This is a genomic window from Winogradskyella jejuensis (assembly GCF_900129745.1).
In the GTDB taxonomy this organism is placed as follows: Bacteria; Bacteroidota; Bacteroidia; order Flavobacteriales; family Flavobacteriaceae; genus Winogradskyella; species Winogradskyella jejuensis.
Genome location: NZ_FQWS01000001.1, coordinates 230,687 through 692,059 on the forward strand (window position 1 = coordinate 230,687; position 461,373 = coordinate 692,059).

General features: G+C 34.9%; 439 protein-coding genes, 10 tRNA genes, 1 other RNA gene and 1 pseudogene (2 of these 451 only partly in view). 203 read left to right on the forward strand and 248 right to left on the reverse strand.

What is annotated here, in order from left to right:
• The 25 genes from rpoB to BUB95_RS01220 form a co-directional block, all read right to left on the reverse strand.
• Positions 1 to 1,894, reverse strand: the beginning of a protein-coding gene (gene rpoB, locus BUB95_RS01100; protein WP_073081873.1) for a DNA-directed RNA polymerase subunit beta. The gene continues 1,919 nt to the left of window position 1, outside the view; the window shows 1,894 of its 3,813 coding nt (coding positions 1-1,894); the start codon lies at positions 1,892 to 1,894; its stop codon lies off the left edge, out of view.
• A gap of 134 nt (positions 1,895 to 2,028) precedes the next feature.
• Entirely contained in the window at positions 2,029 to 2,406 is a 378-nt protein-coding gene (gene rplL / locus BUB95_RS01105; protein WP_073081876.1) for a 50S ribosomal protein L7/L12, read from the reverse strand.
• A 59-nt stretch (positions 2,407 to 2,465) separates the two neighbouring features.
• Positions 2,466 to 2,987 carry a 50S ribosomal protein L10 gene (gene rplJ / locus BUB95_RS01110; protein ID WP_073081880.1) on the reverse strand — a complete coding sequence of 174 codons (522 nt, stop codon included), beginning with the start codon at positions 2,985 to 2,987 and terminating at the stop codon, positions 2,466 to 2,468.
• Between the two features lie 19 nt (positions 2,988 to 3,006).
• Positions 3,007 to 3,696, reverse strand: a complete 690-nt coding sequence (gene rplA, locus BUB95_RS01115; protein ID WP_073081883.1) for a 50S ribosomal protein L1 — start codon at positions 3,694 to 3,696, stop codon at positions 3,007 to 3,009.
• A gap of 10 nt (positions 3,697 to 3,706) precedes the next feature.
• A complete protein-coding gene (gene rplK / locus BUB95_RS01120; protein WP_073081885.1) occupies positions 3,707 to 4,147 on the reverse strand; it encodes a 50S ribosomal protein L11 in 441 nt (146 codons plus the stop codon).
• A gap of 70 nt (positions 4,148 to 4,217) precedes the next feature.
• On the reverse strand, positions 4,218 to 4,775 hold the full coding sequence (gene nusG / locus BUB95_RS01125) for a transcription termination/antitermination protein NusG (RefSeq protein WP_073081887.1): 558 nt from the start codon (positions 4,773 to 4,775) through the stop codon (positions 4,218 to 4,220).
• A gap of 17 nt (positions 4,776 to 4,792) precedes the next feature.
• Positions 4,793 to 4,987 (reverse strand): preprotein translocase subunit SecE, encoded by a 195-nt coding sequence (secE, locus tag BUB95_RS01130; protein WP_073081889.1) that lies wholly within the window; start codon positions 4,985 to 4,987, stop codon positions 4,793 to 4,795.
• Between the two features lie 18 nt (positions 4,988 to 5,005).
• A tRNA-Trp gene (locus BUB95_RS01135) sits at positions 5,006 to 5,078 on the reverse strand.
• A 60-nt stretch (positions 5,079 to 5,138) separates the two neighbouring features.
• Positions 5,139 to 6,326, reverse strand: a complete 1,188-nt coding sequence (gene tuf, locus BUB95_RS01140) for an elongation factor Tu (RefSeq protein ID WP_073081891.1) — start codon at positions 6,324 to 6,326, stop codon at positions 5,139 to 5,141.
• 59 nt (positions 6,327 to 6,385) lie between these two features.
• A tRNA-Thr gene (locus BUB95_RS01145) sits at positions 6,386 to 6,457 on the reverse strand.
• A gap of 70 nt (positions 6,458 to 6,527) precedes the next feature.
• Positions 6,528 to 6,600: transfer RNA gene (locus BUB95_RS01150), tRNA-Gly, on the reverse strand.
• A 49-nt stretch (positions 6,601 to 6,649) separates the two neighbouring features.
• Positions 6,650 to 6,732, reverse strand: a tRNA-Tyr gene (locus tag BUB95_RS01155).
• An 88-nt stretch (positions 6,733 to 6,820) separates the two neighbouring features.
• Positions 6,821 to 6,894 (reverse strand) — tRNA-Thr (locus BUB95_RS01160).
• Between the two features lie 112 nt (positions 6,895 to 7,006).
• Entirely contained in the window at positions 7,007 to 7,309 is a 303-nt protein-coding gene (gene hpf, locus BUB95_RS01165) for a ribosome hibernation-promoting factor, HPF/YfiA family (protein ID WP_073081893.1), read from the reverse strand.
• A gap of 21 nt (positions 7,310 to 7,330) precedes the next feature.
• On the reverse strand, positions 7,331 to 8,221 hold the full coding sequence (locus BUB95_RS01170) for a tyrosine-type recombinase/integrase (protein WP_073081896.1): 891 nt from the start codon (positions 8,219 to 8,221) through the stop codon (positions 7,331 to 7,333).
• Between the two features lie 116 nt (positions 8,222 to 8,337).
• The gene (rpsU, locus tag BUB95_RS01175) at positions 8,338 to 8,532 is read right to left on the reverse strand and encodes a 30S ribosomal protein S21 (RefSeq protein WP_073081898.1); all 195 of its coding nucleotides are present in this window, start codon (positions 8,530 to 8,532) and stop codon (positions 8,338 to 8,340) included.
• Positions 8,533 to 8,613: 81 nt separating this feature from the next.
• Positions 8,614 to 10,044 (reverse strand): carboxypeptidase-like regulatory domain-containing protein, encoded by a 1,431-nt coding sequence (locus BUB95_RS01180; protein WP_073081900.1) that lies wholly within the window; start codon positions 10,042 to 10,044, stop codon positions 8,614 to 8,616.
• An 82-nt stretch (positions 10,045 to 10,126) separates the two neighbouring features.
• Positions 10,127 to 11,293: an acyl-CoA dehydrogenase family protein gene (locus BUB95_RS01185; protein ID WP_073081902.1), complete on the reverse strand. Its 1,167-nt coding sequence runs from the start codon at positions 11,291 to 11,293 to the stop codon at positions 10,127 to 10,129.
• Between the two features lie 15 nt (positions 11,294 to 11,308).
• Entirely contained in the window at positions 11,309 to 12,178 is an 870-nt protein-coding gene (locus BUB95_RS01190) for a ComEA family DNA-binding protein (protein ID WP_073081905.1), read from the reverse strand.
• A gap of 15 nt (positions 12,179 to 12,193) precedes the next feature.
• Entirely contained in the window at positions 12,194 to 13,789 is a 1,596-nt protein-coding gene (locus BUB95_RS01195; protein WP_073081908.1) for an alanine/glycine:cation symporter family protein, read from the reverse strand.
• A 96-nt stretch (positions 13,790 to 13,885) separates the two neighbouring features.
• Entirely contained in the window at positions 13,886 to 14,908 is a 1,023-nt protein-coding gene (locus BUB95_RS01200) for a potassium channel family protein (protein ID WP_073081911.1), read from the reverse strand.
• Positions 14,909 to 14,911: 3 nt separating this feature from the next.
• On the reverse strand, positions 14,912 to 15,139 hold the full coding sequence (locus tag BUB95_RS01205; protein WP_073081914.1) for a PspC domain-containing protein: 228 nt from the start codon (positions 15,137 to 15,139) through the stop codon (positions 14,912 to 14,914).
• Between the two features lie 8 nt (positions 15,140 to 15,147).
• On the reverse strand, positions 15,148 to 16,422 hold the full coding sequence (locus BUB95_RS01210; protein WP_073081917.1) for a DUF2851 family protein: 1,275 nt from the start codon (positions 16,420 to 16,422) through the stop codon (positions 15,148 to 15,150).
• Between the two features lie 56 nt (positions 16,423 to 16,478).
• Positions 16,479 to 17,837, reverse strand: a complete 1,359-nt coding sequence (locus BUB95_RS01215) for a pyridoxal-phosphate dependent enzyme (RefSeq protein ID WP_073081919.1) — start codon at positions 17,835 to 17,837, stop codon at positions 16,479 to 16,481.
• A gap of 66 nt (positions 17,838 to 17,903) precedes the next feature.
• Complete coding sequence (locus BUB95_RS01220; RefSeq protein WP_073081922.1) at positions 17,904 to 19,136, reverse strand: ABC transporter permease; 1,233 nt, start codon at positions 19,134 to 19,136, stop codon at positions 17,904 to 17,906.
• Positions 19,137 to 19,144: 8 nt separating this feature from the next.
• Here BUB95_RS01220 and BUB95_RS01225 point away from each other — a divergent pair, with 8 nt between their 5' ends.
• Positions 19,145 to 20,455: an exo-beta-N-acetylmuramidase NamZ family protein gene (locus BUB95_RS01225; protein WP_073081925.1), complete on the forward strand. Its 1,311-nt coding sequence runs from the start codon at positions 19,145 to 19,147 to the stop codon at positions 20,453 to 20,455.
• Here BUB95_RS01225 and BUB95_RS01230 read toward each other — a convergent pair.
• From BUB95_RS01230 to BUB95_RS01250, 5 genes are all read right to left on the reverse strand, one after another.
• The gene (locus BUB95_RS01230) at positions 20,438 to 20,821 is read right to left on the reverse strand and encodes a hypothetical protein (protein WP_143185548.1); all 384 of its coding nucleotides are present in this window, start codon (positions 20,819 to 20,821) and stop codon (positions 20,438 to 20,440) included. The genes BUB95_RS01225 and BUB95_RS01230 overlap by 18 nt on opposite strands.
• A 199-nt stretch (positions 20,822 to 21,020) precedes the next feature.
• A complete protein-coding gene (locus BUB95_RS01235) occupies positions 21,021 to 21,863 on the reverse strand; it encodes a sterol desaturase family protein (RefSeq protein ID WP_073081931.1) in 843 nt (280 codons plus the stop codon).
• Position 21,864: 1 nt separating this feature from the next.
• On the reverse strand, positions 21,865 to 22,311 hold the full coding sequence (locus tag BUB95_RS01240; protein WP_073081933.1) for a hypothetical protein: 447 nt from the start codon (positions 22,309 to 22,311) through the stop codon (positions 21,865 to 21,867).
• Positions 22,308 to 23,213: a hypothetical protein gene (locus BUB95_RS01245; protein WP_073081936.1), complete on the reverse strand. Its 906-nt coding sequence runs from the start codon at positions 23,211 to 23,213 to the stop codon at positions 22,308 to 22,310. The genes BUB95_RS01240 and BUB95_RS01245 overlap by 4 nt, the downstream gene beginning before the upstream one ends.
• Positions 23,214 to 23,218: 5 nt before the next feature.
• Complete coding sequence (locus BUB95_RS01250; RefSeq protein WP_073081939.1) at positions 23,219 to 23,710, reverse strand: YkgJ family cysteine cluster protein; 492 nt, start codon at positions 23,708 to 23,710, stop codon at positions 23,219 to 23,221.
• A gap of 55 nt (positions 23,711 to 23,765) precedes the next feature.
• Between BUB95_RS01250 and BUB95_RS01255 the strand changes: the two genes are divergently transcribed.
• Entirely contained in the window at positions 23,766 to 24,467 is a 702-nt protein-coding gene (locus BUB95_RS01255; RefSeq protein ID WP_073081942.1) for a class I SAM-dependent methyltransferase, read from the forward strand.
• 65 nt (positions 24,468 to 24,532) lie between these two features.
• Here BUB95_RS01255 and BUB95_RS01260 read toward each other — a convergent pair whose 3' ends face one another.
• The 5 genes from BUB95_RS01260 to BUB95_RS01280 all read right to left on the reverse strand — a co-directional run bounded on the left by BUB95_RS01260 (position 24,533) and on the right by BUB95_RS01280 (position 32,183).
• On the reverse strand, positions 24,533 to 26,149 hold the full coding sequence (locus BUB95_RS01260; RefSeq protein ID WP_073081944.1) for an amidohydrolase: 1,617 nt from the start codon (positions 26,147 to 26,149) through the stop codon (positions 24,533 to 24,535).
• A gap of 173 nt (positions 26,150 to 26,322) precedes the next feature.
• Positions 26,323 to 26,745 carry a hypothetical protein gene (locus BUB95_RS01265; RefSeq protein ID WP_073081947.1) on the reverse strand — a complete coding sequence of 141 codons (423 nt, stop codon included), beginning with the start codon at positions 26,743 to 26,745 and terminating at the stop codon, positions 26,323 to 26,325.
• 11 nt (positions 26,746 to 26,756) lie between these two features.
• Complete coding sequence (locus BUB95_RS01270; protein WP_073081950.1) at positions 26,757 to 27,215, reverse strand: YciI family protein; 459 nt, start codon at positions 27,213 to 27,215, stop codon at positions 26,757 to 26,759.
• A gap of 141 nt (positions 27,216 to 27,356) precedes the next feature.
• Complete coding sequence (locus BUB95_RS01275) at positions 27,357 to 29,081, reverse strand: TonB-dependent receptor (RefSeq protein WP_073081953.1); 1,725 nt, start codon at positions 29,079 to 29,081, stop codon at positions 27,357 to 27,359.
• A 78-nt stretch (positions 29,082 to 29,159) separates the two neighbouring features.
• On the reverse strand, positions 29,160 to 32,183 hold the full coding sequence (locus BUB95_RS01280; RefSeq protein WP_073081956.1) for a tetratricopeptide repeat protein: 3,024 nt from the start codon (positions 32,181 to 32,183) through the stop codon (positions 29,160 to 29,162).
• A gap of 655 nt (positions 32,184 to 32,838) precedes the next feature.
• Here BUB95_RS01280 and BUB95_RS01290 point away from each other — a divergent pair.
• From BUB95_RS01290 to BUB95_RS01300, 3 genes are read left to right on the forward strand one after another with little or no spacing between them, the layout of a single operon-like run.
• A complete protein-coding gene (locus BUB95_RS01290) occupies positions 32,839 to 33,522 on the forward strand; it encodes a cell division ATP-binding protein FtsE (protein WP_073081962.1) in 684 nt (227 codons plus the stop codon).
• A gap of 13 nt (positions 33,523 to 33,535) precedes the next feature.
• Positions 33,536 to 34,426 (forward strand): glycosyltransferase family 2 protein, encoded by an 891-nt coding sequence (locus BUB95_RS01295; protein ID WP_073081964.1) that lies wholly within the window; start codon positions 33,536 to 33,538, stop codon positions 34,424 to 34,426.
• Between the two features lie 2 nt (positions 34,427 to 34,428).
• Positions 34,429 to 35,379, forward strand: coding sequence for a glycosyltransferase family 2 protein (locus BUB95_RS01300; RefSeq protein WP_073081967.1), 951 nt, complete (start codon positions 34,429 to 34,431; stop codon positions 35,377 to 35,379).
• Here BUB95_RS01300 and BUB95_RS01305 read toward each other — a convergent pair whose 3' ends face one another.
• From BUB95_RS01305 to typA, 6 genes are all read right to left on the reverse strand, one after another.
• Entirely contained in the window at positions 35,380 to 36,435 is a 1,056-nt protein-coding gene (locus BUB95_RS01305; protein ID WP_073081970.1) for a glycosyltransferase, read from the reverse strand.
• Positions 36,436 to 37,989, reverse strand: a complete 1,554-nt coding sequence (locus BUB95_RS01310) for a phosphoethanolamine transferase (RefSeq protein ID WP_073081973.1) — start codon at positions 37,987 to 37,989, stop codon at positions 36,436 to 36,438.
• Positions 37,979 to 39,247: an O-antigen translocase gene (locus BUB95_RS01315; RefSeq protein WP_073081975.1), complete on the reverse strand. Its 1,269-nt coding sequence runs from the start codon at positions 39,245 to 39,247 to the stop codon at positions 37,979 to 37,981. Before BUB95_RS01315 ends, BUB95_RS01310 begins: the two co-directional genes overlap by 11 nt.
• Positions 39,248 to 39,297: 50 nt before the next feature.
• Positions 39,298 to 40,596 (reverse strand): O-antigen translocase, encoded by a 1,299-nt coding sequence (locus BUB95_RS01320; RefSeq protein WP_073081978.1) that lies wholly within the window; start codon positions 40,594 to 40,596, stop codon positions 39,298 to 39,300.
• Between the two features lie 85 nt (positions 40,597 to 40,681).
• Positions 40,682 to 40,921, reverse strand: coding sequence for a uroporphyrinogen decarboxylase (locus tag BUB95_RS01325; RefSeq protein ID WP_073081980.1), 240 nt, complete (start codon positions 40,919 to 40,921; stop codon positions 40,682 to 40,684).
• Positions 40,922 to 41,027: 106 nt separating this feature from the next.
• Positions 41,028 to 42,827 (reverse strand): translational GTPase TypA, encoded by a 1,800-nt coding sequence (gene typA, locus BUB95_RS01330; protein ID WP_073081983.1) that lies wholly within the window; start codon positions 42,825 to 42,827, stop codon positions 41,028 to 41,030.
• 316 nt (positions 42,828 to 43,143) lie between these two features.
• On the opposite strand from typA, the gene kdsA reads away from it, so the two are divergent.
• A complete protein-coding gene (gene kdsA, locus BUB95_RS01335) occupies positions 43,144 to 43,962 on the forward strand; it encodes a 3-deoxy-8-phosphooctulonate synthase (protein ID WP_073081985.1) in 819 nt (272 codons plus the stop codon).
• Here the strand turns inward: kdsA and BUB95_RS01340 are convergent.
• The gene (locus tag BUB95_RS01340) at positions 43,952 to 44,335 is read right to left on the reverse strand and encodes a DUF1801 domain-containing protein (RefSeq protein ID WP_073081988.1); all 384 of its coding nucleotides are present in this window, start codon (positions 44,333 to 44,335) and stop codon (positions 43,952 to 43,954) included. The two genes, kdsA and BUB95_RS01340, sit on opposite strands and share 11 nt — an antisense overlap.
• A 7-nt stretch (positions 44,336 to 44,342) precedes the next feature.
• Positions 44,343 to 44,678 carry a hypothetical protein gene (locus BUB95_RS01345; protein ID WP_073081991.1) on the reverse strand — a complete coding sequence of 112 codons (336 nt, stop codon included), beginning with the start codon at positions 44,676 to 44,678 and terminating at the stop codon, positions 44,343 to 44,345.
• A gap of 111 nt (positions 44,679 to 44,789) precedes the next feature.
• On the opposite strand from BUB95_RS01345, the gene BUB95_RS01350 reads away from it, so the two are divergent.
• The 7 genes from BUB95_RS01350 (at position 44,790) to BUB95_RS01380 (ending at position 49,129) form a co-directional block, all read left to right on the forward strand.
• The gene (locus tag BUB95_RS01350; protein ID WP_073081995.1) at positions 44,790 to 45,398 is read left to right on the forward strand and encodes a hypothetical protein; all 609 of its coding nucleotides are present in this window, start codon (positions 44,790 to 44,792) and stop codon (positions 45,396 to 45,398) included.
• 268 nt (positions 45,399 to 45,666) lie between these two features.
• Positions 45,667 to 45,954, forward strand: a complete 288-nt coding sequence (locus BUB95_RS01355) for a hypothetical protein (protein ID WP_073081998.1) — start codon at positions 45,667 to 45,669, stop codon at positions 45,952 to 45,954.
• A 6-nt stretch (positions 45,955 to 45,960) separates the two neighbouring features.
• Positions 45,961 to 46,254 (forward strand): winged helix-turn-helix domain-containing protein, encoded by a 294-nt coding sequence (locus BUB95_RS01360; protein ID WP_073082001.1) that lies wholly within the window; start codon positions 45,961 to 45,963, stop codon positions 46,252 to 46,254.
• Positions 46,255 to 46,329: 75 nt separating this feature from the next.
• Positions 46,330 to 47,721 carry a cell envelope integrity protein CreD gene (gene creD, locus BUB95_RS01365; protein ID WP_073082004.1) on the forward strand — a complete coding sequence of 464 codons (1,392 nt, stop codon included), beginning with the start codon at positions 46,330 to 46,332 and terminating at the stop codon, positions 47,719 to 47,721.
• Positions 47,722 to 47,790: 69 nt separating this feature from the next.
• Positions 47,791 to 48,102 (forward strand): hypothetical protein, encoded by a 312-nt coding sequence (locus BUB95_RS01370; RefSeq protein ID WP_143185550.1) that lies wholly within the window; start codon positions 47,791 to 47,793, stop codon positions 48,100 to 48,102.
• Positions 48,099 to 48,479, forward strand: coding sequence for a ribosomal maturation YjgA family protein (locus tag BUB95_RS01375; protein WP_073082010.1), 381 nt, complete (start codon positions 48,099 to 48,101; stop codon positions 48,477 to 48,479). Before BUB95_RS01370 ends, BUB95_RS01375 begins: the two co-directional genes overlap by 4 nt.
• Positions 48,476 to 49,129 carry a DUF1361 domain-containing protein gene (locus BUB95_RS01380; RefSeq protein WP_083573290.1) on the forward strand — a complete coding sequence of 218 codons (654 nt, stop codon included), beginning with the start codon at positions 48,476 to 48,478 and terminating at the stop codon, positions 49,127 to 49,129. The genes BUB95_RS01375 and BUB95_RS01380 overlap by 4 nt, the downstream gene beginning before the upstream one ends.
• Here BUB95_RS01380 and BUB95_RS01385 read toward each other — a convergent pair.
• Both BUB95_RS01385 and BUB95_RS01390 read right to left on the reverse strand, forming a co-directional pair.
• Positions 49,108 to 50,316 (reverse strand): NAD(P)-dependent oxidoreductase, encoded by a 1,209-nt coding sequence (locus BUB95_RS01385; RefSeq protein WP_073082012.1) that lies wholly within the window; start codon positions 50,314 to 50,316, stop codon positions 49,108 to 49,110. The two genes, BUB95_RS01380 and BUB95_RS01385, sit on opposite strands and share 22 nt — an antisense overlap.
• 52 nt (positions 50,317 to 50,368) lie before the next feature.
• Positions 50,369 to 50,584: a hypervirulence associated TUDOR domain-containing protein gene (locus BUB95_RS01390; protein WP_073082015.1), complete on the reverse strand. Its 216-nt coding sequence runs from the start codon at positions 50,582 to 50,584 to the stop codon at positions 50,369 to 50,371.
• 366 nt (positions 50,585 to 50,950) lie between these two features.
• Between BUB95_RS01390 and BUB95_RS01400 the strand changes: the two genes are divergently transcribed.
• The 9 genes from BUB95_RS01400 (at position 50,951) to BUB95_RS01440 (ending at position 58,586) form a co-directional block, all read left to right on the forward strand.
• The gene (locus BUB95_RS01400; protein WP_073082021.1) at positions 50,951 to 52,051 is read left to right on the forward strand and encodes a DNA topoisomerase IB; all 1,101 of its coding nucleotides are present in this window, start codon (positions 50,951 to 50,953) and stop codon (positions 52,049 to 52,051) included.
• 12 nt (positions 52,052 to 52,063) lie between these two features.
• Positions 52,064 to 53,803, forward strand: a complete 1,740-nt coding sequence (locus BUB95_RS01405) for a thiamine pyrophosphate-dependent enzyme (RefSeq protein ID WP_073082024.1) — start codon at positions 52,064 to 52,066, stop codon at positions 53,801 to 53,803.
• A gap of 88 nt (positions 53,804 to 53,891) precedes the next feature.
• Positions 53,892 to 54,287: a transfer-messenger RNA gene (ssrA, locus tag BUB95_RS01410) on the forward strand.
• A gap of 240 nt (positions 54,288 to 54,527) precedes the next feature.
• A complete protein-coding gene (locus BUB95_RS01415) occupies positions 54,528 to 54,773 on the forward strand; it encodes a GIY-YIG nuclease family protein (protein WP_073082027.1) in 246 nt (81 codons plus the stop codon).
• A gap of 289 nt (positions 54,774 to 55,062) precedes the next feature.
• Positions 55,063 to 55,521 carry a peptide-methionine (R)-S-oxide reductase MsrB gene (gene msrB, locus BUB95_RS01420; protein WP_073082030.1) on the forward strand — a complete coding sequence of 153 codons (459 nt, stop codon included), beginning with the start codon at positions 55,063 to 55,065 and terminating at the stop codon, positions 55,519 to 55,521.
• The gene (msrA, locus tag BUB95_RS01425) at positions 55,514 to 56,050 is read left to right on the forward strand and encodes a peptide-methionine (S)-S-oxide reductase MsrA (protein ID WP_073082033.1); all 537 of its coding nucleotides are present in this window, start codon (positions 55,514 to 55,516) and stop codon (positions 56,048 to 56,050) included. Before msrB ends, msrA (BUB95_RS01425) begins: the two co-directional genes overlap by 8 nt.
• Positions 56,047 to 57,609 (forward strand): protein adenylyltransferase SelO, encoded by a 1,563-nt coding sequence (locus BUB95_RS01430; RefSeq protein ID WP_073082035.1) that lies wholly within the window; start codon positions 56,047 to 56,049, stop codon positions 57,607 to 57,609. Before msrA (BUB95_RS01425) ends, BUB95_RS01430 begins: the two co-directional genes overlap by 4 nt.
• Positions 57,610 to 57,617: 8 nt before the next feature.
• On the forward strand, positions 57,618 to 57,857 hold the full coding sequence (locus BUB95_RS01435; protein ID WP_073082038.1) for a DUF7672 family protein: 240 nt from the start codon (positions 57,618 to 57,620) through the stop codon (positions 57,855 to 57,857).
• Positions 57,858 to 58,586, forward strand: coding sequence for a nitroreductase family protein (locus BUB95_RS01440; RefSeq protein ID WP_073082041.1), 729 nt, complete (start codon positions 57,858 to 57,860; stop codon positions 58,584 to 58,586).
• Here BUB95_RS01440 and BUB95_RS01445 read toward each other — a convergent pair.
• From BUB95_RS01445 to BUB95_RS01465, 5 genes are all read right to left on the reverse strand, one after another.
• A complete protein-coding gene (locus BUB95_RS01445) occupies positions 58,583 to 60,592 on the reverse strand; it encodes a protein-disulfide reductase DsbD family protein (RefSeq protein WP_073082044.1) in 2,010 nt (669 codons plus the stop codon). The genes BUB95_RS01440 and BUB95_RS01445 overlap by 4 nt on opposite strands.
• A gap of 126 nt (positions 60,593 to 60,718) precedes the next feature.
• Positions 60,719 to 61,129 carry a rhodanese-like domain-containing protein gene (locus BUB95_RS01450; RefSeq protein WP_073082047.1) on the reverse strand — a complete coding sequence of 137 codons (411 nt, stop codon included), beginning with the start codon at positions 61,127 to 61,129 and terminating at the stop codon, positions 60,719 to 60,721.
• Positions 61,130 to 61,134: 5 nt separating this feature from the next.
• Positions 61,135 to 61,455: a rhodanese-like domain-containing protein gene (locus BUB95_RS01455; RefSeq protein ID WP_073082051.1), complete on the reverse strand. Its 321-nt coding sequence runs from the start codon at positions 61,453 to 61,455 to the stop codon at positions 61,135 to 61,137.
• Positions 61,456 to 61,560: 105 nt separating this feature from the next.
• A complete protein-coding gene (locus tag BUB95_RS01460) occupies positions 61,561 to 62,175 on the reverse strand; it encodes a thioredoxin family protein (protein ID WP_073082054.1) in 615 nt (204 codons plus the stop codon).
• Between the two features lie 6 nt (positions 62,176 to 62,181).
• Positions 62,182 to 62,709 carry a TlpA disulfide reductase family protein gene (locus BUB95_RS01465; RefSeq protein WP_073082058.1) on the reverse strand — a complete coding sequence of 176 codons (528 nt, stop codon included), beginning with the start codon at positions 62,707 to 62,709 and terminating at the stop codon, positions 62,182 to 62,184.
• Between the two features lie 102 nt (positions 62,710 to 62,811).
• Between BUB95_RS01465 and BUB95_RS01470 the strand changes: the two genes are divergently transcribed.
• The 13 genes from BUB95_RS01470 (at position 62,812) to BUB95_RS01525 (ending at position 72,647) form a co-directional block, all read left to right on the forward strand.
• The gene (locus BUB95_RS01470; RefSeq protein WP_073082062.1) at positions 62,812 to 63,267 is read left to right on the forward strand and encodes a MarR family winged helix-turn-helix transcriptional regulator; all 456 of its coding nucleotides are present in this window, start codon (positions 62,812 to 62,814) and stop codon (positions 63,265 to 63,267) included.
• 13 nt (positions 63,268 to 63,280) lie between these two features.
• Positions 63,281 to 63,847, forward strand: a complete 567-nt coding sequence (locus tag BUB95_RS01475; protein ID WP_073082065.1) for a YceI family protein — start codon at positions 63,281 to 63,283, stop codon at positions 63,845 to 63,847.
• A gap of 197 nt (positions 63,848 to 64,044) precedes the next feature.
• Positions 64,045 to 65,451 (forward strand): anthranilate synthase component I family protein, encoded by a 1,407-nt coding sequence (locus tag BUB95_RS01480; protein WP_073082068.1) that lies wholly within the window; start codon positions 64,045 to 64,047, stop codon positions 65,449 to 65,451.
• A 1-nt stretch (position 65,452) separates the two neighbouring features.
• Positions 65,453 to 66,019, forward strand: coding sequence for an anthranilate synthase component II (locus tag BUB95_RS01485; RefSeq protein WP_073082071.1), 567 nt, complete (start codon positions 65,453 to 65,455; stop codon positions 66,017 to 66,019).
• A 241-nt stretch (positions 66,020 to 66,260) separates the two neighbouring features.
• Positions 66,261 to 67,253 carry an anthranilate phosphoribosyltransferase gene (gene trpD / locus BUB95_RS01490; protein ID WP_073082074.1) on the forward strand — a complete coding sequence of 331 codons (993 nt, stop codon included), beginning with the start codon at positions 66,261 to 66,263 and terminating at the stop codon, positions 67,251 to 67,253.
• Positions 67,250 to 68,035: an indole-3-glycerol phosphate synthase TrpC gene (gene trpC / locus BUB95_RS01495; protein ID WP_073082077.1), complete on the forward strand. Its 786-nt coding sequence runs from the start codon at positions 67,250 to 67,252 to the stop codon at positions 68,033 to 68,035. The genes trpD and trpC overlap by 4 nt, the downstream gene beginning before the upstream one ends.
• Positions 68,032 to 68,685, forward strand: coding sequence for a phosphoribosylanthranilate isomerase (locus BUB95_RS01500; protein WP_073082080.1), 654 nt, complete (start codon positions 68,032 to 68,034; stop codon positions 68,683 to 68,685). The genes trpC and BUB95_RS01500 overlap by 4 nt, the downstream gene beginning before the upstream one ends.
• A complete protein-coding gene (trpB, locus tag BUB95_RS01505) occupies positions 68,669 to 69,850 on the forward strand; it encodes a tryptophan synthase subunit beta (protein ID WP_073082083.1) in 1,182 nt (393 codons plus the stop codon). Before BUB95_RS01500 ends, trpB begins: the two co-directional genes overlap by 17 nt.
• 86 nt (positions 69,851 to 69,936) lie before the next feature.
• A complete protein-coding gene (trpA, locus tag BUB95_RS01510) occupies positions 69,937 to 70,704 on the forward strand; it encodes a tryptophan synthase subunit alpha (RefSeq protein WP_073082085.1) in 768 nt (255 codons plus the stop codon).
• 107 nt (positions 70,705 to 70,811) lie between these two features.
• Positions 70,812 to 70,949 (forward strand): hypothetical protein, encoded by a 138-nt coding sequence (locus BUB95_RS14310; RefSeq protein WP_200777204.1) that lies wholly within the window; start codon positions 70,812 to 70,814, stop codon positions 70,947 to 70,949.
• A gap of 71 nt (positions 70,950 to 71,020) precedes the next feature.
• Positions 71,021 to 71,245 (forward strand): hypothetical protein, encoded by a 225-nt coding sequence (locus tag BUB95_RS01515; protein WP_073082088.1) that lies wholly within the window; start codon positions 71,021 to 71,023, stop codon positions 71,243 to 71,245.
• On the forward strand, positions 71,235 to 71,690 hold the full coding sequence (locus BUB95_RS01520; protein WP_073082091.1) for a tRNA (cytidine(34)-2'-O)-methyltransferase: 456 nt from the start codon (positions 71,235 to 71,237) through the stop codon (positions 71,688 to 71,690). The genes BUB95_RS01515 and BUB95_RS01520 overlap by 11 nt, the downstream gene beginning before the upstream one ends.
• A 66-nt stretch (positions 71,691 to 71,756) precedes the next feature.
• A complete protein-coding gene (locus BUB95_RS01525; RefSeq protein ID WP_073082094.1) occupies positions 71,757 to 72,647 on the forward strand; it encodes a YitT family protein in 891 nt (296 codons plus the stop codon).
• Here BUB95_RS01525 and BUB95_RS01530 read toward each other — a convergent pair.
• The 6 genes from BUB95_RS01530 to BUB95_RS01555 all read right to left on the reverse strand — a co-directional run bounded on the left by BUB95_RS01530 (position 72,644) and on the right by BUB95_RS01555 (position 77,781).
• Positions 72,644 to 72,868, reverse strand: coding sequence for a VF530 family protein (locus tag BUB95_RS01530; RefSeq protein WP_073082097.1), 225 nt, complete (start codon positions 72,866 to 72,868; stop codon positions 72,644 to 72,646). The genes BUB95_RS01525 and BUB95_RS01530 overlap by 4 nt on opposite strands.
• Before the next feature lie 145 nt (positions 72,869 to 73,013).
• Entirely contained in the window at positions 73,014 to 74,303 is a 1,290-nt protein-coding gene (locus BUB95_RS01535; protein ID WP_073082099.1) for a DEAD/DEAH box helicase, read from the reverse strand.
• 184 nt (positions 74,304 to 74,487) lie between these two features.
• Positions 74,488 to 75,225, reverse strand: a complete 738-nt coding sequence (locus BUB95_RS01540) for a uracil-DNA glycosylase family protein (RefSeq protein WP_073082101.1) — start codon at positions 75,223 to 75,225, stop codon at positions 74,488 to 74,490.
• 99 nt (positions 75,226 to 75,324) lie between these two features.
• Positions 75,325 to 76,083, reverse strand: a complete 759-nt coding sequence (yaaA, locus tag BUB95_RS01545) for a peroxide stress protein YaaA (protein ID WP_073082104.1) — start codon at positions 76,081 to 76,083, stop codon at positions 75,325 to 75,327.
• A 102-nt stretch (positions 76,084 to 76,185) separates the two neighbouring features.
• Positions 76,186 to 77,217 (reverse strand): RluA family pseudouridine synthase, encoded by a 1,032-nt coding sequence (locus BUB95_RS01550; protein WP_073082106.1) that lies wholly within the window; start codon positions 77,215 to 77,217, stop codon positions 76,186 to 76,188.
• A 3-nt stretch (positions 77,218 to 77,220) separates the two neighbouring features.
• Positions 77,221 to 77,781, reverse strand: coding sequence for a PASTA domain-containing protein (locus tag BUB95_RS01555; RefSeq protein WP_073082108.1), 561 nt, complete (start codon positions 77,779 to 77,781; stop codon positions 77,221 to 77,223).
• A gap of 155 nt (positions 77,782 to 77,936) precedes the next feature.
• On the opposite strand from BUB95_RS01555, the gene BUB95_RS01560 reads away from it, so the two are divergent.
• Genes BUB95_RS01560 through coaD form a run of 3 tightly spaced genes read left to right on the forward strand, consistent with a single transcriptional unit; the run spans position 77,937 to position 80,080 of the window.
• On the forward strand, positions 77,937 to 78,914 hold the full coding sequence (locus tag BUB95_RS01560; RefSeq protein ID WP_073082110.1) for a D-alanine--D-alanine ligase: 978 nt from the start codon (positions 77,937 to 77,939) through the stop codon (positions 78,912 to 78,914).
• A gap of 46 nt (positions 78,915 to 78,960) precedes the next feature.
• Positions 78,961 to 79,569, forward strand: a complete 609-nt coding sequence (locus BUB95_RS01565) for a zinc ribbon domain-containing protein (protein WP_073082112.1) — start codon at positions 78,961 to 78,963, stop codon at positions 79,567 to 79,569.
• Between the two features lie 55 nt (positions 79,570 to 79,624).
• Positions 79,625 to 80,080, forward strand: a complete 456-nt coding sequence (coaD, locus tag BUB95_RS01570; RefSeq protein ID WP_073082114.1) for a pantetheine-phosphate adenylyltransferase — start codon at positions 79,625 to 79,627, stop codon at positions 80,078 to 80,080.
• Positions 80,081 to 80,096: 16 nt separating this feature from the next.
• Here the strand turns inward: coaD and BUB95_RS01575 are convergent, their stop codons facing one another.
• The 6 genes from BUB95_RS01575 to alaS form a co-directional block, all read right to left on the reverse strand.
• Positions 80,097 to 80,513 carry a hypothetical protein gene (locus tag BUB95_RS01575; protein WP_073082117.1) on the reverse strand — a complete coding sequence of 139 codons (417 nt, stop codon included), beginning with the start codon at positions 80,511 to 80,513 and terminating at the stop codon, positions 80,097 to 80,099.
• Positions 80,514 to 80,518: 5 nt separating this feature from the next.
• A complete protein-coding gene (locus BUB95_RS01580; RefSeq protein WP_083573291.1) occupies positions 80,519 to 81,478 on the reverse strand; it encodes a hypothetical protein in 960 nt (319 codons plus the stop codon).
• Positions 81,479 to 81,481: 3 nt separating this feature from the next.
• Positions 81,482 to 90,067 (reverse strand): LamG-like jellyroll fold domain-containing protein, encoded by an 8,586-nt coding sequence (locus tag BUB95_RS01585; RefSeq protein WP_073082120.1) that lies wholly within the window; start codon positions 90,065 to 90,067, stop codon positions 81,482 to 81,484.
• Between the two features lie 8 nt (positions 90,068 to 90,075).
• Positions 90,076 to 90,969: a tail fiber protein gene (locus BUB95_RS01590; protein WP_073082123.1), complete on the reverse strand. Its 894-nt coding sequence runs from the start codon at positions 90,967 to 90,969 to the stop codon at positions 90,076 to 90,078.
• Positions 90,970 to 91,122: 153 nt separating this feature from the next.
• Positions 91,123 to 92,088, reverse strand: a complete 966-nt coding sequence (locus BUB95_RS01595) for a GSCFA domain-containing protein (protein ID WP_073082127.1) — start codon at positions 92,086 to 92,088, stop codon at positions 91,123 to 91,125.
• A 7-nt stretch (positions 92,089 to 92,095) separates the two neighbouring features.
• Complete coding sequence (gene alaS / locus BUB95_RS01600; protein WP_073082130.1) at positions 92,096 to 94,711, reverse strand: alanine--tRNA ligase; 2,616 nt, start codon at positions 94,709 to 94,711, stop codon at positions 92,096 to 92,098.
• Positions 94,712 to 94,857: 146 nt separating this feature from the next.
• Here alaS and BUB95_RS01605 point away from each other — a divergent pair, with 146 nt between their 5' ends.
• Genes BUB95_RS01605 through BUB95_RS01625 form a run of 5 tightly spaced genes read left to right on the forward strand, consistent with a single transcriptional unit; the run spans position 94,858 to position 98,075 of the window.
• A complete protein-coding gene (locus BUB95_RS01605; protein ID WP_073082133.1) occupies positions 94,858 to 95,829 on the forward strand; it encodes a M23 family metallopeptidase in 972 nt (323 codons plus the stop codon).
• A 3-nt stretch (positions 95,830 to 95,832) separates the two neighbouring features.
• Complete coding sequence (locus BUB95_RS01610) at positions 95,833 to 96,162, forward strand: MerR family transcriptional regulator (RefSeq protein ID WP_073082135.1); 330 nt, start codon at positions 95,833 to 95,835, stop codon at positions 96,160 to 96,162.
• A gap of 12 nt (positions 96,163 to 96,174) precedes the next feature.
• Positions 96,175 to 96,762 carry a LemA family protein gene (locus BUB95_RS01615; protein WP_073082138.1) on the forward strand — a complete coding sequence of 196 codons (588 nt, stop codon included), beginning with the start codon at positions 96,175 to 96,177 and terminating at the stop codon, positions 96,760 to 96,762.
• Between the two features lie 9 nt (positions 96,763 to 96,771).
• A complete protein-coding gene (locus BUB95_RS01620; RefSeq protein WP_073082141.1) occupies positions 96,772 to 97,209 on the forward strand; it encodes a TPM domain-containing protein in 438 nt (145 codons plus the stop codon).
• Entirely contained in the window at positions 97,206 to 98,075 is an 870-nt protein-coding gene (locus tag BUB95_RS01625; protein ID WP_073082143.1) for a TPM domain-containing protein, read from the forward strand. The genes BUB95_RS01620 and BUB95_RS01625 overlap by 4 nt, the downstream gene beginning before the upstream one ends.
• Before the next feature lies 1 nt (position 98,076).
• On the opposite strand, the gene BUB95_RS01630 is transcribed toward BUB95_RS01625, so the two are convergent.
• The 3 genes from BUB95_RS01630 to der all read right to left on the reverse strand — a co-directional run bounded on the left by BUB95_RS01630 (position 98,077) and on the right by der (position 104,776).
• Positions 98,077 to 100,863: an outer membrane beta-barrel protein gene (locus tag BUB95_RS01630; RefSeq protein WP_073082146.1), complete on the reverse strand. Its 2,787-nt coding sequence runs from the start codon at positions 100,861 to 100,863 to the stop codon at positions 98,077 to 98,079.
• A gap of 157 nt (positions 100,864 to 101,020) precedes the next feature.
• On the reverse strand, positions 101,021 to 103,444 hold the full coding sequence (locus BUB95_RS01635) for a T9SS type B sorting domain-containing protein (protein WP_234969227.1): 2,424 nt from the start codon (positions 103,442 to 103,444) through the stop codon (positions 101,021 to 101,023).
• Between the two features lie 24 nt (positions 103,445 to 103,468).
• The gene (gene der, locus BUB95_RS01640; RefSeq protein ID WP_073082152.1) at positions 103,469 to 104,776 is read right to left on the reverse strand and encodes a ribosome biogenesis GTPase Der; all 1,308 of its coding nucleotides are present in this window, start codon (positions 104,774 to 104,776) and stop codon (positions 103,469 to 103,471) included.
• A 99-nt stretch (positions 104,777 to 104,875) separates the two neighbouring features.
• On the opposite strand from der, the gene BUB95_RS01645 reads away from it, so the two are divergent.
• Positions 104,876 to 105,388, forward strand: coding sequence for a GTP-binding protein (locus BUB95_RS01645; protein ID WP_073082155.1), 513 nt, complete (start codon positions 104,876 to 104,878; stop codon positions 105,386 to 105,388).
• A 12-nt stretch (positions 105,389 to 105,400) separates the two neighbouring features.
• On the opposite strand, the gene era is transcribed toward BUB95_RS01645, so the two are convergent.
• Positions 105,401 to 106,282 carry a GTPase Era gene (gene era / locus BUB95_RS01650; RefSeq protein WP_073082158.1) on the reverse strand — a complete coding sequence of 294 codons (882 nt, stop codon included), beginning with the start codon at positions 106,280 to 106,282 and terminating at the stop codon, positions 105,401 to 105,403.
• A 20-nt stretch (positions 106,283 to 106,302) separates the two neighbouring features.
• On the reverse strand, positions 106,303 to 106,761 hold the full coding sequence (locus BUB95_RS01655; RefSeq protein WP_073082161.1) for an RNA methyltransferase: 459 nt from the start codon (positions 106,759 to 106,761) through the stop codon (positions 106,303 to 106,305).
• A 145-nt stretch (positions 106,762 to 106,906) separates the two neighbouring features.
• Here BUB95_RS01655 and BUB95_RS01660 point away from each other — a divergent pair, with 145 nt between their 5' ends.
• A complete protein-coding gene (locus BUB95_RS01660) occupies positions 106,907 to 107,524 on the forward strand; it encodes a hypothetical protein (RefSeq protein ID WP_073082164.1) in 618 nt (205 codons plus the stop codon).
• On the opposite strand, the gene dcm is transcribed toward BUB95_RS01660, so the two are convergent.
• From dcm to BUB95_RS01740, 16 genes are all read right to left on the reverse strand, one after another.
• Positions 107,499 to 108,761: a DNA (cytosine-5-)-methyltransferase gene (dcm, locus tag BUB95_RS01665; protein ID WP_073082167.1), complete on the reverse strand. Its 1,263-nt coding sequence runs from the start codon at positions 108,759 to 108,761 to the stop codon at positions 107,499 to 107,501. The genes BUB95_RS01660 and dcm overlap by 26 nt on opposite strands.
• 97 nt (positions 108,762 to 108,858) lie before the next feature.
• A complete protein-coding gene (locus tag BUB95_RS01670; protein WP_073082170.1) occupies positions 108,859 to 109,656 on the reverse strand; it encodes an RMD1 family protein in 798 nt (265 codons plus the stop codon).
• A gap of 47 nt (positions 109,657 to 109,703) precedes the next feature.
• Positions 109,704 to 110,003, reverse strand: coding sequence for a hypothetical protein (locus tag BUB95_RS01675; RefSeq protein WP_073082173.1), 300 nt, complete (start codon positions 110,001 to 110,003; stop codon positions 109,704 to 109,706).
• A gap of 50 nt (positions 110,004 to 110,053) precedes the next feature.
• Positions 110,054 to 110,377 (reverse strand): hypothetical protein, encoded by a 324-nt coding sequence (locus tag BUB95_RS01680; RefSeq protein ID WP_073082176.1) that lies wholly within the window; start codon positions 110,375 to 110,377, stop codon positions 110,054 to 110,056.
• 3 nt (positions 110,378 to 110,380) lie between these two features.
• Positions 110,381 to 111,355, reverse strand: coding sequence for a deoxyhypusine synthase family protein (locus BUB95_RS01685; RefSeq protein ID WP_073082179.1), 975 nt, complete (start codon positions 111,353 to 111,355; stop codon positions 110,381 to 110,383).
• On the reverse strand, positions 111,345 to 112,286 hold the full coding sequence (gene speB, locus BUB95_RS01690; protein WP_073082181.1) for an agmatinase: 942 nt from the start codon (positions 112,284 to 112,286) through the stop codon (positions 111,345 to 111,347). The genes BUB95_RS01685 and speB overlap by 11 nt, the downstream gene beginning before the upstream one ends.
• A gap of 28 nt (positions 112,287 to 112,314) precedes the next feature.
• Complete coding sequence (locus tag BUB95_RS01695; RefSeq protein WP_073082184.1) at positions 112,315 to 113,775, reverse strand: type III PLP-dependent enzyme domain-containing protein; 1,461 nt, start codon at positions 113,773 to 113,775, stop codon at positions 112,315 to 112,317.
• A gap of 349 nt (positions 113,776 to 114,124) precedes the next feature.
• On the reverse strand, positions 114,125 to 115,546 hold the full coding sequence (locus BUB95_RS01700; RefSeq protein WP_073082187.1) for a TolC family protein: 1,422 nt from the start codon (positions 115,544 to 115,546) through the stop codon (positions 114,125 to 114,127).
• 9 nt (positions 115,547 to 115,555) lie between these two features.
• Positions 115,556 to 116,233, reverse strand: coding sequence for an ABC transporter ATP-binding protein (locus tag BUB95_RS01705; RefSeq protein ID WP_073082190.1), 678 nt, complete (start codon positions 116,231 to 116,233; stop codon positions 115,556 to 115,558).
• Positions 116,234 to 116,245: 12 nt separating this feature from the next.
• Positions 116,246 to 118,600, reverse strand: a complete 2,355-nt coding sequence (locus BUB95_RS01710; protein WP_073082193.1) for an ABC transporter permease — start codon at positions 118,598 to 118,600, stop codon at positions 116,246 to 116,248.
• 164 nt (positions 118,601 to 118,764) lie between these two features.
• Positions 118,765 to 121,212, reverse strand: coding sequence for an ABC transporter permease (locus BUB95_RS01715; protein WP_073082196.1), 2,448 nt, complete (start codon positions 121,210 to 121,212; stop codon positions 118,765 to 118,767).
• A gap of 25 nt (positions 121,213 to 121,237) precedes the next feature.
• Positions 121,238 to 123,625, reverse strand: coding sequence for an ABC transporter permease (locus BUB95_RS01720; RefSeq protein WP_073082198.1), 2,388 nt, complete (start codon positions 123,623 to 123,625; stop codon positions 121,238 to 121,240).
• 24 nt (positions 123,626 to 123,649) lie between these two features.
• A complete protein-coding gene (locus tag BUB95_RS01725) occupies positions 123,650 to 126,070 on the reverse strand; it encodes an ABC transporter permease (protein ID WP_073082201.1) in 2,421 nt (806 codons plus the stop codon).
• A 47-nt stretch (positions 126,071 to 126,117) separates the two neighbouring features.
• Positions 126,118 to 128,517 carry an ABC transporter permease gene (locus BUB95_RS01730; RefSeq protein WP_073082204.1) on the reverse strand — a complete coding sequence of 800 codons (2,400 nt, stop codon included), beginning with the start codon at positions 128,515 to 128,517 and terminating at the stop codon, positions 126,118 to 126,120.
• 132 nt (positions 128,518 to 128,649) lie between these two features.
• Entirely contained in the window at positions 128,650 to 129,327 is a 678-nt protein-coding gene (locus tag BUB95_RS01735; RefSeq protein ID WP_073082207.1) for an ABC transporter ATP-binding protein, read from the reverse strand.
• A 78-nt stretch (positions 129,328 to 129,405) separates the two neighbouring features.
• Positions 129,406 to 130,656, reverse strand: coding sequence for an efflux RND transporter periplasmic adaptor subunit (locus tag BUB95_RS01740; RefSeq protein WP_073082218.1), 1,251 nt, complete (start codon positions 130,654 to 130,656; stop codon positions 129,406 to 129,408).
• Between the two features lie 284 nt (positions 130,657 to 130,940).
• Between BUB95_RS01740 and BUB95_RS01745 the strand changes: the two genes are divergently transcribed.
• The 11 genes from BUB95_RS01745 (at position 130,941) to BUB95_RS01795 (ending at position 141,515) form a co-directional block, all read left to right on the forward strand.
• A complete protein-coding gene (locus BUB95_RS01745; protein ID WP_073082221.1) occupies positions 130,941 to 132,293 on the forward strand; it encodes a sigma-54-dependent transcriptional regulator in 1,353 nt (450 codons plus the stop codon).
• A complete protein-coding gene (locus BUB95_RS01750; protein WP_073082224.1) occupies positions 132,283 to 133,626 on the forward strand; it encodes a sensor histidine kinase in 1,344 nt (447 codons plus the stop codon). Before BUB95_RS01745 ends, BUB95_RS01750 begins: the two co-directional genes overlap by 11 nt.
• A gap of 82 nt (positions 133,627 to 133,708) precedes the next feature.
• Positions 133,709 to 134,434, forward strand: coding sequence for a DNA/RNA non-specific endonuclease (locus BUB95_RS01755; protein ID WP_073082227.1), 726 nt, complete (start codon positions 133,709 to 133,711; stop codon positions 134,432 to 134,434).
• Positions 134,435 to 134,692: 258 nt separating this feature from the next.
• A complete protein-coding gene (locus tag BUB95_RS01760) occupies positions 134,693 to 136,024 on the forward strand; it encodes a tyrosine-type recombinase/integrase (protein ID WP_083573292.1) in 1,332 nt (443 codons plus the stop codon).
• A 66-nt stretch (positions 136,025 to 136,090) separates the two neighbouring features.
• A complete protein-coding gene (locus BUB95_RS01765; RefSeq protein ID WP_073082229.1) occupies positions 136,091 to 136,585 on the forward strand; it encodes an asparaginase domain-containing protein in 495 nt (164 codons plus the stop codon).
• Entirely contained in the window at positions 136,585 to 137,496 is a 912-nt protein-coding gene (locus BUB95_RS01770; protein WP_073082232.1) for a response regulator transcription factor, read from the forward strand. Before BUB95_RS01765 ends, BUB95_RS01770 begins: the two co-directional genes overlap by 1 nt.
• A gap of 238 nt (positions 137,497 to 137,734) precedes the next feature.
• A complete protein-coding gene (locus BUB95_RS01775) occupies positions 137,735 to 138,562 on the forward strand; it encodes an RteC domain-containing protein (RefSeq protein WP_073085007.1) in 828 nt (275 codons plus the stop codon).
• Positions 138,563 to 138,821: 259 nt separating this feature from the next.
• On the forward strand, positions 138,822 to 139,103 hold the full coding sequence (locus BUB95_RS01780) for a helix-turn-helix domain-containing protein (protein WP_073082235.1): 282 nt from the start codon (positions 138,822 to 138,824) through the stop codon (positions 139,101 to 139,103).
• Between the two features lie 6 nt (positions 139,104 to 139,109).
• A complete protein-coding gene (locus BUB95_RS01785) occupies positions 139,110 to 139,757 on the forward strand; it encodes a hypothetical protein (protein ID WP_073082237.1) in 648 nt (215 codons plus the stop codon).
• Positions 139,741 to 140,397, forward strand: a complete 657-nt coding sequence (locus BUB95_RS01790; protein WP_073082240.1) for an ATPase — start codon at positions 139,741 to 139,743, stop codon at positions 140,395 to 140,397. Before BUB95_RS01785 ends, BUB95_RS01790 begins: the two co-directional genes overlap by 17 nt.
• Before the next feature lie 2 nt (positions 140,398 to 140,399).
• Complete coding sequence (locus BUB95_RS01795; RefSeq protein WP_143185551.1) at positions 140,400 to 141,515, forward strand: exonuclease/endonuclease/phosphatase family protein; 1,116 nt, start codon at positions 140,400 to 140,402, stop codon at positions 141,513 to 141,515.
• A 92-nt stretch (positions 141,516 to 141,607) separates the two neighbouring features.
• Here BUB95_RS01795 and BUB95_RS01800 read toward each other — a convergent pair whose 3' ends face one another.
• Genes BUB95_RS01800 through BUB95_RS14315 form a run of 4 tightly spaced genes read right to left on the reverse strand, consistent with a single transcriptional unit; the run spans position 141,608 to position 144,664 of the window.
• Positions 141,608 to 143,239 carry a nucleotidyltransferase domain-containing protein gene (locus BUB95_RS01800; protein WP_073082246.1) on the reverse strand — a complete coding sequence of 544 codons (1,632 nt, stop codon included), beginning with the start codon at positions 143,237 to 143,239 and terminating at the stop codon, positions 141,608 to 141,610.
• Positions 143,240 to 144,067: an SMODS-associated NUDIX domain-containing protein gene (locus BUB95_RS01805; protein ID WP_073082248.1), complete on the reverse strand. Its 828-nt coding sequence runs from the start codon at positions 144,065 to 144,067 to the stop codon at positions 143,240 to 143,242.
• Positions 144,060 to 144,476 carry a lecithin retinol acyltransferase family protein gene (locus tag BUB95_RS01810; RefSeq protein WP_073082251.1) on the reverse strand — a complete coding sequence of 139 codons (417 nt, stop codon included), beginning with the start codon at positions 144,474 to 144,476 and terminating at the stop codon, positions 144,060 to 144,062. Before BUB95_RS01810 ends, BUB95_RS01805 begins: the two co-directional genes overlap by 8 nt.
• Positions 144,477 to 144,487: 11 nt before the next feature.
• Positions 144,488 to 144,664, reverse strand: coding sequence for a hypothetical protein (locus tag BUB95_RS14315; RefSeq protein ID WP_170257975.1), 177 nt, complete (start codon positions 144,662 to 144,664; stop codon positions 144,488 to 144,490).
• 106 nt (positions 144,665 to 144,770) lie between these two features.
• On the opposite strand from BUB95_RS14315, the gene BUB95_RS01815 reads away from it, so the two are divergent.
• Positions 144,771 to 145,439 (forward strand): sigma-70 RNA polymerase sigma factor region 4 domain-containing protein, encoded by a 669-nt coding sequence (locus BUB95_RS01815; RefSeq protein WP_073082254.1) that lies wholly within the window; start codon positions 144,771 to 144,773, stop codon positions 145,437 to 145,439.
• Positions 145,426 to 146,157, forward strand: a complete 732-nt coding sequence (locus BUB95_RS01820) for a hypothetical protein (protein ID WP_073082256.1) — start codon at positions 145,426 to 145,428, stop codon at positions 146,155 to 146,157. Before BUB95_RS01815 ends, BUB95_RS01820 begins: the two co-directional genes overlap by 14 nt.
• Before the next feature lie 87 nt (positions 146,158 to 146,244).
• Here BUB95_RS01820 and BUB95_RS01825 read toward each other — a convergent pair whose 3' ends face one another.
• Positions 146,245 to 146,889 (reverse strand): N-acetylmuramoyl-L-alanine amidase family protein, encoded by a 645-nt coding sequence (locus BUB95_RS01825; protein ID WP_073082258.1) that lies wholly within the window; start codon positions 146,887 to 146,889, stop codon positions 146,245 to 146,247.
• 173 nt (positions 146,890 to 147,062) lie between these two features.
• Between BUB95_RS01825 and BUB95_RS01830 the strand changes: the two genes are divergently transcribed.
• From BUB95_RS01830 to BUB95_RS01870, 8 genes are all read left to right on the forward strand, one after another.
• Positions 147,063 to 147,350, forward strand: coding sequence for a hypothetical protein (locus BUB95_RS01830; RefSeq protein WP_073082260.1), 288 nt, complete (start codon positions 147,063 to 147,065; stop codon positions 147,348 to 147,350).
• 270 nt (positions 147,351 to 147,620) lie between these two features.
• Positions 147,621 to 150,032 carry a TraG family conjugative transposon ATPase gene (locus tag BUB95_RS01840; RefSeq protein WP_073082264.1) on the forward strand — a complete coding sequence of 804 codons (2,412 nt, stop codon included), beginning with the start codon at positions 147,621 to 147,623 and terminating at the stop codon, positions 150,030 to 150,032.
• 11 nt (positions 150,033 to 150,043) lie between these two features.
• Positions 150,044 to 150,613 (forward strand): conjugal transfer protein, encoded by a 570-nt coding sequence (locus tag BUB95_RS01845; RefSeq protein ID WP_073082266.1) that lies wholly within the window; start codon positions 150,044 to 150,046, stop codon positions 150,611 to 150,613.
• A 2-nt stretch (positions 150,614 to 150,615) separates the two neighbouring features.
• Positions 150,616 to 151,455, forward strand: a complete 840-nt coding sequence (locus BUB95_RS01850) for a hypothetical protein (protein WP_073082268.1) — start codon at positions 150,616 to 150,618, stop codon at positions 151,453 to 151,455.
• 1 nt (position 151,456) lies between these two features.
• Positions 151,457 to 152,074, forward strand: a complete 618-nt coding sequence (locus BUB95_RS01855) for a conjugal transfer protein TraK (RefSeq protein WP_073082270.1) — start codon at positions 151,457 to 151,459, stop codon at positions 152,072 to 152,074.
• Between the two features lie 24 nt (positions 152,075 to 152,098).
• The gene (traM, locus tag BUB95_RS01860) at positions 152,099 to 153,025 is read left to right on the forward strand and encodes a conjugative transposon protein TraM (RefSeq protein ID WP_073082272.1); all 927 of its coding nucleotides are present in this window, start codon (positions 152,099 to 152,101) and stop codon (positions 153,023 to 153,025) included.
• Positions 153,026 to 153,056: 31 nt separating this feature from the next.
• Positions 153,057 to 153,926: a DUF4138 domain-containing protein gene (locus BUB95_RS01865; RefSeq protein WP_073082274.1), complete on the forward strand. Its 870-nt coding sequence runs from the start codon at positions 153,057 to 153,059 to the stop codon at positions 153,924 to 153,926.
• 43 nt (positions 153,927 to 153,969) lie between these two features.
• A complete protein-coding gene (locus BUB95_RS01870; protein ID WP_234969228.1) occupies positions 153,970 to 154,302 on the forward strand; it encodes a hypothetical protein in 333 nt (110 codons plus the stop codon).
• Positions 154,303 to 154,326: 24 nt separating this feature from the next.
• On the opposite strand, the gene BUB95_RS01875 is transcribed toward BUB95_RS01870, so the two are convergent.
• From BUB95_RS01875 to BUB95_RS01915, 8 genes are all read right to left on the reverse strand, one after another.
• Positions 154,327 to 156,189, reverse strand: coding sequence for a hypothetical protein (locus tag BUB95_RS01875; protein ID WP_143185552.1), 1,863 nt, complete (start codon positions 156,187 to 156,189; stop codon positions 154,327 to 154,329).
• A gap of 45 nt (positions 156,190 to 156,234) precedes the next feature.
• Positions 156,235 to 157,818 carry a type IV secretory system conjugative DNA transfer family protein gene (locus BUB95_RS01880; RefSeq protein ID WP_073082281.1) on the reverse strand — a complete coding sequence of 528 codons (1,584 nt, stop codon included), beginning with the start codon at positions 157,816 to 157,818 and terminating at the stop codon, positions 156,235 to 156,237.
• Between the two features lie 2 nt (positions 157,819 to 157,820).
• A complete protein-coding gene (mobB, locus tag BUB95_RS01885; protein WP_073082284.1) occupies positions 157,821 to 158,849 on the reverse strand; it encodes a MobB family relaxase in 1,029 nt (342 codons plus the stop codon).
• Positions 158,850 to 158,923: 74 nt separating this feature from the next.
• Positions 158,924 to 159,304 (reverse strand): BfmA/BtgA family mobilization protein, encoded by a 381-nt coding sequence (locus tag BUB95_RS01890; RefSeq protein ID WP_073082287.1) that lies wholly within the window; start codon positions 159,302 to 159,304, stop codon positions 158,924 to 158,926.
• 388 nt (positions 159,305 to 159,692) lie between these two features.
• Positions 159,693 to 159,890, reverse strand: coding sequence for a hypothetical protein (locus tag BUB95_RS01895; protein ID WP_073082290.1), 198 nt, complete (start codon positions 159,888 to 159,890; stop codon positions 159,693 to 159,695).
• A gap of 10 nt (positions 159,891 to 159,900) precedes the next feature.
• Positions 159,901 to 160,350: a JAB domain-containing protein gene (locus BUB95_RS01900; RefSeq protein ID WP_073082293.1), complete on the reverse strand. Its 450-nt coding sequence runs from the start codon at positions 160,348 to 160,350 to the stop codon at positions 159,901 to 159,903.
• 76 nt (positions 160,351 to 160,426) lie between these two features.
• The gene (locus tag BUB95_RS01905; protein WP_073082295.1) at positions 160,427 to 160,780 is read right to left on the reverse strand and encodes a single-stranded DNA-binding protein; all 354 of its coding nucleotides are present in this window, start codon (positions 160,778 to 160,780) and stop codon (positions 160,427 to 160,429) included.
• A 691-nt stretch (positions 160,781 to 161,471) separates the two neighbouring features.
• On the reverse strand, positions 161,472 to 161,747 hold the full coding sequence (locus tag BUB95_RS01915) for a heavy-metal-associated domain-containing protein (RefSeq protein ID WP_073082300.1): 276 nt from the start codon (positions 161,745 to 161,747) through the stop codon (positions 161,472 to 161,474).
• 150 nt (positions 161,748 to 161,897) lie between these two features.
• On the opposite strand from BUB95_RS01915, the gene pdxH reads away from it, so the two are divergent.
• Together pdxH and BUB95_RS01925 are read left to right on the forward strand one after the other, a co-directional pair.
• A complete protein-coding gene (gene pdxH / locus BUB95_RS01920; protein ID WP_083573294.1) occupies positions 161,898 to 162,497 on the forward strand; it encodes a pyridoxamine 5'-phosphate oxidase in 600 nt (199 codons plus the stop codon).
• 1 nt (position 162,498) lies between these two features.
• Positions 162,499 to 163,791, forward strand: coding sequence for an acetyl-CoA hydrolase/transferase family protein (locus tag BUB95_RS01925; RefSeq protein WP_073082305.1), 1,293 nt, complete (start codon positions 162,499 to 162,501; stop codon positions 163,789 to 163,791).
• Positions 163,792 to 163,822: 31 nt separating this feature from the next.
• On the opposite strand, the gene BUB95_RS01930 is transcribed toward BUB95_RS01925, so the two are convergent.
• Positions 163,823 to 164,524 carry a Crp/Fnr family transcriptional regulator gene (locus BUB95_RS01930; RefSeq protein WP_073082308.1) on the reverse strand — a complete coding sequence of 234 codons (702 nt, stop codon included), beginning with the start codon at positions 164,522 to 164,524 and terminating at the stop codon, positions 163,823 to 163,825.
• 174 nt (positions 164,525 to 164,698) lie between these two features.
• Here BUB95_RS01930 and BUB95_RS01935 point away from each other — a divergent pair, with 174 nt between their 5' ends.
• The 5 genes from BUB95_RS01935 (at position 164,699) to BUB95_RS01955 (ending at position 167,922) form a co-directional block, all read left to right on the forward strand.
• Complete coding sequence (locus BUB95_RS01935; RefSeq protein WP_073082311.1) at positions 164,699 to 165,007, forward strand: HPF/RaiA family ribosome-associated protein; 309 nt, start codon at positions 164,699 to 164,701, stop codon at positions 165,005 to 165,007.
• Between the two features lie 12 nt (positions 165,008 to 165,019).
• The gene (locus BUB95_RS01940) at positions 165,020 to 165,439 is read left to right on the forward strand and encodes a CBS domain-containing protein (RefSeq protein WP_073082314.1); all 420 of its coding nucleotides are present in this window, start codon (positions 165,020 to 165,022) and stop codon (positions 165,437 to 165,439) included.
• Between the two features lie 119 nt (positions 165,440 to 165,558).
• On the forward strand, positions 165,559 to 166,923 hold the full coding sequence (gene hemN, locus BUB95_RS01945; RefSeq protein ID WP_073082317.1) for an oxygen-independent coproporphyrinogen III oxidase: 1,365 nt from the start codon (positions 165,559 to 165,561) through the stop codon (positions 166,921 to 166,923).
• 3 nt (positions 166,924 to 166,926) lie between these two features.
• A complete protein-coding gene (locus tag BUB95_RS01950; RefSeq protein WP_073082320.1) occupies positions 166,927 to 167,403 on the forward strand; it encodes a hemerythrin domain-containing protein in 477 nt (158 codons plus the stop codon).
• A gap of 24 nt (positions 167,404 to 167,427) precedes the next feature.
• Positions 167,428 to 167,922: a hypothetical protein gene (locus tag BUB95_RS01955; protein WP_143185553.1), complete on the forward strand. Its 495-nt coding sequence runs from the start codon at positions 167,428 to 167,430 to the stop codon at positions 167,920 to 167,922.
• Here the strand turns inward: BUB95_RS01955 and BUB95_RS01960 are convergent.
• From BUB95_RS01960 to BUB95_RS02005, 10 genes are all read right to left on the reverse strand, one after another.
• A complete protein-coding gene (locus tag BUB95_RS01960) occupies positions 167,915 to 169,129 on the reverse strand; it encodes a hypothetical protein (protein ID WP_073082326.1) in 1,215 nt (404 codons plus the stop codon). The genes BUB95_RS01955 and BUB95_RS01960 overlap by 8 nt on opposite strands.
• A 34-nt stretch (positions 169,130 to 169,163) precedes the next feature.
• A complete protein-coding gene (locus BUB95_RS01965) occupies positions 169,164 to 169,946 on the reverse strand; it encodes an ABC transporter permease (protein WP_073082328.1) in 783 nt (260 codons plus the stop codon).
• Positions 169,939 to 170,646: an ABC transporter ATP-binding protein gene (locus tag BUB95_RS01970; RefSeq protein ID WP_073082331.1), complete on the reverse strand. Its 708-nt coding sequence runs from the start codon at positions 170,644 to 170,646 to the stop codon at positions 169,939 to 169,941. Before BUB95_RS01970 ends, BUB95_RS01965 begins: the two co-directional genes overlap by 8 nt.
• Complete coding sequence (locus BUB95_RS01975) at positions 170,646 to 171,866, reverse strand: nitrous oxide reductase family maturation protein NosD (RefSeq protein WP_073085009.1); 1,221 nt, start codon at positions 171,864 to 171,866, stop codon at positions 170,646 to 170,648. Before BUB95_RS01975 ends, BUB95_RS01970 begins: the two co-directional genes overlap by 1 nt.
• 33 nt (positions 171,867 to 171,899) lie before the next feature.
• The gene (locus BUB95_RS01980; protein WP_073082334.1) at positions 171,900 to 172,331 is read right to left on the reverse strand and encodes a CopD family protein; all 432 of its coding nucleotides are present in this window, start codon (positions 172,329 to 172,331) and stop codon (positions 171,900 to 171,902) included.
• A 2-nt stretch (positions 172,332 to 172,333) separates the two neighbouring features.
• On the reverse strand, positions 172,334 to 172,774 hold the full coding sequence (locus BUB95_RS01985; protein WP_073082336.1) for a nitrous oxide reductase accessory protein NosL: 441 nt from the start codon (positions 172,772 to 172,774) through the stop codon (positions 172,334 to 172,336).
• On the reverse strand, positions 172,771 to 173,385 hold the full coding sequence (locus tag BUB95_RS01990) for a hypothetical protein (protein ID WP_073082339.1): 615 nt from the start codon (positions 173,383 to 173,385) through the stop codon (positions 172,771 to 172,773). The genes BUB95_RS01985 and BUB95_RS01990 overlap by 4 nt, the downstream gene beginning before the upstream one ends.
• A 111-nt stretch (positions 173,386 to 173,496) precedes the next feature.
• Positions 173,497 to 175,461: a Sec-dependent nitrous-oxide reductase gene (gene nosZ, locus BUB95_RS01995; protein WP_073082341.1), complete on the reverse strand. Its 1,965-nt coding sequence runs from the start codon at positions 175,459 to 175,461 to the stop codon at positions 173,497 to 173,499.
• A 40-nt stretch (positions 175,462 to 175,501) separates the two neighbouring features.
• Positions 175,502 to 176,074 (reverse strand): fasciclin domain-containing protein, encoded by a 573-nt coding sequence (locus tag BUB95_RS02000; RefSeq protein ID WP_073082344.1) that lies wholly within the window; start codon positions 176,072 to 176,074, stop codon positions 175,502 to 175,504.
• Positions 176,075 to 176,080: 6 nt separating this feature from the next.
• Positions 176,081 to 176,584 carry a cytochrome c gene (locus BUB95_RS02005; protein ID WP_073082347.1) on the reverse strand — a complete coding sequence of 168 codons (504 nt, stop codon included), beginning with the start codon at positions 176,582 to 176,584 and terminating at the stop codon, positions 176,081 to 176,083.
• A gap of 160 nt (positions 176,585 to 176,744) precedes the next feature.
• On the opposite strand from BUB95_RS02005, the gene BUB95_RS02010 reads away from it, so the two are divergent.
• From BUB95_RS02010 to BUB95_RS02025, 4 genes and pseudogenes are all read left to right on the forward strand, one after another.
• A complete protein-coding gene (locus tag BUB95_RS02010) occupies positions 176,745 to 177,176 on the forward strand; it encodes an RrF2 family transcriptional regulator (RefSeq protein WP_073082350.1) in 432 nt (143 codons plus the stop codon).
• A gap of 20 nt (positions 177,177 to 177,196) precedes the next feature.
• Positions 177,197 to 177,918, forward strand: a pseudogene (gene ric / locus BUB95_RS02015) (iron-sulfur cluster repair di-iron protein).
• A 92-nt stretch (positions 177,919 to 178,010) separates the two neighbouring features.
• A complete protein-coding gene (locus BUB95_RS02020; RefSeq protein WP_073082352.1) occupies positions 178,011 to 178,397 on the forward strand; it encodes a group III truncated hemoglobin in 387 nt (128 codons plus the stop codon).
• Between the two features lie 26 nt (positions 178,398 to 178,423).
• The gene (locus tag BUB95_RS02025; RefSeq protein WP_073082362.1) at positions 178,424 to 178,765 is read left to right on the forward strand and encodes an AraC family ligand binding domain-containing protein; all 342 of its coding nucleotides are present in this window, start codon (positions 178,424 to 178,426) and stop codon (positions 178,763 to 178,765) included.
• Positions 178,766 to 178,918: 153 nt separating this feature from the next.
• Here the strand turns inward: BUB95_RS02025 and BUB95_RS02030 are convergent, their stop codons facing one another.
• The 3 genes from BUB95_RS02030 to BUB95_RS02040 all read right to left on the reverse strand — a co-directional run bounded on the left by BUB95_RS02030 (position 178,919) and on the right by BUB95_RS02040 (position 182,376).
• Positions 178,919 to 179,770, reverse strand: a complete 852-nt coding sequence (locus tag BUB95_RS02030; protein ID WP_073082365.1) for a hypothetical protein — start codon at positions 179,768 to 179,770, stop codon at positions 178,919 to 178,921.
• Positions 179,771 to 179,808: 38 nt separating this feature from the next.
• On the reverse strand, positions 179,809 to 181,908 hold the full coding sequence (locus BUB95_RS02035) for a TonB-dependent receptor (protein WP_234969229.1): 2,100 nt from the start codon (positions 181,906 to 181,908) through the stop codon (positions 179,809 to 179,811).
• 93 nt (positions 181,909 to 182,001) lie between these two features.
• Positions 182,002 to 182,376, reverse strand: a complete 375-nt coding sequence (locus BUB95_RS02040) for a hypothetical protein (protein WP_083573296.1) — start codon at positions 182,374 to 182,376, stop codon at positions 182,002 to 182,004.
• Positions 182,377 to 182,568: 192 nt separating this feature from the next.
• Between BUB95_RS02040 and BUB95_RS02045 the strand changes: the two genes are divergently transcribed.
• Positions 182,569 to 183,018 (forward strand): DUF7738 domain-containing protein, encoded by a 450-nt coding sequence (locus tag BUB95_RS02045; protein ID WP_073082369.1) that lies wholly within the window; start codon positions 182,569 to 182,571, stop codon positions 183,016 to 183,018.
• Positions 183,019 to 183,110: 92 nt separating this feature from the next.
• Entirely contained in the window at positions 183,111 to 184,394 is a 1,284-nt protein-coding gene (locus BUB95_RS02050; protein WP_073085015.1) for an alginate export family protein, read from the forward strand.
• 56 nt (positions 184,395 to 184,450) lie between these two features.
• On the opposite strand, the gene moaA is transcribed toward BUB95_RS02050, so the two are convergent.
• The 10 genes from moaA to BUB95_RS02100 are packed head-to-tail and all read right to left on the reverse strand — an operon-like array spanning position 184,451 to position 192,413.
• Positions 184,451 to 185,455, reverse strand: a complete 1,005-nt coding sequence (gene moaA, locus BUB95_RS02055) for a GTP 3',8-cyclase MoaA (RefSeq protein WP_073082372.1) — start codon at positions 185,453 to 185,455, stop codon at positions 184,451 to 184,453.
• A 1-nt stretch (position 185,456) separates the two neighbouring features.
• Entirely contained in the window at positions 185,457 to 186,368 is a 912-nt protein-coding gene (moaCB, locus tag BUB95_RS02060; RefSeq protein WP_073082374.1) for a bifunctional molybdenum cofactor biosynthesis protein MoaC/MoaB, read from the reverse strand.
• 4 nt (positions 186,369 to 186,372) lie between these two features.
• Entirely contained in the window at positions 186,373 to 186,813 is a 441-nt protein-coding gene (locus tag BUB95_RS02065; RefSeq protein ID WP_073082376.1) for a molybdenum cofactor biosynthesis protein MoaE, read from the reverse strand.
• A gap of 1 nt (position 186,814) precedes the next feature.
• Positions 186,815 to 187,888, reverse strand: coding sequence for a molybdopterin-synthase adenylyltransferase MoeB (gene moeB / locus BUB95_RS02070; protein ID WP_073082379.1), 1,074 nt, complete (start codon positions 187,886 to 187,888; stop codon positions 186,815 to 186,817).
• 11 nt (positions 187,889 to 187,899) lie between these two features.
• Positions 187,900 to 188,133, reverse strand: coding sequence for a MoaD/ThiS family protein (locus BUB95_RS02075; RefSeq protein WP_073082382.1), 234 nt, complete (start codon positions 188,131 to 188,133; stop codon positions 187,900 to 187,902).
• Positions 188,123 to 188,704 carry a molybdenum cofactor guanylyltransferase gene (gene mobA / locus BUB95_RS02080; RefSeq protein ID WP_073082384.1) on the reverse strand — a complete coding sequence of 194 codons (582 nt, stop codon included), beginning with the start codon at positions 188,702 to 188,704 and terminating at the stop codon, positions 188,123 to 188,125. Before mobA ends, BUB95_RS02075 begins: the two co-directional genes overlap by 11 nt.
• Positions 188,704 to 189,447, reverse strand: coding sequence for a sulfite exporter TauE/SafE family protein (locus BUB95_RS02085; RefSeq protein ID WP_073082387.1), 744 nt, complete (start codon positions 189,445 to 189,447; stop codon positions 188,704 to 188,706). The genes mobA and BUB95_RS02085 overlap by 1 nt, the downstream gene beginning before the upstream one ends.
• Complete coding sequence (locus tag BUB95_RS02090; RefSeq protein ID WP_073082389.1) at positions 189,444 to 189,785, reverse strand: winged helix-turn-helix domain-containing protein; 342 nt, start codon at positions 189,783 to 189,785, stop codon at positions 189,444 to 189,446. Before BUB95_RS02090 ends, BUB95_RS02085 begins: the two co-directional genes overlap by 4 nt.
• A gap of 10 nt (positions 189,786 to 189,795) precedes the next feature.
• Entirely contained in the window at positions 189,796 to 190,977 is a 1,182-nt protein-coding gene (locus tag BUB95_RS02095) for a molybdopterin molybdotransferase MoeA (RefSeq protein WP_073082392.1), read from the reverse strand.
• A complete protein-coding gene (locus BUB95_RS02100) occupies positions 190,974 to 192,413 on the reverse strand; it encodes a pyridoxal phosphate-dependent decarboxylase family protein (RefSeq protein ID WP_073082395.1) in 1,440 nt (479 codons plus the stop codon). The genes BUB95_RS02095 and BUB95_RS02100 overlap by 4 nt, the downstream gene beginning before the upstream one ends.
• A gap of 187 nt (positions 192,414 to 192,600) precedes the next feature.
• Between BUB95_RS02100 and BUB95_RS02105 the strand changes: the two genes are divergently transcribed.
• The 6 genes from BUB95_RS02105 to dsrP all read left to right on the forward strand — a co-directional run bounded on the left by BUB95_RS02105 (position 192,601) and on the right by dsrP (position 198,989).
• A complete protein-coding gene (locus BUB95_RS02105; protein WP_073082398.1) occupies positions 192,601 to 192,837 on the forward strand; it encodes a hypothetical protein in 237 nt (78 codons plus the stop codon).
• A gap of 7 nt (positions 192,838 to 192,844) precedes the next feature.
• Positions 192,845 to 195,172: a periplasmic nitrate reductase subunit alpha gene (locus BUB95_RS02110; protein ID WP_073085017.1), complete on the forward strand. Its 2,328-nt coding sequence runs from the start codon at positions 192,845 to 192,847 to the stop codon at positions 195,170 to 195,172.
• Between the two features lie 3 nt (positions 195,173 to 195,175).
• Positions 195,176 to 195,895: a nitrate reductase cytochrome c-type subunit gene (locus tag BUB95_RS02115; protein ID WP_073082400.1), complete on the forward strand. Its 720-nt coding sequence runs from the start codon at positions 195,176 to 195,178 to the stop codon at positions 195,893 to 195,895.
• On the forward strand, positions 195,885 to 196,532 hold the full coding sequence (locus BUB95_RS02120) for a cytochrome c3 family protein (RefSeq protein WP_073082403.1): 648 nt from the start codon (positions 195,885 to 195,887) through the stop codon (positions 196,530 to 196,532). Before BUB95_RS02115 ends, BUB95_RS02120 begins: the two co-directional genes overlap by 11 nt.
• Positions 196,533 to 196,542: 10 nt before the next feature.
• A complete protein-coding gene (locus tag BUB95_RS02125) occupies positions 196,543 to 197,679 on the forward strand; it encodes a 4Fe-4S dicluster domain-containing protein (protein WP_073085019.1) in 1,137 nt (378 codons plus the stop codon).
• Between the two features lie 89 nt (positions 197,680 to 197,768).
• A complete protein-coding gene (gene dsrP, locus BUB95_RS02130) occupies positions 197,769 to 198,989 on the forward strand; it encodes a sulfate reduction electron transfer complex DsrMKJOP subunit DsrP (protein ID WP_073082405.1) in 1,221 nt (406 codons plus the stop codon).
• 89 nt (positions 198,990 to 199,078) lie between these two features.
• Here dsrP and BUB95_RS02135 read toward each other — a convergent pair whose 3' ends face one another.
• The 3 genes from BUB95_RS02135 to nadA are packed head-to-tail and all read right to left on the reverse strand — an operon-like array spanning position 199,079 to position 202,223.
• Complete coding sequence (locus BUB95_RS02135; RefSeq protein WP_073082408.1) at positions 199,079 to 199,696, reverse strand: thioredoxin family protein; 618 nt, start codon at positions 199,694 to 199,696, stop codon at positions 199,079 to 199,081.
• A gap of 5 nt (positions 199,697 to 199,701) precedes the next feature.
• Entirely contained in the window at positions 199,702 to 201,285 is a 1,584-nt protein-coding gene (gene nadB, locus BUB95_RS02140) for an L-aspartate oxidase (RefSeq protein WP_073082411.1), read from the reverse strand.
• Positions 201,282 to 202,223: a quinolinate synthase NadA gene (nadA, locus tag BUB95_RS02145; RefSeq protein WP_073082413.1), complete on the reverse strand. Its 942-nt coding sequence runs from the start codon at positions 202,221 to 202,223 to the stop codon at positions 201,282 to 201,284. The genes nadB and nadA overlap by 4 nt, the downstream gene beginning before the upstream one ends.
• Before the next feature lie 115 nt (positions 202,224 to 202,338).
• On the opposite strand from nadA, the gene BUB95_RS02150 reads away from it, so the two are divergent.
• Positions 202,339 to 202,785: an RrF2 family transcriptional regulator gene (locus BUB95_RS02150; protein ID WP_073082416.1), complete on the forward strand. Its 447-nt coding sequence runs from the start codon at positions 202,339 to 202,341 to the stop codon at positions 202,783 to 202,785.
• Between the two features lie 27 nt (positions 202,786 to 202,812).
• Here BUB95_RS02150 and BUB95_RS02155 read toward each other — a convergent pair whose 3' ends face one another.
• The 5 genes from BUB95_RS02155 to BUB95_RS02175 form a co-directional block, all read right to left on the reverse strand.
• Positions 202,813 to 204,129, reverse strand: coding sequence for a cbb3-type cytochrome c oxidase subunit I (locus BUB95_RS02155; RefSeq protein WP_073082419.1), 1,317 nt, complete (start codon positions 204,127 to 204,129; stop codon positions 202,813 to 202,815).
• Positions 204,122 to 204,478: a c-type cytochrome gene (locus BUB95_RS02160; RefSeq protein ID WP_159432626.1), complete on the reverse strand. Its 357-nt coding sequence runs from the start codon at positions 204,476 to 204,478 to the stop codon at positions 204,122 to 204,124. Before BUB95_RS02160 ends, BUB95_RS02155 begins: the two co-directional genes overlap by 8 nt.
• A gap of 101 nt (positions 204,479 to 204,579) precedes the next feature.
• Complete coding sequence (gene nrdD, locus BUB95_RS02165) at positions 204,580 to 206,445, reverse strand: anaerobic ribonucleoside-triphosphate reductase (RefSeq protein ID WP_073082422.1); 1,866 nt, start codon at positions 206,443 to 206,445, stop codon at positions 204,580 to 204,582.
• 3 nt (positions 206,446 to 206,448) lie between these two features.
• Positions 206,449 to 206,898: an anaerobic ribonucleoside-triphosphate reductase activating protein gene (nrdG, locus tag BUB95_RS02170; protein WP_073082426.1), complete on the reverse strand. Its 450-nt coding sequence runs from the start codon at positions 206,896 to 206,898 to the stop codon at positions 206,449 to 206,451.
• Between the two features lie 180 nt (positions 206,899 to 207,078).
• Positions 207,079 to 207,918 (reverse strand): universal stress protein, encoded by an 840-nt coding sequence (locus BUB95_RS02175; protein WP_073082429.1) that lies wholly within the window; start codon positions 207,916 to 207,918, stop codon positions 207,079 to 207,081.
• Here BUB95_RS02175 and BUB95_RS14270 point away from each other — a divergent pair, their 5' ends adjacent.
• The gene (locus tag BUB95_RS14270; RefSeq protein WP_159432627.1) at positions 207,919 to 208,056 is read left to right on the forward strand and encodes a hypothetical protein; all 138 of its coding nucleotides are present in this window, start codon (positions 207,919 to 207,921) and stop codon (positions 208,054 to 208,056) included. It abuts the gene before it with no gap.
• A gap of 101 nt (positions 208,057 to 208,157) precedes the next feature.
• Here the strand turns inward: BUB95_RS14270 and BUB95_RS02180 are convergent.
• The 7 genes from BUB95_RS02180 to BUB95_RS02210 all read right to left on the reverse strand — a co-directional run bounded on the left by BUB95_RS02180 (position 208,158) and on the right by BUB95_RS02210 (position 217,302).
• A tRNA-Met gene (locus BUB95_RS02180) sits at positions 208,158 to 208,230 on the reverse strand.
• 170 nt (positions 208,231 to 208,400) lie between these two features.
• Positions 208,401 to 209,246 carry a leucine-rich repeat domain-containing protein gene (locus BUB95_RS02185; RefSeq protein WP_073082432.1) on the reverse strand — a complete coding sequence of 282 codons (846 nt, stop codon included), beginning with the start codon at positions 209,244 to 209,246 and terminating at the stop codon, positions 208,401 to 208,403.
• 128 nt (positions 209,247 to 209,374) lie between these two features.
• Positions 209,375 to 209,557, reverse strand: a complete 183-nt coding sequence (locus BUB95_RS02190) for a CPXCG motif-containing cysteine-rich protein (protein WP_073082434.1) — start codon at positions 209,555 to 209,557, stop codon at positions 209,375 to 209,377.
• Between the two features lie 11 nt (positions 209,558 to 209,568).
• On the reverse strand, positions 209,569 to 210,882 hold the full coding sequence (locus tag BUB95_RS02195; RefSeq protein ID WP_073082437.1) for a TolC family protein: 1,314 nt from the start codon (positions 210,880 to 210,882) through the stop codon (positions 209,569 to 209,571).
• 23 nt (positions 210,883 to 210,905) lie between these two features.
• The gene (locus BUB95_RS02200; RefSeq protein WP_073082440.1) at positions 210,906 to 214,169 is read right to left on the reverse strand and encodes an efflux RND transporter permease subunit; all 3,264 of its coding nucleotides are present in this window, start codon (positions 214,167 to 214,169) and stop codon (positions 210,906 to 210,908) included.
• Between the two features lie 3 nt (positions 214,170 to 214,172).
• Entirely contained in the window at positions 214,173 to 215,321 is a 1,149-nt protein-coding gene (locus BUB95_RS02205) for an efflux RND transporter periplasmic adaptor subunit (protein ID WP_073082441.1), read from the reverse strand.
• 61 nt (positions 215,322 to 215,382) lie between these two features.
• Positions 215,383 to 217,302 carry an ABC-F family ATP-binding cassette domain-containing protein gene (locus BUB95_RS02210; protein ID WP_073082444.1) on the reverse strand — a complete coding sequence of 640 codons (1,920 nt, stop codon included), beginning with the start codon at positions 217,300 to 217,302 and terminating at the stop codon, positions 215,383 to 215,385.
• Positions 217,303 to 217,413: 111 nt separating this feature from the next.
• Between BUB95_RS02210 and BUB95_RS02215 the strand changes: the two genes are divergently transcribed.
• Entirely contained in the window at positions 217,414 to 217,803 is a 390-nt protein-coding gene (locus tag BUB95_RS02215) for a DUF983 domain-containing protein (RefSeq protein WP_073085023.1), read from the forward strand.
• Here BUB95_RS02215 and BUB95_RS02220 read toward each other — a convergent pair.
• From BUB95_RS02220 to topA, 7 genes are all read right to left on the reverse strand, one after another.
• Positions 217,800 to 218,855, reverse strand: a complete 1,056-nt coding sequence (locus tag BUB95_RS02220) for an NAD(P)/FAD-dependent oxidoreductase (RefSeq protein WP_073082446.1) — start codon at positions 218,853 to 218,855, stop codon at positions 217,800 to 217,802. The two genes, BUB95_RS02215 and BUB95_RS02220, sit on opposite strands and share 4 nt — an antisense overlap.
• A gap of 117 nt (positions 218,856 to 218,972) precedes the next feature.
• The gene (gene porN, locus BUB95_RS02225; RefSeq protein ID WP_073082449.1) at positions 218,973 to 219,872 is read right to left on the reverse strand and encodes a type IX secretion system ring subunit PorN/GldN; all 900 of its coding nucleotides are present in this window, start codon (positions 219,870 to 219,872) and stop codon (positions 218,973 to 218,975) included.
• 58 nt (positions 219,873 to 219,930) lie between these two features.
• Positions 219,931 to 221,505 (reverse strand): type IX secretion system motor protein PorM/GldM, encoded by a 1,575-nt coding sequence (porM, locus tag BUB95_RS02230; protein WP_073082451.1) that lies wholly within the window; start codon positions 221,503 to 221,505, stop codon positions 219,931 to 219,933.
• Positions 221,506 to 221,547: 42 nt separating this feature from the next.
• A complete protein-coding gene (gene porL / locus BUB95_RS02235; RefSeq protein ID WP_073082455.1) occupies positions 221,548 to 222,180 on the reverse strand; it encodes a type IX secretion system motor protein PorL/GldL in 633 nt (210 codons plus the stop codon).
• A gap of 75 nt (positions 222,181 to 222,255) precedes the next feature.
• Positions 222,256 to 223,602, reverse strand: a complete 1,347-nt coding sequence (porK, locus tag BUB95_RS02240) for a T9SS ring complex lipoprotein PorK/GldK (protein ID WP_449488976.1) — start codon at positions 223,600 to 223,602, stop codon at positions 222,256 to 222,258.
• Positions 223,603 to 223,767: 165 nt separating this feature from the next.
• Complete coding sequence (locus BUB95_RS02245) at positions 223,768 to 224,934, reverse strand: formimidoylglutamase (protein ID WP_073082457.1); 1,167 nt, start codon at positions 224,932 to 224,934, stop codon at positions 223,768 to 223,770.
• A 6-nt stretch (positions 224,935 to 224,940) separates the two neighbouring features.
• Positions 224,941 to 227,451 carry a type I DNA topoisomerase gene (gene topA, locus BUB95_RS02250; RefSeq protein WP_073082460.1) on the reverse strand — a complete coding sequence of 837 codons (2,511 nt, stop codon included), beginning with the start codon at positions 227,449 to 227,451 and terminating at the stop codon, positions 224,941 to 224,943.
• A 236-nt stretch (positions 227,452 to 227,687) separates the two neighbouring features.
• Here topA and miaB point away from each other — a divergent pair, with 236 nt between their 5' ends.
• From miaB to BUB95_RS02290, 8 genes are all read left to right on the forward strand, one after another.
• On the forward strand, positions 227,688 to 229,136 hold the full coding sequence (gene miaB / locus BUB95_RS02255) for a tRNA (N6-isopentenyl adenosine(37)-C2)-methylthiotransferase MiaB (RefSeq protein WP_073082462.1): 1,449 nt from the start codon (positions 227,688 to 227,690) through the stop codon (positions 229,134 to 229,136).
• Positions 229,137 to 229,298: 162 nt separating this feature from the next.
• Entirely contained in the window at positions 229,299 to 230,567 is a 1,269-nt protein-coding gene (locus BUB95_RS02260; RefSeq protein ID WP_073082465.1) for a sigma-54 interaction domain-containing protein, read from the forward strand.
• A 27-nt stretch (positions 230,568 to 230,594) separates the two neighbouring features.
• Entirely contained in the window at positions 230,595 to 231,095 is a 501-nt protein-coding gene (locus tag BUB95_RS02265) for an LptE family protein (protein WP_073082468.1), read from the forward strand.
• Position 231,096: 1 nt separating this feature from the next.
• Entirely contained in the window at positions 231,097 to 231,972 is an 876-nt protein-coding gene (locus tag BUB95_RS02270) for a hypothetical protein (RefSeq protein ID WP_073082470.1), read from the forward strand.
• Positions 231,965 to 232,303, forward strand: a complete 339-nt coding sequence (gene secG / locus BUB95_RS02275) for a preprotein translocase subunit SecG (RefSeq protein WP_073082473.1) — start codon at positions 231,965 to 231,967, stop codon at positions 232,301 to 232,303. The genes BUB95_RS02270 and secG overlap by 8 nt, the downstream gene beginning before the upstream one ends.
• Positions 232,304 to 232,458: 155 nt before the next feature.
• The gene (locus BUB95_RS02280) at positions 232,459 to 232,734 is read left to right on the forward strand and encodes a co-chaperone GroES (protein ID WP_073082476.1); all 276 of its coding nucleotides are present in this window, start codon (positions 232,459 to 232,461) and stop codon (positions 232,732 to 232,734) included.
• A gap of 21 nt (positions 232,735 to 232,755) precedes the next feature.
• Positions 232,756 to 234,387 carry a chaperonin GroEL gene (groL, locus tag BUB95_RS02285; RefSeq protein ID WP_073082479.1) on the forward strand — a complete coding sequence of 544 codons (1,632 nt, stop codon included), beginning with the start codon at positions 232,756 to 232,758 and terminating at the stop codon, positions 234,385 to 234,387.
• 140 nt (positions 234,388 to 234,527) lie between these two features.
• The gene (locus BUB95_RS02290) at positions 234,528 to 235,175 is read left to right on the forward strand and encodes a DUF6090 family protein (RefSeq protein WP_073082481.1); all 648 of its coding nucleotides are present in this window, start codon (positions 234,528 to 234,530) and stop codon (positions 235,173 to 235,175) included.
• A 32-nt stretch (positions 235,176 to 235,207) separates the two neighbouring features.
• Here the strand turns inward: BUB95_RS02290 and BUB95_RS02295 are convergent, their stop codons facing one another.
• From BUB95_RS02295 to xrtF, 5 genes are read right to left on the reverse strand one after another with little or no spacing between them, the layout of a single operon-like run.
• Positions 235,208 to 235,558, reverse strand: coding sequence for a heavy-metal-associated domain-containing protein (locus BUB95_RS02295; RefSeq protein ID WP_073085028.1), 351 nt, complete (start codon positions 235,556 to 235,558; stop codon positions 235,208 to 235,210).
• 1 nt (position 235,559) lies between these two features.
• The gene (locus BUB95_RS02300) at positions 235,560 to 237,797 is read right to left on the reverse strand and encodes a TonB-dependent receptor (RefSeq protein WP_073082484.1); all 2,238 of its coding nucleotides are present in this window, start codon (positions 237,795 to 237,797) and stop codon (positions 235,560 to 235,562) included.
• A gap of 54 nt (positions 237,798 to 237,851) precedes the next feature.
• Positions 237,852 to 238,256 (reverse strand): HYC_CC_PP family protein, encoded by a 405-nt coding sequence (locus BUB95_RS02305; RefSeq protein WP_073082487.1) that lies wholly within the window; start codon positions 238,254 to 238,256, stop codon positions 237,852 to 237,854.
• Positions 238,257 to 238,305: 49 nt separating this feature from the next.
• Positions 238,306 to 238,734, reverse strand: coding sequence for an exosortase F system-associated membrane protein (locus tag BUB95_RS02310; protein WP_073082489.1), 429 nt, complete (start codon positions 238,732 to 238,734; stop codon positions 238,306 to 238,308).
• Entirely contained in the window at positions 238,727 to 239,281 is a 555-nt protein-coding gene (gene xrtF / locus BUB95_RS02315; RefSeq protein ID WP_073082492.1) for an exosortase family protein XrtF, read from the reverse strand. Before xrtF ends, BUB95_RS02310 begins: the two co-directional genes overlap by 8 nt.
• Before the next feature lie 92 nt (positions 239,282 to 239,373).
• On the opposite strand from xrtF, the gene BUB95_RS02320 reads away from it, so the two are divergent.
• Positions 239,374 to 239,829 (forward strand): GAF domain-containing protein, encoded by a 456-nt coding sequence (locus tag BUB95_RS02320; protein WP_073082495.1) that lies wholly within the window; start codon positions 239,374 to 239,376, stop codon positions 239,827 to 239,829.
• A gap of 6 nt (positions 239,830 to 239,835) precedes the next feature.
• Here the strand turns inward: BUB95_RS02320 and BUB95_RS02325 are convergent, their stop codons facing one another.
• On the reverse strand, positions 239,836 to 241,089 hold the full coding sequence (locus BUB95_RS02325) for an ABC transporter permease (RefSeq protein ID WP_073082497.1): 1,254 nt from the start codon (positions 241,087 to 241,089) through the stop codon (positions 239,836 to 239,838).
• Positions 241,090 to 241,172: 83 nt separating this feature from the next.
• Positions 241,173 to 242,423 carry an ABC transporter permease gene (locus BUB95_RS02330; protein ID WP_073085030.1) on the reverse strand — a complete coding sequence of 417 codons (1,251 nt, stop codon included), beginning with the start codon at positions 242,421 to 242,423 and terminating at the stop codon, positions 241,173 to 241,175.
• 145 nt (positions 242,424 to 242,568) lie between these two features.
• Here BUB95_RS02330 and purH point away from each other — a divergent pair, with 145 nt between their 5' ends.
• The 6 genes from purH to rodA all read left to right on the forward strand — a co-directional run bounded on the left by purH (position 242,569) and on the right by rodA (position 249,818).
• Positions 242,569 to 244,098: a bifunctional phosphoribosylaminoimidazolecarboxamide formyltransferase/IMP cyclohydrolase gene (gene purH, locus BUB95_RS02335; protein ID WP_073082500.1), complete on the forward strand. Its 1,530-nt coding sequence runs from the start codon at positions 242,569 to 242,571 to the stop codon at positions 244,096 to 244,098.
• Between the two features lie 158 nt (positions 244,099 to 244,256).
• Positions 244,257 to 245,285, forward strand: coding sequence for a rod shape-determining protein (locus BUB95_RS02340; RefSeq protein WP_073082502.1), 1,029 nt, complete (start codon positions 244,257 to 244,259; stop codon positions 245,283 to 245,285).
• A 10-nt stretch (positions 245,286 to 245,295) separates the two neighbouring features.
• Positions 245,296 to 246,117 carry a rod shape-determining protein MreC gene (gene mreC, locus BUB95_RS02345; protein WP_073082505.1) on the forward strand — a complete coding sequence of 274 codons (822 nt, stop codon included), beginning with the start codon at positions 245,296 to 245,298 and terminating at the stop codon, positions 246,115 to 246,117.
• The gene (locus BUB95_RS02350; RefSeq protein WP_073082507.1) at positions 246,110 to 246,613 is read left to right on the forward strand and encodes a rod shape-determining protein MreD; all 504 of its coding nucleotides are present in this window, start codon (positions 246,110 to 246,112) and stop codon (positions 246,611 to 246,613) included. Before mreC ends, BUB95_RS02350 begins: the two co-directional genes overlap by 8 nt.
• On the forward strand, positions 246,610 to 248,541 hold the full coding sequence (gene mrdA, locus BUB95_RS02355) for a penicillin-binding protein 2 (RefSeq protein ID WP_073082509.1): 1,932 nt from the start codon (positions 246,610 to 246,612) through the stop codon (positions 248,539 to 248,541). The genes BUB95_RS02350 and mrdA overlap by 4 nt, the downstream gene beginning before the upstream one ends.
• Complete coding sequence (gene rodA / locus BUB95_RS02360; protein ID WP_073082511.1) at positions 248,538 to 249,818, forward strand: rod shape-determining protein RodA; 1,281 nt, start codon at positions 248,538 to 248,540, stop codon at positions 249,816 to 249,818. The genes mrdA and rodA overlap by 4 nt, the downstream gene beginning before the upstream one ends.
• Positions 249,819 to 249,867: 49 nt before the next feature.
• Here rodA and BUB95_RS02365 read toward each other — a convergent pair whose 3' ends face one another.
• Together BUB95_RS02365 and BUB95_RS02370 are read right to left on the reverse strand one after the other, a co-directional pair.
• Positions 249,868 to 251,304, reverse strand: coding sequence for an NADP-dependent isocitrate dehydrogenase (locus BUB95_RS02365; protein WP_073082513.1), 1,437 nt, complete (start codon positions 251,302 to 251,304; stop codon positions 249,868 to 249,870).
• 164 nt (positions 251,305 to 251,468) lie between these two features.
• Positions 251,469 to 254,099, reverse strand: coding sequence for a valine--tRNA ligase (locus tag BUB95_RS02370; protein ID WP_073082515.1), 2,631 nt, complete (start codon positions 254,097 to 254,099; stop codon positions 251,469 to 251,471).
• Positions 254,100 to 254,286: 187 nt separating this feature from the next.
• Between BUB95_RS02370 and BUB95_RS02375 the strand changes: the two genes are divergently transcribed.
• Positions 254,287 to 254,715: a DUF1573 domain-containing protein gene (locus BUB95_RS02375; protein ID WP_073082517.1), complete on the forward strand. Its 429-nt coding sequence runs from the start codon at positions 254,287 to 254,289 to the stop codon at positions 254,713 to 254,715.
• Positions 254,716 to 254,744: 29 nt separating this feature from the next.
• Here BUB95_RS02375 and BUB95_RS02380 read toward each other — a convergent pair whose 3' ends face one another.
• Positions 254,745 to 256,097, reverse strand: coding sequence for an aspartyl protease family protein (locus tag BUB95_RS02380; RefSeq protein ID WP_073082519.1), 1,353 nt, complete (start codon positions 256,095 to 256,097; stop codon positions 254,745 to 254,747).
• Between the two features lie 92 nt (positions 256,098 to 256,189).
• Here BUB95_RS02380 and BUB95_RS02385 point away from each other — a divergent pair, with 92 nt between their 5' ends.
• The 11 genes from BUB95_RS02385 (at position 256,190) to BUB95_RS02435 (ending at position 267,175) form a co-directional block, all read left to right on the forward strand.
• The gene (locus BUB95_RS02385) at positions 256,190 to 257,380 is read left to right on the forward strand and encodes a pyridoxal phosphate-dependent aminotransferase (protein WP_073082521.1); all 1,191 of its coding nucleotides are present in this window, start codon (positions 256,190 to 256,192) and stop codon (positions 257,378 to 257,380) included.
• A complete protein-coding gene (gene murB / locus BUB95_RS02390; protein ID WP_073082524.1) occupies positions 257,381 to 258,394 on the forward strand; it encodes a UDP-N-acetylmuramate dehydrogenase in 1,014 nt (337 codons plus the stop codon).
• A gap of 42 nt (positions 258,395 to 258,436) precedes the next feature.
• Complete coding sequence (locus tag BUB95_RS02395) at positions 258,437 to 258,967, forward strand: RNA polymerase sigma factor (RefSeq protein ID WP_073082527.1); 531 nt, start codon at positions 258,437 to 258,439, stop codon at positions 258,965 to 258,967.
• Positions 258,968 to 258,977: 10 nt separating this feature from the next.
• Positions 258,978 to 259,760, forward strand: a complete 783-nt coding sequence (locus BUB95_RS02400; protein WP_073082529.1) for an anti-sigma factor — start codon at positions 258,978 to 258,980, stop codon at positions 259,758 to 259,760.
• 110 nt (positions 259,761 to 259,870) lie between these two features.
• Positions 259,871 to 260,074, forward strand: coding sequence for a membrane or secreted protein (locus BUB95_RS02405; protein WP_073082533.1), 204 nt, complete (start codon positions 259,871 to 259,873; stop codon positions 260,072 to 260,074).
• An 8-nt stretch (positions 260,075 to 260,082) separates the two neighbouring features.
• Positions 260,083 to 261,195 (forward strand): glycosyltransferase, encoded by a 1,113-nt coding sequence (locus BUB95_RS02410; RefSeq protein ID WP_200777196.1) that lies wholly within the window; start codon positions 260,083 to 260,085, stop codon positions 261,193 to 261,195.
• Positions 261,186 to 261,740, forward strand: a complete 555-nt coding sequence (locus tag BUB95_RS02415) for an RNA polymerase sigma factor (RefSeq protein ID WP_073082536.1) — start codon at positions 261,186 to 261,188, stop codon at positions 261,738 to 261,740. Before BUB95_RS02410 ends, BUB95_RS02415 begins: the two co-directional genes overlap by 10 nt.
• Entirely contained in the window at positions 261,733 to 262,974 is a 1,242-nt protein-coding gene (locus BUB95_RS02420) for an Nramp family divalent metal transporter (RefSeq protein WP_073082540.1), read from the forward strand. The genes BUB95_RS02415 and BUB95_RS02420 overlap by 8 nt, the downstream gene beginning before the upstream one ends.
• A 52-nt stretch (positions 262,975 to 263,026) precedes the next feature.
• On the forward strand, positions 263,027 to 263,899 hold the full coding sequence (gene lipA, locus BUB95_RS02425) for a lipoyl synthase (protein ID WP_073082542.1): 873 nt from the start codon (positions 263,027 to 263,029) through the stop codon (positions 263,897 to 263,899).
• Positions 263,899 to 264,915 (forward strand): type I glyceraldehyde-3-phosphate dehydrogenase, encoded by a 1,017-nt coding sequence (gap, locus tag BUB95_RS02430; RefSeq protein ID WP_073082545.1) that lies wholly within the window; start codon positions 263,899 to 263,901, stop codon positions 264,913 to 264,915. The genes lipA and gap overlap by 1 nt, the downstream gene beginning before the upstream one ends.
• 28 nt (positions 264,916 to 264,943) lie before the next feature.
• Positions 264,944 to 267,175 carry a tetratricopeptide repeat-containing hybrid sensor histidine kinase/response regulator gene (locus BUB95_RS02435; RefSeq protein ID WP_073082548.1) on the forward strand — a complete coding sequence of 744 codons (2,232 nt, stop codon included), beginning with the start codon at positions 264,944 to 264,946 and terminating at the stop codon, positions 267,173 to 267,175.
• On the opposite strand, the gene lpxK is transcribed toward BUB95_RS02435, so the two are convergent.
• Positions 267,172 to 268,170, reverse strand: coding sequence for a tetraacyldisaccharide 4'-kinase (gene lpxK / locus BUB95_RS02440; protein WP_073082551.1), 999 nt, complete (start codon positions 268,168 to 268,170; stop codon positions 267,172 to 267,174). The genes BUB95_RS02435 and lpxK overlap by 4 nt on opposite strands.
• Positions 268,171 to 268,226: 56 nt before the next feature.
• Between lpxK and BUB95_RS02445 the strand changes: the two genes are divergently transcribed.
• The 4 genes from BUB95_RS02445 (at position 268,227) to BUB95_RS02460 (ending at position 271,352) form a co-directional block, all read left to right on the forward strand.
• Positions 268,227 to 269,321, forward strand: a complete 1,095-nt coding sequence (locus BUB95_RS02445; protein ID WP_073082553.1) for a Nif3-like dinuclear metal center hexameric protein — start codon at positions 268,227 to 268,229, stop codon at positions 269,319 to 269,321.
• Between the two features lie 2 nt (positions 269,322 to 269,323).
• The gene (locus tag BUB95_RS02450) at positions 269,324 to 270,109 is read left to right on the forward strand and encodes a zinc ribbon domain-containing protein (RefSeq protein ID WP_073082556.1); all 786 of its coding nucleotides are present in this window, start codon (positions 269,324 to 269,326) and stop codon (positions 270,107 to 270,109) included.
• 127 nt (positions 270,110 to 270,236) lie between these two features.
• Positions 270,237 to 270,902: a peptide-methionine (S)-S-oxide reductase MsrA gene (gene msrA / locus BUB95_RS02455; protein ID WP_073082559.1), complete on the forward strand. Its 666-nt coding sequence runs from the start codon at positions 270,237 to 270,239 to the stop codon at positions 270,900 to 270,902.
• 78 nt (positions 270,903 to 270,980) lie between these two features.
• Entirely contained in the window at positions 270,981 to 271,352 is a 372-nt protein-coding gene (locus tag BUB95_RS02460; RefSeq protein ID WP_073082562.1) for a DUF2200 domain-containing protein, read from the forward strand.
• A 5-nt stretch (positions 271,353 to 271,357) separates the two neighbouring features.
• Here the strand turns inward: BUB95_RS02460 and BUB95_RS02465 are convergent, their stop codons facing one another.
• The gene (locus tag BUB95_RS02465) at positions 271,358 to 272,158 is read right to left on the reverse strand and encodes a methyltransferase domain-containing protein (RefSeq protein ID WP_073082564.1); all 801 of its coding nucleotides are present in this window, start codon (positions 272,156 to 272,158) and stop codon (positions 271,358 to 271,360) included.
• Positions 272,159 to 272,202: 44 nt separating this feature from the next.
• On the opposite strand from BUB95_RS02465, the gene BUB95_RS02470 reads away from it, so the two are divergent.
• The 11 genes from BUB95_RS02470 to BUB95_RS02520 all read left to right on the forward strand — a co-directional run bounded on the left by BUB95_RS02470 (position 272,203) and on the right by BUB95_RS02520 (position 281,581).
• A complete protein-coding gene (locus BUB95_RS02470; RefSeq protein ID WP_073082567.1) occupies positions 272,203 to 272,886 on the forward strand; it encodes a hypothetical protein in 684 nt (227 codons plus the stop codon).
• A gap of 193 nt (positions 272,887 to 273,079) precedes the next feature.
• Entirely contained in the window at positions 273,080 to 274,354 is a 1,275-nt protein-coding gene (gene kynU / locus BUB95_RS02475; protein ID WP_073082570.1) for a kynureninase, read from the forward strand.
• Positions 274,355 to 274,390: 36 nt separating this feature from the next.
• Entirely contained in the window at positions 274,391 to 275,845 is a 1,455-nt protein-coding gene (locus BUB95_RS02480; protein WP_083573299.1) for an FAD-dependent oxidoreductase, read from the forward strand.
• A gap of 5 nt (positions 275,846 to 275,850) precedes the next feature.
• Positions 275,851 to 276,255 carry a RidA family protein gene (locus BUB95_RS02485; protein ID WP_073082573.1) on the forward strand — a complete coding sequence of 135 codons (405 nt, stop codon included), beginning with the start codon at positions 275,851 to 275,853 and terminating at the stop codon, positions 276,253 to 276,255.
• Position 276,256: 1 nt separating this feature from the next.
• Positions 276,257 to 277,696: an aldehyde dehydrogenase gene (locus BUB95_RS02490; protein ID WP_073082576.1), complete on the forward strand. Its 1,440-nt coding sequence runs from the start codon at positions 276,257 to 276,259 to the stop codon at positions 277,694 to 277,696.
• Between the two features lie 11 nt (positions 277,697 to 277,707).
• Complete coding sequence (locus BUB95_RS02495) at positions 277,708 to 278,232, forward strand: hypothetical protein (RefSeq protein WP_143185555.1); 525 nt, start codon at positions 277,708 to 277,710, stop codon at positions 278,230 to 278,232.
• A complete protein-coding gene (locus BUB95_RS02500; protein WP_073082582.1) occupies positions 278,233 to 279,015 on the forward strand; it encodes an SDR family oxidoreductase in 783 nt (260 codons plus the stop codon). It abuts the gene before it with no gap.
• Positions 279,016 to 279,048: 33 nt separating this feature from the next.
• The gene (locus BUB95_RS02505) at positions 279,049 to 279,585 is read left to right on the forward strand and encodes a 3-hydroxyanthranilate 3,4-dioxygenase (protein ID WP_073082585.1); all 537 of its coding nucleotides are present in this window, start codon (positions 279,049 to 279,051) and stop codon (positions 279,583 to 279,585) included.
• Positions 279,578 to 280,663 (forward strand): amidohydrolase family protein, encoded by a 1,086-nt coding sequence (locus BUB95_RS02510; protein ID WP_073082588.1) that lies wholly within the window; start codon positions 279,578 to 279,580, stop codon positions 280,661 to 280,663. Before BUB95_RS02505 ends, BUB95_RS02510 begins: the two co-directional genes overlap by 8 nt.
• Before the next feature lie 42 nt (positions 280,664 to 280,705).
• Positions 280,706 to 280,930: a hypothetical protein gene (locus BUB95_RS02515; RefSeq protein WP_073082591.1), complete on the forward strand. Its 225-nt coding sequence runs from the start codon at positions 280,706 to 280,708 to the stop codon at positions 280,928 to 280,930.
• Positions 280,931 to 280,939: 9 nt separating this feature from the next.
• The gene (locus tag BUB95_RS02520) at positions 280,940 to 281,581 is read left to right on the forward strand and encodes an O-methyltransferase (protein WP_073082593.1); all 642 of its coding nucleotides are present in this window, start codon (positions 280,940 to 280,942) and stop codon (positions 281,579 to 281,581) included.
• A 21-nt stretch (positions 281,582 to 281,602) separates the two neighbouring features.
• Here the strand turns inward: BUB95_RS02520 and BUB95_RS02525 are convergent, their stop codons facing one another.
• The 6 genes from BUB95_RS02525 to BUB95_RS02550 all read right to left on the reverse strand — a co-directional run bounded on the left by BUB95_RS02525 (position 281,603) and on the right by BUB95_RS02550 (position 287,323).
• Positions 281,603 to 281,893 (reverse strand): Sec-independent protein translocase subunit TatA/TatB, encoded by a 291-nt coding sequence (locus BUB95_RS02525; protein WP_073082596.1) that lies wholly within the window; start codon positions 281,891 to 281,893, stop codon positions 281,603 to 281,605.
• Between the two features lie 177 nt (positions 281,894 to 282,070).
• Positions 282,071 to 284,362 (reverse strand): M1 family metallopeptidase, encoded by a 2,292-nt coding sequence (locus tag BUB95_RS02530; RefSeq protein ID WP_073082599.1) that lies wholly within the window; start codon positions 284,360 to 284,362, stop codon positions 282,071 to 282,073.
• 65 nt (positions 284,363 to 284,427) lie between these two features.
• Positions 284,428 to 284,937, reverse strand: coding sequence for a DUF6702 family protein (locus BUB95_RS02535; protein WP_073082602.1), 510 nt, complete (start codon positions 284,935 to 284,937; stop codon positions 284,428 to 284,430).
• Between the two features lie 43 nt (positions 284,938 to 284,980).
• The gene (locus BUB95_RS02540; protein WP_073082605.1) at positions 284,981 to 285,763 is read right to left on the reverse strand and encodes a carboxypeptidase-like regulatory domain-containing protein; all 783 of its coding nucleotides are present in this window, start codon (positions 285,761 to 285,763) and stop codon (positions 284,981 to 284,983) included.
• Complete coding sequence (locus BUB95_RS02545; protein ID WP_159432628.1) at positions 285,747 to 286,523, reverse strand: carboxypeptidase-like regulatory domain-containing protein; 777 nt, start codon at positions 286,521 to 286,523, stop codon at positions 285,747 to 285,749. Before BUB95_RS02545 ends, BUB95_RS02540 begins: the two co-directional genes overlap by 17 nt.
• On the reverse strand, positions 286,520 to 287,323 hold the full coding sequence (locus BUB95_RS02550; protein WP_073082610.1) for a carboxypeptidase-like regulatory domain-containing protein: 804 nt from the start codon (positions 287,321 to 287,323) through the stop codon (positions 286,520 to 286,522). The genes BUB95_RS02545 and BUB95_RS02550 overlap by 4 nt, the downstream gene beginning before the upstream one ends.
• 131 nt (positions 287,324 to 287,454) lie before the next feature.
• Between BUB95_RS02550 and pepE the strand changes: the two genes are divergently transcribed.
• Positions 287,455 to 288,162 carry a dipeptidase PepE gene (pepE, locus tag BUB95_RS02555; protein ID WP_073082612.1) on the forward strand — a complete coding sequence of 236 codons (708 nt, stop codon included), beginning with the start codon at positions 287,455 to 287,457 and terminating at the stop codon, positions 288,160 to 288,162.
• Here pepE and BUB95_RS02560 read toward each other — a convergent pair whose 3' ends face one another.
• Positions 288,163 to 288,588: a GNAT family N-acetyltransferase gene (locus tag BUB95_RS02560; protein ID WP_073082615.1), complete on the reverse strand. Its 426-nt coding sequence runs from the start codon at positions 288,586 to 288,588 to the stop codon at positions 288,163 to 288,165.
• Between the two features lie 78 nt (positions 288,589 to 288,666).
• Between BUB95_RS02560 and BUB95_RS02565 the strand changes: the two genes are divergently transcribed.
• Entirely contained in the window at positions 288,667 to 289,434 is a 768-nt protein-coding gene (locus BUB95_RS02565) for a M48 family metalloprotease (RefSeq protein WP_073082618.1), read from the forward strand.
• Between the two features lie 54 nt (positions 289,435 to 289,488).
• Here the strand turns inward: BUB95_RS02565 and BUB95_RS02570 are convergent, their stop codons facing one another.
• Complete coding sequence (locus BUB95_RS02570; protein ID WP_073082620.1) at positions 289,489 to 289,875, reverse strand: ankyrin repeat domain-containing protein; 387 nt, start codon at positions 289,873 to 289,875, stop codon at positions 289,489 to 289,491.
• Between the two features lie 260 nt (positions 289,876 to 290,135).
• Here BUB95_RS02570 and gpmI point away from each other — a divergent pair, with 260 nt between their 5' ends.
• Both gpmI and BUB95_RS02580 read left to right on the forward strand, forming a co-directional pair.
• On the forward strand, positions 290,136 to 291,653 hold the full coding sequence (gpmI, locus tag BUB95_RS02575) for a 2,3-bisphosphoglycerate-independent phosphoglycerate mutase (RefSeq protein WP_073082623.1): 1,518 nt from the start codon (positions 290,136 to 290,138) through the stop codon (positions 291,651 to 291,653).
• 1 nt (position 291,654) lies between these two features.
• Positions 291,655 to 292,065: a BT0820 family HAD-type phosphatase gene (locus BUB95_RS02580; protein ID WP_073082626.1), complete on the forward strand. Its 411-nt coding sequence runs from the start codon at positions 291,655 to 291,657 to the stop codon at positions 292,063 to 292,065.
• Positions 292,066 to 292,067: 2 nt separating this feature from the next.
• On the opposite strand, the gene BUB95_RS02585 is transcribed toward BUB95_RS02580, so the two are convergent.
• Positions 292,068 to 293,333: an acetyl-CoA hydrolase/transferase family protein gene (locus BUB95_RS02585; RefSeq protein ID WP_073082628.1), complete on the reverse strand. Its 1,266-nt coding sequence runs from the start codon at positions 293,331 to 293,333 to the stop codon at positions 292,068 to 292,070.
• Between the two features lie 124 nt (positions 293,334 to 293,457).
• Here BUB95_RS02585 and map point away from each other — a divergent pair, with 124 nt between their 5' ends.
• A complete protein-coding gene (map, locus tag BUB95_RS02590; protein WP_073082631.1) occupies positions 293,458 to 294,276 on the forward strand; it encodes a type I methionyl aminopeptidase in 819 nt (272 codons plus the stop codon).
• Positions 294,276 to 295,040: a class I SAM-dependent methyltransferase gene (locus tag BUB95_RS02595; protein ID WP_073082633.1), complete on the forward strand. Its 765-nt coding sequence runs from the start codon at positions 294,276 to 294,278 to the stop codon at positions 295,038 to 295,040. Before map ends, BUB95_RS02595 begins: the two co-directional genes overlap by 1 nt.
• A 3-nt stretch (positions 295,041 to 295,043) precedes the next feature.
• On the opposite strand, the gene BUB95_RS02600 is transcribed toward BUB95_RS02595, so the two are convergent.
• Genes BUB95_RS02600 through BUB95_RS02610 form a run of 3 tightly spaced genes read right to left on the reverse strand, consistent with a single transcriptional unit; the run spans position 295,044 to position 297,270 of the window.
• Positions 295,044 to 296,027 carry an FAD:protein FMN transferase gene (locus tag BUB95_RS02600; protein WP_073082636.1) on the reverse strand — a complete coding sequence of 328 codons (984 nt, stop codon included), beginning with the start codon at positions 296,025 to 296,027 and terminating at the stop codon, positions 295,044 to 295,046.
• A 6-nt stretch (positions 296,028 to 296,033) separates the two neighbouring features.
• Positions 296,034 to 296,411, reverse strand: coding sequence for a Na(+)-translocating NADH-quinone reductase subunit F (locus BUB95_RS02605; protein ID WP_073082638.1), 378 nt, complete (start codon positions 296,409 to 296,411; stop codon positions 296,034 to 296,036).
• Complete coding sequence (locus BUB95_RS02610) at positions 296,404 to 297,270, reverse strand: DUF4846 domain-containing protein (RefSeq protein WP_073082640.1); 867 nt, start codon at positions 297,268 to 297,270, stop codon at positions 296,404 to 296,406. Before BUB95_RS02610 ends, BUB95_RS02605 begins: the two co-directional genes overlap by 8 nt.
• A 57-nt stretch (positions 297,271 to 297,327) precedes the next feature.
• Between BUB95_RS02610 and BUB95_RS02615 the strand changes: the two genes are divergently transcribed.
• From BUB95_RS02615 to BUB95_RS02625, 3 genes are read left to right on the forward strand one after another with little or no spacing between them, the layout of a single operon-like run.
• Positions 297,328 to 298,767, forward strand: coding sequence for an SLC13 family permease (locus BUB95_RS02615; RefSeq protein WP_073082642.1), 1,440 nt, complete (start codon positions 297,328 to 297,330; stop codon positions 298,765 to 298,767).
• Positions 298,768 to 298,785: 18 nt separating this feature from the next.
• Positions 298,786 to 299,157 (forward strand): cupin domain-containing protein, encoded by a 372-nt coding sequence (locus BUB95_RS02620; protein ID WP_073082644.1) that lies wholly within the window; start codon positions 298,786 to 298,788, stop codon positions 299,155 to 299,157.
• Between the two features lie 51 nt (positions 299,158 to 299,208).
• A complete protein-coding gene (locus tag BUB95_RS02625) occupies positions 299,209 to 299,661 on the forward strand; it encodes a Na(+)-translocating NADH-quinone reductase subunit F (protein WP_073082646.1) in 453 nt (150 codons plus the stop codon).
• 68 nt (positions 299,662 to 299,729) lie between these two features.
• On the opposite strand, the gene nqrF is transcribed toward BUB95_RS02625, so the two are convergent.
• Genes nqrF through BUB95_RS02655 form a run of 6 tightly spaced genes read right to left on the reverse strand, consistent with a single transcriptional unit; the run spans position 299,730 to position 305,799 of the window.
• Positions 299,730 to 301,040 (reverse strand): NADH:ubiquinone reductase (Na(+)-transporting) subunit F, encoded by a 1,311-nt coding sequence (gene nqrF / locus BUB95_RS02630; RefSeq protein WP_073082649.1) that lies wholly within the window; start codon positions 301,038 to 301,040, stop codon positions 299,730 to 299,732.
• Between the two features lie 2 nt (positions 301,041 to 301,042).
• On the reverse strand, positions 301,043 to 301,768 hold the full coding sequence (gene nqrE, locus BUB95_RS02635) for an NADH:ubiquinone reductase (Na(+)-transporting) subunit E (protein WP_073082651.1): 726 nt from the start codon (positions 301,766 to 301,768) through the stop codon (positions 301,043 to 301,045).
• A 33-nt stretch (positions 301,769 to 301,801) separates the two neighbouring features.
• Positions 301,802 to 302,446 carry an NADH:ubiquinone reductase (Na(+)-transporting) subunit D gene (locus BUB95_RS02640; protein WP_073082654.1) on the reverse strand — a complete coding sequence of 215 codons (645 nt, stop codon included), beginning with the start codon at positions 302,444 to 302,446 and terminating at the stop codon, positions 301,802 to 301,804.
• 1 nt (position 302,447) lies between these two features.
• Positions 302,448 to 303,236 carry a Na(+)-translocating NADH-quinone reductase subunit C gene (locus BUB95_RS02645; protein ID WP_073082657.1) on the reverse strand — a complete coding sequence of 263 codons (789 nt, stop codon included), beginning with the start codon at positions 303,234 to 303,236 and terminating at the stop codon, positions 302,448 to 302,450.
• A gap of 2 nt (positions 303,237 to 303,238) precedes the next feature.
• On the reverse strand, positions 303,239 to 304,447 hold the full coding sequence (locus BUB95_RS02650) for an NADH:ubiquinone reductase (Na(+)-transporting) subunit B (RefSeq protein WP_073082660.1): 1,209 nt from the start codon (positions 304,445 to 304,447) through the stop codon (positions 303,239 to 303,241).
• Positions 304,447 to 305,799 carry a Na(+)-translocating NADH-quinone reductase subunit A gene (locus tag BUB95_RS02655; RefSeq protein WP_073082662.1) on the reverse strand — a complete coding sequence of 451 codons (1,353 nt, stop codon included), beginning with the start codon at positions 305,797 to 305,799 and terminating at the stop codon, positions 304,447 to 304,449. The genes BUB95_RS02650 and BUB95_RS02655 overlap by 1 nt, the downstream gene beginning before the upstream one ends.
• Positions 305,800 to 306,047: 248 nt before the next feature.
• Here BUB95_RS02655 and BUB95_RS02660 point away from each other — a divergent pair, with 248 nt between their 5' ends.
• From BUB95_RS02660 to apaG, 3 genes are all read left to right on the forward strand, one after another.
• Positions 306,048 to 307,295 (forward strand): type IX secretion system plug protein, encoded by a 1,248-nt coding sequence (locus BUB95_RS02660; RefSeq protein WP_073082665.1) that lies wholly within the window; start codon positions 306,048 to 306,050, stop codon positions 307,293 to 307,295.
• A gap of 79 nt (positions 307,296 to 307,374) precedes the next feature.
• Complete coding sequence (locus BUB95_RS02665) at positions 307,375 to 308,751, forward strand: pyridoxal phosphate-dependent decarboxylase family protein (protein WP_073082668.1); 1,377 nt, start codon at positions 307,375 to 307,377, stop codon at positions 308,749 to 308,751.
• Between the two features lie 59 nt (positions 308,752 to 308,810).
• Positions 308,811 to 309,197, forward strand: a complete 387-nt coding sequence (gene apaG, locus BUB95_RS02670; RefSeq protein ID WP_073082671.1) for a Co2+/Mg2+ efflux protein ApaG — start codon at positions 308,811 to 308,813, stop codon at positions 309,195 to 309,197.
• On the opposite strand, the gene BUB95_RS02675 is transcribed toward apaG, so the two are convergent.
• Complete coding sequence (locus BUB95_RS02675) at positions 309,194 to 310,201, reverse strand: DUF6695 family protein (protein WP_073082675.1); 1,008 nt, start codon at positions 310,199 to 310,201, stop codon at positions 309,194 to 309,196. The genes apaG and BUB95_RS02675 overlap by 4 nt on opposite strands.
• A 166-nt stretch (positions 310,202 to 310,367) precedes the next feature.
• Between BUB95_RS02675 and pruA the strand changes: the two genes are divergently transcribed.
• Positions 310,368 to 311,996: an L-glutamate gamma-semialdehyde dehydrogenase gene (pruA, locus tag BUB95_RS02680; RefSeq protein WP_073085036.1), complete on the forward strand. Its 1,629-nt coding sequence runs from the start codon at positions 310,368 to 310,370 to the stop codon at positions 311,994 to 311,996.
• Positions 311,997 to 312,106: 110 nt separating this feature from the next.
• Positions 312,107 to 314,473 carry a T9SS type A sorting domain-containing protein gene (locus BUB95_RS02685; RefSeq protein WP_073082677.1) on the forward strand — a complete coding sequence of 789 codons (2,367 nt, stop codon included), beginning with the start codon at positions 312,107 to 312,109 and terminating at the stop codon, positions 314,471 to 314,473.
• A 45-nt stretch (positions 314,474 to 314,518) separates the two neighbouring features.
• On the opposite strand, the gene rsmG is transcribed toward BUB95_RS02685, so the two are convergent.
• Positions 314,519 to 315,145 carry a 16S rRNA (guanine(527)-N(7))-methyltransferase RsmG gene (rsmG, locus tag BUB95_RS02690; RefSeq protein ID WP_073082680.1) on the reverse strand — a complete coding sequence of 209 codons (627 nt, stop codon included), beginning with the start codon at positions 315,143 to 315,145 and terminating at the stop codon, positions 314,519 to 314,521.
• Positions 315,146 to 315,285: 140 nt separating this feature from the next.
• On the opposite strand from rsmG, the gene BUB95_RS02695 reads away from it, so the two are divergent.
• A complete protein-coding gene (locus tag BUB95_RS02695) occupies positions 315,286 to 316,389 on the forward strand; it encodes a fatty acid desaturase family protein (RefSeq protein ID WP_073082684.1) in 1,104 nt (367 codons plus the stop codon).
• Positions 316,390 to 316,408: 19 nt separating this feature from the next.
• Positions 316,409 to 317,593 carry a pyridoxal phosphate-dependent aminotransferase gene (locus BUB95_RS02700; RefSeq protein ID WP_073082687.1) on the forward strand — a complete coding sequence of 395 codons (1,185 nt, stop codon included), beginning with the start codon at positions 316,409 to 316,411 and terminating at the stop codon, positions 317,591 to 317,593.
• Here the strand turns inward: BUB95_RS02700 and BUB95_RS02705 are convergent.
• The 5 genes from BUB95_RS02705 to trkA form a co-directional block, all read right to left on the reverse strand.
• Complete coding sequence (locus tag BUB95_RS02705) at positions 317,585 to 317,845, reverse strand: hypothetical protein (RefSeq protein ID WP_073082691.1); 261 nt, start codon at positions 317,843 to 317,845, stop codon at positions 317,585 to 317,587. The genes BUB95_RS02700 and BUB95_RS02705 overlap by 9 nt on opposite strands.
• A gap of 14 nt (positions 317,846 to 317,859) precedes the next feature.
• On the reverse strand, positions 317,860 to 318,114 hold the full coding sequence (locus BUB95_RS02710) for a hypothetical protein (RefSeq protein ID WP_073082694.1): 255 nt from the start codon (positions 318,112 to 318,114) through the stop codon (positions 317,860 to 317,862).
• Positions 318,115 to 318,212: 98 nt separating this feature from the next.
• Positions 318,213 to 318,464, reverse strand: a complete 252-nt coding sequence (locus BUB95_RS02715; RefSeq protein WP_073082696.1) for a hypothetical protein — start codon at positions 318,462 to 318,464, stop codon at positions 318,213 to 318,215.
• A gap of 197 nt (positions 318,465 to 318,661) precedes the next feature.
• Positions 318,662 to 320,155, reverse strand: coding sequence for a TrkH family potassium uptake protein (locus BUB95_RS02720; protein WP_083573301.1), 1,494 nt, complete (start codon positions 320,153 to 320,155; stop codon positions 318,662 to 318,664).
• A gap of 12 nt (positions 320,156 to 320,167) precedes the next feature.
• Positions 320,168 to 321,517 carry a Trk system potassium transporter TrkA gene (gene trkA, locus BUB95_RS02725; RefSeq protein ID WP_073082701.1) on the reverse strand — a complete coding sequence of 450 codons (1,350 nt, stop codon included), beginning with the start codon at positions 321,515 to 321,517 and terminating at the stop codon, positions 320,168 to 320,170.
• 134 nt (positions 321,518 to 321,651) lie between these two features.
• On the opposite strand from trkA, the gene ubiE reads away from it, so the two are divergent.
• Both ubiE and porT read left to right on the forward strand, forming a co-directional pair.
• On the forward strand, positions 321,652 to 322,383 hold the full coding sequence (gene ubiE, locus BUB95_RS02730; protein WP_073082704.1) for a bifunctional demethylmenaquinone methyltransferase/2-methoxy-6-polyprenyl-1,4-benzoquinol methylase UbiE: 732 nt from the start codon (positions 321,652 to 321,654) through the stop codon (positions 322,381 to 322,383).
• A gap of 2 nt (positions 322,384 to 322,385) precedes the next feature.
• Positions 322,386 to 323,099, forward strand: coding sequence for a type IX secretion/gliding motility protein PorT/SprT (porT, locus tag BUB95_RS02735; protein WP_073082707.1), 714 nt, complete (start codon positions 322,386 to 322,388; stop codon positions 323,097 to 323,099).
• Here the strand turns inward: porT and BUB95_RS02740 are convergent.
• The gene (locus BUB95_RS02740) at positions 323,092 to 323,820 is read right to left on the reverse strand and encodes a TrmH family RNA methyltransferase (protein WP_073082710.1); all 729 of its coding nucleotides are present in this window, start codon (positions 323,818 to 323,820) and stop codon (positions 323,092 to 323,094) included. The two genes, porT and BUB95_RS02740, sit on opposite strands and share 8 nt — an antisense overlap.
• Before the next feature lie 124 nt (positions 323,821 to 323,944).
• Between BUB95_RS02740 and tamL the strand changes: the two genes are divergently transcribed.
• The 3 genes from tamL (at position 323,945) to accD (ending at position 328,766) form a co-directional block, all read left to right on the forward strand.
• A complete protein-coding gene (gene tamL, locus BUB95_RS02745) occupies positions 323,945 to 326,518 on the forward strand; it encodes a translocation and assembly module lipoprotein TamL (RefSeq protein WP_234969230.1) in 2,574 nt (857 codons plus the stop codon).
• A gap of 115 nt (positions 326,519 to 326,633) precedes the next feature.
• Positions 326,634 to 327,701, forward strand: a complete 1,068-nt coding sequence (fbaA, locus tag BUB95_RS02750; RefSeq protein ID WP_073082712.1) for a class II fructose-bisphosphate aldolase — start codon at positions 326,634 to 326,636, stop codon at positions 327,699 to 327,701.
• Between the two features lie 207 nt (positions 327,702 to 327,908).
• Positions 327,909 to 328,766 carry an acetyl-CoA carboxylase, carboxyltransferase subunit beta gene (gene accD, locus BUB95_RS02755; RefSeq protein WP_073082715.1) on the forward strand — a complete coding sequence of 286 codons (858 nt, stop codon included), beginning with the start codon at positions 327,909 to 327,911 and terminating at the stop codon, positions 328,764 to 328,766.
• A gap of 53 nt (positions 328,767 to 328,819) precedes the next feature.
• On the opposite strand, the gene BUB95_RS02760 is transcribed toward accD, so the two are convergent.
• Positions 328,820 to 329,662 carry a hypothetical protein gene (locus tag BUB95_RS02760; RefSeq protein WP_073082718.1) on the reverse strand — a complete coding sequence of 281 codons (843 nt, stop codon included), beginning with the start codon at positions 329,660 to 329,662 and terminating at the stop codon, positions 328,820 to 328,822.
• A 258-nt stretch (positions 329,663 to 329,920) separates the two neighbouring features.
• Here BUB95_RS02760 and rpsO point away from each other — a divergent pair, with 258 nt between their 5' ends.
• From rpsO to rpe, 5 genes are all read left to right on the forward strand, one after another.
• Positions 329,921 to 330,190 carry a 30S ribosomal protein S15 gene (rpsO, locus tag BUB95_RS02765; RefSeq protein ID WP_073082720.1) on the forward strand — a complete coding sequence of 90 codons (270 nt, stop codon included), beginning with the start codon at positions 329,921 to 329,923 and terminating at the stop codon, positions 330,188 to 330,190.
• A 215-nt stretch (positions 330,191 to 330,405) separates the two neighbouring features.
• A complete protein-coding gene (locus tag BUB95_RS02770; RefSeq protein ID WP_073082723.1) occupies positions 330,406 to 332,667 on the forward strand; it encodes a polyribonucleotide nucleotidyltransferase in 2,262 nt (753 codons plus the stop codon).
• Positions 332,668 to 332,834: 167 nt separating this feature from the next.
• Positions 332,835 to 333,698, forward strand: coding sequence for a sigma-70 family RNA polymerase sigma factor (locus tag BUB95_RS02775; protein WP_008270568.1), 864 nt, complete (start codon positions 332,835 to 332,837; stop codon positions 333,696 to 333,698).
• 185 nt (positions 333,699 to 333,883) lie between these two features.
• Complete coding sequence (locus BUB95_RS02780; protein WP_073082725.1) at positions 333,884 to 334,294, forward strand: BLUF domain-containing protein; 411 nt, start codon at positions 333,884 to 333,886, stop codon at positions 334,292 to 334,294.
• Positions 334,291 to 334,953, forward strand: coding sequence for a ribulose-phosphate 3-epimerase (rpe, locus tag BUB95_RS02785; protein WP_073082728.1), 663 nt, complete (start codon positions 334,291 to 334,293; stop codon positions 334,951 to 334,953). Before BUB95_RS02780 ends, rpe begins: the two co-directional genes overlap by 4 nt.
• Here the strand turns inward: rpe and wecB are convergent.
• From wecB to mraZ, 22 genes are all read right to left on the reverse strand, one after another.
• Positions 334,943 to 336,043 (reverse strand): non-hydrolyzing UDP-N-acetylglucosamine 2-epimerase, encoded by a 1,101-nt coding sequence (gene wecB / locus BUB95_RS02790; RefSeq protein WP_073082732.1) that lies wholly within the window; start codon positions 336,041 to 336,043, stop codon positions 334,943 to 334,945. The genes rpe and wecB overlap by 11 nt on opposite strands.
• A gap of 196 nt (positions 336,044 to 336,239) precedes the next feature.
• Positions 336,240 to 336,542: a hypothetical protein gene (locus tag BUB95_RS02795; protein ID WP_073082735.1), complete on the reverse strand. Its 303-nt coding sequence runs from the start codon at positions 336,540 to 336,542 to the stop codon at positions 336,240 to 336,242.
• Between the two features lie 120 nt (positions 336,543 to 336,662).
• A complete protein-coding gene (locus BUB95_RS02800) occupies positions 336,663 to 337,406 on the reverse strand; it encodes a LytR/AlgR family response regulator transcription factor (RefSeq protein ID WP_073082739.1) in 744 nt (247 codons plus the stop codon).
• On the reverse strand, positions 337,399 to 339,147 hold the full coding sequence (locus BUB95_RS02805) for a tetratricopeptide repeat-containing sensor histidine kinase (protein ID WP_073082742.1): 1,749 nt from the start codon (positions 339,145 to 339,147) through the stop codon (positions 337,399 to 337,401). Before BUB95_RS02805 ends, BUB95_RS02800 begins: the two co-directional genes overlap by 8 nt.
• 53 nt (positions 339,148 to 339,200) lie before the next feature.
• Positions 339,201 to 339,620 carry a hypothetical protein gene (locus BUB95_RS02810; RefSeq protein ID WP_073082745.1) on the reverse strand — a complete coding sequence of 140 codons (420 nt, stop codon included), beginning with the start codon at positions 339,618 to 339,620 and terminating at the stop codon, positions 339,201 to 339,203.
• A 145-nt stretch (positions 339,621 to 339,765) separates the two neighbouring features.
• Positions 339,766 to 340,605: a zinc-dependent peptidase gene (locus BUB95_RS02815; RefSeq protein WP_159432629.1), complete on the reverse strand. Its 840-nt coding sequence runs from the start codon at positions 340,603 to 340,605 to the stop codon at positions 339,766 to 339,768.
• Positions 340,606 to 340,805: 200 nt separating this feature from the next.
• Positions 340,806 to 340,879, reverse strand: a tRNA-Arg gene (locus tag BUB95_RS02820).
• A complete protein-coding gene (locus tag BUB95_RS14440) occupies positions 340,857 to 341,117 on the reverse strand; it encodes a GIY-YIG nuclease family protein (protein WP_073082751.1) in 261 nt (86 codons plus the stop codon). The genes BUB95_RS02820 and BUB95_RS14440 overlap by 23 nt, the downstream gene beginning before the upstream one ends.
• Positions 341,118 to 341,190: 73 nt before the next feature.
• Positions 341,191 to 341,640: a GatB/YqeY domain-containing protein gene (locus BUB95_RS02830; protein WP_073082755.1), complete on the reverse strand. Its 450-nt coding sequence runs from the start codon at positions 341,638 to 341,640 to the stop codon at positions 341,191 to 341,193.
• Between the two features lie 117 nt (positions 341,641 to 341,757).
• A complete protein-coding gene (gene ftsZ, locus BUB95_RS02835; RefSeq protein ID WP_073082758.1) occupies positions 341,758 to 343,683 on the reverse strand; it encodes a cell division protein FtsZ in 1,926 nt (641 codons plus the stop codon).
• A 57-nt stretch (positions 343,684 to 343,740) separates the two neighbouring features.
• The gene (gene ftsA / locus BUB95_RS02840; protein WP_073082762.1) at positions 343,741 to 345,060 is read right to left on the reverse strand and encodes a cell division protein FtsA; all 1,320 of its coding nucleotides are present in this window, start codon (positions 345,058 to 345,060) and stop codon (positions 343,741 to 343,743) included.
• A 3-nt stretch (positions 345,061 to 345,063) separates the two neighbouring features.
• Positions 345,064 to 345,783 (reverse strand): cell division protein FtsQ/DivIB, encoded by a 720-nt coding sequence (locus tag BUB95_RS02845; RefSeq protein WP_073082765.1) that lies wholly within the window; start codon positions 345,781 to 345,783, stop codon positions 345,064 to 345,066.
• Positions 345,773 to 347,122, reverse strand: a complete 1,350-nt coding sequence (murC, locus tag BUB95_RS02850; protein WP_073082768.1) for a UDP-N-acetylmuramate--L-alanine ligase — start codon at positions 347,120 to 347,122, stop codon at positions 345,773 to 345,775. Before murC ends, BUB95_RS02845 begins: the two co-directional genes overlap by 11 nt.
• A 1-nt stretch (position 347,123) precedes the next feature.
• Entirely contained in the window at positions 347,124 to 348,227 is a 1,104-nt protein-coding gene (murG, locus tag BUB95_RS02855; protein ID WP_073082770.1) for an undecaprenyldiphospho-muramoylpentapeptide beta-N-acetylglucosaminyltransferase, read from the reverse strand.
• Between the two features lie 2 nt (positions 348,228 to 348,229).
• Positions 348,230 to 349,429 carry an FtsW/RodA/SpoVE family cell cycle protein gene (locus BUB95_RS02860; protein ID WP_073082773.1) on the reverse strand — a complete coding sequence of 400 codons (1,200 nt, stop codon included), beginning with the start codon at positions 349,427 to 349,429 and terminating at the stop codon, positions 348,230 to 348,232.
• A gap of 7 nt (positions 349,430 to 349,436) precedes the next feature.
• Entirely contained in the window at positions 349,437 to 350,768 is a 1,332-nt protein-coding gene (gene murD / locus BUB95_RS02865; protein ID WP_073082775.1) for a UDP-N-acetylmuramoyl-L-alanine--D-glutamate ligase, read from the reverse strand.
• Positions 350,769 to 352,010 (reverse strand): phospho-N-acetylmuramoyl-pentapeptide-transferase, encoded by a 1,242-nt coding sequence (gene mraY, locus BUB95_RS02870; RefSeq protein WP_073082777.1) that lies wholly within the window; start codon positions 352,008 to 352,010, stop codon positions 350,769 to 350,771.
• Positions 352,011 to 352,014: 4 nt separating this feature from the next.
• The gene (locus BUB95_RS02875; protein WP_073082780.1) at positions 352,015 to 353,478 is read right to left on the reverse strand and encodes a UDP-N-acetylmuramoyl-L-alanyl-D-glutamate--2,6-diaminopimelate ligase; all 1,464 of its coding nucleotides are present in this window, start codon (positions 353,476 to 353,478) and stop codon (positions 352,015 to 352,017) included.
• Positions 353,475 to 355,433 carry a penicillin-binding protein gene (locus BUB95_RS02880; RefSeq protein WP_073082782.1) on the reverse strand — a complete coding sequence of 653 codons (1,959 nt, stop codon included), beginning with the start codon at positions 355,431 to 355,433 and terminating at the stop codon, positions 353,475 to 353,477. Before BUB95_RS02880 ends, BUB95_RS02875 begins: the two co-directional genes overlap by 4 nt.
• Before the next feature lie 57 nt (positions 355,434 to 355,490).
• Positions 355,491 to 355,808: an FtsL-like putative cell division protein gene (locus BUB95_RS02885; RefSeq protein ID WP_073082784.1), complete on the reverse strand. Its 318-nt coding sequence runs from the start codon at positions 355,806 to 355,808 to the stop codon at positions 355,491 to 355,493.
• Positions 355,805 to 356,701: a 16S rRNA (cytosine(1402)-N(4))-methyltransferase RsmH gene (rsmH, locus tag BUB95_RS02890; RefSeq protein WP_073082786.1), complete on the reverse strand. Its 897-nt coding sequence runs from the start codon at positions 356,699 to 356,701 to the stop codon at positions 355,805 to 355,807. The genes BUB95_RS02885 and rsmH overlap by 4 nt, the downstream gene beginning before the upstream one ends.
• Positions 356,688 to 357,158 (reverse strand): division/cell wall cluster transcriptional repressor MraZ, encoded by a 471-nt coding sequence (gene mraZ / locus BUB95_RS02895; protein WP_073082789.1) that lies wholly within the window; start codon positions 357,156 to 357,158, stop codon positions 356,688 to 356,690. The genes rsmH and mraZ overlap by 14 nt, the downstream gene beginning before the upstream one ends.
• Positions 357,159 to 357,389: 231 nt before the next feature.
• On the opposite strand from mraZ, the gene BUB95_RS02905 reads away from it, so the two are divergent.
• Genes BUB95_RS02905 through BUB95_RS02915 form a run of 3 tightly spaced genes read left to right on the forward strand, consistent with a single transcriptional unit; the run spans position 357,390 to position 359,473 of the window.
• Positions 357,390 to 358,154: an alpha/beta fold hydrolase gene (locus BUB95_RS02905; protein WP_073082795.1), complete on the forward strand. Its 765-nt coding sequence runs from the start codon at positions 357,390 to 357,392 to the stop codon at positions 358,152 to 358,154.
• 35 nt (positions 358,155 to 358,189) lie between these two features.
• Positions 358,190 to 358,807 (forward strand): ribosome biogenesis GTP-binding protein YihA/YsxC, encoded by a 618-nt coding sequence (gene yihA, locus BUB95_RS02910; RefSeq protein ID WP_073082797.1) that lies wholly within the window; start codon positions 358,190 to 358,192, stop codon positions 358,805 to 358,807.
• Positions 358,808 to 359,473 carry a hypothetical protein gene (locus BUB95_RS02915; RefSeq protein WP_073082799.1) on the forward strand — a complete coding sequence of 222 codons (666 nt, stop codon included), beginning with the start codon at positions 358,808 to 358,810 and terminating at the stop codon, positions 359,471 to 359,473.
• Here the strand turns inward: BUB95_RS02915 and BUB95_RS02920 are convergent.
• Both BUB95_RS02920 and BUB95_RS02925 read right to left on the reverse strand, forming a co-directional pair.
• Complete coding sequence (locus BUB95_RS02920; RefSeq protein WP_073082801.1) at positions 359,470 to 360,564, reverse strand: ABC transporter permease; 1,095 nt, start codon at positions 360,562 to 360,564, stop codon at positions 359,470 to 359,472. The genes BUB95_RS02915 and BUB95_RS02920 overlap by 4 nt on opposite strands.
• A 75-nt stretch (positions 360,565 to 360,639) precedes the next feature.
• Positions 360,640 to 362,772, reverse strand: coding sequence for a carboxy terminal-processing peptidase (locus BUB95_RS02925; RefSeq protein WP_073085041.1), 2,133 nt, complete (start codon positions 362,770 to 362,772; stop codon positions 360,640 to 360,642).
• A gap of 167 nt (positions 362,773 to 362,939) precedes the next feature.
• Here BUB95_RS02925 and surE point away from each other — a divergent pair, with 167 nt between their 5' ends.
• From surE to BUB95_RS02950, 5 genes are all read left to right on the forward strand, one after another.
• Complete coding sequence (gene surE / locus BUB95_RS02930; RefSeq protein WP_073082804.1) at positions 362,940 to 363,716, forward strand: 5'/3'-nucleotidase SurE; 777 nt, start codon at positions 362,940 to 362,942, stop codon at positions 363,714 to 363,716.
• Positions 363,709 to 363,996, forward strand: a complete 288-nt coding sequence (locus tag BUB95_RS02935; protein WP_073082807.1) for a hypothetical protein — start codon at positions 363,709 to 363,711, stop codon at positions 363,994 to 363,996. The genes surE and BUB95_RS02935 overlap by 8 nt, the downstream gene beginning before the upstream one ends.
• Positions 363,993 to 365,105: a lipid-A-disaccharide synthase gene (lpxB, locus tag BUB95_RS02940; protein WP_073082811.1), complete on the forward strand. Its 1,113-nt coding sequence runs from the start codon at positions 363,993 to 363,995 to the stop codon at positions 365,103 to 365,105. The genes BUB95_RS02935 and lpxB overlap by 4 nt, the downstream gene beginning before the upstream one ends.
• A gap of 28 nt (positions 365,106 to 365,133) precedes the next feature.
• On the forward strand, positions 365,134 to 365,649 hold the full coding sequence (locus tag BUB95_RS02945) for a C40 family peptidase (RefSeq protein WP_073082814.1): 516 nt from the start codon (positions 365,134 to 365,136) through the stop codon (positions 365,647 to 365,649).
• Positions 365,650 to 365,711: 62 nt separating this feature from the next.
• Entirely contained in the window at positions 365,712 to 367,748 is a 2,037-nt protein-coding gene (locus BUB95_RS02950) for a ComEC/Rec2 family competence protein (RefSeq protein WP_073082817.1), read from the forward strand.
• A 9-nt stretch (positions 367,749 to 367,757) separates the two neighbouring features.
• Here the strand turns inward: BUB95_RS02950 and BUB95_RS02955 are convergent, their stop codons facing one another.
• The 3 genes from BUB95_RS02955 to BUB95_RS02965 all read right to left on the reverse strand — a co-directional run bounded on the left by BUB95_RS02955 (position 367,758) and on the right by BUB95_RS02965 (position 372,270).
• Positions 367,758 to 368,309, reverse strand: coding sequence for a thioredoxin family protein (locus tag BUB95_RS02955; RefSeq protein ID WP_394333619.1), 552 nt, complete (start codon positions 368,307 to 368,309; stop codon positions 367,758 to 367,760).
• Between the two features lie 87 nt (positions 368,310 to 368,396).
• A complete protein-coding gene (locus BUB95_RS02960; RefSeq protein ID WP_073082823.1) occupies positions 368,397 to 370,007 on the reverse strand; it encodes a peptide MFS transporter in 1,611 nt (536 codons plus the stop codon).
• Positions 370,008 to 370,038: 31 nt separating this feature from the next.
• Positions 370,039 to 372,270 (reverse strand): S9 family peptidase, encoded by a 2,232-nt coding sequence (locus tag BUB95_RS02965; RefSeq protein ID WP_073082827.1) that lies wholly within the window; start codon positions 372,268 to 372,270, stop codon positions 370,039 to 370,041.
• 150 nt (positions 372,271 to 372,420) lie between these two features.
• Here BUB95_RS02965 and BUB95_RS02970 point away from each other — a divergent pair, with 150 nt between their 5' ends.
• Together BUB95_RS02970 and BUB95_RS02975 are read left to right on the forward strand one after the other, a co-directional pair.
• On the forward strand, positions 372,421 to 373,722 hold the full coding sequence (locus BUB95_RS02970; RefSeq protein ID WP_073082830.1) for a hydroxymethylglutaryl-CoA reductase, degradative: 1,302 nt from the start codon (positions 372,421 to 372,423) through the stop codon (positions 373,720 to 373,722).
• The gene (locus BUB95_RS02975; protein ID WP_073082833.1) at positions 373,722 to 374,630 is read left to right on the forward strand and encodes a GYDIA family GHMP kinase; all 909 of its coding nucleotides are present in this window, start codon (positions 373,722 to 373,724) and stop codon (positions 374,628 to 374,630) included. Before BUB95_RS02970 ends, BUB95_RS02975 begins: the two co-directional genes overlap by 1 nt.
• Before the next feature lie 55 nt (positions 374,631 to 374,685).
• On the opposite strand, the gene BUB95_RS02980 is transcribed toward BUB95_RS02975, so the two are convergent.
• The 7 genes from BUB95_RS02980 to BUB95_RS03010 all read right to left on the reverse strand — a co-directional run bounded on the left by BUB95_RS02980 (position 374,686) and on the right by BUB95_RS03010 (position 382,455).
• Complete coding sequence (locus BUB95_RS02980; RefSeq protein WP_073082835.1) at positions 374,686 to 376,833, reverse strand: SurA N-terminal domain-containing protein; 2,148 nt, start codon at positions 376,831 to 376,833, stop codon at positions 374,686 to 374,688.
• Between the two features lie 99 nt (positions 376,834 to 376,932).
• Positions 376,933 to 378,222, reverse strand: coding sequence for a hemolysin family protein (locus BUB95_RS02985; protein ID WP_073082838.1), 1,290 nt, complete (start codon positions 378,220 to 378,222; stop codon positions 376,933 to 376,935).
• Positions 378,223 to 378,420: a hypothetical protein gene (locus BUB95_RS02990; RefSeq protein WP_317048451.1), complete on the reverse strand. Its 198-nt coding sequence runs from the start codon at positions 378,418 to 378,420 to the stop codon at positions 378,223 to 378,225. It abuts the gene before it with no gap.
• 28 nt (positions 378,421 to 378,448) lie between these two features.
• Complete coding sequence (gene lptC / locus BUB95_RS02995) at positions 378,449 to 379,003, reverse strand: LPS export ABC transporter periplasmic protein LptC (RefSeq protein WP_073082841.1); 555 nt, start codon at positions 379,001 to 379,003, stop codon at positions 378,449 to 378,451.
• A 7-nt stretch (positions 379,004 to 379,010) separates the two neighbouring features.
• Positions 379,011 to 380,387, reverse strand: a complete 1,377-nt coding sequence (locus BUB95_RS03000; RefSeq protein ID WP_073082844.1) for a tetratricopeptide repeat protein — start codon at positions 380,385 to 380,387, stop codon at positions 379,011 to 379,013.
• 14 nt (positions 380,388 to 380,401) lie between these two features.
• Positions 380,402 to 381,727 (reverse strand): BamG family beta-barrel-assembly machinery protein, encoded by a 1,326-nt coding sequence (locus tag BUB95_RS03005; RefSeq protein ID WP_073082848.1) that lies wholly within the window; start codon positions 381,725 to 381,727, stop codon positions 380,402 to 380,404.
• A gap of 2 nt (positions 381,728 to 381,729) precedes the next feature.
• On the reverse strand, positions 381,730 to 382,455 hold the full coding sequence (locus BUB95_RS03010; protein ID WP_073085045.1) for a type III pantothenate kinase: 726 nt from the start codon (positions 382,453 to 382,455) through the stop codon (positions 381,730 to 381,732).
• Positions 382,456 to 382,561: 106 nt separating this feature from the next.
• On the opposite strand from BUB95_RS03010, the gene BUB95_RS03015 reads away from it, so the two are divergent.
• From BUB95_RS03015 to BUB95_RS03030, 4 genes are all read left to right on the forward strand, one after another.
• A tRNA-Phe gene (locus BUB95_RS03015) sits at positions 382,562 to 382,637 on the forward strand.
• A 119-nt stretch (positions 382,638 to 382,756) separates the two neighbouring features.
• A complete protein-coding gene (locus tag BUB95_RS03020) occupies positions 382,757 to 383,092 on the forward strand; it encodes an arsenosugar biosynthesis-associated peroxidase-like protein (RefSeq protein WP_008270413.1) in 336 nt (111 codons plus the stop codon).
• Between the two features lie 10 nt (positions 383,093 to 383,102).
• Entirely contained in the window at positions 383,103 to 384,167 is a 1,065-nt protein-coding gene (arsS, locus tag BUB95_RS03025) for an arsenosugar biosynthesis radical SAM (seleno)protein ArsS (protein ID WP_073082851.1), read from the forward strand.
• A 12-nt stretch (positions 384,168 to 384,179) separates the two neighbouring features.
• Complete coding sequence (locus BUB95_RS03030) at positions 384,180 to 384,674, forward strand: rhodanese-like domain-containing protein (protein ID WP_073082853.1); 495 nt, start codon at positions 384,180 to 384,182, stop codon at positions 384,672 to 384,674.
• Here BUB95_RS03030 and BUB95_RS03035 read toward each other — a convergent pair.
• A complete protein-coding gene (locus BUB95_RS03035) occupies positions 384,671 to 385,561 on the reverse strand; it encodes a hypothetical protein (RefSeq protein ID WP_073082857.1) in 891 nt (296 codons plus the stop codon). The genes BUB95_RS03030 and BUB95_RS03035 overlap by 4 nt on opposite strands.
• Positions 385,562 to 385,715: 154 nt before the next feature.
• On the opposite strand from BUB95_RS03035, the gene BUB95_RS03040 reads away from it, so the two are divergent.
• The 3 genes from BUB95_RS03040 (at position 385,716) to arsM (ending at position 388,195) form a co-directional block, all read left to right on the forward strand.
• Positions 385,716 to 386,312 carry a TIGR04282 family arsenosugar biosynthesis glycosyltransferase gene (locus BUB95_RS03040; RefSeq protein WP_317048452.1) on the forward strand — a complete coding sequence of 199 codons (597 nt, stop codon included), beginning with the start codon at positions 385,716 to 385,718 and terminating at the stop codon, positions 386,310 to 386,312.
• Between the two features lie 94 nt (positions 386,313 to 386,406).
• Positions 386,407 to 387,219, forward strand: coding sequence for a purine-nucleoside phosphorylase (locus BUB95_RS03045; RefSeq protein WP_073082864.1), 813 nt, complete (start codon positions 386,407 to 386,409; stop codon positions 387,217 to 387,219).
• A 7-nt stretch (positions 387,220 to 387,226) separates the two neighbouring features.
• Entirely contained in the window at positions 387,227 to 388,195 is a 969-nt protein-coding gene (arsM, locus tag BUB95_RS03050; RefSeq protein WP_073082868.1) for an arsenosugar biosynthesis arsenite methyltransferase ArsM, read from the forward strand.
• 58 nt (positions 388,196 to 388,253) lie between these two features.
• Here arsM and BUB95_RS03055 read toward each other — a convergent pair whose 3' ends face one another.
• Positions 388,254 to 388,739, reverse strand: coding sequence for an Mpo1 family 2-hydroxy fatty acid dioxygenase (locus BUB95_RS03055; RefSeq protein WP_073082871.1), 486 nt, complete (start codon positions 388,737 to 388,739; stop codon positions 388,254 to 388,256).
• Positions 388,740 to 388,826: 87 nt separating this feature from the next.
• Between BUB95_RS03055 and BUB95_RS03060 the strand changes: the two genes are divergently transcribed.
• The 3 genes from BUB95_RS03060 to BUB95_RS03070 are packed head-to-tail and all read left to right on the forward strand — an operon-like array spanning position 388,827 to position 391,415.
• A complete protein-coding gene (locus BUB95_RS03060; RefSeq protein WP_073082875.1) occupies positions 388,827 to 389,711 on the forward strand; it encodes a sterol desaturase family protein in 885 nt (294 codons plus the stop codon).
• Positions 389,712 to 389,744: 33 nt separating this feature from the next.
• Positions 389,745 to 390,692: a DUF547 domain-containing protein gene (locus BUB95_RS03065; RefSeq protein ID WP_073082878.1), complete on the forward strand. Its 948-nt coding sequence runs from the start codon at positions 389,745 to 389,747 to the stop codon at positions 390,690 to 390,692.
• A gap of 33 nt (positions 390,693 to 390,725) precedes the next feature.
• Positions 390,726 to 391,415, forward strand: coding sequence for a TIGR04283 family arsenosugar biosynthesis glycosyltransferase (locus BUB95_RS03070; RefSeq protein WP_073082881.1), 690 nt, complete (start codon positions 390,726 to 390,728; stop codon positions 391,413 to 391,415).
• A 97-nt stretch (positions 391,416 to 391,512) separates the two neighbouring features.
• Here the strand turns inward: BUB95_RS03070 and BUB95_RS03075 are convergent, their stop codons facing one another.
• From BUB95_RS03075 to BUB95_RS03095, 5 genes are all read right to left on the reverse strand, one after another.
• Positions 391,513 to 392,775 (reverse strand): POTRA domain-containing protein, encoded by a 1,263-nt coding sequence (locus tag BUB95_RS03075; protein ID WP_073082885.1) that lies wholly within the window; start codon positions 392,773 to 392,775, stop codon positions 391,513 to 391,515.
• Between the two features lie 146 nt (positions 392,776 to 392,921).
• Positions 392,922 to 394,190, reverse strand: a complete 1,269-nt coding sequence (locus BUB95_RS03080; protein WP_073082888.1) for a POTRA domain-containing protein — start codon at positions 394,188 to 394,190, stop codon at positions 392,922 to 392,924.
• Between the two features lie 93 nt (positions 394,191 to 394,283).
• Positions 394,284 to 395,297 carry a glycoside hydrolase family 113 gene (locus tag BUB95_RS03085; protein ID WP_073082891.1) on the reverse strand — a complete coding sequence of 338 codons (1,014 nt, stop codon included), beginning with the start codon at positions 395,295 to 395,297 and terminating at the stop codon, positions 394,284 to 394,286.
• Between the two features lie 35 nt (positions 395,298 to 395,332).
• Positions 395,333 to 396,223: a hypothetical protein gene (locus BUB95_RS03090; RefSeq protein ID WP_073082895.1), complete on the reverse strand. Its 891-nt coding sequence runs from the start codon at positions 396,221 to 396,223 to the stop codon at positions 395,333 to 395,335.
• Positions 396,224 to 396,313: 90 nt separating this feature from the next.
• Positions 396,314 to 397,018 carry a DUF547 domain-containing protein gene (locus BUB95_RS03095; RefSeq protein WP_073082898.1) on the reverse strand — a complete coding sequence of 235 codons (705 nt, stop codon included), beginning with the start codon at positions 397,016 to 397,018 and terminating at the stop codon, positions 396,314 to 396,316.
• 201 nt (positions 397,019 to 397,219) lie between these two features.
• Between BUB95_RS03095 and BUB95_RS03100 the strand changes: the two genes are divergently transcribed.
• The 6 genes from BUB95_RS03100 to BUB95_RS03125 are packed head-to-tail and all read left to right on the forward strand — an operon-like array spanning position 397,220 to position 404,196.
• On the forward strand, positions 397,220 to 398,524 hold the full coding sequence (locus tag BUB95_RS03100) for an NAD(P)/FAD-dependent oxidoreductase (RefSeq protein ID WP_073082901.1): 1,305 nt from the start codon (positions 397,220 to 397,222) through the stop codon (positions 398,522 to 398,524).
• Positions 398,525 to 398,526: 2 nt separating this feature from the next.
• A complete protein-coding gene (locus BUB95_RS03105) occupies positions 398,527 to 400,119 on the forward strand; it encodes a 4Fe-4S binding protein (protein ID WP_073082904.1) in 1,593 nt (530 codons plus the stop codon).
• Positions 400,119 to 400,589 (forward strand): toxin-antitoxin system YwqK family antitoxin, encoded by a 471-nt coding sequence (locus tag BUB95_RS03110; protein ID WP_073082907.1) that lies wholly within the window; start codon positions 400,119 to 400,121, stop codon positions 400,587 to 400,589. The genes BUB95_RS03105 and BUB95_RS03110 overlap by 1 nt, the downstream gene beginning before the upstream one ends.
• Positions 400,586 to 401,293 (forward strand): glycosyltransferase family 2 protein, encoded by a 708-nt coding sequence (locus BUB95_RS03115; RefSeq protein ID WP_073082909.1) that lies wholly within the window; start codon positions 400,586 to 400,588, stop codon positions 401,291 to 401,293. The genes BUB95_RS03110 and BUB95_RS03115 overlap by 4 nt, the downstream gene beginning before the upstream one ends.
• Positions 401,293 to 402,783, forward strand: a complete 1,491-nt coding sequence (locus tag BUB95_RS03120) for a cellulose synthase family protein (protein ID WP_073082911.1) — start codon at positions 401,293 to 401,295, stop codon at positions 402,781 to 402,783. Before BUB95_RS03115 ends, BUB95_RS03120 begins: the two co-directional genes overlap by 1 nt.
• 36 nt (positions 402,784 to 402,819) lie before the next feature.
• Positions 402,820 to 404,196 (forward strand): MptA/MptB family glycosyltransferase, encoded by a 1,377-nt coding sequence (locus tag BUB95_RS03125; RefSeq protein ID WP_073082914.1) that lies wholly within the window; start codon positions 402,820 to 402,822, stop codon positions 404,194 to 404,196.
• Here the strand turns inward: BUB95_RS03125 and BUB95_RS03130 are convergent.
• Positions 404,193 to 404,492 carry a hypothetical protein gene (locus BUB95_RS03130; RefSeq protein ID WP_073085047.1) on the reverse strand — a complete coding sequence of 100 codons (300 nt, stop codon included), beginning with the start codon at positions 404,490 to 404,492 and terminating at the stop codon, positions 404,193 to 404,195. The two genes, BUB95_RS03125 and BUB95_RS03130, sit on opposite strands and share 4 nt — an antisense overlap.
• Positions 404,493 to 404,701: 209 nt before the next feature.
• Here BUB95_RS03130 and BUB95_RS03135 point away from each other — a divergent pair, with 209 nt between their 5' ends.
• Positions 404,702 to 405,112, forward strand: coding sequence for a carboxypeptidase-like regulatory domain-containing protein (locus tag BUB95_RS03135; protein WP_073082916.1), 411 nt, complete (start codon positions 404,702 to 404,704; stop codon positions 405,110 to 405,112).
• A gap of 9 nt (positions 405,113 to 405,121) precedes the next feature.
• Complete coding sequence (locus BUB95_RS03140; protein WP_073082918.1) at positions 405,122 to 406,138, forward strand: transglutaminase domain-containing protein; 1,017 nt, start codon at positions 405,122 to 405,124, stop codon at positions 406,136 to 406,138.
• 9 nt (positions 406,139 to 406,147) lie between these two features.
• Here BUB95_RS03140 and BUB95_RS03145 read toward each other — a convergent pair whose 3' ends face one another.
• Both BUB95_RS03145 and BUB95_RS03150 read right to left on the reverse strand, forming a co-directional pair.
• Positions 406,148 to 408,658, reverse strand: coding sequence for a DUF5686 and carboxypeptidase-like regulatory domain-containing protein (locus BUB95_RS03145; protein ID WP_073082921.1), 2,511 nt, complete (start codon positions 408,656 to 408,658; stop codon positions 406,148 to 406,150).
• An 85-nt stretch (positions 408,659 to 408,743) separates the two neighbouring features.
• The gene (locus BUB95_RS03150; RefSeq protein ID WP_073082925.1) at positions 408,744 to 409,721 is read right to left on the reverse strand and encodes a pyruvate dehydrogenase complex E1 component subunit beta; all 978 of its coding nucleotides are present in this window, start codon (positions 409,719 to 409,721) and stop codon (positions 408,744 to 408,746) included.
• A gap of 240 nt (positions 409,722 to 409,961) precedes the next feature.
• Between BUB95_RS03150 and BUB95_RS03155 the strand changes: the two genes are divergently transcribed.
• The 6 genes from BUB95_RS03155 (at position 409,962) to BUB95_RS14275 (ending at position 415,649) form a co-directional block, all read left to right on the forward strand.
• Positions 409,962 to 410,708, forward strand: coding sequence for an electron transfer flavoprotein subunit beta/FixA family protein (locus tag BUB95_RS03155; RefSeq protein ID WP_073082928.1), 747 nt, complete (start codon positions 409,962 to 409,964; stop codon positions 410,706 to 410,708).
• A gap of 137 nt (positions 410,709 to 410,845) precedes the next feature.
• On the forward strand, positions 410,846 to 411,808 hold the full coding sequence (locus BUB95_RS03160; RefSeq protein WP_073082931.1) for an electron transfer flavoprotein subunit alpha/FixB family protein: 963 nt from the start codon (positions 410,846 to 410,848) through the stop codon (positions 411,806 to 411,808).
• Between the two features lie 116 nt (positions 411,809 to 411,924).
• Positions 411,925 to 412,539, forward strand: coding sequence for a bifunctional nuclease family protein (locus BUB95_RS03165; protein ID WP_073082933.1), 615 nt, complete (start codon positions 411,925 to 411,927; stop codon positions 412,537 to 412,539).
• Positions 412,540 to 412,549: 10 nt separating this feature from the next.
• Positions 412,550 to 414,199 (forward strand): NupC/NupG family nucleoside CNT transporter, encoded by a 1,650-nt coding sequence (locus tag BUB95_RS03170; protein ID WP_073082936.1) that lies wholly within the window; start codon positions 412,550 to 412,552, stop codon positions 414,197 to 414,199.
• Between the two features lie 183 nt (positions 414,200 to 414,382).
• Positions 414,383 to 415,207: a thymidylate synthase gene (locus tag BUB95_RS03175; protein WP_073082939.1), complete on the forward strand. Its 825-nt coding sequence runs from the start codon at positions 414,383 to 414,385 to the stop codon at positions 415,205 to 415,207.
• A gap of 160 nt (positions 415,208 to 415,367) precedes the next feature.
• Complete coding sequence (locus BUB95_RS14275; RefSeq protein ID WP_159432630.1) at positions 415,368 to 415,649, forward strand: energy transducer TonB; 282 nt, start codon at positions 415,368 to 415,370, stop codon at positions 415,647 to 415,649.
• Positions 415,650 to 415,723: 74 nt separating this feature from the next.
• On the opposite strand, the gene BUB95_RS03185 is transcribed toward BUB95_RS14275, so the two are convergent.
• A complete protein-coding gene (locus tag BUB95_RS03185; protein ID WP_073082946.1) occupies positions 415,724 to 416,020 on the reverse strand; it encodes an isoamylase early set domain-containing protein in 297 nt (98 codons plus the stop codon).
• Positions 416,021 to 416,308: 288 nt separating this feature from the next.
• Between BUB95_RS03185 and BUB95_RS03190 the strand changes: the two genes are divergently transcribed.
• From BUB95_RS03190 to lspA, 3 genes are all read left to right on the forward strand, one after another.
• Positions 416,309 to 417,238 (forward strand): dihydrofolate reductase, encoded by a 930-nt coding sequence (locus BUB95_RS03190; protein WP_073082949.1) that lies wholly within the window; start codon positions 416,309 to 416,311, stop codon positions 417,236 to 417,238.
• A gap of 81 nt (positions 417,239 to 417,319) precedes the next feature.
• Entirely contained in the window at positions 417,320 to 418,213 is an 894-nt protein-coding gene (gene fabD, locus BUB95_RS03195) for an ACP S-malonyltransferase (RefSeq protein WP_073082952.1), read from the forward strand.
• Positions 418,214 to 418,240: 27 nt separating this feature from the next.
• Positions 418,241 to 418,720 carry a signal peptidase II gene (lspA, locus tag BUB95_RS03200; protein WP_234969231.1) on the forward strand — a complete coding sequence of 160 codons (480 nt, stop codon included), beginning with the start codon at positions 418,241 to 418,243 and terminating at the stop codon, positions 418,718 to 418,720.
• 32 nt (positions 418,721 to 418,752) lie between these two features.
• On the opposite strand, the gene BUB95_RS03205 is transcribed toward lspA, so the two are convergent.
• From BUB95_RS03205 to BUB95_RS03215, 3 genes are read right to left on the reverse strand one after another with little or no spacing between them, the layout of a single operon-like run.
• Entirely contained in the window at positions 418,753 to 420,024 is a 1,272-nt protein-coding gene (locus BUB95_RS03205) for a metal-dependent hydrolase family protein (protein ID WP_073082959.1), read from the reverse strand.
• A gap of 2 nt (positions 420,025 to 420,026) precedes the next feature.
• A complete protein-coding gene (gene galE, locus BUB95_RS03210; protein WP_073082962.1) occupies positions 420,027 to 421,052 on the reverse strand; it encodes a UDP-glucose 4-epimerase GalE in 1,026 nt (341 codons plus the stop codon).
• A gap of 6 nt (positions 421,053 to 421,058) precedes the next feature.
• The gene (locus tag BUB95_RS03215) at positions 421,059 to 422,216 is read right to left on the reverse strand and encodes a DegT/DnrJ/EryC1/StrS family aminotransferase (protein WP_073085049.1); all 1,158 of its coding nucleotides are present in this window, start codon (positions 422,214 to 422,216) and stop codon (positions 421,059 to 421,061) included.
• A gap of 113 nt (positions 422,217 to 422,329) precedes the next feature.
• Here BUB95_RS03215 and BUB95_RS03220 point away from each other — a divergent pair, with 113 nt between their 5' ends.
• Both BUB95_RS03220 and BUB95_RS03225 read left to right on the forward strand, forming a co-directional pair.
• Complete coding sequence (locus BUB95_RS03220; RefSeq protein ID WP_317048453.1) at positions 422,330 to 423,565, forward strand: 3-deoxy-D-manno-octulosonic acid transferase; 1,236 nt, start codon at positions 422,330 to 422,332, stop codon at positions 423,563 to 423,565.
• Between the two features lie 87 nt (positions 423,566 to 423,652).
• Positions 423,653 to 424,078: a hypothetical protein gene (locus BUB95_RS03225; RefSeq protein WP_073082964.1), complete on the forward strand. Its 426-nt coding sequence runs from the start codon at positions 423,653 to 423,655 to the stop codon at positions 424,076 to 424,078.
• A 39-nt stretch (positions 424,079 to 424,117) separates the two neighbouring features.
• Here the strand turns inward: BUB95_RS03225 and BUB95_RS03230 are convergent, their stop codons facing one another.
• The 15 genes from BUB95_RS03230 to mutS all read right to left on the reverse strand — a co-directional run bounded on the left by BUB95_RS03230 (position 424,118) and on the right by mutS (position 450,476).
• Positions 424,118 to 425,122 carry a LacI family DNA-binding transcriptional regulator gene (locus tag BUB95_RS03230; protein ID WP_073082967.1) on the reverse strand — a complete coding sequence of 335 codons (1,005 nt, stop codon included), beginning with the start codon at positions 425,120 to 425,122 and terminating at the stop codon, positions 424,118 to 424,120.
• 65 nt (positions 425,123 to 425,187) lie between these two features.
• The gene (locus BUB95_RS03235) at positions 425,188 to 426,993 is read right to left on the reverse strand and encodes a T9SS type A sorting domain-containing protein (RefSeq protein WP_073082970.1); all 1,806 of its coding nucleotides are present in this window, start codon (positions 426,991 to 426,993) and stop codon (positions 425,188 to 425,190) included.
• 138 nt (positions 426,994 to 427,131) lie between these two features.
• Entirely contained in the window at positions 427,132 to 428,043 is a 912-nt protein-coding gene (locus BUB95_RS14370) for a glycoside hydrolase family 17 protein (protein ID WP_234969232.1), read from the reverse strand.
• 30 nt (positions 428,044 to 428,073) lie between these two features.
• Positions 428,074 to 429,621 carry an MFS transporter gene (locus BUB95_RS14375; protein ID WP_234969233.1) on the reverse strand — a complete coding sequence of 516 codons (1,548 nt, stop codon included), beginning with the start codon at positions 429,619 to 429,621 and terminating at the stop codon, positions 428,074 to 428,076.
• 8 nt (positions 429,622 to 429,629) lie between these two features.
• Complete coding sequence (locus BUB95_RS03245; protein ID WP_073082974.1) at positions 429,630 to 431,126, reverse strand: glycoside hydrolase family 30 protein; 1,497 nt, start codon at positions 431,124 to 431,126, stop codon at positions 429,630 to 429,632.
• A gap of 21 nt (positions 431,127 to 431,147) precedes the next feature.
• On the reverse strand, positions 431,148 to 432,440 hold the full coding sequence (locus tag BUB95_RS03250; protein WP_073082978.1) for a glycosyl hydrolase family 17 protein: 1,293 nt from the start codon (positions 432,438 to 432,440) through the stop codon (positions 431,148 to 431,150).
• 4 nt (positions 432,441 to 432,444) lie between these two features.
• The gene (locus BUB95_RS03255) at positions 432,445 to 435,894 is read right to left on the reverse strand and encodes a hypothetical protein (protein ID WP_073082982.1); all 3,450 of its coding nucleotides are present in this window, start codon (positions 435,892 to 435,894) and stop codon (positions 432,445 to 432,447) included.
• A gap of 85 nt (positions 435,895 to 435,979) precedes the next feature.
• Complete coding sequence (locus tag BUB95_RS03260; protein ID WP_073082985.1) at positions 435,980 to 438,754, reverse strand: PKD domain-containing protein; 2,775 nt, start codon at positions 438,752 to 438,754, stop codon at positions 435,980 to 435,982.
• A 23-nt stretch (positions 438,755 to 438,777) separates the two neighbouring features.
• Entirely contained in the window at positions 438,778 to 439,641 is an 864-nt protein-coding gene (locus BUB95_RS03265; protein ID WP_073085053.1) for a glycoside hydrolase family 16 protein, read from the reverse strand.
• A 9-nt stretch (positions 439,642 to 439,650) separates the two neighbouring features.
• Entirely contained in the window at positions 439,651 to 441,093 is a 1,443-nt protein-coding gene (locus BUB95_RS03270; RefSeq protein WP_073085055.1) for a glycosyl hydrolase family 16, read from the reverse strand.
• A gap of 7 nt (positions 441,094 to 441,100) precedes the next feature.
• Positions 441,101 to 444,283: a glycoside hydrolase family 2 TIM barrel-domain containing protein gene (locus BUB95_RS03275; protein WP_073082988.1), complete on the reverse strand. Its 3,183-nt coding sequence runs from the start codon at positions 444,281 to 444,283 to the stop codon at positions 441,101 to 441,103.
• A gap of 310 nt (positions 444,284 to 444,593) precedes the next feature.
• On the reverse strand, positions 444,594 to 447,398 hold the full coding sequence (locus BUB95_RS03280) for a helix-turn-helix and ligand-binding sensor domain-containing protein (RefSeq protein ID WP_073082992.1): 2,805 nt from the start codon (positions 447,396 to 447,398) through the stop codon (positions 444,594 to 444,596).
• 166 nt (positions 447,399 to 447,564) lie between these two features.
• Positions 447,565 to 447,648, reverse strand: a tRNA-Leu gene (locus BUB95_RS03285).
• A gap of 49 nt (positions 447,649 to 447,697) precedes the next feature.
• Positions 447,698 to 447,769, reverse strand: a tRNA-Gly gene (locus BUB95_RS03290).
• A gap of 94 nt (positions 447,770 to 447,863) precedes the next feature.
• Positions 447,864 to 450,476, reverse strand: coding sequence for a DNA mismatch repair protein MutS (gene mutS, locus BUB95_RS03295; protein ID WP_073082995.1), 2,613 nt, complete (start codon positions 450,474 to 450,476; stop codon positions 447,864 to 447,866).
• A gap of 122 nt (positions 450,477 to 450,598) precedes the next feature.
• On the opposite strand from mutS, the gene BUB95_RS03300 reads away from it, so the two are divergent.
• Positions 450,599 to 451,138, forward strand: coding sequence for an RNA methyltransferase (locus tag BUB95_RS03300; protein ID WP_073082998.1), 540 nt, complete (start codon positions 450,599 to 450,601; stop codon positions 451,136 to 451,138).
• Positions 451,139 to 451,243: 105 nt separating this feature from the next.
• Complete coding sequence (locus tag BUB95_RS03305) at positions 451,244 to 451,858, forward strand: class I SAM-dependent methyltransferase (RefSeq protein WP_073083001.1); 615 nt, start codon at positions 451,244 to 451,246, stop codon at positions 451,856 to 451,858.
• 56 nt (positions 451,859 to 451,914) lie between these two features.
• Here the strand turns inward: BUB95_RS03305 and BUB95_RS03310 are convergent, their stop codons facing one another.
• A complete protein-coding gene (locus BUB95_RS03310; RefSeq protein ID WP_073083004.1) occupies positions 451,915 to 452,394 on the reverse strand; it encodes a GyrI-like domain-containing protein in 480 nt (159 codons plus the stop codon).
• Positions 452,366 to 453,517: a 2-amino-4-hydroxy-6-hydroxymethyldihydropteridine diphosphokinase gene (folK, locus tag BUB95_RS03315; protein WP_073083006.1), complete on the reverse strand. Its 1,152-nt coding sequence runs from the start codon at positions 453,515 to 453,517 to the stop codon at positions 452,366 to 452,368. The genes BUB95_RS03310 and folK overlap by 29 nt, the downstream gene beginning before the upstream one ends.
• Positions 453,518 to 453,588: 71 nt before the next feature.
• Here folK and BUB95_RS03320 point away from each other — a divergent pair, with 71 nt between their 5' ends.
• The 4 genes from BUB95_RS03320 to rpsU (BUB95_RS03335) all read left to right on the forward strand — a co-directional run bounded on the left by BUB95_RS03320 (position 453,589) and on the right by rpsU (BUB95_RS03335) (position 458,303).
• A complete protein-coding gene (locus BUB95_RS03320; RefSeq protein ID WP_073083009.1) occupies positions 453,589 to 454,293 on the forward strand; it encodes a queuosine precursor transporter in 705 nt (234 codons plus the stop codon).
• Between the two features lie 107 nt (positions 454,294 to 454,400).
• Positions 454,401 to 457,037 carry an AsmA-like C-terminal region-containing protein gene (locus BUB95_RS03325; RefSeq protein ID WP_073083012.1) on the forward strand — a complete coding sequence of 879 codons (2,637 nt, stop codon included), beginning with the start codon at positions 454,401 to 454,403 and terminating at the stop codon, positions 457,035 to 457,037.
• A 105-nt stretch (positions 457,038 to 457,142) separates the two neighbouring features.
• Positions 457,143 to 458,006, forward strand: a complete 864-nt coding sequence (locus BUB95_RS03330) for a sigma-70 family RNA polymerase sigma factor (protein ID WP_073083015.1) — start codon at positions 457,143 to 457,145, stop codon at positions 458,004 to 458,006.
• Positions 458,007 to 458,108: 102 nt separating this feature from the next.
• Positions 458,109 to 458,303, forward strand: coding sequence for a 30S ribosomal protein S21 (gene rpsU, locus BUB95_RS03335; protein WP_073083018.1), 195 nt, complete (start codon positions 458,109 to 458,111; stop codon positions 458,301 to 458,303).
• Positions 458,304 to 458,379: 76 nt separating this feature from the next.
• Here rpsU (BUB95_RS03335) and BUB95_RS03340 read toward each other — a convergent pair whose 3' ends face one another.
• Entirely contained in the window at positions 458,380 to 458,646 is a 267-nt protein-coding gene (locus tag BUB95_RS03340) for a hypothetical protein (RefSeq protein ID WP_317048454.1), read from the reverse strand.
• Positions 458,647 to 458,747: 101 nt separating this feature from the next.
• On the opposite strand from BUB95_RS03340, the gene BUB95_RS03345 reads away from it, so the two are divergent.
• Positions 458,748 to 459,377: a LysE family transporter gene (locus tag BUB95_RS03345; protein WP_073083021.1), complete on the forward strand. Its 630-nt coding sequence runs from the start codon at positions 458,748 to 458,750 to the stop codon at positions 459,375 to 459,377.
• On the opposite strand, the gene BUB95_RS03350 is transcribed toward BUB95_RS03345, so the two are convergent.
• Positions 459,374 to 460,165 carry a DUF2797 domain-containing protein gene (locus BUB95_RS03350; protein WP_073083025.1) on the reverse strand — a complete coding sequence of 264 codons (792 nt, stop codon included), beginning with the start codon at positions 460,163 to 460,165 and terminating at the stop codon, positions 459,374 to 459,376. The two genes, BUB95_RS03345 and BUB95_RS03350, sit on opposite strands and share 4 nt — an antisense overlap.
• 85 nt (positions 460,166 to 460,250) lie before the next feature.
• Between BUB95_RS03350 and BUB95_RS03355 the strand changes: the two genes are divergently transcribed.
• Positions 460,251 to 461,373, forward strand: the 5' portion of a protein-coding gene (locus BUB95_RS03355; RefSeq protein WP_073083028.1) for a GH3 auxin-responsive promoter family protein. 392 nt of this gene lie beyond the right edge of the window; the window shows 1,123 of its 1,515 coding nt (coding positions 1-1,123); its start codon is at positions 460,251 to 460,253; the stop codon falls past the right edge of the window.

Sequence of the window (461,373 nt, forward strand, 5' to 3'; positions counted from 1 at the left end):
AAGGAATTAAAGATGCTGATATAGAAGCAATTTGATTAGGTGCAACATCTGTGTAATTTATTTGAGTAGGTTCTACTACTGGGAAATCACCTTCTTGACGTGCAATTACCTTATCATGAGTTACTTTTCCCTTAGCATCAACCTCGATAGTTGCTTGAGCAATCATCATGTCTTCCTCTTCTTCAGCACTTAAATAAGTTGGCGTATTCTTGATATCTACAACACCGTTATCAACTTTACGGTAAGGCGTTTCAATAAATCCCATTGAATTCACTTTTGCATATACCGATAATGAAGAAATTAGACCAATGTTTGGTCCTTCTGGTGTCTCAATAGGACATAAACGCCCATAATGTGTATAGTGAACATCACGAACCTCGAAACCTGCTCTTTCTCTTGATAAACCACCAGGTCCAAGAGCTGATAAACGACGTTTGTGTGTAATCTCTGCTAATGGATTGGTTTGATCCATAAACTGAGATAATTGGTTTGTACCAAAGAAAGAATTAATAACAGAAGACAAGGTCTTAGCATTAATTAAATCAATCGGGGTAAACACTTCGTTATCACGAACGTTCATACGCTCACGAATTGTACGTGCCATACGTGCTAAACCAACACCAAACTGAGATGATAACTGCTCACCTACAGTACGTACACGACGGTTAGATAAGTGATCAATATCATCAATCTCCGCTTTAGAGTTGATAAGCTCAATTAAATATTTAATGATGGTAATGATATCTACTTTGGTAAGTACTTGCTTATCCATTCCGATATCTAAACCTAATTTTTTATTCATTCTGTAACGACCTACTTCACCTAATGAGTAACGTTGGTCAGAGAAGAATAACTTGTCAATAATACCTCGCGCTGTTTCCTCATCTGGCGGCTCAGCATTACGTAATTGACGGTAGATGTGCTCAACAGCTTCTTTTTCAGAGTTTGTTGGATCTTTCTGTAATGTATTATGAATAATTGCGTAATCTCCTTGTTGTCCGCTTTCTTTATGAAGAAGAATAGTCTTCACTCCAGCTTCAAGGATTTCTTCAATATTATCTTTGTCTATAATTGTATCACGATCAAGAACAATTTCGTTACGCTCAATAGATACTACTTCACCTGTATCTTCATCAACGAAATCTTCGTGCCATGTGTTAAGTACACGTGCCGCAAGTTTACGACCGATAACTTTCTTTAATCCAGATTTAGAAACTTTCACTTCTTCTGCAAGATCAAATATTTCAAGAATATCTTTATCTCTTTCAAAACCAATAGCTCTAAATAAGGTTGTAACAGGGAGTTTTTTCTTTCTGTCAATATAAGCGTACATAACGCTGTTAATATCAGTAGCAAATTCTATCCAAGATCCTTTAAAAGGAATTACTCTTGCTGAATATAATTTAGTACCATTTGCATGGAATGACTGGCTAAAGAATACACCAGGTGATCTATGCAGCTGAGACACAACAACTCGTTCTGCTCCATTAATACAGAAGGTACCGCTAGGTGTCATGTAAGGAATTGTTCCTAAGTATACATCTTGAACAATAGTCTCGAAGTCCTCGTGTTCAGGATCTGTACAATACAATTTCAAACGTGCTTTAAGTGGCACACTGTATGTTAGTCCTCTTTCTATACATTCTTCGATTGAATACCTTGGAGGATCTATAAAATAATCCAAGAATTCTAATACGAATTGGTTTCTTGTGTCGGTAATTGGAAAGTTTTCCATGAAGGTGTTGTAAAGCCCTTCATTACCTCTTTGATCAGATTTTGTCTCTAATTGGAAAAAATCCTGAAAGGATTTTATCTGAATATCTAAGAAATCTGGATACTCAGTTCTGTTTACAATAGAGGAGAAATTTAATCTTTCAGCTTGTTTTGCTAACATCGATGAACGCGTTTTTGATTAAAAATAATGTAATAAAGTGTACATACTATTTATATACACAAAATGGTCTAGGCGTTATCCCGCAACTTTTTGCGGGATAAACCTAAACCGTGTCTTGTAGGTATTTGCTAAGCTTACTTAAGCTCAACCTCTGCACCTGCTTCTTCTAAAGATGCTTTTAAAGCTTCTGCTTCATCTTTAGCGATGCCTTCTTTGATAGCGCTTGGTGCGTCATCAACTAAGCCTTTAGCTTCTTTTAATCCTAAACCAGTTAATTCTTTAACTAATTTTACTACTGCTAGTTTAGAACCACCAGCTGCTTTAAGGATTACATCGAATTCTGACTTTTCTTCTGCAGCTTCTCCACCAGCAGCAGCGCCACCAGCAGCAACAGCTACTGCAGCAGCAGCAGGCTCGATACCATATTCTTCTTTTAAAATATCAGCTAATTCATTAACCTCTTTTACAGTTAAATTAACTAATTGTTCTGCGAAATCTTTTAAATCTGCCATTTTTCTATCGTTTTAATAAGTGTGTTTTTATTTTAATTTTTAAGTGCGTACTCGCTAATTTATCCTTCTTTTTCGGATAATGTTTTTAAGATGCCTGCTAATGCTCCACCACTAGATTTAAGTGCTGAAATAACATTCTTAGCAGGAGATTGTAACAATCCAATAACCTCACCAAGTAATTCTTCTCTTGATTTGATTTCTACTAAGGCATCTAATTGGTCGTCTCCTATGTAAATAGACTCTTCAATGAAAGCACCTTTTAACAAAGGTTTTTCAGACTTTTTACGAAAAGCTTTAATCACTTTAGCAGGCCCGTTACCTGTTTCTGAGTACATTACAGAAGTGTTACCTTTTAAAGTTGATGGTAAGTCTCCAAAATCTTTATCTGAAGCTTCCATCGCCTTTTCTAATAATGTATTCTTTACAACAGCAAGGCTTACGTTAGCTTTAAAACATGCTCTACGTAAATTCGAAGTATCAACTGCGTTTAATCCAGAAATATCAGTTAAATAGATATTTGTATTATCGGCTAATTGAGCAGTTAACTCTTCAATTACTAGGGATTTTTCTTCTCTTGTCATAATATTCTAAGTTTAACTACTATCCTATTTTTGTATCAATTGCTATACTTGGACTCATAGTACTTGACATGTAAATACTTTTTACATAGGTACCTTTCGCCGCAGTTGGTTTTAATTTCATTAAAGTTGTTAATAACTCATTAGCGTTACCAACCAATTTATCAGCACTAAATGATGCTTTACCTATTGGTGCGTGAACGATACCTGTTTTATCTACTTTAAAATCAATTTTACCAGCTTTAACTTCGCTAACAGCTTTTGCGACGTCCATAGTTACTGTTCCTGTCTTAGGGTTTGGCATAAGACCTCTTGGTCCTAACACTCTACCTAATGGTCCTAACTTACCCATAATGCTTGGCATAGTGACGATAACGTCAACATCTGTCCAACCTTCTTTTATTTTTTGTAAGTACTCATCTAATCCAACATAGTCCGCACCCGCTGCTTTAGCTTCGTCTTCTTTATCTGGAGTTACTAATGCAAGAACCTTCATGTCTTTACCTGTACCGTGTGGTAATGAAACTACACCACGTACCATTTGATTTGCTTTACGCGGATCTACGCCTAATCTTACGGCTAAATCTACTGAGGCATCAAACTTTGTATATGTGATTTCTTTAAGTAAAGCTGAAGCTTCTTCAATAGAGTAAAGTTTGTTTTTATCAACTTTAGCTCTAGCTTCTTTTTGCTTTTTTGTTAATCTTGCCATTTCAAAAATTTTAGTTTGGAGCTTCTCCTCCTTTAACTGTGATACCCATCGATCTTGCTGTACCAGCTACCATTTTCATAGCCGATTCAATCTCAAATGCATTTAAATCTTGCATTTTGTCTTCTGCAATTGCTTTCACTTGATCCCAAGTTACTTTTGCTACTTTACGTCGGTTTGGTTCTCCAGATCCCTTCTTTACTTTGGCCGCTTCTAATAATTGTACTGCTGCTGGTGGAGTCTTGATTACAAATTCAAATGATTTGTCTTTGTAAACAGAGATGACCACAGGTAAAACTTTACCTGGCTTATCTTGAGTTCTAGCATTAAACTGCTTACAGAACTCCATGATATTAACTCCAGCGGCACCTAAAGCGGGTCCAACCGGTGGCGATGGATTCGCTGCACCTCCCCGAACTTGTAATTTAACTACTTTGTCTAGTTCTTTTGCCATTTTAATTAAAATTGTGCACTCAATTTAAATTGGAAGCCTAAATCTTGTGCGATATATAATGTAACAATTATTATACTTTTTCTACTTGCATATAGCTTAGCTCTAATGGTGTTTTTCTTCCAAAAATCTTTACCATTACTTCAAGCTTACGCTTTTCTTCATTTATCTTTTCAATAGTACCGTCAAAACCATTGAAAGGTCCATCGATAACTTTTACAGTCTCACCGATTGTAAATGGTATAGCTACATTAGCATCAGCTTCTAATGCCAATTCATCTACTTTACCTAACATACGGTTAACCTCTGATTGTCTTAATGGCACAGGATCACCGCCTTTTGTTTCCCCTAGAAAACCAATAACATTAGTAATTGATTTTATTATATGAGGTACTTCTCCGCTAAGATTAGCCTGTATCATAATGTAACCTGGAAAATAAACACGTTCTTTATTTATCTTCTTACCGTTACGTATTTGTATTACTTTTTCAGTAGGTACTAAAACTTGGTCAACATAATCACCTAAACCTAATCGAGAGATTTCATTCTCAATATAAGTTTTGATTTTGTTCTCTTGACCACTTACAGCCCTAACAACATACCACTTTTTATTTCCGCTTTTTTCAGACATATAACTGATGTGTTGTTTTAATTGATTAAGCCAAAGTAAGCTTTGATGAATCTACTAAATACAGTATCAATTCCCCAAATAGCTAAAGAAAATAATATGGAAAAAACCGCTACTACAACAGTTAACCTTTGTGCTTCTGACCAAGGTGTCCATGTTACATTATTCTTAAGCTCTTCGAACGATTCTTTTACGTATGTTATAACTCCTGCCATTTGTTTTTTCTTTAATTGCACGGGTTGAGAGACTCGAACTCCCGACACCTGGTTTTGGAGACCAGTGCTCTACCAACTGAGCTAAACCCGTAAACATAAATCAAGGTATCCCGAAAAAACGGGACACCTTAATTGTATATTTAGCTTTGTATTAGTCTAAAATTTCAGTTACCTGACCAGCACCAACTGTACGTCCACCCTCACGGATAGCGAAACGTAAACCTACGTTCATTGCAATTGGCTGGATTAACTCAACAGTAATCGTTAAGTTATCACCAGGCATAACCATTTCAACTCCATCAGGAAGCGCAATGTTTCCAGTTACGTCAGTTGTACGTACGTAGAACTGTGGACGGTAGTTATTATGGAATGGTGTGTGGCGACCACCTTCTTCTTTCTTAAGGATATAAACCTCAGCTTTGAATTTTTGGTGTGGTGTTACAGAACCTGGAGCAGTAATTACCATACCTCTAGAGATTTGAGTTTTCTCAATACCTCTTAATAAGATACCAGCATTATCACCAGCTTCACCTCTATCTAATATTTGACGGAACATTTCGATACCTGTAATAGTAGAAGTTAACTTCTCAGCACCCATACCAATAATCTCAACAGGATCACCTGTGTTAGCTACACCAGTCTCAATACGACCAGTTGCCACAGTACCACGACCTGTAATAGAGAATACATCTTCGATAGGCATTAAGAAAGGCTTATCCATATCACGTACTGGCTCTTCAATCCAATTATCAACAGCATCCATTAATTCCATTACTGTATCAACCCACTTTTGCTCACCGTTAAGTGCACCTAAAGCAGAACCAGCAATTACAGGACCATTATCACCATCGTACTCATAGAATGATAATAAATCTCTGATTTCCATTTCTACTAATTCTAATAACTCTTCATCATCTACCATATCCACTTTGTTCATGAATACAACGATGCGAGGAATACCTACCTGACGTCCTAAAAGGATGTGCTCACGAGTTTGTGGCATAGGACCATCTGTTGCAGCTACAACTAAGATAGCACCATCCATTTGAGCAGCACCAGTTACCATGTTCTTTACGTAATCGGCGTGACCCGGACAGTCAACGTGAGCGTAGTGACGGTTAGATGTTGCATACTCTACGTGAGATGTATTAATTGTGATACCTCTCTCTTTTTCTTCAGGAGCGTTATCAATTTGATCGAAGTCTTTTGCTTCAGATAAACCTGCATCAGCTAATACTTTAGTAATAGCAGCAGTTAAAGTTGTTTTACCGTGATCTACGTGTCCAATTGTACCTATGTTAAGGTGTGGTTTTGAACGATCGAAAGTTGCCTTTGCCATGTTTAATTTATTTAATCTTAATTTATATTAGTGTTCAATTTTTTAAATACAAAAAAAAGAGCCAATGACGAGATTTGAACTCGTGACCTCTTCCTTACCAAGGAAACGCTCTACCCCTGAGCTACACCGGCGTAAAGAATTTACTTTATTAACCTATATAAAACAGGATAATACTCCTGCTTTTACAGAAATATTATTTTGAGCGGGAGACCGGGTTCGAACCGGCGACATTCAGCTTGGAAGGCTGACGCTCTACCAACTGAGCTACTCCCGCTTTTTATTAATTAAGCCATCTTAATTAATTATCAATAATTAAAAATTTGTGGGGAGAGCAGGATTCGAACCTGCGAAGTTAAAAAACAACAGAGTTACAGTCTGTCCTCGTTGGCCGCTTGAGTATCTCCCCAATCATCAATTTTTAAGGCTGCAAAAATACAGCTTTTTTATTGATATTTCATTCTTTTAAAGAACATTTTTTTTCTTTCAAAAAAAAGAGCCGATGGAGGGACTCGAACCCACGACCTGCTGATTACAAATCAGCTGCTCTAGCCAGCTGAGCTACATCGGCTTTTTTGCACTTTTCATGCTTAAATTTAAGCCATAAAAAAGCCCGCTATTTCTAACGGACTGCAAATGTAATGCTTTATTTTTTTTTTCAAAACATTTTTAAAAAAAAATTACTAGGAATGAGAACGTAATTTTTCTTTCCTCTTTTTTAAACGTCTTTCAAGAGAGGATGCTACTAAATCTGCACCTTCTTCAAAGGACTTAGTATGCTTTTTTACTACAAAGGTATCTCCAGGGACTCTTAACTTAGCTTCGAATATTTTATTCTGCTTATCACTGGTATTTTCAACTTTTAGATACACGTCGGCTTGTATAATCTTATCGTAATAAAGATTTAGCTTTTCGAAACGTTTCTGAATAAAGTTTTTCAACTTTATATCGGCTACAAAATTGATAGATTGCGTGTTTACATCCATAAGCTAATTTGGTTTTAAAGGTTAGTCGATATTTCTTGGGTGAGTTTTGGCATGTACTTTCTTTAATTCTGCTATACTATTATGAGTATAAACCTGTGTTGCTGCTAAACTAGAGTGCCCAAGTAATTCTTTTACTGAATTTATGTCTGCGCCTTCATTGAGTAAATGCGTCGCAAAAGAGTGCCGTAACACATGTGGGCTGCATTTTAACTTTGAAGAAGCTCTACTAAAATACTTATTTATTACTCTATAAACAAGTGTCTCATAGAGTTTTACACCTCTTTTTGTGAGAAAAAGAAAATCTTTATCTTTTATTTCTTGTAATTGAACTCTATAAATTAAATAAGCCTCTAGCGTTTCTACTATTGTGGCTATTAATGGAATGTAGCGCTCTTTGTTACGCTTACCTAAGACCTTAAGCATTCTAGCACGAGTATCAAGGTCTGATATTTTAATATTTATTAGCTCGATACGTCTTATGCCTGTTGCATAAAACAATTCTACCATTAGCTTATCTCTAGCACTTTCAAAATCATTAACATCACTTAAAGTCTCTAGAACATTTTCTAACTCCACTTGAGAAAATGGAACTTGCACTTTCTTTTCAGTCTTTAATGCTTTATGAGTTTTTAGAGGATTGACTTTTACATCTCCAACTTTTATGAGAAACTTGTAATACGAATTGAGAGCAGATACCTTTCTGTTAATACTTCGATTAGAAATATTAGCATCTACCATACTAACTATCCATTGCCGTATAATGTTATAACCAACTTTGACTATTGTTTCAGTATTATAATCTGTTTCTAGAAAATTATGAAAGCTTTCAATATCATTTTTGTACGCCGTAACTGTATGTACCGAATACTTCTTTTCTAACAATAAATAATCTGAAAACTTTTCTAGTGACATTAATAACGAATTGCAATCTTAAAAATAGCCTTTATTTGCTTTAGATAAAAACCACGCATAAAAAAATCCCAATGCATTAAAAATGAATGGGATTTTAATCTCTTTAGTATATTGTTTTATGCTTGTTCTGCGTCTCGCAAACCTTGCACATATTCTGCTTTTTGCAATTGTGCTCTTCGCTCTATTGAAGGCTTTGTGTATTGCTTACGCGCTTGAAGCTCACGTCTTACCCCTGTTCTATTGAACTTGTTTTTGTAACGCTTTAATGCTCTCTCTATATTTTCTCCAGAATTTACTTCTATTTTTAACATAGGTCTTAACCTCCCTTCTTTTAGATTTTGCGGCGCAAATATATAAACAAATTCTACTTTGCAAAAGCAGATGCTATTATTTTAATCTTTAAATAAAGAGGCGCGCTGGGAGAGGTCATCAATCATCTCTTCATCTTCTTCACTTTCGAGAAGTACATTGTAATTTTTCCAGAAGTCTTTGTTATAAGGTTTGGATAAAAAGATATCCATATTCCATGGTTTGTTTTCTAATTCAGATTTTACAATGGCTTTATCGAGAATAATTTCAGAAAATAAAATTTCTTGCACAGTTGAATAGTATCGCTCTTCTCTATTGTACCTATCTATTTCTTTTTGCGTCACTTTTCTATCTGTTTTTAAGCCCACATTAACCAGCTTTGGCGTTTCGTAATAAATATAGTTAGGATACATCTTATCGTTGTACTCAATATAATTAATGACTAGTTTATGGTTAGTCTGGGTGCCGAACAAACGTTTGCTTCGACTCTTTTGCTTATCGGAAGCTGCTACTAATTCATACTCCACCTTTTTTATAGCATAATTATCATAATAGATGTATAACCAACCTTGAGCTTTGTAACCTTCGTTATACATTCCTTTTGTACCAAGTCCTACAAAATCCGCACTTTCATCTATTTTAATTTTATAGATTTTCTTTCCATCATCAACTAAGATGGTGTCTAAGGCAAATTGATGAGTTTTTAAAATATCTTTTCCAAATAGCGCTTTTGAGTCTTGAACATTTCTGAATAAGTTTAGCTTTCCTTGAAATATATTCTGAAGTCCGTTTACACGTCTATCGTTCCACCTTATTGCCTTTACTAGCTGCGAAGTGCTTACGTCATCACGACTAATATCTTGTGCTCTTAATCTGTTACCCTTAGCATTTCTATTTCTGTAGGATACATAGGAAAAAATACTATCTACGTCTCGCAAATCGTAACTCTTACGCATCTCGTCTACATTAACTTTTAGATGCTCTGTACTTTTACTTCCGTAACCAGAATCGTAAACAGTAATAGCACTTTCTATAAGCCATTTAAACTCTAATTTATTTCGTTCTTTATGGCGAAGAAATCCTTTTTGCAGGTATGCAGAATCTGGTAATGTTTCAGGAAGTTTTTCGATAGCTTTGAGAACTATCTCATTGCCTGTAGTTGGTCTTGGGTCTGCAACTATTACAATCTCGTCTAAAGTTGCTACATCTTCTTCTAAAAATACATCTTCAGAACCATCAAACTCGTTGACCAGAACCTTGAAACTCTTAAAACCAATTGAAGATATAACTAGTGTATCGTTTTGATGCTCATTAGGTACCAGAAGCACAAAGCGCCCATCGGAATTACTTACAGTACCTATAGTGGTATTTTTAATATAGATACTTGCATTTTCAATAGGTAGTAATTGTGCAAAATCCACAATCTTACCTTTTACTTCGACTTGAGAGAACCCAAAAAAGGCAGCAAATAAAAAGACTAAAGTAAAATTTAGTTTGAGGCTATTTGAATACATTATAAGTTGATTAATATGTTTTGGTTATAGAATGGCAAATATTATTCCATAAAGTATAAAACTCCAAAACTAACCAATTATTTTATGTAACTGGCTTATAATCTTTATTATCAATTACCATTTTAGCAATTATTTCTCTAAGTATCTCGGACGTTCCACCACCTATTGGCCCAAGACGACTATCTCTGGCCATGCGTGCTAATGGATATTCTTCCATATAACCATAACCTCCTAAAAACTGAAGGCATTGATAGATAACGTCGTCTGCCATTTTTGTAGATTGCAATTTAGACATCGTGGCCTCTTTAACCACATAATCTCCCATATCTAAACGTTTTGCAACATAATAGTTGAACTGCTTACAAATTTCCATTTGCGTTTCGCAATCTGCATAGGTATGTCTTAAAGCCTGAAACTTGTCGATGGTTCTTCCAAAAGCTGTACGCTCCGACATATATTGTTTTGCATATTCTAAAGCATATTCTGCTCTTGCATGCGCATTTATTCCCATAATGAGTCGCTCTAATGCGAAGTGCTGCATAATGTAAGGAAAACCTTCATTTTCTTCTCCCATTAAATTTTCTACTGGAATGATTACATTATCAAATGCAATTTCTCCCGTATCTGAAGCTCGCCAACCCAACTTATCTAGTTTTGTTGCCGATACTCCAGGTGTATCTCTGTCTATCACAAAAATGCTTATGCCTTTATTACCTAATTCTGGTTTAGTTTTAGCGGCCACAATTAAATAGTCACTGTAAACACCGTTAGTAATAAATGTCTTTGAACCATTAATTACATAAGTATTATCCTTTTTAACTGCTGTAGTGCCCATACCCGCAACATCACTACCACCAAAAGGCTCAGTAATACATAAACAACCAATTTTGTCGCCTAAAGCACTTGGCGTTAAATATTTTTCTTTTTGCTCATGATTACCTTCTTTATTAAGATGTGTCATAGCTAAATAAGCATGCGCCCAAATGGCAGCAGAAAAACCACCTGAATTAATGCGCTGCATCTCTTCTAGTAGAATAACAGTATAAAATAAGTCTAAATCTAATCCACCGTAAGCTTCAGGAGTTGCAAGACCAAAGTAACCCATGTCTCCAAACTTCTTCCAGATGAAACGTTCTATATGACCAGTTTCTTCCCATTTTTCAATATGAGGAACGACCTCTTTATGAAGAAAATCTCTAATACTTTCTCTAAACAAATCATGTTCTTCCGTGAAATATAATTTTGACATTTTTTAGCAATTTTATTACAGAAACAAATATAATCTAATAATCTGTAATTTTTTTACTGGAAAATGTTCAACTTTTGTTAAATCCTCAATTCTAGAGAATCCTTCTCTCAATGTCCTTTCCTCTATTATGCTGTTTGCTATTTCGTAATCTATATGCGGGATGGTAACTAGCTCATCTCTAGTCGCTGTATTTAAATTAAAGGTCTTAATTTCCCGAGGTGTTTTTACAGCAAACTGCTCTTTAATTCGGTCTATAACTTCTGGTGATAATCCCCAAATTTGAGTGAGTTCTACTTCAGATACAAAACCGCCTTGTCGTTCTCTGTACTTTATAATATTAGCTGATAGCTTTTCTCCTACACCGTAAACCTTTTGAAGTTGGCTTGCACTTGCGACATTCAAATCTAATTTTTGGGCAAAAGTTTTTGGAGTATTTAAGTTTGAATATGAGCTGCTATAAACTTTATGTTTTGAGTTGGTTAACCATTCAGGGAACTTGAAGTATGGAGATATTTTAAAAAGTAAAGAATCTGAAACTTTTGTGACCTCCTGAAACTGCTTTGCTGAGTTTATCCATTGGTCTTTAGCTCTGAATCTAAACAGTCGGTCAATTTCTTCATTAGACATTCCTAAAGTATACCCCTTATAGTCTGTTATAAAATTTGGATTAAAAGGATAAATCTTAGGTTTCTTTTCTTCAAGAGCAACCTTACGTAAAGAATCAACTTCAGCTCTATATATTTCAAATTCAGCCTCACTAGGCGTGTTGATTTCATCAGAAGAAAAGTCGAAAAAGAAATAAATGCACTGCGCAATTACAATGAGAATAACCAATAAAAAAATCCCACTCCGTTTTTGTTTAGAAAACTTTAAGTGGGATTTCATATCAATTATGATTTTTTAAGCTTTTCCTGCCTTTATAGCATCCATATATTTTTTCAATTCCTCTTTTACTTTCGGTGCTAAAAGTATTAAACCAACCATGTTTGGAACCATCATAGCAAATACCATGGCATCGGAGAATCCAATGACTGAACCCAGACTTGCCGCTGCACCAATCACTACGAAAATACAGAAGATTACTTTATAAGTATATTCGGTTTTTTTTGATCTTCCAAAGAGATACGACCATCCTTGAAAACCATAGTAAGACCATGAAATCATTGAGCTAAATGCAAATAATACTACTGCAACAGTTAATACATAAGGGAACCATGAGATTGAAGATTCAAATGCACTAGACGTTAATAAAATAGCTTGTGCATCATTAGCTGGTGGATTTAAAGGGTCGACAAATCCTGTAATGATTAACACTAAAGCTGTCATTGTACAAACAACAACTGTATCTATAAACGGTTCTAAAAGAGCAACCATACCTTCACTTGCAGCATACTTTGTTTTTACTGCGGAGTGTGCAATAGAAGCTGAACCAATACCTGCTTCGTTAGAAAAAGCTGCACGTCTAAATCCTTGAATCAAAACACCAACTGCGCCACCAGCAATCCCTTCTGGACTAAATGCGCCGTTCCAAATCGCAGAAAATGCACTTCCAATCATATTGTACTTTGCGAAAATAACAAAGAGTGAGGCTGCCACATAAATGGCCACCATAAATGGTACAATTTTATCAGTAACCTTGGCAATTGATTTTATTCCTCCAATAATTACAATACCAACCAGTATTGCCATTACAAGTCCAAATGCCCATCCGTATCCATTTAAGAATGATTGTTCTCCACCAGTTATATTTTCTACAAGTTGAAATGCTTGATTAACTTGAAACATATTTCCACCACCGAAGGAACCTCCTATAACAAAAATAGCAAACAAGACAGCAAGAATTTTACCTAAACCGCCCATACCTTTTGATTTAAGCCCTTTTGTTAGATAATACATTGGACCACCATAAACAGTTCCGTCTGCTTCTATATCTCTATATTTTACACCTAAAGTACATTCTACAAATTTTGAAGCCATTCCTAAGAATCCAGCAATAATCATCCAAAATGTGGCACCGGCGCCACCAATAGAAACGGCAATAGCCACTCCTGCAATATTTCCCAATCCAACCGTAGCAGATAAAGCTGCGGTTAAAGCCTGGAAGTGACTCACTTCACCCTCGTGATTTTCGATTTTTATAGTTTCTATAGCATCACCTCCTGGAGTAGAATCTCCTGCTACTGCTAATTCACCTTCAGATTTGTCTAAATCATCATACTTACCTCTTACAATATTTATTGAAGTAAAAAAACCCTTGAAATTTATAAAATTGAAATAAATTGTAAAGTATACCGCTCCTAAGATTAATGGAAATAAAACCCAATAAACACTTACTGTATCAGAAAACGGTATTTGATAAAATATAGCTTCAACAAACCAACCAGTAGCTGCTCCAAATTTTTCATCAATTATTTGGTCAATGCCTCTTTCGGCATCTTGTGCAAAATTTAATAATGGTAATAAAAGTGCAAAAATGCAAAGAAGAGATTTCTTCATAAGTATAGTGTTAGTTAGTATTTTTTTTAAGTAGCCGACAAGATGCTAAAAAAAATTGAAATTTTAAAGCTATAGACGTTAAAATGGAATTAAAGACTACCCAATATTGAATTCAGAATTTAGTTTTTGTATCTGTTCTGGACGCCCTAATACCACAATTTTTGACCCTGAGATTAGTTTTGTATCAGCCTCAGGATTAACTGTGTAATCACCTTTTCCATCTTTAAAACCAATAACGGTACAACCTGTTTTTTTTCGTAAATCTAATTCTCTAATGGTTTTGGTTGTTGATGCATCATATAATTGCTCAACTTTTACTTCTTCAATATTAATATTACGCTCTCCTACGATACCTAGATTGTCAATAAATTCTATTAAATCTGGAATTACAACTAATGAGGCCATGTGGTCTCCTCCAATTCTATCTGGTAAAATTACATTATTTGCTCCTGCCAATTTTAACTTATTGTATGATGTTTCTTGTGAAGCGCGGCTAATTATTTTCAATTCTGAATTGAGCTGTCTAGCCGATAAGACGACAAAAAGATTATCTGCATCTTCTGGTAAAGCGGATATCAAAGTTTTAGCACGTTTTACACCTGCCTCTAGTAATGTATCATCTTCATTGGCATTGCCGTGAACAAAGGACAAATCATCTTCTTGAAATCGCTCGATAATTTCTTTATCACGTTCAATAATTACAAAAGGCTTATTGTAAGCCTGAAGTTTCTTTGCGGCTTGTTTACCATTTCGTCCGTAACCACATATAATAATATGGTCAGACATATTTTCAATCCTCTTCTGCATCTTACGTTGTTTTATATCTTCAAAATTATTTTTACTTAATATGTATTCTGTTATTATAGAAATGGCATAACCCACAATAACTACACTAGCTAGAATTAAAAAAATTGTAAATATTTTAGATTGTGTATCCAATGGATTAACCTCTGCAAATCCAACTGTAGTAATGGTTATTACCGTCATGTAAATGGCATCGACCAAAGCATATCCCGATATAAATATGTAACCCAATACTCCAATAAACATAAGTATTACAAGCATAATCAATGCCGTATATATTTTGGATCTAAATAATTTTAATAGTGGATTTCCCATAAACTATAAGTCGAAAACTGAGCTCCTTTTTGTGTATATAATGTCTTTTATTCGCATCCAAAATGCTAGAAACAAATAGACGGCAAAACCAAATCCTAATGTTACAAAAGTGAGATACATAAAGGACGTACGTACAATCTTGGCACGAATACCTAAACGATCTGCTATACGTTGGCACACATAGTAACCTCGCTTCTGAAAGTATAATAAAAGCTTATAAAAAAGATTCATACCGCAAGTTATCTATTTTTTGAGATTAATTGACTCCCAATTGCACATTGTAAGCATTTATTTTTATCACAATATTCTGTTTTTAGTTGAATTAAGCTTTGAGAGGTCATTGCTGTTTTAGAAACTTGTCTCAAACTCAAAAACTTATCAACTATACTATTCTTTTCAACAGAGATTGACTTTATTAAACTGAATAAAACATCATCATCTCGATTACCTATAGATTTTGAATGACTAAACTTAATGGGTAAAATTGTATTAATCAAAAGTAAATCAATAAATGATTTACTTAATGATTTTTTTAGCTTTTTAGAAGATTTTGAAAACGTATAATGCGACTCCCAAAACTCTGAAGTATCAACATTTAGCAACTCATAATAATCTTCTTTGGTTTTAAGCGTCATTAGCTTTGAAAACAAATTTTGCTCCGTAGAATACAGCTTAGCAAATTGTGACAAACGTATTGTTGGAAAATTTAGCGGTCTCAATCTAAAGAATTGCAAAGGTATCACTCCGAGATTATCTAATTGAAATTTTTGTTTTAGATATTGATACCGTTTTTGTGAATCTATATAATATAGTTCTTGAATCTCTTCTTCTAATAAACCGGCTTGCCCAAAAAATAAAGCCTCTAAATCTAGAACATCGTGACGTATTTTTCTAACAACAGAAAAATCAATCGAATTAGCTAGACTTAAGAAGGCTTCTCCATTGACCTTGAGTCCAAAGTTTTTGCAAAGCATTTTAAAAAGCACAGCTTCCCAATCGTTTTTAGATATTTTAAGTAGCTGATGTAATTCTTTAGATTTTCGTTCTAAGCGTTCTATATAGAGTCGCTCTAACCAATTCTGAAATTTAAACTCATCAACCGAGTTAAAATCGGTTTCACAATTAATCCATGCCTGAGATTGCATGAGTGTTGTATAATTATGAAGTAAATCTTTATCTACATAATTCTTTAACTCTAAAGTTGGAATTGCGGTGTTATCTTTTCTGAATATTTCAGTATCGTGCTCCCAAACTACATGAAGAATCACATTATCATAAGCCTTATCTGTTTCATGATTATGGACGTACCAATCTGAAGACTTAACATGTATCTCTACATTACCAGCCCATTTCTGATTTGCGATAATCAATTGTGCATTAAAAAAATCTGGACCCGCATTTAAGTTATGCTGACCAAGATAAATTAACTTTAAAGGCTCACCATTAACGGTTAGCAGGTCAGTTATTGTAAACCGTTTGTATTTCCATATAAAATGAAGAAAATCTTCTTGCATACTCTAAAATAAAAAATCCTGAGCAATACTCAGGATTTAATTTTAAACTATACGTTTTACAACGCACTTATAATATCGTGCTTTGTAATGATGTGGTGTTTTCCGTTTCCTAAATCTACCAGGACTGCATTATTATCTTTATTAATGAGCTTTGATAGGTCTTCTATCTTAGTATTTTTATTAACTACAGGATAAGGAGCACCCATAACCTCTTTTATTGGTAAATCTGAAATATTTTTATCCTCAACATAACGTCTAAATACATCTGTTTCGTCAACTGCGCCAACAAAACCTGAGATGTCTTCTACTGGAATTTGAGAGATTTTATATTTTTTCATACGCTCTATGGCATGTGAAACTAGTTCCTCTGTTTTTACGGTAACCAAAGGCTTATCTACATGATCTTTAATCAGGTCTGCTGCAACTGTGATTTCATCTTCTATAAAACCACGCTCACGCATCCAATCGTCATTGAACATTTTACCAACATAACGGCTACCGTGATCATGGTATAGTACTACTACAACATCATCAGGACCAAAGTGCTCTTTTAATTGTAACACGCCTTTAATAGCTGCTCCAGCAGAGTTTCCTAAAAACATCCCTTCTTCTTTAGCTAATTTTTGGGTGTATACCGCAGCATCTTTATCAGTTACTTTTGTAAAACCGTCAATAACATCAAAATTTACATTTGCTGGTAAGATATCTTCACCAATACCTTCTGTGATGTATGAGTAGATTTCGTTTTCGTCAAAAATTCCTGTTTCATGATACTTCTTAAATACAGAACCGTAAGTATCTACTCCCCAAACTTTAATATTAGGATTTTTCATTTTTAGATAACTCCCAACACCAGAAATTGTTCCTCCTGTACCAACACCAACAACAAAATGAGTCACTTTTCCATCAGTTTGTTCCCAAATTTCTGGACCTGTAGATAGAAAATGTGCTTTACAGTTACTTGGATTATCATATTGATTTACATACCATGAATTTGGCGTTTCTTCTGCCAAGCGTTTAGAAACAGAATAATAACTGCGTGGGTCTGTTGGCTCCACATCTGTAGGACAAACAACAACCTCAGCACCAACGGCTCTTAGGATATCCATCTTCTCTTTAGACTGCTTGTCGCTTAATACAAATACGCATTTGTAACCTTTGATAATAGCAGCTAAGGCTAATCCCATTCCTGTATTACCAGAAGTTCCTTCAATGATGGTTCCACCAGGTTTTAATCTCCCATCTGCTTCTGCATCTTCAATCATCTGAAGGGCCATTCTATCTTTTACTGAGTTACCTGGGTTAAAAGTTTCGTATTTAGCCAAAACTAAACATGGTAATTCTTCCACCAACTTGTTCATTTTTACCATTGGTGTGTTACCAATAGTTCCTAATATATTTTCTGCGTAGTCCATAATCTTATTTTGCGGTGCAAAGGTACGCTAAAAGTTAAAAAGCAAAAGTTAAATGAATATTATGTTTTAATCGAAACGAATAGCTTTAACTGGCGATATTTTGGAAATGATTACTGATGGAATTAGTAGCATTAATAGACAAACCACAAAAGTTCCAAAATTGAGTAATAAAATGTAGTCTAAGCTAACATATACTGGAGCTTCACTGACATAATACGTATCTGGATTAAGCGGAAATAATTTAAAATATTTTTGAGCAAATAATAATCCTAAGCCAATAACATTACCCCATAACAATCCTAAACCAATGAGATAAGAGGCATTGTATAAAAACACTTTACGCACTGACCAATTGGCTGTTCCTAATGCTTTTAATATTCCTATCATTTGCGTACGCTCAAGGATAAGTACCAATAAGGCAGTAATCATGTTAATGCCCGCTACTAATATCATTATGGCAATGATACCGTAAGTATTGTTATCAAAAATTTTTATCCATTCAAAAATTGAACTGTACTTTTTGGTAATTGTTGTAGATTTCATCAACGATGGAATCTCTCTGTAGACCAACTCGCCAGTTTCTTCAATTTTGGAAAAATCTTCAATAAAAATCTCGAAAGCCCCAACTTGGTCTTCATCCCATTTATTGATGCGCTGTACATGCCTAATATCAGCGATACAGAATTTTTCATCTAACTCTTGAAATCCTGAATTGTAAATCCCAACGATTTTAAAGTTGATAATACGCGGCGGACGTTCTAAGTTTTCGCCAAACAAGGTTTGGAACGTATCATCAATTTTGAATCCCAAACGATTTGCTAAGTATCTTGAAACTAGAATTTCATTATTTAATTTTTGAGTAAAATCTGGCAAACGCCCATCGATTAAAAACTCTTCAAAATAGTTCCAATTATAGTCTCTTCCAACGCCTTTAATAACTACACCTTCAAAATCTGTTTCAGTTCTTATAACCGTAAATTTATTTGCGGTTCCTTGGATATGAGTTATTCCTTTAACCGATTTAAATTCAGGATAAAACTCTTGATTTAAAGATATAGGTACTTGAGATTCGTCGGAAGAATTACTGTCGTAATTATCAATAATTATGTGCCCGTTGAAGGCCACCACTTTGTCTCTAATTTTTTGTTGTAAACCTAATCCCGTAGCTATGGCAATAAGCATTACCACAATACCAATGGCAATAGCGGCAATTCCAATTTTAATTATTGGTGCCGAAACACTACTTTTATACGTTTTACTACCAATTATACGTTTGGCTATAAACAACTCGAAATTCAAAATCTGCTATGGGCTTTAAGATGTTCAAAAATACAGTTTTATTTAAGATAACTATTGGGATTCTTTTGATAGTTGCTGGTTGCGGAAATGGAAAGAAGATAGAAGCTGGTAGTATTGAGAAGGAAGCTAAAAGCGAAAAGACTGAAATTATAGTTGGCGCCAACCAAACCGAACTCTACTTACCAATCTTAAAAGGAAAGCGTGTTGGTGTTGTGGCAAATCAGACTTCAGTGATATTTCATGATGAAGTTGAATTATCCATGAATGTTAAATCAAGCACTTTAAATATTCACGACGATATAAAAGCAAAGGTAATTCCGAATACTCATTTAGTCGATTCGCTGCTGAATTCAAACATAAACATCACCAAAGTATTCTCACCAGAACACGGTTTTAGAGGAAAAGCGGATGCGGGCGAACATGTAGAAGATGGCATGGATAAAAAAACAGGGTTGCCTATTTTTTCGCTTCATGGGAAAAATAAAAAACCTACAGCAGAACAGTTGAAGGATTTAGATATTGTAGTTTTTGATATTCAAGATGTTGGCGTACGGTTCTATACATATATCTCCACATTGCATTATGTCATGGAAGCCTGCGCTGAGCAGAACATTCCTGTTCTAGTTTTAGACCGCCCAAATCCTAATGGCTCATATATTGATGGTCCAACTTTAGAAAAAGAATACAGTAGCTTTTTAGGCATGCACACCATTCCATTAGTACATGGTATGACTATAGGAGAATATGCGCAAATGATTAATGGTGAAGGTTGGTTGAAAAATAAAATTAAAGCTAGTCTAACTGTGATTCCTGTCAAAAATTACAACACTCAAATGAGCTATAGTTTACCTATTAGACCTTCTCCAAATTTACCAAATGACCAATCGATAAAATTATACCCAAGCCTTGGTTTATTTGAAGGCACTAACATTAACGCTGGTCGCGGCACGGAATTTCAGTTTCAACGTTATGGTGCTCCGTTTTTAGATAGAAATCATTATCAACTCAACTATAAACCAGAACCTAATTTTGGCTCTAAATACCCTAAGCATAAAGGTGAGGTTTGTTATGGCGAAGATTTATCAAATGTGCAAATTGAAAGAGGATTCACGCTTAAATATGTTATTGATGCTTACAATAGCTCTATAGATAAAACTAAGTTTTTTAATACTGATAATTTTACCAAGCATGCAGGCACAGCTAAATTACAACAACAAATAGAAGCTGGTTTATCAGAAAACGAAATAAGACAAACCTGGAAAAAAGATTTGGAAGATTTTGATAAAATGCGACAACCGTATTTAATCTACAGCAGATAAGGTTTTCACAATTGGTTTTGGAAACTCCTTTTCTACTTCAACCACAAATACAATCTTTAAAGGAGATTGAATCGCGACTAAGACATTACGGCCTTTTTTTAGCTTATTAAGCGGTAGCTTATAAGAGTTACTATCTACTCTAACTTTAATATCCTCATCATTAGAGTTATTAGCCGTGTATAGATAATTGATTTTCTTATCGCTTCTGAGTACCAGTGTATCCTTACTCTTATTAAAGTCATGATACAATCCAGCTGCTTGGATGTTTTTATTCTTGTAAATGGTGGCTTTACCTTTTTGAGCAAAAGATATATTAGCAAATCCTAAGCACAGGATTGCTATGATAATGTGGGGGAATATTTTCATTTGGACCATTAAGTTAAACGTTACGTCTAAGCTCAACAGAATTAATTAATCATGCTCAATATACGTGTAGGAGTAAAAATTAGATGTTTTTTTCGTTAAAATGACTAATTACTTCGATTATAAAATTGACAGAAAAATACGTCAATAGCACCAAATCAATACATCTAACTGAAAATCAATAATCTAAATTAAAAATCTATCAAACTTCAGAATCTGCAGATAAGGTTGGCTTTTCGTAAGGTTGAAAAGGTTGCTTTAGCAATTGAGAAATATTTGTATTTTTTGCTTCATCAGGAAAAACATCTACGCCGTAAACCAGCTTTTCTCTTTCCATATACATATATGTTCCAAATAAGCGGTCCCAAACCGAAAATATATTCCCATAATTAGAATCTGTATAAGGCAACCTATAGTGGTGATGAATTTTATGCATATCTGGCGATATCAAAACATAGCTTATAGCTTTATCTACAGTCTTTGGCAATTTAATATTTGCATGTGTAAACTGAGTAAATAAAAGAGACATAGCCTGATATAACATGACTATAGCTATTGGCGTACCAACTACAAAAACGCCAAATAATGTAAAGGTAAATCGAATAACACTTTCTATTGGGTGATGTCTATTAGCCGTAGTTGTATCTACTTTATGGTCTGTATGATGTACCAAATGCACCATCCATAAGGGCTTGACCTTGTGCTCTACAAAATGTGCTAAATATGCTCCAAAAAAATCGAGTAAGAGTACACCAAGGAGCACATATAACCATAATGGCATTTCTGGCAGCCAATTAATAACTCCAAAATCGTTTGCTTTTACCCAATCCGCAGACCATAGTAGTAAAAAAGCTAAGCCAAAATTAATAACGATAGTCGTTAGTGTAAAAAAGAAGTTTGGTATGGCATGTTTCCACTTTTTATAATCAAATCTAAATAATGGTACAGCACCTTCTAAAAGCCAAAATAAGGTAATACCTGAAACCAAAAGCAAACTTCTATGCGAAGATGGTATAGTTTCAAAATAATTATAGATTGCTTCCATATTATCTTTCGTATTCTGATGTTTCTATAGTCTCTATAACGCCATTTTCTCTTTCTACGTAAGTTCTTAACTTAAATGTTGTTTCTGTTAGTTCTATAATTTCGGTTACTGCATCGATTTGTTCAAAATCATTAGTTGAAATATCGGTACCATCTATAATTAACTCCGAAGTTAATCGATTTGCAGTGTAAAAATCACCATTTACAACATAAGTTCCTGTGTATTTGTAGACATCTACTGCTGAGTCATTACAGTCTGCAGAGCCAGAAAAGAAACTTTCGTATGTTCCATCTTGATTAAGTTGTAAACTATTGTATTGTTGGCAAAGTCCAACTCTAAACCATTTCCCGTAGAGTAAGCTTAAATCAAAGCTAGAAGCGTCATCATCGCTAGAGCAGTTAAACAAGGTAAAAACTACTAGTGTCACTAATACAATTCTTTTAATCATCTGTTTATATTTACAATGAGTTGTGTTTGTTTCAAATTTAATAAAGAAATAGAACTCTCAAGTGGTTGAAACTTTTCTTTATCGTTAAGAAGTCTATAAGCCGTGTAATACAAAAAGGTGACTAAAGGTTGGTTGACTTTTTCTATTTGAGATTCTTCTATTTTTTTTAGCCGTCGTAAAACTTTCCGAGAGCGGTTTTTTATCAAATCTTGCTTTAGCTTAGTAAGCTCTACACGCTGAAGTAAAGTATTCTTATCAGACGCTTCTTCTGCCATTAAAAATGCTTCAGATTCAGCAAAATAAATATCTGAAAGTTTTAAAATTTCCGAACGTACGTTTTCGTTAACCAAAAGACTAAAATCTACATATTTTGAAGCCAAATAAAAAGAGGTATAGAAATCTTTCTTAAGCTTATAATTCATCAACTCTTGTTTGATGTAAGAAGTTTCAAAACCATACTTAGCAATAAACTTATCTAAATTCAATAGTTCGGTGTATGCACCTGATGTCCCTAAAATATTTCCGTTAACATCCAGAATTTTTAGTGTATCATCATTAAACTTATCTATGTAACTCTGAGGTCTTTTACCTTCTATCTCGTAAAACAAATCTGCATAAGACTCATCTCCTACAACTACAGGAACAAAATATTGCCAAAGCAACTCATTGAGCTGAGGCGTTTCAAAAAGGTTATCGATTACGACATTTCTCCCTCTTTCATCTTTAAGCAAAACAGGCAAAGGGTATTTCGTAGCACCTTCCCAAACCATGAGTATCATTTTGTCTTGACTACGCGCCTGAATTTTTGCAATAGGCAAAGACTCAACCCAAGGAATTGTTTCTTGTGCATACCCATTTAGAAAAACCAAAAAAAGACACAGCATAAGACTTATTTTCTTCATAACTTTTATTTTATTCGCGCTTTCATAGCCTCAACAATATTATAAGCTGCAGGACAAATAGCCACGTTCTTTAAAGTAAGATTAGATATTTGCTGAAACTTTTTTCTATCTGTATGCGGGAATTCTCTACAAGCTTTTGGCCGAACTTCATAAATAGAACAGTAATTATCTGCTCCTAAAAATGTGCATGGAACAGATTGCAACACATAATCATTTTCTTCGTCTAACCTCAAAAATTGTTCCGTAAACTGATGCGGCTTCATTTTAAAATGCTTTGCAATTCTAGTAATATCCTTATCAGTAAATAAAGGTCCTGTAGTTTTACAGCAATTAGCGCACTCTAGACAGTCTGTTTTTTTAAACTCCGCTTCATGCAATTCCTGCATGATGTAATCTAACTGCTTTGGTGGTTTCTTCTTTAGCTTGGTGAAAAACGTCTTGTTTTCCTTATGCTTATCTTTGGCTAGTTTTGAAAGATTATTGATTTGGTCTTGCATACAGTAAATATAATGAGAATGAGATGCTGAATCAAGCACCTGGCAACAAAAAAACATGGAAAAAGACATCTTTGGAAAAGCATTATTAGATCATCAATCGGGAAATTATTCTGAAGACATTATCACTTGGACCAATATCTCCGATAAAGACGAATTACCACTACCCTATTTATTTAGAGATTATTCTGAAATGCCTAAGTTGGAACAAAAGGCACTACAGCTCACTAAAGGAAAAGTGCTCGATGTTGGTTGTGGTTCTGGTAGTCATACTTTGTATTTACAAGATAAAGGATTTAAAGTGAAAGGTATTGACAGCTCAAAGGGTGCTATTGAAGTGGCTAAGCAAAGAGGTGTTTTAAATGCTGAATGTGTCTCGCTTTTAGATTATTCTAAAGAACAATTCGACACGATATTACTTTTAATGAATGGTACAGGTATCTTTCAAGAAGTGCAACAAGTAGCATCATATTTGAAGCATTTAAAATCGCTTTTAAAACCAAACGGGCAAATACTCATCGACTCGTCTGATATAAAATACATGTACGAAGACGAGGATGGCGGTACGTGGATAGATTTAAGTGGCCGTTATTATGGCGAATTGGATTATTACCTCAGCTATAAAGGTGAAGAAGAGACACCTATGAAGTGGCTTTATCTGGATTTTGAAATGCTAAAAACAGCTTGCCAAACTGTTGGATTCCATTGCGAAAAAGTAATTGACGGTAAACATTTTGATTATTTGGCGAGGATATATTAAAGTATAAAGTAATTAGTTGTAATTCACTAACACTTTACACTTATTACTATATACTCTAAAATAATCTACTGTTTCTCACCTGCTACATAAGTCCCAACAACTTTAGTTTCAGGAATAGCCTTTGTTTCAACTGACATGATATCTTTATCAAGAATAATAAAATCGGCAAATTTCCCAACTTCGATGCTCCCTTTTTCGTTTTCTTCAAAATTTGAGTAGGCTGCCCAAATGGTCATTCCACGTAAAGCTTCTTCTCTGCTTAACGCATTTTCCATTTGAAAACCACCTTCAGGATATTGCTCTAAATCTTGTCTCGCCACGGCAGCATAAAACGTTAGCATTGGGTTGACACGCTCCACAGGAAAGTCTGTACCTAAAGCAACTTTTCCATATTGTTTTAGTAAATCTTTAAAAGCGTAAGCACCTTTCATACGTTTTTCTCCTATTCTATCTTCTGCCCAATACATATCGCTCGTTGCATGTGTTGGCTGTACTGAAGGAATAATATCATTAAACTTTGGGAAATCTTCTTGAGAAACCACTTGTGCGTGTTCTATTTTCCAACGACGATTTGGCTTTCCTTTTAAAACGGCTTTGTAAGTATCTAAAACGGCATGGTTTGCAGAATCACCAATGGCATGTGTATTCATTTGGTATTCGGAATTTGCAATGCGTTGCGCCGTTTCTCTCAAGGTTTTAATATCGTTAACCAACAATCCAAAATGTCCTGGTTTATCACTATATGGGTCACGCATCATAGCACCACGAGAACCCAAAGCACCATCGGCATAAAATTTAAACGAACGCACATTTAAATAATCGGTTTTTACAATGCCTTTATTGATGTAATAATCTAAATTTTTAGGTGTTGCCGACGCCATAGCATAAACACGCATTTTTAAGTCGCCGGCTTGTTGCAAACTGTCTATAAGTTCAATCGCTTCAATGCTTAAACCAGCATCATTTACTGTTGTTAAACCCAAATCAAAACACACGTCTTGCGCATCCAATAAGGCTTGTATCGCTTCTTCTTTTGTAGAAACTGGCCAATGATTCATCACTAGAGATTCTGCATTATCTATAAGCACACCTGTTACTTTTCCGTTTTCTAAAACCACCTCACCACCATCAATCTTACTTTCCACAGTGACGTTTCCTAAATCTAAAGCTGCTTGGTTTGCTAAAATGGCATGACCATCGACACGCGTTAAGGCAATTGGCGTATCTGGAAATAGTTCGTCTAACTTTGCCTTATTTGGAAAACTTTTGTCTTCCCAATCGTTTTGGTCCCAACCACGACCCATAATGTAATCTGCATTTTTTTCTTTTTGAAAATCAACCACGCGCTGCACAACCTCATCGTAGCTCTTGGTGCCCATTAGGTCAACTTGCTGTAAACCAATACCCAAGTTTAGAAAGTGACAATGCGCATCAATTAATCCTGGCGTTACGGTTTGTCCATTAGCATCAACTGTACTTTCTGACTGGTATTTAGAAGTTATCTCTTCAGAAGTACCAACAGCTACAAACTTCCCATCTTTAATAGCAAATGCTTCCGCTTTATTAAAGGCGTCATCAACCGTATAGATATTGGCGTTTGTGATAATTAAATCTGCTTGCTGTTTTTGGTCTTCGCAAGAGAAAATTAATGCGATAGCTAAGAATAGGATTAGTTTTTTCATGAAATTTTAGGTTCAATGCACTTCGACTGCGCTCAGTGTGACATTTGTTTATTATGTAAAAATAAGAAAAGCGTCTTGGATAAAGACGCTTTTGAATTTTTCTAACTCAATTTTATAAAGATGTTAGAATATCTTCTTATAAGACTCATCTTGCATAAAGAATCAAATGATTATCATTGTTTATTAAAAAACAATCTTTCAGCTTTGTCAATAATCATCAACGACAAATTGGTGTCAGTTATATTTAGAATTTCTAAACAAGTGACACGCGAATCTTCTGAATCAATCCACTGCAAGAAAAAGCTATTTGATGAATTATAATTAGAGCAATTACTATTGACTATTGAATAATTATATTCAGCTATCATTTGATTTTCATCGTATTCTTTACAAATACCATTTGATAAAAATTCTAATTTATAATAATCGTCCTTATCATCAATCCATATTCCAATTATTTGGCTTGAGTAAATATTGATTTGTTGCTGATTGTCAACAACTTGTTGAGCTTTACAACTGTAAGTAACAGAAATAATAAGTATAACAATTAAAAATCTTAGCTGTAGTTCAGAAAAAAAATGAGTGAAAAATGCCAACTTTAAACCTATTAAAACCCTACTTTCCAGACTTTATCTGAAGCTTCTAAATACTCAGATAATGCCGCTGAGCCATACCAAGGAAACATATCGTAGTCTAAAAACTTAGCTTTTATTGCTGGGTCGGTTGCCAAAAGTGCTTTTGCCTTTTCCATGTCTGTCTCGTTAAGGATAAAAATACCACGGTAATTTTTGTCATTGTCACCGATAGGACCAGCAACGATGAGCTTACCATCTTCAACCATTTTGTCCATATTAGTCATATGGCCATTAAAGGCTTTAGCAACTTCTGCTTTATCGGTAGATGTGTTTGTCCCTGTTTTAAGAATTACAAATATGTAGGACTTCATTCCGTAGTCGTCGGCACCTACTTTTTTTGCCAATTCTGCATCATATTTTGGATTTGTATTTTGAGCGTTTAAATGAAATGTGAATAGGCTGATAGCTATTAGAAAGATTGTATTTTTCATAATGATTGATTTTAAGTCTTCCAAATATACATAAAAGACTCTTCTACTGCGCTCAGAGTAACAACGAAAACATTATTGAGATTCTAAAACGACACTTCGACTTTGCTCAGTGCATCTGTTCAGCACAACAACCTATGATTGTCAAAAGTCAAACTGATAAGTCGCACCGGCTAAAAACTGAATCCCTTGAACTGGGAAGTTTTGCCAACGCTGATAATCTTGATTTGCTATATTATTTACTTTCCCATAAACCGAAAGGTAATCGGTTATTTTATAGCCCACATGCGCATTGGCATCAAAAAAGCTATCTAAAGTTACTGGCGTTCTAAGAGGTGGACCTAAAGTTCCGACTAAAGCAGATTCTTCTTTACGTTCTCCTGTAAAGAACACACTTCCACCCATAAACCAATGTCTAGATATCTGATAGTCTAAAAATACAGAACCTGTGACGTTTGGTAAATTCCAAGCCTCTGCTTCTGCGCTAGTATTGTAATTAAAATATTCGCCCTTAATTGCTAATTTGAAGTTACGGTTGACATCAATATTTAACTCGCCTCCGACAGAAAAGGTTTTAACGTTATCATAAACCACACCTACAGAATTACCAAATTGATAATCTTCAGTAGCAAAGCTTTGTGCATCGTTAGTTTTGAGCAGTGCTTTGTTTTCCTCAGCAAAGTAGTTTCCGTTGATGTTATAGCTCACGTTATTAGAGAGCTTTCCTTTTAAGCCAATAAAACCATGATATTGCTGGTCTGTTGGTGTTACCAATAGTGTTGGAGACACAAATGGACTTTGATTAACAAAATCGTAATACGAATTCTGAATTAAATCTCCAGTAACTCCCGCATAACCTATTAAAATATCGTTTACCAATCTGTACGACGCTACGATATTAGGGTATAAAAACAGTTTGTTCTCATTAAACTCGGTATCGTTTAAATAGGTTAATCGAATACCTAAATCTACCGTTAAGTCATCTTCTTTTAATTGATACGTTGGTGATAAACTAAAGTTTACATTTCCGTAGTTGAGTTCTGCTATAGTATTGTAATTTCTATCAAAACTTCCGCTTAAATAATCTACTCGCAACTCCGTTTCAATAATCTCATCTCTAATTGGTACATCGAAAGCAGCTTTAGCCATAAAACGATTTTCGCCAGAATCTCTATTGTCACCAAAACGTCTAAAGCGTACACTTCCGTTTTTGATAATAGCATTATCGAAATTTAGCTTTCCACCAACATAAAAACTATTATATCTTATTTTTGGGTCAATGGTATTCGCTTCAGTTTGTCCAAAAAACTGCTGAGGCAATCCGTACCAATTGTAAGCCATAACGTCTGCACCTAAATCTATTTTCCAAGAAAAATCATTCAGTTTTTGAGAATAGTTGACATTAATACCTGTTTTAGAAAAATCGTCATCTAACAACAAACCATCTATGCCACCTTGAGATGAGTGATGACTTAAGTATCCGCCAACATTTTCTCCACTGCTGAGCTCATGATTCAAGTAAACCTCTCCTAAAATTGTGGTGTAAGTTCCAAAACCTAATGAAGCATAGTTATCGTATAACTTAACAGGCTTTGCCTTGTCTACATTAGCAGCCTTACCTTTAGCTGGAGTAAATGTTGATGCAACCGGAATTGAAAAAATATTGTATTTCACTTCCTTTTTAGTAATTGTGTTAGCATCCTCCGTTGATGGCTTATCCTTGATTTTAAATGCATCAGAGATTGTAGGCGTATATGGCTTTATAACATTTACCGTCTGGTCATCAATGGTATCTTTTGTACGTTCTTGTGCAAATACAAAAGTTACAGTTAGCGATAGTATTAGGGTTATATTGAATTTAATTTTCATGTATCTTGATTTGATTTTGATGATAATAGTCGCATCTTTCTTGGTGAGATTCTGAAACAAGTTCAGAATGACAAATGATTAATTATCACCTGATTCGATTGATGAATTTGTCTTTGCTTCTTCTAATTTTATTATATCGAGTTCTTGTTTTGCTTCTGCTATAACATCCTCATATTCTGGAAAACTAGAAATCACACTTTCTAAAATATAGGTCGCCTGAAATGCATCATCTAAAGCATAATAATTCTTTGCCATCACAACCAACCCTTTGGCTGAGTAGAGCTTATAACTACTGTAATCTTTAGCTAATTTCTGAATAACAGTATTTGAAGCCGCATACTTTCCTTCTTTATTTTTGAAATATGCATTATAATACAAGGCCTCTGCTGCAACAATACCTGAAGCTGTTTTTTGCACCTCAGCATAGGCAGATTTTGCTTTAGATTCGTTACCAGTTTCCCAAGCAGAACGTGCAATAATGAGTTGAGCATCATTTTTAACCTTACTATCTAAGTTAGATTTAGACAATACTTTTTCAGCATAACTTTCTGCCTCTGTATAATCTTTAGTTTGGTAATAGGCATTCATTAGATTAGACTGCGCGTAAATAATATTCTGAGGATAATCCGCTTCAGCTTCTAACTGTTTTAAAACCAATATCGCCTCAGACCAATCTGAATCATTTAAGTATATTTCACTGAGTTTTACAGTAGCTTGCTCTGTGTATTCACTCTTAGCAGCTTCTACAACGGCTTTGTAATGTGGTTTCGCATTATCGAATAATTCCTTCTTGTAGTATAATTGCGCTAAATAAAAATGAGATTTTACAGCATGAATTCCGCTTGGAAAGGCATTAAGATATTTATTGAACTGTGTAATGGCTGCATCTGTATTACCATCTAAATATTGCTTTTCTGCTGCTAAATATGTGGTATTGTCCAATTCTGCATCGGTTACTTCAACATAATCCAACGTTTTTACCCAACGTGCATATTCATCTACACGACCCAAATCTATATAAATCAATCGCGCAGTAGATACTGCTTGCACCGCTTCTTGCGAACCTGCATAATCATTAGCTACTTTTTTGAATTTATTCAACGCCAACTCATTCTCATTAGAATTGTAATACACTAAGCCTTGACGCAACAATGATTTTGAAATAAATGCACTACGCTTGTATTCTGAATTTAAACGGTCGTACATTTCCATAGCCTTATCCGTATCATTAGCTTTTACATAAGAGTTTGCTAACTCATACATGGCATCGTCTCGTAAGCCTGATTTTGGATATCCTATGATAAATGTATTTAGTTCTTTTATTTTTGTAGACGCTTTACCCATGTAACCATGACTCATTGCTTTTTGAAAAGCAGCGTAGTCAGTTTCAATTTCATTGATACCAATGGCTTTATCGTAAGCTAAAATGGCGTTTGTGTAATCACTCGACACAAAATAGCCATCACCGAGTCTTAAATAAGCATCATTTACTCTAAGTTTATCTTCTTTTTTACCGTCAATAAATGTTCTAAAATAGTTTGAAGCTTGAGCATAATCTTTTAGTTTAAAATAGGTATAAGCTAGATTATAATCTAGATTCTCGGTTTCCGATAATCCTGAAATACCATCTTGCTGTTTGAATTGTTTAAACCCAATCAAAGCTTCATTATAGTTAGTTAAGTTATAGTCAGTTTCCGCCTTCCAGAAGGTTGCTCTAGCCACATATACATTATCTCTTGGCTCATCTAACGATTTCTCAAACATATCTAGAGCTTCAGTATATTGGTCTTCGTTATACAACTCTATACCACGATAAAAAGCCACTTTTTGATAAGCTACTTTATTCTCGAAACTCTTTCTGGTTTCCAAAAGATTTAAGGCCTCTTTATAATTTTTTGATGTAATGTAAGAATCGATGAGCAAGGTTTCAATCTCTTCCTTATAAAGCGTTTTAGGATAAGCTTCTAAGTAACCAGCTAACACTTGCGGTACGGATTGATATGGGTTCCCAATTTCGTAACTCAACTTTGCATAGTTCAACCAAGCATCTTCTTTAATCTTATCGTCAAAAGGCATTTGTGATGCATTCCTAAAGGCGTTTAAAGCTTCAGATTTTTTATCGAGGTTGATATAACTTTCACCTAAATGATAGTATGCATTCTGCGCTACGGAATTGTTTCCGTTTATAATTTTATTAAACTCTGAAATTGCATTCTCAAAATCATCTTGCTTGTAATACGCATACCCCAATTGATAAAAGTCGGTATTATTCCAACGTCCATTTTTCCCTTTATAATTTTTTAGATACGGAATTGCTTCAGCATATTTCTGAAGATTAAAGTAACTCTCTCCTATAATTTTAGATAATTCTGACGTTTCTTCTTCATTACTCTTTGGCAACTGTGCTTCTGCAAGTTCTATAGCTTTTTCAAACTTTCCGAGTTTAAAGTTTAAATCTGCTTGATAGTAGCTCAGTTTCTCTTTGTATTTTTCATTATCAGAAACTGCTTCAAAATAGTCGTTCGCAGCATCGTAATCATCGCCTTCATAAGCCATATAGCCTAAATAATATTTAGCTTGCTCTGTGTATTCACCATTTTCTTTTACTCGATTAAGGTATTTAGTTGCTCCATTTTTGTCTTTGGTTGCGTAGAGGCTATGACCGTAATTAAAATTGTATTTGTCTTGCTCTTTACGGGCAATGCTCATCTCATCTACTTTTGCGTACCATTTACGAGCATAAGCATAGTCTGAGTTTTCGAAATAATAATCTCCCACGTCCAAAAAAGCGGTATTACGCTTTGTGCTCGTTGGATATTCTTCCACAAATTCTTCGATTAAATCATCTGCATTTTTTTGATTGAGCCTTACTGCGCAATTAGCAATGTAATAGCTACAATCAGATTTTAAAACCTCATCTTCAGTATCATATTTAATATCATCAAACAAAGACTGAGCAGCTTTGTATTGCTTGTTGTTATATAAAGTCAATGCTTTTTGATACTCCTTGAACTGGCTGGTGTATATGGCTGTTTCCTGTGCATAAAGAAATGATGAAAGCAACAGACATATGCCTAAGAATTGTTTTTTTAATAACGTCATTGGCGTCGTTTTTTGATTCTCGATTAATGATGATAGTTACCCATTCAAAATTAAATGAATACCCTAATACTAACGCAGAAAATAACTGTTAATTATAAACCAAGTTATTAAAGCTTATTGAAACCAAAGCCAAACCTGTATTGGGCAATTATTGATAACATCCTATTTTGGTAGCCAATTATTATGCCACACTGAAAAACCGTAAATTGAAATTTTTACAATACTTTTACCTAATCATTCGTTTTTAGTACATCTATGAAAACAATCTTCTTTTCAATTTTAATTTTAGGTTCTTCTTTTTTTTGTGATTGTAAAACTATAGGCTACACGAATGAAAAAAGCAGAGAAGAATTACTCCTAAAAGAGGAATTTAAAACTTCTGAAATTATATTTTTTGGAAAATATCTTGGTAATAAGAATTTTGAAATAATTGAATTACATCGCGGCGAAAAATTAAAAATTTAAAATTAATTTCTGAAAAAGAACATTTAACAACTTGTGATTTTTACTTTGAAAAGAATAAGAAATACATCATTTTTGGTCTATTAGATGAAAAGAATAAATTAGTCACGAGTATTTGTAATGCGAACAAAGAAATTTCTGAAAAAGAACAACAAATTCTTGTAAAAAAGTACTTAAAATAAAAAATCAACCTATGCCAGAAACCGTTTTACAACTCAAAGATGCTAACATTTACCAAGCTGATAATTTGGTATTAAATAATGTAAATGTAGAATTACAAAAAGGCGACTTTGTATATCTTATTGGTAAAACCGGAAGTGGAAAAAGTAGTTTTATGAAAACCCTTTATGGTGATTTGGAACTAACTGAAGGCGAAGGGCACATCGTAGATTTTAATCTTCGTGGTTTAAAGGAAAAAGACATCCCGTTTTTGAGACGAAAACTAGGTATTGTCTTTCAAGATTTTAAACTATTACCTGATCGTACTATAAACGGTAATCTAGAATTTGTTTTAAAAGCCACAGGCTGGAAAGATAAAGCTGAAATAAGTGAGCGTATAGACGCTGTTTTAAACAAAGTAGGTATGGGTACCAAAGGTTTTAAATTTCCACATGAGCTTTCAGGCGGAGAGCAACAACGTGTGGCCATTGCAAGAGCCTTACTCAATGAACCTGAGTTGATTTTAGCGGATGAGCCTACAGGAAACCTGGACCCTCAAACTAGCATTGAAGTTATGGAGGTGTTACAAGACATTAACAAAAATGGAAACACCATCCTGATGGCAACTCACGATTACGCCTTACTTCTAAAATACCCAAGTAAGACCTTTAAGTGTGATGAAAACAAGGTGTTTGAGGTGGTGCAGAGGAAAAGCTAATTAATATCTCTAGATGCTTTCAATACTCATACCAACATATAACTACAACATTTCTAAACTTGTAGAAGAAATTCATGAGCAAGCTAGTGAAGCAGGTATTGAGTTTGAAATTTTATGCAAAGATGATGCTTCAACCCTTTTTACTCCAGAAAATGAAGCATCAGTAAACGAGCTGTCTTACGCTACATATTTTAAGACCCAGCAAAATCTAGGTCGTACAGCTACAAGACAATTTTTATGTGACAAAGCTAAATACGATTGGCTTTTGTTTTTAGACGCAGATGTCATACCCAAAAGCAAAACATTCATTAAGAATTATATGTCGCAGATAGACTCAGGATATGATGCTGTTTTCGGGGGATTTGCATACGATACTTCTGTGAAAATTGATACAGGTATTTTACGATGGAAATACGGAAAAACTTATGAAGAAGTTGACGCTAAAAAACGAAATTTAAAACCTTACGAATTAATTATCTCTGCCAATTTCTTGATTAAAAAATCCGTTTTCTCTAAAATCAATACCAGATTAGATAGAAATGGTTATGGTCTTGACAATTACTTCTCTGCGCTATTAAGAGCCGAAAAGACAAAAGTACATCACATAAATAATGAAGCATTTCACTATGGTTTAGAAAACAATACCAAATACATAGAAAAAGCAGAAGAAGCTATCAGTACGCTTTTATGGATGCGAGACGAAAAGAAAATTACAACTCATAATAACAAATTGCTAAAAACACATAGTTTTCTAAAAAAACTAAGGCTTAATTATATTACTGTCCTTCTATACAAAATGTTGAATATACCCATTCGGAAAAACTTATTGAGTGAAAACCCCAATGTGCGTTTACTTCAGGTATATAAATTATTATACATTAGCCATAAAGATTTGAGTAAGTAGATATGCTAAGTCCCCCTTTTTTTTCGGTTGTAATTCCGCTTTATAATAAAGAGCAGTACATTAAGGAGACTCTCAAATCTGTGCTTAATCAAACCTTTGATAATTTTGAAGTCATTATCATTAATGATGGCTCTACAGATAAAAGTTTTGAAGTTGCAAAGTCGTTTAATGACCATAGACTTAAATTCTTTCAACAGGAAAATCAAGGTCTTTCTATCGCAAGAAATAACGGCATTAAGAAATCGGCTTCAGGTTACATTGCATTGATAGATGCTGATGATTTATGGAGTCCAAATCATTTACAAAAGCTTTATAACTTAATACAAGATTATCCAAACAAAGGATTGTACGCCTCTAGATATGCCATTAAAAAGTCAAAAAAAGTAACGCATCAGGTTAATTATTATAAGCTACCTGAGGATTTTAGAGGTATTGTTCCAAGTTTTTTTAAGCACTCGCTTCAACATTGTGTGGCTTGGGTTAGTAGTATTTGTGTCCCGAAGAAAGTTTTTGAGGACATGAATTATTTTGATCCAGAAATTTATTCTGAGCAAGACACAGATTTATACATAAGAATGGCTTTAAAAAATTATGAATTTGTTCTAGATGCTTCCGAAACTACAGCAATTCATAATAAGACAATGTCTGATAATCTTTCTAACTACAAGAACAAAACTAAAGTACCTAGATTATTGTATGCGTATAAAGATGAAGAGAAAAAAAACGACTACCTGAATAGATATATAGACCTTAACCGATTTTCTACAATTGTTTTTCTGAAATTAGCAGGAAATAAACCCCTAGAAAATGAACTTAAGGAAGATATAACTTATCAAAATCTCAGCAGATTTCAGCGAATAGTTATTAACCTTCCAAACCCATTAGTTAGATTGCTTTTTAAAGCTAAAGACATATTAAAACTTAATCCGTTTTTAGTATTTAAAATGAAATAATCACGCTTCAATGACATCAATCCATTGCTGAATTGTGTTTTCTTCAGTAAATGGTGAATTATAAGCTTCAAGATTATCTACCAATTTAGAATAGAAGTCTTCATCAGTAAGCTTATTAATTGCAGCTACAAATTCAGCTTTTTTTTGGTCTTCTACTAAAATTCCATTAATTCCATGCTCTATAATTTCAGAAGGCCCACTTTTACAATCAAATGAAATTACTGGAGTTTTGTGCTGAATGGCTTCTATTAAAACCATAGGAAATCCTTCGCTTTTACTAGTCATCACAAGAGCTTGAGCACCTTTTAGATAAGATGCTACATTAACATCAAATCCTTTTAAACTAACCAACTCTTCTAAATTATTTTCAGTAATAATGGATTGCAAATAATCACTTTGACTTCCTTCTCCAAAAATGAGAAGGTTAATATTATTGGTAGGTAACTTAGACGTTTTGTACGCTTCTATCAAAACATCAAACTGCTTGATTTTCTCTAACCTACCTATAGCTATTATATACTTAAACTCTAATTTGATTTCCGAAACATCTTCCTTTATTGGGTAATTGTATATGACTCTGCTATTTAAACCTAACTGTCTTGACATCTCTTCTTTGGCCATTTTACTGACCGCAACAATTTGCTTATTACTTACTAAAGTTTGCTTTGCTAAAAAGGGAACAGAAACTAAAGGGAAATACAATGATAAATCAAAGTGATGTACACAATACACAACTCTAAATTTTCTGAATACAAATTTTGCAAACAGGAGCTCTTTTAACCAATGCATCCTCACACGATGATCAATAATTATATCAAACTTTTGTGCTTTGAAATACGCTTTAAATAATTGGAATGCTTTGTATTTTGTATGCGATGCTTTAATTTTTCCGAAGTTATAAAGCTGACCTTTGAAATCATACTTTACATCGTCTCGCATAATAACTATGGTAACATCATAGTTATTATCGACTAAAGATTGTGATAAATTTGCTACCATTTTTTCGGCTCCACCAGAAGCCAATCTATCAATTAATAAGCAAACCTTTTTAGCCATCTATTCCTTGACTTTAAAATAAGAATCAAAGTCTCTATCACCAACTATAATTCGCTTTTTTGGTTGATACGCAGAACTAAAAATACTATTAGTTACATCCATACTAGAATGAGTAACTCCGAACACGTGTCCAATACTATCATAGGTATATTCTGATGTGAACTGTCTATTTTTCTCATATTGAAAATCATTAGGCTTAACAAAACGTTCTGATGTCCAAAGAATAAAAGGAATTTCGAACATATTCTTGGTTACAATTTCTTCAGACCTACCAAAAAAATCAGTCCCATTATCATATATATTTTCCCCATGATCTGAGAGGTATAATAATGCACTCTTTTCGTTCTTGTTTTTTAACTTTGATAAAATCTGATTAACAATAAAATCGTTATATAATACTGCGTTATCATACTGATTAACTAATCGCTCTTTTTTGGAAATATCCTCAGACTTATCAAACTTATTAAAGCTTGCTGGATACCTATTATCATAGTCGAAATGGGTTCCTATAAGTCTAAGAACTATCATTTTCTTTCCTGGTTTATCAAGTATATCTTCATAATCAGATAAAATAGCTTCATCTAAAACCTTAGTATCTCTATCTATTAAATGATTATAAAATTTAAACATTTTTGAAGCCGAAGCAATTTTGCTTATCGCGTTATCGTGAAAACTTATTGGGCGCTGGTTGGATAGCCAATAAGTGTTATAACCAGCAGCTTTGAATATTTGAACAATATCCACTAAAGTTTCACCGTTAGACATTCTATTTAATGATGTCAGAATTTTAGGAACAGCTTTAAGGGTAAATACATCAGTTGAAATAACATTATCGTAAGTAAACAAGTCATCCTTTTGGGCATTTAGTAAAGGTGTTGTTTCACGATTATAGCCATAGAGTTGCATATGGTTTCTATCTGTAGACTCGCCCAGAACCAAAACCAAGACATCGTTATCTGCGGTTATAATTAACTCTTTAGAATTTACCTTCGGAGAAAACTGCATGTTCTTTTGTAAATCGTAATAACCATAAGTGCCACGCACTGTATTATGATAAGCATTACTTTCTATCAGGCCTGTGAATTTTAAGAATGTAGTAATAACTATTAATCCAGAAAATCCAACCAGATTAGAGTATTTAAAATTAGGCTTCCATGTCTTACCTTTTAATAAAAAAAATAAATATCCATTGAACACAAACACCAAAAGTATTGGCCAACTAAAATAACCTCCTGCAAATTCTTTAAGCTCTTGTGTTCCCGACTCTAACAATAGATACATATAAGAAGACGAAAATGTTGAAGATACTGCCAAATAAGACGTAGTTTCTAACACTATGTAAAATATGTATAGAAATAGAAGTACTACTTTTAAATACTTATTTTGAAAAAATCTGGTACACAATAGTAATGCTACAAGCACAAAGAAAATGATATCCTCTTTTATATCGCCTTTGTCAAAGACATCCCAATCAACAAAAACTAAAAAAAACACATACTTTAATAATAGCGGCAGTGCTAAAAGTAGTAAGTGCTTAGTTAATTTAGACTTCATCAGATGTTAGATAATTTTTATTCTTCGTAAATATAACTAAACTCACAACTATTAAATATAAGCCCGTGCTTAATATATAGGCATAAAAAACACCTTCAAGATTCTGAGAATTCAAAAAGTAAAGACTGAAAATATAAAATGAAATATAAATGATGGCATCAGTTATAAAATAATAACTAACCATTTTTTTTGCATGAAACTGGTAGGCCAAAGAAAAACCAATAATCTTCATAAAATCACCAGCAAACTGTAAAGCAAAATACTTTTCTATTGAAATAAATGCATCCGTTAGAAACAATTTTATAACAAAAAAACGCACCAAATATAAAGCAGTAAATAGTACTAAAAGTAAAGGTATTAAGCGCTTAAAATAGTAAGACATAATGGCTTTATAACCTTTAAGGGTTTTGTTAACAGATAGTTTTGGCAATAAATAAAGTGTGAAAATTGAGGTGAAAAATATCATGTAAAACATCGATACTTTATTTACAGCCTCCCAATACCCTGCGACTTCTTCTCCGTTTGTTTTAATAATATTATTTCTAATTAGTAAATAAGAAACACTCAATAAAATTGTTGAATATGTAGCCATTAAAATATAAGTAGACATGGATTTTATAATTTCTACAGATATGTTTTTTAAGATGGATAAAAAATTAGTAAAGATTAACCTTACCTGCTTTAAGGTTAAGCTAATTACAAATGTAAGAGCAGATACAATTATTACAGCTAGTAAAGCGCCTCTAAAATTATAGTTATAAACCAATACCGCTGTCAAAGAAGCATTTGTAATACTGTAAAGCACTACCAAAACTGTATAACTCTTTAATTTCTGAAGCCCATTTACTATATATAAAATAATTGAGTTTAGTGAAATTAATGGTAGCAAAACCGCCAGATAAACAAATATATCTCTGAAGCCATCAGTTTTAAAAGCATAAATACTTAATTGATTTGAAAAAATGATAAGAAAAATCCCAATAAATACTGACAGACAAAAACTGAAGAAAATGATTGATGCAACAATCTTTGAAAAATAGAACTTATCATTCTTATTTTCTGCGATATGTCTAATTGTCCCACTTTGAAAACCGTTTGCTGTAATTCCAACAAAAATTTGGAATATATTTCTGAAATTCCCAACCAAAGCATAACCACTCGGACCAAGAAAAATAGCACTAACCTTAGATACTATGAAAGAAGATACTAGCTTAAAAAAAACTATAACAGCATTATAGGATAACAACTTATAAAACATATAGTTTTAAAATTTAAACTTTTCTAGAAATATAATAATTAAATGATTTGCTATACAGTGTCTTCAGGAATTATTCCAAAGAGTGAACTACTAAATATGAGTATAACGATTCCAAAATGCAATAAGTGTGTAAAAAAGTGCCCCATTACAGCACCTTCTAAACCAAAAACATCGATTAAATATATACTCGAAAAATAGAGCGTTACAAAAAGAAATACTTCCAGAATAATAAAATGACTAAACATCTTTTTAGCTAAAAACTGGTAAGCAATTACCATTGCTAAAACTCTAATAAAATCTCCTAGAATTTGCCACATAAACAAATCTCCGGTTGGTAGAAACTCCTCTGAAAAAATTAATGTTACTACAAACTTTCTCGTTAAATACATAACAATCAATAGACCTGCAAAGTATGGCAAAAGGGTTTTGTAAAAACTAAGTGCCTCAGTTCTAAAATCTTTTTTCGTATTAATTTTTGCCAACTTTGGCACTAGATACAAAGCAATTAAAGAGTTTACAAACATCAAATAATAATCAGATATTCGATTCATAGCTTCCCAATAACCTGCCTCTTGTAAACCTATTTCGCCAATGATATAATTACGTATTAATATCATTACTATTGGAAGTGCTACAGCACTAGATAAAGCCATAACAGAATATGGACTTAGTTTATTTAGCATAGTCGAAGAAACGCTGGTAATTTTTACAAACGGTACTAAACTCGTTCTGAATAAAATACCAACAAGTGTTATTAAAAAAATGAGACCAGGTGTAATAGCTATAGCCACTAATGCCCCATCTATGCGATCTTGCCAAATAAGTAATAGCGTTATAAGAAGCCCTCCAATTTGTCCAATAATATTAATAACTAACAAAAATTTATACTTGGAGTATCCATTCATTATAGCAAAACAGAATGCATTTAACGAATAAAGAGGAAGCACAAAAGCTAAAATCTCTATGACATAAGTGTAGTCAGCTCCTCCAAACAAGAATGAATTGATATAACTAGCAAAGTAATAACAACACAATGCAGCAACCATAGTACTTAAAAAGCCTATATAAAATGCCGTAGAAAGCACTTTACTTAACTCCTCTTTTTTTTCCTTAAACTCTGCTATATACTTAACAAGGCCATTGTAGAATCCTAATGCGGAGAAAGACTGTATTGCTTTAAGAAAACTAGAAATATTACCAATAAGAGCTAAACCTTCCGCTCCGATAAAAATGGCTATAAACTTAGAGGTAAACAATCCTGCTATAATTCTCAAGCCAACGGTAAACGAGTTTAGGCTAGCAACATTAAATAATACGTTAGTGTTGATGTACCGATTGAATTTTTTCAATGCTATTTAGGAGATATTTGTTGATAACAAATCTAGTCGTTTACAACTTTACTTCAAACATAACATCGTAAAAATTAATACTGTACTATTTAGAAGGCTTTATCAAGTAACAAAGATTTACAGCAAAAATCGCAGTATTTGCAATGATGATTGGCAAACCAATTCTCAATGTTGGCATTAAAAATCCGTATATGATAAATAAAATACAACCAGACATGTTAACTAGGCGTAACTTCTTTACGTCTTTCATCGTAAAGGACAATAACACCATAAATGATGCTAAATATCCTACATATTCTGTTCCTGTTATTCCAAATAATTCCATCTTATTTCCGCGAAATCGGTAATTTTCAATTAATAGTTAAGCTGAAAAAAGAGAAATTCTATTGCTAAAATTTCTCTTTTATATTTATGTTAGAATTTCTAAAATTCTAGTGAATCTTGTTACGCTTACGATCAACTTCCTTCAAGAAAATCTTACGTAATCTTAAGTGGTTTGGAGTCACCTCAACATATTCATCTTTCTGAATATATTCTAGAGCTTCTTCTAAACTAAACTTAATTGCTGGTACAATTTTAGCTTTATCATCTGCTCCAGAAGAACGTACATTACTCAACTTTTTAGTTTTGGTAACATTGACCGTCATATCATCTCCACGAGAGTTTTCGCCAATAACCTGACCTTCATATATATCTTCACCTGGGTCTACAAAAAACTTACCACGATCTTGTAATTTATCAATAGAATAAGGTATCGCCTGTCCGTTTTCCATAGATACCAACGACCCATTTTGTCTTTCAGGAATACCACCTTTTAGTGGTTGATATTCTTTAAATCGGTGTGCCATAATTGCCTCACCAGCAGTTGCAGTTAATAATTGGTTACGTAAACCAATAATACCTCGAGAAGGAACTATGAACTCACAAACCATACGGTCACCTTTGGCTTCCATACTTAGCATTTCACCTTTACGCATCGTTACCATTTCAATAGCTTTACCAGAAACGTGCTCTGGTAAATCAATAGTCATTTCTTCAAAAGGCTCGCATTTTACACCATCAATTTCTTTAATGATTACCTGTGGCTGACCGATTTGCAATTCGTAGCCTTCGCGACGCATCGTCTCAATTAAAACCGATAAGTGTAATACACCACGACCAAAAACCATAAACTTGTCAGCACTATCAGTCTCTTCAACTCGTAATGCCAAATTCTTTTCAAGTTCTTTAGTTAAGCGGTCTTTAATATGTCTAGACGTTACAAATTTTCCATCTTTACCAAAGAAAGGACTATCGTTAATCGTAAACAACATACTCATCGTAGGCTCATCAATAGCAATAGTTTTTAAACCTTCTGGATTTTCAAAATCGGCAACAGTATCACCAATTTCAAAACCTTCAAGACCTACAATAGCACATATGTCACCAGCAACTACTTCGTCTACTTTCTTACGACCGAGACCTTCAAACGTATGTAATTCTTTAATCTTATTTTTTACAATAGAGCCATCACGCTTTACCAAAGATATCTGCTGATTTACTTTTAAGTTTCCTCTTGTTAATCTTCCGATTGCAATTCGTCCTGTAAACGATGAAAAATCTAAAGATGTAATTAACATCTGCGTTGTTCCTTCTTCAATTTTTGGCTCAGGAATATGCTCAATCACCATATCTAATAATGGCTCAATATTTTCAGTTTGTTTCTGCCAATCCTCACTCATCCAGTTGTTTTTTGCCGAGCCATAAACGGTTGGGAAGTCTAACTGCCATTCTTCTGCACCAAGCTCAAACATTAAGTCAAACACCTTTTCATGTACCTCATCTGGTGTACAGTTTTCCTTATCAACTTTATTAATAACTACACAAGGTTTCAGCCCTAAATCAATCGCTTTTTGTAACACAAAACGCGTTTGTGGCATCGGTCCTTCAAAAGCATCAACCAATAAAAGCACACCATCGGCCATGTTTAAAACACGCTCCACTTCTCCACCAAAATCGGCGTGACCAGGCGTATCAATAATATTAATTTTAGTGTCTTTATAGATTACCGAAACGTTTTTAGAAGTAATTGTAATTCCTCTTTCACGCTCTAAATCGTTGTTATCCAAAATTAAATCGCCTGTATTCTCGTTTTCACGGAATAACTGACAGTGATACATAATTTTATCTACCAAGGTGGTTTTACCGTGGTCAACGTGCGCAATAATTGCAATATTTTTAATAGTCGCCATAATAGGTGCTGATTTTAAGCGTGCAAAGATACGCTTAATAATTGGATATCTGTTTAACTTATTTCAGTATCTTTTTTGGGCGTTCCATCTTCCGCTAAAGCTTCAGATGACCGCGCTGTCCGCTGTATCTTTTTATGCTTAATTTATTCATTTTCAGAAGGTAGAAAACAAATAAAATTTTTCAGTCAAAATTAGATTCAATTATCCAAAGGCATAAAAAGGATGCCGCTGCCATCGCTAACGCGAACGCACTAACTTATGTTATTTAAACTCGAAACTTATGGTATATTTGCATCGTAATTTTAAAGGTTTCATCATGGCACTTCAAAACATACCAAACATAAAACACGTAAATTCAGATAACTTCTTTTTACTCTGTGGCCCATGCGCAATCGAAGGCGAAGACATGGCATTACGTATTGCCGAAAAAGTTATTTCTATTACAGATAAATTAGAAATTCCTTACGTGTTTAAAGGAAGTTTTAAAAAAGCCAACCGCAGCCGAATTGATAGTTTTACGGGCATTGGCAATGAAAAGGCACTAAAAATTCTTCGTAAAGTCTCCGAAACTTTTGATGTACCAACGGTGACTGATATCCATGAAGCATCAGATGCTGACATGGCTGCAGAATATGTAGATGTACTTCAAATTCCTGCATTCCTCGTACGCCAAACTGATTTAGTTGTAGCGGCAGCAGAAACAGGAAAAACTGTCAACCTAAAAAAAGGACAATTTATGAGTCCCGAAGCCATGAAGCATGCCGTACAAAAGGTAAAAGATGCTGGAAACGAACACGCTTGGATTACAGACCGTGGCACCATGTTTGGCTACCAAGATATGATTGTAGATTTTAGAGGCATACCAACGATGCGCGAGTATGCGCCTACTGTTCTAGATGTTACGCATTCCCTTCAACAACCAAATCAATCTGTTGGAGTTACTGGTGGCCGACCAGATATGATAGAAACCATTGCTCGCGCTGGCGTTGTAAATAATGTAGATGGTTTATTCATCGAAACACATTTTGACCCAGCTAATGCAAAAAGTGATGGTGCCAATATGTTACACCTGGATAATTTGGAAAGCTTATTGACAAATCTGACTGCTATTAGAAAAGTAGTTACTAATTTTTAGCCTTACCTACTCTTGTAAGCTTAAATGGATTGATATTAATTCGCAGTTGTTCTTCTAAAACATATTGAATAACCTCATCATTAATATCTTCAACCAATTTGTAACGCAATGACGTTACGGACTTTCTGTTTTCGGTTACAAAATGTTCTCTATACTCAGTTAATTTGTCGCCATGCCAAAAGGCTAAATCCACATAGTTTTTTGATTGATTAAGATAACAAACAGGCAAATCGTTGTTGTAATAAAACGGAATCCGCCACTTGTATAATAATTCTGGCTCAGGTAAAATAGCTTCAATAACAGACTGAAGTTGTAACAATATAGATTTGAATGGCTCTTCCTGTTTTAGTATATAGTCTTCAGCAGGTTTCATTACTGATTTAGAACAGCCTTAAAATTCCAATTACTATTAAAGCAATTCCTACTATAGCCTTAAATGGCATAAGTTTGGCAGATATTTTTTTAATAGACTCCACCTTAATAACATGAGTTAATAACAATAATCCTCCAACAAGCTCTACAGCTGTATAGAGCAAATTACCCCAAAAATACCATATACCAAAGAATATTAATGCACCACCAATTACGGTTTGAAACGGCACTAAATATCCTGCTATTTTATTAAAAAAATTAGCTTCTCCATCCCATTTATCTAATGTTGCTAATCCTAGTAAGATTCCACCTGAAATACATGCAATCGTTAAAAGTAATCCCATAATGTTTTTGATTTTAAAAGTTAGATAGCTTAAAATTAGTTAAAATCTTCTGAAATAGATTTGTTAGTTCTATTCTTTTTATTTTACTTTGTATTTCAAAGTACTTTTATTATGAGCAACGAAGACTATCTAAAAGACATTAGTGAGATTAAAAATCTTATGAATAAATCTTCACGGTTTATTTCTCTAAGCGGTTTATCAGGAATATTAGCTGGCATTTATGCCTTAATAGGAGCTGCAGCAACATATTGGCTAGTTGAAACTTACAGCAATGGAACATTGTACATTTTTCACGGCAAGGTATTTTGGTTATGTATGGTTGTTTTAGCAGCTGTAGCCTTTTTTAGCATTGTCACTGGTATTATTTTGACAACAAGGAAGGCAAAAAAGAACAATGAAAAAATTTGGGATAGTTCTTCAAAACGGTTGCTTATAAATTTTTTAGTTCCTTTAGTTGTTGGTGGAATTTATTGCCTCATAATTTTAAGCCAAGGAAGGTACGGACAAACAGCCGGATTAATGCTTGTTTTTTATGGATTGGCCTTAGTAAGTGCCTCAAAATATAGTTTAGGAGACATAAAATATTTAGGTTATACCGAAATTATTTTAGGCTTAATCGCAAGTTACTATCCAGGTTATGGATTTTGGCTTTGGGTTTTAGGTTTTGGAATAATGCACATTGTTTATGGGACTTGGATGTATTTTAAATATGATAGATAAAAAAATTGAAATTACTAAATATTATAGGTTGGGTATTTACAATCATTGTAATAGACTAGATATTATGGGCACTCATAGGTTTAATTTTAATTAATTACGAAGATAATTGGGACTCGTCAAAAGGAGCTTATTTTAGCTTTGGTGGTATGACATGGTTGGAAAGAATTGCATATATATCATATTATTTATGGATAATATTAAATGTAATATTGGTAATCCACATACTAATTGGATTCTCTAAAAGATATTATATAAAAGATTAATTATCATGGTTATTAAAAAAAGGGTTTCGTTATACATCGTTGGAATATTAGTAATATTAACTATTCCTTTTTTAGCAATGCAGTTTACAAATGAAGTGAATTGGCAACTAAACGATTTTGTCATCGCTGGTCTCTTATTATCTGCTACTGCCCTATCTATTGAAATTGTAAAACATTTTTTAAAGAATAAAACTCACAAAACTATTTTAATCGCAATTATCATTATCGGATTAGTACTTTTGTGGATTGAAATGGCTGTAGGCATTTTTGGGTCACCAATAGCAGGAAGCTAAAGATTAATGAGCATAATCACTAACATAAATAAATTATTTGACCATCGCATTCGTCTGGGTATCATGTCTGTGCTCATGGTTAATGAGTATGCCGATTTTAATACACTAAAAGAGTTATTAGGGGCAACTGATGGTAATCTTGCAAGCCATACCAAAGCCCTAGAAAAAGCAGAATATATTTTAATAGAAAAACAATTTATTGGTAAGAAACCAAACACGCGTTATAGTGTAACTAAATTGGGAAAATCCGAATTTAAAAAACACATTAATGCACTAGAAAAACTAATAAAAAAGACTTAATAAAAACCAAAATCTATTTTTTTACGTATTTACTTTGAAATACAAAGTACTTTTAATGTTTAAATTTTTAATTAAATGGAACAATCAAACACACCTCAGCAAAATCAAACAACACAAAACAAATTCACTAATTGGTTAAAAACGTCAATCACCGCTCGTATGCTCATGGTTGGATTTTTGGTCATTATACTTCTGATACCTCTTTCATACATCAACAGTTTAATTAGAGAACGTTCCTACAGACAGTCTGATGTCGTAAGAGAAATAAACGGAAAATGGGGAAACAACGTTTTAGTTTATGGCCCTATGCTTAAAATCCCTTATAAAACTTATACAGAGACAAAAACTTATAACGAAACCACAAAGACTTATCTCACAGAAACTAAAACTTTTATTAAACACGCGTATGTATTTCCCGAAAAACTTGACGCCGATGTCACTGTAAACTCCAAAACATTAAATCGAGGAAACTTTGAATCTGCTGTATTTACAACAAAAATGGATTTTTCAGGTCATTTTATTCCTACAGATTTAAGTTCTAAAGACATCAAAGAAGAGGATATAATATGGGAGAAGGCTACAGTTATCATAAAAACATCAAATCTTAAAGGTATTAAGAGCGAAATGGTATTGAAGTTAAATGACGCCTCATACAGCTTTCAAACTAATTTCAATTCAGACAACTCAAATAAACAATCAAATTTAGATGTTTTAGAATCTGGATTTATAAACGCAAAACAACTTAGTGATACTATTGACGATGCTTTTAGTATTAAAATGGCCTTTAATGGTAGTGAACAAATAGACATCATCCCTATCGGAAAAACAACAACTATGTCCATGGAATCTAACTGGGCTGACCCAAGTTTTGTTGGTAATTACTTGCCTAATGACGAGACAAAAACAATTACAAAAGATGGCTTTAAGGCCGATTGGAAAGTGCTTCAAATAAATCGTGCTTTTTCTCAGCAACACTTAAATTCTATTCCAAACCTTAATCGCTTTGCTTTTGGTACAAAGTTTATGGTTATGGTTGACGAATATCAAAAAAGTGAACGTTCGGCTAAGTATGGTTTTCTAGTTATTGGACTCACATTTCTAATTTTCTTTCTTATTCAAACCATGAGCAAGATTCATATTCACCCTTTTCAATATTTAATGATTGGATTGGCGTTAACCATGTTCTACACCTTATTAGTTTCCATTTCCGAGCATAGTAATTTCTTAAAAGCCTACTTAGTTGCAGGAATCTCAGTAGTAACTCTAATTACGCTTTACTCTAAATCTATTTTGAAGAGTTTTAAGTTTTCGAGCTTTATAGGTGTTTCATTATCTGCCTTATATGCTTTTATATATGTGATTATTCAATTAGAGAATTATGCCTTATTAGTAGGCAGTATTGGGCTTTTCTTAATTCTAGCAAGTGTCATGTTTGTATCACGAAAAATAGATTGGCATAACGATTAATTAGTTGGTGGTTAGCCTCGTTCCGCTTTTGAATCATCAAAATGAACGAGGTTTAATTTAACACGCGATATGAAGAACAACATCAATATTACCGGAAGACTAATTGCTTTACTCAGTTTTTTTATTGGCACAATGCTTTTAGCCTTTTATCTATATTTTGGAGAATCTACTGTACAAATACATGTCGCTATTTTCTTTATAGTGATAGCCTTTATTTTCAACACTATACTATTTGCAGTAATTCTTGGCGCTACACTACTTAATAAGACCAACAGAATTGAAGGCCTAAAAACCTTAGCCATTATGCTGTGCAATATTCCTATATCAATTCTATATTTCTATATGGTCATTACATTTCCTGGACATAAACTACTATTATGAAGCTGAAATTAAACATACGTTATCTCGCATTTGCAACTACCCTATTTATAATCGAGGCTTGCATTGCTATCTTCCTTAAATCTGGATTTATAAGGCACACGTTTGGCGACTATCTCGTTGTTATCCTTTTATATTGCGGATTAAGAGGAATCAGTGATTTAGGTGTTTGGCGAAGTGCTATTTTAGTCCTTATCACTTCTTTTATAATTGAGTTTCTTCAACTCACTTCAATCTTAGCGGTACTTAATTTAGATAATAACAGCCTCGCAAAGTTAGTCTTTGGTACAACTTTTCAGTTTACAGATTTGATAGCTTACGCTTTAGGCATCATAACTGTTTTGATTTTTGAAACAAACTATCACATACGATTAGCATGAAAAGATTCCTTGTAAAAAAATATGACACCTTATCTGTATTAATTTCTGCCATCTGCATGAGCGGACTATTACTTATACTTCGTGTAAAACTAAACAAGTCATTTTTCTACTTATTCCTAGTTTGGAATATTGTTCTAGCCATAGTTCCTTATGCTATAACTATGTATTTAAGCTCTGTAAAACTAAATAGATTAAAACTAATATTATGGTTTTGTGTTTGGGTATTATTTCTTCCCAACGCGCCATACATCATAACAGATTTACTGCATTTGCGCGTAAGCAATTCGTATATGCTATGGTTAGATATCTTAGTGATATTATCCTTTGCTGGTACAGGCCTATTGTTATTCTTCTTATCTCTAAATGACATGAGACTATTGCTAAACCTTCACTTTAAAAAACTACAAACAAAGTACCTGATGACGGTTATTGTATTTCTTTGTGCTTTTGGCGTTTATTTAGGAAGATATCTACGCTACAACTCTTGGGAAATACTAAGTAAACCACAACGTTTATTTTCGGATATCTTAGAAATGATTACAAATCCTTTTAATAACTCTGAAGCTTGGTTGTTTACATTTGGATTTGGAATTTTCTTGTATGTTGGGTTTAGAATCTTTAGAAAACTCTACTCCTTTCCATCTACATAATCCTGAAGATAGTTGTAACGTTTAGTCAATTTACCGTCCGAAGTTGTCATTTTAGCGCGCTGTAAAATGCCATCTTTGTCGTCATTAAAAAAGGCAGGAATAACATGCTCTAAAAATGCATCTCCAAAACCTTCACTAGCGTCTTTTGGAAGTTCGCATGGCAAATTATCTACTGCCATAACGGTGATTGCGTCATTGGCGTTAAAAGCAACTTCTGCTTCAGTTTGTGGGTTGTAACCATAAAAAGGGTCTGCAATAGTCGATGGGCGAATAGTACTTGCCACTGGACCATCAATATCGCAACTTACGTCAGCCACTAAATTTATTCTGAAATCAGGATGTTTAGCATCTTGCCTAGTGAATAAATACGGAGCGCCATCACCATAAAAATGACCAGCTATAAAATAATCGGTTTGTTTGGCGTACGGCATAAAATTACTCTCGTAACCACTTGGGTCTTTGTAAAATGCGTACTTCTCACCTACTTTTCCGTCTTTGCGTTTGGCATATTCCATAACATCTGCCATACAATAAACAGGTTCTGTAAATTCTGAAGTGAGATACAATGCATCACTGACTTGCTTTATACCCAAATGGTCTAAAATTTCTTTTGCACCATAGGCCACTTTTCCTGTTCCTGTAAGTAATATTTTTATATTCGGAAGTATGATTTTATCAAGTTCGGCTTTTACAGCGTCTAAATCAGAAAGACTTTCAACTTTTGGTAGATTGAATAATCCGTCTCGCAAACCTAAGGCTCTAAAACCATTATATGCGCCAACTAAGCCAGCATAGCGGCCAAAACCAATTAAACGTGCTCCGCTTCGCTTTACAATAGTTTCATGGTCATACATTTCTATGCCCTTATCTAACATAGCTTGGAGTAGCTTTCGGTTATAAGGTTGCTTTTTTATGGTATGTGAGAAATAGAAATATTTTTTATTCGGAATTAAATGGTCTATTGGCACTTCTTTTACACCAATCATTACATCGGCATCGCTGACATCATCTGTCACTTTAAAACCCAAATCGGCATAGGCTATGTCAGGAAAAATTCGGATATCAGACGATTCTACCATGAATTCGGCATTAGGGAACTGCGCACGAGCCTCGGCTAATTTTTCTGGTGAAAATACAACACGACGGTCAGGCGGATTTTTACGTTCTTTGATTATGGCGAATTTCATACAAAATAATTTCAGCCAAAATTAAGATTATAAAACGGTAGAACAAATATTTTTAAGAATCAACGCGCTCTACCTCGCTTTCGCTTTTTAAAACTTCGGTTCCATCATCTTGGATGATAAGAAGTGCTTTATTTCCAGATTCACCTTTGCGAGTAATTTCATTGCCTTGAATAGTTTTTGTAACAGATTCGGCATAAGCTTCTTTTACTTTACCAGTTGCTGTTCCATTTCCCCATTTCCATTTTACTTCTGTTCCTTGTTTAATCATAATGTTTTGTTTCTAAAATAACAGATGCTAAAGAATTTATTTACTAATTCTATCCTAAAATTTTAATTAACATTTTTTAGCAAAGACTATTATTCTTTTGTTAAATACCGTCGAAAATTTCGTTTTACACAAAATTAATATAAATTGTTTAACCAATTAACCATAACATTAAACAATATGAAATTCATTAAAGAGGAAGACGAAGAAAGAAGAGATTACATTTTTCAAAAAGATAAGAAAACAATCTTTACAACAAGATTTGTAGTAGTAGCATTAGCTATACTTATAGTTGCGTTAATTTTTTCATACAATTATTTGAAATAGGCCAAAAGTACAAACTGAAATTTTCAACCAATAATTTATTTCTTGAAAAGAAAAAAACTAAGAAAATATCAAAATCTTGATTTTGTCTATAGCCTTATCAAAGAACCTGAGGAAGTAATTAATGTATTTGATTTGGTTTATGTAGATGCTTCTGCTTTGGTCATAAAAAGAAAAGCAGGGAAAAAAGGATTTGTCTATCTGTCAGCGAATAAACCTATTTCTGATAAAAAAGAAATAGACAGAATCGAACTATTAGCCATTCCTCCTATCTGGAAAAAAGTCAAGATTGCAAAAACATCCCAGGGCCATTTACAAGCCGTAGGTAGAGATGATAAGCAAAGAAAACAATACATCTACCACGAACTTTGGAAGAGAATAAGAAATCAGACTAAGTTTTTTAAAATGGCATCCTTTGGGAAGCAACTCCCTAAAATTAGAGAAAAAATTAATGCGGACATTAACCAAGAAGGTTGGCCAATTACAAAGACTATTGCACTTGTAATTAATCTTATGGAAGAGACACATATTCGCATAGGAAATAACCAGTATGCCAAGAAAAATAAAACATATGGTCTTTCTACTTTAAGAAAAAAACATATCTACCATCAAAAAGATTCTATAACGTTTCATTTCATAGGTAAAAAAGGAAAAGAACATAATATTGAATTGAATGATGATAAATTAATAAAGCTGGTAAATCAATGTGAAGAAATTCCAGGATGGGAACTCTTTAAATATTATGACGAAAATAATGAAAAGCAAACGCTAGAAAGCGGAATGATTAATGATTACCTCCATAATATCACCGAAGATATTTATACCGCAAAAGATTTTAGAACATGGGCGGCTACCGTTATTTTCTTTGAATCATTATACGATTTAGGACTTCCTAAAAAGAAAAAGAAAAGAAAAAAAAGAATTCTTAAAGCACTCGATAAAACTTCCGAAGCTTTAGGGAATACAAGAAATATTTGCAGAAAATATTATGTGCATCCTGCCTTAATAAATAAGTTTTTAACAGGTACAATTCAAGAAGATTTTGACACTTACAAGAATCTTGAGGAAAAAAATCACCTTTCTGCATCAGAACAAGCCGTATTACAATTAATCGAAAACTATGTACCTAGTTTTCTTACAACTTAAAAAATATAAATCATGAATGTATCAGAACAACTATTAGACATATTAAAAAATGAAGGCGTAAAACACATTTTTGGTGTTGCAGGTGATGCCTTAAATCCATTAGTAACTGCAATAGGCGAACAAGATGACATACAATGGATTGGCGTAAATCATGAAGGTAATGCCTCCTATGCCGCCTTTGCTCAAGGCGAACTAGGAGAAAATTTTGGCGTATGTGCTAGTACAGTTGGTCCTGGTGCGCTACATCTTGTTAACGGTTTGTATAATGCTAAAAAAGAACGCTCACCTGTTATTGCGATTACTGGACAAGTACCTGTAGAGCATTTAGGAACTAACTACCATCAAGAGGCTGATTTAACTAAGATATTTGATGATATCTGTGAACACCAAGCCGTCATCAGATCTCCTGAAGAAGCACCAAGAGTTATATCTCGCGCCATCCGAATTGCAATTAACAGAAAATGCGTTTGTCGTATTGAGCTGCCAGCAGATATTGCCAAAATGAGTGCCAAGAATCAAAACTTTGTTCACAAAACATTCAGGTCGTCTAGTACACTTGTTCCTAATCAGAATGCATTATTACAAGTGGCAAAAGCTATTAACGAAGCAGAAATTGTTGGAATATTAGCTGGAGCAGGTTGTAGAAATGCTAAAACTATTGTTCTCGATTTTGCCAAAAAGCTAAAAGCACCTATAACACATTCACTGCGTGCTAGCGATATTTTTGACCATAGTACAGAAAATGTTGTTGGACTAACGGGACTAATAGGAAATCCCGCTGGTTACAAAGGTGTAATGAAATCAGATTTATTAATCATGTTAGGTACAGATTTTCCGTACACGGATTTTTTACCTGATAAAACAAAAACTGTGCAGATTGACGTCCGAGCCGAAAATATTGGAAATAGAACTGCAGTAGATTATGGACTACACGGCCATATTAAAGAAACCCTAGAGGCTTTAATTCCGCTTTGTAATGAAAAATTAAATTCTGAATTTGTTGATGAACTTGTAGACAGTTTTAAATCTTGGAAAAAGTCTAATACCAAAAAAGCTGACCCATCAAGAGACATGGAACCACTGCATCCGCACATTTTTGCAAGATTAGCAAGTGACCACGCTTCAGACGCTGCAATCTTTACAATCGATACGGGTACAGCCGCCATTTGGGCATCTAATTTTATGAATTTTCATTCGGATAGAAGAATAATAGGGTCATTCAATCATGGTTCAATGGCTGTTGGATTACCTGCAGCAATTGGTGCACAACTTCAGTATCCCAACCGCGAAGTTTGGGGATTAATTGGCGACGGTGCTTTTAATATGTCTTTACAAGATTTTAGTACAGCCGTGAAGTATAATTTACCAATAAAAATTATTGTATTCAATAATTCGCAATTAGGTTTTGTTAAAATTGAAATGGAAGAAGCAGGGCTAGCACCAAATATGGATGCGCTAGATGTCAATAATTTTAATTTCGCAGACTATGCGAAACTTTGTGGTGGAGATGGCGTACGTGTTACGCATGCAAAGGATATTGAAGATGCCATTATACAAGCAAAAAATGCAACAAAACCTTTTATAATAGACGCTGTTGTAACAAATGCAGAGCTAGCTTTGCCGCCAAAAATTGGATTTGAAGAAGCCAAAGGATTTGGTATCTCTAAAATAAAAGAATTAGCAAAAGCTATAAACGGAGATAAGCGCCAATGGGAAAACATTAAGCAAGAAATCGAAGCTTATTTTGATTAATTTTTGGAATAATTTTTGCTTAATAATTTGGTGGATTTAAGAGGTTGCACAACTTTTTTTGTAACTTCGCCGTCCTTTATTATTTAATGGGGTCGACTGGTTTTGACAGCGAGATTAATTAAATGGTAAGCACGTCGTGTAATGGTTTTGAAACACGTAAAAGGCTAGACCAAATTTTAAACGGCGAGAATAACTACGCTTTAGCTGCATAATCTGAATTACAGTAAGATTCGTGCTCATTCCTACTAGGTAGGAAGGCTAAATGTCTCCAGAAAGCCTTGGTTAGTGGCGTTCTTTTTAGAGGCATCGTAAAAATTAACTAAGAAAGCATGGCGCTTCGACGTGTTTTCGAGATTTAGAAGCTAAGTTGTAAGTAGGTTGTCTTTAGCCAGCTTATAATCGAAAAAATAAGAATAGACTAAACGTGTAGAAAGCCCTTTGGTTACTTGTTTGGACGAGAGTTCGATTCTCTCCGACTCCACCTTCGCTCTCCGAAGCCTTGTGCGTAGGAGAGCTTTTTTATATTTACTTAGCCCTTAGTCAAAGTCCTATTTTTTTTAGGAGAGCTTCGGTGGACTAGTCCACATCCAATGGTAAAGCTTTGAGGAAACGAAAAGCGTAGTAGGGCTTTTTAATGCTTGGAATTTTTTAATATAAATTATTAGAGCTTCGGTGGACACGTCCTCAATATTCCATAACTTTATAGTTATAATCTCATACGAAAATGAAGCTAACTTACGCTGTTTACATCTTAAAATGTTCAGATAACACCTACTATACTGGCTACACAACAAATATTGAAAACAGATTAAAAGCGCATAATAATAAAGAAGTTCATTATACCAAAAGCAGACTTCCAATTAAATTAGCCAATCTTATTCAATTTGAGAACAAACAGAAAGCTTATGACTTTGAACGATATTTAAAATCAGGTTCTGGAATTGCTTTTAGAAATAAAAGATTAGTATAATCAATGCGCAAAAAACACTGTCATATCTGCGAAAACGAATTCTCAACACTATTTCGCGTACAATATAAACAACCCAAAGAATGGGTTTTTGTTTGCGAACATTGTTTGCTAAATATTAAACCCAACAATCCGCATTACAAATACGGCGGTACTTGGAAGAAGTAATGTTTTAAAGCGCACAGCCATAAACTATAGTCATACTTTTGTGGTTTTTGTCTCTGTTAATTTTTATGATAGTGTTAGCAAACTAAAACAACATAGAGTCATTATCTTTACATAAAAAAGAACTATGCTTAATTGGAAAGACATCATCAACTTTGCTGTTAACGGCAATCCAGAACCAGATAAACGCGTCGAGAAAACCGAATCTGAGTGGAAATCACAGTTAACTCCAGAGCAATACAGAATCACTAGACAAAAGGGAACAGAAGCTCCTCATAGCGGAGCGCTCTGTACCGCTTACGATGAGGGTAAATACAACTGTGTGTGCTGTGACACGCCATTATTTGACTCTACTATAAAGTTTAGTTCTGGCACTGGCTGGCCAAGCTTTACACAACCTATTAAAGAGAACGCCATTAAATACAAAAAGGATACCTCTTACGGAATGGTACGTGTAGAAGTTATGTGTAACACCTGCGATGCGCATTTGGGACACGTATTTCCTGACGGACCAGAACCAAGTGGTTTACGCTATTGCATAAATTCAGAATCTATGATTTTAGAAAAAGCAGAAATCAATGAGTAAGAATATACAATTAGCAACAATTGGCGGTGGCTGTTTTTGGTGTACCGAAGCGGTGTTCCAAGAAGTAAAAGGCGTCGAAAAAGTAGTTTCGGGATATTCTGGAGGAAATGTACCAGGACATCCAACCTATCGCGAAATATGCTCAGGATTAACTGGTCATGCCGAAGTCATTCAAATTACTTTTGATGCGAATGTGATTTCGTATGAAGATATTTTAGTCATATTTATGACGACGCATGACCCGACAACTTTAAACAGACAAGGTGCTGATAGAGGTACACAATACCGTTCGGTCATTTTTTATCATGATGAAAATCAAAAAGAAATTGCAGAAGTAGTTTGTAAAGAGATTGCGCCATATTATGAAAATCCTATTGTAACGGAAATTTCACCATTAGATAAATTTTATGAAGCTGAAAAAGAGCATCAAGATTTTTACAGAAATAACCCTAATTATGGCTATTGTAATTTTGTAATTGACCCAAAATTGGCGAAACTTCGCAAATTACATTCAGATAAGTTAAAATGAACCTCAACATAAAACATAACTTCACTACAGAACTTCCTGCTGACCCGATACAAGAAAATTCTAGACGGCAAGTAAAAGAAGCCTGTTTTAGTTATGTAAAACCAAAAAAAACGTCCAAGCCCAAACTGATTCATGTATCAAAAGAAATGGCAAGTCAATTAGTCTTTTCTGAGGCTGATTTACAGTCTAAGGCGTTCTTAAACATCATGACCGGCAATACAGTTTTAGAAAACACTACGCCTTACGCCATGTGTTACGGCGGTCATCAGTTCGGGAATTGGGCAGGACAGTTAGGCGATGGTCGAGCTATCAATTTATTCGATGTTGAACATCAAAACAAACAATGGACGATTCAGCTTAAAGGTGCTGGCGAAACACCATATTCGCGTCAAGGTGATGGTTTAGCGGTTTTGCGTTCTTCCATAAGAGAATATTTATGTAGTGAAGCGATGCATCATCTTGGTGTACCAACCACACGTGCTTTATCATTAGCCTTAACTGGTGATAGCGTATTACGAGATATGTTATATGATGGCAATCAAGCCTTTGAAAAAGGTGCCATTGTATCTCGTATTTCTCCTTCATTTTTACGCTTCGGAAATTATGAAATTTTTGCAGCGCGTGGCGACCATAAGACTTTAAAAACGCTTGTCGATTATACCTTAAAACATCATTTCAGTCATTTAGGAACACCTTCAAAAGTGACTTATATTCAGTTTTTTAATGAAGTCATGCAACGCACTTTAGATATGGTAATCCATTGGCAACGTGTAGGATTCGTGCATGGTGTAATGAATACCGATAATATGTCTATTCTTGGCTTGACCATTGACTATGGACCATATGGCTGGCTAGAAGGTTTCGATTTTGGCTGGACGCCTAATACCACAGACACTCAAAACAAACGTTACCGTTTTGCCAACCAACCCAATATTGGACTCTGGAATTTATACCAACTCGCCAATGCACTTTATCCACTAATTGAAGACACAAAACCTCTTGAAACTATTCTCGAAAATTATAAATTGGGCTTTGAAAAGAAATCTTTCGAGATGATGAAATCGAAATTAGGTTTGTTTGAAGTTGATGAAAAGGACTTGAAATTGATTCAAGATTTAGAAGATATTTTGCAATTATCTGAAACGGATATGACTATTTTCTTCAGAAACCTAAGTAATTTCAAGAAAGATAATTCAACAATTGGATTAGAAGTAATTAAAGACGCTTTTTACAAACCAAACGAAATTAATGGAAATATAAAACAACAATGGCAAGATTGGTTTGACCGTTACCAGTTTAGATTAGAAAAGGAATCAATGTCCGATTCTGACAGAAAAATGAAGATGAACGCCGTAAACCCAAAATACGTGCTTAGAAATTATATGGCGCAATTAGCTATTGATGATGCTGATAAAGGCGATTACAAACGCATTGACGAGCTCTTCAATCTTTTAAAACAACCCTATTCTGAACAACCCGAAAACGAAAAATGGTTTGCCAAACGTCCGGAATGGGCAAGACACAAAATTGGTTGTTCTATGTTATCTTGCAGTTCATAACTTTTAGTATGATGCGACTCTATTTTATTGGCATTTCAATTCTGATTATAGCTATTTTAGCTAACGCTTTGGCTATGAAGCTAGGCTTAAAAACTTGGTATGCATTTATTGAATTTCTAACAGCATCTGGCGATAGAGAAATTATAATAAGCATTATAGATTACATCTGGCTTTTTATTTTATATCCTTTAACTTTAGGCTGTGGCTACTGGTTAGGCGATAAATTATACCAAATACTATTTAATTAAATGGAAAAAACAGTTTCTGAAGCTATTGCTTACCGCCGCTCTACACGAGTTTACAAAGATACACCCATAGATACCGAAAAAGTAAAGCAATGCATAGTAAATGCCTCATTAGCACCTACGAGTAGTAACTTGCAACTTTGGGAGTTTTATCACGTGACTTCAGAAGACAAACTGAAAGCATTGGCTGAAGCTTGTTTTAATCAAAATGCAGCTTCTACAGCAAAACAGCTTGTGGTGGTTGTAACCCGAAAGGATTTGTGGCGCGAACGTGCTAAGGCAAATTTAGATTATTTAAATAAGGTTTATAGAGACAAAGACCTTAGCGAACGTGATGCAAAAAGAAAGAAAATGGCTATGGGCTATTACAAAAAAGTCATTCCGACTATTTATACCGACTTTTTGGGCATTTTGGGTTTTGTAAAATATTTAGCTTTTCAGGTTGTTGGTTTGTTTAGACCTATTTATAGACAAACACGTCAGAGTGATATGCGTATTGTGGCTCATAAAAGTGCTGGACTTGCCGCTCAAAATTTTATGACTAGCATGGCAGCTATTGGCTACGATACTTGTCCTATGGAAGGCAGTGATACGCTTAGAGTAAAACAAATTTTAGACTTACCTCGTGGTTCCGAAATAAATATGGTTATTGGTTGCGGAATTAGAGATGATAAAGGCATTTACGGTCCGCGTTTTAGAGTGCCTTTTGAAGATGTTTATGTTGAAGTTTAATTACCAAACTTAAATTCAGATTCGGGTTTTCTTTTTTCAAAATTCCTTAGACCTATTTCAAGCCATTCAAAATAAGCTTCAGCGTTTGGTTCGTAAGCATTGGTAACATTTAGCAATTCTAAATCGTGATTTAAGAGCACGTAGTACGGTTGTGAATTGTTTTCAAAATTTACAGTTTGTAAAGTCGCCCACTTATCACCAATGGTTTCAATTTGCTTTACGGTTCCGTTAGCACGCAAAAAATCAAATTGCCTGTCTTGAGGTAGTTCTTTTTTATCATCGACATAAAGCGAAATAATGACATACTTTTCACTTAATATATTGTAAACATTAGATGTGCTCCACACCTGCTCTTCCATTTTACGGCAGTTAACACATGCCCAACCCGTAAAGTCTAATAAAATCGGTTTATTTTCGGCTTTTGCTTTTGCCAAGCCTTCTTCCCAATCTTTACTACAGTTTAAGTCTAATGGACATTCCGAATTCTTTTCGTATAAACTGTAAAACATCGGTGGTGGAAAACCACTTAGCAGCTTCAAATTAGCATATTTGGTATTTGTTAGCCCAGGAATTAAATAAATTACAAAGGCTATAAATAAGATAGCCGTTGTGATTCTCCCTTTGCCTAATTTCTGCAACGGCCCATCGTGCGGAAATTTAATTTTCCCGAATAAGTAAAGAATTAATCCAATCCCGATAATTATCCAAAGACCGATAAATATTTCGCGTTTTAATAAGCCCCAATGTTCTACCAAATCTGCATTAGATAAAAATTTGAGTGCCAACGCCAATTCGATGAATCCTAAAACAACTTTGACTGTATTTAGCCATCCGCCCGATTTCGGTAAAGAATTTAACCATTTTGGGAACATAGCGAACAATGTAAATGGTAGAGCTAATGCCAAACCAAAGCCCGCCATACCCATAGAGAGTTGCACCGCACCACCATCGGCTGTTAAAGAACTTCCTAATAGAGTTCCTAATATTGGACCTGTACACGAAAATGATACTATTGCCAAGGTCAATGCCATAAAAAACACGCCGATAAAGCCTCCTATTTTATTTGCACGACTATCCATCGCTGCACTCCATGACTGTGGTAATGTCAACTCGTAATATCCAAAGAATGAAAAAGCGAAAGCTATAAATATGATGAAGAATATAATGTTCAGAGTCACATTTGTAGAAATATTATTGAGAATTCCTGGGTCGAGCGAGTCTAGTAAATGAAACGGAATACTTAACAGCACATAAATTAAAAAGATGAAGAATCCATAAAGAATAGAATTGAAAATACCTTTTTTGGAATCTCCAGAGCTCTTAGTGAAAAATGAAACCGTCAGTGGAATCATAGGAAATACACATGGTGTTAGTAGTGCAATTAATCCACCTAAAAAGCCAAGTATAAAGATTGAAAAATTACTCTTCTCTTCTATATTTTGTTTCTCGTACTTATCCCAACCTGTGATATTGAGTTTTAGTTTTTCGGAAAGGGTTTTACTTCGCTCATCAATGGTTGCTACTTCATTAATTACTTCACTTCCGTCTAAATTCAATTTAAATGTTTCATCTCCTAAGATGCATCTCTCGTCATTGCACGTCTGATATTCAGCAGTAATTTCAATTTGCTTAAAATCTGGATTTATTAGGTTGATTTTTTGTGTAAATGAGACACTGCCCTGAAATTTCTTTACATCTTCCTCAAATATGGGGTCGTACTTTATTTTAGCATCAGGCTCTGTTGTTTTACCAATTAGTGTGTAATTACCTTCTTGATTTTTAAATTCAAAATAAGTTTCTGGTGCAAAACCTTCCTTATCTACTTTATATTGAGAATAAATACTGTAACCGTCCTCAACAGTGACTGTCATAATAATTTTGTATTCAGAATCTGAAATTTTCTCAATCTTATTATCCCAACTGGCTGGATTGAAGTTTTGGGAAAAACCAAATATTGAAAAAAATAGAGTAAGAAATGTAATAAGAAACCGCTTAGCTGCTACCATAAATAACTATTAATGCACAAATGTAGACTTTGTGTTTATTTTATCGTTTTAAAGTCGTCTAATTTATAAAAACCTTAATAAATACAAGCCTAAAAAAACCCGAACGTTTATGTCCGGGTTTTGGTTTTATGATTTCTTTTCGATACTGAGAACTTCAGAATGTTCCCACTTGGAGAGACCTCCTTCGAGCTCATATATTTTTTTGAACCCTGCAGCTTTGAGTTTTTTTGCACATTTTGCACTGCGACTTCCACCTTTACAGTATAATACTACAGGCTTATTTTTGTCTAAGCGCTCTACATCATCATCAAAAGTTGGTGAATTAAAATCTATATTCTGGGCGTCTTTAATATGAATTTGCTCATACTCGGATGACGTGCGTACATCTACAAGTTGTACGTCTTCTAACTCCAAAATGCTTTTCATTTCAGCAGCAGTTACTAATTTAACCTCTTCTGAATCTGCCTTTTTATCGACACAACTTACACTAAAGAGCGTCAATAAACATAGCATTGCGATTGATAATAATTTTCTCATGATGATTATTTTAATTGATTGATGTCACCTTTCCATTCTGTAAATCCGCCAAGCAGATTATATGTATTCTCAAAACCTAACTGATTCATAATAGCGCATGCTTGTGCACTTCTTCCTCCTGCTTTACAATACACGTAATAATTCTTTGATTTATCTAGTTGCTCGACCTCGTATATAAAACCTTGGCCTTTATAAATATCTATATGTAGAGCATCAGGAATAATCCCTAATTCTTCAACTTCTTCTTGAGTTCTAACATCTAAAACAACAGAATTATTGTCTTCAGATAGTTGTTTTGTCCAATTTTCTTGTTGTAAATCAGCCATTTATTTCATTTTGATTAAACAAAATTAACATTTCTTTATGATATAGACGTAAAAAAATCTGAAGTGTTACACTCCAGATTTGTTAATTAACATTATTTCTTAAACCTATTTTTTAGTTTTTATAGAGCATCCAATGGCTCTTGTAGTCTTCTGTTTTATTTCTTTCCCTGCTAACAGTGCATCAACAGCATTTTCAACATATTTAGTTTTTACTGCAGTTGCATCCTGATAATTGTCGTCGATTGCTCCAATATATTTTACAATATTGCCGTCTGTCGTTTTTTCTAAAATATAAACGTGTGGTGTTTTGGTAGCGCCGTACTGAGGGTATATCTTTTGTCCTTCGTCCATTAGATATGGAAACGTAAAACCTTTAGCTTTAGCTCGAGCTTTCATAGCCTGCATATTATCTCCAGGTTTAACATCTGTGTCATTAGGCATAATTGCTATTACAGGATATCCTTTTTTTGCATATTTTTTATCTAATTCTACAATTCTGTCTTCATAGGCTACTGCATATGGGCAAGTGTTACATGTAAAAATAACTATAAATCCCTTTGCAGATTTATAATCTGAAAGCGATACCATTTTACCATCTATATTCTCTAAGGAAAAGTCTGTTGCAACATCTCCAACTTCGTAACCGCTATCTGTTGTAATGGTAAAAGCAGTTAAGCTAACAAAGCAGACTAAGGCTGCCAATAATTTTAGTGTCTTCATTTTATATTAATTTAAAAATAGTTTTACTTCTGTTTCTAATTCTTCGTAATTAAAGGACTTTTCATAGAACTGTCTTTTATTTCCTTTATAAATAATTGTTGCTGGTAATGCACCTGACCAGGTTGTATCTATTGCTGGTATCCATCGGTTCTGGTCTACATCGTCAAAACAGACCACTTTAGATTGAATATTTTTTTTCTTTAAAAATGGTTTTAGTTTAGAATCGTATTGTCTAGGGAAATCTAAACTCACAAGTAACACCTCAACGTTTTTGTTTTTATAATCTGAATTGATTTTTTCAAAATAAGGTAACTCCTTAACACAAGGCGCACACCAAGTTGCCCAAAAGTTAACAACATGCACTTTACCATCATCTTTATTAATTAATGGCTCTAGTCCATCGTAGTCGTAAATATCTAAAACAATAGCTTCTCCTTGATGGTGGACCTTAGAAAGTTGTTCTGTTACTTCTACAGCTTTTGGCGTCTCTTTACAACTTAAAATCAATAGAAATACTATTACTAATCGCTTCATATTCTAAAGGTACTACCCTGTAAATAGACATTTTAATTTTTAACATAAAATTAAATCTTCATATATAAATTCACATTACATTTGTATATACAATTGTTGTATATGAAAGAATTACAAGATATCCTACATTCTACATCGAACCTTTCGGCCTCAAAGGCTGCAGTTATTAGTGTTTTCTATGTCAATAACGTCATAAAAGAATCTATTCTGAACGATTTGAAACCCTTTGATTTATCTATAGAACAATTTAATGTATTACGAATTTTAAGAGGTCAGAAAGGAAAACCACTAAACTTACAGGATATCCAAGAGCGTATGATTAATAAAATGAGTAACACAACACGATTAGTGGATAAGCTGATAAAAAAGAATTTTGTAAAACGTAACATCTGCGAACAAAATCGTAGAAAAGTAGAAATAGTAATCACAGAATCTGGCTTAGATATCTTAAAAGAGCTGGACGACAAAATTATAAACACAGAAAAAAATATCACCTCGCAACTTACTAGCGAAGAATTAAAACAATTAAATACCCTTTTATTAAAAATCAATAATTAAAATTTAAAACAAAATGAAAACTCTAAAAACCCTATTTGTTGCTGTATTAGCAATCTCATTTTTCTCGTTTACAGTATTAAAAGAGAAACAAGTTAATGTTGAAGAAAGTACTATCGTTTGGACAGGAAAAAAAGTAACTGGACAACACGAAGGCAAAATTAGCTTAGAAAGTGGTGTTTTACAATTCGACGGAAAAACACTTTCTGGCGGAAACTTTGTTATAGACATGACAACTATCACAGTAACTGATTTAGAAGGAAAAGGAAAAGCTAATCTAGAAGGCCACCTAAAATCAGACGATTTTTTTGGTGTAGAAAAACATGGCAAAGCGACATTTACTATCACAAATGCCTCTAAACTAGATGACAAAAACTATGAAATTTCAGGTGACTTAACTATTAAAAACATCACCAACCCAATTAATTTTACAATGGTTGTGGACGGCAACTCAGCAACTGCAAAAGTTATTGTAGACCGTTCTAAATTCGATGTTAGATATGGTTCTCCTAGCTTCTTCAATGATTTAAAAGACAAAGCCATCTATGACGATTTTGAGCTTGACGTAAAATTAGTTTTCTAATAATCTCTTAAAGTTTCAAAATTTGTTTGAAATAAAAAATATCGTTTCTATATTTGACAAGAAATTAATTAAAAATGCAAACAAATAAAACATGGTGGTGGAATTTTACTAACGAAACGTTCGTGAAATAGTCCATTGTGTTAACTAAAATACTAAAAGGCTTGTCATTCACGACAAGCCTTTTTTCTTTTAAACTGATGAAAACATATAATCTACGTACACATTACAAAAAGATTCTAACAGATACCATAACGCCTGTAACTGTTTATTATAAAATCCGTGACAAGTTTCCTAATAGTATCTTATTAGAAAGTGGCGATTATCATAAAAGCCAGAAAAACTATTCTTATATCTGTTGTAATCCTATTGCTTATTTTAAGGTTGAAAAGAAAGTTATTTACCAGAATTTCCCTGATGGAAGTTCTACTGAAACAACAATTGATGAATCCGTAAGTGTAGTTGAAGAATTACAACAGTTTACAAAGCGTTTCAATACAAATTCTGAAGAAGAATTTAAGTTTATAAACAACGGTATTTTTGGTTACACCGCTTATGATGCAGTAAAATATTTTGAAGACATTACGATTTCTAAAAAAGATAATTCAGTTGAAATTCCTGATATTTATTATGCGGTTTATCAGAATATCATTGCCATAAATCATTTTAAAAACGAAGCTTACATTTTTGCACATTGCCCTGAAGGCACAGAAAGTAATGTTGAAGAAATTGATAAACTCATCAATGTTCAAAATTTCGCGTCATTTAACTTTAATACCAAAAGTGAGATTTCCTCAAATCTTACAGATGATGAATTTTTAGAACATGTCGATTTAGCCAAAAAACATTGTGCACGTGGTGATGTTTTTCAGTTGGTATTATCACGCCGTTTTACTCAAGAATTTTCAGGAGATGATTTTAACGTGTATCGTGCATTGCGTAGCATAAACCCTTCGCCTTACCTATTCTATTTTGATTACGGTAACTTCAAAATTTTCGGAAGTTCACCAGAAGCACAACTTATTGTTGATAATGGTTTGGCTGAAATTCATCCAATTGCTGGAACATTTAAACGTACAGGGAACGATAAAAAAGACGCCATTCTCGCTGAAGAATTAATAAACGACGAAAAGGAAAATGCCGAGCACGTGATGCTTGTCGATTTAGCCAGAAATGATTTAAGTCGAAACGGCAATAATGTAAAAGTAGAAACTTACAGAGAAGTACAATTCTTCTCCCATGTTATCCATTTAGTCAGTAAAGTTACGGGGCAAAAACACGACAAAACCTCAACCATGCAGGTTGTGGCAGACACTTTCCCAGCAGGTACCTTAAGTGGCGCACCAAAGCACAAAGCCATGCAATTGATAGATAAATACGAAAAAACTAGTCGTGGGTATTACGGTGGCGCTATTGGTTTTATGGATTTTGAAGGTAATTTTAACCATGCCATAATGATTAGGACATTTTTAAGTAAAGATTACAAACTTAACTGGCAAGCTGGTGCGGGATTAGTATCTAGGTCTAATCCAGAAAGTGAAAAACAAGAAGTATACAATAAATTAGGCGCTTTAAATAAAGCCATTGAACTCGCGAAAAGTATTTAATATGAAGAAAGTTTTAGTCATAGACAATTACGACAGTTTCACTTATAATCTGGTTCATTATTTAGAAGATTTAGACTGCGACGTTACCGTAAAACGAAACGACAAATTAACATTAGATGAGGTTGAGAATTTCAATAAAATTGTGCTCTCTCCAGGACCTGGAATTCCAGATGAAGCTGGGTTATTAAAAGCAATTATTCAAAAATATGCACCTACAAAAAGTATACTTGGCGTTTGCCTTGGTCAACAAGCTATCGGTGAAGTTTTTGGTGGTACATTAGAAAATTTAGATACTGTTTTTCACGGAGTTGCCACCAACGTTATGCTATCGGTTGATGACGAAACCTTATTTGAAGGTTTAGGCAATACTTTTGAAGTTGGCCGTTACCACTCGTGGGTTGTCAATACCAATTTACCAGATAGTCTAGAAGCCACATCATTTGACGAGAATGGACAAATCATGTCCTTACGCCATAAAGTTTACGACGTAAAAGGTGTACAATATCATCCTGAATCTGTTTTAACCCCAAATGGAAAACAAATTTTAAAGAATTGGGTGAATAATTAGACATTAGAAAAATGAAGAAAATAGAATTAAACAAAGAATAAGTAAAATTTAATGACCCGAATTTCGACATAGTCGAAAAACATCAAAATGCAGAAATAAAGAACGAAAGAACGAAGATGCGAGGCGCAGCCTCAAGCACGAAGTTCTTAAAGCGATTGGTGCTTCAGCAATTTCCTCATTTTGATTGTGATTTTTTGGTTCGTTTTGTATCAAGACAAAATGAACATAACAAGAAAAACAAATGAAAGAAATATTAAACAGACTTATAGCTCACGAAACGCTTTCAACTAAAGAAGCTAAGCAAATCATCGTTAACATATCCAACGATATGTACAACCCAAGTCAGATTGCTTGTTTTCTATCAGTATACATGATGCGAAGTATTACGATAGAAGAACTTCAAGGATTTAGAGATGCACTTTTAGAACTTTGCATTCCGATAGACTTAAGCGATTACAATGCTATAGATATTGTAGGAACTGGCGGCGATGGCAAAAACACTTTTAATATTTCAACATTATCATCATTTATAACAGCTGGTGCTGGTGTTAATGTTTCTAAACATGGCAATTACGGTGTGTCTTCAACCTCCGGTTCGTCTAATGTAATGGAGTATTTGGGCGTAAAATTTTCTAATGATGAAGATTTTTTAAAGCGCTGTTTAGACCAAGCTGGCATATGTATTTTACACGCACCTTTGTTTCATCCAGCGATGAAAAATGTAGCTCCAATAAGAAAAGAATTGGGCGTTAAAACATTTTTTAATATGCTCGGCCCAATGGTAAATCCATCGTTTCCAAAACATCAATTATTAGGTGTTTATAATTTAGAAATACTGCGCTTGTACAGCTTTTTATACCAAAAAACAGATACCAATTATAACATTGTTTTCGCTTTAGATGGTTATGACGAAATCTCGCTAACAGGAAAAGCAAAACTAATTTCAAACCAATCTGAAACCTTATTTTCTCCAAGTGATTTAGGCTTAAAAAGCATTGCACCATCTGAAATTTTTGGTGGAGAAACTATTGATGACGCAGCAAATTTATTCGTAAACATCATCAAAGGAAAAGGTACAGAAGCACAAAACAATGTCGTGTGTACCAATGCAGGTTTGGCTATAGCAACAAGAGAACAAATAACACACAAAGAAGGGTTCGAATTGGCAAAAGAGTCATTACTGAGCGGAAAAGCAAAGCAAAGCTTAGACAAACTTATAGAATTAAGTAAATGAATATTTTAGATAAAATAGTAAAAGACAAACGCATAGAAGTTGACTTACGTAAGTCAATAATTCCAGCAAAACAATTAGAGCAATCCGTTCTTTTTGAGAGAGAAACCGTTTCACTATCAAAAAAACTGCGACATAGTAATAGTGGTATCATTGCAGAACACAAAAGACGGTCACCATCTAAGTCTGTAATTAATCATAATTTAAATGTACAAGATGTAGCTTCTGGTTATGAAAACGCTGGTGTTTGTGGTATGTCCGTTTTAACTGACGGAAAATATTTTGGCGGTAGTTTAGACGATTTACTCGTTGCAAGAGCAAGTTCTAATTTGCCTTTATTGAGAAAGGAATTCATCATTGATGAGTATCAAATTCTAGAAGCAAAAGCCTATGGAGCAGATGTAATTTTATTGATTGCTGCTATATTAACAAGAGACGAAATCAAGCAATTTTCAGAATTTGCAAAACAACTAAATCTAGATGTGTTATTAGAAGTTCACAACGAAGCTGAATTACATAAATCAATAATGCCATCTTTGGACATGTTGGGTGTAAACAACAGAAATCTAAAAACCTTTGAGGTCAGTTTAGAAATCTCAAAACAGTTAAGTCAGTTAATCACGGATGATTTTGTAAAGGTATCCGAAAGTGGCATCAGCTCTATTCAAGCTATAAAAGAATTAAAACCTTATGGCTACAAAGGGTTTTTAATTGGTGAGAATTTTATGAAAACAGATAATCCCGGAGCAAACGCAACAGAATTCATTCAAAAATTGGAAGCATGAAACTGAAGATTTGCGGAATGAAATATCAAGAAAACATGGAGTCCGTTGCAGAATTGCAACCCGACTACTTGGGCTTTATATTTTACGATAAGTCGTCACGATTTTTTGATGGTAAAATTCCGCAACTACCAAATTCAATTAAAAAAGTTGGGGTTTTTGTAAACGAAAGTTTAGATAAGGTTATCAATTTAGTAGGGAAACATGATTTACAAGCCGTACAATTACACGGAAATGAATCTCCAGAATATTGCACCAAACTCAAATCGTTTTGTGATGCCGAACTCGATTCAGCATCTCATCAAAAGATTGAATTAATTAAAGTTTTCAGTATAAAAGACAGTTTCAATTTCGATATCTTAAAACCTTACGATGGCATAGTCGATTACTTTTTATTTGATACCAAAGGAAAACTACCTGGTGGAAACGGCTATACCTTCAACTGGGATGTATTAAAAAATTACCCTTCAACAACACCCTACTTTTTAAGTGGAGGCATTGGATTAAATGAAGTCGAAAAAATAAAAGCGTTCAAAAAAAGTCCAGCTTCAGAATACTGCTATGCTATCGATGCAAACAGCAAGTTTGAAATTGAGCCCGGATTAAAAAATATTAATGAATTAGAAAAATTTAAATATGAGCTACAACATTAACGACAAAGGCTATTATGGCGAATTTGGAGGTGCATTCATTCCTGAAATGCTATATCCAAATATTGAAGAATTGCGTCAGAATTATTTAAAAATCACCGCCGAAGAATCATTTCAGGAAGAGTTTCACCAGCTATTAAAGGATTACGTTGGTCGTCCTTCTCCTTTATATTTCGCGAAGCGCTTATCTGAAAAGTACAATACCAAAATTTATTTAAAGCGTGAAGACCTGAACCATACCGGTGCACATAAAGTTAATAATACTATTGGTCAAATTCTTTTGGCACAACGCCTAGGTAAAACTAGAATTATAGCCGAGACCGGTGCAGGACAGCACGGTGTTGCCACGGCGACAGTTTGTGCGTTAATGGGTATTGAATGTGTGGTTTATATGGGCGAAGTTGATATTGCACGCCAAGCACCAAACGTTGCACGTATGAAAATGCTCGGCGCCAAAGTTGTCCCTGCATTATCAGGAAGTCGAACTTTAAAAGATGCTACAAACGAAGCCATGCGCGATTGGATTAATAATCCTGTTGACACCCATTATATTGTTGGCAGTGTAGTAGGACCGCATCCATATCCGGATATGGTGGCACGTTTTCAAGCCGTAGTTTCTGAAGAAATTAAAAAACAATTGTTAGAAAAAGAAGGGACCGAAAATCCTGATTATTTGATTGCTTGTGTTGGTGGTGGCAGTAATGCTGCAGGGACTTACTACCATTACTTAGATGATACTGATGTAAACATCATCGCCGTTGAAGCAGCTGGAAAAGGTATAGACACAGGTGAAAGTGCCGCAACTTCTGTCTTGGGAAAAGAAGGCATTATTCACGGAAGTAAAACCTTATTGATGCAGACAGGTGACGGACAAATTACAGAGCCCTATTCTATTTCGGCTGGATTAGATTATCCCGGTGTTGGACCAATGCACGCTAACTTATATAAAACTGGTCGTGCAGAATTTATCTCCATTACCGATGATGAAGCAATGACTGCAGGTTTAGAATTATCACAATTAGAAGGCATCATTCCTGCTATAGAAACATCTCACGCACTAGCAGTTTTTGAACATAAAACCTTTAAAACAGAAGACATCATCGTACTAAATCTATCAGGTCGCGGAGATAAAGATTTACAGAATTATATTGAATATTTTAAATTATAAAAGAATAAAGATGGAAGAAAATAGAATATAGACTTAGTTTTTTTGTCCATATTCTATACTCTTAAATCTATTCTCTAAAAATAACTATGAACAGAATAAATCAAAAATTACAAGAAGACAAAAAGTTGCTTTCTATATATTTTACAGCTGGCTATCCAAATATAGACGATACGGTGACCATTATTCAAAATTTGGAGAAAAGCGGTGTGGATATGATAGAGATAGGATTACCATTTAGTGACCCATTGGCGGATGGGCCAACCATTCAAGATAGTTCTACACAAGCATTAAAAAATGGCATGACTAGTGAACTGTTATTCCAGCAATTAAAAGACATCCGTAAAACGGTGTCTATTCCTCTAATTATCATGGGTTACTTTAATCCCATGCTTCAATATGGTGTAGAGGCGTTTTGTAAAAAATGTCAGGAGATTGGGATTGATGGATTAATTATCCCTGATTTACCAGTTGATGTTTATCATGATGAGTATAAATCTACATTTGATAAGTATGGACTTATCAATGTATTTCTAATAACACCTCAGACTTCAGAAGAACGTATTAGATACATCGACTCTGTATCTGATGGATTTATTTACATGGTAAGTTCTGCAAGTACAACGGGCGCCAAATCTGGCTTTGGCGATGAGCAAGAAGATTACTTTACTCGAATTTCTAATATGAATTTAAAGAATCCGCAAATCGTTGGATTTGGTATTTTTAATAACGACACTTTTACCCAAGCTACAAAACACGCCAAGGGTGCGATTATAGGAAGTGCTTTTATAAAATACGTAACGGCGAACGGTATTGAAAACTTAGAGAATTTTATAGCTCCAATGTTAAGTAAGTAGGTGAATTTTAACAGTTGTTATATAAGTTTTAAGAGGACTTTGGCAGAGAAAACAGCTTATTATTCTTATATTCTTAATGAACATAAAAAAACAATTAAACTATGGGAATGATAAGAGACAGAAAGAAATTTAAAATAACTAAAAGACAAACAAATCCGACCAATCCAACGGCGAATATTAATCAAGATACCAATGATTTTGATATTGACAAAGCCACGATAAAAAAACAGCAGGTAAAAAAATAATCTGCTATTTCACATAAAAACGAAAAGCCTATTCTTACATTTGAATAGGCTTTTTTATTTTACTATTTTTCATGAAACTACTCAACAATTGGCGTGTTATTATTCTCCTTTGTTTAACCTTAGGTTTAGCACCATTTTTACCTGAACCACATATAGTTGGAAAACTAAGATGGCTGAGTAGCGGTGGTAATGGTATGGCTATTATGGATTATTTTGATGTTCTGCTTCACGGATTTCCATTTATCTTATTATTACGATTGTTAATTATTAAAATTACTAAGACCAATGGCGCTTAATATTGTCCTCATAGAACCCGAAATTCCAAATAACACTGGTAATATTGGCCGCTTAGCTTTAGCCACTGATTCGCGTTTACATTTGGTTAAACCTTTTGGTTTTGAAATAGATGATAAACGCCTAAAACGGGCTGGACTTGATTATTGGCAACATCTGGAAGTTATCTATTACGACAATGTGGATGCGTTTTTCAGAATAAACAGTGATAAAAAAATGGCTTTTTTAAGTAGTCACGGTACTAAAAGTCATTGGGATATTGAATTTGAAGATGACTTATTTTTAGTTTTCGGAAAAGAATCCGTTGGACTTTCAAAAGATATTACAGAAAAACACAAAGCGCATCTCTTTAAAATACCAATGTATAGCGATAACATTAGAAGTCTTAACTTAGCCAATGCTGTAAGTATTATTACTTATGAAGGATTGCGACAGCTTAATTTATAACATAAAATATTATAATATATACAAGCTTCTAAACCTTAGGTTTTGTAATTTTAAAAAAACAGAAAATTGAAACAATCTAAAAGTTACAAACTAATTTCGGAGTATGGCCAAATTGCCTTTGGTATTGTATTGGCTAGTATTGGTTTAAAAGCTTTTTTATTACCAAATGGATTTTTAGATGGTGGCGTTACTGGTATTGCGCTTCTGGCAAAAACATTTGTGGATATCGATATATCCTACCTCCTTGTTTTATTTAGCATTCCTTTTTTAATATTGGGTTATTATACCGTTTCTAAACGTATTGTAATCAAATCTATAATTAGCATTATTGGTTTGGCATTATTCATTCACTTCGAAAATTTTGGAACCATTACAGAAGACAAACTCCTTATCTCTATTTTTGGTGGTTTATTTTTAGGAGCTGGTATTGGCATCTCTATTCGAAATGGTTCAGTTTTAGATGGCTCAGAGATATTAGGGGTCTATCTCAACGATAAGTTTGGATTTAGTATTGGACAGGTCATTTTACTGTTCAACATTATATTATTTAGTGTTACCGCCTACTTAATTTCTGTTGAAGTTGCCTTGTACTCGATATTAACATATATCGTTACAGCAAAAGTCACCGACCTTATTATTGAAGGTTTTGAAGATTTTATTGGAGTCACAATTGTTTCCAAAAAATACGAACTCATCGAAGAAGCCATAATGAAAGAACTTGGCGTCGGCATGACCCTTTATAAAGGGACTAGAGGGATGGGGAACTCAGGAAAACAAGTTGATTTTGATATTATCCACACAATCATCAACCGTATAGATATTAAACGAATGCACCGAATTATTGATACTATTGATGATGACGCCTTTATCGTAGAATTTGATGTAAACAGTGTGAGAGGTGGTGTCCTAAGGCATTACTTGGATAAGAAGAAAAGCAAAGTATTATCTAAAGCTTAACGCCGTTTCTCTAACATATTTAAATACATCTTCTCCACCTTTGTTCTAGCCCAAGGTATGCGTCGTAAAAATTTTAGACTACTTTTTACCGATGGGTCATGCGTAAAACAACGAATATTTATTTGATGTCCCATATATTCCCAACCATAATGCGCTACTAAATCTTCAACAATTTGCTGAAGTTTAATGCCGTGAAGTGGATTGTTGGGTTGAGCATTCATTTTCTAAAAATACTAAATATAGCAATTTGTCAGTCTGAGCTTGTCGAAGACGCCGAACCTAATTGAAAACACACTTCGACAAGCTCAGTGTGACAGAAATCTTCGAAACAGTCAGAGTGATTGATTTTATTAGAATACACCTCTATTAATTTCTATTATCATTATTACGTCTTCGATTTCGGTTGCGGTTACGGTTTGGTCTTTTTGAGCTAGAATCGCCACCTTCACTTTTAGTTTTAGTATTTCTACGAGATTGACCTTGCCTATTCTGTCCTTGTTTTATAGGTTCTGTTGTCGCATTAGGGTCAGGCTCAAAGCCTTCGATAATATCAACCGGAATTTTTTGTCCAATTAATTTCTCAATACCTTTTAAATAAGAGGTCTCATCCGCACTTACCAATGATAAAGCTTCACCACTTGCTCCTGCTCTTCCTGTTCGACCGATACGATGCACATAATCTTCAGAAATATTTGGCAATTCAAAATTAATTACGTGAGGTAATAAAGGAATATCCAAACCACGAGCTGCAATATCTGTGGCAACCATAACTCTAATTTTTCCACTTTTAAAACCAGCTAAAGCTTTGGTACGTGCGCCTTGACTTTTATTACCGTGAATAGCTGCTGCGGTAATCCCTGAACTCACCATTTTTTTGGTTAAACGATTAGCACCATGTTTAGTTCGAGTAAATACCAAGACTTGTTGCCAATCACCTTCTGAAATAAGCTTAATGATTAATCCTGTTTTTTTGGTTTTTGCTACGCGATATACTTTCTGCTCAATAACCTCAACAGCTGTGTTTTCTGGAGTCGCTTCGACCTGTACAGGATTATTTAAAATGGAATAGGCTAACTTTTTAATATCCTTAGAAAACGTCGCAGAGAACATAAGGTTTTGTCTTTTAGACGGAATAAGCTTCATCACACGTTCTATATCGCGTAAAAAACCCATATCGAGCATACGGTCGGCTTCGTCCAGAACAAAAATTTCGACATGTTTTAAAGACAGTAAACCTTGACTTTCTAAATCTAACAAACGACCCGGCGTTGCGACTAAAACATCAATACCGCGTTTTAGATTTGACACTTGCGGCGTTTGATTTACACCACCAAAAATCACAGCACTTCGGATATCTAAAAATTCTGAATACTCTTTAACATTGGCATAAATCTGAGCGGCTAACTCACGTGTTGGCGTTAAAATTAAAGCTCTAACATTTCTGCGTCGTGCCGCTTCATCTTTAGATAATAAATGTAATAGTGGTAAGGTAAAACCTGCAGTTTTTCCGGTACCTGTTTGTGCGGATGCTAACACATCTTTACCGTCTAAAACTGGTGGAATGGCTTTGGATTGTATAGGTGAAGGTGTTTCATAACCTTTTTTTGAAACTGCTTTGAGAATAGGTGCAGAAAGACCTAAAGATTGAAATGACATAAATTTGTTTTATAGAGTAAACTCTATGTATTTAGGTCACTCCTTTTAATTTTTGGCGAATGTAGGGCTAATTTTTGCTTTACTGTCTATTTGTTTGACTTTATAAAATATTTCTTCTAACTTTCGTTTAACGTTTAATATAAATTATTAAAACAATTCATATTAATAATAGTTAAACGAACACTCAAAAAAACTCCCGATACTGCAACACTCTAAAATCAAACGTATTAAAATTGGGGTTTTTTGCTTTTAATTGTTTGTAAAGTGGTATTCTACTTATTGAGATATTGGCCGCACCTGAGCCTGAGGTTAATGATACGGTTTTGATTACACGAATTGACTCTTTTTTGTCATTCCGAAATGGGTGCAACGATTGAGGAATCTCATCCTTATGAGATGTCTCACTGCGTTTCGAAATGACAGGCATTTTAAACTCATGTATCCGAGGCACGTCATTGGAGACCAATTCTAGTTTAATATTATAATCTTTTATGTGTTTTCTAAAGAAGTATTCAGGTCCGTTTTTACTATTTCCGCCAGTAAATAAAAGCGTATCGATTTTTGGATATTGCTGGAGGTAACCCATAAAATTTCTGAGTTTTATATTGGTCATTCCTAAATCAGAGGCATCAATTTTCTTGCGTTCGGCACTTTCTACAATATCGCAAACACCAATGTTATGCTTTACCAAATAGGCTTTACGCTCATTAATAGCCTCTTGAGAATTATCGAATCGTAATCCTAAATTGTGAATGGCGTCTATCTTTTTCCAAAGTGAATTATAATAACTACCGTAACAGAAATCTACATCTTTTTCGTGTAAATCTCCTGTTGAAAATCTAGGTGGTGGCAATGTACCAACAATGAGTTTTGTAGCATCATTTGGAATAAATGGTGGATATGGATGTTTGTGGAGAAACATAATAAGTTCTAAATATAAAAAACACCCCTAACTTGCTTCGCTCGAGTATCCTCAACAAAAGATTTTCTTTTGTTTCAATAACCTCAAGGGTAAAATTAATTAACGGGTAAACACCAATTCATTATCAGAAGATAATTCTTCACTAAACCCATAATTATCATAGTTAAAGCCTTTGATATCCTCGATGGTTTTAGCATCCGTATCAATAATATAGCGTGTCATTAAACCACGAGCCAATTTGGCAAAGATGGCTATGGTTTTATATTTGCCGTTTTTGAATTCTTTAAAATTAACGTGGATTACTGGCACTTTTATAGCTTTTGTGTCAATGGCCTTAAAATACTCGTTACTTGCTAAGTTTAAGAACAACTCGTCATCTTCTAACTCGTCATTTAAAGCTTGAGTGACTTTTTTACGCCAAAACTCGTAAAGGTTTTTGTTTTTTCCCACAGGGAATTTTGTTCCCATTTCTAATCGGTAGGGCTGAATTAAATCCAGTGGTTTTAGAATACCGTACAATCCTGAAATTATTCTCACCGTATCCTCTACCTTATCCAACTTTTTCATATCTATGGAATACGCATCCAAACCACGATAGACATCGCCATTAAACGCATACATTGCAGGACGCGCATTGTCTCTTGTAAAGGGCAAAGACCACTCTTGGTTACGTTCGTAATTAAGTTGCCCTAAATTATCCGAAATATGCATCAGCTTAGATAAAGCTTTAGGTGATTTCTTTTTTAGTAATTTATTAATGCGCTCTGCCTCAGCCAAGAAACAACTTTCAGTAGTTTTTGGTGTTGGTAGTTTACTTTCGAAATCTAAAGACTTAGCTGGTGATAATACGAGTTTCATGTTGCAAATTTTTCTATATCAAATTTACAATCTATTACTGCTAATTTGAAAACTTTGCTAGAAGATTTTTTGATAGGTGTATAAGTCCTTTCTATAGACTTACTAATCTTTAGCGTGCTTGGCGTAATGCTTCCATTTTTCGATACACTGCTGCATATCTTCTGGTATCTCTGTAGAAAAACGCATAAATTCTCCTGTGGTAGGATGCTCAAAACCTAAGGTTTTGGCATGTAGCGCTTGCCTTGGTAACACCTTAAACGCATTATCTACAAATTGTTTGTATTTAGTAAAGGTCGTACCTTTTAAAATAAGATGACCACCATAGCGCTCGTCATTAAAAAGTGTGTGGCCAATGTGCTTCATATGCACACGGATTTGGTGGGTTCGCCCCGTTTCTAGCTTACAACTTAATAGCGTAACATATCCCAAACGCTCAATAACCTTGTAATGTGTTACAGCTGGTTTTCCTTTATCGGCCTCATCACCTTCGAAAACGGTATTCTGTAATCTGTTTTTTGGGTGTCGACCAATGTTGCCCTCTATTGTGCCTTCGTCTTCTTTTACATTTCCCCAAACAATGGCTACGTATTCGCGTTCTGATGTTTTCTCAGCAAACTGATTAGACAAGTGATTCATAGCGTTTTCGGTCTTTGCAACGACCAATAATCCGCTGGTATCTTTATCTATACGATGCACCAATCCTGGTCTATCGCTAGAATTTTTAGGTAAGTTTTCAAAATGAAAAATAAGTGCGTTAATCAGTGTTCCTGAATAATTTCCATGACCTGGATGTACCACCATTCCTGAGGGTTTATTGACCACTAATAAATCGTCGTCTTCGTAAACGATATCTAATGGTAAATCTTCGCCAACCAACAAATGCTCATGCGGTGGATGTTCAAACTTCACCCGTATAACATCATATGGCTTAACCTTGTAATTAGATTTTACAGGCGTATCGTTAACAAAGATACTTCCATCTTTTGCCGCAGCTTGAATCTTGTTACGCGTAGCATTCTCAACAAAATTCATTAAGTATTTATCTATACGAAGTGGCTGTTGTCCTTTTTCTACAACAAACTTATAATGCTCGTAAAGCTCGTCGTTAGGCGGAAGTTCTGGTGTGGTATCCATAGCTTAATTAGAAGCGCGTTTACCGTTACCCAAAACTAAATCAATTTTAGAGGTCAGTGGCAATTTATCACCAACAGAAATGTTTTTTCCTTTATGCTTAATACCTAACACCACATCTTTTCCAATGTTATCAATGTATGTTTTCTCTCCAACTTTAAAACCTAAAGCTTCAAGAGTTGGTTTAGCTTGCCTGTAGGTTCGTCGTAAAATTTCAGGAACAGCTACTTTTCTGTAACCCGAAGGATTAAGTGTTAGATATATTTTTCTGTCCTCCTTTACTTTTGCTCCAGCAATTGGGTCTTGCTCTATTACAGAAAACTTAGGATAGTTGGGATTGTAATTAGAAGAATCCTGTACTTGCATTACCAAATCGTTATCCTCGAGTTCTATCTGCACCGTTTCTAGTGATTTCCCTTTTAGGTCAGGCACAGTAACAAACTCACCATTATTAGTGGTTGCATCTAGCCATTTTAAAAGCAGAAAACAGAAAACAACTACAGCCACAACTGCCAAAGCCAATTGTTTAAAAAACACTTTACTCGTTAGAAACTTAAGGATACTCATGCGATAAAAAATTGTTCACAAAACTAGTGAAAATACTAGTGGATTGAATTATTGTAATTTACTTTTTTATATACGCTAATAAATTACAAATCGATTTTTAGCGTTAAAATAAAAATAGTAATACATTTACATAACTACAATTTCAAAAGGTTAGTATGTTGAAAAACATTGCGATTATAATGGGTGGCTACTCGAGCGAATATGAGATTTCGCTAAAGAGTGGCGCTGTGGTTTACGAAACTCTAGACCGTAATAAATATGTCCCCTATTCTATTCATATTTTTAAGAACAAATGGGTTTATGTTGACGATAACGGCAATGAAACTCCTATAAATAAAGATGATTTTTCAGTGTTAATTGATAATAAAAAAATCACTTTTGATTGTGTTTTTAATGCCATACATGGTTCGCCCGGAGAAGATGGTTTTATGCAAGGATATTTTGAGTTGTTAGGCATTCCACAAACGAGCTGTAGCATGTACCAAGCCGCATTAACATTTAATAAACGTGATTTGCTAGCTACATTAAAACCCTTTGGAATTAAGACAGCTGAAAGCTATTATCTCAACCTTGGAGATACCATTGATAAAGATGTTATCGTTGCAAAAGTAGGTTTACCTTGTTTTGTAAAAGCGAATAAAGCTGGAAGTAGTTTTGGCATCTCTAAAGTGTATAAAAAAGAGGATTTAAAAGCCGCCATTGAACTGTCTTTTAAGGAAGATGATGAGATTATTATTGAGCAATTTCTGGATGGTGTAGAAGTCTCTGTTGGTGTGATTTCGTTTAAAGGCGAAACCAAAGTCTTACCAATTACTGAAATAGTTTCCGAAAATGATTTCTTTGATTACCAAGCTAAATATGAAGGTAAATCTCAAGAGATAACACCAGCCCGAATTTCTAAAGATTACGAAGAGAAAGTACGTAGAGAAGCTAAGAAGATATATGAAACATTAAAGATGAAAGGGTTTAGCCGTAGTGAATTCATCTTTAAAAATGATGAGCCTTATTTGCTAGAAATGAATACCGTTCCTGGTCTTACCAAAGAAAGCATTTTACCGCAACAAGCTGCAAAAGCTGGGATTACACTGAAGGATTTGTTTGGCAATGCCATTGAAGATGCTATGAAAAAATAATTTTTATATTTAGATTCTATTAAACTAACCAAATCAACAAAATTCAATGATTTTTTACGGAACAAATGCGTCTAGATTAAAAGACGGTAGACTAAGTAATGTAACATGTCCTAACTGTAACGAACAAACTTCTATGACATATAGTGTCTTTGGTAAGTATGCATATATTTACTGGATTCCTATCTTCCCTTTAGGTAAAACTAATGTTTTAGAATGTGACAATTGCAAGGGCACATATAAACTAAAAGAGTTACCTAATCAAATAAAACAAAAGTTTGAGCTTGAGAAACATACAGGTGTCCCTGTTAAACATTTTGCTGGTTCCGCGATAATACTGGCATTGATTTCGTGGGTATTTTATGCTAATGCAAAAGATAAAGAGAATGAAGCTATTTATATAAAATCACCGCAAGTAGGAGATGTATATCATACCTCAGGTTCAAACTCTGGTTTTTACACTACTGCTAAAGTCACTGCTATAGAAGCAGATAGTATCTTTGTAATATTTAACGATTATGAAGTCGATAAAAAATCCGGCATTAATGATATTGATATATCTTCAAATTATAAACCAGAAAATACTGAAGGCTATAAAATAGAAGAAGTTCAAAAACTATATGCCGATGAAGTAATTTTTGAAATTGATAGAGACTGATAATTTACATTACCTTTGTTAAATAATTAGACTTCCATCTTTTCGAAAAATAAGTATGAAACGTGCACTATTTCCTGGGTCTTTTGACCCGATAACAAATGGCCACTACGACATTATAAAACGTGGTATTAAACTTTTTGATGAGGTTGTGGTTTCTATTGGCATTAACGCTGATAAAAAATACATGTTCTCTCTTGAAGAACGTAAAGTATTTATTGAAAAAGCTTTTGAGAATCACCCTAAAGTTAAAGTCACTACCTACGAAGGTTTAACTGTAGATTATTGTAAGGAAATCGATGCTAAATTTATTCTTCGTGGGTTAAGAAATCCAGCAGATTTTGAGTTTGAAAAAGCCATAGCGCACACCAACAGAAAGTTATCAAAAATTGAAACTGTATTTTTATTAACAGCCGCTAAGACCTCTTATATATCTTCATCTATAGTACGAGACGTCATAAGAAATAATGGCGACTATACATTACTTGTTCCTGAAAGTGTAAGGGTTAAATAAGACCATTTCACTTTCATTAAGGCAATAACACAAACTCACTAGGAGCTACAACCGTTAATGAAACGGATGTTCCTGACTCAACCAATTCAACTACATTTTCTCCAGTTACAAAATTTACAGGTATCGTTTTAATCCCTACTTGTGTAAATGTAACACTAGAAGTATTTCCGTTAACCGTATAATTCACCACTACTGGCTCTGTTAATTGAATGTTGTTCTGAGTTGATATTGTAATCTCGACCAAATAATTTTCATTGGGATCTATACAATCGCTTACACCTACGCTAAAACCGTCTTGCGCCAGTATTCTAAGGTTAGTTACATCTATTATAGCTTCTTCCGTATTATCATCATCTCCAGAACATGAGAATGTAAGAGCTGCTATAAATAATACCGCTACTGTTTTATATATCTTAAATTTTAAAGTCTTCATAGCTTTTAGTTTGTTCTTAATTCTACTTCAATATTTTTTATAATATTTCCTATTCTAACCTCGTAAGTATTTGCATCAAGGTTAGGAAAGAGTACTTCGCCATTAATAAAAGACTGCGAAGCTATTTCGGTACTATTGAAGAATAGTCTTACTGGAACAGTAAAATTTTCAGTAGTGACAACCTTTATGGCACCATCTTCATAACAGACCGCATCTTTCTTAAAATATTGTAAATCTGTATTAACCTTATTTACTGTAACTGTCCAGTCTTCTAATATCGAATTATCTTCAGAAAGCACACTGTAAGTAACAGGATTTGTAAAGTCTACACTATCTATATTAGAAGTTTGCTCCACAGTACCTATATAAAGAGAAGCACCACTAGACAAAGTAAAAACTGGAGTTAAGCTTGTAATATCTTGACTCTGATCTACATTAATAACAATTTCATTTGAAGTAGCATCAATTAAGGTGTTAACCGCAGTAACCCCGCTAAAACTATATGTAAGAATATCTGTTTCGTTATTTAAAACTGGATCTGCAAAACTCACCGCTTGAAAGATGTTGCCTTGATGACCATTAGTCTCAAAAACTACTGTAGTACTAACATCCCTTACCGTATCGTTTACGGAATCATAAATCTTAAAACTTAATATCTCACCATTTGTGTTTGCAAATGCTGTTAAGTAAGCATAATATCTATCCGCACTTGCGACATAGGTTAAGTTAGCTACTCCACGCAACTCGCTACCTACAAAGGCAGCTAGCTGGTCGTTTGTACTGCTTAACTCTGTACCGTCTAAATTTAAGGTAGACACAAAAGTCATCGTAAATTCAAACTCATTTTCATCAACCACCCAATTTGGGTCTTGCGCGTTTGCATAAACGCCTAAGAACAGAAATAAAACTAGACTGTAGTGCTTTAATCTATTTAAATTGAAAGTAGATTTAATATCTGTTTTCATAATTTATCTTTTTATAATTTTTTCAGTAAAAATCTCATTATTCATAGTCATTTTAAGGAAATAAACTCCTGACTGAATATCTGCGTTAATAGTATAAGTATTAACACCTTGGCTGACTTCAATTTGGTTAGTATACACCAATTGATTTGTTATACTAAACAACTGAACTTTTACATTTTGGCTGCTATTGCTATTTACCAATAATTGTAGCTCATCCTTAAATGGATTAGGGTACGCGGCGATTGTATTCTCTAATAAATTAAGAACTATAGGGTCTGCAACTCTACCCAGCACATTGTTTCCTCTAAAACTAAATTTGCCATCGGTTGGTTTTACAACCGAACCATTACCCACATAAAAACGTAAATCTTCGGTAACATCTCCATAAACTGTTATAAAGCTGAGCGTTTCATTACCAACTTGCTGGTTAGTACTCACGCCTTTTACATCGCCATTACTATCAAAAGCATAAAGCGTATTATAGCCTTCTGGGAGTTTTACTACAGCATTCATATTTTGAGAGAACATCGTATAATCCTCTAGTGTTTGTTCTGGATTTTCTAATTCTGCTACAATAGTTTCAGTTGTTCTCGATGCTACTCTAGATGATAAAGCATTTGGATACTTAAATGTTTGAGCATTTGTTGCTTTTATCATGTAGCCTTTACCAGATTCTAGAGTCATTAGAGAACCGCTCCATCCATTTAGAGGATCGTAAATAGCAAAATTACCTTGAGACTTTATAACATCTCCATCTTCTGCATTAAACAATGCTAAAGCCTCGCTTAAAGAATTATTAACGCTAAATGGATAAGGCAACCAATTCCAATTTTCTGCAATGTTAAATTCAAAATCTAAAGTGTTTACAGGCAGACCTTGAACAATAAAAGGCTGACTATTTGCTGTATACATTTTGTACATTTTATTAGAAGACAATCCTCCGTTTGCAGAAAGAGAACCAGACCAACCTATTGCTGAAGTAGCCGGAATATCTAAATAATAAGTATCTAGATATGATGGTGAATGGCTCAGAATACGATCTGAAGTTGCTAAATCCATCCCTTGAGTTAAGGCATTAAGGTTATTGAAATTAGCATCATTAACGTTGAAAGACAACCATGTAAACCCTTGATTTAATGAAATCTCTTGAAGCATATTTCCTGTATTTTCAAAAATTACTGGGTCAGAAAATGTTCCTAAGACATTGTTATCTTGAAAAGCTATCTCACTTTGTGCATCAATTGTAACCAATTTTACTTGTCCTGTTGAAGCATCCCAAACTCTAAAAGAAATCACTTCTCCAAAAGCTTCGTTACTATACACTGTTAAAAACACATAGTATTGTTGGTAGTTTTCATCAAACTCCAGTTGTGCGCTACCGCGTACTTCGCCTTGCTGGAAAGCTCCAACAGTATCAAATTCATCAGCAGAAAACTGACCATCAATAAGAACACGTCCAATGATATTCATACTAAATTCAAAATCACTTGGGTTAACACTCCAATCTGGAGCTGGTGACAATACTTTTAAATCAATCTGGATTTTTTGGTCGAAGTTAAAATCAGTTTCTAAAAACAAATCTTCTGCGTAATCTCCAGGAGACAAGCTATTATCTATAGTTGCAGTTAAGACAATTGTAGAATTTGGCTGTAATACGCCTGATGTTTCCGAAATATCTAACCAGCTCGGAATATTATTAATAGTGTAAGGTTGATTATTTCCTCCACGATTAACTAGCGTAATATCAAAAGACACATCTTCTTCTGATTCTTTTACAATTTCAACATTGTTATTGTTGAAGCCGTTAGCAAACCAGTCTACATCGTTTTTATCTATAAACGCTGTCCAAGTTATTGGAGAAAGTTGAATGTTATTAAACTCATCGAACATTCTGTGAACAGTGATGTCTAATACTTGACCTTCTACTGATGCGAAATCAGTAATTACTGGCTCAATAATCATTTCATCACCGTTAATGATTCTGTTAACTTGGAAGCTAATAACCTCTCGCTCTGGCTTAATTGGCGGTGTATTTTCTGAATAATTTACGGTGCCTGAATTAAGAACCGCTACACTTGAAATTACAGTATTATTTGAAAATGCATGGAAATATCTTGGCCCATTACCTGTTGGCATGTCTGGCTCATTCATTCTTGCATAAAGTAGTAATCCAACACTCTCAAAGTCAATCTCGTTAAATCGGTCTCGGGAGATTTGTTCAATATTTCTTAAGGTATTCCATAAACGTAATTCGTCTATTTGTCCTTCAAATTCATTATCAACAGTAACTGTTCCGACTGAATCAGTAAAACCTCTCGCTCCAATAAAAATTCTGTTTCCAGAGAAACCACTAATAGCGGTTGATGGATTAGATGTTACTTGTGCGCCATCCACATAGGTAGATAATGCACCACTTCTGTTTAATAATAATGTTACATGGTGCCATGTATCATCTGCAATACTTTCTGTTGTTAACTGATAGTCCGTACCTTCATTTGCGAATTCTAAAATACCTGCATTTGTAAGACTTACGGACCATTTATTAGCAAAACCGTTAGATTGAACCTCATCATCACCGTTACCTCTACCGTTTGAGAATATTGTACCGCCTTGACCTGGAGATGTATTAACCCAAAAGGATAAAGTAGCATCCATATCGTCAGTTAATTGTACAAACCCAACGTTATCTAACTCTTGATACTGACCAGCTGTAAAATTGTAAGACTGCGTTTTAGGCTTAATATCCCAACCTGTATTGACTTGCATCGTTTTAAAACGCGCTACGTCTCTTGCTGTATTACCACGACCTTCGTCCATTGGCCAGTAACCCGTTAAACCAGTTTCATTACCAACATATTGCGTATATATGTTAGCAAAAGCCTCTGGCAATGAGATATGCTTTTCCCATAATCTAATATCATGAATGTTACCCACAAAATCATTACCACCAATAATTAAATCGTTATTATTAGAAATTACCAATTCTGGTACATTATTAACTATTGATAACTCCGTGTCATCTTGATAGATTGACATAGTATTTAATTCCGAATTATAAGTCAGCGTGTAATGATGAAATAAATCATCAGCAAAAATACCTGCTGTAATGGTCTCACCTCCAAGCGTAAAACTCATAACATTGCTATCTATAGTCACTTGCAATCCTGCATTTTGAGAAATTACAGTAGCATTAGTGCCTACACTTTGATTATTCATCCAAAATTCTAGTGAAAAATCGCCATTAGAAATATCTGGTTGTTCAATCGAAGCTGTGTTAGATGGCGAACCAAAAAATAATGATACATTATTGTTAATTGGGAGTTGATTTGTGCGCCCCTTTATTTCTACTAAACTCACTGCTGAGTTGTAAAAAATATCTTCGTTAAAACTTACCTTTAAGTCTTCACCAACTGATAAAATTCCATCTGTAGGTGTTGGTGTATTAAAGCGCGTTGGTGCTGTTAAATCTACAGTTCCCGAAATAACGTCTGAAGTAAAATCTGTATTATTTGTACAAGATGTTCTTGCTCTAACTTCATAATTACCATCCGCTAAGCCTAGAGAAGCAATATTAAACGGAAATGTTAAATTAGAATCATTTATAAGACTGATTTCTGTTTCATTGTTTGCAACCGCATTATCAAAAAAGGCTTGTGTTGTATAGTAAGTTTGAAGGCGTGTCCATGTTGGGGACGACGCTAATCTATACTCCAAATCGATTTTCTCAAAGCTATTAAAAGCTAGATTAAATTCTGAAAGTTCTATTTGTAAAGGATTAGTACTTCCGTCTAAATTAAAGGCTGTATCTCTATTATACACCCAATTATCCAAAGGTCCTGTTACTCTTACCGCAGAACAAGCTGGCACAAATTCTGCACTTACAAAAACATCATCGAATATATTGTCTGAATCACATAGTGATTGCAATACAACACGAATATCTTGATAGACATTAACATCTGAAATTGATTTACCCAACGTCATGGAATAAAACACTTGCTCACCAAAAGGCACATTCACCAAAGTACCATTTTGCTCAATATTAATTATAGCATTATTAGGATTTGTGGTATTGTCTACGATTAATAAATATGTGGCATCAGTTCCGGTTACACTATTGTTCTCTAAAATAAGTTCAAATTCTGCATTTTGAGATTCTGGTACGTTAGTAACAGAGGCTACTTCAACGCTAATAGCCGGATTTTCTATTCGTTGTGTTGCAACGTTTAAAGGTACTCGCAACTCATCTGGTAAAGGCTCAATCGGATCTGTGCCATCTGCAACATAAGTTGTAGGATTGTAAAAAACGGTAAACTCCTGACCTTCATAAGGGCATGACGTTTGTCCACCAATTGTTGAAAACACTGGCCCATTACCATCAAATAAATTAACGACGTCTACACTAAGAACATTATCGGCATCATTATCCGTTAATGTGTAACTAATTTCAGTCGTATTTTCTTGTTCTAATGTCGTTGCACTTGTTATACCTTCACCATAACTTCCTGTTGTTGTTGAAGCAATACCGACTTTATTAACTGATATCTCTAATTCTAAGGCTAATGAACCATCGATTTCTAGTTCAACTTCGTTACTGGTTGATACGGCAATAGCGGTCTCAATACTTCTTGTAAATTCACCTACTCCTGCATCAAATGATATGTTATCACTAAAATTATTTAGCACTAAATTTCTCAGCTGTTGTGCGTCTTGTAATTTTGGTAAAAACACTTCTATTGTAGCTAAGTCTGAATCTGTATTTGTTGCATTTGCATTGGCATTATCAATGGCATCGTTAAGTTCTTGTATGTAAGCATCAAGATTACTCAAAGCTTCTGCCTTAGCATTCTCTCTATCGTTTATAGAAATATACTTACGGCGTTCATTTTCTAATATTGTTTTTCGCCATAAACGTATTTGCTGCTCGTAATAGAAACGCGATTGAACACCATCCTGACTTGGTGTTACAATGCCATTATCAATATTTTGAATTATAAGTTCTAAATCTGGAATAATATTTTCTAATATCTGTTTTTGAGAAAAGACAAAAAAAGTATCTGATGGTTCTTCAACAAAATACATTGATTTTTGTAGACTTAGAAAAACAGACTCTCCATCTACGTTTGTTAACTCTAGTGCATTAGAGCCTGTTAATGGTGTTGCGGATGAGTACACATCATCGTAAGAGCCATAAAAATAGTTTTTGGATTGTCCGATATACAAATCCCCATCAGCTCCCACAAAATCAGGATCACTACTTGTTGAGATAGTTTGAGAAAATGTATATGTCTTTGATAATTCTTCTGCAGAATTAGATGTTTTTGAAACACTAATCCCACTATTAATATTAGCAGTATTACTTGTTTCTATATTAAGGCCCGATGGTATATTAGTTATACTCACTGATCCTCCGATAAGGATAGAGGTTTCTTGAGATAATTCTTGTCCATCTGAAACACTACTCGAAGTGGTTAATGTAATAGACTCACCACTTTGTATAGATGCAAAACTGTTGGATCCCGGTGGATCACGTAAAATAATATCTGGTATGTCTGGTGCTGCAGTGGTAAATGTTTGACTACCATCTGGAGCTCCTCCAATAATTATACCTTCATCAATGTAAGAATTAGGTTCAACAGGATAATCAACACCGTTTAATCTATAGGCTAAATTTATTGTCTTAGTAAATGGCGAAGATATTCTTGGTATACCGCCTTTAAAACTATAATCAATAATACTAGGGTCGTTAGTATCTACTTCTATTGCTTCTGAGCCTATAAGCGCTAAATTATTAGTGACTAGTAGCTCGCCATCCGTTACAGGAACAATATCTTCTACAACATCTGCTGAATCATCAAAATTAGTGTAACTCTCAAAACGTTTTAAACGGATATAATAAGGCAAAGCTTGTGAGTAAATAGGGTAAGAAAAACCTTCTGTAGAATACTCAGTACCATTGATAGATATTGAAGAATCTGAAGTTTGTGCTAATACACTTAAAACTGGTGTGGATCTATACGTAAAACTCCGCTCATACTGATAAGCATCTGCTGTAATTACCTGTCCATTACCCAAAGTAAACTCTGGAATTGTAGGCTCAGGAATATCTAATAAATTAACGTCTTCATTACTATCTAAAATTGATATTGCCGTATTACTAGGAATACTTAATCCTGATACTTGGTCTATAGTATATTGTAATGGTAAAGCTTCAACGCGATACTCTCCAGATTCAATATTGGTGCTAAACGAAAACTCTGTAAATGGCGTAACAGGCGAACCTAATGGACGGTAACCTAAAGTTAGATTAGCTACACCAATATTGTTCTTAGAGCTAATTGTTTCGTTTTGAGAAATACCATTACTATCTACGTAAGATGCTTCAACAAGTCCATCTGCTCCAAAACCAATTTCTTTTTGAGATTCTACACTTCCACCTACGACACGACCAACTAAAGTTACCTTAGTATCATCTATAAAAGTGACGACTTCATTTCGGTCTTCAAAAAACTCTTCTAAGCTTCCACTCGCCGCTGGAAAACGACCATCAAATATAAACTCATGACCGTTTAAACCTATTGTAATAAAATGATTTCCGATAGGGACTTGCACATCAAAGAAACCCTCACCATCAGTTACTACAGGGATGTTATTCTCATCCAAAACAATTTCACCATCAATAAAAACATTGACATTTGGCGAAGCTATTCTGGCATAACGTTCTAAGTAATCATCTGAGGTATCACCAGGCGTATTATTGTCATTGTACCAATACTCACCTTTTTGATATTTTTCTGTTCCTTTTTGATAAAAATTATAACCTTCATCAATAATTCCTGGCTGACTTACATACTCATCGCCATCAGTAAGATTAGAAAAGTCAGGCGCGGTAGCTCCCATCGGCGTATTTAATTCTACAAAAGATGGAAAAACACCACGAGAGTCATATAACACACGACCTTTAAAGCTAAATGAAGAAATATCCGTGAAATTTATAGAATTTACAACCTCACTACCTTGACCTAAATACACTAATTGTTGGTTTGGCTCAAACTGGTGCACGCCAAAGATAGGTGTTATGGTAAACGACTCACCTGTGCCGGAGTATGGAATGGCTGTAATTTCATAATTACCATTGGCATCGGTAACACCTAATACACCTAACTGACTTTCTGTAGGTATATTATCTACATTGGTTTCCCAAGTAATACGGTTTGGGTCTGAAAACTCATTAAATAAACGCCCATGATTATTATTATAATTAAATCCACTACGCGACAAATCGTAAGCAAATTGGCCAACACGCTCATTAGCTCTTAAATAGGCTATTAGGCTAGAGTTATTACCACTGATAAAACGTCTGTAATCAATTCTAATATCATCTGGCTCCACGGCTCTATCCCAAATACGTACCTCGTCTACAAAACTGTCTTTGTTACCACCAACAAAGAAATTTTGCCAGTTTGTTGGATTTCCGCCAATACTTAATTCAATGGTATTTGTTGGCTCTTCAACTGTGAATGCAGGATTTAAAGCGGGCTCGTAAGTCGCAATAGTATCTGGATAAGTTACGCCTATAAAACGTCCGTTTATATACAGTTCTGGTATCTCATTATCTCTAATCACAACCGAAAAATGAACAAAATTAGAATTGAAATCGCTAATAGGAACGACCAAATCATTACCAAGCGCGTCTAATTCTCCTGAAGGATAATAATTGTTGAGCGTATAAATAGCGCCTCCAATATTTACATTTAATTTTGAAGCGTTATCTGTAACACTAACATCTACAGGAATCGTTGATGTAGAGCCTTGATTGACTATATTAAACAAGCGAATTGGTGCATCGCCGTTTGTAAATGCTTGTTGTGGCTTAAGATAAGCTTGAAGTGTTGCGGCTGTGGTCGCAACTTTTGTTGTATTCTCAATAGCTAAACTATTATCAAATGGAATAGCCAAAGTACTTCCTTCACTTGCTACATTTCCTTGAGCTTCAGCTTTTAGAATTACATCTTGTACAGGATTTCCGCCTTCAAAATTAACGCTACCTGTTACGATAGCTGTTGGACTTCGGTAGCCGATTCCATCAATAAATGTTAGTAAACGACCTGCATTTCCGCCTATGCCTTGTGCTTCTATCATATACTCGTACAACACACCACCTTCTACAAACTCATCTTCGTATTCTGTAGCTATAGGCGCTGTATTGGCTATTTGCACAAAAGGATTACTACCGTCTTCTGTATATTCTCTTCTGAAAATGGCAATGTTAGTTAATAAATCAAAGTTGGCTTGTACCGTCCAACTGATACGTATCATATCTCCGAAATAGCCTTTAGATACATCGAATGCATTATCTGAAAAGGTATTTGGTAAATACAATATATCCCAAGGAAAACGTACATCTAGAGGTTGCGTATTACGTACATCTGGTGTTTGGTCTATACCTAATAATGCAGGACCGACAAGTATGGTATAGTTATTCTCTTGTATGGCTTGCGAAGCTGTGACCTGCCTCACATTTTGGTTTTGTCCGTTTATACTCCATGCTATAAGTAGCAAGAGTAGCGCTATAATTTTTTTCATCATTATAGCTATTAAAGTTTGATGATATAGTTGACGCCGTAATTTACTGGACGAGACTCAAAATCACTACCTGGACTTCCAGAAAAAGCTGTATCCCCAAAGACATTATGTGCATGAGCACCTGAATCAACTTTTGTAGTGTTTGATATTGAGGCAGTTGAATCACCAGTAGCATATGAGGTTCCTTGTCCTCCTGCTCCAATAAATCCAGTATCCGGTCGCACAATATCATCAAAAGTATGCGTATGTGGTGTCGAACTGGTATTAAGATTAACGTTATGCACATGATTTCTAAATGCACTATCTTGAGTACCTCCCAATGCTGGACCTGGTCTTCCGTTTACAGGGCTAGTTCCAGTTCCCCTTAAAAACATACCTTGTAAATTTGGTGTATTATTACCATATAGCGCCTTTAGTGCGTCGTATTGTTGTCCTGTCGGTATGGCTGTGCCATCACAAAGTAACCAACCTTCTGGCGCAGTAGTACCTACAAAAGGCATAATAGCACCTGTTGGCACACCATTATCCGCTGCAATGGCATATGGCACAGAATTTAATTTTTCATCAGAAATTGTAGTTCCAGATTCTACAATTCGTAAAAATACTTCTTTGCTCCCAAAAACTGAACGTCTACCTGCCGTGTTTACTATTGAAGAGAATACTCCAAAACTATCTGTAGTTACTGTTTCTATTTGAGATGGTGTGTATAAAGGCACTTCGTTACCACCTTCTATATAGTACAAATCGAATGTTAAATCTATTTGTGTATTAATACGAGCCGTACCATTGACATCTCTTGCTATACCTTGCACAGGAATACCTATAGTTGATTGTGCTGTAGACACCAATGTAAAAAGTAAAATAAATACCAATGTAAAGTTTGCTGAGAGGAATTTTGTTTTCATATCAAATGAGATTTTTGGTTTAATAGCTTATTCTAAATAAATTGTTAATTCTCAAAACTATGAAATAGGCAAACGTCAAAAAATACGTATGTATGTCAATTTTTACGTAGGGGTACGTAGGTTTTTCCTACCTTAAAAAAAGGCAAAAAATAACTAAAAACTTAGACCTGGTAAGGCTTTCTGTAGTTTTAACACCCTTTTTTCAAGCTGCTGGGTGAATTTTAGGTGAGCGTCAGATTTAGCATTAAATGGTCGGTGTGCTAATCCTTTTTGTATGGCATCAACTTCGCCCATAATGGCTTCCGAATTCTGATGTACCCAAACCGAAGTAAACTTTTCCCAGATGTAATCTATAGCCAATTGGTTTGGATGTAGCATGTCCTCATTATAAAATCGGTAATCGCGGAGTTCGTCCATTACAATTTCGTAAGAAGGGAAATACGCCAATTGACGATTTTCGATTTCAGAATTACGATTTATAAGATTATGGATGGCAGTAATTAAATGCGATTTGCTCAAGGTATTTTCTACATAACCATCTTTAATATGCCGTACTGGAGATACCGTAAAAATAAAGTGGATGTCTGGATTAATAGACGTTACCAAACTTACAATAGCCTCTAAACTTTCTGAAATAGTATCAACTGAAAGCAACTCTTTTAAGAATTTCTTTTGAGGCACTTTATGGCAATTGGCAACAATTTGGTCAGTTTCAATATGCCTGTAAACCCATGAGGTTCCTAAAGTGATAATGATATGAGATGCTTCCTTTAAGAAGTCATAAGTCTGACTTATATTCTCATTTAACTGAGCTAACAACTCCTCTTTTGAAGGATTGCTTAATCGCGAATGAGCATCAAAACAATGCCAATGCTCGTTGAGAAAAAAGATGTCATCTTCTGAATATTCTTTTTGGTTTATAGCATTAGTGATTAGTTTTTCTATCGCCAAAGGCTGAAACAAAATACCAAACGGATTCTGTAACGATTGAAATTTAAAATACTGAAACTTCTCCCCAATATTTTCAGAAAAACAAGACCCCAATAATAACACTTTTGAGCTGTAATCAATTTGATTAAAACGCTGTGGTTGTAATGGGATTTTGGTTTGAAGATTCATTATAAATCTATTCGATATAAGATTTTGCTGAATCTAGAGCTGCATCAATACCTGCAGGGTTTTTGCCACCTGCAGTAGCAAAAAATGGCTGTCCACCACCACCTCCTTGTATGTGCTTGCCTAATTCCCTAACAATATTTCCTGCATTTAAATCTTTGGCTGCTACTAACTCTTTTGAGATGTAACAAGATAAGATAGCTTTCCCGTTTGTTTCACTACCAAAAAGAAGGAACAAATTATCCATGTTGCTTCCCAAATCGAAACACAAGTCTTTTATGCCAGCTCCATCTAAATCTACTTTCTTTGCTAAAAACTGAACGCCGTTAACTTCAGAAATTTCATTTTTAAGTTCGCCTTTAAGGTTTTTGGCTTTGTCTTTTAATAAGGCTTCAATCTGTTTCTTAAGATTTGCATTTTCATCTTGAAGCGCTTGTACGGCTTTTACCGGCTCGTTTGAGTTTTTCAAAACACTTTTAATAGACTCAAACTGCTTTTCAACATCTTCAAAATAATCGCCAACGGCTACATTTGTAATCGCTTCTATACGGCGTATGCCTGCCGCAATAGCACTTTCAGATTTAATCTTAAAATACCAGATATCGCCTGTATTCTGAACATGCGTACCTCCACAGAGTTCCATGGATTGCCCAAACTTTATTGCGCGAACACTATCGCCATACTTTTCCCCAAAAAGCGCAATTGCACCTTTATCTAGAGCTTGTTGCATTGGGATATTGCGATACTCTTCCAATTCTAGATTTTCTCTAATTCTGGCATTCACAAAATCTTCAATCTCCTGTAATTGGTCTGCATCTACCTTAGAAAAATGAGAAAAATCGAAACGTAGTGATGCTGGTTTTACCAATGACCCTTTCTGCTCGACATGCGTACCGAGAATAGTTCTTAAGGCCTGATGCAATAAGTGTGTTGCCGTATGATTACTTGCGGATAAACGTCTATGCTCATCGCTAACCATAGCCTTAAAAGTATCATCTAAATCTGATGGTAAATTTTTGGTTATATGAATAATCACATTGTTTTCCTTTTTGGTATCGGTAATGTAAACCACATCGCCATTAGGTACTTCTATGTAACCTTTATCTCCCACTTGTCCGCCACCTTCTGGATAAAAAGGCGTCATATTAAACACCAATTGGTAATGCTCACCATCTTTCTTTGAGGTCACTTTTCTATACCTCGTGAGCTTTACATCTGCTGTTAGTGTATCGTAACCAATAAATTCTTCCGTATCGTCTTCTTTAAGGATGACCCAATCAGAGGTTTCTGATGCAGACGCCGCGCGCGAGCGGTCTTTTTGTTTCTGCATTTCGGTTTTAAATCCTTCTTCATTAACACTGTAGCCCTTTTCGCGAGCAATTAATTGGGTTAAATCTAATGGGAAACCATACGTATCGTAAAGTTCAAAGGCCTTAGCTCCGTCAATCGTCTTATCTTTTGAATCATCTATAACTTTATCTAATAGCAATAAGCCTTGGTCTAATGTCCGTAAGAAAGAGTTTTCCTCTTCCTTGATGACGTTTTCAATCAAACGCTCTTGAGACTTCAATTCTGGAAACGCATCTCCCATTTGATTACTCAATGTCTCTGTTAGCTTATAAATAAATGGTTCTTTCTGATTTAAAAATGTAAATCCGTAACGAATAGCACGTCTTAAAATTCGTCTTATCACATAACCAGCACCTGTATTACTTGGTAATTGTCCGTCTGCTATTGAAAAAGCGACTGCCCTAACATGGTCTGAAATAACTCGAATGGCAACATCTACTTTTTCGTCTTTTCCATAGGATGAATTGGTTATCGTTTCAATCTCGCGAATAATTGGTGTGAACACATCTGTATCATAATTAGATTGTACACCTTGAAGCACCATACACAAACGCTCGAAGCCCATACCAGTATCAATATGCTTATTTGGTAACACTTCTAGGCTTCCATTGGCTTTCCGGTTGTATTGCATGAAAACCAAATTCCAGATTTCTACAACCTGAGGATGGTCCATATTTACCAAAGTTTTACCATCTACTTTCGCCTTTTCTTCAGCCGAACGGATATCCACATGTATCTCGCTACAAGGACCACAAGGACCTTGGTCGCCCATTTCCCAAAAATTATCTTTTTTGTTTCCTTTTAAAATTCGGTCTTCAGCAATATATTGTTTCCAAATGTCATAAGCTTCGGTGTCCATTTTTAGGTTATCAGCGTCATCGCTACCTTCAAAAACGGTAACATAAAGCAGGTCTTTATCTATACCGTAAACCTCTGTCAATAATTCCCAAGCCCAAGCAATGGCTTCTTTCTTAAAATAATCACCAAAACTCCAGTTACCCAACATTTCAAAAAGCGTGTGATGGTAAGTGTCATAACCTACTTCCTCCAAATCGTTATGCTTACCAGAAACCCTAAGACACTTTTGAGTATCCGAAATTCTATTTTTCTTAGGCTCTGAATTTCCTAAAAAGTATTCCTTAAATGGGGCCATTCCTGAATTGACAAACATCAAAGTTGGGTCATTTTTAACCACCATTGGCGCAGAAGGAACGATAAGATGTTCTTTCTTTTCAAAAAAATCTAGGAAAGTATTTCGGATGTCTTGAGACTTCATTTTTATATGATTTTATCACCTAAAATTTAATTTTACTTATAACGTTATCTTCTTAGATGAACAGTGTTGTAAATATCTTAAGTACGAAAGTATTTTTATATTTGTATATTGTTCTAGTTCGGCACAAAAATAGAACATTTTAAGATATGGCTAAAGTAAAATACTATTACGATTCTGAAACCTTATCGTACAGAAAAATAAGACGAAAAAAACGCACGACATTTAAGTATGCTCTAGCGTTTTTGTTGGCTTCTGCCCTATTTGGTTTCTTTTTTGTAATTGCTGGCAGTTACTTTTTTGAATCTCCAAAAGAACGTGAATTAAGTCGGGAGTTAGAAAATATGCAATTGCAGTACGATTTGCTTAACAAACGTATGGATGATGCCATTGCAGTCCTTGAAAATATTGAAGAAAGAGACAATGCCATTTACCGACTCTATTTTGAGGCAAATCCTATCCCTGAAGAGCAACGTAGAGCTGGTTTTGGTGGTATTAATCGTTACAAAAAGTTTGAAGGTTTTGATAATTCTGCTCTAATTAGAGAAAGTAACAAACGTTTAGACATTCTTGAGAAAGCTATTGTAGTACAGTCTAAATCACTTGACGAAATTGCCATTTTAGCCAAGGACAAAGAAAAGTTTTTAGAAGCAATACCTGCCATACAACCTGTAAATAACGAAAATTTAACACGTATGGCGTCTGGTTATGGTTACAGAACAGACCCTTTTACTAAGATTCGTAAATTTCATTATGGCATGGATTTTACTGCACCAAGAGGTACACCAATCTATGCATCTGGGGACGGCATTGTGAAAAGAGCAGATAACAGTTCATCGGGTTATGGTAAGCATATACGTATAGACCATGGTTATGGCTACGTTTCACTTTATGCCCATTTATACAAATATAATGTGCGTATAAATCAGCGTGTAAAACGTGGAGACCTTATTGGTTTTGTTGGTAGTACAGGCCGTTCTGAGGCACCGCACTTGCATTACGAAATATTTAAAGATGGTGAGCGTATAAATCCTATAAATTTCTATTATGGTAATCTTTCTGCAGCAGAATTTAGTGACTTACTGCAAAAAGCATCTTTAGAAAATCAATCTCTAGACTAGCATATGCATATCGACTTACCAGAAAAGCGTTACTATGGGATTGGAGAAGTTGCCAAAGCGTTTAATGTCAACACCTCTTTAATTCGTTTTTGGGAAAAAGAATTTGATGTTTTAAAACCAAAGAAAAATGCCAAAGGCAATCGTAAGTTTACACCAGAAGACATTAAAAATTTGAAATTTATTTACCATCTAGTAAAGGAACGTGGTTTTACGCTAGAAGGTGCTAAAACACATATAAAAGAAGAAAAGCAAGAAGCCTTAAATAACTTTGAAATCATAGCAAAACTCGAAGGTATTAAGGCGAAACTCATTAAAATAAAATCACAACTTTAAAATCAACCAATTATGAAAAAATGGATTGTACCTATAGTAATTATTGTACTTGTAGCGCTCTGGGCTATGAACGTAAACAATAAAGCAGTAGGTTTAGAAGAAACAGTAACGAAATCGTGGGCTAATGTAGAGAGCAGCTACCAAAGACGTAATGACCTTATTGGAAACTTGGTAAAAACTGTTCAAGGCGCTGCTGATTTTGAAAAAGGAACTTTAGAAGCGGTTATCAACGCTAGAGCTAAGGCAACTTCTATTAGCATAGACCCGAGTAATATAACACCCGAACAACTTGCTAAATTTAATGAAGTACAAGGCGGACTTTCTGGAGCTTTAAAAAGTTTATTAGTGACTGTTGAGCGTTATCCAGAATTAAAAGCCAACCAAAATTTCTTAGAATTACAAAGTCAACTGGAAGGAACAGAAAACAGGATTAATGTAGCAAGAGACAGATTCAACGAAGCTGTAGAACCTTACAACAAGTACGTTCGTACAATGCCAACAAAATTTGTTGCTGGCATGCTGGGATTTGACGAAAAAGGATACTACAAAGCTGACGCTGGAAGCGAAAACGCTCCAGATGTAGAGTTTGATTTTAAATAAGTTGAATAGATGTCCAACCTCGAAAATTTTCTAACTGCCTCAGAAGAAGAGGCTATTGTGGCTGCTATTCGTGATGCTGAAAAAGATACGTCTGGCGAAATTAGAGTACACATTGAGCAGAACTGTGATAATGATGTATATGAGCATGCCATGGAAGTTTTTCATTATCTAAAAATGGACAATACCAGAGAACAGAACGGTGTTTTAATATATGTGGCCGTAGACAAAAAAGCATTTGTTATCTATGGCGATAAAGGAATCAATAATGTGGTTGGTAAAGATTTCTGGAACACTACACGAGATACGATTGCTTCACACTTTAAAAATGGACAATTTGCTCTGGGATTAATTGAAGGCATTAAAAAAGCGGGAAAAGAATTATCTGAACATTTCCCTTGGTATCATGGCAATACGGATGAACTTGATAATACCATTTCTAAAGGATGATTTTCAGTAAGCAATATTCAGTATTCAGTTTGCAGTCATGCTTTGTTAGAAATTTGAAACTTTTAGTTCTATTTTTATTTCTATTTGGTTTTCAATTTGTTGAAGCCCAATACCAAATCCCTGATATTCCTAAATTTCAAACTAGTGTTTACGACTATGTTAATCTGCTTTCTGATGTTGAAAAAAATAATCTAGAACAGAAATTAGTCCGCTATTCTGATACAACTTCTACTCAAATTGTTCTAGTTACAATTCCCTCAACTCAAGGAGAGAACATCAATTATTTAGGTGCGCAATGGGGTGAGAAATGGGGTATTGGACAAAAAGACAAAGACAACGGTATTCTTATTCTATTAGCAAAAAACGATCGCAGGATTGCTATTATTACAGGCTATGGCGTTGAGCACTTATTAACAGACGCCATGAGCAGACGTATAATAGAGCGTGATATTATTCCTTATTTTAAACGTAATGACTATCCTGGAGGACTCAACCGTGGTGTTGATGCTATTTTTGAAGTTCTTACTGGTGCATACAAAGGTACTAGAAAGTCATCTTCTAGCGGAGCATTTCCTTTTGTATTCTTCTTTATTCTGTTTCTATTTTTTATCATTTTTATCATAGTTATTGCCAACATAAAAAACAAAGGTGGTGGTAACGGTGGCGGCAATTATCGCTCTGGTGGCGATAGCCTTTTAGAAGCTATTATCCTAAGCAATATGGGAAGAGGCAGCTACAAACGAGGCTCGTCTTCAGGAGGCTTTGGCGGTTTTGGCGGAAGCTCTGGTGGGAGTTTTGGCGGTGGCTTCGGTGGAGGTTTTGGTGGCGGAAGCTTTGGCGGTGGCGGTGCTTCTGGTGGATGGTAATCTAATCTAAAATAATAAAGCTATTAGAATCAGTTTTTCCCTTACTTCCTAGACTATTAAACTTCCAACTAAAACTCAACATAAAATATTGTTGCAACACAGTACTCTGCGAATCCTGAATATAATCTGCTGTAGCTATACGCCTTGCGTTGGTATTCTGGTTTAAAATATCATAAGCTTTTAATGTTAGAGTAGCCTTATCTTTCATAAAAGAATACGCTAATGTAGAATTCCAAAACCATGCAAATTTCTGAAATCCGGGTGCTACATTGGGATTATAATTATAGTTTAAGTCGTTGCGCCATTCTAGCCTTTTTGGAAAAAATGTAGCTATTCTAATTTTAAGATTATGGGTCAAAAATTCTTGATTCTCAAAGTCTACCAAGTCAAAACGTGTAATATTATATGACAAATCATAAGAAGGTGTTATCTCCATAATATCTTTCCATGTAAATGTGGCACCCAGTCTTGGCCCTAAATTGCTATTTTTTGAAGCGTATTGCACATCGTTATTAAAATTTATTCGTCTGTTAAGACTTCCATTAAAACCTAGATTGAGTTTTACGGTACGTAAAGAATCAATTTTATAAGATTTTCTATAGCTTCCTCCTCCACTGACTCTATAATTACCGTCAACATTATCATAGGTCGTCGTTCTTACAAAATTATCATCAACCGTAGTTCTTGTTACTATAGCATCTTGTGTAGCTGAAGCATTTAAATTAAAAAACATTCCAGTTCGTTTTTGAAAGTCGAAATTATTAAAGCCTATATAAATACTATAATCGTTTGACGGACTCAGATTAGGGTTACCAACCACAATATTCAAAGGATTTGACACATCTTGAAACGCTTGTAATTGTCTCAATTGTGGTGGTCTATTTCGTAAACTATAACCCGAATAAATTGAAGACTTATCACTAAAACGATAGTTAAGATTTCCATCGAATTCAACAGCATCAAAACGCTCTTTTGCACTAAATGTAGGTCGTAAAGCATCTTCATTTTCTAAAGTTCTAAACACATAACCCAGCTCAAAACTAACTCTAAATTTATCTTTACGATAACTTAAATCTAGACTTGGTGTGGTTCTAAGATTAGTGAATTCAAAATCCGAACTCAAGTCAGTGTTAAATAAATCGTATGCTTGTGATGTAGTATTAAAATCAAAGGTTGAATTTTCACTATTTCTAACTTCAGAGAGATGACTCAGCTTAGCATCTAAAAATAGTTTCTTTTCAATTAAAGGAATACGATACGTACTGCTTAGTCTATATCTACTAAAATCGGATTGATTGGTGATTTGTTGGTCACGTAAAATATCATTAACCGTAGGGTCGACAATCAATGTCTCTGAAAGCTGAAATTCTTCGCCATCGGTTTCACTAAATTCAGTCTCAAATGCAAACTTTAGAAAGCTTCCGTTTTTACCAAAACGCTTTGTAATATCCAAATCTGCTGAGATACGTCTCACTTCTGACTCCGAAAATGATTCAAAAGTGGACTCGTTAGTCATCACTTGATTCTCATCAAAAGTTTCATCAAAACGGTTATTGAAACTTTGATTTTTTACATAGCTAAATGATGGTCTAATGTTAATTAAAAATGTCGAATCTACCTCAACATCAAATTCTGTATTAAAACGATGGTTATCATTATCAGAAGTTTCTCTAGATGTCGAATTTGTAAAGAAACGTGCATCTGGTAAAATATTTTCGCGTTCTACACGGCTATCATTTTCTGAACTACTGCGTGAATAAAAATAATCAGAGGATACATCGAAACCTTTGGCTAATACATCTGCATAGTTCGCACCAGCATTTCTTGAGGTGATAATACCTTGACCACCGCCGCCAAAAGAACGTCCATTTATAGAAAATGCACCATTACTATTAACACTAACAGAAGATATATTACCGCCCAGCATCTTTTCAATTTCGCCAAAACTAAAATTAGGAGAGTTTATATTGTTTCCACCTCCCAAGACACTTATGCGCCTATCATTATCAAAATAGTTTAATAGCCCTGCAAACTCATTTCGTTTATCTGTACCAATACCCGCAGACAAACGTCCAAATACGCCTTTGTTGTTCTCTTCTTTTATGGTAAGATTTATAGTTTTGTTTTGGTCATCCCCTTTTTCTCCTGCAAAAGCTTCAGCTTTTGTTTTTGTATCTGTAATCTGAACTTTATCAATTATCTCTTTAGTAAGATTTCTTGTTGTAATTGTAGGGTCATCACCAAAGAAAGGCTTTCCGTTTACCAAAATTTTATTTACTGGTTTTCCATTTACGGTAATCTCCCCACTAGCATCTACCTCAACACCAGGTAACTTTTTTAAAAGGTCTTCTACATTGGCATCTTTTTTTGTTTTAAATGATGCTACATTAAACTCTAATGTATCCTTCTTTACAGTTATAGGCGGTGTTGCTTTAATAACAACTTCATCTAATGCGTTGTCATCAACCTGCAATGAAATTGCCTCTAAATTTATATTCTCTTTGTCTATAGCTATCTTTTTCAAATAGGTTGAATAGCCTACGTACGAAATAAATAAATTCAGAAAATCATCATAGGTCTTATCCTGTAAAGAGAATCTCCCGTCCTTGTCTGTTATGGTATACGTTACTAAACTGCTATCCTTAACACGTTGCAAATAAACTGTTGCAGACTCTAATGGTAGTTTTGTGTCTCCTGCATTTATAGAACCTTTTATATTGAAAGACTTTTGCTGGGAAAAAATTGTGATTGAAAAAAGTAAGGCAAAAAGAACTAAAATTCGTTTCATGTGATTGATTGATTAACTCTCAATATTATAACTATTTTTATAGTTATTAAACTACACCTATAGTTTTAACTTAATTATAACATAGGATTACACTCACAAATCTAATATAGAATTGTATGAAAAGTCTTAACTTAACATTAAATAGTACGAATTAGTGTTAACGCTTCAAAGCAAAATGCTTAGTAAAAGTGCGTCCGTCTTGAAGACTTACCAAAAACCAATAATCATCCGAAGGCATATATTTTCCATTGTAAGTGCCATCCCAGAAAGGATTTTGTGCAGAAAGCTCTGTCAATAATTTTCCATGACGGTTAAAAATCTGAACTCTTGAATTAGCTAAGAACTCTTCATTAAAACCATCTATAGTCCAAAAATCGTTATTAGCATCTCCATTAGGTGTAAAGAATTTTGGAAACCCTATAACAGGAAAAGATTCTAAGACTGTACCACAACCATTTTTGTCTCTAACAAAAACCGTTTGAATACCAGAACTCACATTTTCAAACACGTTAAAATCTTGAAAAGGTCCCACTTCAGAGGTCAGCGAAAATTCGTAATCACCATCACCAGAAACCTCTACTGTAACCATATTATTTTCAACGCCATCAATAACATCTATACTAACAAATTCTGCAGTATTAGAAGCCACAACCTCAATATTTCTTCTATTTGTGCAACCATCAACCTCAGTAACATCTACCCAGTAACTTCCGGGCTGATTGACTTCAATAAGTATAGTGGTTTCATCCGTTGACCAGTTGTAATAAAAGTTGTTTGGAATACCACTTACAACGCCGCTATCTAAAATAATTTTAGAAGGAAACGTGTTCAAGCAGTAAATAACTTTTTCGTCTGGTAGTAATTCTGGAAGTGGTTTTACTTCAAGATTAACTTCAAAAATTCCTAAACAAGCTAAACCATCATTGACTTTTACAAAAATTGTTTCTGTATTAATTGTGGAGTTTGTGTAGTTGTTAGAAAATTGATTTGTATTCAACAAGGCATCATTAAAGGTTGGAAAAAATGATGTCTGAGCTGTAACGGGAAAACCCATTAAAATCTCTCCATCCAAATCTGAAAGATTAAACTCTGTAAAACCATCTTCTTCTTCATCGTCGCATATCGACAAATCAAAAGTTTCACTTGCTGGCAATGAGACAATTAATGTAACTTCTGCCACCGAAGAACATCCGGTAGTTGGATTAACAACTTGAGCATATACAACTTGATTATTAGATAGGTTTGTGTAACTAGAGCCATTATAAATAGGGATTGTTAATTGGTCATCTTCAAAAAAAGAAACAACACTAGTAGTACTCCCATCAGCAATAGAACCTCTGTATATATCTAAATTAAAAACTGAAATACCATCGGCAGAGGCATCGTCGCATTGCTGTATGGTTATATCATTGGCTTCTGGGGCTGGATCTATGGTAACAGTTAGTGGAACTCTACTTCCATCTCCACAACCCATAAATGTTGCTGATATCCAAAAAACTGCTGTTTCTGTGTAAGTTGTTGAGTATGTATTTCCTGTGTTTACAATATTTGTTGACGAGACACCATCGTACCAAATAACATTATCTGTGTTTGTAGTTAACGTTAATGCAATTTCATCTCCAGAACAACCAGATGCATTATTAAAAGAGAGTTGAGGCATATTAATACGAGTTGCCGCAGATAAATTAATATCTGGGTCTCCAGGTAATCCTCCAAATTCTACAATATAACCTTGAGGATGATATGGCCCATTAACATCAGGGTCTCCAGCTAAAGGCAAATCATTCCAAGAGCCTAATATACCAACACTTGGGTCTGTAATATGAGCATAATCTTCTCCTCCAGCTCCAAAATTATTAGGTTCTCCTGTATTCCAAAATGAAAACTCTCCATTAATTGGACTAAATGTTGATTGATTAAAAAACTCGGTTCCAGCTTCAGGACCAGTAACCCATTTCCAAATACCTTCAGTTTCTTCATCAGTAGCTCCTATCCAACCTGCGCCTGCTGCTTGTTCTCCAGCTAATTGCGCTTCTTCGGGAGTCGTAATAGTTGCCAGATAACCTTGTAGACCAAAATAATCTCTTGTCGCTGCTTCTGCTCTAGCGTCTGCCCATGTAATTCCAAAACTTGCAATATAGAAGTAGTAATGGTCTGTTGATGGTAGATAATTAGCATTTCCCAAATTTATAGAAAAGCTTCTATCAGAAGAAAAAATGGTTTGAGTTGTACTAAATTCTATATCTAGAATTGCAGCCTCAAATTCGGCAAAAGTTGCCGGACCACTTAGCACCAATTGTCCTTCAGTCTGCTGCCAAACTGCAGTTATATTTGGGTGTAACCCTGTAAGATTTAATACATCGAAACCAGAGACATAGCCTTCTGAAATCTGAACAAAAATTTCGTCTAAAGTGGTATCCGTTACATCTGGGTCTGTAATACTAACTGTACTCACAATTGGCATTGGTACACCAACACAGTAGTTTTGGTCTCCTGTTGCTGTAATCTCAGGTGGTAAATCTTGAGCATTTAGAATTATTGACCCTATAAAAATTAATAATAGGGCAAGTAAAGATTTCAATTTTATCATAGCCCCGTAAAAATACTATTTTTTACGCATGTATACACTTACTGGCACACCATGAAAATCAAATGTCTCGCGCAGTTTATTTTCAAGATAACGTTTGTAAGGTTCTCTAACATATTGTGGAAGGTTACAGAAAAATGCAAACTGCGGTTGTGGTGTTGGCAATTGCATGATGTATTTTATCTTCACAAACTTTCCTTTGTAAGCTGGTGGCGGATAATTCTCTATGATTGGCAATAAAGTATCGTTTAAAACACTTGTCTTAATTCGCTTAGTTCTGTTTTTATAAACCTCTACTGCAGTTTCAATAGCCTTATAAATTCGCTGCTTATTTAATACTGAAATAAAAACAATAGGCACATCTGTAAGTGGCTCTATTTGCTTACGAATGTAAGTTTCAAATTCTTTAGCAGTTTTGGTCTCTTTTTCTACCAAATCCCATTTATTGACAAGGATGACGATGCCTTTTCGATTGCGCTCTGCCAACCAAAAAATATTTTGTACTTGACCATCGAAGCCACGAGTGGCATCTAACACTAAAAGACATACATCTGAATGCTCGATAGCTCTAACACTTCGCATGACTGAATAGAATTCTAAATCTTCCTTTACCTTAGATTTACGACGAATCCCAGCAGTATCTACTAGGTTAAACTCAAAACCAAAACGGTTGTATTTTGTATCTATAGAATCGCGCGTTGTACCAGCAATGTCAGTAACGATATATCTATCTTCACCAATTAGTGCATTGATAAAAGACGATTTTCCGGCATTTGGTCTACCAACTACGGCGAATCTTGGTAAAGCTTCTACTTCTTCTTCCTCTTCTTTTTCTGGTAATGCTTCAACAACAGCATCTAACAAATCACCTGTTCCACTTCCATTGATGCTAGCAATGGTATAATAATCACCGAGTCCTAAAGAATAAAATTCTACAGCATCTTCGGCACGTTTGTTATTATCTACTTTATTGACAACGAGGAAAACGGGTTTTTTAACTTTTCTGAGTAGTTGTGCTACATCTTCGTCCATTCCTGTAACACCACTTTCAACATCTACCATAAAAATGATGGCATCTGCTTCGTCAATAGCTAATTCTACTTGCTTGTCTATTTCAGCTTCAAAAACATCATCACTACCAACCACATATCCGCCGGTATCGATAAGGGAAAATTCCTTACCATTCCAATCACTTTTTCCGTAATGTCTATCTCTGGTTACACCGCTAACGGCATCTACAATGGCTTCTCGGCGCTGTATTAATCTGTTGAAGAAAGTTGATTTACCTACATTAGGACGCCCAACAATGGCTACTATATTACTCATAATGAACTAATTTACTCTGCATTACGTATCCCGTAAGCGGGTGCAAAGATAGCATTATATATTTAAGAAAATGTTTAATTTAGAAGCTACTATACAATTATGTCATTATCTAACGAAATAGTATTACGCCCGCGCTTTAAGTTTGATGTAGAAGCAACTAACGAAAAACTGCTAAGTGGGTTTGAAGAGCAAAAAATAAAGCAGTCTGACTTTGTCGTTACCCGATTAGATGACCATGTTTTTATACGCTTCCCAAAGCATGAACAGCATTATTGGTCACCTCAATTACATTTAGAAATAAATGAGAAAGACAAAACACATGCTACCATTTATGGGCTTTTTGGCCCTAACCCAACCATTTGGACCATGTTTATGTTTCTTCATTTTGTAGTTGCTGGATTATTTATTGCTACTGGTATTTGGGCTTATACCAATATGACTTTAGGAAACTCCTATGCTATACCACTTTTTTTAACGCTATTTATGGTGGTAGTTTGGTTTGCTCTCTACTTTATCGGACGAATGGGAAAAGCCAAAGGGAAGCCTGACATGTATAAGCTACATGCTTTTATGAGAGATACCCTACATTCTGAAGGTATACATTCAATCTAAATAGATTAGAATTTATTTCTGGTTATAACCAAAACGTCTTAGTTGCTGCTGGTTGCTGCGCCAATTTTTATTCACCTTTACATACAGCTCTAAATGCACTTGCTTACCAAAGAATTGCTCTAAATCTTTTCGAGCTTCCATGCCAACGCGTTTTAATGCCGAACCTTTGTGCCCAATAATAATGCCTTTTTGGGTTTCGCGTTCAACCATTATAACTGAACGAATTCTTATGATATTTTCTTCTTCAAAAAATTCTTCAGTATCTACTTCAACCGCATACGGTATTTCTTTTTTGTAGTGTAAAAGAATTTTTTCGCGAATAGCTTCGTTGACAAAAAAACGTTCTGGTTTATCGGTCAATTGGTCTTTAGGATAAAATGCTGGCGACTCTGGTAAAAGCTCCACAATTCTATCAAAAACGTTCTGCACATTAAATCCGTTTAAGGCAGAAATTGGATAAAACTCCGCATTAGGCACTTTCTCTTGCCAAAGCTGTGCTTGTTCTTCTAATTGTTCTTGATTTGAATTATCAATTTTATTAAGTAGCAGTAAAACCGGAATTTTAGAATTGGTAATTTTTTTGAAAAATGCCTCATCTTTTAATTCTTTTTCGCCAATTTCAACCATATAAATTAGCACATCAGCATCTTCGAAAGCAGACTTTACAAAATCCATCATCGAAGACTGTAGCTCATAAGCGGGTTTTATAATTCCTGGCGTGTCACTTAAAATTACCTGAAAATCATCACCATTAACAATACCTAAAATACGGTGTCGTGTCGTTTGCGCTTTTGAGGTAATAATAGAAAGTTTCTCCCCAATAAAGGCATTCATCAAGGTTGATTTCCCAACATTAGGATTACCAATAATATTTACAAAACCTGCTTTATGCATAAATTATATTTTTTGCAAAGTTACGACCTTGGTTTGTTTATTCCTCTATCGTACATCACAATACTTCCTGCTACTGAAACATTAAGGCTTAGTTGCGACTTAAATTTTACTAAAAAATGACTCTTTTCTATGACTTGGTTAGACAAACCATGGTCTTCTGCACCTAATAAATAAACACAGCGTCGCGGATGATGAAAGGTCTCTAAATCTTCTGCTTTATCGGTAAGTTCTACACCAACTATACGAGCACCTTTTGGGAGATTATTAAAGAACTCTTCAAACGTTTCATAATGAAAATACGGCATCGATTTTACAGCATTATGTGTGTCACTAGCTTGTTTAGCGTAGCGATTACCTATGGTGAATATAAAACTAGCTCCTAAGTTTTGAGCTGAACGCCAAAGGACGCCTAAATTTTCGGGTGTTTTTCCGTTTTGAATACCAATACCAAAGAATTCGTTTGTAAAGTTGTCATTCATACTGCAAAAATATGATTATTTTGGAAGTGCTTTAACTGAAATGAAATGTCACCTCGAGCGCTCCCGAAGTTTCGGGATGAGAGGTCTTTTCTAAATTAATAATTTAAAGAGGTTTCGACTGCGCTCAACCAGACAAATTGCAAAAATGTCACACTTTAAAAGAGATTTAAATAAAGAACAATTACTTGGCGAATACCTCGACACAGTTTATAATAGTCTGAATTTACATTTTGTACGAAATGAAGATATAAATCTTCAGCATCGAGGCGTCGATTTGCTTTTCCCAGATAGAGAAGGCATTTATATTGATGAAAAAGCGCAACTAGATTATCTGAATAAAAGTCTTCCGACTTTTACGTTTGAATTGTCTTATCTAAAAAATGGTGAGCAGAAATTAGGTTGGCTTTTGGATGAAAGTAAACTCACCACACATTATTTTCTAATAACAGGAATTTACGTTGAAAATGAAACCGACTTATCTAAAGGTTTTAAAAGCTGTACCATCACAAGTGTAAACCGGAAAAAGCTATTGATTTACTTAGAATCAAAAGGGTTATCGAAGAATCGATTACTTCAATATGACACAGATTTTAGAGGCTTTGAAGACAAAAAACTAAAAAACGAGATTGAAGAATTAAACCCAAAAACTGAAGGTTTGCTCTATTTCTCGCCTCAGCTTGCAGAACAACCTATTAATCTTCAGCTTCGGTTAAAACATTTAATAGAGGTTGGTGTAGCTAAACAGATTTTCCCTTTAAAATAGTATTAAAGAGTGTCACTCCAATTTTTTCAACAACGCCAACAACCAAGGCATTCCCCATAAAAAAAGCACGTTTGGTATCTGTGACACCTTCTAGTTGGGTATGATTATCAGGAAACATATTTAAACGTTCTAACTCCACGGGAGTTAATCGGCGATAGCCTTTTTTTGTCTTAATGACATGTTTAAAACGTGATGCCGATTTTCCGCCTTCACCAGTAATAATGGTTCTAGAAGCATTGTCTAAAGCGTCAGGGAAAATCATTGCCCCTTCGGCATAATTGTATTTATAACCATCTTTTGTTTCTCGGATTTCTTTTTTGGCGCCTTTAAGGTAATTCCACTTATCTAGTTCTTCTTTAGAAATGTAAAATTCCTCAGGAACCTCGTTATCTGAAACTAAAACGTCTTTCAATGTAGTTCGCTTTCCATCAAAATCGGCTTTGGTTTTTACAGTATAAATCTCATCATTGATGTAAAGTCCGCTATTATTAAAAGGCGATGATTTTCCGCCTAAATTAAAGGTATCTGAAGTGGTTTTTACGTCATCTTTAAGCTGAAATTTATAATCATCTTTTTCGAATGTAATAGGAAAACTTTTGGCTAAAATACCATCGTTAAAAATCCAATCTTCAGCATCAGACGCTTTCAAATTATCATAAAGTTCAGTTCCTTTTAAATATGCTAAAATGAATACGCGACGTCTACGCTGTGGCATTCCATAATCGGCAGCATTAATAACGCGCCACTCCACAGCATACCCCAAATCTGACAAACTTTTAAGCATAATAGCAAAGTCTCGTCCGCGCTGTTTAGATGGCGATTTTAATAGTCTATCGACGTTTTCTAAGAAGAGGTATTTCGGTTTGGTTTTACTTTCATTTAAGATGCGATAAATCTCCCACCAAAGCACACCTTTTTTACCTTGAAGACCTTTTGAGTTTTTAAGCGTTGTGGCTACAGAATAATCTTGGCAAGGAAAACCACCGACTAGTAAATCGTGCTCAGGAATCTGAGAAACTGGTACTTTGGCAATGTCTTCATTAGAATGATTTTTCTTCCCAAATCTAGCCTCGTAAACCTCGGAAGCATGTTGTCGCTTTGTAGAAGGTTCCCATTGGTTACTCCAAACAACTTTAACTTGCAAGTCAGACGCTTTTTGGTTGTGTTTTTCTAACCCAAGTCTAAAACCGCCAACGCCGGCAAAGAGTTCTACAACTTTAACTATTTTTTGGCTCATTCTGTTTGTAAAGATTGGTCGAAAATAAGGTTAAAATAGTGAAATAAAAAAGCCCTATAAATTAAAATAGAGCTTCTAAATTGGATTTATTTAGTCTTTAAGCGAGTAAATCTGTAAATTTTAATATAAATAAATCAATAACCTCAATAACAATGAGAATGATAATTATCCATTCTAGTTTACTACTTTCTTTATGAAACATAATATCTTTAAAGAGGTCTAAATTCTCCTTAATAATACTCAGTTGTTGGTTGATAATTGTGTAACGCTCTTTTAAATCGAATACTTTTTTCACAGAATTATTTAGATTGTTTAAGACTTCATCTTCCCAAGCTGCTTCCGGAGAGTCGAAAATATAGAGGTTTTCAGAAATTTTGTTTTTTATGTTTAAAACCTTCCCAATGTAACGCTTCAACGTTTTACCAGAAATATCTAGTTTTCCGTTAGCCTCAAGGAAGCTCGTATGCTTTCTTGTATCTTCTAATAGTGTTTCAGTCGTCTTTGCATAGGCATCAAGAATTACGGATTGAGATAGATTAAGCATAATTAATCGTATTTTTTCTGAATCCTTATCCATTATTGAAATAGCATCAAAGGTCGTTGTAAAAGCAGGCTCATTAGTTACTACCTCAACAGTTTCAAAAATGGCAGTTTCTGTAGTTGTTTTTGGCTTATGAAGATTAAGAATATGTGCCTTTATACGTTTAACTTCGTTATTATCTAAATTGAAATAACAGATGACGCCATATTTTAAAATATAGTAGTACTTATCTATTGCATATTGAAAAAAAAGCTCATCTCTATCCGAAAATAAAAGTTGGTCTTTGTTTTGACTTTTAATGGCTTTAATGTTAAAGTTATCTGCTTCTAGTAAAGCTAATGCTTTTGTTTTCATATTGAAAAAGCGGTCCGAAGACCGCTATAAATTGATTATTTATTTTTCTACTTAAGCAATTCTAAGCTTATAATTTTGAAGACTTCGTATTCTTCATCGTCATCATCCATTTCGGTTTCTACAACATATTTTATTTTAAATTTCTTGTTAGCAAAATCACCTTTCGTTAAATCAAACTGATTTTTTGAAACTTCGTTCTGACTAGAGAATGCGTATTGCTTTTCGTCTTTGTCTTCAAAATAAAACGTCTCGTCTTCGTACTCTATAAATGTTGCTTCTAGAGTAAACACTTCTGGCTCTTGTACCAAACTAAAGCCTACAAACATTGCAATAAATAATGCTTTCATTTTAAATAATTTTAAAAGTTAATATCCGTCGCATGTGCGCACACTGACCGCTATTCTGCAATCTCGAGAATATCACTTTCATCAAAATCTTCGTATTCAAAGTCTTCATCCTCGTCGTCGTAGTCGTAATCGTCATCCTCAGTATCGTGTTCTTCCATTGCAATCACTAACTTTTTACTGATTTTAACGAGATAAATCGTATCTTCTGTCCTAACCTCAACGCATTTTACCGTTTCGCCTTGAGCGTTAACAAAAGAAATAATATGTCTGTCGTCGTATCCATCTGGGTACGCATTTACCAGCAGGTCTAAAATGTCTTCATTTAGCTTAGCAAAATCGACAATAACACGTTTTAGTTGAATTGTATCTTTCATTTATTATAAACCTAATAGGTAAGCAAAAATTAAAGGCGCTACAATAGTGGCATCACTCTCTATTATAAACTTTGGAGTATCTATATCTAGTTTTCCCCAAGTAATTTTCTCATTTGGCACTGCACCACTGTAAGATCCGTAACTTGTTGTAGAGTCGCTAATTTGGCAGAAATAACTCCAAAACGGTGTATCTGTACGTTCCATGTCTTGGTATAACATTGGTACTACACAAATTGGGAAATCTCCCGCAATTCCACCACCAATTTGGAAGAAACCAATTCCATTTTCTGAATTATCTGTATACCAGTCTGCTAAATACGTCATATATTCAATTCCGGATTTTACGGTACTTGCTTTTAGCTCACCTTTCATGACATAGCTTGCAAAAATATTGCCCATTGTGCTGTCTTCCCAACCAGGAACGACGATTGGCAAATTGGCTTTTGCAGCTGCGTACATCCAAGAGTCTTTAATGTCTATTTCGTAATGCTCTTCTAAAACACCAGACAATAATAATTTGTACATGTACTCATGCGGAAAATAACGCTCGCCTTTAGCTTCGGCATCTTTCCAAATTTTTACAATGTGTTTTTGGATTCTACGAAATGCTTCTTCTTCGGGAATACAGGTATCCGTCACACGATTTAGGCCACGCTCCAGCAAATCCCATTCGTCTTGGGGTGTTAAATCTCGATAATTTGGTACGCGCTCATAATGGCTATGCGCCACTAAATTCATGATATCTTCTTCAAGGTTTGCACCCGTACAAGAGACGATATGTACTTTGTTTTGGCGAATAACTTCAGCAAAAATCTTACCCAATTCCGCAGTACTCATAGCACCAGCCAAAGAGACTAACATTTTAGAACCGCCATTTAATTGAGCTTCGTAACCTTTTGCCGCATCGACTAAACTTGCGGCATTAAAGTGCAAGAAATATTTTGATATAAATTGAGATATTTCGCCTTTAGAATTCATTATCGCTGTACTTTAATTTATTAATAACCGTATCTTTTTGTGCATTGTATAAATCTTCGTTTTCATCGTCTACATCTTGCTCAAAAAATTTATAGCTTAGCATTTTGTAATACAATTTTGCAGCTACAAAGTCTGAAGATTTATCGATATCGTTAGGGCATAATTCTACAATATCGAAGCCTACAACGTTCTTCTCTTCAAACACCTTTTTAAGAAACTCTAACGTCTCGTACCATAACAATCCACCCGGTTCTGGTGTACCTGTACTTGGACAAATCGAAGGGTCTAAAGCATCTAAATCGAAAGTGATGTAAACATTATCTCCCAAGGCTTCAACAGCGTTATCCATCCAATATTCATCTGTATTCATGTCCTCAGCAAAGAATACATTATCCTCGTTCATTACCGTTTTTTCTGTAATATCCATACTTCTGATTCCCACTTGAACAAGGTTTGTTGTTTCGTTAGCTTCGTACAATGCACAAGCATGGTTGTATTTAGAGCCGTTGTACGACTTACGTAAATCTGCATGCGCATCGATTTGTAGTACTGATAAATCATTAAAACACTCGTTAAACGCACGGATAGCACCAATAGAAATAGAATGCTCGCCGCCGACCATGGTTACAAACTTATTTCGCTTTATGTATTTTTTTATAAGCTCATGAACAGCATTGACCATGGCTTCTGGCGACGTATTTTCTAGAACAGGCTCGGTTAAATGTATGCCTTGTTTGTAAACTTCGGAGTCTGTCTCGATATCGTAAAGCTCCATATTTTCTGAAGCCTGTAAAAAAGCCTCTGGACCTTTATCAGCACCTTTTCCCCAAGTACTTGTGCCATCGTATGGCACAGGAACTAATACAATTTTTGATGTTTCTAAACCAGCATAGTTATCTTCTATACCAGCGTAATTTTTTGAAGTATTCATTTTTAAAATTAAATATGTTGTGTTGTAATTATTGAACTATTGTTGAAGCGATATTAGCTTCATTTGTTATTGACTCTAGGTCTTGATTAATTCCGTAATCATATCCTAAAATGGATAGTAACTGCTCCGAGGTTTGCTGTTCTGCAAAAACGGAAGTTATTATCTCACCCGCTTCGTTTCTGTCTATCAAAATATGTTTTGGTGTTGGAATTAAGCAGTGTTGTAATCCACCAAATCCACCAATAGTTTCTTGATACGCACCGGTATTAAAAAAGCCGATATACAATGGTTTTTCTTGCGAATATTTTGGAAGATAAATCGCATTCATGTGCTGCTCGCTATTATAGTAATCGTCACTATCGCAAGTTAAACCGCCTAACAAAACGCGCTCATATTCTTTGTCCCAACCTGTAATTGGCAACATTACAAAACGCTTATTAATTGCCCAAGTATCTGGCATTGTGGTAATAAAAGATGAATTAATCATGTTCCATTTCTCACGGTCGTTTTGTTTCTTTTGATAAAGCACTTCGTAGATTGCGCCACCAGCTTCACCAACGGTAAAACTTCCGAATTCTGTAAAAATGTTTGGCACATCTACACCAGCCTCATCACAAGTTTGTTTGATTTGATTAATAATCTCATCGACCATGTACTGATAATCGTATTCAAAAGCTAAGGAGTTTTTTATTGGAAAACCGCCACCTATATTTAAACTATCTAAAGTTGGGCACTCTTTTTTAAGGCTTACATACACCTTCATACATTTTAGGAGTTCGTTCCAATAATAGGCCGTGTCTCTAATGCCTGTATTTATAAAAAAATGAAGCATTTGCAGAGTCACTTTTGGGTTGTCTTTTATCTCGGTATTATAAAATGGGACAATGTTTTTATATCCAATACCTAGGCGTGATGTGTAAAACTCAAACTTTGGCTCTTCTTCAGATGCTATGCGTATGCCTATATTGTAAGTTTGATCAATCTCTTTGTCTAAAAGACTAATTTCCTCGTAGTTATCTATGATAACTACGCAGTTTTTGTGACCATTATTTATAAGTCGTGCAATATTCTTAATATATCTATCGCGTTTAAAACCGTTACTTACTACGAAGGTATCATCTGTTATTTTTCCTTGCGCTTTTAGATTTTCTACAATATCAATATCGAAAGCCGAAGATGTTTCTATATGTATATTGTTTTTAAGCGCTTCATCCAAAACATGCTTAAAATGTGAGCTTTTTGTACAATAGCAATAGTTATAATTACCGTTGTAATTATGCTTAGCAATAGCATTTGCAAACCAACTTTTTGCTCTGTTAATGTTTTCAGAGATTTTTGGTAAGTAGGTGAATTTTAGTGGTGCACCATATTGCTCGATAAGTGCTTTTAAGTCTATTCCGTGGAAGTTTAATTCGTTGTTATTTAAAGTGAATTCTTCTTGAGGAAAATCGAAAGTTTGATCAATAAGATCAAAGTATTTAGTTTTCATTGTAAAAATTTGAAATATTAGAACTATTAAACGCTGCTGGATTTAGCAACAAAGAAATGTGTACGAATACTTCAAATACGAAAAATAAAAACAGTAGATGGATTAAAGGTATTTTCCTCTAATACTTGGAAAGCTATTTTAATTTCAGAAGTCAGCCTAATAATTCGGTTTCCTATCCCTAAGACTGCTTTTGGAGTAGACTTCTTTATCCTCCTAAGCCCGAACCTGAAAAAAGATTTCATAGTAATAAAGGCAATGCGTTCTTAATTACTGAACTCATTTTGCACGACAAATGTATAAAAAAAATGAATTCGCAAACTTTTTTTAAAAAAAATTAAGCTTTAATAGTTTAGTCCTCCAAACCACAATAATAATCCAAAACTTTTACTCTTAGCAAATACTCATATTTTGCATTAGCTAAATTCACTTTTGCATTATCTAGATTATTCTTACTTATGATATAATTCAAAAAGTTAGAAACTCCATTATTAAAACGTATCTCATTAATTCTATAGGATTCTTGATAAGCATCAACCTGACGTTGCAAACTTTGGTAACGATTATAAGTTGCTTCCATATCAAAATGGACTTGAGCAATCGTATTTTTAATATCAAGATGTGTACGCTCTAATTGCAAGAGACTTTCCTCTACATTAATTTTTTCTTGAGCTACATTATTCTTTGCTCTAAAACCATTAAGCAAAGGTACGCTCACTGAAACCCCAACAACTGTATTAAGATTATTATCTAACTGGTCATTGTAATCGATACGCTGTGCATCAAAATTCGTTTGCTCTGATTGTACAGATAAATTTTGCCCATCTACATTTACAAAATCACCTGTGTTTACTATACTTGTACCTGTTGCATTAAATATTTGTGCTGCGCTAGAATAATTACTATTAATCCCTGCAAAAACTGAAATCTCAGGAGTAAATTGTGCTTTAGCTACGCTGACACCTTTCTTAGAGGCTTTAAGTCTTAACTCTTGTGCTTTGACTGTTGCTAAATTCTCTAAAGCAGCTTTAAAAACATCGTCAGAAGACAAACCATATTTTTCAATATCTAGCATAACATCTAAAGTCTTTATGTCTATGTTATTTTTAAGATTTAACAATTGAACTAAACTTAACTTTGTACTATTATAATTACTTTCTGAAGTTAAAACACTCGTCTCATCACTTGCTAACTGCCCTAAAATATCGTTATAATCAGCAGGGTTACCAGATTCGTTTTTATAAAAATCCTCTTGAATTTTAAGTTGCTGCTTAGTTGTTTCTAATCTCGCTTTGTTTAAATCTAATACAGCTTTCGCGTTTAATACTTGAAGATATGTTAATGTAACATTGAGTACTAAATCTTGTTTAGCGGCTTCAGTCTCCATTTCTGAAGCCTTCCTATTTAGTAGATTCTGTTTTGCTGAATTTAATAATCTAAATCCGTTAAAAATGGTCATATTTAAGCTTAAACCTAGATTTGAAAACGTGAGCTCTTGATTGATGAAATCGTTAGTAAATGGGTCGATACTACGACCATCATTGACACCCAAGTTAAAATTACCATTAACAGAAGGCGCCATATCCCAAAGGGATTGTCTGTAATTTATTTTTGCAGAATTGGCACGCAAGTCTGTAGATTTTAAATCAAGATTATTTTCTAAAGCAATAAAAATACATTCGTCTAAAGTGTAAGACTTCACTGCTGAATTTTGACTGTATCCTCCTAAGCTCGTCACAAAAGCGAAAGCAATTATTACATATTTAAGCTTCATAATGCGTTGTTATTCTTCGACTATTTTTCCGTCGAGTAGATTAATAATTCGAGAGCCATAAACTGCGTTTTGTTCTGAATGCGTCGCTTGAATTATGGTGACACCTTCTTTATTTAATTGAGAAAAAAGCTCCATAATTTCTGTGCTTTGAGTGGAATTGAGGTTACCTGTTGGTTCGTCTGCCAAAATCAATTTTGGCTTACCAATCAATGCTCTAGCTATTCCAACCAGTTGTTGCTGTCCGCCACTTAGTTGCTGAGGGAATAAATCTTTCTTACCTACAATATTGAATCTATCGAGCATATCAGCAACTAACGCTTTACGCTCTGATGATTTGATATTTTTGTACAACAGTGGCGTTTCAATATTTTCCCAAACGTTAAGCTCATCTATTAAGTGATAAGCCTGAAACACAAAACCAATGTATTCTTTATACAATTTTGAACGATTTTTTTCCTTCATACTATGCACTGGCTCGCCTAAAAAGGTGTAGCCGCCGCCTGTAAATTCGTCGAGCATCCCAATGCAATTTAGCAGTGTTGATTTCCCTGAACCTGATGGTCCCATAAGTGAGATAAATTCGCCTTCGTTGACTTGAAGATTAATCTTATCTAGTAAAGTGACTTTATTACTACCTGAATTTACTGTTCTGGTAGCTTCGTTTAAACTTAAAAGTTTTGTGTTCATTTTTTGATTGATTTATTCCGTTTTTAAACTATTTACTGGGTTAGCAATTGCTGCTTTTACAGCCTGAAAACTTACTGTGGCCAAAGCAATAACTACTGCTAAAATACCTGCTATAACAAATACAAGCCAGTTGATTTCTATACGATAGGCGTAATCTTGAAGCCAACTGTAAGTTGCATACCAAGCGATAGGCACAGAAATGATAATAGAGATACCAACAAGCTTTAAGAAGTCTTTTGATAATAACTTAACAATACCCGAAATACTTGCACCCAACACTTTGCGTACACCTATTTCTTTACTTCTTTGTTCCGCGGTATAGGCCGCTAAACCAAACAAACCAAGGCAAGAAATGAGTATGGCTAGGATGGCAAATATTTGTGAGAGCTCACCAACTAATTGTTCGTTTTTAAACTTAGCATTAAAAGTATCATCGACAAACGTGTACTCAAAAGGATAGGCCGGATTATGCGTTTTCAACACCGTTTCGATATCTGAAAGGGCTCTATCCATAGGTACTCCATCTTTTGTTTTAATAAACATGTATCTGGCGTATGGCGGATAATTCATAAACAACACTGGGTCGCTTGTAGAAAACATATCGCCATAGATGTAGTCTTTTACCACACCTACAATTTCTAACCTGTCATCACCACGTCCAATGATGTTTCCTATTGGATTTTCATCACCCATTAGTTTTGCTAAGGACTCAGAAATTAAAACGCTTGTACTATCAATCTCATGGTTTTTATTAAACCCACGACCTTCTATGATAACCATTCCTGTGGTTTCAAAAAAGCTTTCTGTTACATTTCTAAACGAGATTAACACATCTTCGGTATCTGTACCACCTTTCCATGTAAAACCAGAGCCATTGTTGCCTCCTGAAGTTAATTCAGAATTACATAGCGTGGCATTTTTTACAGAGCCTGTTCTTATTAATTCCTTTTGAATGACATCGAATTTAGGTATAAACTCACGGTCAATTCGCATGGAGAGCAATTGCTCCTTATCGTAGCCTAATTCTCTGTTTTTTGCATGCTGAATTTGCTGATAAACTAATATGGTAAAAATGATAAATACTATAGAAATTGTAAACTGTCCTACAACTAATCCTTTTCTGATAACATTAGCAGATTTTTGCGATACTTTTAAACCTTTAAGCACCTCAACTGGCTTGAAAGATGATAGGTAAAATGCCGGGTAAAGACCTGCAAAAACGCCACAAATCGTTGTAATACTTAAAAGCACAAGTATATGTATAGGATTACCCAAACCAAGGGTTAAGTCTTTTTCTATAATAAGGTTGAATTGCGGTAATAAAACAGCCAAGAAAACAACACTCACCAAAGCAGCAATAAAGGCTAAAATTAAAGATTCAGAAATAAACTGCGTTATTAACCTACTTCGACTAGACCCCATAGCTTTACGTACACCAACTTCATTTGCGCGTTTTTCGCTTCGGGCGGTAGACAAATTCATAAAGTTGATACAAGCAATGAGTAAAATAATAAACGCAATAATGGTAAAAAGTCTAACATAGGTAATGCGTCCACCGACAATTTCACCGCCTTCAAACTTAGAGCGCAAGTGCCAATCTTTTATACTGTGTAAAAATGCGTAAGAATCGTTATCATCGTCCTTTTGTTGCATAAATTGGCGAAGCTTGCCGTCTACGGTTTCAAAATTAGCTTCGGGCGAAAGTCTTACAAAAGTATCTGAGAAGTTGCTGCCGTATTCGGTCATCCACTCAGCACCATCACTATAACGCTCAAAAGGGGCAACCCAATCTAACGGAAAAGTCACATTTTTAGGCAGATTTTCTATAACGCCAGTGACCAAATAATTATCTTTATTACTCACTACAACTATATTTCCTAATGCCTTTTCGCCTTTACCAAACAGTTGTTCTGCAGTTTCTTGGGTAAGTACAATGGCTTCGGGGTTAGTAAAAGCAGTCTCACGATTACCTTCAATAAATTTTAAACTAAATATATCTAAGAAGTCTGCATCTGCATAGCGTCCTCGTTTGGTTATGGAGTTATCGCCGACCTTAAACAAACGCTCCTCTGAGCTAGACCGCGTTGCTTTTTCTATACCAGGAATTTCATTTAGCATGTCTTTTGCCAAAGGACCTGGTGTTGAGTAGAATGTACGCCACTCGCCTTCGTAATTTTGGTTGGTTGGTACGTAATAGACTTGGTCTTGGTTAGGAAAAGACGTATTAAAACTTACCTCATCCTCTACCCAAAGAAAGATTAAACTGGCACACGTAATTCCGATGGAGAGCCCAAAGATATTTAGAAAACTGTACCCTTTGTTTTTAAGTAAACTTCTGAAAGCGATTTTGATATAATTGATAATCATAGGTTTTGATTTTTTTGATTGATATCTTATTTACCAATACTATAGTTAAGATGATGCCAAAGATATAAATGTCTGTTTTTCAGTATTTTGAAATAAATTCAAAATTTATTAGTGTTCGATTTTGATACAGTTTTTGTTCGTTACTGAACACTTAAAATTTAGTTTTATTCTGACCTTAAAGAATTTACTGGGTTTGAATTAGCCGCTTGTAATGTTTTTATACTTATAACCAGTAAAGCAAAGAAAATCATCGCAACACCACCAACTATAAATGCTATAAAACTTATCGATATTTTATAGGTGAAATCTTGAAGCCAGCTATATATACCATACCATGCTAAAGGTGTAGCTATAACAAAAGCAATAGCAACAAGTATTAAAAACTCTTTACAAAGCAAAGTGTTGATTTGTAATAATGAAGCCCCAAGGACTTTACGTACTCCTATTTCTTTTACGCGACGGTTTGTTGTATAAATAACGAGACCTAATAATCCTAAACAACTAATTAAAATTGATAAGCCCGTAGCCCAATTCAATAATTTTGAAATCTTCTTTTCTCGATTGTAAAATGTTGCAATGGTCTCGTCCATAAACTGAACACGATAATCTTCCGTCTCCGTATATATAGATTTATATGCATCTTCAATTTTAATTAATGTAGACTTTAAATTCTCTGGAGATTCATTATGAAAAGAAACATGTACAGCTTGAAACTGACTAAATTGGGGACGATACCAATCACCTCTAAGCGCCATTGGTTTTATTTCAGATTTTAAAGAACGTTGATTAAAATCGGCCATAACACCAACAATAGGCGTTTGCTCATCATTAACCGTTAAAGTTTTACCTATTGCATCTTGTGGCGAATTGAAACCTAATTTTTTGAGCAATGTTTCATTTATTACCAATTCTCTCACTGTGTCGTTTCTATGCACTCTACCAGCCAACAAGTCTAATTCAAATAAATTGGCATATTTGGTATCTCCAAACAAATATTGCATTTCAGACTTAATGATTTCCTCTTCATCTGTATACGTGATGTTAGTCGTATTTGTAGAATATGATGCCGGAGCATGACTCCCCAGACTTACTGACTTTATCTCTGGAATAGCTCTTAATTTCTCTGCATAAAGTTCTTTTTTAGAGAGTTCACTTTCACTTCGCGGTGAATAAACTGAAACTATAGCATCAGTCTTAAACCCCATATCCTTATTCAATAAATAATTGATTTGCTTACCTACCAGCAAAGTCCCTATGATAAAAACTTGGGCTATGGTGAATTGAAATACCGTTAAAAATTTTCTCAATCTTACTTTCTTCTCACCTGCTGCCATATGATTTTTCAGTACAGATACTGTATTAAATTTTGAAAGCACTAATGCTGGATAAAAACCTGACAAAATTGTAACTACTAAAAGAAGAAGAAGGATACTCAATACGATTAATGGTGCTTTAAACAATTCGAAACTCAAATCTTCTGGCACAAAATCTGAAAATACATTAATCAACCATTTAGAAAGTGCAATTGATAATAGGGCTGAAAAGAAAACTAACAAAAATGTTTCTCCCATAAATTGCCCAATTAATTGCTTTCTTGAGCTTCCTAGTGTTTTTCTTATCCCTATTTCCTTAGCGCGTTGGGATGCCTGAGCTGTATTGAGATTAATAAAATTGATACAACCTAGTAATAATAAAAACAGAGCTACCAAAGCTAAATTACTGAGTAAAGATTTACTTGCTTGACCTTTCGACCAATCGTAAATACCATAGTCTTCATTAAAATGAATATCACTCAATGGTTGTAATTGAAATTTCCTAGACATCTCATACTTTTTATCATCTTCATCTGTATGCTCTAAGGCCAAATCATCAAGTCGCTTTTGAATTGAAGCCACGTTTGCAGATTCTGTTAGTTTTACAAATAACTGAGAATCGGAGTTGGTATTACTCCATTTTCGCTCTAGAAGCTCCCCTCTCCTATCTGTCTGTAAAAGAGTTTGATGAGAAACAAATTCCTTAAAAACAAAATCGGTTCGGTTTTTAAAATTCTCAACAACTCCAGAAACAGTGATATTTATAGAATCGTTATAAACCAGAGTCTTACCTATTATATCTGCTGGAGCTGTATTGGGGAAATATTCTTTGGCACGAGTTTCAGTGAGGATTACATTATTTGGCTTATCTAAGGCTGTAGATTTATCGCCAGCTATAAACTTATAATCGAAAATATTAAAATAGGCTTCATCTGTATACATCACAAAATTAGGCCATTTAAACTCCGTGTTCTTTGCCTTATTCTCTACCTTAGATGGTCTGTTAATGTAGAACTCAGTAATGTTTTCAAAATTTAAATTATCAGCTATAGCGTCCTTTAATGCTAGGGTTACTCCTGAATTATGAAATTTCCCTTGTGGTGTCTTAAAATCTGAAACGACCCTGTAAATACGGTCTCCATCTTTATGGAAATCATCGAAGGTATAGTCGTAATAAATCATTAAACCAATAACAAAAGACGCACTTAGACCTATGGTAAGACCAATAACATTTATAAGCGAAAACACTTTGTGCTTCATGATATTTCGCCATGCTATTTTGAAATAATTCTTAATCATGATTTCTGTTTTTAATTGATGATGTTTATTCAGTTTTAAGAGCGTTTATAGGATTTGCCGTAGCAGCCTTAAAAACCTGTAAAATAACAGTTATCAAAGCAATTGAAACAGCAATGAAACCTGCACATGCAAACACCCACCATTCTATTTCTATTCTGTAGATATAATCTTGCAACCATTTACTCATTAAAACGTAAGCCATTGGTGTTGCAACAATAAAAGCTACTAAAATTAGCTTGAGAAATTCTTTAGATACCAACTTAACAATATCAAATACTGTTGAACCTAATACTTTTCTGACGCCAATTTCTTTAGTACGTTGAAACACTTGAAATGAAACCAAACCAAATAAGCCCATACCAGCTATAAATAATGCTAATAGTGAAAAGAGATTGAAAGCTTTACTTAATCTTTCTTCTTCTTCATAAAGTTTTAGATATGTATCATCCATAAACTCAACTTCAACAATATCTAGTGGAGCTACTGATTTTATTGTTTTTTCAATAAATGCAATAGTATTCTCAATTTTGTTAAGATTTTTCACCTTTAAAATAATCTGCCCATTGTTTTTATTCCATCTCTCTCTACGCATTCTAATGTAGAGTGGCTCAATGGATAAATTAAAAGTCTGCAAATGAAAATCTTCAACTACACCGATTACAGTACCACGATCAAACTTTTTACCAACGGCAGTTTTCCATCCTAATTTTTTTAGTGCTGCTTCATTAAGCATGTAGGCATCTGTTGAGTCTGAAGCTATTTCTTTAGAAAAACCACGACCTTCAACAATATTCATTTCAAAAAGATCTAAAAATTCATAATCAACATATGTTCTGTAAACATAAAGTTGTTGTTTATCTATGTTGTCTTCCCAAACATCTATCGGACCTTGACTCGTTACATTTATTGGCAATTGATTACTTATAGATACTTTATTGATATTTGGATGATTTAAAAGCGCATCTCTAATTACACCTTCTTTATTATAGATTTCTTCATTGAAATAGGAAACATGCATTATATGCTCTTTATTGAAGCCTAGTTTTTTTTCTTGTATAAATTCTAATTGTTGAGAAATTATAATACTACCCGTAATCAATGTTATTGCAGCGATAAACTGCCCAACTACTAATGTATTTCTCAATAAAGATTTACTGTTATGATTTTTAAAAGAAACGCCTTTAAGCGCAGCAACAGGATTAATTTTAGATAAGAATACTGCTGGATAGAGTCCAGATAAACAACCAACAAGTACAGCTATAAATAGCATCCCAACAAGCAACCAACCATTAGCAAAAAAATTAAACAGAATATTTTTACCTAATAATTTATTGAATTCTGGAAGTAATAAAACTACTAATAAAAACGCAACTACAAAACTGAATAGGGTAAGTATTATAGATTCGCTTAAATACTGAAAAACCAAATTTTGTTTTCTAGCACCCAAGGTTTTAAATACACCAACTTCTTTTGTTCTATGAGCTGATCTAGATGTGGCTAAATTCATATAATTAACAGAAGCTAATACAAGTATTATTATTGCCAATAAAGCAAAGAAGTAAATATATTTTATATCTCCATTTGTCTCTATTTCCATATTCATTTGAGAATACAAATGAATGTCTTCTAATGGTTGTAATGAAAATTTAGGATAAAATTGAAATCCATTAGCCTTATAGGCTGGCTTAGTAATATCTTCATAACTAGATATTTTCTTCTCCAACACCTCATAATCCTGACCTTCTCCTAACTTTAAATATCCATAATAATTGTTACTTACCCAATCTGTAAGATCATTATCATATGGAGAATTCTTTTTTAATGAGGTTATAAAACTGTATGTAAAATGTTGATTTTTTGGAGGATCGGCAACTATACCGCTAACAGTCAATAATTCTTTATTATGTATAACTGTTTTTCCAATAGAAGGTGCTTCTCCAAATATTTTTTTTGCTAATGATTCTGTTAACAAGATTGTATTTGACTCACGCAAAGCTTCTTTTCCATCCCCTTCTAAAATAGGTGTATTAAAAACATCAAAAAAAGACATTGTAGTAAAAAGTCCTCTTTCAGAAAAAGACACATTATCATTAACGATTAACGTATCCCAAATATCTAAATTTGTAATAGACTCGACTTCTGGGAAGTCTTGTTTTATTGCGGTAGTTAAAGGTAATGGTGCCAGTGCAAAATAATCTGTCCCCTTGTAATCATTTCCCTTTTGCTGTTGAACAATTCTATAAATACGATCCGAATCTTTAATATGCTTATCGAAACTTGATTCAAACTGAATATAAAAAGCTATTAAAATAAAACAGGTCATCCCAATAGTTAATCCTGATAAATTGATAAACGAATACACCTTGTTTTTAACAAGACTTCGCCATGCTATTTTGAAATAATTCTTTATCATGATTTGATTGATTTTTTATTAATTTTACTCCGTTCGTAATGATTTTACAGGGTTTGCTGTTGCTGCTTTAAATGAAACCAACCCTACTACTATTACTGTTCCTACTAAAATTAATAGAGCGACTCCTACTATTGCTAATTGATTAACTTCTATACGATACGCAAAATTTGATAACCAATTTTTTACCACAAAAATTGATATTGGCCAAGCTATTAAGGTGGCAATAGCTATAAAACCTATATACTCTTTCACAGAAATTTTTAAAATAGAAGTTACCGAGGCTCCTAAGACTTTCCGTATGCCTATTTCTTTAGTTCGACCAATAATGAGCAACAAGGTGATACCTATTATGCCTAAAAGGGCCAGAAATATGGCAATACTATTGAGCACAAATACCAGACTACCCATCTTTTTATCCTCTGCATGCAAAGCTTTGTAGTTAGAATCTAGAAATTGAATCTCCAATGGAAATGATTCATTTAATTCATTATAAGCACTCTGGATTTTTTTCAAACCAGAAGCAGTACTATTAGGTCTCAGCGCTATAATACTCATTCCATACATACGAACACTATTGGAAACTACTATAAAATAAGGTTGAATTTCCTCCTTTAAGGAAAAGAGATTGATATCCTCAAAAATACCGTCTATTGTAAATGGAAAGCCAACATTACCTTCTTCATCTGTAAACTCAGGTTCAGTAATAATGGTTAAACCAATAAGTTGGTCTGGTGTTATATTTTTTATTTCAGCCAATTGGTTGGCAGCCGTGCGATTTATGATGGTTCGTCTTGGCTGATTTTCAGAATCATTTAAAATAGATTCAGATAAAGACGTTTGCAACCCATAGGCTTTTAGTGCTGCATAATCCATATAGAGCTGATTAGCATCATCAAAAACAGCTTCTTCCCCTTGAATTTTATAGGTAAGTTGGTTATATGTTCCAATGGCTAATGAAGAACCGTTAGCTACGGTCTCAACTTCTGGTATTTGTTTTAATTTCTGTTGAAATACATCAAGATTCTCGGGCGATGTGTTTGCGTAAAGGATATTCTCTTTGTTAAAACCTAAGTCCTTGTTCGCAATAAAATCTACTTGTCCTTGAATAAAATAGGAAATAACTGTAATACCAATTATTATAACAAACTGACTTATAATAAGATATTTTCTCACCGAAAATTCCTGGTAGCTCTTTTCTTTTAGTCTATCCTGAAATAAGCTCATAGCATTCATCCCAGATAATTTAAGTGCTGGTAAAATGCTAGATATTAAACCTATGACTGTCGCTAAAAGAAGAATTGTTATATAAATACCATATTGGTTAGCAAGGTTAAATTCTAACGACACACCCATCAATTCATTAAAAACTGGTATAGTAAATGGTAATAAGACGATAGCCAATACAGCTGCAATTATTGCCAATAGAATACCCTCAAAAATAAATTGTCTCGCTACCGAACTTCTCGAGGCGCCAATAACCTTTTTAATCCCTATAGTCTTGGACTGTTTTGATTTTAAGGCAAACGTAAAATTAGAGTAGTTAAAAATGCAAATACACAATATGAATATGGCGAAACCTCCAATTAACAAAACGTAATTTATATTACCTGGTGGTTTTAACTCGTAAAGAATATTTGATTTGAGATGAATATCCACAATGGGCTGTAAAAAATGCTTCTTAAAGGTCGGATTATCAACCTTATTAGGAAAAATAGCTGCTGTGGCTTCATTTATTTGAGTTTCAATAGTGCTTTGGCTGACCCCATTTTCAGCTTGGAGATAAACGTGACTGCCCCAATAGTCTAACCGCTTTGTATGTATTGCAACTGTAAAATCAAAATGGGAATTTCCAGGAACGTCTTCAATTATTGCGGCAATAGCATAATTTTCTCCTCCAATATTTACAGTCTGCTGAATTGACTCACCATAGTTTTTCTCTTTTAATAGAAGATTAGCAACACTTTCAGTTAATATGACCGAATTTTGATTGTTATAAAAATCCGTAAAACTTCCGTACTTAATATCCCATGTGAACAACTCTGTAAAGGATTTAGGGGTGTTGGTATACAGTAAATCTTTTACTTTAATCTCCTTTTCATTGAAGCGTACATACTCTAAATCTGTAGTCGTTATAAAATGTGTAGCTGATTTCACTCCTAATAAATCCGCTAGTTTAGTGATTTGATTTATCTGACTTTCGGCTTCACTACTATTCCAATTCTGGAATCCAATAATACTGTAATCCTGCGAACGTAAAGTTGCCGCCAAACGATAAATGGAATCCGAGTTTTTATGAAATTTATCATAGCTCGTTTCAAAATTCAAATAGGCAATAGCTATATAAATCACCAAAATACTTGTGACTAGACTGACTAAATTGAAGCTTGTAAAAAGTGCGTTTTTTTTAAAACTTCGGAATGCTATTTTAAGACTGTTTTGTATCATAATTTTTCTTTTTTTAAGCTTGGCTATTGTTAGAAACAAATAGTCATTTATTCTGTTCGCAATGATTTTACAGGATTTGCTATTGCAGCTTTAATCGCCTGAAAACTCACAGTTATGATTGTAATTAGTAATGCCCCTAAACAAGCTATAGCAAATACACTCCAACCGACATTGGTGCGGTAGGTAAATTTTTGAAGCCATTGGCTCATTAAATAATATGCGATAGGTGACGCTACGACCAAGGAAATGACCACCAACGTTAAAAAATCTTTGGACAACAATAACCACAGTTGACTTATAGATGCACCCAATACCTTGCGAACACCAATTTCTTTAGTGCGTTGTTCAGCCACAAAAGAGGCTAAACCAAATAATCCCAAACAACTGATAAAAATGGCCAATGCTGTGAAAATCTTAGCCAAACTTGCTAAACGTTCCTCCGATTTAAATTTTTTGCCGTACTCTTCATCTACAAACTGATAATCCCAAGGTGTGTTAGGGAAGTTTTTCTTAAATACATTTTCAATCAAGTTCAAATTTTCAGAAACGCTCTTTGTAGGATTCAAACGTAAGTTCCAAAAAGCTACATTTTCATACTGGTCAAAAACATACATCGCCTGTTTTACAGGTTCGTAAGGTGATTGCACGAGCATATCCTCCACAACGCCAACAATCTTTAGAGGTTCGTTAGGGTCTTCAGTATCCGAGTCGCGAATGTACTTCCCGATTGGGTCTTTAAGATTCATATACTCTACTGCTGTTTTATTAAGAATAACCGCATTAGAATCTGAAGCAAATTCTCGTGTAAAATCACGACCTTCTATTAATTTTAAACCAAATGTTTTTACAAAATCGTAGTGCACATTTGTATAGGCTAAATCTTCTTGAAACCCAGGTTGCTTATCTTCCCAAGTATAGCCACTTCGGTTAGACCAAACACTAGTTGCCGGGCTACTTGCTGTGGTAAAATCAACAGCACCTCCAGATGATAAAAATTGATTTCGCATCACGTCGCGTTTACCCATGAATTCAGCACTCATTACAGGAATCTGGATTAAGCCTTCTTTATCATAGCCTGTTGGTCTATCTTTTGAAAATTGAATTTGGTTCATAACCACCATTGTACCAATAATTAATGCTGCAGAAATGGTAAATTGACTAACCACTAAAATCTTACGCGGTAAGGATGAAAAACGCCCAGCTTTAAAGGTACCTTTTAACACAGCAACTGGATTAAACGACGATAAATACAATGCTGGATAGCTACCAGAAAGTAATGCTGTAATAAGAATAAAAACCAAAGATGCAAACCAATACCAAGCATTAGTCCAAGGAAAAACAATGGCTTTGTCTGCTAAATTATTAAACCCATTGAGGCAAATTAGTACAATACCAATTGCAATAACAAAAGCAAAAAGCACTACCAAAAACGACTCTGTTAAAAATTGAAAAATAAGCTGTCCTCGTTGCGACCCAATAGATTTGCGAATACCAACTTCTGTAGCGCGCTTTTCTGAACGCGCAGTGCTTAGATTCACAAAATTGATACAAGCCAATAGTAATATAAAGAAACCGATAATCCCGAATAACCAAACATTTTCAATACGTCCGCCTACGTTAATTCCGTTTTCAAAATCCGAATACAAATGCCAGCGATTCATTGGGTGTAGAAACATACGTGCATTGTACTGCACCATATCAGGGTCTCCGATTTGTTTTACTTTTTCAATCTTCTCAGATACGGCTTCCATCGTCGTATTATCATTGATTTGCACGAACAACTGAAAAGAATTATTATCCCAATAATCTTTAGACCTTTCTATCCATTCTTGATGTGTTACGTAAAACTTCCAAGGAATGATGTATCTTAAATCATAAAATGCATTATTATCTGGAATATCTTTATAAACTGCAGTAACCTTAAGGTCTGTACTATTATTTTCCTTTACAATTTTTCCAATAACATTGATTTCACCGAAAAGAGCCTTTGCTGTAGACTCGGCTAGCATGATGGAATTCTTTTCTTTCAAACCATTTTTTTCGCCATAAAGAATGTCGAGATTTAGCATTTCTGGTGCAGCTTCCTGCATAAAATTGCCTTGAAAATTTATGTTTTTATCGCCGTGTTGTAAATAGCGTGGTTGATTCCAAGACGACATTACTATGTGCTTAAAATTATCACCGTGCTTATCGCGTAACGCAAACTCTAGAGGTCTTGGTATTGCTGGTCCGGTACCCACCTCGCCATTATTGGTCTGGTGCTGGTAGATTTGCGCAATCGTATCACGATTTTTGTAATAGCTGTTACCTGTTAACTCATCGGCTACCCAAAGCCCAATGAGCATCGTGGCCGCCATACCAATGGCCAAACCTGAAATATTGATAAAGGAATACACCTTATTTTTCAAAAGGTTTCTTAGCGCTATTTTGAAATAATTTTTAAGCATGTTTTCTAAGAATTACTGTTCGTTTTTTGATGAATTTGGTAGTAACACTTCAGTACAAGTTGGTTGATTGATTGTTGATTTATGAATTTTTATACTGAAGTGCTTTTACCTTGGTTAATTGATGTAGGTGATTTATGCTAAAATATTCTCCGTCACTTTCTGACCATCTAGCATTCTTATGATTCTATGACTATACTTTGCATCGTGTTCACTATGTGTTACCATAATGATTGTTGTTCCTGCTTCGTTTAAATCGATTAGTAAGTCCATAACCTCATTACCATTGGTACTATCTAAGTTACCTGTTGGCTCATCGGCTAAGATGAGTTTTGGATTATTCACTACTGCTCTAGCTACGGCTACACGCTGTTGTTGACCACCAGATAATTGCTGTGGGAAATGATTACGACGATGCATAATTTGCATCTTTTCTAAAACCTCTTCAACACGCTTTTTGCGTTCTGCAGGTTTTACACCTGTGTAGATTAATGGTAATTCAACATTTTCAAAAACGGTTAGCTCATCAATCAGGTTGAAGCTCTGAAATACAAAGCCCACATTATGCTTGCGCAAATCTGAGCGTTTACGTTCATTGTAACCCGCGACTTCTTCGCCATTAAACTTAAAACTTCCACCATCTGGATCATCTAGTAATCCTAAGATGTTAAGTAATGTAGATTTTCCACATCCTGAAGGCCCCATGATAGCAACAAATTCGCCTTGTTTAACTTCAAAAGATAGTTTGTTTAATGCAATAGTTTGGACTTCTTCCGTTCTATAAAATTTTTCTAAATCCGTAATCTGTATCATTGTAATTGTATTTAGTAATCGTTAATTGATAATAGTATTTCTGTTTATTACTTCTTGTTATATTGAGTCAGCTTGATATTATTTTAAAATAAGCTCATCTACATCTCCAAAGGAATCGTAGCTTGAGGTAATGACTTTATCTCCTGGATTTAGCCCATCTAAAACCTCATAATATTCTGTGTTTTGACTACCTAAACGCACATTTACTTTATATGCAGTATCGCCATTTTCACTGACTTTAAAAATCCAGTTTCCGCCTGTTTTTTGAAAGAAACCACCTTTGGAGACAAGAAGTGCTTCTTTTTCGGCACTTAGCGCTACTCTTATTTGTAAGTTTTGCCCTCTTCGTATGCCTTCTGGTGTTTCACCTTCAAAAATCATATCTACTTGAAAACGCCCAGCATTTACTTGAGTAAACACTTTTTTAATTGTTAGTGTATAGGTTTTACCGTTTAATGAAAACGTTCCTGTTTGCCCTGTGTAGATTCTAGAAATATAGTGTTGGTCGATATCAACTCTTACTTTGTAACCCGTAGTCACATCGACTTGTCCTAGTCGTGTACCTTTATTAATCGATTGGCCAATTTCAGCATCCAAAGATGTTAACTGACCATCTATTGGAGCACGCACAACTAAATCTCCAACTTTCTTACGCATTAATTCTAAAGCACTTTGTGTTCTTGAGTAAGAGCTTTTGGCTTGATTAATTTCTAATTTTGATGAGATAGAATCTTCAGAAAGTACTTGTTGAGCTAATTTCATTCGCTCTTTCTGGTAGTCGAAATTATTTTTAGAAGACTCATAATCTTGACGACCAATAGCGCCTTTATCATACAAACGCTGATTAAGGTTATAAACACGCTCAGCTTCAATAAGGCTATTTTCTACATCTGTAAATTGGTTTTGTCTATTAATAGTATTCTGTCTTGCTGCATTCTGAGAAATCTGCATTTGCGTTAAAAGATTATATACTGAAGTCTCTTGATTAATTAAGCTCAGTTCTAAATCTGTATTAGACAACCTTAAGATGGGCTCGCCTTTTTTCATCATAGCGCCATCTTCAACAAACTTCTCTTCTACACGGCCACCTTCAAGAGCATCTAAATAAATCGTTGTAATTGGCAATACAATTCCGTTGACTGGAATATTCTCCTGAAAAATAGCCTTAGAGACTGTATTAATAGAAATACGCTCTTTCTCTACGTTGAGTTTTGAACCTCCAGAAGTCTGAATAATCACATAAGCTATTAAAGCAATTATTGCTAAAATTCCACCAATGGTTAGCAGCTTTTGAGTTGAGAACTTTTTTTTTTCGATTGGTACGTCCATTTTTTGATTTTTAATTACGCTATAGATATAGTGAAGATGATGCCAAAAACATAAACATCTAAAAATCAGTATATTAATTTTTTATTTAAAATTAAAAGTGTTCGTTTTTGATACACTTTATGTCCGATAGTGTACACTCTTGCTGCACTGAAAATTTTATTTTTTTAAGCAGCGCATAAGTTGTAATATTGTGAGATAACCCTTCGGATTGGTTTAAAGATTCTTTTAGATAAAGAGATAAACTTTAAACTAGCATTTAAAAATTAAACCTCGCTTATCAAGTAATGGTATTAAAAAACGCTTCGATATTAGTTATAGATGATGATGCTGATGTACTTACAGCATTACGTCTTCTATTAAAGCCTTTAGTAAAAAATGTAGTTACCGAGAAAAATCCAAATAATATAATTGCTCAAATTGAGAAAACCCATTACAATATTATTATTCTGGATATGAATTTTACAGCTATCGTAAATACAGGTAATGAAGGTATTTTCTGGCTAAACAAGATTCAAAAATTAAAACCTGACACTTCAGTTATATTAATGACGGCTTATGCCGATATAGACCTAGCCATCCGAGGATTAAAAGAAGGGGCTTCAGACTTTTTAATGAAGCCTTGGAAGAATGAAAAAATTATCGAAACGATAAAAACAATCTTAAGCCAAAAGACATCAAACAACAAAAAACAAAAGACTTTAAATTCTAACACTGTTGAAATCATTGGTGAAAGCGATGCCATGCAAGATGTATTTGTAAAACTTAAAAAGGTCGCACCAACAGATGCTAATGTCTTGATTCTTGGCGAAAATGGCACCGGTAAAGATTTAATAGCAAGAGCACTACACGAGAATTCTAATAGAAAAGATAAACCTTTTATAAAAGTTGATGTTGGCGCTTTAACCTCATCCCTCTTTGAAAGTGAATTGTTTGGTTATAAAAAAGGAGCATTTACAGATGCCCATGAAGACCGTGAAGGGCGTTTTGAAGCTGCAAATGGAGGCACATTATTCTTAGATGAAATTGGAAATATTACTCTTGGTCAGCAAGTACGATTATTAACTGTATTACAAAATAGACAGGTAACTCCTTTAGGTTCAAATGAATCTATCGATATAGATATCCGACTTATTTGTGCAACTAATGTAGAACCAAAAACATTGGCTGATGAAAGTAAGTTTAGAAAAGATTTAATTTACAGAATTAATACTGTAGATATTATTATACCTCCACTTAGGCGCCGTGGAACTGATATTACTGAGTTATCTAGACACTTTGTCTCTATGTATGCGGAAAAGTACAACAAGAACCCTTTTACATTTGATACTGGATTTATTTCAAAATTAAAAAAGCATGATTTCCCTGGTAATGTAAGAGAACTTCAATATGTTTTGGAGCGTGCAGTAATCATGACAGATGGTAATGTTTTAAAAACAGACGATTTAGTTTTTTCTTCTATAGAACGCTCGACTACTACAAAAAGCATTGAAACAACAAGCCTCAACCTTGATGATATTGAAAAAAACGCCATTCTTACTGTTTTAGAAAAGCACAAAGGCAATGTTTCTAAATCTGCAAAAGAGTTAGGTATTACCAGAGCTGCACTTTATAGACGATTAGAAAAATATGAACTATAAAGCATACATCCTTAGACTCTTTTTTAGGATTGTACTTATTGTAGGTTTAATTCTGGGGTTAATCTATACTATAGAGATTGACAACAACACTTATGCTGTTATACTTGGCATTGGTCTAATCTATCTCCTGGTAAACACTTACACTTTTACAAAACGCCGCTTTACGGCTATGGACGATTTTTTTGAGGCGGTAAAGTATCGTGATTTTTCCAGATGGTTTCCGGAAGATAGAGGTCCAAAAGATATTCGTTTTTTGTACTCTGGCTTTAATGAGATTAATCGAACTATAAAAGAAATAAACTCTCAGAATCAAGCACAATATGTGTATTTGCAGAAGATTTTAGAAATGGTAGATATTGGTATTATTGCTTATAATCTAGAGACTGGTGATGTCCTTTGGAGTAATGATTCTTTTGGTGATATTTTGGATGTGCCGTCTTTTAAGAACATTCGTTTTGTAGAAAACAGAAAGCCAGATTTATTCAATACTATTTTTGAAACTTATCACCGAGAGCCTAATTCAATTTCTATAGCACTTCAGAATGAAAGTATTAAAATATTGATTTCGGATACGGTATTTCAAGTTGACGATGATGCCTTTAAACTCATTGTCATTCAGAATATTGATAATACTTTAAATAAAAACGAATCAGAGTCTTGGAAAAAACTATTGAGTGTTATGACTCATGAAATCATGAACTCTATTGCTCCTATTTCGTCCTTAGCAGATACACTTCAACAAAATTTACAGCTAGCTTTGGAGCAACCCGAAGAATCTCAACTCGAATTAGAAGATGTTAATTCGGGTATAAAAACTATAAAAAATCGTAGTGAAGGATTACTAAAATTCGCAAAGACCTATCGCAGCTTAAGTAAAGTCACACAACTCAATTTACAACGCGTTAGAGTGAGTGAATTATTCAATAATATCCAACTCCTAATGGAACCTTCTATAAAGGCTAAAGATATTGATATAGACTTTAAAATTTCTGGCCCAAAATTAGAATTAGATATAGATACACATCTTATAGAACAAGTACTTATCAATTTACTACTTAATGCAGTGGATGCTGTAAAAGGTAAAGAAAATGCCAAAATTAAAGTAGAGGCTTCACAAAATTCTAACCGTGATATTGTTATTAAAGTATTTGATAATGGTTCTGGAATCCCTCAAGATATCTTAGAAAACATTTTTGTGCCATTCTTTACGAGCAAAACTACAGGTAGTGGTATTGGCTTGAGTCTTTGCAAACAAATTATGCTTCTCCACAAAGGGAGAATCATGGTAAAAAGTATTGAAGATGAAGGAACAGTATTTAGTTTGGTGTTTTAATTATTCTTCTAACTTTCCTTAAGTCAAACATTTTAACTACATTGAGTTATTATTCTGATAAACAACACCTTAAGCCAACTCCATGAATCATCTTTCTAACCTTAAAAGAGAAACCCGGTATGGTCTACCAACAGCAGACCAGATATTATTTAATCGATTTTATGTTATAGGTTACTCCTATTATTTTAGACAAGCAAAATGGGCTTTAGAAATTATAGATCCTGATAAAACGGACGTTAGTCGTCTTAACAACTTTAGACCAGACTATCGCATCCCAGAGCGTTTTAGGGCAGATTTAGATGTTTATGAAGATTCGGGTTACGATAGAGGACATTTGGTATCTAGTGCCAACCAGATTGAGGTTGATATTCAAAACAGTGAAACCTTTTTACTCTCAAATATGGCGCCGCAACGCCCCATGTTCAATAGAGGTATTTGGAAACGACTAGAGGAAGCAGTGAGAAAACTAGACGAACAAAAAAAGGTATTTGAGACTTATGTCATAACAGGGCCGTTATTCTTTTTTGATCAAGAGATAGAAATGATTGGTGATGATAACGAAGACATAAAAGTATCTCTACCGATACCTCATGCGTTTTTTAAATCGGTACTAGTCGAAAATAATACAGGAACAATAAATATGTGGTCTTTTATTATACCAAACAAAATTACAAGTGAGCCACTTGAAACATTTTTGGTTGAAACCTCTAAAGTCGAAAAAATATCAGGACTACTACTTTGGGACACTTTGGTAGGCACAAAGATGAATCGCGAAAAGAACAAAATCAGAAAAATGTGGAAACATTAAATCTGAATAAAAAAGCCAAACACTTTCGTATTTGGCTTGTTGTAGCGGGAACTGGACTCGAACCAGTGACCTTCGGGTTATGAGCTTAAACCACACAACAGTTAATTTCAACTAAAACCCTATAAACATTATTATTTAATAGATTTAAGATATACTTTGATATTAAATGATAGCATCTAAAATCATATTATTCTGTACTTATTCTGTACTAATAATATTTTTAAATTCACTATCTTTAAGGCATCAAATTTGTGGATAATGGCAATTATAAAGATAGTTCTACGTAAGAATATGATGAGAAAGGACGGCACTATTCCTTTAGCCATACGAATTAGTGAGAATTATAAAACCAATTACAAATGGTTAGGACAATATGTGCTTGAAAAAGATTGGGATAAGATTTCTCAAAAAGTCAAGAGAACACATCCAAATGCCAAAAAGCTTAATAACTTCTTACTAAAAAAACTTACTGAAACCAACGACATCTATTTCGATTCAAAAAAAACATTATCTCCCAAGCAAGTTAAAGAAAAACTAAAAGGACCAGGTGGCACGCAATCATTTTTTGAATTTGCAGCAAAACGAGTTGAACGCAAGTTTAATAAAAAAGTGTACTCAGTTGCCAAATCTGAAATGTCTATCCTTTATAACCTTTCGGAGTTTTTATCTAAAGATGACTCCTTGACTATTGAACAATCACGCATTGAAATTAAAAAAAGACGAAAGGAAAGAATTAGTAAGGCAAGAAAGAACGAGCTTCACATAAAGGATGCTATTGCTAGTTTTAAGAAAAATAAGAAACTTCTCTTTCAAGATATTTCAGATACATTTATAAAAAACTACAAAGTCTTTTGTAGTTCGCATCTTGAGCATAAGCCAAGAACCGTCACGAACCAACTGATTTTTATACGCACCCTATTTAACAGTGCTATAAAAGAGGGAATTATTGATGCTACCTTCTATCCGTTTTCAGGTGATAATGAAAAAATTAAAATTGGAACAAGTCACAAAATTGGTCTTATTCCAACTGAAGTAGAACGAATTGAATCTCTTAAAGTTGAAAAGCAGTCCAGTATGTGGCATACCAAAAATATATGGCTCACAGCATTTTACTTTGCCGGGATTAGAATATCTGATGCTGTGCAATTGAAGTGGTCTGAAATCAAGGATGGTAGGCTTTTGTACACAATGGATAAAAACAAAAAGCCCGTTAGCTTAAAAATCTCAGATAAAGCCTTAAGAATCATAAACAGTTATAAATCGCAGAAGAATGAAAATAACGGTTACGTATTCCCTTTTCTTAAAGACGTGAACCCACAGGATGAAGAAGATTTGTTCCGAAAAATCAGAAATGCCACCAAGCTTTTCAATAAATATTTAAAGCGTATCGCTTCTGCCTGTGATATCGACAAGAACTTATCTAATCATATTGCGAGACATACTTTTGGTAATATTGCAGGTGATAGAATTCATCCACAGATGCTACAAAAATTGTATAGACATAGCGATTTGAAAACTACCTTGAATTACCAGGCAAATTTCATCCACAAGGAGACAGACGAGGCTTTGGAGCGTGTGATAAATTTTTAATTCCGTAACTTTAAAGTGAATTTCAACAATATTAATAACTGATATTGAGATACTTAATACATCCTTATGATACATATTTTCACCACAGGCGGAACTATTGAAGGATTGGATTATGTAGATGATAAAAATTCGAAAAGCCAACCTATAACCACTATTGATAGTTTTCTGAAAGCATCTAACATTTCAATCGACTATACTATCGAGAATGTTTTCCAAAAAGATAGTAGGCATATAAATGATGCAGATAGAAAATTACTTCTCGATAAAATTGAGGCCTCAGATTCTCAAAAAATACTAATCACCCACGGTACATTCACTATGGAGCATACTGCCCGTTTTCTCGGGCAAATGCAACTTGGCAAAACGATAGTACTTGTAGGTTCGTTTATATTAGGAACATTAGCTAATACTGATGCTCCATTTAATTTAGGTTATGCAATAAGCTCATTACAATTTCTAAAACCCGATGTTTTTATCGCAATGAATGGCCAGGTATTTCACTGGAAAAACGTTACAAAAAATTTAGAAACTAACACATTTGAGCGTAATGATGATGAATAATGTTTGGTACAGAAATACATTGGACAACGTTCTTCTATCTTTTAATAGATACGGTCATTGTATTGTTTGCATTCTACCAATCTCGAAAGCTAAATCGTAATAGCCTCAAAAGATTCTTATACCTTGGGTTATTATTTATTGCCTATAATGCCTCAGGAGGATTTTTACCCACGGAGAGCTTCCCTGGCCCATTAATCATTCAATACATCATTACGTACGGTGTTGCCATTACCTTATGTGTTTATATTGTTTACTATTTATACAAAGAATATGATTTTGTAGTACTTGCATTTCGCTCATCTATCAGGAATTTGGCTATTGTTGCATTTGGGGGTTTTATTATCCTTTATCTCATACCCTACTTCTTTACAACGTCTTTGAATACAGCACGATTACTTTACACTGTTCCGATATCGATAGTGGCATTTATCTTTCTTGGTATCTTTTACAAACGAATTTCTCATCCCAAAAATCCTAATTCATTCATAGTAAGAAGAAATAAACTTTCAATTATAAGTGTTACTGCTATTGCTTTATTACCCATTTGCACGGTTATAGGAGACTATCAATGGATAACATTTACAATTATGAATATTGCTTTTTATGCCATAAGTGTTATTGAAGTAGATAGACATTTATTTTTTCTTGAGAACAAGAACAAATTATATGAGGTATTTCTTTTCAATAAAGGTAGAACCGAAGCTATAAACGAATCAGAAGTTATCAATGGTAATCTTACGCGTCGGGAGATTGAAATTGCTGTTTCCATATTAAGCAAGCTAAGTTATAAACGAATTGCCGAAGACTTATATATTGCTGAAAGTACCGTATCAAAACACGCTTCAAACATATTTAAGAAAACAGGAGTGAAAAATAGAACGCAATTCACCAAGAGATTTGATTCAAAATAAAACCGCTAAGGCTTATTAAATCTGAATCCGTATATAAATACGCTGTGTTTTCCTGTTAATTTATTCTCAATAGTTTACATTTATGTATCAATATTCAATATGGATATTGATTTGCTAAAAAAAAGAGGAATTGGATATTCCTAACCTACTGTGATTTTGGATTTGAATTGACGCGACTTTTAACGAACTTCTAAATTGACCTCCAGTCCAGTTGGCTATACTGATTGATAGGATGGTTTTGGATTTCGAACAAATAATAGACAGTTATAAAACTGACGTTTCTAACATAGAGCAAAGTAGCGCTAGTATTCTCGATTGTGCCAATAAAATCATCATACGCTCTAGGAATATTCTCAACACATTCAAGAAGCACGTTCAGAAAAATGACTTTAAAGAAACAGATGACGAAATCTATTTCTTCAAGAATACTAAACAAATACCTTTAACGCCCTTAATTTACTATTCCGAAATCCGCTCATTTGAGCTTCAATTCCCTAAAGTGAATCACAAAACTCAAGAGAAATTTGTAGGTGCAAAAATGAGAAAATTGAATCGTTTTTTTACTCATAACCTGGACTTTGTTCAGTATGTAGATAATGGTCTAACGCATTTTGACTTACAATTTTACACGAGAAATTTTATAGACTTCTATCATATTACTTCGTCAGATTTTTATTTTCAAGACCCAGAATTTTCGACTTCTCGGGATATGCTACTTGGAAAGGTAAGCGCTAACAAAAAGCTTATTACATATCTTCAGAAAAGACTAGCTCAACCAGAACAAAATAGCTTAAATGGATATAGTACACACAAGCCCTTGAAGTGGACAGCTTCTAAAACAGGTCTTACCGAACTTATTTACGCTTTGCATTGTAACCGGGTTATCAATAACGGCAATGTAGAAATTAAGGAGATAGTTGCCTCCCTTCAAAAAGTCATACAATTTGACTTAGGTGATTTCTACAAAATATACTCCGAAATTAAATCCCGAAAAATCAGCCGTACCAAGTTCCTAGACGACCTATCTGCTGGTCTTATCACGCAGATGAACAACTCTGAAGAATAGCTATGTTTTAACCCGACTCGGGCAGACCTCCTGCTTTTTAGATTTTCTATCAATTTTTAGGATTCCACTTTCGCGAAAGCGTACTCTTCCCTCTCAAATTCAATTAAATCACAGCAAATTTCAAGATGTTAAATTTTTACCGTAGTCGGGTGCTACTGGTGAACAAATCTTGTCAAACACCCTCAATTTTGTCGAACAATATGCAAAACGCATCAAGTAGCTCTAAGTGCTATTTGGAGATTGCCAAACACGTTCGATTATGCCAACAAGTATCATTACCACCGACGACCTCATTGATTTTAAAATGGATTTGCTCAATGAAATAAAGAAGCTACTCCAGAAGCATTCCAATAGCGGACTCAAAAAATATCTGAAATCTTCAGAAGTGATGGACTTGCTCCAGATTAGTCCGGGTACGCTTCAAAATCTCCGCATCAACGGCACACTGCCTTACACAAAAATGGGTGGCATCATCTACTACGAAGCCGATGAAATCCAAAAGGTAATGACTGCAAATCGTGTTCAACATAAAATCGAATAAGAATGTATGAATTACATAAAACATCTCAACGCCGCTTTCCAGAAATTCATACAGGATTCAAGGCTCAACCCTACGCACATCAGTCTATATGTGGCGCTATTTCAATTCTGGAATATCAGCCGTTTTACAGACTGTTTCTATATCAATCGTCAGGAAGTGATGCAGCTTTCAAAAATTGGCTCAAAGGCTACATACCATCGATGCTTACAGCAATTAGACACTTGGGAGTACATAAAATACTTGCCCTCGCACAACCCATTTAAAGGTAGTCAGGTCAAGATGCTCATTTTTGATACAACCTCTGAACTAGCTGTGCACCACTATGAAACAAGTGATGAACAAGCACAGGTATCTAATACAAACAATAATCAAACTATAGAAAACAGTAAACAAACTAAGCTACCTAAAAATGAAATGGAAGTCATTGATTTTTTTAAATCCAAAGAATGGTCGGCTACAGAAGCATTAAAATTTTACAACCACTACCAAGCCATAGGCTGGAAAATTGGTGGTAAAGTAGAAATTGTGGATTGGCGAGCCTCGGCTGGCAATTGGATAATAAAAGCCGATGCCATTGAAAACGAAAAAGAACTGTCTCAAAACAAGGACAACTTAAGAACTACTAAAACAAAAGACTATGGTCAACCCCTCTAAAATAATTGAAGGTGGCGTGGAATATTCGCTAGGGACATTTGATGGAAAAAGTGTAGAGTACGACTTCCAGAAAATTCTCGTCTATCTCGATTCTAAAGGGAAGCTCCTATTCGGCAAGCACTTTAAAATTTATGATGATGACCGTGATATCATCCTGAAGCTTTGTAACTATTTCGTAAGGGACCAAAAGGCCTGTGAAGAAAACGAAATAGACCTTGATAAGGGTATTTTACTTTCTGGTCCAGTGGGCTGCGGTAAAACGAGCCTAATGCAACTTCTTAAGCATCTAGTGCCACACCAACGACCCTATAGCCTTATTCCATCACGAAACATTGTCTTTGCCTTTAACCACCTTGGTTACAAGACGATTGAAGATTACGGTAATGGCTCATTTTTCTGTTTTGACGATTTGGGTGTAGAACCCATAGGCAGGCATTACGGTAAAGATTGTAATGTGATGGGCGAAGTCATTCTCTCACGCTACGAGCTATTTATCTCAAACAAAATAAAAACCCACGCCACTACAAACCTTAATGCGCAAGAACTGGAAGACCTCTATGGAAATCGAGTGCGGAGCCGTATGCGCCAATTGTTTAACCTTATTGCATTTCACAAAAATGCCAATGACAAAAGAAAGTAATTATGAAAATAGCCACGTACAATATTCAGAACCTTTTCCATAGAGATAAGAGCCTTATGAAGCAATCCATAAGTAAATCAATGAGCGATTGGATAACCGAGCTTGATACGCTTATGCGAAAGCCAAAGACCAATGTGCCAGAGCAAGACCGTATACGAGAATTATCTTTCTTGATTGGGTTTGAAAAGACAAGCCAAAGACCCTATGCTGTAATGCGCAGAAAAGCAGGATTGCTTTATATGAAAGGCATACACCACTCCGTGGAAACCAAAGCCAGCGAACTCACGAATTGGAACGGTTGGATTACTCTACAAACCCTACCTATAAAACCATTAGCAACTAAACATAAAGCCCAGGTCATTGCAGATGTAAATGCCGATATCTTATTACTACACGAAGTGGAAGACCGCTCCTCTCTTGAAGAGTTTAATCAGATAATCCTACCCGAGCTAAAATGCAAGCCTTATACCCAATCTTTTGTTATACAAAGCAATGATATGAAAGGATTGGAAACGGCAATTCTATTGAGAGACGGCTATCTCCTCCAAAGTGTAAAAACATATCTGATTGGTGGTTACAGCGATGCCTTTCAACATCTTTTAGAGTTTGAAATCACCACACCCACTTCTCAAAAAATTTGGGTTTTAGGCATTTATTTAGCCAAGCAAGATGTGGATTTAAAAACTGCTGATGTGATTAGAAAAAGCCAAGTCAAGAACATTGCTAGTATTTATGAAAAGTTGACTACCGAAGGAAAGGAAAATGTCATCATCACGGGAACATTTAATGCCCCATCCTATTGCGATTCATTATCACCATTAGTACAACAAACCGATGTAAAAGACATTACAAAACACCTCTCCTTTGAGGTGGATATAGACGAAGGAGATGATGCCACATACTTTAGATTAGGGGCGTATCGATTAGGCGTAAACATAAAGCAAAAAGACTATATGTTACTGTCCCCAGCACTTTACAAAAAGATGACGGATAGTGGTCTCAACCGCAAAGCGGTTTGGCCAGTAAAACGTCCACAATGGACTATCTATAAAAGCATTACCAACAAAACCCTAGCAGCAAGCGAGCATCCTGTGGTTTGGGGGAGGATGGAAATTTGAAATGAAAAATATATAAATACTCTGTTCTATTATGCCGCTATTTGATTGCTTTTGATAAAGATTCTAGGGATAAGAGGAAGCTAATGGATAATCTAGTGCTTGACTTCATCTGCTAACCACACACCATATTTTTTCCAAAGTTCATACATCACAAGCCACTCGGATATCCAAGGTATAACATCCACAAAATTCAAGTCCAAATGTGGTGATAAATCTTTGGGATAGTAAAGGCACAAACTATTTCCAGGATATAGATGTGGTGTTTTGCCAAACTTGATTTGACTATCATTTAGCACATAAACCCTTTCTTTTCGCCCTTTCCTATTGATATTATACTCGACAAGAATCTCATATTCTTTTTTGCATCCATTGGGTCTGATTTTTCCTTTTCCCAACAATTTTCCATCGGTGATGACAGTTTTAAGCCAAGGAAAGTGTTTATCTAAATAGTCTTTTTGGATATGTGCCGCAATATAATTCTTCTGTATATCCTTTTTACCCGAATTCAAATTTAATTCTACACCACCGTAGTTTCTATTCGGTTTGCTAGGGTAGCCTGAATCTCTAGAAATTCTTCCTCGGTCGTTAACATAACTTTTACCAGATAGTATAGCAAGACCTGCTTTTTCTAATTCATTTTTACCATTTCTAGATAAGTTTTCTATTTGAGACTTTAAAATGGTTTTAGTTCTAGTACTGCCAAACAAGTCTTCCGCAACACTAAAGTTCCCATTTTTTAACTGCTCCCATTTTTCTTTATAGCTCCTAACAAAACTGATGAATTGAGTGTAGAATTCTTTATCCTTATCCCACTTTTCAGTAAAATCCTCATCTTCATTTACTGGATTCAGAACCTTAATTCTTTTGTAAACTCCACTACTTTCATAAAGCTTTTCATAGCTAGTGTAGCGTTCTAATATCCTATTTAGCGTATTATCAATTGTTTCATAAATTGATGCTTCACCTTGATATAATTCTCCAAAAATTGTAGTCAATACGATACTTGATGTTTTATGCTTTGGTTTTTTTTCAAAGAAAATATCTCTGTATCGTTTAGTAAGCTGTACTGAACGTTTTAGTGGTTCTTTTTCATAAATATTCTCATCTGGAAGGTCCTCTTGTTCTGCTTTGGCTTCTGATAGAGTAACATAATCACTGAATGCTTTTCGTAACAAAACTGGTTCACGAATACCTTCAGCTTTATCAGTAAACCATTTAGCATACCCTTTGGGAAAGGAAGAAGTCCAAGTTGCTAGTTCACGGTCGGGTACCATAATTTTATCTTCGAATGGGATGATTATACAACCAGGTAAGATGTCTAAATGAAAATCCCCGGCGTAATTTATTCTTGCGCACCTGTTCTTTTTTAGAAGTTTTGGCCTATAAACCTCATTGCTAGTGAAGACACGTATGAGGTGATTGTAAATCTCCGACGAAGTATAGTTCCTGTATGAATCCTTAATTTGAACCACAATATCTAAATCAAATTCATCCTTTCCTATTGGCTTTGTGGTTGTTCCTATAGCTTTTGAACCCTGTGGATAGACTATAAAATCAACCTTAGAGAAAAATACTGGGTCCGCCTTTAGAACATCATAGATGGCATTGTAAGCAGTCTCCATCTTATTTGACCTTGTTTCGTCAAGCTCCAGCGACTCAGCAAGTCTTGCCAATAAGTCCTCACGCTGAAAACCATTTCTATATAAGTAATCTTGAAAATTCATTTACAATATGTATTTAGAGTGTTGTCCTATTCTTGTTTTATGTTCGTCAAAGCATTCTTTTTTTATATCATCCTCAGTAACGAAAGCATATTTCTCATTAAATGAGCTGCTTTTTAATAGTTTTTTAAATTCTTTTAACTGCTTTGTATTTAGCTCAATCTGGAAAATATCGTAAATCAAAGTATGGTACTGCTCATCCTTAAAACGTGTTTGTTTGCATAAAACATTTTCCTCTGTCCCGAGATATTCCGCCCTAATGGATTTGAAATTAGTAGCACTTAAAATTTGAGTTTCAACCAATTCTTCTGAAAATTCTCGCCATACCCCATTTTCTCTGTCCTTTCGAGAATAGAACCAGCTGATAATTTTTGGGATGAATTTTGCGCTAACAAAAAACCGTAGGTCTCTAGGGTTCTTTCCATCTGCCTTAGGGGCTGCCTTCCAGTCCTTGTATAAATCCTTATTGCCAACCAATTTATAAACCCCTCCAACTGGCTGATATTGATTAATCTTAGCACCCTTGACCAAAAAATACTTTTCATCACCAGGTATTTTTATTCTGAGCAGGTAACTTAGAGATACATATACCTTTTTGTTTGGAATTAAAAGGAAACACTTTAAGGCAATCCAAAAGTATTTCCCTTGTGCCTTGACGATTTCTATAATACCTGTAAAGCATCCGATTACAACCGCAAAGGCTGCCGTTACCAAAATTTCTTTGTGAAAATCGTTTACACCCTTTAAATACAGGTAACGATATGCCAAATAGCTAATTGCTATAAGAAATCCGATTAAGTAAAACAAAAAGCGTGTTAGTACTTTACTCATCGCTCGATATAAGTCTTAAAAAGATTACGCTTCCAAGCAACATCAAACCTGTGTTTACTTGACTACTCTTTTCTTTGCCGTATTGTACCCAATTTGCAAAATGCTCACAATTGAAGCTAAATAAGCTATAACGCTGACCTAGCTTTTGATACGCCCTCTTAATTGCATTCTGAATGTCAAAATGCCCCCCTCTAAACTTTCGGATTCTCACAGGTTCGTACTCTTGCAGTAGTTCCATAAGTTCATTCTGTGGGATAATCTTAACCGCGCCTTTAAGATTGCCTATAAAAACCCCATTACCTAAATAAACTACATAATGGTCCAGTATTCCTCCTAGACCGTTTCTCTTTTTAGCCACTATTACATCGACAGGGTCTAATTGGTTAATCAATTGTAAGTACTTTTTCATATTACTGTGTATTACTTTTCCTTTCTTACTCCTTTAAATGGTTTTTTACTTGATGTCTTTCCATCCATAAACTTACCGGTTTCTGAATCACGCTTGGTCCAAATCCCAGTTTTAGGGTTTTTTACTTGAGACCTTTTCTTAACTGCTCCGTGCCTGCGGTTGTCTCCGCTTTTTCCATTTGTTGCCATAATAAAATGTTAAAAAATATGCTTAGTTTTGTTTTTGCGTGTTACGCCAACCTTAGTACGCAAAACCATCCCCAACGCTTTTTCGTACCATTAATGAAACCAACCAATGTCTGATTGGAAAAAACTAAAAGATGAACACACTTTACGACTTACCGAGATTTATCAGGATAAGAGCAACCCCCTATCCTTAAGAGAAAATGCCTTTCACGCGCTGACCCACAGATTTAAAGATGATATTTTAAAAAAATGTGAGATTAGATGTAAAAGATTTGGTCACGACATCAATGTTGCCGAACAAGTTGCTACCGCAACTTTTAAGTCTTATGCAGAAAAAGGAAAGTTCGAAATTAACCCTGAAGATGAAGCAGATGTAGATTACTTATTTGTGGGTTATTTAGTGGGTATAGTAAAAATAGAACTCACTAACTATTACAGACAACAACAGAGAAAACTTAATTACCCTTATGATGGTTCCGAAGAAATTGTTACCGACATTCCTGACGTTGATGGTATGGAAATGAATCTAGAGCAACAAATTCTAATTAAGGCGATACATTCACTTACGCCTTCCCAAAGAGCGGTTTATCTAACATACAAGCAATACGAAATAGACGGTTTTAATCTACCAAATAAACTACTTAAAAAACTTCGAGAACATCTAGGTGGTGTCAAACAGCCTACGATTCGTGGCTTGAAAAAGGAAGCATTAGATAAAATAAAGAATTATACTTCTGCGATGGAAGTAACAAAAGAGTTTTACAATGGAAGAGACTAAGATTAATGAAATATTGATTTCATTGGGTTTTGGCCTTCCCCAAAGTCCAGATGAAATAAAAGCTTTTGACGATACATTCAAGTCTTGTAAAACAGAATCAAATCCTGAGAAAATAGATTCATACAAGATTTTAGAAGATTTAAGACCTAAAAAAAAAGCAACAAATATTGATTATCACAAGAGGACAGTACTTGCTGCAGAAATTGTATATCAGTTGTACCAAGAAAATACGCTCGGACATTTAAAGCTTCAGAAGCTTCTTTATTTGTGTCAAAATTCCGCAAGAATTGATATCCACGCCAACTTCTTGAAACAAGCTATGGGACCTTACGATAACCGCTTAATGCGCTCAATTGATAAAAAGTTCAAGGAAAATAAATGGTTCTCATATAATCCAAGAGAATATGAAAAATATCAACCTTTAGAGAACTGTGGTGGTCATAAAGAATGGTATGAACGCTATTTCAATCAACAACTCTCTGAAATAGACTTTATAATTACTAAGTTTCGAAAGACTAAAACTAGAGCCATAGAATTGATTGCCACCATTTTTGCTTGCTGGAAAGAAGTTATTGATGAAAAGCAACTACTTACTGATGAGATTTTAGTTTATAAATTTTACCAGTGGCATCCTGATAAATCAAAATTTAATAAAGATGAAATTCTGCAAACTATCGCTTTTATGAAAAATGATGGTTTTCACCCCAATCAACAGTAGCTTATTGTTTAGATAAAGACAGAATAAAATTCAAAATAGAAAGGATTATCTCCTTCAAACACAGAACAACTTCTATATAGAGTTCCTTCATAACTCAAAACATTTAATAAGCGATTCTAGGACCACCAATGCCAGTGTATCCTGCTTATCACTCTGTTCTAAATAATTCGCTTCATCCATAGCGGACAAAAACCCTAGTTCTACAAGAACAGCAGGACAAACCGAATGTGTCTCTCGCAACACCTGAAAATTGGCTTGCTTGATACCTCTTGTTTTAAAACCTAATTTCACTTTGGCTTCTGCTTGGATTTGATAAGCTATAAACGTCGAACTCCTTTTGTAAATGCTCTCCTCCTCGAAGACATAAACTTCCATCCCTTTCGCGAAAGCGTTATTCGCTTGATTGCAATGCAGGGATATAAAGACGTCTGGTTTTAAAACCTGGGCTAACTTGCTTCTATTGCCTAGAGCTATCAAGGTATCTCTATATCTGGTAAGATATATTTCAAAGCTATTCTCAAAAAAGAGTGTATTAAATTGCTGAATCTTCAAAGCAATATGCAGCACTATATCCTTTTCCTTAATACCATTACCGCTAACGGCTCCATAATCTGTTCCACCGTGTCCAGGGTCAATAAGCACTATTGGTTTTCTGGATAATCTTTGGCTATGGATTGGCGTAACCAGCAGACAAGTAATTAGACTTAATATGGCAAGCAGATGAACTCTCATTTTTTAAATTCTGTTTTACACAAAATGCAATGATTTCATTCTTTCCATAGGAATCTTCCAAAATTTAACAGCGCGCTACGTTAAATTTTAGGGGATTTTCTACATAACCATCCTCTCATAATAGATTTCGCAAAATTCTAATAATCACGCCGTAAGGCTAAATCGAAATCATTATGAAAAATTCAATTCTTATGCTATTGGCTTTACTCTTTGTAACTGCTCCTAGCTTCGCGCAAATTGGTGGTATTGAAGACTCCGTAAACGATGTTGGCGATACCATAAGAGCCATCTTCCCGATTCTCTTGGGGGTCATCTTCCTTGTAGGTTTTCTCTTTAATGCCGGGCATTTCTTTGGCGAGAATGCCGACCTGAAGAAAGGAATTACTAGAGTATTGGTATTTGTTCTTATCGCAGGAGCTGTAGTGGGCATCTTTACTTACCTAATAGGCATCGTAGTATAGTGAAGCGATTCGAAGTCTATAAAAATATTAGGAAGCGGGCAATGATTTTTGGATTGCCCGTGTCCCTGTTTGCTCTAATGATGGTAGCTATCATTGCATCGCTTTTAGTTATCATCTTTTCCTTCAGCTTCAGTATCATCATCGGTGTACTCGTTTTCAACGCTGGACTTTATATAGGTCTTACTCGATTTGCTCATAATCCGCAGCTACTTCAATTCGCAAAGGTTTTCCCAAGAATCATCAGCAATAAAAAATCATCTGCCTTGTATTATGAATAAAATAAATCTCGCCGCATATCATCCTATCATTGACATTCAAGACAATGTTGTTTTTGCCAACAATGGCAATGTGGTACTATGCTATAAAGGCAGTTTGCCCGAAATCTATTCCTTATCTGAAAAAGACTTTGAAGATATGCACGGTTCCTGGTTTCAGGCTTTAAAATCGTTGCCTACTGGCTGCGTAGTTCACAAACAAGATGTGTACATAAAACAAAACTACACCGCAGAACAATTACCAAACAAAACCTTTCTTGAGAAAGCAACACACGCACACTTTAAAGGTCGGGAGTATATGGAACATCAATCGTATCTGTTCTTTATTCTCACCAAAAACAATGCATTAAATAACAACAAATATGTGAATCCGTTTCGGAAAGTTTCTGAAAAAGCAATTCAAGAAATGGGTGATAACGTCAAGGCTTTTGTTGGGGCTGTGAATGACTCTATTTCCTTTATTAATAATAGCCGGAAAATGGAATTCTTACCCTTAACAGAACAGGAAATCCATACGCATACAAACAACTACTTCAACGGATTTAACAATGGTCTTGATACAGACATTATACTGGACAAAACCAATGCTAACATCGGTGAGCATTACTTTGATACTCTTGCCATAAATAGCGAATTGTGCTTTGGCGAAAGCGTACAAACGAGTAAAACGAATGACAAATTTACTTCGGATGATTTTGTCTTTCATCAAGGCTTTATTGATGGTTTGGGATTGACTTTAAATGAGAATCATATTGTCAATCAAATTATCTATCTCGATGACAAACAAAAGTGGCGCAAGTTGCTCGATAAAAAAGTAGAAGAACTTAATAAAAGTTCCAACTTTGGTTCACAGAATAAAGTCGTTCTTGGAAAAATACAGCACATCCTTGACCAGATAAATGCTGATGACCGTGCCCGTGTCATAAGAGGACATTTGAATATCGTGTACTGGCATACCAATCCAGAACAACTCAACCGCATCGCATCTAAAATCAAAACCGAGTTTAAGGAGCTTGATATCATCCCGTATTATCCTCGTGGCGAAGAACGCAAGAACTATTTTTTGAATAGTTACTTCTGCCATTCTTCAAATTTTTCAAATGAGGATGTGTACGTAACCGACTTGAAACACGCCTTATGCTTGCTGATTAACAACAGTAATTATAAGTCGGATAAAACAGGCATCATCTTCAATGACCGTGAACACAATATTCCAGTTCTAAAGGATGTTTGGGACGAGCGTAAAAAACGCATCAAAGCTCGGAACTTTGCCATTTTTGCACCAACGGGTGAAGGAAAATCTTTTTTGGCCAATAACATCCTACGTCAGTACTTTGAAAGTGGCGTCCGCCTGGTCATTATTGATTTAGGTGGTTCGTACACCAAGTTTGCCAAACTCTATCCCGAACAGTACACAGTGCTGCGTTATGAAAGTGGACAGAATCTTGGTATCAATCCATTTTACATCAGCAATCAAAAGGATATCACACCAGAGCGATTAGAAGACCTTTCCGTTTTCTTATTCGAGTTGTTTGCTTCAGATTTAAAAGTGACCAAAGCGCAATCGGTTTCTGTAAAAAAGATTCTTCGCCACTACTATAAGCAAACAGCTTTAGGGCATTCCCTAAATAACTTTTACGCCTTTATCGAAGCTAATCAAGGACAACTATTGCAGCAATTAAAAATACACGAGGACTATTTCAATATTACCAACTTCTTACACATAATGTCTGAATATGTTGGTGACGGATTGTACAGTTTCCTTTTTGAAGTAAGCGAAGACCAGACCTACAAAATAGAAGACAAACGTTTAATAGTTTTTGAGCTAGACGAAGTAAAGGATAACAAGGAAATCCTTTCCGTAATGCTTAAGCTTATTAAATCTGCCATACAACGGACCATTTGGAGAAACCGCGCTGAAAAAGGCATCATTCTTTTCGATGAGTTTGCAAAACAATTGAAGTTTGACAATGTACTGGAAAGTGTGGAATTCTACTATCAAGCGATTAGAAAACAGAATGGTGCTATTGGTATCATTTTACAATCCATCAATCAATTACCTAATAATTCCACTTCGGCTAGTATTCTAGAAAATACGCAAGTCATTTACAGTCTGAATAATGAAAAAGGTTATGACGAATTACAAAAACGTCTCAACCTTTCAAGCCACGACTTGAACCAACTAAAATCCATCAAAAACAACCTCACAGGAACTCGAAAGTACACCGAAATGTTCATCAAGATTGGAAAGGAGAGTAACATCTTCCGGTTAGAAGTTCCGAAGAAAGTCTTTGCCGCCTACTTAACCGACGGCGAAGAAAACGACGCCATAATGGCGATTTATAATAAGCATAACTGTATGGAAAAGGCTATCACCGAATACCTTAAAAATGAATATTCATCTTAAAACAAAAACAAATGAAAGCAAAAATCTTAATTATCGTAATGCTATTCCTGGGCAGCTTCAATGCAACCGCTCAGGGAATGCCGGTATATGACAACACCAATTTTATAAGCCTTGCCAAGTCGCTTATAGAATCTGCAAAGCAAACTTCACAGTTATTAAAGACTGTTCAGTTTATGAAAGATGCCAAGGAGAGCATCGAGAAAGTAACAAATGTTGTGAGACAGTTAAAAGCTGTACAGGAAATAGCCAACAATCATCAACAGCTGTTCAATGTATTACAAAGCGACCTCAATGATATTTTAAGCTCCCCATACATCAAAGTAGAGGAAGTAAACGCGATTACCAATTCCTTTAATGCTATTGTGGAAAGCTCACTCGACACTGTAGACTTTATTGATGAAATTCTATCGAGCGATTATTTAAAAATGACAGATGCTGAGCGTGCCGAAATTCTGAAAGCAAAAGAACGTGAGTCTGCTGAAATGGTTGCCGAAATCAACCAAAAGACAAAACGCTATCAAGACATTATCTCCTTTAGAAAAATGCAGGATAAGATTAATAATCGCGCAACATCATACTAAAGATGATAGCAAATATCTTTTTAGGAATAGGACTAGAGTATATCGATGCTGTTTTTCAAGTGATAAAAAACAGTGACTTCTCGCAGTACACCATTGCAGGAATGAAAACCCTTGCGGTGCTGTTTTTCTTGGTCAATATTCTAAAGAAGTACAATGAAGGTATTGCAAACAAGGATGGTTATACTTGGGGATTGAGTCCTGGAGAACTTGCCAAAAACTTTGCGGTGGTTCTCCTGGTTATCTTCTCTACACAAGTCCTCGGTTTTTTCGACGGCATTTTGGTAGCCATCGAGGGGCAATACCGAAACACGGCTCCTGCGCTCCTTCCACTACAATTGCAGGATATTCCTATTGAAGAGGATGTGGGCGCATTGGAAGCCGCCAAGAAGGCAATGGCGTTACTATATGATGCTTTAGTTACACCCTTGTTCGGTTGGAAAATTATATCGTTCATCATCAGTTTAGGCCTATGGATTTTGGACCTTTTCATTTATCCTCTGTTCCTTGCAGAACGCTATTTCTTATTAGGCATAATGCAAGCCTTTTTCCCCTTAGTATTGAGTCTTGCAGTTTTTGAAAAATTCAGGTCTATGGCCTATAACTTCTTCAAGTTATATGCTGCTGTGTATATGCTCGTACCTGCGTTCTTTTTGGTCAATGTTTTTATCAATGCCATTTATACGGAAATCAACACCACTTTTTGGGTGGACTTATTCGGTACAGACGTAGGCAGCAACTTCTTTGCGCCTGTGGTGGAACTTGGGTCTATCATTTTCATTGTATTTCTAAAGTTCAAGCTGTATAAACGTGCCACCACCTTCACCTTTAAACTCTTTACCTAAAATGAAAACGTCTTATAAAAACATATACGCTGTATTACGAATCAATCGCTTTATCGTGTTATCGGTCGTTGTGTGTGCTTTGGGGACAAGTGGGTTTTGTGGGTTTCTAATTCACAAAATCCACACCGAAGCATTGAACAGCTCCTTCGCCATTAATACAGACGGTACAGTCATACCCTTGAAATGGGTAGCGCAAAAGGAAAATTTTCAAGTGGAAGCACTCGCACATTTGGAGCTATTTCATACGTATTTCTATAATATCGATGCGAGCAATTATGAGAAAAACTTGGAGAAAGCCCTGTGGCTTGGCAATAGCTCTGTGGATAATCTATACCGACAGAAAAAAGCAGATGGCGTTTATAACAGACTGCTCCAATATTCCCTAGTGCAAAAGGTACTGAGCATTGAAACCCAACTCGACCTGAATGCAGAATCCTTTGCTTTTAGAACCACCACCGTTTTTGAAATTAATCGCGGTACTGTGGTCGACACCTACGAACTGGTTTCTACAGGAAACCTAATCAATGTAAATCGCAACTTTCCACATAACACACACGGATTGCTTATCACAAATTACTTTGAAAATAGTTTGAAGAAAATTGAAAACGCTAACCCCTAGGTATAGGGATTAAAACACTTAATTATGAAAATTGAAAAGAATAAATTAGTCTTCGGAGGAATCCTTGCCGTGGTTGTCATTTTCTTGATTTCCTACTCATTCATTGCTTTAGGGAATGACGAAGATGATGCCGAAAACCTAAAGCAAACCCTCGTTCCAGAACTTGAACAAGAGCAGGAAGATTACACTTCAAAATTAGATGCCATTAACGACCTGAAGGAAGTACGCGAAACGAATGCACCGAGTATCTATGACGAAAGTCTTTTGGACTCCCTTGGTTACTATGACCCAGAAAATGCCATCAAAGAAAAGGAGCGCATTGTAGATAGCATTTACCGACTTGGAAAAATTGATTACAAAGAGAATCGATATCGGAATGCAGCTCCGAAAATCAAAGCAAAGCCCATTCCACCTAAAAAAGATAGTATCGTCCCTGAGGTTGACCCAAATATTGAAGCCAAAGAACTAGGCTTAGAACATCAACTATTTTTTGCTTCCAATCCTCTTAAAAACGAACAATCTACCAATATCAAAACTGACAATCAGATATATGTAGCTGTAGACGGTAACCAGACCGTTAAAGCAGACTTCAGATTGCGTATGCGACTGAATAAGGATGCCATAATCAATAACAGGCTCATCCCAAAAAACACACCTGTATTTGGCTTTATAAGCTTTCAGCCCAATCGTGTTTTAATTGAGATTGAAAATATTCAGAATACGCCAGTAAATCTAACGGCATTCGATTACGAAGATGGCAGCGAGGGTATTTATGTAGAGAACAGTTTTCGAGCTGATGCCAGACGTGAAATTGTAGAAGATGTCGTAAACGATATCAATATTGGTGGCGTACCACAAGTTAGTGGTATAAAGCAACTCTTCCAACGTAGTAATCGCAATGTAAAAGCTACGATTGTAAACAATTATAAACTCATTTTAAAACAAGAATAATCACCCTCTAAGGGTATTAAAATTATACAATATGAAAAAGTTAATCTTACTATGCAGTCTTATTTGTTATACTGCTTTCGCACCTCGACTATGCTCGGCACAAGCTACAGCACAAACCACCAAGCACACTACTGAAGTTTTGGACACTATTTATGCCAATGATGATAAGAACGTAGCCCTATTTTTCCCTAATCCCATACGCCAGGGAATCACTGGAGCAAATCACTTCGTATTTACATATAATCGTGAAAAAGAACAGCATTTTGGACTGCTTCAAGCCAAGCCTGGAAAGGAAAGTAATTTGCTGATAATCAACAATAATGGTGATATTTTTTCGTATATTGTAAAGTATAAAAACCATTTAAAACGGTACAACTACTTTATACCGCTTTCGACGGCAATTGGCAATGAAAAGCCAAAGAAAGACCTACTAACTAACCTTGATACGTTACCTGCGCCACGCTTTGATAAGTCGGCATACTATGAGCGATTTTGCTCGTATCTGATAAAGCGAAAACAGCGCATCGGAAGGATAAAAACAAGACAAAGCGGTATTGTTATGACCGTTGAGAATATTGTTTTTGATAAGGAAGAATTGTACTTCGTTGTACAAGTCGATAATAGGTCGTCGTTAGACTATGACCTGAATTTTATAGACTTCTCGATTACCACCCGTAAAAAAGGAAAAAAGAAGTCTTTGCAGAAGCTATATCAAACACCGAGTTATGTTCATAAAAAGCCAGCTAGAATAAAGAAAGGCACATCAGCTAGAATGGTCTTTGTACTACCCAAATTTTCTATAAGCAACGAACGTAGAGTAGTACTAGAATTAAATGAGACCAATGGCGAACGTAATTTGGCGCTGTTTATAGCGGACCATTTTATAAATCATCCTAATTGATAGTATTATGAAAAAAATAGTTTTTTATCTCCTGACCTTGGCTATGCTTTCTTGCAGTCAAGGTCAACTGTCTCATATCGATACGGCCAAGGTTGTCGTCGAAAGTTTTTACCAAAAAGACAATAACAAATTAAAAAAGCATACAACAGAAGAAAGCTACGCTGCATTTATGTCCATACAAACTGTAATGGCTTCTGGTGACTCAGCTGTAGGAGCATCAAATTTTAAAGTCTTACAGGAAACTGTAGATGGTGATATTGCCTGGGTACAATTCTCAACGTCATATGAAGAAGCTCCTGAAATTTTCAAGCTAGTCAATGAAGATGGGCAATGGAAGGTTACTGAGAAAGGAGTTAAGGAGAAAAGTCCATTTTAGAGCGCGGATACCATTTCATTTACATCATTTTTTAACCACATACTTTAAAACTTCCTCTTTAAAATCTTGGGCTAATATTCGTGCCAGCCAATCTATAGTTTCGGAAATGGTTTTCTTATGACTAGTATTTTGAGTCTTTTCTAGTTTTGCTTTCCACATTTCCAATGAATCCATAATCTTACTAAACACTAATAGTTTACTGCCCTTTAAATCAGGACTCGGTGTAAAACCTGTAAAATGAAGGCCCCAGAAAATGTAGACGTCTTGGTCTCTAGTTGTATCAAGGTGACCCAATGCTTTATGCAATGCAAAAAGAATAGAATTGTCAAAAATGTTCTCGTAGAAGATTTTTGCAGACTTGGTTGCCCTTGAATTATTAATATTCCATAGCGTTCCGATATAACCCTTTGCACCAGCCCCGAGAAAAGAGTCTGCTATATCTGACCAAGACCAACACGTGTTATTGAATATCAGAGGTGACTGCATAGCCGCCAAATGACTAAACATAGCCTGATAAGCCGAATCTGCACATTGAATATGACAAGAACCAGGAACATTAACCTCAATAGAACTTTCTTGGTTTTTCTTATTACCCCATAACTGGAACATATCTGTAAATACCGATTGGCTATATGGGGCTTCTTTAAAGTCTCTACTGCCCCAAGATAGACCATCAAGTTTTCGAGGCATTCGTTTAGTTGCTACTTTATGGGAATCTTTATAGGGGTTGAGACCAAAACTAAAAATCTCATCATACTCAACGGTATGCTCTTCACCATTACTGTCAAGAAACTTTTCTATAATCCTAGTACCTTTAATTTCACCACCGTGGCTACACAAATGTAAAAGGCTATATGGATAGTGTTGGATGTGATTATCAAGATTAAAATAAGTGGCTTCATTTCCTATCAAGGGTTTAACTAGAAAGTTATTCCTGGTAAGTTCATCGACCACAAAATCAGTTTCCTCATCCTCAAATTTTTCTGGGGAGAATACTACAGAAGAAAAGGTATCTGATTGGGATGCGAGATTGATATTATTGAAAACAAAAAAATCCGGATTGATTCTGAGATGTACGTGCGATATGGGTATGATATTCTTTAAAATCAGCGAATAAGGTAGCCCGTCGGTAAAAAAAGTCACGAATTTTCTATTCGCAAAATGGATATGTTCGATACCTGAATAAATAGCAGCACTAAGATTGTTGTGGGCATCAACTTTTCCTTCTTTCCATTGCTCGATTAAGTCTTTTATTTCATAATGATTTATGTCCTTAGGTTCTATTAATTCTATGTCTGCACCTATGGAATGGCCATACAAGATGCCAAATACGCTAGACACTTTTTTATTTTTTTCTACCACCACCAAACCCTCATCAGTCCCAAGATTCTTTGGTATATCGACTGAACTATTATCGATTTTCAGCGATAAATTATTTTCTAAAGCATATGGCAAACAGGCAATAAGATTTTCTTCTGAGCAGGATATACTACCTTCTTTTTCAACCAAAGCACCTAGCATAGATTCTACGTCGAAAGCATCTTCAACGAATATAGTTTCACACTTATCAAGAAAGCTTAAGTAGCTTTTCTGGTTGTCATTAAGTCCGGCAACAATCAAATATTTACATCCACCAATTCTTGCGATTGCATTACCGACCCTTATGTCAAATTTTCTAGCTCTTGTTCTACTGAGTTGATGTTCGTCACGAATTTCTTCCTTGGGTTCAGTTTCAAAATCTTTTGCTGAAACAAACGGAAACTCAAACACCGGTATATAACCAGCAGATTGGTCGATATGGCTTAAAATTAATGCGGCTAGGTTCGCATCATCTCTATTGATGATACAAACAAAATCCGAATCTATTTTTGGCGGGTTGGGTTTCATTTTTACAATAGCCAATATCGTCATTTTAACAAAATCCCAAAAGTCTTAATTGAAGATAGACCTCACCTCCCTATAAATCCGTTCAAAATTCTCATCCAAATCAGCTTCGGTATAGTCCATAACATTAGTTGGTAATTGTTTCACAATCTTCGGAAGTTTAAACTGTATTTTCTTATCCTCACCATCAGCAAATGTGATAAACTCACCTTGCTTTAACCTAAAAAATACATCAGCTCGTCTTTTGGCAACTTCGCGTTCTCCTTTAGTAATTCGAGAGTCAAAATTGAGATTGTGTCCTCGACTTACACTGGTAGTTTCCTTTTTAATGATTTCAAAAAAGCGTTCATAATATTTAGCTGTGTCTGGGTCATTTACTTTTCCAAAAAACTGATAAGAAAGATTGCTTAAAATGGCTTTGCTTGCCTTGTCGCCATACATCATATCGTTTTGGATTTTATCCTGCATCACATAAATGGTAGCAATGTTGTAGCTCCGTAATGTCGCGGGAATACGATGCATATTCAAAAGTCGAATGGTCGGTGCTTCTTCCATCATTAAAAAAGAAGGTTTCGCAGCTCTAATACTCATTTGCTTGGTAATGGTGTGAATTACGGTTGCAATGATTGAGGAATAGGCGGTTTCAAATTGTGGATTGTTAACTACCGAAACTACAGTCGGCCGCTCCTGGCTATTCACGTTCAATGGCGTTTCGTCAGCAGAAAGCACCATAAAAATACGTTTGGTGCTTATCTTTTTGAGCGCATTGGCCAGGGTGCTTTTTACGCCTGCAGTTTGTCGGTCAGAATCTTTCCCGCTAATAAAAGCATCTGCCATCGCTCTAGAGGTCGTGTTAGAACTTAAAAAAGCAATGAGACTATCTGTGTCAAGTAATTGATAAATCGCTATGAGATGCGGTAAGGTGCAGTATTGGGGATAAGAAGTACGCAGTTTCCAAATCATTCCACCGATTAAGCCTTCGGCAGCATCGTTAAAGAATTTGCTCGTTCCGGTACTTCCACTTTCTTTCTGCTCCAAAAGGTTTTCAATCAAAACTCGAGCTACTTCGTTCACGCTTTCTTCGGTTTGCATATATCGAGATGCAATGGGATTTACGCGATTAAAAATTCTATCAAACGATACAATCTTAAAATCGACACCGTTCTCTTGAAAGAGTGGGTATGCCATTTCGGTTATTTCAAAATGCTTATAATCGTGAATGACTCCACAAAAAGAATGAGCACTAAAATGAGACAGAAAGGTGTACACTACGCTTTCCGTTTTTCCGCTACCAGCTGCTCCTATTACGGACGCTCCACGCTTGATATTATCTACTTTAAATGATGCGCCTTTGGTTTTAAAATGCACTTGAAATTTATCTCCTGATTTTGGTTTACTATCCTTGACCAAATACACCAACATAACCGTATTGGTCAACAACAGTGGACAGCCTAAATACAGGACAAAATGAAAGAAGCTCGATATGAATAACTCATTATGAAATAGGAATACAAAACTGCCCACTATTAAAATCAGATTTAATGTAAAGGCATAGCGTGTTAGTTTAAACAAGCTGTAAAATATCAAGCTCATTCCTATAAACATCGCTATGCTGAATACCAATCCTTCCATCACTATATGCCTATCGAGCCAGATTTAATTGCCACATCTACACCTCGTTTCAAATACCGAATGGTCTTTAAGGCGAGTTGTACTTTATTAGTTGGGATGCTGGCTATTGGGACTCCTGCTTTTCCTAAAATTTTAAAGGCGACCGCTTTTTCACCTGCTGGCAATCCGAGTAAGGTTGAGAAGTAGAGCTTTGGATTTTTAATGAAATCCTTTTTTGATTTGTAGGATTCTGCATAGTTGCGTTTGTACCCAAATGTAATATCAAATGTTTGTTCCGCTTTCGCGAAAAATGAATCCCTATCAAATCCTCGCTTTACCATTTTACCATTCATTATTACTTCCGAAGCTTTGTATTTACTCCCCGGCGATAGACTTACAGAATTAGACATATCCTTCCTACTCACGATAATATGAATATGACTTTGGTCGCCCGCTTTTTTCATCCCCTGTACAATACGTCTTCCATCCTGCTGATGTGGTGCTTCTTTTTCTAGTTTGCCAATTTTCAATTTCAATCGTTCTATATTTCCAATCGCTTCGCCCTGTTGAATTTTACGTATCTCTTGTTTCAACTTTAGAATTCTTGTTGCAAAAGGTTGGTTCTCTCGCACCTGTTTATCTGTTCCTTTAAAGGTGCGTTGATGCTCAATTTTAGCATAATACTTAATGTCATCTACGGTTACTTTTCTACCATTGATTTCGCGATTAAATGAGACTGCATAATCTTTCATTATTTCTCTGGTATATCGCTTTAAATCTTCCAAGCTATTTTCAAGTTTTCGTAATTCATATTTGCTAGGACTTACAGTTATTGAATAAAATTTAGGTTCTTTCTTTTTGAGTTTTGCGGTATTACCATCAATATCTTTTACTACTTCTGTAGCTCCAATTTCATCACCATATTGATTAAAAAAATGTTCCATTTCTTCTTGTTTCAATCCTTGATTTTCTTTCTCCAGATACGCCACAAAATCACCAGAACTTTGCGAATAATTTGGTCCTATTTTTTGAGCTGTTATTGTAATGTACATAGCTATTTATTTTACAATTCGTTGTCCGTTTCTAGCTTTTACCGCTTCGCTCTTCCTATGGTCGTGAATCTCGTTTACTCGATTTCGCGAAAGCGTATCGTGTTCTTTTCTTTGGAAATTTCCTTTTCCAAAAGCAGCTTTTTTTGTTCTGGTTCTGCCTGTTGAAATAGCGATTGTATCATCGCAACCGTAGGTTTGGTTTGATTCTTTTCGATGTCCTTCATAATGGCAATCACACCATTAATTCGTTTCTTGATTAAAGATTCTAGTGTCTGCATTTTTGGTCCTACCGACTCGTGTGGTGAGATGCCATTATCCTCAAAAAACTCAATCATTAACAACAAAGTCATCGATTGAGATAGCGACATTTTTTTACAGAATTGCCTAAATTTCTGCGCTACGGAAACCTTAATTCCCAGCTTTTCAAATCGTTCTTTTTCATAACCTCTATCCATTTTTCAGAAAAAATTGCTTGATTTTATTGGGCTGACGGCGTTTTTTCAGAAAAAACCGAGCTTAAAAATCAAAATTCAAAACAAGTAATGGTTGAAAAAGACCTGTTTATAAGGGTTTCGAAGAAAAGGGATAATGAAACATCGCGCCAGCGTGTTACCCTCTTGCTATTCCTTTTCGTCCCGCGCACGGGACAAAAAACAAGTACCATTACATCCAAAAATGTAATGGCTTTTTATCTGCTTAAAAAGAAAGCTCTGTTTTTTAAGAAGTGAAAAATGGTATTTTAAAACAATCACTAACAGAATTGAAATATCGTTGCGAATTTCAAAATGAAACAAAAAAAGACCCTTGAAATTTCAAAGGTCTGTTAGTCAAAAATAGTGGGTTCTAAATATTAAAAACGAAATTGTAAGAATATAAATTTCGCATCGCTTCCTCTTCCAAAAGTGTATCATAGTTAATATGATTTTCTTGGGCATATCGTTTCAATTGATTTCCAAATTTTCGCTTCACATCTTCCTTGGAATCAGACAACAATTTTTGCTGTGTCTCATTATCTAGATTTGTAAAATTTATATAGACCATAGCACAAAATTTAAAGTCTCCCACTATCGGCAAAGCTGTAATAATCGCCATCTGGTGCAAAGATTAAATGGTCTAATAATCGGATGTCAAAAACGGATGCTGCTTTCTTGATTTTTTTAGTCAATTTTATATCCGCTTCACTCGGTTCTAATTTTCCGCTTGGATGGTTATGTGCTAATATCAAACCCACTGAAAGCGATTTTAAAACAGTGGCAAAAAGGATGCGTATATCTACCAAAGTTCCTGCAATTCCGCCTTGAGAAATTTGGCAAATACCTTTCACTTTATTACTGTTATTTAAGAGCACAATTTTAAACGTCTCTTGTAATTGTATTGTGCTTTTATCCCAATGTTCAAATAGGACTTCCGCAGCTTGTGCCGTGGTAGATACTTGCATCCAATTTTTGGATTTGATACCACCCTCGTAACTTATTTTTATTTCATTAACTTTGTTTCTCATTGTAATTTACTTAACGTGATTATAAATGAAAAAGAGGGCGAAACTTTCCACAGGTGCGCCCTCTTTATCTTTTTAACTACTCGGCAGTTTCTTCGCCTTTGATACCTAATAACAAGATTTCGTTTGCTACCACTTCAGTAACATATCGCTTTTCTCCTGCCTCGGTTTCGTAGCTTCTTGACGTTAATTTACCCTCAATAGCTACCTCTTTTCCTTTACCGACATACTTCTCGATAATTTCAGCAATCTTACCCCAAGCAACGATATTATGCCATTGGGTATTTTGCACTTTCTCCCCATTAGAATTCTTGTAAGTTTCATTTGTAGCCATTGAAAAATTAGCTACTTTTTTCCCATTTTCTAAGGTTTTAACTTCGGGAGCATTTCCCACATTTCCGATTAACTGTACTTTGTTTTTTAGCGTACTCATAATAAAAGATTTAAAGATTAATATTTGTTTGAATTATTGATTTACTTATTATATCCAGAGCGTTTTCCTTTTGTTGTTTTTTTAACTTTTGTTCCGCTTCCTTTTTGAGGTTTTTGTAAGATTTCATAAGATTCATTTTAGATTTACTTCCCATAGAGCCGTCACTGTTACCTTTTTTTGTTGCTTGGTGGATTTCAATATTCAAGCTTGGTAAGACGTATAAAAAAGAGCGAGGAACGAGCCTGGTTTATGCCGTTGTCCAAGGGCGAATGTTGTTATTTTGCTGTCAAAAAAAGGTATAGTGGTGATGGCTCTATGGGATGTGAGTCTAAACATCTTGTGAAGTACAACAGCATTGGAAGTAGGACAATATGCAAATGCAATTTTCCTTATTTAAAGCGGACTTAATTCACACTTTTTACTTGCGAATGAAGTGTTCCTTTCCAGAGTATCGGAAAGGATTAACGGAATGAAAAGTCAAAAGCGGGGATTGTGTCCAAGACATATGTAGTGAAGCTCTTTCACCGAAGTGAAGTGCAACAAAATGAAGGGGAATGGGCTGAATGTTCTGTATTTGAATTCTTACTTTTATCCCAGAATCAAATAGTATTTAAGGCAATAGCATAAAAGATAAGATGTTAGCTCTAAAACTGAGGCGCAAAAAGAAGCTATGAATAAATAATCAAAAGTTCTACTTTACATTAGACACTTTCCCAAGAGCACAACTGACATACGATTTTGCTTTGCTCACAATAGAGTTAGGGTCACCAGTTATGGGATAGCCCATATCTCTTAATTCAGCTCTAAGACCTTCAATAACATTATGTGTTGTATAATCAAATGCTACGGAGCTGTCAGCTATATTAATCTCTACGTTAGAAATACCATCTACTTTGTTTAATTTAATTCTTAAAGCATTTTTACAGCCCTCACATTTCATATTCTGGATGTGCACGGTAGTTCTCATTTTTCACTGTTTTATGTACAGCGTAAACTTATAAATTCCCTATTGTTCATATGATGACTTTTATCATCGTAGCCTGCTTTTTTCCTGTTTAATTTTGCACTGCAATGATTAGACCTTTTGGACTTATTGTGAGCTATAAAAATTAAAGAGATGAGTAGTTACAATCCTATGCAGCATTTTCAGAAATGGTTCTATGAAGCTGATGGGCTCTTCGACGAAAGAGAACCTAACGCAATGTCTCTGTCTACAATTGGTGAAGATGGTTTTCCCAGAAGCAGAATGGTGCTTCTTAAAAAATATACTTGGGAAGGCTTTATTTTCTACACAAATTACAACAGTGAAAAGGGAAAAGCCATTGCTCATAACCCTTCAGTATGCCTACTCTTTAATTGGATAAAATCTAGTAGAACAATTCAAATCCAAGGTAGTGCAAGCAAGATTTCAGTAAGTGAATCAAGTAATTATTTCCAATCCAGACCAAGAGGTAGTCAACTTGGAGCTTGGGCTTCACAACAAAGTCGTATCGTTGAGTCTAGAACATTTTTGGAAGATAGGCTTAGAAAATTTGAGCAAGAGTATAAGGGTAAAGACATACCCAAACCAAACCATTGGGGTGGTTATTTAGTGAAGCCAAAAACTATTGAATTTATAGAAACTGAAGATAATTCAATTCAAAAAGAAGAAATCTATCATTTAGAAGCAGACTATAATTGGTCTAAAAGCATAAATATCAAATTAAAAACAATATAATATGTCATTACAACATATAACACCAGCTCAAGCAGTAGCAAAAATTCAATCAGGACAGCGTGTATTCTTTCAAGGAGCAGCTATGACGCCTAATCTTCTTATTGAAGCATTATGTAATCGCTATTCTGAGTTACAAAATGTAGAGATTATTCAAGTACACACAGAAGGTGAAGCATTGTATACCCAAGAACCTTATAGCAAAGCATTTAAGATTAATAGCTGCTTTGTGGGTGGTAATGTACGCCAGTCTGTAAATGGAGGTAACGGTGATTATATTCCTATATTTTTGAGTGAAATTCATTTACTTTTTAGACATAATATCCTTCCTATTGATATTGCTTTTATACAAGTATCTCCTCCCGACAGACACGGTTACTGCTCGTTAGGCACTTCTGTAGACATTACCTTACCGGCTGTAGAAACGGCTAAAACGGTTATTGCACAGATAAACCCTAACGTACCTCGCACACACGGCGATGGTATTATTCATCTTAACGATATAGACCACACCGTATACTGTGATAGAGATTTGAGTATTTCTGGAGGTGCTGTTATTTCAGATACTGAGGCACGTATAGGAGCAAATGTAGCTGAATTAATAGAAGATGGTGCTACATTACAAATGGGTATAGGAAATATCCCTAATGCTGTACTCAATAATCTAGGAAACCACAAGCGATTGGGTATTCATACAGAGATGTTTTCGGACGGTATTTTGCCACTGGTTGAAAGTGGTGTTATTACGGGAGAAGAAAAAACAGTTAAAACAGGTAAAATAGTGACTTGCTTTGCTGTAGGTTCACAAAAGCTATATGATTTTGTCAATGACAACCCACTAGTCCATTTTAAGGAAGCTGCTTACACTAACGATACGGCTATCATACGTCGCAATCCAAAGGTCACTGCCATTAATAGTGCTATTGAAATTGACCTAACTGGTCAGGTATGTGCTGACACCATTGGCAACAGACAGTACAGTGGTGTAGGTGGACAGATGGATTTTATTCGTGGTGCTTCATTATCTGAAGGTGGCAAACCTATTTTTGCGATGACTGCGGCCACAGCAAAAGGCATTTCTAAAATAACATCATATCTTAAGGAAGGAGCTGGTATCACTACTACAAGGGCGCACGTTCATTATGTGGTCACAGAGTACGGCGTCGCAGATTTGTTTGGTAAAAACTTAAAACAAAGAGCTAAGGCACTTATTAATATTGCTCACCCAGATTTTAGAGAGCAGTTAAGCCGTGATGCCTTTGCTAGATTTGGTGGTGAAGTTTACAGTTTGGTTTAGTACGCTTTCGCGAAAGCAGAACTAAAAATATTTAAAGGCCTTCTATCAATTTATAGAGGGCTTTTTCATTCTCTATTTTAATACGTTTGCCGTCTGTGACTATCCATCCCTCCTTTTTTAAAATAGCTAATGTACGAATGCAAGCCTCTTTTGCAGTACCTACCACATTAGCAATTTCCTCTCTAGTTAACGTCATAGCAATAAAACCATCCTTGTCCTTGCCAAAAGTTTTTTCTAAGTAGCAAAGTGTTTCTGCGATACGTTGTTTTACGTTCTTTTGAGCCATATTAACAATATTATCGTCTGCAAACTTTAAGTCCTTTGCCATCGTTAATAGTACTGCCTTAGTGAATTTTGGGTTTGTATTTATACTATCTGTAAGGTGTTTTTTAGGAATGTAGCATACTTGCATATCATTAAGCGCTACAGCACTGAGGTTTGCTTTCTCTTCGGTAATGACCGAACGCTGACCTAGTACTTCTCCTTTAGTCGCAATTTTGACAATAGTATCCTTACCATTATCGCTCATCTTAGAGAGCTTAGATACACCATTACGCACACAAAAAACACCGTTAAGTCGCTCGCCTTCTTTAAAAATGGCATCTCCTTTTTTAATGCTTTTTGTGACTTTAGAGTCAGAGATTGTTTTAAGCTCATCTCTATCCAAAGCTTTGAGAGAGTTTAATTGCCTTACGATACAATTCTCACATCTCCTTTCTTGTTGCTCATCCATCTAAACTAATTTTTGTTAAAAATAAGTTAACTAAATGCCATCGCAAAATTATATCGATGTCGAAAAAAATCAATAATTAAAACGTTTTTTTGAATTACAAATATTAGTTGACATAAGTCATCTTTTTACAGGTTTTAATGAAGTAGTTTTAGGTATTAATTAAAACCAATAGATATGCAAAACAATGTTCTAATCGAGTTTGTAAAAATTCCAGTAAGTGATGCACTATCAAAGTACATAAATAAAAAATTAAATGTACTATTCAATAAATATGCTATGCTCATTAAAGTTCAAGTGTATATAAAGAAAGAGATGAAAAGTATAGCCCATAATTGCATTTGTGAGATAGAATTGAGTCTCCGAGGACCTCGCTTGTTTGCTTCTGCAAAAGAACATAAATATGAGTTGGCCGTCAAAAAAACCATTTCAGAATTAGAACACCAACTTAAAAAAGCAAAGCAAAAAATGCTCGTAACTCACTAAAAGAAAAGGATTATGAAAAAGCGCACGCCAGTTTCTAGTATAATGACGACTACGGTCATATCATTAAATACAAAAGACTCTCTCGAAACAGCAGAATCACTGTTTAAAGAAAACAACATACGTCACATTCCTGTAGTCGGTGGTTCAAAAGTGATAGGTATGTTGAGTTATACCGATTTACTTAGAATAAGCTTTGCAGATGCCGTAGGCGATGATGAACAAGATGTAGATACTGTGGTTTATAATATGTTTACCATAGAACAAGTAATGACTAAAAACCTTGTAACGGTCACCTCTACAACAACTATAAAAGAGGTGGCAGAAATTCTTTCTAAACGAGAGTTTCACGCACTGCCGGTAATAGATAATGGTAAACTTGTAGGCATCATTACCACAACAGATTTAATCAATTTTTTACTAGAGCAATTTTAGAGAATATTGTTCTTTTTCTTGATGGAGTCAGGGGATAGTTTTTCATTGCTAATGATTTTTCCTCTGGCTTCTTTTAATTGAACGTTAAAGTAGATAATAGCTTTTTAAAGTATTTAAGGATGTCAAATAATTTAGTTACAAAATATAATATAGCTGGTCCAAGGTACACAAGCTACCCTACCGTTCCTTATTGGGATAATGAAACATTTTCTAAAGAAGCTTGGAAAAAGTCATTCCTCAAAACTTTCAATGAAAGTGAAGAGAATAAATCGATAAGTCTTTATATCCATTTGCCATTTTGTGAGCAACTATGCACATTCTGTGGCTGCAACAAAAGGATAACAAAAAATCATAAAGTTGAAACGCCTTACCTTGAATCTGTCTTAAAGGAATGGCAACTCTATATCAAGTTACTTGACAAGCGCCCAATAATCAATGAGCTTCATCTTGGCGGTGGAACACCTACATTTTTCTCGCCAGAGAATCTTTCCAGTTTAATAAATGGTATTTTCGGCTTAGCAAATAGAGCACCTGAGGCTTCTATAAGTTTTGAAGGGCATCCTAACAATACTACTTTTAAGCATCTCGAAACACTAAAAGCATTGGGGTTTAATCGAGTGAGTTATGGTGTTCAAGATTACAATCAAAACGTCCAAAAGGCTATTAACAGAATTCAACCTTTTGAGAATGTAAAAAGAGTTACAGAACAGGCAAGAGCATTGGGTTACAACTCTGTAGGGCACGATATTATTTTTGGACTTCCTTTTCAAACAAAAGCGCATATCCTCCATACGATAGAAAGAACAAAAGAGTTACTTCCAGACCGAATTGCTTTTTACAGCTATGCCCACGTCCCTTGGATTAAAGGTAATGGTCAACGCGGATTTAAAGACTCTGACCTACCTAGCGCAGATGAAAAAAGAGCAATGTATGAGATAGGAAAAGAAAAACTTTTAGAAAGTGGCTACGTAGAGATAGGTATGGACCATTTTGCTTTAAGAACCGATAGTCTTCATATCGCAATGGAAGAAAAAAGTATGCATCGTAATTTTATGGGGTATACAAATTTTAAAACACAATTAATGATTGGTCTTGGGGTTTCGGCAATTAGTGATAGCTGGTCAGGATTTGCTCAAAACCTTAAAACAGTAGAAGCTTATCAAGCAAGTATTGAAAAAAATGAACTTGCAGTCTTTAGAGGACATATTTTAAATCAGGAAGATTTAATCATCAGAAAGCATATTCTTAATTTAATGTGCTCGTTATATACTTCTTGGTCTGAAGAAGAATATCGCTTGATAGGGATTTATCAAATAAAAGAGACTTTAAAGGAAATGGAACGTGATGAATTAATAAAAATAGAAGAAAACAGCATCACTGTTTTAGAGAGCGGTAGACCATTTGTACGTAACGTATGTATGGCATTTGACCTGAGATTACAAAGAGCAAAGCCAGAAACTCAATTATTTTCAATGACAATTTAAAAGATGAGCACACCTACACCCATAAAGAGAATAGAAGCACTTAAACCTTTGAGTAGAGAACATCATCAAGGATTACTTCTAGCGTGGAAAATAAGAACCGGTTTTGCAAAAGGCATAGCCGTAGCGCGTATAAAAGCATACACAGATTGGTTTTACAAGGAGCATCTTTGTCCTCATTTTGAAATTGAAGAAGACCTTATATTCCCCATATTGGGAGAAGGACACAAATTAGTAAGCACAGCTTTTATTCAGCATAAAAAACTACGGCAATTGTTTACTAAAAAAGATAACCTGAAGGAAACCTTGCAGGAAATCGAAAAAGAACTGACTAACCATATTCGTTTTGAAGAGCGCGTACTTTTTAATGAAATTCAAAACGTTGCAAGTAAACGTCAACTGGCCTTAATTGAAGAAATACATCAAACACAAGATTTTATAGATAACACAAATGACCCTTTTTGGATAAAGGGCGAAGCGTAAATTAAACACACAAAACAATAAGAAATGAAAACACGAATCTACCTTTTTGTCCTATTGTTCTTAATGATAGCATTGAGTTGCAAAGAGCAAACAAGCGATGAGCAAACCTCTAGAGTTAAAGCGGAAACGCCAACAGAAAAACGTGTAGCTCAATTACTAGATGACCCTATTTTAAGTAACGATTGGGAAAAAGAAATTGAACTTGATGGTACTGGTAAATGGACGGCAAATGAAGAGACTACTCAAGGTGTACGCAATATGCTGAATATTATGGAAAACACAGATGTAGGACCAGAAATGAATTTTAAAGCACTTGGCACAAAACTAAAATCTGAGATTAATGTTGTTATACAAAAATGCTCAATGAAAGGTGCCTCTCACGATAATCTACACGTGTTTTTAATGCCTCTTATTGAAAAAGTAGATGCCTTGCAACAAGAAAATGATATTGAAAAAAACAAAGCCCTAGTTGCAAGTATCTATTACAATCTGGAAGCTTATGCTACTTATTTTAAGTAGCATTTTTCTTTGGTATAAAAAGTATCAAAGCAATAGCCATAAATAACAGCAGACTTGCTGCGAGCAGATATTCATTAAAAAAATCTGTAACAGTAAATGCTTGTGACCAGATAGCGATGCCTTTATAAATCAAAAGTCCTTCAGTAAGTACAAAACCAGCTAGATAAAAATATATCATTTTTTGGTTGAATCTTATAAGTTTTAATACATCAAGAATAAGAAATAGTGCAATGCTTACAACACCTAAAAATATCCAGTGCAAGTAGGCAATCGTGAGCTCTATAATATTAGAACTTAGGTTGGCAAAGTAAGGAAATGACCCTACTAATTGCAGCAATAGTTTTATACTTAAAACTATCAACACTATTATAAAAAGTAAATATTGCAACGCAGTAAATAAACGTTTTACAGCTTTCTTATTCTTCCTTATCCAGTAAAGCACATAGCCCAGACATATTACCTGTATCCCTGCACCAAATGCGCTTAAACTATACACATAATTTTCAGGAGCTGTCCATAATGCAGAAAGCAATGCGGTAAGAACTACACTTATGTTTATGAGAAGGAATAGATTTTTGTTACGCTTTCGCGAAAGCGTAATCCCACCACGTTCCATTACAAAAAGAAGTATTCCTAATAAAGCAAGAAGCATCCAGCCGTTGTACTGAAAATGCAAATAGAAATAAATGGCTAAGCGATACCATACCGATGTGGGACCTAATGTGGCCATAATCCCGCCTAATGCCCAAGGTCCAATACTGGAAAGAACGAGATAATACAAAGAAGCTTTGATGTATGGAAAACTAGCTGAGGTTTTGATTTCGTCTTTTACATTTTTGAAAAAGAACCAAGTAAACCAATAGGAAGCAAACAAGAATAACGTAGAAAATGTGATAGATAAGAATGCATATCCTTGAATAGGAAACGTAAGCAACATACCGACCAAAGTTACCTGTGTAGCTATAAAACCCCAATTATATTTACTGGCGACACGTTTTTCTTGCTTTACAAAAAGGACATATAAAATAGTCGTTAAACAAACGTATACCCAACCTAAAAGAGCAATGTGAGAGTGACCGTGCTTGATAAACTTGTAATTAACATCAATATCAAATACGTGCCAAAACCTTAAAAGCAGCCCCAATGAAGCTGCAATTAAGAAATATAGTAACGCAATACGCACCTGATTCCGAATTGAGATTTTCATATCTCAAAAGTAAGATTTTGTATCACCTGGCTTATTAAAAATCCTTCTTTCTACTTTTTCTATAGATATTTAGAACTGGCAGTACCACCCAAAGTGATAAGGCTACAATTGAGATAAGCAATCCGAATCCTGTTCCAAAAAACTTCTGAAATACAGCTCCCGTGTATCCCAATAACGCTGAAATATCTAGTTTCAATAAAATCAAAATACGTGATAAATCTATGGGATTGAACATCGTTGCACCTATTGAAAATGAGTCCAACGGATACGATTGAAAGGCTACCAATGACATTAAAAATAGGCCGTCATAAATTACAGCCATAAAGAGCCAGAGCAAAATTGCATAGCTGAAGCCTTTTATCTTATTCTCGTTATACAAAGCGATATTAAACGCTAATGCTGTAAAAATTAATGTCAAGAATGTGCCAGTAACTAATAACAGACCAAAATCCCAAATCTCATCGGACTGAAAGAGTCCGTAAAGTGCAAAAGGAATACCTAAGCCAATTATTAAACTCATAGACAGGGATAAAGCCACACCCAAATATTGTCCGATAAATATGGAAGACCTCTTAATAGGTTGTGCTAGTAGTAGCTCTGTAAACTCCTTTGAGTTATAGTAATACATAACACCGAAAATGGTTCCTATCAGCGGCACTAATATTGTGATGACGTTCATTAAAGTAATGACCGCTTTAGACAGGTCATTATTGAGAAATAATAACACACTACCTAAACCTAAATAGAATAGCAAGTAAACGTAACTCCACCTACTTCGTATAAGGTCAAAAAAACTATATTTTAAAATTTTAAGCATTTTCCTGAGTTAAAAGGTTAGCAATAGCTTGTTCAAAATTAGTGGTTTCGGTTTGTGATTTTAAAGCTCCAATGTTTCCTTTAAAATAAACTTTACCTTCTAGTAAAAACACAATTTCATCTGCCATTTCTTCCACAAAACTCATAATATGTGAGGTTATAAGGATGGTTTTTCCTTTTACCTTTTCTTCTGATATGAGTTCTTTTAAATGGATTAAAGCTATCGGGTCAAGGCCTGTAGTAGGTTCATCTAAAATAATTATAGGACTGTCAAACATTAGTGCGAGTACCAGGTTTACCTTTTGCTTTGTTCCACCAGAAAGGTTGCCTAGTTTTTTAGACAAAAAAGGTTCTAACTTAAAGAGTTGTATTAAGCGATGGTCTTCGCCTGGACGATTTCGTAAATCTTTTATCATTGCAATAAGTTCCTTCACCTTCAGGTTTGCTGGAAAGTTTGCTATCTGCGGTAAGTAGTCTATCTGGTCTCGGTATTGGGAGTTTTTTTTAATTGAGGTGCCATTTACAGAAAGCACTCCACTATCAGGTATTACCATTCCTAAAATGGACTTAATGAGCGTAGTTTTGCCCGACCCATTTGGCCCTAAGATGGCAATTATCCCTTTAGAATTGATGTCTAAGTCTACGCCTTTGAGCACCTTATTTTTGCCAAACTTTTTATGTAACTGTTCTATGTGTATCATTAGTAGCGTGTCATTTTTGGGGTTAAGTCCTGCAAATTATCAGGCGTAAAAACGGGTGATACCTTTTCTGAAAAATCTATAATGTCTATAAAAAGACTCCGCATCAGTATAATGGTCTCTGGTGTTTTGTTAACCACATAAGAAAACAGTTTTACAGGTCTAAAAGGCACATCGCCCACACCGTCTTTATCGAGGTCGTATCCTGTGTAATTACTCCAGTAATTATCTCTAAACACGTTATCATTCAATTTGCTGTTATAGGATAAATCAAATGAGTTATAAAGAAAATTATTCTTCTCAATGGTATTGTTATAACAAGCACCTAGTACTTTAATCGCATAGCCATTGCGGATAAAATCATTTCCAGAGTATACGATTCTGTTAGAACCTTCTATGTTTATAGCTACGGTATTTTCTTCAAAAAGATTGTCTTTGATTTCAGCATCATTAATTTCTTTAAGAAGAATGCCAAAAGCCGCAGTGCCCCAATTTTTCTTAAAGGTATTATTGAACATTTTAATGCGCTTAGAAAACATCACCGCCACACCAGCACCGTTATTTTCAAAGGTATTATTAGTGTACACATCATCGTTGGAAAACATAAAGTGTAATCCGTAACGTAGGTTGTTTGTACTTACATTATCCTTGATGAGGATATCATCAGAGAATTCTAAATAAATTCCGTCACGTACTTTTTGAACAATATTATTAGACACCTCTACATTTTTAGAGTACCAAAGCTGTATGCCATTGCCTGAATTATATTCATCTTGCGCATCACCTATTACCTTATTATGATACACTTTTCCATTGTTGGATTTTTCAATGTAAATGCCAAAGAATAATTTTTCTAGTACCACATTTTGTATTAAAAAATGCTCGCTTCGTACGACGCGTATCGCAGCGTGGTCACTAGTGTAACTCGTACCTACATTGATAATAAACAGCCCATCGATAGTTACATTATCAGATACAATACGAATAATCTCGCCTTTATCCTCGCCATCTATAATAGGGAAATTCTCACCTTTTATGGTTAATGGTTTATCTACAACAATGTTATACTCCTTATAGGTGCCTTTTTTTACTAAAATGGTGTCTCCTGCTTGAGCAGCAGTAATCGCGTTGCTTAGAGATGTGTGCTGGCAACTGGCGCATACGGTTATTGTTTCCGCTTTCGCGAAAGCGTTTACGAGCAACGTAATTAGTAAAAAGATGATATGTAAGTTTCTGTAATTCAATTTATCTTCATTTTATAATAAACCGCCACTCCTAGCGCTATACCCCAAAAACACAAAGAAAACAGCAAGTATTGTTACTGCGACAATATGAAAAGCAAGTGGTTTAAGCTTACGTTTGGGGATTAAAAAAAATCGTGCGTGTATAGCAAGTAAAATGGTTACGATTAAGGTACTATACTTTAAAATGATATGTCTGCTATAATGGTCATATAAATCAAACTCAAATAAATTAGGCGCATAAAAAATGGTCATATAAACTCCTGTTGCAAGTAGTATAATAAGGGAAGGAATACCTATGCGCTCATATCGTGATTCAAAGGCTTCAATAATACTAAAGTCGTTTCTTTTTAATGCCGCAGGTAAAAATCCCAGCGATAAGATAAGATGTCCTCCTGTCCAAATAGTGGCCGAAACAATGTGTAAAAAAACCACCGCTTTTATCATACCTACTTACCTAAATGGCTTTTAAGAGATTTAAAATCATATAATTTACCGCCTTTTTCAGCTTTCATTTTCTCCGCTTCTTCTTTATTTTGAAAAGCCGTTAAGTTTGCACCCATAGGACTTGGCAAATTTTTACTTATCAAAAAGGTTGCCTCTTCTACATTGATAAATTCTGTAGGTGCTTCATAGTAATTTGTGAGCAATGTCGTATTGATTAAAGCAGCGTTTTCTGCGGTGTAATTCAACATACATTCGGTTGCATCAAACTTATAGACCTTCCCTTTATCGTTAATTAGTTCTGCTCCGTGTATTTTATCCACTATAGTCATTTTACAAAAATGACAGCCATCGTTACCATAATCTATGGTTTGTGGTCCTGTATTACAGCTTGATAGCAAGAGAAGTATTAATGCGCTTATTGTAAATTTTATCGTTGTTTTCATTGTGCTATTTGTTTAGATTTCTTGCCTACAAAATAAGCTATCAGTGTTAGCAACATTCCTACACCCATTAAATAACCTCCTAATCTAGGATAGGAATAGGCGTCAAAATTGAGCATTTTTTGATGTCCTAATAGTGGTGGTTTATAACTCATAGGTGTTCCGTCTGGATTTGCTAGTTTCATAATCGCATTGGGGTCTAAGTTAGTCCCATAATCGGTCATCCAAGCATTAAAATCATACATTCCTAAAATGCCTAAAACTGTCATTAAAATAAGCCAACCTAAAAACCAATTGTAGTTTACCTTACCAAAATACCCTAACAACCCTATGATAACACCTAGTGCTGCCATACCACCTATAACCATTGGGAACACACTAAACTCCCACATATCTTCTGGTTTAGGCAGTGTTTTCATACCTATATAGTGATTGAGTCCGTCTATATTTTGAATATCAAACTCACTCATTCCCTGAATACCATTTATATATATATTCATCCCGAGTGGTTCTGGATATTGCGGTGCTCCCAACATTATATTCCAAAGAGGAAACTTAAACAAGCCCGTAAGTAACAGGGCACCAATAATCATAAGAATACTTGCCTTTTTCATCGCTATAAAATTTTTTGAAATCACGCTTTCGCGAAAGCGTGTAAAGAACTTAAGAAAGTAAACAGGCAGTAATTAAACCATACTGCCTGCTTACAAACAACCATCAAATGGTTAGTCTCCTAGAGACCAACTCAATTCTATGTTAGAATTTGCAGGCGAAACTCTAACATATCCCTGCATTTCTTGGTGCAATGCAGAGCAAAAATCTGTACAATAGAACGGCCATACACCTACTTGTTTTGGTTCCCAAAGCGATGTTTTAGTCTGTCCTGGCATAATCAATAACTCAGATGTGTTTTGACCTATCATTGAGAATCCGTGTGGTACATCAAAGTCCTGCTCGTGGTTTGTAATATGGAAATATACTTTGTCTCCCACCTTGATACCTTCTATATTATCTGGTGTAAAGTGACTACGTATAGTTGACATATAGATGTGTACTTCTTTCCCTTTACGCTCTACACGCGCTTGGTCTGGACTTAATACCGCATATGGGTGCTTATTCTCATCGAGCCTATAGAATTTTTTAGCCTTAGGCTTTAATAAATCTGCAGGACAACCAGCAGCATAATGCGGCTCACCGTGTGTAGGGAAATCATATAACAACTCCATCTTTTCACCTGAGATATCATAAATCTGAGCAGAGTGCTCCATTTCTGGCCCCACAGGAAGGTATCTATCTTTGGTAATCTTATTCATTGCTACTACGTACTTACCAAATGGCTTTTTAGAGTTACCTCCAGGTATCATCAAGTGACCCACAGAATAATAAGTAGGCTGTCTGTCTTTTACCTCCCAAGTGCCTAATTCCCATTTTACAACTTCTGAAGAGATGAAGAATGTAGTATACGCATTTCCTTTACCATCAAACTCTGTGTGCAATGGTCCTAAACCACCACTTTTTACAGTTCCTGCGAGTACATCTTCAAATTTTAGAATAGGGATACCGTAAGCTTCACCATCAAACTTCTTTCCTTCAATAGCTGCTATCATATTATCAAATGAATGAACAGTAAGGTCTGCCGAAAGTTTACCGTTGCCGATAATGTAATTACCTGTTGGGTCTACATCACAACCGTGCGGAGACTTAGGCGTAGGTAAGAAAAACACTGCGCCTGGTACGTCTAACGGATTTACCGTTAACACTTCTTTTTTCATAGTGCTGGTAGCCATATGAGTGGACTCATCATAGACATTATGAGCATAGTTTGCAGGTACTTTTGTACCACCACCATTATTTACATACTCTTCTACTTTTTTCCAATTAATCGCTGCGATGAAATCTTTATCGTTTTGAGACGCATTTACTTCTTGTAGCGAGTTAGCCTCTTCAGTATTATATGTAGTGAAGAAGAACCAACCGTGAGATTTACCACGTCCAGGATGCGCAAGGTCATAGTTAAAACCTGGCATAATCAACTGGAATTTGATATCCATATGACCGTGTTCTGGCTCTACACTAATAAAAGAAAGTGCTCCTTGAAAGTTTCCTTTGTACTCATTAATAGGCATATCACGCTGTGGAATTGGTACTGAAAAACGTGTGCCTGCTACTACATATTCAGAATTTTCAGTTACAAATGATGAACTGTGATTACCAGCACTATTAGGCACTTCGATAATTTCTTCTGTTTCAAAAGTACTCAGACTTATACGCGCGATTCTAGGGGTATTGTTACCATTAATAAAAATCCAGCGACCGTCTAGTTCTCCTGCAGTTTGTGAGATATCTGGGTGATGCGCATCATCCCAAGGCACAAAACCGTGGGAGGTGTTGAGCATAGGTTTTGTCTCTTCAGAGTACCCATATCCAGAGGTAGGGAACTGCGAAAAAACAGGAATTTCCTTAAACATTCTGCCTGATGGTAAGCCATACACAGTCAAGTTACCACTATAACCGCCAGACATAAATGCGTAAAATTCATCGTGCTCTCCAGGAGCTACGTATACTTTTTCTGCAGCACTTGAATTTAATGCGCCGCTAGATTTACCTGATTGTCCATTATTATTGCCGCAACTTGTTAAAAAAAGCGTAGCACCTAATAAGGATAATAGTTGAAATTTATATTTTTTCATTGTTCTAATATTTAGTTGTTATCAATAATTAGTTGAAGTTCTATTGTGGTAATATTACTTTATCTACTACGTAAATGGTACCATTACTCGCTTTTACCGTACCTATGATTTTAGCGCCTCCTACATAGATGTCATCACCTTTGGTCTCGACTTGTACACTGGTATCATCTGCCTGACCTAGCTTTTTTACTTTTTTAAGCAGGTTCATATCATAATTACCTGCGGTAACGTGATGTTTAAGTATGGTCGCCAGCGTCTCTTTATTTTCAGGTTTTAATAGATTTTCTACAGTGCCAGATGGTAGCGCTTCAAAAGCTGCGTTAGTGGGTGCAAATACCATTAAGGGACCGGCGTTTACTAATGCATTCTCCAATTGAGCAGCTTGCACTGCTGCCACTAAGGTGGTGTGGTCAGGAGATTTTATCGCTATTTGTAATACATTAGGATTTGAAACATTGTCCTCTACGAACGCCTGTCCTTGCTGGCTTTGGGGAGCCGCCTCAGCAGTTTTTGTGACACTCGTATTGCTTTGAGATGTTTCATTCTTACAGCTGTAAAAAAATACGAGCAGTACGGCTACAGGAATCAATTTGAAAAGATGGATAGTTTTCATAGTTGTTTATTTAAGGGTTCTAAAATATTCTAGGATATCACGAGCTTGTTGCTCGGTCAAATTTTGATTTGCCATAGCAGCACCATTAAATTCAATCAACAAATCTTTTGCACACTGGTCTTCCTCTGTCATAAGCTTAGGGTCAAGAATCATATTCATAATCCACTCTGGACTACGACGTTCCATAATACCCGTAGGATTAGGACCTATAAAGCGTTTATTTGTTTTATGACAAGCTGTACAATTAGTTTTAAATAGTGCAGCTCCTCTCTCTACCATAGCATTATCGATGGTGGCAGATAACTCCAAGTTTTTAATTTTACCTACACCTTTATTATCGAGTGTGATACGTTTTGATGCAGGCACCACATCAGATTTTGGTTCTTCTTTTTTGGTTTCAACTTTAGGCTTTTTACCATAGTTAACTCTTTCTTTTTTTTCCTCTTTACCGCCGCAGCTTATCAGAAAGCCCAGTGTAAATAATAGTGCGAGTCGCTGGATTGTTTTCATTGTTGTACTATTTAAATTATTGTTTTATGACTCAAAGGAGGTTTATCTCGTTTTGATATAACAAAAATAAAAGACCTTTTAGTCTGAAAAGATGACTTTTGTCATATAAAAGACCTTTTTATCTTTTTTATATTTGTAAAAAAGAAATAGACGAACAATTATGTTTTCAAAATCCTGTGAATATGGAATTAAAGCGCTTATTTATATAGCTAACCATTCCATTAAGGATACTCGTGTAAACATACCTAATGTTGCAGATGCCATTGGTTCTCCTACCGCTTTTACAGCCAAGATTTTACAGCGACTTGTGCGTGGTGGTATTGTAAACTCTAAAAAAGGGCCAAAAGGTGGCTTTGCAATAACCAAGAAGAAAATCCCTCTAATAACACTTAAGGAAATAGTCACGATTATGGACGGTGATAACGTATACAATGGTTGTGGTCTAGGTCTTAAAAAATGTAATGATGACAAACCTTGCCCATTACATAAAAATTTCAACCCTGTAAGGGATAAACTTACAATTATGTTAGAAAAAACTACGCTTAAAGATTTATCTGACCAGCTAGACGACGAGCATATTTTTTTAAAATAATAACTATAACAATTACAATTATGACAGATTTAAAGGAACAAGAAATAGGGCGATTTGTAGCTCAGGATTTTAGAACAGCTGCCGTATTTTCTGAATATGGTATTGATTTTTGCTGTAAAGGAAATAGAGCTCTCGCTAAGGTATGTGAGAAAAATGGAATCGCCGTTGACGAGATTTTAGAAAACTAAATATTGCAGTAAGTAAAGAAGTAAATCCATCCATAGACTACAAATCGTGGCCTCTGGACTTGCTTGCTACATATATTGAGAAAACGCACCACAAATATGTACAGAGTAAAATTCCTGTACTGCATCAATACCTAGCTAAACTTTGTAAAGTGCACGGAGAACGCCATCCAGAGTTATTAGAAATCAATACAGAGTTTCTTAAAGTATCAGAAGAGCTACTACAACATATGATGAAGGAAGAGCACATTCTATTCCCTCAGATTAAAAGAATGGTGGCAAATATGGATAACAATACGCCTATGGAGCGAGGTCATTTTGGTACAGTAAAAAACCCAATTTCAATGATGGAGCACGAGCACGACAATGCAGGAGAAATTTTTAGAACCATCGCAAAGCTCACAAATAACTATACACCACCTGCTGATGCTTGTAATACGTATAAAGTAACCTTCTCTATGCTAGATGAGTTTGAAAAGGATTTACATTTGCATATTCATTTAGAGAATAACATCTTATTTCCTGGTGCCATAAAACTAGAACAATCTCTTTCATAGCAATCCTTTTTTAAAGGAAATAAACATAAAGTCTTTTGTTATTATTCTAAGATATGACGAATCATAACAAAAGACTTTTTTAAAACACTATTATGACAACCATTGAAAACAGAGCCGATATTTCCTTTCTCGTGCATACATTTTATGCTGAAATAAGAAAAGACGCTTTGCTAGGGCCAATTTTTAACAGCCACATTTCTGAAAACCAATGGCCAGAACATCTGGAAAAGCTAACCGATTTCTGGGAGACAAATCTCTTTGGCATCCCAAAATTCAAGGGTAATCCAACTCAAAAACACTTAGGCGTTGATAGAAATCTGCATCACAAAACTTCTCAAGTTCATTTTGGACAATGGCTCAACCTTTGGTTTCAAACCATTGATGCGCATTTTGAAGGTGTAACTGCAACAAAAGCAAAAGAAGCGGCTAGACGAATGGCTCACGGTCAGTTTATGGCCATATATAATCACAGACCGTAAAAATTAAATTTTAAAAATATTACCCTATGAAAACAGCAAACCTTTATTCCGGCTTAGAATACAACCCTGAAAAACCAATTGTTAACGTACTTTTTGAAACCTCTTTTACCAAAGAAATACGAATTGCTATGCAAGAGGGAACTTTAATGAAAGAACATAAAACATCTTTCCCTATTGTGGTTGAAGTTGTAGCAGGCGTAGTCGATTTTGGTGTAAACAATGAAACCTTACATTTAGAAAAAGGAAATCTAATTGCTTTAGAACCTAATGTCCCTCACGATTTAAAAGCAATCAAGAATAGTGTTATTAGATTAACACTTACAAAAAATGACCAAACTAGTAGAGTGCAAGATGTAGCTAGTAAGTAACTAAGCATAGTTTTAATACGCTTTTCTGCTCTGCTATCCGTTTGGTCGCGAATCATACGAATTCGCTTTCGCGAAAGCGTAAAAATCCAAACTAAAAAAGCCCTATGATATCAATCCATAGGGCTTTTAACTTCAACTAAAATAAACTAAAATCTAGAACTCAAAATCAAAATACAAACTACTTTCTGGGTTCGTATCTGTTACTGTTTCGCCTTTAAGTACATCACCACTCTCATTGTATAGCATCAGGTTTACTTTCCAGTAACCAGTCATCGTTAATGAAAGTTTGCCATCATACATTTGGGTAGCGCTATTATACGTTAAATCTTCATTATTAGGTGAGCTGTGATTGCCCATTCCTGGCATTCTTGGGTCTACGGTAATTGTATAATTCTCTACAGGTGTGAAGGTCATCATATTTTCCATTTTGTATAGCGCTGCTGTAAAATCATTTACCATCACATCTGGATTACTAGGACTTACCATTGCAAGTACATATCTACTGCCGTCTGTTGCCATAAAAGAGCTCACGCGCTTCATACCATCTGCAGGTGGTAAAACATCAATAATATCCATAGCTTCATAAGACACCCCATTAATTTCGTAATTAAATTTTAAATCCCAGTATTCTGTATCATTTCCTGGCATTTGGAAGATGATAAATCCTTTTGCTACATTAGGAAATTCTGAATTTGTAATTGTAGATTTTGGGCACGAGTGCATCATACTTGTCATATGCATTACTGGCGTCCAGTCTATCGTTGGGTTATCAAAATAGGTGTCAGTCGTATTATCTTTTATACGCACGGCTAGTTCGTTATACCCTATCGTAAACTGATTGTCTGCACTATAAATTTCTATAGTGTGGTCATTTGCGGTCATAGATTTAACGAGTAGTAAATCTGCTACAGGGTTTTCTTCAAAGAGGTCATCATCTTCGGTAGAACAAGAGGCTAGAGTAAGCACTAGGCAAAGAATTGGGAATATATGTTTTATAGTTTTCATAATAATTGGATTTAATTGTGTTGTTTAAAATTTTGGTTTTAACCGATTTTATAAGATAAAGTGAAGTGAATATTGCGACCTATTCTTGGTATGTTATTCCAGTCTGCATAGGTGGAATAAAACGTGTCAAAAATATTCTGCACACCTGCTTTTACATAAAATGTGTTTTTTGAAATAAGAAATGTTTTACCCATTGATATTCCAAAAACAGTGTAGGCATCTGTCTGATTCTCACCAAAAATGGGATTAAAGTTCACTTGTTTTGTTGCACCTTGCATCTCCAAGCCAGCCGTAAAAGTACTTTTGTGATAGCTTAATGCACCGCCATAGGCTACTGGACTAATAAATGGAAGATTACGGTCGTCACTATCAATTCCTCTATGATAAGAGATACCTCCATTCCATTTTAAGTGTTTGTTAATTTTATACTCTGTATTTAAATATAGGTTACTTATTGTAGCATCGTTTAGGTTACGATAAATCTTTACACCATCTGCGCCTATTGTCATTGTACTTAAACCTTGTTCTACCTCACCTATAATATAATTAGGCATTCTAAATACATTACCACTTACACCTATTTTTAGCTTTTTGCTTTTGTAACTTACTGCTCCGTTAAATTCTATGGCTTGCTCATTGTTTAGTTCAGGATTTCCTATATAATCGTGATTATCTGAGCTATTAAATAAGTAAAAGCCAAAACCTTCAGAAACCGATGGTGCACGTGTTGCATACGATGCTCCAACGGAAACATCAAAAGACTTTACTTTTTTAGAGTATAATAAAGATACACTGGATAAAAATCTATTTTGTGAAGCTTCCATTTCTGGGTAAAAAATCTGCAAACTATTAAGCCCAAAATCATCTGCCACAAAATTGTTTTGATAAGAAAGGCGTGTTGCTAGTTTTAATTTCGCTTTCCCGAAAGCGATGTTATCCTCCACGTAAATCCCTGTATTAAGTGTACGCACATCAGGCCAGGTGAGCATAAACATTGGGCTTTGGCTAGGGTCATTAGGATACATTGTCATCTCTGCAAGAGAGCGATTGTAAAAACCGTCTGCCTTGAACAGAAATTGATGTTTTTCCTTTTTAAGACTCGCCTGACTGTAAAAGCCATAGGTATCGCTCCATCCCGGCATATCCATACGGATAGGTACATCTGGACGTTGTGAATCGTCCATAATGTGCGTGATGGAATTTGCATATAGCTTCGTTGCCCAATTAGTAAGTGGTCCTAGTGAAACCTGCTCATAAGCAACCGAACCTATAATACCTCGAGCGAGCGAGACATCCATTGGCAATGCCGGATAACCTACATCCCGAGCTTCGTCAAAGATGAATGTAGCACTTAGTTTGCTATTTTCATTGAGTAACAAACCTCCATTAAACGAGAGGTTATACTTTGTAAATTGTGAGTACAAAACTTCTTCTCCACCACCTGCTGAATAATTTTCGGCATCACGGTAAATGATATCTGCATCTACATAAAACTTCTCGTCAGAAAAATTAATATCTGCACCTACTATTTTTTGCTCATTGTTAGATTCAAAACCATCCTCGATACTTACTCTGAGATAGTCTTCTTTAAAACCTGTTTTATCCAGTTCTAAATCTATAGCACCACCTACACAATTGCCTTGCTCACTTCCTTCCTGTCCAGAAGAGACCGTGACTTTTGACAAATTAGATACATCTACATAAGAGGTAATAGGGTCCATTTTATCTGTACAAGCGGCGAAAATGCGCATACCATCTATGGTAACAGATAAACGTTCAGTAGCCATATTGTTCACATTAGGTTCCCACGCATAGGCACCGCGCTTAATCATTGTAATTTGTTGCGCTTTTTCTAGGTACTCATCCACAGAGGAGAGCGGTTTAGACTGTCTCTGGTAAGTGAGTTTCTTTTTAGGAGCCACAACAATGACTTCGGAAAGCCGTTGAATTTTTGTGGAATCCATACAAACCTCTACACATTTCATAGCGCAGCTTGCAGCGCATATATTAGGTTTCTTTTCTTGTCCATAACTGCTTAAGTAAAGTGCAGAAAAAAACAAGGTGAGATATAGTTTTTGCTGGAAAGAAACTCTTAAAAATGGGCATAAGAATCCTTTCAAATCTTTGATAGGTATCATAGAGATGATGATTAAATAGTTTATAAATGCTGGCGATACGGAAATTATCCCCTAATTGGGAGACTCGTATGACATTCAGCTGAAGTTGGGTAACTATAAAATCTTAGGAGGTGGAGAAGTGATATCACAAAATAACTTACTATAGCAATTTTGTGTATTGTTATAATTCTGTTGTGTTTGCGTTATTAATAATTGAGAAACCTCATAATTCTCTTCGGACTGACAGAATAGAACTACTGGTATTTCTATTTTATCTTGAGAGTTAAAAGGCATATCCTCGGATTCCTGAGCTTCTTTTGCCAACTGCTTACTCAAATAACATTTACCATTACATTTAAGTTCTGGTTTGTCCTTGTTCTCACATAGTACTTTAATAATGTAGTCATAGTTTGCCGCATAATCTACCACAGGCCAGAAAGGCTTAAATAGCATTGTAAGAGCAACTAATATGAGGACTACACTTTTCATATTAAATAGTGATAGGACAGTTTTTATCCTAATTATGCTACAAATTTAGTAGGCTTACTACCTAAAAAAGATGACAAAAGTCATATAGAAGACATTTTTATCTTTTATTTAAAAATCTTGTATTAATACTGAACTTTCTTATATTTTTTTAAATAAGATTTGATTAGAATAGAAATTAAATATCTTGCACCTATGGGAATATTTGACTGGAGAAATCCAAATAACAGAAAGGCAAAGAAAGAAGTGGTGACTATAGAATGTGACCAGGACTTTATCATTATAAATAACGAAGCTATTAGCTTTCCGACTAATTATTCTATTTTAAAAAGCATTATAGGGGAAGCTTCTAGAATAGAAGCTGTGAAGCAAACTAATAATAAAGTATATCTATGGGATGAGTTAGGGGTTTACTGCTCTACAAATAGTCCTGAAAAAATGATGATGCTCTTGTTAGTAGAAGACAATAGATATGGTTTAGGACACAAGCCTAAAAATAATTTTAATGGGAACGTATTAATAGATGGTCTACCACTAGAAGAAGGTATTAATAATGTAAATGAAGACCGTCCTTATATGATACGTGCTATCAATAAGGATAACAAACGTGTTGCTGTTGCTTTAGGGTGGAATCCTGGTCGCTAAGTTTTTAACATATATTTTCATAGATGATAAAAGTCATCCTTATTGGTTGTTAAATAGGTAATCTTTGTACCATAGAATTTAAATTAATGATTATGGCTTATCAAAGAATTACTCAATTATTCTGTTTTTTATTCATTGTTACTTCAATGACTGTGACTGCGCAAACGCTAGATATTGATGCAGATGTGCGCGCTCGTTTTGAATACAGGCACGGTTTTAACAATCTGTTTCCGGATAATACAGAGCCTGCTGCTTTTGTAAATCAGCGTACACGACTCAATATTGGATACAAAGCAGAAAAACTACAGCTTTTTGTAGCATTACAAGATGTAAGTATCTGGGGTGACACTCGCCAAATACTAGCTATAGATGGTAATGATTCTTTCTCTCTGTTTCAAGCATACGCACAATTACAACTCAATGAAAACTGGTCTACTAAGTTAGGTCGTCAAGTCATTTCTTATGACGACGAGCGTATTTTTGGTGGCTTAGATTGGGCGATGCAAGGTCGTTTTCACGATGCGGCAATCATAAAGTATAAAAAAGATGATTTTATGATGGATATTGGTGGTGCATTTAGCCAAGAGCAAGAACGTAATGAGGGCAATGCTTTTACCATTCAAGGATTCTTTACTTATAAGTCTATGCAGTATGCTTATTTAAAGAAATCTTGGGAAAAGAGTTCTGCTAGTTTTCTGTTTTTAAATACAGGATTCCAAAACTTTACCGGTGTTGATAATGACATAGCAGATGGCGTATCATATAGACAAACAGCAGGTACATACTTTAAGTTCCCTGTTGAGAAAGTGAATATCGCTGGTAGTGCATACTATCAATTTGGTGAAGCTAATGCAACCACAGACTTAGCTGCTTATCAAGTTTCTTTAGAAGGAACCTACAAGTCTGATAAGGTTTTATATGGTTTAGGTCTTGAATTACTAAGTGGTACTGACCAAGATGGTGATTCTAAGAACAAATCATTCTTCCCTCTTTATGGTACCAACCATAAATTCAACGGCTTTATGGATTACTTTTATGTAGGTAACCACGCAAATAATGTTGGATTAAATGATATTTATGCTAAAGCGGTAATTACTACAGGTGATAAATCAAGTCTATTGCTAAAAGGACACTATTTTTCTGCAAACGCAGATTTAACAGGTGATGCAGATAAATATCTAGGTACAGAAGTAGACTTAGTTTACACCCAAAAAATAATGCCGTATGTTAAGTTAAATCTAGGATACTCGCATATGTTTGCTTCTGATAGTATGAGCTTAATTAAAGGTGGAAGACCTAGTGATAATACAAACAATTGGGGATGGGCTCAGATTATTATTAATCCAAAATTATTTACAGCAGACTTGAAAAAGTAGTTTGTTTATATTCAAACTTAATAAGGTGTAATTTCATTGAGATTACACCTTGTTTTTTAGCCACCTATCGCAATCATACTGCGATTATTATGAGAGTTAGGGTCTTTAAATTTATCAAGCGTATTCATCCCGCTTCGTATTTTCTTTTTAGAAATAATAGCTTTTTGAATAATAGGCTCTATGGATTTCCCTTCTCTCAATAGTGTGAGTATGTCAGATTCTGAAGTTGAAAACAAGCAATTTTTTAGTTGACCATTTGCTGTTAAACGTATTCTATTACAACTATCACAAAAAGGATTGGTTACTGAGCTTATTACCGCAAAAGAACCCTCGTAACCTGCTATTTTATAGTTTTTAGCAGTATCATTAGGTTGGTCATTAAGTCGAGTAAAATGCTTTACGTCGTACTCATTATGAACCTGCTGCAATATTTCTTCGAGGGAAACGAGCTTTTCCATATTCCACTTATTTCCATCAAAAGGCATAAACTCAATAAACCGTATTTGTAGCTTGTTGTTTTTAGTGAGCTCTATAAAATCTATGACCTCATTATCATTAAAGCCTTTGATTAAAACACAATTCACTTTCACTTCAAAACCTTCTTGAACTAAAAGTAAAATGTTATTGTACACTTTCGTGAAATAATCGCGTCGTGTAATGGACTCATTTTTTAAAGCATCGAGTGAATCTAAACTCACATTTATTTTCTGGATGCCGTATGTTTTAAATTGCTCAATATACCTATCTACGATAACACCATTGGTAGTGATGGCCAGTTCAACAGGAAGCGATGCTAGTTGTTCCATAATTAAGGAAACATCTTTGCGGACCAAGGGCTCTCCACCAGTAAGTCTAATTTTAGTCACACCATTTGCTACAAACTTTTGGGCAATTGTATAGATTTCTTCATAGGTCATAATATGTGATTTGGGCGACAGCGCTATACCATCTGCAGGCATACAGTAGGTACAACGTAAGTTGCAACGCTCTGTTAATGAAATACGCAGATAGTTGTGTTCTCTACCAAAAGAATCTGTAAGTATGCTGTTCCCTTTTTTCATATTAATCGTGTCGAGCACTTTTTAAAATTCTGAAAACGTGTAGTAATGAAGGAAAAATTGCATCCATTGATTCTTTAGCGCCATTAGTTGAACCTGGTAAAGCTAGGACTAAAGCATTTTTAATCGTTCCGGCAACACTTCTAGAAAGCATTGCATACGGCATACGGTCTTGACCATATTTACGTATCGCTTCTTCTATGCCCGGAATTTTCCTGTCCAGCAGTGGTTGTAATGCTTCTGGTGTGACATCCCGTTGCGATAATCCTGTTCCTCCAGTATAGATTATTAAATCTGCACCTTGCGCTTGGTAATACTTAGCTTTTTCTTGTATGATATCCTTCTCGTCTGGAATAATGACATAATCTTGAATAGCTACATCGCAAGCTTCTAACTTGGCAATTATTGCTTTACCAGCTTTATCTTCTTTTTTACCTTCAGAGATTGAATCAGAGCAGACAATAACAGCCGCTTTTAAATCACGTTTAAACTTGTCTATATAACTCGATTTACCACCTTTTTTCTCTAGTAATTTTATGTTGTGAATCTCGATGCCTTTATCAATAGGCTTCAACATATCGTACATATTCAAAGCAACTACACTCGCACCGTGCATCGCTTCAACCTCTACGCCAGTCTTATAAATGGTTTTCACGGTAATCAGTACTTGAATTTCAAGCCCTTTTATATGGTAGTCTATACCTGTATATTCTATGGGTAATGGATGACAATCGGGAAGCAACTCAGGTGTTTTTTTAACGCCTAATAATCCTGCCGCTTTACTCATTGCAAATACATCACCTTTGGGTACTGTTTTATTTTGAATAGCGTCTATGGTCTCTTGACTACTCACTTTTACTATGGCCTGAGCCGTAGCGGTGCGCAACGTATTATTTTTATGTGTAATATCTACCATCTTATTAGCTGTTTACTTTCCATTGATGAGACGCATCTTCAAAAATTTCTTTACCAAAAACAGGTGCGTCTGCTTTAATGGCTTCCACCACATATTCTAGTGCTTTAAATACTTCTTTACGTCTAGGTGACGACACAAATACAAAAAGACATATCTCGCCAGTTTTTACTTCTCCTAGACTGTGATAGATATGCATACAGGTAAGATTGAATTTGTCAAACGTAGCTTCTCGTATGTCGTGGAATTTCTTATTTGCCATTTCTTCATAAGCACTATATTCTATAGCGCATACCGCTTTTCCATCTACTTTGTCAGCACGTACTTGTCCTAAGAAAATATTGTGGGCTCCTATGTCCGTTTTTGACTGATGTTTGGCAATAGAGTTTGCTATAAAATCTGAAGATATAGCACCTTCTTTAAATACATTTTTATAAGGTTCACTCATTTTATATTGTTTTTAATTCCGCTTTCGCGAAAGCGTTTACACCATACTTCAAACTGTAACAATTCAAAATATGATGTTGTTTTAATATAGATACTGCTTGTTTACTGCGCATACCAGATTTACAGAAAGCAATGATTTTTTTATGTGTAGGAATGCTCTCAATGTTTTCTTCAAGGCTTGCCAGAGGAATCTCAATAACATTCTCTAATGAAATACGAGGTTGTTCTGTATACTCGCGCACATCAATAAATAGGACATCTTCTTCTGCTATAGCTTTCAGTTCTATTTCAGGAATGTCAGTACTACAGAAAAAAGAACTATCTAATACCTCAAATTGTTTTCCTCTCGCTTTTACTATTTCAATTTCTAATTCATTACGATGAAAACGTAGCGTGTTGGATTGATTGGTAAGTGCGTTAAAGCAGTACATTTTCCCTGAAAGTGTGTCGCCTATATCCAAAACTAATTTAAGTACTTCGTTAGCTTGTAAAGTTCCAATGATACCTGGAAGCACTCCTAATACGCCTACTTCAGAACAATTAGGCATTGTGCCTTTTTCTGGTGGATTAGGAAATACACAACGATAACTCGGTCCATTATTATGGTTAAAAACCGTTACTTGTCCTTCGAACTTGTAAATCGCACCATACACTAAAGGCTTATTTAGAACGATGGCAGCATCATTAATGAGATACCGTGAGGCAAAATTATCTGTCGCATCTACGATAATATCGTAGGCTTCAAAAATAGATACCACATTCTCTGGGCTTAACTTTTCGGTATATGGATGTATGGCAATCGTAGGATTGAGGTTTGATAATACTTCCTTGGCTACTGCTGCTTTGTTTCTACCTAAAGACGTATTGCCGAAGAGAATCTGACGTTGCAGGTTAGATTCTTCCACCATATCAAAATCTACGACACCAATCGTACCAATACCAGCTGCCGCTAGGTATTGAAGTACAGGACAACCTAATCCACCAGCACCCACAACGAGTACTTTAGAAGCATTGATTTTTTCCTGACCTTCACGACCTATTTCTTGTAAACTTATATGTCTGCTATATCTACTCATACCTATAGTATTCAACCACCTGCAAATGGTGGTAAGACTGCTATTTCCTGTCCTGTTAATTTGGTTTCTAAAGCAACCAATTCTTGATTTTGAGCAATTCTAAAATCCTTGTTTTTAAAATCTGGGTATTTATCTAACAATACCTTTTGCAAATCTGCAACGGTTTGTATTTCACTCTCTACTTTTTCAGAATCGCAACCAGTAATCTCGGCAAGCATTCCGAAGTATTTGATATCAATTTGCATTTTCTATATTTTTTAAGTCCGTTGGACTATTAATATTTTTCACACTTTCTGTTTCATTTTCATCTAACAGCACATAATTTATACTGGGTAGATGGTCAAGCAAGCGCATCATCCTTCGTTCGCCCTTGTCGAGTAATGACTTACATACGTGATAGCAGTTTTTATGATACAGAGCGACTAATGGCATTATCTTATCATCTGCTGAGCATACCACAGCTGCTATGTCATTATTATAATTTGTTAGTAATTTTTCCAAAACACTGCTATTTATAAGTGGCACATCGCAGCTTAGAACGAGATTGAATTCTGTTTCACTTGCTTTCAAGCCACTGTATAATCCTGATAAAGGTCCAGCGTCTGGATAGATGTCTTGCACACGTTTATAACTTAGTATATCATAGTGCGTATGGTCGCTCACAACAATTAGTTTACTTACTACTGGTTTAAGAGCTATAATGCTGTGTTGTATAAATGGTCTGCCTTTCCAAAGTAGAAAGCCTTTATCTGTACCCATTCGGGAACTTTTTCCTCCCGCTAGTATAATTCCGGTTATGTCCTTTTTATGTATCATTATACCAGAATTAATTTTGCCGAAGCGGCGCATAATACAATAACCAGCATATAACGCACACCTTTATTTGTCATCTTTTTGCTGCCATAATAACTACCTAGAAAACCACCTACGACGGCAAGAGCTACCATTAAAAAAGACTGACTATTTAATGTGATTCCATTACTAAATTGACCTGCCAGACCAGCTGCCGAGTTTACCCAAATAAATAAGGCCGAAACCGCTGCGGCTTCTTTCATTTTACCCCAATGCAACAATAAAATAACAGGACTTAAAATGATTCCACCACCTATACCGATGAGGCCAGAAAAGAATCCTATCACAGCTCCTACGAGCAATCCTTGCCATAATTTTACCTTGCGAATATCCTCACTTTCCCTGCCAAATACATTGAGCATTTTTAATATGGCAAAGATGAGTAGTACACCAAGTATGATTTTATAAACACCAATTTCTACCTCAATAGTTCCTCCTATGAATGCCATAGGTATGGACGCTAGAGCAAAACTTAAAAAGAGTTTTTTGTTGAAATACCCTTCTTTATAATAGAAATAAAACGCAGTTCCTGCTACAAACAGATTTAAAAGAAGAGCCGTAGGTTTCATCGTTTCTGGTGCAATAGAAAACAAAGACATCAGTGCTAAATAACCACTAGCGCCACCGTGTCCTACACCAGCGTACAAGAATGCAATAACTGGCAATATGCCTAGAAAAACCCAATAATATGGAACTTCTAACATCATATATTATCTAATGTTTTAAGTTGCTCATCTAAAAAAGTCCAGCAATTTTCATTGATGGTTTCAAACGCAGTTATTAATTTCTTTCCATAAGGTGTAATAATAGTGCCGCCTCCTTGCTGTCCACCTATTTTTTTTGTCACAACGGCCTCTTTAGCAGATTTGTTTACCGCATCCATAAGTGTCCACGCTTTTTTGTAAGACATTCCTATAGATTTTGCTGCTTTAGATAACGAGCCTTCTGTATCTATCGCTTTCAACAACTTTATTCTTCCTTCACCCACTAAGACATTATCTCCTTCTTCAATCCAGATTCTACTTTTAATTTTGTAATCACTCATAGTCAAAAGTTTATTTATTTGGTAACAGAATTGCTTTTACATTTTCACCTTTTTGTATTTGTGTACTATTCTCTGGTATTAATACTAGTGCATTTGCATTACCAAAAGCTCTAATCATAGCAGAACTTTGTCCTTCTAGAATTTCGACTCCATCCTCTTCGATTTTTGCTTTTAAAAATTGAGCACGATTTCCTTGTACTGTGTAATTAGATATCATAGGAATCACAATACGCTGTAGATTTGTCGTTGTCGCTCCTTCACTCTTTTTTAAAAGCGGGTATACGTAAATATAGAAACAACTTAGCGCTGCAGCAGGATTACCTGGAAGTCCAAATATGGAGACATTTTCTTTTTTACCAAAGAACAATGGCTTACCTGGCTTTTGCTTTACCTTATAAAAAATCTCTTCAACCTCAATAGCTTTCAAAGCTTTACTTACAAAATCATAATCGCCTACAGATACACCTCCTGTTACAATAACAACATCGTGATTTTTAATGGCTTCTGATAATGATTTTTTAGTGGTCTCATAGTTGTCCTTTACTTTTATAAGTGATGAATTTTTATATCCTAATTCATTTAAAACGGCAGTGAGCATAACGCCATTAGATTCATATATTTCTCCAAAGGCTAACGATTTGCCTGGCGATACTAATTCATTTCCTGTAACAATTACTGCTATCGATGGCTTTTGATAAACACTAATTTTTGTAACACCTAGACTAGCCAGAAACCCAATATGTGAACCTTTAATCACCGTGCCTTTTACTAATGCTATATCACCTTCTTTTATTTGCTCTCCTCTGGGTCTGATATTTATGTTGTCCTGAATTTCTCCGTCAATATTGATGAGACTATCATCTTGAGTAACTTTTTCCTGCATTACAACTGCATTTGCAGTGTCAGGCACAGGAGCACCGGTAAATATTCGTACCGCCTCACCAACTTTCAATAGTAGATTATTATTATCTCCAGCTTTTACTTCGCCTACAACACTGTAAGTGGAATGATTAGCCTTATTTATAGCATAGCCATCCATCGCAGATTGCCTAAATGGTGGCATATCAATTTCGGAAGTTACATCCAGCGCTAAAACATAATCTAAAGCGTTCTCAATTTTGAACTCTACAATTTTAGTAATCGTTGAGCTATGCAATAAAACTAGTTCTTGAGCTGTCTTTATATCTATCATACACTGAAAACATTTTCTAGTTTTAGGCTTGCAAATGATTCACATTGTAGAAGTGTTTCCTTAACATCATCTATGGTAGTTCTAGGATTTATAAGACACATTCTTAACACAACCTGCCCATTTAAAATAGTTGTTGCAAGTATAGCTTCTCTTGATTCGGTCACCTTAGAAGCAATATGTTGATTCAACTCATCAATTTCTTTCTCTGATAACTCCAAGGAAATGGGGTTATATCTAAAATTAATTATAGCAAGAGATGCAGATGAGATAACCTCCCATCGAGAGCTTTCTCTCAATAATCTCTCAACAATTTCGGCTAGTTCAATGTTGTAAGTTATCGCTTTCGCAAAAGCGTCTAAACCAAAAGTTTTAATAGACATAAAAAGTTTCAATGCCCTAAACCTACGGGTAAGCTGCATTCCCATATCATAAAAGTTAATCTCTGACTCATTGCCTTCAATATCTCTTAAATATTCTGGTTTTTCTATAAATGTATTTTTCAACCAGCTGTGGTCACGTACTAATAAACAGCCCATTTCATAGGGTTGATAAAACCATTTATGAGGGTCTACGGTAATAGAATCTGCCTTTTGAATTCCTTTTAAAAGCTTTTTACCTTGTTGAGATAAGATAGCCGCACCGCCATAGGCAGCATCTATGTGAAACCAAATTTTTTCCTCTTTACAAATAATTGCAATTTCTTGCAAAGGGTCTACAGTTCCAGTATTTGTAGTTCCTGCCGAGGCAATAACACAAAATGGCACATACCCTTCGAGACGGTCTCTTGCAATGGCATTCTTTAGTTTATTAACTGAAAATCTATACTCTGAATCTGTTGGAATAATCCTAATTTGCTCTTTTTTTAACCCCATTATTCTAATGGCTTTCACATTAGAGGAATGGGCTTGGTCTGAAAGATATATTCTAGCTTTCGAGAAGTCTTCACCACACATTTTATTTCGAGCTGTTACCAAAGCAGTAAGATTTGCGACCGAACCTCCACTGGTAAAAAGACCACCTCCTTTTTTAGGAGGTAACCCAAACATTTTAAGGAGCCAATTTATGGTTACAATTTCCAATTCTGAAGCAGCTGGAGATGCATTCCAACCTCCAGAAAAAGTATTAAATCCAGTAGCCAGAGTATCCGCCATTACGCTCACGTAATTACTAGGTCCTGGCACAAAGGCATAAGATTTAGGATGTGTTACCAAATTAGTATTTGTAAAGACATTTTTAACCACAAAATCTAGAACGTCATTTACTTGGGTTGCTCCTTGAGGTGCTTCTTCTAAAAAAAGAAAATCCATCTCCTTGCGAGTTCCCAATGCTACTGGTTTTTTTTGTGGCAATTCATTAAAATGGGTTACCAGAGTATCAACAACGCGATATCCTAAGTCTCTCATTTCTGTCTCAGTTAAATTTAAATCCTTTACCATCTTAATATTAATTTGAAAGATATGAATTCGTTATATCCTCACAAATATAGCGTTAAGTATTTTTTGTTTAAGGTGACTTTTGTCATCGTTTTAATTTGACTACCTGTATATTTTTACTACTTTGTTAAAAATTGTTAAAATCTCAATGAAGAGATTACTACTTTAACAGTACAAATTATAAAATCTGATGCCAGTAAAAAGCTATATAGCCCACGCTATGACAGGGAAGAAGGAAGAATTAATGCAAGCTTTATTAAGTTTTGAACAATGTGAGGTTATACCCGCTGAGAACCAAGATGTAGTAGCACTGGTGACCGATACTCCTAATGATATGGAAGAAGAAATACTTAAACAAAAAATAGAAGCCATTCAAAGCTTAAAGCTCTTGTCTTTAGTTTCTGGTTTTAATACTCCACAAAATTAATATGTCTATGTACGAATCTATAAACGGTAGAAGAACTTTTATCAAAAAAATGGCAATGCTATCTGCTATGACTGCCGCTGCTTCAATGTTTCCTGGAATTGTTTTTGCCAGCGAGCAGGAAAAAGGTATTGAAGACAATGGTAATCTAGACTGGAAAAAAGGGCCTTGTCGTTTTTGCGGTGTAGGTTGCGGTATCCTCGTAGGTACTGAAAATGGAAAAGCAGTTGCTGTAAAGGGAGACCCCAATTCTTCTGTAAATAAAGGTTTACTGTGCGTAAAGGGATATCACCAGATTATGTGTATTCAATCTAAAGATAGGCTAGAGCACGCATTGGTAAAGAAAAATGGACGTTACGTTAAAACACCCCTTAATGAAGCACTAGATATCGTTGCAAATAAAATGAAGAGTACTATTGACACACACGGTAAAGATTCCGTTGCAATGTATACTTCTGGTCAATCTACCATTCCCGAAGGTTATGTTGCTTCTAAATTGATGAAAGGTGCAATAGGTACTAACAACCTAGATTGTAATGCACGTTTATGTATGGCAAGTGCGGTTGCAGGATTTTTGACAACTTTTGGCGCAGATGAGCCTATGGGATGTTATGAAGACATAGACCACGCAGATTACTTTGTGACTTGGGGGAATAATATGGCAGAAATGCACCCTGTATTGTTCTCAAGGATGTTAGAACAAAAATCTTTACGCGGTGCAAAAATTATTGATTTTGCTACAAGAACGACGCGTTCTAGTACCGCATCAGACCGTTCTATCTTATTTGAGCCACAAACAGATTTAGCCGTTGCGAACGCCATTTGTTACGAGATTATTAAGAATGGTTGGATGAACAAGTCTTTTGTAGAGAAGCATTGTAACTTCAGTAAAGGAATTACGAATATGGGTTATGGTCTTGAAGACAATTATAAGTTTACTGACAAACCAGAAAAAATTGATTTCGAGGCATACAAAGAATTTCTAAAAGATTACAGTCCTGAGAAAGTTTCTAAATACTCTAAAGTATCTGTAAAGGATATCAAATATTTGGCAGCTATTTATGGAGACCCCAATAAAAAAGTAGTTTCTTTTTGGTGTATGGGTGTCAATCAGCATACCCGCGGTACTTGGATGAATAATCTTATTTATAATATGCACCTACTTACGGGAAAAATATCGCAACCAGGTAATGGCCCTTTTTCATTAACTGGACAACCATCTGCTTGTGGTACTGCTCGTGAAGTGGGAACATTTACGCACAAGCTACCTAAAGGCGTTGTGATGAATGAAAAGCATAGAAAACTAGCAGCTAAAATCTGGAAAGTGCCTTACGAACGTATTCCATCTAAGCCTACCTATCACGCTACAGAAATGTTTAGAGCCGTAGATAGAGGTGATATCAAGTTTATTTGGACTCAAGCTACTAACCCGCTGGTATCATTACCAAAAACTGGTCGTTACCGTCCAGCAATGGAAAAAGAATCGTGTTTTGTCGTTGTTTCAGATGTATTCCCTACACCTACATCAGATGTTGCAGATGTTATACTTCCAGCAGCTTGGCACATAGAGAAAAGTGGATTGTATGGAAATTCTGAGCGCAGAACCCAGCATTGGAACAAGATGGTGGAAGCCCCAGGAGAAGCTACAGAAGACGCTTGGATGTTCATTGAGGTCGCTAAACGAATGGGTTACGGCGATTTATTTCCTTATAGCAAAGAGAATCACGTTGAAGAAATATATAACGAGTACAAACAGTTTCACGAGGGAGCCAAACACGGTATGGCACCACTTGAGGTACTAAAAAAAGAGTCTGGAGTCATTTGGCCTTATGTTAATGGAAAGTCTACGCAATGGCGATTTAATTCTAAGTACGACCCAGCTTGCGATAATGGTGAAGCCTTTCATTTTTATGGGAAACCTGATGGGAAAGCTGTTATATGGCAACGCCCATTTGAAGAAGCACCAGAAAAACCAGACAATGAGTATCCATTTTGGTTAAACACGGGACGTGTAGTAGAACATTGGCATACCGGTTCTATGACGCGAAGAATACCAGTATTACATCAAGCAATGCCTAATGCATATGTAGAATTTCATCCAGATGATGCAAAAAAATTAGGTATTAGAAATGGAGAAAGTATTAAAGTAAGTTCCCGTAGAGGTTCTTGTGTATTACCTGCATCCATAAACGAAAGAGGTTTACCAACAATAGGTCAAGTGTTTGTCCCCTTCTTCGATGAGAATATGCTAATTAATGATGTAACTATTGATGCTTTTTGCCCAATTTCTAAAGAGCCAGATTATAAAAAATGTGCGGTTAAAGTTGAAAAAGTATAACCTATGAGAAAGAGACTTGGAATCATATCATTTTTTGTAGTCATCTTTATCGCATTTATAGTGGTATGGAATTATAGCTATCAGCAAGGACTAGAAGAAGCGTATACGCCTGTAATTGAAACACCTACAGGAAATTTTATTCCCTCAGAGCGTGGTGTATTTCTACGATTTGAAAATTCTAATCTAGATTATTCAAATATGCCTGTTGATGAAAATCATCAACGTTCGCTAGATGATTACTATGAAAACAGAGCCTATCCTGGTGCACCACCTAGCATACCACATCCTGTAAAAAAGGAACGCAGTTTAGGTGGAAACACTTGTATTCAGTGTCACCAGAATGGCGGATTTGTAGAAAAATTTAACGCTTATGCACCGGTAACGCCTCACCCAGAAATGGTGAATTGTCGCCAGTGTCACGTTACTAAAAATACCAATACTACTTTCAGAGAGTTCACTTTCGCGAAAGCGGAACCGCCTAAAATAGGAGAAGGCGTAAATAATGCAATGCCGGGAAGCCCGCCTATGATACCACATCAATTACAGATGAGAGAAAGCTGTATTTCCTGTCACGCAGGGCCTAGCGCACCTAAAGAAATACGTGTGTCTCATCCAGAACGTATCAACTGTAGACAATGCCATTTACCTCAAACGAATAAGCCTTTACAACGTATAGATGCAGATGCTTTTCTTAGACAATTTGACAAATTAAATGAAAAATAGAAACCTAACATTTTATCTTCTCACGTTAGTAGCGATGTCGCTTTTATCCTGTAAAAATGAGGGAGAGTATCACTCGATAACAGATAAAATAGAAGCCAAACAAAAACCTTATCACGGCAATCTATCGTCTGAAGAATTGCTTGCAGACACTGATTTAATTACTGTTAAAGAAGGAGAATTCACCTTTTTAATCCCTGAGCGTAAAGGTCAGATAAAATCGTATGCTTGCATTGAATGTCATAGCAAACCGCTTGAGCAAATGAGCAATAGCTCTTTTGATGGAAAACGAGCGCACTGGGACATTAAAATCAATCACGCCTCTATTGAAACGATGGATTGTGCAACGTGCCATAACCCCAAGAATATGAATAATCTCAATAGCTTAACTGGTAAGGATATAGATTTCAATTTAAGCTATAAGTTATGTGCGCAGTGTCACTCAAGTCAATTTGAAGACTGGAAAGGTGGAGCACACGGGAAAAAGGTAGCAGGATGGGCACCACCACGAGCATCTATGACGTGCGTAAACTGTCATAATCCGCACAATCCAAGTTTTGATAAAAGATGGCCAGTACAGTTTAATACTCAGAAGGTCATTGAACGTCAAGAGGGACTAGATGGGGCAGAAGAACATTAATAATATAGGTATGAGCGATAATAAAAAGTGGTACACTCTAGACCTAGGTCTAAATAAAAAGAAAAGCACATCTAGCAGTTGCGGATGTGGAAATTCTCAAGGTAGCTGTACTAGTCAAGCACAACAAACTAAAGAAGAAGAGCTTAGTGCTGACGAGTTTTATGAAAGAGCTGTAAATGCTGCCATAGGTGATGAACGGAAGAAAGATGGTTTTGAGCAGGTATTTGACGTTAAAATGGACAGACGTGATGCGTTTAAAAAATTAACGGCTAGTCTTCTTATAGGAGCTGGCGCTGTGAGTTCTTGTACTAGTATAACAAAAGACAGCGACAGTAAAGAAAAAGCACAAATAGACTGGGAAGAGCAGTTCAAAGGAAATTATAAATTAATGACCGATGATGAAAAGAAAAGTACTGTAGACAGGTTAATGAGGTCTTATGAGCTTAGAACCGGTAAAAACATCAATATGTCTTCTAAAAATGCTGAGGAAGATGTACTATTTGGCTATGCTTTTAACATATCTAAATGTCAAGGGTATATGAACTGTGTGAGTGCTTGCGTTGAAGAGAATAATCAAGACCGTAATTCACAGATGCAGTACATACGCATTCACGAAATGGATGATGGAAAAGGTTTCAATTTTAATGAAGCAGACGATAATTATTACCACGAAGTACCAGCCGAAGGACACTTTTATATGGGAACGCAATGTTTTCATTGCGATAATCCGCCTTGTGTAGATGTTTGTCCAGTACAAGCAACTTGGAAAGAAGAAGACGGTCTGGTAGTGATAGATTATGACTGGTGTGTAGGATGTAGATACTGTATGGCAGCTTGTCCTTATGACGGAAGACGCTTTAATTGGAGTAAACCTGAAGTTCCTGAAAACGAAGTAAATAAGAATCAACATTACTTAGGAAATAGAATGCGTAAGAAGGGAGTAATGGAAAAATGTACATTCTGTGTGCAGCGTTCTCGTAAAGGAAAGAACCCTGCTTGTGTTGAAGCTTGTCCTACAGGTGCTAGAATATTTGGAAATCTATTAGACCCAAAAAGCACAATACGATGGGTGTTAGAAAATAAGAAAGTGTTTAGACTAAAAGAAGATTTAGGTACAGAACCAAAGTTCTGGTACTTTATGGACTAAGGGGTCTAACATATAATATATAAATCAAATAAATCATCATTATAAGACAAGTATAAGAGTCTATACAAGTTGATTTTAAAGAATATACAATGGGTGTATTAAAAGTGTTTAAAAGCCTTGTAATCGATAGCTTAGATACGATTACTAAAGGGTCTAAAAAGTATCATATCTGGATGGGGTTTTTAACCCTAGTGATGCTTATAGGAATGTATTGCTATTCTATTCAGTTAGATGAAGGGTTGAGTGTTACTGGTATGACTGACAGAGTAAGTTGGGGGCTCTATATTTCAAATTTCACATTTTTAGTCGGTGTAGCGGCGGCGGCAGTAATGCTAGTGATGCCGACTTATGTATTAAAAGATATTGATTTTAAGCAAGCTGTATTAATAGGTGAAGGACTTGCTGTCGCAGCACTTATAATGTGTCTTGCATTTGTAGTGGCTGATATGGGTGGACCATCTGTCTTATGGCATATGATTCCAGGCATAGGGGTTTTTAACTTCCCTGCTTCTATGCTCACTTGGGATGTTATCGTTTTAAATGGATATCTTTTTATAAATATTACAATTCCACTCTACATTCTTTTTAGACATTATCAAGGTAAGGAAGCAAAGAAAAAGGTATATGTTCCTGGTGCGGTTTTATCGGTCTTTTGGGCCGTTGGAATTCACTTAGTTACAGCATTTTTATATCAAGGACTACAAGCACGCCCCTTCTGGAACAACGCTTTACTAGGACCTCGCTTTTTAGCATCAGCATTTGCTGCTGGACCTGCATTAATCATTTTGGTTTTAGCGGTCATTAGGTCATTTACAGCATTTAAAATCCCCGACAAAACCATTAAGAAGATTGCAATGATTGTTACCGTTGCAGCACAGATTAACTTAATAATGCTTGTGTCTGAGTTATTTAAAGAGTTTTATGCACCTACACATCACAGCGAAAGTGCTTACTATTTATTCTTTGGGCTTCACGGCAAGGATGCATTACTACCTTGGATATGGACAGCCATACCTATGAACGTGATTGCAACAATTATACTGACCTTTGGTAAATTTAGAAATAAGCTTAAAGTGCTTTACTTCTGTTGTTTCCTTCTTTTTGTTGCCATATGGATAGAAAAAGGCTTTGGACTTATCGTACCTGGATTTATTCCTGGTCCTTACGGTAAAATAGCAGAATATCTACCAACAGGTATTGAAATTGGAGTTACTTTAGGTATTTGGGCATTAGGTGCATTTGTCTTTACTATTCTAGCAAAAACTGCCATTGGTATAGAGTTAGGAGAATTGAGATACAAACCCAAATAAGATTCTTAAGAAAAATAGCTAAGAGAATATCCTATTACTAATTAAAATGCCTTCAAGTATCGATAAAGCTTGAAGGCATTTCTTTGTTGTTAATTGTCTTCTAAAAAATAAGATTGTCTTGTGAGTTTCACCAAATCGTCTATAATTGCTTCTCCTTTATCTTGGTTATACCATATTTGAAGAAAACTTTTGAAGGAGGCATCAATTCCTCCATTTTGGTTTTTATAAGCCTCAACCATTTTTGTAGCCATTTCAGACCTTGGCCCCCAAGTATTAAGAACATTGCTATGATTATCAAGAATAATCAACTTTGGAATGGAGCGTGTTCCGTTAGTCAAAAATAGATTCATCAATTCTGGATGGTCATCTCGTAACACTACTTTTAAATTTAGATTACTATTTGTCTCGCAAATCTTATTTAAAATAGGAATTGTTTGTGCGCCATCTGCACACCAACTCTCTAGTATCACGAGCCAAGTTTGCTTTTCTTTAATACTCTGAAAATCGCTTATAGCATCTCTTGGAATTTTTATTGTTTTATCCAGTCTTCGCATTCTACTGGCATTTAGTTTTGTAAATTCAATGTGCTGTTCGGTTTGCTCTGGTCCCGTTGATTTCTCGTCAGCTACTAATTGTTTTATTAATTCTGAGTAGCCCTTATAGTTGTATGCTTCTAGCAGGCTTTCTTTAATTATTAGGTTTTTCATATTGTTTAAAATAAATCGTTTTGCAAGTGCTCTGACTTTTCAATATAATCCATACTAAAAAAGCCGCCTCTATTTTCTTTGCGTTCTATAGATTGATTAATTATTAAGTGCGCCACATTTATCATATTCCTAAGCTCACATAACTCTGTGTTTAACTTTGAGTTTTTATAGTAGGTTTCGATTTCCTCATATAATAGTTGGAGCTGTTTAAAAGCTTCATCTAAACGGTTATTACTCCTAACGATTCCCGCATAGTCTCTCATTAAGTTCTGTAATTCTTGCGTTTTTTTGCTGATAAAAACTGCATTACTATGGCTTATTCCTCTATCGTCCCAGTCCGGTATATTCATCGATGGTAATGCTGTAGGATGTGTACTTATATATCTAAAAATGGTATTTGCATACACCAAAGCTTCCAGTAATGAATTTGAAGCTAACCTGTTTGCTCCGTGCAACCCAGTTCTTGAACATTCACCACAGGCGAATAAATTCTTAATAGAGGTTCTTCCATTTTTATCTACATCGATTCCTCCGCATAAATAGTGTGATGCTGGCACTACTGGAATGTAATCTATTTCAATATCTATATTTCTTGCAAGGCATTCTTTATAAATGTTAGGAAATTGCTCCTTGACAGTCTCTATAGCTAGATGGGTGCAGTCTAAATAGACGCAAAGTTCTCCACTATTTTTTAATTCATTATCTATTCCTCTTGCGACAATGTCTCTAGAAGCAAGTTCGCCACGGGCGTCATAATCTAGCATAAACCTGCGACCTTTTTTATTTCTTAAATATGCTCCAGCACCTCTTACAGCTTCAGAAATAAGAAACGATTGCCCAACCATTTTGTCATAAAACACCGTAGGATGAAACTGAATAAATTCCATATCTGCGATATAAGCTTTTGCTCGATATGCCATTGCAATACCGTCACCTGTCGCAATATCGGGGTTTGTGGTATGTCCATATACTCTACCTATTCCTCCTGTGGCTAATAACGTTGCACGAGCTTTAATGGTTTCAATAATTCCTGTATTTTGATTCATTATATAAGCTCCGTAGCAAATAATGCTATTATAGTCATCAATTTTTAAATGGTGCTCTGTAATTAAATCAATGGCAAAGTGGTGTTTATAAATGGTTACGTTTGATAACCCCTGAATGTGGTTTAACAAAGTAGTTTCAATTTCATAACCAGTAATATCCTTGTGATGTGCAATACGGTTTTCCGAATGACCGCCTTCTTTACCTAGGTTTAAAGTTCCCAATGCGTCTTTATCAAAACTAGCTCCCCAACTTTGTAATTCTTTAAATCGTCTCGGGCCTTCTTCAACAACCATTTTTACAACCTCCTCATTACATAATCCATCACCAGCAATAAGCGTATCATTACTATGTTTTTTAAAAGAATCCTCTTTAAAATCTAAAACTACAGCTACTCCACCTTGTGCATATTTGGTATTGGATTCATCTGCAGTAGCCTTTGTAACGACGCTAACAGTTCTGTCTTCAAATTTTGAAGCAATTTTTGCAGCAAAAGTTAACCCTGCTATTCCAGAACCAATAACTAAATAGTCTGTCGTAATCATACTTGAGGTGTTGACAGTTGTAACATTCGCTCTATGGGCTGTAAAGCCTTCGCTCTTATGTTTTCAGGAACGATTATTTCTGGATTTTCATTATTGAGACAATCGTATAGTTTTTGAAGTGTGTTTACTTTCATAAACGCACATTCACTACACGCGCAAGTATTGTCTTCCTGAATGGGTGCAGGGATGAGTTGTGCATTAGGCACTTCTTTTTTCATCTCGTGCAATATTCCTGCTTCAGTAGCGACAATAAATTTAGTATCTGGGTGCTCCTTTACATAGTTTATCATTCCCGCGGTAGAACCTATGTAACTCGCTGTTTTTAAAATATGCTCTTCAGACTCAGGGTGAGCTATAATTACAGCACCTGGATTTTTCTGATAGAGGTCCAATAATTTATCGATACAAAATGCTTCGTGAACCACACAACTACCGTCCCACAAAAGCATCTTTCGCCCTGTTTGTTTTATGATATACTTACCTAAATTTTTATCTGGAGCAAAAATGATAGGTTTGCCTTTTGGAACAGAGTTTACCATTTTTAAGGCGTTAGAAGAGGTACAGACTAAATCGCTCATCGTTTTAATCTCTGCTGAGCAATTAATGTATGTGATAACGACGTGATTGGGATGAGCTGCTACAAAATCTCCAAATGTATCAGGAGGACAAGAATCTGCTAAAGAGCATCCAGCGTTTAAATCTGGTAAAACCACTTTCTTTGTAGGATTGAGAATTTTTGCAGTTTCTGCCATAAAATGCACGCCCGCAAAAACAATAATATCGGCATCTGTCGTTGCAGCCTTCTGTGAAAGTCCAAAACTATCTCCTACATAGTCTGCGATTTCTTGTATCTCTGGGCGTTGATAATAATGCGCCAAAATGACTGCATTCTTTTTCGCTTTAAGCTTTAAAATTTTATTTTTTAAGTCCACATCCATTCTATTCTTGTAAAATTGAAAAATAGAACTCTAGAATTACACAAACGATGACAAATATCATTATAAAGGATAAAAACATCTTTTTATTATCTTTAACCTTTTAATTATAGACAATATGTTATCAAACGCTTCTAAATATGCGATAAGGGCTATGCTATATTTAGCTCAAAATAGCAGCCCAGAGAACAAAATAGGTGCTAAGTCGATTGCTAAAGAATTAGAGACTCCGTCGCCTTTTTTGGCTAAACTTTTACGACAGCTAGCGTCAAATATGATTATATCCTCAACTAAAGGTCCTACTGGTGGGTTTTATCTTTCTGATGACAATAGAGAAAATTACCTATGGGATGTTGTTGAATGTATAGATGGAGGTCACAAGTTTGAGCAATGCTTTCTAGGTTTATCAAAATGTAATGGAGATAATCCTTGCCCTGTTCATCATATTGTTGCTCCCTTTAAGGAAAATTTACTGAAGAAGTTTAAAGGTAAAACTATAAATGACTTGATAGAAGAAATGGAAAGTGACAACACCCTTATTTCATTAAAAGGATTAGATATTTGATACAAACTAGAGCATAAAAAATTAGCCTTAATGACGTATAAGTTGCATCATTCTTTTCAGTACAGGTATGGCAATAAAATAGATGGCCATTAATAGTCCAAGACCTGAAACAGTAAGTAGTATATAAACAACATACTGGGCATCTTGCATTTCTGAGAAAGATGAATTATCTGAAAAATGAATCCAGTGACTTCTTTTAATTCCGGCTGCGAGTAATGAAACTACGAATACTATCAATGCTCCATTGAAGAGCTTAATGCTCACTTTTTGTAAAACAGTCGTCTCTTGATATTTCTTATTAAGTGTACCAACAATATAATAAATGGAAGAAAATAATATTGTTGTATTTATGCCAATGGTAGTGCCCATTGAATGCGCAACCGTTATATGTGTACCGTGTGTATAATAGTTTATTGCAGGAATTGAAATCAATAGTGCTAAAACTAGATTAGCAAATATCCAGAAGTCTGCTGTCTTCATTAGCTTTATTGCCATTGAGTGTTTTTGAAAATTAGGAATAGGTAATCCACGTCTCCAATCATAAATAATTGAAGCTAGAACAATCCACTCTGACATACTAACTATGTAAGCAACATATCGAATCCAAGGTTGTGTGGGTAAAAAGTATGTATGATGTGCCCAACCAAACATAAGATTAGTAAGCCCAAGGAAGTAAAAGAAAAATGCTTTATTGCTTCGACCCATTTGTTCATCTCCTTTAATCTTCGTCATCACATAAATTGATATGCCATAGACCAGCATATTCCAAGAACCCGTAAAAGAACCGTACGATTTCCATTGTACCGCCATATCCTTTGTGAAGTTCATTCTAAATTCTTCGATAAGCCAAAAATGAGCTTCTGATAAATGATAAATCATAAAAACAATACCTGTTCCCCACATCCAATAATAGACTGGCCAGTTTGAAATACTACTCCATAGTGTTTTAAATAAGTTGATGCCAAACAAAAGCCAACCAAATAATATTGGAATAATCAAAAAAGGAGTGAAAGCTAGATATTCTCTCCCATCCATATTACCCAGTACATACGAAAAATAGAGTGATATGCCAGTTAATAGATAAAGAGTAAAATGTGTTTTCAATAGTTTAACAGAGTAGAATTTCAAATTATTTAGGTAGAAATATATACTACCAATAGCGCCGAGAATAATCCAAGATATTCCAGAGGTGACGTGCAGCGGACGAAGCTTGATAAATGGAAGAGCATTTTTCAAAAACTCTGGATAGATATACTGTAAAGAAGCAACAAGTCCAAAAATAACGCCTAATAACAACGAACCCAATGCAAGTATTATAAAGTATAATGGATATTTACTATTCATCTTTATACTTAATTTTTACCCAGCCAGTAGCTTCTATTACGGATTCTTTATTTGGATAAACCCCAGATTGGTCTATTGCTTTTAGATATTCTATAATTGCTTCCTTTTCGGAGTTTGAAAAGTTATAGACAGGCATACTCTGAACCCCACTATTTAAAAAGGTGCTGATATAATCGGGACCTTTATTAGGGTTTGAGTATATGTTGGTAAGGTCTGGTCCTAAATAACCTCCTAATCCATAAATTTGATGGCAAGACCAGCAATTGTTACGCTGCCATAAATTTTGCCCAGTAATTGCTTTGGGGGATAAGGCGATAGATGGAGTATAGGAATGTGAACTATAAATCAATCGATTGTAGATTACTAGAATTACAATAAGGGATGACAGTACAATCAGCTTAATTTGAGTACCTCTATTTACAGACCAGACCAACACAACAAAGCTACCAATTACAATTCTTCATATATTGCCTTCACTAGTGGTTGCGCCTCTATCTTTTGAAGCAGGCTTACTCTGTGAGTATTTAAAGAAGTATTTTTTGTTTCTGTATGATAATGTCTTAGATGATGTTCCTTTTGTCGCCCAGAACTAAAATTTGATACGCGTTTTAAATACCCTATAACACGCGTTGCGTGGTCAATATTAGTAGACTCACATTCTTTGCATCTAAATACTGTACTTTTATCGATGTGGTCACAATCATTACAAATCGTTATTCTAATATTGAAACAGAAGTAATTACACCCAGCTTTAGCAGTAGCATAAATAAGCTTTATAAATCCTTCTTTATTAGGAGTTTCTTCTAAATTAAGATGTAGTGCAGAACCTCCATCTAAGTATTTTATAGTCTCGCTGCCGTGCAGTACTATTTTGTCCAAAGAGTTTGTGGTTTCATCCTCAACTATATAGAAATAGGAATTATAGCAATCTCTATTGACTATTAATCCGTCTTCCATATCCCATTTAGCATTTTTCACGCCAAGATTTTCTGCGGGAACAAATTCTGTATTAAACATATATCCGTACTCTAGTTTTCCTGCTCTGTTTTCATCATATATTAGCTTTAGGTATTTATTTACAAAGTTTTTATATGTTTTATTGTTTCCGACTGTTACGCCTTGACTCTCTGCTGCTTCTACCATTCCATTAATGCCTATTGTCAGGAATTGCTTTTCCAATGATATGAATCCAGCACTATAGGCTGGCAGTAATCCCGCTTCATAATATTCTTCCATCAATTTCCTAAAAGCCACTTGATATTTGTGAACTTTTTTAACCTCTTCAACAATGTTTGCATTGTTCTGTATAAGCCTATTCATATTTAACGTAATCACATTTATAGAACCTGTGGCCACACCACCAGCACCTAAGGAATAACTGAAGGTGTTATCACTAATTTCATTACGTAATCGACAGCAGGAAGCTAGACTATCTGCATTTTCAGACTGATAGATAAAAAATGAGTTGCCTTCACTTAGCTCTTGTGCACACATTTCTGTGAATTCTAAATCTACTGGTTGCCCATCTTTTGTAAGCATCGCTGCAGTCACTACAGGAAATGTAAGAATGGCTCTAGAACGTTCTTGATTAAACCATTTCATAAAAAACGTCTGTAATTTTTTAACGCTTTTCCATTGAGGTTTGGTCATATCCGGGAAAACAAAATCACCAAACATACTATTGAAGTACGCTTCATCATATAACGAAATATTCCAAAACACAGATTGATAGCCTCTTGCAGCAGCAGGCTGATTTATTGCATAAACGACGTGTTGTAAATGATTTTCAATAAGTTTTTGATTGGTATTTAAATAATCTTCTCCATAATCTACAGATGCAAAATGGTCAAAGTACATTAGAAACTCTACCGTAGCAAGGGCACCTGCGAATTGTGAGCTTATCGCGAAAACGAGATTTACAAACTCACCACAGAAACTTTCAAGATGCTTTGGGGCACGACTTTCGCCACCGAGCTTAGTAAGTCCATCTAGTAAAAAAGGATACATACTTATAGATGTGCAGTACGGCTTAAGAGAAGTCTCGTCGTGAACATAGATTTCGTGAGACTCTATTTGTCGTATATATTCATTGGCGAGCTCTTCTCCATAAAGAGCATTTATTTTCTGTTTTATTAATTCACGATTTACCTGAATATTGACATCTTTGTTTATCTCAGCTTCCATAGTAGCGATATTTTTTGAGGTAACATTAGCGTTAGCGTCTACTTTAGAGCCATCAGCAGCATTTGCTGAGTTAAGATATTGCTTGATGAAATCTATTTTTTTATCAATTTGTTCTTGGGTTAATCGTATCATAGTTTATTGTTTTAGGAATAAGTGGTTCAGTTTTTTATTAGTGGCGACTTCGACAAAAAGTTGGTTGGTGGTAATACTATCAAGACCTCCTTTTTTATAGTCCCAACGACCTGTTTTAAGCCAAGTAAGATGCTTTTTAACTTCTAAGTCAATTGTTTCCTCACCAGTGTAAAGACAAGTTTTATAACCCTGTGCTTGAGCGTATTTCAACTTTGCGATAAGTTCTTTTTTATGCCATTCTCCACCCATAAAAACCACACAAGAAGCAAAGCCGAAATATCTGTAAAGAATTGCTCTGTAAGCACTATTTGTCAATTTTGCACCACTTCCTTCTTTCCAAAGGAAAGGAGAATGACACCCTTTACATCTTAATGGACAGCCTGAAATAGTAAAACATAAACTTATCTCCCCCGGAACTTCTTGTAAAACAACGTGAAAATCGTAACAATGCATAATTTAAGTATTAAAAGACCTTTTAATCTTTTATAAAGATATTTTTTTATCGCACTTATTTTAAAATTATGTTTTGTAGTTATTAAAAGGGTTATTAACAATCCTTAAATACAGGCATAATCGCACAGAATTATATCCTTCTTAAGACGATATTATTTTATAAGATAGCTCTGAGCCACATCAAATCTTTACAGTAAGTACAGGTTTCATAGAATGGTTAGCTACATCTTCACTAATACTTCCGTGTAATAGATGCGATAAGCCTTTTCTTCCGTGAGTAGGAATTGCAATAATATCTGCTGAAGATAAATGTGAATAATTATTGATTCCCTCTTCGATAGAAAAGTCTGCATAACGATTTACCATTTTAATAGCGGCTACTGGGTCTGGATGTTCAGCTTTCTTAAAAAAGGCGAACAACGTTTCATCCATTTGCTTTGTACTTTTAAAAGATTTCCCAGGTAAATTGATATATAAAAAGTCCATTTTAGCATTAAGCATTTTCGCTACAATGGATATACGTTTAAAAGCATCGACACTTTCCTCCTTGAAATCACTGACAAATAAAACATTTTCTGACGAAAAATGAATTCCATTTTTTTTGACTACTAAGAGAGGAACACTTGAGTTTCTCACTACTTTTTCTGTATTACTACCAGTAGTTATTTCGGAAATACCTTTACTACCATTAGAACCCATTATTATCATATCAGCCGAAATCTCTTCAGCCATTGTACTAATACTTTTAAAGTCGATATGATTTTGCAGTACAGGCTCAACTATTATGTTTTCAAGAAAATCCTTATCGAGAAATTCATCAAATCTTTTTGATGTAAGCTTAGAATAGTAAATTCTCTTTGTCATCGTATCTACCGGTTCGTGAGTCAACGAGACATCATCAAACTCCGTCATATGGGTTAAAACTAGTTTAGCCGATATACGTTTTGCAATACTAGCTCCTACGGTGAGCGCTTGTTCCGATTCTTTTGAAAAATCTACAGGAATAAGAATTGTTTTCATTTGAGTAAATTATATAACTCAAAAGTAACTTTTGAGTATGCTATAAAAGATGATATAAATCATCACTCTAAATGGAGCCTTGACCCAAAGAAGAATATTATTAGCATAATTATACCAAATGAATCTAAAACACTATAAATTTTAAGATGTAGAGTGAAAAAAAAACTATTCTGTACTTATTCTGTACTATATGTAAAAAAGAAAGACTTCACATTTCTGTGAAGCCTTGTCTTTACTAGTAGCGGGAACTGGACTCGAACCAGTGACCTTCGGGTTATGAGCCCGACGAGCTACCTACTGCTCTATCCCGCGATATAAATCTAAATTGATTAATCTTAGCTTTTAACTTTCGGTTCATAATGCCGACTCAATCATTTTAGGACTGCAAAGATAATACTTTATTTTACTTTTAAAAGTTTTATCAAAAAAATAACCTTCAAAATTTGTTGAAGGTTATCAAAATTATCTTCTGTTTTTATTCTCTAGTTATCGCCATCAACGAATTCATCTAAAGTTACAAGCTGGCCTTTACGATTTTCATCGTCAATATCAAATGTTTTGATGTTTGGCATCTGCTCTTGAAGCTTTGCAAAGTTACCCGTAAAACTGTTGTTGCCTAACAATAATGTGTTTAGATTATTTAACCGCGCTAAGCTAGAAGGCAAACTACCATAAAAACTATTGTTAGATAAAACCAATTCTTCAAGATTGGCTAAATTACCTATATCACTTAGAAGGTTTCCGAATAATTTATTATCAAAAACACTAAGAACTTTTAGATTCTTTAATTTGGATAAACTGGTTGGTAACTTGCCTGTAAGCTGGTTGCTACTTAAAATTAAGTCTTCTAGATTTGATAAGTTTCCTATAGATTCTGGAATCTCACCAATAAAATCGTTATTGTAAATTTCTAATGATTTAAGATTAACTAGTAAACCAATACTTCTAGGGATAGTTCCTGAAATCCTATTGGAATAAAGTCTTAGAGACTCTAGTTGCTTTAGTTCTGTAATTTCTTGAGGTAACTCACCTCCAATAGCATTAAATGATAAGTCTAGAATTTTTAGATTTTTAAGACTCTTAATACTTTTTGGTAATTCTCCCTTTAAATTATTAAACATCAATTTAATGCCTACAACATTATCGTTCTTGATAGTAACTCCATACCATGAAGATACAGGAGCAGATAAATCCCACTTGTTTTTCCAGTTATCACCATCAGTAGAATTATATAAATCGATGAGAGCGTCCTTTTCTGTTTTTGAAATATTTGCAAATGAAATTGCAGTTACAAAAAGACATGATAAGAAAAAGTAAAACGTTTTCATATTTGGTTGATTTGGGCGAGGGAACCGTTTTAACAACTCAAATATATAAGAAAATCACTTTATTACCGATAAAACAATCTGTTTTTTCGATGAAATGCACGCTATTTAAATAGTTCTTGGGAGAATCCTTACTGTTCTATGCTGTTTGCGTCTACATATTCTACAACAGTTCCGTCAGTAACTGCTGTAACTTGAATTGGATTACAACACACTTCGCAATCTTCTATGTAGGTTTGATGAGTAACAGAAACGTCAATTAGCATTGAAATTTCTTCCCAGCAATACGGACATTGAAAAAAATACTCTTCCACGTTTTTATTGATTATAATTCGACATTAAGTAACTCTCCACTAATCTGAAGCACGATAATCTCAGCCAATTTAGCATCGTACTTCGCTTGATTTTTACTTAAAACAGCATTGAGAAGATTAAGCTGCGCTTGTCTAAACTCGATTGAAGTCACTTGTCCTAATTTGAATTTCTCCTGCGTGCGTTCAAAATTGTTTTTTGCAGTTTTAATATTATCCTCTTGCACTTCGTAGATGCGCAACTTATTCTTATAGTCGTCCCAAGCATTGTTAAAGTTACGCTCGATTTCAATTTTAAGCTGTTCTTTCTGAAGTTTTTGATTTTCGAGGTTTATTCGGGCATTTTTTACTCGGGTAATTGTACCGCCACCGTCGAATAAATTCCAAGTTAGATTAATTCCAGCGGCAACATTAGTGCTTGTATTTTGCAATACAAAAGCCAAAGGGCTATTATTGTTAGACTCATTCCAGCCATAAGTACCAGTAAGACCAATGGTTGGGAGATATCCAGATTTATTGGCCTTGAGTGTAAACTCGTTAATAGCAATATTTTTCTCGTTCTGAATTAACCTTACATTATTTGAATAGAGCTTGTTTAACAAGTCTTCTTTGTTAAGTTGAAATAGAAAATTAACTGTGGTATCGACTTCAAATTGATTTGAAATTTTATTGCCAGTAACTAGGTTTAAATCGCGTTTTAGATTAATTAAATTTTGTCTGGAGTTAATAATACTTATACTATCATTATTGATATCAACCTCGGCATTTAAAACATCTAATTTGGTGTTTTGTCCATAATCAAACTGATACTCACTTCGTGTAAGTCTATCTCTAGAGATTTCGATGGTTTCTTCAAAAGATTTTAAATTTTCACTTTGCCGCGCTACATTATAATACACGGTGAGTAATTGAACCATCGTGTTCTCAATGGTTTCTCTCGCTTGTAGCTCAGACAAATTATATTCTTCTTTTAATCGCTTATAATTATAGTATCTCCCTAATCCATCAAAAAGCGTGTAATTAAGGTTTATCGATGCATTGTAACGTCTTGTCTCTGCGCCTTCTGCAACTCTAGTATCACCGTTTGCCAATTGTCCTTCGGCATTCTGGCGGTCTATATTTCCACCAGCGTTTCCTGTCAACGTTGGTAAGTAACCAGAGTTTAAAATCGCTTTATTATTTTCCGCAACTTCAACATTGTTATTTGCTATTTGAATACCATAGTTGTGTTCTAAAGCCAATTGAACCGCATCCGATGGTTTTACAACTTGTTGTGCGTTAGCAAGGTTAAAAACGAGTAATAATAGTATTATTTGTAATTGTTTCATGTGTTTTATTCTGAACAAATCATTTATACCTTTTCGTAACTAGATGCTTGTTCTATTTTGGGTATTCCTGCTTCAAAATGGCCAAGCTCTTTTTGTTCTTTTATAGCTCTTTCCACTTCTTCTTTAGTCACCTCTTGATTGGTATACAACCACTTTGCATTTAGTTTTATAAAATTTCCGAAGGCTAAAAATATTGGTAAAACGATAAGAGTCAAAACCGTTGCAAATCCTATACCGTAAGCAATAGAAACTGCCATAGGAATTAGGAATTGCGCTTGGCGACTTTCTTCAAAAATTAAAGGCGTAAGACCGGCAACTGTTGTAATAGACGTTAGAAATATAGCTCTAAAACGCGAACGACCTGCTTCGTACAGTGCTGTATCAAAAGACATACCTTCTTTTAGGTTGGTATTGAATTTTGAAATAAGTACTAAGCCGTCATTGACCATTATCCCTATTAAGGCTATAATTCCTAAAAGTGATAATATATTAAGGGGAAAATCGTGAATCCAATGTCCCCAAGCCACCGCAGGTAAACTTAGAGGAATAATTAACAGAAGAATTAAAGGTTGACTATAGCTTCTGAACGTAAAGGCAATAACCACATAAATTAAGACTAAGATAACCAAACCAACAGGTCCCAAAGAGTTTGTTAATTTTAATCGCTCTCTGTTTTGTCCTTCGTAAGATGGTGTTACGGTTGGATATTTAGAAAGAATTTCTGGCATGACTTCATCTTTAATTTCTAACATGATATCTGCTGTGCTTGTTTTCTTAGCATCTTTTACGTCTGCAGTAACCTGAATCTCTCTCCTACCTTCTAAATGATTTATAGCAACGTCGCCACGCTCTATGGTATAATCAGCAATTTCCCTTAACGGAATACGATTGCCTTGAGGCGTTACAATGCGCATATCATCGAGATTATTTATAGAAGACCTACTCTCTCTATTATATCTAACCCATACTCTTATCTCGTCTTGACCTCTTTGGAAGCGTTGCGCCTGAGCACCAAAAAAAGCAGCTCTTACTTGGCTCATTACGGTTCTTAAATCCAAGCCTAATGCATAAGCACTTTCCTTCAATTTTAATCGTATTTCTTTAATACCTGCTGGGTCGTTGTCCGCTACGTCTTTGAGTAATGCATTATTCTCTAGGTAATCTTTAAGTTCTTTTTTTACTGCTTTTAAGTCGGCTATATTATTACCCAAAAGTGAAACAGATACTGGATTACCACCAAAATTTCCGCCGCCACCATAGACCAAACTTTCCACTCCTAAAACTGGACCTACACGCTCGCGTAGTCTGTTAGTCACTAGTTGTGTTGTAATTTCGTTAGGACGCTCTTCACCAGGTAATAAATTGATTTCTAAACGTGCCGTAGAAGAGCCAGGACCAATTGTCTTTATCATGTTCTCTACCAAGTACTTTTCAGAATCTGCTCCAAGATACTCGTCATTAATTTCCTTTGTCACTTCTATTGCCTTCTCTTCGATAAATGAAATAATGCTATCTGTTACGTTTTCGTTGGTTCCGTTCGGCATGTTTAAATCTACAGCCACCCTATCACTTGCTATTTGAGGAAAAAATGAAACTCTAATAATTCCACCACCGATACTAGAAAACGTGAGTATCATAAAAACCACAAAAAAGGAGAAGGTCAAGAACTTGTACTTAAGCGAGAATCTAAGACAAGGACTGTAAAGGTTATCCCTTAGCCAGTTCATTATTCGTTCACCAAACGTGTTAATATAACGTAACTTTGAAAATGCACGTTGAAAAAATCCAGCAATACCAGTTTTTTCCTTTTTACTTTCTGCACGCAAGGCTTTAGAGTGTGCTAAATGTGCCGGTAAAATAATTAATGCTTCAACTAAAGACACCACCAATGTTAAAATAACAACCACAGAAACCTCTCCGAAGAATTCCCCTATTCGCCCATCGAGGAATAGAAATATACCAAATGCTAAAACTGTAGTTAGGATTGCAGAAATTATAGCTGGTAGCACTTCCATTACACCATCTATTGCAGCTTGCTCTGGCGACTTTCCCTTCTCGTAGTGTTGATATATATTTTCGGCAATAACAATGCCATCATCTACCAAAATACCAATAACGATTATCATCCCAAAGAGCGATAATACATTGATGGTTACATTAAAATAACCTGCAAACATAAACATTCCCAAGAATGCTATAGGTAATCCAAAAGCCACCCAAAATGCCAGCCTGGTATTTAAGAATAAGGACAGAAATATGAGTACTAAAATAATCCCTGCAACTGCGTTTTCCGCTAGAAGTTGTGTACGCTGAACTAATGTCGTTGATAAATCTCTTACCACATTAAGTTGTACATTTTCGTACTTCTGATTAAACTCTTCGATATAGGCTTTGGTCTTATCTGCTGAAGAAATTAAATCTTCGGAATTGGTACTTGTAATAGTTACAGATATAGACAGATTATTATCGTAAAAATTAGCGTTTGGCGTTTCCGAAAATTGGTCTCTAACGTTTGCTATATCTTTCAGCTGAATTTTACGACCAGATGGGTCTGATTTTACAATGAGGTTAGATAATTCGTCTGCATAATACGAGCGGTTGTTAGCTCTTATTAAATATTCTTCAGCGTCTGTTTTTATAGTTCCGCCTGTGGTTATAAGACTAGCCTGATTAACCGCTTGTGCTACTTCCGTAAACGTTAGATTATAAGCTAGTAAACTATTCTCGTCTACAGCAATTTCTATTTCTTCTTGTGGGTAGCCCGAAATTGAAATTTGAGATATGCCATCTATACCTCTTAAATCATTTTCGACCTGTCTTCCTATTTGTTTTAAGGTCGCTAGAGGAATGTTACTACCGCTAATAGCAAAGGTAATTGTAGGTCTTAAATTTTCTTGCTTAGCAACGATTAAGGGTTCCATTCCAACAGGAAATGATGGTACACGGTCAACCGCATTTTTCACCTCTAGAAGCATAAAATCGATATCTCTTCCTTTTTCGATTTCTACATTTATCGTTCCGCTATTTTCTCTAGACGTTGAAGTGACACGCTCAACACCATTAAGCCCTTTCAGGTTGTCTTCTATTTTAAGCACTATACCTTCTTCGACTTCTTGTGGAGAAGCACCTGGATAGGTCACATTAATACTTATGTTTTTAGAATCGACTAATGGAAAAAAAGAGGATTTAAGTTTTGAAGCTCCAAAAATTCCGAATATCAAAAAAGCAAAAATCACCACATTTACGGCGACGCTGTGCTTAATAAAATATGTTATCAGCTGTCTCATTCGTTAGTTTTCTGAAGATGCGTTAGTTGAAGCACTTTCAGTAGTAGTTTTATATGGTTTTACAGACATACCCGCGTATGCCCCAGGAACAGGCTTAGACAATATCACTGTTCCGTTAGGCACATCTTTTAGTACTGCTTTTGTATCCGAAAAATAGACAGGATTGACATCAATGATATCTAAAATACTATCTCTAACAACAAAAATTCTATTACCATCTAGCACTAGACTTCTGCTTACCTCAATAGCATTAGCTTCGGACTTCGCATTTAGATTTGCCTCTAAATACATACCTTCTTTTAGGTCGTTACTTTTTACCTCGATATAGGCATTAATCGTTTGTGTTGTGGCATCAATACTTCCATTTACTCTAGAGACTTTTCCGGTGAAAGTTTCTGTTTTTTCAAGATTATTCAAAGCAACAGTTTCTCCAACCTTTAATAGATTGGCATAGCTCTTACCTAGTGCAACTTCCATTTCGTAAACCGTTGGGTCTATATATTCTCCTAGTTTTTGTCCGTTTCTAATTAATGAGCCTTCAGTAACTAAAGCCTCTGTTAATATTCCTGAAAATGGTGCACGAATGTTGAATTTTGATAACCGTTGTTCTAAATTTTTAACCGTGTAGTAATTAGTAACAATACCTCGACCTGTAATAAAATAGTTTTCCTTTTCTGAAGTCATTTCAGGAAGCTTAGGTGTGGTTTTATCTAAATTAAACCCGTTGAGATAGTTTTGCCATTTAGGAAAAACCTCAGGAAAATCAAGCCTTAAATCTGGCATTATAGCCGCAATAGAATTATACAACACACTCTTTGCAGACTGTACGCTAGCATAATACTCTGTAGCATCTACTTTTATTAGCGTTTGTCCTTGTTTGTATTCTTGACCAGGTCGAAATAATTTTCCTGTTGATCTAAAAACACCTTGAACTTCGGAATATAGTTCTACACGTCTTTTAGCTACCAAATTACCATTAGTTGATATAATAATTGGAACCGTGCTATTGACTACTGTATCTGTAAAAACTGTTTTTACAACTTTAGCCGGAACTGGCCTTTGTTTCTTTTTGCTATTAGCAATTTCTTTTCCAATAAAAATGGCACCTATAATAAGAACTACGCCCAAGACGGAAAGGATAATATTACGCATTCGATGGTTATTTAGGTCACAAATTTACCTATAACCAAAGGTGGGCTTCGTTAAAATAATCTTAATTGTTAAAATTGAGTGTATCTATTGACTCTTGTACGTTCTCCCAATCTTCCATAAGTTGGTCCAAGTCTTTCTTTTTAGATTGATATGCATCAAAGAAATCAGGATTAGCAGCTGTTTCGTCATAATTTGTAGCTAATGCCAAATCGTCTTCTTTTATCGCTTTTTCCAAGGCATTAATTTTAGACTCGATATTACTCAACTTGTTGTTTAAAGATTTTAGCTTCTTTTGCTCTTCGTAACTCTGCTTGTTGTCTTTTACTTTTTCAGCTTTAGCAACTACGGTTCGCTTTTCCGCTTCGCGGAGATTTTGCAAATTACGTTGTTCTAGATAGTAATCAATATCTCCTAAATACTGCTTTATTTTCTGGTCTTTAAACTCGTAAATTGTTTGGGTTAATCCTTGCAAAAAATCTCTATCGTGAGATACTAAAATTAATGTCCCTTCAAACTTTTTCAAAGCGTCTTTTAAAACGTTTTTCGATTTGATGTCTAAGTGGTTTGTTGGCTCATCCATAATGAGGACATTCAACGGCTGTAATAATAATTTGGCTAAGGCCAATCGGTTTCGTTCGCCACCAGAAAGCACACGAACATATTTATCTACCTCTTCGCCTCGAAACAAAAACGAACCCAAGATATCTCTTACCTTGGAACGATTTGTCTCGTTTGCAGCATCAATCATCGTATCTAAAACGGTTTTACTTCCGTCTAAATATTCAGCTTGATTTTGGGCAAAATAGCCTATTTGCACATTGTGCCCCAAAGTAAGTTTCCCACTATGCTCAATTTCGCCAACAATAATTTTAGCCAACGTAGATTTACCTTGACCATTCTGACCGACGAAAGCTGTTTTAGTATCTCTTGGGATGCTTAAACTTACATTATGAAGCACTTGTAAATCGCCATAATGTTTAGATACATTTTCGACCTCAACCACTACCTTTCCAGGAACAACAGAGACTGGAAAATTAAGCGTCATTACCGCATTGTCCTCCTCATCGACCTCAATACGGTCCATACGCTCTAACTTCTTAATTAAAGATTGTGCCATTGTTGCTTTAGAGGCTTTAGCACGGAATTTTTCTATAAGCTTCTCGGTTTGCTGAATTTGCTTTTCTTGATTCTTTTGCGTGGCTAATTGCTGTTCTTTTATTTCTTTTCTAAGCTCTAAAAACTTTGTGTATGGCTTATTATAATCGTAAATACGCCCCAATGAAATTTCAATGGTACGATTAGTCACATTATCTAAAAACATCTTATCGTGCGACACAATAACGACCGCTCCTGGATAGTTTTTTAAAAAATTCTCTAACCAAATAATAGACTCAATATCTAAATGGTTTGTAGGCTCATCTAACAATAACAAATCGTTATTTTGAAGGAGAAGTTTTGCCAACTCAATTCGCATACGCCAACCACCAGAAAAGGTATCGGTAAGTTTATCAAAATCTTCGCGCTTAAAGCCAAGACCTTGCAAAATCTTTTCGGTTTCGCCTTGATAATTGTAACCTCCTAAAATTTCGTATTGATGCTGAATCTCGTTTAAATCAATCATCAACTGATTATACGATTCGCTTTCATAATCTGTGCGTTCTGCTAATTGGGTGTTTATAGTTTCGAGTTGATTTTCTAGCGCTTTAATTTCTTTAAAAGCTTCGTAAGATTCTTCAAGTACCGTTTTTCCGAAATCGAAATCAATATCTTGCTTAAGAAATCCAATTTTTAAATCTTTATCAGCAGCTATTTGCCCCGTATCTGCTTCCTGCTCTTTAGACAAAATTCTAAGCATGGTTGATTTCCCAGCTCCATTTTTTCCTATAAGTCCTATGCGGTCTCCATTTCCTAGTTTAAATGTGATATCTTCAAAAAGGTATTCGCCTTGAAAAGAAATAGAGAGATTATGAATATTGAGCATAAATTTTGAATATATCTAGATAACAATAAACGTTACAATTGTTACAGTACCATACCTGCTAAAAATTATCTTTGCATAGTATTGAAAAACGCAAAAGTAAAGGTTTTATATATGTTTGGAAAAGGAAATAAGATTTATAGCATTATTACTGGCGCATGCCCTAAATGTCATCAGGAATCTATGTATGTGGAGAAAAATCCATATATCATATCTGATACATTAAAAATCCATGATAATTGCTCCCATTGCCATACAAAATATAGAATGGAGCCTTCGTTTTTTTTCGGTTCTATGTATGTAAGTTATGGTGTTGGTATTGCCTTTGCGGTGGCCACTTTTATTATTAGTTATGTACTTTTAGAATCTTCACTATTAACAGCGTTTATAGTAATAGTTGTAACATTACTCATATTAACACCCATTATTATGCGCCTTTCACGTAATATTTGGATAAATCTGTTTATGAGCTATGATGAATCTTTAGTGAAGAAAAAAAACTAAGATACTTCATCTTTGAATCTGTTGATATTTATTTCGGAATCTAAAGCCATATCTTTTTCTATAAAGTTGAATAGCTTTTTGGCCACATAAGGACCTATCATAACGCCTCGGGTTCCTAAACCATTAAGCACATATAGATTTTTATGTTCAGGATGCCTTCCTATCAACGGTCGTCTATCTTTTACCGTTGGTCTAATACCTGCCCGATGGTCAACAACCTCAAAATCGCAAGTAATAAAAGTCTTGAGCTTAGTTATAATCTCTTCCTTAGCCTTTTCTGTTGGTTGATTAGTTTTATCTGTCCATTCGTAAGTAGCGCCTACTTTGTACAAATCATTCCCTATAGAGATAATGAAAACTGAAGACTTTACTGCGGAGTCAAATTTCAGTTTCGGAGCTTTTATAGTTATAACTTCGCCTTTAGTACCATTAAGTGGAATATGATTAAAATATGGGTTCTTTTTTACGCCAAAACCTTCTGCAAAAACGATATGATTGGCATTGATATCTTCATAAGATATTATAGCTTCAGATAACTTGAGCTTACTATAATCGAAACGTTCTTCTCTAAGACGTTTAGTTTCCTTAAGCTTATTTTTGTAACTTGAAATTAGATGCTCTGTATCTACTCTTCCTGCATGGAGCACTTCTCCTAAGCCAAATGGTGCATCTATATATGGATTTGTATTCTTCCTTATGCGTGTAGACAAAAAGATCTCTAAGGATTTTTTATCTGAAGCTGTAAACCATAAATTTTGTTCTTCTATAGAGTTAAAACGTCTGTAAATGGGATGCTGGTAATCTACTTTTGTATTTAGTTCTTCTTCAATTTTAGCATATGTTGGTAAAGCAATATCTAACTGCTCTTTAGCTTTCCAAACCTCTGAAAAACGCTTTAAAATTACTGGATTATATAAGCCCGCTGCGACTATAGATGATTGTTGAGAAGCATCATCAAAGACTACAAAGTGCTTGTTATTTGCTTTTAATACTTCGCAAAACGAAATACTAGCTAAGCCACAACCAACAATAATATAATCTACATTTTCCATTAGGCAAAGTTATGAAAAAGGTCTCGACCGCGTTCGACCTGACACCAAATTCAGAAAACAAAATCAATAAAAAACGCCCACTAAAAGTGAGCGTTTTTATTTATTGTCAACATAGAATTAATAATTCCACATGTCTTGTTCGAAATTTCGAATCTTATCTTTAATACGTTGAGATTCCATAAGTTGCATTAGCGCATTGTCCTTAATGTAATCTTTAACTTCACGATCGCCATATACGTTTTCTTCTTTGTACATATATCCGTTAAATCGTCTTGAATTTAAGATATGATCAAACGATATTGGCATAGCACTATTTTTATTATTGAATGCTTTGGCCTCATGTAATATACCTCTGGCTTCAGGATAAAATACCCAAAATAATGGTACAGGCTCATTATTAGCCTCATCATCAGAATCAATATAATTAATGTCTGGTGCTGCAGGGCCAATAGCTAATAAACGATATTTCATTTCGCCTTGACGCTTATCAAAATACCATAATCCCTTCATGAGATAGGCCTTGATATCGTATGCTTCAATATCACGTTTTGTAATATACTCTGGGTCTACATATCCATCTGCATTGAATTGATCAAAACCAATATCTAAGGTATCTATTTTTTGCATTGACTGTCTTAGCTCTTCATAAGTACGCTCTTGAGAGAAGTAAGAATCTGCATATACTTTAGGAATATCTCCAGACTTTACTGCATTCCATAATACATGAAATAACGATCGACGATCTGGACCAATATTATTGGTGTCTACTGGATAATAAAGCGGAAAGTTAACACGCTCATCTAAAACCACTTTTTCCCAAGTCATTTTAGAATATAAACGGTCTCTATCGTCTACATATCCATACTCTAAAGGTTCGTCATTATCTAAAAGCAACTGCTCTTCAGTTTTGACACCTATTTCTTCAGGAATCTTAGCATTAAGGATGTTTGCTTGTGCAAATACTCCACTGAACGAAAGTACTCCTAGAGTTGTTAATAATAATTGCTTTAATTTCATGTGTATTAGTTTTAAACGTTTGAGGCTAATTTTAAAACGTATATAGCGTCAATATATTTTAGTTTGCTAACTCAATAACAACTGGTGTTACAGTCTTAATACGTATTGGGTTATTTGGTGCTTTCGCTTTGATATTAATAAATTGAACGATATCACCTCTTCTTGCTGAACGTAATGCATTTTTAGCAGCAGAATTAAGTCTGTTACCTGTACAATTTACAGATGGCTTACCAGGTACTTTCATAGTAAATGAAACTACGTTTAATGGTAAACTAAAATCGAAATCGTCACCAAAGTCAGCAGAAATTTTACCTATCTCTACATTATTTCTTGGCAATTTAGCATTACCTACTTGACCGTTAAATGACCCAATAGGCTTTGGTAAATCTTTAATCCTAAATACTTTACTGTCTGTCGCTGTAGAACCGTCATCAAGAGTACCAGTTACATTAATCTTAACTTCTCTACCTGATTGAGGCTTCATAACATATTTTCCGCCAGAACCAGAAAGACCAGGAGCAGATGCTCTTACTTTATTATCTGGAACACCAGCAAAAGAAATAGTCATTGGATTTGACACACCACGGTATACCACATTCATTTTATCTGCAGAAATTGTTGCAGAGTTTGGTCTTGGTACAACTACGTAGTTAGCATCGATGATAGGAATTTCTAATTCTTCTCCATTCTCTAAGAACGTAAACTTACCCTCAATTTTGTGCTCTCCAACGTTACCAACATTAAAGTCTAAACGAGCAGCACCTGTGGAGTCAATTACTTTAGATACATCATACTTCTTACCATTTACCTCGAGAGCTGTTGGTGGTACATTGGCATATTTACCAATTACTACTCTACCTTGGAACTTCTCTCCTGCAAAGAAAGCTGATTTGTCAGCTAATACAATAGCCTTGTACTTATCTAAAGATGTAGCTTCAACAGCTGCATTTCCTAAGAATAAGTTATTTAAATCTGCTTGAGTTACTTTAACATCATTTTGCATCGCTGTAAGCTTAGTGTAAGATGCAATAGAAGGGAATCCCTTGAAATGGTAGTCTAACCATTTTTTAGTTACACCTTCACTATCTTTCACCTCAGATATATCAAACTTTTTTTCAAAATTTTCAATAAACTTTGTGTAATATTGGTCTACTCCTAAGATATCTTTTATTTCTTTTTTGTATTGCTCAATAGCAGCAATAACTTTGTCTCCTTCTTTAGTTAGACGATCGCCTGTAAACCACTTCTCGTCAAGTTTATCACCTTTTTTCATTTTCTCAAAAGGTAATCTTCCTGTTGTTTCGTCAGCTTCGTAACCGCCCATTCTTAGAATATCATTTTTCTGAGCTTCAATGAATTTGTAAAACTTGTCAGAAGCAATACTCACTTGCTGAGCCTTGTTTGAAGCTGCTGCAAATTCTTTTGGGTTTTCTTTTCCTTTAGTTTCTAAATTAGCTAGTAATTTAGCATTCATGTCTGTTGTAACCTCGTTAGCTTTCTCAAACTTTTCTTCCATCAACCCAAAGGCTGATAAAACTTCTGGAGCTACCGTCATTGCCATAATAGCAATAAACACGAGGTACATTAAATTAATCATTTTCTGCCTTGCAGATATTTTACCTGATCCTGCCATAATTAGTTTTTTAGTTAATTAAATCGTTATACTTAAAACTAATTAGTTCTTGTTCATTGCAGAAAGCATACCTCCATACACACCATTTAATGATGATAAGTTAGATGCTAATGATTGCATTTGTTCTTTAAGCTTAGTTGCATTCTCTACAGCTTCTTCGTTGATTGCTGCTTGACGGTTTGCACTTTCCATTTGTACTTTATACAAACTGTTTAAAGATTCCATTTGTGCTGCAGCTAAAGACATTTCTTCGCTGTATTTTTTCTGAGCTTGCATAGAATCTACAGTTGGGTTAAGGTTTTTTGCCGCACCTTCGAAGTTCTTAATACTATCGCCTAAGCTTGCCATTAACTCACCGTCAATTTTAGCTTCTTTTAATAAGTTATCTAACTTCTTAGATAATAATCCTTCAGCATCTTTAGGGTCTTCTTTAGCTTTTTTAGCTTTTGCAGCTCCACCTTCTAACTCAGGATATACAAGAGACCAATCTAAATCGTCTTCTTGTCTTTCAAAGGCTGACCAAGCAAATACTAGTGCTTCTACAACCATACCAATTGTTAGTAAAAGACCTCCATAAGGCCAGTTTTGAATTTTAAATAGTGCTCCAACGATTACTACTGCAGCTCCCATTCCATATACAAAGTTTGTTAACGTACGTTTTCCTTTTTGTGCCATAATTTTAAGTTTTAAATTTAGTTGAGTCAAAGCATGCTCAACAAGTAGGTTATTGTTTTAGTTTATAGTTTTCTTTTAGTTATTCTTTGCATTCTTAGTTACTTCTGTACCCATGTAATCTTGTACAGTTCTGAAACCAATGTAACTTCTTGCTGAGTCAGCATATTCGTAATCTCTAGAACTTACCTGTAAATAGTAAGCAACATCTTTCCAAGAACCACCACGAACAACTTTACGTTGGTTGTTCTTATCATTTACACTTGGGTTAATGCTAGACATAAACTCATATGATGACGTAGAATATGAACTGTTTACCCATTCTGACACATTACCTGCCATGTTATAAAGGTTAAAGTCATTAGGCTCAAAAGCATCCGCTTCAACAGTATACAATGCTTGGTCTGCTGCATAGTCTCCTCTAAGTGGCTTAAAGTTAGCCATGAAACATCCTCTATCATTTAAAGTATAGTTATTACCCCAAGGAAATGTTGCGCCTTGTAATCCACCGCGAGCAGCATATTCCCACTCCGCTTCATTTGGTAATCTGTATACGTTAACAGGTTGTCTCTTTTTAGTTTTTTGATATTTGTTATGGTAGATTGTTCTCCACTGACAAAATGCTTTTGCTTGATCCCAAGACACTCCGACTACAGGATAATCTCCGTAAGCATCATGCCAAAAATAATCGTTGTGCATTGGCTCGTTGTAAGAATAAGCAAAATCACGAATCCAAACCGTAGTATCTGGATATACCATTATCTCTTTTTGCTCAATAACGTCTGAACGCTTTAGAGAGGGATCTTTGGCAGCCGCTTGAATATCCATCTCTGAATATTTGAATATGAATTGAGACACATCCCAAGAACGCTGACCATTATATGACTCCTCCAAAGGTAAGTACATGCCATCCATTACTTCTGCATACAATTCGTCTGGATAATCTTCGGTATCAAGATACAAATCTATATCCTCATTAAGCTCGCGTTGGTCGTTACCATAAGTATTAATCATATACTTTTGATATGGATTAAGGTTAGCAGTGTCTGCATCTTTGTATGCAAATTCTCCTATGTCACCATTTCCTGGAACTTTACCTTCAAGATCAGCCATTTCAGCAAGTTTCTCTCTGATAATTTTGTTTCTGACGTCCTCAACAAACTGTCTATACTCACTATTAGTGATTTCAGTTTCATCCATATAGAATGCTCTTACAGTAGCTGTTTTAGTAGGCGCATCTTGCATACCTGCTAAATCGTCATCAGACTTACCCATAATAAATGCGCCTCCTGGAATTAGGGTCATTCCGTAGGGCTTTTCAGGGTGCCATCGTTTACCTTTTACGCCGACAACTTGTCCGCGGTCTCCAGAGTTACAGCTTACCATAAAAGCTAACACTGTGATTAGTAAAACAAGCTTATTAATTTTCATAAAACTATAGGTTAAATTAGTGTCCTTAAATTTTGAGTTCGTAAACATATTTCAATTAATCGGAAAAAACAACTTTTTTCCAATTTTTTTTGCATTTCATCCTTATAAAATTGCATTTCATCGATAAAACAAGCGCTAAACATCGACGAACTGTAATTTTTAGAAGTTATTCTTCCTGTAGGCTTTATACCATCTTTCTGGTATTTTCCCTGAGGTAGCAGCTTTGTAATCCTCATGCGCGCATGGTAATAACGTGTGCTTTTTTAATTTATTATTAAGATTTGTTAAAAAAGGGATTTCTATCCACCAACGTCCAGTCTTTATACTTTTGAAGAAAATTAATTCGTCCTCGTCGATGAGAACATTATATTTTTGGTAGATATTTGGATTTGTGAAGTCATCATCTTTTACACGACAATTAACACCTTCTACAAAATACCAAATCATCTGTGCAACTAACATCGCTGTAATGGTATCTTTTGGTGCATAATGGTATTCGTATATACCAAAGGAGGATACTTTATTACTTATACCTGCATAACGTGTAATGGCGCAAATTTCTTTACCATCTAAACCATTGGGTGTAAACTTTAGGCGCTCCCCTACTTCTGCAGCTCTAACTGATTTTAAATCTACAGTTACTATATGAGCATCACGCATTACAGGCTCAACACTATTAATATTATTTGAAATTTCACCCAACCTATAAGCTTCAAAATACAAACGCTCCATGAGGTCTATCTCGTCTTGGGAATTGAAATAGGTCTGGTATCCAATTGTTGAGTAGTTAAACAAATTATAAGGTTCGTCTAATACTATCTTACCAACATAACTATTATTCTTGATTGGTAAATTAGTATCACCCAAATCGAAATTGGTGTCTACATTAACAATGTTAACCATTGGTTGTAGATTGTCATAAGCTCTATAATTGGCATAAGTCAAATCTTGACTCCCTCCTAATATAATAGGTATGATTTTTTTTTCGACAAGAAGTTCTACTGTAGTACGTAACGCAAAATAACTATCCTCTACAGATTCTCCGGGTTCAATATCTCCTAAATCTGCTATGGTTGTATGCCAGTTTCCAGGATAAAGGCTATAAAAGGTTTTTCGGATGTCATCAAAATTGAGTTCTGCACCTATATAATTGATGTCATTCCTGTTTTCTTTAACTCCAATGATGGCCATTTGCACATCATCGATATCTGGCATGCCGTGTTGTTCGGAATGTATTTTTAATTTTCTACCTAGTGTTTGTTGAGATAATAATTCGTTGTGGGCTAATACTGAATCTGAAACTGGTGATAGAAAATTAAAGTTCATTTAGTGCTACTTTTTTGCTGCAGGTTTCTTTTTGGTTGTTTTCTTTTTTGTTGCTTTTTTCTTGGGTGCGTTCTTTTCTAGAATTGCTTGTGCTTCTTCGAGCGTCATATCTGTAACATCATGCGTTTTTGGCAATTCTACTTTTTGCTTACCTTTAATTACATGGTGTCTACCCCATCTTGCTTTTTCAACTCTTATGCCTTCTTCTTCCCAAACATGAATAAGCTTATCCTTTTCTTTCTGGATTTTATCTTCAATCAAAGTAACGATATCCTCTTCAGATAAATTATCCCAATCATATTTTTTATTAACATTAATAAACATATTGTTCCACTTTATGAATGGCCCAAAACGTCCTTTTCCTTTTTGCACATCTAATCCTTGATAAGTATATATAGGTGCATCTGCTTTTTCTTTCTCCTTAATATATATTAAGGCTTGCTCATAATCTACACTTAGAGGATCAACACCTTTTGGTAAGGAAACAAATTTCTTCCCAAAACGCACATAAGGACCATAACGTCCGTTATTAACTTCAACTTCTTCTTCATTATAATGACCTAAGGACTTTGGAAGCTTAAATAAATCCATAGCTTCCTCATAAGTAATAGAACTTAATTGTTGGTCTGGTGATAGACTAGCAAATTTTGGTTTTTCTTCTTCATCTACAGTACCAATCTGAACCATTGGTCCAAATTTACCCAAACGCACACTCACTTGCCTACCACTTTCTGGGTCAACACCTAAAACTCGTTCACCAGATTCGCGCTCAGCATTTTCTTGCACATCTTCTACTTGCGGATGAAAGCCTTTGTAAAAGTCTTTCATCATAGCACGCCAGTCTTCTTTACCTTCTGCTATGTCATCAAAACTTTCTTCAACTTTTGCTGTGAAATTATAATCGAGAATGCTTTCAAAATGATTAACTAAGAAATCAGTAACAATCATTCCTATATCTGTTGGCACTAATTTTCCTTTATCAGAACCTACTTTTTCTGTCAGCTGTTTTTCGTTAATTGATTGATTTTCTAAAACCAATTGCGTGTAGTTACGCTCAGTACCATCTACAGTCCCTTTTTCTATGTAGTTTCTATTCTGAATAGTAGAAATTGTTGGCGCGTAAGTCGAAGGACGACCAATACCTAATTCTTCTAACTTTTTTACCAAAGCTGCTTCAGTAAATCGTGCTGGCGGTCTTGTGAAGCGTTCTGTAGCAGTAATATAGATATTATCTAAATTGTCAGACACTTTTAAATCTGGCAACAATCCTGATTGTTCTGTATCTTCATCATCCGTTCCTTCTAAGTATACCTTTAGGAAACCATCAAATGTGATGATTTCTCCATTGGCTGTAAATAATTCGCTTACAGGTTCCGAAGCATTTACTTTAATTTTTACATTGGTACGCTCCAATTTTGCTTCACTCATTTGAGATGCGATAGCGCGCTTCCAAATTAAATCGTACAATCTAGCCTGATCACGCTCCGCACTAACCGAGTGGCTCGCAAAATTTGTTGGTCTTATAGCTTCGTGAGCTTCTTGAGCACCTTTACTTTTACCTTTGTAATTCCGTGGCTTACTATATGACTCTCCATAAGCAGCTATAATCTCATTTTGAGCACCTTGCTTAGCTTCATCAGATAGATTAACGCTATCTGTTCTCATATAAGTAATAAGACCTGCTTCGTATAAACGCTGAGCATTACTCATCGTACGACTTACAGAAAAGCCTAATTTACGAGACGCCTCTTGCTGTAATGTTGAAGTTGTAAAAGGCGGTGCTGGTGATTTTTTTACTGGCTTCTTTTCCAGATTAGCAACTTCGTATGACGCTGCAATATTTTTATTCAAGAAGGCTTGAGCCTCTTCTTTAGTTTCAAAGTTCTTAGGTAATTTCGCCTTAAATGCAGAACCGTCTGCCGTCTTAAACTCAGCGTCTACTCTATAAGATGCTTCAGGATCAAATTTCTGAATTTCTCGCTCACGCTCAACAATTAAACGTACTGAAACGGATTGTACACGTCCTGCAGATAAGCCACCTTTTACTTTGCGCCATAGCACTGGTGATAATTCATAACCAACAATTCTATCAAGCACACGTCTTGCTTGTTGCGCATCTACTAAATTATAATCTATACTACGTGGATTCTCAATAGCCTTTTGGATGGCACTCTTTGTAATTTCATGAAAAACAATTCGCTTGGTTTTTTCAATATCCAAGTCTAATGTTTCTGCTAAATGCCATGCAATAGCCTCTCCTTCTCGATCCTCATCACTAGCTAGCCAAACCGTTTCTGCTTTCTTAGCTAAATCCTTAAGCTTCTTTACAACATCTTTTTTGTCTTTAGAAACCTGATATTTAGGTTTAAAGTCTCCATCAACATCAACACCTAGTTCCTTCGATGGTAAATCGGCAATGTGTCCAAAACTAGATTCGACCTTATAGTCTTTTCCTAGAAATTTTTCTATGGTTTTTGCTTTTGCAGGTGACTCAACTATGACTAAATTCTTCGGCATTATTCTTTTTTTTGAGGGTACAAATGTATACCAAAAAAAATATACAAACCTAATATTCCCATAATTCATCTTGTTTTTAAGACATTTTAACGCGACTAAAAACAATCGATTATTAAAAGAATTATACACAAATTGATACTGCCACTTTGTCATAAGACTAAAAATAATTCTATCTTTGCATGCTTATTGAGTTTTAAGTAACAACAAAGAGATTATCCGTTTTACGGACATTGAATATGGAAAAGATTATTGACGAAAATAAACAAGGTGAAAGCCTTAACCTTAAATCTAAAGATGGTAATACCAGAAAACTTTTTATAGAAAGTTATGGCTGCCAAATGAACTTTAGTGATAGTGAGATTGTAGCTTCAATATTATCTAAAGAAGGTTTTAATACTACCAAAGAACTTGAAGAAGCAGATTTAGTTTTAGTAAACACTTGTTCTATTAGAGACAAGGCTGAGCAAACGGTTCGTAAACGTTTAGAAAAATATAATGCCGTAAAAAAAGATAAGAATCCAAAAATGAAAATTGGAGTTCTAGGCTGTATGGCAGAACGTTTAAAGAGCAAATTTCTTGAAGAAGAAAAAATGGTTGACCTCGTGGTTGGGCCAGATGCATACAAAGACCTACCAAATCTTATTAGTGAAGTTGATGATGGCCGTAATGCTATTAATGTTATTCTATCTAAAGAAGAAACCTATGGAGATGTTGCGCCTGTACGTCTAAATAGTAATGGCGTAACTGCATTTGTATCTATTACACGCGGATGCGATAACATGTGTACATTCTGCGTTGTACCGTTTACCAGAGGTCGAGAGCGTAGTAGAGAACCACAATCTATCATTGAAGAAATTAATGATTTAGCCAATAAAGGCTTTAAAGAAGTAACGCTTCTTGGACAAAATGTAGATAGTTATTTATGGTATGGTGGTGGCTTAAAGAAAGATTTCAAAAAAGCAACAGAAATGCAAAAAGCAACAGCAGTAAACTTTTCTATGCTTTTAGATATGTGCGCCAAAGCTCAGCCAAAAATGCGTTTCCGTTTTTCTACATCTAATCCTCAGGATATGACATTAGATGTTATTGAAACTATGGCAAAGCACAGAAATATTTGCAAATACATACACTTACCAGTACAAAGCGGTAGTAACCGTATTCTTAAAGAAATGAATCGCTTACACACGCGTGAAGAATACATGGAGCTCATAGACAATATTCGTCGTATTATTCCAGAAGTAGCTATTAGTCAAGATATGATTGCGGGGTTCCCAACAGAAACCGAGGAAGAACACCAAGACACATTAAGCCTAATGGAGTACGTGAAGTACGACTTTGGATTTATGTTTGCTTATTCTGAACGCCCAGGCACTCTAGCCGGACGCCGCATGGAAGACGACATACCTGCTGATGTAAAACAGCGTAGGCTAAATGAAATTCAGGCACTACAACGTAAACACAGTCATTACAATACACAAAAACAAGTTGGGCAAACGCAAGAGGTTTTAATCGAAAAAAGCTCTAAAAAATCTGACGCGCATTGGTCTGGAAGAAATACTCAAAATACAGTTGTAGTCTTCCCAAAAGAGCATTATAAAGTTGGTGATTTTGTGAATGTAAAAATTACAGATTGTACTTCGGCAACCCTAATTGGTGAAGCTGTCGGGTATTCAGATAATAATTGACTTCGACTACGCTCAGCCACCAGAATCTAGTTTTTTTTAATTCTAATAATTTGGTCATTGAGCGGAGTAGAAATGACAACTATAAAAATTAAAGAGAAAAAAATATAGAAATTAGAAAATAGATGTCTCATATCTCTCGTCTAATTTCTAAAATCTAATTATATGGAATCAGTACAAGCCATAAAACAACGTTTCGGGATTATTGGTAACGACGCCAAACTCAATCGCGCTATAGAAAAAGCGATACAAGTAGCGCCTACCGATATTTCTATTTTAGTAACAGGAGAAAGTGGTGTTGGTAAAGAGAGTATTCCAAAAATCATACACCAATTATCTCATCGCAAACACGGAAAATATATTGCCGTAAACTGTGGTGCTATTCCAGAAGGCACAATTGATAGCGAACTATTCGGGCATGAAAAAGGAGCTTTCACAGGAGCCACACAAACACGTTCTGGATATTTTGAAGTTGCTGATGGCGGAACCATTTTCTTAGATGAAGTTGGTGAACTACCGTTAACTACTCAGGTGCGTTTATTACGTGTTTTAGAGAATGGTGAATTTATAAAAGTAGGTTCTAGTAAAGTTCAAAAAACAGATGTACGTATTGTAGCTGCTACAAACGTAAATATGTTTGAAGCTATTAAAAAAGAAAAGTTTCGCGAAGATTTATATTATAGACTTAGCACTATAGAAATTAACCTTCCTGCATTGCGCGAACGTAAAGAAGACATTCACTTATTATTTAGAAAATTCGCCAGTGACTTTGCTCTAAAATATAAGATGCCAACAATAAAGTTAACAGACGAAGCTGTACAATTGCTTTTACGCTACCGTTGGAACGGAAATATTCGTCAATTGCGTAACGTTGCCGAGCAAGTTTCTGTATTAGAACACAATAGAACAATTAGTGCTTCTACGTTGCAAGGTTATCTTCCAACTGGCGCTGGCCAAAACTTACCAGCAGTTATCAAAGACACTAAATCCGAAAGTGATTTTAGTACAGAACGTGAGATATTATATAAGGTATTATTTGATATGAAGAGTGATTTGAATGACCTCAAAAAACTCACCATGGAACTTATGAAGAGTGGCAATGCATCAGATGTACAAAAAGACAACGAAGGCTTAATTCAAAAAATATACGGAAATGATGATACTTCAGATTTTGAAGAAACCGTAGAAGACCTCTCCGTTTTAGCCATCCCAGAACACAAAGAAGAAACTCCCGAAATTATATCTAGTAACGAAGATAAGTATCACTTTGCTGAAGAGATTGAAGAAGAAGAAACCTTATCACTGCATGATAAAGAACTAGAATTAATTAAAAAATCACTTGAACGTCATAACGGAAAGCGTAAATTAGCCGCTGCAGAGTTGGGCATTAGCGAACGTACGTTATATAGAAAGATAAAGCAATACGATTTATAATTCGTTCGTTTTAGTAAAAAAACAGCAATGAGAGTATACAAATTCATTTTTATTTCAATATTATGTTTAAGCCTTTCTGGTTGTTGGCGTTATAGTTTTACAGGAGTAACTGAAGCTCCTGAAACTTTTCAAGTTAATTTCTTTCAGAATAACGCACCTTTAATTGAGCCGGGTTTAGATATTCAGTTTACTAACGCACTTCAAGACCTAATCCAAAACCAAACAAGCTCTAATCTAGTTACTTCAGGTGGTGAAGTCATTTTTGAAGGAGAAATTGTAGAATACAGAATTAGTCCTACAACAGCGACTTCAAACAATACAGCTGCTCAAAATAGGCTCACCATAGGCGTTAATGTAAGATATACAGATACAAAAGATGACGAAAAGAGTTTCGAACAACGCTTCTCTTTCTTTTTTGATTACGAAGGCAGCCAACTTTTAACTGGAGGTCAACGCGACACCGCGTGGGAAGAAATTTTTGAACGTATAACGCAAGATATTTTTCAAGCAGCATTTGCAGATTGGTAATATGCAATTACAAGAACTCACTCACATATTGCAACACCCAGAAATGCTTAAGCCAGAACAAATTACTGAGCTTAAGTCGCTAGTTGATACTTACCCTTATTTTCAGCCTGCACGCGCACTTTATCTTAAAGCTCTAAAAAACAAAGACAGTTACAAGTATAACAATGCTTTAAAGGTCACCGCAGCACACACCACAGATAGAAGCATTTTATTCGACTTTATTACTTCAGAAGTTTTTAATCAGAATGAAATTTCTGAGCAAATCAAACAAAACTCAGAGTATATAAAAGCTATCGAAGTCAATGCTGTTGATGATATTTCTATAAACAGAAGCGTTACTATTGATGATGCTTTAAAACAACAAGTTGAAGCTACCGAAGGTGTTTTAGACCCCAATCTTTTTAAACAAAAAGAGCAAACACAACAGAATTTTGAGACTTTTGAAAAACCAAACCTTGAAGAAAAGCTTCAAATTGGTAAACCTTTAGAATTTTCGAATTCAGAAACACATTCGTTTTCAGAATGGTTAAAAATTACGAGTTTTAAACCTATAGACAGAAGCCAAGATAAAGCGCAACATCAAGCACCTTTGATGGGCAAGTTAGACACAATTGATAAATTCATTACTGAAAATCCTAAAATAAAACCCACAGTAAATACCCCAAAACCAAAGCTAGTTAACAATGAAGATAGTATTGAAGACAGCCTAATGACAGAGACTTTGGCGCGTATTTACCTTGAACAAAAGAACTACGATAAGGCAATTCAATCTTACCGAATTTTAAGTTTGAAATATCCAGAAAAAAGTAGTTTCTTTGCAGACCAAATTAAAGCGGTAAAAGAATTAAGAGAACGAAATAACACAGACAATGACTAAGTTTACAATATTTTTAATATTAATCGTAGTAGTAGCCTTTTTACTAGTCATAGTAATTATGGTACAAAACCCTAAAGGTGGTGGATTATCATCTTCTTTTGGAGGTGGTGGCACTCAGCAATTAGGTGGTGTAAAAAAGACAGGAGACTTCTTAGATAAGAGTACTTGGTTTTTAGCAACTCTTTTAATTGCCTTAATTTTATTATCTAACATAACTATTGAAGGTGCTGGTGGTGTAAGCGATTCTAAAGCATTAGATACTGAAGAAACAACACAACAGCCAGTAACGCCTCCTGCGACAACGGACGATTCAACAGATAGCGGAAACTAATCTTGCTATTCAACAATATTTAAAGCCAACTCCTGTAGTTGGCTTTTTTGTTTTAGATGGGCATTTTCTGAAACTTTGTCAGTCTATTTGACTTGGCATAATTTTCGAATTACGCGAAGCGTAAATTTAATTTTTAATAACAAAATATATAACAAATGGCTTTAAACATTAAACCTTTAGCAGATCGTGTTCTAGTAGAACCGTCAGCTGCTGAAACAAAAACAGCATCTGGAATTATTATTCCTGATAACGCAAAAGAGAAACCACAAAAAGGAACTGTTGTGGCTGTAGGTAATGGTAAAAAAGACGAACCTTTAACTGTCAAAGTTGGTGATGTTGTACTTTATGGAAAGTATGGTGGCACCGAGCTTAAACTAGAAGGTAAAGATTATTTAATGATGCGCGAGAGTGATATTCTTGCAATTGTTTAATTAGAATAAAAACTAAAAAAAATGGCAAAAGATATAAAATTTGATATTGAAGCACGCGACGGACTAAAGCGCGGTGTAGATGCATTAGCAAATGCAGTAAAAGTAACATTAGGACCTAAAGGACGTAACGTAATTATAGGTAAATCTTTCGGTGCACCGCAAGTAACTAAAGATGGAGTGTCTGTAGCGAAAGAAATAGAGCTAGAAGACGAGCTTGAAAATATGGGTGCTCAGATGGTAAAAGAAGTTGCTTCTAAAACCAACGATTTAGCTGGTGACGGTACTACAACTGCAACAGTTTTAGCTCAAGCAATCGTAAAAGAAGGCTTAAAGAATGTCGCAGCTGGGGCAAATCCAATGGATTTAAAGCGCGGGATTGACAAAGCGGTTGAAGCCATTGTAAAGGACCTTGAAAAGCAAGCTAAAAAAGTAGGAAGTGATTCTGACAAGATTAATCAAGTTGCAGCAATTTCTGCTAATAACGATGACACCATCGGTGAATTAATCGCTACAGCGTTTGGTAAAGTTGGCAAAGAAGGTGTGATTACTGTTGAAGAAGCCAAAGGAATGGACACCTATGTAGATGTCGTTGAAGGTATGCAGTTCGACAGAGGTTATTTATCACCTTATTTCGTAACAGATGCTGATAAGATGATTGCTGATTTAGAAAATCCATACATCCTATTATTTGATAAGAAGATTTCAAACTTACAAGAAATTCTTCCAATTTTAGAGCCAGTGGCACAATCTGGTCGTCCATTATTAATTATCGCTGAAGATGTTGAAGGACAAGCTTTAGCAACGTTAGTAGTAAACAAATTACGTGGTGGATTAAAAATCGCTGCTGTAAAAGCGCCTGGTTTTGGAGATAGACGTAAAGCTATGTTAGAGGATATTGCTATTCTTACTGGCGGAACTGTAATTTCTGAAGAACGTGGTTTCTCATTGGAGAATGCTGACCTTTCTATGTTAGGTACTGCAGAATCTGTAATGATTGACAAAGACAATACAACTATTGTAAATGGTAGCGGTAAGTCTTCTGACATTAAAGCGCGTGTTAATCAAATTAAAGCTCAAATAGAAACAACAACTTCTGATTACGACAGAGAAAAGCTTCAAGAGCGCTTAGCTAAGTTAGCTGGTGGTGTTGCCGTACTATATGTTGGCGCTGCTTCTGAAGTGGAAATGAAAGAAAAGAAAGACCGTGTTGATGATGCCTTACACGCAACTCGTGCAGCCGTGGAAGAAGGTATTGTTGCTGGTGGTGGTGTTGCTTTAGTAAGAGCTAAAAAGACCTTAGAAAAAATCACAACAAACAACTTAGACGAAACTACAGGTGTACAAATTGTAAATAAAGCTATTGAAGCACCTTTACGTACCATTGTAGAAAATGCTGGTGGTGAAGGTTCTGTAGTGATTAACAAAGTCCTCGAAGGTAAAAAAGACTTTGGGTACAATGCTAAATCTGAAGAGTATGTAGATATGCTTAAAGCAGGAATTATTGACCCTAAGAAAGTAACACGTATTGCATTAGAAAATGCAGCTTCTGTTGCCGGTATGATTCTAACTACTGAGTGTGCATTAGTAGACATTAAAGAAGATTCTCCTGCTATGCCTCCAATGGGCGGCGGCGGAATGCCAGGCATGATGTAAACGGTCAGCGACTGCAGGCAACGAATTCACTGTCGTGTGAATATCTTTGTCTGAATTACAAGCTTAAAAGCCTTTGATGAAAATCAGAGGCTTTTTCTTTTGCATTTTTATTTTTTAAATTTAAACAAAATCGAGTGATTATGTCAAAACTTAAAAAGAAGTTTAAATACGCCTTCGGTGAAATTCTTATTGTTATTATTGGTATTTCATTAGCCTTTGCAATGAATAAATGGGGTGAAAACACATCAAACAAAGCTGAGAAAGAACAATATATTGCAAACTTAAAACTAGATATTACCTCAGACAAAAAGCAATTAGAATCTAATCTAGATATTATCCTCCAAAAAATAAAACAAGCAGAAGACGTTATTTCTATTCTAGGAAAAGACGCGAAAAATAAAAATCAACGGTTAAGGTCTATATACAATATTGCCAACCTTACGAGCTTTACACCAAAAGACTATACACATCAAACACTTATAAACTCAGGCGATTTAAAACTTATGAATGATTTTGAGCTTAAAACAGCTATACAAAAACATTATTCTGATTATGAAAAAATTCTTAACGCATACGAGCGGCAAGAAATTATTAACCGAGATTATATAGGAAATTATTTTATCTACAATACAGATTACGATTTAGTTCGTGAAGGTAAATCACCTTTTAAGGATGAGAAATTATTAAAAAATATTATGCAAAGTGCAAGAGGTTCTTTGATGTATAAAAGAGATGCAACAATAAATGGTATTAAAAGTTGTGATAGTATTTTAAAATTTCTTAATTAATAAAAAGCCCAAATTTAAATTTGGGCTTTTTATTAATTATGTGCTTTTACCACATCTTCATCTCTATACTTACAACAAGGATTAACAGAGTTGTAAGCTTCATCTGTTGCTTTAACAGCTTTGGTATCATGACCAACTGCGGCTAAGTTTTTGGAAATCGTTTCCACATTAGTTTTACGCTCGTCAAAAATGAGTTTTAACTCGTGGGTTTTTACATTCCAAATGGCCGACTTTACACCTTTAGTGCGTATCGCTGCTTTTTCAATACGTTCTTTACACATCATGCAAACACCATCAACTTCAATGATTTGCTTTGCGTTTTTGTTTTGTGAGAATGCTAAAAAACCTATTAGCATTACTGAAAGTGTTATTAGTTTTTTCATATTATTTAATTTTATAGCGTAGGCCTGCATAATACATGCTTCCAAATATTGGGCCATACACAAAGTTACTATCAAAATTTGAACCAAAAGGATTATCTGCACTAATAATTGGATTAGGCTGCCTTACATTGGTCACATTTTCGCCTCCGACATATATTTCAAACTTTGGCGAGAATACTTTAGTTACCTGTAAATTCAAAGTCCCTACAGTTGTCGACTCTACTGGTAATTGAAATTGTGGTGCACTTAAACTAGTATCCGGGAAACGTTGCTCACTCAACCAATTGTATGTCGCATCAAACTTCCATTGTGAGCCATTATCTTTTCGTTTTGTTTCGTAAGCGGCATTTACAAAAAAGCGATGACGTGGTAACAATGGTTTTTGCAATCGGCCAGAATTGTAATCGGTTTTAATATCATAAAACTTATAGGCTGTCCGCAAATCAAAACCTTCAAACGCATTGTAATTTAACTCTACTTGAAAACTATTAGCGTAACTTTTTCCATTAAGATTGTAGAAATTAATCTCAAAAGGGTTTTCCCAATCTACAACGACTTGATTTTGAAAATTGGTTCTGTAATAATCTAAAGTGATATCGCCTTTTCTACCAAATAAGTGAAATCCTTGTAAATAGCTCACGCCATAATTCCAAGCAATTTCGGGGTCTAATCCATAGATTTTTCCACCAGAGTTTGTGATATTAATTTGTCTCGAGCTTGAAAATAAGTTCTGGTTTTCAGCAAAAATATTTGCACTTCTTATGCCTCGCCCTGCTGATACCCTGAATGCTGATTTTTCCCAAGGCGTGTAACGCAAATGAAAACGCGGCGTTACAAAAAAGCCAAATCGGTTATGCTGGTCAGCACGAATACCTGCTGTTAATGTTAGATTCTCTAAGTCATCATATGCGTATTCAAAAAAGCCACCGATAGAGTTTTCTGTTCGCTCATATGTATCCGTATTAACACCCTCATCATAATGGTCTAACGTAAAGCTTACTCCTGTTTTTACCTTATGTCGGGAATCTGAAATAATACTATTATAGACAAGATTTGAGTAGAAACTATTATGGACTATATCATAAGTATTCAAACCAAAATAAGAATCTTGGTTGTGATGACTGAATGAGGTTTGGAATCCCAAACTTTGCCAAGGCACTTCAGGGTTAACATAACCTAATTTTGCAGTAATATCGAAACGCTCAGTATCGATTTCACTTCCCCAGTTGTTTGTAGTTCCTCTATCCGTATCGGGATTAAAATTGAGTTGTCCAGCTTGTTTTTCATCATTTAAATAACGAACATTTATAAAACTTACAATCCCCTTTTCACCATCAATATATTGCCAACGATTCATCACGTTAATTTGATTGTAAAGTGGCATATCTAGGAAGCCATCGTTATTGACATCGTGCTTTTGCTGTAATGTATTACCATGAAGATATAGACCTGTGCTCCACTTCTCACCTATTTTAGTATTGAAGTGTGTGTTGAGTTCTAGACGTTCGCTTGTTGCGGCATACAGATTAACAAACAACTTATTATCTGTTGATGGCTTTACCAATTCGGCATTAATTTGGCCAGCAATACTTTCGTATCCATTGATAACGCTCCCAGCACCTTTAGTAATCTGAATACTCTCTACCCACGTCCCAGGTATAAAACTCAATCCATAGGTTTGAGCTGCACCTCGAACAGTTGGTACGTTTTCGTTAGTGATTAATATGTAAGGAGATCTTAGACCTAACATCTTAATCTGCCTTGCTCCTGTAACCGCATCAGCAAAATTAACGTCAATGGACGGGTTGGTTTCAAAGCTTTCAGAGAGATTACAGCAAGCTGCTTTTAATAATTCGTCACTACTTACAGTAAAGGTATTTGTAGCCTTTAAATAAGACTTGGCTGTTGCTAATTTTCGAGATGTAATGGTGACCTCATCTAAACTTGATGTGGATTGCAATACATGTCTGATTGCATTGTTAGAAGTAATCGTCAATGTATCGGTTTTAAAACCAACATAGCTGATGACTAATTTTGAATATGAACTTTCGTATGGGATTGAGAATTTACCATCTTCGTCTGTCATCGTACCAATAGTTGTGTTTAGCCAATATACGTTAGCGCCTGGCAGAGGCAGCTCTTTATTTTCAACGGATTCCAAAACAATTCCGTTTAACGTTTCTTGAGATAAAATTGTGCTTGAAACTAGTAATGCACAAAAAAATATATAGATTTTCATTTTAGAATTTAAATATAGTTAATACTCCTTTTATTATTAAAAAGGTGAACTATATCAAATTAAAAAAACATCATCCAAGAGTTGGATGTCGTAAACCAAGTTTGGTGGTGAGTAATCTTTATGCGGAATAATCTGCTTTGGCAGACTCTCATATAATAGCGAAAATGAATATACATACGCCGTAATAAATGTTTGAGATTCAAAATCTAAATCATCAAAAGTTACAGATTGCAATTCATCTTGCCCTTCAATAATATCAACCGTGTCTTTACAACAAGACTTTTTCATAGTCATTTTTGAGGGCATTTCCATTCCACAGCCTTGAGCTTCAGAAAAAATTGCAACATCAACCAGACGATTACCACAATAGTGCTTTTCAACCGTAAATGAAAAGGTTGAAAACAACACCAAAACTGATAGTGCTACTGAAAAAATCTTATGTGATAGCAAATATTTCACATTGCAAAGTTAATCAAAAACACACAACTAGATGAAGTTTACAACTTCCTTAACGTTTTAGTTTATAATAATATAACGCAGGAAGCAATAGAAGTAACAATATTGGTTGGATTAAAAATCGACGTACATTAAAAAACAAATAATAGTCTTCTTGGCGGGGATTAATCACGAAGTATAAAAACGGAACTAAAAAGCACAAATAAGCAACAGCATATATGATTATTGAAAATTTTATCATTTGCTTATCCTTAAAGGCGCAATAGATAATACCTAAAGACAACAGGGTATTTATAAGATAGCGTAAGGATGTAAAAAACACCAATTTGGCTACCTCACGTCTTGGACTGTCTATGTAGAGATAATCGTTCTCAAAAAACAGCAAATAAGGATCATAGAATAGCACATCTTCAAAAGCACGAACCAAAATAAGCAACACCAAAAGTACTGCAGCAATGCTATATGAAAGCGCTTTAGACATTTGCTGTTTTAACTTTTTTAGAAAAATGATTAACCCAAAACATCCATAGCAAAAAAACCATACCATAAATAGCTAATGGAAAAATAACTTCGTGCATAACCTCACTTCGCCAAGGGTAATGGTGTAAGCCAATAGTTAACAGAACTATCCTTATAAGATTTACTGCATAGATTAACACACTACCTGCTAGTATAAACAGAAAGGTTCGCTTAAAGGTATCTGAAAATGCCACAACAAAGGCAATAAAAAGAATAATTACACTCATTCCATTACAACCCTCAATAACTCTAGCGATATATTTTTGCTCAACAAAAACCATTAGAGAAGGCTCATCGTAATGTGGCACAATATTCGTCCGGTAACCAAATGAATTTAAAACAGCTTCGGTTTGCTTACCAACTAAATTGGTTATGTAGTCTGGATAATGCTTAGAACCATCAGAAAAATCTAAGTAAAACTTATAGCCAATAGACAAAATACTATACACCAAAACAAAGGTGAGTATAAAGCGAATAACAAGTTTGTATTTTGTAAGTAATGACCTCAAAAGAAGACTTATGTTAGCGTGCTGTTAAATTTATAGAATTGGAATTTGAAAGTAGCACTTTTTAGATATTTTTACCAAAATTTTTATTGCAAATGACTTTTAGCGAATTAAAACCTGAAATAACCAACATAACATCAAACTCCTTAACTTCTGTTGACAAGAAACTTCTAAAAATCTGTGAGCTTCTTGAGGCACATATAGATTATTACAATTGGGTTGGGTTTTATTTTAAAAACGGTGACAAACACGAACTTAAACTAGGTCCTTATGTTGGTGAGCCAACAGACCACACTATTATTCCTTTTGGGAAAGGGATTTGCGGACAAGTAGCTGTAAGTAATCAAAATTTTGTTGTGCCAGATGTGAAAGCTCAGGACAACTACATAGCGTGTAGTATAACCGTTAAAGCTGAAATTGTAGTCCCAATTTTTGTAAATGGTGAAAATATTGGCCAAATAGATATTGATTCTAACACCGCTGACCCATTTACCGAAGCAGATGAGCGCTTTTTAGAGTTTGTTTGTAAAGAGGTAGCTAAAATTCTTTAAGAAAGTTTACATTCCTGTTCTAATTGCTTCAACCGGATCAAGTCTAGACGCTCTACGTGCTGGAATAACTCCAGATATTAACCCTATTATTGAGGAAATTGTAAAGCCAATAAGCATATTCTTTGGTGATAAGACAAAATCAAAATCTTCAGTTAGTCCATCTGCAGCGAGAGTTCCTAACCAAACCATTATAAGACCAACAATACCGCCTACAATAGCTAATATTACTGCTTCAAACAAAAACTGAAAAAGAATAAATCTATTTTTTGCACCAAGTGATTTTTGTATACCTATAAGATTGGTTCGCTCTTTTACACTCACAAACATAATATTGGCAATGCCAAAACCACCAACCAAAAGCGAGAATAAACTAATCATCCACCCTATAAAATTCATACTTCCAATAATACCATCAATCGCATCCTTGAGCCCAGAAATAACACTTATAAAAAAAGTATTTATTTCATTTGGTTTTAAACCTCGACGATTACGCATAATTTGAGTGACTTCAGCCTTCAATTCATCAATATCAGCATCAGGTTTAGGCTTTATTATTACTATGTTATTGATATTACGGTTATTGTCGCCATAACGATTTCTCACAAAATTTGCAGGAAGAAAAATAGACACATCATTACTATCTCCGAATAATCCTGAACCTTCTTTCTTTACCACACCAATCACCGTAAACTTTTGACCGTAAAGTCGAATACGTTTTCCGATGGGTTCTAAATCGCCGAAAAGCGAATTGGCTATTTCATCTCCAATGACAATAACTGGTTTTCCTGAATTTGATTCGGATTCATTATAAAAACGTCCTTTAGAGAATTCTAAAGTTTGTATGTCTGCAAATTGATGTGAGACCACTACTGTATTAACGTTACTAACAACTTCAGATTCGTATCGCACACTTTCTGGTCGTACAAATAATTGGTAAGCTACATGTTCTGCTCCCGATAGGTTGTCTTTAAGATAATTGTATTCATTAAAATTAACCTTATCAAATTGCTGACGCTTCCAACGAGGTACATCAGTTGGCCCAAATGAGAAACGCGCCAAATACATAGTGTTACTATCTAAAGCACTTAGTTGAGACTTAATATTCTTGTCTAAAGAATCTACCGCCGCGAGTACAGCAATGATTGAAAAAATACCAATAGTTACACCAAGAAGCGACAAAAACGTGCGCAACTTATTATTACGTAATGCATTAAAAGCAAAAGCAAAACTTTCTTTTAAAAGTCTTAAGTAAACAAACATTGGCGATTGATTTATTAAAGATTTAAAGATAAAATCTCCAAATCAAAAAACTGTTACAGAAAGCCTAAAAAAGAAGCAGAAATTTACATTCCGGTTCGGATAGCCTCTACTGGGTCTAAACGTGACGCTCTTAAAGCTGGTAAAACTCCAGATATTAACCCAATAACTGTTGATAATGAAAAGCCGAGAAGCATGTTCTTTGGTGATAATACAAATTCAAAATCGTTTGCCATACCAGAGGCCACAAAGGTTAATATCCATACTAGGCCTAAGCCTACTAAACCTCCAACTACAGCTAGGATTGTAGCTTCAAATAAAAACTGAAAAAGGATAAATCTATTTTTTGCGCCTAACGATTTTTGAATACCGATAAGATTAGTCCGTTCTTTAACACTAACAAACATAATATTGGCAATACCAAATCCACCAACGAGTAAGGAGAATAAACTAATCATCCACCCAATACCATTCATCACACCAATAATACTATCTACAGCTGCAACAAGACCTGATAGTTTATTTACAAAAAAGTCATCTTCTTCATCTGCTTTGAGTCCACGATAAACTCTAAATTTTTGCCTTAAAACGCTTTCGAAAGCCGCAATATCTACTCCAGCTTTTGGTTTAATTACTACAGCACCTGGAAGACCATCTGCTCCACCATTTCTAAATTGACGTACGAAATTTGCTGGCACAAAAGCTTTTACGTCTGGTGAGTCTCCAAGCCCATCACCATATTTATCTAATACGCCTATAACAGTAAGTTTACGACCATAAACTCTAATTTGTTTTCCCATAGGAACATCTTCTCCAAATAAATTTTCGGCTAAGGTGTAACCTAGAACTATGACTGGGGCTCCAGTTTCGGATTCTAATTCTGAATAGAAACGCCCTTGGGAAATTTTTAGATTATCTATTGTATAAATACCTTCAGAGATTGGCGTCACCTCAACATTGGTTAATGTTTCAGCTTGATATCTTATAGTTTCGCCACCACCAAAAATTACGTAAGCAGAAGCTTCAATATCTGCAATATTGCGTCTTACGAATTCAAAATCATCATATTCAACTTGTGGGTATCGTTCGCGTTTCCAACGTGGCACTTGTGTAGGACCAAATGAGTATTTGGTTAAATATATCGTATTTTTATCCAGTCCATCTAAACTGTCTTTAATGTTACGGTCTAAAGAGTCTACCGCAGCTAAAACTGCAATAATTGAAAATATACCAACCGTAACGCCAAGAAGTGACAAAAATGTTCTTAGTTTATTATTTCGCAACGCATTTAGTGCAAACGAAAAACTCTCTTTAAACAAACGTAAATAAACAAGCATTGACCTCTTGGTTTCTGTAAATATAACCATAAGACGTTGTCAACAATTATATGTTACAAAAAACTTAAACAAAGTGTCTTTTATCGTCTTCTTTTTTTGGAGTAATCTGTATTTTTATGCCTTTTAAATTTCACAACACAACAACATGAGCAACAAAACCATTTCATCAGCGCTAATTTCAGTATTTAGTAAAGATGGATTAGAACCTATCGTAAAAAAACTTAATGACTTTGGCGTGATCATTTACTCTACTGGAGGTACCGAAAAATTCATCAAAGATTTAGGTATTAATGTCGTACCTGTAGAAGATGTAACGTCTTATCCATCTATACTTGGAGGGCGTGTAAAAACGTTACATCCAAAGGTCTTTGGCGGCATATTGAATCGTCAAAATCATGAGGGTGATGTAGCTGAATTGCAAGAATTTGATATCCCTCAAATAGATTTGGTTATTGTTGACTTATATCCGTTTGAAAAAACCGTCGCATCTGGCGCAAGCAATCAAGACATTATCGAAAAAATTGATATTGGTGGTATTTCTTTAATTAGAGCAGCTGCCAAAAATTATGCAGATGTTACTTGTGTATCTTCGGTTGATGATTATTCTGAATTTTTAGAACTTTTAAACACTAAAAACGGAGAAACTTCTGAAGAAGATAGAAAACGTTTTGCGGCAAAAGCTTTTAATGTTTCGTCTCATTACGATACAGCGATTTTTAATTATTTTAATAAAAATCATGAAGAAGCTGTACTGAAAATAAGCGAGACTAATGGAAAAGTGCTTCGATATGGAGAAAATCCTCACCAAAAAGGATTTTTCTTCGGAGATTTTGATGCTATGTTCACTAAACTTCATGGTAAAGAATTAAGCTATAACAATCTTTTAGATGTTGATGCTGCCGTAAATCTTATTTTAGAATTTAAGGGCGAAGCACCAACATTTGCTATATTAAAACATAATAATGCTTGTGGTTTTGCACAACGTAATACTGTTCACCAAGCGTATGTAGATGCATTAGCTGGTGACCCAGTATCTGCATTTGGTGGCATACTAATTTCGAATACTGAAATTGATAAAGCTACTGCCGAAGAAATTCATAAACTATTCTGTGAGGTGGTTATTGCTCCGTCATATAGTGCAGATGCTTTAGAAATTTTAAAAGGCAAGAAAAATAGAATTTTATTGATTCTTCATGATATAGAATTACCAAAAACAACGGTTAGAACCTGTTTAAATGGTGCTTTAGTCCAAGAAAGAGATGCTAAGACAGATAGACCTGAAGATTTAAAATCTGTAACCAAATTATCTCCAAATCTCACAGAAATTGAAGATTTAATTTTTGCTTCGAAGATTTGTAAGCACACCAAATCTAACACCATTGTTTTGGCAAAAAACAAACAATTATGCGCTAGTGGCACAGGACAAACAAGTCGTGTTGACGCTTTAAATCAAGCTATTCATAAAGCAAAATCTTTTAATTTTGATTTAGATGGTGCGGTTATGGCAAGTGATGCTTTTTTCCCATTCCCAGATTGTGTAGAGATTGCAGATAATGCAGGAATTAAAGCTGTAATCCAACCAGGAGGCTCTATCAAGGATGAATTAAGTATCAACTATTGTGACGCTAATGACATGGCAATGGTGTTCACTGGGACGCGTCATTTTAAGCACTAAAATAATGTTTTTATTTGCATAAAATTTCAAATAGAAAATTTATTCAAAAAAAACTGAGCATTAAACATCTAGAGTCATAGAAATAACGTATAATTTACTACATTTACCGTTAAGCGACATTTTAAGAGAATACACACCCCAAAATACAAGAATAACACATGGGATTTTTTGATTTCCTAACAGAAGAAATAGCCATTGATTTAGGTACCGCAAACACTTTAATTATACATAACGATAAAGTTGTAGTCGACAGTCCATCGATTGTCGCTAGAGATAGACTTACTGGAAAAATAATTGCAGTTGGTAAAGAGGCTAACATGATGCAGGGAAAAACCCATGAGAACATCAAAACTATTCGACCACTTAAGGATGGCGTAATTGCAGATTTTGATGCTTCTGAGCAGATGATTAATCTTTTTATTAAAAACATTCCTGCACTTAAGAAAAAATTATTCAATCCTGCATTACGTATGGTGGTTTGTATTCCTTCTGGAATTACAGAAGTAGAAATGCGAGCGGTAAAAGAATCTTGTGAGCGCGTTAACGGTAAAGAAGTATATCTTATCCACGAGCCTATGGCAGCTGCTATAGGTATTGGTGTAGACATTATGCAACCAAAAGGAAACATGATTGTTGATATAGGTGGTGGTACTACAGAGATTGCCGTGATTGCCCTTGGTGGAATTGTCTGTGATAAATCTGTAAAAGTGGCTGGTGATGTATTTACCAACGACATCATCTATTATATGCGTACGCAGCACAATTTATACGTTGGTGACCGTACTGCAGAAAAAATTAAAATTCAAATCGGTGCTGCTACTGAAGATTTAGATTTACCTCCAGAAGACATGAGTGTTCAAGGACGTGACTTACTTACAGGAAAACCTAAACAAGTTCAAATATCATATCGTGAAATTGCAAAAGCTCTAGATAAGTCAATCTTACGTATTGAGGATTCTGTAATGGAAACCCTATCGCAAACACCTCCAGAATTAGCAGCGGACATCTACAATACTGGTATATACTTAGCCGGTGGTGGTTCTATGTTAAGAGGTCTTGACAAGCGTCTATCGCAAAAAACTGATTTGCCAGTTTACATTGCAGAAGACCCATTACGAGCGGTTGTAAGAGGTACCGGAATTACCCTCAAAAATTTAAACAAATACAAAAGCGTATTGATTAAATAGGAATTAAATAATGCAACAAATTTTCAATTTTGTAATTAGAAACAAAACATTTTTATTGTTTTTATTACTCTTTGGCATTGCATTATCCATGACTATTCAATCTCATTCCTATCACCGTAGTAAATTTATAAACTCAGCCAATAGTCTTACCGGTGGTGTTTATGGCACTGTAAATAGCGTGGGGCAATATTTTGATTTAAAAGAGCAGAATTTAATATTAGTCGAAGAGAATAAACAACTCAAAGAACAACTTTTAAACTCAACAAAAACTACCGAAACAGTATCTATAGATTCAACATTTACTGAAAAACGTTTTAGTATTATTCCTGCTGAAGTTTATAAAAACAGTTATAATTCGCCTAACAACTACTTGACTATAAATAGAGGTAAACGTGATAGTATTCAGCAAGATTTTGGTGTGATTACCTCAAAAGGTATAGTTGGTATAATTGACAACACATCCAATAAATTCTCCACCGTTCTATCTATTTTAAGTAAGAAAAGTAGAATTAATGCTAAATTGAAAAGCTCTAATCAAAGTGGTTCCCTTACCTGGGATACTAAATCTCCGTATCTGGCACGACTAGAAGATGTTTCTCAATTTGCAAAAGTTAATGTGGGTGATACTATTGTAACTGGTGGTCAATCTGCAATTTTCCCAAAGGGAATTGGCATTGGTACAGTTGAAGAATTTAAAACAGATGCCACTGGCGATACTTACACCATCCAAGTGCGATTATTTAATGATATGACAACTCTTCAGCATGTATATATCATTAAAAACAATGATATTGAAGAACTGAAAAGCCTAGAAGCGCAGAGTGATGAATAGCGTACTAGCTTCAAATACTATTAGATTCTTTGCACTGTTACTAGTGCAAGTTACTATATGCAGTAACATTAATTTTTTAGGGTACATCAATCCTTTTATTTACATCATTTTTATCTTACTATTTCCAGTTAAGAGTAATCGACCACTTTTTTTATTATGTGCTTTTAACATGGGGTTAATTGTAGATATGTTTTTAGACTCGGGAGGTGTGCATGCTGGAGCTTCTGTATGTTTGGCTTTTGTAAGACCTATATTTTTAAAATATGCTTTCGGTACCTTGTACGACCACCAAATTTTAAAGTTTAATAAACTACAACTCAATGAACTCGTTGTCTACATTTCGTTTATGACCCTCTTTCATCATTTTGTTGTTTTTAATCTCGAAATTTTTAACATTTCTCAAATACTTCTCATACTAAAAAAGACGTTAATTTCTAGTCTTTTTACTGTAGTTTTAAGCACCTTACTTATTTTATTATTTAAAGCTCGCAAATGAGAAAATTATTACTCTTAGCTCTGGTAGTTCTGGTAGGCTTTGCCTTTATAGGCCGTTTGTACTATTTGCAAGTTTACGATTCAGCATCATACAATCCACTTAACGATAGTGCTGTCCGTAAAGTATTTACTTATCCTAAGCGTGGTTATGTTTACGACAGAAATGGCGAGCTTTTAGTAGCTAATCAGCCTTCATATGATGTGATGGTCATACCTCGTGAAGTCGAAGAATTTGATATTTCAGAATTTTGCGCTCTATTAAAAATTACAGAAGAACAATATCACAAAACTCTCGATAGAGCCAGAGCGTATTCACCTAGACTACCTTACGTTTTTCTTTCAAATTTATCTAAAGAAGATTATGCTTTTCTTCAAGAAAAAATGCGAAAATATGATGGTTTTTACATTCAGAAACGTTCTATTAGAACCTATCGAAAAACTATAGGCGCCAACGTTCTTGGTGACATTGGAGAGGTAAATCAAGCTATTATCAACAAAGACCCATACTACAGTAAAGGCGATTTAATTGGAAAGCAAGGTGTAGAAAAAACATATGAGAAAATACTAAGAGGAACTAAGGGTATAAAATTTATTCAGAAAGATAGATTTAATAGAGACTTAGGTCCCTTTAAAAATGGTGAGCACGACACTATTGCCAAACCAGGAAAAGACATCACCATTACCATAGACTCTAAACTCCAAGAATATGGTGAGTTGCTAATGACCAATAAACGTGGTGGCATTATTGCCATTGAACCAAGTAGTGGTGAAATCTTAGCAATGGTATCTGGCCCAACGTATAATCCCAATCTTCTCGTTGGAAGAGAGCGTTCAAAAAACTTTAACAAACTTTATAATGATAGTCTTGCACAACCTTTATTTGATAGAGGTCTTCAGGCCATGTATCCGCCCGGCTCTCCTTTTAAAACCATTAATGCACTAATAGGCTTACAAGAAGGCGTAGTTACACCTCAAGATAAATTTAGGTGCAATCTAGGTTTTAATTACGGAAACCGGAAAATGGGTTGCCACGTACATCGCAGTCCTGCGGATATGAATCTTGGTATTTACGAATCCTGCAACGCTTATTTTGCAAACGTTTATCTCAAAATAATGAATAAATACGATTCTCCAGCAAAATCTATGGATGTTTGGAGTAATCACGTCAAAAGTTTTGGATTAGGGAATTATTTAGGCAACGACTTATCTGTTGGCCAACCAGGTAAAATACCTACAGCCAATACATACAATAGAGCTCATGGAGAAGGAAGGTGGTACCCAACATTTACATTATCTAATGCCATTGGTCAAGGAGAAGTGCTAGCTACTCCAATTCAACTGGCAAACATGGCAGCAGCCATTGGTAATCGTGGTTATTATTATACACCTCATATTATAAAAGAAATTCAGGATGATACAATTCCTTCTAAATATACAACACCAAACTACACATCAATAGATGAAAAATACTTTGAACCTGTGGTTCAAGGCATGTTCGATGTTTACAACAAAGGTACTGCAGATATGGTTCAGATTCCTGGAATTGAAATCTGTGGAAAAACAGGAACCGCTGAAAACTTTGCCATAATAGATAGTGTAAAAACGCAGCTAACTGATCACTCGATTTTTGTAGCATTTGCCCCAAAAGACAATCCGAAAATTGCGATTGCAGTTTTTATTGAGAACGGTTATTTTGGAAGTCGTTTCGCAGGAAAAATGGCAAGTTTAATGATTGAAAAATATCTTAAAAATGAAATTACAAGAACAGATTTAGAAAACTTTGTTTTAAGATATTCTCTAGAACACGAATACAAAAAACCTTTTTCTGGAGAGCCTTTTGGTATAAATAGAGAAACCATCCTAGACCCAATTTCAGATGAGGAGTTTGAAGCCTTGCAACGTAAAAAACGAAGAATAGACAGTAAATGATAAGAGAAAATCAAAGACGTTTTGGTTTCGATTGGCTAACTATAATTATCTATGTATTGTTAGTTGGTTTTGGCTATATCAATATAATGTCTGCTTCTCATAATGGAGAAATCACCAACTACTTTGATATGAGTCAACCCTACGGAAAACAACTCATTTTCATGGGACTTTCTATAGTACTAATTATACTAACACTTTCTGTTGAAGCCAAATTTTACGAACGTTTTGCTAGTATTATTTATATTGTTGCTATACTATCTTTACTTGGACTTTTTGTTTTTGGTAAAGACGTAAATGGCGCCCGCTCTTGGTATGGAATAGGCAGTATGACCATACAACCTAGTGAGTTTGCCAAATTTGCCACAGCATTAGCCGTTGCAAAGTACATTAGCGATATACAAACCAACCTAAAAACAATTAAAGACCAACTCAAAGTTGCTGCTATAATCATTTTACCTGCATTACTCATCTTGCTTCAAAATGATGCCGGAAGCACTTTAGTTTATGCTTCTTTTTTCTTTGTGTTTTACAGAGAAGGTTTACAACAAGTATATATTATTATTGGATTTTCGTTAGTTGTATTAGCAGTTTTAGCTTTAAAATTTGGATTAACTGCAACAGGGTTAATTGCAGCTTTAATCATATTTGGACTTTTCTTTTTTAGACGAAAAAAGAGAGCCTCGATATTACAACCTATACTGATTTTGATTGTATCCTTGGTTTTTGCTTTTGGTGTAAAACTCTTTTACAATAACGTTCTAAAACCTCATCAACAAAACAGAATTAGTCTTTGGCTACGGCTTGAGAAAGACCCAGCTAAATTAGAACGCATGAAAAAAGCTGAAGCCTATAATCTTATTCAATCGGAGGAAGCAATTGGCGCAGGTGGATTTTGGGGAAAGGGTTTTATGGAAGGTACACGTACTACTGGAAAGTTTGTACCAGAACAACATACTGATTATATTTTTAGTACTGTTGGTGAGGAATGGGGTTTCTTAGGTTCTGCGTCTGTTGTTGTACTTTTTACATTATTGATTATAAGAATACTCTATTTGTCAGAGCAACAAAAGTCTCAATTTAGTCGTGTTTATGGCTATGGTCTAGCCTCAATTTTATTTGTGCATTTTACAATAAATGTTGGTATGGTCATGGGTTTAATCCCTACGGTAGGTATACCTCTACCCTTTTTTAGTTATGGTGGCTCTGGACTTTGGGCATTTACCATTTTACTATTTATCTTTATTAAGCTTGATAGTAATAAGATTAATGAGTGGTAAAAAAAAACAGACTTTTCAGTCTGCTTTCTTCATTTGTAACTTATTCGATTTATTGACCTTGACCTAAGGAATAGCCTCGTTTTCCATCAAACGTATATAGGTTTTCAGTCTTGATAATATCTATGTTATGTTCTAAACCTGCTTGTAATATTTCTACGATTTTTCCCTTATCTAATAGCACATCATCTTTAGCTGCATAACGACAACGCCAGTGGTCTGTACAAAATGTTTCTTTAAAGCCATGTGGCCATACCTTTACGCCTCTATTTGTTATCAAGACCAATTCTAAAGCATCGTTGTTTAGTTTTTGTAAAATAGCACCCAACTCCTTCGCATCTTCGCCGTGCCAATCTACAAAAACATCTACACCTACAATCTTTTTATCTTTAGCTGGTCTACGCTGATATTTTGGCAAGACTAGAGGTGTACTTTCTTCATAAACAACCGATGGTAATTGTTTTGGCAATTCACCAAGATTGGCTATAACAGCTTCAGCAAATTCTTTAGTTCCCACTTTTTTGGTACTCATAATGGGGTCGTAAATATCCGCCGTATGGACACCATCTTCTATTGTACGCAACCAAGCATTATGAATTTTCTCTGCTACTTTATTCTTTCCTACGTGATTTAGCATCATTATAGACGCATTAATTAAACCTGAAGGATTAGCAATATTCTTTCCAGCAATATCTGGTGCGGAGCCATGAATAGCTTCGAACATAGCACATTCTTGACCTATATTGGCCGAACCTCCCAAACCTACTGAACCAGCAATCTGAGCGGCAATATCGGACATAACATCTCCGTAAAGATTAGGCATTACAATAACATCGAATCGTTCTGGAGAATCCGCCAACAAAGCGGCACCGATATCTACAATCCAATGCTCTATTTCTATTTGGGGATACTTCAATGCTACTTCGTTAAAAACTTCGTGAAACAATCCGTCTGTCTGCTTCATAATATTGTCCTTGGTAAAACAAGTCACTTTTTTACGACCGTTTCTTATAGCGTACTCAAATGCGTAAGTAATTATTTTTTCGCAACCAGGACGACTAATTAGTTTAAGACACTGAACAACCTCATCTGTCTGCTGGTGTTCGATGCCAGCATATAAATCCTCTTCATTTTCACGAATAATCACAACATCCATATCAGGATGTTTGGTTTGCACAAAAGGATGCATACTTGTACATGGTCTTATATTAGAATATAAGCCTAGTGTTTTGCGCATAGTCACGTTTAAACTTTTGTATCCGCCACCTTGAGGTGTCGTGATTGGGGCTTTAAAAAGAATTTTATTCGTTCTAATTGTTTCCCAAGCGTCGTCAGAAATTCCTGTTGTATGACCATTGAGATACATTTTTTCGCCCACCTGAATTTCTTCGAAAGTTATATCTGCATTTGCAGCATCGAGAATACTTAACGTGGCATCCATAATTTCTGGACCTATACCATCTCCTTTTGCTAATGTTACTTTTATCATATTCGTAATTTTAAGTGTTGAAAATTAATAATACTGCAAAGGTGAATAGAATTTTTCATATATTTTCATATATGTTTCTTATGATAAGTATAACTAACACTTATGTATAACAAAAAAACGCCACATAACTGTGACGTTTTGAATATGATATTACTGTTATTTAATTACTGAAGCGCTTTTAAACTGGCACTAATAGTTTCGATTTTTGCGAGAGCATCAGCTTCTTTCTTTTTTTCTGAAGCTACGACTTGCTCTGGCGCATTGTTTACGAAACGCTCGTTAGAAAGTTTTTTCTGTACCGATTTTAAGAAACCTTGCGTATAGCTTAACTCTTCGGTAAGTTTCTTAATTTCCTCTTCAACATTAATTGTACCTGCGACAGGAATAAAGTATTCGTTAGATTTTACTCTAAACGTTAATGCGCCTTCAATTGGTTCTGTAACTATCCGAAGATTAGAAATATTACCCATTTTAGCAATAACACTATTAAAGGATGCATCTAAATTTTCGTTATTTATAATTGAAAGTTCAATAGCATCTTTAAAAGCAATATTCTTTTCTTTTCTTATAGTTCTAATACCCGAAACTGCTTCCTTTACCAATTCAAAATCCTCGATAAGTTTTGAATTATAAGACTCTAATTCTGGATATTTTGAAATAATTAAAGCTTCTTCTGGCGTTCGCTCTGCCATATACTGCCAGATTTCTTCAGTTAAAAATGGCATAAATGGATGTAAGACTTTAAGATTATCCTCGAAAACTTGTATAACGGCATTAAATGTTTTTGCATCTATTGGCTTACCATAAGCGGGCTTAACCATTTCTAATAGCCATCCGCAAAAATCATCGTATATTAATTTATAGCTTGTCATCAACACGTCGGACAAACGATATTTACAGTAATTATTTTCTGTATCGGCTAATGCTTTTTGGAATCTAGCTTTATACCAATCTATGGCAATTTTAGAAGATTCGGGCTGCTCTATATCTGCAACATCCCAGCCTTTTACCAAACGAAAAGCATTCCAAATTTTATTGGCAAATGATTTTCCTTGGTTACATAATTCTTCATCAAACATTAAGTCATTACCAGCAGCAGAACTCAACAATAAACCAACACGTACACCATCAGCGCCATAATCTTCAATAAGCTTTAATGCATCCGGAGAATTACCTAGAGATTTGGACATTTTACGACGTTGCTTATCTCTAACCAACCCTGTGAGATATACATTCTCAAAAGGACGCTGTCCTTTAAACTCATAACCCGCAACAATCATACGCGCCACCCAGAAGAATAAAATATCTGGTCCTGTTACCAAATCGTTTGTAGGATAGTAGTAGTTTATTTCTTCGTTTTCAGGATTTCGTATGCCATCAAACACGCTAATTGGCCATAACCAAGAGCTAAACCATGTATCTAATGCATCAGAATCCTGACGTAAATCATTAGTGGTTAAAGCATTGTTATTTGTTTTTTGCTTTGCTAATTCTAGGGCATCTTTAATATTTTCTGCAACAACAAAATCTTCTTTTCCATCACCGTAATAATACGCTGGAATTTGCTGTCCCCAACGTAATTGACGAGAAATATTCCAATCGCGGATATTTTCCATCCAATGACGATACGTATTGTTAAAATGTTTTGGATGGAGCTTAATCTCTTCCGTCTCTAAAACTGCTTTAATAGCAGGTTCTGCCAAATCTTTCATTTTTAAAAACCATTGATCCGACAGGCGTGGCTCTATAATGGCCTTTGTACGCTCTGAAATACCAACACGATTCGTATAGTCTTCAATCTTAACAATAGCGCCGAGCTCTTCAAGCTCTTTAACAATTTCTTTACGCACAACGAAACGGTCTTTGCCTTCGTAATGCAAACCATAAGAATTTAAAGTGGCGTCTTCATTAAAGATATCAATCACATCAATATTATGCTTTTCACCAAGCATTTTATCATTCTCATCGTGAGCTGGTGTTACCTTAAGGCAACCTGTACCAAATTCTAAATCAACATATTCATCCTCAATAATAGGAACTACTCTATTATTAATCGGAACAATAGCCTTCTTTCCTTTTAGACTAAAGTATCTTTCATCATTAGGATTGATGCAAATAGCAGTGTCTCCCAATAAAGTTTCTGGCCTTGTTGTAGCGATGGTTAAAACCTCATCAGAACCTTCAATTTTATAATTGATATGATAGAGTTTTCCCTGCTTTTCAACATATTCAACTTCCTCATCAGACAAAGTTGTTTTTGCTTCTGGGTCCCAATTTACCATACGATATCCACGGTAAATCATTCCTTTATTATATAAATCAACAAAAACCTTGATAACCGCTTCGGACATATCATCATCCATGGTGAACTTGGTTCTATCCCAATCGCAAGAGCATCCTAGCTTCTTTAGCTGTTCTAAAATAACGCCTCCATATTCTTCAGTCCATTCCCAAGCATGTTTCAAAAATTCTTCTCTAGACAAATCATTTTTGTCTATACCTTGCGCTTTTAGTTTTGCCACAACTTTTGCTTCTGTAGCAATAGATGCATGGTCAGTCCCAGGCACCCAGCATGCATTTTTACCTAGCAATCTTGCACGACGAATTAATACATCCTGAATCGTATTATTAAGCATATGTCCCATGTGTAATACTCCCGTAACATTTGGCGGAGGAATTACAATAGTATAAGGCTCTCTTTCATCTGGCGTGGAATGAAAATAATTATGCTCCATCCAGTAATCGTACCACTTACTCTCTACACTTGAAGCACTATATTTTGAAGGTATTTCCATGTTTTGGTATCGTTTTTGCTAATAACTGACAAAAGTACTTATATTTCTTTTTTTAGGGAATAAATGCGAACATAATGTGCTAAAAAAGTATGATTATTGTTAAATAGAGTGCATTACAACGTATTAATTTTGCAGAGAACGAAAAAGTACATAATTTTGGTAGACTAATTTTTTAAAAATTAAAGTGATGAAAAATATAATTACAATTTTATTTATTGGAGTCATGAGTTTAGGTTTAACGGCTCAAGACAAGAAGGTTGCAAAAATTGAATTTAAAACAGACGTAATAGATTACGGCACTATAGAGAAAGGCGCTAATGGCGTTCGTACGTTTGAATTTACTAATACTGGAGATGCTCCTTTGATTATTTCAAGTGTTAAATCTACATGCGGATGTACTGTTCCTAAAAAACCTAAAGGACCTATAATGCCTGGAGAAACTGGCGAAATCGAAGTAAAATACGATACTAATAGAGTAAACCCAATTAGAAAAACAATAACAGTAATTTCTAATGCTGATACTCCAACAGTAGCTTTAAAAATTAAAGGTTTAGTCATTGACCCTGGTAAAACTAGTGTATTAGACAAAAAAGGAAAAAGCTCAGTAGAGCAATAAAAATTAATAAATTTATTTAATTAGAGCCTTCAATTTGAGGGCTCTTTTTTTTTGAATACATCATCAAGGGCAAATTTGAAAAAAAATGGGGTACCATCTCTATCTACTCTAACTCTTAAAACTGTACCTTTTCGATTATAAAAAAACTCATTGACTTGTTGTAAAGTCAGTTCGCTTGTTTGCTTTCCATTTATAGACAGAATAATGTCTCCTAACTTTATACCAGCAGCCTTTGCGTTAGAATTTTCTCTTAATTCTACCACTTGGAATGAAGGTTTAAGGACAAACTTATAACGATCAAAAAGATCTATACCATTACCGCCCTCTAATTTCCTACCATAACCATCCATTCTGTTTTTCTGCTGGCGTTCTTTAACAACTCTAAGCCCACGTTGCTCAAGTACAATACCACTATTGTTATAATAAAAGGAAGCATTAAAATTATTGTTTTTCTTCAACCACATTTGTTCTCCCTTATAATCAAATAAGAAGTTAAAACGCTTAAGGATATTTCCAGAAACGCTTCCATTTCTTAATTTATTTTGCCTAGCTATACTTAAATAAATAGAATCAGGATAAGCAACGTTAATATTACTAAGCTTAAAATTATCTAGAGCAAATGATGTCAGTTTGGAACGTTTACCGTAAACTGCTCCACTTAACCCTTTACCTAAAAAATCATCAAAAAACATGTTTTGGGAAGATTTTATATTTTGATGGCTACCTTCAAATAACCAGAGTGCATCACTACTCCCCGTGTCCATTAATAGTTTTACTGGTATGTTTTTTAAACCATAGTTTATCTCTGCGTTGAGATAAGGTTTTTTATCTATGATCTCTATTGGTAGCTTTTTCCATTTAGAAGATTTTTTAGGTCTAAAAAAACTCCTTTTATGTAACCTAATATATTTTCCACTATAGTTAAGTTCAACCACAAAATCTTTAAAAATATCAAATCCTATTATTCCATGAACAGCAACACCGAGTCTAGGAGTAAAGTTTATGCTAGGATCAAAAACCAATGAAACTTCTGTATTAAAAGCTATAGCTTCACCAATTTTAATAGTATTCCCTTTTGATTTTACAGCTTGAATAGACCCGTTACTACCAAGTCCTCTCAAATACGAACGCTCTGTATTTTTAATCTGTAAAGAGTCCATGTTTACTAAGTTGAATAGTATTGGTCTACTAACACCTGTATCTAGAACAAACGATAGTTTAACACCATTAAGCTCTACTGGCATTACTATAATATTGTTAATTAGCTGAAATCTAATTTTGGAGCTCTTACTTTTTGAAAGATTAAATTGACTTTGTCCTGAAGACAAAAAGCCAACACACAAAAAAAGACTTAAAAATAAATATTGAAGTATAATTTTCATTGTAATTAAAAATACAATTCTACTTCTAATAGCTTAATTTTGTATTAATTTTTTAAATAAAATTTAAGATTTAATAAAAACTCAGATTAGCTATGCCTAAAATTTCTGAAAAAGGCCACAAAATGCCTTCATCACCCATAAGAAAATTAGTCCCTTATGCTGAACAAGCAGAAAAAGACGGAAAAACTGTATACTATCTCAATATAGGTCAACCAGACATTAAAACACCACAGATTGCCCTTGATGCCGTTAAGATACACTCTCTAGATATCTTAGCATATACACGCTCTGAAGGTTCGGAAAATTACAGAAAAAAGATTGCTAACTATTATGATAAAAACCATATTAGTGTATCGCATAATGATATAATTGTAACAACAGGTGGTAGTGAAGCACTTTTATTTGCTTTTGGAAGTATTATGGATGCAGATGACGAAATTATTATCCCTGAACCATTTTATGCCAACTATAATGGTTTTTCTACAGCCTCTAGCGTGAATGTCGTTCCAGTAATTTCAAAAATTGAAGACAATTTTGCATTACCTCCAATCGAAGATTTTGAAAAACTTATCACACCAAAAACAAAGGCAATTTTAATCTGCAATCCAGGTAACCCTACTGGCTATTTATATTCAAAAGCGGAAATTAAAAAATTAGCTGAGCTAGTAAAAAAGCACGATTTATTTTTAATAGCAGACGAAGTGTACAGAGAGTTTGCCTATGATGGTGTAAAACACTATTCAATACTACAAGAAGATAGCCTAAAAGAACACGCCATTGTGATAGACTCCGTGTCTAAACGCTACAGCATGTGCGGTGCAAGAATAGGGTATCTAGTTTCAAAAAATAAAGAATTTATTCAAACGGCTTTAAAATATGCTCAAGCCCGTTTAAGCCCACCAACTTTAGCTCAAATTGCTAGTGAAGCTGCATTAAGTACTCCTGATTCTTATTTTACGGATGTCACTGAAGAATATGTACAACGAAGGGACCTTTTAATTTCTGAATTAGAAAAAATAGATGGCGTAAAAGTTGCCAAGCCTAAAGGTGCATTTTACTGTATAGCAGAGTTACCAGTAAAAAATTCTGATAATTTTGCGCAATGGCTCTTAGAGTCTTTTAGCTATGAAAATGAGACAGTTATGGTTGCGCCAGCTGCAGGATTTTATTCCTCTCCAAATGTAGGTCTAAACCAAATTAGAATTGCATACGTACTTAATAAAGAGAGCCTTAAAAAAGCCGTTAAAATCATAGCAGAAGCTTTAAAAGTATATAAAGATTAAATGACTGTAGAAAAAAACGTATCATTAAAATCCTACAATACATTTGGTATTGACGCCAAGGCAAACCGTTATATCAATATTAAAAGTATTGAAGATTTAAAAAACGTTTTAAAAACTGAAGCTTCTTATCCGCTATTTGTTTTAGGTGGTGGCAGTAATATGTTACTAACTCAAGACATCAAAGCTTTAGTAATTCATCTTAATCTTAAAGGTATTTCTATTGTTAGAGAAGATAAGGACCATGTTGTTTTAGAAGCAATGGCTGGAGAAAACTGGCATGAATTTGTTCTTTACTGCATAAATAACAATTACGGCGGAATTGAGAACATGTCTCTTATTCCAGGGAACATTGGCACAGCTCCAATACAAAACATAGGTGCTTATGGCGTAGAGCTTAAAGATGTATTCCATTCTTGTAAAGCTATAAATATTACAACCCAAGAAGAAGTTCACTTTACTAAAGAAGATTGTAAGTTTGACTACCGTGAGTCTGTTTTTAAACAAAACTTAAGAGGTAAATACATTATAACAAGTGTATGTTTAAAATTAACCAAACACAATCACAAATTGAGTTTGGATTATGGTGCTATAAAAGATGAACTTGAAAAGCTTAAAGTAGTAAACCCTACAATAAAAGATATTTCTAATGCTGTAATTTCTATTAGACAAAGTAAACTCCCAGACCCTGCAAAGATTGGTAATAGTGGAAGTTTCTTTAAGAATCCAGTAATTTCAGTATCAGAATTCAAAAAATTGCAAATGGATTTCCCCAATGCTCCGCATTATGTAATTTCAGAATCCCAAGTTAAGGTGCCTGCTGGTTGGTTAATAGAAACCGCTGGGTTTAAAGGAAAGCGTTTCGGAGACTATGGTGTACATAATAAGCAAGCCTTGGTACTCGTTAACTATGGAAATGCATTAGGGAAAGACATATACAATCTTGCGCAATTAATTCAGCAGACCATTTTACGAATATTCAATATAAAAATAGAGACTGAAGTAAATATTATTTAATTTTAGATTATTGCCCCTAACGCTAAACTAAATTAAAACACATTGAGCCAAAGTATAGAACAACGCATTATTAAGCTACTGCAACGCCAAGACCAATACGCGTTAAACCTGTTGTACGAAAATTATTCGGATAGCTTGTATGGTGCTATACTCAAGGTTACGAAGAACGAAGAAATAGCTGAAGACGCGTTACAAGAAACATTTATAAAAGTTTGGAAAAATGCTCATAAATACGATGCCTCAAAAGCAAAGTTATTTACTTGGTTGTTTAGAATTGCAAGAAATACGGCAATTGATAAACTGAGAAGTTTTAATAACAGATTTCATAAAGAAGTCCAAATAGATAAATCTAACGTATATATCTTACCTGGCACTAAATTGAATCAAGATGTCATAGACATTAAAGAGCATGTTGCAAGGTTAGAAGAAAAATATCAAATTGTGCTTAATGCCTTGTTTTTTGAAGGTATGACGCAGCAAGAAGCGAGTGATGAGTTGGATATTCCGCTTGGCACCGTTAAATCTAGACTCAAAATTGGCTTAAGAGAGCTTAAAAAAGTTTACGATTTTTAAATAATTAATTATGGAAGAAAAACTACATTCTTTTTTACAATCAGGCTTACTAGAGCGTTATTTAGTAGGTGATACTTCCATTGCAGAAAATCTGGAAGTAGAACACCAAATGGATAATCATCCTGAAATTGCTGAAGCTTTTGAAAAGCTACAAACAAACTTAGAGATTGTAGCTAAGGCTAATGCTGTTGAAGCACCTCTGGGTGTATTAAATAAGATTTTAGAATCTACAAAACAAGAACCTAAAGTCATAACAATTCCTCAGCGTAAAACACCTTGGTATAGCATTGCTGCTAGTATAGCGGCTTTTGCTTTTGCCACATGGAGTTTTGTTTTATACCAAAAAAATCAGGCTTTAAATAGCGAAAACAACGTGGTTGTTGATGAAATCTTTGACCTTAGAGAAGATATAGACAAAAACAACTCTAAATTAGATGCATTGGCGCTTCAGCTAGAAAAACTGAACAATCCAGACTCTAGAAAGTATGTTTTAGAAGGAAATGAGCGTGCAAAGAATCTTAAAACTGTAGCATACATTAATCCAATTGAAAAAACATCTATGATTGATGTAGTTTCATTACCAAAACTCCCTGAGAATCAATATTACCAATTAAGAGCAGAGCTCGAAGACAAAATGGTAAGTTTAGGTTATTTAGAAGACTATCAGCGTACGTTAAAACCTATTCCGTACATGGAAGATGCACTAGCCTTGAGTATAGTCATCCAAAACCGAAACGGTGACCCTACTACGGAAGACAAGGAAGTTGCTGAAATTTCGCTTAGAGATAATTAAAGCAAATTTAGATATACAATGTAAAAGCCCGCTTCAGTTCTAAGTGGGCTTTTTTGTTTTTAATAACTCAAAAGCAGTATCTTTGCCTAAATTTATAATATTTTTCATCTATGAAGTTATTAATCATCACCTTAGGGCTTTTACTCCTAGCAGTAGCTGGAATAGCTATTAAAATCTGGGCAAAAAAAGATGGAAAATTTGCTGGCACATGTGCTAGCCAAAACCCAATGCTAAACCAAGAAGGAGAAGCTTGTGGTTTTTGTGGAAAAACACCAGACCAATTCGACTCGTGTTCAGAACCACAACACTCCTAAGTCTGTAAATGGCTATTTTATCAATATTATTTTATTGTTTTATTGCCATTGCAATTATTCAAATCCTATACTACATAGGTTTTCTTAGTTTCTTTTCATTTCAAAAGCCTGAAAAAGGCAAAGCTTATGATATAGCCATTTCTGTAATTATTTGTGCTAAAAACGAAGCTGAAAACTTAAAACAGAATCTTCCTAAAATCCTTGAACAAGATTATAGAAATTTTGAAGTTGTCTTAATCAATGATAGTTCATGGGACGACACTCTAGAGGTTATGGAAGAATTTGCTGAAAAGCATGACAATATTAACCTTGTAAATGTAAAATCTATAGAACCTTTTTGGGGCAATAAAAAATACGCATTGACTTTAGGTATTAAAGCTGCTAAAAACGAATTCTTGATTTTTACTGATGCCGATTGTATGCCTGCATCAAAACAATGGCTCAAACAAATAAGTGCTCATTTTAGTAACGAGAAATCTGTCATTCTTGGTTATGGCGCATATAAAAAAGTGAAGTATTCATTACTAAACAAATTGATTCGTTTTGAAACGTTAATGACCGCCATTCAATATTTCTCTTACGCTAAATTAGGGTTACCTTATATGGGCGTAGGAAGAAATCTAGCTTATAGAAAAGAACAGTTTTTTAATAATGGCGGATATATGAATCATATGTCTATTAAATCTGGTGATGATGATTTGTTTATCAATGAAGTGGCTACCAAATCTAACACCGCTCTTTGCTATACAAAAGATAGTTTTACCATATCAGAACCAAAAAAAACGTTCAAAGATTGGATAATACAAAAGCGAAGACACGTAAGCACAGCTAATCATTATAAATTTTCCCATAAGCTTTTATTAGGGATTTTTTATTTCAGCCAGCTTTTATTTTGGGTACTTGCTGCTATTCTACTCTCCTTTTTATTTCAGTGGCAAATAGTTTTAGGCATCATAGCTTTTAGAATTATATTACAGTTTGTAGTCATTGGGACTTCTGCCAATAAATTAGAAGAAAACGATGTGATTATTCTAGCTCCTTTTTTAGAAATTTTCTTAATTATTTTCCAATTAGTTATCTTTAGTGCTAATCTTATTTCAAAACCAAAACATTGGAAGTAAAAAAAGCTATTGAACTAGCAAAAGAGAATAACCAAGCTGCATTTAAATTCTTATTGGACAGTTACTGGAATGATGTTTATGGTTTTCAATTAAAGCGAACAGAAAATGAAAACGATGCAGAAGACATTACCATCCAAACCTTTTCTAAAGCTTTTGATAAAATTGATACTTACAATGATAAGTATGTTTTTAAAACTTGGTTAATTACCATTTCAAAAAATATTCATATTGATTTGGTTCGCAAGCATAAGTCATCCATAATTAGTAAAATAAATTCTAAAGATGATGCTATTGTTTATGACATTCCAGATGAGTCTCCAACTCCTGAAGACAAAATTATCCGTGAGCAAAACTTGGCTAAATTGCTACGCGACATTAAAAAACTAAAGCCGCATTATCAAGAGGTCATTAACTTAAGATACTTTCAAGAATTAAGCTATAAGGACATATCTATTCAGCTTGACGAACCCATTAACAACGTCAAAGTAAAACTCTTGAGAGCAAAAAAATTACTAGCTCAAATACTTACAAAACCTAATGCTTGATGCCATAAAAAAATTAGGCCCAGGATTATTATTTGCTGGTGCAGCAATTGGTGTATCTCATTTGGTACAATCTACACGTGCAGGTGCAGATTTTGGTTTTGGTTTAGTTTGGGCATTACTCCTTGTCAATATTTTTAAATATCCTTTTTTTCAATACGGACCAAGATACGCTATGGCTACTGGAGAAAGCCTCATTGACGGATACAGAAGATTAGGAAAAGGAATTTTGGTGATTTATTTTCTCCTCACTTTCGCAACCATGTTTACCATACAAACAGCCGTAACCATAGTCACTGCCAGTTTAGCGTCTTACGTTTTGTATGAATTCGAAACTATTGCATTCGGCAATCTGCTTTTTACAAGTGTACAAATTTGGACAGTAATTATTCTTTTAATTTGCACTGCTATTCTTACTTTAGGGCGTTATAAATTGCTAGACCAATTGATGAAGGTAATTGTCCTAACATTAACAGTTACTACAATTATAGCGGTTTTTGCGTCTTCATTAAATTCCGAAAGCTCTGTTAGTTTTTCGCAAACGTTCCCTGTAAAGTCTCAATGGGTTTTTCTTATTGCTTTTATGGGATGGATGCCTGCTCCACTTGATATTTCTATCTGGCATTCAGTTTGGTCACTTGAGAAGAAAAAAAATAGTAAAGAATTTGATACAAAATCATCTCTTTTCGATTTTAATATCGGTTATATAACCACTATAATACTTGGACTTGGGTTTCTAACACTTGGCGCATTAGTTTTTTATAATTCCGGTGAAGTTTTAAAAACTTCTGCTGCTGGGTTTTCCTCTCAACTCATCCAGATGTACACAAGTAGTTTAGGAGATTGGGCATATCTTATTATAGGGATGGCAGCAATTACAACAATGTTTAGCACAACGTTAACCACCTATGATGCCTCACCTAGAGTTATGGAACGTACCACAACGCTGTTGTCTAATTTCAAAATCAAAAAAAGCTACATAATTTGGCTGACCGTCTTATTTATTGGCACATTAATCATCTTTTTCTTTTTGAGTGCTAATCTAGGAAAGCTGGTTGAGGTTGCCACAATTTTATCATTTTTAACAGCTCCTTTTTACGCTATTGTTAACTACAAGCTTATTAATTCCAAACATGTTCCAGAACAATGGCGACCAAAGAAATTTATGCGGTTATTAAGTTGGCTTGGTATTATATTTCTTATTGGTTTTGGCATTTGGTTTGTAACCACACTTTAGTATTCTTTTAAGTTTTTACTTCGTATCTTTGCTTGTCGAAAAAAGTAATCGAATGGAGACTCAAACAGCATCAAATATACTTCCAGAACGTAAACCAAAATGGTTAAGGGTTAAACTTCCTACAGGAAAAAAATATACAGAACTAAGAAGTCTAGTTGATAAGTATAAGTTAAATACGATTTGTACGTCTGGTAGCTGCCCGAACATGGGTGAATGTTGGGGAGAAGGAACAGCTACATTTATGATTCTAGGTAATGTTTGCACACGCTCTTGTGGATTCTGTGGCGTAAAAACTGGTCGTCCCGAAACCGTAGATTGGGATGAACCTGAAAAAGTAGCACGCTCAATAAAGTTGATGAATATTAAACATGCTGTATTAACTAGTGTAGACAGAGACGACTTAAAAGATATGGGGAGTATCATGTGGGCAGAAACGGTTAAAGCTGTTCGCAGAATGAATTCAGAAACAACTCTAGAAACACTTATCCCAGATTTTCAAGGTGTAGAGAGACATATCGATAGAATTATTGAAGTTGCACCAGAGGTTGTATCGCATAATATAGAAACTGTAAGACGACTGACGAGGGAAGTAAGAATTCAAGCTAAATACGACCGTAGCATGGGCGTCCTCAAATATTTAAAAGCCCAAGGACAGCGAAGAACTAAATCTGGCATTATGCTTGGTCTAGGAGAAGCTCGAGAAGAAGTAATCCAAACTTTGCACGATTTACGTGAAAACGATGTAGATGTTGTAACCATTGGGCAATACTTACAGCCTAGTAAAAAACATTTACCTGTACAACGTTTTGTGAATCCAGATGAATTTGATGAATACAAACAAATTGGTTTAGACCTTGGATTTAGACACGTAGAAAGTAGCGCATTGGTACGCTCATCATACAAAGCGCAAAAGCACATTAATTAATGATTACTGTTGCTATAAACGGTTTTGGAAGAATAGGCAGACGCTTTTTTAGACTGGCCTTAAACCATCCAAAAATTAAAATCGTTGCTATTAATGATTTGGCGGATACCAGAACATTAAGTCATCTTCTTAAATATGATAGTATTCACGGTGTTCTCAATCATAATATATCTTATTCTGAAAATGAAATTATAATTGACGATGTATCAATTCCGCTTTCTAACGAAAGTGATATTTCAAAACTAAACTGGAGAGATTCTCAACCAGATTTCGTGATTGAAGCTACAGGTAAATTTAAAGAGAAGAAACACTTACTAAATCACATCAATAATGGGGCAAAGCAAGTTATCTTATCTGTACCGCCATTAGAAGATGATATAAAAACGATTGTCTTAGGTGTAAATGACGATATCTTAGACGGCACTGAGACAATAATTTCTAATGCATCTTGCACAACAAATAATGCAGCACCAATGCTAAAATTGATGCATGAAAATTTTGAAGTCAAACAAGCCTACATAACTACAGTACATAGCTATACAACTGACCAAAGCCTGCATGACCAGCCACACAGAGATTTACGTCGCGCAAGAGCTGCTAGTCAGTCTATAGTTCCAACTACAACAGGAGCGGCAAAAGCACTCACCAAAATATTCCCAGATTTAGCAGATTTTATAGGTGGTTGTGGTATAAGAGTTCCTGTAGCTAATGGCTCCTTAACGGATGTTACTTTTAATGTTAGGAAAGAAGTTTCTATAAAAGAAGTAAATGCAATATTTAAAAAAGCAGCTGAAACACAGTTAAAAGGTATACTTCAATATACAGAAGACCCAATCGTCTCCATTGATATTGTTGGAAATTCTCATTCTTGTATTTTCGATGCACAGATGACTTCAGTAATAGGAAACATGGTAAAAATCATAGGTTGGTACGATAACGAAACAGGATATAGCCAACGTTTAATTGATTTAATATGCAATTTATCGGACAAAAACACACTTTTATCGAATAAATAATTATATTTGTTTGCTAAAATATGTTTTAATGTCCCAGATTAAACACCTCATATTCATTTTTTTAATGTCACTTGGACTATCCATTAGTGCCCAAACAGACGGCATTATAAACCAAGAGGAATTAGAATTATCTCTCCAACAAGAATTAGAACAATCTAGAATATACACGGAACGTGGTGATTATTTTAACGCTAAAGACAATCTTGAAAAGGCCTTATCCATTGCTCAAAAGATAAAAGACCAAAAAACTGAAGGTGTAATTTATACCAAAATTGCAAAGCTACAGTATTTGGTTGAAGAACCAGATAAAGCTCTTTCTTCTCTTAATAAAGCTATGAGTATTCAGCGTGAGATAGAAGACTACGTTAACTTAGGTCTCACTTACAATATTAGGGGTGTTATACACAGTAATTTAAAAGAATACCCAACAGCTCTAGAATTTTTTGGTTATGCACTAGATAACTTTCAAGAGCCAAATGCAGAAAAATATCAAGCTGAAGTTAATCTTAACGAAGCACGTGTATACCTCAAAATTAATCAAATAGATAATGCCAAAAGCAAATTAGAACGTGCTATAGTTGTGGCTAAAAAACATGAGCTCAATAGAGTTTTAAGCAGTAGCTACATACACAATGCAAAAGCGTACTATGCCAAATCCGAGTACAATTTGGCATTAGACCAAGCTAAAGAAGGTTTGGATATAGCACTAGAAGATAAATCTATAGAAAATATTAACGATGCCTATCTGACTTTGAGTAAAATTTACCAAAGCAAAAATCAGTACAAGTCAGCAAACCTTTACCTCAACAAGCATTTACATTTGTCAGACTCAATACTCAATATTCAAAGAGAAAGTATGTCTTCTGAGAAAAATGCAAAATTTGTATCAGCTTATCAAAGTGCAGAAAACCAACAATTACAAAACCAAATTACTGAAGCTGATGCAGATACTAATTTAGCGAGGATAACTACTATTTTAAGTATCTCGTTAATTACAATTCTGTCTCTGTTAACGCTTTCGTTATACAAAAACAATAATATTAGACTGCGCACAAATAATATGCTTCAGATTAAAAACGACGAGCTTATTGTTGCTAAAGAAAAAGCTGAATTAGCTTCAAAAACAAAAGCAAACTTCCTATCTACAGTAACGCACGAGCTGCGTACACCACTTTATGCTGTTACGGGATTAACAAGTCTTCTGCTAGACGAAGACCCTAAAGAAAAGCAAATTCCGCATTTAAAATCATTAAAATTTTCTGGAGATTATCTATTAACCTTCATTAATGACATTCTTCAAATCAATAAGATTGAAGCTAACAAAGTGGAGTTAGACCCAGAAGATTTTAATCTAAAAACCAAGATTGAAAATGTCGTTGCTGCTTTAAACAACTCTGCAAAAGACAACAACACTAATATTCATTTTGAATATGAAGAAGGTCTCCCTGAAAACTACATTGGTGATCAGTTAAAAATATCTCAGATACTTATTAATCTTCTTGGTAATGCTATAAAGTTTACTAAAGACGGTGATATTTGGGTAAGAGTAAAAAAGAAATCTTCTAAGAAAGAACTTTACCAACTCTTATTTGAAATAGAGGATAATGGTATTGGTATTTCAAAAGAAAAACAAGAACAGATGTTCGAGAGTTTCTCTCAAGGCTCAATACAAATCAATAGAAAGTATGGTGGCACAGGTCTGGGACTTTCAATTGTTAAAGGATTAATGAAAATTCTAAACGGTAAAATTTCATTAAAAAGTCAACTAGGACAAGGAACCACATTCTTCTTCGAGCTGCCACTTAAGTATGTTGAAGCCAAGAAAAAAATAGAACCAAAAGAAAGTAAACACATAGAAAACATTAAAGCATTGGACTTAGAGAACATCAAAATTTTAGTAGTTGAAGACAACAAAATCAACCAAATGATTACTAAGAAAATTCTAACCAAAATGGGGCTTACCTGTGACATAGTAGACAATGGTGAGGATGCTGTTGAGAAGGTTAGAAATACTGAGTACAATGTTGTTTTAATGGATATTCATATGCCAGGAATAAGTGGCTTAGAAGCTACAAAGCGCATTAGAGGATTCAATAAAGAATTGACCATATTTGCGCTTACGGCCGTGACACTAGAGGATAAGATGCATGAATTTGATGAGGCTGGTTTTGATGATATTATTTCCAAACCTTTCAAACAAGAAACCTTTGAGAAGAAACTTTACGCAGCACTTTCTGGTAAGGCTGAAGCAACAACTTAATTTACAAAGTCAAGAATTAATTTATTAAATTCTGAAGACTTATCTATGACAGTTTCTATAGCAATATAGAAGAGTTTATCCTGTAGACTTTCAACCACCAATAAACGCATATAATCTTTCTCTGTAGTGATAATAAGGTCTTTTTGCTCCAGTAATTCAATATCCTTTATAGTGAAGTTATAATGGTCGCCATACTCTAGGTGTTCAAAATCAAGACTTTTAGATTTAAAATGCCGTACGAGTGGTTGAGCATTGGCAATTCCTGTCACTAATGTGAAATTACCCATAGCTTCAAGAGGCATTTCTTCAGAAGCAGATACCACTTTATCACTATAAGCTATATGACTAAAAAATACGTGCTGATGTTCTTTTGGAGCAATTTGTTTTATAATAGTCTGCTTTTCAGCATCACCCAAATCATTAGGACATTTTGTAACTATAATAGCATTAGCTCTATTGGCTCCTATCTTAGGCTCTCTTAAATTACCCGTTGGTAGCACAATATCTTTTGTGTAAAGATTTTTGTATGAGCTTAACAAAATATTGAATCCTGCTTTTACTTTTCTGTGCTGGTAGGCATCATCAAGAAGAATTATCTCGGGTTGAGGACTAAGTTGGCGTAATCCCGAAATACCATTTTGCCTATTTTCATCTACAGCAACATAAATAGAACGAAACTTATTATAAAACTGAAAAGGCTCATCGCCCAAGGTATCTACATTAGCATTTTCATCAGCTAATAAAAATCCTTTAGTCACACGTTTATAACCGCGACTTAAAGTTGCAATTTTATATTGATTTTTCAATAACCTAACTAAATACTCTATCATTGGTGTTTTTCCTGTACCACCAGTACTTAAATTACCCACACAAATCACAGGGAAATCGTAAGATTTTGACGGCTTAATACCAGAATCATACAATCGATTACGCAACCAAGTCACCAAAAAGTAAATAGGTACAATAGGAAATAGAAGGATTCTGAGGATTTTCATGATAACGAAAGTAATATATATCTTTAATATTTATATTTGAAAAAAACACAAATTCAATGGTTGTACAAGATGTTATTAATCATTTACAGGATTTAGCACCTTTGGCTTATGCTGAAGATTTTGATAATGTTGGACTTCTTGTCGGCGATAAAAACCAAAAAATCACGGGTGTATTAGTTACTCTAGATACACTAGAAGCTGTTGTAGACGAAGCTATTGAAAACAATTGCAACCTTATTGTTAGCTTCCACCCTATTATTTTTAAAGGACTAAAAAAGCTAACCGGAAAAAGCTATGTAGAACGCGTAGTTATAAAAGCCATCCAAAATAATATTGCCATTTTCGCAATTCATACAGCGCTAGATAATGCATTACAAGGTGTAAACTCTATCATCTGTGACCAGCTAGAATTAAAAAACAAACAAATTTTAATTCCTCAAAAAGGCACTATAAAAAAACTGACAACTTATGTTCCTAAAGCCAATGCTGATGCTTTAAGACAATCATTATTTCAAGCTGGTGCTGGTAGTATTGGCAATTATGACCATTGTAGTTTTAACGCTAACGGTATTGGAACTTTTAAAGGCAATGATGACTCTAACCCAGTAGTTGGACAACCTGGACAACTTCAAAAAGAAGAAGAAACCCAACTCAATATCACGTTTCATAAACACTTAGAGTCAAAAGTTCTGAAAACCTTATTTCAAGCTCATCCTTATGAAGAAGTGGCTTACGAAATCACCACACTAGACAATACCAATCAACACATTGGCATGGGTATGATTGGTGAGCTCAAAAATCCACAACCAGAAAAAGAGTTTTTAGGCTTTGTAAAGAAACGTATGAATGCCTCCTCTGTTAGACACTCACAATTTCTAGATAAGTCAGTTAAGAAAGTTGCTGTTTTAGGAGGTTCTGGCGCATTTGCTATAGGTGCAGCTAAAGTAGCTGGAGCCGATATATTTATAACTGCTGATTTAAAGTATCACGACTTTTTCACTGCAGAAAAAGACATCGTTGTTGCAGACATTGGACATTATGAGAGCGAGCAGTTCACAAAAACGTTTTTAGTAGACTATCTCTCGAAAAAAATTACTAATTTTGCAATCATTTTATCAAACACAAATACAAATCCGGTAAAGTATTTATAATTATGGCAAAAAAAGCTGAAGCTACTGTAGAAGAACGATTAAGAGCATTATACGATTTACAGTTAATCGACTCTAGAGTAGACGAAATAAGAAACATCAGAGGAGAGCTTCCTTTAGAAGTAAGAGATTTAGAAGATGATGTTGCAGGCCTTAATACAAGATTAGAAAAACTTAACGATAGCCTTGAAACTATAGACGAAGAAATTAAGTCTAAGAAAAATCAAATCGAAGAGTCAAAAACACTTATCAAAAAGTATTCTGAACAACAGAATAACGTAAGAAATAACAGAGAGTACAATTCTTTAAGTAAAGAGATTGAATTTCAAGAATTAGAAATTCAGTTAGCTGAAAAACACATCAAAGAATTTAAAGCTCAGATTGAGCAGAAAAAAGAAGTTATTTCTGAAACTAAGGATAAATTAAAAGACCGTTCTGAGCATTTAAAGCACAAGAAGAATGAGTTAGATGAAATCCTTAAAGAGACTGAAAAAGAAGAAAAAGCGCTAATCGAAGAGTCTGAAAAATTTCAAAAGAAAATAGAAGAGCGTTTAGTCTTAGCCTATAAGCGCATAAGAAATAACGTAAAAAATGGTTTAGCTGTTGTAGCCATCGAAAGAGGTGCTTCAGGTGGGTCATTCTTTACAATACCTCCACAAGTACAAGTTGAGATTGCAGCACGCAAAAAAGTAATCACTGATGAGCACAGTGGACGTATCTTAGTAGACGCCGCATTAGCTGAAGAAGAAAAAGAAAAAATGGGAAAATTATTTATTAAGCTAAGTAAATAATATATACCTTATAATTCTTAAAAGCCTCTGAAATTTCAGAGGCTTTTTTATTTAGGAAAATTTTAAAACCTTTAAAATTAAGGTTGGTTAACTTTGTTCGACTATTGAAAAAGAAAACAAAAACCCGATGAAAAAACTTATTCCAATTTTAGGTGTTGCCCTATTATTTAGCTGTAATAATACAGCTCAGAATATAAACCAGAAACAACAAGCTGTCATCAATGCAGACCCAATTGAAGTTCCTTTAAAAGATGGAAAAGCCCGTGCTTATTTTGCTAGTGGATGCTTTTGGTGTGTCGAAGCCATTTACGAAAGTGTAGAAGGTGTTGAAGAATCTATAAGTGGTTACTCTGGTGGCTGGACAAAAAATCCAACCTACGAAGCCAGCAATACAGGTCGTACAGGTCACGCAGAAGCTGTAGAAATTATTTACGACCCCAATGTTGTGAGCTTTGCTACTTTGGTTGATGTCTATTTTGCATCACAAAACCCAACACAAGTTAATGGTCAAGGCCCAGATAGAGGCTCGCAATATCGCTCAATCATTTTTTATCAGAACGATGAGCAAATGAAAATAATAGAAGAAAAGAAAGCGGCATTAGCAAAAGAGCTAGATGCTGAAATTGCGGCGGAGGTATATCCCTTCCAAAAGTTTTGGGTAGCTGAAGACTATCACCAAGATTATGAAAAACTACATCCTAATCAACGTTACATACAAGCTGTATCAATACCAAGACTAAAACGCTTCCAAGCAAAAATGCCAGAAGTGCTAAAGAAAAATGCAAAGCATTAAAACATAAACCCGTTAGAAATTCTAGCGGGTTTTTTTATTTTTAGTAAATTTCTACTATTAACTAAATTAAAAAAAGAGATGAAAGTCACAGCCAAAAAAAATGAACAAGTCGCCAATATGGTATTTGCTTCAATCTATCCGCACTACTTAAGTAGAATAGAAAAAAACGGCAGAACAAAAGAAGAACTCAACCAAGTTATAGAATGGCTTACAGGTTTTGACGAAAAAAAACTACATGAGTTCATGGACAATAAAGTTACTTTTGGGACATTTTTTAAAGGAGCCAAAATGCACCCTAACGCGCACTTAATTAAAGGCGTAGTTTGCGGTTACAGAATTGAGGAAATAGAAGATGAATTTGAAATCTATAAACGATGCCGGCAAATGGAAAAGCTAATTGACGAATTGGCAAAAGGTCGTAAAATGGAAAAAATATTAAGGGAAGGATAAAGACTTTAAACTTTACTCGCCTTAATCTCAAAAATCATAGGAAATAGTTGGTCTTTCATCTTGTACATTCCGTTTTCAGATTTAACTAAATCTGGGAAAACATTGTACGGACTTTCATCATATTCGTTTAAATAGTCTATTTGCAAACCCGCTTCAATAAGTGTATTTACAACGTCGCCTAAACCGTGATTCCAACCATATTCTTTACTCTCCATTTTTGAAGATTGGTCTGCATACGTGCCTTCATATTCATCATAAATGACTTCATCTTGGCTGTAATGGTATTTCATTTCGGGTTTATCTTCGTTATAATCAAACATCCAAAGTATTGGATGAAATTCAACAATATAAAACACACCACCAGGCTTTAGGCGTTCGGCAATCATTTGCGCCCAAGGTTTTAAATCTGGCAGCCAACCAATAGTTCCGTAGCTTGTAAATACAATATCAAAAGTTTCAGAAATATGTTTTGATGTGTCTAAAACATTACAGCAAACAAACTCTGCATCTAAACCCAATTCTTCATTAAGTTGCTTGGCCAATTTTATACCTTCATCACTTAAATCTACAGCAGTGCACTTAGCGCCCATCCGACTCCAACTCAATGTATCTTGCCCAAAATGGCATTGCAAATGCAATAACGATTTTCCTTTTACATCGCCTAAAGCTTTCAATTCATAAGGCATCAGAGAGCTTTTTCCAGCTTTAAAAGCTTCCATATCATACATATCGCTTTGGGCATGTATAGCTACTTTTTTGTTCCAAGTGGCTTTATTAGTTTCAAAATAGTTGGTCGAATCACTCATGGTTGCTTAATTTAGCGTGTAATTTAAAATAACTTTTTCAAAAAATGAGGTCGCTATTCACAATTCTATATATCTGTTTGTTAGCTGTAAGTTGCAAATCGGATAAAAAACAAGACGCAGTAGACAACGTAAAAGAGGAACTTTCTATAGCTCAGAAAATTGCAAATGCCCACGGGTTTGAGAACTGGAAAAATGTAACCGAAGTACAATTCACCTTTAAAGTTGATAGAGATACTATAAAAGGTAATGGACGTTCTTGGACGTGGCTACCAAAAAAAGACAGCGTTTATATGCAAGCTGGAGTTCAGAATATAAAATACAGTCGCAAGAGTTCAGATAGTATTCCTTTAAATGTGGATAGAGCTTTTATAAATGATAAATATTGGCTTTTAGTACCGTTTCAATTGGTTTGGGATTCTGGTGCTACACTATCAGAACCAAAAAAAGCAAAAGCGCCAATTAGTAATAACGAAATGGATATGATAACGATTCTTTATCCTAGCGAAGGCGGCTACACACCTGGCGATGCATATGACATTTACTACGACAAAGATTATATGATTAAAGAATGGACGTTTAGAAAAGGAAATACTCCAGAACCTTCTTTGTCCAATACCTTTGAAAATTATGAAGATTTTAATGGCATCAAAATTGCCATCGACCATAAGAAAGATAATGGTAGTTGGAATTTAAATTTTACCGATGTAAATGTATTAACCGAAAATTAGGGACTTTTAGCACAATGTAAGTTTCACGTGGGTCTTGCGACTCAAAACGTATAGCTTACATTTTCCGCCTTCGGGCGTCTATATATTTTGAAGGTTGTCATTTATTTGGCAACCTTTTTTTATTCAATAATCTCAGTTTAATTCTTAAGCCTTAAATCCTTATTTTTGTTAGACACCATAAAACAACTAAACTTTGTCTCATTATAAATTAGGCCTCGATTTTGCCAAAGAATTAGACCAAAAAGACCAATTGGCAAATTTTCGCAGTCAGTTCCACATTCCGAAAGACAAGAATGGAGTTGAATTGATTTACATGACGGGAAACTCTTTGGGTTTACAACCAAAAATCACAAAAGATTATATACAGCAAGAGCTTGACGATTGGGCAAAACTAGGTGTTGAAGGCCATACACAAGGCAAACATCCTTGGCTGCATTACCATGAATTTCTAACAGAAACCATGGCAGAAATTGTCGGTGCAAAACCTATTGAGGTAGTGGTGATGAATTCGCTTACCGTCAACCTTCATTTAATGATGGTGAGTTTTTACCAACCTACAAAAAAACGTTATAAAATCTTAATTGAAGCTGACGCCTTTCCTTCTGATAAATATACTGTGGAATCACAACTGAGACATCATGGCTATGATGATAAAGAAGGGCTAGTTCTTTGGAAAGCTAGAGAAGGTGAAGAATTAGCCAATTACGAAGATTTAGAAGCCATTTTAGAGCAGAACGGTGACGAGATTGCCCTAATTATGATTGGTGGTGTTAACTATTACACCGGGCAATTTTTCGATTTAAAGCGTATTACCAAACTCGGACATAAACATGGCTGTATAGTTGGTTTTGATTGTGCGCACGGTGCAGGAAACGTTTCATTAAATCTACACAATTCAGGAGCAGATTTTGCAGTTTGGTGTACCTATAAATATTTAAATTCTGGCCCAGGAAGTTTATCAGGTGCTTTTATACATGAGCGTCACGCCAACAGAAAAGACCTTAACCGATTTACAGGTTGGTGGAGCCACAATAAAGAAACGCGTTTTAAAATGCGCGATGAATTTGACCAGTTGCCTGGTGCAGAAGGTTGGCAATTAAGCAATCCGCCAATCTTATCTATGGCAGCAATAAGAGCCTCTTTAGATGTTTTTAAATCTGCTGGTTTTGATAAATTATGTTTAAAATCGAAAGCTCTTACAGGTTATTTTGAGTTTTTAATCAATAAGCTTAATAACACAAACATTAAAATCATCACGCCAAAACATCCAGATGAACGTGGTTGTCAATTATCAATTCAGGTTAACTATGCAGACAGAGCATTACATGACAAGCTCACAAAGGCAGGAATTATAACCGATTGGCGCGAACCTGATGTTATTAGATGTGCACCTGTACCATTGTACAACTCTTTTGAAGATGTATATCAATTTGTAGAACGATTGAAGACAATTTTAAGCCCATCCTAATCTTCCTGAAGGGAAGGAAATAGAAACCCTATTTAAATGAATAAAGAAAAAAATAATAGCAACAGTGAGAATGTCTTCCCTTCTGGGGAAGATTTAGATGGGGCTCAAGACATACTCATCATCGGCGCAGGACTTTGCGGCAGTTTATTAGCATTACGCTTAGGTCAACGCGGCTATAATGTCACGGTTTACGAAAAACGACCTGATTTACGTAAAGTCGATATAAGCGCAGGTCGCTCCATAAACTTAGCATTTTCAGACCGCGGAAACAAAGGCATGAAACTCGTCGGATTAGAAGAAGAAGTGAAGAAATTATGCATTCCAATGAATGGACGAATGATTCATGATAAAGAGGGAAACACCTTTATGTCTAATTACAGCGGACGCGATTATGAATATATAAACTCTATTTCACGTGAAGATTTAAATGCACTATTACTCACTGAAGCCGAAAAGCACGAAAATGTAAAAATTCATTTTAATAAAGGCTGCAAACATGTCGATTTTGAAAATACCTCAGCAGAATTCAAAGATTATATAGATAATTCAGAATTTATTGAAGATGCCGATGTGATTATCGCAACCGACGGCGCAGGTTCGGCATTACGTAAAAGCTACTACTTAGGGAAGAAATTTTTATTCAGCTTTTCGCAAGATTATCTCACCCATGGCTATAAAGAGCTTAGTATTTTACCTGCTGAAGATGGCGGTTATAAAACCTTCAAAAATGCACTTCATATTTGGCCTCGCGGTGATTTTATGATAATCGCTCTACCTAACTTGGATGGTAGTTTTACAGTGACGCTATTTTTAAGTTATGATGAAGGCGAATACAATTTCAATAACTTAACCACGCCAGAACTAGTAACAGAATTTTTCCAAAAAGAATTTCCAGACGCCTTAGAAATTATGCCAAACCTAGTTGATGATTTTTTTGAGAATCCAACAGCACCTTTGGGTACGATAAAATGTTCGCCATGGCATTACAAAGGAAACACCTTACTCATGGGAGATTCTGCGCATGCCATTGTCCCTTTTTACGGTCAAGGTATGAATGCTTCTTTTGAAGACGTCGTGGAATTCGATGCCGTTTTAGATGAAGGTCATGATAACTGGGAAGCCATTTTTAAAGCTTACGAAAAACGACGGAAAAAAGATACCGATGCTATTGCCGATTTAGCTATAGACAACTTCCACGAAATGAAAGACCATGTTGGCCAAGCTATTTTTCAAGAAAAAAGAAAAATTGAAATGGCTCTAGAAAAAGAATTTCCTGAAGAATACGCCTCAAAATATAGTTTAGTAACTTTCAACGAAGATATTGGCTATAGAGAAGCTATGCTGAGAGGTCGTGCACAAGATAAAGCCATACTAAACATGTTAAGTGACAATGTTATTTCAGCTGAAGATGACATTAAAGATGTATTAGAAAAGGTAAAAGAAGAAACTGAAGCTATTCTTGAAGATGATAGAATTGCTGGATTATATTAATAATTATGAGTGAAAAAACAGTAACACCAAGAGGTGCCTATCCACACACAAAACGCGTTGGTGATTTAATATTTGTTTCTGGCACAAGTTCTCGCAGACCAGACAACACCATTGCTGGTGTTGATATTATAGACGAAATGGGTACAAAAAAACTCAACGTCTACGCACAAACTCAAGAAGTCTTAAAAAACATAAATCGCAATCTCGAAAAGGAAGGTGCCAGCCTTAAAGATGTGGTAGATGTGACCTCATTTTTAGTTAATATGAATGATTTTGCAGATTACAATAGAGCTTATGCAGAATTTTTCGAAAAAGAAACCGGACCAACAAGAACAACTGTTGCCGTTCACCAATTACCACATCCAGATTTAGTGATTGAAATTAAGGTGATGGCTTACAAACCTGAATAATTTGAATATAAAAAACTACATAAACGGAGAATTTATAAAACCAACTTCAAATGAATGGATAGATAACTATAATCCATCGAATGGTGAAGTATATGGACAAATTCCCAACTCATCAAAAGCCGATGTAGAAAACGCTTATATCGCTGCAAAAGCTGCTTTTCCAAGTTGGTCACAAACTACTCTGGAAGAACGCAGTCGCATTCTAATTAAAATTTCAGAGTTATTAGAAGCTAATCTAGAACGTTTTGCTGAAGCAGAAAGCAAAGACAACGGCAAACCCATTTCTCTGGCTAAAACTGTAGATATTCCAAGAGCCGCAAGTAATTTCAGATTCTTTGGCAATGCCATTACTCAGTTTGCAAGTGAAAGTCATGAATCTGCTGGGGAAAATGCTATTAATTATACACTACGCCAACCAATTGGAGTTGTCGGTTGTATTTCACCATGGAATCTCCCACTCTATTTATTTACATGGAAAATAGCTCCAGCCATTGCATCAGGCAATTGTGTGGTTGCCAAACCAAGTGAAGTCACTCCGTTGACAGCTTATTTATTAGGAGAAATTTGTGATGAGGCTGGCTTGCCAAAGGGCGTTTTAAACATTGTCCATGGTTTAGGTACAACCACCGGACAAGCCATCGTAGAACATCCAGACATAAAAGCTATTTCCTTTACAGGAGGAACAGCTACTGGCGCACATATCGCCAAAGTCGCTGCGCCGATGTTTAAAAAATTATCATTAGAATTAGGAGGAAAAAACCCAAACATCATTTTTGCAGATTGCGATTATGATGATATGCTAAATACTACAATAAGGTCATCATTCGCTAATCAAGGGCAGATTTGTTTATGTGGCAGTCGTATTTTTGTAGACTCGTCGATATATGAAAAATTTAAAGCCGATTTTGTCGAAAAAATTAAGCAGCTTAAAGTTGGTCATCCGTCAGATTCAGATACTAATATTGGTGCTTTAGTTTCAAAACCGCATTTAGAAAAAGTAAAAACGTATATTGAAGTCGCAAAAGAAGAAAACGGGAAAATTCTTTGCGGTGGAAATAAAGTCACTGTAAAAAATTACGAGAATGGTTATTATCTAGAGCCTACGGTAATTGAAGCGCCTTCGGATGAGTGTCGCGTGAACCAAGAAGAAATTTTTGGACCTGTGGTTACCATAATGCCATTTGATAATGAGGACGAAGTTCTACAAATGGCTAACAAAGTAAAATACGGGTTATCCGCAACACTTTGGACAAATGACCTAAAACGAACCATGAGGATGAGTAATCAATTACAAGCTGGTATTGTTTGGGTAAACACGTGGATGATGCGTGACTTAAGAACGCCTTTTGGTGGTGTAAAAGCAAGTGGCGTTGGCAGAGAAGGCGGTTTTGAAGCGTTACGATTTTTTACAGAACCTAAAAATATATGTATCAAATATTAAACTAAATAATTATGAAAACTAGAATACTTACCCTAGCACTAAGCTTTGCAATGACTTTTGCATTTGCTCAAGAGATGAAAACATTTACTAAAGACAATTACACTATTGACTATGACACTACATGGGAAATCAGCGAGCAAAAAATACAACCTGCTGTACAGTTTATGATTCTTTCAGATGAATCTACTCAAGCTAAAGACAAGTTTAGAGAAAACATCAACTTATCTGCTGAGTCACTTCAAGGTCAAGAACTTAACGCCGCAGATTATGCAAAAATATCCTTAGATCAAATTAGCGTTCAAATTCCGGGCGCAAAAATCATCACTAATGAGTCAAAAAAACTAAACGGTATAGACTGTCAAGAAATCATTTGGTCAGCAGACTTTGGTAATAACATGATTCTAAAATTCAAACAAGTAATTTTTGTTAGAGGCGGAACAGGATATGCGCTAACATTCTCTAGTACTACAACCGAGTTTGATACTTACAAAGAATCTGCTAATAAAATGTTGAGCAGTTTCAAATTTGTTAATTAAATGAATTTAGAACTTAACAATAAATATGCACTCGTTTGTGGTAGCACACAAGGTATTGGTAAAGCAACAGCTCTAGCTTTGGCTGAAGAAGGTGTTAATGTAACTTTGATTGCTAGAAACGAAGACAAACTAAAAGCGGTTTTAGCCGAGATGCCTTCTCATAGAAATCACGATTATATTGTTGCCGATTTTTCAAATCCTTCAGAACTAGAAGAGAAAGTAAAAAATTATGTTTCCCAAAATCACGGATTTCATATCCTAGTGAATAATACTGGTGGTCCAAAAGGAGGTCCAGTGTTTTCAGCAGATGTTAACGAGTTTGAAGCAGCATTTACACAACATCTTAAATGTAATCATATTTTAGTACAGACCTTAGTACCTTTTATGAAAGCTGAAAATTACGGACGCATTATTAATGTTATTTCTACTTCTGTAAAACAACCTTTAGATGGCCTTGGAGTCAGTAACACCATTAGAGGCGCTGTTGCAAATTGGAGCAAAACTATGGCTAACGAGCTTGGACAATTTGGAATCACTGTTAACAATATCTTACCAGGCGCAACAGCTACAGAACGTCTATCACAAATCATAAAAAATAAAGCTAAAAAAACGGGTAGCAGTATTGAAGATGCTACTAAAGCTATGCAAAACACTATACCTGCAAAACGCTTTGCTCAACCTCAAGAAACAGCAGATGCTATTACGTTTTTAGCAAGTGCAAGAGCAGCATATATTAACGGAATAAATCTTCCTGTAGATGGAGGAAGAACTAAAAGTTTGTAACTTTATAAGATTGCCAAACTTAATTATATAATCATGAGTAAATTACATCCTCCTATCAATTTTAAAGCTTGGATTGAAGAAAATAGGCATCTCCTAAAACCACCTGTTGGTAATAAAGTAGTTTGGAAAGATGGTGACTATATAGTTATGGTCGTTGGAGGACCAAATAGTAGAAAGGATTACCATTATAACGAAACTCCTGAATTTTTCTATCAAATAGAAGGTGATATCGTTCTAAAGGTCATCGACAAAGGCACTCCAAAAGATATTCATATTAGAGAAGGTGATATATTTTTATTACCACCAAAAGTTCCACATTCACCTCAACGTGGCGCCAACACAGTAGGCTTGGTCATTGAATATCCCAGAGAAAAAGGGGTTAAGGATGCCCTTTTATGGTTTTGTGAAAACTGTACAACAAAACTTTACGAAGAAGATTTTACACTAGATAATATTGAAACTGATATGCCAAAAATATTTGACAAATATTATGGCGACTCTGATAAACGCACATGCCCAAATTGCAATGCAATAATGCAACCTCCAAAGAAAGTGCAGCTCAATGACTAAACGAAAACTTAGAATAAACGGACACTCTCACCTACTACCTTATCCTGAGGAAATTCCTCAGTTTATGAAAGATAAAGGTATTTTTTGGGTAGATAAAGACCGAAAATTCATGCTTCAAAAAGATTGGAATAGACCAATCACAGACTCAAGTTTCTTCTTAGACGAGAAATTGGCGTGGATGGAGCATTTTAAAATTGACCATGCTGTAGTGCTCAATCTATCTCAGCTCTATGGAAATGGTTTGCGTTTGGAAGAAATGAAACAAGCCCTACGCTTTCAAAATGATTTTAATGCACGGATTCAGCACGAAAATCCTAGTAAATTTACTACTGGCTTTGTTGTGCATCCTGGTTTTGTCCGCGGCGCATGTTGGGAAATTGAGCGCTGTGTCGAAGTTTTAGGTATGCGCTTATTATGCTTACCTACTCACTACATGGATACCATTGGAACATGGCGTTGCATTTTTGATGAAGAAAACGAACCTATTTTTGAACTGGCAGATAAATACAATTTAGCTGTTGAAATCCATCCCTATGATGGCGAAAAATTTATAAAATTAGAAAATACTTCTTGGCGTTTTCATTTGATATGGATGTTAGCTCAATGCGCTGATGCTTATCATTTTTTAACCTTAAATGGTTATTACGAAAAGTATCCTAAAATGCGCATCTGTTTTGCTCACGGTGGTCAACTGGCTCAGATTAATTTAGGGAGACGTATTCAAGGATTTGATGGTCGTCCAGATTTATTTGAAGGAAAAATTCATCCTCGAAAAGCTGTAGGCCATAAAAACATATTCTTTGACACACTAGTTCATGACACAGGCTCTTTGGAGTTATTGATAAAAAATCAAGGGTCTAAACAAGTTTTGATGGGATTAGATGACCCTTATCCATTGGGTGAAATGGAAAGTACTCAACAATCCTCTTACCCTGGTAAAATTTTAGACTTGGCTATTGATCGAAATATTATTAATGAAGATGAACGTGATGCTATTTGGGAAGACAACGTTATCCAATGGCTTTGTGGTGATAATCAAGAGGCTAAAGACAAATTGGTAAAACGTATTTTGAGTTAAATCAAAACTTCTATATTTATATTAACTAATCAATTTTATATTATGAGAAAAATCGGTATTTACGCAACCTTAATTGGTTTGGCCTTAATTATCCTACCTTATTTTGGCTTAACACTCAGACTGTTTGGAATGATTGACGAATTGGGAGAAACTCCTGCTTGGGCTATTAAAATAGGTCTGGTTGTAGTCGGAGTTATTCTATATTTTCTTGGAGGCGCTAATTCTACATCTGAAGTTGCTAAGCAAAATACTGAATCTGAAGCTTAAAGGTCTTACATGCACTTTCTACCAGAAAAATTAGACGAATACGTTGTTGCACATTCTGAAGAAGAGCCAGACTTATTGCAACAACTTACTAGGGAAACCTACCAAAAAATATTACAACCCATTATGCTTAGCGGTCCGTATCAAGGTCGTGTCTTAAGTATGATTTCAAAATTAATAAATCCTAGCTCTGTATTAGAGCTAGGGACTTTTACTGGTTATTCTACGCTTTGTCTAGCAGAGGGCTTACAAAAAGACGGAACAATACATACCATTGATATTAATGAAGAGCTAGAAGATTTTCAGAGAAAATATTTTGATAAATCAGGTTATGGTAAACAAATAATTCAGCATGTAGGCAATGCTTTAAATATTATTCCAAAAATAGACGCTACTTTTGATTTAGTCTTCATAGATGCTGACAAACCTAATTATAGCAATTACTTTCATTTAGTGATTGATAAACTTAAGTCAGGAGGTATTATACTATCAGACAATGTGCTCTGGCATGGAAAAGTAGTTGAAAAACTCAACCCAAAAGACATCTCAACAAAAGCAGTTTTAGATTACAATACACTTCTTAAAAATGACCCACAAATTGAAACCGTGGTTTTACCAATCCGAGATGGATTGACTATTAGTAGAAAGCTGTAAAAAAAAGTATTAAGTCGGTAATTATTTATTACGCTTTACCGAACCCGCAAAATCCTCAACTTCATCACGGACTTTATTAAGTTCTTCATTGATACTCTGAGTCACTTCTGTATCGATGATACCGTTTTCTTTTGCACTTTTAGTCACTTCATGCTTAATATCATTAGTAGCGTCTTTTAGTGTACGCATACCCTTACCCAAACCACGAGCGATTTCAGGAATTTTATCAGCTCCAAAAACCATTACTACTATAAATAGAATAAAAATGATTTCTGTACCGCCAATGAATAATAATGTAGGTTGACTAAACATGTTACAAATATATGATGTTTGCAAGACTTCTTATATATCTAGCTTGGTATTTATTTATTAAGAGATACCGTCATTCGCTGGTATTAGTTTAACTAAACATTTTTCAAAATTGAAAAATGAGTTGCACTAAAAAAGCCGACTCGTTAAAGTCGGCTTTAAGTCTATAAAAACTTTCAATTAGTCTTTAATCTTATTTTTAAACTGATTAAACTCGCTTTCTTTAACCTCTTTAGGCCATGAGTTGTTAGATGTATCTACATCTGCAGTTTCTAAATCTGGGTCAACTGCAATAGAAACGATTTCTTTATCACTTGCAATAGCTCGAGAAACTTCTTTATCATTAAGTCTCCAGATTTGTGCAGGGAATGTTTCTCTCTTCTTAGTTCCATCAGCATAAGTATACTCAACAATAATTGGCATTACTAATCCTCCAGGTTTTTCATATGTTACTTGGTAGAAATACTTAGGAGACTTCATTTCCTTACGTTGTTCTGGAGTAAAATTATCCATAACAAACTCTTTGACTGTTGGCAAATCTGATAACTCACCAGCTTTTAAGGCTTCATCATAGCCATCTTTTCCTTCTTCAACAAAATATAATAAGTCAGCAGTATCCATATTGAAACGTTCTGCTATTTTCTTACCTTCTTCAGTTGGATTGGCAGTTATTGCATATTTCTTCACTTCTTTTATACCTATATCTGTATAATCAGTTGTGTAAAACCAACCTCTCCAAAACCAATCTAAATCTACAGCAGATGCATCTTCCATTGTACGGAAAAAATCTTCTGGTGTTGGGTGCTTAAACTTCCAACGGTTTGCATATTCTTTAAACGAATAGTCAAACAAATCGCGACCCATAATTGTTTCTCTTAAAATGTTTAGACCAGTTGCTGGTTTAGAGTAGGCATTACTTCCAAATTGATAGGTATTCAAACCTTTTGTCATAATAGGCGCAATGAAATCTTGATTTCCGCCCATATATCTCACAATATTTTTAGCTGGTCCACGACGAGATGGATATTTGGTTTGTCCTGGCGATAATGCAGCCGGATACCACTCACCAAAATCTTGCTCTGCTACGTATTGTACAAAAGTATTAAGACCTTCGTCCATCCATGTCCACTGACGCTCATCACTATTAACAATCATTGGAAACCAGTTATGACCAACCTCATGGATGATAACTCCCATCATACCAAACTTAACACGGTCAGAGTAAGTCCCATCTTTATTAGGACGGCCAAAATTGTAGCAAATCATAGGATACTCCATACCCATTGGTGCGTGAGCAGATATAGCTTTGTGGTAAGGATAATCAAACGTCATACGTGAGTAACTCTTTAAAGTACTCGCCACTACTTTTGTAGACCAATCTCCCCATAGTGGATTTCCTTCTTTAGAATACATAGACACTGCCATGACGTCTTTCGTATCAAGCTTAACGGCCATCATATCCCAGATAAATTTTCGTGATGTCGCAAAACCAAAATCACGAACCATTTGTGCAGATAATTTCCAAGTCTTCTTGTCTTTACTCTTAGATTTTTCAGCTTTCTCAGCTTCCTCTTGTGTTACAATTAAAACAGGCTCATCATAAGATTTTTTTGCCTTTTTGTAACGCTTCATCATTTCCTTGGTAAAAACTTCTTCTCTATTGGTCAAGTAACCCGTACCATCTAGGATATGGTCTGCAGGTACTGTAATATTTACATCGAAATTACCAAACGGTAATGCAAATTCATCACGTCCCCAAAACTGAGAGTTTTGCCATCCTTCAACATCATTGTACACAGCCATACGCGGATAGAACTGTGCCATAACGTAAATTCTGTTATCATTTTCTTCGAAATACTCATAACCAGAACGTCCACCATCTTTAACGTGGTCGTTAATATTGTACCACCACTTAATGTTAAAGACAAACTTATCTCCTGTTTTCATTGCCTTTGGCAACTCTACACGCATCATGGTTCTGTTAATCGTGTGCGGTAATGGCTTGCCATTACTATCTGAAACTTCTTGGATATTAAAACCCCCATCAAAGCGCTCTTTTAGGTATGACCCTGCTGCTCTAGAAGGCGTTGTCGCTGGCCCAAATCCGCTACCATTTATTAATGGTGTTTTAGAGTCTCTTGCTCTCATGTTTTGGTCTAGCTGCACCCAAAGGTAAGTCAACTCATCTGGAGAATTATTTGTGTAGGTAATCGTTTCGTAACCAGATAATCTTGCTTTGTCATCGTCAATCTCGATGTCCATTTTATAATCCGCTTGTTGTTGGTAGTAAGCTGGACCTGGAGCTCCAGAACCTGTACGAAACATGTTTGGAGTTGCAAATTCGTCGTATAACTGCTTGAATTTGTTTTGATTAGTGTGTCCTTGTGGTTTTTCTTTTTTTTCAGCATCCTGTGCGAATGCACCAGCTGAGACAAATAAAAGTCCTAGTAAGACGTGTTTAAAAATCTTCATAATAAGGGTTTGGTGTATTAAAAATGATGCCTAAAGTAGGAAAAATGAAGATATTTTAACACAAATTAGTCAAAGTTTAACACGGCTTTGTTATTCTCTGGAATAAGAATAAAGCTTTTGTCGTTACCGTTAATTTTGGTGCGAAGGATATTTTGCTGTTTTGGATAGATATCGAATAAGACTTCGTTCTTTACTTCCATAGTCTTAATAGCCTCAACATTCTCGATTTCTAGATAGCAATACACAATATCATCTTTGTATTCTTTTCCTAAAAAATTAAACTCGACATCGGCAGTATTAACCTTAATATCTAGTTTGAATTTGAGGTATTTCTCGATATATACATCTACCATTTTAGATTCATCCTTAATGGCTAATGTGATGTTTTCGTCATAACGTTCTCTGATTAATTTTTCGAAATCGTCAATAAATATTTGACTAATAATCTGAAGAGATTTTTCTTCCTTTACATATTCCATCTTTGTGACACTCACATAATATTCGTGGCTATTTGAAGCCGAACTCAACATGAAAACGAGTACTAAAAGTGTAATTATGTATTTGATTTTTTTCATTCTATAGTGTGACTGCATTCTAATAAGACAAAACCTATGCCAACTAGTTCTTATCTGAATTTAAATTTTGCTGATAAGTTGATAATTTTTCCTTTAAGAATGGGATAACTTCAGAAGGGTCGTTCTGCTCACAAATATTCTTAAATTTCAAGTCATCCATACAAAAGTAGAAATAATCCGCCTTTTGGGCTTCAGTAAATTCTATATTTTTAAACAAACTCTCTGAGTAAAATTCCCTCATTCGCTTCATACATTTATCTTTTTCGCTCAACTCTACTTGCGCTCTCAGACGTTTTGTACGACCACTAATTCGATTTAATAGTTTATGAAAATTAACCCCAAGACCCGTATATATTGGCCCGCCTCCATCTGCATCAGCCAATTTGCGTTCTTCAATGGTTTTTGGCTTCCCTGTATAACCAGGTATACCCAAATCGTAAAAATTAACTTCTTCTTTAAGCTCCACATTACCAATATCAGAGCCAATATTACCTGTTAGAACTTTTCCCACTACCACCTCATCTAGCTCATTAACTTTCTCCTCTAAAAACACACGAAGATTGCCTTCTGAAATTGTTTTATAAGTAACCAACACTTCTTTGATTTTATATTTTAAACCAGAAAACACTAATGTATCTTTTGCTTTTACCTTAATTACAAAGCTACCATCTGTATCGGTAACCGTATACTTTACCGAAGATTTATTAAGCACATGTATGCCTTCTACTTCATCATTAGCAATTACAATACCTCTGAGGTTTTGTAACTGTGCTTTAGCTAAAAGACTAGAGAATAACAATAATAATAGACTAATCTTTTTTATCATCTAAAGTTAATTGAGTTTTAAACAATTGCAGTTCTTCTTTTAGGAATGTTATTGGATATAACACATTATTGGCATTACAAGCTTCGTCAAGTTTTTCACTATCCATGATAAAGTTAAAGAATCTATTCTGTAGTACCTCAGAAAGATTCTCTTCTTCGAAAATTAAATCTTTGTAAGATGATTTTAAGCGCTCAACACATATAATGCTTTTATCTAGTTTTACTCTTTCTTTAAGTTCTTTTGTTCTACCAGTTATTACGTTGATAATTGCTATTAAAGGAATACCTCCTCCTGAAGTTGCAGCAGCTAATTTTCGTTCACTAAGCGTTTTTTGCTTACCCGTGTAACCAGGAATACCCAAATCGTAAAAATTTATAGGTACTTCTATTTCTTGATTCTTTAAATCAGATTCTATATTACCAGTCAGTATTTTACCAACTACAACTTGGTCTAACTGTGTTACATTTTCTTCAAGTGACAACTCTAAATTATTAGTAAAAATGATGGATTGGGTAATCACGATTTCTTTGGCTTTATATTTTACTCCAGAGAAAGTCAACGTATCATTTGTCTTAACAGGGATTACAAAACTCCCATCTTTATTAGTAACTGTATATTTTAATGCTGTTTTATTTAAGATATGGATTCCTTCTACCTCACTGTTATTGATGATTTTACCTTTTAAATTTTGGAGTTGAGCTGAAACGGAAACACATAAGAATACAGTGGAAATCCAAATTAGTAAAATCTTTATTTTCAATTTTTTAATTTGAGAAAGCGCTTGCTTTGTTTGTGAAGATGACCTATTAGGTACATTTCGTTCTTTTTCATAAGTAAAGATTCTTTATAACCTTCTCTTTCTACAAAAAGAATAAATGCCTCTGCTAAATCTAGAGGAATTTCAAAATTCTCATTTAGGTATTCGGAATCATAACGTTTAAACAAAGGACTCTGTCTAGCTTGAAATTCTTCTAAAGCATTGACTTTCTTTTTTTTGTCTTTAGGGAAAACTTCTTTGAAAATATTAACAAAATTAAGCCCATTTCTAAAACGATTTTCATCCAGCAAAGGGTCGTCAATTTTTGTTTTATTATCTGCCGAAAATTTGTAGTCGTCAAAGTCTTCTTCGCCTTTATATATCTCAGACATTTCAACATTATACGTTCTTACGGCTTCGACATCTACATTCAAATTCCCTGATAAATCGTAAGGTAAAACAATAACTTCATCTAACTTATTAACCTCTTCTACTAGACGAACAGATACTTGGCGTGACTTAATAATACGCTCATCTATTCGTATGGTAAAATCCTGAAATTGCAATGCTCCAAAAGCAATAACATCATTCTCGGCTACAAAAATTTTGAAGGCACCATTCTCATCTGTTATCGTTCCTTTATTAGAACTTTGGTTATATACAGTTATTCCTTCTTTGTCTTCTACTTCTACATTAATGCGCCCATTAATCTCTACACGCTCAACATCCTGAGCTAAAGCAGAAAAAAACGCGCCTAAAAAAGCTAAGAGAAAAAAAACGGTTTTGGATGGTTGGCTTTTCATAATAGTAAATGTCGTAGTAGTATTCTTAAAAATATAATAAGCCTCTTGTAAAGTTTTGTTAAATCATAAAATAAGAATCTAATAAATTGCTCTATTTTTACTCCGATAAACCGAACTAAAACCTTAATGTTTTGAAATCAGCAATTATAGCAAGTACTTCTACAATTCATGGAAGCGGTTATTTAGAATACCTCACAAACACTTTAAAAGACCACTTTAATAGAGTTGATGAAATCGTATTCATTCCCTATGCTAGACCAAGCGGTATATCTCATGATGAATATACAAAAATTGCTTCAAAAGCTTTTTTGAAATTAGACAAAAAAGTGATTGGAATACATGAATTTAATAACCCAGCTGAAGCTATGTTAAATGCAAAAGGAATTTTTACTGGCGGTGGTAATACCTTTGTTTTGGTAAATCAACTGTATAAAAACAAATTAATTGAGCCCTTAAAAGAGGTTATAGAAAACGGAACACCATATTTAGGCACAAGCGCTGGTAGCAATATTTGTGGTCTTACTATGAATACCACTAACGATATGCCAATTGTATATCCTCCCAGCTTTAAAACTCTAGGCATTGTACCTTTTAATATTAATCCGCATTACTTAGATTCCATTGAAGGAAGCACACATATGGGAGAAACTAGAGAAACTCGGATTAAAGAGTTTCATAAATTCAACACACAACCTGTCATTGGCTTAAGAGAAGGCAGCTGGATTGAAGTTAAAGGTAAAACCATGTTCTTAAGAGGTGAATTAGATGCTAGAATTTTTACTTACAATGAAGCGCCATATGAAATTAAAACCAATACTGACTTAGAATTTTTGAAGTAATTATAAGTGCTTAAAGAAATGGTAACCCCATATTTCCATACCTTCATTATAGTAAAACTTATGTGAAGGGTAATTATTTACATAGGTATTGAGCTCCATAGAATTACACCCCTTAGAAATGCAATAATTGTTAATCCATTGCATAAATTTTTTACCCAAACCTTGGCTTCTGTAATCTTCTGAAATGTACACATGGTCTAGCTCTACAGACTTACCTGCATAATGCCTTGTGCAAAACCAGAGTCCTGTAACACCTACAATTTTGTCATCGTCATAAATTACAGCACATTCATAGTTTTGCTTTACCATCTCATTGAATCTATCTTTTAACATAGCTCTAGAAATGCGTCCTTGATTTAATTTAAAAACCAGAGGAATGACATCAGATATCTTTTCACTAGAAATTATTCGAAATGTAAAATTCATAATCAAAATAGCTAATTAACGATTTTCTAAAAATAAATGAACTTTTCGTATTTTAGAAAACTAAATTATGTGGAAATTATGAGAAGAGGAAATTTTAAAGTAAGATTACTCATTGGTGTGGTAGTCGTTGCTTTTGCATTTATTAGACGTTGCAGCCAACAGGAAACCAATCCATATACAGGTCGTGTACAAGCAATATCACTTTCGCCAGAACAAGAAATTGCAATAGGTTTACAAAGTGCTCCAGGTATGGCTCAACAACATGGCGGCTTACATCCAGATAATCGTTATCAAGCTTTAGTAGATAATGTAGGGCAAAAATTAGTAAACAATAGCATTGCAAAAAACACACCTTATAAATACGATTTTCATCTCTTGGCAGACGACAAAACTATAAATGCTTTTGCTCTTCCCGGTGGACAATGTTTCATAACTTATGCGCTTTTTTCTAAACTACAAAACGAAGACCAATTGGCTGGTGTTTTAGGTCATGAAATTGGTCACGTTTTAGGAAAACATTCTAATGAACGTATTACAGATTCAAAATTTTGGCAAACCTTAGTTATGGGCGCTTCAGCCATAGATTTTGGAGCTGTAGCTCAACAGTATGGGCAAGGAAAACTTTTAGCCAACGGACGTGATGATGAGCTAGAAAGTGATGAGCTTGGTGTTTTATTTATGATAAAAGCGGGTTATAATCCAGAGGAAATGATTGGCGTCATGCAAATTCTAAAAAATGCCGCTGGTCCAAATAGAGTACCAGAATTTCAGAGTACACATCCAGACCCAGAAAATAGAATAGAAAAAATTAGAGAAGCCATTTCTAAATACAAAAAAGCATCCTAATAAGAATGCTTTTTTACACTAACTAACTCAAATAATTGCTTTAGAATAAGCAGATTATTTCTTAAAACGCTTTAGAAACTGTGCTGCTTCTTTAGCATTTGTTTTTTCGGCATGTCTTAGAGCCGTTAAACCTTTATCACATGTGGTGTGTATTTCAGAACCAGATGTAATTAAAACCTTAATAACGTCTACTCTATTGAATCTCGCTGCGTAATGTATAGGAAGCATTCCGTTAGATTTTACATTAACATCTACGCCGTTTTGCAATAGTTGTTTTACTTTTTCTACATCGCCTTTGGCAGCAGCTGTGCATAACGCACTAACTTCAATCGTATTCTCTACGATAGTTAAAGATTCTGGTAAATTTTCGAAATTTGAAGCGTTAACTGTTGGTAATGATAAACATAACGCTAAGGCTAATACTGTTACAGATTTTTTCATGATGAATGTTTTTTGATTGATAAATGATTTATTGATATACTAAAGAGACGATTAATTTTTCGGTCTGTTACATCATAAAAACATAAATAACAGTTCTTTAACGCTTTGTAAACAAATATGTTAAGGTCTTCACAATTAACTTAAACCACACAATATTCTACTTTCAAGAAGATTAAAAAAAGATAAAATGAAATTTTTCTGAAGATGAAATTTGATATCCTTCCGTAAGTATTATCTTTGATATTCACTAACAAATTACCATGAATAAGAAAGTAATTCTCATGATTTTGGATGGTTGGGGCATGTCTCCAGACCCAAAAGTTTCTGCTATAGATAATGCCAATACCCCTTTTATTGATTCGCTTTATACTAAATACGCAAATGCGTCATTAAGAACAGACGGCTTACATGTAGGACTACCAGAAGGTCAAATGGGAAACAGTGAAGTTGGTCACATGAATTTGGGTGCTGGACGAATTGTCTATCAAGACTTAGTGAAAATTAATCTAGCTGTTAAAAACAAAACGCTACAAGAAGAGCAAGTGCTTAAAAATGCTTTTCAGTATGCAAAAGAAAATAATAAAGCCATACATCTTCTTGGATTGGTAAGCGATGGAGGCGTGCATTCTCATATTAATCATTTATTCGGGCTACTAGATGCTACAAAAGAAAACGATTTAGAGAATGTATATGTACATGCGTTTACTGACGGAAGAGATGTAGACCCAAAGTCGGGCTATGGTTTTATTACAGAGCTTGAAGAAAAACTAGAAGAAACCAACGCAAAGCTAGCTACTGTAACGGGTCGTTATTACGCAATGGATAGAGATAAGCGTTGGGAACGCGTAAAAATAGCATACGACGCTTTAGTTAATGGCGAAGGAAATAAAACTTCATCCGTACTAAAAGCTATTGAAGAAAGTTATGAAAATGACGTTACAGATGAGTTTATTAAACCTATCATAAATATAAATTCTGAAGGAAATGCTATTACTACCATAAAAGAAGATGATGTTGTTATTTTCTTCAACTTTAGAACAGACCGAGGACGCCAACTAACAGATGCGCTTTCGCAAAATGATTTTCATGAATTTGGAATGCATAAACTAAAGTTACACTACGTGACTTTAACCAATTATGATGAAAATTTTAAAGGTATAAAAGTTGTTTTCAATAAAGATAACTTAACCGAAACCTTGGGTGAAGTATTAGAGAGACACAACAAAACACAAATTCGTATTGCTGAAACTGAAAAATATCCGCACGTGACATTTTTCTTTTCAGGTGGACAAGAAGAACCTTTTAAAGGTGAAACTCGCATATTAAGAAATTCTCCAAAAGTTGCAACTTACGATTTAAAACCAGAAATGAGCGCTTACGAATTACGTGATGCTTTAGTCCCCGAACTCAATAAAGGAGAAGTTGATTTTGTTTGTCTCAACTTTGCAAATGGCGATATGGTTGGGCATACAGGTGTTATGAGTGCTGCAATAAAAGCATGTGAAGCTGTTGATCAGTGTGTTGAAGACGTTGTAACTGCCGCGCTAGATAATGACTACACCACTATACTCATTGCAGACCACGGTAATTGCGAGACTATGATAAATCCCGACGGTACACCAAATACGGCACATACCACCAATCCAGTACCTGTAATTTTAATTGATAAAGAATTGAATACTATTAAAAATGGTATTTTAGGTGATATTGCGCCAACAATTTTAAAACTCATGGGAATTGAGCAGCCTAAAGCTATGACACAACAATCATTGGTATAAAATGACTTTTAAAGAAAAACTCATATTAGCAATAGATTTTGACGGCACCATCGTTGAAGATGCCTACCCAAACATTGGAAAACCTCAAATTTTTGCTTTTGAAACGCTTAAAAGACTTCAAGATGACGGTCATCGGCTTATACTGTGGACCTACAGAGATGGTAAAAAGTTAGAGGAAGCTGTTGCGTTTTGTAAAGAAAATGGCATTGAATTTTATGCTGTAAACAAAAGCTTTCCAGAGGAACAATTTTCAAAAGAAAGAAGTCCAAAAATACACGCAGACTTCTTTATAGACGATAGAAATATCGGTGGATTTATTGGTTGGGGAAAAGTTTATCAAATGATTACAAATGAAATCCCAAATATTGAAAAACCAAAATCTAAGAAAAGGTTTTTCGGATTATTCAGATAGTTTTATATCAAATCGAAATAAGCTTTGTCTATAGCTTCTCTATGGTCTGGATGTGCAATTTCAACTAAAGCTTTCACACGCTCTTTTATTGTTTTTCCATATAAATTAGCAATACCATATTCAGTAACTACATAATGAACATGAGCTCTCGTTGTCACAACTCCTGCACCTAGTTTCAAATTTGGCACGATTCTACTAATACCTTTTCGAGTAACTGAAGGTAAAGCTATTATAGCCTTTCCGCCTTCACTCAAAGAAGCACCTCTTATAAAATCCATCTGACCACCAACACCAGAATACATTCCGGACCCAATAGAATCTGCACAGACTTGTCCAGTAACATCTACCTCAATAGCCGAATTAATAGCCACCATTTTAGGATTCTGTTTAATATATGCAGTATTGTTCGTATAATTAGATGCTCGCATCTCTACAAACGGGTTATCATCTACATAATCGTACAATCGTTTAGATCCCATCAAGAATGTGGTAAGTGCGCGACCACGATTAATCTTTTTGTAATTTCCATTAATGACATCTTTTAGAATCAAATCAATAACACCATCGGAAAACATCTCGGTGTGTAAACCCAAATCTTTATGATTGGTTAGGCGCGTCAACACAGCATTTGGTATAGAGCCAATTCCCATTTGAAGCGTACTTCTGTCTTCAATTAAGCTAGCCACATTGTCTCCTATTTTACTTTCAATTGCTGTTGGCTCAGCCATTTCGTGAGATGGCAATTCGTCATCAGACTCTACAAAATAATCAATTTCGCTATGGTGAATAATTCCAGCACCATGCGTACGTGGCATATTTTTATTCACCTGAGCAATAACAACTTTAGCATTATCTATTGCGGCTAAGGACGCTTCAACCGAAACACCTAATGAGCAATACCCGTGTCTGTCTGGCACAGATACATGTATAAGTACAACATCCAATTCTATAATTCGCTGCTGAAAAAGACGCGGTAATTCGCTTAAAAATACAGGTGTATAAGAACCATTTCCTGCTTTTAAGGTGTGTCTTACATTCTTTCCTATAAAAAACGAATTCACATGAAAGCTATCCTTTAATGCGGGGTCTGCATAAGGCGCTTCACCTTCGGTATGTAGCTGGCATATTTCAACATTACGTAACTCCTCATGTCTTGCAGACATGGCCTTTATTAACTTCTGCGGTGCTGCGGCTGCAGCTTGTATATATACTTTATCGTTGGATTTAATTACTTTTACTGCTTCTTCTGCCGAGACTAACTTATACATAATGGTCGTTTTATTTATACAAAAGTAAAGATAAGACACAGGGATAAAGCTGTCAAATATCATGTTTAACCAAAAAAGAATAACTTGTTAATTTTAGTATCTTTGCGCTCCAATACTGAGTAAAATGATTGTTGCAAAAACAAAAGAAGAAATAGAATTAATGCGTGAAGCTGCGCTTGTAGTTTCCAAAACTCTAGGTGAAGTTGCCAAGGCTGTAAAACCTGGAGTAACATCGCTTGAGTTGGATAAAATTGCCGAAGAATGCATTAGAGACCAAGGTGCAATCCCTGGGTTTTTAGGATTATACGATTTTCCTAACACTTTATGCATGAGTCCGAATTCTCAGGTAGTTCACGGTATTCCTAATGATACGCCTTTAGTTGAAGGCGATATTATTTCTATAGATTGTGGGGCCATAAAAAATGATTTTTACGGTGACCATGCTTATACTTTTGCTATAGGTGAAATTGCACCTGAAACTCAAAAACTTTTAGAGGTTACTAAAGAGTCGTTATACGTTGGTATTCGGGAATTTAAACTCGGTAATCGTGTAGGTGATGTTGGCCATGCCATACAAAAGCATTGCGAAGCTCATGGTTATGGTGTTGTACGAGAATTAGTTGGTCATGGTTTGGGTCGCAAAATGCATGAAGACCCAGAAATGCCAAACTACGGGAAACGTGGTCGTGGAAAAAAGTTTATTGAAGGTATGGTTGTAGCCATAGAACCTATGATAAACTTGGGTACGCATCGCATAAAACAACATAGAGATGGTTGGACGATTACCACTTTAGATAACAAACCTAGTGCGCATTTTGAACACGATGTTGCTATTGTTGATGGTAAACCAGAATTACTATCAACCTTTGCTTATATCTACGATGCATTAGGAATTGAGAGTAATGAGGAAGAAGAGTTTAGACAAAAGGCTTTAGTGCTTTAATGAAGCGTTTTTTCAAATTCATATTAAACACAATACCAAGACCTTTATTGATTAGGCTGAGTTATATTGCTCGACCTATAATGGCTTTCTTTTTAAGGGGAAACAATTTTACCGATCCCATTGATGGTAAAAGTTTCAAAAGCTTTTTACCATATGGTTACGGCGAGCAGCGCAATAATGTATTATCGCCTTCTACATTAAGCTTAGAAAGACATCGCTTATTATGGTTGTATTTACAAAATGAAACAAATTTCTTTAAAGCAGAAAAGAAAGTCCTTCATTTTGCACCAGAACAATGCTTTTTAAAACGTTTCGGAAAATTAGAACATCTCAATTATACAACCACTGATTTACTATCTCCTATTGCAGATGTAAAAGCAGATATTTGCAATCTCCCTTTTGAAGATAATAGCTACGATATTATTCTTTGCAATCATGTTTTAGAGCATATTCCAGATGATACCAAGGCCATGCAAGAATTGTATCGCGTAATGAAACCAGGTGGTTATGGTATTTTTCAAATTCCGCAAGATTTAAATCGTAAAACGACTTTCGAAGATAATACGATAACTGATAAAGCCGAACGCGCTAAAATATTTGGACAATACGACCACGTTCGCGTTTATGGGCGTGATTATTTTGATAAACTTCGCTCTGTTGGCTTTAAGGTTGAAGAAGTAGATTATACATCTCAACTTTCAGAAAAAAACATTGAAAAATATTGCTTGGCCAAGGGCGAAATTATTCCTGTGGTTTATAAATAATTATTACTCAGGGAAATTATTCAAACTCAATGTTTGTAATACATCATTTTCATCTAAGTAGATAAAATAAACCTGCAACTCAGGATGCGTTTTTAAAAAAGTCTTAGTCCCTTCTACTCCAAGCGCTTGAAAAGTAGTTGCATAACCATCTGCTAGCATAGCGTTTGGTGCAATTACGGAAACACTTAATACATTGGTTTTCGTAGGGTAACCTGTTTTGGTATCGATAATATGAGCATAACGATTACCATCTTCATCAACTTTGAACTTTCTGTAAGTACCAGATGTTGCCATACCCTTATTAGTCAAAGTAATGGCTTTAGAATAGGATTTTGACCCGTCAAAGTTAGGGTCTTCTATACCTACTGTCCAGCCTTTTTTACTTTCTTGATTAATACCTTTTGTTCGTAAATCGCCACCTATATCTACTAAATAATCCGTGACACCTTCAGCTTCTAAAAACTCAGCAATAACATCAATTCCATACCCTTTTGCAATAGCATTGAAATCTAAATAAGCAGAATCTGGTCTAATAAATCTATTTGGTGTTTTTACAACTCTATCAAAACCTACATGAGTCATTAACCTAGAAATAGTTACACTATCCGTTAAAAATTTGTTGTCTTCTGGACCAAAACTCCATGCATTGACTACATTACCTATAGTTGGGTCAAAAACACCTTTAGACTCTTTAAAAATCTTTTTTGAGGTATTAAAAACAGTTATAAAATGCTCATCCACTTCTACAGATTCGTTTCTATTCCATTTAGATATATCTGAATTTGGAATGTAGGTAGAAAGGGACTTATTAATAACTCCAAACAAACTATCAAACTGTTTTTCGTAGTTTTCATCTGCTTTAGAGTAATATTGAATATTATAACCAGTCCCAAACACAGGTCCAGATAATTTTATGTTAGTTGGTTCTTTTTCAGCACATCCTAAAAAAAGGCTAACTATACTTAAGACAAGAAAAACTCTTTTCATTTAAATTTAATTTAGGTTGGTTTCTATAACTTGAATCCCATTGTATTCAATTAAATACTCTTCGTTAAGATAAACGGGTAAATCTTCCCCTTCAGGATTACCTAAGCCTACACCAGCGTATAATACTTTAGCATTTTTTTTAAAGGCGTGTTGCTTAAACGTTTCCATCCAAACTACATCATAATTATTGGGATTATCTGGTAATAAAACAGCTCTTACGATTACAAAAAACCATTCACCATTTTTATCAATACAGACAAACTGGGGATGTTTTTTAAGTTTACTATTAATGGCTACAAACTCAAAACCACGAGATTCTAAATCCTTCCCCACGTGGTTCATGGCAAGGTTATGTAATTCTTGTTTTGTTAGTGCTTTACTCATCTATAAATCTCACAAACTTAGAATTTGTAAAGGTAAAGCCTGGCACAGAAATTTCCGAATTTAATTGTAGTTTATACCAAGGTGAAATATCGGTATCATCCAAATTTTTAAGCAGATGAATACTTTGAGCAGGTGTATTCCCTTGAATAAGTAAAAAGAGTCTTTCCCCAGCTTCGTTTTCTATGACGTCAGCAATCATAATCACATGGCCAGGAAAACCACCAACAATGAGCATATCACCAATCTTTAGGTCTTTAATAGATTTGATTTTTTTTAATTCGTTATTTAAAGACATAGTACCTGAATAGGTGTAAATTAAATTGAGGTATTTGTAGAAATTGGTTTTAGAATTATTTGCGGCTGTTGTTTTATGAAAGCTTACTTTATTACCATTAATCTTTGGTCTGTAACCTTGAGCGTATTTTTTCCAAGAACAATAATGTCCGCTAGTAAACTCAAAACCTATCTTATCTTTTTGATTGGTTTTCCAGAGGTATTCGCTACGCAATCTAATTAATGCATCTGCACATTGCTGTAAACCATTACTTGGCACATCGATATCTAAGACACCTACATGACCTAACTGATAGAAATACGGCTCTCCATCATAATTAATCACTTTTGCGCCATAATTCTTGAGTTCCTGATGTCTTATGTAATACTGAAAAGAAGATGAATCGTAAACTATACGTTTGTAATTCTCTGGAGCTTTAACTCTGTCTTTAATGGTGGATCCGTTCTTATTGAGATACGTTGGTTTTGTTATAACAGCTGCCACTGTTTGCTTTACTGGCTGAAACTGTAATGCAAAAACAGCTATAATCAGAACTAAAAAAAGAAATACGAGTAATTTTTTCATCACTAGCAAGAACGATTAAAAATAGAAGTTTCGTATTAAATCTTTATTTTTAATCGCATGAAGCACTATCCTATTTCCAAACGTATTGGCCTTTTTCTTGGACCTTTACTTTTTTTAATTCTTCAATTATCATCTTTACGACTTATATCTATCAACGCTGATACCGTAATTGCAGTGGCGTTATGGATGGTCATTTGGTGGATTACTGAAGCCGTTTCAATATCAGTAACCGCACTACTACCGTTATTACTTTTTCCGTTATTTAAGATTATGCCAATGGCAGACGTTGGGGCTAATTATGGTAGTCCTATAGTATTCCTATTTTTCGGTGGTTTTGTATTGGCCTTAGCTTTAGAAAAAGTGAACTTACATAAGCGCATAGCTTTAACCATTATAAAACTTACTGGAACTTCTCCCAATCGCGTTATTTTAGGCTTTATGATTGCTACTGCTTTTATGAGTATGTGGATAAGCAACACCGCAAGTACAGTTGTAATGCTGCCCATAGCAATGTCTGTTATAAATCTTTTAATTAAAGACGAGGATGGCTTTACCAAGGCCGATAAGAATTTTGCTTTAAGTGTTATGCTGGGGATTGCTTTTTCGGCAAATGCTGGCGGCATTGCCACAGTAATTGGAACACCTCCAAACTCGGTATTAATTGGACTTTTAGAGAATGAATACAACACACAAGTTTCTTTTGTAAAATGGATGTCTTTTGGTTTGCCCTTCTCTATACTACTTATTTCAATAGTTTATCTTGTATTGGTAAAATTTCTATTTCCGTGTAAAGCATTGGTTTTTGATGCTTCAGCTTCAGTAATCTCGGATGAATTAAAAAAGTTAGGCAAGTTGACTTCAAAAGAAAAACATGTTCTTATTGTTTTCTCGGTTATTGTATCGCTATGGATATTTAGAAGTGTTATCAATTCCCTCTTACCAAGCTTAGGGCTTAGTGATACAATGATTAGTGTTTTTGGTGCAATAGCCTTGTTTGCTATTCCTCATAATCTTAAAAAAGGGGATTTTGTGTTGCAATGGAATGACACTCAAAAATTGGCTTGGGGAATACTTATACTGTTTGGTGGTGGCTTGGCTTTAGCGAAAGGTATGTCTGCTAGTGGTATTGTAGATGTAGTAGCACAATCGATTTCTAATGCCAATATTGGCATACTCATCACAGCTTCGTTATTAATACTACTTATGCTTTTTATGACTGAGCTTATGAGTAATGTAGCACTTACAGCCGTTTTGGCTCCTGTTGTTGCTGGTATCGCTTTAGGATTAGATATTCCCATACTGCATTTATTGATTCCTGTGACCATAGCAAGTAGCTGTGCATTTATGTTACCTATGGCCACACCGCCTAATGCTATTGTTTTTGCAAGTGGTTTTATCAAAGTGCATCAAATGGCAAGAGCGGGGATTATTTTGAATCTGATTTCCGTAGCTTTATTAATATTACTATTTCAGTATGTAATGCCAGTGGTTTTTTAGCTAACTAAAAATAATATTATGCGCATATCTAGATATATAATACCGCTTCTTTTAATTGTTCTTTTTAATTGCAACAATAAACGACAATTACCCGACCCTTTAGAAGCTGGCTGGAAAAACAAAAACGTTTGTAAAGTATTAGAAGAAAACAAAGAGTTAAGAGTTCTAAAATGTAGGTTTCCGCCCAATATTGGGCACGAATTACACTACCATAATCCACATGTAGGTTATACCATTAGCGGAAGTAAATTTAGAATTAAGGACACTACAGGTATACGGGAAGTAAACGTGCCCTCTGGGTATTCATTTTCAAACGACAAAATAACCTTCCATGAAGTTTTGAATGTAGGCGATAGCACAGCAGTTTTTCTAATTATGGAATACAGATAAAAATTGTTTTTTAAGTTTTTTGTATCTTAATACTCCGAAAAAGAAAAATCTATGAAAACTTCAAATCGTTTTGAAGCTGCTATAAAAAAACTCTATATAGCGTTTCACAATAACACATTAAATCCAGAGTGTTGCAAACAGTGTGCTGTAGGAAATATTCTTAACAACACAGAAAGTTGGAAATATTTATCTGATGACCATGGCTCTACTCAATTAAATTATATAGGGAAATTTCATCAAAATTTGGGTCGCCGATTTAATGGTTATACACCTTTAGAATTACTTACTATTGAATCTATTTTTTTGAAAGCCTGTGGCTATAAACTACCCTTACATTATAAAAATGGGAGACCAGATAATATCAAAGATAAAGATGTGCTATTTAAGGGGCTCACAGCAGTGATTTCACACTTATGTAGACTCGAAGGTATTGCAAATATTATGGATTACTCAAAGCTCTTTGAATACGAAAATGATAAACCTAAGTTTGAGTTAGAGTTTTAAACTCAGAACGTCATAAAACAAAAAGCCAGTGCTATAGCACTGGCTTTTTGTTTTATATAATTTAAAGACTATCCTCCAAAGTCATCGAATCTAATATGCTCATCTGGGATACCAAAATCCTCGCCCATTTTCTGAACAGCTTGGTTCATTAATGGAGGTCCACAGAAGTATAATTCTATATCTTCTGGTGCATCATGATGGTTAAGGTAATTATCAATCACACAATTGTGAATAAACCCTACAAAACCATCTCCAGCTTCGTCATTGATATCTTTTTTAACTTTCCAGTTATCTTCTTCTAAAGGCTCAGAAAGCGCCATGTAGAACTTAAAGTTAGGGAAGTCTTTTTCTAATTTTCTAAAGTGCTCAATGTAGAACAACTCACGTTTAGAACGTCCACCATACCAATACGTAACTTTACGACCAGTCTTAATTGTTCTAAACAAATGATATAAATGCGAACGCATTGGTGCCATACCTGCACCACCTCCTACGTAAAGCATTTCACTTTCAGACTCGTTAATAAAGAACTCTCCATAAGGTCCAGAAATGGTTACCTTATCTCCTGGCTTTTGCGCAAAAATATAGGATGATGCAATACCTGGATTAACATCCATCCATTGGTTTTTAGATCGGTCCCATGGCGGCGTTGCTATACGTACATTAAGCATGATTTCACGTCCCTCAGCTGGGTAAGAAGCCATAGAATATGCACGTTCTACAGTTTCAGTGTTTTTCATAACTAAAGGCCATAGACCAAACTTATCCCACTCAGCTTGAAACTTATCTGGAGTCTCATGCTCTTCTGGGTGCGCGGTAATGTCGATATCAGAATACTTAATTTCACATGGTGGAATTTCAATCTGAATATAACCACCGGCTTTGTAATTCATATCCTCAGGAATCTCAACAACAAACTCCTTAATAAATGAGGCTACGTTATAGTTACGTACAACGGTAGCTTCCCATTTCTTAATTCCGAAAACTTCTTCTGGAATTGTGATTTCCATATCCTGCTTTACCTTAACTTGGCAAGCTAAACGTGCGCCATGTTGTAACTCCTTACGAGAAAAGTGAGGCGTCTCTGTTGGTAATGCTTCTCCACCACCAGATAATACATGACATTCACATTGAATACATGTACCACCTCCACCACAAGCAGACGGTAAAAACACTTTGTTATTTCCCAAAGTTGAAAGAAGCGTACTTCCTGAAGCAACTTCTATTTCTTTTTCACCGTTAATTGTAATCTTTACTGGACCTGATGGTGAAAGCTTTTGCTTTACTACCAATAATAGACTCACTAATACCAAGGTAATTAATAAAAACGCCGCAACTGTTGCGATAACTGTTCCTGTTGTTCCTGCTGCTAAAATCATACTTAGTCTATAGTTTTAGTGTTTTCAGCTAATGTCTTAGCCTCTTCAGTTTGTTCTTTTTCTATCTTAATAGCTTGCTCCGTTTTTGGTGCTTCTGCCTCTTCATCTCCTCCCGTAAGCATTCCTCCAAAACTTAAAAATCCAATTCCCATTAAACCTGTAATAATAAATGTAATTCCTAAACCTCTTAAAGGTGCTGGTACGTTAGAATATCTAATCTTCTCACGGATAGCCGCAATTGCTAGTATTGCTAAAAACCATCCAATTCCTGAAGACACTCCATAATTAAAAGCTAAGCCTAGAGTTTCTATCTCACGAGATTGCATGAATAACGAACCACCTAAGATGGCACAGTTTACTGCAATTAACGGTAAGAAAATACCAAGTGAGTTGTATAACGATGGAGAAAATTTCTCCACCACAATCTCTACCAACTGAACCATTGTTGCAATAGTTGCGATAAACATAATGAAGGAAAGAAAACCTAAATCATAATCGGCATATTCTGCACCTAACCATGACAGTGCTCCTGGTTGTAATAAATATTGGTCTAGCAACCAGTTTAAAGGCACAGTTATAGCTAGTACAAAGATAACTGCGGCTCCAAGACCTACAGCAGTGGCTACCTTCTTGGATACAGCTAAATATGAGCACATACCTAAGAAAACAGCAAACACCATGTTATCTATAAAAATCGACTTGAAAAATAATTCGATGTGTTCTATCATTGTCTTTTATTTTAAATTCTTTTATAAAGAATATTAATCTTCGATTAAATCTTTGTTTCTACTACGTTGTACCCAAATAATTAGACCTACAATAATTAAAGCCATTGGTGGCATTAACATAAATCCGTTGTTTTCGTAACCTATTGAGTAAACACCTGTCTTCTCGATTGGGTCTCCTAATACAGGAATTCCTAATAAAGTACCAGAGCCTAATAATTCTCTAAAGAATCCTACAATTATTAAGATAACTGCATAACCTAAAGCATTACCTATACCATCTAAGAAGGATTTCCAAGGTCCATTACCTAAGGCAAAAGCTTCAAAACGCCCCATAATAATACAGTTAGTAATAATTAAACCAACAAATACAGAAAGTGTTTTACTTAATTCGTAAGCGAATGCTTTTAATACTTGGTCAACTATGATTACTAATGAGGCTACAACAATAAGCTGTACAATAATTCTAATTTTTGAAGGAATAATATTTCGCATTAACGAAATAACAACATTACCTACACCCAAAACGAATAATACGGCAAAACTCATAACTATAGAGGCTTTGAGCTCTGCTGTAATTGCTAATGCAGAACAAATACCTAATACTTGAATTGTAATAGGGTTATTATCTGCTAACGGGTCCGTGATTAACTTTGCGTCTTTTTTTGAAAGTAGTCCCATATTAATTTAAAGTTTTAAAGTAAGGTAAATACAATTTTAAATCGCTTTTTATCATTGCAGAAACACCATCACCTGTAATAGTTGCGCCTGCTAATGCATCGACTTCATAATCGTCTTTAGTTTCATTTTTTGGGTCATTATTTCCCTTAGCTACAGTAATACCTTTAAATACTCCTGCTTCAGTTAATAAACGCTCTCCGTAAAAGTCGTCCATAAAGTAACGTTGCTTAATATTTGCACCAAGACCTGGAGTTTCACCAGCATGATCGAAGAATGTACCTCTAACAACCATATCTTCATCTAAAGCTACATATCCCCAAATAGCATCCCAAAGTCCTTTCCCACGAATAGGTGCGACATATACCTTCTTTCCTTCTTGCTGTCCAACAAATAATGGTAAAAATCTAGATTCTCCATTTTTGTAACGTGCTTGTTGCTTCTTTACATCTATTAAATAAGGCTCTTTCCCTCCGTTAGCATCCATGAATTCTTGACGCGTCATTGTTTTAACAATTTCTCCATCTTTCACTTCGATTACCAATTGCTCTGAGATGTTAGTTTTAAAAGCTTCAGCTACTTTATCAGTAGAGACAAACGTGATATCTCCATCACCTTCGTTAGCATTTACACCCATTGCATAAAGAATGTTTTGTTGTTTTTCCATTCTTTTATTTTCATCAATATTTGGCGCAAGAGACGATGCTGTAAAGGCCAATAAAGACCCAACAACTAATACCATTGCTACTGCAAATATGATGGTGTACGAATTTTTATCTGTATCGACTGCCATAATTATGCTGCTTTTACTTTTACACGTTTAAGTCTACGCTTCACATTACCTTGAACCACATAGTGGTCAATAGTTGGTGCGAAAACATTCATTAATAATATTGCTAAGAATACGCCTTCTGGGTATGCTGGGTTGAATACACGAATCATAATAGAAATAAATCCTATTAAGAAACCATATATCCATTTACCCTTATTAGTTTGAGATGCCGTTACTGGGTCTGTAGCCATATAAACTGCACCAAATAGTATACTTCCTATAATTAAATGTTGCCAGAACGGAACACTCATTAATCCATAAAACTTACTTGATTCTCCAATCCATCCAGCATCTACTACGCCATTAAAAATTAAGCCCATGGTTAATGCGCCGATTAATGTAGAAAGTATAATTCTCCAGCTTCCAATTTTGGTGAATATTAAAAATAAAGCTCCGATGATAATCAAAAACTTTGAAGTCTCACCTACTGAGCCAGGAATAATTCCCCAGAACATATCCCAATAATCGATTCCTGCAAGAGAACTATTTTGAGCATAAGCTCCTAATAATGTTTCACCTGAATATGCATCTGGTGTCCCGGCAGCTGCTGTTGCGCCGTGCACCCATACTTTATCTCCTGACATCCATGTAGGATAAGCAAAGAATAAAAATGCTCTGATGGTTAGTGCAGGATTAAGAATATTCATTCCTGTACCACCAAATACTTCTTTACCAATAACAACACCGAATACAACGGCTACTGCAAGCATCCATAGCGGAATATCAACAGGAACAATTAATGGTACTAGCATACCCGTAACTAAGTAGCCTTCTTCTACTTCGTGACCTTTAATAACAGCGAATAAAAACTCAACTGCCAGACCAACACCGTAAGACACAACGACTAATGGCAATACTTTAACAATACCTATCCATAGATTATCAAGGGTCCAGAAAGAAGCCCCTAAAAATCCATCTGCAGATTCTATCATACCTTGAGCAAGGTAATGTTGGTAACCCGCGTTAAACATACCAAAAATTAAACATGGTACGAGTGCTAAGATTACTGTATTCATTGTACGCTTTAAATCGTCCGCAGCTTTTATGTGCGTTCCATTGTGCGTAGTTTCGTTTGGTGTATACAAAAACGTAAATAAGGCATTAAAGGCAGGAAGCCATTTCTTATCCTTATTCTTCATTTTAAAACTGTGTAAATTTTGTTTTAAACCCATTATCCTATCTCTTTAAGCATTAAGTCTAATCCTTCTCTAATTATTTTTTGATGTGGTTGTTTTGACACACAGATAAATTCTGTTAATGCAAAATCCTCTGGTGCTACTTCATACATTCCTAAAGCTTCCATTTCATCCAAATCTTTGTACATACAAGCCTTTAAGATTTGTAATGGATATATATCAAGTGGAAAAACCTCTTCGTAATTCCCCGTAAGTACAAATGCACGGTGTTCTCCGTTTGTATTCGTATTTAAGTCATACTTTTTCTTTGGATTTAACCAAGAAAACGTCAGTGCACGTGTTGTAGATACTTTATTGAAAATTGGCTTATTCCATCCAAAAAATTCATAATCGTCACCTTCAGGAATAACTGTAATAACATTACTGTAGTAATCTAAATTTCCATCAGGATTGATTTCTTTTCCAGATAATACATTTCCAGAGATAATTCTATCATTACCGTCTTTGTCTACACCATTGTCATAAACCATAGTTGCTACCTCAGCACCTATTTTAGTTCTGAAATAACGAGGTCGTTTTACAGAAGAACCTGCTAAAGCAACAACGCGCTCTGCATTAAATCTTCCTGTTAAAAGTAATTCTCCAATTATAACAAGGTCTTGAGCATTTAACGTCCAAACCACTTCACCTTTGTTAACTGGAGCAACCTTATTAATTAAAGTTCCTACGTTTCCAGCAGGATGTGGTCCAGATACTTTGTGAGTAGTTACATCACTTAAGTTAGAAAACACAGAACTTATATCTCTTGGCACAGATATATGCACTTGACCTTCTGTAAGTTTTGCTAGAGCAGAAACTGCTGCTTGCAATTCTGCTTCTTTTCCTTCAAGAACATAATCTAAATCTGCCGCCAAAGGCGCTGAAGCATAACCAGAGATAAAAATATCTCTAGGCGTACTGTCTGCTTTTGCAACAACATCGTAAGGACGCTGTTTTATAAAAGCCCAACAACCTGATGCCAACAAATGTGCTTTTACTGCGTCTGCGTTAGCATTTGCATCTAACTTAGCATACTCTGCATAAATTTGCTCTTTGTCTGCATTAATTTTTATGCCGTCTATTCTACGCTTTGGACCACGCTGTACTTCTGTTACCTCACCTGATACTGGCGATACGAACTTCATATCTTCGTTTTCCTTGTTGTAAAATAATGTTTCCCCTGCCTTTACTCGTGTACCTTCTTTGGCAACTAGTTTTGGTGTAATACTGTGAAAATCTTCTGGCCTAATAGTGTAAGTATTGCTAATAATAGCATTTTCGGTGGTCTTTTCGGCTTCACCCACCAATTTAATGTCTAAGCCTTTTTTTACTCTAATGTCTTTGGACATATGTCTTAAGATTAGTTATCTAAAAAATCGGTGCAAAAATACGAATTAAAGGCTAAATAATCTGAAGCAATCTCAAAATTTTTAGTTAATTATTAACCTCTAATGAGTGAGAATGTTGGTTTGTCTAACTATCCTAATTAATTTTGAAGAAAACCCACAAAAAGATTAAACAAGCACTTTGTAATTTTAGCCAAAGAATAAGGCACGGAATTTGATTATCTTTGTAATTCTTAACAGAAACACCAAGCATGATTAAAAAATCGCTTTTATCTATAATAACCTTAGCTTTTTACTTTTCAAGTTTTTCTCAAGCTGAGGAAATTCTACCTCCAGATTTTATAAAAACAATAACTTTTAAAGGGAGTACAAATCAAGCACAATTACCTATCCTAAGATTAGGTGAGCCTTTTACATTAGAGTTTGATGCTTTAACTGGTAATGAGGAAGATTTCTATTATAAAATCGAGCATTTTGATTTTGATTGGAAGCCTTCACTTTTAGTAAAAGGTGAGTATCTTAAAGGTATTGACAATGTTAGAATCATTAATTATTTAAATTCTGAAAACACCTTTCAAATCTATTCGCATTACGATATAAGGATTCCTAATCAGCAAACCAGAGGCTTGCTTAAGTCGGGAAATTATATGATTACGGTCTACGATGATTATGATGAAGTTATGTTTTCTAGAAAGTTTATGGTCGTAGAAGATATTGTAACTGTTGGTGTTCAACCAAAACGCACTCGTAATTTTGAAACTATAAACGAGAAGCAGATTGTAAATTTTAAAATTAATTCAGGTAGTCTCAACCTAAACAATCCGCTAGAAACCATCAAAACATTAGTTATTCAAAATAACAACCTTAAAACTGCCATCACCAATCTAAAGCCACAGTTTGCAACTGGCAGAGAACTCATATATAGGTATGACAAAGAAGCCTCATTCTGGGCAGGAAATGAATACCTAAACTTTGAAAGCAAAAACGAGCGCGCAGCCAATTTAGGGGTTCAGTTTATAGATTTAAAAGAGCTTTATCATAACTATTTATTTAAACAAATAAGCAGAAAAAACAGACCCTACACTTGGAATCCAGACATCAATGGTAACTTTCTTATCAATGCTATAGATGTAGACAATGTAGATGTTGAAGCAGATTATGTGGTTACTCATTTTACATTAATTTCTGAGGAATTCCCAGGCAAGGACGTCCATGTTTTTGGTAATTTCAACAATTTTGAAGTTGAAGACATGAATCGTATGTTTTACAACAGAGAGCGCGGTCAATACGAATGTGACATTAAACTAAAGCAAGGGTTTTACAACTATAAATTTGTAACCGTAGATTTAGATGGAACTATTGACGAAGGTGCTATAAGCGGAAACTTCTGGCAAACCGAAAACAACTACAAAGTTCTTGTTTACTACCGTGATTTAGGAGCGCGTTTTGACCGTTTGATTGGTTATGGAGAGGCTAATTCTGAGAGAATTACAAATTAATAAACTTTTTTCTTACCGAGAATTTGTAAGTATCTTCACTGCATTGAGACCTATTCTCAAATTACACAACAGATAAAATATGCATCAAGACCTCGAGTTATTTTCAGAACTTTGTGATTTTCTTTTAGATGAAGAAAAAAATAATCCCGTTGCAACGCCAATAGCCACTTCAGAATTATTTGAAAAGTTAGATTTATCTTTAAAAGACGAGGGTGTTGTTGACCAAGACCTAACTTTAGCTTTAAAAGCTATTATAAAACATACGCCTAAGACGGCTTCAACATCTTTTTTTAATCAATTATTTGGAGGACGTAAGGGTAAGGCTTCACTGGGTGATTTATTATCTGTGATGCTAAACAACAGCATGTACACCTACAAAGTTGCGGGTCCACAAGTGGGTCTTGAAAAAGAAATTATCTCACAAATTTGTAGACTTTCGGGTTATCCAGAAGGTAGCGGAGGCACTTTAGCTGCAGGTGGTTCTATGACTAATTTCATGGCATTACTCATGGCAAGAGACCATAAGTTTCCTGAAATTCGTACTGAAGGCACAAGACAAAACATTACTTTATACACTTCTGAAGCTTCACATTATTCAATAGCGAAAAATGCAGCACTAGCTGGTATTGGTAGTAATAACGTAAGACTTATTAACTGCAACGCTAAAGGCGAAATGAGTGCAGAACATTTAGAAGAAGTCATTGAAAATGATGTTAATAAAGGTTTTATACCCTTTTTTGTCAACGCAACTGCTGGCACAACAGTTTTAGGTGCCTTCGATAATATTACAGCTTTAAGTCAAGTATGTAAAAAACACAATATATGGTTGCACGTTGATGGCGCGTATTGCGGGAGCGTTATTTTTAGTAACCGATACAAACATCTTGTAAAAGGACTTGAACTCACAGATTCTTTTAGCCTTAACGCCCACAAAATGTTAGGCACACCTCTTAGCTGTTCTATAATAATAACAAAACATAAAGAGCAATTACACCATTCTTTTTCTAATGAAGCAGAATATCTGTACCAAACAGATGGTGATGATTATAACCTTGGAAAAACCTCTTTACAGTGTGGACGCAGAAACGATGCGCTGAAGTTATGGACACTTTGGAAATCTGTTGGCACCAAAGGATTAGAGAAAATTGTTGACCATCAATTTGAGTTGGCTCAATTTGCAAGAGATTACATAAATAACCACCCCGATTATACATTAAACAGTTTTGACGATTCTATCTCGGTGTGTTTTAATTATAAGGACGTCCCAGCCAATACGCTATGCACAGCACTTTACGAAGATTCTAAGCTTATGGTTGGCTTTGGAAAGTTTAGAAACACTGAATTTGTAAGAATGGTTACCATTAATACTGTTTTAGAAAAAGAAGATATCCTTAACTTTTTTGAAACTATTGAGACCTATGTCTCTAAAGAATTGTTAAAAAACAGCCTATCATAGACTTATAGCATTTAACAAATAAAAAAATACCTTATCTTCGTTTTCGAACAAAAAAAGCAATGATACAACAAGTTACAAGCGGAATTAAAATTTCTGTAGAAACTGAATTTGAAGGTACATTTTATAAAAATTATAAAATGAACTTTGCATTTGCTTATAAAATCACCATCGAGAACCAAGGTAATGACGTCGTACAACTCAACTCGCGTTATTGGAAAATAAAAGATGCCTTAAATAATATCGAAGTTGTTCGCGGTGAAGGCGTCATTGGCAGAAAGCCCATTCTAAAACCTGGCGAATCTCACACTTACAGTTCTGGATGTTTATTAACTTCTCCTTTTGGAAGCATGCATGGTTACTACAACATGATTAATTTTTCAAACTCTAAAGAGTTTAAAGTCTATATTCCTTCTTTTAAGTTGAGTGCGCCGTTTTCTTTAAACTAAGCTTCAAAATCACTTAAATACTCAAATCGATACGTTTTATCATTCTGCTGTATATAGAAGAATCCACAATTGGAATAGTGCACAAATTGATATTCTGAAGTTATATCAAAATCTTCATTATTAATACTATAAAGTCCATCACAGTCTATATTTCCATAAGGTGAAATACGCCTGAAGCGGTATTCACTATTTTTTCCTATATCATAAATCTCAAACCAAGCACCTGCTGCTATGCCACCAAGCCATTGGGCGTGACTATTCTTTTCTTCGTTTTCTTTAGGCTTAATTGTACCGACTAAACTCGGCTTGTAGCCTTTCAATACATCTAAAAATAAACGTCTATTCTCTTTTCCGACAGTAGATGTAAATTCAAAAATTTCGCCTTTATCAGTGACGTGATATACAAAATCTTCAGTATCTGCAATGACCACGTTACCAATGGTACTTGGAGTAAACGATTTAGACTTTACAAGCTTCTTTTTAATCATTTGGTCAGTTACGGAAGCAATTAAAGCATCTGTTACAAATCGTGCACAGTTACAGGCTTTTCCTATAAAAGCGGCATATCTAATAAAACCTTCGTTTTGGCGCTCAGTAATGTGCTTTCTAGCTAAATCGTAATTTACCGCATTACATACCGAAGCATATAAATCACCGTCACCATGAGTCAACTTTGGTTTAGTTGCTAGAAATTTTAAAATCTCTTCTAAATTTACAATTGTATCATTTTCAATTATGGCTTTAATCGGAAAATTTAATTCAAAATCGGTTTGACGTCCTCTGACGCGCCCATTAGGAGATGGTGTAATGTAACGTCCAAAGTCGTGATACTCTAGCACACCTGTTTTTTTATCTATTAAAACTAGAGCTGCGTGCCCAGCACGAACGTGTCTTTTATTGCCTATAAATGCAAATCTTAAAAATTTAGAATACCATTCTTCGGCGTGGGACACGATGGTTTCTGGGTACGCCATGGTAATTATAAACGCGTCTTCTTTAAGCATAAATAGAAAAATAAAAATTTAGATTCTGTAGTCTTTTCTATGGGAAGCAACTTACAAAATTAAATCAATAATTATGTTTTCATTAAGATGGGTTTTTCAGAAAACTCTTTTAAAAATTGTACTTTTGCACTTTCAAAAATCATTTAAATTAAAAACACAAAATATTATGGCAAACGGATTCTTTAATGTCCCAGTTGCGGTTAATGAGCCAGTAAAAGGTTATGCACCGGGTTCTCCAGAACGCGAAGCTGTTGCGGCGGCTTACAAATCAATGTTTAACAGTAAAGTTGAAGTTCCATTATACATAAACGGAAAAGACATTAAGACTGGAAATACCAGAACAATGTCTCCTCCACACGACCACAAACATATTGTAGGTGAATACCATTTAGCAGAAAAAAGTCATATAGAAGAAGCTATTGCTACAGCTTTAGAGGCGCGTAAATCTTGGTCGCAAATGCCATGGGAACAACGCGCAGGCATCTTCTTAAAAGCTGCTGAATTAATTGCAGGACCTTACCGTGCAAAAATTAATGCAGCTACAATGATAGCGCAATCTAAAACCATACACCAAGCTGAAATTGATGCTGCATGCGAGTTTATAGACTTTTTACGTTTCAACGTACAGTTTATGACCGATATATATATGGACCAGCCAGAAAGTACAAGTGATGCTTGGAACCGTGTTGAATATCGTCCGCTAGAGGGCTTCACTTACGCTGTAACACCTTTTAACTTTACTGCAATTGCAGGAAACTTACCATCTTGTATGGCTTTGATGGGCAATGTTGTGGTTTGGAAACCAAGCGATAGCCAAGTGTATTCTGCTAAAGTAATCATGGATGTCTTTAAAGAAGCTGGTGTCCCTGATGGCGTGATTAACGTGGTTTTTGGCGACCCAGTAATGATTACAGAAACAGTATTGGCAAGTCCAGATTTTTCTGGTTTACATTTCACAGGTTCAACATATATTTTTAAAGAACTGTGGAAGCAGATTGGAAATAATATTCACAATTACAAAACATATCCTCGTATTGTAGGAGAAACTGGAGGAAAAGATTTTATCGTTGCTCACAAATCGGCTAATGCTAAGCAAGTAGCAACGGCAATCTCTCGTGGTGCTTTTGAATTTCAAGGACAAAAGTGTTCTGCAGCATCGAGAGCTTACATCCCTAAAGGCATTTGGACTGATGTTAAGAATCATTTATTAGAAGATATTGCATCGTTTAAAATGGGGTCTCCTGAAGACATGAGCAATTTCATTACAGCCGTAATTCATGAAGGCTCATTTGACAAATTAGCTAAATACATTGATGATGCTAAAGCCGATAGCAATGCTGAAATTATTGCAGGTGGCGGCTACGACAAGTCTAAAGGCTACTTTATTGAACCAACAGTTATTGTAACAACAGACCCAAAGTACACTACAATGTGTACTGAGCTTTTTGGTCCAGTCATTACTATTTATGTTTACGAAGATGAAGCCTATTCTGAAACTTTAAAACTCGTTGACGAAACAAGTGAGTATGCTTTAACTGGCGCAATTCTATCGACAGATAGATATGCGGTAGAGGAAGCAACAAAAGCACTTCAAAATTCAGCAGGAAACTTTTATATCAATGATAAGCCAACTGGAGCTGTTGTTGGTCAGCAACCATTTGGTGGCGCAAGAGCATCAGGAACTAATGATAAAGCTGGTTCTGCTCAAAACTTATTACGTTGGGTATCACCAAGATTAATTAAAGAAACGTTTGTAACACCAACGGATTATAGATATCCTTTCTTAGGTGAGTAACATAACATACTTAAGTTCTTGTCTTAAAACCTCAGTGCACAATTCCTGAGGTTTTTTTATTGCTAAAAACTTTATAACTTTATAAACATCACAACTATAATCAACAAAAAATGAAACAACTTTATATTCTGTTATTAATTTTTGTATTCAATCTCGGGTACGCACAAAATAGATTACAAAGATTAGATAAAACCGATATGGAAACAGCAATTTTGTTTTCTTCCTTTCCAATGATTGATATTTCAGAATACCAATCTAACATCAATACTAACTACACGTTTTTTCAAGTATATAAAAGCTTAGCTGAGCGAGATTTAGAAAATCGTTTTCAAGACATCGAAAATTACAAACTTAAGTCAGAAGAAGATTATAAAAACAACCGTATTTCTCTAGCAGCTTTAATAAGTGACTTTGAAGTCATAAAACCAGATGCTTTAGATAATGGTAATGTAGCGATAGACCAAGAAGGCTATATCATTAAAACAAATACTGATTCTTCAGTTTTTAACAAAAAAGAGATTTCAATAATTACGCCTCTGAGGTCAAAACACAAAGGTTTAAAAGTAAATTTTAATTTATATGATGAGAATATAATTAACACCACTTCCAAGCAAATAACTAATATCAAAATAGATTTTGATAATGGAGAAAGTTTTAAAGATGTGACTATTAATTCAAATTTTGAAGTTGTTTATAGCTCTGACGGAGAAAAACTTCTAACATTTTTAATAAATTTTAATGATGGCTCTACTAAAAGAAGCCAATCATCTTTAAAAATTAACTATTCAAACGAAGAATTAAATAGCTATTTCAACAGAGTAATAACAACGTTTCAATCTACAAACACTGCTCCTCCAAATCTTGCGCCTTATGGAGAAAATAATGATATTGGAACTGGAGAATATGAGATTTTTTTAAGTGACGATAACGTTCTAGATAAGCCAATATTTTTAGTCGATGGTTTTGATCCGGGTGATACTAGAGACATTACTGGTATTTACGATTTATTAAATTTTGATGATGCTGGCACCAGCTCTAATCTAGCTGATGTTGTTAGAGCCGAGGGTTTTGATGTTGTCATTCTAAATTTCCCTGTGTATACAAGAACTTCTGATAACGAAGTTATAGATGGTGGTGCTGATTTTATAGAAAGAAATGCAATGTTGCTTGTTGAATTAATAGAAATCATAAATTCAAGCAAAGTAGGTTCTGCAGAACAAAATGTTATAATAGGCCCTAGCATGGGAGGCATTATATCTAGATATGCTTTAAATTTTATGGAAAACTCAGGTATTAATGCAGATACTAGACTATGGATTTCTTTTGACTCACCACACTTAGGCGCAAATGTCCCTATTGGTTTTCAATATCTTTTTAACAAAATTGCCTACGGTCTACAGTTAGGTGGTCTTGGTGGTGACCAAAGTATAGAGGCACTGAGACCTCTTGTTGATGATTTTCTTAGGTCTGCCGCTGCTAAGCAAATGCTCACAGATCATTTTGATGCGCATATTACTTCAGGAACACAATTTGACCCAAATTTAAAGTTACCAATAGCTCATCCTTGGCATCAGATTTTTTATGATGCTATGAACGCTTTAACGTCAAGTGGATTCCCTGAAAACCTAAGAAAAGTATCTATTATAAATGGTAGCGGAATTGGTAACCCTTATCAAGATAAAAATGGTATGGATATTGAGCCAGACTTTTTATCTATTGATATTGAAACTTTACAAATTGGTAGTGGTGTCACAAGTGCAGATGCAGATTTCTTCTCTCGATTTACACCGCTTGCCGAACAAGAAAACCAAACAGGATTTGTCTTTATTGACGCACCTTTCCTTTGCTTTTGCGACTTTACAGCTAGCTCCAACGTAGAAGCTAACAGCTTTTCTGACGGTATAGATGCAGCTCCCGGTGGACTGTTTGACATCGGAGGAATTACAGGGGACTTAGGCTCTGACCCAGTTATTACAGGTTTTTTAGATGGATTAACAACAGATGTTTTTAATTTCATACCAACTGTAAGCGCCATGGCATTGAGTAATGATGGTGAAATAGATTGGTATCACATACCCACAAATTTAACAACACAAAGAACAGTTGATAACGAAACTCCTTTTGACGCATGGTATATGCCAGATGATAATGAAAACCATGTTTCTTTAAATCAGAGCAATGTTGATTTTGCACTTCAGGAAATTAGAAATATGACCTTGGGTAACCAAGAGATAGATGATTTAGTTTTTAAATTTGAAAAAAATCCTATTGATGATAAGTTAATATTATTATCCAATCAAAATCAAAATGCGGATATAAGTATCATTGATTTTACAGGAAAGATAGTGTTTAAGACAAATACTTTGTTGAGTAATAGAATTTCAATTCCTATTAATTTAAACTCAGGATTCTATATTCTTGAAGTTTTAGGAGAAGACAATTCTAGATTTGCAACAAAGTTTATCGTAAACAAATAAATATCACTGTTCAATATAAAAGAAGAGCTCCGGTTGGAGCTCTTCTTATTTATGTTTTAACGGTAAATACACTACCTTCTTGGTTTCGAAAAAATCTTCTTCAAAATAATCGGTTAGTGAAAATAATTTTACAGTAGTATATTGCTTTAACTCTTCTGACAAATCTCCTCCTTTTAAATAAAGTATACCGTTCTTAAATTCATTTTGTTGACGCTTCAAAATCTTTCCTTTTACCCATTTGGTAAATTCTGGCATTGCCGTTACTGCACGACTTACTATAAAATCAAATTGTTCATCTATAGCTTCTGCTCTACTGTGCGTGGTTTTTATATTTTTAAGTTCTAAACTTTCAGCGACGCCGTTAATAACCTTCAGCTTTTTATTTATACTATCTACCAAATGAAATTGACATTCTGGAAATAGAATTGCTAATGGCACCCCAGGAAATCCGCCACCAGTACCAACATCTAAAATAGAAGACCCACCTGCAAATGGCATTACTTTGGCGATTGCTAGTGAGTGTAATACGTGACGCAAATACAATTCATCGATATCTTTACGAGAAATAACGTTTATTTTGGCATTCCAGTCCTTGTAAAGAGGCAATAATGCTTCAAATTGTTGAATTTGTAACTCCGTTAAATTAGGGAAATATTTTAGGATGAGTTCCATATCTTAGTTTTGGCAAAAATAGTTAAATTTAAAACTTCATAAAATTAGCCAAAGGGCTAACTGAGAGAACAATTATTAGTTATCTTTGTTTTATACATACTTAATAAAAACCTTTAGCGTTAAGTATAAAAATAATACCTATGAATACCCAAAAAGCACTTACTTTCTCCCGAAAAGATTCAGCAAAATTCTTTAGAACGCTTAACAAACGTGTTAACGATTATTTTAAAGAAAACAACATAAAACGCACAGGAAACTACAAGCTATGGATTAAAACTATTGTGATGTTTGCTTTGTTTTTATCACCTTATTTTTTACTATTAACATTAGATATACCTACTTGGGCTCAAATATTACTTACTGTAGTGATGGGCATAGGAATGGCTGGTGTTGGTATGAATGTAATGCATGATGGAAACCACGGCTCTTTTTCAAACAAAGAATGGGTTAACCGTTTAATGGGAAGTAGTATCTACATATTGGCGGGAAATGTCTACAACTGGAAAGTACAACACAACGTATTACACCATACTTACACAAATATTCATGGGCATGATGAAGATTTAGAAGCGGGCCGTATTTTACGCTTTTCTGAACACGCAGAATGGCGCAAGCATCATAGATTTCAACACTATTATTCAATATTTCTTTACGGACTTTTAACGATTAACTGGGCTATTACTACAGATTTTCAGCAAATGTATCGCTACATGAAGCGAAAATTGTCTTATGGTAAATTCCCTAATCCAGTAGCAAATTGGAGTAAGTTGGTTATATCTAAGTTAATCTATGTGGCAATGTGGATTGTGATACCTATTGTATTAACAGATTTAGCATGGTATAAAGTGGTTATTGGCTTTTTAATCATGCACTATGTTGCAGGCCTGATTTTAAGTGTTGTATTTCAACTAGCTCATGTTATGGATGAAGCTGAAATGCCAATGCCAGAAAAAGATGGCACAATGAAAAACACTTGGGCTATTCACCAACTTAAAACTACAGTAAACTTTGGAGCTAAAAACTGGTTAGTAAACTGGTATACTGGCGGACTTAACCACCAAGTAGAGCATCATATTTTTCCAAACATTAGTCATATTCACTATGGGAAAATTGCTAAAATCGTAAAAGAAACAGCTAAAGAATTTAATTTACCATACAAAGAATATAAAACAACACGAAAGGCCATTGCTGCACATTTTAAGTTTCTAAAAGAAATGGGAATGAAACCAGCTATGCCTGCTTAATCTTACACAACCAACACGCATGAACCAACTTTCGGATAGAATTAATAGTCTATCGACCTCAGCTACTTTAGCAATGGCTGCTAAAGCGAGAGAATTAAGAGAAGAAGGAAAAGATATTATAGGACTTAGCTTAGGAGAGCCCGATTTTAACACCCCAGATTTTGTCAAAGATGCCGCTATACAAGCCGTTAACGACAATTACAATAGTTACACACCTGTTGATGGCTATGCAGAACTGAAAGATGCAATAATCACAAAATTTAAACGTGATAATAACTTAAACTACAATCGCCAACAAATTGTAGTTTCTACAGGCGCAAAACAATCTTTATACAATATAGCATCGGTAATGCTTAATGATGGTGACGAGGTAATTTTACCATGTCCGTATTGGGTAAGCTACAGTGATATTGTAAAACTCAACGGAGGTGTTCCAGTAGAGGTTAAAACATCAATTACTGATGATTTTAAGATGACACCTACTCAACTTGAAGCTGCTATCACGCCAAAAACCAAAATGATTTGGTATAGTTCTCCGTGTAACCCTAGTGGCTCTGTTTATAGTAAAGACGAGCTAAGGGCTTTAGCAGATGTACTTCAAAAGCATCCAAATATTTATGTGGTTTCTGATGAAATTTACGAACATATCAATTTTATAGGTGGTCATTGTAGTATGGCACAGTTTGATGATATGTTTGAAAGAACTATCACGGTTAACGGTGTCTCTAAAGCATTTGCAATGACAGGCTGGCGAATAGGCTACATTGGCGCACCGACTGAAATCGCGAGAGCTTGTAACAAAATACAAGGACAAGTCACTAGTGGTGCAAACTGTATTGCACAACGCGCTGTAATTGCGGCTTTAGAAGCAACTCCAGATAAAGTACAATATATGATTGATGAGTTTAAAGAACGTCGTCAATTAATATTAGGTTTATTAGCCGAAATTGAAGGATTTTCTTGTAACGAACCAGAAGGCGCTTTTTATGTTTTTCCAGATGTATCCGCTTATTTTGGAAGAACACTTAATGGGCAAACCATTAATAATGCTTCGGAATTTGCGATGTATTTGCTAGAGCACGCCAATGTAGCTACAGTAACTGGTGAAGCCTTTGGTAACCCCAACTGCATCAGAATTTCTTATGCGGCTTCTCAAGAACAAATTATTGAAGCTATAAAGCGAATTAAAGCGGCTTTAAATTAGAAAAAGAAGTATTAAAACAACTACAACCAGAACAGTAGAAATGACAACCATTTTTGTTCTGGTTTTTTTGTTTTCTTTTTGAATACGTTCTTTAATTTTTTCAAGTAATTCAGGTGAAGCTTCAGGAAAATTATATTCTGTTTTAGAATTTTCACCATAGACACTCTTAGTTTTCCTAAAGTGTTTAGACTTATCTATCCTAATACTTTTGTTACTTCTTATAGTACTTAACATTGATTCTCCTAAAGGCATAATTCATCACTTTATTACATTAAAAACATAAGTGCAACTGATATTGTAGACACTATTATTGTCAAGGCCATAGCTTTTAACATCCATATCTTTCTTTCCGCTTGCATACGTTTTCTAATATCACGTAATTGCTTCGCTGAAGCTTTAGGTAAGTTATATTCTGTTTTCTTATTTGGTTTATATCCACCTAATCTATTCTTAAATTTTTCACGATTTGGTAAAAGTTTTCTATTGTTATTAATAATAGTATTCATAGATGCTGATGCCATAATCTTAGATTTTAAATAAGGTTAGATAATGATAAAAAAGCTGCTTATTATCTTAGAATAAAAAGCAGCTCCAAATAATTGTAGAATATATTGATTGTCTAAAATATCATAGTTAATGCAATTACAAATACTGATAGTTTTAAGATGACTCCAATAGCATTCACGCTATTAAATTGTTTGAATTTTAGTCGCTGTCTCATTCCAAAAACTGACGGATTGTTAGAATTGATGAAGTTCTGTTTCTCCGCTGCTTTGTAGTTAGAGTTTAACAAAGGTTCGTTTGCATATACAAACGTTTCTCTGGGTTCTGGTAATGGTTCTGTTTCAAAAGTGTTTACTACTAATTCCATGATTGATAAAAATTTGTTGGTTATGCTTATATGACGAGGCCATTTCAAAAATGTTACACAGTATATCTCCCTAAACACCTCTAAACCAAAACCTAATATTCAGAATTATCAGTAAAAATATAGGCTAGCTCAAAATTGAAATTTTTAAAAAATTTTTCAGTTTTAACAAAAATTATATCGAAAATGAGGTGGAAAAACTATCTGTTTCGCCAGAAAAAAGGAGTCAATAATATAAGAACAGTAAATAATTCTAAACGTCCTAAAAGCATTAAAAATGACGCCCACCATTTTCCTAATGGTGGTAATGCGGCGTAATTATTAACAGGCCCAAAGTCACCTAAAGCCGGTCCAACATTACCTAAACTTGAGGCCGAAAGACCAATTGCAGACGTAAAATCTATCTGAAACATAGAGAACACTAGCGCTCCAAAAATAAAGAGCAGCATATAAGTAATAAAGAAACCAAGAATATTGAACACAATATCTTTAGACACTGACTTTTGATTATAACGTACAGGAAGAATAGCATTGGGGTGTAATGCGCGCTTAAATTCTAAAAAGCCGTTTTTAATGAGCACCAAGTGCCTCACCACTTTTATACCTCCTGAAGTACTTCCCGCTGAGCCTCCTAAAAACATTAATCCAAAGAAGAACACCGTTAAAAATGGTGTCCACATCGTATAATCTGCGGTAACAAAGCCTGTAGTTGTCACTATTGCTAAGACCTGAAATAAAGCATGTCTTACAGCGCTTTCAAACTCTCCGAGCACCATGGGATGTTCTATAGAAGATTGAGATACATCTGCTCTAAAATATATGATTAAAGCCGCTACTACAGTAAATACAGCTATGAACTTAAAGTAGAGCTTAAACTCGTCATCCTTTATAATTTTCTGAACTTTTCCTTTGAATGCAAAATAGCTCAAAACAAAGTTTGTTCCTGCCAAAAACATAAAGGTTATAATAATATATTGAATAACAGGATTACCATTCCAATGGGCAACACTAGCATTTTTAGTAGAAAAACCACCAGTTGATAGTGTACTTAAGGCGTGATTAATAGCATCGAAAAAAGACATTCCTGCGACTTGCAGTAGAATTGTTTCAGCAACAGTGTATCCAACATAAATCAACCATAATCGCTTAGCTGTATCTGTGATTCTTGGGTGCAACTTATCGCCACCAGGACCAGGAGCTTCAGCAGCAAACAACTGCATACCTCCAATCCCTAAAAGTGGAAGAATAGCTATAGCTAAAACAATTATACCCATACCTCCAATCCAATGCGTCATACTACGCCAGAACAATACGCCTTTGGGTATAATTTCAATATCATTTAATATACTAGCGCCTGTTGTGGTGTAACCAGACATGGTTTCGAAAAAAGCATCTGTAAATGTCGGAATGGCTTCTGTAACCATATAGGGTAATGCTCCTGATAGTGACATCACCAACCAACCAAAGGTGACAACGATGTAACCTTCGCGTTTGTTCATCTCTTTACGGTGATTCCGCGTATTGAACATCACAAAGGCTCCGATAAGAAGAATAGTAAACCCTGAAAGGAGTAACTCTAAGGTAACACCATCTTTGTATATTAAACTTATAAGTGTAGCTAAAAGAATAAAACCCCCATTGAAGAGAAGTAACAATCCCAAAAAATGGAAGATAATCTTATAATTTAGGGTCATTCTTGCCATAGACTATGCAAAAAACTTTTCGACTTCAGCGATAGAACGAGGCAAACAACAGACAACTACTCTATCGCCTGCCTCTATAACAAACTCACCTAACGGAATAAGACCCTCACCATTTCTTATGACACCTCCAAAAATGGCAGACCTCGGGAAATCTAAATCCTTTATTTTTCGGTTTGTAATTTTTGAGTTTGGCTTGACTACAAACTCTAGAAGTTCGGCATTCATATTGGTTAGCTTCGTCATGGCTACAACTTCACCTTTACGAATGTATCTAAAAATAGTATTTGCAGCCAAAAGCTTTTTATTGATGAGTGTATCAATACCTATGGACTGCGACAACTGGTAGTAGTCCATATTTTCAACTAGAGCAATGGTCTTTTTTACACCTTTAGATTTTGCCAAAAGGCAAGACATGATGTTAGTTTCAGAATTTCCAGTTACCGAAATAAAGGCATCCATCTGAGAAATATTTTCTTCATCTAAAATATCTACATTACGTCCATCGCCACATATAATAAGCGCATTTGGTAACTCGTCTGCTAAATCTTCGGCAACATTCTGACGATTCTCAACAAGCTTTACATTAAACTTACTTTTGCAGAGGTCTTTTGCCGTTTTATATCCTATTTGGCTTCCACCAAGAATCATTACGTCTTTAATACCTACTTTAACTTTACCTGAGAGTTCAAACAATTCTTCATCTCCACCTTTAGAAGTAATAAAAACTACCTTATCACCTTCCTTAAAAATCGTATCTCCTCTGGGAATTATGGTGTATTGAGTACCGTAGCGCTGAATAGCAATAGGAATAAAATGTAATTCTGAATACAATTCTGCAGCTTCTTTAACAGTTTTACCTATAAATGTGGCTGTACGCGATAAACGCAAACCTAACATAGTTAATTTACCATCTTCAAACTCATACGTATCGTTAAAACCATATTGATTAAGTAGTAATTCAATTTCTGAAGCCGCTAGAGATTCAGGAGAAATCAACTCATCAATCCCAAATGTTGAAAAACCTAACTCTTCTTTATTATCAATAAACTCCGTATTAGAAATACGTGCAATCGTACGTTTAGCTCCCAATTGCTTGGCCAAAACGCAAGCTGTAATGTTTGTAGTTTCTGAAGAAGTAACTGCTATAAAAAGCTCGGAATCTTCTATTCGTCCATCTTTCAAGGTTGCAATTGAGGTTGCATCACCTTTAATGGTTTTTATATCTAAGTTTTCGCCAGCATATGCTAAGCTATCTTTTTGATTGTCTATTAATGTAATTTCTTGAGACTCGTAGGACAGTAATTTTGCCAAATGAAACCCAACTTCACCAGCTCCGGCAATTATAATTTTCATCTACATTTATTTGATAAAAAACATACAAATATACACTTATTTTAGCCTTAACAACAGTTTTGAAACCAATATAATTATGTAGTTATTAACCATTCAACTCTCAAGAATAGATTATATTTGCAAAAATTTTTTTGATGCCAAATAACGTAAAACCATACAAAAACAGTGAGCTTGACAAGAAAGAACAAGTCACAAAAATGTTTGATACCATTTCTGAAGAATACGATGGGCTTAACCGAGTTATTTCTTTTGGTATAGATATAAAATGGCGTAATAAAGTTGTGAAATTAGTTGCTGAAACTAATCCTGAAAACATCCTTGATATTGCTACAGGCACTGGCGATTTGGCTATAAGTCTAACAGAAACCTCAGCCAAAGAAATTATTGGTTTAGACATTAGTGACGGTATGCTTGAGGTTGGCAGAAAGAAAATAAAGTCTAAAAGTCTAGATGGTATAATACAAATGCTTATTGGTGATTCTGAAGATTTACCATTTGCTGATAATTCGTTTGATGCAATTACTGTAGCTTTTGGAGTGAGAAATTTTATGAATCTTGAAAAAGGCCTTTCTGAGATACTCCGTGTACTAAAGCCAAACGGTATTTTTGTAATTTTAGAAACATCTGTACCCACAAAAACACCTTACAAACAAGGCTATAAATTGTATTCTAAATTTATTTTACCTACTATTGGCAAAGTCTTTTCTAAAGACCGAAGCGCCTACAAATATTTAAGTGAATCTGCTTCCGTTTTTCCTTTTGGTGAGGAATTGAACAATATTTTAAGGCAAACTGGGTTTATTAATGTCAAAGACAAACCACAAACATTTGGTGTCGCAACCATATATACCGCATCGAAGGCCTAAGTATGAAGAAATTAATTATTGTTTTAGCTGTTTTACTAAGCTGCAATGCTAGTTTTGCACAACTTTTTACCAAAAAGAAAATTATTAACCTTGAGAATATGGACAAAAAAATTGTGTCTTGGGGTTATTTTTTAGGTTTTAATAGTTACGATTTTAAATTTGAATACGAGCGTAATCTCGAAGATATCTTAGTAGATAACACTACTGGATTTCAAGTAGGGCTTACAGGAGATTTACGATTAAACAATCATCTTAATTTACGTTTTGAGCCTGGTGTATATTTTACAACCAGAAATTTACGTTATGACGAAAGCTACTTTGATGGACAAAGTTTTAATCCATCGGATTTATTGAGAGAAGCTAAATCTACTTACATACACCTACCTTTACTCCTTAAGTTTTCTACAAACCGAATCAATAACATTAGACCCTTTATCGTTGGCGGTGTTTCTACAGCCCTAAATTTAGCCAGTAACGAAGAAAACCCAAGTGACAATAGTGGTGGACAATTTAGAATGACCACTAATAATTACTTTTACGAAATTGGTTTTGGAATAGATTTATACCTTCTATATTTCAAATTTACACCTTCTATTAGAGGTGTATTTGCTATAAATGACGAAGTTGTTAGAGATATAGACCCAAATAGTCCTTGGACAGGCAATATTACGTCGATGAAAACTCGCGGAATTTTTATCAACTTTACCTTTAGATAGCCTTTCGTTTAAACTCACTTAAACAAATGGCTGTTGCAGTAGCAACATTCAAACTTTCTGTAGCTTTTAGAGTTCCAAATCTTGGTATAGCCAATCTTTTGTTGACAAGATTTTCTATTGCTCTTGAAATTCCATTAGCCTCATTACCCATAATTAACACCCCTTGGTTGGGTAAATTGGCGCTGTAAATATTTTCGCCATCCATAAAAGTTCCGAAAATATCACCTTCAAAACCTGAAATAAAATTTTCTAAGTCAATATAACTTACATTAACACGAGTTAAAGAGCCCATTGTTGCTTGTACTACCTTGGAGTTATACGAATCTACAGTGGCTTTACTGCAAACCAAATCTTTAATCCCAAACCAATCGCACAATCTAATAATAGTACCTAAATTTCCTGGGTCTCGTACATCATCTAATGCTACAATAAGCTGAGAAGTATCTATGGATTTTGCTTCTGGAATTTCAAAAACAGCTAAAGCTGTATTAGGACTTTTAAGTTGACTTATCTTCTTTAAATCAGTATCAGAAATTATAGAAAAATGCTCATCATCGACATTAAAAATAGCATCAGTAGTATAGATATGATTAAGTTGAAATGAAGAATTTATAAACTCCGTAATCCCTTTAACGCCTTCTACCGTAAATAAACCATGTTGACTCCTGAATTTTTTTTGGGATAAACTTTTAATTAATTTTATCTGATTCTTTGATAACATTAAAATGTATTTACATTTGTTAATAATATAACACTGGCAAATTAAGACTTTTTTGTACTAATATTTGCAATGTCCTATCATTATCAGAAAATTGCCTTTTGCATTGAATCTAAAACCGTATAAATTGGTAACATCAAAATTAAAATCAATAAAAGCTATAGGCGCTTTGTTATTATTGATTTTGATAGTGTCCTGTAATACGGTAAAACGCGTCAAAGACAATCAATATCTACTTACTGAGAATAAAATTGAAGTTGATGGTAAGGTTACAAAAAAAGAGCGCGTTAATAATATACCACTTCAAAAGCCAAATACTACAGTTCCGCTTTTAGGAATACCAGTAAAACTACATGTGTATAATTTGGCTCGGCCAAATATCGACTCCATACTTCAAGCAAAAATCTATGATGATTCTTCTAAAGTAAAACGTAAAACAAAAATACTTTCAAAAAAGCAGTTAGAACGAGAATTACAGGCACGTCGCAATTTTAACTCGTGGTTAAAGCGTATCGGAGAAGCACCCACAATTTTAAACGAAGACAAAACCGAAAAGACAAAAAACCGACTTCGCTCCTATTATTTTAAACGAGGTTGGCTCTACAACGAAGTTGATTATACTATTGAACGTGACTCTAATAAAAGAGCTAAAGTAAAATACTCTGTTACTAAAAATTCGCCAAGTATTTTAGACACTCTAAAAACAGATATTAAAACTCCAGTCGTTGACTCTATTTACCAAGCCAACAAAAACAAGTCTTTTCTCAAAGAGGGCCAACAATACGATGAAGACAACTTTACAAAAGAACGTTCGCGTCTAAACACTTTGATGCGTAACTCTGGACTTTTCTTTTTTGGACAAGACTATGTACGTTTTGAGATAGATACTTTTAAATCTCGAAACACTTACAATACAGAATTATTCATTGGTAATAGAACTATAAGATATGGTGATTCTACAAGAACTAGACCTTTTAAAATATATACTATTAAAGATGTAAACATCTATACTGATGCATCTAATGAAAACAGAATTGAAGGCAACCAAATTAAAGATAGTACCACTTACAATGGTTATAACATATACAGTTTTGAAGAATTAAAATTTAAACCAAAAGCCTTAACTGATGCCATTTTTATAAAAAAAGGAGATATCTACAGAGATATAAATCGTACTATTACCTCAAGGCATCTCAATCAACTACAAATGTTCAGATATCCAGGTGTAGATTTTGTAGCTAACGAGGTGGACTCTACACTCACCGCTAACATATTTTTATCGCCTAGAAAGAAATACGAATTGGGTTTCTCTTTTGATGTTTCACAAAGTAACATTCAAACCGTAGGATTTGCATTTAGTACAGGTCTAAAAATTAGAAATGTGTTTAGAGGTGCAGAAACATTGGATATTTCTGCTTTAGGCTCTATTGGTGCATCAAAAGACGCAGGTAACGATGACGATTCGTTTTTTGACATCAACGAGTTTGGTGGCTCTGTGGGATTAACCATTCCTAGAATATTTTTTCCGATGAACACGGATAAAATTATTCCAAAAACCATGTCTCCAAACACCAAAATAAATATAGCAGCAACCAGTCAACAAAATATAGGTCTAGATAGGCAGACACTCTCAAGTATTTTTGCCTACAACTGGTTTCCCTCAGAAAAGGTAACTAACAATCTAGAACTCTTTAATGTGCAGTATGTACGCAACCTTAATGTCAATAACTATTTTGGAGTCTATTCAAATTCTTTTAACCGTTTAAATGACATCGCTAGAAACATTAATTATATTGGACCGAATGATGAACTGAGAGACGAGACGCTTCAAAATCAGTTTACGCCAGCTGACGTTTTTATTAATGATGTACTTATTGGAAATACAAGTCTCTCAGCTGGTGATGATGCTTTTGTAGATGTAAACAATATTAAGCAAAGACAAGATCGTCTTACGGAAGACAACCTTATCATTTCTTCAAGTTTTGACTATAAGAAAGATACAAGAACAGATTTATCAGATAATAATTTTTCAACATTTAAATACCATGTTGAACTTGCAGGAAATCTCTTATCGGGTGTTTCTAGGCTGGCTAGTTTTGATAAAAATGCAGATGGTCGTTATGAAGTTTTAAACGTTCCTTTTTCACAATACTTCAAAACCGAATTGGATTATGTAAAGTATTTTGGTTTAAGAGGGAAAAAGAGTGTTCTAGCCTTTAGAGGCTACTTTGGTATGGCTATTCCTTTTGGAAACTCCAATAACATTCCTTTTGTAGAAAGTTTCTTTGCAGGAGGTCCAAACGATAATCGTGCTTGGACAGCTTACAACCTTGGACCAGGCAGCTCACAAAACACGAATGAATTTAATGAAGCAAACCTGAAATTACATTTTAGTCTGGAGCAACGCTTCAATCTTTTTGGCAATTTTGATGGTGCACTTTTTGTTGATGCTGGTAATATCTGGAATGCCTTTGGAAACGTTGAAGACGACCCAGAATCTACATTTACCAGTTTAAAATCACTAAGAAACATAGCAGTTGGTAGTGGTTTTGGAATACGCTATGATTTTACATTTTTTGTTCTAAGAGGTGATATTGGTTTTAAGACTTATGACCCATCTCTACAAATGGGAAACAGATGGTTTACAAACTACAACTTCACTAATGCCACTTACAATATTGGTATTAATTATCCTTTCTAAAAAGATAGCACAAGCGATATCGTTTTCGTATAAATTTCTATAATTTGCTGTTTTATAACGGTTCAAAATGAGGGAATTTGCGTATTTTTGAAATCATAATTTTCAATAAAAAACCATGAGTCACTCAATAAAACCTGGCGTAGCTACAGGATACGAAGTTCAAGAAATTTTTAAGCTTGCAAAAGAAAAAGGATTTGCTTTACCTGCAGTAAACGTTATAGGTTCTAATACCATCAATGGCGTTTTAGAAACTGCTAAAGCCCTAAATTCTCCTGTTATTATCCAATTTTCTAACGGCGGAGCCCAATTTAATGCTGGAAAAGGATTAAGCAACGAAGGGCAAAAAGCTGCAATTGCAGGTAGTATTGCTGGAGCAAAACATGTACATCTTATGGCAGAAGCTTACGGTGTACCTGTAATCTTACATACTGACCATTGTGCCAAAAAATTATTGCCTTGGATTGATGGCTTATTAGATGCCAGTGAGCAACACTTTAAGGAAACAGGTAAATCACTTTTTAGTTCTCACATGATTGATTTAAGTGAAGAACCTTTAGAAGAAAATATTGAAATCTGTAAAGAATACCTTGCGCGTATGAGCAAAATGGGTATGACTTTAGAGATAGAATTAGGCATTACAGGTGGTGAAGAAGATGGAGTTGACAATAGTGATGTAGATGAGTCTAAACTATACACGCAGCCAGAAGAAGTAGCCTATGCTTACGAGGAACTTAGTAAAGTAAGTGACCAATTTACAGTAGCAGCAGCCTTTGGAAATGTCCACGGTGTTTACAAACCAGGAAATGTAAAACTAACTCCAAAGATTCTTAAAAATTCTCAAGAATATATTACAGAAAAATATAACTTACCTCATAACCATATTGATTTTGTTTTCCACGGTGGTTCTGGTTCTACACTAGAAGAAATTAGAGAAGCTATTGGTTACGGTGTTATAAAAATGAATATCGATACAGATATGCAATACGCCTTTATGTCTGGCGTACGCGATTATATGAGTGAGAAAGAAGCGTATTTACAAACGCAAATAGGAAGTCCTGATGGTCCTGATTCTCCTAACAAAAAATATTACGACCCTCGTGTGTGGTTACGCAAAGGTGAAGATGCATTTGTAGCAAGACTCAAAAAAGCTTTTGAAGACTTAAATAACGTAAATACTTTATAGTACTATTTTTTAACACATTTAAAACCCTGTTTCACAGTAATTTGAAACAGGGTTTTTCAATTTACAATCACTACCTTAAGCATAATACTCTAAATGTTGAACAGTTATTATAAAATGCCTAATTTTGTATGCTGAATTTATTTCAGACTAACTGATAATAGTTTAGAGTCAATCTAAAATCGCTAATCCAAAATCGTAATTTAAAACATGGCTTGGTTTAAAAGAAAAGATAAAGGTATACAGACCTCAACTGAAGAAAAGAAAGACACCCCTAAAGGTCTTTGGTATAAATCTCCCACAGGAAAAATAATAGACACTAAAGAACTTGAAAAGAATTTTTACGTGAGTCCAGAAGACGGCTACCACGTAAGGATTGGAAGTAAAGAGTATTTTGAAATTTTATTTGACGACAACAAGTTTAAAGAACTTGACGCAGGCCTAACTTCAAAAGACCCTCTTAAATTCGAAGACACTAAAAAATATCCAGACCGTTTAAAAGCGGCTCAAGCAAAAACCAATCTCAAAGACGCTGTACGAACAGCAGTCGGTAAATCTAAAGGTGAAGACTTAGTTATTGCTTGTATGGATTTTTCATTCATTGGAGGCTCTATGGGTAGTGTTGTTGGTGAGAAGATTGCTCGTGCTGCTGATTATGCTTTAAAAAAGAAATTGCCTTTTATGATTATAAGCAAATCTGGTGGTGCGCGTATGATGGAAGCTGCTTTATCTTTAATGCAGTTAGCAAAAACTTCTGCAAAGTTGGCACAATTAGCAGATGCAGGAATTCCATACATCTCATTATGTACAGACCCAACTACTGGAGGCACTACCGCATCATTTGCGATGTTAGGAGATATTAATATTTCTGAGCCAGGCGCATTAATTGGTTTTGCTGGTCCTCGTGTTGTAAGAGACACCACTGGAAAAGAACTTCCTGAAGGTTTTCAAACATCAGAGTTTTTGTTAGAACATGGTTTTTTGGATTTCATCACGCATCGAAAAGAATTAAAAAACAAGGTGAATCTTTATATTGATTTAATAAAGAATCAACCTCTAAGAGCATAAAAAAAGCGAGCCAATTGGCTCGCTTTTTCATTTAAACTCAACTATAAACTAAACTAATTCAAAGTAATTGTAATTTCTGTACCGTCATTAAAGGTAAACAAGGCTTCGTTATCACAATCACCAGTACCGTAATCAAAAATCCCTCCAAAATTTGTACGTTGTATGTCTATTGTACCACTTACAAAGTACGTGCAAATCACCTCTCGACGAAGTGGTGTTAATACTTCGTAAGTATGCGTGTTTCCATTTACAAAAGTTGTTGTCCAATTTCCTGTAACTTCAAATACATTATCGCTAAAAATACCGCTACCAAAACCTTCAACCCATTCTCTAACTTTGCTTCCTGTTCTTGATGCTTGCACACCACTTGGCCAAATCACAGTTAAATCTAAAGTGTGCGTAAACTGGGGATTGCCATTATCGTTTTCTTTTTCTCTTAGAATAGTTCTGCTACCTAAAATATTTTTATTATCGAAATAAAAATCTTCTAGATTATAGGTAATTAAAGTCTCCATCGCTTCAATATCTCTAGTGTATGAGAAAATAATTTTCCCTTTGAGAACGTGTCCTCGTACAATGCAACCTTCGTCACCAAAATCTACAGTCACTTCTCTAAAGCCCTGTTCTGCAATAACAGTTATTGTAACGCAATCTGGTAAAGCTGGTGGTACTATCCTACCGGTAGGATTTGCTAAGTCATATTCAAAAACTTCGACAACCATATCCTCAAGAGAGGAGCTTGCTGCATCAACCTCAGAAGCCCTAGCCAATTCTAAAGTGTCTTGAGAGGTATTATCAATTTGTATAGGTTCATCATTATCAGAACAAGAATTAAATGCCAATCCAATAATTAGTGAAGCCAAAATGCTTTTTAAAATCTTATTAAAATGTTTCATAATCAATTTGTTTAAGTTATTAATGGTTAATTCAAATACTTTACAATCCTCTGCGCACTAAGATTTTAGATAAAGTATTTAATATTTTTGTTTGTTAACATGATTTTAAGACCTTGTATTTTTAAAAAGGTTTAATACCGTTCATCGAAAACTCTAAATAATTGTATTAAAGACTTGTAAATCTTTAATTTTTCCTATATTTGCCGCCTGAAAGAACGACTTTCAGAATACATAACAATCATTTACATAAATATTAGCATGTACGTTACAAAAGAAAAGAAGGCTGAAATCTTCGCAAAACACGGTAAAAGCGCAAATGACACAGGTTCTGCTGAAGGACAGATTGCATTATTTACTGCAAGAATTAACCACTTAACAGAGCACTTAAAACAAAATCGTAAAGATTATAACACTGAGCGTTCGTTAGTAAAACTAGTAGGAAAGCGTCGTGCTCTACTAGACTACTTAACTAAGAAAGATATCTTAAGATATCGTGCGATAGTTAAAGAATTAGGATTAAGAAAATAATCTAAATAAAGAGACCACGCCTAACAGCGTGGTTTTTTATTATCATATAACGCAATCGAAAGCGTATAACATTCGAGTTGAAGAAGCTAAATACAGTTTTTCATTGGTCTAACACACAACTACACACAACAACAACACAACGACCATTGTTTAACGAAGCTTTTTATCAATAGACTTCAATTTCTATTGGAAATAAAAAGCAAGAATAAAAATTTATGATTCCAAAGACTTACAAAGAGGTCATTGACCTTGGCGACGGTAGAGAAATCTCTATTGAAACCGGAAAATTAGCAAAACAGGCGCATGGTTCTGTTGTTGTACAATCAGGAAAATGTATGCTATTGTGTACTGTAGTTTCTAACTACCACTCTGCAGATGTTGACTTTTTACCATTAACTGTAGATTACAGAGAAAAATTTGCAGCAGCAGGTCGTTACCCTGGTGGTTTCTTTAAAAGAGAAGCAAGACCAAGTGATGGTGAAGTATTAACTATGCGTTTAGTAGACCGTGTATTACGACCATTATTCCCAAAAGATTACCATGCTGAAACTCAGGTGATGATTCAATTAATGTCTCATGACTCAGAAGTTATGCCAGACGCTATGGCAGGATTAGCGGCTTCAGCTGCTATTCAATTATCAGATATTCCGTTTGAAACACCTATATCAGAAGTTAGAGTTGGACGTATTAATGGTGAATTTATCATCAACCCAACTCAAGACCAATTATTAGAATGTGATATTGACATGATGATAGGAGCCTCTGCTGATTCTGTAATGATGGTAGAAGGTGAAATGGATGAGATTTCTGAAGAAGAAATGGCTGATGCTATAAAGTTTGCTCATGAAGCAATTAAGGTGCAGTGTGCTGCTCAAGTTAGACTAGCAGAAGCTGTTGGCAAAAAAGAAGTACGCGAATACGAACCAGAACGTGAAGACGAAGACTTAAAAGCTAAGATTCATGATATGGTTTATGATAAAACCTATGCTATTGCAAAAGCAGGGTCTTCTAAGCATGAAAGAGGAGCTGCTTTTTCTGAAATAAAAGAAGAAGTTTTCAATTCTTTCTCAGAAGAAGAGCAAGACGATTTAGGGAAACTTATTCATAAATATGTAGCAAAAGCTCAAAAAACAGCTATTAGAGATTTAACCCTAAATGAAGGTTTACGTTTAGATGGTCGTCAAACAACCGAAATCAGACCGATTTGGTGTGAGGTAGATTATTTACCATCTACTCACGGTTCTGCCATCTTTACACGTGGGGAAACTCAAGCATTAGCCACTGTAACTTTAGGAACATCTAGAGAAGCAAACCAAATAGATATGCCATCTTTTGAAGGTGAAGAGCGTTTCTATTTACATTATAATTTCCCTCCTTTTTCAACAGGTGAAGCGCGTCCAATCCGCGGAACATCCCGTCGCGAAGTAGGTCACGGTAACCTAGCACAACGTGCACTTAAGGGTATGGTACCAGATGATTGTCCTTACACAGTGCGTGTTGTATCAGAAGTATTAGAATCTAACGGTTCGTCATCTATGGCAACAGTATGTTCTGGTACAATGGCATTAATGGATGCAGGTGTACAATTAAAGAAACCTGTTTCTGGTATTGCTATGGGATTAATTTCTGAAGGTGATAAATATGCTGTATTATCTGATATTCTAGGTGATGAAGATCATTTAGGTGACATGGACTTTAAAGTAACAGGTACCGCAGATGGTATTACGGCTTGCCAAATGGATATTAAAGTAAAGGGCTTAAGCTATGAGATTTTAGTAAATGCACTAAAACAAGCACGTGAAGGACGTTTACATATCTTAGAGAAATTGACTGATACCATTGCTCAACCTAATGCAGAAGTTAAGGAACACGCACCTACAATGGTAACACGTCGTATACCTAACGAGTTTATTGGTGCCTTAATTGGCCCAGGCGGAAAAGTCATCCAAGAATTACAAAAAGAAACGGATACAACTATTGTTATTAACGAAGACCCAGTAACAGAAGAAGGTATTGTAGAAGTTCTTGGTGTTGGTAGTAAAGGTATTGATATGGTTATGGCCAAGATTGATTCTTTACTATTTAAACCAGAAGTTGGTAGTGTTTACGAAGTAAAAGTTATAAAAATGCTTGATTTTGGTGCTGTTGTAGAATACACTGAAGCTCCAGGAAATGAAGTTTTATTACACGTAAGCGAACTCGCTTGGGAACGTACAGAAAACGTGTCTGATGTTGTAAACATGGGTGATGTTTTTGATGTAAAGTACTTTGGTATTGACTCTAGAACAAAGAAAGAGAAAGTATCTCGTAAAGCTATTTTACCAAAACCTGAAGGTTATGTAGCTAGACCTCCAAGAGAAAACAACCGTAATGGTCGTGATAATAATAGAGGTAGAGATAACCGTGGACGCGATAATCGTAATAGAGACAACCGCAGAGACGACAGAAAACCAAGAGAAGATAATAAGGAAAATTAATTTCTTTTAACTTTTAATATTTAAAAGCCCAACAGTGATGTTGGGCTTTTTTAGAAATAAAGTAGTGATTAAAATTATTTTAAAACTTTTGTAACAAAACATGTGCTTTTTACGTATAACTATAGCGCAACATCGTGTTGCCCCAAAAATTGCACACATAATTTTACATGAGACAACTTAAAATTACCAAGCAGGTTACTAACAGAGAAACCGCTTCATTAGACAAGTATTTACAAGAAATTGGTAAAGTAGACCTTATTACTGCAGACGAAGAAGTAGAATTGGCACAGCGTATTAAAGCTGGTGACCAAATTGCTTTAGAGAAGTTAACAAAGGCAAACTTACGTTTCGTTGTATCTGTAGCTAAGCAATATCAAAACCAAGGATTAACATTACCAGATTTAATTAACGAAGGTAATTTAGGTTTGATTAAAGCTGCACAACGTTTTGATGAAACTCGTGGTTTTAAATTTATATCATACGCCGTTTGGTGGATTAGACAATCTATTTTACAAGCTTTGGCTGAGCAATCGCGTATTGTGCGTTTACCGCTTAATAAGATTGGTTCTATTAATAAAATCAATAAAACCTTTGCCTTTTTAGAGCAAAGTCATGAGCGTCCGCCATCGGCAGAAGAAATTGCAAAAGAATTAGACATGACTATTAACGATGTTAAGGAGTCTATGAAAAATTCTGGCCGCCACGTATCAATGGATGCACCACTTGTTGAAGGTGAAGATTCTAACCTTTACGACGTATTACGTAGTGGTGAGTCTCCGAATCCTGATAGAGATTTATTACACGAATCTCTTAGAACAGAGATTGAGCGTGCGCTTGAAACATTAACACCTCGTGAAGCAGATGTTATTCGTCTATACTTTGGTTTAGGTAACCAACACCCAATGACTTTAGAAGAAATTGGTGAGACATTTGATCTTACTCGTGAGCGTGTAAGACAGATAAAAGAGAAAGCAATTCGTAGGTTAAAACACACCTCACGAAGTAAAATATTAAAAACCTATTTAGGATAGTAATATCGTTATTTTAATTTTCAATTAATTTTTGTTAGATTACAACACGATTTACGACTAAATTTCGGTAACAACAGTTACAAAACATAACTGTTCGTTTTTTGATTGATGAAAGAAACCCCGGCTGATTACCGGGGTTTCACTTTTTTATGTAAATTGGGCTTTGCCTAACCCCCCAATCAAAAATGAAGGCTATTTGCTACATTAGTAACTTTTCTAAAGACCTCAGCAAAAATGACATTGACGAGTTAATCAATGATGTCAACAAAAAAAACAAAATTCATGATGTCACTGGACTCTTAATCATTAAAAACAAACACTTTTTCCAAATCCTAGAAGGAGAAGAAGAAAAAGTTGATGAATTGTATGAAAAAATAAAAGTAGATTCTAGACATACTGGAGTAATTAGATTACTGGACACTAAAATTGAAGGAAGAATATTCAAAGACTATAACAGTGGTAAATTTGATGTTTTCCAAAGATTTACCAGTATGAAAAAACTATATTTGTACTTCAATTGGATAAAAAATGCGGATTATTTACCTGCAGACGAATTAATTAAATTAACAACCAACTTTTTAAACAACAACAAATGAGTAAATGTTTAATAGCACCTTCTATGTTAGCTGCAGATTTCGGCAATCTTCAACGTGATACAGAAATGGTGAATAATAGTGATGCCGATTGGTTTCATATTGATGTTATGGACGGACATTTTGTACCAAACATTTCTTACGGAATGCCAGTGATTGCTGCTATTAAAAAACATGCTACCAAGCCATTAGATGTGCATCTAATGATAGAAAAACCTGAGCGTTATATTGAAGAATTTGCAAAAGTTGGTGCAGATATTATTACTGTACATCATGAAAGTACTGTACACCTTCATCGTACTCTTAGACAAATAAAAGCTGTAGGTTGTAAAGCTGGAATTGTCTTGAATCTAACAACACCCGTTTCTGTTTTAGAAGATATTTTGCCAGAATGTTACATGGTATTACTTATGTCCATAAATCCAGGTTTTGGCGGGCAAAAATTCGAAGACATTACTTATAATCGCGTAAAGAAGCTACGTAAAATGATTGACGAGCAAGGCTTAGATACACTTATTGAAATTGATGGTGGTGTAACGGACCAAAATATAAAAAAACTTACTGATGCTGGCGCGAATGTTTTTGTTGCGGGAAGTCACGTTTTTAAAAGTGACAATCAGCCAGAAACGATTGCTAATTTGAAGCGTTTGGCTAATTCTTAATTAGCTTTTCTGTAATTACACTAACAATACGCTCAGCAGTTTTCCCATCCCAAAATGGAATAGATTGTGTTTGTTTCCATTGACCGTCGAAGAGTCTTTCTAAATAAGACTTAAGATTCTGAGGATTTGTGCCTACTAATTCGTTTGTACCTAACTCAATCGTTTCTGGGCGTTCTGTATTATCTCTAAGTGTTAAACATGGTACATTCATAATTGAAGCTTCCTCTGTAATACCACCAGAATCCGTAATTACTGCTTTAGAGTTATGGACTAAATAATTAAACTCTAAGTAACTTAAAGGCTCTACAATACAAAGACGCTTAGTATCTACATCTAACTGTGATAATATTTTTTGCGTTCTTGGATGCGCTGGAAATACAATTGGCAAATCTCTTGTTTGCTTTATGATTTCAGTCAACATCACTTCAAGATTACGCTCTTCATCAACATTTGCAGGGCGATGCATGGTTAAAACAATATAATGCTGAGCTTCAAGATGTAATGTATTCCAAATTGAGGGCTTATAAAATCTATTTTTATTGTTCAAAAGTGTATCTATCATGGTGTTACCCACCAAAAACAGTTGTTTTTCTGCTTTACCCTCTTCTAATAAATTTTTATTTGCTAATTCCGACGTTGTAAAGAAATAATCGGCAATACTATCTGTCACAATCCTATTGACTTCTTCAGGCATGGTCATATCACCGGAGCGAATACCGCCTTCAACATGAGCTACTTTAATATCTAGTTTTTTAGCCACAAGTGTACATGCCATGGTAGATGTTACATCGCCAACAACAATAACTAAATCTGCAGGAAAGCTATTCAACTCTTTTTCAAAAGCTAATAAAATACTCGCTGTTTGCTCAGCTTGCGTACCTCCAGAACACTCAAGATTAGTATTTGGTTCTGGTATTGCCAATTGCTCAAAGAAGCTTTGAGACATATTTTTATCGTAATGCTGTCCCGTATGTACCAATCGATAACTTAAATCTGCTCCAGTATCTTTCGCTTTATTTAAAGCACCTATAATAGGTGCAATCTTCATAAAGTTGGGGCGCGCTCCTGCTACTATTGTAATTCTATACATATTGGACTTTAAGCTAAAAAATTAAGCTTTTCAAATTTACACTTTTAGAACAACTATTTTGACTACAAATAAAAAAACCAGAGGATTTCTCCTCTGGCTCATTTTTGGTGAAAATTGAAGTCTTAATTAAAATCCCCAATAGTAATTACTACAATTTTAACTCACCTACTTATGAAAGGTAACTTTGTATTATTCTTTAAAAAGAGCATACGACTCCCGACATTTTTAGATCTATAGTGCTTCCCTCTGAGCATGAACAAAATCTTGTTAATATTTTTCCATCTGGATATACAACTGTTGCCAAAATGGCAAAACACTTTTTGCTATCCGCATTTGAGTTTTCAATTATGCTACTATCAATATTTAGCACACCGTCTTTATTGTTATCTCTTAAAAGCCCTTGTACTTTTTGAGTGACATCGTATCCTGAAACGGTTGTTGAACTTGAAGCATCACAAGAATATATTGCTGAATGAACTTTAAACTTATACTTAGACATATTGGGGGATTTGTTTTATAACTTAGTATAAATGTAAGCTCCAATTATATGCTATGCTCGTAAAATGTAATGGAAGCGGAATTCTAGAGCACGAAGCAGAAAAAAATGGTAATAAAAAAATTAGAGAGTCTTTACACGCTGTAATATTTCACGGTAATTATCGCTCAAATCGGCTTTGAGCCCACCCGATAAGAGAATTAAATTATCTGAAAGAATTATCTGTTCTACTTTTTCGACATTGACAATACATCGCCTATGTGTTCTAAAAAATTGGTTAGGATTTAGTAGTTTAGAAATTTTTACTAACGATATGTTAATGACAAACTTCTCTTTTTCGGTAATAATATTGCAGTACTTATCTTCAACCTCTATATAGATAATATCCTTGATAAGTACTTTTTTTAAAGCTCTCCCTTTTTTTATGAAAAGATAATCTTCAGTAATTACAGTATCTTCTCCATCACCTAAAAATACATCTTTTTGCTCGTAAAATTTCTCGAGTGCCATCTCTATAGCATAAAATAATTCTAACTCATTAAAAGGCTTTAGCAAATAGCTAAATGGTTTAGTTAGCTTCGCACGCTCAAATATTTGACGGTCTGTTGAACTAGTTAAAAACACAAAGGGCTTAGCGTTATCTATACTTACTGAAATTACTTCTGCAACGTTAATTCCCTCTGGCAAACCGTTAAGAAAAATATCGACGATAAGTACATCTGGGTTAGTACTATTGTATAGTGAAATGGCATCCTTAAAATTGGTTGCTAAACCAACTACATTGAAGTTATTGGCTTCCAAAGAAGTGATTAGAGCGTCACTTTCTGAAGGCGTATCTTCTACAACTAGAACATTTATCTTATCCATTCTCACTCGCTTTTGGTAAAGATACAATCATTTTTGTGCCTTTTCCTAGTTGACTTTCAATAGAAAACTTTCCGTTATTCTTTTTAATCATTGACTTACAAAGTTGTATTCCTAAACCTGTACCTATAATATTTTCGTTCTCTTTTTTAGAAAGTAAACTAGTTTCTTTAAGCAACTCTAATCGCTTAGTTTCACTCATGCCTAGTCCGCTATCTTCAATAACTAACTGAATATAATTCTCGTCTTCAACTTGACTGTAAACCGAAATAGAATCTTTGGCCTGTGAGAATTTTATGGCATTATCCATAAGGTTACGAATAATGATTTTTAAAGATTCTTGGTCTGCTAAAATCTTGTCTTTTTTTGAAACGCTATTCTGAAACTTAATTTCCTTTTCAGCAAATAGACCTTGATAGTTAAAAACTACATGCTCCACTAACGTAAACAAACGATGTTCTTCAATATGAAAATAGGTTTGTTTTGTTTGAAGCATTGCCCAATTGAGCAAATTATCCAATAAGTTGTATGCGCCATTAACTATACTACTATTGGTATTTAAAAGCTCATCTAGCTTTTCAATATTTTTAGTTTCTAGATTATTAACCAAAGCTCTATTACTACTTTTTAAAGCATTTACGGAAGAACGCAAATCGTGACTTACTATAGAAAATAGCTTGTCTTTTGTTGCATTTAACTTGTCTAGTTCTTCGTTTTGAGAAGTTATAATTTTATTCGTCTTTACTTTTTCTCTGTAGAAGTATATGCTTACACCTAATAGTGCTAAAAGCACAAGAGCTGATGCAAAAACAGCATTACGTTGAGCTTCTTTGGCTTTATTCTCAGCTTCAAGAACACGTAATTCGTTTTCTTTTTTATCGAGTGCAATTTTTTTACTTAAGTCCGCAATTTCCCAGACCTTATCTCTGTTCCAAATAGAATCTCTCAAGGTGTTAGATTTCTCTAAATAGCCTATTGCCTCTTTATAATTGCCTAAAGCTTCATTAACAGCAAAAAGGTTGTAGTTAAATTGTTGTCTTAAATTTATATTAGTGCTATCTTTTATTTTGAAAGTGTTTAAGGCTTTTAAGAAAAACGTTTTTGCTTTTTGGTCTTGATACTGTTCAAAATAAAGATTACCTAGGTTATTATATATTCCTGCAACTTCATTTATCTGATTATTACTTAAATTAAGATTTAAGCTCTCTAAGTAATAGTTTTCTGAATCTGAATATTTACCACTTATCATATTCACATGACCTAAAGCAGAATACAGGAGTGTCTTTTTTGTTAAACATGATTCATCAGTTATTAAATTTTGGGCGCGAAGAAAATAGTCAACCCCTTTTTCATAATCACTCAATCCAAAAGCATTAATGAATCCAATATTTAATAAAGTGTAGAATTTAATATCTTGATTAAGCTGAATTGAATTGAGACATTTCATATAAGTCGCTAAACTTTTTTGAAATGATTTGTTTTGGTAATGTAAATCGGCCTCGAGTAATAATGAATAAATTCTAAGCTGACTATCATTATTAGTATCAGCTTCATCCAATAACTGATTTATTAAAACATAAGCCTCCTCAAGTTTTTTGGATGAAACTAAAGTATGAGCTTTGTGGAATTTATCTGATGAGCAATATGACTCAATAATCTCTTCCTTAGTACAAGGTTTATCCTGACTTATGACCTTAAAAGAAAAGCATACTAAAAGTAGAGGGAATAAAAATTTAGCAGACATAACACTAAAATAGGTTATATCTACTAAAATTTATTAGTTTATTTAAATGAATTTTATCCTCCAGACGCAACTACTTTTGTTTTACGTCTTGGTTCTGCCAATCCTCCTGGATGGCTACTTGGTGCTCCTTCCTCATCTACGGTTACATTAATAACTGCACTACCCATGTTTGTAGCAACATCTCCAAGTGTAAATGCAATTTTAACTACTTGTGTGTAGATTGTACTTAGTGGTTTACTTGCGTCATAAGATGGCTGAATAAATACATCGTTTCCATCCTCTCCGACAGTTGCAGTAATTGTAGGCAATACATCTGAGTTTACATTATTATGAAATGGCGCAATAACCGTAACATTAACAGCACCATCCGTAACAGCACTTGAATATACTAGCGGATTTTCTGGGCTTTGAAAATTTTCTCCATTATCTATCTGTACAATAGACATATTGGATACAATAATAGCTTCGGGCATGATTTTTAGATTTTAAGGGTTAATAGGTTTCTAATATATAGAAATATTTAGAATATAATCGATAAAATGTCACAAAAGTCCGATTTAGTGTAACAAAACAGATTTTAGAGGGAATGAAACATGAAATTACTGGAACTAACTAATTCTAATAATCTGCAAAATTAAAGTTTAGCATTTCTTTTACCTTATCATAGATATTTGGGAACGTAGATTTGAATTCTTCTGGAGTTTCAAAGAAACATTCTATTAAAACAGCAACAAACTCAAACTCATTAGTGTAAGCGTATTCCCTAAAGTATTTCGTTTTTATTAATTCTTCTCTCTTGGAATCGTTAGACTTTAAAAACCTTTTTAAATCCTTAAAAGCATCCCTAAAAATAAGCGCACTCACATCACTCTTCTTGTAACTATTAAGATGCAAGGCATGACCAAACTCGTGTATCCCAAGATTTAGATTATCATTTTCAATATCATAACCATGTTTAAAATCTTCCCAAGAAAATGCTATTACACCTAACATTGGGTTGACTTCGCCTTTGTGAAGTTGTTCATTTGCTTTAGAGTAAAATGAACTTGGATAAATTAATATTGTCTTAATAATAGGTAAACTGTAATCTTTAAAACCAAATGTAAGCATCACAGCTGTAGCAGAAATCAGAGTTCTCATCTCTTCAGTTACTTCTAAATCTTCCCGTCCGTAAAAATTCTTATCCGAAATAAATTTGGCTACGCGGTGCCTAAAATTATCTCGCTCTTTTGAATTGAGCCTTTTATAAAATTGAAATTGCGTATCTAGAACTCGTATTTGTTCTCTATTAAGCTTGCTAGGAATAAGAATAAAATTGAGGAATAGAGGTTTCTTTTTTACCTCAGCATAAGACTGCTCTACATATCTAAAAATTCGTTTTGAAACGAAAAACCCTACTATTGAAAACAGAACAATATTAGGTATTAAACCAAAACTGGTTTTAAGAAATTGGGGCATTAGCATGTGTAAATATAAACTTTTACGCTTTAATGCCTAAATGAGAAAACGCTCAAGCAAGGTTGGCGTTTTTCTTATTGAACTATTTATTTGTGACCTCGAAGGGATTACACTTCCCAAAGCGTTCCGCTTTGAAAATAGAATAGTAGTAAAAATGCTTAAACAGGTTTAGACATTTTTACGATTATTCTATTTATTCGTGACCTCGAAGGGATTCGAACCCCCAACCCTCAGAGCCGAAATCTGATATTCTATCCAGTTGAACTACGAGGCCATTTTATATTTTTCTTCATCCATCGTCTTCCTGCACTACTCTTTAAGTATTTTTCTCTTTTTATTACTTCATCAAGTGTTTCATACTGCTCTTTATGTATTAGAATCCATGGAGCAAATTTAGCTGTATAATTGGACTTCTTGTTATTATGTTCCTTAAGTCGCCTATGGACATCCGAACTAAATCCTACATAAGATTTTAAGTGCTTCTCACTATATAAAACATATATGTAATACATTCTAACTTTTCTATCCAGCCCGCCTTGCCTGACGCAAGTCGAGGCAGGTTGAACTACGAGACCATATGCCCTATTAAGACATTAATTTAGCCTTAACTATAGTAGAAATGGTTTTACCATCGGCTTGGCCTGCTAATTGCTTGTTTACAATGCCCATAACCTTACCCATATCTTTCATACCTTCTGCTCCAGTATCTGCAATAACTTTTGACACAACTTCTGTAATAGCAGCCTCATCTAATTGTGCTGGTAAAAACTGACTTATTACTTCTGCTTGTGCTAATTCTGGTTCTGCCAAATCAGCTCTATTCTGCTCCGTAAAAATAGCTGCACTATCCTTACGCTGCTTTACTAACTTAGACAGTATTTTAATTTCGTCATCCTTAGTTAACTCTCCTTCTGCTCCAGATGTTTGCGCCAATAAAATTTCAGACTTTACAGCCCTAAGTGCTGCTAATGCTGTTTGGTTTTTATCTTTCATTGCCGCCTTCATTGCGGTCATAATATCTGTTTGTAAACTCATATTACTTAAATTTATTCAACTGCGAAGATACTAAACAATTAAAACAAAAACCCGAAAAGTTGAGGGACCTTTCGGGTTTGATTTTTGTACTTAATTAGTACTTCAATAGATTAACCATTAATCGACATTGTCATGCAAAAAAGAATTATTATTTCTTAATTGTATATCGTCATTATCGTCAGTTCCCACAGACAAACGAGACGCATTTGTCTCAGATGAATGTTGTGTATCTTCCAGATTTACACCTTGTCTTTTGTATGCAGGCTCTTTTTCTATTTCATCAATCTTAGCATTATTGAATTTATAGTTAAAGTCTTTCATCTTTTTACGTCGTTCATCTGCTCTAGCTTTTAAGATTTCAGAAATTGGACTATTCATTGGGTCAATTTCTCCCTCTGCTTGCTCTTGCGTTTCTTCTGCTGGAAGTGTTTTCTTTTCAAAAATGATTTCCTCTTTAACTTCCTTTTCAGTTTTAGACTGAATTGAGGTATCAGATTCAGAGGCTGTAAAATCGTCTAAAGCATAACGCTTTTCACCTTCTTCGTTTACCTCTGTTACTGAAATTAATTCAATCGGATCAGTTACTGTTATTTCTTTTACTTCTTCTTCAAGTTGAAACAACATTTTCTCATCACCAGTTTCTGGTTCTTCAATCTTTTCTCCTTCAAATTGAGATAAAGGTAAATCGAATGTCAGAGTTATTTGCTCTTCTTCTTTTTCTTCTAAAGGCTCAACTTCGGTTTGCTGAACTGGTGTTATTATAAAATCTTCTTCGGTAACTGGTTTGGCATCTAAAACTTCATCATAAATAACACTAATATTTTTGATAGCTTCAGTAGTTTTAATCAATTCGTTTTCGATAACATTAGGCACCTCTTCAAAATCTTCTTCTGTTAAAGTATGAACTATCGGCGCTTCAACTACTTCTTTCTCTAAAACAATATCCGGGCTTATAATAGCTGGGTCGTTATCTTGCACATGCACCTCTTCTTTGTATTCATCTTCTTCAAGTGCATGAATCACTTTCTTAGCTTCTGTGTTAGAAATCTCGTTTTGCTGGTCGATATCAAAACCTGTAGCTATTATAGTTACAGATATTGATTCTTGTAGAGACTCGTCTTCACCAACACCCATGATAATATTAGCGCCATGACCAGCTTCTGTCTGGATGTGGTCATTGATTTCTCCAATTTCATCTATAGTAATTTCCTGAGTACCAGAAACGATAAGCAACAATACATTTTTGGCTCCTGTGATTTTATTATCGTTTAGTAATGGAGAGTCTAAAGCTTTCATAATAGCTTCTTGTGCTCTGGTTTGCCCAGAAGCAGTTGCAGAACCCATAATAGCTGTACCGCTTTTACTCAATACCGTTTTAGCATCACGTAAATCAATATTTTGCGTGTAGTGATGCGTTATTACTTCTGCAATTCCTCTTGAAGCTGTAGATAATACTTCATCCGCCTTTGAGAACCCTGCTTTAAATCCAAGATTACCATAAACTTCACGAAGTTTGTTATTGTTAATTACTATTAATGAGTCAACATGTTCGCGTAAACGTTCAACACCTTTTTGCGCTTGTTCGTTACGCATTTTTCCTTCAAATTGAAATGGCATTGTAACAATACCCACTGTTAAGATATCAAGCTCACGTGCCATCTTAGCGATTATTGGAGCTGCTCCTGTGCCAGTTCCACCACCCATTCCTGCTGTGATAAATACCATTTTTGTATTGGTATCTAACATGCGTCGGATATCTTCTAAACTCTCAACTGCGGATTGCTCACCAACTTCAGGATTTGCGCCTGCACCAAGACCTTCGGTAAGATTAACACCTAACTGAATTTTGTTTGGCACGCCACTGTTTTGGAGGGCTTGAGCATCCGTATTGCAGATTACAAAATCTACACCTTTGATACCTTGTTGAAACATGTGATTTATTGCATTGCTTCCACCACCACCTACACCAATGACTTTAATTACATTAGATTGATTTTTTGGTAAGTCGAAAGCAATATTCCCAAATTCGTTGCTGTTGCTCATATTAACTTTGTTATGGGGTTTGTATATGTATTGATTAATTAATTATTCTTTGTTTGTCTACTCTGCGTTGTCTAAAAAGTCTTTAACGCGCTCCGTTAGTTTATCTAAAAACGAACGACGTTCTTTTTGCGGTTCTTCTTTTACAACTTCAACTTCTTCTTCATTAGTTTCGGTTTCGTTACTTATTGTTTCAGCTTCTTCAGCTGCTTTTCGGTCTTGACGCTTAAGACCATCCATAACTAAACCTACAGCTGTAGCAAATAGCGGACTTGCAATTTCTTCATCACTGCCGCCAGCTAAGTGCTCATTAGGATATCCTATTCTGGTATCCATACCTGTAATATATTCTACCAATTGTTTTAAGTGCTTTAACTGGCTTCCACCACCTGTTAAAACAATCCCAGCAATCAATTTCTTCTTCTGCTCCTCGTGTCCGTAGTTTTTTATTTCTACATAAACCTGCTCAATAATTTCTACAACACGCGCATGAATTATTTTAGACAGATTCTTTAATGTGATTTCTTTTGGGTCGCGACCACGTAACCCAGGAATAGAAACAATCTCGTTGTCTTTGTTTTCTCCTGGCCAAGCTGAACCAAATTTCATTTTTAATAATTCGGCTTGCTTTTCAATAATGGAGCATCCTTCTTTTATATCTTCAGTAATAACATTTCCTCCAAATGGAATTACAGCTGTGTGACGAATGATTCCATCTTTAAATACAGCTAAATCTGTTGTTCCACCACCTATATCAATTAATGCTACACCTGCTTCTTTTTCCTCTTGACTCAACACAGCATTTGCTGATGCTAGTGGCTCAAGTGTAATACCTTCTAACTCTAAATCTGAACTTTTTACACAACGCCCAATATTTCTTATGGAAGATACTTGACCTACTACTACATGAAAATTTGCTTCAAGACGCCCGCCATACATTCCGATAGGCTCCTTAATTTCGGCTTGCCCATCTACCTTAAATTCTTGGGGTAATACATGGATAATCTCTTCTCCGGGAAGCATCACCAACTTATGCACTTGATTAATCAAGCGATCGATATCAGCCTCATCAATAACCAACTCGGAGTTAGCTCTTGTGATATAATCACTATGCTGAAGACTACGAATATGCTGTCCTGCAATACCTACAGTAACTTCAGAAATTTTCTCAGATGCAGCAGCTTCTGCCTCTTGGACAGCTTGCTGAATAGATTGTATCGTTTGTGTAATATTATTCACAACACCACGGTGCACACCTAAACTTTTAGATTTTCCAACACCTAAAATCTCAACCTTACCATATTCATTTTTACGGCCAATCATGGCCACAATCTTTGTGGTTCCTATATCTAATCCTACCGAAATATTATGCTTTTCCATAATCTATTTTTTGGTGCATATCACTTGGTTATCAAACCTTAAGTTTACACTACTGTACGTGTTAATTGTCTTATCTTTTATGGCTTTTTTATAAAAAGCTTTAAAATTATTTACCTTCTTATCGAGTTTATCTAAACTTCCAATATTTACCACAAAATCAAACTGACGTAATCGTAGGCTTATGTCTTGATTTTGGTCTTGACGAATTTCTATAACGTGTTGTTTTAAAAATTGGTCACCATCTATAGCTTTAGCGATTTGATATACTTTATCGAGCTTAGATTTATAAACCGTACCTGTAACAAGAGGCACTCTGGCTGAATAATTAGCCGACAAAGGCATATAAGACCCTTCATCATCTATATAATATGAAGCGTTTGTATGCACTCTAGCTATAGGTTGTTTTTGCTCGATTTTGGCTGAAAGCTCGCCATTTACAGACATAAACACCTCTGCATTTTTAACCATTGGATTAGAATTTAGGGCGGATTCTAATTCATTCAAATCTATAATTTCTTTGTTCTTGTTATTAAGCCCCTTTGGATTTTGTATTAACAATTTACTAACATTATCATGTGTCAAGAATAAGTTATCGGAACTCGTAAATTCTACTCTTGGTTTATTAATTACACGAGACTTATTTCTAGCATTAGAAAAGGCATATAAAAAGCCCACTAACACTAGTAAAATCAATACTTTTATATATCCGTAATTAACTTTCAACTTGTAATGCTTTTTTTATAGTTTTCACCTCTTCCCCAATATCTCCTGCACCTATGGTCAGGATGATTTTTGCTTCACTTTTTTTAATATCTGCAACTAAATCCAACTTTGTTGTTAACTTCTTATTTGAGTTATTAATTTTACTAAATAACCACTGAGAATCTACACCCTCGATAGGCAATTCTCGCGCTGGATATATGTCTAGCAACAGAACCTCATCAAACTGAGACAGAGCCTCAGCAAACTCATCAACAAAATCTTTTGTTCTTGAAAATAAATGAGGTTGAAAAACCGCCAAGACTTTATCTTCAGGATACATTTCTCTCACCGCTTGATGTACAGCATTTATCTCTTCAGGATGGTGCGCGTAATCATCTATAAACACCAAATCCTCTGTCTTTATCTGATAGGTAAATCGGCGCTTAACACCTTTGTATGATGATAAAGCATTGGCAAGCTGCGACTGAGGGAGTCCGTATTCTACAGACATTGCCAAGGCTATTAATGCATTAGACAAATTATGTCTTCCAGGTAGGTTAAATTTGAAATCTTTAAGAATAACATCTGGTGTTTTTACATCAAAAACATAACTCCCATCTTCTATTCTAATATTGTGTGCAGTATAATCTGAATTATCTTCTATACCGTATGATATACCTTGTATTGGTAAGCCACTTTTTACAAATAACTTACCATTTGGTTTAATCTTATGCGAGAAATCCGTAAAAGATTTTGTTAATTCTGAAGCATCACCATAGATATCTAAATGGTCTGCGTCCATAGAAGTGATACATGCATAATCTGGTGATAAGGTTAAGAATGAACGGTCGAATTCATCTGCTTCAACCACAGTAACTTCAGTACCATTGATAATTAAATTTGAATTGTAATTCTCACTTATTCCACCTAAAAAAGCGGTCATATTTACATCGCACTCATTTAGTATATGACCAAGAATACTGGTTGTCGTAGTTTTTCCATGAGTTCCTGCTACAGCAAAACAAAACGTACTTTTTGTAATTTCCCCAAGAACTTCTGAGCGCTTTTTTACCTCGAAATTATTTGATTTGAAAAAGTTTAATTCCGAATGTGAATTTGGTATTGCAGGCGTATAAACCACCAGCGTATTTTCTTTTTGTTTGAAATTATCGTGAATAGCATTTTCATCATCTTCAAAATGAATGGCAACACCTAAATCTTCTAAAGCTCGCGTGATATCCGATGGTGTTTTATCATAGCCAGCGACTTGGTTTCCGTTTGCCACAAAATAGCGTGCCAGAGCGCTCATGCCTATTCCGCCGATGCCAATAAAATAGATATTTTGTTTTTTGCTATTCATTTTATTTCAGAAGCTTTTCCACTTCGTCTACAATATCTTTTGTTGCATTTACCAATGCAAGTTTTTTAATATTTCTACACAACTCCTCTCTCTGTTCTTTTGAAGCCACTAAACCTTCAAAAACAGAATTAAAATCTGAATCTAACTTAGACTCTCTTAACAAAACTGCTGCATCCTTATCTACAATAGCTTGGGCATTTTTAGTTTGATGGTCTTCTGCTACATTTGGCGATGGAATAAAAACTACTGGCTTTCCTACCACACATAACTCTGACACAGAGCTAGCACCTGCCCTTGAGATGATGATATCCGCTGCTGCATAGGCTAAATCCATTTGATTTAAAAAGGCATGCACTTGCACATTGTCTTCGGCGTTATATTTACTGTATTGCTCATGGTATAACTTTCCACATTGCCAGATGAGCTGCACATTATGCTTCTTGAAAAAATTAAGTTTAGATTCTATAAGTTGATTCACACGTCTAGCTCCTAGACTTCCTCCTAAAACTAAAAGAGTGAGTTTATTTTCATCTAGTCGAAATTCTTTTTTGGCAGCAGCTGTTTTTCCTTTAATCTCAATTAAGTCCTTACGAATTGGGTTTCCTGTTAAAACCAATTTTTCCTTTGGGAAAAATCGCTCTAAACCATCATACGCTACACAAATACTATTTGCTTTTTTGCTTAAAAGCTTATTTGTAATTCCCGGATACGAATTTTGTTCTTGAATAAGCGTAGGAATACCTTTAGAATTTGCTGCTTGTAACAATGGACCACTAGCGAAACCACCTGTTCCGATAACTACATCTGGTTTAAATCGTCTTATAATTTGTCTCGATTTAAACAAACTAGACATTAACTTAAACGGAAACATTAAATTCTTTAATGTCAACTTACGTTGAATACCAGAAATCCATAGTCCTTCAATCTTGTAACCAGCTTGTGGTACTTTTTCCATCTCCATGCGGTCCTTTGCGCCGACAAATAAAAACTCAGCATCAGGGTATCTAGACTTTAACTCATTGGCAATTGCTATTGCAGGATAAATATGACCACCTGTTCCGCCTCCTGATAAAATGAATTTATATTGCGTTTTCTCTTGACTCAACCTTATATAGTTTCAGATAGAATATCTAATGGATTATCTTCTTGAAGCTCGCCTTCTTTTGCTTTTATTTCTTCGCGCTTAGCACTAACACTTAATATAATACCGATGGCCATACAGGTCATCCAAATTGACGTTCCTCCACTACTTATTAACGGTAAAGTTTGTCCTGTGACAGGAAATAATTCTACAGCTACAGCCATATTAATTAATGCCTGAAACACTATAGGCAAACCAACTCCAAGCACTAGAAGTTTTCCGAAAATGGTATCTGATTTTTGAGAAACAATAACTATTCTAAATAACAACCAAGAATACATTACTAATAAAAATAAGCCTCCAAACAAGCCATACTCTTCAATAATTATAGCAAAAATGAAATCTGAAGACGATTGTGGTAGAATATTCTTCTGCTTACTTTTTCCTGGACCTAAGCCGTTAATTCCTCCTGATGCTATTGCTATTTTTGCATTCTCGATTTGGTAATCTTCTTCAGTATCTTCACCATTTGCAAAGTTTTCAATACGACTAATCCATGTATCAACACGATTAGGCATTACATCTGGAAACGACTTTGCAACAAGCACAAAAAACACCAGAGCCATAATTCCTGAACCAATAATTACCAGCAAATAACGAATAGGATAACCACCCAAAAATGTCAATAAAACAACCATAGAGAATATAATAGCTGTAGTAGAAAAGTTTGCAGGTAAAATGAGTATGAGAACAAAGAAAACTGGTGCCCAGAGCGGTAAAATAGTTTCCTTAAACGAAACGCTTTTATCTTTAATTTTTGATAAATACCGAGCTACATAAACCATTAAAACTACTGAAGCCAAAGTTGATGTCTGAAAAGACATATTTACGATAGGTATCTTAATCCAACGGCTTGCGTTTGCCCCATCTATAGTTGTACCCTGTAAAACTGTAACTACAAGTAGAACAATAACCACAGGTATCATTACCATGGAAAGCCCTCTAAAATATCTGTATGGAATTCTATGAACGGCGTACATAATTGTGAAGCCTAAAAATAAATGCATAAAGTGTTTTAATAAATAGGAGAATGTATTCCCCGAACCGCCAGTATATGCCAAATTACTAGCTGCTGAGTATACAGGTAAAAATGAGAAAATAGCCAATAACGTGGCTATTGCCCAAATGAGCCTATCCCCTTTTATATTTCTAAAAACACCTTGCATTTAAAACTTATAGTTTTCTTACTGCTTCTTTAAATTGACGCCCTCTATCTTCGTAATTTTCAAATAAGTCAAAGCTTGCACATGCTGGAGAAAGCAGTACATTATCTCCTGCACTAGCAATCTTATAGGCTATTTTTACGGCTTCACTCATAAACTGAGTCTCGATGATAACATCGACCATGTTACCAAAAGTTTCCATGAGTTTGGCATTATCTACGCCCAGGCAGATAATTGCTTTTACTTTTTCATTTACAAACTGAAAAAGCTCTTTGTAGTCGTTGCCTTTGTCTTCTCCTCCAACTATCCAAACTGTTGGAGCTTGCATACTCTCTAAAGCAAAATAAGTAGCGTTAACATTTGTAGCCTTAGAGTCGTTAATGTATTGCACCTTATTGATACGTAGCACATTTTCTAGTCGGTGCTCAACACCTTGAAAGTTCTCTAAACTCTCCCTAATTGTTTGCTTCCTAATCTTAAGCAAGTGAGCGGCTGTCGATGCAGCCATGGCATTTTTAACGTTGTGTTTTCCGTCTAATGCTAGTTTTTTTATTGGCATAGTTATTTGATTGTTATCAACAGTTATTATTATGTCTTTATCTTTTATATATGCGCCATTCTCAACAACTTTAGTCAGTGAAAATGACAGTTTTTTAGATTTTATAGGATTAGAATTCAACCAGCTTTCTATTACTGGGTCATCTGCATCGTAAATGAAAAAATCGTCTTCAGTTTGGTTTTCTACAATTCTGAATTTTGAAGCGATATAGTTTTCGAACTTGTAATCGTAACGATCTAAATGATCTGGAGTAATGTTTGTTAGAATAGCGATTTTAGGTTTAAAATATTTAATGTCATCTAACTGAAAACTACTCACCTCAAGCACGTAATTTTCATAATCCTCTTCCATGATTTGCTTTGCAAAACTATCACCTATATTACCTGCTAAACCGATGCTTAATTCTTGCTTCAGTATATGATGCGTCAAACTCGCTGTGGTTGTTTTACCATTACTTCCAGTGATTGCTACCAAAGTTGCATCGGTATACTTTGAAGCAAATTCAATCTCCGAAACTATAGGTATATCTGCTTCTCTAATCTGTTTTACCAAGCTCACTTTATCTGGAATTCCAGGGCTTTTCATTACGATATCAGCATTCAGAATTTTATGTTCTGAATGCTGATTATCTTCCCATTCAATCTCATGATGTATAAGAACGTCCTTGTACTTCTTTTTCATTTCGCCTTTATCCGAAACAAAGACCTCGTAACCTTTTGCTTTTCCCAATAATGCTGTACCAACACCACTTTCGCCTCCTCCAAGAATTACAAACCTTTTCATTTACCTAATTTTCAATGTCACTATGGTAAGTATCGCCAGCAGTATTCCGATAATCCAGAATCTGGTAACAATTTTGCTTTCGTGATATCCTGATTTTTGATAATGATGATGCAAAGGCGACATCTTAAAAATGCGTCTTCCTTCGCCATATTTTTTTCTTGTGTACTTGAAATAGCTTACCTGCATAACCACAGATAAATTCTCAGCTAAAAAGATGCCGCAAAGAATTGGTATTAACCATTCTTTACGAACAGCAATTGCAATCACAGCAATAATTCCTCCTATAGTTAAACTTCCCGTATCACCCATAAATACTTGAGCTGGATACGTGTTATACCATAAAAACCCGATTAGCGCTCCTACAAATGCCGCAATGTATATGGTGATTTCTTCAACACGAGGTATGTACATAATGTTGAGATATTCTGAGAAAATAATATTACCAGAAACCCAAGCAAATATGCCTAATGTGAGTACAATTATGGCTGATGTGCCGGCAGCTAAACCATCAATACCATCTGTAAGATTTGCCCCGTTAGATACTGCTGTAATTATAAATATGGCAGCCAGAATGAAGATAATCCATGCGTATTTTTTGAGACTTGGACTTATCCAAGTGACTAAATCTGCATAGTCAAACTCGTTATTCTTTACAAAAGGAATTGTGGTTTTGGTCGATTTTTCTTCGGCTTCGAATAGTTTTGAAGGTTCGATATCAGGATTTTCTGCCAATAAGACTTTTTGTTGCTCAATCGGCAATTTCTCTTTCATCGTTACATCTTGATGAAAGTAAAGTGTCGCTCCTATGATAATGCCTAAACCAACTTGACCTAAAACTTTGAATTTTCCTTTTAAACCATCTTTATCATTCTTGAATTTTTTGATATAGTCATCTATGAATCCTATAGCACCCATCCAAACTGTAGTAACCATCAATAAGATGATATAAATATTAGCCAACTTAGCTAGAAGAAGTACTGGGATTAGAGTCGCTAATATGATAATAATCCCTCCCATTGTTGGCGTACCCGCTTTTTCGGCTTGACCTTCTAAACCTAAATCTCTAATGGTTTCACCTACTTGCTGACGCTGCAAATAGCGAATAATGCGCTTACCGTAAACAATTGAAATCAGCAATGATAATATCATGGCGATTGCCGCCCTAAATGTTAAAAACCCAAATAGAGATGCGCCAGGAAACTGAAACTGTTTTTCTAAATATTCAAATAGGTAGTATAACATAGTTTTACTTTTGCAATTGTTTTAATAGTTCGCTTACAATCTCATAGTCATCAAAATCTGTACGCTCACCGTTGATTTCCTGATAGGTTTCGTGACCTTTACCAGCAATGAGAATAATGTCATTAGGCTGCGCTAACTGACACGCTGTTTTTATCGCTTGTTTTCTATCTGATATGGAAAGGACTTTTTTGAAATTCTGAGGTTCTACCCCTTTTTCAATATCATTAAGAATAGATTGTGCGTCTTCTGTTCTTGGGTTATCGCTTGTAAAAATGACTTTTGTACTCAGTGCCGAAGCGATATGTCCCATTTTTGGTCTTTTTGTAGCATCTCTATCTCCACCACAACCAACTACTGTTATTAGTTCTTCGTTTTTAGTTCTGATAGAATTAATTGTTTCTAGTACATTTTTTAAGGCATCTGGTGTATGTGCATAATCGACAATTGCTGTGATTTTTTCATCTGACACAAAATATTCGAAACGTCCACTTACACTTTCTAATTCACTAATATGCCTTAGACTTTCTTCTTTATCCAGCCCTAACAACTCTGAAGTAGCATAAATTGCTAAAAGATTGTAGGCATTGAAATTTCCTATTAGCTTAGTCCATACTTCATTATCATTCAGCTTTAAAAGCAAACCTCCAAATTGATTTTCTAAAATCTGCGCTTTATAATCTGCATATGTTTTAAGGGCGTATGTATATTTTTTAGCATTGGTATTTTGCATCATTACCAAACCATTTTTATCATCTGTATTTACTAAGGCAAATGCCGTTTTTGGCAACCCATCGAAAAAAGCTTTTTTAACATCGCGATACTCAGCAAATGTGTTATGATAGTCTAAATGGTCATGAGATAAGTTGGTGAAAATTCCACCTGTAAAATATAGGCCTTGAGTTCTACGTTGGTGAATACCATGAGAGCTCACTTCCATAAAACAAAACTCCACACCTTCTTGGTTCATCAACTGTAAATATTTATTAATAGTCAAAGAATCCGGGGTTGTATGCGTGGCTTTATACTCCGTATTATCTACCATAATTTTCACGGTAGATAATAACCCTACTTTGTAACCTGCTTTTTTGAATAACTGGTATAGCAGGGAACTAACAGTGGTTTTACCATTAGTTCCCGTTGTACCGACTAACTTCAAGTTTTCCGAAGGATTTTCGTAATAATTGGCAGCCATAAAAGCGAGAGCTTCGTTAGAATTCTCAACTTCTATGTAAGTAATGTTATCTACTAATTCTTCAGGTAAGTTTTGACAAACCACAGCAACCGCACCATCTTCAATTGACTTTGATATATAGTCATGACCGTCTGAAATAGTACCGACTAATGCCACAAAAACATCATTTGATTCTATCTTACGAGAATCGAACTCCACTTTGTTTACATTAACACTTGTACTACCAACCACAGCGTTAATCTTAACCTTATACAATATGTCTTTTAAAGGTTTCAAGAGGCTTCTAGAATAATGGTTTGATTAGGTTTGAGTTTTATATTTTCTGAAACAGATTGCGACTTAATTCTGCCACTTCCATTTAATTTCACTTTGATATTCACATCCATATTTTCCAGAAAGGCAATAGCATCCATTGCTGGCATACCCACTAAGTCTGGCATAATGGTTTTGTAAGTATTTGAAACAGAATTGAATTTTTCGAAGTCCTCAACAACTTGAGCATTCTCAAACTCAACTGTCTGTATTTCATCAATTAATGGAGTATCCGTATAGATTTTTTGAGCTATACGCTTAAAGACTGGCCCAGACACATCTGCCCCATAAAACCCAACTTTTGTACTTGGTTTGTGAATTACTACAATGCAGGAATATTTTGGATTGTCTGCAGGAAAATAGCCAGCAAAAGAAGACACATATTTTTTATCTTTTCTCCAAGCTTCAATATCAGCATAATCTGTCCAAGCCGTTCCTGTTTTACCAGCCATCGAAAAAGTATCAGAGTAGAGTTTTTTTCCTGTACCTCTAACAACTATGTTCTTTAAAATATCTTTAATTTTTGAAAGTGTTTGTTCTGAACAAATTTTATCTACTAGCACTTCTTTTTCAAAAACTTCTATATCTCTATCGAACTCTTTTACAGCTCTCAAGAAACGCGGCTTAATTAATTGTCCATTATTAGCTATAGCATTATAAAATGCTAAAGTTTGTAATGGAGTAAGCTCCATATTATATCCATAAGAGATAGAAGGTAATGCATTTCGACTCCAGTTACTTGCTCCTGGATGAGGGATATCTGGTATTCCTTCTCCAATAATTGAAACCCCTAACGTATCATTTAAACGCCATTGTCGTAAGCGCTTTAAAAATTTTTCAGGATTATCTTTATAATTATCATCAATAATAGTAGCCAAACCAATATTTGAAGAGACCTCTAAAGCCTTAGCAGCTGATATTTTCCCATGACCCGCACCAGAGTCATAAATAGTTCGCCCATAGAATCTTTTACTTCCATTCTTTGTGTCTACAACGGTAGACGTATCAATAACCTTATCCTCTAATGCCGCCATCATAGCCATGACTTTAAATGTAGAACCTGGCTCGTGACTTTCACCTACTGCATAATTAAGACGTTCGTAGTATTTGCCTTCACGATTTCTTCCAAGATTAGAGATGGCTTTAATTTCTCCAGTCTTCACATCCATAACTACCACACATCCATGATCTGCTTCGTATTTTTCAAGCTGCCCCAATAATGAATGATGTGCTATATCTTGGATATTTACATCAATAGTTGTATAGATATCGTAACCATCTTTAGCTTCAATCTCATTAGCATCTCTTAGTGGTTTCCATTCGCCTTTACCAATTTTTTGCTTTAAACGCTTACCGTTTTTCCCTCGCAGGTAATCTTTACCAAACGCACCGTCAATACCAACTCGTGTTGCATAATTATTTTCATCAATACGCTCGTAACCTATTGAACGCTCAGCAATACCACCCATTGGATGCTCACGCTTAGTGGTCTGATTGTAAACAAAACCACCTCTTACAGCACCTAATCTGAATAATGGAAAGTTTCGGACTCTAATAAACTCAGAATAAGAAAGATTCCGTAGTAACGCCAAATATTGATCTTCTGTTTCACGAGCTTTTTTAATTTTTAGCTCAAAACTATTTGAAGGTTTTCCTGTAAAAGTCGCTAAAGAATCACAAAGCGGCTTTATATACTTTTTGAAGTTTTTCTCAGAAGATGTCACCGCATCTATAGCAATATCATATTTAGGAATAGACATTGCCAAAAGGCTTCCATCTGCTGAGTATATATTACCTCGGTTAGCTGGAATATCGAAGTACTTAACAGCTCTTTTTTGAGCCATAGCACGGTATTTTTCACCATGCACAAATTGTATAGAACAAAGCTTAAAGACAACTGCCAAAGCAAAGACAAACATACAGCCTGCCACGAAGTACAATCTGTTTAATATGTTAGTTTCTGTTGTTGCCAAAGCTTACTCTTGTCTTTTTATTCTTATTTTTTTTGGCGGAACTTCTGAAATCTCAAGTCCCTTTTCTACCACTTTTTTTTCTATGGTTGATTCCATTTTTAATCGCATCAACTTTGAACGACCATCCATAAATGCTGAGCGTAATTCTTTTGCTTCGTTGCTTAATCTTGAAATCTCAAACACTTTTTTATCTGCACTATGTGCACTTGCAATCATGATTATGGCTAGCCCAGAAATAAAAAGAATGACCCGCCAATTTTTAAACGAATCATCACTGATTAGAAATGTACCCCTTAATATGCTGTAGATACTTTTTTTCACAATTTCTCTGCGACTCTTAGTTTTGCACTTCGTGCTCTGTTATTTATTTTAATCTCCTCTTGCGTAGGAACAATTAAGCCTCCTACTTTTTTTAATGGAACTTCAAAATTCCCAAACATATCTCGCTCTGGCTCGCCTTCAAATAATCCGTTTCTTATAAATCGTTTTACCAATCGGTCTTCTAATGAGTGATACGAGATAAAACTTAATCGACCACCTACTTTTAATACTTCTGGTATCTGCACCAAAAGCTCCTTTAAAGCCTCAATCTCTTGATTCACCTCTATACGTATAGCCTGATAAATCTGCGCTAATACTTTATTTTCTTTTTTATGATTTAGAAATCTTTTAAGCGCCTTTTTTAATTGAGCACTTGTTTTAATTTCTTCAACTTCGCGTGCTTCACAAATAGCTCTCGCCATTGCGGGAGCTTGTCTTAATTCTCCATAAACTGATAGCACACGTCTTATATCTTCTTCTTCATAATCATTAACCACTTCGTAAGCAGATAAAGCACTATCTTGATTCATTCGCATATCTAAATCTGCTTCAAAACGTGTTGAAAACCCTCTTTCTGCAATATCGAACTGATGAGAAGAGACTCCAAAATCTGCCAAAACACCATCCACCTCTTTAGCACCATAAAACTTTAAAAAACGTTTGATGTATCTAAAGTTTTCATTTATCAGTGTAAATCTTTCGTCATCTATTGTGTTTGCTAAAGCGTCTGTATCTTGGTCAAAAGCAAAAAGCTTTCCGTCTGGCCCGAGCCTTTTTAAAATCTCTCGACTATGTCCTCCACCTCCAAAAGTGACATCTACATAAACACCATCTGGCTTTATTGCGAGTCCATCAACTGTTTCCTTTAATAAAACCGCATTATGATAATCCATCTGCTACATCGTCTTGTCCCATTACCTCTTCTGCTAAATCTGCAAAATCTAAAGCCGCATCATCTATAGCCTTCTCATACTTATCTTTATCCCAGATTTCAACAATATTTACTGCTGAAGCTAAAACCGTCTGCTTGGTAATTCCAGAAAAAGACAACAAATCCTTGGGAATCAATAATCGACCTGTGTTATCAACTTCTACCACTTTTACACCTGCTGTAAAGCGACGTATAAAAGCATCATTCTTCTTATTAAAACGATTAAGCTTATTCACCTTTTGCATCAATTTTTCCCATTCCGGCATTGGATATAACTCCAAACAAGGCTGAAAAACAGCGCGCTTGAGCACAAAACCAGATTGCATAACAGGTGCCAACTGTTTCTTTAAAACAGCTGGCAACATAAGCCTGCCTTTAGCATCTGCCTTTACTTCATATGTTCCTATTAATGCGTTCAAATGATTGGGTCAAAAAAGGTTACAAAACAATTTTAAAATCAAATATATTGAAAAAATACCCACATTTTACCACATTTTACCACTTTTGTTGATAAGTTTTCAGTTTTTCGATAAAAACCAAGATTTACAAGATGATTTTAGTGGTGGTGATATCAGAAAAAAGCCCTTAGATATTGCATCAGTAATCCCAAGTATTTAACTATATTTGTTCTTAACTATACTAACTAATGCATGGCACACCTTTTAAAGGAAGAAAAGGATTTTAGATATATCGAAGTTGGAGAAGGCACCCCTATTATTGTACTCCATGGATTAATGGGCGGGCTAAGTAATTTTGATGGTGTTACAGATTTTTTCAGTAATAAAGGTTACAAAGTACTTATACCTGAATTACCTATTTACACCATGTCTTTATTAAAAACCAACGTTAAGACTTTTGCAAAATATTTGCATGATTTTATAGATTTTAAAGGTTTTGACCAGGTTATATTACTAGGCAATTCTTTAGGTGGACACATAGGCTTATACCACACAAAACTATATCCTGAAAAAGTAAAAGGGTTAATTATTACCGGAAGTTCTGGACTTTACGAGAGTGCCATGGGAAGTGGCTATACAAAACGAAGTGATTATGAGGTTATAAAGAAAAAAGCACAAGATGTTTTTTATGACCCGGCTGTAGCAACTAAAGAAATTGTAGATGAAGTTTATGAAACGGTTAACGACAGAAATAAACTCATAAAAACATTAGCGATTGCCAAAAGTGCTATCCGTCATAACATGTCAAAGGATTTACCAAAAATGCACACACCAACATGTATTATTTGGGGAAGAAATGATAATGTTACACCTCCTGAAGTTGCAGATGAGTTTCACGAATTGTTGCCAGACTCCGATTTGTTTTGGATAGATAAATGTGGACATGCAGCTATGATGGAACACCCAGATGAGTTTAATAAAATTCTTTACAGCTGGTTGCAATCTAGAGAGTTTTAATACTAAAAAAGATTTCCGTTTTCACGGAACTAACCATGAAAATAAAGTCTGCTGAATTTGTAATGAGCAATTCTGACGTGGCTAAATGTCCTAAACAGCCATTGCCAGAATACGCTTTTATTGGCCGTAGTAATGTGGGAAAGTCTTCTCTTATTAACATGCTTACGGACAGAAAAAGCTTAGCAAAAACCTCTGGACGCCCAGGAAAAACACAACTCATTAACCATTTTATTATTAATGATAATTGGTTTCTTGTAGATTTACCAGGCTATGGCTATGCGCGAGTTTCTAAAACTTCTAAAAAGGCATTTCAGAAGTTTATTACCAATTATTTTGAACAACGCCAGCAATTGGTTTCTGCCTTTGTACTGATAGATATCAGACACAAACCTCAACCTGTAGATTTAGATTTTATGCAATATCTGGGCGAGCGTGAAATACCGTTTTCTATTATCTTTACTAAAGCTGACAAGCTGAAACCAAAAGCCATTGAAAGACATGTAGGAGACTATTGCAATCAACTTTTGCAATTTTGGGAAGAACTTCCACCTTATTTCGTAACCTCTTCTAGTAAAAAAATTGGGCAAGAAGAAGTCCTAGGTTTTATAAGTGAAACGAATGAGGAGATTGAAGGATTAAGGAACAATCTTTAAATGAAATACTTATTTTACTTATACATAATTCTATTAATCCCAAATTTAAGTATTGGGCAAGCGGACATTTATCTTGATGTAGACAAAAATATCATTAACAAAGATACTTTTCATATAAAATGGTTTAATCATGCTAATATGCTTTCTAGATGGGATTTTATAGGCAAAGACAAAAAGCACTATGCGACGTTACGACAAAATCTTTATCAAAAAGGAATTTCTGATTACAACCAAATTATAACGGAATTAGAAAAAATTACATCAACAAAAGTTCCTGATAGTGTAATCATATTATTGAGGTACAAATTCAAAGATGATTTATGCGAAAATTTTATAGATAATTATTGGACACGTGGAGAAATTAAAAATAAAAAAAAATGGCTCGAACCCAGATTAAAAAAGTTTGAAGAAGCGAATATTTTTTACCTCTGGCTGTTTGAAAATGGTATTAAATTAAAAACAAAGTCTAAGGAAGCAAACGAATTCTTTTTATTGGATAAAAATAATTTTTTCAGAGATAAAATTTTTACTAGCCAAACGCTCTGCAGTTCTGCTGCAGTTATAACTAAAAAAGGAGAAATTTTAGTGATGAATGGGGAAGGCACTTATATGGCTTTGTACAATCACGTAATTAACGAGGAAATACCTCTGTTTTTCAAAAACTAACCCTTCACATCCAAAGCATCACGTAAAGCATTACCAATAAGCATAAATGCCATGACTAAAATCATGATACAAATCCCTGGAATTAAAGCCAGATGAGGCTTTCCTAATATAATGTAGTTGTAGTGGTCTTTTATCATAGCTCCCCAACTTGCCATTGGTGGCTGTGCACCAATACCTAAAAAGCTCAAACCACTTTCTATTAAAATGGCTGCTGCAAAATTTGCTGCAGAAATAACAATCAGTGGCGCCATAATATTTGGCAAAATGTGTTTATTGATAATTCTAAAATCAGTGAAACCTAATGCTCTAGCCGCTGTAACATACTGCAATTGTTTAGCCCCAATTATTTGTCCTCTAACTACTCTTGCCACCTCAATCCACATCGTTAAACCTACAGCTATAAATACTTGCCAAAACCCTTTACCTAAAGCTAGCGTTATAGCAATTACTAGCAATAGCGTTGGGATTGACCAGGTGATATTAATAATCCACATGATAAAGGCGTCTACTTTGCCGCCGTAGTAACCAGCAATACTACCCATAAACAAACCAACAATTAAGGAAATAAAAACTGCCACAAAACCAATAAAAAACGATATTCGAGCACCAATTAAAATCCGGCTTAAGTAATCTCTTCCGTACTTATCGGTGCCGAAAACAAAAGTTCTTTCTTTGATATAAGACTCTGCTTCAGCATTTGGAAAAGTTGAAATATTTATAGATTTCTGCTGACCAACCAAACCGTCATCTGTATACTCGGTATAAACTAGGCTTTCACCTTCAATTTTATAATCAGAAATTGGGATTTCTGTAGTTGTATTGTTTCTTCCAAAAAATAGTTTTGATAGCCAAGTGGATTCGTCTTTAATATTATTCGGAATTTCTAGCATCAACACTTTAAATCCTGGAGATTTAGAGTGAATAGACAAATGCATCTGGTTTGCATTTTTAGAATCGTCTGGCACTAATACATAAGCAAAGATAGATACTAAACCTATAGCTACAATAACCCAAAAACTGAAAACGCCCCAAACATTCTTTTTGAATTTTTGGAGCGCTAAGCTTGTTAATGAATTGTTGCTTTTAGACATTATATCTTGAAAAGGAGATATCTCGACTACACTTCGACTTCGCTCAGTGACCACGCTCGATATGACAGCCTTAAATTAATTCTTTATTTGTGCTACATTGTTTTTGATAGCATACGATAGCTTTAAATCATTAAGAACATTTAATGCCTCTTCTACATAAACATCTTTACTTAAACTCTCATGCCAACGCTTACGCTTTTCTTTTAAAATAGAATCTTTTTCGATAAGCTTAAGCTCATAAGGCAATGAATTGTAAGTTAGGTTTGTTTTATAATCTGATATTTTCTCAAAACGTTTGGCCTGCTCTTCGTTTAACTCTAAACGTTGCTTGTATTGCTCATAGTTAAGAGAAAATGTTTCGTTATCTCTAATCTCATTAATCCATCTCGCGTTTTCATCTATAAGTCTTAATTGCTCGTTATTTGCAATACGCTGTTTACTTTTTTCAATAGCAGCATCGTAATCATAATAGTTTTCCCAAACCTTATAGTCTGCAGAATCTATTTTATCCCATGATAACGGATTGTCTTGTGTACGCTCTCCAATACCAATGTATTTGTAACGGTCTGGAACAATAATATCACTCTTTACACCTTTAAGTTGCGTAGAACCTCCATTGACACGGTAATACTTATCTGTTGTAAATTTTATAGCACCTAAATCTCCATTAGAATTATTACGCACCATTCTATTGAGGTCAACAACATTTTGTACAGTTCCTTTTCCGAAAGTTTGCTCACTTCCAATTACCACTGCTCTTTTATAGTCTTGCATTGCTGCAGCTAAAATCTCAGATGCCGAAGCCGATAACTCATTTACCATGATTACTAAAGGACCATCCCAAACTATAGACTTATCGGTATCACTTAAAATACGCTTATCTTCTGTTGTACTTTTTACTTGCACAATAGGTCCTTCTTCTATAAACAAACCCGCCATATCTACAACTGCTCCTAAAGAACCACCTCTATTGTCTCTTAAATCTAAAACTACTCCTTCTATACCTTCTTTCTTAAGGCGAATAATCTCTTTCTTAACATCTAGCGCACAACTTATTCTGTTGTTCCTGTCAAAATTATCATAGAAGCTTGGTAAATTAATAATACCGAATTTTTTTCCGTCTTTAATGACTGTGGAAGACTTAGCGTATGTTTCTTCTAGCACTACCTCATCACGCTCTATGGTTATATCTTTCAAAGTTCCATCTACTTTCTTAACGGATAATGTCACTTTTGTACCTTTTGGACCTTTGATGTATTTTACTGCATCCTCAATTCGCATTCCAACAATATTGACTGCTTTTTCTTCATTTTCTTGTCTAACTTTCAATATTTGATCACCTTCTTGTAGCTCATTCTGTCTCCACGCTGGACCACCACTAATTAATTCGCTTATTGAGATAACATCTAGTTTTCGTTGTAGTCTTGCGCCGATTCCTTCAAACTTTCCAGACATGTCTACATCAAAACGGTCTTTGTCTTCTGGCGTAAAATAGAAGGTATGCGGATCGAACTCTCTAACAATAGCATTGATATATACCCCAAACCAATCTTTGCGTTGTCTTTCTTGTATGTAAGTAAATAATTCTTCTAAAGATTTTCTTGTTATTTCACGAGCTTCGGCTTCTAACTCTTTTTCGGACTTTAAGTCCACACTGTCATCTTCTTCAGCCATTAAAGTATTATTCTCAATAGCTTCATCATAATTGGCAATTGTAGAAAATTTAAGTTGCTTTCTCCAGCGCTCTTTTAATTCGCGCTTATTCTTGGCATAGTCCATTTTATCATAATCCGAGTCGAACATCTCATCTTTAGTGTAGTCAAAAGGCTTTTCTAAAATCTTTTCATAAATCTCTTCAGATTCCGATATTCTCTGGATTAAGCGCTGATGTGTTAAGTCGAAAAACGCCAAATCGTAAGCTTTTAATTGATCATCGATTTGACTCTTATATGCTTCAAACTCTTTAATGTCTGATTTTAAAAAGTAACGCTTAAACGGATCTAACTGCTTTATGTAATCATCGTAAACACGTTCTGAAAAATCATCGTTTATATCTTGAGGCGCAAAATGACCTTGGTCTAGTAAGTAAGTAATTAATCGAACCAGTAATTTATCTTTATCGCCGTCGCCATCTACTTTGCTTGTAAAACTGCACGATGCAAAGGCAATTAGCAGTGCTAATAATAAAAATTTGTATTTCCCTTTCATTCCTAATTTCATTTAAAATTGAAAATATTTTTCATCAATAATTGACTAAAATAGACGAAAAAACCGTGCCATAAAACCAAACTGCTACTAATTTTTTGTTAAACCAAGTTATAATAGCTTTTACAGGCTATTTTAGTATTTTAGCAAGACGAAACAAACGACTAAAAATGTCTAAAAAACCGCTAATATTAGTTACCAATGACGATGGAATCACCGCTCCAGGAATCCGTACACTGATTAGTGTTATGTGCACTATTGGAGACGTGGTTGTTGTAGCTCCAGACAGCCCACAAAGTGGCATGGGACACGCAATAACTATAGATTCTACATTACATGTCGAAAAAGTAACGATTGACGATGGCCCACAAACTGAGTACAGCTGTTCTGGCACACCTGCAGATTGTGTAAAACTAGCCGTAAGAGAGGTACTTGATAGAAAACCCGACTTATGCGTTTCTGGCATTAACCACGGCTCAAATTCCTCTATTAATGTTATTTATTCAGGTACGATGAGTGCTGCACTTGAGGCTGGAATAGAAAGTATTCCTGCTATTGGTTTTTCACTCTTAGACTATAATTGGGGAGCAAATTTTGAACATTCAAAATCATTTATAAAAACTATTGTGCTTAACGTTTTAAATAACGGTTTACCCAAAGATGTAGTTCTAAATGTAAACATCCCGAATGTTAGTAAAAAAGAGATTAAAGGCATTAAAATTTGCAGACAGGCACGCGCTAATTGGGAAGAAGAATTTGACAAGCGCACTAACCCCATGGGGCGCGATTATTATTGGTTAACCGGTAAGTTTGTAAATATGGACCATGGAGAAGATACCGATGAGTGGGCACTAAAAAACAATTACGTTTCAGTTGTACCAGTTCAGTTTGATTTAACGGCACACCATGCTATTCAACAATTAAATTCTTGGGATTTTAATGCATAGAAAAGAGATTATTATTGGCTTCTTAGTTGGAATTATATCTGTTGGTATTGGGATTTTTATTTTTGATGTTGGCGTTGGTCTTTACAAAGGCAGTTCGTTTTCAAGAATAATTGACCGGTCTTTTAGTACTATTTTGCTAGACAAACGCGCTAGTATTGGAGCACTCATAAATCTTCCTGTATTTTATTTATTTTTAAATAAAAAGAAAGACAACTACGCAAAAGGCGTCCTTCTGGCAACCATCTTAATTGGGATATTATTTTTAATCAATAAGCTATGAAGTACTACATAATTGCTGGTGAAGCCTCGGGAGATTTGCATGGCTCTAATTTGATGAAAGCCCTATTAAAAGAAGACCAAAACGCAGACATACGTTTTTGGGGAGGTGATTTAATGCAATCTGTTGGCGGCACTTTGGTAACACATTACAAAGAGCGTTCTTTTATGGGTTTTGCCGAAGTGATTATGAACCTTAAAACCATCCTTGGTTTTATAAAATTTTGCAAAAAGGATATTGAAGCTTATAAACCAGATGTGATTATTTTTATAGACAACTCTGGGTTTAATCTGAGGATAGCCAAATGGGCGAAAGAGCTAGGTTACAAAACACACTATTACATCTCTCCGCAAGTATGGGCTTCTCGTGCTGGGCGTGTTAAGAAAATAAAACGCGATATAGATGCCATGTATACCATCTTACCTTTTGAAAAAGCGTTTTATAGCAAATACGATTATGATGTGCATTTTGTAGGCCACCCGCTTATTGACGCAGTTTCTAACAGAGAACTAATCGACGAGAAAAGCTTTAGAAAAGAACATAAATTAAGTAACAAACCTGTAATCGCTTTATTACCTGGAAGTCGAAAACAGGAAATTAAAAAAATGCTTGATGTGATGTTAAGCGTTATTGAAGATTTTGAGGATTACCAATTTGTTATTGCAGGAGCCCCAAGTCAGGATTATAGTTTTTATAAATCCATAATTGGGAATCGAGATATTTCGTTTGTAGATAATAAGACCTATGACTTACTGAGTATCTCCTTTGCTGCTTTGGTCACCTCTGGTACAGCAACATTAGAAACCGCATTGTTTAAAGTTCCTCAAGTGGTTTGTTACAAAGCTAATGCTATATCTTACCAAATAGCAAAACGCATTATCACGCTTAAGTTTATTTCTTTAGTTAATCTGATTATGGACCGTGAAGTGGTAACAGAATTAATTCAGCATGATTTAAATACAAAACAACTTAAGAAAGAATTGCATACTATTTTGAATCCTGAAAAACGCGAGCAACTCTTTTTAGATTATTACGAATTGGAACAAAAGTTAGGCGGTAGAGGCGCAAGTGAGAATACTGCAAAATTAATTTACGAGGCTATTAAGAATTAAAAGACTTCCGTTTGTACAGAAGACAACTATGAGAAAAACCTACTTACTCTTCATTTTACTTACATTACTTAGCAGCTGTGGTTCTTCTCGAAAAGCCTCTAAAAGTTCAAAACGGAAAACCGTAATTACTACAAAAACTGAAACTAAAAAACCCATTTCTAAAACGGCTGAGTCTATTATTGCTTATGCCAAAAGATTTAAAGGTACCAAGTACAAATACGGCGGCACTACAAAAAAAGGCATGGATTGTTCGGGGCTAATATACACGTCCTTTGGAGCTCACGATATTGTTATGCCGCGTACAACCAAAGAATTATCCTCTACTGGAGATTGGGTTGATATCAAAAAAATACAAGAAGGAGATTTGGTGTTTTTTGCAACTCGGAAGAATAGCAGAAAAGTTAATCATGTGGGCATTGTTACTAACGTTAGAAATGGTGAAGTTTCTTTTATACATTCATCAACAAGCCGTGGTGTTATAATTTCAAAAATTTCTGAACGCTATTGGTATTTGGCTTACGTGCAAGCAAGACGTTATTTGTAGCTGAGAGCCTCAGCTACCAAATTAAGTGTATTACATTTCAATTTTTTGAGTAACTTTCTGTTATGAAGTTGCTAAATTTCAACATAATAAAGCTCAGCATTTGCCTTATTATTGGCATATGTATTGGTTTTTATTTTGAAATTTCTATAAAAAACTCACTTTACGCGCTTCTAATTTTAATCTTTGGACTTACAGTAGCATATATTTATTCTTCAAAGAAGAATAAACTTACTCATCTGTTTGGCGGATTAGTTGTTTCAATATTCGTTCTGTTAGGTATTCTAAGAACTCAGCTTTATGATGAAACTATTCAACCGTCGCATTACATTAATTCTAAAATTGATTATTCAAATTATCAAGACTTCCAATTAAAAATAATAGAGCGTCTAAAACCAGATAATTACAACTTAAAGTATATTGCAGAAATCATTAGCCTTAATGATATTAAAGCTAGTGGAAAAGTATTGCTGAATCTACAAAAAGATTCTACACTTTATGATTTGGGTATTGGAGAATTCTATTTTACAAACAGTCAGCTTTCTCAAGTCTCAGGTCCAAAAAATCCTTTTCAGTTTGATTACAGGAATTATTTAAAGAAACGCAACATCCATCACCAAATCTATTTGGATTCTAATGAACTGATTAAACTAGAAGGCCACTCAACATCTATAGCTACTTATGCGGACGCTTTTAGAACTCAAGTTAACTTTAAGCTCGAAAAAGCAGGTTTTAAACCAGACACTTTAGCTATTATTAATGCACTATTATTAGGGCAACGTCAAGATATTAGCCCTGAAATTTACAATAACTACGTTAACGCGGGTACTATACATATACTTGCGGTTTCTGGACTTCATGTTGGGATTATTTTTATCATTCTCACTTATTTATTAAGGCCTTTACACCGATTGAAATATGGGAAGCATATTCTAAAGCCTATTTTAATCCTACTCGTACTTTGGTCGTTTGCTTTTATCGCGGGATTATCACCTTCTGTTACGAGAGCGGTTACCATGTTTAGCATTATTACGTTTGCACAGTTTTTACGTCGCCCAACGAATATCTATAACACCATTACCATATCGGCTTTTATTTTGCTTTTCTTGAAGCCTATTTATCTTTTCGATGTTGGTTTTCAGATGAGTTACTTAGCAGTATTGGCTATAGTAAGTATTCAACCTATGCTTTATAAATTATGGACACCTAATTATAAAGTCGTAGATTATTTTTGGCAAATTTTTACAGTGACTATAGCAGCACAACTAGGTGTTGCGCCAATTAGCTTGTTCTATTTTCATCAATTTCCAGGACTGTTTTTTGTTTCAAATTTGGTCATCATTCCCGTGTTAGGTGTTATATTAGGCGTTGGTATTTTGGTTATTCTACTAGCTTTAATCGACATATTACCAAGCATTCTAGCAAAAGGTTTCGGGTTTATTATTGAATCCTTGAATAACTTTATCGCTTGGATTGCCCAGTTTGAAAATTTCCTATTAAGAGATATCTCATTTAGTATCTATCATGTTTTAGCAAGCTATCTAATGATTATTAGTGGACTCTATCTCTTCAAACAAAAGTCAGTGAAATCAATACATTACTCGCTTTTTAGTGTGTTACTATTTTCTTGTGTTTTAATTTATACCAAACATAAAAACAGTACAAATGAGTTGGTGATATACAATAAAACCAGAGCTACAATTTTAGGAAAAAAAGCAGACCATCAGTTAGTCGTCTATCACAATTTAGATTCGAATACTATCCAACATGAAAAGACTCTAAAAAATTACGAAGTTGGTCATTTTATTAATTCCACAATTTATGACCGTCTTGAACTAGTTTATAGTTTTAAAAATGAGAAAATTCTACTCGTAGATAGCTTAGGTGTTTACAATACGAAAAACTTTAAAGCCGATTACATTCTGCTAAAGGACTCTCCAAAAATTAATCTCAACCGGTTGATTGACTCTTTACAACCCAAACAAATCATTGCTGATGCTAGCAATTACAAATCTTATGTTGAGCGATGGAAACAAACGTGTAGGGATAAAAAAATCCCTTTCCATAGTACTTATGAAAAGGGAGCCTTTATATTCAAATAAACTTATTACTTACTTTGTTTGATTAAAGCTAGGCTTAAAGTTTTTGTAGTATTCATTAAATGCCTCTTGAGACTTCATATCTTTGTATTTATCGTCTTTAAAGAGCTTTAAATACAATTCTAATTGCTGTGGTCTTTGGTATCCAGTAATTGGTGCTATGAGATTTAACTCTTCATCAAAGAATGCAATAGTAGGAAATGCTCTTACTCGAAGAAATCGTGAAAATTCATGAGGACTATTACGTCTATTTGCCTTAGCTGGGTCGTAACCTGGATTGGAAAATGTATTATCTTTGTAGGTTACTGTTGTATTACCTTCTGCATTAAATTTTACAGCGTAAAAATTAGCATTAACGTAAGCTACGACATCTTTATTTTTAAAAGTATCTCGGTCTAACATTTTACATGGCCCACACCAATTGGTATAGACGTCCATCATAATCTTTTTAGGATTTTTCTTTTGTAGCGCCACTGCCTCTTCAAAAGTTATCCAATTAATTTCTTGTGCTGATACTTTTATTGCTAATAACAATACAAACGCTCCAAATACTATCTTTTTCATCATATCTACTCAGTAGCAATTACTAGACCAAACTTACAAAATAAAAAACGCCCTATGTAGAGCGTTTTTAATATTTAACTTTTATTTCTAGTTAATTCCATGCATTTTTCTTTTTAATGTAGGGTTTAATAAAAACATTATAATTGCTGCTCCAATTGGAATGATTGTGAATATTAAGAAGAAGGTAGATAATCCATATTCTTCTGAAATAGAGTCTATATAGCTTCCTGTAAACCCTCCTAAAAGGTTAGCAAAGAAATTAGCTGTAAACCAGATACCAAACATCATACTTACTAATTTTACAGGTGCTAACTTACTCACATAAGATAATCCGACTGGGGACACACATAATTCCCCCATAGTATGTAAAAAATAAGCAACTACCAAAAACATTAGACTAACAGAAGCTGTTTTTGCTCCTTCTGGAATCCCTGCAGAACCATATGCCAGTGCAGCAAATCCGAGCCCTACTAATAATAATCCGATTGCAAATTTGATTGGTCCAGATGGATTGTACTTACTCTCCCATATTTTAGAAAATAAAGGCGCAAACAATATTATAAACAATGAATTTAATACTGAGAACCAAGATGCTGGAACCTCCGTTGCATCTGACTGAAACTCTCTATTTAACATCCAAATAACAATACCCCAAATTATCACAAAGCTCAAAGCTAGTATTACATTTGCCAAAGAATACTTTTTAAAGGTTTGCTTAAATAGCATTGCCAAAACCCATGTAATTACTAACATAGGCACAATGGTAATAACAGCGTTGACTATCTTAAAAGTTAATGCCGCACTACCTTCTAATGCTCTGTCCGTATAATCCGCCGCAAAAATAGTCATAGAACCTCCTGCTTGTTCAAAAGCCCACCAAAAGAATATTACAAACAAAGAAAATATACCTATAACAAACAGTCTATCTCGAACAACTTTAGAACTTTCTGCTTCTTCAACAACATCTTCAACATTGTCTTCTAACTTTTCAATACTATCTTCTACAATATCATCGAAATCTTCAGTTTGCTTTGGTGTTAAACCAATCTTACCAAAGATACTTTGAGTAAAGTGGAATTGAAGCATTCCCAAAAACATAAAAATTCCCGCAAGTCCAAATCCATAATGCCATCCTATTTTTTCTCCTATGTAACCGCACAATAGAATTCCTAAGAAGGCTCCTGCGTTAATTCCCATGTAAAAAATCGTATAACCAGCATCTTTCTCTTTACCTTGACTCTTATATAATTGCCCAACCATTGACGAAATATTTGGTTTAAAAAAACCATTCCCAATAATTAAACAAGCTAAACCAAAAAAGAAGAATATAGAAGTCATTCCTTCTAAAGCCATTGCTGCATGACCTAGAGTCATTATAAAGGCTCCTACAATTACAGCTTTTCGATAGCCCATAAACTTATCGGCAATAAAACCGCCAATGATTGGTGTTAGATAAACTAAACCTGTGTACCATGCATACAATAATAGCGCATCGGAATTACTCCAACCCCAACCAGGCTGATATCCTTTATCTGCATCACCTAATATTGAGGTAACTAAGAATAACACAAGTAGTGCTCGCATCCCATAATAAGAAAAGCGTTCCCACATTTCTGTAAAAAAGAGTACAAATAATCCTGATGGGTGACCTAAAACAGTCTTTTGATTTGTTTCCGAACCTCCAAATTTAAATTCCATATATAATTATATTAGTTAGTATTTAGTTAGTTTATCCTTTAATCTTTGACTTCACTTCTTCTTTTTTATCACTCTTTACGCGTTTGTCGCCAAGTGTTTTATGAATAAAGTCCGTCATTTTAGTGTATAAATGTAATCTAGTATTTCCACCGTAGATACCGTGATTTTTATCTGGATACACCATCCATTCAAACTGCTTATTAGCTTGCACTAAGGCTTCAACCATTCGCATGGTATTCTGTAAATGCACATTATCGTCACCTGAACCATGTATTAATAAAAAGTCACCTTTAAGTTTATCCACATGGTTTATAGGCGAGTTCCCATCATATCCGCTAGGATTTTCCTGAGGTGTAGTCATGTAACGCTCCGTATAAATGGTATCATAAAAACGCCAACTTGTTACTGGCGCTACGGCTATAGCCATTTTAAATACATCATTACCCTTGAATAAGGCATTACTACTCATAAAACCTCCATAACTCCATCCCCAAATACCAATTCTGCTTTCATCTATATAAGGTAAGGCTCCTAGTTTTTTTGCAGCTTCAATTTGGTCCTCAACTTCGTATTTTCCTAATTCATTTTGAGTTACTTTTTTGAACGCTGCGCCTTTTAATCCTGTTCCTCTTCCATCGACACAAGCCACAATATAACCTTCTTGAGCTAAGTGTTGGTACCAATAGTCATTAGTACCATTCCAACGGTTTGCGACTTGCTGAGAACCCGGACCTGAATACTGATACATAAATAGTGGATATTTCTTATTTGGGTCGAAATCTGCAGGTTTAATCATCCACATGTTTAGCTCGTTACCGTTTACAGAGATTGTGCTAAATTCCTTTTTAGAGGTCACATAATCGTTAACTTTTTGCGCCAATTTATCGTTATCCTTAATGCTCTTAATCAGTTTTCCTGATTTTGAATCGTTTAAAGTGTACTCTTGCGGCGAAGTTGCACTAGAATGTGTATTAATGAAATAGGTGAAATCTGCACTAAAAGAAGCGCTATTTGTACCATCTCGTTTGGTTAAACGCTTTTTGTTTTTTCCGTTAAGTTTTACAGAATAGACATCTCTATTAATTGAGCCGTTTTCAACCGATTGATAAAAAATAGTCTTAGAATCCTCGTCAAACCCGTAATAATTAGTGACTTCCCAATCACCATCAGTTACTTGATTAATCAATTCACCATCTTTAGTGTAGTGATATATGTGATTGTAACCATTCTTTTCACTTGTCCAAATAAAGCTATTATCTTTTAAGAACGTAAGATTGAAAGTCACATCAACATAGGCCTTATCGGTTTCAGCCAAAACTAATTTTGAAGTACTCTTAGCTGTATCAATCATCCACAAATCCAATTCGTTTTGATGACGATTCATATACTGTGCGCTTAACACATCAGCATCGTTGGTCCAATTCAGTCGTGCAATGTAAAAATCGTCATAAGACTTATCTACTTTGATTTCAGTAAGTGTATCAGATTTTAAATCATAAAGATGCAACGATACTTTAGAGTTTTTCTCACCTGCTTTAGGGTATTTAAATACTTGCTGTGTTTGGTACAATCCGCTTCCAAAAACATCCATCGAAAATTCTGGAACTTCAGTTTCATCAAAACGAATAAATGCTATTTTATCGCCATCAGCATTCCAATCAAAAGCACGAACAAATGAAAATTCTTCTTCGTAAACCCAATCCGTAATACCATTAATAATGCTATTCTTTTTACCATCAAACGTCAATTGCTTTGTCTCTCCAGAGCTTAAATCTTTTACATAAAGGTTGTTTTGAAAACCATAAGCTACTTTACTTCCATCAGGAGAAAATGTAGGCTCTTGCACTAAGTTTTCGCTTAGCTTGGACAAACCCTTAGTATTGGTGTCGTAAATGTAATATTCACCCAAAGTTGAACGTCTAAATACAGGTTGAGACTGCGTCGTCAATAAAATTTTAGATTCGTCTTTACTGAAGCTATAATCAAAAAACGCTTGAATACCTTCTAAATCTGAAGAGTTAACAAGCGTTTTTACTTTCTTTAAAGTTTTATAATCGTAAATATCAATTGAAGCTGTTCGCGCACTCCTATCGAAGTTTAAAACAGAGTATTGCTTTCCATTATTCATAGAATGCAAAGCCTGCATACCTTCAGTTCTAAAGGTACCATTCCATATATCTTCTAAGCTAATTTGTTTATTCTGAGCAGTTACAAGAGTCGTAACCAAAAAACCGATGACGGCAATGATGCGGGAGAATTTCATTAATATTTGTTATTTAATAAAGCAATGCCAAGTTTACTAAAAATTATGCAAAAAACACTAATTATTAACAGTAAATCGGCAATATTGCTATACATGCAACACATATTATACCAATCCTAGTATCTTTGTGTTTTAATTGAAAAAATAATCATGCAAAACGCTATTTCTGGATTTTCAAAATTATCTAAAACTCAAAAAATTGATTGGCTTTTAGAGACCTATTTCAATAATGATGAATCCTCTCGAAAACTAGTAACTCAGTACTTTAATTCTGATGAGAAATTACAAAAACTGCATGATGAATTTATAGAAAATACAATTACTAATTTTTACTTACCTCTTGGAGTAGCTCCAAACTTTTTAATCAACGAAACCCTTTATACCATTCCTATGGCCATTGAAGAGAGTTCTGTTGTTGCAGCTGCAAGTAAAGCCGCAAAATATTGGTTAGAACGCGGCGGCTTCAAAGCTGAAGTTATTTCGATGGTAAAAATTGGGCAAGTCCATTTTACATACGCTGGTAAAAAAGAAGATTTACTTAACTTTTTTACAACTGTAAAATCACAACTCATTTCTGATGCTTCACCGATTACCAAAAATATGGAACGCCGCGGTGGTGGCATTTTAGATATTGAACTACGTGATAAAACTGAAGAACTAGACCATTACTATCAGCTTCATGCTACGTTTGAAACTCTTGATGCTATGGGTGCTAATTTCATCAATTCGTGTTTAGAGCAGTTTGCTGAAACATTAAAATTAGAAGCTGAAAAGTCGCTTGAAGGTCAGTTAGATATTATTATGAGTATTCTATCTAATTACGTTCCAGATTGTCTGGTTAGAGCAGAAGTACGTTGTAAGATTGAAGACTTAAAAGACAAAGACATTCCTAATCCTGGGGCTTTCGCTGAGAAATTTAAACAAGCCGTTTCTATTGCAGAAGTTGAACCACATCGGGCTGTGACCCATAATAAAGGTATAATGAATGGCATCGATGCTGTAGTCTTAGCTACTGGAAACGACTTTAGAGCCGTTGAAGCTGGTGTGCATGCTTATGCTTCAAAAGATGGAAAATACACAAGTCTTACACATTGCAGTATTGATAATGGAGAATTCTGTTTTTGGTTAGAAATACCTCTAGCCTTAGGAACAGTTGGTGGACTCACCAGCTTGCATCCGCTTGTAAAATTTGCATTGCAAATGCTTGGAAAACCTTCAGCAAAAGATTTAATGAAAATTGTTGCTGTGGCAGGATTGGCACAAAACTTTGCAGCTTTAAAATCTCTGACAACTACTGGTATTCAGCAAGGACATATGAAAATGCATTTGATGAATATCTTGAATCAGTTTGAAGCCACAGAATCAGAGAAAACACAACTTGTAGAGCATTTTAAAATCAACACTGTTACTCACAGCGCAGTTGTCGAAGCTATTAGTAAAATGAGAAAGTAATGAACTTTAAGAGCAACGGTAAACTTTTACTAACTGGTGAGTATCTTGTACTTGATGGGGCTAAATCTCTGGCTTTACCTACAACTTACGGACAACAGCTTTTAATAGAAGAAAACGATAGCAATTCTATATTATGGAAAAGCTATAACGAGCACCACCAAATTTGGTTTGAAGATGATTTTAAGATTGAAGATATCTTACTAAATAGTGTTGAATTAAAGAATGACATATCTAGAAGACTTTTAAACATTTTTAAAAGTGTAAACCAACTCAATCCTGATTTTTTTAGAATGAGTAAAGGTTTCGCTATCAAAACCCATCAAGACTTTAATCGGTCTTGGGGTCTTGGCACATCTTCAACTTTGATTAACAACATGGCTAATTGGACAAAAGTTGACGCCTATAAATTACTTGAACTTACGTTTGGTGGGAGTGGCTACGATATTGCCTGCGCTCAGAATAGCACAGCTATTACTTATAAGTTAGAAGATAAAAAACCAATAGTAAACCCCGTAGATTTCAACCCTAGCTTTAAGGATAGCTTATACTTTGTGTACCTTAACCAGAAACAAGATAGCAGAGAAGGAATTACCGCCTACAAGACCTATAAAAGAGATTTAAAATCTTCTATTTCAGAAATTAATAGACTTACAGAAGAAATAATTTACTGTGACAACTTGAATGATTTTGAAACTTTAATAACTGAGCACGAAAACATTATTTCTGAAATTATAAATCTAGAACTTGTAAAAAAACGACTTTTTGGTGACTTTAAAGGCGCTATAAAAAGTCTTGGAGCATGGGGTGGCGATTTTGTTTTGGTGACCTCTGAAACCAATCCAACTTCTTATTTTAAAGCCAAAGGGTATGATACTATCATATCTTATTCTGATATGATTAAAGCATAAAAAAAGACTGTCTTTGTAGACAGCCTTTTTATTTATTTCTCAAATTAACTAAGTCTTAGTAAACAGTCTTAGCTCTATTATCTTCTATGTCTGCAGCAGCCTCAAGTGCAGAATACACTTTAGCTTGTACAGCATTTTTTCTAGCGTTATTTAAACGTGCTAATACAGCAGCGTAATTATCTAACCTCGTAGCTTCATTAATTTTCACAACTTCAATAACATAAACACCTTGATTTCCTTCAATTGGTTTAGATACTTCGCCTTGCTTTAATCCAAAAGCTGCACCAACAACTTTTGGCTCAGAACCAGCTCCAGCTAAATTTGGGGTTTTCATTTTTACACCGTTTGCTGCTTTTACAGATTGACCTTGGTTAGCCGCAATATCTGTTAATGTAGAAGCCGATATCTTTTGGCGAATCATTTCAGCTTTCTTTTCTTTAATTACTTGGCCGCTAACAGCTGCTCTGGCGTCTTCAACACTCATTAGGCCTTCTTTATTAACATCAACTAATTGTGCTACAATAAAACCAACACCTGCAACCGGGAAGCTTTTGTAATCGCCAACCTCTGTTTCATCATCAAATGCCCAACGCACCACTTGACGCTGACTACCTAATCCTGGAATATTTTCATCAAGCTCCTTGAATGTTACTGGCTTTACAGTAAGATTACGCTCTTCAGCAAGCGACCTAAAATCGCCATCTTCAGCAGCGATTTCAAATTTTTGCTTTGCATTAAATACGTCATCAATGGTTTTTTCAGAGGCTTCAATCTTACGAGCTACTGTAGCTAATTTAACAGCATCATTAAATCCAGATTGGTCTAAAATTTCGATAATGTGGTAACCAAAACTTGTTTCTACAACATCTAAATCTCCTTTTTTGTTATCGAAAGAAAACGCTTTGAATTCTGGCGCGAATCCTTGGTTGTATGTAAACTCAATAACACCTTCTTTTTCGTTACTTACTTTATCAGAAGACAACTCTAATAAATCTACAAACTTAGAACGTCTGTTTTTTACTATATTAAAAATACTATCTGCAGTAGCTTTTGCTTCTTCAGGTGTTTTTGTAACATCTGGAGCAGCAGCGCTAGCACCAGCATAAGGAATTAAGATATGGCGTACTTTAACTGAATCTGGCTTAGATGCTTTATCTAAAACTTTAGAATACTTGTAGTAACCACCGTCTTTATAAGGTCCATAATAAGCACCAACTGCAGTATTTAACAAACTATCTTGAGCAGTACCCAATTGTGCCGCTCTTAAATATTCATCTGAGTATTTGATATCTGAGTTTGAATTTACAAATGCTTCGATATTATCTGTATTATCAAAACCAAGAATCGTATCCGTACCTTTTGTAGCTTCGTTAAACTCTACCTTATCACTTCTCAAAGCCAATAATTGAGCTTTAAAATTATCTTCATCTTCAGCAGAAGCATCTTCTCTAAATTCAACAAATAAGATTTCTCTAGTTGCATCAACTTTGTAGGTCTCTTTGTTCTTTTGGATGTAAGCTTTAATATCTGACTCAGTAACTTTAACTAAACTGTCTGCTATAGATGTATAAGGTACTTGTACATACTTAATATCTACAGTTTCTGTATCCGCTAAGTATTCATCTTCTGCTTCAGTGAGCGTTGCATTAACACCGGCTTTAACTAAGTTGTAGTACTGCTGAGTCAAAGCGTTGTTAGCTAATTGCTGTTCGTTATTAGTCCATTGCGCATAATTAATGGTGAATGTACTTAATGGTGCTCCTTGAGGTTGAATATCCTTTAAGTTAGCAATAAAAGCATTAAGTTTATTTACATCGAAAATACTATCCTGATTTTGAAATTCAGGGTAACTACCAAAATTGTTTTCTAAAAGCTCACGCATTTTATCTTTTTCAACGCTAAGACCTAATTTCTCGAACTCCGTATTCATTACAATACGTCTTAACTCTTGGTTATAGATATTGTTTTTTGCTTGAGTTTCTGAAGCACTTGGCCCCATACGTTGTTGCATGTTTTGCACAGCTAACATAAACGGCTCTCTTTTGATATCCTCTCCATTAATCGTCGCAACAATATCTTGCGAACCTCCTGTAAACGCATCCGAATTTCTAAAAACATCTCCAATTACAAAGGCAAATAATGCCATTGCAATTACCAAAATTAATACAAGCGAACGCTGTCTGATTTTATTTAAAACTGCCATTTTATGGAATATAGGTTGTTAAAATTAAGTGTGCGAAAATAACATTTTATACCAAATAATAAAAGGATGAGCACTCTTTTTTGAGTGAGGAGAAAGGGATTATTCTGGCTCAATAATCTCTAAATACACATTATCGATTTTTGTTGAGGAAACTTCGGTAATCTTAAACTTAAAATTATCGATTTTTATAGACTCGTTTATCTTTGGAATATCCTCTGTATGATTAACAATTAGGCCTCCTAAAGTTTCGTAAGCTTCGCTCTCTGGTAAGTTGAGTTTATACGTTTCGTTTAGATAATCCACCTCTAGTCTTGCAGAGAAATTATAACTATTCTCGGTAAGTTGTTCTTCAGTAAGTTCTACGCTGTCATGCTCATCTTCAATCTCACCAAATAATTCTTCAATAATATCTTCAACAGTCATCATCCCAGATGTGCCTCCATACTCATCAATAACAACAGCAATACTTTTTCGCTTTTTGGTCAATAGATTGAGCACATCTTTGATACGAATGGTCTCAGGCACATAAACTACAGGAATTAAAATAGATTTAATAGTTTTTGGCTTTTTAAACAACTCAAAAGAGTGCACATAACCCAGAATATCATCTATAGAATCCTTGTAAACTAATATTTTGGTGTAACCTGTTTCTATAAATATTTGACGCAGATTCTCTACAGTATCCGAAATATCAACAGCAGTAATTTCGGTACGTGGTACCATAACCTCTCTTGCCTTTACCTCTGTAAATTCTAAAGCATTCTGAAAAATTTGAATTTCGCTATCTACCTCATCATGTTCTTCTACAGATTCCATCTGTTCGGTAATAAAATTACCCAACTCTACTTTAGTTAAGGCTATCTCTACGGCATCGCCTTCGGTTTTAAAAAAAGTCTTTAAAACAAAATCTGAAATACGGATAACAAATTCTGAAATGAAAGAAAAAACGATATAAAATATATACGCTGGAAGGGCAAAGAACTTTAAAAGCGTATTTGAATAAATTTGAAAAAAAACTTTAGGTAAAAATTCAGCAGTGAGTAAAATTATCATCGTAGAAATAACCGTTTGAGACAATAATTGAAGCTCATCTAATAAATAATTGACAACAGTATACTCTGATGGTAAAAACCCTTGAAACCAACTCACCAGAACATCTCCCATAACAAAGCCATAAATAACTAAAGCAATGTTATTACCAATAAGCATTGTAGTAATAAACTTTGATGGTCTTGCGGTAAGTTTGGACAATAATTTCCCTAAAAAGTCGCCTTGCTTTTTTTCTAATTCTATATGAATTTTATTAGAAGACACATAAGCAATCTCCATACCTGAAAAAAAGGCGGATAAGATAAGTGACCCTACAATAATCAATGCGTTTGTGGACATTTATTTCTGATTGTTTCGGTCTTCGAACTTTTTTCTAAAACGCTTACGGAAGAAAAACATAAATACAGCTAGTGCCGCAAAAAGTAAAGATATATAGCTTCTGCTCCTATCTAAAGACCAATTGGAAATAGCATCCCAAGCAAAGAGAACTGCAAAAATAATATAGGCGTATTGAAAAATTTTTAGTGCTTTAATCATAACGTGATAAATTACAGCATAAAGGTAGTTAATTATCTAGTTCGATATCTCCAGAAAACTCTAGCATTTCCCAAAGATCAAAATTTCTATCAGAATCAAAACCACGGCCAGTAATATCTGTACCTCCAGAACGGAGTCTTACGTTCTCATTGGTATATACCCACTCGGTCGCCTGATCGAAATACATCTGTGTTGTAAAAAGTGAGTCTTTGTTATGTGTTGCTAAAATAACGTTACCTTGAAGGTCTACCAAATCAGTTTCGTCATAGATAATAGCATAGTCAGAAAATATTTTACTCGCGTTGCCATCCTCGTCATAAATAATAAGTTCTATGCCTTCTGGAAATTCTGAAAAAGCAAAATTACGGTTAGAATAATCGAGCATTTTTGGGCTTAACAAATTTGCTCTAAGCTTAAAAGAATCCGTGTATTTAAGATTTATAGTATCTGCGACACCAATAGGCTCATTCTGCAATACACCAACTTGCTGAACATCTTTAAAGTTATTTTTACATGAAAAAAACATAGTCACAGCAATGGCTGTGACTATATTAAAAGTTATATGTAAATAATTTCTTTTCACTTTTATATTAAGGAACTGTAACTGACCTTCCTATCCAACATCCAATTTTGATAGTAGAACCCGAATTACTCGCGGAGAAAATCATACTCTTATCTGGTGCTTTAGCTTCGTAACTCGCAGCACTTTGTGCAGCGGCCTTCTTTAAACGACCATCTACTCTACCTGCTTTACGCGCTTCAGCAGCCGCTAACCAATATACAGCTCTTTTATTAAACGTCGAATCTCCACAATTATTGGCACTAGAGGCATACATTCCCGCTATTCTTAAATGTGGATTACCATTAGACGGATTAAGCTTTAAACATTCATTATATAATTGTCTTGCCTTACCGTAAGATCCTTTCTTTCTGTTTTTCTCAGCTAATCTGTAAACAAGTTTCCATTTTTTTAACGAATCTGTTTGTAAGTCCATAGACTGCTTATAATACTTCTCAGCCTCAGCCGTTTTTCCTTCTTTTTCCTTAAGAACACCTAAATAATATGCTGTATCTGCATTTGGCTCAATGGTATTCTTTTGTTGAACCACTTTAATAAACATAGGGTCATCTGTACACTCTTTAGCATACATCTTGTTCATAGCACGTTGTAACCACTTCGTATCATTTTTCTTCTCGTCAAAATCTTTCTGATATAAAGGGATTAATACTTCACAAGTTGCTCTATTACCTATCTCTGTATCAACACTACCCGAAATTTGGTCATAAGCATTTAGATAACTTTCGTAACTACTTTTTCTTGATGCTTCTTTTTTTGTTAAAGTAGCCCCAGACTCTTCTTTTTGAATTAGCTTGTTAACCTTCTCAGATAATTTCCCAACTTCTTCTTCAATCTTATCATTTACGTCATCGTACTTGTCAAATAACTCCTGTGGAGTTTTCTTACCAGAATCATAGAGCTTTACCATCATTTTAAAATAGATATAAAGTCCTTTAGGGTCATTAAAATTATTTAAGTCATCTGTATAGCCTTTATCAAAGACATTATAAAGCTGCTCATCAGATAACCCCAACTCTTTTTTATACTTATAAGACAACTTTCCTTTTTCATACTGCATCTTACCTAACGGAAATTTAGATGCGTAGTACTGATTGTATTCCTCATATACTTTTAAAAGATCTCTAATGAAATCTACTTTTTCAGCACCTGAACTTTTATCAATTTTATGTTCTAAAATTTTCTCTCCTCTAACATATATTGCTCTATTGAATTGTGGGCATTTAGTTCTAACCTTCATCCATGGCTCATAAGCTTCATCGTATTTTTTATTCTTAGCATAAGAATCAAAAATAGAGAGGTTATTCATACATTCTTCATCTTGCTGGCTGTAACTTGTATTAAAGCCAACAACTAAAGCTATAAGTAGTAATGTAATCTTCGTCTTCATCATGTAAAATTTTGTTAGTTATATTTTCTCTTTTTGAACCATCTATCACTCAAGGATAGACTAACGTTGAAATTAAAAAAGTTTTCTTCTATTAAGTTGCTACTTTTTGTACCTCTTTGTCCATACTCAAAACCAAGATTGATTTCTGAAAACAATCCTGTTTGTGGTCCAATCGGTAATCCTAGACCAAAAGATATGCCAAACTCGTCAATTGATTCATTATTTACAATTAACCCTGTATTTTCAAAGCGAGCACCAGCGCGATAAGTCACTCTTTTAAAGTAACTTGAAAGTGAACGATAGCTCGGCAAATAAAAACCTCCAATTGCAAAAGAAGAAGCATCTTCAAAAGAAGAGTTTGTAGTGCTAAATATTGGATTGTTAAAGATACTCGTATTTTGAGCAACATACTCTGCGCCTAAAAACCATTTAGACGATTCGCCTATACCCAAACCAAAAGAAAGTCGTGATGGTAAATCTAAATCTGTTTCTAGTAAACCACTTGACGCTAAATCAACATCAATCGTATTCTGTACAAACTCATCTCCAAGCGTTGAAACTATAATAGTAGATATTGAACGTTGATTTGCTGAAGTAAGCTTGCTTTCTGGAGCAAAAGTTGCAGTAGCAGAAAGCTCTAGTTTTTCTGTAAGCTTGCCTTTGTATGCAGCTCCAAAATTAAAATTGAGTCCACTTAAATCCGAACGGTTATTTTCTCTTGTTGCAAACTGAACAGGATTTCCTTGATTGTCGTAAATAAACTGAATAGCACTATTTTGGGTGTTTCCAAAATTATAATTAGCATCTACTCCAACTGTAAAGTTGTCGTTAACTAAGTAACCTAAACTAAAAAATACCTTATTAAGTCCTCCTTCTCCTTCATATCTATAATCTACTCTATTATTTTGAGCAGCATTTATGTCTTGAAGCTTATATCCAACGGATGTAAACGGGAGCAAACCAAAACCAGCACCAAAACGTCCAAGAGGAATAGATACAGCTAAGTAGTCGAACGTAGAAGTACTTGCATTTTGAGATTCTGTATTACTGTTTAAGCTTGTACTTGTAAACGTACCTGCTACAGAAAACTTTACTGGCCTACTCTCTCCATCGTAAGGTTGCGCTTGTAAATTTTTACCAGCATAAGATGCTGGGTTTCTTAAGTTAATATGAAGGCTGTCTATGTAAGAACCAATGCCACCCATTCCGCGATTTTCTACTGTACCCTTAAATTTTAAGCTTCCTATTCCGTAAAAAGAATAAGGTGACGCTGTTCCCTGCTGAGCATAAGAAAAACAGCTAGTTATTGCTATAAGAATTACAACAAGTCTTTTAATCATTATTATGAATTAAATTCTAGAATATAATTTAGACCTTCAAGTAGAAAATCTGAGTTGGCAAATATGCTACTTTTTAATTGTTTAGACAACATTTTAGTATCACCACCTGTTAAAATAACTGTTAAATCTGAATATTTAGCACTATATTCTTCTATTACACCATCAATCTCTTTAACAAGACCTATAACAACACCTGAATGAATTGAAGCATCTGTACTATTGCCAGTAATTTTTTTTGGTACTTTAGTTTCTAATAAAGGAAGATTAGCTGTTAGATTATTTAGGGACTTATAACGTAACCGTAAACCCGGTGAAATAGCGCCACCTAAATAAACATTTTTATCGGTTACAAAATCATAAGTTACACATGTACCCGCATCAATTATTAAGACATTGGAATTCGGGTGATGTAAAACAGAAGCACTAACTAAAGCTACTCTGTCGACTCCCAAAGTGGTAGGTGTTTTGTAATTATTACGAAATGGGACTTTAGTTTCAGAATTTAACTCTAATACTCTTAAATCTTGTTTTAGAATGTCAACATCTTCTTTTGAAAGTTTGCCTACTGAAGAAGTTATAGCATTTTTCAATGTAGCATAAGTCTTCTTTAAGTTCTTATACTCGCTTTTAAAATCTGAAAGATTAAAATTTGTTTTGTAAACAAGCTTATTTTTATTGAAAACAGCAAATTTAACACGTGTATTACCAACGTCTACTATAAGATTCATAGGCATTTAAGAAAAGACAAAGTTATAAAATCAAATTTTACAATTTTCTTTTTGGTAATACTAAAAATGAATTTATATTTGCATCCGCTTTAGCAATGAAGCAACTGGTGCCTTAGCTCAGTTGGTAGAGCAAAGGACTGAAAATCCTTGTGTCCCTGGTTCGATTCCTGGAGGCACCACCATCAAAAACCCGATTCAACTGAATCGGGTTTTTTGGTTTTAAGATTTTATGTAAGCTTTAAGGTTTTACTTCGTCCTAAAATATTATCTTGTTTTTTCAATTTAAAACAATAACATTTATATGTCTAAAACATACTACGACCCAGCTGATCTCAGAAAATTTGGAAAAATTACCGAATGGAGTGAAGAGCTTGGTAATAAATTTTTTGAATATTACGGAAAGGTTTTCGAAGAAGGTGCTTTATCAGCTCGAGAAAAGTCACTCATCGCTTTAGCAGTTGCACATACAGAACAATGTCCATATTGCATTGACGCTTACACAAAAGATGGTTTACAACGCGGCGTAACTAAAGAAGAAATGATGGAAGCCATCCACGTTGGTGCTGCTATAAAGAGTGGCGCAACACTAGTACATGGTGTACAAATGATGAATAAAGTAAATAAATTAGACGGATAGTCTTTTATATATGACAAAACTAAAAACGCAATCACTAAAAAAGAGACAGAGCGATTTAGCTAACACTAATAAACAACTCGAAATTTTATCTAATGGTATTTTTCAAAACGGTGAGCTACCAAAGTTTAAAGATAAAATTGCCGAAACCAATCAGTTTCCATTAAAAGCAAAACCATTAGAGATTTTACAAATCAATGTAGGCTACATGTGCAATCAGGTTTGTGAACATTGCCACGTTGATGCTGGTCCAGACCGTAAAGAGATTATGACGCGTGAGACCATGCAGCAAATCTTGGATGTGGTAAAGACAACTGGTGCGCATACGCTCGATTTAACTGGTGGAGCTCCCGAAATGAACCCGAATTTTAGATGGTTTGTGGAGGAAGCTTCAAAAATTGGAGTTAAGGATTTCATTGTACGCTCAAATCTCACCATAATTAGAGCAAATAAAAAGTACTACGATTTACCTGAGTTTTTCAAAAAACATAATATTCATGTAGTAAGTTCGATGCCACACTGGACGCGTGGAAAGACAGACAAACAACGTGGCGAAGGTGTTTTTGACATGTCTATAAAAGCACTTCAAGAACTCAATGCTGTAGGTTACGGTATACCAGGAAGCAATTTAAAACTCGATTTGGTTTACAATCCGTCTGGTGCTTTCTTACCTGGTGACCAAGCGGCAATGGAAAAAGACTTTAAAAATGCTTTGATGGAAGATTTTAGCATTCAATTTCATAATCTTTTCGCTATAACTAATCTTCCAATTTCAAGATTTTTAGACTATTTAATCGCTTCAGAAAATTACGAAGACTACATGTACAGTTTAGTTGAAGCCTATAACCCAATGGCTGTAGAAAACGTAATGTGTACCAATACACTTTCAGTAAGTTGGGATGGTTATTTATTTGATTGCGATTTTAATCAAATGTTAGAGTTACCTGTAAATAGTAAGGTAAAACATATTTCAGACTACAATGAAGAACTTCTAGAAGGAAGAAATATCGTTATCTCCCAACACTGTTATGGCTGTACAGCAGGCGCAGGAAGTAGTTGCCAAGGTACAGTCGCTTAATTTCAACAAATTATGAAAAGGATTTTTTCATCTTTTTTGGTTTTAATTTCAACGTTAGGATTCTCTCAAGAATCGCTTCCTGAGTTATTAAAACAATACAACGACAAAGGAGTTCCGTACATTTCAATACAAGAATTAGCAATGCCTAAAACTGAAGCAATTCTTTTAGATGCTCGCGAACCAAAAGAATATGAGGTCAGCCACATTAAAGAGGCTATTAGTGTGGGTTATGATTTTTTCGATTTAAAAACAGTGACAGACAAAATCAAAGATAAAAACCAACCTATTGTTGTGTATTGTTCACTTGGTATTCGTTCTGAGACCATTGGCGAAAAACTAAAAGCTGCTGGCTACACCAACGTAAAAAATCTTTATGGCGGCATTTTTGAGTGGAAAAACAATGACTTCGAAGTCTACAACTCTAAGAATATACCTACAGACAGTATCCATACCTTTTCCGAAGAATGGAGTAAATGGCTTAAAAAAGGAGTTAAAGTCGCTAATTAACGTTTTGTATATACGAATTCTTTAAATCCTAAATGTTTTAATAACGTCCCGTCTTTATAAAAAAGATCAACATCGATTTTTAAATCATGTTTTCCTATTGGCAAATTATTACTTAGTAATTCATAAGGCAGAAAGAGCTTCGTATCGTTATAAACGGTAGAATCATATTTTGGATTGAGCGACTTTTTAATTTCTAACTGGCCTGATAGATTTTTATAGCCATATTTAGTAGTTTTAATAAACTTATCACCCTCTAATATTCTAATTGTTAAATAACAACTATTGTCCTTCAATCCATAAACAAAAAATTTGTTATGTATTCTAATACCAAATTTATTGCTAGCATCGAACACATCATTTTCTAGCCAAGTCTTTTCATATTTTGCTGAAACTTTAGATTTATCAAAACTAGAACTTGTAGATGTATTTATCGTGGTGTTCTTCTTTTTAACCTTAATATCGTAGAAGTTCCAGCAACTTGTTGTGCTACTACAATCGACCTCTGTTAATGAGTAAATATCTTCAATATTATTTACTTGATTAAAATACAAACTCACAGTCTTAGTTTCGTATGCCTTAAGATTAATTGTTCCAAAACCTGAGGCCAAATTACCTTTCCAACCAACTTGTGCTTTTAAAGCATACCGGTTTCCCTTTTTGTCTGTTAAAACAAAAGGTGATGTTCCGCTTGGCGCGTGCAATGTTGCAGAAATGGCTTTATTAGGAGTAAATTTGAGTTTAACAACGGTCTCTTTCAATTTAGAAAAATTATAAATGTCTACAATTTTCACATAATCTGAATAGCCATTACCAACAGTAACCGTATTGCCTTGTGAATAGATTAGTTGAGCCGAAATAAAAAGAAAGAATAGGATATTTTTTTTCATTCTGAATTACTTTAAAATCTCAAATTAGGTTTTTTTTTCTTAAATCACCCATACGAATAGATAAAAGACCAACTTTATAGATGTTTGAATTTTGCCATTAAAAATCTGTGAAAATTTCTACATACTTTTGTCTCACATATAAAAATTACACATCTTGACTAATGCTTTAATAATATTTACTCGAAATCCAGAATTAGGAAAGTGTAAAACTCGTTTAGCAAAGGCTATTGGTGATGAAGAGGCTTTAAAAATCTACAAACACCTTCTGCAACATACTGCTAATGTTGCTAAAAAAGTAGATGCTGAACGCTTCGTCTTTTATTCAGAAAATATTCAGCAAAACGATATTTGGGACAACGGTTTCTTCACTAAACAATTACAAGAAGGAAATGACCTTGGCGAACGAATGGAAAACGCTTTTGAAACATTGTTTTCAAAAAAATTTAAAAAAATAATTATTGTTGGTAGTGATTTGCTTGATTTAGACACAAACATCATAAAAACTGCATTCGAAAAATTAGATAAAAATGACGCCGTTATTGGCCCATCAGAAGATGGAGGTTATTACCTTTTAGGCATGAAATCCCCAAACCAAAATGTCTTTAAAAATAAAAAATGGGGTACAGAAACAGTGTTAGAGCAAACAAAAAAAGACTTTATTGGCAAAAGCTTGTATGTTTTAGAAACTCTGAACGACATAGATTTTTTAGAGGATTTAAAGCCCTATAAAGAATTTGACTATTTGTTTTAGTTAATAAGTAGCTTTCTAGTTTAATTTTTGAATTTTATATTGTTTCCCACCATTGTTATAAATACTTTTGGAGCTATAACTACGATTTTTTGTCATGATAAAACTAATAGAAGAAAGTACAGAATATCTACAAAGCAAAGGCTTTGAAAGTCCAGAAGTTGGTATCATCCTTGGCACAGGTTTAGGGCAATTACTTAACGAGGTTGAGGTCATTGCAGAAGCTAGCTATAATCACATTCCAAATTTCCCAACGGCTACTGTTGAGTTTCATAAAGGCAAATTAGTCTATGGCATTTTAGGCGGAAAAAAAGTGGTGGTTATGCAAGGCCGATTTCATGTTTATGAAGGCTATTCTCTACAAGATGTAACATTCCCTGTTCGCATTATGGAAAAATTAGGCGTTAAAACACTTTTAGTTTCTAATGCCGCTGGCGCTATAAATCATGATTTTAAAAAAGGTGAAATCATGCTTATTGATGACCATATCAATCTTCAAGGAAGTTCACCTTTAGCCTTTAAAGGTGTTGATAAATTAGGCGAACGTTTTACTGATATGAGTGCACCGTACAATCTCGATATTAATGCAAAGATTAAAGACATAGCGAAAGCTAATAACATCAAATTACACGAAGGTATCTACGCCTCTGTAGTTGGACCTCAGCTTGAGACTCGTGCGGAATACAGAATGTTAAGAACCATAGGAGCTGACGCTGTTGGCATGAGTACAGTGCCAGAAGTTATTGTAGCAAACCACTTAAATTTAAAAGTCGCTGCAGTGTCAGTTTTAACAGATGAATGCGACCCAGATAATCTAAAACCTGTAGACATTGCAGAAATTATTGCTATGGCCGGAAAAGCCGAGTCAAATATGATTACCTTGTTTAAAGAATTAATAAAAAGTTTATAATACAACTATGAGTTATTTAGAAGCAACTAACGATTTATATAAAGAAGCAGCCTTGACACCAGATGTTGGTCTTTGCTGTACCACAAACCCAATTTGGGAATTGCCAGGATTAAAGATCCCAAAAATAATGCAAGAGATGAATTACGGGTGTGGAAGCACCGTAAACGCAAGAGATTTAACCAACAATCCAAAAATGCTTTATGTTGGTGTTGGTGGCGGAATGGAGTTATTACAATTCTCATATTTTAACCGTCAAAAAGGTGGTGTCATCGGAGTTGATGTTGTAGATGAAATGTTAGAAGCTTCTCGTAAAAACTTCAAAGTTGCAGAAGAACAAAACGACTGGTTTAAAAGTGAATTTGTTGACCTTAAAAAGGGTGATGCTTTAAACTTACCTGTTGAAGATAACTCTATCGATGTTGCCGCGCAAAACTGTCTATTCAACATCTTTAAAGCTGAAGATTTAAAGAAAGCTATTGACGAGATGTATCGCGTTCTTAAACCTCACGGACGTTTGGTAATGAGCGACCCAACTTGCGAACAACCTATGAACGATACATTGCGTAATGACGATAGACTACGTGCGTTATGTTTAAGTGGAAGTTTACCAATAGCAGAATACGTAAAAGCATTAACCGATGCGGGTTTTGGAACTATAGAAATTAGAGCGCGTAAACCATACAGAATCTTAGATCCAAAACATTACCCAACAGATGAGTTAATTTACATCGAGTCTATCGAAGTTGCCGCGATTAAAGACCCTATGCCTGAAGATGGTCCATGTATTTTCACAGGCAAGGCAGCAATCTATTATGGTTCTAAAGACTATTTTGATGACAAAAAAGGGCATATTTTACTAAAAAATCAACCCATTGCTATATGCGATAAAACTGCTGGTGCGCTAGCAGATTTAGGAAGAGACGACATCTTTATCAGTGAATCTACTTATCACTATGATGGTGGTGGATGTTGCTAATTAAATTATAAGTCAAAAAAAGAGCGCTAATAAGCGCTCTTTTTTATTATATATCTTCTTAAAATTTAAGCCCTAAAGCTTCAAATAAATGGCTCATGGTCCAAGCCGGGCCAATCATTAAAAATTGTACATCTTTAAGAAAAGATGGCTTTTTACCTTCGTGATTATGCCCAACAAATTGCACAATCCAAGCAACAACAAAAACAACTACCATAACTAGCCATAATGGTGCGATTTCAGAATATTCAATGATATGAATACCATAAAGCACTAACGCCGAAAAGATTAGCATTCCTATAAAAAGTGTAACTGACAATCTTAGATAATAAAGTAATCCCAAAAGAATAACTACAGTACCAAAATGCAGAAACGGCTCCATCCAAGTTGGTGTTTGGTCTACTAAAAATCCTCCCGTTGGTATACTCGCTAATAAACCAATGAGACTAAAAAATATAGCAGGCACACAAACATAATGCACACGTTTATTGAATGTTGTTTGATGGCTCTCTGCATACTCACTAAGCAAACTATCTATTTTTCGCATTTGGTAATCGTTTTTTAGTATTGATGCAATATAGTAATTCTATGTAATTGTGTTATTTTTACTCAAGCCTTTCGACTCAAAAACTCTATGGAAAAGTATTTCGAAATATTTAAAGATTCATATTCTAATTATTGGAATTACCTCAAATACGAGCTCATTGATTTAAACCATTGGGATAATTATTTCTACGGTTTAATTATTATTTCAATTGCCGTTTGGTTACTAGAAATTGCCTTTCCATGGCGAAAAAACCAAGCCATATTCCGAAAAGATTTCTGGTTAGATACGTTTTATATGTTTTTCAATTTCTTTATTCTAAATTTGATAATACTTATTGCGCTTTCCAATACAGTTTCAGAATTTTTTAATGATATACTAAAATCTATTGGTTTAAGTATTGGAAGCCTTCAACTATTTGATGTTGATGATTTACCTAAATGGTTAGGTCTATTGATTTTCTTTTTGGTGTCGGACTTTGTACAATGGAACACACACCGTCTGTTACATCGCGTTCCATTTCTATGGAATTTCCACAAAGTACACCACTCTGTAAAAGAAATGGGTTTTGCCGCGCACTTGCGCTACCATTGGATGGAGCCCATAGTTTATAAATCTTTGCTTTACATTCCAATAGCCATTATTGGTGGTTTTGATGCGCAGGATGTAGCCATTGTTTATTTCTTTTCTATAGCCATTGGGCATCTTAATCATGCGAACTTGGGTTGGGATTATGGATTTTTAAAATACATTTTCAATAACCCAAAAATGCACATTTGGCACCACGCGAAAGAATTGCCAAAACATGTAAGCTATGGCGTTAATTTTGGACTAACCTTAAGTCTTTGGGATTATCTCTTTAAAACCAATTACGTTCCACATAGCGGACGAGATATAGAATTAGGTTTTAGTGGCGATGAAACCTTTCCTAAAGATTTTATTAATCAGGAATTATATCCAATTAAAAAGAAATGAAAGCCCACAATGGGCATTTAAGAACTAACTCTTATGAAGAATAGGTATCTCACATTTTTACTTTGTTTTTTATTAGCTGCTTGCGGAAGCAGTAAAAAAGCCATTGAAAAGACCGAAGAAACCAAAAAGGTTGAGAATGAAATTGAGATAAAAAAAGACATCGACTACGTTATTAAAGAAGATATCGCAGTCGAAAATATTGACCCTAGAGTTGTTCAGGAAGATTCAAAAATTTCCACTGAAAGAAAGGTCGATAGTGTTTACATGATTGATGGACATTTTAAGCCTAAGAACAAACCCGATTTAGGCTTTCATCAAGATTTAACCAAAACGACTTATGATTCGCTTGACGACTTTTGGAGTAGCATTCTAAAAAGAAATGTTTCGGACTACGGAAATGTTGATTATAATAGTTTTAAAAAGGATTACAAGGGACTTCTTTATTACATTAAATTTTTACAAGATTCTATCCCTTCCGAAGATGCTTCAAAAAACGAAAAACTCGCCTATTGGATTAACGCCTACAACGCTTTAACCATAGATTTAATTCTTAGAAATTATCCTGTGAAAAGCATCAAAGACATAAAAGACCCTTGGGACCAACGTCTTTGGAAGTTTGGAGACAAATGGATGAATCTCAACCAAATAGAGCACGAGATTTTAAGAAAAATGGATGAGCCACGTATACATTTTGCTATTGTTTGCGCTTCTTTTTCTTGTCCTAAATTACAGAACAAAGCCTTTACAGCTTCAAATTTAGAATCACAATTAACGAATGCAACAAAGGAATTTTTAGCTGATAAAAATCGAAACATCATCAGCGCAGACAAACTTCAACTTTCTAAAATATTCAAGTGGTTTCCTAAAGATTTTAAAACCGATGGAAGCCTTATCAATTTCTTAAACAAGTACTCAGAAGTTGAAATTTCTTCAAATGCGAAAAAAAGTTTCCTAGATTATAATTGGGATTTAAACGATTAAAACTGATATTGACTTTTCTTCGTAAGTAGATGTATGATTAGCATAATTATTCCCGTTTTAAATGAAGCCGAAACTATTGAGCCGCTCTTGTATCACCTCATAGATTGCGCTCAACTTCAACATATTTCTGAAATAATCGTTGTTGATGGCGGAAGTACAGATGGCACTCAAAACATTATTGAAAATCTTGATTTGAGTATCAAACTACTACATTCTAAAAAAGGTCGTGCTAAGCAAATGAATCATGGTGCAAAATATGCTTCAGGAGATATCTTATACTTTTTACATGCTGATTCTTTTCCGCCGATTAGTTACGACCAACTCATCATTGACGAGGTTAAAAAAGGTAATAATGCAGGTTGTTTTCGTATGCAGTTTGATAGTAAACATTGGTGGTTACGCTTAGCCAGCTGGCTCACACAGTTTAGTTGGCGTGCTTGTCGTGGTGGAGACCAAAGTCAATTTATCACCAGAGCATTATTTGATGATATTGGCGGTTTTGATGAATCTTACATCATTTATGAAGACAATATTCTCATTAACGAACTCTACAAACGGAAAGAATTTGTTGTTATCAATAAAAAAATAAAAACCTCAGCACGACTATACAAGCGTCATGGCATATGGAAATTGCAGTATCATTTTTGGACCATTTATGTTAAGAAATGGTTCGGTGCTTCTGCTGATGAATTGTTTGCCTATTATAAAAAGTATATTGCTTAAATTATTTATGCATTGAATGAGATGCCGAAACAAGTTCGGCATTAATTCAACTAAAAACTTTTTCTGCAAGCAAAACTTTTAAAAAAGTTGAGTTTCATTAAAAGTACTGCCCAATACCAAATACAAAACCATTAGTGGCATCTGGCGTAATACCATAGCCATAATCAATTCTAAAGGTAGCGTTGAAGATTTTTTTGTGAATAAAACGCAAGCCAATTCCGGGATAAATCCTTAAATTTTGAGAATCGCCAAAATCACCAAAATCACCTCCTGGATTTCTCCAACTACCTGCATCCACAAAAGCATTGCCTTGTAGCACAAACCAATCTTTGTCTACAAAGGTATGTCTGTATTCCGTATTTAAAACAATAACTCCTGTACCGCGATCAATAGTATTACCAACACCTCGGATATTCAAATTATTATCTACAGAAAATGGTGCAAATGGCGAATCGTCATTTGAGGCAAGTCCTAAACGCAGGCGGTTTGCCCAATTTCCCTTTTCACCTACTCTTTTAAAATACAAAAAATCATTCCAACCAATTAAAAATTCCGGTAATGCTTCAGACGTGGAAGTCACATACTGAAAATTAAATACACTTTGAAATCCCTCTAAATATTGATAATAATAATTGATGTTGTTAAACTCGTAAATTAACTTATAAAGTACTTTTTTAACAACTAAATCTTGTGGTACATTAGTACTGGTAGCGCCTCTTAAATACTGATAATCTTCGGAAAAATAATTAACCCCAAATTCAAAACGATTATTGAAATTTGGCTGAAATAATGCCAAAGCCTCCATTGAGGTATTATTATACCTATAATCTGCTGTTGTATTATTGAAAAACACAGGTTCTTGCGTGGTTAAATCTTGAAAGTTGAGTGCTAGTCCCCATTTTCGGGAAAACAAATACGGTGCTCTTAAGTTTATGCCATATGAACTAAAAATATCATCTTGATAAAACCCACCAAATGTAATGTTCTGTCCAAATAAGTTATACTCGTACAAGCCTACTCTAAAGGCAAATTCGTCATCATTAGTAGTATACACATTAGCCTGAGGAATGATAGTAAAATTTTCTTCAATATTATAAAAAACGTTATACTCGTTAGGCTTATTCGCTGGAAAAACTTGATAATAAGCATGTGCGATTGAAGGTAATCGTTTCAATAGTTTTATATCTTCTTCTAACTGAACAGAATCTAAAACAGCTCCAACTTTTACTAACGCAATTTTTTTTACAAAAGAAGATTTTAGCTTCTTATTTCCTTGAACTTTTACATCTACAACTGTATTCTCTTGTGCTAGAGAAAAACTGAAAAATAGAAGACATAAAATTGAAGTTAGAAATCGCATAGGTTAGTGTAACGTGGCTAAAATAATATTTCTTAAGAAATGAAGATTAAGATTTGAATGGTTAGATGAGATACCGAAACAAATTCGGCATTAGTGTAACCAGCAGAATAATCTGCGAGTAGAATTCTTGCTTATTCTCGGTCTTACTAAAAGTACTGACCAATCCCAAATACAACACCATTATTTGCTTTATCGCCTAAACTTATTCCGTAGTCTATTCGGAAAACAGCATTAAAAATGCGCTTATGTATAAATCGTAAACCAAGACCAGTAAAAAGACTTGCATTGTTTCCCTCTATTAAATCACCTAAATCTCCGCCTGGGTCTTGCCAAGTACCAGCATCAACAAACGCATTACCTTGCAATGCAAACCAACTTTTTTCATAAAACGTATGTCTATACTCCGTATTTAAAACTACAGATGCTGTGCCTCTATCCACCACATTACCTACGCCACGAATATTTAATTGGTTATCTAATGCAAATGGAGCAAATGGAGTAGTATCATTAGTTGCATAAGCCAGACGTAAACGATTAGCCCAATTGCCTTTTCCTCCAATACGCTTGAAATATTCAAAATCATTTCGGCCAATAAAAAAATTACGAAGTAAATCGTTATTACCGTTTGAATCTAAAGTAAAACTGTATATAAATAAACTTCTGAAACCATCTACGTACTGAAACTCATTGGTAATGTTATTATATTCATATTCGCCTACAACCGAAACGCGGTCAACTCCTAATTCTTCAGGAATATTTTGAGGACGATTACCGTCTAAAAAGTTATAATCTATATTGGCGAAATTTACACCTAATTCAAATCGGTTTTTAAAGTTATGTTCATAAAACACTCGAAACTCAAAAGCGCGACTATCAAATTTATAGTTTACCTCATCATCATTATCTAAAAAAATAGGCTCTTGCAAAACGTTATTTTGATAGTTGACGCCAACACCCCATTTGCGGGTAATTAAGTTGGGCGCTTCCCAAAAGAACCCATAAGAATCGAATACATTTTTGCTGTAAAACCCACCAATGATTTGGTTTTGACCTAAAGAATTAAAATCGAATAGTGATACACGATACGCCAAATCTTCATTAACATCTTGCGACACATTAAGACCAGGAATAATGGCAAAATTCTCAACAACCGTATAAGTTATACTGTAGTTTTCTTCATCAATCTTTTCAAGTTTAGAAGAAGAACTTGCCACAGAAGGTAACAGGCGAAAACGCCTTTCGTCTGATGCAATTCGCGCAGTATCTAATTGACTTCCTTCTTTAACATAGGCTAAACGTTTTAGAAAACTTGTGCGTGTCCGTTTATTCCCTTCAATATTAACTTCTTTTATTGTTTGTGAATGGCTAAAAGTGAAGACAATTGAAAAGAAGAATAAAGTAATGTTGAATTTCATTAGTATTGCTGTTTCATTTTTTGTCGAAAAGATGAAATAACCTTACTAATGTCAGTGAAATTTCTCAAACAAATCCTTTCAATAAAACTTTAACTAATCTTTTTTGGAATAATATACTTTTATCACCTCTTCTACAGGTTTGTTTTGAGGTGTAAACTGATTGTTCTCCTTACCGCCTACTTTCTCATAGTTAATAAACCACTTCCAAATAAAACCACCTGCAAACCAGTCTTCGTTCCAAAAGGTTTCGTACAAGGCTTTTGTAGTATTTACTTGTGCTTCTAGATTTACTTCGGTCATACTGCGGTCGAATTTCCAAGGCTCTTTACCAGAATAATCAACACTTCGATAACCATATTCTGTAAACAAAACTGGTTTTTGATATTTATCTGAAAAACTCTTTATTACTGGTTTGTGCTTTTTCCAACCTTCCATACTTTTTTCAAAAGTTGGTGTTTGCTCATCACTTACTGGGAAGTAGGCATCAATGCCTATAAAATCTAACTTATCCCAAAACGGTGTGCGTCTATATTCGTCCCAATTGGCAGCATAAGTGAGCTTTCCTTTGTATTTTTTTTTAATCTCATCAATTAAATTAGTCCAATATTTTGGGCGCTTTGCAATAAAATTTTCGAGTTCAGTGCCTATACACAATATCTCTGCATTAATCTCCTTGGCTAAGTCTGCATACTCTAAAATAAAACTAGAATATGAATCTTCTAAAGCTTTCCAATCTTCTTCGGTTTCCATATTTAGAAAGCCTGTAAACTCACCACGACGAATCCAAATTTGAGGTTTCACCATGATTTTTATATTCTGCTTACGTAACTCTTCAGAATATTGCTTTGCGCCTGCTCGTGTCTCCCCAAACCATTGACGTTCGGTATTATGAATAATCTCGGGGTTATTTAAACCTCTAATAAACCCAAAAGGCATGACGGCAGCAAAATTGGCATTGATTTTTGTTACCAAAGGTTTAGTGTGCGTTTCATCAACCGGAATACCGTATGCAACAAAACTTGCACCGTTTACTTTTTCAGTTTGGCTGGAGCACGATGTCAACAAAACGGAATATATAAAACAAATTAGGAGCTTAGCTCTATTCATATTAATAGATTTAGACTCCTAAAATAAGTATATCTCTAGAATAAGGCTCTTAAACCAATATTAAAAGTTTGTCCTAAGCCTGTATCGTTTCCTCTTACAAAGTTTGAATATAAAAATTCAACATTCAATTCGTCAGACAATTGATACTTTGCTCCAGCTCCAAGAATGGATGCGTCTTGACTAAAATCGTTAAAGCCTTGGTCGTTTCCGCCAAAAGAAATCAATTGTAAATGCTGTACAAATCCTAAAACTGTAAACTTAGAACTTGGAAAATAACTCAAAAACACACCTGGCGTTAAGCGCAAACTATTGTAGGCAAAACTATCTTGCTCACCAAAATTGTATTCTGTATTAAGCTCTGTAAACAATTGCCAATCGCCACCTGCAAAACTATAATCATAGAAAAAACGATTCTGAAAAATAAAGCCATCTTGGTCTAAAAACACGCCATCTTCAGATTCATTATCAATTAACGGAATATGAAAAGCGGTCTGAATAGTAAAATTAGACACACTTTTTATGGGATTGAACTTTATTGCTGGTGCAAAAGATGTAAAACCAGAACGAGCCGTTCCGCGTTCACCATCAAAAGAAAATACATCTAAGGCATCTCTTCCGCCAATCGCATTTGACCTAAATTCTAGTAAGAGTCCAATATTTACCCGATTACTTTCTGAAATACCTGTAAAAATATCCACAGATGACGTGAAGAATGTATTTCTAGGAATATCAGATTCTACACCATCAAAAGTCGACCTTGTTTCTGTATAAAGATTATTAAACCACTTGATATCCCATTGTCCTTTTTTTAATAAAATTGAAGGTGTATATTCTTGAATTACACTTTTACTAGTTTCTTCATCTTCTTGAGAAAATCCTGTAAAACTTATAGCAATTGCAATTGCTGCGATAATTATTTTTTTCATTTTTGTTTGGTTTGAAAATCCCTTTTTTGGAATTTAATTTGACTCGTTAGTATTAAAATTAAGATTCCCACTTTCGTGGGAATAACTGCGTTATTGTTTATTTAAATTCCAGTTGTATTCAAAGTAGCTGAGCTTCGCTTTATCTGAAACTTTTTCGGTTCGGTATTTATTTATAAAGTCGATTTCTGTAGTGCCATTCATGGTAAAATCTTCCTTGTACCATTCCATGATTTTTGAAGCTGAAACTTTGTTTTTTTTCACTTTTAGGAAACTTCCATTGATAGCTTTTTTTGTTTGCGCTTCTAATTGTGTATCTAAAGTACTCGGCAAATACGCTTTGCTGATTAATGGCGGACAGCCAACAGCACCACAGACTAAAACAAAGTGAAATCTTGGGTCTTTAAATTTTGGACGTAACAGCTTGTGCTCAATATCATTTAGTGTTATCTGTTTTCCAGCTAAACTATAAGTTGTCTTATCAAAAAAACCTTTGTTATCTAATGGCGAGTTTGTTGGGTAATTATCAATTATACCTTTAATGACTGAAAGATTATAAGCGTTTATCCAAAAGGCTTGGTAATTTTTAGCATCGCTTTCTTTTACAGAAATTTTTTCGGCATTTGCCAAAAGTGCGTTTAAAGCATCTGGATTTTTATGAATATCTGCATAAGCCACTTTCCCGTTTTTCACATTGTTTTTAAAGAAAGCGTCAGCTTCTTTAAAGAATGTATCTAGGCTTTGAGCTTGCAGATTTGTCCCGATGAGTGTAAAAAGTATAAGGATATATTTTTTCATGATTATTTAATGTTAAATCGTTGTAACGGCACTTATGTCGCTACTAAATCTTTGTACTTACAGAATTTTTAAAAGAATATTCGTGTCTCGATAAATTTTAAATCCTTACACGTTTTTCCTATTTAAATTGCTTCTAAATTAATTTCAAACTTTAAGTTATTATCTTTAGATGCGACTCACCAACCACTAACCAATAATTATATGGAACACATTGTTATCATCGGAAATGGAATATCTGGCGTAACCACCGCAAGACATATTCGTAAACTTTCTGATAAAAAAATCACCATAGTTTCTACTGAAACCGATTACTTCTTCTCACGTACCGCATTAATGTATGTCTATATGGGACACATGAAGTTTGAGCACACACAACCTTACGAAAACTGGTTCTGGGAGAAAAATAGAATAGACCTTAAAAAGGGTTATGTAAAAACTGTGGAAACAAAATCGAAGACTTTACATTTTGCCGACGGCGATACATTGAAATACGATAAGTTAGTCATTGCTACTGGAAGTAAGCCTAATAAATTTGGCTGGCCAGGACAAGATTTAGATGGCGTTATGGGCATGTATCATAAACAAGATTTAGACAATCTTGAAAAGCATGCACCAAACAATGACGTTTGTAAACGTGCAGTTATCGTAGGCGGAGGATTGATTGGTATTGAGCTCGCAGAAATGCTAAATTCTAGAAGTATCCCTGTGACATTTTTGGTACGAGAAAGTAGCTTTTGGAATGGCGTTTTACCATCTGGCGAAAGCGAGATGATAAATAGACACATAAAAAATCATCATATAGATTTAAGACTTTCTACCAACTTAAAAGAAATAAAAGCGGATGAAAACGGAAAAGTAAAATCGGTCATTATTGAAGAAACTGGTGAAGAAATAGAATGTAATGTAGTTGGTTTAACCGCAGGTGTATCTCCAAATATTTCATTCTTAAAAGACTCAGGAGTTGAATTGGGTCGCGGCGTAAAAGTGAACCGGTATCTCGAAACAAACATTGAAGATGTATACGCCATTGGTGATTGTGCCGAGCAGCACGAAGCTATTGGTAACAGACGACCAATTGAAGCCGTTTGGTACACGGGCCGTATGATGGGCGAAACCTTAGCACAAACCATTTGTGGAAATCGAAGAGAATACAAACCAGGACATTGGTTTAATTCTGCAAAGTTTATGGATATAGAATACCAAACTTACGGTTGGGTATTTAGCGAAAGAAACAAGCAAGATTATGAGCAACATTTTCATTGGAAACACGAAGACGACACCAAGTGTATTACAGTAGCTTACAACAAAGACACTAACAAATTTTTGGGCATTAACACATTTGGTATTCGTATGCGACACGAGGTTTTTGACCGTTGGCTCACCGAGGAGCGTGATGTAGATTATGTAATGAATAATCTACCAGAAGCCAACTTCGACCCAGAATTTTATAGTCATTACGAAGCTGAAATTCTTTCAGCATACAACAACACATTACAAACCACTTAACCATGAGTACTAAAATAAATCATAGCATGTCTTTGGCAAAACCAGACGCTCTAGGCATTACTACTAAACAAAAAGTCGCTTTAGCTGTAGGTATTGTTGGCTTATTTATATTAACCTTAGCCTTATTTAATACTAATTTTCCTAATGAAGGACTCTCTTTAACAGCCGCTTTAGGATTAATTGCTATTGGAGTAATCATGTATTCTAGAGAGGCTTATCTTACCAAATTAGAAGGCATAAAAAATGATGGGCAATGGTTTAAATCCATTTCGTCGCGAGGTATTTGGGGTTGGACACTCGGTGTTATTCTAACCGCTTTTTATATCGTATTGTACTTCTATCCAAAATACTTGGGCTTAGGCCAAGGCGTTGATGGTTCTAATACTGGATTAATATCCTTATTCGACCCATTAAGTCAATTATTATCTGGTAGAAATGCAAGCCAATGGTTTGTATATGGTACACTTTACACCTTAGCTATTTTAGCTTTCGGATATAAATTTATTCTTAAGTATAGACACAATCGTTATCAACAAATACGGACGTTTTCTGTAATGTTTTTTCAATTAGGTTTTGCCTTCTTGATTCCAGAATTTATGTATGTAATGAATAATGATTTACCATATTATGATTTAAAAAGTGTATGGCCATTAAACTATTATCTCTTCGATGAATGGTCAGTAAACGCCTTTTTATCAAATGGTTCAATTGGCTTAGCCTTAATCATTTTTGGCATACTTTCTATATTTGTAATTACGCCTATCTTAACTTACAAGTATGGCAAACGTTGGTATTGTTCTTGGGTTTGTGGTTGTGGTGGCTTAGCCGAAACCGCCGGTGACTCATTTAGACATTTATCTTCAAAAAAACTATCTGCTTGGAAATTAGAACGTTGGTTAATCCATACTGTATTGGTATTTTCTGTAGTGATGACTACAGCAATGGTATATACTTACCTCGGATACGATAAAAATGATTTTTGGTTAACACGAGGTGTGTTTATAAGCTTAGTTATCGGATTTTTAACTCTTGTTTTTGCGGTTGTCATGTACTTTAAAAGACAAGAATTAGGAAAAGATGCAAAAGCAGGTGCTATTGGTTATTTAGCTGTTATTGCCCTCTTATTAATCATGCATTTTACAGGAACTACCGAGCATGTCTTTTTTGTAAAAGGAGGAGCTTTGCGTTCTGCATACGGCATCTATATTGGCTCAATATTCTCTGGAGTCATTGGCACTGGATTTTATCCAATTTTAGGAAGCCGTGCATGGTGTCGTTTTGGATGTCCTATGGCTGCAATTCTTGGATTTCAGCAGCGTTTATTTTCAAAATTCAGAATTACAACAAATGGCGGTCAGTGTATCTCTTGCGGTAATTGCTCTAACAGTTGTGAAATGGGAATCGATGTGCGCCATTATGCCCAAAAGGGCGAAAACATTGTACGCTCAAGCTGTGTAGGTTGTGGTATTTGTTCTGCGGTTTGTCCTCGTGGTGTTCTTAAATTAGAAAACGACTCAATGAAAGGTCGTATAAATCCTACTGAAATCCTTTTGGGTAACGATGTTGATTTAATGGAACTCGTAAATCAAAAGTAATGCGAATTCTTGTTTTTTTCTTACTAATCAGTAGTTTTGCAATCAGTAAAAAAAGCTATCAAAAAAACTATTTTGACAATGGTCAGTTAGAATCTGCTGGCTGGGTTGAGAATGGTAAAAAGGTAAAGTATTGGAGATATTACCATCCTAACGGAAAAGTAAAATCAGAAGGGCATTACAATAATGGCCTCAAAACCAAATTTTGGAAACTTTACAGAGCCAATGGCATAAAAGAAAGTGAAGGACATTACGAGGCTGATAAAAAAATAAAATGGTGGATTTTTTATGATGAGAATGGTTATGTTAATCATAAATGTCAACTGAAAAACAACCAAAAAAATGGGTACTGTCTCATGTACAGAAAGCAAGAATTAGTTTCTGCAGTAAAATATTCGCTTGGTAAAAAACTGAAAGAATGGACGGATTTTAAATCCTTTAAAAAAGAAAATAGACTTAGAGACCTACAATGACCCAACGCATTAAAGTTATTATTCCTGCTTATAATGAAGAAGAATCTATCCCTCTAGTCATTGCAGACATCCCTAAAATTGTTGACGAGATTATAGTTGTAAGTAATAATTCTACAGACAATACTGAAGTAAATGCTAAAAATGCAGGCGCCACAGTCTTGGTCGAAAACAGAAAAGGCTATGGTTATGCCTGCCTTAAGGGAATAGATTACATTGCTTCAACATCACTCAGCGACCATAAAAAGCGACCAGATATTATTGTTTTTTTGGATGGTGATTATAGTGATTACCCTGAAGAACTGACAAAAATAGTTGCACCAATTATTGAAGAAGATATCGATTTTGTCATTGGTGCTAGAGATAAGAATCTTCGTGAAGCTGGCAGCATGACAGGACCTCAAGTTTTTGGGAATTGGCTTGCAACCACTTTAATGAAACTCTTTTTCCGTTCAACATTTACGGACCTTGGGCCGTTTAGAGCTATAAAATATGATAAGCTTTTAGCTCTCAATATGGAGGACAAAACTTATGGCTGGACCGTAGAAATGCAACTTAAGGCGTTGAAGAAAAAATACACCTATAAGGAAATCCCTGTAAATTATAGAAACAGAATAGGTGTCTCAAAAGTTTCTGGAACGGTAAAAGGTGCTATATTTGCAGGCGTAAAAATCCTGACATGGATTTTTAAATACAGCTTTAAATAATGCTTATAGAATCTATCATAATCGTCATTTATACGATTGCCATCATACTTATTTTTATGTATGCTTTGGCTCAACTTAACTTGCTCTACAACTACCTTTCTTCAAAAAAGAAAAAAGATACTTGTGAGAAATTTGATTTATCTAACCCTGATGAAATTCCATTTGTCACTATTCAGCTTCCGGTCTTTAATGAGATGTATGTTATGGATAGGCTTCTGGACAATATCGCTTTAATTGATTATCCAAAGGATAAGTTAGAAATTCAAGTGTTAGATGATTCTACAGACGAAACCGTAGCCAGTACACGTGATCATGTAGAAAAACTAGCTGCAACTGGTCTAGACATAACGCATATTACGAGAACTGACCGAAGCGGCTTTAAAGCTGGTGCTTTAAAAGAAGGTTTAGAAATTGCCAAAGGTGAGTTTATTGCCATTTTTGATGCTGATTTCCTTCCGCAACCTAATTGGTTAAAACGTACAGTACCTTATTTCAAAAATGAAAAGGTAGGCGTTGTACAGACACGTTGGGGACATATTAATAGAAACTACTCTTTGCTTACCAGAATTCAAGCTTTTGCTTTGGATGCTCATTTTACTTTAGAACAAGTAGGAAGAAATAGTAAAGGACACTTTATTAACTTTAACGGTACTGCTGGTATATGGCGTAAAGCGTGCATTATAGACGCTGGTAATTGGGAAGGTGACACCCTTACTGAAGATTTAGATTTAAGCTACCGTGCTCAACTTAAGAATTGGGAATTTAAGTATCTTGAAGATGTTGAAACACCTGCTGAACTTCCTGTAGTGATTAGTGCGGCGCGCTCGCAACAATTCCGTTGGAATAAAGGTGGCGCAGAAAATTTCAGGAAAATGCTTTGGCGTGTTGTTAAGTCGAAAAATATCTCTGCTAAAACAAAGATACATGGTTTACTACACCTCTTAAATAGCACCATGTTTTTGAGCATTTTTACTGTAGCCATTTTAAGTATTCCTATGCTTTATATAAAGAACGAATATGCTCATTTACGCAACTATTTTTACGTCATGAGCTTTTTCGTAACAAGTACCATTATCTTTTTTGTGTGCTATTGGTTTATGTATAAGAATATTTATGGTAGTGGTTTTAAAAAATTCTTTAGCTATATAGGAATGTTTTTTACGTTTTTCTCCATAGCCATGGGCTTTTCGCTTCACAACTCTATTGCTGTAATCGAAGGACATATTGGTAAACGAAGTGAATTTGTTCGTACGCCTAAATTCAATATTAGTACATTAAAAGACTCTTGGAAAGGCAACAAGTATTTGCGCAAAAAAGTATCACCTCATGTGATTATCGAAGGCATATTGATGCTCTATTTTGGATTTGGTTTGTACAGTGCATTTGTTGTTGGTGACCAAGGTGGTGATTTTGGGTTATTTCCATTTCACTTAATGTTATTTATTGGTTTTGGCTATGTATTCTTTAAATCTCTAGGTTCTAAAGCTTAACGATTTTTAAGCTAAATTTATATACATCTTTAGCTTATGTTTCTTCAAAGTACTTTTTTAAAATACACCAAGATACCCTTAGCATGCTTACTTATTAGCTTAGTCCTCTATGCTAGTTTTGCTTATGATTTAGTCCGTACGGAACCTACAAAACTGATTCTTTTATACCTATCGTTATTTGTAGTTGCTTACATCTTAAAGAAATCAGGCGGTTTCAACTTCGGGTTTTTAGTGTTAGCTTCAGTTTTAGTCCGACTAATTTTCTTGCCAGCTGTCCCTAATCTTTCACAAGACTTTTATCGGTTTATTTGGGATGGGCAAATGCTCGGTGTTGGATTTAATCCTTATCTGACCACCCCAGATTTTCAAATGGATTTAGGAATCATGTCTAACTTTCCAAACCAAGTAGAATTGTATAATGGTATGGGAAAATTAAGTTCTTCGCATTACACAAACTACCCTCCAATAAATCAAATACTCTTTTATATTGGAAATTTATTCCCTGGACAAAGTATCACAAGTTCGGTCATTGGAATGCGTCTATTAATAATAGCAGCAGACATAGGGACACTCTGGTTTGGAAAAAAGCTACTGGAAAATTTAAAATTACCACCTAGCAGGATATGGTTTTACGTTCTAAATCCTTTTATAGTTATTGAGTTTACTGGTAATCTTCATTTTGAAGGCGTTATGATTTTCTTCCTGGTTTGGAGTTTATATCTACTGCAATCTGGTAAATGGAAATGGGCAGCAGTGATGCTGGCATGTTCTATCTCTGTTAAGCTCATTCCTTTAATGTTTTTGCCAATTTTCTTTTGGTGGTTCACCAAAGAGAAGAGTCAAAGAATTCCAGATTTAAAAAAGCTTTTTGTTTTCTATTCTATAGTTCTGATAACAACAGTCATCTTATTTCTACCCTTTTTCTCAATTGAATTTATAGACAACTATACACAAACGGTAGGACTTTGGTTTAGTAATTTTGAATTTAACGCGAGTATTTATTATCTAGCTAGAGAAATCGGTTATCTCATAACAGGTTATAACGAAATAAAAATCATCGGCAAGATTCTGCCAATTATTGCTATACTCATTATCCTTTACCTTTCATTTTTTAGAAAAAACAACAACTTACCAACCTTGGCTAAGTCTATACTTTTAGCTTTCACCTGCTACTTGTTTTTAAGCACTACCGTACATCCTTGGTATATTTCTACATTAGTTGTATTGTGCTTGTTTACAGATTATAGATATCCTATAGTTTGGAGTATTGTAATTGTGTTGAGCTACCTATCTTACATCAGCATAGGAACGGCAGATAAATCAGAAAAATTATGGATAGTAGCTTTAGAATACGCTATTGTATTCGGAGTGTTTATCTACGAAGTAATTTTAAATAAGAGGTTGAAGATTTAATCCGCTATATCTTCATCAGGTGGTTGTACTGCATCTGGATCATCATCATCAAAGTCTTCATAATCATCTTCGTCATAATTCTCCATGGTTACTGCCAGCGTAGAACTAACTTTCACTAAATACTTAGTGTCCTCAGTGGTTACTTCTACAGCTTCAATAAGTTCATTTTTTAAATTTCTGAAAGATATGATGTGAGCGTCATCATAACCATCAGGGTATTTCTCAACCAAAAGCGCTAAAATCTCAGGAGTTAACTTTTTAAAATCAACTATTACACGTTTCAGATTATCTTTCATTTCTTTAATATAAGATGGTTTAGTATTACCAAGATACAAAGGAATTTAATTCAAAAAATAAATCTATATTAAATAATTCGTTTTTTTTCGATAAACAGTTAACTCAATAAAATACTATCTTTACTAATCTGTTATCGTAGATTACTCAAGATGGTTTTATAGAAATCTAAAAACCTGTTAGTTTTGAGTAAAACAATAATATTGTAATTATGAAATCACAAACACTACAACACAAAAATGCATTTGGTAAATTATTAATGTCTGTTGGACTATTTATTCTAGTAGGAATTTTGTTTAATCCATTGCAAGCACAAACAGAACCTATTACCGTAAAGGGCATTGTAAAAGATATTAATGGTCCTTTAGATGGCGTAAGTATCTATCTTAAAGGTTCTAAAGCAGGAACAGTATCAAAAGCTAACGGAAATTTTACATTTCCGAATCAATTAAGTTCTGGTGACGTTTTAATCTTTAGCTATTTAGGTTATAAAAAGGAATCTATAGTTATAGATAAAGACTCAACCTTTATTGAGTTGACCATGACAGAAGAAGCTATTGACGTGCTTAGCGCACCTAACACCAACTTACCATATAAAAGCAAGCGAAGACGTTCAAACTAATTGATATTTATGGTTAGACGTTTTTTTCTTTTAGGATTCCTTATAATATCCTTACAAATTAGTTCTGCGCAGTCTCAAGATTTTGAATCTATAGATTTCAAGAAGGCTGACCAACTAGCTTTACAAAACCGTGGTGCTAAACTAGACGACATGCCCGAGCTGGTTTATAATCTTACTAATGATCTTGAAACTGATGTTGAACGTTTTAGAGCGATTTATTTGTGGGTATGTACAAACGTAAAGAATGACTACGGACTATATGCTAAAAACAAGCGTAAACGTAACCGTTTTAAAGACGATAGTTTAAAACTTGAAGCTTGGAATGAAAAGTTTGCAAAGAAAATTTTCTCTACGCTTCTTAGACGTAAACGGACGATTTGCACAGGCTATGCTTATACGGTTAAATCGCTTTGTCAATTAGCCAATATAGATTGTGAAATCGTCAATGGTTTTGGGAAACCGAGCTCTGGAAATCCTGAAGATTTAGAAGAACCAAATCATAGTTGGAACGCTGTAAAGCTTGATGGAAAATGGTACTTAAGTGATCCTACTTGGGCTAGCGGAATACAAGACCCTGAGACTGGAAGATTTAAATTTAATTACAATGACGGTCTATTTTTAGTGTCTCCTCAATTGTTTGCAATCAATCATTTTCCTATTGAGCAACGTTGGTTTTTAATGGACAGCATCCCAACATTTGATGCCTTTGTAAACGCTCCAATAATATATAACGATGCTTATAAATTGTTATCTAATCATATAAGTCCGCAAAGACTATACAACGAAATTAAACGTGACTCTTCTCTAAGTATTGATTACGAACTTAAGCCGAATATTAATGCAGAAAATGTAACACTTACTATAGACGATGGTAATACAACTTATAATCGGCTACCAGATACTGTTGAGCAAAACAATAATAGCATCAACATTAAATACAAGCTTAAAAAAAGAGGGTTTTACGACATTCATTTAAGAATTGACGACCTACTTATTGCTACCTATGTGGTAAGGGTTATACCTTGATTTATGGTTCTAAAAGAAAAAACCGAAACTACCTGTAACTCCAAAACGTCTAGCATCTGGCAAGTCCAAGTAATTACCTCTGAAATTAAAATCTATACGTAACACTTTAAAGATATTTGCAACTCCAAAACTATACTCATAGTACACTCGAGAATCTGGAGCTCTTAAAATAATTTCTGCCGGATTTCCGGTAGTACTTAATAACCGGTTAGAATTGGATAACTCACCCCAAACTCCACGCAAACCCAAAACAGCTCTTAAGTTATATTTCTTCAAAAAAGGAATACGCGAAAATATACGCCCATTAAAATTGTGCTCTACATGCAAAGATGTGTAGGTATCCGTCACAAATTCATAAAAATCTAACTGCGGGAAGGTATTATATATTGAAAAATACGTCTGATTACCTGGTACAACACTTAATAAAGCTAATGGCACATCACCAAAAGTTTTACCAACTTCTATAGACGTAGTTAAACGTCCAAAACCACCAACTTGCCACGGCTGTATGTAAGAGAATTGCAGCTTCGTATAGTCAAAATCACTATTTAAAAAGCCTTCATCACCTCTACTGAATTGCGCAAATAATCGCGCAAAATCATCATTCTTTTCCTTTCGTTCAACACCAAAACCAGTCATTTGTCGCTTTGGATAGTAAGCTACAGAAAAGCGTGTTTCAAATTGATTGACTTCTGAAGAAATCCCGCTAGGCGAATCAGCATCATTATAATCTAAACTAAATGTTGGAGAAGCAGAACGCAACTCACGATAACTACCATCAAGTCTAAAAACGACATTCCTAAAAGGCTCAATAGAAAAACCAAGATTGGTTAAATTTATATTGGTAAGCTTATCGTTTGTGCCACCTGCTATAACAGCTGAGGACGCCAAACTACGTCCTAAAACATCCGTAGAGCTCGTTAAACTCGCTCCAATTTGTTCGACATCTCGTCGGTTTCCTCCAAAAATGGTGAGTCGACTCTTTTTGTCTAGTAACCACTTTCCTGAAATGCCATATTTAAATTTGTCATCTCTAAATCCGTAAGCCAAAAAGCCTTCAAGACGCCATAAGTCATTAGGCCCAAAGTAAGTTCTTCCTCCAGCACGTAAACGCAGACCTTCAACATCGTTAAATCCAAAGGTTGAAAATATGGGGCCATAATCCATATTAATACTTGGGAATTCAATATAACCCGATGCTAAAATGCTTCCTAAATTATAAAGGCGTTTAAACTTTTTAACCGTCTTTAAAGTGTCTAACATTTTATAGACTCCCTTTTCATCTTTATTTAGAGCTTCTAATCTGTTTTTCTCCCAGAAATCTTCTTCTCTATTATAGACATCTTCATCAAAATTATAAACTTCCTTATCGTAGAACTTTGAGTCTTTCTCTATATCAAATTTATAATTATCGTAAAGTGTCGTTCGCTTTCCATAAACACCACGTGACTTTTCTTTTTTATTTAAAGCGAAGTCTGATAAGAAATAATCGCGTTTAATTAAAAATAACGAATCGTTAAGCACTTCGAACTCCTGCTCAATGTATATTTCTTTTACCCAGTTGATATTGGCACTTTTTGAAGCTTGAAGATTAATTTCTTTTATGGCATAAGTAGAATCATTAACCCAGAAATCGCCTTTAAAGGTCAGCTCATTTTTACGTCGCGGATAATAGATAATATTGTAACACCATTTGTTATCTATGAAAGCACTATCGGAAAGCACATAATTATAAGTCTGAACTCCTGTACGGCTTAAAGGACTAACAAAACTCTTATCAAAAAACTTAAGATAGTTATCGTAGATATCATAGTCTGAATATAAATCGTCTATAAAATCTATAATGATTTGATTATTGCTAAACCCTGAGTTTTTATTCCCTATTAAATCTTCTCGCTTTTTATTGATGACATTATCACCCGAAATCTTTTTAACAGATTCATTTAAGAAAATAGGTAGATAGGTCTTACCTGTAACACGCGAAGTATCCACTTCTTCAAAAACAAACTCCATACCTTTAAAAAGCTTACTTTTTATAAGCGCACTGTCTATGGTATTTAAGTCGAATTCTACTTTCTCATATTGGTCATATTCGTACTGTTTAAACTGTTTAAGACCGTTTTGGCGCTTACGCTCCCATATTTTCTTAAGAATACGAATGGCTGGATTCTCAGAAGCTTTCTTGGATTGCTTTCCAGTAACAATAACTACAGCATCTAAGGCTGCCGCTTCTTCTTTTAATATGAATTTTAAATCGTAATTAACACGCTTAGTTAATTGGAACGTTAGAATTTCGTACCCTAGAAAAGACACTTCTAATGTTTCCCAATTTTCATCGGACTCTAAGTAAAATTTACCATCCTCATTGGTAATGGTACCAATAGTTGAACCTTTAAAAATAACATTTGCAAAAGCAATTGGCTGATTACTTTCATCGAAAACATAACCGCTAACCTTAGTTTGGGCTAAGACGATTATAGAATTTAGGGCTAAAAAAAGAAAAAGTAATTTTTGCTTCATAATCAAAAAACTTCATCAACTATTGTGCTAAACTTAAATTACAATAGAAGATGAAGTTTAATTAACGCAGAAATATGCGAATTATTTATTTGTACATCACCTTTTTTACAGCTTTAATAACATCTGTATGATTAGGCAACCACTCTTCTAACAATACAGGAGAATATGGTGCTGGTGTATCCGCAGTATTAATTTTTACAATTGGTGCGTCTAGATAATCAAATGCTTCAGACTGTACTAGGTATGTTATTTCTGTAGCAACATTTCCAAAAGGCCACGCTTCTTCAAGAACAACCAAGCGATTCGTTTTCTTCACAGAATTAACAACTGCTTTTCTGTCCATTGGACGCACGGTGCGCAAATCTATAATTTCACAAGAAATGCCTTCTTTTTCGAGTTCGTCAGCAGCTTTGTAAGCTTCTTTTATAATCTTCCCAAAGGAAACAATAGTAACGTCAGTACCCTCGCGTTTAATATCTGCAACACCTAATGGAATTGTGTATTCTCCTTCTGGAACTTCTCCTTTATCGCCATACATTTGTTCACTTTCCATAAAAATTACTGGGTCATCGTCTCTAATAGCTGATTTTAATAAACCTTTTGCATCATAAGGATTAGATGGCACTACAACTTTAAGCCCTGGAGTATTTGCAAACCAATTCTCAAAAGCTTGTGAGTGCGTTGCTGCTAACTGACCCGCAGATGCCGTTGGTCCTCTAAATACAATAGGACACTTAAACTGCCCTCCAGACATTTGCCTAATTTTTGCAGCGTTATTTATAATTTGGTCGATACCAACTAAAGAGAAGTTAAACGTCATATACTCTACAATAGGTCTATTACCCGTCATTGTAGAGCCAATAGCAACACCAGCAAAACCAAGCTCTGCAATCGGTGTATCTATAACTCGTTTTGGCCCAAACTCATCAAGCATACCTTTAGATGCTTTGTATGCACCATTATATTCAGCAACTTCTTCACCCATTAAATAGATGCTCTCGTCCCTGCGCATCTCTTCACTCATAGCCTCTGCAATCGCTTCTCTAAATTGAATCGTCTTCATCCTTTAAATTTTAATAGAACAGCAAAAATAGGAATAAAAGAAAAACTTTATTGATGAAATTTCTTTAAAATTTATTATGCACGCATAGTAAATATTCGAAAAAAAGTATTTATCTTCGTAACCACTTAATTTAAAAGGGTGTTTTCAGCTTTAATCCCTGTAAAATATAGTGTTTCAGAATAAATTACGATAACGTTATCGTAAATAAAATTATAGTTATTTAAACAAAAAAGAAGAGTTATGAAGATTTTAGTTTGCATTAGTCACGTGCCTGATACGACTTCGAAAATCAATTTCACAGATGGTAATACAAAATTTGATACCAATGGCGTACAATATGTTATAAATCCTAATGATGAATTTGGTTTAACACGTGCCATGTGGTTTAAAGAAAAACAAGGTGCATCCGTCGATGTTGTTAATGTCGGTGGCCCAGAAACAGAACCGACATTACGTAAAGCGTTAGCTATTGGTGCCGATTCTGCAATCCGCGTAAACACAGAAGCTAAAGATGGTTTTGCTGTAGCTAAAGAATTAGCAAAAGTAGTTACAGATGGTGGTTACGATTTAGTAATTGCTGGTAGAGAATCTATTGATTATAATGGCGGAATGGTTCCAGGAATGTTATCGGAATTAGTTGGTGCTAATTTTGTAACCAACTGTATAAGTTTAGAAGTAGATGGCACAAATGCAAAAGCTGTAAGAGAGATTGATGGCGGAAAAGAAACTGTAAACACGTCTTTACCATTAGTTATTGGCGGACAAAAAGGTTTAGTAGAAGAAAGTGATTTGCGTATTCCTAACATGAGAGGTATTATGATGGCTCGTAAAAAGCCTTTAAACGTTGTTGAACCTATTGGAGCGAATGCAGAAACTGCCGCAAACAGTTTTGAAAAACCTGCACCAAAAGGTGCTGTTAAATTGGTAGATGCAGATAATATAGATGAATTAATAAACTTACTTCATAACGAAGCTAAGGTGATTTAAATTCCCAAAGACGTCCATTGAGGCACTCGAAATGGACATTTAGGGATAGGTCACTTCGAGAACCTCAGTGACCAAAGCTTTTAAAAATTAATAATACGTTTCCCGTTTTCACGGGAACCATAAATAAAAGATTTATTATGTCAGTTTTAGTATATACAGAATCAGAAAACGGAAAACTTAAAAAAGCAGCTTTAGAATGTGTATCTTACGCAAAAGCAATTGCAAATGATATGGGAACAAGCGTTACTGCAATTGCTATAAATGCAAACGATATTGAGACCTTAGGAAATTACGGAGCAGATAAAGTTCTTAATGTAAAAGACGATGCTCTAAATCCTTTCAACGCAAAAAAGTATGCAGGCGTTATCGAACAAGCTGCTAAAAAAGAGGACTCGAAAGTAGTCGTCGTTAGTTCTAGTGCAGATAGCAAATATTTAGCACCATTATTAGCTGTAGGTTTAGAAGCAGGTTATGTTTCTAATGTTGTAGAAAAGCCATCTAGCCTCTCGCCTTTTACTGTTAAGCGCACCGCATTTACTAATAAAGCATTTGCAAATACAGAGATTTCGACAGACGTAAAATTAGTTGGCTTATCTAATAATTCATTCGGATTAGTAGAATCTGGTGGTTCTGCATCGATTGAAGATTTTTCACCTTCAATTTCAGAATCTGGCGTAACTGTAGAATCAGTAGACAAAGCCGCTGGAAAAGTAACTATCGCCGATGCCGAAGTTGTTGTTTCCGGTGGTCGTGGATTAAAAGGTCCTGAAAACTGGGGATTAGTTGAAGACTTAGCAGAAGTTCTTGGTGCGGCTACAGCATGCTCTAAGCCGGTAAGTGACTTAGGATGGCGTTCGCATAGCGAGCACGTTGGACAAACGGGTAAACCTGTTGCTACAAACCTTTACATTGCTATTGGGATTTCTGGAGCTATACAACACTTAGCAGGTATTAGTGCTTCAAAAGTAAAAGTGGTCATCAATACAGACCCTGAAGCACCTTTCTTTAAGGCAGCAGATTATGGTATTGTTGGCGATGCTTTCGAGGTTGTGCCTGTTTTAACTGAAAAACTTAAAGCCTTTAAAGCACAAAACGCCTAAATTTTATTATCTTTAAAATTCAAAGAACTGTTTAGATTTAACCAGTAGTTGGTAAATTCAAAATTTAAACGGTTCTTTGTGTTTTAGTATATTTAAATCTCGATTATCGAGAAATTATGAGTTTAGTACGCTTAAACATAAAAGGCATATCGTATAGCCAAACACAAAATGGCGCTTATGCTTTGATATTAAATGAGGTAGATGGCGACCGTAAATTACCAATAGTTATTGGTGCGTTTGAAGCCCAATCTATCGCTATTGCTCTTGAAAAAGAAATTAGACCACCTCGACCGCTTACTCACGATCTATTCAAAAACTTCTCTGACCGTTTCGCTATTGTTGTAAAGCAAGTTATTATTCACAAACTCGTGGATGGTGTCTTCTACTCTAGCCTTATTTGCGAACGCGATAATATTGAAGAAATTATCGATGCCAGAACTAGTGATGCCATTGCATTAGCACTTCGTTTTCAGGCACCAATTTTTACATATAAAAACATACTGGACAAAGCTGGAATCTATCTTAAAGTCAATCCCAAGAAGGACGAGCAAGATGACGATAGTATTTTAATGGATGAGCTTATTGCTGAAGAAATTGAAACAGCCGCATTTGGTGATGACATATACAGAGACAAATCGTTAGAAGAATTGCATAATCTTTTGGATGAAGCTGTAGCTAATGAAGATTATGAGGTCGCTGCAAAGATTAGAGACGAAATTTCTAAACGTTAAATCCCTTCCTATGAAACAATTTTTACTAGCTATTACAGCTATTTTTTTTGGTCTAAATATTGGAGCGCAAGAAGTTGAAAAAGCCTGGCAGTTTGAAACCGGAGAAACATTTCAACTTAACAATGGAAGTTTTAATTACAATGATTTAGAAGGAGATTACATTAGACAGAATAATTTAATGATTTTGTACATCAACGACTCAATTAATAGTGTTGAGCGTTATAAAATTTCTGAATTAACAGACTCTACGTTTGTATTTAGTAACGAATCAAAAACTTTTAATCTAAAATATAATTTCGAAGACAGAACTTCAACCTTAAGCAAAACATCTTCAGAAGACCAACTTATACCTAGTCAAGGTTTTTCACTTAATAGTCTATGGCGCGGTGCCTTAGGCATGGTCACGCTTATCTTTATTGCCTTTTTATTTAGTAGTAACAGAAGAGCAATAAACTGGAAAACTGTTGGTATTGGTTTAGCTTTTCAACTGATTATTGCCATAGGCGTTTTAAAGGTAGGCTTTGTAAAAACAGCTTTTGAATGGGTAGGAAGTCTTTTTGTGAGCGTGTTAGATTTTACCAGAGCAGGAAGTAAATTCTTATTTGAAGGACTTGTAATGGATATGGATACTTTTGGATTCATTTTCGCTTTTCAAGTACTACCAACTATCTTATTTTTCTCTGCACTTACGTCGGTACTTTTCTATTTAGGGATTATCCAAAAAGTAGTAAAAGCCTTTGGATGGTTACTGTCTAAACTTCTTAAAATTTCGGGTGCGGAAAGCTTGAGTGTTGCCGGAAATATTTTCCTTGGACAAACTGAAGCACCTCTATTAATAAAAGCTTACCTCGAAAAAATGAACAAGTCTGAAATACTACTTGTTATGATTGGCGGTATGGCAACTGTCGCAGGAGCAGTATTGGCGGCTTATATTGGTTTTCTCGGAGGTGATGACCCAGCGCTTCGTTTGGTTTACGCCAAGCATCTCTTAGCGGCATCGGTAATGGCGGCTCCTGGCGCTATTGTGATTTCAAAAATATTATATCCACAAACCGAAGATATCAACACAGACGTAAGTGTATCTCAAGAAAAAATTGGTTCAAACATATTAGATGCTATTTCTAACGGAACTACAGAAGGCTTAAAACTAGCTGTTAATGTAGGCGCAATGCTATTAGTATTTGTTGCATTTATTGCAATGATTAATGGTGTTTTAGGCTGGGTTGGGGATGTTACTACCATAAACGAATGGGTAATGGCAAACACACCTTACCAAACACTTTCGCTAGAGCTTATTTTGGGTTATACCTTTGCACCACTCATGTGGTTAATCGGCGTATCATCAGAAGACATGGCACTTATGGGGCAACTTCTAGGTGTTAAATTAGCAGCTAGTGAATTTATTGGATACATTCAGTTAGCAGATCTTAAAAATGTTGCAAATGCCACTCACCTTAATTACAACAAGTCTGTAATTATGGCCACTTACATGCTTTGTGGTTTCGCCAACTTTGCCTCTATAGGAATTCAAATTGGCGGTATCGGTTCTTTAGCGCCAGGTCAACGTAAACAATTGTCCAAATTTGGAATGAAAGCCTTAATTGGTGGAACTATCGCCTCTTTAATTTCTGCAACAATTGCAGGAATGATTATTGGGTAAAAGAAGCCCCATTGTCTTACGGACATTTCCCCAAAGGGGAAAACATATACTTGTGAAAATTAGTTAATAACTTTTGATATCTGTCTGGTCATATTAAAAGAATGAATTATTCAATTTACTTAAATTCGTTTATCATTTATTTTAATCAGTTTTCTTCCCTTTGGGAAGACGGAAGATGGGCATATGAAACAATACCACGACTTAGTAAAGCACGTTTTAGCCGAAGGCAACGAAAAAGGAGATAGAACAGGAACAGGCACCAAAAGTGTTTTTGGCTACCAAATGCGATTTGATTTAAGCGAAGGTTTCCCAATGGTGACTACTAAGAAACTCCACTTAAAGTCCATCATTTACGAACTTCTTTGGTTTTTAAAAGGCGACACCAATATCAATTATCTTACTGAAAACGGCGTACGTATTTGGAATGAGTGGGCTGATGAAAATGGTGATTTAGGACCAGTTTACGGTCACCAATGGCGCAACTGGAACGACGACGAAATTGACCAAATTAAAGAAGTTATTCATACATTGAAGAACAATCCAAACAGTAGAAGAATGTTAGTTTCTGCTTGGAACCCTTCGGTGCTACCAGATACTTCAAAATCCTTTTCAGAAAATGTAGCTAATGGTAAAGCAGCGTTGCCGCCATGCCATGCATTTTTTCAGTTTTATGTTGCTGATGGTAAGTTATCATGCCAACTCTATCAACGTAGTGCGGATATCTTTCTTGGTGTTCCTTTTAATATTGCCTCTTATGCATTGTTTACTATGATGATGGCCCAAGTTTGCGGTTACCAACCTGGAGATTTTATTCACACCTTTGGTGATGCGCATATCTACAATAACCATAAGGAACAGCTAGAGCTTCAATTATCGCGGGAGCCGAGACCACTTCCTAAAATGATTTTGAATCCGGAAGTTAAAGACATCTTTGATTTTAAGTTCGAAGATTTCACCTTGGTCGATTACAACCCACACCCACATATTAAAGGTGTTGTTGCTGTTTAGTTTTATGAAGAATTTAATGTTATTCCTATTGATTATACTTTTTAGTGCGAGTTCCTTTGCTCAAGAAACTAACTGTGAAAATTCTTTTGTAATAGTTGAAGATGTCCCAATATATCCAGGATGTCACATGAAAAAAAACAAGACAGAAAGAAAAAACTGTATGTCAACTAAAATATCTAAACTTATATCTAGAAAATTTAATGTAAAATTAGCAGATAATTTAGGGCTTCCAAATGGATTAGTTAAAATCGTATTGCATTTTAAAATTAACAAAAAAGGAGAAATCATAGATGCTGATGCAGATGCGCCGCACCGAAAATTAAGAGAAGAAGCGATTAGAGTTATAAAATTAATTCCAAAAATGAAACGTCCAGGAATGCATAGAGGTCAAGCAGTTACTGTTCCTTTTGCAATACCTGTAAACTTTTATATTGATTCTTAAAAAAAATAGTAACAATGATAGAATAAAAAAGGCTTCAAATATTTGAAGCCTTTTTTATTCTGTCTTATTTGCAATTACAAATTAATCACCCCATTCTCTGCCGCAGCAAAGTCATTCCAAGCGTAAGCATCTGCCTGCTCATCATTGATGTAAGCGCCATCAACAACATATCTAAACTCATAAGAACTTTCACTAGGTAAATCTACCGTTCCTTTAAAGGTTCCGTTTTTTAATTTTTTTAATTCTGTAGCTTCAGTATTCCACTCGTTAAAGCTTCCAACAACAGCTACATTTTTTGCCTCTTTTGCAGGAACAGAAAATGTTACTTTACAAACTGGCTTACTTTTTAAATACTGTTTTTTAATTGCCATAATAATCGGTTTAATTAATAATCAAATGTATAAAAGAATTTAACCCTAGAATAGAGAAACATTAACTACATAAAAAGAATTATCACTTTAATAAAAATGACGACATCAAGATTGCAAATTGATAAAATTTAGAAGCTAAAATCGCTATTCTTTCAATAAATAAATTGAGTCTTACTTGACTGATTTTCAACTACATCGTTTTCGAAAAACTAATAAAATACAATACAAATATCTACTACAACGATTTAGTGAAAAAAGGGTATCTTTAACCTAGCAAAAAGCAAGCTTATGTTCGGTAAAAAGAAACAGACACCATCCATTGATAAAGAACAATTAGAATTAATTGAGAATGCACAAAAACGCATAAAGGCTAAAAAACGATTATACGTTCATTTTGTAGTATTTCTTATTGGCGCCGTTTTCTTAATTATTGCCAATACTGTGCTTGGTATAGGAAAAGATTTTACCATCGCTGGTATTAATTGGTTTGTATATGCCATTTTAGCTTGGTTATTTTTATTTATATACCATTTTATCAATGTGTTTATTACCAATAAATTTATGGGAAAAGATTGGGAAAAACAGCAAGTAGAAAAATTGGTAGCTAAACAACAACAGCGGATAGATAAGCTAAAAGAAAAGTTTGCCAAAGAAGATGAAAAATTAGCTGAAAAGCAATATGCTCAAGAAAAATCACCTAAGGTAGACACTTCCATAAAAAAAAAGAATAAGCTCACTGTAATCGTTGCTGCTGGTGAAAATAATGCCATTGGCAAAGACAACGACCTTATTTGGCATCTAAGTGATGACTTAAAACGTTTTAAAAAACTCACTAATGGACACCATATAATAATGGGCCGCAAAACATTTGAGAGTTTTCCTAAACCGCTCCCTAACAGAACACATGTTGTCATTACTAGACAAAAAGACTATATCGCACCTGATGGTGTTATTATTGTAAACTCATTGGCTGACGCTTTGGATGCCTCTAGAAAAGATGACAACCCATTTATAATTGGTGGAGGCGAAATCTACAAACAAGCCATACCTCTTGCCGATGAATTAGAAATCACACGTGTTCATGCTACTTTTGAAGATGCCGATACATTTTTCCCTTTGATAGATGCCATGGAATGGAAAGAAGTTTCAAGAACTAAGCGTGAAGCCGATGAAAAGCACGCACATGCTTTTTCGTTTATTACTTACACTCGTCGATAAGATATTATCTTTTTCAAAGACATCTATTTATTATCCTAAATAATTTAATTCCTATTTTTGCATCACTAAATTGAAACTACAATGAACGCATATATTTTTCCTGGTCAAGGTGCTCAATTCTCAGGAATGGGCTTAGACCTTTACGAAAACTCCCCTTTAGCACAAGAACTTTTTGAAAAAGCCAATGATATTTTAGGTTTTTCTATTACAGATGTTATGTTTGAAGGTTCTGCTGAAGACTTAAAAGAAACTAAAGTCACACAACCAGCTATCTTTTTGCACTCCGTGATTTTAGCAAAAACTTTAGGAGAAGATTTTAAACCAGATATGGTTGCTGGTCATTCTTTAGGCGAATTTTCTGCACTAGTTGCTGCTGGAGCTTTAACCTTTGAAGATGGTTTAAAATTAGTATCTCAGCGTGCTCAAGCCATGCAAAAAGCTTGCGAATTGCAACCTAGTACTATGGCTGCAGTTTTAGGGTTAGATGATGATATAGTTGAAAAAGTATGTGCAACTACAGAAGGTATTGTTGTTGCTGCAAACTACAATTGTCCAGGGCAATTAGTAATTTCTGGAGAAATTGAAGCCATTAACAAAGCCTGCGAAACACTTAAAGAAGAAGGCGCAAGACGTGCATTAGTATTACCTGTTGGCGGAGCATTTCACTCACCAATGATGGAACCTGCTCGTGAAGAATTAGCTACCGCAATTGAGAATACAACATTTAGTAAACCTAACTGCCCGATTTACCAAAATGTAACGGCTTCTGCTATTACTGATGAGAATGAAATAAAATCCAATTTGATTTCGCAATTAACAGCTCCTGTCCGTTGGACACAATCTGTGCAGCAAATGATTGAAGATGGCGCTAAACACTTTACTGAAGTTGGTCCTGGTAAAGTACTTCAAGGTTTGGTACGTAAAATTAATCGTGAGGCAGAGACAACATCAGCTACTTTTGAAACTAACGCTTAATAACTTATTATTTTGAATAGAAATCTCTTGATAGCATTAATTGTTATCGGCAATTTAGCAGTTGACCAATTATCCAAAATATGGGTGCGCGCTAATTTTATCTATGGTGAAACCAAAGAATTAATCGGCGATAAATTTGTTATGCAGTATGTAGAAAATAAAGGTGCTTTTTTAGGTATGGGTAGTGATATGAATCCTACACTTCACTTTATTTTATTAAAACTTTTACCACTTTTAGTTTTACTCTATGTTGTTTACTACATCGTAAAAACTAAGAGTTTGGACAAGCTTAGCTTAATTGCATTTTCTTGTATTGTTGGTGGCGGGTTAGCTAACGTAATCGACCGATTCCTATTCAGTTCTGTCACGGACTTTTTCTTTATCGATTTAGGAGGTGTATTTAAGACTGGTATATTCAATGTTGCAGACGTTGCTGTAACTACAGGAATGTTTATGCTAATTTTTAGCAACTTTATAATGAAAAAGAAAAAGGACACTAGCAATTAATGTCCTTTTTCTTTTAATTTATTTCGAGAAGCTTACTGCTTATAAACCTTACCTTCTTTCATTACAAAAACAACGTTTTCCATCGTAGAAATATTCTTCGTTGGGTCGTCTTCAACAGCAATAATGTCTGCGACAAATCCTTTTTTAATTTGGCCTAAATCATTTTCCTTTTTCAATAGCATTGCATTGGTGACTGTCGCACTTTCTATAGCTTTGATAGCCGGCATACCTGCTTCAACCATGTATCCAAATTCTTTTCCGTTATCGCCATGATAGAAAACAGCAGCATCGGTACCAAACGCAATACCTACACCAGCCTTGTAAGCACGAGCAAACATATCTTGAATTTTAGGACCAATATCTAAGGCTTTAGGAACAATAATTTCAGGATAGTAGCCTTTAATTTTAGCTTTTTCTGAAACAAACTTGCCCGCACTAATTGTAGGAACCAAATACACATCGTATAGTTTCATTAATTCCATAGTTTCAGCGCTCATGAGTGTTCCGTGTTCAATAGTTTTTACACCACCTTTTATAGCACGTTGCATGCCTTCATCTCCATGTGCATGTGCCGCCACATGGAATCCGTAATCTTTTGCAGTTTCACAAATGGCTTTAATTTCTTCAAGAGTAAACTGAGGGTTTTGCCCGTTTTTGGCAACACTTAAAACACCACCTGTTGCCGTAATTTTTATTAAATCTGCACCGTTTTTATAGCGTTGTCTAACTGCTTTTTTAGCATCTTCTACGCCGTTAACTACACCTTCTTTTGGTCCAGGATTACCAAGGAGACTTCGTTTTGCTCCGTTAGTAGGGTCTGCATGCCCACCAGTTGTAGCGAGCGCTTTTTCAGCAGTAAAAATTCTTGGGCCAACAACCTTACCTTGGTTTATTGCATTACGCAAAGACACGTTAACGCCAGAGCCGCCTAAATCTCTAACTGTTGTAAAGCCATTCATTAAAGTTACGTTTGCATAGTGCAGTGAATTATAGGCTACGTCTGCATCGTTTAAGGTATAAGCTTCAAGATATTTTTTCGGATTAGTTTCAGACTCGATATGTACGTGCATATCTATTAAGCCTGGCATCACTGTTTTAGATTTTAAATCAACTACTGTACCTGACTTTGGTTTTGCGTAACCATCTACAACATCTACGATAGTTTTCCCTTCAACAATAACTGTTTTCTCATTTAAAATTTTACCAGATTTGGTATCAATCAATTTCCCACAATGTAGATAGGTCGTCTGGCCTACAATCGTCGTTGCAAATAATAAAACAAATAGTCTAAGTAATAGTTTCATAATTAATTATTTTTTCTAATTTTTTTCTCCCACTGCCATGCATCTCGCATAGCTTCATCTAAAGTGAGGCTTGATGTCCAACCCAATATATTATTGGCCTTAATGGTATCAGCATAGGCAGACGTCACATCTCCAGCACGTCTTTCAACAACTTTATAATTCAGTTTTTGGTTTGAAACCCTTTCAAAAGCTTCGATAACCTCAATCACTGAGCTTCCTTTTCCTGTTCCTATATTGAATACTTCAAAATTTGAAGTCTGCTGATGTTTTATCAATCGTTCTAAAGCTACAACATGAGCTTTAGCTACATCAACCACATGAATATAATCTCTAATACAAGTGCCATCTTCCGTAGGATAATCATTTCCGAAAACAGATAACTGTTCTCGTAATCCTATAGCTGTTTGTGTGATGTAAGGCACTAAGTTCTGCGGAACACCTTGAGGTAATTCTCCGATATGAGCTGAACTATGCGCTCCTATAGGATTAAAGTAACGAAGTGCTGTAACCTTTAAATCATTATTAATCTTAGTTGTATCTCTTAAAATCTCCTCACCTATTTGTTTTGTATTCCCGTATGGTGATTGTGCTAGTTTTATTGGTGCATTTTCAGTAATTGGCATTTTATCAGCTTCGCCATAAACCGTACATGATGAACTAAAAATAAAATTCTGCTGCTTTTGCTTTTGTAGTTCTTGGAGGAGGTTAATTAAAGTTGAAACATTATTCTGATAATAGAACAATGGTTTTTCAACACTTTCGCCAACGGCTTTACTTGCTGCAAAATGAATAACACCATCGATATCTTGATGGTGTTTAAAAAAGTCTTTTAGCTCAAAGTTGTCTCTTAAATCTAGTTCTTCAAACTCAGGTTGTATTCCCGTAATTTTAGTAATCCCATCGAGTACTTCAATAGAAGAGTTAGATAGATTATCTATAATCACAACTTCATGACCCTCTTGCTGCAGTTCTACGACTGTATGAGAACCAATATACCCAAGTCCGCCTGTAACTAAAACTTTCATTATTAGAATTTAGTTAGCGTCTATAAAATCTAAAACTGTCTTTGTAATAAAATCAATTTGTTCGTCATCTAACTCCGTATGCATTGGTAAAGAAATTACAGATTGCACCAATTGATTTGTAACTTTAAAATCATCTTCGTTATAGCGCTCATCTACATAGGCTTTCTGCTTATGCAGAGGAATTGGATAATATACACCACAAGGGATTCCCTTTTCGTTTAAATGTGCCACAAGTGCATCTCTATCAACATCTTTAAGATTTAAAGTGTATTGATGAAACACGTGACAGTCACAAGTATCGCAAATTCCATCGCAGTTTGTTCTTCCAGATGGCACTGTAATTTTTGGATGATTTTTAAAGGCTTCGTTATATTTTCGAGTAGCATTTCTGCGTGCATTGTTATAACTATCTAAATGCGGTAATTTAGCATCTAAAACAGCTGCCTGCAAAGAATCTAATCTCGAATTTACACCAACCACATCATGGTGATAGCGCTTGTACATCCCGTGATTAACGATTCCTCTTATGGTATGTGCTAAATCATCGTCATTGGTGAAAATAGCACCACCATCACCATAGCAACCTAAATTTTTAGACGGAAAAAAAGACGTTGAAGCTACGTGACCAATAACGCCGGTTTTTGTTTTAGAACCATCTTTATGTGTGTAATTTGCTCCAATACCTTGCGCATTATCTTCTATAACATAAAGATTGTGTTCTTTAGCTAAATCCATGATTTCATCCATATTGGCAGCTAAGCCAAATAAATGCACAGGGACAATGGCTTTAGTTTTTGGTGTAATTGCTTTTTTTACAGCATCTACATCTATGTTAAAAGTTACTGGGTCAACATCTACCAAAACTGGTGTTAACTTTAATAATGCAATAACTTCTACTGTTGCTGCAAAGGTAAAATCGGCAGTAATAACCTCATCTCCTTGTTCTAAGCCGAGACCCATCATTGCTATTTGTAAAGCATCGGTTCCGTTAGCGCATGGAATGACATGTTTTACATCTAAATAATCTTCAAGATTTTTTTGAAATTGATGGACTTTAGGTCCATTGATAAATGCAGCACTTCCTAATATTTCGTCAAAAGAGGTATTTACTTCGTCTTTTATTCTTGCATATTGGCCCTGAAGGTCGACCATTTGAATCTTTTTCATTCTCGTAATATATTTAATATAGTATAAGCCCAGGGCTCCTAGCGAAAGTACAAAAATGTTACGGCTCATCAATGTATTTAATTGAAAGAAATGTATTTTAGCACAAATCGAATATGTTGAGATTTTTTTATTCTATAGGCATTTATTTATTAGGTCTTGTTTTACAGGTCTTTTCGTTTTTTAATCCCAAAATTAAATTAGGCGTAGTTGGAAGAAGAAATACTTTCAGCATACTTAAGCAATCCATATCTCAGACTGATAAAACGATTTGGATGCACTGCGCATCTTTAGGTGAATACGAACAAGGTCTTCCTGTTTTACAGGCTCTAAAGATTAAATATCCTAAACATAAAATTGTAGTTTCGTTTTTTTCGCCATCTGGTTACGAGATTAAAAAGAACTCAACAGATATTGATGTTGCTATCTATCTGCCTTTAGACACCAAAAAAAACGCAAAACAATTTTTAGATTTAGCGCATCCTGAATTGATACTTTTTGTGAAATACGAAATCTGGCCTAATATCCTTCTCGAAGCTAAAAAGCGAGGTATCACATCACTTTTAATTTCTGCAACATTCAGGAAAGGTCAATCTTATTTTAAATGGTATGGAAGCTTAATGCGAAAGGCTTTATTTTCCTTTGACCATATTTTTACACAAGATGAAAATTCTAAAGAATTAATAAAAAAGATTGGATATAGTTCTGTGTCTGTTTCTGGTGATACACGTTTTGACCGTGTGAGTCATCAACTAAAAATAGATAATACTATTGATTTTATCGAGACTTTTAAAGCCGATAAGACTACTATTGTTTTTGGAAGCTCGTGGCCGGCAGACGATGCCCTTTTTATTCCTTTTATCAATGAGAATCATAACGATTTAAAATTTATTATAGCGCCTCATAACATTAAACCCAGCTATATAAATTATATTGAGGAGCGGCTCAAAGTGCCTACAGTAAAATTCTCTAACATGAAAGGTAAAATCCTTTCAGAATATAGTGCATTTATCCTTGATACTATTGGCTATTTAGGGAAAACCTATAGCTACGCAGATATCGCTTATGTGGGAGGTGCAGCTGGAAATACTGGTTTACATAATGTCCTAGAACCAGCCGTTTTTGGAATTCCGATAATCATCGGAAAAAACTATTCAAAATTTCCTGAGGCAAAGCAATTAATAGAACTTAATGGTATTGTGAGTACTGAAACAAAAGAAGACTTTAAAAAAACGATTTCTCACTTAGTCGAAAATGTTAATAAAAGACATGCTCAAGGCGCTATTAATTCAAAATTTATAGAAAATAATCAAGGTGCAGTGGTCCATATCCTTGATTTCATACGTATATAGAGAGAATTTATGTGGCATAATAACAAAATAAGTGCCATTTTTTGAGTATTTTACTCAAATCAACTTTTAAAACTAAAACCAATAATTATGAAAAAAATCTTAATGAGCTTAACGCTTTGTGGCGTATTAGCTTTATCATTTACATCATGTAAAGAAACAAAAGCTGAAGCTGAAAAAGCAGCAGACCAAATGGAAGAAACTGCAAATAAGGCAAGTGATGCTATTGACGAAGCTACAAAAGACATGAAAGATGCTGCTGATGAAACAGTTAGTGATGTAAAGGAAGCTGCTAATAACATGGTAGCTGAAGCTGAAAAAGAATTAGCTAAAGCTCAAGAAGCTGTAAATAATGCCACTGGTGAAGCTAAAGCTGAAGCTGAAAAAGCTTTAGAAGCTGCTAAGGCTAAATTGGAAGCTGCAAAGAAGAAAGCTGCTGAGTCTATTTCTGATATGGCTGAAAACACTGAAGATGCAGTAAATGATACTATGGATAAGCTTAAAACTGGAAACTAAGCTTTTCTGAAATCTTATAATAAAGGCTTGGAGAATTCTCTAAGCCTTTTTTGTTGTTTCATTAAGTACGAGTTCACTTTTTACCATCTCTGTTTTGTAAGTTGTCTTTACTTTTTTGCTTAGAATTTCTAATAAGGTTAATGCAGAAGATTTCCCTATTTCATATCCTTTTTGATTGATTACAGAAATCTTTGGACTGGATACAAACTGAGAATCTGCATAACCAAAACCTATAACTGAGATGTCATTAGGTACATGCTTGTTTAATTTTTTAACCATATTCAAAGCCATAATGCCTGTTATATGGTCTATTGAAATAATGGCATCAACATCTTTGTGTTCTTTAAGATAATGTAATATAAGTTCATCTGGGTTTTTCTCTCCATCTAGTTTTAGAATACTTTCAGATAGATTAGATTCTTGAATAGCTTTTTTGTATCCATTAATACGGTGTTGACCTACACTTAACTCTTGAATATTACTAATGAGTAGAATATGCTTTCTGTCTTCTTTTTCTATTAAATAACTAGCAGCTTCATAGACCGATTGAAAATCATCTACAACAACCTTACTACAATTAACATCATTCAACACTCTATCAAACATCACTATAGGCGTGCTTTTACTTACCGATTCAAAATGCTTGATATTGTATTCTTTTTGCGTCTCCCTTGCTACAGCAACAATAAAACCATCAACACTACCGGTTGATAACAAATCGAAACTCCGTTGCTCTTTCTCTAAACTCTCATTAGAAATACAAATGGTCATATCGTAATTATGATTCCCCAAAGTGGTCTCTATTCCATGTACGACCTCAGCAAAAAAAGGATTCATTAAACTTGGTACAACAACACCCACAACTTTAGTTTCACTAGATTTTAGTTGCTGCGCAATTCTGTTAGGCTTATAATTAAGCTCATTTGCAAGTTCTGTGACTCTTTTTTTTGTAGCCTCACCAATTTCACTGCTATCGCTAAGCGCTTTAGAAACGGTAGAGACAGATACATTTAATAATTTTGCAAGTTCTTTTAAAGTCACCATGATATTGAATTAAAAAGCCACACTAAGATAAGTGTGGCTTTTGAAATTACTATTATATTTCTTAATTAATTTTTAACTAAGCGTATTGTCTTAGTAGTTCCATTTGCAGAAAACTTAGCTAAATACAATCCTGTTTTTAGTTGAGTTGCGTCAATTTCTACATTTTGACTTTCTGGTTGTAGTGATAATACATTTTTACCTAAAAGGTCATATAACTCAACTTGCTCAATCACCGTATTAGGTGATTCTATATTCCAAATAGAGTTTGAAGGGTTTGGATATACTTTAAGACTTCCAAGGTTACTAAAATCATTAGTAGATAATGCAGAACCAGATATTGAAAAGTTAAAGGTACCTGATGCTCTAGTAGATGGAGAGCCATCATCACCGATTCTTAAATAGTATGTTGTTCCTGTAGTTGCAGTAGTTAAACTTGCATTACAAGACCCAACCAAAGTACCCGTACAATCACTGTAGAATGCATATTCAAATCCAGCGTCTAAAGTCACATTGACTTCTCCATTTTGAGCAGCAGTGAAAGAATACCAAACATCATTACCTGTAACACATCCATCTGATAATCCAGAATCAGTGGCGCCTACATTAGTACCGCTTAAGGTTGCTCCAAAATCAATACTATCAATAACTTCTGCATTATCACAGTCATCATTAAGTTTGTAAAAATACAGGTTGTCAAAATATATTGGACCAAAAGCTGAAGGACCTGCAGCTACTACTTGTACTAGAGCGACTTGATTTCTTGCAGCTGCACTATTTGCAAAGTCATCTAAAGCAATATCTCCAGAAATCCATGCACCAGAGCCAGAAGCATTAACATCGAACGAAGTATTAATATTTTGAGCACCATCTCCAGCTGGATAGTTTGGAAAATCTAAAAGAAAAACCTGAAATAGCTGACCCGGAGCAACATCTCCTTCAACATAAAAATCAACATGCATGTGCGTAAAATCTGTTAAATCTAATGCAGGTGAGGCTCCGAAAAATTCATACTGAGCACCTCCTCCAGGAGTAGGAGCTGTAAGACGTCTAGTATCGTCAGCCACATCAATAGTAAAGTTGTCTAGACTAGCTCCAGCAAAGACATTAATTCCTGAAACTGAAACATTAGAGTATTCTCCACTGAAAATGGAAATAACATCATTAGGGTCACGAGCTGGGGCATTAGGTGCTGCTGTTGATGGAGGTACTGGACAAGGTCCACAATCTGGACCACCACAATCTACACCTGTTTCCATGCCGTTTTGTACTCCATCTGTACAAGTTGGTAATATGTCACCACCATCTAATCCACCTGCAATATTATCAACAAAATGTACTTGTGACAAACCTGCTACTCCAAAATCAACGAATAAAGAAATCGTTGCATATTTATCTAATGTTACAGGTTGTGGTGATGGGCATCCTTGACAATTTGGAAATCCATTATCGGCTGTATCATAATCTAAAACTAAAGAATTTAAGCCAGCAACTACTGGTGCGTTTATTTCTACAGGCAATCCATTTTCAGAGCCCTCTTGAGCTCCATTACTAAATTGTACTAACAAATTTCCTGATGAGGCTGCATAAAACTCTAATGTAATAGTATTATTTGCTGAGTCAGATAAATCAACATATCGAGTTAAGTCTAAAGATACTGGGTCACCAAACTGATCTCCAGCACCATTTATTTGAAGGACATCACCTGAACATCCATCCGTAGAACATCCCGCAGGATCTACAACAATCACCGAAGAAGAACCATTATTTCCAGAAAAAACATCAAGTGGATCTGAGAAATCTAGAGGAAAACTTTGTGAATAAGAAAACGCCGTAAACAAAAATACGCCGATAAAAAAAGTAATTTTTTTCATGTGTTATAGTTTTAAGTTAATTATTAATTTATAAAAATATCAGTTATAATTTTGAATAAAGTATTTATTACCACTACAATAACCATACAATCATCATTATTGTGTTAATATTTTATGAATTTATCAAAATTACAATTTTTAAAATTTCAAATTCTCATGTTTATCCCAAAGTCCCCAATAGGCTCCAACATCGCCTTCGTCTCCAGTTTTCCAAGATTCGTCAAAGGAAGAGAAGTAAAAGATAGGGATGTCATTTTCTTTTGTCCAGCGCATAGCATCAATAAAATATTTCATCGCAGCTTCTGGTCCAGCTTGTGCACCCCTGAGACCACCACCTTCGCTTGGCCATCCAGTTTCTGTAATGATAATTGGTTTACCTTGTGCTGCATCTACCACTTGGCCATACATAGCTTGCATGTGTCCCAGCGCATACTCTATTGGACAACCTTCCCAATAAGGATAAAGATTAGCCAAAATTACGTCTGTATTCTCCACTAGCTCAGGATGTCTTGAAAATTCGTAATACGCATCAACGTAACCTACAGGAATATCTAATCCAGATAAGGCGTCTTTTACTCTTTTAATGTAACCAATAAGCTCTTCTAAGCTTAAATCATTTCTATAAAGAACTTCATTTCCTACTGCTGCAACATCTACGTGTCCTGCTTTAGCTAATGCGATTAAACCCTCAATTTCTTTTTCGTTATCGTCTTTATCATCAGACAGCCAAGCACCTACAAGTGTTTTTAATCCGTGCTTTTTTGCTGCAACGGGGACATGCTCATTACCTTCTATACAAGAAAAAGAACGAATGGCTGAGGTGTATGGTTTTAATATTTTTACACGACGCTCTACCTGCTCAAAACTTATATCATCACCTGGTTCTTGACCATCTTCATACATGCTAAAGCATATACCGTGCATACCATCTTCGATAGTTTTTCGCCATAAAGACTTTAAGTCGGCTAAACTATATTGGGACATGTCAATTCCTATTGTTTGGATTTGACTGTAGTTGGATTTGTAATATGATTCTTCTCTATAAGACATTTTTATTTTTAATACTTTATTATGTTTATGTTATAATTCGCCTCTGCGTTTTACTAGTTCTGCTTTAATCTCTTTGGCCCTGTCTTCATTTAAGCTATATTTCCACATTACCCATACAGCTAATGCCGCTGTACCAGCTGGAACTACTATATCTGCAATCCTAAGATTATTCATAGTTTCTAGAGACTGCTCCGTTACATTTGGATCAAAACCAACAATACTTAAAATTACTCCTCCTAAAACAAGAGCCATAGATTGCCCTATTTTTACCATTAGCCAATATATTGCTCCAAAGGTCCCTTCTTTTCGAGGCATACCGTTTTCTAACTCATCCAAATCACATACATCAGCCGTCATCGACATCATCAAAGTAAATAATCCTCCCATACCAAATGCAAACAAAGGGATAGGTAAAAATATAAGCCATGGGATTTCATTTCCAGGGTCAATACTAAACCATGACATCCCTATATCATCTAATATAGGATTTAAAGATTCAAAAAGTGAACCAACACCAGAAGTTAAACTCTGTCCAAGCTCTGTTTGATTAAATTCTGCATTCAATTCTTTATCAAACCCCCACCATTTTAAAATATAACCTACTATAGATATTACTGTTGATATTATAAATGCCTTACGCTTACCCCATTTATTTGCCATCCTTGAGATAATTGGAATTACAATAAATGCTGTGATTATTGCATTAATTGTATTAAACCATGCAGGCCAAGTTCCTGCTAATTCATAACTACCGCTATACATATAAAATACAATGATAAAAACACCAAATGCTGCTACTAATTGAAATCCATTAAACACTAAGAATGTAGCGCCGCATAATTTCATGAATGGCTTATTTTTAGAAACTTGCTTAATTCCGTCCCATAATTCTACCATATTTGATGACAAAGTCTTCCAAGTAATCTCTTTACGATTTTCCATGTTAGCAGAATCAATTCCTTTACAAAATAAAGCTGGTAAAATCCCAAACACTACACATAATGCACCAACTATAAGTGCCATTGTACGAACACCTTCTGTCTGAGTATTAAACGTATTAGAGTCTGGTATAATAACATATAGCCAAGGTACAATCATCCATGCTATTTGACCCATTGTATTTGAAAAAGCCATTAGTCGCGTTCTCTCATTGTAATCTGATGTCATTTCATAGCCAAGTCCAACCAATGGAGTCGCAAACATAGTATTTCCAATAAGGAAAAGTAATTGTATAACCATAACATGCCATATGATATATGTCTGAGATGCATTATCATCAATTTGCCACATTAAAAAGAATAAAATTCCACTTATAATAGCACCAACAAATATGTAAGGTCGGCGTCTTCCCCAACGAGACTTTGTATTGTCCGATATGAATCCCATTATAGGGTCAGTAATTGAATCGAATATTCTAGGTAAACCGCCGAGAAGACCTGCCCATAATGGATCTACGCCCCATGCTGTGAGTAAAAAAAACTGAATAAAGACACCTAATGTTCCAGGAAGAATATTCAATATAAAGTGACCTGCTCCAAAAGCAGATTTTTGACCAATAGGGACTTTAGTAGAACTCATAATTATATTTAGTTAGTTGGAATTATTATTGTTTGTAGCGCCCTTGCACTTATATGAATCTGCTGAGATTTTTCTCCCAGAGCAAGATTAAAATCTTGAGCTTTATCGCCTTCATTAAAAACGACAACAGCAATAGAACCATCTGGATTTTTTGCTGCAGTAATCTGAAGGTTTTTGCTGGTGCTTTCCACATCTATGACCTCTGCGTTAGGGCGTATATATTTACTAAAATGCGTCATTACGTAGTATAATGGGGTGTAATACACTTCATCATTATCTGGGTCTACAATTATTGGCGCAATACACCAATTTTTAAACCAATTTGGACCACCTTGCTTATCTAAAACCATGTTCCAATCGACCCATCCATCAACCCAATTATTTAGGCAACCAATAATGTCTCTGGCATATCTATTAAAAGGTGAATATTTAGGATGTAAATATTTTTGGTCTTCTGGTGCCCAATCCCATCCCCAATCGGTTGCTTCTTTTTTATAATACCATGCATCGTCTTTCCAAACTGGCACCTCTGCGTCAATGCAACCTTCTGTTTCTATGAGATATTTGTTTGGTGCTTTATTATGTGCATATTGCAAATCTTCCGGGAACACTTCGTAAGTACTCTCGTACCAATGAATGGCCGTACCATCATAATACTTAGAAGACTCTTCAGTAGCATACATGACATCAACCCATTCTTTTATACCTGCCCGATTTTGGTCATAGCCGAGAATTACCTTGTCTCCGTAACCATCTGCCTCTAATTTTGGCCCTAAATGATGCTGAACGAATTCTGTCATTTCTTCTGGAGAGTAGTGCATACTTTCCCAATTATTACCATTACCGTGAGGCTCGTTTTCTACAGTAAATCCCCAAATAGGAATTCCTAAATCCTCATAAGCTTTAGTATATTTTGAAAAGAATAATGCCCATGTGTCGTAATACTTTGGAAGTAACTTTCCGCCAACCCAATCATTATTGTCTTTCATCCACGGCGCTGCCGTCCAAGGTGAGGCAAAAATTTTAAAGCCGTCTTCTGAAGTTGAAATGGCGTCCTTTATCATCGGGATTAAGTCTAGCATATCTTCTTCAATCGTAAAATGTTCTAGATTAACATCATCAGCTACTGGCGTGTACGAATAATTTGAAAGCGAGAAATCACAAGAATTCATATGAGTTCTTGTCAATGAATAATTTGCACCTTCTCGGCTGAAATACGCCTTTATTATTTCATCTCTATTTTTTTTACTGAGTTTGTTTAGTAAGTAAGCCGAAGACTCTGTGAAAGCGCCACCAAATCCAGTTATTTTTTGAAACTTTTCATTTGGATTAAGTATCACCTTTGAGATAGAATCATTTGAATTTTTGACAAAATCTTTTATCTCTGTTAATTTATTTCCGCTTTCGGAAGTCTCATAAACTGAAACTTGTAATTGATTTTTTTTACTGTTGCAACTCATGATTAACACAAAAAAATAAATGATGTAAAGCGCTTTAGATTTCATCTTCAAAGATTAATTATTTTATTAATGCGAGACCATAACTTCCTCTTTTGTCGGAGGCACTAATACATCCTCCATTAAATCAGCTTTATTGCCGTTGTAAGTTTTTGTTATAGGATTTCCGTCTCTGGTTAAGCCATCAAAAACACCTTTATCTACTAAATCCCAAATAGGATATTTTGCTTTACCATCTATAGTAAATAATCCGAAATGATTTTCTGAGCCTTTTGGATTTTTAGCATCTTTCCACTGCTCATTAAAAGCTTCAAAATAAAAGCAAGATATTCCTGCTCTATTAGTCCATTCTCTCATTTGTTGGTGAAATAATCCTTGCTTGTATTCATCTGTGGCTCTCGACCCATTATCTCCATAATGTCCGCCTGATGTTGTGGCCCAACCTGTTTCTCCTATATGGATAGGTTTATCAACTCCTAAACTTTTCATATAATTAGTTACACTATCGTACTGTTTTTGAGAAAACTTGAGTGCACGCTCCATAGCCATCTCTATTTTTGTACTATCGGGCATACCTTTATGTGCGCTAGGAACTCTCCAGAACTCTGGATTGTAATGTGTATTGTGATATGGATAAGTATGCATAGATATGAAGTCTACAGCTTTTATTAAATCTTCTAATTCTTTGACATGATATTTGTCTTCTCCACCACCCCAAGACGCAAAATCATCAGAGCTTGTTATCCACAAGTCCTTATTTAGTTTTCCTTCAATTTTTAAACTCTGCAGGTGATTCACCCATTTTAAAATAACATCTGGTTGAACATAGTAACTGGTGGCCCATTTTACCATAGCTTCATTACCAACTGCGATAATTTTTACAATATCTGGATATTGATTAGCTAAGGCAACTGCGCGCTCTATCTCTCCTGCATTGTTTGGACTCTCTACATCATGATTAGGTACTTTATCTGTCCAAGCGTTAAGGCAATCTATCCATGCGCCGAGCATCACATACATTTCAAAATTTTCGTCCTCTTGTTTAAGCTCGGTTATCGCTTTTAAAATATTTGAAGCATGAGGCAACTTAGGTTGTACGTTGTAGGTGCGAATAAGTTTTATACCCATAGCCGACAACAGCTTCATATCTTCTTTTAATTGTAGAATTGTAGGCTGACTATCTCTGGATTTTTTTCTGTAGCCTCCATAAGAAATCGCTAAATAATCAGGGTTTCCTAATATATCTTTTGCTGTCACGTTAGATTGTGTCTGCATTTCCTTTTGTTTCGTTTTGTTTTCATTACATGCAAAGACTACGCCTAATAAGATTATACAAATTACTATGTTCCGTGTCTGTCTCATGCTATTATTTTAGGATTGAAGGATTGATATAAACTTCTATTCTATCAATTTCCATATCTCTTTTAAAGATACTCTCGCTGACATTTACATCAAGTTTTAAACCTTCAAAACTCAATGATGAATCTTCCGATTTATAGACCTTAGTTTCATTAGACTCTGAAATTCTATAAATTACGGGTACTTGGCAATAGGTAAATGCTAAACTACTTGCCGACAATTGAATAGATTTCTTATCTCCGTTTACAGATACATATTCAAAGTTTTTATCCGATTCTAAAAACTCCTCTTTTCTCAACATACATGGATAGAATGTCAGTTGACCTTGTTTAACAAACACTCCTAATTCTCCAATACGACTTAAAATATCTTCTTTGACCTGCCCTGTCATTCCTGGTTGTTGTGCTCCTTTACCTGCTGGTGTATGAGAGTATGGGTCTGTTGGGAATGCTCCGTATAATTCTGGCGGTTTGTGAGCTCCAATACCTTCATTTATTTCGTAATAATGCTCTAATAACCTTCCTATAATCTCATCTGATTGCTTATCCTCAATGGCCTTTAGACAGGTTTCTTGAACTGCAAGTTGAAGTTTAGATACCATGTGCCAATAAATAGACCCTAAACCTTCATAACCGTAAAACGTACCTGAACGTCCTGTAAATGCTTTATGGTTAAAAACATCTTCGTATATCTGAAGGATTCGCTCTTTTTCAGATTCAACAAGCGCTTCATATTCAGGATTCAAATTATTAAAAGCAGCTTCTAATTTATTTGCATTGTTGAAATTGCCATTAAAATGATAATTTCCGTTTACTGCTTTTGTAATGATTTGCTCGTTGTTATCTGCTACTAATTTTTGAAGTAATTTTGAACTTTTTACCGCCGATTCTGGAATAATATTCTTTTCCATAAAACGCGGTAAGTCCTTGTTTGGATAAAGCAAGTAACTATATTGGTCTGGTCTAAATATTTTACTATTCTTCATACTATCCATGACCTTTACAGACTCTTCTGCACTTAAATAACCTGAACTTAACGCTGCTACTTGTCCTTCAAGCATTTCATCTAAATAAGAAATCTTAACCTCATCACCAACTATGGTTATCAAATTATAAGCATGGTGCATCTTATCGTCTCTTCTATTGGCTTCAATAGTATGCTCCAGATAATTTAATGTGGTTTCTATGAAAGAAGATAGCGATGTTTTATCCAACTCTATTTTATCTCCAGAAAATGCATTATTGTAAATCGTAGTTCTGTAATTACTTCCTGCAACACCTAAACCATCTAAAATGGTTTTTCTATTTCTGTCAGAAATCGCACCAGACAATAATTCTTTATTAGATTCTAATGTTGAATTAACACCATCAAAGAATAGTTTTAACTCTTCCGATATACTATAGCTTTCAGTATTAGATTCTTCTATGATTTGTTTGAAAAACTTAAGGAAACGTCTTAAATAATTGAGCGTTACCATTGATACGCCATTACCAACTAGTGCGTTGTTAGCATCATTCCACTCTGGACGTTGAGTGTTTAACCAAATTCCTGCTTCTGGAATAAAGTTTGAAACTTTAGCAAGAACTGTTGCTAGAATTTTTTCAATAAAATTGACTTTACAAATGAAGAAATTTTTATCTCTTAACAAAGCACCATCTGCTCCAAGCTGCTCACGTTTTACGTGGATATCCTCATCTGATTTTTCATCAAAGTCAATAGTATCTTTTGGATTTTTTAGTAAGTCTTGGTAAGACTTTATTCTATAAGGCACATTGGCGTAAACGAATAAATCCTTATCAAAAAAACTATTAAGTCTGCCTGGTTTATGACCTTCTATAAACTCTAAAAACTTGAGTAAGTAGATAATCTGATGATCACCCCAATAGCCTATATAAGACCATGGATCGTCTGGCTCGATAGTTTCCCAATCAAAGCCATCTTTAGTTACGCGGTATGGATTGTAACCGTCGAAAGTAGTAGCGTTTAAAAATTTATGAATCATACTTTCTACAAACTCAGGATAGGCATGCGCAAGCGCTTCCCAATTCTGAAAAATATCACGCCAATTACCCTCATAGTCCAAAACTTTAGAACCATCTTCGTTACGGGTGTTTATAGAAAACTTATTCCAAGGTCGACTTGGGTCTCCATGCCTTCGACTAAATTTTAGTGGCATATACTCTAAGCATAATCTTTTAAAATTCTTGTCTTGATTAGCATAGGCCAAATCTCTCAAATGGAATAAAGAAAACGTATCTGGTAAATCTTTGAGAATGTCAGACGACTTAGCAAAAACCTTCTTATTTGCTTTGGATATATAATTGGTAAAATCCCATTTCTCAATGGTATAGTTATCATCAAAAATTCCACCACGCATAATATTAAAAAGCGTGTTAGAAAAATGTCTTGTATCTCTTTGGCTATCTTTAGTTAACTGAATCCCATCAGAAGATGCCGTTAGTTTTATCAATCTTTCTGTACCTAATTTGATATCGGCGTTAATATGCGCTTCAATATTTTCAGTATTTACAGATTGCATTAATTCAGCAATATCTGCATGGTCTTGATTAACGTTTGCAACAAATAACCAGTTGGCTTGAGAATTTGACTCAAGATTAATTTTAGAGTTTAAGAAATAGGCTCCTTTTTCTGCCTTTATATCTTCTTCTTGGAAAACCTCACCACTTTTTCTAAACACATCAAGTTGTAATGAAGAGACTAAATAGGTAGGATTAGTAAGTCCTTTTGACCAAACTACATTTGCTTTTAAAGCCTCGCTAGGTTCAGCTTTATCGACTATGATTGCACTTAGAGCATATATCCCAAGACCATAATCCTTTTCTAGTTGGTTACGTTTATATGCATCAACGAGGTTACTCACTGCAGATTGCGTATCTGTTGGTACACCATAAGGCAAAATGTTTTGAAGTCCATCTAGAATATTAACTTCAACTTTACTTTCTCCATGGTTAATTAATGTTGATTTTTTTACAAAACCATAAGTATTACTTGAGTTATAGGCATATCTAAATGTGAGTTTCAAATCATGATTGACTTCTTCAAAAATAATTTTGTTCCCATAGATATTCTTGTAAAGATGTCTTGATATTTGGTATTGTCCTTGTTGGCGAATAGAAAAAGGCTCCCAGAGCTTTTCATTATTAATCCAAAAAATAGATTTACTTCCTGTTGTCTCTACAGACTCTGTAATTTTATCATCCGTATAGTATGGGAAAAGGCTATATTCACTATTCTTTCGTCCCGCAGAAAGGCCTCCATTACTAGAGATAAACATCCAATGATTAGAATCACTAACAATGCTCATGAAAAATGGACGCATTTGGTCGCTATTAGAAATTTTGAAATAGGACTCGCCGTCAATCTTGACTCTTTTAAAATCTATATCTTTTACTGAATTATTCACTTGCGAATTATATGTTAGAGCAATACTACTCATTATATTTTGAAGCTTTTAAGAGTTTAAAAAAGGCTAACGCATATGTAACATATTTGCTAGCCTCTTATTAATTAGTCTATTAAAATTATTCTATCAATTCGATATCATCGAAATAGTAAGTTCCACCAGTAGTTATTGGACTATCCGTCTCGTCGTTATCTGGTTTGATTACTAGTCTAAAGTACGATGTTGGTGCAGGCATAGCCGTGAAAGTAAAACTCACTTCTGTCCAGACATTAGCATCGGTTACAGTCACAAATGCTGGTGGTGGATTTCCAACAGTTGGTTCGTCTTGAGCTACTTCGAATCGGAAAACAGTATTTGGTTTAGTTGAATATATTTTCATTCTAAACTCATGACTTGGATTTGATAAATCGAAATTACTTCCAAAATTATTTTGGACTCCTGCAAAGAATTCTGAACCAGCTGGTTTATCAACTCTTAAAACTGCACTAGATGTATTTATACCAGATGGATTAGGATTGACATCTAAACCTGACGTTAAACCATTTCCGAAATTAAGGTTTTGAGGGAAAGTCTCGCAACCTTCAAAATCTAATGGTAATGCTGAGGCAGCTACTTCTCCCGTTGTACAATTACCACCAGTAGGTCCACCTCCACCTCCTGGTGTTCCATATACCATTAAGTCATCAAAATAATATGTACTACCATCTGCAACATTAAAATTGAAGAAAATAACTAGCTTATCAAACTGTGGTGTTGCTGTTGGCGCAAAGTCATAAGTTAATTCTGTCCACGCATTAGCTGCGCCAGTGCTTTGTAAGATCTCAACAAAGTTTCCTGGATTTCCAATCTCTTCTAATTTTAATAAAACTGGCGTGTTTGCTATTGGAGACCAAACTTTCATTTTCATTCCTTCGGAAGTATTAAAGTCTAATTTATCAGATAAATCAATCTGTACGTTATCAAAAGGTGAATTATTAAACCTTACAACCTCAGCAACTCTACAAGAACTGTTTACTGAGCCCATAAAATCAGGGTTATCTATATAAGACACACCTGTATTATCTCCTATTAAAGTTGGCGAATCTGTTTGGAACGTAATGTTTAAATCTGCTGCTGCAATAGATTCTGTAGTCTCTGGCACACACGTACCTCCGCCACCAGCGCCATAAACCATTAAGTCATCAAAATAGTATGTACTACCATCAGCGACATTAAAGTTAAAGAAGATAACTAGCTTATCGAATTGTGGCGTTGCTGTTGGAGCAAAATCAAATGTTAACTCTTCCCATTGCATTGCTGCACTTGTTGTCTGTAAAATTTCAACAAAATTTCCTGGGTTTCCAATCTCTTCTAATTTTAATAAAACTGGCGTGTTCGCTATTGGAGACCAAACTTTCATTTTAAGACCCTCTGAAGTATTAAAATCTAGCTTATCAGCCAAATCAATTTGAAGATTATCGAAAGGTGAGTTATTAAATCTTGTTACTTGACCCACTTTACAGGAAGTATTTACAGGGCCTCCGAAATCTGGGTTGTCTATCCATGAAAAAGCCACGTTATCTTCGATTACTGCTGGCGTATTTGTTTGAAAAGTAATATTTAAATCTGCCGCAGCAATAGACTCAGTAGTTTCTGGAGTACAAGGCGGACCTGTACTTACAGCTACTTGCTCTATATCATCTACATAGAAAGTTCCCGCATCCGTTTGGTTGAAAGCAACAAACAATACCATATCGTTGTAAGAACCCGATGAACTCAATGTAAATGTTAATTCTTCCCAACCAGTTCCAGTATGCATTTGTAAATCTTCCACATCACCTTCAGTGCCATCTTCGAATTTCAATAATACAGGAAGTGCTTGATTTGAGAATAATTTAAGTCTTACACCTTTGTCTGTAGAAAAGTCAACCGGTACATCAAAATTGAAAAACGCATTCTCAAAATTATCACCTACATTAGTAATTTGCCCCACCATAGAAGGCATATCATTAATTCCTGAAAGCTCAGGATTATCTACAACTGTAAAACTTACGTTACCTACAATTGTAGTTGCATAATCAATAGTTTCGCAATCGAAATCTATTGGTAATTCTAAATCTGTATCGGTACACGGAATATCGCCCGTATTTATTTGCGAAATATCATCTATGTAAAATGTCCCAGATGATATTCCTGGACCATCAACAAAGAATGTCACAACATTATAGCTTGCTGCTGAATCGAATGTAAAATACAACTCTTCCCAACCTGTACCACCATGACTAGCTGTTGTCTCAACGTCTGCCGCTGTACCATCTTCTAATTTTAAAAGAATATCTATAGGAGACGTAGACCAAAATAAGATTTTAACTGTCTTATCTGTAGTTAAATCTAACGGCTCACCTAGCTCAAAAAAGAACCCTTCGAAAGTTGCGCCACTATTTACAATTTCGCCAACATTAGAAGTAGTTGGATTAGCGCCAGATGCATCTGGATTCTCAACTATTTGAAATGTAGCACCACCAAAAACTTCTGCTCCATAATCTACTAGCGGATTATCAAAAGATATTGGAAAAGCTATTTCTTCAGGAATACTTATGGTTATAGTATCTTCAAAAGTATCTGATGCTCCAGCCACATTAGTAGCTTCCATAACTATAGTATAAGTTCCTGAGGTATATACCTTAGTAGGATTGACTTCAGTAGATGTAGTTCCATCTCCGAAATCCCAAGAGTAATTATTGGCATTTGTGGACGTATTTATAAATACGACTACACCAGTATCTTGGTTAATTGTTTGCGTAAATTCAGCATTTATCTGTGGTAAGACTACATCATCTTCGTCGCAGCCTAAATAAGCTAAAGCCAAGAATAGGACTGATAGCAATTTTATTCCTCTAGTTACTTTTTTCATAATATTGTTGTATTGCATGATTTTTATTGTTGGTAAACTCTAACGTAATCTACGAGCATGGTTTGTGGAAATTCAGTTTCTGCATTGGGAGGACCAGGTAAATTACCTCCTACTGCAACATTTAAGATAATATAAAAAGGACGGTCATTAAATACCCATTCGCCTTCGCCATTTGTTTCTTCTTCTATATCCTCTGGTGTAATTTGATTGTAAAGCACATCATCAATGTAATAGTTGATATAATTTGGACCCCATTCTATACCATACACATGAAATTCGGTATCTACTCTAGTGTTTTCTAATGTATAACTTTTTGATACGGACTCTGCTCCTGAGTATCCTGGGCCATGAACTGTACCAAATATTTGTGTTGGCTCATCTCCAACATTTTCCATAATGTCAATTTCGCCAATTTGCGGCCAAACTGAACCATCACTATCATCTCCTAAAAGCCAGAATGCAGGCCACATTCCTTGACCGTATGGCAGACGAATTCGAGCCTCAAAACGACCATATAACTGTTGAAACTTATTTTTTGTTTGTAGTCTAGCAGATGTGTACTGTGCGCCGTTAAATGCTTCTTGCTTAGCTGTAATTAAAAGGAAACCATTTTCTACTGCTGCATTGTCAGGTCTATCTGTGTAATATTGTAACTCATTATTTCCCCAGCCAGGTATGCCTTGTGCCGTACCATCGCCAATATCAAAATTCCATATTTCGGTATCTATAAAACCATCAACATCGAAGTTGTCTTCGAGAACTAAATTATCGAAAGTGGCAACAGTTTGCGTTTCGTCTGTATTACAGCTTGTCAAAGTGGCAAGTGTTACAAAACCAATGAGCATAACACCCAGAGTATGTTTTTTTCTTATTGTCATAGTCTTCATTTTCATATTTTAATTTGAGTAGAAGTAAATATTATCTAATATAAAATCGGGGCCACCTACCAATATAATAGCTCCTAAGTTATTTTTTTGGGTAGCTAAATCTCCAGATAGAGGAATCTCAAAAGACGTCCATTGCCCAGGAGTTAAACCAGTTGCAGTAAATCTAAAATCTACATCGTCCAATTCTGGAAATCCATTATTGACATTGGTGTTTATTGTTTGGTTTGCTCCTATATCTCTAATTTGAAATTCTATTGAAGATGTACTTGCTTCTTGCACATAAATATCGACGTGCATGAATTGCATAGCCGAAGCATCAATTGGGTTATCATCAAAAAGAATGCCTGTAAAGTTATTATTTGCATAAGTCACAAATTCATCACCTCCGTTTGATGAAACAGAAGCTTCTGTTGTTGACCCACCAAATCCTGGTGTAAAATTAGGAGTTACCACATTGGTATAAGCATCGCTAAAAACAGACAAAACATTTGCTTGAGGTTGCATTGGCGTTGGTGCTGGGTCAAGCCCGCCTGATGTAGAGATTTCTAAAGAACCTTCAGCTAAAACACCCGCGAGTTGAGCTGTAATAGTTGCAGTACCTTCACCTATTATTGTTATTTCACCTAATTCATTAACTATAGCAACATCTAGATTTGATGATTCAAAATCGAAATAAGAAGGTGCTAACCCTACTGTACTATTACTGCCATCTTCAAGATTAAAAGTTTGACTCAATCCACTAACTAAAATCGTAGAGCCAGTAAATGCTTGTTCTGTTAGATTTGCTCCTCCAAATATTCGTGGTCTTGGTTGGGCAACTGTTCCTAGTTTCTCAAAACGTAACTCATCTATCCAAAAAGTAAAGCCAATTTCGTTTCCGTTAGGTACTGTGTCAACCACATCTAATCCGCCAGCGGAGAATGCAAAAAGACCTCTCTCTTGTATAAGTTTTGATGGGTCAGGAATTGGGATTGTATATTTTCTCCAATCCGTAGAAAGCTGAATATTTGACTGACCAACTGAAAATTTATTTTCTTCGAAATCATTACCAAAGCCTACCAGTCCTACAGCAGCTGTTGTTGAGCCTTTTGCCCAAAATGTTAACGCATCAAAGCCACTAAGGTCTCTACCATCTCCTCGATCTAGAAATATACCGCCTATAAAATTTCCATTTGGATCATTAGGTGATGGTACGTCTATTCTTATTGAAGACCTACCTTCAAAAGCGACATTATCATCTGTTCCAAAACCTTCAGTATTTGCGCCAGCCGCTGGATCAAAAGAGATGAAAAATTCATCCGTAAGACCTACAGGCGCATCGGTGAATATATCACCATTGTTAGGAAATGATGCAAACTCAACTTCTTCAGACAATCCTCTTTCGCAACCTAGTATTAAAGAAGCAGAACAAATAACTGTAAGTGCCTTATATATGTTGTTAACTTTTTTCATCTTAAAATTATTTTCCAATATTAATATGTACGTAAGTTCTAATTTCCCATTCCTGTCCGTTATCAAAGCCAACGGGACTTATAGGCGGAACAGGTGGAAATGTATTAGGAGCGACAAAGTTTGGTCCAAATCTTGGCGAAAACTCATTCAATGATCTCCAAGTACCTCTTATCCCAATTCGAGTGCTAGGCAAAATAAACCAATCTGGTTTGCCTAAACTTGTTGACAAGTCAACCATTAATTGCAAAGGGAATGTAAGGTTAAAATCTCTGTGATAATCAAAAGGTCCCCAGTCATTCACTTTTACGTGTGCCTGAAGCATATTCTTTTTATAGATTGCTCTAATATCACCTCCAAAACGTTTAATTAGTCTATCACTGTCACCATTAGCCTGTCCGTTACCGTAGTAGAAATTTCCTATGACGCCGAAGTCTGAATTAAGTTTAGATACCATTCTTGAATTGATTTCCCACAAGTCTTCAGCTGGAGCTGATTGTGGAAAAGCAAAAAATTGTCTGTTGGCTAGAAAACCAATGTGAGCATCTGTTGTAGTTGGCAATCGACGATAAGTAAATCCTAAATTAGCTGCAAACTTAGCGTCTTCAGCTCTATCGTTATTCCATTCATACATCCATGTGCCTGGAGTAGGATCATAAGTAATCAACATCTCATAACCATAAGTTTCACGGTTGCCATTTCTAACTGCAAATGGGTCGTCTATAACATTTCTTAGTCTTCCCGGAGCTTGAACATCGTTTGGCATTGGAGCAACCAATGGTTTTTGGAACATAAAGTTAGGTGCTACTTGAAAATCACCCATTGTATAAGTAAATCCAGATAAAAGATTTACTTGATTTCCACTACCAGAGTCTCTTAGTCTCCAACCGGTGAAGGTTTGTGTCTGATCTGCTCCTCCATTGGCAACTAAGCCCATGTAAGACCCTTGACTATACCAATTAAAGCGACCTCCTTGGTACATTACTTTAAACTTTCCTCCCCAGTTATCAGTTGACTGAACCTTATCGTTGTAAACTATGTAATTTCCGGAAGTTCCTCTAACATCTTGAAATGTCAGACCATTTAATGGACTTCCTGCCCATATACCACCGACCATAACATTAAACTTGCCAAAGTCTTTTTCTACTGCAATAGTCGCTCTTTCTGTTGGAAAGGCTGGAATAATACCACTTCGTACTTGATTAGCATCTAGGACACGCTGGCCAGTGTCAGGGTCAATTATTATGTCTGTTTCAAAATCTCTGTGGTAAATCCCTGTTATATCATAACCTTTATAATTCTTGGAATATTTAAAAAGCATAGTCGGATTGGCACCCCACCAAAGTTGTGGTCCTATTGCAGCTTTTAAACCCTTAAAAGCACCTTTTCCATCAATTTCAGCTCCTAAAATTTCACCACCATAGATATCTAGATTAGGACCATAGTTCGCTTCAGGATATAAACCGAAAAAATCGCCTTCGTAACCCCAGTGATAATGACCTGTTCTATAAAACCCTCTTAAATCAAAATCTTTAGCATTCCATTCAAATTCTGCATTGTAAACTTGGACTCTGTTGTTGTCATTAAGAATTATTTCTTCTCCATTTGCTCCCTCTACTGTTATAGGTCTAGCTCTGTTTTCGTAAAAAATTTCATCTATTGGATTTTGTGCTACATTACCAACAATATTAAAATTTACATTTGCTCTCATATTAGATGAAGGATTACCTTCTACACCAATAAAATATGATTGCATATGATCGAAGCCTAACTGGTTAGGAAAGGTATTTGATGTTGGATCTGGTGTATCTGGAGTTGTAATTAAATTACCTCCAGTACTAAATGTAGAAAACCTAGCACTTAGCTGACTTATTCTCAACTTTCCTCCATCTTGTGAATCTAAAGCTGCTTTATCTCCTCTAGCCTTTAAGACTGCATCCATTAAGTTAATGTTTTTGAAATAATTGTCTATAAAAGCTAAATCAACCCCTTCTTCATAAGGATTAATTCTATGAGCTTCCTTAAGTGCATAATAAACAGCACGAGGGTACAGCTCATAAAGCCCACGCTCGTTAGTTGGTCCCTTTGCACAAATACCAAACCACTCTTCATTCATATTAAAATCTCCTTCCTTAGCCTGATCTCTAGAATAACCACCATTTGGCCAAACAGCATTGTTATTATGTACATCAAAATCTTTTGTTTGATTCCATTTCCACCAACCATCACTAGATTGAAAAGTAAATCCTCCAATAGAATTACCTACTTTACCCAGTCCTGCTGCATTCTCGTAAATTTCTTTCCAATTTCCTATATTGTAGTATGCTTGCGAATATTGATCCTCTTTATTATCCCTCGTATTGAATGCATCAGCACCAAACTCAGCAAATAAAATAGGCTTATCTAACTCATCCTTTACTCTTTGAAAAGCATCACTGAATGAAATACCTCTATACATGTTTGTCCCATAGATATCGATATCTTTGCAATATTCCTTAACTATATCTAAATACAACAAATCTCCGTTACAAATAGCTACAGGTACGGAATTATCTATACCTTTAATTTCAATAGCCGCATCATTAAATGCCTTATAAAGTCCTTCAGCTGCCAAACGAATTCCAGGGTCAACACCATCAATTGGTATTGCTTCGGTTTCTGCACCTGTCCATGATAAATGGTAATTATTTTCGTTACCAATCATATACAATAATAGACCAGGCGTATTTTTATATTTGTTAGCCATATCTGTAACCTCCTTCATTAATACCTTTCTAGTCTCAGGGTCTGTGTAATCAGTTTGTGGTACCCATGCACCATTAATCGTTAAACCATATGCGCCAAACTGAGTATTAAGCATTGTATAGATACCGTAATTCTCATATATATATGTTATCCATCTTGGCTCTAAACCATATGTTCTAATAGCATTAACTCCCATATTTTTAAACAATGCCATTTCTGAGTCAAGAGCCGATTTTATGATATCGTCTGATTGATTCCATATCCCTTTATCTAGAATTCCATTACCAATCGGAACATAATCCCAATTAATTCCGTTGACGATAAAGTCTTTACCATTGACGACTAGCTTTTTCCCAGACTCATCACTGGATATATATATTTTGCCCTGTTGAGCAAATGCAAAGCTTACAGTCAGGATTATAGTTAACCCGAAAATTATTTTCTTCATATTCTTAACTTTTATTGTATCAAGATTGGCGCATCAACGCATTGAATTAGGATGCTAAATTGACAATGTAAGTAGTTAACTATTGCCAATAAATGTAAAACTAGAGTTAATTATTGCGAATTTGACAAAAAAGACCTCAATAAAAAACATACATGATAAAAAATGTACGCTAAAATGTTAAAATTCTTAAACGACAGTTAATAAAACTATAAAACATAAGGCGTATGAGAATTAATAAATTTGATTTAATATGACAAAATACTATTGTTGTATAGGTAATGTTGTGTTAAAAATAGCAAATGTTTACGCTTTATATCTCCAAAATATGATTTGTTAAGCTAGCTTCATGAGGCAAATTCATCTTTTTACGCAAACGATATCGCTTTACCTCAACGCTTCGGTGAGAAATATTTAATAGTGGTGCAATTTCCTTAGATGATAAATTGAGTCTCAAATAAGCGCACAGTTTTAAATCATTTGGTGTTAAGGCTGGGTGTTGCTTCTTTATCTTCTTTAAAAAGTCTTTATCAGCATTATTAAAAGCCTCTTCAAAGAATTTCCAGTCTTCTGTATTATTGATATTTTTATCTATAATCTTAACAACTTTATTTAAATCTTTTAAATCATTTGCTTTACCTAACTCATTTTTTACAGTGCTCAAAAATTCATTCTTCCTAATTAAATTCATGGTGGATATACCCAACTCTCTATTCTTACTTTCGATATCTTGCTGTAGTGTTTTATTCTTAAACTCCATAATTTGTCGTTCATTCTCTAGCTCTTTGATTTCAAATTCTTTTTCTTTAGCTAATAATAATTTCTGCTTTTGTTTTTTGTAATGGATTCTATTAAAATATTGTATTAAAGCTGTTGTAAATAAAAATATAAGCACATAGCAAATTATAGCCCCAGTTTTTAAATACCATGGTTTTTCAATTGAGAAATTGTAAGAGGCAATGTTTGATGATATTTTACTCCCAACTTTAGCTCTAACTTGAAATGTATAATCGCCATAAGGTAAATTCTCAAAAAACACCTTTGGCTGTGGCGACCAATTGCTCCAGGAGTCATAGAGGCCTAATAAACGATATTGATAAATAGACGTTGATAATTTTTCAAAGTCCGTAACACTATAATTAAAATACAGATTATGTTCTTTATTATTTAGAGTTACTTGAGATTTAATATCTATAGGTTTAACATCTTTTTTTAGAGTTGAATAAGAAGCACCATTTATTGTTACATTATAATCCTTAGCATTAGATTTGTTAGTATCTATTATAAGATAACCATCTGTAGTACCCAACAAGTATGTTTTGTTTTCTAGATGTATAATATTCTCATAACCCAACTTACTTCCCCTTAAATCACTCGGCAAATCTATAACTTTGATTGTAGGCTCATCCGCTAATACCCCAGGTTCAACAAAAACAATTTCATTTTTAAAAAATCCTATAAGTCTTGCATTATCTTTATCAGAGATAAGTTTGCCAGATACGTAGTTGTCTTCTGAAAAATACGATTGTAAAAGTGTGCTTTTGCTGAATGAATCGCTACTTGAATTATAAGAGAAAACACCATCTTGAAATGCGTAAAGAATTTCTCCATTATAATCGACTAGACTAGAACCTATACCTTTGTCATCATTGATTTTATCATAGCTAATAACAGAGTAAAAATTTTCACTCAACTTTAATTTATAGACACCTTTGTATTCGTGACTGACTAATATTTCATCATTACTTACAAACTCAAAATATCGAGATGATATGTCAAAGCCTCTAATCTTATTTCTGAGCCTCCATTTCCCATTAATTGACTTCTCTATGATACTTAAGCCATTGTAGTTTCCCTCAATTAATAAGTCCGGATGATCTTGAATTGTCTTTATATTCCATACGCCATTGTCATCAGAAATCTTTATTGCCTTGTCTTTTACTACTTCAAAGCTTCCTTTATCATGACCACAAAACAAATTACCGCCAATAGTCTTTAAAAACCATACTTGACCTTTGGTATTGGAGATAAGTGTAAATTTTTCTTTACTATCTAAAGGTCTATAAAACAAGCCTTGATTGGTTCCTAAATACAAATATTCTGATGTCTTTGCTGAAGCATATACAGTACCTAAATAGCCTTGATTGTCTGTATACAATCTGTAAGGCGAATTAAGATTTAAGACATTTATTCCATTATCTAACCCCAGCCAAACATTCCCAGATTTATCTTGATAGGCCGATAAAACTGTATTATTAGATAAGCCTTGATTTCTGTTAATTTGAAAAAGTAAATTTCCTTTAGCGTCTAACTTTATAAGACCATTTGAGATGGTTCCAAGTATAAAATTACCGTTACGGAGCCTTATACTATTGTAAACACTTATTTCTGACAGTAAATTGTTTGAAGAAATTTCCCACTTACTGTAGTTTAAGCCATCAAACTTATAGAAGCCATTTTCGCGTGTTAAAAGAAGTAGATTACCTTCTTTTTGAAAAATATTTACAATTTCGTTATTATTGATTGTTACGTTATTTAAAACCAGCCTAGCTTTTCCATTTTCTATTTTTGATACACCAATACCGGTTTCGTGAAAATAAATCGTATTCTCTACTCTAAAAGCTTTAGTTATACGTGTTTCAGACTTTATAATACCAAATGTATTATTTGTTGAATCGTAGATATAAATCCGGTCTAAAGACTGAAACAATACATACTTATTATAAGGGATTATATTCCAAAACTCTTCATCTTCTACAAGGCCATCTTTAACTTCTTTGGCAATAGAAGTATAAACAAGCGTTCCAAAATTGTTTCTCTCCCAAAAACCAAAATCCATATAGCTTCCGGTATAAATACGATTTTTTATAACAGCAACAGACCTAACTATACTTTGGTTAGGTGTAGAATATAGATTCCACCGAGCACCATTATACTCTAATAAACCTCTATTGTTTGCAATATATATGTTCTCATCCTCTGCTTGACTTATTGACCAGTTTTGGTCATCTGCTGAATAATCTTGAGGAGAAAATCGCTCAATAGGCGGAATCTCTTGAGCCTTTAATTGAAATATAAATAGAACAAAAAACAGTTTAGCAATAACAAACCTTAACATCTTTTAATTGTTATTTATTTTTTTGTTAAGGTAATAAAAACTACACAAACCTTTAAAACAAAGATATTGTGACACAAACACAACATATATGTTTGGTTATTGAGCGCTTAAATATAAATGTATAGACAAAGAAAAAGCCTCATCATAAATAAGACAAGGCTTTTAGTACTGAAGGCGGGACTTGAACCCGCACGACCCAAGGGTCATTGGATTTTAAGTCCAACGTGTCTACCAATTCCACCACTTCAGCATCATGATTACATCGACGTAATCATATTGGTATATGTTTCAAAGTATAGAGCGAAAGACGGGATTTGAACCCGCGACCCTCACCTTGGCAAGGTGATGCTCTACCCCTGAGCTACTTTCGCAGTTTTTAAAGAACTTTTCGCCTTAAAAGCGGATGCAAATTTAAACTATTTCTTAAAAAAGCAAAGTATAATTTAAAAATAAATTGAAATTATTTTAAGCTTGCTTTTTCTTCAATAACATTCGTTTTATTTCGTTGAGCTTCATCAAAGCTTCTACTGGCGTCAACGTATCTATATCTGTATGTAATATTTCGTCTTTTATTTCTTCTAATAATGGGTCATCTAAATTAAAGAAACTCAGTTGCAAGTCATCTTTAAGGGTTTTCACCTTATCTGTGAGCTCTTCGCTACTATGAGACTTCTCAAGCTTTGATAAAATCTTATTTGCTCGACGAATCACTTGCTGCGGCATACCAGCCATTTTAGCCACGTGAATACCGAAGCTGTGCTCACTTCCACCTTCAACCAACTTACGTACAAAAAGTACATTGTCTTTTAACTCCTTTACCGCGACATTAAAGTTTTTGATGCGACCAAACGTTTCAGACATTTCATTTAACTCATGATAATGTGTTGCAAATAACGTTTTTGGTCTTGCATGATGCTCATGCAAATATTCGCTAATTGCCCAAGCAATAGAAATACCATCGTATGTACTTGTACCGCGACCAATTTCATCGAGAAGCACCAAGCTTCGGTCTGAAATGTTATTTAAAATAGATGCCGTTTCATTCATTTCTACCATAAAAGTCGATTCGCCCATAGATATATTATCACTGGCTCCAACACGCGTAAAAATTTTATCAACCAACCCAATTTTAGCTTCTTTGGCTGGGACAAAACTTCCGATTTGTGCTAACAACACAATCAATGCTGTTTGTCTTAAAATTGCAGATTTACCCGACATATTTGGACCAGTAATCATTATAATTTGCTGTGATTCTCTATCGAGATACACGTCATTAGCAATATATGCCTCGCCCAATGGTAATTGCTTTTCTATAACCGGATGACGACCGTCTTTAATTTCTAAAGAAAAGCTATCATCGATTTGCGGATAGTTATAATTATTAGCTTTTGCCAGACTTGCAAAACCACATAAACAATCCAACTGACCAATGAGCTGCGCATTTTGTTGCACTTGCAAAATATACTGATGCATCCATTGTACCAAGTCAGCAAATAACTTTTGCTCAATAGCAAGGATGCGTTCTTCCGCGCCCAAAATTTTAGCTTCGTATTCTTTTAATTCTTCAGTAATGTAACGCTCCGCATTTACCAGAGTTTGTTTACGAATCCACTCTTCTGGTACTTTGTCTTTATGCGAGTTTCGCACCTCGATATAATAACCAAATACGTTATTTGAAGCTATTTTGAGCGAAGTGATTCCTGTGCGTTCACTTTCACGCTGAAGCATATTATCAAGATAGTCTTTCCCAGATTTTGATAAACCTCGCAGCTCATCTAATTCTGCTGAAAAACCTTCAGCAATTGTGTTTCCTTTTAAAACATTAACTGGTGCTTCTTCGTTTAAAGTTTGTTTAATTTTTTCGCGAAGCAAATCGCAATTATTCAAATTTCCACCGAGAATTCTTAAGGCTTCATTCTTGCAATTTTCAGCTAAAGATTTAATGGGAACGATAGCTTCAAGCGAATTTTTAAGCTGAATTACCTCGCGCGGACTCACTTTAGTCGTTGCTATTTTTGAAATTAAACGCTCAATATCGCCAATGTGCTTTATCTGATTTTGAATCTTTTGAAGTTCAGCCTCATTATCCAACAAATATTGCACAACCTCATGACGCTGCTTAATTTTATCAGCCTGCTTTAGTGGCAAAGCTAACCAACGTTTTAACGTGCGTCCGCCCATTGCAGAAATCGTCTTATCAATAACATTAATAAGTGTTACAGCATTGTAATTGGTAGAATGGTACAGCTCCAAATTTCGGATGGTAAACTTGTCCATCCATACATAATCGTCCGTGGCGATTCTCGAAATCGTGGCAATATGCTCTAATTTATTATGTCGTGTTTCGCTTAAATAATGCAAAACAACTCCAGAAGCAATGATACCTTCGTATAAATCTTCAATTCCGAAACCTTTCAATGTTTTTGTGTTGAAATGTTTGGTCAATGTTTCATTAGCATAATCGGCTTGAAATACCCAATCTTCCAAATAAAAGGTATGAAAATCAGTCCCAAAAGTTTCCGAAAATTCTTTTCTGCATTTTTTTGAAATCAGCACTTCACTCGGACTGAAATTCTGAAGTAACTTATCTATATATTCGGCATTACCTTGAGAGGTTAAAAACTCACCTGTAGATACATCTAAAAACGAAACACCGATATATTTTGTATCAAAATGTACAGCACACAAAAAATTGTTAGATTTTGAATGCAGAATATCATCGTTAAGCGCAACACCTGGCGTTACCAATTCTGTAACACCACGTTTTACAATCTTTTTGGTTTGTTTTGGGTCTTCGAGCTGGTCGCAAATTGCCACACGTTCGCCAGCTTTCACCAACTTTGGCAAATAAGTATTTAATGAATGATGCGGAAAGCCGGCCAACTCCGTTTCGCTCTCGCTACCAGCGCCACGTTTGGTTAAAATAATATCTAATATTTTAGATGCTTTTACGGCATCACTACCAAAGGTTTCGTAGAAATCACCAACACGAAACAGCAATAAAGCATCAGGATACTTTGCCTTTATGGCATTGTACTGCTTCATTAACGGTGTTTCTTTTTTTGCCTTTTTAGCCAATGGATTGTTTATTTTTGTTCCGATATCTTATCGAACAAGTAAGATTGCTAATGTAGCTAAATAGCTTAGTTTTATAAAGCTTGAAACCGATAAGTTATCTACAAAAATACCAAGATTTCAACATGAGAAAACTAAAAAATAGCGAATTAGACCGATTGGATGTTTCAGAATTTAAGCAAGCTGAAAAGTCGCCAATTATTCTTGTTCTAGATAACATTCGAAGTCTAAACAACATCGGTTCGGTGTTTAGAACGAGCGATGCGTTTTTGATTGAAAAAATTTACCTCTGCGGAATTACAGCACAACCGCCACATAATGACATCCGTAAAACAGCTCTTGGAAGTACCGAAACCGTAGATTGGGAATATGCAGAAAACACCATGGACGTTATTGAAAAGCTAAAAGAAGAAAACGTAAAAATCTGTTCTATTGAGCAAGCCGAAAACGCGACAATGCTTAACGATTTCTCACCACAACCAGAAACCGAATACGCATTAGTTTTTGGAAACGAAGTTAAAGGTGTGTCGCAAAATGTAGTGGATGCGAGTGATACGGTTATTGAAATTCCGCAATTTGGAACAAAGCATTCTTTGAATATTTCGGTGAGTTGTGGTGTTGTGATTTGGGATGTGTTTTCGAAATTAAAAAAACAGCCCATCTAAATCTTCCCAAAGGGAAGACTTTGCTCCGCTATTCTCATTAATATACTGAATATTAAATTATAAACTTTGAATCGTCCGAAGAAACCTTGGCCAACAAAAGCCGTAATGCAGCAAATCTACGAGAAGCAGCTTTGGGGAACTGATGGTTCAAATTTTTATTCAGGTGAAGGTTCTCATGAGAAACAAATTACTCAACCTTACATAGAAGCTGTTACAAACTTTTTAAAATCGCACAGCGATAAATTGACTGTTTGCGATTTAGGTTGTGGTGATTTTAATATTGGATGTCATTTGGTTAATTACTCCAAACACTATTTTGCCATTGACATTGTTGACGAATTAATTGAGCGAAACAAACAACTTTTTAAAGCTGAAAACTTAGAATTTCATTGCCTCGATATTTCAAAAGATAGTTTACCAAAAGCTGACTGTGTCATTTTAAGACAAGTACTTCAGCATTTATCAAATTCTGAAATTCAGGATATTTTGAAGAAGCTTTCAGACTATAAATACACTATCTTAACAGAGCATATTCCTGTTGGTAATTTTGAACCAAACAAAGATAAAATTGCTAGTCAAGGCATCAGACTAAAACAAAATAGTGGTGTAGATATTTTGGCTGAGCCTTTTAATTTCAAGGTTAAATCTAGCCAGGTTTTGAATGAATTTGTTTTGAGTGAAAAGAATGGTCGGATTGTGACGACGCTTTTTATTCTTTGATGAGATTCTGAAATACACTTCGGTCGAGCTCAGTGGAACAGTTCAGAATGACAATATTACTTAATCGGAATCCAAATCTCTTCGGCATTCACTTCATTCATCGGACTGTAACTCGGTGGTAAACGCTCAAAATGTGGGCGATTATCTAATTTAAATTCAGAATTTGGCAACCAAGTGGAATGGATGTATTGCCAAATCTTTATAAAATCAGGAATTGACCCTTTAAAATCAATTATCAAATATTTACCAGTATTAATAGTTAAAGTTTGCATGCCTTGAGGCACATCATCTAAATTCAATACTTCAACACCAATCCATTTTTCAAACGTTTCGGTTGGATTGAATTTAGAAAAATCGAAGTGTTTATAATTCTGAAGCGATAACGTGTAATTGTCTTTTCTATTAGAAATTTCTCCTAATCTTGGCATAAATTGTTTTGCCAACCGCGGCGTTACCTGACTGATGTTTTGAAAATTAGCTTCAGCACTTAGACCAACAACATAAATATTATTCGTTTCTACTTGCCTGTACTTCATTATTTATTTGATTTAAAATCCATAGATAGTCTTCACGATTTTTTACAAAATCACGCTCGGAAATATCAATGATTTTTACGTTTAAATCGGTTTGAGATTTTAAAAACTCTAGATAACCCGCATTGATTTTTTCAAGATAATCAGCTTTGATGTCGCTCTCGTATTTACGTCCGCGTTTTTTTATGTTTTTTTGAAGTCTTTCAGTATTCTGGTAGAGATAGACGTACAAATCTGGCCGAGCGATATCTTTATAGACTTGATAAAACAACTTTCTGTATAATCGAAACTCATCTTCTGGCAACGTTACTTTAGAGAAAATAAGTGATTTGTTCACATCATAATCGCTCACCATAAAATCTTTAAATAAATCGAGCTGCGATAAATCGTCACTAATTTGCTGATACCTATCCGCCAAAAAAGACATTTCTAAAGTGAAAGCATAACGCTCTGGCTCTTTGTAGAATTTTGGTAAAAACGGGTTATCAGCGAAACGTTCTAAGATAAGTTTTGCATTAAAGTCCTGGGAGATTTTATTGGCTAAACTTGTTTTTCCGGCACCGATATTGCCTTCAATAGCTATGTAATTATAGTTACCAAACGCATAGTTTTTCTTAGGGTTTTTAAGCCAAATATTTATAGGTTCTATAGAAGAATCATCTCTACATTCTTCCAAAAGAGATTCGATAGTTTTATTTAAAATCGGATGTTCAAAATCCTTCAAAACATCTAATAAAGGCTGAAGGACAAATTTTCTATTCTGAATTTCGGGATGCGGAATAATTAAGCTCTTCTCCTTTATAATTTCAGAATCGTAAAACAGAATATCTAAATCTATCTCACGAGATTCGTAGCCAGAAGTTGTTTTTTTAGTACGTCCTAAATCGTTTTCTATAGCTTGAAGTGTTTTAAGAAGCGACTTTGGTTTTAGCTCTGTTTCTACTTTGACACAGGCGTTATAAAACGGCTCGCCATCAAATCCTAGCGCAGGTGTTTGGTAAACTTTAGACAGTTTTTTCACAGCACCAACTCTCTTAAATATAGCATCTACAGCAGATTGCAAGTATTGCAATTTGTTGCCTTTGTTGCTCCCGAGCGCTATATAAACTAATTTTAATGGTTTCATTGAATGCCCAAAATAACTAAAAGATATATTAATAGATTATCTTTACTTCAACTATTTATTAACGAATTTTAATGCAGTTAAAAGACAAGCTTCTTGCACAACGCATCTACCTTTTTTTAGGTGCCTTATTTATTACCTCATTGGTAGTTTCAAATCTAATTTTTCAGAAGTTTTTTTACTGGTATCCTGTAGATATTGAAATTTTTGGGTCGAAATTATTTGAGATTTCTGTGGGAATTTTACCGTATCCCATTACCTTTTTAATTACAGATTTAATTAGTGAGATTTACGGAAAAAAGCGAGCTAATGATGTTGTAGTTGCAGGAATTTTTGCTTCACTTTTTTCTGTAGGTATTATTTTAGTGGCCGACTATGTACCCGCTTTAGAAAAATCACCGCTCAACGACAATACCTTTAATAACGTTTTTAGCAAAACAATTGTAGCTGTTGGCTCAAGTATGTTTGCTTACCTCTTTGCACAGTTTATAGATATTAAAATTTACCACTTCTGGAAAAATCTTACCAAAGGCAAACACTTGTGGTTGCGTAATAATTTTAGCACTTGGCTCTCGCAGTTTGTAGATACCTTATCAATAATCACCTTGCTTTGTTATTTTAAGGTTTTACCATGGTCGAGCTTTCAAGGTTTACTTATTAGCGGGTTTTTATTTAAAGTACTTGTTGCCTTTTTAGATACACCATTTTTATATTTAGGAGTGTATCTCTTCCGCAAACGTTTTAAACTTAGCGTTAATGAGGAAATAAATCTTGCATAAGCGCAAAAACAAATCCTAAATTCTTCCTAATCTTGTGGTGCAAATAGCGTATTGGTGCTAATTTTTCGTACTATATTATAGCTACTGCTATCAAATCAAAAAATAAAATGAAAAAAATATTCAAAATACTTGGCATTTTAGTTGCCATATTTCTCGTAATACTTATTAGTGTTCCGTTTTTTTTAGAATCGAAGATTGATACAATCGTCCAAAACTATGCGGATAAAAATCTAAAGGCAGAACTTAGTTTTGATGATATTAGCCTAAGCTTAATTAGTAGCTTCCCTAAGGCAGAAATTAGTATTGATAACTTAAAGATTGTTACTCAAGCTCCTTTTGAAAACGAAACGCTGGCAGCTGCTAAGTCCCTTTCTTTTGAAATGCCTATAAAAGAGTTGCTTAAAGGCTCTGAAGAACCTTTGACTGTTAACGAAATTATCGCCGACGAATTATTATTAACACTTAAAACTAACGCCTCAGGCAATGTTAACTATGATATTGTAAAAGAGACTAACGAAACTTCGGAAAGCTCAAATAGTGAAACTTCTTCAGATGCGTTTAGCTTCGATATAGAACATTACGAGATTAATAACAGTGCCTTTACCTATATCGACGAAACTACTAATACAAAATTTTTCGCAACAGAGATTAATCATACAGGTAATGGAATTTTTTCTGGTAATACTTCAGAATTAGACACTAAAACCGATGTAAAAATCAGTTTATCTTCCGAAGATTCGGAGTACCTCACAAATAATCTAATAAAATTAGATGCGTTAATCGATTTAGACTTAGAGGAAAACAAATACACATTTAAGGATAATAAAGGGTTTATTAATGCACTTCCTTTAGAGTTTCAAGGTTATGTTCAATTGGTAGAAAAAGGACAAGAGATAGACATCAGCTTTAAAAATCCCGAGTCGTCCTTTAAAGACTTTTTAGCTGTTATTCCTAAAACTTACACCAAAGATATAGCCAATGTTGAAACCACTGGTGAATTTGCAGTAAACGGTATAATTAAAGGCTTAGTTTCTGAAGAAACTATCCCAACATTAGATATTAAAATCAATTCTAAAAACGCTTCTTTTAAGTATCCGCAGTTACCAAAACGTGTAGAAAACATCGTTATTGACGCTTCAGTAAAAAACACAACAGGAAACGTTGATGACACTTATTTAGACATAAATAAACTCAATTTTAAGATTGATGAAGATGTTTTTAAATCCGAAGCACATATTAAAAACCTAACCAAAAACATTTTGGTCAATGCTGACCTAGATGGCGTACTTAATTTGGCAAACATCACAAAGGCTTATCCTGTTGAGCTAGAGAATCAATTAAGTGGCATACTTAAAGGCAAGCTAAATACGTCTTTTGATATGGATGCGATAGAGACCAATGCCTATCAACGTATAAAAAATAACGGCACAGTCTCTGTAACTGATTTTATTTTCTCGTCTGAAGATATAGTAAATCCCATACAAATAAATACCGCTGACATGAGCTTTAAGCCTGGTATGGTGACCTTAAATAAATTTGAAGCTTTAACAGGGAAAAGCGACTTGTATGCTAAAGGAGTTATTAATAATCTTCTTGGCTTTTTACTAAGTGATAAAAAATTGCAAGGTGATTTTAAAGTAACATCGAACAACTTTGTGATTTCAGATTTTATGGTTGAAGATGAAACAGCTTCAGAAACTTCAAATAAAACCACTTCCAATTCTGAGTCCTTGAAAATTCCTGACTTTTTAGACTGTGTTATTTACGCCAATGCCCAAAATGTGGTTTACGATAATCTCAATCTAAAAAATGTTAGCGGAAGACTCAAAATTAAGGACCAAAACGCCAATTTAAGCAACATGACTACAGATTTATTTGATGGCAAACTAGGCATCTCTGGTAACGTATCGACAAAAGACACCAAGCCTAAGTTTGATATGGAATTGGCTATGCAGCAGTTTGACGTTTCCAAATCTTTTAAAGAATTAGAGTTGTTAAAAGCTTTAGCGCCTATTGCCAAAGTTGTACAAGGTAAACTCAACTCTACTATAAAATTAAATGGGCTTTTGGATGAAAACTTTTCGCCAGACTTAAGTACAATTTCTGGTGATGCTTTGGCTGAATTATTAACGACAAAGCTATCTACTTCGCAAAGTAAAATTCTTGAAGGATTAGATTCTAAATTCAATTTTATTGATTTTAATAAACTTGATTTAAAGGACTTAAAAACCAAATTGAGTTTTGAAAATGGTCAGGTTTCGGTAAAACCTTTCACTATAACCTATAAAGATATTCCTATTGAAATTTCGGGCACACACAGCTTTTCTAACACTATGAATTACAATGCGGTTTTACAAGTTCCTGCGAAGTATTTGGGTTCTGACGTAAATAGTTTGATTGCAAAAATTAATGATAATGATGTGAATAAAATCACCATTCCTGTTACTGCAAATATTGGAGGCACATTTACAAATCCAGATATTAAAACCGATTTATCAAGCGGCGTTGCCAACCTTACAAAACAACTTATTGAAATTCAGAAACAAAAGCTAATAGACAAAGGCTCGGATAAAGTGAATGACTTACTAGGTGGAATTTTAGGCGGAACTACTAAACCAAAAGACTCAACAAAAGTAGATTCTTCTAACACAAAAGCTAATGACCCTGTAAAAGAAGGTGTAAAAAATATCTTAGGCGGAATTCTAAAAAAGAAGAAAAAACCACAAGATTCGACTAAAAATTGATGATTTTCACTCATTTTTAATCAAAAATCGTTAAAAAAGCCTAATTTTTTGGAATTGTCGATTATTGTAGTATGTTATTAGATGTAATAATTCTAAAAACATCGTATGAGGCAATTAAAGATTACTAAACAAGTAACCAACAGAGAAGAAAAATCATTAGACAAATATTTACAAGACATTAGTAAAATACCTCTAATAACCGCGGAAGAAGAAGTTGAACTTGCACAACAAATTAAAAAAGGTAGTCAGATTGCCCTAGATAAGTTAACAAAATCTAATCTCAGATTTGTTGTATCAGTAGCTAAGCAATATCAAAATCAGGGATTGAAACTTCCAGATTTAATTAATGAAGGTAATGCGGGTCTTGTAAAAGCGGCTAAACGCTTTGATGAAACTAGAGGATTTAAGTTTATCTCTTACGCCGTTTGGTGGATAAGGCAATCTATACTTCAAGCGTTAGCAGAACAGTCAAGAATTGTTAGACTACCCTTAAACAAAATAGGTACTATTAATAAGATTAGAAAAGCTCATGCCTATCTAGAGCAAGTAAATCAGCGACCACCGAATGCCGAAGAGATTGCTCGAGAACTAGATATGAGTATTAGAGAAGTAAAATCCTCTATGAAGAATTCTGGAAGACACCTGTCAATGGATGCGCCACTAAAAGCTGATGAAGATTTTAGCCTTTACGATGTTGTATCTCAAAAAGATTCTCCTAAACCCGATAAAAGTTTAATGGCCGAATCTCTAAATACGGAGATAGAACGGGCACTAAATACACTTCCTCAAAAAGAAAGTCAAGTTATAAAAATGTGCTATGGTATTGGAGAGAAACATCCTATGACATTAGAAGAAATTGGGCAAGCCTTTGATTTAACCAGAGAACGCATAAGACAAATTAGAGAAAAAGGAATTCGTCGTCTAAGGCAGACAAGTAGAAATAAAGTTTTGAGAACTTATTTAGGGTAGAACGCTCATTTTGAGGAAAAAAAAGCACATTTTTAAAGCTAGTTTAAAAAGTTGTGTTATCTTTGCACACTCTTTAGTAAAATAGACAATATAAAACACGATATGATTAAAATAGAAATCAAAGAAGGCGAAAACATTGAAAGAGCTCTTAAAAGATATAAGCGTAAGCACAGAAATGTACAGATTATGCAAAACTTAAGAGAGTCTCGTTATTTTACAAAGCCTTCTGTAAAACGTAGAAGAGAAATCCAAAAAGCTGAGTATATTCAAGGCTTAAGAGATGCTGAAAACATATAAGTTTTTAAATATAAATTAAAAAAAGCGACTAGATTAGTCGCTTTTTTTGTGTCTAAAGTTGTCTAATACAACTTACTCACAACCTTAATTTTTCTTCTTCATTTTGTGCTTTTACCTCTACAGGTTGTATAGGTCTATCTTCATAAAAATGCTCAAAGGTCTTGTCAGTTTTGTAATCATCTGTTAGTACTTTGTATACCATAACTACGACTAAGATTTGCCCTAACACCGTTAAATAAAACACCCAATTAAACGGAAAATCCATAGCACACATAATCGTTATTGTAACTAATAAAAGTGTAGTTACAAAGACATAAACCATTGGAGAAATTTTCTTCATCATAACTTTTTGTCTAATTTAATTTAAAAAAAGTTAAACAAAAATTCTTTAACGCATTTATAACATCCTTGTAAGGTTTATAAACATTACTCTACAAATGCCCTATGATACTTATATATGTTTTAATAGGAATAGTCACGTCAGTGGTTGGTGCATTACCGCTGGGCGCTTCAAATATTGTTGTGATTAATACCACAATTAAGCAAAACCTACAACAAGCTATGAAAATAGCAATTACTGCTGGTGTTGCAGAAGTCGTACTATCTTTTTATGCTTTAAACTACAATATGCTCGTTAAAGATTTCTTTTCAAGTAATCAATGGTTACAAGTCTTAATAGCACTATTATTGTTGGGCATTGGAAGTTTGCTGTTTTTTAAAAAACAACAAACAAAATCAAAGACTATAAACAAACAATCTCTTTTTAAATCAAAATATGCTACTGGATTTTTATTAGGGTTACTAAATCCTCCTGTACTTGTCTATTGGCTTTTGGTGTATGGGATTATTAACAGCAATGTTGTTATGTTATCTACAACCTCTTCTGCTACAGTTCTTATTTTATTTTTCCTAGGTGTTTATATAGGTAAAGTTTTTACACTTTATATCTATGGTCGGTTCAGTATTTTTATGCAACAACGTTTTAAGAATGTTAACCTTTTAATCAATAAAGTTACAGGCTCATTATTGTTTACCGTAGGTATCTTTCAGTTTGTAAAAATCTATTTTATCTAAATTCCTATTTCTACAACCAAACCTTCGTTAGCACGAATATTGAATACTGTATTGTCTTCAAAAATAAGATACTGCCCCTTTACGCCAACCAACTTACCGGAATAACTTCCCTCTTTTTTTAGGTTCAAGCTCTTTGGCTTTTCGGGATATTGATGTACAGGAAACTTAAGATGTGTTTCTTCATTATGCGCAATAAAATAATCTTTTGCTTCAGATGGAATATAAGCCTTAAGTCGCTCTCGCCATTCTTTTAGATTTTCGTCTTCAACATCATTCTTTAGCATTTTCCGCCAGTTGGTTTTGTCTGCAACATAATCTTTTAATGCAACTTCTGTAATTCCTGCCAGGTAACGGTTAGGGACTTCAACAATCTCAATAGCTTCATGGGCGCCTTGGTCAATCCAACGTGTTGGTACTTGTACTTTACGTGTTACACCTACTTTTACATTACTAGAGTTGGCTAAATACACAATATGGGGTTGCAGTTGTACTTTTTTTTCGTACTTCAAATCACGGTCCTCTTTTCCTAAATGCGCTGTACTTAATTCAGGTCGCATAATCCAATCACCAGCATTTGGTGTATCAAAAAAGCAGCTTTTACAAAATCCTTGACGGTAAATTTCTTTGTTCAGATGGCAGTTAAGACATTCCTCACCAACAAACTTCATCTGTATATTTTTATCAAGTAGCTGGTTCACATGGATAAAGTCGTTTTTAAAAACTAAATAATACTGAATTGGGTCTTTAAACTCAGTTTGCATTTTAGTGAGTACTCCTGTATATATCATTCTGAAATTTTATTACTTTTAGGACACCAATAAACAACTAACTATTTTTGCCTAATGCCGATTATCGGCTAAAGATAACTATTCCATGCCAATTCCTATAGTCAATTCTATTGCTTCGTGGTTTCTAAAAAAGCGATTTCATCAAATTGAATTATTCCTTAAATACCCTCACGAAGTACAAAATGAATTACTTTTTAGCTTATTAAAATTTGCTAAGGATACAGAAGTTGGAAAACAATACGATTTTGGGTCTATAAAGTCTTATGAAGAATTTAATGAAAGACTACCTATTGTTAATTATGAAGCTGTACAACCACAGATAGAACGCGCTCGACAGGGCGAGCATAATATCTTTTGGCCAAGCCCTATAAAATGGTTTGCCAAATCTAGTGGCACGACTAATGCAAAGAGCAAATTTATTCCTGTAAGTACAGAATCTCTAGAGGAATGCCACTACGCGGCAGGAAAGGATTTACTTTGCATGTACCTAAACAATAATGAAGGTTCGCAATTGTTTACAGGCAAAAGTCTAAGATTAGGAGGCAGTAAAGAACTCTACAAAGAAAACGGAACGGTTTTTGGCGACTTATCTGCCATACTCATTGATAACATGCCTTTTTGGGCCGAGTTTAGTAGCACTCCAAGTAGCAAAGTGTCTTTAATGAGTGAGTGGGAAACTAAAATGCAAGCCATTGTTGAGGAAACTATTGACGAAAATGTGACCAGTCTTGCGGGTGTACCGTCTTGGATGTTGGTTTTACTGAATAACATCTTAGACAACACTGGAAAAGAGAGTCTTTTTGATATTTGGCCAAATCTTGAAGTCTATTTTCACGGCGGTGTGAGCTTTAACCCATACATTGAACAATACCGTTCTATATTGCCTAAAAAATCATTTAAGTATTACGAAATCTACAATGCATCGGAAGGCTTTTTTGCTATTCAAGACCAAAATTATTCTGGAGACTTATTACTCATGCTAGACTATGGAATTTTCTATGAATTTATTCCAATGGATGCTTATGGCACTTCAGAACAAAAGGCAATTCCGCTAAGTAAAGTAGAATTAAACAAAAATTATGCTGTAGTTATAACAACCAACGCTGGGTTATGGCGTTATAAAATTGGAGATACCGTGAGGTTTGTTAGCCTCAATCCTTATAGGATAAAAGTATCTGGACGAACAAAACACCACATTAATGCTTTTG

What these genes read in the sequence shown, in the direction of transcription:
- rplL (WP_073081876.1), bottom strand. Translation starts at nt 2,406, where the DNA reads ATGGCAGATTTAAAAGATTTCGCAGAACAATTAGTTAATTTAACTGTA.
- rplJ (WP_073081880.1), bottom strand. Translation starts at nt 2,987, where the DNA reads ATGACAAGAGAAGAAAAATCCCTAGTAATTGAAGAGTTAACTGCTCAA.
- rplA (WP_073081883.1), bottom strand. Translation starts at nt 3,696, where the DNA reads ATGGCAAGATTAACAAAAAAGCAAAAAGAAGCTAGAGCTAAAGTTGAT.
- rplK (WP_073081885.1), bottom strand. Translation starts at nt 4,147, where the DNA reads ATGGCAAAAGAACTAGACAAAGTAGTTAAATTACAAGTTCGGGGAGGT.
- nusG (WP_073081887.1), bottom strand. Translation starts at nt 4,775, where the DNA reads ATGTCTGAAAAAAGCGGAAATAAAAAGTGGTATGTTGTTAGGGCTGTA.
- secE (WP_073081889.1), bottom strand. Translation starts at nt 4,987, where the DNA reads ATGGCAGGAGTTATAACATACGTAAAAGAATCGTTCGAAGAGCTTAAG.
- tuf (WP_073081891.1), bottom strand. Translation starts at nt 6,326, where the DNA reads ATGGCAAAGGCAACTTTCGATCGTTCAAAACCACACCTTAACATAGGT.
- hpf (WP_073081893.1), bottom strand. Translation starts at nt 7,309, where the DNA reads ATGGATGTAAACACGCAATCTATCAATTTTGTAGCCGATATAAAGTTG.
- BUB95_RS01170 (WP_073081896.1), bottom strand. Translation starts at nt 8,221, where the DNA reads ATGTCACTAGAAAAGTTTTCAGATTATTTATTGTTAGAAAAGAAGTAT.
- rpsU (WP_073081898.1), bottom strand. Translation starts at nt 8,532, where the DNA reads ATGTTAAAAATAGAAGTAAATTCTGGAGAAAATATAGAGAGAGCATTA.
- BUB95_RS01180 (WP_073081900.1), bottom strand. Translation starts at nt 10,044, where the DNA reads ATGTATTCAAATAGCCTCAAACTAAATTTTACTTTAGTCTTTTTATTT.
- BUB95_RS01185 (WP_073081902.1), bottom strand. Translation starts at nt 11,293, where the DNA reads ATGTCAAAATTATATTTCACGGAAGAACATGATTTGTTTAGAGAAAGT.
- BUB95_RS01190 (WP_073081905.1), bottom strand. Translation starts at nt 12,178, where the DNA reads ATGAAATCCCACTTAAAGTTTTCTAAACAAAAACGGAGTGGGATTTTT.
- BUB95_RS01195 (WP_073081908.1), bottom strand. Translation starts at nt 13,789, where the DNA reads ATGAAGAAATCTCTTCTTTGCATTTTTGCACTTTTATTACCATTATTA.
- BUB95_RS01200 (WP_073081911.1), bottom strand. Translation starts at nt 14,908, where the DNA reads ATGGGAAATCCACTATTAAAATTATTTAGATCCAAAATATATACGGCA.
- BUB95_RS01205 (WP_073081914.1), bottom strand. Translation starts at nt 15,139, where the DNA reads ATGAATCTTTTTTATAAGCTTTTATTATACTTTCAGAAGCGAGGTTAC.
- BUB95_RS01210 (WP_073081917.1), bottom strand. Translation starts at nt 16,422, where the DNA reads ATGCAAGAAGATTTTCTTCATTTTATATGGAAATACAAACGGTTTACA.
- BUB95_RS01215 (WP_073081919.1), bottom strand. Translation starts at nt 17,837, where the DNA reads ATGGACTACGCAGAAAATATATTAGGAACTATTGGTAACACACCAATG.
- BUB95_RS01225 (WP_073081925.1), top strand. Translation starts at nt 19,145, where the DNA reads ATGGGCTTTAAGATGTTCAAAAATACAGTTTTATTTAAGATAACTATT.
- BUB95_RS01230 (WP_143185548.1), bottom strand. Translation starts at nt 20,821, where the DNA reads ATGAAAATATTCCCCCACATTATCATAGCAATCCTGTGCTTAGGATTT.
- BUB95_RS01235 (WP_073081931.1), bottom strand. Translation starts at nt 21,863, where the DNA reads ATGGAAGCAATCTATAATTATTTTGAAACTATACCATCTTCGCATAGA.
- BUB95_RS01240 (WP_073081933.1), bottom strand. Translation starts at nt 22,311, where the DNA reads ATGATTAAAAGAATTGTATTAGTGACACTAGTAGTTTTTACCTTGTTT.
- BUB95_RS01245 (WP_073081936.1), bottom strand. Translation starts at nt 23,213, where the DNA reads ATGAAGAAAATAAGTCTTATGCTGTGTCTTTTTTTGGTTTTTCTAAAT.
- BUB95_RS01250 (WP_073081939.1), bottom strand. Translation starts at nt 23,710, where the DNA reads ATGCAAGACCAAATCAATAATCTTTCAAAACTAGCCAAAGATAAGCAT.
- BUB95_RS01255 (WP_073081942.1), top strand. Translation starts at nt 23,766, where the DNA reads ATGGAAAAAGACATCTTTGGAAAAGCATTATTAGATCATCAATCGGGA.
- BUB95_RS01260 (WP_073081944.1), bottom strand. Translation starts at nt 26,149, where the DNA reads ATGAAAAAACTAATCCTATTCTTAGCTATCGCATTAATTTTCTCTTGC.
- BUB95_RS01270 (WP_073081950.1), bottom strand. Translation starts at nt 27,215, where the DNA reads ATGAAAAATACAATCTTTCTAATAGCTATCAGCCTATTCACATTTCAT.
- BUB95_RS01275 (WP_073081953.1), bottom strand. Translation starts at nt 29,081, where the DNA reads ATGAAAATTAAATTCAATATAACCCTAATACTATCGCTAACTGTAACT.
- BUB95_RS01280 (WP_073081956.1), bottom strand. Translation starts at nt 32,183, where the DNA reads ATGACGTTATTAAAAAAACAATTCTTAGGCATATGTCTGTTGCTTTCA.
- BUB95_RS01290 (WP_073081962.1), top strand. Translation starts at nt 32,839, where the DNA reads ATGCCAGAAACCGTTTTACAACTCAAAGATGCTAACATTTACCAAGCT.
- BUB95_RS01295 (WP_073081964.1), top strand. Translation starts at nt 33,536, where the DNA reads ATGCTTTCAATACTCATACCAACATATAACTACAACATTTCTAAACTT.
- BUB95_RS01300 (WP_073081967.1), top strand. Translation starts at nt 34,429, where the DNA reads ATGCTAAGTCCCCCTTTTTTTTCGGTTGTAATTCCGCTTTATAATAAA.
- BUB95_RS01305 (WP_073081970.1), bottom strand. Translation starts at nt 36,435, where the DNA reads ATGGCTAAAAAGGTTTGCTTATTAATTGATAGATTGGCTTCTGGTGGA.
- BUB95_RS01310 (WP_073081973.1), bottom strand. Translation starts at nt 37,989, where the DNA reads ATGAAGTCTAAATTAACTAAGCACTTACTACTTTTAGCACTGCCGCTA.
- BUB95_RS01315 (WP_073081975.1), bottom strand. Translation starts at nt 39,247, where the DNA reads ATGTTTTATAAGTTGTTATCCTATAATGCTGTTATAGTTTTTTTTAAG.
- BUB95_RS01325 (WP_073081980.1), bottom strand. Translation starts at nt 40,921, where the DNA reads ATGGAATTATTTGGAATAACAGGAACAGAATATGTAGGATATTTAGCA.
- typA (WP_073081983.1), bottom strand. Translation starts at nt 42,827, where the DNA reads ATGGCGACTATTAAAAATATTGCAATTATTGCGCACGTTGACCACGGT.
- kdsA (WP_073081985.1), top strand. Translation starts at nt 43,144, where the DNA reads ATGGCACTTCAAAACATACCAAACATAAAACACGTAAATTCAGATAAC.
- BUB95_RS01340 (WP_073081988.1), bottom strand. Translation starts at nt 44,335, where the DNA reads ATGAAACCTGCTGAAGACTATATACTAAAACAGGAAGAGCCATTCAAA.
- BUB95_RS01345 (WP_073081991.1), bottom strand. Translation starts at nt 44,678, where the DNA reads ATGGGATTACTTTTAACGATTGCATGTATTTCAGGTGGAATCTTACTA.
- BUB95_RS01350 (WP_073081995.1), top strand. Translation starts at nt 44,790, where the DNA reads ATGAGCAACGAAGACTATCTAAAAGACATTAGTGAGATTAAAAATCTT.
- BUB95_RS01355 (WP_073081998.1), top strand. Translation starts at nt 45,667, where the DNA reads ATGGTTATTAAAAAAAGGGTTTCGTTATACATCGTTGGAATATTAGTA.
- BUB95_RS01360 (WP_073082001.1), top strand. Translation starts at nt 45,961, where the DNA reads ATGAGCATAATCACTAACATAAATAAATTATTTGACCATCGCATTCGT.
- creD (WP_073082004.1), top strand. Translation starts at nt 46,330, where the DNA reads ATGGAACAATCAAACACACCTCAGCAAAATCAAACAACACAAAACAAA.
- BUB95_RS01370 (WP_143185550.1), top strand. Translation starts at nt 47,791, where the DNA reads ATGAAGAACAACATCAATATTACCGGAAGACTAATTGCTTTACTCAGT.
- BUB95_RS01375 (WP_073082010.1), top strand. Translation starts at nt 48,099, where the DNA reads ATGAAGCTGAAATTAAACATACGTTATCTCGCATTTGCAACTACCCTA.
- BUB95_RS01380 (WP_083573290.1), top strand. Translation starts at nt 48,476, where the DNA reads ATGAAAAGATTCCTTGTAAAAAAATATGACACCTTATCTGTATTAATT.
- BUB95_RS01385 (WP_073082012.1), bottom strand. Translation starts at nt 50,316, where the DNA reads ATGAAATTCGCCATAATCAAAGAACGTAAAAATCCGCCTGACCGTCGT.
- BUB95_RS01390 (WP_073082015.1), bottom strand. Translation starts at nt 50,584, where the DNA reads ATGATTAAACAAGGAACAGAAGTAAAATGGAAATGGGGAAATGGAACA.
- BUB95_RS01405 (WP_073082024.1), top strand. Translation starts at nt 52,064, where the DNA reads ATGAATGTATCAGAACAACTATTAGACATATTAAAAAATGAAGGCGTA.
- BUB95_RS01415 (WP_073082027.1), top strand. Translation starts at nt 54,528, where the DNA reads ATGAAGCTAACTTACGCTGTTTACATCTTAAAATGTTCAGATAACACC.
- msrB (WP_073082030.1), top strand. Translation starts at nt 55,063, where the DNA reads ATGCTTAATTGGAAAGACATCATCAACTTTGCTGTTAACGGCAATCCA.
- msrA (WP_073082033.1), top strand. Translation starts at nt 55,514, where the DNA reads ATGAGTAAGAATATACAATTAGCAACAATTGGCGGTGGCTGTTTTTGG.
- BUB95_RS01430 (WP_073082035.1), top strand. Translation starts at nt 56,047, where the DNA reads ATGAACCTCAACATAAAACATAACTTCACTACAGAACTTCCTGCTGAC.
- BUB95_RS01435 (WP_073082038.1), top strand. Translation starts at nt 57,618, where the DNA reads ATGATGCGACTCTATTTTATTGGCATTTCAATTCTGATTATAGCTATT.
- BUB95_RS01440 (WP_073082041.1), top strand. Translation starts at nt 57,858, where the DNA reads ATGGAAAAAACAGTTTCTGAAGCTATTGCTTACCGCCGCTCTACACGA.
- BUB95_RS01445 (WP_073082044.1), bottom strand. Translation starts at nt 60,592, where the DNA reads ATGGTAGCAGCTAAGCGGTTTCTTATTACATTTCTTACTCTATTTTTT.
- BUB95_RS01450 (WP_073082047.1), bottom strand. Translation starts at nt 61,129, where the DNA reads ATGAGAAAATTATTATCAATCGCAATGCTATGTTTATTGACGCTCTTT.
- BUB95_RS01455 (WP_073082051.1), bottom strand. Translation starts at nt 61,455, where the DNA reads ATGGCTGATTTACAACAAGAAAATTGGACAAAACAACTATCTGAAGAC.
- BUB95_RS01460 (WP_073082054.1), bottom strand. Translation starts at nt 62,175, where the DNA reads ATGAAGACACTAAAATTATTGGCAGCCTTAGTCTGCTTTGTTAGCTTA.
- BUB95_RS01465 (WP_073082058.1), bottom strand. Translation starts at nt 62,709, where the DNA reads ATGAAGCGATTAGTAATAGTATTTCTATTGATTTTAAGTTGTAAAGAG.
- BUB95_RS01470 (WP_073082062.1), top strand. Translation starts at nt 62,812, where the DNA reads ATGAAAGAATTACAAGATATCCTACATTCTACATCGAACCTTTCGGCC.
- BUB95_RS01475 (WP_073082065.1), top strand. Translation starts at nt 63,281, where the DNA reads ATGAAAACTCTAAAAACCCTATTTGTTGCTGTATTAGCAATCTCATTT.
- BUB95_RS01480 (WP_073082068.1), top strand. Translation starts at nt 64,045, where the DNA reads ATGAAAACATATAATCTACGTACACATTACAAAAAGATTCTAACAGAT.
- BUB95_RS01485 (WP_073082071.1), top strand. Translation starts at nt 65,453, where the DNA reads ATGAAGAAAGTTTTAGTCATAGACAATTACGACAGTTTCACTTATAAT.
- trpD (WP_073082074.1), top strand. Translation starts at nt 66,261, where the DNA reads ATGAAAGAAATATTAAACAGACTTATAGCTCACGAAACGCTTTCAACT.
- trpC (WP_073082077.1), top strand. Translation starts at nt 67,250, where the DNA reads ATGAATATTTTAGATAAAATAGTAAAAGACAAACGCATAGAAGTTGAC.
- BUB95_RS01500 (WP_073082080.1), top strand. Translation starts at nt 68,032, where the DNA reads ATGAAACTGAAGATTTGCGGAATGAAATATCAAGAAAACATGGAGTCC.
- trpB (WP_073082083.1), top strand. Translation starts at nt 68,669, where the DNA reads ATGAGCTACAACATTAACGACAAAGGCTATTATGGCGAATTTGGAGGT.
- trpA (WP_073082085.1), top strand. Translation starts at nt 69,937, where the DNA reads ATGAACAGAATAAATCAAAAATTACAAGAAGACAAAAAGTTGCTTTCT.
- BUB95_RS14310 (WP_200777204.1), top strand. Translation starts at nt 70,812, where the DNA reads ATGATAAGAGACAGAAAGAAATTTAAAATAACTAAAAGACAAACAAAT.
- BUB95_RS01515 (WP_073082088.1), top strand. Translation starts at nt 71,021, where the DNA reads ATGAAACTACTCAACAATTGGCGTGTTATTATTCTCCTTTGTTTAACC.
- BUB95_RS01520 (WP_073082091.1), top strand. Translation starts at nt 71,235, where the DNA reads ATGGCGCTTAATATTGTCCTCATAGAACCCGAAATTCCAAATAACACT.
- BUB95_RS01530 (WP_073082097.1), bottom strand. Translation starts at nt 72,868, where the DNA reads ATGAATGCTCAACCCAACAATCCACTTCACGGCATTAAACTTCAGCAA.
- BUB95_RS01535 (WP_073082099.1), bottom strand. Translation starts at nt 74,303, where the DNA reads ATGTCATTTCAATCTTTAGGTCTTTCTGCACCTATTCTCAAAGCAGTT.
- BUB95_RS01540 (WP_073082101.1), bottom strand. Translation starts at nt 75,225, where the DNA reads ATGTTTCTCCACAAACATCCATATCCACCATTTATTCCAAATGATGCT.
- yaaA (WP_073082104.1), bottom strand. Translation starts at nt 76,083, where the DNA reads ATGAAACTCGTATTATCACCAGCTAAGTCTTTAGATTTCGAAAGTAAA.
- BUB95_RS01550 (WP_073082106.1), bottom strand. Translation starts at nt 77,217, where the DNA reads ATGGATACCACACCAGAACTTCCGCCTAACGACGAGCTTTACGAGCAT.
- BUB95_RS01555 (WP_073082108.1), bottom strand. Translation starts at nt 77,781, where the DNA reads ATGAGTATCCTTAAGTTTCTAACGAGTAAAGTGTTTTTTAAACAATTG.
- BUB95_RS01560 (WP_073082110.1), top strand. Translation starts at nt 77,937, where the DNA reads ATGTTGAAAAACATTGCGATTATAATGGGTGGCTACTCGAGCGAATAT.
- BUB95_RS01565 (WP_073082112.1), top strand. Translation starts at nt 78,961, where the DNA reads ATGATTTTTTACGGAACAAATGCGTCTAGATTAAAAGACGGTAGACTA.
- coaD (WP_073082114.1), top strand. Translation starts at nt 79,625, where the DNA reads ATGAAACGTGCACTATTTCCTGGGTCTTTTGACCCGATAACAAATGGC.
- BUB95_RS01575 (WP_073082117.1), bottom strand. Translation starts at nt 80,513, where the DNA reads ATGAAGACTTTAAAATTTAAGATATATAAAACAGTAGCGGTATTATTT.
- BUB95_RS01580 (WP_083573291.1), bottom strand. Translation starts at nt 81,478, where the DNA reads ATGAAAACAGATATTAAATCTACTTTCAATTTAAATAGATTAAAGCAC.
- BUB95_RS01585 (WP_073082120.1), bottom strand. Translation starts at nt 90,067, where the DNA reads ATGATGAAAAAAATTATAGCGCTACTCTTGCTACTTATAGCATGGAGT.
- BUB95_RS01590 (WP_073082123.1), bottom strand. Translation starts at nt 90,969, where the DNA reads ATGAAAACAAAATTCCTCTCAGCAAACTTTACATTGGTATTTATTTTA.
- BUB95_RS01595 (WP_073082127.1), bottom strand. Translation starts at nt 92,088, where the DNA reads ATGAATCTTCAAACCAAAATCCCATTACAACCACAGCGTTTTAATCAA.
- alaS (WP_073082130.1), bottom strand. Translation starts at nt 94,711, where the DNA reads ATGAAGTCTCAAGACATCCGAAATACTTTCCTAGATTTTTTTGAAAAG.
- BUB95_RS01605 (WP_073082133.1), top strand. Translation starts at nt 94,858, where the DNA reads ATGGCTAAAGTAAAATACTATTACGATTCTGAAACCTTATCGTACAGA.
- BUB95_RS01610 (WP_073082135.1), top strand. Translation starts at nt 95,833, where the DNA reads ATGCATATCGACTTACCAGAAAAGCGTTACTATGGGATTGGAGAAGTT.
- BUB95_RS01615 (WP_073082138.1), top strand. Translation starts at nt 96,175, where the DNA reads ATGAAAAAATGGATTGTACCTATAGTAATTATTGTACTTGTAGCGCTC.
- BUB95_RS01620 (WP_073082141.1), top strand. Translation starts at nt 96,772, where the DNA reads ATGTCCAACCTCGAAAATTTTCTAACTGCCTCAGAAGAAGAGGCTATT.
- BUB95_RS01625 (WP_073082143.1), top strand. Translation starts at nt 97,206, where the DNA reads ATGATTTTCAGTAAGCAATATTCAGTATTCAGTTTGCAGTCATGCTTT.
- BUB95_RS01630 (WP_073082146.1), bottom strand. Translation starts at nt 100,863, where the DNA reads ATGAAACGAATTTTAGTTCTTTTTGCCTTACTTTTTTCAATCACAATT.
- der (WP_073082152.1), bottom strand. Translation starts at nt 104,776, where the DNA reads ATGAGTAATATAGTAGCCATTGTTGGGCGTCCTAATGTAGGTAAATCA.
- BUB95_RS01645 (WP_073082155.1), top strand. Translation starts at nt 104,876, where the DNA reads ATGTCATTATCTAACGAAATAGTATTACGCCCGCGCTTTAAGTTTGAT.
- era (WP_073082158.1), bottom strand. Translation starts at nt 106,282, where the DNA reads ATGCATAAAGCAGGTTTTGTAAATATTATTGGTAATCCTAATGTTGGG.
- BUB95_RS01655 (WP_073082161.1), bottom strand. Translation starts at nt 106,761, where the DNA reads ATGAATGACAACTTTACAAACGAATTCTTTGGTATTGGTATTCAAAAC.
- BUB95_RS01660 (WP_073082164.1), top strand. Translation starts at nt 106,907, where the DNA reads ATGTCACACTTTAAAAGAGATTTAAATAAAGAACAATTACTTGGCGAA.
- dcm (WP_073082167.1), bottom strand. Translation starts at nt 108,761, where the DNA reads ATGAGCCAAAAAATAGTTAAAGTTGTAGAACTCTTTGCCGGCGTTGGC.
- BUB95_RS01670 (WP_073082170.1), bottom strand. Translation starts at nt 109,656, where the DNA reads ATGAAAACAAAAGCATTAGCTTTACTAGAAGCAGATAACTTTAACATT.
- BUB95_RS01675 (WP_073082173.1), bottom strand. Translation starts at nt 110,003, where the DNA reads ATGAAAGCATTATTTATTGCAATGTTTGTAGGCTTTAGTTTGGTACAA.
- BUB95_RS01680 (WP_073082176.1), bottom strand. Translation starts at nt 110,377, where the DNA reads ATGAAAGATACAATTCAACTAAAACGTGTTATTGTCGATTTTGCTAAG.
- BUB95_RS01685 (WP_073082179.1), bottom strand. Translation starts at nt 111,355, where the DNA reads ATGAATTCTAAAGGCGAAATATCTCAATTTATATCAAAATATTTCTTG.
- speB (WP_073082181.1), bottom strand. Translation starts at nt 112,286, where the DNA reads ATGAATACTTCAAAAAATTACGCTGGTATAGAAGATAACTATGCTGGT.
- BUB95_RS01695 (WP_073082184.1), bottom strand. Translation starts at nt 113,775, where the DNA reads ATGAAAACTAAATACTTTGATCTTATTGATCAAACTTTCGATTTTCCT.
- BUB95_RS01700 (WP_073082187.1), bottom strand. Translation starts at nt 115,546, where the DNA reads ATGAAGCTTAAATATGTAATAATTGCTTTCGCTTTTGTGACGAGCTTA.
- BUB95_RS01705 (WP_073082190.1), bottom strand. Translation starts at nt 116,233, where the DNA reads ATGAACACAAAACTTTTAAGTTTAAACGAAGCTACCAGAACAGTAAAT.
- BUB95_RS01710 (WP_073082193.1), bottom strand. Translation starts at nt 118,600, where the DNA reads ATGATTATCAATTATATCAAAATCGCTTTCAGAAGTTTACTTAAAAAC.
- BUB95_RS01715 (WP_073082196.1), bottom strand. Translation starts at nt 121,212, where the DNA reads ATGATTAAGAATTATTTCAAAATAGCATGGCGAAATATCATGAAGCAC.
- BUB95_RS01720 (WP_073082198.1), bottom strand. Translation starts at nt 123,625, where the DNA reads ATGATAAAGAATTATTTCAAAATAGCATGGCGAAGTCTTGTTAAAAAC.
- BUB95_RS01725 (WP_073082201.1), bottom strand. Translation starts at nt 126,070, where the DNA reads ATGATACAAAACAGTCTTAAAATAGCATTCCGAAGTTTTAAAAAAAAC.
- BUB95_RS01730 (WP_073082204.1), bottom strand. Translation starts at nt 128,517, where the DNA reads ATGCTTAAAAATTATTTCAAAATAGCGCTAAGAAACCTTTTGAAAAAT.
- BUB95_RS01735 (WP_073082207.1), bottom strand. Translation starts at nt 129,327, where the DNA reads ATGATACAGATTACGGATTTAGAAAAATTTTATAGAACGGAAGAAGTC.
- BUB95_RS01740 (WP_073082218.1), bottom strand. Translation starts at nt 130,656, where the DNA reads ATGGACGTACCAATCGAAAAAAAAAAGTTCTCAACTCAAAAGCTGCTA.
- BUB95_RS01745 (WP_073082221.1), top strand. Translation starts at nt 130,941, where the DNA reads ATGGTATTAAAAAACGCTTCGATATTAGTTATAGATGATGATGCTGAT.
- BUB95_RS01750 (WP_073082224.1), top strand. Translation starts at nt 132,283, where the DNA reads ATGAACTATAAAGCATACATCCTTAGACTCTTTTTTAGGATTGTACTT.
- BUB95_RS01755 (WP_073082227.1), top strand. Translation starts at nt 133,709, where the DNA reads ATGAATCATCTTTCTAACCTTAAAAGAGAAACCCGGTATGGTCTACCA.
- BUB95_RS01760 (WP_083573292.1), top strand. Translation starts at nt 134,693, where the DNA reads ATGGCAATTATAAAGATAGTTCTACGTAAGAATATGATGAGAAAGGAC.
- BUB95_RS01765 (WP_073082229.1), top strand. Translation starts at nt 136,091, where the DNA reads ATGATACATATTTTCACCACAGGCGGAACTATTGAAGGATTGGATTAT.
- BUB95_RS01770 (WP_073082232.1), top strand. Translation starts at nt 136,585, where the DNA reads ATGTTTGGTACAGAAATACATTGGACAACGTTCTTCTATCTTTTAATA.
- BUB95_RS01780 (WP_073082235.1), top strand. Translation starts at nt 138,822, where the DNA reads ATGCCAACAAGTATCATTACCACCGACGACCTCATTGATTTTAAAATG.
- BUB95_RS01785 (WP_073082237.1), top strand. Translation starts at nt 139,110, where the DNA reads ATGAATTACATAAAACATCTCAACGCCGCTTTCCAGAAATTCATACAG.
- BUB95_RS01790 (WP_073082240.1), top strand. Translation starts at nt 139,741, where the DNA reads ATGGTCAACCCCTCTAAAATAATTGAAGGTGGCGTGGAATATTCGCTA.
- BUB95_RS01795 (WP_143185551.1), top strand. Translation starts at nt 140,400, where the DNA reads ATGAAAATAGCCACGTACAATATTCAGAACCTTTTCCATAGAGATAAG.
- BUB95_RS01800 (WP_073082246.1), bottom strand. Translation starts at nt 143,239, where the DNA reads ATGAATTTTCAAGATTACTTATATAGAAATGGTTTTCAGCGTGAGGAC.
- BUB95_RS01805 (WP_073082248.1), bottom strand. Translation starts at nt 144,067, where the DNA reads ATGAGTAAAGTACTAACACGCTTTTTGTTTTACTTAATCGGATTTCTT.
- BUB95_RS01810 (WP_073082251.1), bottom strand. Translation starts at nt 144,476, where the DNA reads ATGAAAAAGTACTTACAATTGATTAACCAATTAGACCCTGTCGATGTA.
- BUB95_RS14315 (WP_170257975.1), bottom strand. Translation starts at nt 144,664, where the DNA reads ATGGCAACAAATGGAAAAAGCGGAGACAACCGCAGGCACGGAGCAGTT.
- BUB95_RS01815 (WP_073082254.1), top strand. Translation starts at nt 144,771, where the DNA reads ATGTCTGATTGGAAAAAACTAAAAGATGAACACACTTTACGACTTACC.
- BUB95_RS01820 (WP_073082256.1), top strand. Translation starts at nt 145,426, where the DNA reads ATGGAAGAGACTAAGATTAATGAAATATTGATTTCATTGGGTTTTGGC.
- BUB95_RS01825 (WP_073082258.1), bottom strand. Translation starts at nt 146,889, where the DNA reads ATGAGAGTTCATCTGCTTGCCATATTAAGTCTAATTACTTGTCTGCTG.
- BUB95_RS01830 (WP_073082260.1), top strand. Translation starts at nt 147,063, where the DNA reads ATGAAAAATTCAATTCTTATGCTATTGGCTTTACTCTTTGTAACTGCT.
- BUB95_RS01840 (WP_073082264.1), top strand. Translation starts at nt 147,621, where the DNA reads ATGAATAAAATAAATCTCGCCGCATATCATCCTATCATTGACATTCAA.
- BUB95_RS01845 (WP_073082266.1), top strand. Translation starts at nt 150,044, where the DNA reads ATGAAAGCAAAAATCTTAATTATCGTAATGCTATTCCTGGGCAGCTTC.
- BUB95_RS01850 (WP_073082268.1), top strand. Translation starts at nt 150,616, where the DNA reads ATGATAGCAAATATCTTTTTAGGAATAGGACTAGAGTATATCGATGCT.
- BUB95_RS01855 (WP_073082270.1), top strand. Translation starts at nt 151,457, where the DNA reads ATGAAAACGTCTTATAAAAACATATACGCTGTATTACGAATCAATCGC.
- traM (WP_073082272.1), top strand. Translation starts at nt 152,099, where the DNA reads ATGAAAATTGAAAAGAATAAATTAGTCTTCGGAGGAATCCTTGCCGTG.
- BUB95_RS01865 (WP_073082274.1), top strand. Translation starts at nt 153,057, where the DNA reads ATGAAAAAGTTAATCTTACTATGCAGTCTTATTTGTTATACTGCTTTC.
- BUB95_RS01870 (WP_234969228.1), top strand. Translation starts at nt 153,970, where the DNA reads ATGCTTTCTTGCAGTCAAGGTCAACTGTCTCATATCGATACGGCCAAG.
- BUB95_RS01875 (WP_143185552.1), bottom strand. Translation starts at nt 156,189, where the DNA reads ATGAAACCCAACCCGCCAAAAATAGATTCGGATTTTGTTTGTATCATC.
- BUB95_RS01880 (WP_073082281.1), bottom strand. Translation starts at nt 157,818, where the DNA reads ATGGAAGGATTGGTATTCAGCATAGCGATGTTTATAGGAATGAGCTTG.
- mobB (WP_073082284.1), bottom strand. Translation starts at nt 158,849, where the DNA reads ATGTACATTACAATAACAGCTCAAAAAATAGGACCAAATTATTCGCAA.
- BUB95_RS01890 (WP_073082287.1), bottom strand. Translation starts at nt 159,304, where the DNA reads ATGGATAGAGGTTATGAAAAAGAACGATTTGAAAAGCTGGGAATTAAG.
- BUB95_RS01895 (WP_073082290.1), bottom strand. Translation starts at nt 159,890, where the DNA reads ATGGTCTATATAAATTTTACAAATCTAGATAATGAGACACAGCAAAAA.
- BUB95_RS01900 (WP_073082293.1), bottom strand. Translation starts at nt 160,350, where the DNA reads ATGAGAAACAAAGTTAATGAAATAAAAATAAGTTACGAGGGTGGTATC.
- BUB95_RS01905 (WP_073082295.1), bottom strand. Translation starts at nt 160,780, where the DNA reads ATGAGTACGCTAAAAAACAAAGTACAGTTAATCGGAAATGTGGGAAAT.
- BUB95_RS01915 (WP_073082300.1), bottom strand. Translation starts at nt 161,747, where the DNA reads ATGAGAACTACCGTGCACATCCAGAATATGAAATGTGAGGGCTGTAAA.
- pdxH (WP_083573294.1), top strand. Translation starts at nt 161,898, where the DNA reads ATGAGTAGTTACAATCCTATGCAGCATTTTCAGAAATGGTTCTATGAA.
- BUB95_RS01925 (WP_073082305.1), top strand. Translation starts at nt 162,499, where the DNA reads ATGTCATTACAACATATAACACCAGCTCAAGCAGTAGCAAAAATTCAA.
- BUB95_RS01930 (WP_073082308.1), bottom strand. Translation starts at nt 164,524, where the DNA reads ATGGATGAGCAACAAGAAAGGAGATGTGAGAATTGTATCGTAAGGCAA.
- BUB95_RS01935 (WP_073082311.1), top strand. Translation starts at nt 164,699, where the DNA reads ATGCAAAACAATGTTCTAATCGAGTTTGTAAAAATTCCAGTAAGTGAT.
- BUB95_RS01940 (WP_073082314.1), top strand. Translation starts at nt 165,020, where the DNA reads ATGAAAAAGCGCACGCCAGTTTCTAGTATAATGACGACTACGGTCATA.
- hemN (WP_073082317.1), top strand. Translation starts at nt 165,559, where the DNA reads ATGTCAAATAATTTAGTTACAAAATATAATATAGCTGGTCCAAGGTAC.
- BUB95_RS01950 (WP_073082320.1), top strand. Translation starts at nt 166,927, where the DNA reads ATGAGCACACCTACACCCATAAAGAGAATAGAAGCACTTAAACCTTTG.
- BUB95_RS01955 (WP_143185553.1), top strand. Translation starts at nt 167,428, where the DNA reads ATGAAAACACGAATCTACCTTTTTGTCCTATTGTTCTTAATGATAGCA.
- BUB95_RS01960 (WP_073082326.1), bottom strand. Translation starts at nt 169,129, where the DNA reads ATGAAAATCTCAATTCGGAATCAGGTGCGTATTGCGTTACTATATTTC.
- BUB95_RS01965 (WP_073082328.1), bottom strand. Translation starts at nt 169,946, where the DNA reads ATGCTTAAAATTTTAAAATATAGTTTTTTTGACCTTATACGAAGTAGG.
- BUB95_RS01970 (WP_073082331.1), bottom strand. Translation starts at nt 170,646, where the DNA reads ATGATACACATAGAACAGTTACATAAAAAGTTTGGCAAAAATAAGGTG.
- BUB95_RS01980 (WP_073082334.1), bottom strand. Translation starts at nt 172,331, where the DNA reads ATGATAAAAGCGGTGGTTTTTTTACACATTGTTTCGGCCACTATTTGG.
- BUB95_RS01985 (WP_073082336.1), bottom strand. Translation starts at nt 172,774, where the DNA reads ATGAAAACAACGATAAAATTTACAATAAGCGCATTAATACTTCTCTTG.
- BUB95_RS01990 (WP_073082339.1), bottom strand. Translation starts at nt 173,385, where the DNA reads ATGAAAAAGGCAAGTATTCTTATGATTATTGGTGCCCTGTTACTTACG.
- nosZ (WP_073082341.1), bottom strand. Translation starts at nt 175,461, where the DNA reads ATGAAAAAATATAAATTTCAACTATTATCCTTATTAGGTGCTACGCTT.
- BUB95_RS02000 (WP_073082344.1), bottom strand. Translation starts at nt 176,074, where the DNA reads ATGAAAACTATCCATCTTTTCAAATTGATTCCTGTAGCCGTACTGCTC.
- BUB95_RS02005 (WP_073082347.1), bottom strand. Translation starts at nt 176,584, where the DNA reads ATGAAAACAATCCAGCGACTCGCACTATTATTTACACTGGGCTTTCTG.
- BUB95_RS02010 (WP_073082350.1), top strand. Translation starts at nt 176,745, where the DNA reads ATGTTTTCAAAATCCTGTGAATATGGAATTAAAGCGCTTATTTATATA.
- BUB95_RS02020 (WP_073082352.1), top strand. Translation starts at nt 178,011, where the DNA reads ATGACAACCATTGAAAACAGAGCCGATATTTCCTTTCTCGTGCATACA.
- BUB95_RS02025 (WP_073082362.1), top strand. Translation starts at nt 178,424, where the DNA reads ATGAAAACAGCAAACCTTTATTCCGGCTTAGAATACAACCCTGAAAAA.
- BUB95_RS02030 (WP_073082365.1), bottom strand. Translation starts at nt 179,770, where the DNA reads ATGAAAACTATAAAACATATATTCCCAATTCTTTGCCTAGTGCTTACT.
- BUB95_RS02035 (WP_234969229.1), bottom strand. Translation starts at nt 181,908, where the DNA reads ATGATACCTATCAAAGATTTGAAAGGATTCTTATGCCCATTTTTAAGA.
- BUB95_RS02040 (WP_083573296.1), bottom strand. Translation starts at nt 182,376, where the DNA reads ATGAAAAGTGTAGTCCTCATATTAGTTGCTCTTACAATGCTATTTAAG.
- BUB95_RS02045 (WP_073082369.1), top strand. Translation starts at nt 182,569, where the DNA reads ATGGGAATATTTGACTGGAGAAATCCAAATAACAGAAAGGCAAAGAAA.
- BUB95_RS02050 (WP_073085015.1), top strand. Translation starts at nt 183,111, where the DNA reads ATGGCTTATCAAAGAATTACTCAATTATTCTGTTTTTTATTCATTGTT.
- moaA (WP_073082372.1), bottom strand. Translation starts at nt 185,455, where the DNA reads ATGAAAAAAGGGAACAGCATACTTACAGATTCTTTTGGTAGAGAACAC.
- moaCB (WP_073082374.1), bottom strand. Translation starts at nt 186,368, where the DNA reads ATGGTAGATATTACACATAAAAATAATACGTTGCGCACCGCTACGGCT.
- BUB95_RS02065 (WP_073082376.1), bottom strand. Translation starts at nt 186,813, where the DNA reads ATGAGTGAACCTTATAAAAATGTATTTAAAGAAGGTGCTATATCTTCA.
- moeB (WP_073082379.1), bottom strand. Translation starts at nt 187,888, where the DNA reads ATGAGTAGATATAGCAGACATATAAGTTTACAAGAAATAGGTCGTGAA.
- BUB95_RS02075 (WP_073082382.1), bottom strand. Translation starts at nt 188,133, where the DNA reads ATGCAAATTGATATCAAATACTTCGGAATGCTTGCCGAGATTACTGGT.
- mobA (WP_073082384.1), bottom strand. Translation starts at nt 188,704, where the DNA reads ATGATACATAAAAAGGACATAACCGGAATTATACTAGCGGGAGGAAAA.
- BUB95_RS02085 (WP_073082387.1), bottom strand. Translation starts at nt 189,447, where the DNA reads ATGATGTTAGAAGTTCCATATTATTGGGTTTTTCTAGGCATATTGCCA.
- BUB95_RS02090 (WP_073082389.1), bottom strand. Translation starts at nt 189,785, where the DNA reads ATGAGTGATTACAAAATTAAAAGTAGAATCTGGATTGAAGAAGGAGAT.
- BUB95_RS02095 (WP_073082392.1), bottom strand. Translation starts at nt 190,977, where the DNA reads ATGATAGATATAAAGACAGCTCAAGAACTAGTTTTATTGCATAGCTCA.
- BUB95_RS02100 (WP_073082395.1), bottom strand. Translation starts at nt 192,413, where the DNA reads ATGGTAAAGGATTTAAATTTAACTGAGACAGAAATGAGAGACTTAGGA.
- BUB95_RS02105 (WP_073082398.1), top strand. Translation starts at nt 192,601, where the DNA reads ATGCCAGTAAAAAGCTATATAGCCCACGCTATGACAGGGAAGAAGGAA.
- BUB95_RS02110 (WP_073085017.1), top strand. Translation starts at nt 192,845, where the DNA reads ATGTACGAATCTATAAACGGTAGAAGAACTTTTATCAAAAAAATGGCA.
- BUB95_RS02115 (WP_073082400.1), top strand. Translation starts at nt 195,176, where the DNA reads ATGAGAAAGAGACTTGGAATCATATCATTTTTTGTAGTCATCTTTATC.
- BUB95_RS02120 (WP_073082403.1), top strand. Translation starts at nt 195,885, where the DNA reads ATGAAAAATAGAAACCTAACATTTTATCTTCTCACGTTAGTAGCGATG.
- BUB95_RS02125 (WP_073085019.1), top strand. Translation starts at nt 196,543, where the DNA reads ATGAGCGATAATAAAAAGTGGTACACTCTAGACCTAGGTCTAAATAAA.
- dsrP (WP_073082405.1), top strand. Translation starts at nt 197,769, where the DNA reads ATGGGTGTATTAAAAGTGTTTAAAAGCCTTGTAATCGATAGCTTAGAT.
- BUB95_RS02135 (WP_073082408.1), bottom strand. Translation starts at nt 199,696, where the DNA reads ATGAAAAACCTAATAATTAAAGAAAGCCTGCTAGAAGCATACAACTAT.
- nadB (WP_073082411.1), bottom strand. Translation starts at nt 201,285, where the DNA reads ATGATTACGACAGACTATTTAGTTATTGGTTCTGGAATAGCAGGGTTA.
- nadA (WP_073082413.1), bottom strand. Translation starts at nt 202,223, where the DNA reads ATGGATGTGGACTTAAAAAATAAAATTTTAAAGCTTAAAGCGAAAAAG.
- BUB95_RS02150 (WP_073082416.1), top strand. Translation starts at nt 202,339, where the DNA reads ATGTTATCAAACGCTTCTAAATATGCGATAAGGGCTATGCTATATTTA.
- BUB95_RS02155 (WP_073082419.1), bottom strand. Translation starts at nt 204,129, where the DNA reads ATGAATAGTAAATATCCATTATACTTTATAATACTTGCATTGGGTTCG.
- nrdD (WP_073082422.1), bottom strand. Translation starts at nt 206,445, where the DNA reads ATGATACGATTAACCCAAGAACAAATTGATAAAAAAATAGATTTCATC.
- nrdG (WP_073082426.1), bottom strand. Translation starts at nt 206,898, where the DNA reads ATGCATTGTTACGATTTTCACGTTGTTTTACAAGAAGTTCCGGGGGAG.
- BUB95_RS02175 (WP_073082429.1), bottom strand. Translation starts at nt 207,918, where the DNA reads ATGAAAACAATTCTTATTCCTGTAGATTTTTCAAAAGAATCGGAACAA.
- BUB95_RS02185 (WP_073082432.1), bottom strand. Translation starts at nt 209,246, where the DNA reads ATGAAAACGTTTTACTTTTTCTTATCATGTCTTTTTGTAACTGCAATT.
- BUB95_RS02195 (WP_073082437.1), bottom strand. Translation starts at nt 210,882, where the DNA reads ATGAAACAATTACAAATAATACTATTATTACTCGTTTTTAACCTTGCT.
- BUB95_RS02200 (WP_073082440.1), bottom strand. Translation starts at nt 214,169, where the DNA reads ATGAGACAGCTGATAACATATTTTATTAAGCACAGCGTCGCCGTAAAT.
- BUB95_RS02205 (WP_073082441.1), bottom strand. Translation starts at nt 215,321, where the DNA reads ATGCGTAATATTATCCTTTCCGTCTTGGGCGTAGTTCTTATTATAGGT.
- BUB95_RS02210 (WP_073082444.1), bottom strand. Translation starts at nt 217,302, where the DNA reads ATGCTCAATATTCATAATCTCTCTATTTCTTTTCAAGGCGAATACCTT.
- BUB95_RS02215 (WP_073085023.1), top strand. Translation starts at nt 217,414, where the DNA reads ATGTTTGGAAAAGGAAATAAGATTTATAGCATTATTACTGGCGCATGC.
- BUB95_RS02220 (WP_073082446.1), bottom strand. Translation starts at nt 218,855, where the DNA reads ATGGAAAATGTAGATTATATTATTGTTGGTTGTGGCTTAGCTAGTATT.
- porN (WP_073082449.1), bottom strand. Translation starts at nt 219,872, where the DNA reads ATGAAATTAAAGCAATTATTATTAACAACTCTAGGAGTACTTTCGTTC.
- porM (WP_073082451.1), bottom strand. Translation starts at nt 221,505, where the DNA reads ATGGCAGGATCAGGTAAAATATCTGCAAGGCAGAAAATGATTAATTTA.
- porL (WP_073082455.1), bottom strand. Translation starts at nt 222,180, where the DNA reads ATGGCACAAAAAGGAAAACGTACGTTAACAAACTTTGTATATGGAATG.
- BUB95_RS02245 (WP_073082457.1), bottom strand. Translation starts at nt 224,934, where the DNA reads ATGAACTTTAATTTTCTATCACCAGTTTCAGATTCAGTATTAGCCCAC.
- topA (WP_073082460.1), bottom strand. Translation starts at nt 227,451, where the DNA reads ATGCCGAAGAATTTAGTCATAGTTGAGTCACCTGCAAAAGCAAAAACC.
- miaB (WP_073082462.1), top strand. Translation starts at nt 227,688, where the DNA reads ATGGAAAAGATTATTGACGAAAATAAACAAGGTGAAAGCCTTAACCTT.
- BUB95_RS02260 (WP_073082465.1), top strand. Translation starts at nt 229,299, where the DNA reads ATGGAATCAGTACAAGCCATAAAACAACGTTTCGGGATTATTGGTAAC.
- BUB95_RS02265 (WP_073082468.1), top strand. Translation starts at nt 230,595, where the DNA reads ATGAGAGTATACAAATTCATTTTTATTTCAATATTATGTTTAAGCCTT.
- BUB95_RS02270 (WP_073082470.1), top strand. Translation starts at nt 231,097, where the DNA reads ATGCAATTACAAGAACTCACTCACATATTGCAACACCCAGAAATGCTT.
- secG (WP_073082473.1), top strand. Translation starts at nt 231,965, where the DNA reads ATGACTAAGTTTACAATATTTTTAATATTAATCGTAGTAGTAGCCTTT.
- BUB95_RS02280 (WP_073082476.1), top strand. Translation starts at nt 232,459, where the DNA reads ATGGCTTTAAACATTAAACCTTTAGCAGATCGTGTTCTAGTAGAACCG.
- groL (WP_073082479.1), top strand. Translation starts at nt 232,756, where the DNA reads ATGGCAAAAGATATAAAATTTGATATTGAAGCACGCGACGGACTAAAG.
- BUB95_RS02290 (WP_073082481.1), top strand. Translation starts at nt 234,528, where the DNA reads ATGTCAAAACTTAAAAAGAAGTTTAAATACGCCTTCGGTGAAATTCTT.
- BUB95_RS02295 (WP_073085028.1), bottom strand. Translation starts at nt 235,558, where the DNA reads ATGAAAAAACTAATAACACTTTCAGTAATGCTAATAGGTTTTTTAGCA.
- BUB95_RS02300 (WP_073082484.1), bottom strand. Translation starts at nt 237,797, where the DNA reads ATGAAAATCTATATATTTTTTTGTGCATTACTAGTTTCAAGCACAATT.
- BUB95_RS02310 (WP_073082489.1), bottom strand. Translation starts at nt 238,734, where the DNA reads ATGTCTAAAGCGCTTTCATATAGCATTGCTGCAGTACTTTTGGTGTTG.
- BUB95_RS02320 (WP_073082495.1), top strand. Translation starts at nt 239,374, where the DNA reads ATGACTTTTAGCGAATTAAAACCTGAAATAACCAACATAACATCAAAC.
- BUB95_RS02325 (WP_073082497.1), bottom strand. Translation starts at nt 241,089, where the DNA reads ATGTTTGTTTACTTAAGACTTTTAAAAGAAAGTTTTGCTTTTGCTTTT.
- BUB95_RS02330 (WP_073085030.1), bottom strand. Translation starts at nt 242,423, where the DNA reads ATGCTTGTTTATTTACGTTTGTTTAAAGAGAGTTTTTCGTTTGCACTA.
- purH (WP_073082500.1), top strand. Translation starts at nt 242,569, where the DNA reads ATGAGCAACAAAACCATTTCATCAGCGCTAATTTCAGTATTTAGTAAA.
- BUB95_RS02340 (WP_073082502.1), top strand. Translation starts at nt 244,257, where the DNA reads ATGGGATTTTTTGATTTCCTAACAGAAGAAATAGCCATTGATTTAGGT.
- mreC (WP_073082505.1), top strand. Translation starts at nt 245,296, where the DNA reads ATGCAACAAATTTTCAATTTTGTAATTAGAAACAAAACATTTTTATTG.
- BUB95_RS02350 (WP_073082507.1), top strand. Translation starts at nt 246,110, where the DNA reads ATGAATAGCGTACTAGCTTCAAATACTATTAGATTCTTTGCACTGTTA.
- mrdA (WP_073082509.1), top strand. Translation starts at nt 246,610, where the DNA reads ATGAGAAAATTATTACTCTTAGCTCTGGTAGTTCTGGTAGGCTTTGCC.
- rodA (WP_073082511.1), top strand. Translation starts at nt 248,538, where the DNA reads ATGATAAGAGAAAATCAAAGACGTTTTGGTTTCGATTGGCTAACTATA.
- BUB95_RS02365 (WP_073082513.1), bottom strand. Translation starts at nt 251,304, where the DNA reads ATGATAAAAGTAACATTAGCAAAAGGAGATGGTATAGGTCCAGAAATT.
- BUB95_RS02370 (WP_073082515.1), bottom strand. Translation starts at nt 254,099, where the DNA reads ATGGAAATACCTTCAAAATATAGTGCTTCAAGTGTAGAGAGTAAGTGG.
- BUB95_RS02375 (WP_073082517.1), top strand. Translation starts at nt 254,287, where the DNA reads ATGAAAAATATAATTACAATTTTATTTATTGGAGTCATGAGTTTAGGT.
- BUB95_RS02380 (WP_073082519.1), bottom strand. Translation starts at nt 256,097, where the DNA reads ATGAAAATTATACTTCAATATTTATTTTTAAGTCTTTTTTTGTGTGTT.
- BUB95_RS02385 (WP_073082521.1), top strand. Translation starts at nt 256,190, where the DNA reads ATGCCTAAAATTTCTGAAAAAGGCCACAAAATGCCTTCATCACCCATA.
- murB (WP_073082524.1), top strand. Translation starts at nt 257,381, where the DNA reads ATGACTGTAGAAAAAAACGTATCATTAAAATCCTACAATACATTTGGT.
- BUB95_RS02400 (WP_073082529.1), top strand. Translation starts at nt 258,978, where the DNA reads ATGGAAGAAAAACTACATTCTTTTTTACAATCAGGCTTACTAGAGCGT.
- BUB95_RS02405 (WP_073082533.1), top strand. Translation starts at nt 259,871, where the DNA reads ATGAAGTTATTAATCATCACCTTAGGGCTTTTACTCCTAGCAGTAGCT.
- BUB95_RS02410 (WP_200777196.1), top strand. Translation starts at nt 260,083, where the DNA reads ATGGCTATTTTATCAATATTATTTTATTGTTTTATTGCCATTGCAATT.
- BUB95_RS02420 (WP_073082540.1), top strand. Translation starts at nt 261,733, where the DNA reads ATGCTTGATGCCATAAAAAAATTAGGCCCAGGATTATTATTTGCTGGT.
- lipA (WP_073082542.1), top strand. Translation starts at nt 263,027, where the DNA reads ATGGAGACTCAAACAGCATCAAATATACTTCCAGAACGTAAACCAAAA.
- gap (WP_073082545.1), top strand. Translation starts at nt 263,899, where the DNA reads ATGATTACTGTTGCTATAAACGGTTTTGGAAGAATAGGCAGACGCTTT.
- BUB95_RS02435 (WP_073082548.1), top strand. Translation starts at nt 264,944, where the DNA reads ATGTCCCAGATTAAACACCTCATATTCATTTTTTTAATGTCACTTGGA.
- lpxK (WP_073082551.1), bottom strand. Translation starts at nt 268,170, where the DNA reads ATGAAAATCCTCAGAATCCTTCTATTTCCTATTGTACCTATTTACTTT.
- BUB95_RS02445 (WP_073082553.1), top strand. Translation starts at nt 268,227, where the DNA reads ATGGTTGTACAAGATGTTATTAATCATTTACAGGATTTAGCACCTTTG.
- BUB95_RS02450 (WP_073082556.1), top strand. Translation starts at nt 269,324, where the DNA reads ATGGCAAAAAAAGCTGAAGCTACTGTAGAAGAACGATTAAGAGCATTA.
- msrA (WP_073082559.1), top strand. Translation starts at nt 270,237, where the DNA reads ATGAAAAAACTTATTCCAATTTTAGGTGTTGCCCTATTATTTAGCTGT.
- BUB95_RS02460 (WP_073082562.1), top strand. Translation starts at nt 270,981, where the DNA reads ATGAAAGTCACAGCCAAAAAAAATGAACAAGTCGCCAATATGGTATTT.
- BUB95_RS02465 (WP_073082564.1), bottom strand. Translation starts at nt 272,158, where the DNA reads ATGAGTGATTCGACCAACTATTTTGAAACTAATAAAGCCACTTGGAAC.
- BUB95_RS02470 (WP_073082567.1), top strand. Translation starts at nt 272,203, where the DNA reads ATGAGGTCGCTATTCACAATTCTATATATCTGTTTGTTAGCTGTAAGT.
- BUB95_RS02480 (WP_083573299.1), top strand. Translation starts at nt 274,391, where the DNA reads ATGAATAAAGAAAAAAATAATAGCAACAGTGAGAATGTCTTCCCTTCT.
- BUB95_RS02485 (WP_073082573.1), top strand. Translation starts at nt 275,851, where the DNA reads ATGAGTGAAAAAACAGTAACACCAAGAGGTGCCTATCCACACACAAAA.
- BUB95_RS02495 (WP_143185555.1), top strand. Translation starts at nt 277,708, where the DNA reads ATGAAAACTAGAATACTTACCCTAGCACTAAGCTTTGCAATGACTTTT.
- BUB95_RS02500 (WP_073082582.1), top strand. Translation starts at nt 278,233, where the DNA reads ATGAATTTAGAACTTAACAATAAATATGCACTCGTTTGTGGTAGCACA.
- BUB95_RS02505 (WP_073082585.1), top strand. Translation starts at nt 279,049, where the DNA reads ATGAGTAAATTACATCCTCCTATCAATTTTAAAGCTTGGATTGAAGAA.
- BUB95_RS02510 (WP_073082588.1), top strand. Translation starts at nt 279,578, where the DNA reads ATGACTAAACGAAAACTTAGAATAAACGGACACTCTCACCTACTACCT.
- BUB95_RS02515 (WP_073082591.1), top strand. Translation starts at nt 280,706, where the DNA reads ATGAGAAAAATCGGTATTTACGCAACCTTAATTGGTTTGGCCTTAATT.
- BUB95_RS02520 (WP_073082593.1), top strand. Translation starts at nt 280,940, where the DNA reads ATGCACTTTCTACCAGAAAAATTAGACGAATACGTTGTTGCACATTCT.
- BUB95_RS02525 (WP_073082596.1), bottom strand. Translation starts at nt 281,893, where the DNA reads ATGTTTAGTCAACCTACATTATTATTCATTGGCGGTACAGAAATCATT.
- BUB95_RS02530 (WP_073082599.1), bottom strand. Translation starts at nt 284,362, where the DNA reads ATGAAGATTTTTAAACACGTCTTACTAGGACTTTTATTTGTCTCAGCT.
- BUB95_RS02535 (WP_073082602.1), bottom strand. Translation starts at nt 284,937, where the DNA reads ATGAAAAAAATCAAATACATAATTACACTTTTAGTACTCGTTTTCATG.
- BUB95_RS02540 (WP_073082605.1), bottom strand. Translation starts at nt 285,763, where the DNA reads ATGATAAAAAAGATTAGTCTATTATTATTGTTATTCTCTAGTCTTTTA.
- BUB95_RS02550 (WP_073082610.1), bottom strand. Translation starts at nt 287,323, where the DNA reads ATGAAAAGCCAACCATCCAAAACCGTTTTTTTTCTCTTAGCTTTTTTA.
- BUB95_RS02560 (WP_073082615.1), bottom strand. Translation starts at nt 288,588, where the DNA reads ATGAATTTTACATTTCGAATAATTTCTAGTGAAAAGATATCTGATGTC.
- BUB95_RS02565 (WP_073082618.1), top strand. Translation starts at nt 288,667, where the DNA reads ATGAGAAGAGGAAATTTTAAAGTAAGATTACTCATTGGTGTGGTAGTC.
- BUB95_RS02570 (WP_073082620.1), bottom strand. Translation starts at nt 289,875, where the DNA reads ATGAAAAAATCTGTAACAGTATTAGCCTTAGCGTTATGTTTATCATTA.
- gpmI (WP_073082623.1), top strand. Translation starts at nt 290,136, where the DNA reads ATGAATAAGAAAGTAATTCTCATGATTTTGGATGGTTGGGGCATGTCT.
- BUB95_RS02580 (WP_073082626.1), top strand. Translation starts at nt 291,655, where the DNA reads ATGACTTTTAAAGAAAAACTCATATTAGCAATAGATTTTGACGGCACC.
- BUB95_RS02585 (WP_073082628.1), bottom strand. Translation starts at nt 293,333, where the DNA reads ATGTATAAGTTAGTCTCGGCAGAAGAAGCAGTAAAAGTAATTAAATCC.
- map (WP_073082631.1), top strand. Translation starts at nt 293,458, where the DNA reads ATGATTGTTGCAAAAACAAAAGAAGAAATAGAATTAATGCGTGAAGCT.
- BUB95_RS02595 (WP_073082633.1), top strand. Translation starts at nt 294,276, where the DNA reads ATGAAGCGTTTTTTCAAATTCATATTAAACACAATACCAAGACCTTTA.
- BUB95_RS02600 (WP_073082636.1), bottom strand. Translation starts at nt 296,027, where the DNA reads ATGAAAAGAGTTTTTCTTGTCTTAAGTATAGTTAGCCTTTTTTTAGGA.
- BUB95_RS02605 (WP_073082638.1), bottom strand. Translation starts at nt 296,411, where the DNA reads ATGAGTAAAGCACTAACAAAACAAGAATTACATAACCTTGCCATGAAC.
- BUB95_RS02610 (WP_073082640.1), bottom strand. Translation starts at nt 297,270, where the DNA reads ATGAAAAAATTACTCGTATTTCTTTTTTTAGTTCTGATTATAGCTGTT.
- BUB95_RS02615 (WP_073082642.1), top strand. Translation starts at nt 297,328, where the DNA reads ATGAAGCACTATCCTATTTCCAAACGTATTGGCCTTTTTCTTGGACCT.
- BUB95_RS02620 (WP_073082644.1), top strand. Translation starts at nt 298,786, where the DNA reads ATGCGCATATCTAGATATATAATACCGCTTCTTTTAATTGTTCTTTTT.
- BUB95_RS02625 (WP_073082646.1), top strand. Translation starts at nt 299,209, where the DNA reads ATGAAAACTTCAAATCGTTTTGAAGCTGCTATAAAAAAACTCTATATA.
- nqrF (WP_073082649.1), bottom strand. Translation starts at nt 301,040, where the DNA reads ATGATTTTAGCAGCAGGAACAACAGGAACAGTTATCGCAACAGTTGCG.
- nqrE (WP_073082651.1), bottom strand. Translation starts at nt 301,768, where the DNA reads ATGATAGAACACATCGAATTATTTTTCAAGTCGATTTTTATAGATAAC.
- BUB95_RS02640 (WP_073082654.1), bottom strand. Translation starts at nt 302,446, where the DNA reads ATGGGACTACTTTCAAAAAAAGACGCAAAGTTAATCACGGACCCGTTA.
- BUB95_RS02645 (WP_073082657.1), bottom strand. Translation starts at nt 303,236, where the DNA reads ATGGCAGTCGATACAGATAAAAATTCGTACACCATCATATTTGCAGTA.
- BUB95_RS02650 (WP_073082660.1), bottom strand. Translation starts at nt 304,447, where the DNA reads ATGGGTTTAAAACAAAATTTACACAGTTTTAAAATGAAGAATAAGGAT.
- BUB95_RS02655 (WP_073082662.1), bottom strand. Translation starts at nt 305,799, where the DNA reads ATGTCCAAAGACATTAGAGTAAAAAAAGGCTTAGACATTAAATTGGTG.
- BUB95_RS02660 (WP_073082665.1), top strand. Translation starts at nt 306,048, where the DNA reads ATGATTAAAAAATCGCTTTTATCTATAATAACCTTAGCTTTTTACTTT.
- BUB95_RS02665 (WP_073082668.1), top strand. Translation starts at nt 307,375, where the DNA reads ATGCATCAAGACCTCGAGTTATTTTCAGAACTTTGTGATTTTCTTTTA.
- apaG (WP_073082671.1), top strand. Translation starts at nt 308,811, where the DNA reads ATGATACAACAAGTTACAAGCGGAATTAAAATTTCTGTAGAAACTGAA.
- BUB95_RS02675 (WP_073082675.1), bottom strand. Translation starts at nt 310,201, where the DNA reads ATGCTTAAAGAAGACGCGTTTATAATTACCATGGCGTACCCAGAAACC.
- pruA (WP_073085036.1), top strand. Translation starts at nt 310,368, where the DNA reads ATGGCAAACGGATTCTTTAATGTCCCAGTTGCGGTTAATGAGCCAGTA.
- BUB95_RS02685 (WP_073082677.1), top strand. Translation starts at nt 312,107, where the DNA reads ATGAAACAACTTTATATTCTGTTATTAATTTTTGTATTCAATCTCGGG.
- rsmG (WP_073082680.1), bottom strand. Translation starts at nt 315,145, where the DNA reads ATGGAACTCATCCTAAAATATTTCCCTAATTTAACGGAGTTACAAATT.
- BUB95_RS02695 (WP_073082684.1), top strand. Translation starts at nt 315,286, where the DNA reads ATGAATACCCAAAAAGCACTTACTTTCTCCCGAAAAGATTCAGCAAAA.
- BUB95_RS02700 (WP_073082687.1), top strand. Translation starts at nt 316,409, where the DNA reads ATGAACCAACTTTCGGATAGAATTAATAGTCTATCGACCTCAGCTACT.
- BUB95_RS02705 (WP_073082691.1), bottom strand. Translation starts at nt 317,845, where the DNA reads ATGCCTTTAGGAGAATCAATGTTAAGTACTATAAGAAGTAACAAAAGT.
- BUB95_RS02710 (WP_073082694.1), bottom strand. Translation starts at nt 318,114, where the DNA reads ATGGCATCAGCATCTATGAATACTATTATTAATAACAATAGAAAACTT.
- BUB95_RS02715 (WP_073082696.1), bottom strand. Translation starts at nt 318,464, where the DNA reads ATGGAATTAGTAGTAAACACTTTTGAAACAGAACCATTACCAGAACCC.
- BUB95_RS02720 (WP_083573301.1), bottom strand. Translation starts at nt 320,155, where the DNA reads ATGACCCTAAATTATAAGATTATCTTCCATTTTTTGGGATTGTTACTT.
- trkA (WP_073082701.1), bottom strand. Translation starts at nt 321,517, where the DNA reads ATGAAAATTATAATTGCCGGAGCTGGTGAAGTTGGGTTTCATTTGGCA.
- ubiE (WP_073082704.1), top strand. Translation starts at nt 321,652, where the DNA reads ATGCCAAATAACGTAAAACCATACAAAAACAGTGAGCTTGACAAGAAA.
- porT (WP_073082707.1), top strand. Translation starts at nt 322,386, where the DNA reads ATGAAGAAATTAATTATTGTTTTAGCTGTTTTACTAAGCTGCAATGCT.
- BUB95_RS02740 (WP_073082710.1), bottom strand. Translation starts at nt 323,820, where the DNA reads ATGTTATCAAAGAATCAGATAAAATTAATTAAAAGTTTATCCCAAAAA.
- fbaA (WP_073082712.1), top strand. Translation starts at nt 326,634, where the DNA reads ATGAGTCACTCAATAAAACCTGGCGTAGCTACAGGATACGAAGTTCAA.
- accD (WP_073082715.1), top strand. Translation starts at nt 327,909, where the DNA reads ATGGCTTGGTTTAAAAGAAAAGATAAAGGTATACAGACCTCAACTGAA.
- BUB95_RS02760 (WP_073082718.1), bottom strand. Translation starts at nt 329,662, where the DNA reads ATGAAACATTTTAATAAGATTTTAAAAAGCATTTTGGCTTCACTAATT.
- rpsO (WP_073082720.1), top strand. Translation starts at nt 329,921, where the DNA reads ATGTACGTTACAAAAGAAAAGAAGGCTGAAATCTTCGCAAAACACGGT.
- BUB95_RS02770 (WP_073082723.1), top strand. Translation starts at nt 330,406, where the DNA reads ATGATTCCAAAGACTTACAAAGAGGTCATTGACCTTGGCGACGGTAGA.
- BUB95_RS02775 (WP_008270568.1), top strand. Translation starts at nt 332,835, where the DNA reads ATGAGACAACTTAAAATTACCAAGCAGGTTACTAACAGAGAAACCGCT.
- BUB95_RS02780 (WP_073082725.1), top strand. Translation starts at nt 333,884, where the DNA reads ATGAAGGCTATTTGCTACATTAGTAACTTTTCTAAAGACCTCAGCAAA.
- rpe (WP_073082728.1), top strand. Translation starts at nt 334,291, where the DNA reads ATGAGTAAATGTTTAATAGCACCTTCTATGTTAGCTGCAGATTTCGGC.
- wecB (WP_073082732.1), bottom strand. Translation starts at nt 336,043, where the DNA reads ATGTATAGAATTACAATAGTAGCAGGAGCGCGCCCCAACTTTATGAAG.
- BUB95_RS02795 (WP_073082735.1), bottom strand. Translation starts at nt 336,542, where the DNA reads ATGTCTAAGTATAAGTTTAAAGTTCATTCAGCAATATATTCTTGTGAT.
- BUB95_RS02800 (WP_073082739.1), bottom strand. Translation starts at nt 337,406, where the DNA reads ATGGATAAGATAAATGTTCTAGTTGTAGAAGATACGCCTTCAGAAAGT.
- BUB95_RS02805 (WP_073082742.1), bottom strand. Translation starts at nt 339,147, where the DNA reads ATGTCTGCTAAATTTTTATTCCCTCTACTTTTAGTATGCTTTTCTTTT.
- BUB95_RS02810 (WP_073082745.1), bottom strand. Translation starts at nt 339,620, where the DNA reads ATGCCCGAAGCTATTATTGTATCCAATATGTCTATTGTACAGATAGAT.
- BUB95_RS02815 (WP_159432629.1), bottom strand. Translation starts at nt 340,605, where the DNA reads ATGCCCCAATTTCTTAAAACCAGTTTTGGTTTAATACCTAATATTGTT.
- BUB95_RS14440 (WP_073082751.1), bottom strand. Translation starts at nt 341,117, where the DNA reads ATGTATTACATATATGTTTTATATAGTGAGAAGCACTTAAAATCTTAT.
- BUB95_RS02830 (WP_073082755.1), bottom strand. Translation starts at nt 341,640, where the DNA reads ATGAGTTTACAAACAGATATTATGACCGCAATGAAGGCGGCAATGAAA.
- ftsZ (WP_073082758.1), bottom strand. Translation starts at nt 343,683, where the DNA reads ATGAGCAACAGCAACGAATTTGGGAATATTGCTTTCGACTTACCAAAA.
- ftsA (WP_073082762.1), bottom strand. Translation starts at nt 345,060, where the DNA reads ATGGAAAAGCATAATATTTCGGTAGGATTAGATATAGGAACCACAAAG.
- murC (WP_073082768.1), bottom strand. Translation starts at nt 347,122, where the DNA reads ATGAATAGCAAAAAACAAAATATCTATTTTATTGGCATCGGCGGAATA.
- BUB95_RS02860 (WP_073082773.1), bottom strand. Translation starts at nt 349,429, where the DNA reads ATGCAAGGTGTTTTTAGAAATATAAAAGGGGATAGGCTCATTTGGGCA.
- murD (WP_073082775.1), bottom strand. Translation starts at nt 350,768, where the DNA reads ATGAAAAGGTTTGTAATTCTTGGAGGAGGCGAAAGTGGTGTTGGTACA.
- mraY (WP_073082777.1), bottom strand. Translation starts at nt 352,010, where the DNA reads ATGTTATACTACCTATTTGAATATTTAGAAAAACAGTTTCAGTTTCCT.
- BUB95_RS02880 (WP_073082782.1), bottom strand. Translation starts at nt 355,433, where the DNA reads ATGTTTGTCTTTGCTTTGGCAGTTGTCTTTAAGCTTTGTTCTATACAA.
- rsmH (WP_073082786.1), bottom strand. Translation starts at nt 356,701, where the DNA reads ATGGATTATCATAATGCGGTTTTATTAAAGGAAACAGTTGATGGACTC.
- BUB95_RS02905 (WP_073082795.1), top strand. Translation starts at nt 357,390, where the DNA reads ATGGCACACCTTTTAAAGGAAGAAAAGGATTTTAGATATATCGAAGTT.
- yihA (WP_073082797.1), top strand. Translation starts at nt 358,190, where the DNA reads ATGAAAATAAAGTCTGCTGAATTTGTAATGAGCAATTCTGACGTGGCT.
- BUB95_RS02915 (WP_073082799.1), top strand. Translation starts at nt 358,808, where the DNA reads ATGAAATACTTATTTTACTTATACATAATTCTATTAATCCCAAATTTA.
- BUB95_RS02920 (WP_073082801.1), bottom strand. Translation starts at nt 360,564, where the DNA reads ATGTCTAAAAGCAACAATTCATTAACAAGCTTAGCGCTCCAAAAATTC.
- BUB95_RS02925 (WP_073085041.1), bottom strand. Translation starts at nt 362,772, where the DNA reads ATGAAAGGGAAATACAAATTTTTATTATTAGCACTGCTAATTGCCTTT.
- surE (WP_073082804.1), top strand. Translation starts at nt 362,940, where the DNA reads ATGTCTAAAAAACCGCTAATATTAGTTACCAATGACGATGGAATCACC.
- BUB95_RS02935 (WP_073082807.1), top strand. Translation starts at nt 363,709, where the DNA reads ATGCATAGAAAAGAGATTATTATTGGCTTCTTAGTTGGAATTATATCT.
- lpxB (WP_073082811.1), top strand. Translation starts at nt 363,993, where the DNA reads ATGAAGTACTACATAATTGCTGGTGAAGCCTCGGGAGATTTGCATGGC.
- BUB95_RS02945 (WP_073082814.1), top strand. Translation starts at nt 365,134, where the DNA reads ATGAGAAAAACCTACTTACTCTTCATTTTACTTACATTACTTAGCAGC.
- BUB95_RS02950 (WP_073082817.1), top strand. Translation starts at nt 365,712, where the DNA reads ATGAAGTTGCTAAATTTCAACATAATAAAGCTCAGCATTTGCCTTATT.
- BUB95_RS02955 (WP_394333619.1), bottom strand. Translation starts at nt 368,309, where the DNA reads ATGAAAAAGATAGTATTTGGAGCGTTTGTATTGTTATTAGCAATAAAA.
- BUB95_RS02960 (WP_073082823.1), bottom strand. Translation starts at nt 370,007, where the DNA reads ATGGAATTTAAATTTGGAGGTTCGGAAACAAATCAAAAGACTGTTTTA.
- BUB95_RS02965 (WP_073082827.1), bottom strand. Translation starts at nt 372,270, where the DNA reads ATGAAATTCTCCCGCATCATTGCCGTCATCGGTTTTTTGGTTACGACT.
- BUB95_RS02970 (WP_073082830.1), top strand. Translation starts at nt 372,421, where the DNA reads ATGCAAAACGCTATTTCTGGATTTTCAAAATTATCTAAAACTCAAAAA.
- BUB95_RS02975 (WP_073082833.1), top strand. Translation starts at nt 373,722, where the DNA reads ATGAACTTTAAGAGCAACGGTAAACTTTTACTAACTGGTGAGTATCTT.
- BUB95_RS02980 (WP_073082835.1), bottom strand. Translation starts at nt 376,833, where the DNA reads ATGGCAGTTTTAAATAAAATCAGACAGCGTTCGCTTGTATTAATTTTG.
- BUB95_RS02985 (WP_073082838.1), bottom strand. Translation starts at nt 378,222, where the DNA reads ATGTCCACAAACGCATTGATTATTGTAGGGTCACTTATCTTATCCGCC.
- BUB95_RS02990 (WP_317048451.1), bottom strand. Translation starts at nt 378,420, where the DNA reads ATGATTAAAGCACTAAAAATTTTTCAATACGCCTATATTATTTTTGCA.
- BUB95_RS03000 (WP_073082844.1), bottom strand. Translation starts at nt 380,387, where the DNA reads ATGAAGACGAAGATTACATTACTACTTATAGCTTTAGTTGTTGGCTTT.
- BUB95_RS03005 (WP_073082848.1), bottom strand. Translation starts at nt 381,727, where the DNA reads ATGATTAAAAGACTTGTTGTAATTCTTATAGCAATAACTAGCTGTTTT.
- BUB95_RS03010 (WP_073085045.1), bottom strand. Translation starts at nt 382,455, where the DNA reads ATGAATCTTATAGTAGACGTTGGTAATACACGTGTTAAATTTGCTGTT.
- BUB95_RS03020 (WP_008270413.1), top strand. Translation starts at nt 382,757, where the DNA reads ATGTCTAAAACATACTACGACCCAGCTGATCTCAGAAAATTTGGAAAA.
- arsS (WP_073082851.1), top strand. Translation starts at nt 383,103, where the DNA reads ATGACAAAACTAAAAACGCAATCACTAAAAAAGAGACAGAGCGATTTA.
- BUB95_RS03030 (WP_073082853.1), top strand. Translation starts at nt 384,180, where the DNA reads ATGAAAAGGATTTTTTCATCTTTTTTGGTTTTAATTTCAACGTTAGGA.
- BUB95_RS03035 (WP_073082857.1), bottom strand. Translation starts at nt 385,561, where the DNA reads ATGAAAAAAAATATCCTATTCTTTCTTTTTATTTCGGCTCAACTAATC.
- BUB95_RS03045 (WP_073082864.1), top strand. Translation starts at nt 386,407, where the DNA reads ATGATAAAACTAATAGAAGAAAGTACAGAATATCTACAAAGCAAAGGC.
- arsM (WP_073082868.1), top strand. Translation starts at nt 387,227, where the DNA reads ATGAGTTATTTAGAAGCAACTAACGATTTATATAAAGAAGCAGCCTTG.
- BUB95_RS03055 (WP_073082871.1), bottom strand. Translation starts at nt 388,739, where the DNA reads ATGCGAAAAATAGATAGTTTGCTTAGTGAGTATGCAGAGAGCCATCAA.
- BUB95_RS03060 (WP_073082875.1), top strand. Translation starts at nt 388,827, where the DNA reads ATGGAAAAGTATTTCGAAATATTTAAAGATTCATATTCTAATTATTGG.
- BUB95_RS03065 (WP_073082878.1), top strand. Translation starts at nt 389,745, where the DNA reads ATGAAGAATAGGTATCTCACATTTTTACTTTGTTTTTTATTAGCTGCT.
- BUB95_RS03070 (WP_073082881.1), top strand. Translation starts at nt 390,726, where the DNA reads ATGATTAGCATAATTATTCCCGTTTTAAATGAAGCCGAAACTATTGAG.
- BUB95_RS03075 (WP_073082885.1), bottom strand. Translation starts at nt 392,775, where the DNA reads ATGCGATTTCTAACTTCAATTTTATGTCTTCTATTTTTCAGTTTTTCT.
- BUB95_RS03080 (WP_073082888.1), bottom strand. Translation starts at nt 394,190, where the DNA reads ATGAAATTCAACATTACTTTATTCTTCTTTTCAATTGTCTTCACTTTT.
- BUB95_RS03085 (WP_073082891.1), bottom strand. Translation starts at nt 395,297, where the DNA reads ATGAATAGAGCTAAGCTCCTAATTTGTTTTATATATTCCGTTTTGTTG.
- BUB95_RS03090 (WP_073082895.1), bottom strand. Translation starts at nt 396,223, where the DNA reads ATGAAAAAAATAATTATCGCAGCAATTGCAATTGCTATAAGTTTTACA.
- BUB95_RS03095 (WP_073082898.1), bottom strand. Translation starts at nt 397,018, where the DNA reads ATGAAAAAATATATCCTTATACTTTTTACACTCATCGGGACAAATCTG.
- BUB95_RS03100 (WP_073082901.1), top strand. Translation starts at nt 397,220, where the DNA reads ATGGAACACATTGTTATCATCGGAAATGGAATATCTGGCGTAACCACC.
- BUB95_RS03105 (WP_073082904.1), top strand. Translation starts at nt 398,527, where the DNA reads ATGAGTACTAAAATAAATCATAGCATGTCTTTGGCAAAACCAGACGCT.
- BUB95_RS03110 (WP_073082907.1), top strand. Translation starts at nt 400,119, where the DNA reads ATGCGAATTCTTGTTTTTTTCTTACTAATCAGTAGTTTTGCAATCAGT.
- BUB95_RS03115 (WP_073082909.1), top strand. Translation starts at nt 400,586, where the DNA reads ATGACCCAACGCATTAAAGTTATTATTCCTGCTTATAATGAAGAAGAA.
- BUB95_RS03120 (WP_073082911.1), top strand. Translation starts at nt 401,293, where the DNA reads ATGCTTATAGAATCTATCATAATCGTCATTTATACGATTGCCATCATA.
- BUB95_RS03125 (WP_073082914.1), top strand. Translation starts at nt 402,820, where the DNA reads ATGTTTCTTCAAAGTACTTTTTTAAAATACACCAAGATACCCTTAGCA.
- BUB95_RS03130 (WP_073085047.1), bottom strand. Translation starts at nt 404,492, where the DNA reads ATGAAAGATAATCTGAAACGTGTAATAGTTGATTTTAAAAAGTTAACT.
- BUB95_RS03135 (WP_073082916.1), top strand. Translation starts at nt 404,702, where the DNA reads ATGAAATCACAAACACTACAACACAAAAATGCATTTGGTAAATTATTA.
- BUB95_RS03140 (WP_073082918.1), top strand. Translation starts at nt 405,122, where the DNA reads ATGGTTAGACGTTTTTTTCTTTTAGGATTCCTTATAATATCCTTACAA.
- BUB95_RS03145 (WP_073082921.1), bottom strand. Translation starts at nt 408,658, where the DNA reads ATGAAGCAAAAATTACTTTTTCTTTTTTTAGCCCTAAATTCTATAATC.
- BUB95_RS03150 (WP_073082925.1), bottom strand. Translation starts at nt 409,721, where the DNA reads ATGAAGACGATTCAATTTAGAGAAGCGATTGCAGAGGCTATGAGTGAA.
- BUB95_RS03155 (WP_073082928.1), top strand. Translation starts at nt 409,962, where the DNA reads ATGAAGATTTTAGTTTGCATTAGTCACGTGCCTGATACGACTTCGAAA.
- BUB95_RS03160 (WP_073082931.1), top strand. Translation starts at nt 410,846, where the DNA reads ATGTCAGTTTTAGTATATACAGAATCAGAAAACGGAAAACTTAAAAAA.
- BUB95_RS03165 (WP_073082933.1), top strand. Translation starts at nt 411,925, where the DNA reads ATGAGTTTAGTACGCTTAAACATAAAAGGCATATCGTATAGCCAAACA.
- BUB95_RS03170 (WP_073082936.1), top strand. Translation starts at nt 412,550, where the DNA reads ATGAAACAATTTTTACTAGCTATTACAGCTATTTTTTTTGGTCTAAAT.
- BUB95_RS03175 (WP_073082939.1), top strand. Translation starts at nt 414,383, where the DNA reads ATGAAACAATACCACGACTTAGTAAAGCACGTTTTAGCCGAAGGCAAC.
- BUB95_RS14275 (WP_159432630.1), top strand. Translation starts at nt 415,368, where the DNA reads ATGTCAACTAAAATATCTAAACTTATATCTAGAAAATTTAATGTAAAA.
- BUB95_RS03185 (WP_073082946.1), bottom strand. Translation starts at nt 416,020, where the DNA reads ATGGCAATTAAAAAACAGTATTTAAAAAGTAAGCCAGTTTGTAAAGTA.
- BUB95_RS03190 (WP_073082949.1), top strand. Translation starts at nt 416,309, where the DNA reads ATGTTCGGTAAAAAGAAACAGACACCATCCATTGATAAAGAACAATTA.
- fabD (WP_073082952.1), top strand. Translation starts at nt 417,320, where the DNA reads ATGAACGCATATATTTTTCCTGGTCAAGGTGCTCAATTCTCAGGAATG.
- BUB95_RS03205 (WP_073082959.1), bottom strand. Translation starts at nt 420,024, where the DNA reads ATGAAACTATTACTTAGACTATTTGTTTTATTATTTGCAACGACGATT.
- BUB95_RS03215 (WP_073085049.1), bottom strand. Translation starts at nt 422,216, where the DNA reads ATGAAAAAGATTCAAATGGTCGACCTTCAGGGCCAATATGCAAGAATA.
- BUB95_RS03220 (WP_317048453.1), top strand. Translation starts at nt 422,330, where the DNA reads ATGTTGAGATTTTTTTATTCTATAGGCATTTATTTATTAGGTCTTGTT.
- BUB95_RS03225 (WP_073082964.1), top strand. Translation starts at nt 423,653, where the DNA reads ATGAAAAAAATCTTAATGAGCTTAACGCTTTGTGGCGTATTAGCTTTA.
- BUB95_RS03230 (WP_073082967.1), bottom strand. Translation starts at nt 425,122, where the DNA reads ATGGTGACTTTAAAAGAACTTGCAAAATTATTAAATGTATCTGTCTCT.
- BUB95_RS03235 (WP_073082970.1), bottom strand. Translation starts at nt 426,993, where the DNA reads ATGAAAAAAATTACTTTTTTTATCGGCGTATTTTTGTTTACGGCGTTT.
- BUB95_RS14370 (WP_234969232.1), bottom strand. Translation starts at nt 428,043, where the DNA reads ATGTCTTATAGAGAAGAATCATATTACAAATCCAACTACAGTCAAATC.
- BUB95_RS14375 (WP_234969233.1), bottom strand. Translation starts at nt 429,621, where the DNA reads ATGAGTTCTACTAAAGTCCCTATTGGTCAAAAATCTGCTTTTGGAGCA.
- BUB95_RS03245 (WP_073082974.1), bottom strand. Translation starts at nt 431,126, where the DNA reads ATGAAATCTAAAGCGCTTTACATCATTTATTTTTTTGTGTTAATCATG.
- BUB95_RS03250 (WP_073082978.1), bottom strand. Translation starts at nt 432,440, where the DNA reads ATGAGACAGACACGGAACATAGTAATTTGTATAATCTTATTAGGCGTA.
- BUB95_RS03255 (WP_073082982.1), bottom strand. Translation starts at nt 435,894, where the DNA reads ATGAGTAGTATTGCTCTAACATATAATTCGCAAGTGAATAATTCAGTA.
- BUB95_RS03260 (WP_073082985.1), bottom strand. Translation starts at nt 438,754, where the DNA reads ATGAAAAAAGTAACTAGAGGAATAAAATTGCTATCAGTCCTATTCTTG.
- BUB95_RS03265 (WP_073085053.1), bottom strand. Translation starts at nt 439,641, where the DNA reads ATGAAGACTATGACAATAAGAAAAAAACATACTCTGGGTGTTATGCTC.
- BUB95_RS03270 (WP_073085055.1), bottom strand. Translation starts at nt 441,093, where the DNA reads ATGAAAAAAGTTAACAACATATATAAGGCACTTACAGTTATTTGTTCT.
- BUB95_RS03275 (WP_073082988.1), bottom strand. Translation starts at nt 444,283, where the DNA reads ATGAAGAAAATAATTTTCGGGTTAACTATAATCCTGACTGTAAGCTTT.
- BUB95_RS03280 (WP_073082992.1), bottom strand. Translation starts at nt 447,398, where the DNA reads ATGTTAAGGTTTGTTATTGCTAAACTGTTTTTTGTTCTATTTATATTT.
- BUB95_RS03300 (WP_073082998.1), top strand. Translation starts at nt 450,599, where the DNA reads ATGAGAAAACTAAAAAATAGCGAATTAGACCGATTGGATGTTTCAGAA.
- BUB95_RS03305 (WP_073083001.1), top strand. Translation starts at nt 451,244, where the DNA reads ATGCAGCAAATCTACGAGAAGCAGCTTTGGGGAACTGATGGTTCAAAT.
- BUB95_RS03310 (WP_073083004.1), bottom strand. Translation starts at nt 452,394, where the DNA reads ATGAAGTACAGGCAAGTAGAAACGAATAATATTTATGTTGTTGGTCTA.
- folK (WP_073083006.1), bottom strand. Translation starts at nt 453,517, where the DNA reads ATGAAACCATTAAAATTAGTTTATATAGCGCTCGGGAGCAACAAAGGC.
- BUB95_RS03320 (WP_073083009.1), top strand. Translation starts at nt 453,589, where the DNA reads ATGCAGTTAAAAGACAAGCTTCTTGCACAACGCATCTACCTTTTTTTA.
- BUB95_RS03325 (WP_073083012.1), top strand. Translation starts at nt 454,401, where the DNA reads ATGAAAAAAATATTCAAAATACTTGGCATTTTAGTTGCCATATTTCTC.
- BUB95_RS03330 (WP_073083015.1), top strand. Translation starts at nt 457,143, where the DNA reads ATGAGGCAATTAAAGATTACTAAACAAGTAACCAACAGAGAAGAAAAA.
- rpsU (WP_073083018.1), top strand. Translation starts at nt 458,109, where the DNA reads ATGATTAAAATAGAAATCAAAGAAGGCGAAAACATTGAAAGAGCTCTT.
- BUB95_RS03340 (WP_317048454.1), bottom strand. Translation starts at nt 458,646, where the DNA reads ATGATGAAGAAAATTTCTCCAATGGTTTATGTCTTTGTAACTACACTT.
- BUB95_RS03345 (WP_073083021.1), top strand. Translation starts at nt 458,748, where the DNA reads ATGATACTTATATATGTTTTAATAGGAATAGTCACGTCAGTGGTTGGT.
- BUB95_RS03350 (WP_073083025.1), bottom strand. Translation starts at nt 460,165, where the DNA reads ATGATATATACAGGAGTACTCACTAAAATGCAAACTGAGTTTAAAGAC.